Genomic DNA, 461,373 nt, shown 5'->3' on the forward strand with positions numbered 1-461,373 from the left:
AGGTCGTGATGCTCTCGGTCTACGACGACGAGCAGTACCTGTTCGAGGCACTGCGGGTGGGTGCCAGCGGCTACCTGCTCAAGAGCATCAGCAGCGACGACCTGGTGCATCAGATCGAGTTGGCACACCGCGGCGAGACGGTGATCGACCCCGGCCTGGCGGCGCGGGCCGCCGGTACCGCCGCGCGGCTGCAACGCGATGAGTTCTGGCCCGGCGCACGACAGGGGCTGACCCAGCGCGAAAGTGAGATCCTGGCCTACATGGTCAGCGGGCTGTCCAACCGCGGGATCGCCACCAAGCTGGTGATCGGCGATGAGACCGTCAAGAGCCACCTCCGCTCGATCTACCGCAAGCTCGGGGTGTCCGACCGCACCGGCGCGGTCGCCACCGCATTACGCGAAGGCATCTACCGGTGAGTTCCACCGGCCCGAACCGGCCACGCACCCGCAAACCCAACGCGGTGCGGGACTTCGTCGATGCCAACCATGAACTGGCCCTGCTGCGAGAACTCATCCAGGCCGCCTCCAGCGGCCCGGGAGTCGAACCGCTGGCCGCCGCCGCGACCCGGATGATCACCGCGGCCACCGGCACCGACGTCTGCTTCGTGCACGTCCTCGACGACACCGAGCGCTCGCTGACCCTGACCGGGGCGACCCCACCCTTCGACACCGAGGTGGGCAAGATCCGGCTGCCGCTGGGTTCGGGGGTGTCGGGCTGGGTGGCCCGTCACCGCGAGCCGGTGGTGATCAGCCATGACAAAGAGGCCGATCCGCGGTACCTGCCGATCGAATCGCTGCGCGGACGTGACTTCACGTCGATGGTGTCGGTGCCCATGGAGACCGATCCGGGCGGGCTAGTGGGTGTGCTCAACGTGCACACCGTGGCGCGGCGCGACTTCACTCCGGGCGACGTCGAGCTGCTGCGGGTCATCGGTCGATTGATCGCCGGGGCCATGCACCAGGCCCGCCTGCACCGGCAGCTGGTCGCGAGGGAGCGTGCCCACGAGCTGTTCGTCGAGCAGGTGATCGAGGCCCAGGAGATCGAGCGCCGCCGGCTGGCCGGTGATATCCACGACGGCATCTCGCAGCGCCTGGTGACGTTGTCCTACCGGCTCGACGCCGCGGCCCGCGCGGTCGGCAACGACCCCGACGAGGCGTCGACGCAACTCGAAGCCGCCCGGGAGCTCGCCGGGCTGACCCTGCAGGAGACCCGCGTAGCGATCAGCGGGCTGCGGCCACCGGTACTCGACGACCTGGGCCTGTCCGGTGGGCTGGCCAGCCTTGCCCGGTCGATCCCCCAACTGACCATCGAGCTGGATCTGGCCGAGACCCGGCTGCCCGAGCACATCGAGCTGGCGCTGTACCGGATAGCGCAGGAGGGCCTGCAGAACGTGGTCAAACACGCGGCCGCTACGACGGTGCGGCTGGGCTACGCGGTGATCGCCTCTCCCGACACCGCTCGGCTGGAGATCGTCGACGACGGCGTGGGATTCGACACCTTCGAGCACCCGGTGGGCGGCGATGAGATGGGTGGTTATGGCGTGCTGTCGATGGCCGAACGCGCCGAGCTGGTCGGTGGCCGGCTCAACATCCGGTCGCGCCCGGGGGCAGGCACCACCGTCACCGCCACCATCCCGATACCGTCGCCCGCTCCGCGCGACTCCGACGGCTAAGGCGCCCGGGAACTAGAAATCCCCGGCGTTGCGTCGCAACGTCTCAATCGCCGAAGACAGCGCCCGGGATTCCTGTTCCGACATACCGACATCGGCGAACACCTCGCGATTGAGGCTGTCCGTCGCGGCAGACACCGTCGAGCGGCCCAGCTCGGTGATGGACACCAAGGTGGTTCGGCCGTCAGTGGGATGCGGCAGCCGCTCAACCAGGCCGGCGGCCTCCAGCCGACGGATCGCATGCGTGACGCTGGTGACGTGGACCTGCAGCCGGTCGGACGCCTTGGTGATCGGCAGCGCTCCGGAGCGACTGAACGCCAGCAGCCTCAGCAGCTCGAACCGGGAGAAGCTCAGGTCGTAGGCCCGCAGTGTCGCCTCCACCCGGGCCAGCAGGATCTGATGGGCGCGCATCACCGACGTCACCGCCACCATGCCGTCGGCCACGTCACTCCAACCAGCCCGCTCCCAGTTGGCGCGGGCCAGCGCGATCGGGTCGGAGTCGCCGGAGGGACGAGAAACTGCCACGCTCCTTTTCTTACCGCACCGGAGGCCGTGGACCGCTCAGCAGTGCGTGAACGGCCGCATTTTCACGACATCACGGCATAGAGTGCAATTGAACCCTTGAGCATTCGGAAACGTGACCCCGACATGACCCTCAGAACACCGTCACTCGCCGCGGTAGCCATTGAATTCCCGGCTCACCGCTACAGCCAGGCGGAATCGGCCGAGGCGCTGGGCGATTTCGCCGGCCCGGAATTTCGGCGGTTCTTCGACGCCAGCGGCGTAGCTTCCCGCCATCTGGCATTGCCGCTGTCACGGTATGCCGAACTGACCGGTTTCAGCGAGGCCAACGACATCTTCATCGATGTCGCACTCGACCTCGCCGAGCAGGCGCTGCTGCGGTCTTTGGACGCCGCGAAACTCAAGCCTGCCGATGTCGACGTCGTGTTCTCGACGACGGTGACTGGTCTGGCCGTGCCCACACTGGATGCCCGACTGGCGGCCAGAGTCGGGTTGCGGCCCGACGTCAAGCGGGTGCCGCTCTTCGGGTTGGGCTGCGTCGCCGGCGCTGCCGGGGTGGCGCGGATGTATGACTACCTGCGTGCCTACCCCGACCAGGTGGCGGCACTGGTCGCGGTGGAACTGTGCTCGCTGACCATCCAGCGCGACGACCGCTCGATGGCAAATTTCGTGGCAGCCAGCCTCTTCGGCGACGGCGCCGGTGCCGTGATCGCGACCGGGGCGAACCGCCATCCGGCCGGTCCCAGGGTTCTGGCGACCCGCAGCCGGCTCTACCCCGACACCCAGGACGTGATGGGCTGGGACATCGGTACCAACGGCTTCCGGATCAAGCTGTCTGTCGAAGTCGCCACCGTCGTCGAGAAATACCTGGCCGAAGATGTGCGCAACTTTCTGGCCGACTGCGGGCTGTCCCCCGATGATGTGACCACCTACGTCAGCCATCCCGGCGGACCGAAGGTCATCGAGGCGGTCCAGAACGTGCTTGATCTGCCCGCGAATGCGCTGGACCGAACCCGGAAATCGCTGCGCGAGAACGGAAATCTCTCCTCGGTCTCGGTACTCGACGTACTGCGGGCCACCATGGCCGAGCCACCGCCCCCCGGCTCACTCGGCCTGATGGTCGCTATGGGTCCGGGATTCTGCTGCGAACTCGTGCTGCTGAGCTGGTAGCTGCATGTACTACCTGTTGATTCTGGCCGTCGGACTTGAACGCCTGGTGGAGTTGGTCGTGTCCAACTCCAACGCCAAATGGGCCTTTGCGCGCGGCGGCAAGGAGTTCGGCCGCGGGCACTATCCCGTCATGGTCATCCTGCACAGCGGATTTCTGATCGCCTGCGCGGCCGAGGTATGGCTGTTACACCGCCCATTCCTGGGCTGGCTGGGGTGGCCGATGTTGGCCCTGACAGTGTTGAGTCAGGTGTTGCGCTGGTGGTGTGTGCGGACTTTGGGGCGGCGCTGGAACACTCGGGTGATCGTGCTGCGCGACACCCCCTTGGTGGTGCGGGGCCCCTATCGCTGGCTGCGGCATCCCAACTACGTGGCGGTGGTGATCGAGGGCGTGGCACTGCCGCTGGTGCACACCGCATGGCTCACCGCTGCGGTGTTCACGCTGGCCAACGCCGCACTGCTGCGGGTTCGGATCCGGCTGGAGAACTCAGCTCTGGGCTACACGTGAGCGGAGCACGCCCGCGGGAGCTGACCATCGAACTGCGCGACGTCGTGCGCGAGTATCACATCGGTGGCCAACGCGTGCGTGCTCTCGATCGAATCAACCTGCAGCTCAACGGCGGACGGTTCGTATCTGTCGTCGGGCCGTCCGGAGCGGGCAAGAGCACACTGCTGCACCTGCTGGGCGCACTGGACTCCCCCGACAGCGGTTCGGTGATCTTCGACGGCACCGAGATCGGACGTCTCTCAGACGAGCAGGCGTCGGCGTTTCGCCGTCACCGGGTGGGGTTCGTCTTTCAGTTCTTCAACCTGCTTCCGACACTGTCGGCGTGGGAGAACGTGGCGGTCCCCAAACTCCTCGACGGCAGCCGGCTGGACCGGGTCAGAGATGACGCGATAAATCTGTTGGGGCGGGTCGGTCTCGGCAACCGGATCGAGCATCGACCCGCAGAACTCTCGGGTGGGCAATTGCAACGCGTCGCGATAGCACGCGCGCTGATGATGGATCCGTCGTTGATCCTCGCCGATGAACCCACCGGCAACCTGGATTCGGCAACGGGCGCTTCGATATTGCGGCTACTGGCCGAGGTGGCGCACGAAGGCGGCCGATCCCGGTTGGTGGTGATGGTGACTCACGATCGCGATGCCGCGCAGGCTACCGACCGGGTGATCAGCTTGCAGGACGGCCGAGTCGGTTCTGACCACGGCGATCGACTGCGCAACGATGAACGGGCTGCGGTCCGGCGATGACGGGGGCGTTAGCCGCCACCGCGAGCCGCCTGCGGCTATTAAGTCTGCGCGAACTTCTAGTCCACCGGCGGCGCACTCTCGCCGCGATCACCGTCATGGCGGTGTCCTCGATGTACCTCGTTGCGGTGTTGGGCATCTTCGGGTCGATCACCGGATCGGTGACCCGGCTCTCCGATGGAATAGCCGGGATCGCCAGTCTCGAGGTGTCCGGCGTCACCGACGCCGGATTCCCGGCCTCGGTGGCAGTCGACGTGGTGGCCGTCCCCGGCGTCGCGACCGCCGCACCGCTGATTCGGACCGCGATGTCCACGCCTACCGGAACCATGCTGTTGTTCGGCGCAGATGCGAGCAGCGTCGAGCTGGCCGGGGCCTTGGCAGACGCCCTCGCCCATCCTCCGGGCGGATCGGCAAAGACACCGGGCGGCGTGCAGGTCGGGCCGAGTGTCGGTCATGCCAGGGGCGACGGGTTCCGGCTGGGCACGACCTGGGTCACGGTGTCGCAGGTACTCACCGGAAAGCATCTGGCGGACCTCAACGGCGGCAACTACATCCTGGCGCCACTTGCCTTGGCGCAGAACATCACCGGGCGGACAGGTCAGCTCGATTCGATCCTGATCACCACCAAGCCGGGGACAGACCTCGCCGCGGTGCGTACCGCGGTGGCCGCGGCGGTCGACGGGCGCGCGGTTGTCGCCGAGCCACGGATGCGCGCGACTCGGGCCGGCGACGGCGTCCGCCTGATGAACTACATGGCATTGATGGGCGCCGCAGTTGCCTTGGTGGTCGGGGCATTCCTGGTCTACACCACGATGACCATGGCGATCACCCAACGCCGCCCGGTCATCTCGACACTGCGCGCTATCGGCGGCCGCAGGGCCACCATAGTCGCTGACCTGATCGGTGAGGCCGCGGTCCTCGGTGTGCTCGGTGGCGCGCTCGGAGCGGCCTTGGGAATATTTCTGGGCCACCTGGCAATTCGCCGACTGCCGCCGGCCATCACCCAAGGGCTCGAAGCGCGGGTCGAATACTGGCTGCCCGGCTACGCCCTGCCTGTCGCGGTCGCCGCCACGGTGCTGGCCAGCGTCACCGCGGCGGCCATGGCGGCGCGGCAGGTTTACAAGGTGTCGCCGATCGAGGCATTGGCTCCGGTCGGCGCCTCTGCGGCCGACGCCGTACCGCGCCGACTGCGGATAGTCAGTGGGATCGCTGCGGTGGTAGTGATCGCGGTGTCGCTGGCGATCGTCGTCGCCCATCGCGGCACCACGTCACTGGCGGCGATGATGGCGGTGTTCTGCGCCGAGATCACGCTCGGATTCGCGCTCACCGCTGCTCTGGTAACCGCCGCGGCCGCAGCTGCCCGGGTTTTCGGCACAGCCGGCGCGGTCGGGGCGGCCACCATCGAACGCGCGCCGCGGCGGGTCTGGGCGACCCTGATGACCGTGCTGATCGCCGTGGTCACCACGGTGGTGATCACCGGGACCAACAACGACATGATCGCCTCGGCGCGCACCATCTTCGCCCCCGTCGCCGAGGTAGACATCTGGGTCAGCGCGAATGCCCCCGACAGCTTTGCCACCGACGCGTTGCCACAGGGCCTGCAGGAGCAGGTCGCCGGGGTGCCTGGCGTGGCGCAGGTCAGCCCGGGCGCCCACGGTTTCGCGGTGATCGGCGGCACTCGGGTGATGCTCGACGGGTTCTCCCCCGGATCGGCCGACCCGCTGTTCCGGGCACTCGACGACCCAACACGCCGCGACGTGCTCGCCGGGCGGGGCGTGGTGCTGTCGCAGAACCTGGGTGCGACGCTGGACGTGCGGGTCGGCGACAAACTGCACCTCCAGACGCCACGCGGCCCACGCCAGGCTGAGGTGCTCGCATTGGTGCCCTACTTCTCCACGGTCATCGGGACAGTCGGGATCGGGCTGGACCAACTCCGTTCCTGGTTTGATCGCCCGGCCGTGACGACGCTGCAGGTGAGCGCCGCAGACGGGGTCGATCACACGCGGCTGATGGCCGACATTCGCCACGTGGTCCCCGAACCGAACTACGTCTACGACGGTCGTGCCGCACTGGCCGGTCTCGAAGCTCCGCTGCGTCAGAGCATGGTGATCGCCAACGCGGTGTTGCTCATCGTGGTGTTCGTGGCCGCGGTGGCGTTGTTCACCACGCTGACGCTGTCGGTGCTTGAGCGGCGCCGCGAGATCGGAGTGCTGCGGGCGATCGGCGCGAACCGCCGCTTCACCATGCAGATGGTGCTGGCCGAAGCAGCGGGCATCGGCGTGGTCGGCGGCCTATTGGGGCTGGTGATCGGACTCACCGATCAGTGGCTCTACAGCCTGGTCAGTGCCGAGATCATGAATTTCACCGTCACGTTCCATCCGACCCCGGTGGCTCCGGCCTATGCCCTCGGCGCGGTGGCGATCAGCCTGCTCGGTTCGGTGCCGCCCGCGCGGCGAGCGGCCCGCCTGAACATCATCGACGCGGTCGCCTCGGAATAGCTTGGTTCCGCAGGCGTCCGAACGTCGGATGCCTCAGACGAGTCCAAGCTGGATCAGGTCGGTGAACAGCTCGGCGAACGGGTCGGTGAACGGCAGCGCGAACGTACTGTCCAGGTCCGGGCAACCCGGGACGATGAAGGTGTTGACCGTCTCCCCGGCGACCCCGATACTGGCGGCCCCGAATCCAAGGTTGTCCTCCGGGTCGGTTCCCGACGTCAGGATGTCGGTGAACCACGCAGTTTGCAGAACCACTGCGACGTAGTTGTCGTCGTCGGGGTCGGCCGCCGACGTCAGGGTGAACAGACCGAAATCGGTGGTGCGACTGATGAAATCCGGATCATCGACCGAACCGAACAGCGCAGCTCCGAGATCACCGGCGTCGCTGACGAACCAGGAGTCGGGGCCGGCGGTGCGACCACCACCCTCGGCGTGGACCGGCGCGCCGAGCGCCGTGGAGGCCAGCCCGAGGGTGACCGCCAGGCCGACCAGGCCGACTCGACGTTGTGTAGCAACAGTTTTACTCATGATGGGAACTCCGATCTCTCGCCGTTACCTGATTCACTTCCACCCCCGAGCGGCGGCTGCGGCAGCACGGTGGCGAACCCCTGAAGTTGTGGCGTACACGGCGGCGGCACCGGGCTGCGCCGGATGCTGGACAGGCCAGCGGTGTCGAATCCCGCTGCGGCGATGGCATCCAGCGTGCGACGGTTGGGCCGGCAGCCCGACGACAGCCACGCCCACGGTTGCGCGATCAGGTCCTGAAAACGGCCCATTGCGCCCTCGCCGCGGACGTGCTCGAGCACCACCAGCCGGCCGCCGGGGGCCAGCACCCGGCGGATCTCACCCAGGGTGGCAGCGACATCATCGACCGAACACAGCACGAGGCCCACATGCACTGAGTCGAAGCTGTTGTCCGGAAAAGGAATCGACTCACCGACCGCGTCGACGATGTCCACCGCGATACCGCGGCGGCGCGCCAGGGCCGTCGCCATCCGGCGCATCGCCGGCTCCGGCTCGACGGCGGCGACCGTCGTCACCGCAGCGGGAAGAAACATCAGGTCGGCGCCGGGCCCCAATCCGATCATCAACAGCCGGCCGGTGGCTGCGCTCATCGCAGTTCGGCGGTAGCGGCGATAGAACAATCGATCGAAGAACGGCATTCCGAACCGATACACATACGGGAACAACGGGTTACGCCGCGCCATCGGTCGCCCACCGCTCGCCTTGATCCAACCGGAACGGCGGGTACTCGTCACGCATCAACGAGACGTAGACCGCCACCCGATAGCGCCAGCGAACGATCCCCAGCAACAGATCGGACATGCCGGCGGGGATGGTTCCGGTGATCAACAACGTCAACGCCGTGATGACGCACAACAACTGCAGCACCGGCTCCAAGGCCCAGCACATCAGGACCTGCGGCAAACCCAACAACCACGACTTGACCAACACCGTCCGATTGTCCAGCCGGTCGGGATAGTCGACCTGCAGATCGGCCGGATAGTCGGGCCGCGAAGCCAGGGTGAACGGCGGGTACCGGTCGGTGCTGTTCATCGGAAACCGGTAGTTCATGACGCGCCAGGACCAGCGCAGCACGCCCACATTGAAGTCGAATAGCGGGCGCGGATAGCGCCCGGAGATAAGTATCGCGACGCCGGCGATCACAGTAAGCGGCAGATAGACCAGATACAGGACCAACAGGATCGGATAGTGCGGCGTGGCCAGCACACACCATTTGATCAGCCACAGCCAGCGCGATGGACTGTCGAACGCGCCGCGTACCCGCACCGGATCGGCCGGCGGCCGCTCGCCGGGGCCGGGGGCCGGATCGTCAGGTGCGGGAAGCGACATCGTCGACCCTCCTCAGTGGCGGCGGTCGGTTGTCCGGCCGGCGGGTTGGCCCGCGCCGGCCAGTCCGAGGCTACGGTTGATCTCGCTCGCCATCCGGCGATGACTGACCGAGCGCAGAAACAGGGTCAGCCCCCAGGTGTGCAGTCGGTCCGGGATCCAGGCCGCGGGCCGCAGCACCATCTCACTGTGGGACAACTGCAGCGCGGTCATCCGCGACACCGCTGCCACCTTGCGGCGACGGGCCTGCTCGTAGCGGCGCAGCGCGCGCGACAGCTCCACTCCCGACGTTGTGCGCAGCCTCGCCAGTGTCCTGCACAGCACCATGGTGTCCAGCAGCGCCTGGTTGGTGCCCTGCGCCATCGTGGGCGGCATCGTGTGTGCGGCGTCGCCGACCAGAGTGAGTGCACCACGGCCCGCTCCGGGTATCGGGTGACGAAAGTGCGGGTAGGGCGAACCAGCGAGGTCGGCATCGGTCAAAACGGCCAGCATCTGGTCGACGGGATCGGACCAGCCCTCAAACCGTGCCCGGATCAGGTCGATCGGGCATGGCGGCCGGACGAAATCCGGCGACCAGGGCAGGTCGAACCACCACTGCAACTCGGATCCGCCCGCCGGCCAGAGTCCGAGGTTGCCCTGCCGGCCCACGATCATCAGCGCCGCCCGCGGGTCCTCGACCGGGCGCGGCAGGCTGACCAATCCCTGCCAGCTGCACCAGCCCGTGGACTCGGCCGGTGGAGCGCCCACGTGCTCTCGCACCATGGAGTGCAGACCGTCCGCGCCGATCAGCAGGTCGCCGTCGATGCAACTGCCGTCGGCGAAGTCGATCCGGGCCGCGCTGTCGGTACCGCTGACGCCCACCACCTGCGCGTCGTACCTGATGCGCTCGGCCGGGAGATCCTCCACCAGGCGTTGCAGCAGGACCCGGCGCGGCACCATCCGGACGGGCGCGCCCAGCCCCTGCGCCATTGCGGCCACGTCGAGCGTGGCGAGCCGGCGACCGGTGGACGTCATGACCCGCACCGCCGACAATTCCTGTCCGGCTCCGGCCATGTCCACGCCCAGTTGGTCCAGCACCGTCGCACCGTTGGGCCAGATGGTCACGGCGCCGCCGCCGGACTGCAGGTGGGGCCGTTGTTCAAAGACTGTGACGTCGTGGCCGTCGCGCAGCATGCCGCGGGCAAGGGCGAGCCCGGCCACGCCCGCGCCGACCACCAGGACACGCAAAACTGGTGGCGGGGTCTCGGCTCGCACCCTCACCGTGGTGACACGGTTGAACCGGAGGAATGGTTCACCGCGCCGCGAAATCAGCTCGCGGCGGGCACCTCGGGGGAGATCGTCAGTATTCGAGGACCGTCCTCGGTCACCGCAACGCTGTGCTCCCAGTGCGCGGCGCGTGAGCCGTCGGCGGTCACGACCGTCCACTCATCCTCCAGGATGACGGTCTGGTCGGTTCCCAGGGTCAGCATCGGCTCGATAGCCAGCACCGAGCCGGCCACCAGCAGCGGTCCGCGGCCCGGCGATCCCTCGTTGGGCAGGAAGGGGTCCATGTGCATCTGCCGGCCGATGCCGTGTCCGCCGTAACCGGCGACGATGCCGAAGGAGCGCTTGAACTGAGCCGACGCGGCCCGGGCGCCCATCTCGATGGCGTGCGAGACGTCGCTGAGTCGGTTGCCCACCACCATCGCCGCGATTCCGGCCTCCATCGCCTGCCGGGTGGCCGCGGACAGGTTTTCGTCGGCGGCACTGAGCGTCTCGATCCCGAAGGTGACCGCGGCGTCGCCGTGCCAGCCGTCCAGGATCGCGCCGCAGTCAATCGACACCAGATCGCCCGCCACCAGAACGTCGGTCGCCGTCGGGATTCCGTGCACCACCCGGTCGTTGACCGAGCTGCAGATCGACGCCGGGAATCCGTGGTAGCCCAGAAATGACGGCGTCGCGCCGGCGTCCCGGATCACCGCTTCGGCGATCTCGTCCAGTTGCAGGGTCGAGACGCCCACGGCCGCCGCTTCGCGCACTGCGGCGAGGGCGGCGGCGACGACGGCGCCGGCCGCGGCCATCGCGTCGAGCTCACCGGGGCTGCGATGCGGCACCGCTTTGCGCCGCTTCGCCCACCCGACCACCTATTGCCCCAGTGCGCTGAGTGCGCGGGCGAACACCTCGTCAAGCGTGCCGAGTGCATCCACCACGTGCAGGTCGTGTTCGTCCTGGTAGTAGTCCAGCAGTGGCGTGGTCTCTTCGCGGTAGATCATCATGCGGTTGTGGATGACGTCGGCGGTGTCGTCGGCGCGACCACGTTCCTTGAGTCGCTTGAGCAGTTCGCTCTCGGTGACCCGGAACTCCAGCACCGCATCCAGCTGGGTCTGACGGCGCTCCAGCATGGCGTGCAGCGCCTCGGCCTGCTCCACCGAGCGGGGGTAGCCGTCCAGGATGAATCCTTCTGCGGCATCGGGCTGGTCGAGCCGGTCTTCGACGAGTGCATTGGTCAGCTCGGGCGGCACCAAGTCGCCGGCGTCGAGGTACTGCTTGGCCTGCTTGCCCAGTTCGGTGCCCTCGGCGATGTTGTGGCGGAACAGGTCACCGGTGGAGATCTGTGGGACGCCCAGCTTCTCCGAGAGCTTCACCGCCTGGGTGCCCTTGCCTGCCCCCGGCGGTCCCAGAAGTACGACTCTCACTTGAGGAACCCTTCGTAGTTGCGCTGCATGAGCTGGCTCTCGATCTGCTTCACCGTGTCCAGGCCGACGCCGATCATGATCAGTACCGCGGTGCCGCCGAACGGCAGGTTCTGAACGGTGCCCGAGCTTCCCATGTGCAGGAACAGGTTGGGCAGCACCGAGATGACGCCGAGGTAGATCGAGCCCGGCAGGGTGATCCGGCTGAGCACGTAGCGCAGGTAGTCCGCGGTCGGGCGGCCCGGCCGGATGCCGGGAATGAAGCCACCGAACTTCTTCATCTCGTCGGCACGCTCGTCGGGGTTGAACGTGATCGACACGTAGAAGTACGTGAAGAAGATGATCAGACCGAAGTACAGGGCGATATAGACGAAGTTCGACGGATCGGACAGGTAGGTGCTGACGAACTTGTCCCACCAGCTGTTACCGGGGTTGGCGCTGCCGCTGTGAACCAATTGGGTGATCAGCTGCGGAATGTAGATCAGCGACGAGGCGAAGATGACCGGGATAACGCCGGCCTGGTTGACCTTCAGCGGCAGGTAGGTCGAGGTACCGCCGTACATCCGCCGGCCCACCATGCGCTTGGCGTATTGCACGGGGATACGACGCTGGCCCTGCTCCACGAAGACCACGCCGACCACGATGGCCAGGGCTGCCAGCAGGACCATCGTGAACACCACGGCGCCGCGGGCGTCGAGGATGGTCTTGCCCTCGATCGGGATGCGGGCGGCGATGCCGACGAAGATCAGCAGCGACATACCGTTGCCGATGCCGCGCTCGGTGATGAGCTCACCGAGCCACATCACCAGCACCGCGCCGGAGGTCATCACCAGCACGATGACCATCAGGGTGAAGATGCTGTGGTCGGCGATGATGTCGTGGCGCAGGCTGCAGGTCTGCAGCAGGCCGCCGTTGGCGGCCAGCGCCACGATGCTGGTGGCCTGCAGAACGGCCAGCGCAACGGTCAGGTACCGGGTGTACTGCGTCATCTTGTTCTGGCCGGACTGGCCTTCTTTACGCAGCTCTTCGAAACGCGGGATCACCACGGTGAGCAGCTGCACGATGATGCTGGCGGTGATGTAGGGCATCACGCCGATCGCGAACACTGTCAACTGAAGCAGCGCGCCGCCGGAGAACAGGTTGATCAGCGAGTACACCTGCGCGGCGTCGCCACCGCTGACTTCCTTGATGCACTGCTGCACGTTCTGGTAGTCGACCCCGGGCGACGGGATGGCCGCACCCAGCCGGTAGATCACGATGATGCCCAGCGCAAAAAGGATCTTGCGCCTCAGGTCAACCGTCCGCAGCGCTGAGATGAAAGCCGAGAACACTCTTCTCCTCCTGCGCAGCCGAGGTCCGGTCGCGGCGTTCCAATGGGCTGTTGGTGTCCCAGCCCCGGTTAGTCCTGGGTTAGTCCTGCGTTGTCGCGTCCACGTGCCAGCCGATGACGACGAGGCCACGCGTGTCTTGAGGCGCGTCAGCAGTCTACGAGAGTAACAGCTACGCACCGCGGGCCGGGCCGCCGTCGGTGGCACTCCCAGCCCGCGATCAGCCTGGCGGCGTACAGTCGCCGACAGCTCGTTAAATGCACTAACTAACTGCTCGGGCGTTTGTTTGCCCGGACGACATGAGACAGCGAAGCGACAGAGAGAATGGAGTACGCAGCATGGCACGTACTGACAACGACAGCTGGGACCTGGCCTCTAGCGTGGGCATCACTGCCACCGGCGTCGCCGTGGGCCGTGCGATCGCCAGCCGGGCCGAGCGCCCCCTGATCAACGACCCGTTCGCCGAGCCGTTGGTGCGCGCGGTCGGCCTGGACCTGTTCAGCAGGTTGGCCAGCGGCGAACTCGCGCCCGAAGACCTCGGCGACGAGGGACCGATGAACATGGCCCGGATGGCCGACAACATGGCGGTGCGCACCCGGTTCTTCGACGATTTCTTCACCGAATCCACCGCCGCCGGGATTCACCAGGTGGTCATCCTGGCCTCGGGACTGGACTCGCGGGCCTACCGGCTCAACTGGCCGGCCGGCACCGTCGTCTATGAGGTGGACCAGCCCGAGGTGATCGCATTCAAGACGAGAGTGCTGGCGCAGCAGGGGGCGGAGCCGACCGCAGACCGGCGAACCGTGGCTGTCGACCTGCGTCAGGATTGGCCGGCAGCGCTGCGGGCAGCGGGCTTCCACGCGGCACAGCCGACCGCCTGGAGCGCCGAGGGACTGCTCGCCTACCTGCCCCCGGATGCGCAGGACCGCCTCCTGGACACCGTCACCGCATTGAGCGCACCAGGTAGCCGTATGGCCACCGAGAGCACCCCTGGCCTGGACACCGACAGCCAAGCGCAGGCGCGCCTGCGCATGCAGGAGTCCGCCGAGCGGATGCGACGGCACGGGGTCGACATCGACATGGCCGAACTGCTCTATTTCGGGGATCGCAATGAAGCCGGCAGGTATCTGGCCGGACACAACTGGCGGGTGGACAGCCACGACGTCGTCGAACTTTTCGCCGAGTACGGCGTGCCGCCACTTGCGGACGACGCCGACTCCGTGTTCGGCAGACTGGCCTACATCAGCGCGGTCCGGGGGTGACGGAGATGGAGAACACCGGCACACGATTCTCCGGCGACACCTGGGACCTGGCCTCCAGTGTGGGCACCACCGCCACCATGGTGGCCGCGGCGCGCGCGATGGCCACCGACGAAGCCCAGCCGATCATCTCCGATCCCTTCGCGGCACCGCTGGTACGGGCGGTCGGCATCGACTTCTTCACCAAGCTGATCGACGGCACGCTGGAGCCGGCGGTGGCCGCCGAGGCCGAGACCGCCGCCGGGCCGATGACCGCGGTCATGGCGGTCCGCACCCGGTTCTTCGACGACTTCTTCCTGCAGGCAGCGGCGGCGGGCATCCGGCAGGCCGTCATCCTGGCCGCCGGCCTGGACTCGCGGGCCTACCGGCTGGGCTGGGCCCAGGGCAGCACGGTTTACGAGATCGACCAGCCGGAGGTGATCGAGTTCAAGACTCGAACGCTGGCCGATCTGGGGGCCCAGCCGACCGCTCGTCGCCGCACCGTGGCCGTCGATCTCCGCGATGACTGGCCGGCGGCCCTGCGCGACAGCGGTTTTGACCAGACACAGCCCACCGCATGGAGCGCGGAAGGCCTCCTCATCTATCTTCCGCCGGAGGCGCAGGACCGACTGTTCGACAACATCACCGCACTGAGTGCCCCAGGCAGCCGGCTGGCTACCGAATACCACCCCGACGGTGCCGCCGCTCTCGGCGACGCAAACCAGTCGTTGGGTCAGCGTTTCGCCTCCCAGGGCCTTGATCTCGACATCGCCAACCTGGTGTACGCCGGCGAACGCCACCCCGTCGGGGCGTACCTGAATGAGCGGGGCTGGCAGGTCGGCGAACGCACCCGGGAAGCGGTCTTCGCCGGCTACGGCCGCAGCTTCCCCGACGGCGACATCGTGGCACGCATGCGCAATTCGGTGGCGATCGAGGCGGTTCGCACCTAGCGAGCGCTCAACCCCGAGAAACCGCTGATGGCCGCCGGTCCCGAGGGACCGGCGGCCATCGTCGTCGCGCGGCAGCCCTGGCTATCAGCCGGGAGGAATGACCCCGCCGCCCTTGCCGCCCTCGCCCGGCTGTCCGGGCGGGCCGGCCTGCCCCTCGGGGCTGCCCGCCGCGCCACCGGCGCCCGCACCGCCACCAGGCCCCGCCTTTCCGGGGTCACCCGGCCGGCCGTTGGCACCGTTGGCGCCGTCGCTGCCGGTTTGGCCGTTGGGGTTGTTGGCCGCACCGCCCTTGCCGCCGTAGTTGCCGCCGGCCGCGTTGCCACCGTCGCCGCCGTCGCCACCCTTGCCACCGTTGCCGCCGGCGCCGCCGTTGGGGTTGGTCACACTGCCGGCGCCGCCGCTGGCGCCGTTACCGCCGGCGCCGCCGTCGCCGCCATTGCTGCCGTTCCCGCCGTCACCGCCCTTCCCGCCGCTACCACCGTTACCGGAGTTGCTGCCACCGAGGCCGCCGTCGCCACCCCTACCGCCATAGCCACCATCGGCACCGCTGGAGCCGTTGCCGCCGGTGCCGCCGGTGCCGCCGGTGCCCGCCGCCTGGCCGGGCACGTCGCCCGCGTTCGCGCCGGTGCCGCCGTTGCCGCCGGTGCCGCCCTTACCGGCGATCCCGGTGCCGGAGCCGCCGGTACCACCGTTGCCGCCATTGGGGTTGCCGCCCTGCGTGCCGCCTTCACCGGCTGATCCCGCGCCTCCGGCCTTGCCGGAGTTCGTGGGGGCATTGGCACCCTTGCCGGCGTCTCCGCCGTTGCCACCGTTGCCGTCGGCGCCGGCGTTGCCGCCCTTGCCGCCGTTTCCGCCCCACTGGCCGGTGCTGGTCGCATTGGCACCGTTACCGCCGTTGCCGCCATCGCCGCCAGTGCCGGTCGATCCGGCAGTGCCGTTCGCGGCTTGAGTTCCGCTACCACCGATGCCGCCAGTCCCGACAGTTCCCGCGGTGCCGCGGTCGCCACCGTTGCCACCGTTGCCGCCGTGGCCGCCGTGTGCACCGGATCCGGTGGTGTTCGTCTGGATCCCGTTGCCGCCGTTGCCGCCGTTGCCGGCATTGCCGGCGTTGCCGGCATTGCCGCCCTTACCACCGGCTCCCGCGGTGCCGCTGCCGCTGGCACCGGTGCCGGCTACGCCGCCGTTACCGCCGGTGGCGCCGTTGCCGCCGTCACCACCGCTGCTGGCGTTGCCGCCGGCGGAACCATCCGGGTTCCCGGCGGTACCGTTGCCACCGATGGTGCCGTTGCTGCCGTGGCCGCCGTTACCGCCGTTGCCGCCCGCACCGCCGGCGCCGCCGTTGCCGCCGACACCGGTGTTGGTGCCGCCGAGGCCGCCTGCACCACCGTTGCCGCCCGCGGTGCCGTTGCCTCCATCGGTGCCGTCAACCGCAGGGTTGGTGGAGTTGGTGCCGTTGGCGCCGTTGAATCCGTTGCCACCCGCACCGCCGTTGCCGCCGCGGCCGTCGGGGCCGGCGTTGCCGCCCACACCACCGTTGCCGCCGGTCTGGCTGGAGCTGGTCGCCGCGCCGCCCTTGCCGCCGGCGCCACCATCACCGCCGGTCGCGTTGGCACCCGCGGAGCCGCTGGCCGCCTGAGTGGTTCCATCACCGCTGGTGCCACCCTGCCCACCGGCTCCGGCCGTGCCGCGCACGCCGCCGTCGCCACCGTCGCCGCCGTTTCCGGCTGCCGCACCAGCACCGCCGCCCAAACCGGCACCACCGACGCCGCCGTTGCCCGCGTTGCCGGCGTTGCCGCCCGCGCCACCGATACCGCCGTCGCCGGCCTGTCCGGCGTTGCCGTTGGTGGCAGTGCCGCCGACACCGCCATTACCGCCACCGCCGCCGGTGCCGCCGACGCCGCCGTTACCGGCATCGCCACCGGCCGTGCCGCTACCGCCTGCAACCGTCGCGTCGACTCCGGCGGTGCCGTTGGCACCGCTTCCGCCGACACCACCGACACCACCGGCCCCGCCGACACCACCGTTGCCGGCGTCGCCGGAGGTAGTGCCGCCGGCACCACCGGCGCCACCGCTGCCGCCTTGGCCGCCGTCACCGCCGAGGGTGCCGTTGCCGTTGCCGTCGGTCACGCCCGCGAGGCCGTTGGCGCCCTTACCTCCGGCGCCACCGTCACCACCGATTCCGATGGCTCCGGCGTTGCCGCCGGCACCACCATTGCCACCGTCGGTTCCTGGATCGGTGGCGTCAAAGCCTCGACCGCCATTACCGCCGTTGCCACCCGCGGTGGCCTCGGCACCGGCTGCGCCGTCGCTTCCGGACGCACCGCCACTGCCACCGGTTCCAGCCCCGGCACCGGTGCCGCCCAGGCCGACCTCGCCACGATTACCGCCGTCACCACCCTTACCGCCGTCGGGGTTGAGGGCGTCACCCGCGGCGCCGGTTCCACCGTTGCCGGCATTGCCGGCGTTGCCGCCGTCACCGGCGTTGCCGCCGTCACCGTTGGTGCCGCCGTTGCCGTTGGCCGCGGTACCGGCATTTCCGCCCACGCCACCGTTGCCGCCCGCGCCGCCGCTACCGCCGTCGCCGGCGTTGCCGCCCGCGCCGTCGTCCACGCCGGCCACCCCGGTGGCACCGTCTTGGCCCGTACCGCCGATTCCACCTGTCGCGCCGTTGCCGCCGTTGCCACCGTTGCCGGCGTCACCGGCCTGCGCGCCACCGTTGCCGCCGGCGCCGCCGGCGCCGCCGGCGCCGCCCGCACCACCTGTTCCCCCGGATGCACCGGGCACGTCGCCGTCGGCGCCCACCAGACCCAGCGCGCCACTGCCGCCGGCCGCGCCGTCGCCGCCGTTGCCGATCAAGCCACCATTGCCACCGGCACCACCGGCACCGCCGTCGGCGCCCGGCACTGCGTCCGGGTCACTCGACGCGTCGTACCCTGCGCCGCCGTTGCCGCCATTGCCGTGGATGCCCGAGACACCCGTGCCGGCGACGCCATCAAGACCATTCACACCGCTGGCCGGGTTGCCCCCGGTGCCATGCACGCCGGCGACACCGGCATTGCCCGCCGTGCCGGGGTTGCCGCCGTCGCCACCGCGGCCACCGTCGGGGTTCTCCGCGTCTCCGGCAGCACCGTTGCCGCCGTTGCCCGGCGTGTTGGCGTTTCCGCCGTTGCCGGCGTCGCCGCCGTTGCCATTGAGCCCGACCACCCCGTTGTAGACCACGCCCGCATTGCCGCCGTTACCACCGGCGCCACCGTCACCGCCGCTGCCGCCGTGGCCGCCGTCCTGGCCGTCCTGGCCGGCGAAGACGGCGTCGGCACCGTGGGCCCCGGCGCCACCGTCACCGCCGTCGGCTCCGTTGCCGCCATTGCCGCCGTTGCCGGAGTTGCCGGCGTCGCGTCCGCCGTCACCACCGTTGCCACCCTGGCCGCCGTAGCCGCCGACCTTGCCGTCCACACCGGCATCGCCCGGGTTGCCCCCGTCTGCACCGGCGGCGCTGTCGCCGCCGTTGCCGCCATTACCGCCGTTGCCGCCATCACCGATCCGGCCCCCGGCACCGCCGTCTCCGGCAGCGCCACCGTTCTGGCCCTGGCCATCGGCGAGGAGGCCACCGTTACCACCGTTACCGCCGTGACCACCGTTGCCACCGCTGATCGCCACCGCGCCGTCCGCGCCGGTGGCGGCGCGGCTGCCGTCACTGTTCAAGCCGCCCAGTCCCGCGACGCCGACGAGGCCGCGGTCGCCGCCGGCTCCGCCGTTGCCGCCGTCACCGGCCGACAGACCCGTCCCGTTGTTGCCACCATTGCCGCCATTGCCGCCGTTACCGGCGTTGCCCGCGTCTCCAGCACTGCCGCCCGCCCCGGCGGCGCCGGAAGCACCCGCCGGGTGGACGCCGAGGAATCCGCCTGCGCCGCCCTTGCCGGCGTTACCGCCGGTGCCGCCGTTGCCGCCATTGCCGCCATTGCCGGCGTCCATGCCGTCCTGACCGGCCAGGCCGCTGCTGGCACCCGCGCCGCCGGCGTTGGTGCCGTGCAGGCCGTTCTGCCCGTCGCCGCCGGCACCACCGTTGCCTCCGATACCGCCGTCGCCACCATTGCCCGCGGCGCCGAACAGCAGGCCCGCCCGGCCGCCGACACCACCGTTGCCGCCAAAACCGCCAAAGCCGCCGTTCTCACCGCTGGCCCCGAAGGTGGCGCCGTCGGCACCGTCGCCGCCGAAGCCACCCGCACCACCGGCACCACCGGCCGCGCCATTGCCGATGAAGATCGCCGCGCCGCCGGCGCCACCGAAACCACCGGCACCACCGCCGATTCCACCGATGCCACCTGCACCACCCAGGCCGCCGTTGCCCAGCAGCCAGCCGCCGACACCGCCGTCGCCACCGTTGCCGCCATCGCCACCGGCGAGGCCGTCGAACCCGGCGCCGCCGGCGCCACCATTGCCGATCAGGCCGGCCGCACCGCCGAACCCACCGTCGATGTTGAGGTCGCTACCGGCGAGACCGGCGCCCCCATCACCGAACAGGAACCCACCGTCGCCGAGGTTGCCGAACAGGCCCGAGCTACCCAGCAGTGAGTCGTTGACACCGTCGAAGCCGTCGATGCCGTTTCCGATCAACACGCGGCCGAACAGGTCGACGAACGGCTGATTGACCACGTTGAGCAATGGCTCTGCGTAGCCCATCAGGTCCTGACTGATGGCGTACAACGGCAGGTAGACGTAATTCTGGAAGCCGGAATAGAGCAGCTGGTCCAGCTCAGCGACCCACGGGCCCAGCGGTTGGGTGGGGTCGAAGGCGAAGACGCTGGAGTCAAACGCGGCGCCGGCGAACAGGTCGTCGGTGGATCCGGTGAACCACGTGGACGTGTCGACCGACCACGAGTCGAACATCTCGAGGATCGGCTCCATGATCAGGTCGTCGAAGTCGGCGTTGGCGGACGGGGCGCCCGCGACCGGGCCCACGCCGAACGCCAGAAATGCGCCGACCGCGCTGCCTGCCCCGGCCACCCGGCGGCCGAAGCCACGCGAACGACCACCCAGACGACTCTCACGACTCTGTTCCATGCCGAATGCCTCAATTTCCGAATTCACGCCCAATTAACCGTCCACTCAGCTGATTTGGAGGACGCGTTATAAGTTGGCTCACCCGCGCTGCAAGCTAGCCGACATTGGCAACACCCACGAATTGAAATTTCGGTTCACATATCGCCTCGTGGGGCGATAAACCATGCTTTACCTGGGAAGTCGCTGAAATTGAGAGATGGACCATATGGGATACATCATGCTTTACCGGCACATGTGACCGTTGCCACAAATAGGTAATCTTGCGTACATACCAACCCCACTATTTGCCAATACGAGGCCCCCAGAGATAATCTGCGCGCGCCCTCTTGCGGGATCCCGCAGCGGTGCCGCCCCGGTCCGGGCGACGCCGCCGGGCCGGCTTTCGTCATTCGCCGATGGCAGGTCGGCGGTACCGGTATAACCACACCAATGGTGCTCAGGGTCAAGGTTCCGCAGGACCTGATCGGCGGCGACGTCGATGAGGGATATGGCAGGGTCGCCGACGCGTTTCGCGCGAACTTCACGGCGGGGCGTGAGGTCGGCGCTGCGGTCGCGGTGTACCGCGACGGTGTCAAAGTCGTCGACCTGTGGGGCGGCTACCGTGACGGGCTGGCACGCACCCCATGGGAGCAGGGCACCATGGTCAACGTCTTCTCCAGCACCAAGGGCGTGGCAGCGCTGGCCGTAGCGCTGGCGGTGTCCCGCGGACTCTTCGGCTATGACGACACGGTCGCCACCCACTGGCCGGAATTCGCGCAGGCCGGCAAGGGCGACGTGACGATCCGCCAACTGCTGGGCCACCAGGCCGGCCTCAGCGCACTGAAGCCCGCGCCCACCCTGGCCGACGTCGCGGACCCGGACCGACTTGCACCCATGCTCGCCGCTCAGAAGCCACTCTGGGCGCCGGGCACCCGGCACGGCTATCACGCGGTCACGTTGGGCTGGTACGAATCCGAACTCATCCGGCGCACCGACCCGGCAGGCCGCACGTTGGGCCGCTTCTTCGCCCAAGAGATCGCCGCTCCGCTGGGCCTGGATCTGCATATCGGACTGCCGAAGTCGGTATCGCGCGACCAGGTGGCGCTGCTGCACCAGTGGAAGCGCGCCGAAGCGCTGCTGCACCTCACCGTGATGCCGCCGGCGCTGGTGGCAGCTTCCTTCAATCCGTTTGGCCTGCTGGGGCGGGCGAGCTCGCTGCCCAGCGATATCAGTCCCTGGGACGGCGACTACAACCGCGACGATGTGCGTGCAGTCGAGATTCCGTCGGCCAACGGAATCGGTTCCGCCTCGGCGATCGCACGCCTCTACGGGGCCGCGGCTACCGCGGATCCGGTGTTGCCGCTGAGTCCAGACGTGCACCGTGAACTCGCGGCAACCCCGGCGGCACCTTCCTGCGGCGAACGCGACAAGGTCCTGGGCGTCGAGCTGGTCTTCTCGCTGGGGCTGTCCAAACCGGCCTTCACCGCCGGCTTCGGCTCGTCGGATAAGGCATACGGCACGCCGGGCTTCGGCGGCTCGTTCGGGTTCGCCGATCCTGACACCGGCGTCGGCTATTCCTATGTGATGAACCGCTTGGGCTTTCATCTCCACAGCGATCCGCGCGAACTCGCGCTACGCCAGGCGTTGTTCCGCGACGTGCTGGCTGCCCGGCCGCAGGCTTAACACGCCGCTATCGCCGCGACGGGCCCTACATGTACTGGGGGCAGTAGTGCGCTGTCGAGATCGCCGCGAACTGCGCGGCCGTGTGAATGGTGAAGCCGGGATTGGTGGTCTGAACCGCCACGACCGTGTCCATGGGCGACAGGCCCGCGTCCATCAGCTGACACACCGCGTGGCCCGCGGACACGGTGGCCTGATCACTGCCGCTGTGACTCAATCCGGCACCGGTCAGGGTGGTCAGGAACTGCCCATCGACACCCGCGGGCGCGGCCTGGGCGGGCGCGGCCAGGCCGACCATGGCGCACAGACCAGCCAGCAGCAGTAACCGTTTCATGCCACCCAGCATGGGCTCCGCCCGTTAAAGACGTGTTACCAAACGCTTTCAGCCGCAAAGAGAATTGTTGACTCGGCGTAACGCGCTCTACCAGCGCGACGCCCCCATCCACAACACCTGCGCACCGTTGACCGAACGCTCGACCTGCTCGACGAGCCCGACCACAGACCGGATCACCAGGTTTCCGACCGCGTCGGACAGCGCCGCCGCCGGCTGTGACGACGCGCGCGGACGAACGAAGTCCCACATCGACGAACCGGGGTAGGACACGATCCGCGCCCGGGCGTCGGAGTCGAGCCCGGCCAACTCCTTGGCACGCCGCACCGCAGTGCGCAGCCCGCCCAACTCGTCGACCAACCCGCGTTCGGCCGCGTCCGCGCCGGTCCAGACCCGCCCTCGAGCCACCGCGTCCACCGCCTCGACCGACAGCTTGCGGCCCTGCGCCACCCGCGCCACAAAGTCGTCATAGAAGAGGTCGGCCTCGGTCTCGACCTGCCCCTGCTGTTCAGGGGTGAACGGTGCGTCGGAGGACCAGGCGTCGGCATTGGCACCGGTCCGTACCGAATCGGAGCCCACGCCGAGGCGTTCTTTGAGCCGGCGTGCGACCAACTTGCCGGTCACCACACCGATAGAGCCGGTGATGGTCCCGGGGTTGGCCACGATCGTGTCGGCGCCCGCCGAGATGTAGTACCCACCGGAGGCGGCGACCGCGCCCATCGAGGCCACCACCGGCTTACCGGCGGCGCGGGCCTGCTCGACGGCTCGCCAGATAGTTTCCGAACCGGTGACCGAGCCGCCCGGACTGTCCACCCGCAACACGATCGCGGCGACGTCGTCATCCGCCGCCGCTTCACGCAGCGCCGCGGCAATCGTGTCCCCACCGACGCTGCGGTTACCCAGTGGCGAGAGCTGTGGCCCACCCGAGCCGCTGACGATCGCACCGGCCACCGTCACCACCGCGATCGCCGGCTTCGGCTTACGTCCGGGCAGCCCCTGACGCGCTCCCTCGGCGGTGGCATGGGCATAACGGGACAGATACAGGCGCGGCGGTGCGTCTTCGCCGTCAGCCCCGGCCCGCAGGTCAGCCCCGGCCAACTCGGCGATTCGGTTGTAGGCCTCGTCACGGAATCCGATGCGATCGATCAGGCCGGACTGCACGGCGTCGTCGCGCAACAGCGGCGCCCGGTCGGCCACAGCGTCGACGACGTCGGCCTCGAGGTGTCGCGATTCGGCGACGGCCGCGCGCACCTGAGCATGCAGGCTCTCCACCAGCGCGGTGTCGGCCTCGCGGTGCGCCTCGGTGTAGGAGTCCTGGGTGAACATATTGGCCGCCGACTTGTACTCGCCGCGAGCGACGAACTGCGCCTCAATGCCGGCCTTGTCCAGGGCATTGCGCAGGAAGGTCGCATTAGTGGCGAAGCCGATCAGCCCGACGGTGCCCGACGGCTGCATCCACACCTCACCGAACGCCGACGCCAGGTAGTAGGACAGCGTGCCAGGGTAAGTCTCGGCCCACGCCAGCGACGGCTTGGCGGCGGCGAACTCGGCGACCGCGGCCCGCAACTCCTGCACCGGCCCGGCGGCCGCCGCGGAGAGCTGCACCCGGGCGATCAAGCCCGCTACTCGGGGATCATGCGTCGCGCGGTGAAGGGCGGCCACCACGTCGCGCAGCATCGCCGGCCGGCCACCGGAGCGGATCAGCGCCAGCGGGTCAAATGATCCCGTCTCGTGCGGAAGCTCCTGCAGGTCGAGTTCCAGGATGACGCCCTGGGGCACGCCATGGTGCCGGGCTGTATCGATGCGACGGACCACGCCGCGCAAGTCGTCCATCCCGGGAACGCCGGGCAACAGAGAGAACATGTGGCGAGCCTACCGGCGCCACGGGAGATGCCCACCAGACGCAGAATCGCACCCCACCAGGCGGTGGAGTGCGATTCTGTGGCGTCGCGCGGGGTCGGACCCTACAGCTCGGTGGCGGAGCCTCCGGCTGCGGTGATCTTGTCCTTGGCGCTACCGCTGAACTTGTGGGCCGTGACGTCCACCTTGACAGCAAGCTTGCCGTCGCCGAGCACCTTGACCAGCGTGTTCTTCCGGACGGCACCCTTGGCGACCAGCTCGTCGAGACCGACGGTGCCCCCCTCGGGGAACAGCCGGCCCAAGTCGCCGACGTTCACGACGTCGTACTCGGTGCGGAACCGGTTGCGGAAGCCCTTGAGCTTGGGCAGCCGCATGTGGATCGGCATCTGCCCACCCTCGAACCGGACCGGCACGTTCTTGCGGGCCTTGGTGCCCTTGGTGCCACGTCCCGCGGTCTTACCCTTGGAACCCTCACCACGCCCGACGCGGGTCTTCTTAGTGTTCGACCCGGGCGCTGGGCGCAGGTCGTGCAGCTTGATCGTCATTCTGCTTCCTCCACTACCACGAGGTGGTGAACAACCCGGATCAGCCCACGGGTCTGCGGGTTGTCCTCACGCACCACCGACTGGCGGATCTTGCGCAGGCCCAGGGTGCGCAGGCTCTCGCGCTGCTTCCAACGGGCACCGATGGTGCCGCGGACCTGGGTGATCTTCAGGTTTGCCATGGTTATGCAGAACCTTCCCGCTCGGCACGTGCAGCGCTGAGCGCGAGTGCCTCGCTCTCCCGGCGCGCCTTGAGCATCGCGGCCGGAGCCACATCTTCGATGGGCAGGCCACGACGGGCCGCCACCTCTTCGGGACGCTGGATCATCTTCAGCGCGGCCACGGTGGCGTGCACCACGTTGATCGCGTTGTCGCTGCCCAGCGACTTGGACAGGATGTCGTGAACCCCGGCGCATTCCAGCACGGCGCGCACGGCGCCACCGGCGATCACACCGGTACCCGGGCTGGCCGGGCGCAGGAACACCACACCGGCGGCGGCTTCGCCCTGCACCGGGTGGACGATGGTGCCACCGATCAGCGGAACCCGGAAGAAGCCCTTGCGGGCCTCCTCGACACCCTTGGCGATCGCGGCGGGGACTTCCTTGGCCTTGCCGTAACCGACACCCACCAATCCGTTGCCGTCGCCGACGATCACCAGTGCGGTGAAGCTGAACCGGCGACCACCCTTGACCACCTTGGACACCCGGTTGATCGCGACCACGCGCTCCAGGTAGTTGCTCTTGTCGCCGTCGCGGTTGTCGCGGCCACCACGGCCACCGTCGCGGCCGCCACGGCCACCCCGGTTGTCACGGTTGTCGCGCCCGTCATTGCGGTGGGCACTGCCCGTGTCGGGACCTGCCGAGGAGGCCCCTGTCGGCTGCTCCGCCATCATGCGGTCCTTCCAGTCATCTTCACGTCAGTCATCAGAAGTTCAATCCGCCCTCGCGCGCCGCGTCGGCCAGCGCCGCGATACGGCCGCCGTAGGTGTAGCCACCGCGGTCGAACACGACGTCCTGCACGCCGGCTGCCTTGGCACGCTCGGCGATCAGCTGTCCGACCCGCACGCTGTGGGCCTTCTTGTCGCCGTCCACTGCCCGCACGTCGGCCTCGATCGACGATGCGGCCGCCACGGTGTGGCCGGCGAGGTCGTCCACCAGCTGCACGTGGATGTGCCGCGAGGAGCGGTGCACGACCAAGCGAGGACGCTCGGCGGTGCCGGCGACCTTCTTGCGCAACCGGGCGTGCCGGCGGATGCGGTGAGTGCGCCGAACCTCGGAGATGTTCTGCCCGACGGGCTTGCGGACCGTGGGGGTCGCCTGTGATTGCGCCATGACTACTTACCTGTCTTTCCGACCTTGCGGCGTACCTGCTCACCCTCATAGCGCACGCCCTTGCCCTTGTAGGGGTCGGGGCGGCGCAGGCGGCGGATGTTCGCCGAGATCTGGCCGACCTTCTGCTTGTCGATGCCCGAGACCGAGAACTTGGTGGGCGTCTCCACCGCGAAGGTGATGCCTTCCGGAGCCTTGATCAGGACCGGGTGGCTGTAGCCCAGCGCGAACTCCAGGTCGCTGCCCTTGAGCGCGACGCGGTAGCCGACGCCGAAGATCTCCATCTTGCGGACGTAGCCCTCCGACACACCGGTGACCAGGTTGGCCAGCAGGGTGCGGCTCAGGCCGTGCAATGACCGGTTGTGCCGGTCGTCGTCGGGCCGTGTCACCACGAGGGCGCCGTCATCGTTGCGGGCAACGTTGATCGGCTCCGCCACGGAGAGCTCCAAGGTGCCCTTGGGTCCCTTGACCGATACGTTCTGACCATCAATGGTCACGTCGACCCCGGTGGGAACCGGGACCGGCTGCTTACCAATACGCGACATGTCTGCTACTCCCTCACCACACGTACGCGAGGACTTCGCCGCCCACGCCCTGCCTGGCCGCCTGACGGTCGGTGAGCAGACCCGAGGACGTGGAGATGATCGCCACGCCCAGGCCGCCGAGCACCCGTGGCAGGTTGGTCGACTTTGCGTAGACCCGCAGGCCTGGCTTGGACACCCGGCGCAGACCGGCGAGACTGCGCTCCCGGTTCGGGCCGTACTTGAGGTTGACCACCAGCGCCTTGCCCACCCGGGCGTCTTCGACGTGGTAGTCGGTGATGTAACCCTCGCGCTTGAGGATCTCGGCGATGTTCGCCTTGATCTTCGAGTGCGGCAGGGTCACCTCGTCGTGGAACGCCGAGTTGGCGTTACGCAGACGGGTCAGGAAGTCCGCGATGGGATCCGTCATAGTCATTTAGGCTGCTCCTCCACCCTCACCAGCTGCTTTTCTGCACACCGGGCAGCTCGCCGGCGTGCGCCATTTCGCGCAGGCAAATTCGGCACAGGCCGAATTTGCGAAGCACCGCGCGCGGGCGGCCGCACTTGTTGCAGCGGGTGTAGGCGCGCACCGCGAACTTGGGCTTGCGGGCCGCCTTGATAACCAAAGCCTTCTTAGCCATGTGGTCAGTTCTCCTTGAACGGAAAGCCGAGAGCCCGCAGTAGCGCTCGACCTTCGTCGTCGTTGGTCGCCGAGGTGACGACGGTGATGTTCATCCCCCGCGGGCGGTCGATGGAGTCCACGTCGATCTCGTGGAACATCGACTGCTCGGCCAGCCCGAAGGTGTAGTTGCCGGAACCGTCGAACTGCTTGGGCGACAATCCACGGAAGTCGCGGATACGCGGCAGTGCGATCGAGGTGAGCCGGTCGAGGAACTCCCACATCCGGTCACCGCGCAGGGTGACCCGGGCGCCGATCGGCATCCCTTCGCGGAGCTTGAACTGCGCGATGGACAGGCGGGCCTTGCGGATCTCCGGCTTCTGGCCGGTGATCGCGGCCAGGTCGGTGACCGCGTTGTTGATCAGCTTGGCGTCCCGGGCGGCTTCACCGACGCCCATGTTCACCACGACCTTCACCACGCCCGGGATCTGCATCACGTTGGCGTAGTTGAACTCTTTGTTCAGCGCGTCCCGGATCTCTTCGCGGTAGCGCAGCTTCAGCCGGGGCTGGATTTTCTCTGCAGTCGTCATCTCTAGATGTCCTTGCCGTTGCGCTTGGAGACGCGAACCTTCTTGCCGGACTCGGCGTCCACCCGGTAGCCGATCCGGGTGGCCTGTCCGTCGGAGTCGACGACCATCACGTTGGAGACGTGGATCGGGGCCTCTTGCGTGACGATGCCACCCGAGGACGCGCCGGCCTGGTTGGCCGAGTTCGCCACGTGCTTCTTGATCCGGTTGACACCCTGGACCAGCACCCGGTTGCGGGTGGGGAATGCCTGCAGGACCTTGCCCTTGGCGCCCTTGTCCTTACCGGCGATGATCAGGACGGTGTCGCCCTTGTGAACCTTCATCTACAACACCTCCGGTGCCAGCGAGACGATCTTCATGAACTTCTTCTCGCGCAGCTCGCGACCAACCGGCCCGAAGATGCGGGTACCGCGCGGGTCGTTGTCGGCCTTGATGATCACGGCCGCGTTCTCGTCGAACTTGATGTAGCTGCCGTCCGCGCGTCGACGCTCCTTGACGGTGCGCACCACGACGGCCTTGACGACGTCGCCCCGCTTGACGTTGCCGCCGGGGATGGCGTCTTTGACGGTTGCGACGATGACATCACCGATGCCGGCGTATCGCCGCGACGAGCCACCGAGCACCCGGATGCACAAGATCTCCTTGGCGCCGGTGTTGTCGGCGACCTTCAACCGCGATTCCTGCTGAATCACCAGATCTCCTCAATAATCGGGACATTGCCCGGCACGCCAAGTGGCATGCGGGATTATCCCCGGTCGTGCTTGGTCTTCTTTATTGCCTAAGTGCACTCAGGGCCAACTTGCGCTGGCCGAGGTCTGCTGACGGCAACCCCTAGAGCTTAGGCGACGGATCCCTCAACGCCAAATTGCAGGCCAAGGCGTGCGGAGACGGGCCGCCGAAGCGGTCGGCCGGTCCGCGTTTCGTGACCTCAGTCGTCGCCTTGCCGCACCCAGGCGTAGATGAACAACCCCATCGCCGCCGCGAGCGCGATCAGCACCCACTGGACGATTGCCTGGTCAATCCAGGATCCCGGTGGCGGGGCACCCGGAAGGATGTTGCGCAGCGGAATGATGGCGAACAGGTTTGCGGCATACCAAGTGGCGAATGGCGGCAGAAACTTGCGCCTGCCCATAGCCATCGGGACCGCCACCACCAGCGCCAGGGTCGGCAGGCTGATCAGCACCAGACAGATCCCAAGATCGAAGATCAGGGGCCCCCTGGCGCGCTGGATCTTCACCATCACCGCGGCATCGGCGTCGCCTCGCTGGTTTCGGGTTCTGCTGGCGTCATGGACGCGTGCGACGCTGGCATCCCACCCGTCCAGCGCTCCGGTGACCTCCACTCGCGCCGGGATTCGTTTGCGGGTCTCCCCCGTGCCGACAAACACGTCGGCCGACAGCTCCTCGGTGGTGTAGGAGTCGAACGGCCAGTTCCCGGGCGCGCCGTACGCCTCGATTGTCGTGCTGACCCGCGCCGGCGCATCCCCGGCAGGGAAGTGAAAATCGCCTAGGTCATTCGGGGGGTACAGCCGGACCGCGAGCTCGGTGTTGAGCACATCGAACCGCTTGTCGTACAACGACTCTCCGGGATGGACGAGGATGTCTACCGCGAGCCGATTCGCGACCGGGTTCAGCTCGTGCAGGCGCACCTGCACGATGGTGTCCTCCGGGTTCACCGCGCTCAGGTCGAGCGGCGGCAGCGGACTGTCCGATCTCTGCAGCGTGTGGACGCCGAACAGCGATGACGCGTAGGCAGCCACGATCGCGGCCAGGATGAGCGCGCTCGTCAGATAACGCGGCCGCCGGCGGCGCTTCGCGGCCGCGCCAGCGGTGTCCGATCGAGTCTCTGTGATCATCGGCAGTCAGAGTAGCGAACACCGGCGCCGGCCGCGGCGTGCCTGAGATTCCGCGAAACTCGCTGGCCGGCAAGCGCATCGGAATCCGAGCTTTCTTGCCCAGACGTCATTCTCCGACCACGCGCCGTTCACCTTGTGTTCGACCAGGTGCGAGTTTGGGTTGTTATACACACGGCCATGAATCGTTTTCGGGCTGCGAGGCCGGTTGTGGCTGCCGGAATCCTGCTGACCGCGGGCGCGCCGGCCCTATCGGCGTGCACCGTCCCCCATATGACGCTGGCCTACGCCAGTGAGCTCGTGACCTGCGGCGGCAAGACAGAACTGAAGGCCAGTGGTTCGACCGCGCAGGCGCACGCGATGGTGGAGTTCGCCGACGTCTACCGCAGCGCCTGCGTCGATCGCACAGTCGACTACTCGGCCAACGGTTCCGGCGCCGGTATCGCCGACTTCCTCGCCGGGGAAACCGATTTCGCCGCCTCCGACTCGCCCCTGAACGCCGAGCAACGGGCACGGGCCAAACAACGGTGCGGGGGTTCCGACGCCTGGCATCTGCCCATAGTGTTCGGGCCGATGGCCATCACCTACAACTTGCCCGACGTCGACTCGTTGGTTCTCGACGCCCCCACTATTGCCAAGATCTTCAGCGGCAACATCAGTCGCTGGGACGACCCGGACCTGGTCGCATTGAACGGACCCCTGCCTGACCAGGAGATCCGCGTCGTCTATCGCAGCGATCTATCCGGCAGCACCGAGAACTTCCAGGCCTACCTGCACGCCGCATCCGGCGGCGTCTGGGACAAAGAAGCGGACAAGACGTTCAACGGTGGCGTCGGCGTGGGCGCCAAGGGCAACGAGGGCACCGCGGCACTGGTGCGCACCACCGAGGGTGCGATCAGCTACAACGAGTTGGCCTTTGCCATGGACCAGGGACTTTTCGCCGCGGAGATAAAAACCCCGGCCAGCCGCAAATCCAAACGTCCGGTGCGTATCGGCACCGATTCGGTCGGCAAGACCATCGCCGGCGCGAAGATCACCGGAACCGGAAACGATCTGGTGGTCGATATCTCGTCGTTCTACAACCCGACGGAGGGCGACGTGTATCCGATCGTCTTGGCCGGCTATGAGATCGTCTGCTCGAAGTATCCCGACCCTGTCGTGGGCCAGGCGGTCAAGGGCTTTCTGCAGGCGGCGGCCGGTCTGGGCCAGGCCAGCCTCAACAAGCAGGGCTATATCCCGCTGCCACCCGACTTTCAATCGCGCGTCTGGACTGCGATCGAGGCCATCGCCTAGGGCGTTCCTTCACCCGCGCGCTACGCGGGTTCACCCAGATCGCTCGCGCAACGAAATCCGATATGGCTGGTGGCCGTGTCCTGGGACTGCGGAGAGCGGGCCGCCGGCCGATAGCGGTGGCAGTACTGCGGTGCACACAGGTGCGAGCCGCCTTTGAGGGTTTGACTGACATCCGGGTCGGCGGGGCCGGCCGGCGCGCAGCAGGCCTTCGGCGCCTCGTTGAGCCGGTGGTGGGCCGCGAATTCGGTGCCGGTCCATTCCCAGACGTTGCCGATCATGTCGACCAACCCCCAGCCGTTCGGCGGGAACACCCCCACCGGAGACGTCCCGGCCCAGCCCAGCGCGCCGAGGTTGCGGTAAGGAAAGTCGCCCTGCCAGGTGTTGGCCATCAGAGTGTTGCCGGGACGCTCCTCCTCACCCCAGGCATAGGTGCTCGTGCCCGCGGCTCGGGCGGCGTACTCCCACTCGGCTTCGGTGGGTAGCCGTCGGCCCGCCCACCGGGCATAGGCGGTCGCGTCGGGGTAGGCCACCTGGACCACCGGATGATCCGGCTTGTCCGCAACGGTGCTGTCCGGTCCGAAAGGCCGTCGCCAGCTGGCACCGGGGACCCATCGCCACCACTGCCGCCAGTCGCGCAGATCGACCGGACCCTGGGTCGGGGTGAAGACCAACGCCCCAGGTTCAGCGTCGCCGTAGCGCGCCGCGTCGAGCTCTTGTTCAGCGAGTGTCACATAGCCTGTGGCGGCGACGAACTCGGCGAACTGCACATTGGTTACCGGATGTCGTTCCAGCGCGAACGGCGCGACCGCCACGCTGTGAATGGGCGCCTCTTCGGGATAGAAACTCGTCGAGCCCATCCGGAACACCCCGGCGGGGATGTCGACGAGTTCCGTCAGCACGGCATCAGTCCCGTGAAAATGCCGCCGCAAGAGACATTTTGACATCCAGATACGGCTCGCCGCTGATATCGACGGAAACGTCCGCGATGGTCCCTCCGGTGAAGGTGAAGGGTGCACGGTAGGCCGACGAGACCGCCTGCCCGGTGTTGCGCCCCACGCTGACCCCGCCGCCGGCCAACGCGAAGGCCCCAGGCTGGGCCACCATATCCGGCAGGGTCGCCACCACGGCGTCGTCGATGTACAACGATGCTTTGCCCAGCGGCGTGTGACTACCCTCGACGGTCCCGGTGCGGTCGAATCGAACACCAAAGATGTGGTCCCCCACGGGTATGGGATCCGGCGAAGACAGCCACTGCTCTCGCTCGCCCAGGAAGTTGTAGACGTAGTGCAGCCTGCCGCCCTGCACGAACAGCGCGTGACCGCCATGCCGGGCACCCTGCTTGAACAGCACGCCCTCGGCATCAGCGGCGTCCACCGTGACGCGGGCCAACACCGAGAATGACCGGCCGCGAAGGTCCACGCATGCACCCAAAGGCACCTCCGCGGTGTGCGGATAGTAGGTGTAATTGGTGCGGTCGCCGGCAAGGTAAGGCCGTTCGCGGGTCGTCATCTCCAAGATGTTGAGGTCGGCCAGCGGCAGACCCGCGTACTTGTCGGCCTCGGCGAACCACATCGCCTTGAGCTCTTCGAGTTTGTCGGGATACTCAGCTGCCAGATCGTGGCATTGACTGCGGTCCTCGGCCAGGTTGTAAAGCTCCCAGCGGTCCTCATCGAAGTGACTCCAGCCCGAGGGCGTAGCCGCGTGCACGGTATTGGCGAACCAGCCCCGATGCCAGATCCCACGGGTGCCCAGCATGGTGTAGAACTGGGTGCCCTTTCCGGTCTCTGCGGCTGGATCTGTCAGAGCTGCTTTGAAACTCACGCCTTCCAGCGGTCGTTGGGCGACGCCGCGCACGGTGGCTGGGGGTTCGATGCCGATCAGGTCGTAGACCGTGGGCGTCACGTCGCACACATTCACATAGGTGTCGCGCACCTCGCCGCGGGCGGGGATTCCCTTGGGCCAGCTGACGATCGCCGGATCCGCGATGCCACCCTCGTGCGAGGCATAGCGCTTGTAGAGCTTGTAGGGGGTGTTGAACGCCATCGCCCACCCGACCGGGTAGTGGTTGTAGGTCTCCGGGCTGCCCAGCTCGTCGAAGAGCTTCATCGCCTCTTCGACCGAGTCGATGTAGCCGTTGAAGAACTTGTTCTCGTTGGGCGATCCGTTCGGACCGCCCTCACCGCTGGCTCCGTTGTCCGAGATCACCACGACGATGGTGTTGTCGAGTTGCCCGGACTCCTCCAGGTAGTCCAGGATCCGGCCGATCTGTGCGTCGGTGTAGCTCTGGAATCCGGCGAACACTTCGGCCATCCGCGCGAACAGTCGCTTCTCGGAGTCGTCCAGGCTGTCCCAGGGACGAACCATGTCCAAGAACGGCCACGGTTGACCGTCGGCGCTGGTGACACCCGCGTAGGGGTTGACCTCGGAGAGATCGGTGTCGGGTGGCACCAGGCCCAGCTTCTTCTGGTTCTCCAGCACGACCTCGCGGTACAGCTCATAGCCCATGTCGAAGCGGCCCGCGTAGCGGTCGGCCCACTCGGTGAAAACATGGTGCGGTGCGTGCCCAGCACCCGGGCAGACGTAGCCGAACCAGGGCTTGCCGGGCGCTATCGTCTGCGCATCCCGGATGAACTCAATGGTCTTGTCGGCGATGTCCTTAGACAGGTGGTAGCCGTCCTCGGGAGTGGCAGGCGGGGCCACCGGGTGGTTGTCATAAACCAGGTCGGGGTACCACTGGTTGGTCTCGCCGCCCATGAAGCCATAGAACCGGTCGAAGCCCCGCTGAGTGGGCCAGTGCCGCCGGGTGGCGGCCAGGTTGGACTCCTCCAACGGGGTCAGGTGCCACTTGCCGACGCAGAAGGTGCTCCAGCCCTGCTCGGCCAGGACCTCGCTGAGCATGGCGGTTTCGAACGGAATCCGGCCGCTGCAGTTCGGGAAGCCGTCGGTGAACTCTTCGATAGTGGCCATGCCCACGCTGGTGGCGTTGCGGCCGGTCAGCAGCGATGCCCGGGTCGGGGAGCACAGTGCGGTGGTGTGGAACTGGGACAATCGGACGCCACGCTCGGCGATCCTGCTCATCGTGGGCATGTCCACCAGGCCGCCGAAGCAGTCCCAGGTGGCGATGCCGGTGTCATCCCACACCACGTACAGCACATTGGGCGCCCCTTCGGGGGCGGTAGGCGCGGCGAACGGGCCCCAATCCGGTTCGGAATCCCGGATGTCGAGACTGATCTTGCCCGTGAAATCCACCATCACCACTCCGTCGTCGGCCCCCAGAACGGATGAGACACTACCGGTCCGGTGACCAACTGGCAGCGTTTGGAGGTCACGACACAGCGAAGGCGGCCACGGCCAAGCGCACAAAGCACAAGGACCCGGTACGCAGCGCCGTGTGGCGCGCGTCCGGGTCCCGGTGCAACTGCTGTTACTTGGCCTTTTCCAGGATCTCGACCAGGCGCCAGCGCTTGGACGCCGACAGCGGGCGGGTCTCCATCAACGACACACGGTCGCCGATGCCGGCCGTGTTGTTCTCGTCGTGTGCCTTGACCTTCTTGGTGGTCCGGATGATCTTGCCGTACAGCGGGTGCCGCACACGGTCCTCGAGTTCGACGACGATGGTCTTCTCCATCTTGTCGCTGACCACGTAGCCGATCTGGGTCTTGCGGCGGCCACGCACCGTCTCCGTGCGCGGGGTGTGCTTGGCACCCTTCTCCGCGGCGTTAGCCTTTGCAACCTGTGCCATTACGATGCCTCGCCTTCAGAACCAGCGGGACCGGACGCCAGGCCCAGTTCCCGTTCGCGCAACACGGTGTAGATGCGCGCGATCTGGTGGCGCACCGTGCGGAGCCGACGGTTGTTGGTGAGCTGCCCGGTCGCCATCTGGAAACGCAGGTTGAACAGCTCTTCTTTGGACTCGCGCAACTGCTCGACGAGCTCGTCAGCGTTAAGCTCGCGCAGTTCGCCAGCGGTAACTCCCACTGCCATCAGAACTGCTCCTCTCGGGTCACGATGCGCGCCTTGATCGGCAGCTTGTGGATCGCCCGGGTCAGTGCGGCACGGGCAATGGCCTCATTCGGGTAGCTGAGCTCGAACAGCACACGGCCAGGCTTGACGTTGGCAACCCACCACTCCGGCGAACCCTTACCGGAACCCATGCGGGTTTCAGCAGGCTTCTTGGTCAGCGGACGGTCCGGGAAGATGTTGATCCACACCTTGCCGCCACGCTTGATGTGCCGGTTGATGGCGATACGAGCGGACTCGATCTGCCGGTTGGTGACGTAGGCGTGCTCCAGTGCCTGGATGCCGTACTCACCGAACGTCACCGCGGTGCCGCCGCTGGCGATACCGCGCTGCTTGGGGTGGTGCTGCTTGCGGTGCTTGACCTTACGGGGAATCAACATGATTAGCTCTCCGTGCTCTGCGTTGCCTGCGGCTCCGCGGTCACTGCGCTTTCCTGGACCGTTTCTGCAGCAGCGGTGTTCTCGGTACTCTCAGCGGCCCGACCTGCGTCGGTGCTGGTCGCGGTGGTACCCGAGGCGCCACTGCGGCGCGGGCGGGTGCCGGTCGGCCGCTCCCGGCGGGGACGGTCGGCCGACGGTGCGGCAGCGGACAGCTCGCGCTTGCCACCGACGATGTCGCCCTTGTAGATCCAGACCTTCACACCGATCCGGCCGAAGGTGGTCTTCGCCTCGTACAGCCCGTAGTCGATGTCGGCGCGCAGCGTGTGCAGCGGCACCCGACCCTCACGGTAGAACTCCGAGCGGCTCATCTCGGCGCCGCCCAGGCGGCCCGAGCACTGCACCCGGATGCCCTTGACATTGGGCTGACGCATCGCCGACTGGATCGCCTTGCGCATCGCGCGGCGGAACGCCACACGGTTGCTCAACTGCTCGGCCACGCCCTGGGCCACCAACTGTGCGGTGGACTCGGGGTTCTTGACCTCGAGGATGTTCAGCTGGACCTGCTTACCGGTCAGCTTCTCCAGGTCGGAACGGATCCGGTCGGCCTCGGTGCCGCGGCGGCCGATGACGATGCCCGGCCGGGCGGTGTGGATGTCCACGCGGACCCGGTCCCGGGTGCGCTCGATCTCGACGTCGGCGATGCCGGCGCGCTCAAGACCGCTCGACAGCAGCCGGCGGATCGCCACGTCTTCCTTGACGTAGTCCGCGTACTGCTTGTCTGCATACCACCGCGACTTCCAGTCGGTGGTGATCCCGAGCCGGAAGCCGTGCGGGTTGATCTTCTGGCCCATTACTCCGAGCCCTCCTTCGCGTCGGACGTCTCAGGCGCCTTCTTGGTTGCCGCCTTCTTGGCGGGCGCCTTCTTAGCCGCCGCTTTCTCAGTCGTCTTCTCAGCAGCCTTGGCTGCGGAAGCCTTCTTGGCCGGCGCCGTCTTGGCCGGGGTCTTCGCCCCCGCCTCAGTGGCGGCCTTGCTGGCCTGCGCACGACGCGCCCGGGCGGCACCGGCAGACTGCGCCGAACCGCCACCGGAGGACGGCCGACTCTCCACCACCACAGTGATGTGGCTGGTGCGCCGACGGATCCGGTACGCACGCCCCTGGGCGCGCGGCTTGATCCGCTTGGCGGTCGGGCCCTCGTCGGCGTAGACGGTCGCCACCACCAGGGTGGACGGGTCCAGGCCCTCGTTGTTCTCGGCGTTGGCCGCCGCACTGGCGATGACCTTGGCCAACGGCAGGCTGGCCTGCTGCGGCGCCCAGCGCAGGATGTCCAACGCTTCGGCCACGGACTTGCCGCGCACCAGGTTGATCACGCGGCGCGCCTTGCTGGCCGAGATACCCAGGTGGCGGGCCTTGGCAACAGCGGACGGAAATTCAGTAGTAACGCTCACCGGCGCTTAGCCTTCCGGTCGTCTTTGATGTGTCCCTTGAAGGTGCGCGTCGGAGCAAATTCGCCGAGCTTGTGCCCGACCATCGACTCGGTGACGAATACCGGAACATGCTTGCGGCCGTCGTGTACGGCGAACGTGTGCCCGATGAAATCCGGGATGATCGTCGACCGACGTGACCAGGTCTTGATGACCTGCTTGGTGCCCTTCTCGTTCTGAACGTCGACCTTCTTGAGCACATGGTCGTCGACGAACGGACCCTTTTTGAGGCTGCGTGGCATCGTTTTCCCTCCGCTTCCTAGCGCTTGTTCTTGCCGGTGCGCCGGCGTCGGACGATGAGCTTGTCGCTGGGCTTGTTCGGCCGGCGGGTACGACCCTCCGGCTTACCCCACGGGCTGACCGGGTGGCGGCCGCCGGAGGTCTTGCCCTCACCACCACCGTGCGGGTGGTCCACCGGGTTCATGACCACACCACGGACGGTCGGGCGCTTGCCCTTCCACCGCATACGGCCGGCTTTACCCCAGTTGATGTTGGCCTGCTCGGCATTACCCACCTCGCCAACAGTGGCGCGGCAGCGCACGTCAACGCGGCGGATCTCGCCGGAAGGCATACGCAGCGAGGCGTAGGCGCCTTCCTTGCCCAGCAACTGGATGCTGGAACCGGCCGAACGGGCCAACTTGGCGCCACCACCGGGCCGCAGCTCCACGGCGTGCACCAGGGTGCCGGCCGGGATGTTGCGCAGTGGCAGGTTGTTGCCGGGCTTGATGTCGGCATTCGCACCCGACTCGACCACATGGCCCTGCGCCAGACCCTGCGGCGCGATGATGTAGCGCTTCTCGCCGTCCAGGTAGTGCAGCAGCGCGATGCGCGCCGTGCGGTTCGGGTCGTACTCGATGTGTGCGACCTTGGCGTTGACGCCGTCCTTGTCGTGACGACGGAAGTCGATCACGCGGTAGGCACGCTTGTGGCCGCCACCCTTGTGCCGGGTGGTGATCCGGCCGTGGGCGTTGCGCCCGCCGTGGCCGTGCAGCGGCCGAACCAGCGACTTCTCCGGGTGGGAGCGGGTGAGCTCAGCGAAATCGGAGACGCTGGCACCGCGACGACCGGGGGTCGTCGGCTTGTACTTGCGGATTCCCATGTCAGTTAGATCTCTCTCTCACGCCGGTCAGGCCGGTGCGGCGAACAGGTCGATCGGCTTGCTGCCGGGCGCCAGGGTCACAATGGCGCGCTTGGTGTCCTTGCGCTTGCCGTAGCCGGTCTTGGACCGCTTGCGCTTGCCCGGCCGGTTCGCAGTGTTCACCGACGCGACCTTGACCGCGAAGATCTTCTCGATCGCGATCTTGATCTGCGTCTTGTTCGTGTCGGGGCGCACCACGAACGTGTACACGTTGTTCTCGATCAGCCCGTAGGACTTCTCGGAGATGACCGGCGCGAGGATGATGTCGCGGGGATCGGTGATGGTCGCCATCAGGCCGAAACCTCCTCGGTTTTGGCGCTGTGAGCCTCAATGTAGGAGTTCAGAGCCTCGACGCTGAACACCACATCGTCGGCACGCAGCACGTCGTGGGCGTTGAGCTGGTCCGGGGACAGGATGTGCACACCCGGCAGGTTGCGCACGCTCTTGGCGCCCGTCTCGTCGGCACGACCGATGACCACCAGCACCTGCTTGCGGTCAGTGATCGAGCCCAGGAACGTCTTGGCGTCCTTGGTCGAGGGGGTCTGCCCAGTCACCAGCTCGGTGATCGCGTGGATCCGGCCGTTGCGGGCCCGGTCCGACAACGCTCCGCGCAGGGCGGCGGCGATCATCTTCTTCGGGGTGCGCTGGCTGTAGTCACGCGGCTTCGGGCCGTGCACCACGCCACCACCGGTGAACTGCGGCGCCCGGGTAGAGCCCTGACGGGCCCGGCCGGTTCCCTTCTGCCGGTAAGGCTTACGGCCACCGCCGCTGACCTCACCGCGGGTCTTGGTGGAGTGCGTACCCTGACGGGCCGCAGCCAACTGAGCGATCACCACCTGGTGCATGAGCGCGATGTTGGCGGGAGCGTCGAACAGCTCGGCGGGCAGCTCAACCGAGCCGCTGGACTTGCCGTCCGGAGTCTTGACGTCAATCTTGATGCCGGCCATTACTTCTCACCCTTTTTGATCGCGCTGCGGACCAGAACAAGCCCACCGTTGCGGCCCGGAATGGCGCCCTTGATCAACAGCACACCGTTCTCGGCGTCAACCTTGTGCACCACCAGGTTCTGCGTGGTGACGCGGTCGCTGCCCATCCGGCCCGACATGCGGGTGCCCTTGAACACCCGGCCGGGGGTCGAGCAGCCACCGATGGAACCCGGCCGGCGGTGCACGGCCTGGGCGCCGTGACCGGCGCCCTGACCGCGGAAGCCGTGCCGCTTCATGGTGCCGGCGAAACCCTTGCCCTTGGAGGTGCCGGTGACGTCGACGTAGCTGCCGTCTTGGAAGATCTCGGCGGTCAGCTCTTGGCCGACCTCGTAGCCGGCGGCCGCTGTCTCGTCGTCGAGCCGCAGCTCAGCCAGGTGCCGGCGCGGGTTGACTCCCGCGGCCGCGTACTGACCGCTCAGCGGCTTGTTGACCTTGCGGGGGCTGATCTCGCCGTACGCGAGCTGCACGGCGCTGTAGCCGTCGCGCTCGGTGGTGCGGATGCGGGTGACCACATTGGGCCCGGCCTTGACGACCGTGACCGGCACGACCTTGTTGTTCTCGTCGAACACCTGCGTCATGCCCAGTTTGGTACCCAAAATACCTTTGCGTGCCATGGTTTTCGGTGCTCCTACTGGATGTTGACGTCGACGCTGGCCGGCAGATCGATGCGCATCAGAGCGTCAACGGTCTTCGGCGTGGGATCGAGGATGTCGATCAGCCGCTTGTGGGTGCGCATCTCGAAGTGCTCCCGCGAGTCCTTGTACTTGTGCGGGGACCGGATGACGCAATACACGTTCTTCTCGGTCGGCAGCGGCACCGGGCCGACTACGGACGCACCGGTACGGGTGACCGTCTCAACGATCTTGCGCGCCGAGGCGTCAATCGCCTCGTGGTCGTAGGCCTTGAGCCTGATGCGGATCTTTTGTCCCGCCACGCTTCTGCTACCTCACTCCTGCAAAGGGGGCCCGTCTTTCGAACCCTTTGTGCCCCAGCTTGCCGGCACCTTGACGGACCCGTGGGTCCGGTGTCGACACTGCGCTGGGCGCTGCCGCCGCTGTTTACCTGTCTTGGTCCACCGGCCCCCGCGGTCGGGCGTGTCGCCCGCACACGGCCTCGTGCACGGCGAAAATGCTCCGTGCGGCGAGAATGGGACCGGATGCGCCCGGGTGGGCGCTGGTCGTATGCCCGGCCAGGGACAACCCCGGCGCAGGCGAACCTGAATAGTATGCCCCAGATCGGTGCAGCCGCCAAATCCCCAGCGATAGCGCTCTCGGGGCTTCGGATCGGCAGCTGTGGAGCGGCCCGAACGTTGAACTTACTAGCGGGTAAGGTAGCTCGGTGTGACCCGACCTACCAGTACTTATCAATCGTGGCGGCGACTGGCGGGCATCCCCGGCGGCACCCGGCTGTTCTCGGCCGCGGCGATGGCCCGGGTGCCGTACTTCGCCTCAGTTCTGCCCCATGTGGTCCGGATGGAGCCGGGACTGGCCGAGGTGCTGGTACCCAAGTGGCCGTTCGTCTACAACCACCTGCACACCGTGCATGCGATCGCCTCCTGCAATGCGGCCGAAGTCGCGATGGGCATGCTCATGGAGGCCACCGTCCCGCGCAGCCACCGCTGGATCCCCAAGGCCATGAACGTGGCCTATCTGGCCAAGGCGACGACGTCGTTGCGGGCGACCGCCCGGCTGGACCCGCCGGACTTCGTGTCCATCACCGAAGGGACCGAGGTGGTGGTTCCGGTCAGCATCACCGATAAGGCCGGTATCGAGGTAGTGCACGCCGATATCACCACCTGGGTGACGCCGGCTTGAGCGAACTTCGGCCCCGCGCCCCTCGCCCCCTCGCCCCCCGCCGAGCGTGAAGTTGGCTTCACGCTCGGCGGTCGACTGTGAAGCCAACTTCACGCTCGGCGGAGATTGGGCGGCTGCGCGGGTCAGCCGCGCACGGTCGCCCAGAAGTCGCACTGGTGCTCGGTGGTGAAATCGCCGATCATCCGGCTGCCGTCGGTCCGCAGCGACATCCACCGGCGGTCACGGCCAGTACCGAGCGCGGGCCAGTCCGGCTGCCCGACGCCGATAGGCGCACCGGTCACCACGAAGCCGGTCCAGTACTCGACCATCTGATCGGACAGTCGCCGCTGGGCGGCGTCCAGTGGCGGCGCCCCACCGATGTCGAACAGGTAGCGCATCTCCAGCGAATGGGTGGCGCCGATCGGGAAAGGCACCTGCGCATAGAGGTCAGGGGCCGGCGCATGCGGGTCGTCGAACTCATAGCCGAACACCGGCGCGCCGCCGGCCAGGCCCCGGGCCATCCGGTCTGCCAAGCAGGCAAATATGTCGTCGGTCGCCGCGGCCGCATACGCCAGTGAGACGCTGCCGTCGAAGCGAGACGGCGGATAGTGGTCGGCCACCGCGGCGGCGTAGCTGCGGCCGAACGTGTCTGCCAGCTCGTCCGGATACTCCGCGGCAGTGATCTCATCGCCGACGCGCAGGTACCGCAGCGCCACGAACATGGTGAACTCGTCGCGGTTGACCCCCAACAGGATCGGCTTGCCGGCCGGGCCACCGTCGCCCGGCTGCTCCCGGAACACTCGCACCGGATCCCTGGGCAGCAAAGCGGTTCCGATCACCGGTCCGCTGAGACGATCCGTGCCGAACCGCGAGTACCACAGTGGCGCGGCGAATCGCTCGGGCGGCAGGGCGCGCAGGCAGGAGGCGATCTGTTCGTCGGGGTCCTGCTGGGCCGTACCCCGGTCGCCGCACCCCAACGATTCGGTGTAGTCGCGGCTCACCCGCTGCGCCTCGGGGACTTCGACCTGAGCCTGACACGGCCCACTCTGAATGATCGCGGCCCGAAACAGCCCAGCCGAATCCGGCGCAGCCAGGTGGTCGCAGACCGACATTCCTCCGGCGGACTCACCGGCGACGGTCACCTTGTCCGGATCGCCGCCGAACTCGTCGATGTTGTCGCGAACCCAACGCAGCGCGGCCTGCTGGTCGGCCAACCCGTAGTTGCCGGGGTCGCCCAGCGCGGGGTCGGCCAGGAAGCCCAGAGCACCCAATCGATAGTTGATGGTGACGACGATGATGCGACCGCGGACGGCAAGCCGCTGCGCGTGGTAGATGTCGCCGGCACCGCGCATGAAACTGCCGCCGTGAATCCACACCATGACCGGCAACGGCTCGGCGGACGAGCCGGTGGGCGTCCACACATTGAGTGTCAGGCAGTCCTCGCTGATCGGGTCCACGTCGGCGACATCAGGCTGGACACACCACGGTCCATGGCTGACGGCTTCCCGCACGCCCGGCCACGCCGGCATCGGCGCGGGAGGCTGCCACCGCAGTGGCCCGACCGGCGGCGCCGCGTAAGGGATCCCCTGGAACAGCCGGTGATCCGGACCAACAGTTCCCCGCAGCAGGCCCGAACCTGTTCGCACCACGTCGGAATTGAGCGCCACCGCCCGAGGGCTCACGCCCGAGCGCGACAGCGCACCGTCTGAGGACGCACAGCCGGCAGCCAGCACAATGACCAGCGCCAGCATCACGGCGCCGACGCTGCGACCCCGGCGGACCGATCCGATCGACATGACCGAAGAGCCTAATTCGGGGAGTTTCACAGCAAAGCGCCGCCACGTCGGACCGCTATCGCCGAGACTGGGGCGCACCTGACAGATGTCAAGACTGTTGCCGAGGAGCCGGGCGTGAGCACACCGACTATCGACCAGGCGGCCCGAGTGTTCGTCGATCCCCGCGCCTACGCCGACGAACCCCGGCTGCACGCCGCCCTAACGCAGCTGCGGGCACATCGACCGGTGTCGCGGGTCGACCAACGCCCGTATCGGCCGTTCTGGGCGATCACCCGGCACGCCGACATCACGGCGATCGAACGTGACAACAGGCTGTGGATCAATGCACCTCGTCCGCTGCTCGCGCCCGCCTATGCCGACGATATGCAACGCTCGCTGGTGGATTCCGGCATGGGGCTGCGGACGCTGATCCACATGGATGATCCGCAACACCAGAAGATGCGCGCGGTCATCTCAGAGTGGTTCCGGCCCAAGGCGATGCGGAGTCTCCAGGAGCGCATCGACGAGTTGGCGCAGCGCTACGTCGAGAAGATGGCGCAGCGCGGGCCGGAGTGCGACTTCGTCCAGGAGATCGCCGTCAATTACCCGCTGTACGTGATCATGTCGCTACTGGGTCTGCCGGAGTCGGACTTTCCGCGCATGCTGCGCCTGACTCAGGAGCTGTTCGGCGGCGACGACGAGGAATACCGGCGCGGCCTGACCGCCGAAGAGCAGCTGCCGGTGTTGCTCGACTTCTTCGGCTACTTCGGCGCACTGACCGCCGCCCGCCGCGCACAGCCCACCCACGACTTGGCCTCCACGATCGCCAACGCGACCATCGACGGCGCACCGTTGTCCGACGTCGACACCGCCTCCTATTACGTCATCATCGCCACCGCCGGCCACGACACCACCAGCGCGGCGATCAGCGGGGGGATGCGGGCCCTGATCGAGCACCCCGATCAGCGTGGGCGGTTGCGCGCCGAACCGACGCTGATGCCGAGCGCGGTGGAAGAGATCATCCGCTGGGTCACTCCGGTCAAGGAGTTCATGCGCACCGCCACCGCCGACACGCAGGTGCACGGGGTACCGATCGCCGCCGGCGAATCGGTCTACCTGTCCTATGTCTCGGCCAACCGCGACGAATCCGTGTTCGCGGAGCCCTTCGTCTTCGACGTGGGACGCGACCCGAACAGGCACTTGGCGTTCGGCCACGGCGTGCACTTCTGTGTGGGGGCGGCATTGGCGCGCATGGAGATCAGCAGCTTCTTCCATGCCCTGTTGCCGCGCTTGGAGGCGATCGAACTGGCCGGCGAACCACAGCTGGCATCGACGACCTTTGTGGGCGGTCTCAAGCACCTGCCGATCCGCTACCGGCTGAGGCCCTGACCACACATCAGTGTCGCGGCCCGGTGCGCCAGCATCGCGATCGTCGCGTGGGGGCCGCGGCTGGTGATGCGGGGCAGCGCCGAACCGTCGATCACCCACAGCCCTTCGACGCCACGAACGCGACAGTGCGCATCGAGCACCGCGCGCTCGTCATCGTCGGAACCTATCGGGGCACTTCCGCACAGGTGCTGCGAGGTCGACCAGCGAGGGGGGCCGACATCGCCCGTTACACCCATGAGCTGCTGCACCAGGTCCACTCCCCCACTCAGCTCCGCAAGATCCTCCGGCTCGGAGTCGTAGCGGTACTCGATACGCGGGGCCACCTGCGGATCCGCCGAAACGAGGCCTATCCGCCCTCGGGCGCGCGGCGTCATCAGCGCTACCCCCACCTGCGGCGGATCGGGAAACGCAGCATCCCCAATCATCGAAGCGAAACCGGCTGTGTAGGGACGGATTTCCAGGTTCCCGACGTGCAGCACCGACTCGAGCACCGGGCGTCCAGGCGTGCCCGGCCATGGCGCGGGCACCAACCACTCTGGATGGTCTGCGCAGCCGGCGCCGACCGCGAGTGCCGCACGCAGCGGGATTCCGGCTGCGCGCAGCATGCCCTCCTGGCCCACACCGGACAGCATCAACAGGTGCGCTGAACCGATTGCTCCGGCGCACAATACGATTCGGTCTGCGGAAAGCCTGACCACTCCCTCCTCGCCGACCGCTTCCACCGCCACGGCGCGCCCGCCGCGGATGTCGATACGTAGCACTCGGGTCCGAGTCAGCACGTGTAGATTCGCCCGGAACAGGGCCGGCTCCAGATAGGCGGCGCCCGGTCCGGTACGGACGCCGTCCGCGGTGACGTTGAGCGGCACCGCTCCCGCGCCGGCGACGACGGTCTCGGTCGCGTCGTTGAGATCGGGAATCCAGCCGAAGCCGGCTCGCGCCGCGTATTCGTTGAACTGCATTGTACCTGAGCACATCTCGCGACTACGACGTACAGGAATAGGGCCGGAGTCTCCGTGCTGGGGGCCGCCGAAGTCAAAGTCGGTCTCGATCGCGCGGAACGACTCCAGCACTTCTGGCCACGACCACCCGAGCGGGAAACCGGCAAAATCACCGGGCAGGCCCCGACAGAAGTACCCACCGTTCACCGCACCGGAGCCTCCGATGGTCGCGCCCCGCACGATCGTCAGGGCATGACTGTCCCCGCCGGTAAGCTCACCAAGATATCGTCGCACCAAACTGCTGGCAGCACCGATCGGCAACTGTGTTACGTCGGCGGCCTGTGCGGCTAGGGCCGGGTCGCTCAGGCCGACTCCCGCCTCAAGCACTGTGACGCTGCAGGATGGATCCGATGAGAGCAGCTCTGCCACAATTGATCCCGAGCTGCCAGCACCCACTATCAGAGCATCGCTATGCACCACTGACGCCGACAAGGTGCCCTAGCTGCGGATCTGCGGCTTGAGTGCGGACAGGTTGCGCTCGCGCACCACACCACACCACAGGCCGGTACCGTAGGCCAGATCATCGAGCCGCTTGAGCAGCAGATATGCCGGCAGCCCCAGCGGCCGGGAGTCATCTTCCGAACGCGCATGCCGCAACCAGTCCACAACCCCTTCCGCGACCGCGGCCACCACCAGCGCTCTTCGGCATCGTTGCGAGACCAGTGCGGCGAGCAGCGCGACGGGCCAGTAGTGCCGGCACAGGGCCGACGCGATCTGGAGGCCGGCATTGGCAAGGCCACGTAACGTCACCATCACCACATCTGCCGGCGCCGTGTCAGGGCCCTGCATCGACTTGGCCACCCGGTGACCGGTCAGCCCTGCGATCGCCAAGGAGACCAGATAACCCACGGCCGATCCGAGCGCCATCAGCGCCCAGCCCGCCAGCGCCCACCCGGAGATCACCATGGGTGCGGCCTTGTCCGGGTGGCGGGCCGACAACGGCGCGGCCGAACCGCCATAAAACGCTTTGCGCGCCAACCAATCTCGCAGATCGACTCGATGCTCGTGCGCGACCAGTGCGATCGGCTCGTAGCGCAGCCTGCTACCCGCATCCACCAACCGCCAGCACAGGTCGACATCCTCGCCGGAATGCAGCGCCTCGTCGAAGCCGCCCAAGTCGCGCAACGTCGAGGCACGGCAGATGATCGCCGCGCTGGGGACGTAGGCAACCTTGCCGTACGGGACCACAGGCGCCTCACAGCCTCCCAGGTCCAGCGACGAGCGAATGGCCTCGTAGCGGGCCACCAGGTGACTGCTGTCAGCCATGCCGACGATGCGCGGAGCCACCAAGGCCACGGCCGGGTCGCAGAAGTGGCCCAGCAGCGCCTCCAGCCAGCCCCGGCGCGGCACCACATCAGAGTCCAGGAATGCCACGAAATCCGTCGTAGCGGCCCGCAGCCCGGTGTTGCGTGCAGCCGCCGGCCCCCGGCTCTCCGGATGGCGTAACACTTCTACGTCGAGGCAGTGCGCGGCGGACAGATCCTCCGGGCGGATCGGGACCCGCGAGCCGTCATCGACCACCACGACACGCAGACCACGCAGGGCGGCGATCAATCGCTGAAGTCCAACAATGTTGTCGCGCACCGGTATAACAACGGTCACATCTCGATAGGACGGCCCGCCAGCGGGGCGCGGGTGAGCCACAGTGGCGTCGAGCAGAGTCCGTGCCAGCTGTGCGCTGACCGCGTCGCGGACCTCCAGACGGCCGTCGGACAACAGTCCCTGGGCGGCCGGTGCCAGCCGAAGCAGCCGGGTAGGCGAGCCGCCCAACAGGGTGGAACCGCGGCCCAGAACCCGAACCTTCCGGTCGACCTGAACGGCGAAGCCGTCCGGCAGCCGCGCCGCCGTCACCGAAGCATTCCGTCCGGCCCGGGCGCCCAGCCGCCAATGGTTGCCAGACCGGTGTCGACCATCTCGGTGAAGAGTCGTCGACCTTCGGCGGCGGTCGCGGTGGTCGGGTCTCCCAGCACGCCCACGGGGCTCACTGCCGCCACTCCCCCGGCGCGCATCGCGGGAAGCAACTGCGCCAAGGGAGCATCATTTCCCGGCTGGGCCTGATCGAACCGCACACTATCGGGTGAAAGATGCAGCAGCAGTGACGTTTCGACGTGTCCGGCATGGGCATCAGCACCCGCCACGGCACAGGGCAGCCAGGCCACGTCGCGGCCTTCGAAGCGCAGCCGCGGCACCGCGTCGGCTAAAGCCGCCACATTGCCGCCATGGCCGTTGACGAAGAGCACCCGTGGCGCCCAGCAACACGCGGAGCGGCCATACTCCAGCAACAGTTCGGTCAGCGCAGGGGTGCCGATCGAGATGGTTCCGGCAAAGCTCTGATGCTCTCCGCTGGCCCCGTAGGCGATGGCCGGCGCCACCGCTCCTCCGCCGGCTCCGGCCAAGGCCTGGGCGACCGCCTGCGCAATCCGGGTATCGGTGTCCAGCGGCAGGTGCGGGCCGTGCTGTTCAGTCGAGCCCACCGGGACCAGCAGCGTCAGCCGCTGCGGCAGCTGAAGCTGGGTCTGCAGCTCGCTCCAGGTCGAGCCACCCAGCCCGCCGCCAAACGCCATCGGAAGATGGTAAGCGAATTCACCTGTCGTACACCAGTTGTTGACGACTACGAGCAGCGAAATTTTTTCGCTACGGGACCCCACATCTATCTCGCGGAATCACGTCCGTCTCGCCAGCCACGGGCGTATCAGGAGTGGCACCCGATTGCGCAGGTCGGCGCTCGAGAGAGCCTAGCCGGCCTCGGCTGCGGGTACCCCGAGCGCCCGGCTGAAACCGGCCGGAATCAGGATGTCCGCCGGGGACAGATCATGCACCGATGCCCGCCCGAGGCCCATGAGGGCCGAGTCGATACCGCCCCGCAGGATGTCCAAGACGTTCTCGACCCCGGGCTGTCCGGCCGCGGCGAGGCCCCACAGGTAAGCGCGGCCGATCATCACCGCACGCGCTCCCAGGGCGACCGCTTTGACGACATCACTTCCTCGCCGGATACCGCCGTCCAGCAACACCTCGATCTGGTCACCCACCGCCTCGGCGACGGCCGGCAGCGCACGGATCGCCGCGGGCGTGCCATCCAGGTTGTTCCCGCCGTGATTGGAGACCGAGATGGCCGAAACACCGCAATCCACAGCGCGTTTAGCGTCATCAACCCGCATCACGCCCTTGAGCATGAAAGGCCCACCCCATAGTTCACGCAACCAGGCGATGTCCTCCCAAGTAGGCGGCGGGGTGCCCATCCATTCGCCGTAGGCCTGGAAGAACGGCGGACCCGGTTCGCCGCGGCCGGCCTGATTGGGCACCCGCAGGGTCGGCGGTCGCAGGGTCTTGGCCCAGCGCAGGAACCATCCAGGCCTGGTGAGAGCCTCCGGCATCATCTTGACCATGGTCTTCAGGTCCATCTTCTCCGGGATGGTGGGACTGCCCCAGTCCCGCCCGTGCGAGAAGCTCCAATCGGTGGTGGCGATCATGCCCACCGCCCCGGCAGCACGGGCTCGCTCCACTCGCTCGGCAATGGCGTCGCGACCCCCCAGCCAGTAGATCTGGAAGAAGGTCTTAGGGTTCGCCGCGATGACTTCTTCCATCGGCTTGCTCGCGAAAGACGAAAGTCCCATCGCGGTACCCCGCGCCGCCGCCGCCCTGGCGACTGCCACCTCGCCGTCCGGATCGACCGCCTGAACTCCGGTCGGCGAGATCATCACCGGCATCGAGATCTCTTGCCCCATAACCGTAGTCGACATTTCCCGGTTGGCTGGGGCGCCCACCACATGCGGCGCGAAGCCGAGCTCGCTGAACGCGGCAACGTTGTCACTGACCGTCAGCCCTTTCTCGCTGGCGGAGATCAGCGAGGAGTAAGCAGACTTCGGGAGCCGCTTCTTGGCCCGTTCTTGGGCAATAGCAACAGTTTCGAACCAGACATCACGAGCCATGATCAGATTGGACTTTCATTGCAGAGGCGGGCCGGCGGACGCATGGACAGCGTCAAGGGCACCACCGTGGTGATCGGCTTGCCGCGCGAATGGTCAGCGGCCGGACGAGGTTTGGTGCGATCGACGGCAAGCGCGGGAGCGCCATAGCCCTGCACGCATTCTGGATCCGGCCCGTCCAGGGGCAGGCCGGTGAAGAACTTCGCGGCCATACAACCGCCCCGGCAGCTGTCGTAGTGGTCGCAGCTGCCGCACGCCCCCGCGGACTGCGGCTCCCGCAGCTCTCGGAACAGCGGGGCATGCTTCCACACGTTGTCAAAACCGCCGTCGGACAGCACGTTTCCAGCGAGGAATCGGTCATGGATGGCGAACGGGCAGGCGTAGACATCGCCTACGGGATCGATGAGGCACACCACCCGCCCGGCGCCGCACATGTTCAGCCCGGCCAGCGCTCCGGGGGCGCCCAGCCCGGACAGGTGGAAGAATGAGTCACCGGTGAGCACCCGTTCCCCATTGGCGACCAGCCAATCGTAGAGTTGAACCTGCTGGTCAGCGGTCGGATGCAAGTCGTCCCATACGTCGGCGCCTCGCCCCGACGGGCGCAGCCGGGTGATGCGCAGCGTGGCTCCGTAGCGGCTGGCCAGCGTAGCGAAGTCGTCGAGCTGGTCAATGTTGTGACGGGTTGCGACGACCGAGATCTTGGCGTCGGAGAATCCGGCCGCGGCCAGGTTCTCCAGCGCCCGGATCGCCATGTCGAACGAGCCAGGCCCGCGGATCGGGTCGTTGACCTCTGCGGTGGCACCATCCAGCGAGATCTGGACGTCGACGTAGTCACTGGCCGCCAGTTTGGCCGCCACCTCGGGAGTGATCCGCAGACCGTTGGTGGAGAACTTGACGCCGACGTGATGCTCGGTGGCGTAATCCACCAGCTCCCAGAAGTCAGCGCGCACAGTGGGTTCCCCGCCGCCGATATTGACGTAGAACACCTGCATGCGTTCCAGCTCGTCGATGATGTCCTTGCACGCCTGCGTGGACAGCTCGCGGGGATCACGTTTGCCCGACGACGACAGGCAGTGCACACACGCCAGGTTGCACGCGTAGGTCAGTTCCCACGTCAGGCAGATCGGAGCGTCAAGCCCGTGCTCGAATTGTTCGATCAGCCGGGGCACCGGTGCTATCGCTGTCATTGGCCCTCCCTAGGCATCAGCATCTTCGAATCCGCCAGCACGCCCAGCGCATGCAGGTAAGGACCCTGATCGGCGTCGTCCACGCCGGCCGCACGGCACGCGGATCGCACATCGCTGTGCTCGGCCAAGGACCGCACCACCTCGACGATGGTGCGGTTCTTCAGGAACGACAATTTTCGGGTACCGAAGTGGTACAGCAGCGCACCAAACGGCTCGGGACGAAGCGCCACCTGCGGGTGAAGCTCCCAGCCGCGGTCGGGGTCGAACGCGTGCACCTCCGACGCCACGGCGACCTCCGGCACGGTCAGTAGACGCCGCACATGCCGTCGATGGACACCTCTTCGACCAGGGTCTCGGTGACGATCTCGGCGGTGTCGTTCTGCTGGTTCTGGTCCATGACGCAGGCCTCTCTCACAGTGGGGTTCGACAACCGACTGTCGTGTCGGTCACAATCTCGGAACAGAATATGGCATCGGGTGCCGTAAAGAAAGTGGGGTTCACCGATGGGCGGTTCGGCAGACCCACAGTCCCGTGTCGGGCGACGCCGCTCCACCACGCCCGCGCACATCACCGAGGTGGCGATCGACCTTTTCGCAACCCGTGGATTCGGAGACGTCAGCGTGGACGACGTGGCCCACGCCGCCGGCATCGGCCGTCGCACGGTGTTTCGGTACTACGCGTCCAAGAACGCGATCCCCTGGGGAGATTTCGACGCTCACCTGAACCAGCTGCGCGCCCTGCTCGAGGGGGTTGAACCTGCGGCGCCACTGGCAGAGGCGCTACGCAGCGCACTTTTGGCGTTCAACACCTTCAACGAAGGCGAGACCGCGCGGCACCGCCGGCGAATGCGGGTGATCCTGCAGACCGATGAGCTGCAGGCGTACTCGATGACGATGTACGCAGGCTGGCGCAACGTCATTGCCGAGTTCGTGGCACACCGAGAGGGTGCGGAACCCGACGACCTTCGTCCGCGGACGGTCGCATGGATGATGCTGGGGGTGGCTCTGAGCGCCTACGAGCGCTGGCTGGGCGACGAGTCACTGGCGCTGCCGCGCGTCCTGGGCGAGGCATTTGACGCCATTCGCGGCGGTCTGGACTGACACCGCACGCACCACCACGCAGGGCCCTGCCATCATCAAGGCAACAGCGACGTTCACCCACGACACAGGAGTTGATGCGCACGTGGCTCCCCTGACCCAGTTCACCGTGCCCGAAGTCACCGACGCGGTAGCCGCAGAGATCCCCGAACGCGACATGATCGTCCAGGGAGATCGGCGCTACACCTATGCCGAGATCGTCGAACGTTCCAACCGGCTGGCTTCCTACCTGCATTCGCGCGGCCTGGGCTGTCACACTCTGCGGTCGGAGCTTGAGCCGCATCAGAGCGGCCAAGACCTGCTCGGCATCTACGCCTACAACGGCCACGAGTTCGTCGAGACTCTGCTGGGCAGCTTCCGGGCACGAGTGGCCCCGTTCAACGTCAACTACCGCTACGTCCGCAACGAATTGGCTTACCTGCTGGCTGATTCCGGCGCGACCGCGCTGGTGTATCACGCCGCGTTCGCCCCCACGCTGGCTGAGGTGCTCCCCGACCTTCCCGCGTTGAAAGTGCTGATTCAGATCGCCGACGACTCCGGCAACGCCCTGCTGGAGGGCGCGGTCGACTACGAGACGGCGCTCGCGGACAGCTCTCCGCAGCCCCCGCCGGTACAGCCCTGCGCCGACGACCTCTACGTGCTCTACACCGGGGGCACCACCGGCATGCCCAAGGGAGTGCTGTGGCGTCAGCACGACATCTTCATGGGATCGTTCGGCGGCCGCAACCTCATCACGGCCGAAGAGGTCAGCTCCCTCGATGACATCGTGGGTCCGGTCAGGCAGAACCCGGGCGTCAAGCTCATGATCCTGCCTCCACTGATCCACGGCGCCGCGCAGTGGGCGGTGATGACCGCGATCAACACCGGCCAGACCTTGGTCTTCCCTTCAGTTGTCGATCATTTCGACGCCGACGACGTCGTACGGACCATCGAACGCGAGAAGGTGCTCTCGGTCACCGTGGTAGGCGATGCGATGGCCCGCCCGCTGCTCGACGCCATCCGCAAAGGCAACGCAGATGTGTCGTCGCTGATGGTGGTCGCCAACGGTGGGGCCCTGCTGACGCCCTATGTGAAACAGCAGATCGTCGAGACGCTGCCCGGTGCCATGGTGATCGACGGGGTCGGGTCGTCGGAGACCGGCGCACAGATGCGTCACATGTCGACTTCGGGTGCGGTGTCGACGGGAACCTTCGCCGGCGGACCGGACACCTGCGTGGTGGCCGAAGATCTCGGCGCCGTACTCGAGCCCGGCCACGAGGGACTGGGTTGGCTCGGCCAGCGCGGCTATGTCCCGTTGGGCTACAAGGGCGATGCCGTCAAGACCGCCGCCACGTTCCCGGTGATCGCCGGGGTGCGCTACGCCGTTCCGGGCGACCGGGCCCGGCACCTGGACAGCGGGTCCATCGAGCTGCTCGGCCGGGATTCGGTGACGATCAACTCGGGCGGGGAGAAGATCTTCGCCGAGGAGGTGGAGACGGCGATCGCCTCACATCCGGCCGTCGTCGATGTGGTGGTCGCGGGCCGGGCCAGTGACCGTTGGGGGCAGGAGGTCGTGGCGGTTGTCGCATTGGCCGAGGGCGCATCTGCCACCGACGCCGAACTGATCGCCCACGCCGGCGGATCACTGGCCAGATACAAGTTGCCCAAGGCGATCGTGTTCCGATCGACGATCGTGCGAAGCCCAGCAGGCAAGGCCGACTACCGCTGGGCACGCGAACAGGCCGAACAGGGATAAGTCCCGCCCCGGCTTATTTGCGTGGTAGGCCGAGAATCATCTGCGCGATAATGTTCAGCTGAATCTCTTTGGTACCGCCGCCAATCAGCTCAGCCGGCGAAAGCAGGTAGGGCTCGACTACGGCCGGTTCCGAGTTGGCGACCATGGCCAGCCGACCAACTGTGGCCAACGTCGCCTGGAACGTGCGCCGCAGCAGGACGTTCATCGCCACCTTGGCGATGCTCGACGACGCGCCGAACCCCTGGCCGTCCAGCAGTCGGATGGTCTCTCGCACCCCGAGAGCCCTGATCGCGTTGGCATAGGCATCCAGCTCACCCAGCGCGCGCATCGCGTCCCCGCGCCCGGAGCCCGGCGCCGCAGCCAGGGCGCGCAGCGCCACCGCCCTGTCGTTCTCGACGTATGCGCTGATAGCAGTACGTTCTTGCGCCATCGTTGCGATCGCCAGCTGCCACCCCTCGGTGGGCTCGCCCAGCAGCATCTCATCGGGGACAAAGACATTGGTGAGAAACACTTCGTTGAATTCGGCGGACCCGGTGGCCTGAACGATCGGCTGAACTTCGATCCCGTCAGAACGCATGTCCACGATGAAGTAGCCGATGCCACGGTGCTTGGCCGCAGTGGGATCGGTACGGGCAAGCAAGGCACCGTAATCCGCGCGTTGGGCGCACGAGGTCCAGATCTTGTGGCCGTTGATGCGCCACCCGCCGTCGACCTTGACCGCCCGGGTGGTCAACGAGGCCAGATCCGACCCGGCACCGGGCTCGGAGAACAGCTGACACCAGGCCAGTTCGCCGCGCTGCGTCGGGGGAATCAGCCGCTGCTGCAGCGCATCCGGAGCAGCCTGCACCAGTGACGGCAGGATCCACTCGGCGATGCCCAACGAGGGCCGGACCAGGTCCGGCCGGTTCGCAAACTCCTCGATGATGATCAACTGTTGCAGCGGCGAGGCATTGAGCCCCCACGGCACCGGCCACTGCGGCGCGATCAACCCGGCTTCGGCGATCAGCGTCCGTTGAGGACCCGTCTGGAAGTGCGCGTCATCACCTTGTCGCCCCGGGCCGTCGTTCGACAGTGCTGCGGCGGCGTCGAGGGTGGCCACAACGTCCGCCCGGAACTCGGCTTCGGCGCCGCCGAGATCAACGGTGAAGTCCCGTTGCCCGGCGGCCGCCAGCTCGCCCAGTCGACGAGCCCAGTCGGTGGCGGGTCCGATAGATGCGGCAATGCTGGTGGCGCGGCGCCAGTACAGATGCAGATCGTGCTCCCAGGTGAACCCAATGGCACCGAACATCGTCAGGGTGTCGAAAACAGTGTCCGGGCAGGGTGTTATCGCCACCAAAGCCGCTGTGGCGGCGGCCATCCGATGCTGTTCCACGGTGTCGGTGACGGCGCGAAGCGCGTCCCAGGCCGCCGCGCAGGCCAATTCTGCGTTGACCAACAACATGGCCGCCTGATGCTGCAGCGCCTGGAAGGTGCCGATCGGCACGCCAAACTGTTCCCGGGTGCGCAGATGCGCGGTGGCGGCCTCGACGCACCAGGTGGCGATCCCTGCGCACACCGCCGCGGCGAGACCCACGGCGAGGTAGTCCGCGCGTTCGATGTCGATCCCGGCCAGGACAGCACCAGAACCGGCCGGGTAGTCGTCCAATGTGAGGGTGGCCAAGTCGGTGAGTAGGTCGGTACCGGCCACCGGCTGGATCGTCACCCGGGAGGTGTCAACCACTGCCCAGAGTTCGGTGCCGTCATCACAACCGGCACAGATCAGCGCAAGAGTTGCCGAACGGGCGCCCGAGATCACCTCGGAGACACCACTTATCGACCAATGATCATCGACCCGCCGCGCGGTGAAACTCGACTGGCCGGCGAGCACGACAGCCGCGGGCGCACCGGCGGCGAGGGCGCCTAGATACCCCGCCCGAGCGGGCGAGGCGTCTGCCAGGAGCCCGACCGCGCCCGCGGTCACCGTCGACAGCAGCGGCCCCGGCAGAGATACCGTGCCAGCGGCCTCCAAAATGGCAGCCACATCGAGCAGGCCACCGCCGTGCCCACCATCGGATTCAGGAAGGTGTACGGCATGAAAGCCGTTAGCCACCAGTTCTGCCCACCAGGCCGGTAGGTGCCCTTCCGCGAGCGCGTCGAAGGCGTTACGGGTGTCGGCCATCGGCGCATGCCGGGCAGCGAACTGTCGCAGCGATTCGCCGAGTTGTCGTTGTTCAGCGCTGAGCGTCACGCTCACGAGCTCTCCTTGGGTTCGCTGGTGGCGATCGGCCGGTGGGGTCGCCTAGCCGCCGACATCAGCCCCGTAGCCCAGAGTGCTCTTGATCTCCAGGTATTCGTGGAATCCCGCGTCGCTCCACTCCCGGCCATTGCCGCTGCGCTTGTAGCCGCCAAACGGTGCGTTGATGTCGAAGGCGTGGTTGATCGCCACCCAGCCGGCCCGGATCCGGCGGGCCACCGCACGAGCGGCAGTGACGTCGGAACCCGAGACGTAACCGGCCAGACCGTATTCGGTGTCATTGGCGATCTCAACAGCCTGGTCAAGGTCGTCATAGCCCAGGATGCACAACACCGGGCCGAAGATCTCCTCGCGCGCGATGGTCATCTCGTTGGTTACGCGCGCGAAGACCGTCGGACGCACGAAATAGCCGGTGTCCAGCCCGGCCGGCCGGCCGGGGCCTCCGGCGGCGACGGTCGCACCCTCGGCGATGCCGGCATCGATCAGCGCCTGGACCTTGGTGAATTGCGCCTTGGAGGCGACCGGACCGATCGCCGTCGCCTCGGCGGGATCGCCGACATGCACCTGTTCAGCGGCCGCTCGCGCAATCACGATGGCTTCGTCCATCCGCGAGTTGGGCACCAGCATCCGTGACGGCGCATTGCAGCTCTGCCCGGAGTTGAGCATCATCGACCGCACCCCGGCGGTGACGCTGTCGACGAATGTCTCATCGTCGAGCACGACGTTGGGGCTCTTGCCGCCCAGCTCCTGGGTGACGCGCTTCACCGTCGGAGCGGCGTTCTCGGCTACCGCGATTCCGGCCCGCGTGGAGCCGGTGAACGACACCATGTCGACATCCGGGTGCCGCGACAGCGCCTCCCCCACCCCCGGACCGTCGCCGTTGATCATGTTGTAGACGCCGGCCGGAACCCCAGCGGCAGCCATGATCTCGGTGAAGACATACGCCGAGAACGGCGCGATCTCAGAGGGTTTGAGCACCATGGTGCAGCCCGTCGCCAAGGCCGGATAGACCTTGACCGCAATCTGGTTCAGCGGCCAATTCCACGGGGTGATCAGACCGCAGACCCCGATGGGTTCACGCTCCACCATGGTTTCGCCACGCCGCTCGGTGAATGCGAAGTTCTTCAGCGCCTCGATCGCCGTGGCGAGGTGACCGGCACCGAGGTCGACCTGCAGTCCGGCGGCCAGGGCCGGCGGCGCACCCATCTCCTCGTTCACCGCATCGGCCAGGTCGCTCCTGCGACGCTGATACTCGGCCTGGATCGCCCGCAGCAGATCCAGGCGTTCGCCGCGGCCACTCTGCGACCATCCGGCGAACGCCCGCTGGGCGGCGGCAACCGCTTGATCGACGTCGGCGGCCGACCCCAGTGCGATCTGCCCGCAGACCTCTTCGGTGGCGGGATTCTCTACGTCGAGAGTCTTCAACTCGACCGGTTCCACCCATCTGCCGTCGATATAGAACTGGGTGTACTGGCGCATCACAACACTCCTTCGACCGGGAAAGCCACCTCGGAGGTCCCGGAGGGTCCGCCTATCAACGAGGTCAGCACGTTTTTGACCGTAGCGTGCGTCACACAGAGCCCACGAAGCCGCCCACGCCATAACGCCCCGCGGCCTGGGACCGAGCCAGCCCCGGCACGCGCGACCCACCGCCCCTTGATTCAAGGGGTGTCCGCAGGCCGGAGACCCGCTGCGTCATGATGGAGATTCACTTCGCGTTGGGAAGCCGACTATATGCGTCGTCAGAATTGCGTCCGAGGAGAACATGACGTGCCGCACCCTCAACGCCCGTCTCGCTGGTCGGGGGTCCCGCTCGCAGAACGTCAGGCTCTGCGCCGGGAGGAGTTCCTCACCGTCGGCGTGCAGCTCCTCGGCGACAAACGCGGACCCACGCTGACCGTCCGGTCGGTGTGCGGCGCGGCCGGGCTGACCGAACGCTACTTCTACGAGAGCTTCGCCGACCGGGACGAATTCGTGCGCGCGGTATACGACGATGTGTGCACGCGGGCGTTGACGACTCTGTTGTCGGCCAGTGGGCCCCGAGAAGCCGTCGAGCGGTTCGTGTCCATGATGGTCGACGATCCAGCGCGCGGCCGGGTGTTGCTGCTCGCCCCCGAGAGTGAGCCGATCCTGTATCGCGCGGGCGCCAGATGGATCCCCGACTTCATCGTGATGTTGCAGCGCACCCTGACCCGGATAGGCGATCCGGCGGTCCAGCAGATGGTGGCTACCGGACTGATCGGCGCCCTGACCGCCCTGTTCACCGCCCACCTGAACGGCCAGCTCCAGGCCAGCCGCGAGACGTTCATCGACTTCTGCGTCGACATGCTGCTCAGTGCACGAGCCGGACCATAGCGCCAGGGACACCCAAGCACCGCCCAAACACGCACGCCGAAAACTTGATGCTACCGACAGACACAGATATATTGCCTGCAACTAGTCGACACAGATACCTGGGGAGCTGGCATGGCACGGGAATGGACTGATCTGGAGTTGCTGCACGAACTCCAGCCCGTCGTGGAGAAACTCATCGATCGACACTTCTCCATGGCCAAGGACTGGAATCCGCACGACTACATCCCCTGGTCAGAAGGCAAGAACTACTACGCGCTGGGCGGCCAGGACTGGCACCCCGAGCAGTCCAAGCTGTCCGAGGTCGCCAGGACGGCCATGGTGCAGAACCTGCTGACCGAGGACAACCTGCCTTCCTACCACCGCGAGATCGCGATGAATTTCACGATGGACGCGCCCTGGGGCACCTGGGTCAACCGCTGGACGGCCGAGGAGAACCGTCACGGTATCGCGCTGCGCGACTACCTGGTGGTCACGCGCAACTGCGACCCCATCGAGCTGGAGACGTTGCGGATGGAGACCGTCAACCGCGGCTTCAGCCCGGGCCAGAACCAACAGGTCCAAGACGACCTGTTCGCCAAGAGCCTGTTCGACTCGGTCATCTATGTCAGCTTCCAGGAGCTGGCAACGCGGATCTCACACCGCAACACCGGCCAGGCCTGCAACGACCCCATCGCCGACCAGCTGCTGGCGCGGATCTCGCACGACGAGAACCTGCACATGATCTTCTACCGCGATGTCAGCGCCGTCGGTTTCGACATCGCGCCGGAACAGGCGATGCGCTCGCTGCACACGGTGCTGGCCAACTTCCAGATGCCCGGCTTCGTCGTGCCGGAGTTTCGCCGCAAGGCCGTGATCATCGCGGTCGGCGGGGTCTACGACCCGATGATCCACCGCGACGACGTGGTGATGCCGGTGCTGAAGAAGTGGGGCATCCTCGAGCGGAGTTTCAGCGGCGAAGCGGCCCGCTACCAGGAGGGTATCGCCAAGATCGTCGCCGAGCTGGACGAGACGTGCGAGAAGTTCGAGCTGGCCAAGCAACGCCGGCTCGAGCGAGAGGCCAAGATGGCCGAGAAGCGCGCCGCCAAGAAGGTGTTGGAGCCATCAGCGTCGTAACTGACGAGCAGCCGACGCTGGGTGGTGACGGCGACCTGCCGCGCCCGGCTTCGCCGAGCTCGCAGTCGCCGCTGGGTGGTGACGGCGACCTGCCGCGCCCGGCTTCGCCGAGCTCGCAGTCGCCGTTGAAGATCGGGTCGATCGAACTTGCCAGCCCCGTGGTGCTGGCCCCGATGGCCGGCGTTACCAACGTCGCGTTCCGCACGCTCTGCCGCGAACTTGAACAATCCCGGGCCGGAACGGTCAGCGGGCTCTATGTCTGCGAGATGGTGACGGCACGCGCACTCGTCGAACGGCACCCCGCCACCCTGCACATGACGACGTTCGCGCCGCAGGAGTCACCGCGTTCGCTACAGCTGTATACGGTCGATCCCGACACCACCTACGCTGCGGCGAAGATGATCGCCGACGAGGGCCTCGCTGACCACATCGACATGAATTTCGGCTGCCCGGTGCCCAAGGTGACCCGTCTCGGCGGCGGGTCGGCACTGCCCTACAAGCGCCGGCTCTTCGGCAACATCGTCGCCGCAGCGGTGCGCGGCACGGCCGGCACCGACATTCCCGTGACCGTGAAATTCCGGATCGGCATCGACGACGCCACCCACACCCATCTGGACGCCGGGCGCATCGCCGAGGCCGAAGGGGCGGCGGCGGTGGCGCTGCACGCGCGGACCGCGGCTCAGCGCTACTCCGGCACCGCCGACTGGGAGCAGATCGCGGCGCTCAAAGCGCACGTCCGCTCGATTCCGGTTCTCGGCAACGGAGACATCTTCGAGGCCGGCGATGCCCTGGCGATGATGGCAGCCACCGGTTGCGACGGCGTGGTGATCGGCCGCGGCTGTCTGGGGCGCCCGTGGCTGTTCGGTGAGCTCTCGGCGGCTTTCGCGGGCCGGCCCTCCCCCACCCCACCCAGCCTGGGTGAGGTCGCCGACGTCATCCGCCGCCATGGTGAACTGCTCGCCCAACACTTCGGCGAGGACAAGGGTATGCGCGAGATTCGCAAACATGTCGCCTGGTACCTGCACGGATTCCCCGCCGGCGCCGATCTGCGCCGCACATTGGCCATGGTCACCACGCTGGCCGAACTCGACGAACTACTCAAGCAGCTGGACGGATCGATTCCCTTCCCCGCCGCCGCCACCGGTCCGCGCGGACGCCAGGGATCGCCGGCCAAGGTCACCTTGCCCGAGGGCTGGTTGGCGGACCCCGATGACTGCGCGGTACCTACCGGGGCAGACATTATGCACTCGGGTGGCTGAAATGAGACTTTGTCGACATCGCGTGTCTGGAGACTTCTCAGTAGAATAAGTATCTTGTTGCCCCGGGCAGGGAGTGTCTCTGCGGGGGATAGACGCAGGTGCGGAGACCAATGCCGATCATCCGTACCTTGCCGGCGTGCGATCGGCGCGCGTCGGTACCGAAGACTCGGAGGCCCCTGAGGACATGAGTGACGGCGAAAACGCCACTCCTGGCCGCTGGGCGCCGGAGGGCCACGACGACGCTGACGATCATCAGCTTATGACGATGTCACCGCCCGGATCCGCGCCGTGGGAGCGCTGGCAGGACTCCTCGCCGGACTCCTCCACGCCACACCGACGCAACGCGTCGCGGCGCCGCAACGGCTCGGTGAGCGTCGCCGAACTGATCGCCCGCGTCAACGCCGACGCTCCGCCGTCAGGCGGACGCAGTCAACGGCGAGCCGGCCCGCGGCACTCCGAAACTCCCGAGGCAATCGAGCCCGCCCCCGCACTGAAACCCGCCGCGCACGACGTCCCGGCACTCGACTTTGCCGAACCGCCGGCGCCGGACTTCGATATCGCCGAGGTGGCTTACCCGTCTGAGGTGCCCGACCTCGACCGGATTCACGGCACATCGCTGATCCCCGCCACGTCACCGGGCACGAACTGGGCGCCGCCCGCCACTGAACCGTCGGGTCCGTTCGCCGGCCCCAGCTACGGCTCCCCTCCGTCGAACCTCACTGAACCGTCGGGTCCGTTCGCCGGCCCCAGCTACGGCTTTCCTCCGTCGAACCTCACTGAACCGCCGGGCCCCTTCGCCGGCCCCAGCTACGGCTCCCCTCCGTCGAACCTCACTGAACCGCCCGGTGTCTCGCCGGAGATACCGCCGGTTCGGATCGACCCGCGCCGGAAGGCCGGCCCGGGTGCCCCGCACCCGCACCCGCACCACCGGGCGAAAATCGCGGGCCGGGCGGCCGCGGCCATGCTGGCGATCCTTGCCCTGGTGTTGACCGGCTCGGCCTGGCAGTGGAGCACCTCGAAGAACCGCAGCCTCAACCACGTCAGTGCATTGGATCCCAACTCGCACGACATCCTCGACGCGGCCGGCCAGTACGGTGACGAAAACTTCCTCATCGTGGGCGCGGACACGCGCGTCGGCGCCAACAGTGACATCGGGGCGGGCACCACCGACGACGCCGAGGGCGCCCGCTCCGACACCATCATGCTGGTCAACATCCCCGCGAACCGTAAGCGCGTGGTGGTGGTGTCCTTCCCGCGCGACCTGGCGATCACCCCCATCCAGTGCGACGTCTGGAACTCCTCGACCGGCGTCTACGGCCCGATCTACGACGAGGAAACCGGCACCTACAGCGATGAGGTCGTCTACACCGAGACGAAGCTCAACTCCACATATGCCTTCGGCGGACCGAAATGCCTGGTCAAGGAGATTCAGAAGCTGTCCGGGCTGGCGATCAACCGGTTCATGGCGGTCGATTTCGTCGGATTCGGCAAGATGGTCGACGCGCTGGGCGGCGTGGAAGTGTGCACGCCCAGCCCGCTCTACGACTTGGTGCTGGGCAGCGTCCTGGAGAACTCCGGGCGCCAGCGGGTCAACGGCGGAACCGCCCTGAACTACGTACGTGCACGGCACGTCACCACCGAGGACAACGGCGACTACGGACGGATTAAGCGCCAGCAGCTGTTCCTGTCGTCGCTGCTGCGCTCGCTGATCTCCACCAACACCTTCTTCTCGCCGACGAAACTCAACAACGTGGTCAACATGTTCATCGGCGACAGTTCGGTCGACAACGTCACGACCAAGGACCTGGTGAATCTGGGCCAGTCGCTGCAAAAGGTCGCCGCCGGCCACATCACCTTCGTCACGGTGCCCACCAGCGAAACCGACGAGAACGGCGATGAAGTCCCCCGGATGGACGACGTGCGCGCCCTCTTCGACGCGATCATCAACGACGACCCACTACCCGGCGAAAACGACCACAACGCCACCTCGGTTCCGACCACCGAGGCGGCTGAATTGCCCCCCCAGTCCACCGCCCTGCCGGCCGCTCCCGCCAAGCCGCCCAGCGAGCAAGTGCACGCCGTCACGACCTCGCCCGCCGACGTCACCGTCCGGGTCTCCAATGCCACCGAGCAGACCGGCCTGGCCGGCGCCACCTCCGAAAGCCTGCAGCAGTGGGGATTCAACGTCGACAACGCCGACGACTACCCCGGCATCGTCAAGTCCACCAAGGTGTTGTTCTCCCCCGGCAACGAGCAAGCCGCCGCCACCGTGTCCTCGGCGCTCTCAGGTGCGCCGATCGAACGCGTCAGCGGGCTGGGCAACATCGTCCGGGTGGTCCTGGGCTCGGACTTCCGCACCGTGACCAAGCCAGCGGCCAGCGGCTCGCAGGTGAGCGTGCAGCTCAACCGCGGCGTCAGCGCCGAGCCCACCGCACTGCCCGACGACCTGACCGTCACCAACGCCGCCGACATCACCTGCGAGTAGCGCACGGTTGCGCCCACCCTACGCGGATCACCATGCACGGCTAGTCTTGAAGGCATGCGAACCGCGTACCACGAGCAACTCTCGGATCTTGCCGAACAGCTCGGCACGATGTGTGGCCTGGCCGGGGCAGCCATGGAACGCGCCACTCAGGCCCTGCTTCAGGCCGACCTGATGCTGGCCGAGCAGGTGATCACTGATCACGAGAAGATCGCCGCGATGAGTACTCGCGCCGAGGAGAGCGCGTTTGTGCTGTTGGCGTTGCAGGCCCCGGTGGCCGGGGACCTACGCGCCATCGTCAGCTCCATTCAGATGGTCGCCGACATCGACCGTATGGGTGCACTGGCGCTGCACGTCGCCAAGATCACCCGCCGACGCCATCCGCAGCACGCGCTGCCCGAGGAGGTCAACGGGTACTTCGCCGAAATGGGCAGGCTGGCAGTCGAGTTGGGCAACAGTGCACAAGAGGTGCTGTTGTCACGCGACCCGGAGAAGGCCGCCCGGATCCGCGAAGAAGACGACGCGATGGACGACCTGCACCGTCACCTGTTCTCGGTGCTGATGGACAAGGAGTGGCAGCACGGGGTTGCCGCTGCCGTGGACGTCACCTTGCTGGGCAGGTTCTATGAGCGCTTCGCCGACCACGCAGTCGAAGTCGCCCGACGGGTGATCTTCCAGGCCACCGGCAAGTTCCCCGACGAGCACACCCTGCCCTCAAGCGAGTAGCGCGTCTATGGCCCGGTAGATCCGCTGTTCGCTGACCGGACGCGGCGTGCCGAGCTGCTGGGCCCATAGGCTCACCCGCAACTCTTGGATCTGACGGGCGATGTCGCGCACTGCCTCGTCGCTGTGGCGCGCCGACGGCAGTGCCGCCAGAAGGTCCCGGTAGGCGTCTTGGACCGCCCGCACCCGGCCCATCCGTTCCCGGTCGGCCTGCGGCGCCCTGGGTAACTGCTCCAACCGGCGTTGGACGGCGACGAGGTAGCGGGTCAGGTCGACCAAGTGGGCACGTCCGGTGGCGGCGACGAATCCGGGTGCCAGTAGGCCGTCGAGCTGGTCGGTGATATCGGCGATCGCCTCAGCCTGGGCGGGCGTCGACTGCGTCGGCAAGGCCACCTGAGTGTCGCGGGCTGCCGCCAGCACCCGGGCGACCCGGGCCACCACATCGGCCGTTGTGGGGACCAGGGTGGCGGCCACCCGGGTCCGGAGCGCGACGTAGTCGGCGCGGCTCCACACCGGCGCCGGGGTCAGCGCGTCGATCGCGGCGTCGGCGCAGTCGTCGATCAACGCCGTCAGCGAACCGTCCGGGTTCGCCTTGAGCATGAGTCGAGTCTTCGAATCAAGCTGACGTTCAACCGCTTTGACGGGCGAAGCAATATCGCACCGCAACAGACGGCGGATACCGCGCCCCAGCGCGGATCGCTGCTGAGCCTCCGTAGCGAACACCCGCAACTGCGCGGTGGCGCCGGCATCGTCGAATGCGGGGAAGCCACGAACGGTGCGCCCGGCCACCATCCGTTGCACAACGGCCGGCAAAGAGTCGAGGTCATCTGGCCAGCTGCGCAGTCCGGTGCGTTCCAGCTCTGTACCGACCGCATCGGCGACCGCAGCGCGCGCCGACCCTGCCAGTCGATCCTGCAAAGCGGCGAGATCCTTGCCACGGGCCACCTCGCTGCCGTCGGCGGCCTCCACCGCGAAGGTGACCCGCAGGTGCGCCGGCAGCTTGGTCAGATCAAAGGCCTCTACCGGCACCAGCACCCCGGTGCGCCGCCGCAGTTCATGCACCAGCACCTCCAGCAGCGGTTCCTCCGATGGGCCGATGGCGGAGAGCACCGCGCGGGCGGTGTCGGGCGCGGGCACGAAATTGCGCCGCAGCTCTTTGGGCAGTGACCTGATCAGCGCCGTGATCAGTTCCTCGCGCAGGGCCGGCACCTGCCAGGCGAATTCGTCGCCCCCGAGGCGCGCCAGCACGTCGATCGGCACGTGGACGGTGACCCCGTCGTCGGCAGCACCCGGCTCGAAACGGTAGGTCAGTGGCAACGCGAGGTCGGCGGTGGCCCAATTGTCCGGGCGGTCGGCGCCGGGCGTCTCCTCGGTCCGCAACAGCTCGTCGCGGGTGAAGGTCAGCAGCGCGGGCGTGACCTGCCGCTGTTTCTTCCACCAGCCGTCGAAGTGACGTGCCGAGACCACCTCGGCGGGAATGCGAGCGTCATAGAGGTCGTGGACGGTGTCGTCGTCCACGATCAGATCGCGGCGCCGGACCCGGTCCTCGAGCTCCTGAAGTTGGCTGCGCAACGCCGCATTGTCGGCCAGGAATCGGTGCCCCGATCCCCAGTCGTTCTCCACGAGGGCGTGCCGGATGAACAGCTCACGGGCCACCGCCGGTTCTACCCGGGCGTAGCCGACCCGTCGGCGCGCCACCAGCGGCAGCCCGTAGAGCGTCACCTTTTCGAAGGCCATCACCTCGCCACGCTTGGCGTCCCAGTGCGGTTCGCTGTAGGTGCGTTGCACCAAGTCGACGGCGACCCGCTCGATGACCTCCGGTTCGATACGCGCGGCGGTACGCCCGAACAACCGGCTCGTCTCTACCAATTCGGCCACCATCGTCCAGCGCGGTGGCCGTCTGGCCAGCACAGAGCCAGGGGCCAGGACGAACTTCGAGTTGCGGGCACCGGCGAATTCGCGGCCGTCGTCGCGCCGCATCCCCACATGCGACAACAGCCCGGCCAGCAACGCGGCATGGATCGACGACGGGTCAGCCCGCTGTTCGTCCGGCCCCCTCGAATCACGGATGCCGATATCACCGGCGATGCTGCGCAGCTGCCCCGCCAAGTCCTGCCATTCCCTGATACGCAGGTAGTGCAGAAAATCCTCCCGACACATCCGCCGGAATGCGCTGCCGGTCAAAGCCTTACGTTGATCGGATAAGTACGTCCAAAGATTGAGGTAACCGATGAAGTCCGACGCCTCGTCGGCGAACCGGGCATGCTTGGCCCGCGCCGCTTCTTCCCTCTCAGCCGGCCGCTCCCTGGGGTCGGGGATGGTTAGGGCGGCCGCGAGCACCAGCACCTCACGCACACAGCCTTCCGCCTCGGCGGCCAGGATCATCCGGCCCACGCGCGGATCCACCGGCAACCGGGCCAGCCGGCGCCCCACATCGGTGATCACCCCCTGTGGGGTGAACGCACCGAGTTCGACCAGCAACTGCACTCCGTCGCGAATGCTGCGTGAATCCGGCGGGTCCAGGAAACCGAAATCCTCCACCGCACCCAGCCGCAGCGAGGCCATCCGCAGCAGCACTGCAGCCAGGTTGGTGCGCAACACCTCCGGGTCGGTGTAGCGCGGGCGGGCACCGAAGTCGGCCTCGCTGTAGAGCCGGATACAGATCCCTGGCGCGGTGCGGCCGCAACGGCCGCTGCGCTGGGCTGCGGAGGCCTGCGAAATCGGTTCGATCGGCAGCCGTTGCACCTTCAGCCGGCGACTGTAGCGCGAGATGCGGGCATTGCCCGGGTCGATGACATAGCGAATGCCCGGAACCGTCAGCGACGTCTCGGCGACGTTGGTGGCCAGCACAACGCGCCGTCCCGCGCGCGCTGGGCTGAAGACCTTCTGCTGCTCGGCGGTCGACAGCCGGGCGTACAGCGGAAGAATCTCGGTATTGGTCAGCCCGCCCAAAGCCTCTGCGGTGTCGCGGATCTCACGCTCACCAGACAGGAACACCAGGATGTCGCCGGGCGGCTCGGAAGCCAGCTCCTGGACCGCGTCAACGATCGCTTCGATCTCGTCGCGCGTCTCAGTGCGGATGATTTCGTGATCAGGGTCATCGGGGTCATCACCGGCGTCGGAGTTGGCCGGCAGCTCCAGTGGGCGATAACGGATCTCGACTGGGTAGCTGCGACCGGACACCTCAACGATCGGCGCGCCGCCGTGACTCCCGTTTTCGGTGCGACTACCGAAGTGCGCTGCGAATCGCTGAGGTTCGATGGTGGCCGAGGTGATGATCACCTTCAGATCCGGTCGGCGCGGCAACAGCTCACGCAGGTAACCCAGCAGGAAGTCGATGTTGAGACTGCGCTCATGCGCCTCGTCGATGATCAGGGTGTCATAGCGCAGCAGCCGGCGATCTCGTTCCAACTCGGCGAGCAGGATGCCGTCGGTCATCAGTTTGACCAGGGTGCGGTCGGACACCCGGTCGGTGAATCTGACCGCGTAGCCGACGACATCGCCGAGCGGGCTGGCCAGTTCATCGGCGATACGTGCCGCAACCGTGCGGGCGGCTAGTCGCCGCGGCTGGGTATGACCGATGGTGCCGCGGATTCCGCGGCCGAGTTCCAAGCAGATCTTGGGCAACTGGGTGGTCTTGCCGGAGCCGGTCTCGCCGGCGACCACCACAACCTGGTGGTCCCTGATTGCCGCAGCGATCTCGTCGCGGCGCGCACTGACCGGCAGGTCGGGATAGCTGATGGTCGGTACCGCTGCGCGCCGGGCTGCCACCAGCGCCTGCGCCTGGGCCATCCGCTCGGCCAACTTACGTACTTGTTCCGGCTTTCCGCCGCGCAGATCCTTGAGCAGCCGTCCGAAGTAGGCCGCATCGCGGGCGGTCAGCTCGTCGAGGAGCGTACGCAACTGCGCGACGGACGGTTCGACCACTTCGCAAAGCATACGGGCCAGGCCGGCCTACCCATCATCGGCGTTAAGCCAGTCCACATCTTGGTCATCAGAATTCCACCAGAATTCCACCGTTAGATCACGGCCGTTCACCGTACCGTAACCTTCGTTCGTCGCATTAAATATCAATGACCCGGATCGCTGCCATTGTTCCAAAGTTTATCGGCCGGGTTGGTCCGGCGATGTCTACGAGCGGTCGTCACCGGTGATGAGTCTTGGAAAGGACAATGTGAAACTGAACGGCTTTGGGACAATGCTGAGCATTATGGCGACCGGCGCTCTGGCCTTATCAGGGTGCGGCAGCGACAAAAACACGGACACTGCCGAGAAGGCAACCGCGGGCTCCACGACCGCCAGCGGGAATTGCGGGGGCGCCGACACACTGAAGGCCAGCGGATCGACCGCCCAGCAGAATGCAATGGCCCGCTTCGTCAAAGTGTTCATCGATGAGTGTTCGGACCAGAACGTCAACTACACGGCCAACGGATCGGGCGCCGGTGTCCGCGAGTTCGTGGGTGGCCAGACCGACTTCGCCGGCTCTGACGTCCCGCTCGACTCCGACGACTACGCCGCGGCGCAGCAGCGCTGCGCGTCCCCGGCATTGAACCTGCCAGTGGTGTTCGGACCCATCGCAATCACTTACAACCTCCCCGGCGTCGAGACGCTGAACCTGGACGGCCCGACCACCGCGAAGATCTTCAACGGAACCATCACCAGCTGGGATGACGCGGCCATCAAAACGCTCAACCCAGAGGTCACACTGCCCGCCCAGGAAATTCACGTCGTGTTCCGCAGTGACGAGTCCGGGACCACCGACAACTTCCAGAAATACCTGGACGCCGCCTCCGGTGGGGCCTGGGGCAAGGGCGCCGGCAAGACGTTCAACGGCGGTGTCGGCGAAGGCGCCAAGGGCAACGACGGCACGGCCGGAGCCATCGCGGCAACCGAGGGTGCCATCACCTACAACGAATGGTCCTTTGCCCAGGCCAAGAAACTGGCCACCGCTCGGGTCATCACCTCCGCCAGTCCCGAACCGGTCGCGATCAGTACCGAGTCGGTCGGCAAGACCATCGCCGGGGCCACCATCAAGGGACAGGGCAATGACCTGGTCCTCGACACTGCGTCGTTCTACCAGCCGACGCAGTCGGGTTCCTATCCGATCGTGCTCGCCACCTACGAAGTGGTGTGCTCCAAGTACCCCGACACCGAGGTCGGCACCGCGGTGCGGTTGTTCCTGAAGTCCACCATCGGCGCCGGCCAAAGTGGTCTGGCCGACAACGGTTATGTGCCGATCCCCGCAGCGTTCAAGGCACGCCTGGCGTCTGCGGTCGACTCCATCTCGTGACCCCTGGGGATCCACCGACGCCTCTGGTCAACACCCGCTCGCCTCGCGGCGAGCGGGTGTTCCGGGCCGCCGCGGTCTCGGCCGGCTCGACAGTGGTGGTGGCGATAGCGCTGATAGCGATCTTCCTGCTGGTGCGCGCTGTCCCGTCGCTGCTGGCCAACAACGCCAACTTCTTCACCAGCCCGCAGTTCCGCACCAGCGATCCAGACGACCTGGCCTTCGGGATCCGGGACCTGCTGATGGTCACGTTGTTGAGCTCGGTGTTCGCACTGTCCCTGGCGGTGCCGATCTCGGTCGGCATCGCTGTCTTTCTCACCCAGTACGCGCCCCGACGACTGACCCGGCCGTTTGCGGTGGTGATCGACCTGCTGGCGGCCGTGCCGTCCATCATCTTCGGGCTGTGGGGGATCTTCGTGCTGGCGCCGTTGCTGGTGCCGACGATGCGATTCCTCAACGACCACCTGGGCTGGCTGTTCCTGTTCCGCGAGGGCAACGTGTCGCTGGCCGGCGGCGGGACGATCTTCACCGCGGGAATCGTCCTGGCAGTGATGATCCTGCCGATCATCACCTCGGTCTCCCGGGAGGTGTTCCGCCAGACCCCGTTCGCCCACATCGAGGCCGCTCAGGCCCTCGGAGCCACCCGGTGGGAGGTGGTGCGAATCGCCGTGCTGCCCTACGGCCGCAGCGGTGTGATCGCCGCCGCAATGCTGGGCCTCGGGCGGGCGCTGGGCGAAACCGTCGCAATGCTGATCATCCTGCGGGCCGCTGCACAACCTGGGCATTGGTCGCTGTTCGACGGCGGATACACGTTCGCATCCAAAATCGCCTCGGCCGCCGCGGAGTTCAGCGCCCCGTTGCCGACGGGGGCCTATATCGCTGCGGGGTTCGCGTTGTTCACACTCACGTTCGTCGTCAATGCCGCCGCACGCGCGGTGGCCGGGGGCAAGGTCAACGGATGACGGCCACCCTGCTCACCAACCCAGTCAAGCAATCGTCAGCACATCACCTCAGCGTGCGGCGCAGGCTGACCGACAAGATCGCCACGGCGGCGTTCTATTCCTCGTTCGCCCTGGCCGCAGTTCCACTGCTCTGGCTGCTGTGGGTTGTGATCGCCCGCGGCTGGCGCGCGATCGCCAATCTCAGCTGGTGGACGCACTCGCTGCGCGGGGTGTTGCCCGAAGAGTTCGCCGGCGGCGTCTATCACGCGCTCTACGGCACCCTGGTGCAAGCCGGGATGGCCGCCATACTGGCGGTTCCTCTGGGTCTGATGACGGCGATCTACCTGATCGAGTACGGCGGCGGCCGGTGGGCGCGATTGACCACCTTCATGGTCGACGTGCTTGCCGGTGTGCCCTCGATCGTGGCATCGCTGTTCGTCTTCAGCCTGTGGATCGTCACCCTGCGATTCGAGCAGAGCGCGTTCGCGGTATCGCTGGCGCTGGCCCTGCTGATGCTGCCGATCGTTGTGCGGTCCACCGAGGAGATGCTCCGCCTGGTCCCCGACGAGCTGCGGGAGGCCAGTTACGCACTGGGGGTGCCGCGGTGGAAGACGATCCTGCGCATCGTCGTTCCCACCGCGCTCTCGGGCATTCTGTCGGGGATCTTCCTGTCCATCGCCCGGATCGTCGGCGAGACCGCGCCCGTACTGGTGTTGGTCGGCTACAGCCGGTCGATCAATTACGACGTCCTGCACGAGAACATGGCCTCGCTACCACTGCTGATCTATTCCGAGTTGGGGAACCCGCAGGCAGCCGGGGCCGCCCGAGTATGGGGTGCGGCGCTGACGTTGATCATCCTGGTCGCGCTCAGCGCGATCGTGGCTGCCGTGGCAACTCGGCTCACCTCAGTGCAGTCTCGCTGACCGGCGGTTCAGCGAGGTTCGACGCAGGAGAACCGAAGCTGGAACCGCCGCATCAACACCGGCGGTTCAGCGAGGCTCGACGCAGGAGAACCGAAGCTGGAACCGCCGCATCAGCACCGGCGGTTCAGCGAGGCTCGACGCAGGAGAACCGAAGCTGGAACCGCCGCATCAGCACCGGCGGTCACGCGTCGGCATTCAGTTTCACCACTCGGTTGTTGCCCCGGTCGGCGACATAGAGGGCGCCGTCTGAGCTGACTGCGAGCTGCAGCGGGGTGTTCAGGCCGGTGAACGGCACCATGGTCTGGGTATTGGCCCCCGCGGCCAGCTTCACCACGGTGTGATTGCCATGGTTGGAAACGTAGACGGCGCCGCCGGAGTCGACGGCGACTCCCCACGGGGCATCCAGGCCGGTGAACGGAAGCACGCTCTGGGTGTTGGATCCGGCCGCGAGCCGCACCACCCGATCGTTGTCCGTGTCGGTGACGTAGACGTTGCCGGCAGAGTCGACTGCCACATCATCGGGATTGTGCAGCCCGGCGAATGGGAGGACCACCTGGGCGTCGGTGCCGGCCGGCAGCTTGACGACCCGGTTGTTGCCGCGGTCTGCGACATAGACGCTGCCCGCGTTGTCCACCACCAAGCCTTCCGGATAGTTCAGGCCGGTGAACGGCAGCTCGGTCTGGGCCTGAGAGTCCGGCGCCAGCTTGACCACCCGATTGTTGAAGTCGGTGACATAGACCGCGCCGGCCCGATCGACCGCGACACCTTGCGGTTCGTAGAGCCCGGTGAACGGCAGCATCACCGGGGTGCTGGATCCCGGCTCAAGCTTCACCACCCGCCCGTACATGCTCTGGTTGGTGACGTACACGCTGCCGCTGCCGTCCAGGGCCAACCCCCCGGGTGAGAGCCGAAAACCGAGCCCGTCCAACGGGAGCACAGTCTGCCCGGCCGCCGAGGCCGACGCCGTGGCACCCCGCGAGGTCTCCGAGCGGTGCGTGACCGCGTAACCGCCCACACCTACGACAATCAGCAGCGCCGCAGCCGCCGCGGCCGGCACCAGCCACCGACGCTCACCTCGGCTTGGGGACTGGGCGGCAAACGCGGGCGCAGCGGCTTGCGGCGCCTGGACTTTTTGGTCTCGCCAACCGGTGACGGCGGGCCGCATCTGCGTCTGCTCGTGCTGGTCGGAGCTCGGCTGTTGGTAGCCACCGGAATGCTCGCGGTGCCTGGTGACGGGATAGCCTCCGCCCCCGGCCGTTGCGGCACTGACCGCGCTGGCCATTCGGGTGGCCGCATCGCCCTGGTGCACAATCATCGCGGCCTGATGCTGATCTGAAGTGTTCAGCGCGTCGTGTGCTGCGCGTGCCAGGTCTCCGGCACTGTCGTAGCGATCCCGCGGATTCTTCGCCATCCCCCTAGCGATCACCTGGTCCAATCCGGCCGGCACCAGCCCCGGCCGCAACTGGCTAGGCCGCGGGGCCGGCTCCATCAGGTGGGATGCGATCAGCCTCTCGACGGTCTCAGTACGGTACGGCCGCTGCCCACTCAAGCATTCGCTCAGCACGCAGGCCAGCGAATAGATGTCGGCACGGTGGTCGACGTCGCCCCCGCTGAACCGCTCGGGCGCCATGTAGTTGTAGGTGCCCAGGGCCATCCCGGTCTGAGTCAGGCTGGGATCTGCCGCGGCGCGGGCGATCCCGAAATCGACCAAGTAGGCGAAGTCGCCTCGGGTGAGCAGGATGTTCTCCGGCTTGATGTCGCGATGGGTGATTCCGCCGATGTGCGCGGCGTCCAACGCGGCGGCAACCTGTTCGATCACGGCCACCGCTCGCGCCGGGGCCAGCGGTCCGGAGCGTTTCAGCTCCATGCCGAGGTCGTTGCCCTCGATGAGACGCATCTCGACGAACATCTGTCCGTCGATCTCCCCGTAGTCGTGGATCGGCACCACGTGCGGGTCCGTGAGCCTGCCAGCCGCGTCGGCCTCGCGCTGCATCCGGGTCCGAAATGCCGGGTTGCCCGACAGCACAGGAGTGATCAGCTTGAGTGCTACCGATCGGTGTTTGCGGGTGTCTTCGGCTTCGTAGACCTCACCCATCCCGCCTCGCCCCAGCAGCCGAAGCAATCGGTAAGGACCGAATTGGGACCCCACCTGTGAAGCCGGACCACTACTGTTCACGGCACTCCGTTCACCCAGTGACGATTGGCATCATGCAATCAACTGTTGCATGAACAGAAGATTAACCAAAGGTTACCAGTCAAATTGGAATGCCGCAGGTCGTGAGCGATCAGGTAATGGCGTCGACCGCGGTTTTCAATTTCGAAGTGAATTCAGGCGGCAGCGGAATATAGCCGTACTGGTCCAGATCTTGCTGTCCGTCGCCGATCGCGGCCTGCATAAAGGCTTTGACCGCCTGCGCCGTGGCCGGGTCGGGGTACTGCGAGCAGACGATTTCGTACGTCACGAGCACGATCGGGTAGGCCCCGGCCACGGTCGGCTTGTAAAACGACGAAGTGTCGACAACCAGATCGTTCCCTTCGCCGCTGAACTTGGCTCCGGCGATTGTCTTGTCTACCGAGTCGACGGAGATCGTGACCGGTTGTGGACCCGCCGACGTGACGATCTGGGCCATGTTGAGCTCACGCCCCACGGCAAACGACCACTCGTTGTACGTGATCGACCCCTCGGTGGTGCGCAACAGCGCCGAAGTGCCGTCGTTGCCCGTCGCGCCGATGCCGGTACCGCCGTTGAAGGTCTTGCCCACGCCGCGGCCCCAGGAACCGCCGGAAGCGACGTCGAGGTACTTCTGGAAATTGTCCGTGGTCCCGGAGCCATCGCTGCGGAACACCACGTGAATCGGTTCGGCAGGCAGGGCGGTGTTCGGGTTGAGAGCCTTCAGCGCGGGATCATCCCAGCTGGTGATGGTGCCATTGAAAATCTTCGCCAACGCGGGGCCGTCGAGGTCGAGCTCGTTCACCCCGTTGATGTTGTAGGTCACGGCGATGGGACCGAACACCGTCGGAAGGTGCCAGGGCGTCGAGCCGCACCGCGCCGCCACCCGCTGAGGCTCACCGTTGGACGCGTCCAGAGGCGAGTCGGATCCGGCCAAATCCGTTTGTCCACTGGCAAATTCGGCGATGCCATTGCCGGACCCATTGGCTCGATAGTTCAGGGTGTACTCGGGGCAGGCGCGGATATAGGCGTAGACGAACTGCTCGATCGCGTGCGCCTGAGCGGTCGAGCCGCCTGCAGTCAGTCGCTGCTTCCCGCCGCATTGCACGGCCGCCGAGCCGGAGCCCGATGCCGTGGACGACTGGCCGCCGCCGCAGGCCACGACCATGGTCAGGATTGCCCCCAGCAGAATCGAGGCGATACCGAATCGGTTGATCCTCAACGACGCTCCTTCGGCGGTCAGCGGAGATCCAACACGGTAGCCGAATCCGGTAATAGGTCAGCCAAAACGACCCGAGATGTAGTCCTCAGTTTCCTTAAGTCCTGGATTAGAGAAGATCTTCTCGGTGCCGTCGATCTCGACCAGGCGACCGGGCTTGCCGACGGCCTCGAGGTTGAAGAAGGCGGTCTGGTCACTGACCCGTGCCGCCTGCTGCATGTTGTGAGTGACGATCACGATCGTGTAATCCTGCTTGAGCTGAGCGATCAACTCTTCGATGGCCATCGTCGAGATGGGGTCAAGCGCCGAACAGGGTTCGTCCATCAACAGCACGTCGGGCTGCACCGCAATGGCCCGGGCGATACACAGCCGCTGCTGCTGACCACCCGACAAGCCGCCACCGGGCTTGTCCAACCGGTCCTTGACCTCGTTCCACAAGTTCGCCCCACGCAGCGAGAACTCGACCGTCTCATCAAGCAATTTGCGGTTGCGCACCCCTTGCAGGGTCAGCCCGGCGACCACGTTGTCGCGGATGGACATGGTGGGAAAAGGGTTGGGACGCTGGAACACCATCCCGATCGCCTTACGCACCCCGACTGGGTCAATGGCGGGCTGGTAGATGTCTTCGCCGTCCAACAGCACCGACCCTTCAACCCGCGCACCCGGGATGACCTCGTGCATCCGGTTGAGCGTGCGCAGCACTGTCGACTTCCCACAGCCCGACGGCCCAATGAACGCCGTGACGCTGCGCGGTGGAACCGACAACGTCACCTCGGCAACCGCGTGAAACGCTCCGTAGTAGATGTTGACGTTGCTCAGGTCCAACCTTTTGGCCACTGGCAGCCTTTCTTCACTCGACATCACCTGCCGCCGCCTGAAACTTCGACGGCGCAGACCTTCGTGGAGCAACGATCAGAGCGCCCAGCCTAGCCACGATCTTGTGCAGCGCAATTTGAATGATCACGGACCATGTCGGCGACGCTGGCCGCCAAGCGCCGCGGCGCACACCGACGGCAGGCAAGGAACGGCCCGGAGTCCAGGCACTGGGATACCGGGCACCTCACCCGCGTAGGCGCGCCTGCTATATCTCGAAATGTGCTGCTTCCCAGCCAGACTCAGGCGAATCGGCTAACCGAAGCGGCCGGAGATGTAATCCTCGGTTTCCTTGTAACTCGGGTTGGAGAAGATCTTCTCGGTACCGTCGATCTCGATCAATCGACCGGGCTTGCCGGCCTCCACCAGGTTGAAGAAAGCGGTCTGGTCACTGACCCGCGCCGCCTGCTGCATGTTGTGAGTGACGATCACGATCGTGTAATCCTGTTTGAGCTGAGCGATCAACTCTTCGATGGCCATCGTCGAGATGGGGTCAAGCGCCGAACAGGGTTCGTCCATCAACAGCACGTCGGGCTGCACCGCAATGGCCCGGGCGATACACAGCCGCTGCTGCTGACCACCCGACAAGCCGCCACCGGGCTTGTCCAACCGGTCCTTGACCTCGTTCCACAAGTTCGCCCCACGCAGCGAGAACTCCGCGGTTTCATCGAGTGCGCGGCGGTTGCGGATCCCCTGCAGCTTGAGCCCCGCCACCACATTGTCACGAATCGACATGGTGGGGAACGGATTCGGACGCTGGAATACCATGCCGACTGCTTGGCGCACCCCTACCGGATCGATGCCGGGCCGGTAAATGTTCTCACCGTCGAGCAGCACCGACCCTTCGATTCGGGCCCCGGGGGTGGTCTCGTGCATCCGGTTGAGCGTGCGCAATACGGTCGACTTGCCGCATCCGGACGGCCCGATGAACGCGGTGACGCTGCGCGGCGGGACCGACAGCGTCACGTCGGCCACGGCATGAAACGACCCGTAGTAGATGTTGAGGTCGGCGAGATCCAACCTTTTAGCCACCGTGCAGCTCTCCTTGTTCGCCCACCGCTACGCGCTGGTTATCGAGAAAGATCTAGAACTTCTTGGGCGCGAAGATGCGCGCCCCGAACCGGGCCGCGACATTGAGTAGTGCGATCAACAGGATAAGCGTCAGGGCAGCACCCCAGAGGCGATCCGTGGGGACCGTGGCCGCACCCGCTCCCGCGGACGTCTGGTCATACATCATCCCGGGCAGTGAGCCCATGAAACCGTGGAACATATCGAAATTCATCGCCTGCGAATAGCCGACGAGGATGAGCAGCGGCGCGGTCTCCCCCATCACCCGGGCCAGCGCCAGCAGAACTCCGGTGACGATGCCCGACAAGGCGGTGGGAATCACGATGCTGGTGATGGTCTTCCACTTCGGGGCCCCCAACGCGTAGCTGGCTTCGCGCAGGTCCATCGGAATGATCCGGAGCATCTCTTCGGTCGCCCGCACGATCACCGGCACCATCAGCAGCACCAGGGACAGTGATACCGCGAAACCCGAGCGGTGAAATCCCAAGGTCGCCACCCACAATGCGTAGACGAACAGCGCTGCGACGATGGAAGGCACGCCGGTCAGGATGTCCACGGCGAAGGTGGCAAGCTTGCCCAGCCGGGTGCCGGTTCCGTATTCGACCAGATAGACCGCGACGAAGATTCCGATCGGAATCGAGATGGCGGCGCACAACAATCCCTGCAACAGCGTTCCGACTATGGCGTGGTACGCCCCGCCCCCGGCCGCAAAAGCCGTCATCCCAGCCTGCGAGTGGGTCCACCAGGAACTGGAACTGACGGTGCCGAAACCGAACTTGAACACCGAGTACATCACCCACACCAGCGGCACCAGAGCCAACGCCATCGCGCAGGTGACCAGGATCGTCGCAAGTGAATTGGCCATCCTGCGGCGCACACCCACGCCGGCGAAGGTGCGCAGCTTGACGGGTCGCTCCAACAGCGCGGTCATGGCTGCACCTTCTGGGTGATCGCGGCACGCGCCAGCGCGTTGACGATCAGCGTCAGTACGAACAGCACCAATCCCGCGGCGATGTATGCGCCCGCCTTGTACTGGTCGTTGAACTCCGATGCGGTGGCGGCGATCTTGGTGGCGAAGGTGGACCCGCCGTCGAACAGCGACCAGTTGAACGCCTTCTGGGTGGACCTCAGGATGATCAGCAAGGCGACCGTCTCACCGAGCGCGCGGCCAAGGCCCAGCATCGCGGCGCTGATGTACCCGGAGCGACCGAATGGCAATACCACCATCTTGATCACCTCCCAGCGGGTCGCGCCCAGCGCCAGTGCGGCCTCAACCTGGCCTCGTGGGGTCTGGGCCAGCACCTCGCGGGTGACGGCGGTGATGATCGGCAGGATCATCACCCCCAGCACGATTCCGCCGGTGAAAATGGTGCCGCCACCGGCCACCGAGGCATTGCCGTCGGCGAACAGGAAGATTCCGCCGAGATGCTCATTGAGCCACAGCGCGCTGCTGCGCAACTGCGGGGCCAGCACGTACAGGCCCCAGGCCCCGTAGATGATCGACGGCACGGCGGCCAATAGTTCGACCATGTAGCCCAGGGGTCCCACCAGCCGCCGGGGTGCGTACTCGGCGAGGTACACCGCGACCCCCAGCGCAACCGGCATGGCCAGCAGCAGCGCGAAGAGCGAGACGAACACCGTCACCTGCAACATCTCTGCGATGCCGAAGTGCATGGCGGAGGTGTTGGTGGTGATCCAGCTGCCGCCGTAGGTGAAGAAGTTCTCCCGGTTGCGCTGCAGCGCCGGTATCGCCCGTAACAGCAGGAAGCCGCCGACGGCGCAGATCAAGATGATGATCAACACGCCGGAGCTCTCCGCCACCAGGCGGAACATCCGGTCTTGGAAGCGACTTCCGGTGGACCGCACCGCCGTCGGGTTCACCGACGGCGCGGACACCGGCGCAGACAAGTCGGCGATGCTGGACACCCCCTCATCGCGTGCGGCACGGTGGTTACTGGATCGCGTCGATGGCGGCACTCAAGCGCCGTTTCAGCTGGTCCGGCAACCGAACGTATCCGGCGCTGGACAATTCGTCCTGACCACTGGTCGAGGCCGTCCTCAGGAAGGACTTCACGGCCGCCGAAGTGTCGGGGTCATAGCCCTTCGAGCAGACGATCTCATAGGTCACCAAGACTAGCGGGTAGGCCGCGGGCTCCTGGGTGCCGTAAAGCGACCTCAGGTCGAGAACCATGTCGTTGCTGTCGCCGGGGAGGAACCCGGCCGACTGGATCGCTACGCCGGCCGCTTCGTCGGTGGCGGCCACTACTCCCGCTCCCGAGTCGATCATCGCCGATGGAAGATGGGCCTGGTCGGCGAAGCCCTTCTCGACGTAGCCGATAGCACCGGGGGTGCTCTGCACTGCTTGCACGACGCCGGCCGACTTCTGCGCGCCTTCGCCCACCCCGCCCTGGAATTCGCTGCCTTCGCCCTTGGTCCAGGCATGCGGCGCTGCAGCACTCAGGTACTTCTGGAAGTTGTCGGTGGTGCCCGACGAGTCCGATCGATAGATCGGGGTGACGGGGATCGCGGGCAAGTCCACCCCCGGGTTGAGGGCTGCGATCGCGGGGTCGTCCCAGCTGGTGATGGCGCCGCTGAAGATTCTGGCCAGTACGTCGCCGTTGAGCACCAGACCGTCCACCCCTTCGAGGTGGTAGGCGATGCCGACCGGCCCGAACACCAGCGGCAGATGCCACGCCGGGTTCTGGCCACACCGGTCGGCCGCCTCGGCGACCTGCGCTTCGCTCAGCGGCGAGTCCGATCCGGCGAAGTCGACGTGGCCGGCGATGAACTGTTCGCGGCCCGCCCCCGACCCGGTCGGGTTGTACGACAGATTCTTGCCCGGGCACTGCTTGCCCCATACCTGGTTGAACACCGCGATCGCGTTCTGCTGAGCGGTCGAGCCCTCGGCGGTCAGCGTGTTCTTCCCGGCGCATCCCGCGGAGTCCGCTGAGGCGGCGGTGCTGCCGCTCCCCGACGGAGTCGTGTTGTTGTCATCGCTGCCGCAGCCGCTGAGCGCAAGACCGGTCACCGCGGCCGCCACCAGCGCAAGGCCCGCCGTCGTGCGTTTCATCAGTTCTCGCTTTCTCGCTCGCGGATCAAATCCCTCCGGGAACGTATGCGGCACTCATGGATGGCAGCCACATGGCAGATGAACTCGCGGTGAATTGATTGGCGAGGCGTCTCAGAGCTGATCTGCCGCGGCGTACGCGGTGTCAACACTGTGCACGGCGAAACCCAACCCCTCGTAGGTGCGCAACGCAGCGGTGTTGTCGGCTTCCACGTAGAGCAGCACGATCGGCGATTCGACGCCCGCCAGCCTGTCCGCCAGATAGCTCAGGCCGATCTCGGTGAGCACTCGCCCCAGGCCGCGGCCCTGCGCGGCCGGATCGACGCCCACAACGTAGACCTCCCCGGCCTGCTCAGCTCCCGGCTTGTCGCGGTGGATCTTGGTCCAGTGAAACCCCACCAGGGTGGGTCCGTCGAACGCCAGGAACAGGCCGGCCGGATCGAACCACGGCTCTGCTCGGCGCTGCGCCAGATCCCGCTCCGTCCAGCCGCCCTGCTCCGGGTGCCAGGAGAACGCGGCATTGTTGACCCGCAGCAACTCGGCGTCATCCTCTGGCCCGGCGTAGGTACGGATCGACACCCCCGCCGGGATCGTCGCGTTCATGCGGTCTGGCAACGCGCGCAGCGACCGGCGCATCTGCAGGAGTTCCCGCACGGGGACCAGGCCCAGCGCCGCTGCCAAGGACCGGGCCGCGGGCTGCGTGCCGTGCGCCCAGAACCGGACGGCACCATCGGTTCGGGCCAGTGCGGCATGGACCAGCGCCGTCGCGATCCCGCGTCGCCGGGCCGCTGGCGCGACCACCAGCTCCGCCATCGGCGCGGCGTCGTCGGTGCCTGCAGTCAGGTTCAGATAACCCAGTACGGCCGCTCCATCGTCGGCGACCAGATGTTCGGTGCCCGACGTTGCGAGCTCCCGCAGCACCTGCTCCCCCACCGGCGCCACACCGTCGTGGTCGCCGGCGACGGTGATCAGCTCACGAATCTGCCGCTGCTGGTCAGTACTGAGTGCGGCACGCCATTGCGGTGCGGTCACTGAGTGTTCAGTTGCTCGGACGCCCCACCGTCGGCGCCTTCGAAGTCCTCGACCACACCATCGTCCCCGTCGTCATCCGACGCATCCGGGACATGGCCCCGCACCGGCCGGACCGCCTTGTAGCCGACGTTGCGGACCGTGCCGATCAACGACTCGTATTCCGGGCCGAGCTTGGCACGCAACCGCCGGACGTGCACGTCGACCGTGCGTGTACCGCCGAAGAAGTCGTAGCCCCAAACCTCTTGCAACAACTGCGCGCGGGTGAAGACCCGGCCGACATGTTGGGTGAGGTACTTCAGCAGCTCGAATTCCTTGTAGGTCAGGTCCAACGGCCGGCCCCGTAGTCGAGCTGTGTACGTGCCCTCGTCGATCACCAGCTCGCCCAGCTTGGTCTGCCCCGAAGCCTGCTCGGCTGCCGGTGCGCTGCGCCGCCCGGTCAACAGCCGCAACCGCGCGTCTGTCTCGGCCGGTCCCGTGCCAGGAAGCAGGATCTCGTCGATACCCCACTCGGCATTGACCGCGACCAGTCCACCCTCGGTCACGACCGCGACCACCGGCACCGACCCCGCGGTAGCGCTCAGCAACCGGCACAGACCGCGGGCCGCAGCCAGGTCGGTACGAGCGTCCACCAACACCACCTCAGCCGAACCGGCCTCAAGCAGCGCTGAGACTTCCGGTGGCGCTGTCCGCACAGTGTGTGCCAGCAGCGACAGCGACGGCAGCACTCCATCCGGGTGCAAGTCAGCGGTCAACAGCAATAGCTCCAACGAGGCCTCCAGCGTCCCAGGTGCTCTAACGATAGCGTGCGACCTGCCAGAATGATCCAGTGCGCAGGGTGCTTATCGGTATGTCGGCCGCGATGGCGGCCCTGATCGTGATGACCGTCGGGATTGACTTCGGGGCCAGCGTCTACGCGGAGTACCAATTGTCGCGCGCGGTACGCCGCGCCGCGGACCTGCGCGCGGACCCATTTGTGGCGATCCTGGGCTTCCCGTTCCTGCCCCAGGCTCGCCGCGATCACTACGACGAGGTAGAGATCAAAGCCCCCGCCGTAGACCAGCCGATGATCGGCAAAGCCATGTTGGAAGCCACCCTGCACTCGGTCGACCTGACCGAGGCCACCTGGCGATTTCAGGCCGGCGCACCGATCCCGGTGGCCACGCTGGAGAGTCGGATCATCATCGGGTCAGTGCACTTGGGCCGGTACCTGGGCATCCGCGATCTGATGGTGGAAGCGCCGCCGTCGGAGACCAACGACAACACCGGCGGCACGACGGAGTCAGGAATATCGAGCAGCCAAGGGCTGGTGCTGACCGGAACACCCGAAGGGTTCGGCAAGCGGGTCAGTGTCTCGGTGGACCTGTCGATCAGCGGGCCCGACCACAGCACCTTGGTGATCACCCCCACCGGAATCCTCACCGGCCCCGACACCGCTGATCAGGACGTACCCGACGCACAGCGCGCCGCGGTGCTCACCGCGTTTCGCGGCAGCCTGCCGCAGCAGCGCCTGCCGTTCGGGTTGACGCCCACCAGCCAGGGCGCCCGCGGCTCCGACGTGATCATCGAGGGCATCGCCGAGGGAATGATCGTGACCCTGCCGGAGTTTCGCCAGAGATGAGCATCGTCGCGATCGTTGCCGCTCTGATTGTTGCCGGTGGGATCGGAGCGTGGCTCAACCGGCGAGCCGGAGTGCTTCGGGAACTCCCCAGCCCCGCTATCAGCGACGAGTCCCCCACCGAGGCCGACGCCGCCGCTGCGGCCTTCCTCGGACTGGAGCCCGGCCGCCCCGCCGTGGTGCACTTCTCGGCGCCGTGGTGTGGCCCCTGCGCCGGGGTCCGTCGGGTGGTCGAGAAGGTCTGCGACGAGCTGGGCGGCGTCGCGCATCACGAGATCGACATCGACGCCAATCCCGAAGCCGCCCGGACGTTCGCAGTGTTGTCCCTGCCGACCACAGTGATCTTCGACACCGCTGCGCGGCAGCGCTACCGAGTCTCCGGTGTCCCGACGCACGCCGACCTGCGTTCTGCACTCGAACCTCTATTGGCCTGACCACCCCGGTATTGGGTAGGCTTTACTCCGTGTTCGCCCGCCTTGAGCTTGTGCTCACCAAGCGCCGCACAGTTGACCTGTGCCGCACCGCGGGCTGCTGTTGTTGTCGTTGTCGCTGAGTCGCGTTTTCGCGACGCGCTAGGAGCCGCCCGGAAAGCCGTGGCATGCCTCCCCCAGCCATTCGCCACGACAACCAGGAGCATCCATGCCCAACACCGACACCACCGGAGTAGACGTCCGCGGACCTCGTTTCGCCGCCTGGATCACCACCGCCGTACTGGTGGCCGTCCTGCTCATCGCTGAATTCAGCCCGCTCGGCGCGGCCGCCCTGCTGGCCGCGCAGGCCGTCGTATTCGCGCTCGGCGCGGGGCTGGGCCCCCGCCGACACCCGTACGGGTTGCTGTTCGCGCGCCTCGTGGCGCCGCGGCTGGGCCCGGTCACCGAGCGGGAGCCGGTGCCGCCGCTGCGCTTCGCACAGCTGGTCGGGCTGGTGTTCGCCGTGATCGGCGTCGCCGGGTTCGCGGTGGCACCCGTCGTCGGCCTGATTGCGACCGCGTTCGCGCTGGCCGCCGCTTTCCTCAACGCTGCCTTCGGAATCTGTCTGGGCTGCCAGCTCTACCCGCTCGTCGTTCGCCTGCGGCCGACCACGGCATAGCCCACAGCCTTTTCCCCGAAGCAACTGGAAGGATCCACACCATGGCACGCTCGGACGTCCTGGTCTCCACCGACTGGGCCCAGAGCAATCTTGAGGCGCCCAACACCGTTTTCGTCGAAGTGGACGAAGACACCAGCGTCTATGACATCAACCACATCCCGGGCGCGGTCCGGCTGGACTGGCGCAAAGATCTCCAAGACCCGGTGCGGCGCGACGTCATCGACGCCGCCGCGTTTTCCAAACTGCTCTCCGAACGCGGCATCGCCAATGACGACACCGTGATCCTCTATGGCGGCAACAACAATTGGTTCGCCGCCTTCGCCTACTGGTACTTCAAGCTCTACGGTCACGACTCCGTGAAACTGCTCGACGGTGGCCGCAAGAAGTGGGAGCTCGACGGGCGTCCGCTGTCGAACGAACGAGTCAGTCGGCCTGCCACGTCCTACACCGCCAAGCCGCTGGACGAGTCCCTGCGAGCTCGCCGCGACGAGGTGGTCGCGGCGATCAACGTCAAGAACCTCGTCGACGTGCGCTCGCCCGAGGAGTTCTCCGGCAAGATCCTGGCACCGGCACACCTGCCCCAGGAGCAGAGCCAGCAGCGCGGCCACGTACCGAGCGCGATCAACGTCCCGTGGAGTCGTGCTGCCAACGAAGACGGCACTTTCAAGTCCGACGAGGAACTGGCCAGGCTGTACGCCGACGCCGGTCTGGATGGCCAGCAGGAGACCATCGCCTACTGCCGGATCGGTGAGCGTTCCTCGCACACCTGGTTCGTGCTGCGTGAGCTGCTCGGGCATCGCAATGTGAAGAACTACGACGGTAGTTGGATGGAATATGGCTCCCTGGTGGGTGCCCCGATCGAGTTGGGAAGCTGATATGTGCTCTGGACCCAAACAAGGACTGGCCCTGCCGGCCAACGTCGACCTGGAGAAAGAGACTGTGATCACCGGCCGCGTGGTGGACAGCTCGGGTGCGTCCGTCGGGGGCGCCTTCGTCCGTCTACTGGACTCCTCGGATGAGTTCACCGCCGAGGTGGTCGCCTCGGCCACCGGCGACTTCCGCTTCTTCGCTGCTCCAGGCTCATGGCGGGTACGAGCCCTGTCCGCGGCCGGCAACGGCGACGCCGTGGTGTCACCCTCCGGGGCGGGCCTCCACGAGGTCGACATCAAAGTCGCCTGACGACTCGCGCTGCCCGATGACGGCGTCCCGCTGCACCCGGCTCCGCCGGCCTTGCGAACGCCGCTAGAATTCCCCCCGTGGTGTTGTTCTTTGAGTTGATGCTGGTGGCGGCTACGGGCCTGATCACCTGGTTCGCCCTGTACACGCTGTATCGGCTGATCACCGACGAGATGTGAGTGTCTCCGACGGCGGCCCGCAGGCGGGCGATGAGCGCCCGGTAGACCGGGGTTCCGGTGACCGCGCGGTAGCTGCGGCCGCTGAGCGTGCCAAGCAGACCGCGGCCCGCAACATTCCGGCCTTTGACGACCTGCCGTTCACCGATACCGCCAACCTGCGCGAGGGCGCCAATCTGCATGACGCGCTGCTGGCCCTGCTGCCGTTGGTCGGGGTGTGGCGCGGCGAGGGTGTTGGCCACGGTGCGCACGGCGACTACCGGTTCGGTCAGCAGATCGTGGTGTCCCACGATGGCGGCGACTACCTGAACTGGGAAGCACGCTCGTGGCAGCTGTCCGACGACGACCAGTCCAGCGAGCCCGCACTGCGTGAGACCGGCTTTTGGCGGTTCGTCAACGATCCGGACGATCCCGAAGAATCACAGGCCATCGAACTGCTGCTGGCGCACTCGACGGGCTACGTGGAGTTGTTCTATGGGCGCCCGCACGGCCCGGCGGCCTGGGAACTGGTCACCGATGCGCTGGCCCGCAGCAAGTCGGGGGCGCTGATCGGTGGGGCCAAGCGGCTTTACGGGATCGTCGAGGACGGCGACCTGGCCTACGTCGAGGAGCGGGTGAACGCCGACGGCGAGCTGGTACCGCACCTGTCGGCGCGGCTGGCACGCTTCATCGGCTGATCTTTCTGCGTTGACTCTGCGCTGAGGGCGGGGGTTACTCGCACTTTCGCGCCCCAGCCGCAGAATCAATTCCCGAGGGTGACGAGGGCGATCAGTGACCGATCGCAGCCTCGACCAGTCCGGCGAATTCCTGCTCCGGCAGCCGCGGGGTCAATGCGCGTCCGTCCAGGGTGTGTACCCGCGCCGACAGGGTGATGCTGGATACCAGCCACAGATCGTGCGCCGCGCCCAGATCCGCTGACCGAAGCGGTGCGTAGTCGCATTCGTAGCCCGCGGCGCGGGCCACCTCGAACAGTGCCTCCTGAGTGGTGCCGCGCAGGATCGGGTGCGACAGCGGAGGGGTGATGAGCCGACCGGGCTCCACCAGTACCACCGTGGAACGCGGCCCTTCCAAGACGTAGCCGTCGGAGCTGACGAAGATCACGTCGTCGGCACCTTGTTTGGCCGCATACCGCAGCGCCGCCATGTTCACCGCATACGACAGCGTCTTGGCGCCCGCAAGCAGCCACGGCATCTCCAGCCCCTGCGTGGACAGGCCGCGGTCCAGGGTCACCACCGCCACGCCGTCCCGGCGAGCCGCCGCGATGCGGTCCGGCAGCGGGGTCAGCATCACATACGCGGTAGGCGCCGAACCGCTCTCTCGGCCCCTGCTGTAGATCATCCGCAGCGCACCCTCGCCCTCCCCGGCCCACTGCTGCACCGCGTCGTCCACGGCCCGGCGCCACTGCTCCAGATCCGGGGCCGGCAGGTCCATCAACTCCGCGGAGCGCGCCAGCCGCCGTAGGTGGGCATCGAGCAGACACGGGGCGCCGTCACGCACCAGCAGCGTCTCGAAGATCCCGTCGCCGCGCAGCGCCGCCAAGTCATCGGCGTGCAACAGCGGCGCGCCGGCGGCGGCCGGGCCGCCGCCCACCGTGATGATCGTCACGACGGTGTCGTCCGCATCGACGTCGGCTGCCATGGACCGTGAGCGTAGCGGCTCCGTAGAGTTGACACGTGCCCGCCGTCCCCGCACCCGATTCCGGCCCCGACGCGGGCGCGATCTGGCACTACGGCGACCCGTTCGGCGAGCAGCGCAGCGCCGAATCAGCGGTCGTGGTGGTAGATCGGTCGCACCGGCCCGTGCTGACGCTCACGGGTTCGGACCGCAAAACCTGGCTGCACAGTCTGTGCACCCAGCACGTCGCCGAGCTGCCCGACGGCGCCAGCACCGAGAACTTGACCCTGGACGCCAAGGGCCACATTCAGAACCACTGGATCCAAACCGAGCTGAACGAACACACCTACCTCGACACCGAGCCGTGGCGGGGTACGCCGCTGGCCGAGCATCTACGCAAGATGGTGTTCTGGGCCGACGTGGCCATCGAGCCGGCCGGCCTCGCGGTGCTGTCACTGCTGGGTCCCGAGCGCGGCGCCCCAGCGGTTCTGGACACGCTGGGGCTGTCCGCGGCGCCGGGACTCACCGCCGAGCCGCTGCCCGGTTCGCTGGGCTTCGCGCGCCAGGTTCCGGGCCGTGACGTACTGGAGTTGGTGGTGCCCTGCGCCGCCAAGGACGAGGTGCAGCGCCGCCTGATCCAGGCCGGGGTCCGGCCTGCCGGAGTGTGGGCCTACGAGGCCGAACGGGTGACCGCGGGGCGGCCGCGGTTGGGCGTGGACACCGACGAGCGCAGCATTCCGCACGAGTTGAACTGGATCGGTGGACCCGGCGTCGGCGCAGTGCACCTGGACAAGGGGTGCTACAGCGGGCAAGAGACGGTGTCGCGAGTGCACAACCTGGGCAAGCCGCCACGGATGCTGGTGTTGCTGCACCTGGACGGATCGGTGGACCGACCCTCGACCGGAGACCCGGTCACCTCAGGTGGGCGGCCGGTGGGCCGACTGGGGACCGTGGTGGACCACTACGAGTTCGGTCCGATCGCGCTGGCGCTGCTCAAGCGTGGGCTCCCCGCCGATACTGCGCTGCTGACCGGAGCCGGCTCGGAGGTCAGCGCGGTGATCGATCCGGAATCGATGCCGCCGCCGGATGCACCGGGTGCCGGCCGGCTGGCCGTCGACCGACTGCGCGGTCGGGTTTGACGGTGATCACACCGACATAGGGCATGTCGGCAACTGGTCCAGCGGCACGGTAAGCTGTCGGCAGGACAATAAACACATTCAGATCGGAGCCGCCTGTTCATTGGGCCGCTCCGTTATTGCGCGAGGGGGTCCCCCCATGGGCCGCGGCCGGGCTAAGGCGAAGCAGACCAAGGTTGCTCGAGAGCTGAAGTACAGCTCGCCAACAACCGATTTCACCCAGCTCCAACGTGAGCTGGCAGGGTCTGAGGTCAACGACTCCGACGGTGACGACTCCTGGAACGGCGACGACGACTGGCGCCGCTGAGCGCGCAGTCGTCTCGCCGAATCTGATGGGCCCCACGGGGCCGTAGCGACCACGCCCCCGCAGGGGCCGTAGGGACCCGAACTAGACCCGATTGGGCCTAGAACCTCGGGTGCTCCCCAACGAGCGTGGCCCCGTCTCCCGGTTCGGCGTTCTTCCCCGGTTTGGCCACGGTGCCCAACGGCCAGCAGTCAACGTGTCGGGCGGTCAGAATCGCCAGCGCGCGGTCGGTGTCCTCCGGCGCGACGACGGCAACCATGCCGACACCCAGGTTGAAGGTCTTCTCCATCTCGGCGCGGCTCACCCGTCCGCGCTGGGCGATCATGGCGAACACCGGTGCCGGCGTCCAGGTGCCACGGTCTACCTCGGCGACCAGCCCATCGGGAATGACGCGGGCCAGGTTGCCGGCGAGGCCGCCGCCCGTCACATGGCAGAAGGTCCGCACCTGAGTCTCGGCAGCCAGCGCCAGGCAGTCCTTGGCGTAGATGCGGGTGGGTTCCAGAAGTTCCTCACCCAGGGTGCGGCCGAATTCCTCGACATGTCCCGCCAGGTTCATATGGTCGATGTCCAGCAAGACGGCGCGGGCCAGTGAGTAGCCGTTGGAATGCAGGCCTGAGGAGCCCATCGCGATCAAGACGTCACCAGGACGGACCCGGTCCGGTCCCAGCACGTCGTCGGCCTCCACGACGCCTACACCGGTCGCGGAGATGTCGTAGTGATCGGGAGCCATCAGCCCGGGATGTTCAGCAGTCTCCCCGCCCAGTAGCGCGCAACCGGCCTGCACACACCCCTCGGCGATCCCCGAGACGATAGCGGCGACCCGCTCCGGCACGGTGCGTCCCACGGCGATGTAGTCCTGCAGGAACAGCGGCTCGGCACCACACACCACCAGATCGTCGACGACCATGGCCACCAGATCGATGCCGACGGTGTCGTGCTTGTCCAGCGCCTGGGCGATCGCCAGCTTGGTTCCCACACCGTCGGTGGAGGACGCCAACAGCGGCTCGCGGTAGTCGTTGCGCAGGGCGAACAGGCCGGCGAAACCGCCGAGTCCACCCCGCACCTCCGGCCTAGTGGCCTTGGCTGCCAATGGTTTGAACAACTCGACGGCCCTGTCACCGGCGTCGATGTCTACTCCTGCCGATGCGTACGTAACGCCCTGGGAGCTTGATTCTGCTGAGGTCATCGCGCTAAAGGCTACCGGTCGCCGACTGCGGACGGTATTGCGCTCGGCGTTGCGGGCTCAGAGCCGCCCGGGCGGTGCCGGGTCGAGCACCCTTAGGCAGGCCAGGAACGGATTGGGTGACGTCGGCAAAGGCCCTCATCTGGGCCCACAAGGTCACGGCTGCGGCCGGCCGTTGTGATGGTCCACGAAGCGTGTCAACAGCCCACGGAGGGCCTCCTGCTCGTCCGACGACAGGACGCCGAACACCTCGTCGTGGGCGTCGAGCGCGTCGGTCACCACGACCGCGGTGACCGCGCGCCCCTCCTCGGTCAGATAGGCCCGCAGGATTCGGCCGTGGCGGGGATCCCTCGTGCGCTCCACCAACCCGCGACGCTCCAACGCACTCACCGCCAGTTGTGCGCCCTGCGGGGTGATGAGCAGGCGACGGGCGAGTTGAGCACCGGACAGACCGGGTTCATCGGCGAGCTGGCGCAGCAGGGCGATCTGGGCGCTGCTCACACCATGGTGGCCGATCGCCTCGTTCACCGTGGTCAGCGAGTAGTAAAACGCCTGTTTGAGCAGCCACAGAAGATTGCGGCTCAGATCCGCTTCCGGCGTATTTGTCATGTCAGATCACCAGCCCCGGACGACAGGCGACCGAAAGGCATGGGTATCAGCGTCGCCTAGGGCTGACTCATCGCAGCGTCGTTGTCGCTTTCGGCTTTGCGGGCGGTGTTGCTCAGCATCTGCTCGATGACGTTCTTGCCCAGGGCACTGTCGTCGGGCAGCTCGATCGGATAGCGGCCGTCGAAGCAGGCACAGCACAGCCGCGAGGCGGGCTGCTCAGTAGCCGCGATCATGTCGTCCTGCCCGACGTAGCCCAGGCTGTCAGCGCCGATGGTGCGCCGCACCGCCTCGACCATCTCGGTCTCGTCCTCGACGGCGTTGGCGATCAGTTCGGCCGGCGAGGCGAAGTCGATGCCGTAGAAGCACGGCCACTTGACCGGTGGGGAGGCAATCCGCACGTGCACCTCGACGGCGCCGGCCTCACGCAGCATCCGCACCAGGGCACGCTGGGTGTTACCCCGCACGATCGAGTCGTCGACGACGATCAGCCGCTTGCCGCGGATGATCTCCCGCAACGGATTGAGCTTGAGCCGGATACCGAGCTGGCGGATGGTCTGCGACGGCTGGATGAAGGTGCGACCGACATAGGCGTTCTTGGTCAGGCCCTGGCCGTAGTCGATGCCGGACTCCTGGGCGTAGCCCACCGCCGCGGGGATGCCGGATTCCGGCACACCGATGACCAGATCCGCCTCCACCGCATGCTCGCGGGCCAATCGGCGGCCGATCTCCACCCGAGTGGCGTGCACCGACCGGCCTCCGATGGTGCTGTCGGGCCGGGCCAGATACACGTATTCGAAGACGCACCCCTTCGGGGTGGGGTTGGCGAACCGGGAGGAGCGCACACCGTCGGCGTCGATCGCCAGCAGTTCACCGGGCTCGATGTCGCGGACGAAGGAGGCGCCGACGATGTCGAGCGCGGCGGTCTCGGAGGCCACCACCCAGCCGCGATCCAGCCGGCCCAGCGACAGCGGCCGCACACCCCACGGGTCGCGGGCCGCGTACAGGGTGTTCTCGTCCATGAATGTCAGGCAGAAGGCGCCACGCGCGGTGGGCAGCAGCTCCAGCGCCGCCTGCTCCAGTGAGGTGTCGGCGGCGCCGTGCGCCAGCAGCGCACCCAGGATGTCGGAGTCGGTGGTGGCCACGCCGGGCCTGCGGGTGTCGATCAGGCCCAGTTCGCGGGCGCGGCCGGCCAGCTCGGCGGTGTTGACCAGGTTGCCGTTGTGGCCCAGCGCCACCCCGGTGCCGGCCGCGGTATTGCGAAACACCGGCTGGGCGTTCTCCCAGGTGGTGTCGCCGGTGGTGGAGTATCGGCAGTGCCCGACCGCCACGTGGCCGGGCATGGCCGCCAGCGTCTGCTCCTCGAACACCTGGCTGACCAAACCCAGGTCTTTGAAGACCAGGACCTGCGAACCGTCGCCGACTGCGATCCCGGCGGCCTCCTGGCCGCGGTGTTGCAGCGCATAGAGGCCGTAATAGGTGAGCTTGGCTACATCTTCGCCGGGGGCCCAAACTCCGAAGACACCGCATTCTTCACGGGGGGAGTTCTCAAGGTCTACTACCTGCTGGTCTGGCACGTTTCAGCTGCTCCAGGGGGGACGGGCCTCAAGTGACGTGTTCAGTCTACGGTCAACATCCGTCAAGTTTGACCAATGGCAGCCAATCGGCGATCTCGGCGGCTCGCGAACCGGACAGTCGCAGCGCGCCGGAAGCAGTCGCCTGCCCCATCTCCAACAGCCCGGTGGCCAGCAGCAGCCAGCTGCGCGGATCGGTCTCGACGACGTTGGGCGGGGTGCCGCGCGTGTGCCGCGGCCCGGCGATGCACTGCACCGCGACGAACGGCGGGACGCGCACCTCAACGCTGGCGCCCGGGGCCAGCCCGGCCAAGGTGCGCGCGGTCAGCCGAACCGCTTCGGCCAGCGCGGCCCGGTCGGGAGCGAGCTGGTCCTCGTCGTGCAGCCACGCCACGAGCGCCAGCACTGCCGCGCGGGTCTGCGCCGGGTCCGGCTTGGAACCTGATCGGGCGGCCGCCATCGGTCAGTCGGTGGGGTGCGCGGCGAACCAGTCCAGCAGCAGGTCGGCCAGCCGGTCGGGCTCGGTGTCGGGGATCCAGTGCGAGACGCCGGGCAGGACCTCGAATCGGTAGGGGCCGTCGACGTAGCGTGCCGTGTTGCGCGCCGCCGTGGGTCTCAGCGCCACGTCGGCGTCACTCCACACATACATCGTCGGTACCGAGATCTGCTGGTTGCTGTCGCGCAGATTCGACAACGGCAGGCCCCGGTACCAGTTGAGCCCGCCGGTCAGCGCACCCGGTTCGGTCATGGCCGCCGCGTCCCGCTGGGCCGCGGCCTCGGCCTGCCCGCTGCGCCGCAGAGCTTGGGCCGCCACGGCGCCCTTCCGGCGAGTGAGCAGCCATTCCGGGAGCCGCGGCAACTGGAAGAAAACCATGTACCACGACGCCAGGCCCTGACGGCTGGTGAGCATCGACTTCAGGAAGGCGGCCGGGTGCGGCACCGACACCGGCGACACGGTGGCGAGCCGCTCGGGCATCTCGGCTGCCACACCCCAGGCGACCGCGGCACCCCAGTCGTGTCCGACCAGGTGCACGCGCTGCGCACCGCTGGCGTCGATCAGTGCGCCCACGTCGGCGACGAGTTCGGCCATGCGGTAGTCGCGCCGCCGGGACGGCCTGGCTCCCGGCGAATAGCCCCGCTGGTTAGGGGCCAGACAGCGGTAGCCCGCGGCGGTGAGCCTGTCGATGACGGTATTCCAGCTGTCGTTGCGCTGCGGAAACCCATGCAACAAGACCACAACGGTCCCGTCGGGCGGCCCGGAGTCGCGAACATCGAAGGTCAGGCCGGCACGGGTATAGCGCTGCATGGGTGAAGCATTGCGCATGGTGGCGTGCTGAGCACCCTCGGCCCGCAGGCGCTCACCGGCGATGCAGGGCCGTGCGGATGCGCTCGGTGTCAGCCGAAGTCCAGCCCGGGGGCGGCAGTACCGCCACCCAGCCGTCCAAGATGGTGTCCGCATAGTTGTGTCCATGCCCGGCGGGCATCTGCTCGCCGTGGAACAGGTCGGCGCTGACCTGCCAGAACGTCACCACCGGGTACCACCGCATGGACGTGGTGCGATCCGGTCCGGGCGGTTCGGTCAGCCAGTCGGGCCGCGCGAACAGCAGGTCCGGCGACCACCAGATCACCGGGTCGGAGGCGTGCTGCAGGAACAGCACCCGGGTGCCGTTCCAGGGCGGCACGGAGATCCGGCCGATCTCAGCGGGCAGCGTGCCCTGGGCGAACCGCACCGTGCGACCGTTGTCGTAGCGCGGCAGTACGGCGGTGCTGCCGGGATCGCGGCGCACCAGCAGCGCATGCCAGAGCGGACTGGCCTGCGGCGGCCCCACCCACAGCACGGCCTCGTAGCCCATCTCGGCGACGTCGGGCAGCCAGTCGAATGCGGCCTGCCCGGCCATCGATCCCAGGCTTTCGCCGTAAAGCACCAGGGTGGGCCGGTGCGCTTCGGGCAGGCTCCGCCAGCGCTCGGCGATGGTACGGACCAGCAACCGGCCGGAGTCCATGGACTTGCGTTGATCGGCCAGGAACGAGATCCAGCTGGGCAGGTAGGAGTACTGCACGGCGACGATAGCGGTGTCGCCGTTGTAGATCATCTCCAGTGCGTCGGCCGCGGCAGGGTCGACCCAACCGGTGCCGGTGGTGGGCACCACGACCAGCACCTGCCGGTCAAAGGCATGAGTACGTTCCAGTTCATCGAGCACAAGTTGCATGCGGGCCTGATCGTCACCGGCACTGTGCAGGCCGGCATACACCCGGATGGGCTCGCGGGCGGGCCGACCGTTGACCTGGGTCAGCTCGGCCGCGTGTGCTCCCCCGGCTACGAAGCTGCGACCCTGACTTCCCAGGGTGGCCCAGGGCGCCAAAGACTCCGGGCTGCCGGATCGCTGCGGTTGCTCCGGCTGGGCCGTCCCGGGCGCGATGGCGCTGTCCTCGGGCTGGAACACCGCACTGGCACCGGCGAAGAAGCCGCGGATCAGCACGCCGTTGATCAACATGGTCAGCATCACGACAACGATCGCGCTGCCGATGAACGTGGCGACTTCACTGTGCAGGTGCCAACGCCGCACCAAGGCCCGCGCCAGTAGCCGACTCGCGTCGATCAGCACCCGCACAGTCGAGATCAGCGCCGCCGCTACCCCGATCGCGACACCCAGGGTGCGCAGGTAACCCAGGGTCTGCGGGCCTTCGATGCCCAGCAGCTCGGACACCTGCCGCTGCCAGCCGGCGGCGGGAATCAGCATCAGGACGCACGCCGCCGGGGACGCCACCACCACAGCCGCCTTCAACGCGATCAAGACCCGGCGCGGCGGCGGCCACCAGTGCGCGCCGCGCAGCAGGAACCGGTCCACCGTCGCACCGATCAGCACCCCCAGCCCGTAGCCGAAAGCCGCGTTGATGCCGCCGATCAGACCTTGGAACAGCCAGTCACGAGGAAGCAGTGACGGAGTCAAGGACAGGCAGAAGAACAGCGCCCCGAACGCCACTCCGACGAACTTGAGCCGCAGCAGGCCCCACGCCCACACCAGCAGCGGGTGTCGGGCTGGTGCCTGCATGGCGGTCTATCCGAAAATCCCCGGCAGCACAGCCTCTGAGGTGCTGCGCAGTTCCGCCAGCGAGACGCTGAACTGGCCCTGAACCTCCACCTCTTGGGAGGCCTGGTCCACCACACCGACACGGGTGGCCGGCAAGCCACGCGCCTCGCACATGGAACGGAATCGACTCTCCTCGGTGCGCGGCACCGCGACCAGCGCCCTGCCCGCCGACTCGGAGAACAGGAACACGAACGGGTCGGCATCTTCGGGAAGCAGGATGCGGCAACCGGTTTCACCGGCGATCGACGACTCGACCACGGCCTGGATCAACCCGCCCTCACTCAGGTCGTGCGCGGCCGACACCAGACCGTCGCGCGACGCCGCACTCACCACCTCGGCGAGCAACTGCTCACGGGCCAGGTCGACCTTCGGCGGCAGTCCGCCCAGGTGATCGCCGGTCACCTGCGCCCAGATCGAACCGTCGAACTCATCGCGGGTGTCACCGAGCAGGATCAGCGTCTCGCCCGGCTCGACCCCGAGAGCGGTGGGAATTCGTCGACCCACATCGTCGATGACACCAAGCACTCCCACTACCGGCGTCGGGTGGATGGGGGTGGCGCCCGTCTGGTTATAGAAGCTGACGTTGCCTCCGGTGACCGGAATCCCCAGTGCCGCACAGCCGTCGGCCAGGCCGCGCACGGCCTCGGCGAACTGCCACATCACCCCGGGGTCCTCCGGGGAACCGAAGTTCAGGCAGTTGGTGACGGCGATCGGGGTAGCACCGGTGACCGCCACGTTGCGGTAGGCCTCGGCCAGCGCCAGCTGCGCCCCGGCATAGGGGTCGAGCTTGGTGTAGCGGCCCGATGCGTCGGTGGAGATCGTGATTCCGCGCCCGGATTCCTCGTCGATGCGCAGCATTCCGCCGTCGGCGTTCTCGGCCAGCACGGTGTTGCCGCGCACGTAGCGGTCGTACTGCTCGGTGATGAACGCGCGACTGCACAAGTGCGGGCTACCCAGCAGCGCAAGCAGAGTCGCGCGCAGCTCCTCGCCGGAGACCGGCCGCGGCAGCTTGTCCGAGCGGTCGGCGTTGAGCGCATCCTGGGTGTCGGGGCGCGCGACCGGACGCTCATACACCGGGCCTTCGTGGGCCACGGTGCGGGGCGGCACGTCGACGACGGTCTGACCGTGCCAGGTGATCTGCAGACGGTCACCGTCGGTGACCTCACCGATCACGGTGGCCAGCACGTCCCACTTGGCGCAGACCGCCATGAAGGCGTCCACGTTCTCCGGGGTGACCACGGCACACATGCGTTCCTGCGACTCGCTGGAGAGCACCTCCGCAGGAGTCATGTTTGCCGCACGAAGCGGCACCTTCTCCAGCTCGATAGCCATTCCGCCGTCGCCGGCGGATGCCAACTCGGAAGTCGCGCAAGATAATCCGGCCCCGCCAAGGTCCTGAATGCCGACCACCAACTTGGCGGCATAGAGCTCCAGGCAGCACTCGATGAGCACCTTCTCGGTGAACGGATCGCCGACCTGAACCGACGGAAGCTTCTTGCGGCCGGCACCGCTCTCGTCACCGCCGAAGGTGTCCGAGGCCAACACGGACACCCCGCCGATGCCGTCGAGGCCGGTACGGGCGCCGAACAGAATGATCTTGTTACCGGCACCGGAGGCGAATGCCAGGTGCAGGTCTTCCTTCTTGAGCACGCCGACACACAGGGCGTTGACCAAGGGGTTGCCCGCGTAGCAGGGATCGAAGATGGTTTCACCGCCGATGTTGGGCAGTCCCAACGAGTTGCCGTAGCCGCCGATGCCGCGCACCACCCCGTCGAGCACCCGGCGGGTGTCGGGGGCGTCGGCGGCGCCGAAACGCAGCTGATCCATCACCGCAACCGGGCGGGCACCCATCGCCATGATGTCGCGCACGATGCCGCCCACTCCGGTGGCCGCACCCTGATACGGCTCGATGTAGGACGGGTGGTTGTGCGACTCCACCTTGAAGGTGACAGCCCATCCGTCACCGATGTCGACCACACCGGCGTTCTCGCCGATACCGGCCAGCATCGCCTTGCGCATCTCGTCGGTGGTGGTCTCGCCGAAGTAGCGCAGGTGCACCTTGGAGGACTTGTAAGAGCAGTGTTCGCTCCACATCACCGAGTACATCGCCAGCTCGGCGTCGGTGGGCCGGCGGCCCAGGATGTCTCGGATGCGCTGATACTCGTCGTCCTTGAGACCCAACTCGGCGAACGGTTGCGGGTGCTCGGGCGTTGCAGCGGCGTGTTCGACGGTGTCCAGCGCGATCGGGGGCGTCACGGGCACAGTCTATGGCACCGTTTTCGGCTCAGTCCGGCGCCAGGAATGCCGTCAGGGCCGCCGCGTAGGAGGCCACGTCGCGCGCACCCATCAGTTCCCTGGCGGAATGCATGGCCAGCTGCGGAGCGCCCACGTCAACGGTGGGAATACCGGTGCTCGCGGCGCTCATCGGGCCGATGGTCGATCCGCACGGCAGGTCTGCCCGATGTTCGTAGCGCTGCAGTGCCACCCCCGCCGTTTCGCAGGCCAGCGCGAAGGTGGCGGCGGTGCGACCGTCGGTGGCGTAGCGCAGGTTGGGCTGCACCTTGAGCACCGGGCCGCCGTTGACCGCGATCTGGTGTCCCGGTTCGTGCCGATCCGGGTAGTTCGGGTGGGTGGCGTGCGCCATGTCCGCCGAGGCCAGCGTGGAGGAGGTCAGCCGCCGCAGGAAGTCCTCCCGATCGCCACCGGCGGCCAAGGTGATCCGCTCCAGGACACCTCGCAACAGATCCGACTGGGCACCATGATCCGAGGTCGACCCGACCTCTTCGTGGTCGAACAACACCAGCACCGGCAGGTGAGGACTGGGGTTGGCGGCGAGCAGAGCCTCCAGCCCGGCATAGCAGCTGGCCTGATTGTCCAACCGCGGCGCGCTGAGGAACTGCTGACCCACACCGGTCACCGTCGACGGCACCAGGTCGTGAGTCATCAGGTCGAAGCCCAGCACGTCACGGGGTGCCACGCCGGCGCGTTCCGCGACGTAGCCCAGGAAATCCGGGGACCGCCCATCGCCCCAGACCGCGTTGACGTGGCGCTGCGGATCCAGTTTGACAGCGGCGCGGTCGTCGGCCAGATGGATCGCCAGCTGCGGCACCCGCAGCATCGGCTCGTCGATACGGACCAAGTGGTGGCTGATTCCCGCGCCTTGAGAAGGGTCGAGCACCGACAGTCGGCCGCTGATGCCCAGGTCGCGGTCCAGCCAGGAGTTAAGCCAGGCACCGCCGTAGGGCGCCAAGGCCACCATCTGCCAGCCGGCGACCTCGCGGGCGGGGTGTTGCTTGACCCGCAGGTTCGGGCTGTCGGTATGCGCGCCGATGATCCGGAAGGGGGTGGCCGGGTTCGCCCCGCCACCATCCCAGGCAATCACCGAACCGGCCCGGACGGTGAAGTACCTACCGGGCGTCGCCGGCCAGCGATCGGTCTCGGTCACCTCGGTGTAGCCCGCGGCTCGCAGCCGGTCGGCCACGGTCGCGCAGACATGGAACGGCGACGGTGAGGCATCGATGAACTCGCACAATCCGGTTGCGGTGGCGGCCATGGGCTCAAGTCTTTCGCATCGGGACACCGATCGGGGCGTTAGGGTCGATACTGTGCCGTCCGTTCAGCCAGTGACCGCTCCCCTGACTTGTGCGGCCATCTTTCTGGTGGCCACCATCGACGAAGGTGGCGAGTCGACCGTGCATGACGCCCTGCCCGACCTGGCAGGTTTCGCTCGCGCTATCGGCTTCCGCGATCCGACCAAGCGGCTGTCCTTGGTGACCTCGATCGGGTCCGACGCCTGGGCTCGACTGTTCTCCGGGGCCCGGCCGGCACTCCTGCATCCGTTCGTCGCGCTCACCGGTCCGCGCCACACCGCCCCGTCCACACCGGGGGATCTGCTGTTTCACATCAAAGGCGAAACCATGGACGTCTGCTTCGAGCTGGCGGGACGGATCGTCAAGGCGATGGCGGGCGCGATCACCGTGGTCGACGAGGTGCACGGTTTTCGGTTCTTCGACAATCGCGACCTGCTCGGCTTCGTCGACGGCACCGAGAACCCGGTCGACGACGAAGCCGTAGCGGCTACCGCGATCGGTGACGAGGACCCGGACTTCGCCGGCGGCTCCTACGTGCACATTCAGAAGTACGTGCACGACATGGCCGCCTGGGAGGCCCTGCCGGTCACCGAGCAGGAACGGGTGATCGGGCGCACCAAGGCCGACGACATCGAGTTCGACGACGCGGTCAAGCCCGCCAACTCACACATCGCCCTAAACGTGATCACCGATGCCGACGGCAACGAGTTGGACATCGTGCGGCACAACATGCCTTTCGGGACAGTGGGTTCCGGCGAGTCAGGGACCTACTACATCGCCTACTCGCGGGACCCGGCGATCACCGAGCAGATGCTGCGCAACATGTTCCTAGGCGATCCACCGGGCAACACCGATCGCATCCTGGACTTCTCCACCGCACTCACCGGCGGGCTGTTCTTCACCCCCACCGCCGCCTTCCTCGACGATCCGCCGCCGCCTGCGGGCGCATCGGTTCCGACCCCCGCTGAGCCCGTGAAGTCCGCCGCCGTTCAAGGCTCACTGCACATCGGCAGCCTGAAAGGAAACTCGCAATGAACAACCTGTATCGCGATCTGGCCCCGGTCACCGAAGCCGCCTGGGCCGACATCGAACAGGAGGCGACCCGAACCTTCAAGCGGCACATTGCCGGACGTCGTGTGGTCGATGTGAGCGAACCGGCCGGGCCGACTGCCGCCGCGGTGGGCACCGGACGGCTGACCGGCATCGGCGCCCCGGGCGACGGCGTCGAGGCGCATCTGCGCGACAGCAAACCGCTTGTGCGCCTGCGGGTTCCGTTCACCTTGTCCCGCGCCGAGATCGACGATGTCGAGCGGGGCTCACAAGATCCCGACTGGGACCCGGTAAAGGCCGCGGCCAAGAAGCTGGCGTTCGCCGAAGACCGGATCATCTTCGGCGGGTACCCGGCCGCCTCGGTTGAGGGCATCCGCAGCGCCAGCTCGAACGCGGCACTGCCGTTGCCGGAAGACCCGCGCGGCATCCCGGACGTGATCAGTCAGGCCCTGTCGGCGTTACGCCTGGCCGGCGTGGACGGGCCGTACTCGGTGTTGCTCTCGGCCGACGCCTACACCAAGGTCGCCGAGACCTCCGATCACGGCTATCCGATCCTGGAGCACCTGAACCGTCTGGTCGACGGGGACATCATCTGGGCCCCGGCGATCGACGGCGCGTTTGTGCTGACCACCCGAGGCGGCGACTTCGACCTGCGGCTGGGCACCGACGTGGCGATCGGCTATCTGTCCCACGATGCCGAGAACGTGCAGCTCTACCTACAGGAGACGCTGACCTTCCTGTGCTACACCGCCGAGGCAGCGGTGGCCCTGAACCCCTAGGCAGGGTCCTGTTCGTGCTCGGCGAAACCACTGCAGCGCTGCGCAATGCGGGCATAGCATGGGCCGATGAGCGACTCGGTCACGCCCGACCAAGCGATGCAGGTAATCCGGGCTGCGGGCGGCGCGCAGCCCGGCTGCCGCGCACTGCACGCTAAGGGGACGTTGTACCGAGGCACGTTCCAGGCGACGCCCGATGCGCGCACGCTGTCTCGCGCACCGCATCTCGACGGGTCTTCGGTCCCCACCCTGATCCGATTCTCGAATGGCTCGGGCAACCCGGCGCAACGAGACGGGGCGCCGGGGGTGCGCGGGATGGCGGTGAAGTTCACGCTGCCCGACGGATCGACCACCGATGTGTCCACCCAGACTGCGCGGTTGTTCGTCTCCAGTACCCCGGACGGTTTCATCGATCTGTTGCGGGCCACCCGGCCCGGTCTGACCGCCCCGCTTCGGTTGGCCGGGCATCTCCTCACCCACCCCCGTCTGCTCGGGGCCTTGCCGGTGCTGCGCGCCGCTAACCGGATCCCGGCAAGCTACGCCACGGTGGAGTATCACGGTTTGCACGCGTTTCGCTGGGTGGCGGCCGACGGCAGCGCCCGCTACGTGCGTTATCACCTGACCCCGGCCGCCGGAGAGCAGTTTCTGTCCACGTCGGCCGGGGCAGCCCGTGGCGCTGACTTTCTCACCGCGGAGCTGAACGATCGGCTGGCGAACGGGCCGGTGCGATTCGATTTCCGGGTGCAGATCGCCGGGCCGAGCGACTCGACGGTAGATCCGTCGATGCCTTGGGCGAGCAGCGACTACGCCACGGTGGGCACCATAGCCGTCACCGGACTCGACACCGAACGTGAGCGCGGCGACGACATCGTGGTGTTCGACCCGATGCGGGTCACCGAGGGCATCGAGCCTTCCGCCGATCCGGTGCTCAAGTTTCGAAGCCAAGCCTATTCAGCGTCGGTCAAGCTGCGCACCGGTGTGGATCGCGGCGCTGCGGCACCACCGGCCTGATCCCGCGGTAAAACTCTGGCGATCTCCGACCACCTGCGCGTACTTTCAGACGATGCCAATCAATCGACGCAAGGTCTTGGGCGGAGCAAGCCTGGCCGGCGCCGCAGCCATGACCGGCGCCGGTGTCGACCGCGTTATCGCCACCGGAACTCCGAGTTTCCGCACAGGTAAGGAAGAGTCCATGACCGATGATGCGGCCCGCTTTGGCAATCCCCGCATTCCGTCGGAGACCATCACGACTCAGTCGCACCTGTTTCGACTGGGCGAGCAAGCCAGCAACAACTATGACGGCGGCTCATTCAAGCAGGCCAGCGAGGACAACTTCCCGATCCTCAAGGGCCAAGAGGCCAGCATCGTGCTGCTGACGCTGGAGCCCGGAGGGATTCGCGAGCCGCACTGGCATCCCAGCGCGTGGGAGCTCAACATCGTCATCAAGGGCACCGCGGCCTGGCTCGTCATCGACGGAAACGGCAATGACGAGAGCTTTGATCAGCACGTCAACGACGTGGTGTTTGCACCCCAGGGATCGTTTCACTACTTCGAGAACCGGGGCACCGAAGACTTGACGATCCTGATCATTCAGAACACCAGTGCGCCGGAATCCAAGGACAACATCGGTATCGGCGAGTCCCTGAGCAAGCTGCCGCCGCGGGTGTTGTCGGCGGTGTTCGGCGTTCCCGCCGAGACATTCAAGTCCTTCAAGAAGATCGACAACACGATCACCATCCTGCGCGCGCCGTAGGCCTGCGCGGCCGGCGGATGTCAGGCCGTCAGCACCGCGTCCAGCGCGGAGTAGAACAGCCCCAAACCGTCGTCGCTGGGACCGGTCAACGCCTCGATGGCATGCTCGGGATGCGGCATGAGCCCGACCACCCGGCCGTTGGCCGAACTCACCCCGGCGATGTCGCGCTGCGAGCCGTTGATGTTGTCGAGGTAGCGGAACACCACCCGGCCCTCGCCCTCAAGCTCGTCGAGCACGGCTTCGGAGGCCACGTAGCGACCCTCACCAGACTTCAGCGGCACCAGCAGGTCCGCGTTGTCCTCGAACCGCGAGGTCCACGCCGTGGAGGTGGACGCCACCCGCAGCCACACGTCGCGGCACACGAAGTGCAGGCCGATGTTGCGGGTCAGCGCACCCGGGAGCAGTCCGGCTTCACACAGCACCTGGAAGCCGTTGCAGATACCCAACACCGGCATGCCTTGTCCGGCCGCCTTGACGACCTCGCCCATGACGGGGGCGAAGCGGGCGATGGCGCCGGCACGCAGGTAGTCACCGTAGGAGAACCCGCCGGGCACCACCACGGCGTCGACGCCTTTCAGGTCGGCGTCGGCGTGCCAGAGGCTGACCGGCTCGGCGCCGACCAGCCGGACCGCGCGGGCCGCATCGACGTCGTCCAGAGTGCCGGGAAAGGTGATGACGCCGACGCGGGCGCTCACGTGGTCTCCCGGGTGACGGTGAAGTCCTCGATCACGGTGTTGGCCAGCAGCGATTCGGCGATCTCGGCGAGTGCGGCGTCGTCGACAGAGTCGTCGACCTCGAGTTCGAAACGCTTGCCCTGCCGCACGTCCGACACTCCGGCGTGTCCGAGCCGGGAAAGCGCACCGACGATCGCCTGCCCCTGCGGGTCGAGGATCTCGGCTTTAGGCATCACGTGCACAACCACCCGGGCCACGGGTGCTCCCTACTGTCGACGGGGAATCGGTCGGGTCAACAATACCGATGCTCGTCGGCGGCGCCGGAGCGCACAATCTTTAGCTATGCAACTGACCCATTTCGGCCATTCCTGCCTGCTCGCCGATTTCGGCGGGACCACGGTGCTGTTCGACCCCGGCAACTTCTCCCACGGTTTCGAAGGCATCACCGGGCTGGCGGCCATTCTGGTCACCCATCAGCACCCCGACCACGCCGACACCGCGAGGCTTCCGGCCCTGATCGACGCCAATCCCGGTGCTGCGCTCTACGCCGACCCGCAGACCGCTGCGCAGCTCGGACCACCCTGGCGGGCGGTGCAGGTCGGTGATGCCTTTGACGTCGGTCCGTTGCGGGTGCGCGGGGTAGGCGGGCAGCACGCGGTGATCCATCCGGAGCTGCCGATGATCGACAACATCTCCTACCTGGTGGGCGACGCCGGGCACCCGGCCCGGCTGATGCATCCCGGTGACGCGCTGTACGTGCCCGGCGAACCGGTGGACGTGCTTGCCACCCCCGCGGCGGCGCCGTGGATGAAGATCTCCGAGGCAGTCGACTACCTGCGGGCGGTGGCGCCGCGCGCCGCGGTGCCGATCCATCAGGGCATCATCGCCAGCGAAGCCCGCGGGATCTATCACGGCCGGCTGGCCGAGATGGGGCACGCCGACTTTCAGGTGCTGCCCCAGGAGAGCGCCGTCTCGATGTGAGAGCTTCCCCTGACGCCCAACGTGAAGCTGGGTTCACGGTCGATGCCCCACCGTGAAGCCAACTTCACGCTCGGCCGAGGGGCGCGCGGCGTCAGGCGATGTCAGCGGCGGCGCCACGGCCGGCTGCACGACCGGAGAAGATGCAGCCACCCAGGAACGTGCCCTCCAGCGCCCGATAGCCGTGCACCCCGCCACCGCCGAATCCGGCCACCTCCCCGGCCGCATACAACCCGTCGATCGGCTTGCCGTCTGCCCCCAGCACACGGGCGTCCAGATCGGTCTCCAAGCCACCCAACGTCTTGCGGGTCAGAATGTGCAGCTTGACCGCGATCAGCGGACCCGCGGCGGGATCGGTGAGCCGGTGCGGGGCCACCACCCTGCCAATCCGGTCGCCCAGGTAGGCGCGGGCACCGTGGATCGCGGTGATCTGGCCGTCCTTGCTGAATCGATTGGCCACCTCGCGGTCGCGTGCGGTGACTTCGGCCTCGACGGCGGCGTAGTCCAACGGGAGCACGTCGGGCAGGGCGTTCATCGCGGCGACCAGCTCGCGCAGCGACTCCGCGTGTACGAAATCCACGCCGCGGTCGATGAATGCCTGCACCGGCGGGGGCGGCCCCGACCGGGCCCGTGACGCGGCCAGCTGCCGCAGGCTGCGGCTGGTCAGGTCGGGATTCTGTTCCTGGCCCGACAGCGCGAATTCCTTCTCGATGATCCGCCGGTTCAGCACAAACCACGTGTAGTCCTGACCGGAGCCGGCGATGTGCTCGAGAGTTCCCAGGGTGTCGAACCCGGGATAGAGCGGCCCGGGCAGCCGCGCGCCGGCGGCGTCGAGCCACAGTGCTGACGGACCGGGAATGATCCGGATGCCGTGATCCGCCCAGATCGGGTCGTGGTTGGTGATGCCTTCGGTGTAGTGCCACATCCGGTCCCGATTGATCACCCGGCCGCCGGCCGCTTCAGTAATGCCGATCATCCGGCCATCGACGTGCGCCGGCACCCCGGCCAGCAGCTGCTCAGGCACCCGGCCCATTCTCGCCGGCCAGTTCTGCCGAACCAGGTCGAGGTTGCCGCCTATCCCGCCGCTGGTGACCAGTACCGCAGATGCACGGAACTCGAACTGCCCCACAGTGTTGCGAGACGACGCCACCCCGCGTTGCGCGGCGCTGGGTTCCAGCACGCTCCCCCGCACTCCGGTGACCGCGCCGTCTTCGACGATCAGCTCGTCGACGCGGTGCCGGTGCGCGAACCGGACCCGGGAGCGGTCACGCAGCCGGGCCGCGAAGATCTCGACCAGGGCTGGACCGGTACCCCAGGTGATGTGGAACCGGGGCACCGAATTTCCGTGGCCGATCGCGCCGTAGCCCCCACGCTCGGCCCAACCCACCAGCGGAAAAAGTTTCAAACCGCGGGCCCGCAGCCAGCTGCGCTTCTCGCCCGAGGCGAAATCCACATAAGCGTGTGCCCATTGCCGCGGCCAGTAGTCCTCGGGCCGGTCGAAGCCCGCAGTGCCCAGCCAGTCCTGCAGCGCCAGTTCGTGACTGTCGCGAACCCCGAGGCGGCGCTGTTCGGGACTGTCGACCAGGAAGAGTCCACCGAACGACCAGAACGCCTGGCCGCCGAGGTTGGCACTGTTCTCCTGGTCGACGATGAGCACTCGCAGGCCGCGCTCCGCAAGTTCGCAGGCCGCCACCAGACCTGCCAGACCTGCCCCGACGACGATGGCATCGGCGTCCGCCTTAGCGTTCATGGCGTCCCAGGGTAACGACTCAGGCGCTGAGCTCCGCGCCCACATCGACCACCGGCAGCGGCCAGCGGTAGCGCTCCGGTCGGCAACCGTGCCCCAGCGCGGTGTCCACTGCCTCCAACATCGCCTCGGCAACACCCGGTTTGCTCAACTGGCGGGCACCGACCGACAGACGCACTACACCGTCGCGACGCGCGATGCGATCGGTGGTCGCCACCACCATGCGGCACCACCACGGCGTGGTGAGAAAACCAGCACCGACACCGATCACCCGGGCCCGCTCGGTGTGGCCCACGACCAGGTCGGTGACGCCGTGCAGACCGGCCAGAAGCCTGAAGCCGTTGCGCGGCAAGGCTCTCACCGTCCCCTCCGACACGGTCCACCCGGGCGCGGCGAACAGGCGGGTACGCAACCCCAGATGCTCCAGCACGCGATCGGCGCCCAGCAGTCGCAGATTGGCCTCATGGGCGGGCAGCGTGGCGAATTCGCCGCGGCGCCGCTTGGTGGCGGCCTCATCGAAGCCGTGCAACACGATGGCGGCGCCGCCGGCGCGCCGCTGTGTCAGCCAGTCGACCGTGCCGGGGTCGCGGTCGAGGCGGTAGTCGGCGCCCAGCCGCGGCGCCACCAGCAGCGACACGCCCACTCCCCGGCTGTCCAGCTGCGCGCAGAACGCCGCAGCTTCGTCACGGGTGTGCGCGCCGATCCCGGAGACGGAGACGATCAGTTGTCCGGTCACCCCATCAGTGTGACCACCGCAGGTGTCCGGCCGGTGACGTCGAGGAAGACGTCAGCTGGCGCTACGGAGTGGGCTTTCGGCGACTGTGGTCGGCCGGATCGGTGGTATCGGCGGCGATCGCCTTGAGCCGGGCCAGATCACGCGGGTGCAGATCCGGCGCACGCTCTAACGACTCCACCAGCAGATCGGTCTGCTCACGCAGCGCCGGCAGATGCTCAGGCCGACCGTACTCCTTGACGTGCGCGACCAACATCCGCAGCACCCGCAGGATCGCCGCCGCGACCATGGGCTGACTAGGCGCCGCCTGGCGAAGTTGATCGAAACCGTGTCCGATGTACTCCTTGGGATCTAGATCCCAGGGCCGCAACAGTATTCGTCCATCCATCCCAGCGACGGCCGGCAGTCGCGGTGGCGCCGTCAAGACCCGGCGTAACAGACTGCCCACCCGCAGCGTCGCCTCCACCGCGGTAGTCGGGTCGTTGATCGCCGAGCTCAGCGCCCGCAGGCCGATGTCGACCAACTGGCGGAAAGCGAAGTCGACGTCTTCCTGCATGGTGCGACTGTCACTGACGACCACGGCCCGGGCCAGCTTGTTCCGCACCCGATCCGGGTGCGCGGGCACCGGCCAGATGGTGACCAGGGGTTGACCCAGGTGGATGTAGGCGCCGACACGAGTGTCCAGCCGGATGGTGGTGCCGGCTGGGATGGCGGCCAACAGCCGTTCGGCGTGGACCTGACTGACCCAGCCGTTGCCGGGCGACGTCAGCCGCAAAGCGTTCGGCGGAACGTCCATATCGGCGTCGTGGGCCGGTCGCTCGTGCGCGGCGGCGGCCGCGACGGCATCGATCACCATCGCGCCCTCTGCGGCGATCTCGCGCACCACCTGTCCCACCTCTAACCGGTGGGCCAGGTGGTCAACGTGGGCGATGATCGTGATCACCGTGCCGATGGTCAACACGATCGCGACGGTGACGGTCAGCGGCGGCGCCGGCACCGGCGACGAACCGTCGAGATCGGGCAGGCTCAGCACGCAGTACACGAACGTCGCGACCAGCAGGCCGATGACGACCTGACTGAGCCGGTCCCGAATGAACCACCGCATCACCCGTGGCGACAGCTGCGAGCTCGCCAGCTGCAAGCTCACGATGGTCAGCGAGAAGATGACCCCGGCGGTGGTGATGGTCGCGCCGGCGATGGTGGACAGCAGCGTGGTGGCCACGCCGCTGTCCATCGTGAGCAGATAGCGCGACGAGGGACCGATGTTGCTGTCCGCCACCCGGGTGATGACCGCCAGCGCCATCCCGCCGACCACAATCAGCAGCGGTAGGGCGAAGAGGCTTTCCCGGAATCGGTAGGCCAGCGCCGCCGCCCGCACGCTGGGGAAGCGTTCCGACCGGGTATGCATCACCCAGGCAGGACGGCTTCGATGGCTGCGATGACCTCGGGCGCGTCGGGCACGGTGGTGGGCCGGAATCGGTTGACCACAGTGGCGCCGGGGGCAAGGAGAAACTTCTCGAAATTCCACTGCACGTCACCGGCGGCACCCTCGGCGTCGGCGGCCTTGGTCAGTTCCGCATATAACGGGTGCCGCTGCGCACCGTTGACATCGGCCTTGGCCAACAACGGAAACGTCACTCCGTAGGTGGTGGAGCAGAAGGTCTGAATCTCCTCGGCTGTGCCGGGTTCTTGGCCCATGAACTGGTTACAGGGCACGCCCAACACGGTCAGCCCGCGGTCACCGTAGTCCTGTGCGAGTTTCTCCAGCGCCCCGTATTGCGGAGTCAGTCCACATTTGGATGCGACGTTGACGACCAGGATCGCGCGGTCGGCGTAGTCGGCCAGCGAAGTGGACTGGCCGTCAAGGGTGGTCAGCGGAATATCGGCGAGGCTCATGGCCGCGACGTTACCCGCAGCCGACCACCGACAGCAGCCAGGCGTAGGAGAACGCGATCTCCTTCCAGCGTTCATAGCGCCCGGAGATGCCGCCGTGGCCGGCATTCATCTCGGTCTTCAACAACACTGGATTCTCGTCGGTCTTGGTGTGCCGCAGCGCCGCGACCCACTTCGCCGGTTCCACGTAGTACACCCGAGTGTCGTGCAGCGAGGTCATCGCCAGAATGGGCGGATAGTCGCGGTGGGCGACGTTCTCGTATGGCGAATAGGACTTCATGTAGAAGTAAACGTCCTTGTCGTCCAACGGGTTTCCCCATTCGTCCCATTCGGTGACCGTCAGCGGCAGGGATGGGTCCAAGATGGTGGTCAGCGGGTCGACGAACGGGACCTGGGCCACGACACCGGCAAACAGGTCGGGCGCCAAGTTGGTCACGGCGCCCATCAGCAGGCCACCGGCACTGCCGCCCATCGCGGCCAGGCTTCCGGCCCGGCAGATTCCGGCATCGATCAGGTGGCGGCCCACCGCGACGAAGTCGCTGAAGCTGTTCTTCTTCTCGAGCAGTTTGCCGCCGTCGTACCACAGCCGGCCGAGTTCACCCCCGCCGCGGACGTGCGCGACGGCGAACACCATGCCCCGATCCAGCAGCGACAATCGCGAGATCGAGAACTGCGGATCTTCGCACATCTCATAGGCGCCGTAGCCGTACAACAGTGTGGGAGCGGGCAGTTCGAGTCCAGCTCGGTGCACCACCGAAACCGGGACCCGGGTGCCGTCCTGCGCGTAGGCCCAGTCGCGATATTCGACGTAGTCGGCGCTGCGGTACTCGCCCAGCACCGGTTGTTCCCGCAGCAGGGTTCGTTCGCCTGTCGCGGTCTCGATGTCGTAGATGCGCACCGGGGTGATGAACGACGTCGCCCCCACCCGCAGTTTCGGGGCGTCCCAGTTCGGATTGGACCCCAGGCCCGCAGAGGTCAGTTCGGTGTCGAAGGTGATCTGCTGTGGCGGCTGGAAGGCCCCGTCGGCGCCGATCGGCCACAACTCGATGCGGGGCAGTCCGTCGGCGCGGTACCCGACCACCAGATGCCGAGCGAAGGCATCCACCGAGTCCAACCGCACGTCGTCGCGCCCGGCGATCAGGGTCTGCTGCGCGGCGGGATCGCCGGCTTGGTCCACCGGCACCTGCACCAAGGTGAAGTTGATCGCACCGTCGTTGTGCAGCATCAGGAATTGATCCTGGCCGCCGATGATCGCGTGCTCCACCGAGTACTCGATGCCGTCGCGGCGCGGTAGCACCACGCTGAACTCGGCGTGCGGGTCGGCGGCGTCGGCGTAGCGCACCTCGGAGGTGATCGACGACCCGGCCGCGATCAACACGTAGGCGTCGCTGCGGGTCCGTCCCACGGACAGCCAGAATCGCTCATCGGCCTCGTGGTAGACCTGTTCAGCGGGCTGGCCAGATGCGCCGATCCGGTAACGCCACACGGTATCCGGACGCCAGGCCTCGTCAACGGTCACGTAGTACACGGTCCGGTTGTCAGTCGCCCAGGTCACCCCGGCGCCGATCCCGGCGATCTCGTCGGCAAGCAGTTCGCCGGTACGCAGGTCCTTGAAACGCAGGGTGTACCGCTCGTCACCAACGACGTCTACGGAGTAGGCCAGGAGGTTTCCGTCCGGGCTGACACCGGCGGCGCCCAGGGCGAAGAAGTCGTGCCCTTCGGCTTCCACATTCTGGTCGAGCAGCACCTGCTCGCCAGGGATCTCGGTGACTTCGTCGAGCTGCGGAGGATTCCAGTCCTCAGGGTCAGTGACCGGGCAGCGGCATTGGACGCCGTACTGCTTGCCTTCGAAGGTGCGCCCGTAGTACCACCAGCCACCCCGACGGGCGGGAACCGACAGATCGGTTTCCTTGGTTCGCGCCTTGATCTCATCGAAAATGTTCTGCCGCAGGGGCTCCAGATGCGCAGTGGCGGCCTCGGTGTAGGCGTTCTCGGCGTCTAGGTGGGCGATGACGGCGGGATCAGCCTTGTCGCGCAACCATTCGTAGTGGTCGACGAACTCGTCGCCGTGATGCCGGCGGGTGCTGTCCACCCGCTTGGCCGAGGGCGGACCAGGCAGAGGCGCAGATGCGTCGATCATGCGCCGGGGCCGACCCAGTCATCGAAGGACAGGCCCGAAATCCGTTCGTAAGCCTCGATGTAGCGCGCACGAGTGGCGGCGACAACGTTCTCGGGCAGCGGCGGAGGCGGCTGGTCTCCGGAGCGGTCCCACCCGGATTCCGGACCGGTCAGCCAGTTGCGGACGAACTGCTTGTCGAAACTGTCCTGAACGACCCCGGCCCGGTAGTGGTCGGCGGGCCAGTACCGCGACGAGTCGGGGGTGAACACCTCGTCGGCGAGCACCAGGTTGTCGTGTTCGTCGATGCCGAACTCGAATTTGGTGTCGGCGATGATGATTCCCTTGGTCAGGGCGTGGTCTGCGGCCTGCACATAGGTGGCCAGGGTGCGGTCGCGCAGTTGTCCGGCGCGTACCGGACCGACCAGATCGATCACCTGCGCGAACGAGATGTTCTCGTCATGCGCACCGATCTCCGCCTTGGTCGCCGGCGTGAACAGGGGATTGAGGAACTTGCTGGCTTCGACCAATCCCGGCGGCAAGGGGATGCCGCACACGGCGCCGCTGCGCTGGTAGTCCAGCAGACCCGAGCCGGTGAGGTAGCCGCGCGCCACGCATTCGACGGGCATCATCTGCAGCTGACGCACCACCAGCGCTCGACCGAGCACCTCATCGGGGATCCTCGGGTCATCGGGCGGTCCCGCCAGGTGGTTGGGGGCCTCGACGAGATCGAAGAAAAAGACACTCATCGCCGTGAGGATGCGGCCCTTGTCCGGGATCTCGCTGTCGAGGATGTAGTCGAACGCCGAAATGCGATCGGTCGCGACGAAGAGCAGGTGCTGATCGTCGATCCGATAGAGTTCGCGGACTTTGCCGCTGGCCAGGTGCTGGTAATCAGAGAGCGCGGGACGCGGCATTGCGCCAGCCTAGTGGGCAGGGTGCGCCCGCCCCCAACTCAGCACGGGGAACCACACATCTCGTCCAGATAATTGTTAGTGTCCTCATACCCGTTGCAAAGGTTTCCTCGTACCCAAGGCAGGTCCGCTGATGGTTCCCGCACGCAGTTCCGACTCCCCTCGTCGGCCGCACCGGCAGAAGCGCCGCGCCGGCCTGGCCGTCGCCGCCGCGGCGGCGGGGGTCTCATTCGGAATCGGCCTGCCCGCGCTGAGCGCGCCCGTAGCGCACGCCGATATCGAGGACGCCTTCGATCAGCTGATGACCGGCATCTCTGTCGACACGTTGGGCGACTGGCCTGGACTCGCTAGCGGCACCACCTTCGACCTCACCGACTGGTTCCAGCAGGCGATCTATCTGCCCCTGTACAACGGACTGGACCAGTGGCTGGACACCCAGGCCGGCCAGCAGGTCGCCGGTTTCCTCAACGGGTTAGGCAGTTTTGTCATCGGTGACGGCACTGCGGGCACCGAGACGGACCCCGACGGCGGCGCCGCGGGCTGGCTGTTCGGCACCGGCGGCGCCGGGTGGGACAGCGATCAGATCGGAGTCGCCGGCGGGGCCGGTGGTGCGGCGGGGCTGATCGGCAACGGCGGAGCGGGCGGTGACGGTGGCGCCGAAGCCGCCGGCGGCGCCGGCGGCAGTGGCGGCTGGTTGCTGGGCAATGGTGGTGCGGGCGGTGACGGCGGATACGGCGCCCACGGTGGTGACGGTGGCAGCGGTATCGGCCTGTTCGCCGCCGGCGGCCACGGCGGTGACGCCGGTAACGGCGACAGCATCTTCTCCACCCCTGGCTGGGCGCGACCGGCGCTGGGCGGGGCCGGCGGCAACCCCGGGCTGTTCGGTACGCACGGCTCCGTCGGCGCGTTCGGCATCTTGGACAGCGGGCCGCCGATCGGCAGCGGCGCCTTCAGCACCGCCGGCACCTGGCTCACCGATGCCGACGGCCGGGTGGTGATCCTGCACGGGGTCAACGAGGTCAACAAGTACGCCCCCTTCACCCCGGAGGCCGACCACTTCGACGCCCAGGATGCGGCGTACCTGGCCGCCAATGGCATCAACTCGGTGCGCGTCGGCGTGATCTGGTCCGGGGTCGAACCCAGCCCAGGCCAGATCGACTACGGCTACCTGGCATCGATCAAGGCCACCGTCGACCTGCTCGGTTCGTACGGCATCGTCAGCGTCATCGACATGCACCAGGACCTGTACAGCGACACCATCACCGGCATCGGTGACGGGGCACCGGCCTGGGCGGTACAGATCGGGGACGCGCTCAATATCAATTTCGGCTGGCCGTGGAACTACCCGCTCAACGCCGCCGTCAACCACGCCTGGGATGCGTTCTGGACCAACTCCCCCGGCCCCGACGGGGTAGGCCTGCAAAACCACTACGCCGGAATGTTCCAGGCCGTGGCGGGTATGCTCAACGGCAATCCCCATGTCGCCGGCTACGAGCTGATGAATGAGCCCTGGCCGGGTTCGGGCTATCTGTCGACCGCTTTCGGCAACCCGTTCTTCGACACCCAACAGTTGTCGCCGTTCTATGACCAGGTGACCGCCGCGATCCGCTCGGTCGACCCGAGCACGCCGGTCATCTTCGGGTCCAACACCTTGTTCGGCAACCTGCCGGTTCCCACCCATGTGACCCCACCGGATGACCCGAACGCGATCTTCGCCTTCCACAGCTACTGCCCGTGGTACGAGATCTTGGGCAGCGACTTCGGCTGCGGGCTGTTCGACAGCTTCATCATGGACCACGCCAACGCCTACTCGCAGGCAAACAATGTTCCGGCCCTGCTCACCGAGTTCGGCAACACCACCAATCCCAGCGTGATCACCGGCGCCGCCGGGTCCGCCAACCAGTACGGCTTCGGTTGGCTCTTCTGGGATTACAACAACGTCCTGGTCCGCGACATGGATCAGCCGCCGGTCGGCGACAACGTTGCCACCGACGCGGTGAACGCGCTGGCCGCGCCCTATCCGCAGGCGGTAGCCGGCATTCCGGGCAACTGGTCGTTCAACGACGGGACTTTCGCGTTCAACTACTCCACCGAGATGGCCAACGGCTCGGGACAGTTCGCCGCGGGAGCGCACACCAACATCTCGGTACCACCCAGCCTCTACCCGGACGGCTACCAGGTGACGGTGACCGGAGGGCAGGTCGTCTCGGCCGCCGACGCCCCGGTGCTGGTGATCGCCTCCAACGCCGGTGCAGCCACCGTCACGGTGACCGTCACACCCAACAGCTGAGGCCCATCGCCTGCCGGACGGGCGCCGGGTGTGTTGGGATCGAAGGCATGACGTCCCGGTTGCTGCCCTATGCCACCTCCCCCGGCCGCTTGCTGGTCCAACTGCTCAGCGACCTCGTCGTCGCGGCATGGACCTTCCTATGGGTGATGATCGCGCTGGCGGTGCACGGCGCGGTGACCACCATCGCCGGAGTCGGTCAACAGTTCGAGCGCGGGGCCAACGGCGTAGCCGACAGCTTGGCGTCGGCGGGCAAGAGCGCAGACCGCATCCCGCTGGTGGGCGACGCGGTGAGTAAACCCCTCACCGCAGCGGGCCATGCGGCAATCGACATCGCCGGAGCCGGCCACAACTTGAACTCCACCGCCGGTTGGCTGGCCTACGTGCTCGCATTCGCCGTCGCGGCGCCGCCGATTCTGGCGGTGGCGATGCCCTGGCTGGCATTGCGATTGCGGTTCTTCCTGCGCAAACGGGCTGTGCTTGGCCTCTACTCCAGCCCCGCCGGAAAGCAGCTTCTGGCGCTGCGTGCGCTGACCAATCGCCCGCTGGGCAAGCTGACCGCGATCAGTCCCGATCCCGCCGGGGCCTGGCGGCACGCCGACCCCGTCGTGATCGGGGGCCTCGCCGCCCTGGAACTGCACGCCGCGGGCCTGGCCCGGCGGTCCCCCGCCGCGAACAGCTAGGAGCTCAGCTCCACCATCATGTGCCGCATCCCGGTATGCCGATTGCTGCGCGTCCATTCCACCGGCGCCACCACCGCCACGTCACCGAACCGTCCGAGTAACTCCTCGTAGAGCACCCGAAGCTCGAGTCGCGCCAGATGGGCGCCCAGGCAGAAGTGCGCGCCGTGGCCGAATCCGATGTGCGGATTGGGTTTACGGCTGATGTCGAATTGGTCGGCCCGGTCGAAGACCGCCGGATCGCGGTTCGCCGACCCCTCCCACACCAGAACCTTCTGTCCGGCCTCGATGGTCTGCCCGCCCAGCACCGCACGCGCGGTAGCAGTACGCCGCTTCGACGGAGCCGGCGAGGTCCAGCGCAAGATCTCCTCGATGGCGGTGGGCAGCAGGCCGAGGTCGCCGCGCAGCAGGCGGTACTGATCGGGATGCTGGGCCAACGCCAGGAGCCCGCCGGCGATGGCGTTGCGGGTGGTCTCGGCGCCGGCACTGAACAACAATTGGAAGAACAGGTAGACCTCGAGGTCGCTGAGCTCGGGGTCGGTGGAATTGGCCACCACCGAGAGCATGTCGTCGGCGGGCTCAGCACGCTTGGCCGCGATCAGCTCCCTCCCGAAGGTGTAGACACGGTTGCCGGCGTCCTCGATAGACAGCCGCGACACCACGGCCTTACGCGATCCGCGGAAGTCGAAGCTGGGCTCGATCGCCTCGAAAAGCCAGTGCCGGTCGGCTTCGGGCACCCCCAACAGGATGCAGATCATCTGCATCGGCACCTCGGCGGCGATGTCGACCAGGAAGTCAAAGGGAACGCCGCGCTCGACGGCGTCGAGCAGCGCCCGGGCCCGGTGGCGGAGGTCGGTCTCGACGCGGCGGATCATCCGCGGAGTCAGCCCGGAACTGACCAGCCTCCGAACCTGGGCGTGCCGCGGGTCGTCCATCATGTTCAGCAACTGGCCCGCGATAGGTAGGTCTTGCAGCACGGTGCCACCGAACGGGCGCTCCCCGCCGGTGACCGACGAATAGGTCTGCGCATCGCGCAGCACTTCGAGGGTTTCGGGGTGGGTGGCCACCGACCAGAAGCCCTCGCCGTCGGGGGTGTGCACCGTGGGCTCATGCCAAAACACCGGGGCAACCCGGCGGTGCAGAGCGAACAACTCGTGCGGGAAGCCGTCGGCGAAGTTGTCCAGGTCGGTGAAGTCGATACCCGCGAGCTGCTGGGCCTCCATGACGGCTAGAGGATCGCGCCCGGAGCGTAGGCGGCGGCGACCGGATTCCGCTCGATGAGTTCGGCCACCTGAGCCGCAATCCGGTCGACCTGATCGGCCGCCGCTCCCGTGAACGCCTGCCGGTCGGCGACCGCCGCCTCCAGCGCGGCGCGGTCCAGCGGCAGTCGTTCGTCGGCGGCCAGCCGGTCCAGCAGGTCGGGTTCGGCGCCGCGTTCGCGCATGCCCAGCGCGACAGCCACCGCGTGCTCCTTGATGACCTCGTGGGCGACCTCGCGGCCCACCCCGGCACGCACCGCCGCGATCAGGACCTTGGTGGTGGCCAGGAACGGCAGGTAGCGGTCCAGCTCGCGGGTGATCACCGCCGGGTAGGCACCGAATTCGTCGAGCACGGTCAAGAAGGTCTCGGTCTGTCCGTCGACGGCGAAGAAGGCGTCGGGCAACGCCACGCGACGCACCACGGAACAGAAGACGTCGCCCTCGTTCCACTGCGCACCGGCCAGTTCAGCGGCCATCGACGCGTAACCCCGCAGCACCACCTGAAGGCCGTTGACCCGCTCGCAACTGCGCGTGTTCATCTTGTGTGGCATTGCCGACGAGCCCACCTGGCCGGGTGCGAACCCTTCGGTGACCAGTTCGTGGCCGGCCATCAGGCGGATGGTCTGCGCCAGCGAGGAGGGGCCGGCACCCAGCTGCACCAGCGCCGAGACCACGTCGTGGTCCAGCGAGCGCGGATAGACCTGGCCGACGCTGGTGAGCACCGCCGAGAACCCCAAGAATGCGGCGACCCGGCGTTCCAGCTCACTGAGTTTGGCGGTGTCACCGTCGAACAGATCGAGCATGTCCTGCGCGGTGCCCATCGGCCCCTTGATGCCGCGCAGCGGGTAGCGGTCGATCAGCTCACGCACCCGCTGCAGCGCGAGCAGGGTTTCCTCGGCGGCCGAGGCGAACCGCTTACCCAGCGTGGTGGCCTGCGCGGCGACGTTGTGGCTGCGCCCGGCCATCACCAGGTCCCGATAGGCCACCGCGTGGTTGACCAGGCGCGCAGCCACCGCGACCCCGTGGTCGTGGACGAGTTGCAGGGATTGGCGGATCTGCAGCTGCTCAACGTTTTCGGTCAGGTCCCGGCTGGTCATGCCCTTGTGGATGTGCTCGTGGCCGGCCAGCGCATTGAACTCCTCGATGCGGGCCTTCACGTCATGGCGGGTCACCCGCTCGCGGTCCGCGATGGAGGCCAGGTCGACCTGGTCGAGGACGGCCTCGTAGTCGGCGATTGCCTGCGCGGGAACCGGCACGCCGAGCTCGGACTGGGCGCGCAGCACCGCCAGCCACAGTCGCCGTTCGGCGACGATCTTGGCCTGCGGCGACCAGATGTCTGTCATCGCGGTGCTGGCGTAGCGGTTGGCCAGCACATTGGGAATGCTCACGAGCAGCTAGCTTACGGTCGCCGGACGCACCGCTTCGTCAGCGGGGAATGCGCGAGGATTCCGGCGCGTCCGCAATGATGGGCCCGCGTCCTTCAGTCAGCGATATCGCAGCCTCGATGAGGAAATCCGCGAGCGTCTGGATCGCCTGCCCCGGCGGCAGCGGTTCACAGATGAAGACAGGATTGGCTCGGGTGGCGCGCCGCATCATGTGATGGCATCCCGGCGCGAACTGCACCCGCTGCACCGTCATATCGTCGGCCCGGTTGGTGAGCGGGTGGGGATTCTGGATGTAGTGGATGCAGGTTCCCGTGCGGTCGATCCCGTAGCCGCTGAGCGCCGCGGCGCCGGGGTCAACGGTGAGCGGCCAGAACGGCGGCGCGAGGTCGAAGAAGCGCACGATCTCCCGCCGAGGACCGACCGGCACATGCCGGGTGAGCGATCGCGTCCTACACCGGGTGGCGATGTCGTAGGGACGCACCCGGGAGCCGTGCATGGCATCCAAGAACACCTCGGCCGCGATCCGGGCCGCAGGCGGCCACTTTTGCTGCGCTAATGCGCCATAACTGTCGTTGACGCATCCAACGGTCAACATGGAGACTCCGAATGTCGAGAAAAATGGACCGGATCGTAGTCTGACACAGACTGCTAGTCGGTGACTAGGCTTTGGTCGATGGGTAATGGGAAGCCAACCCGGCGGGACATGCATGCTGAGCTCACACGGTCCGCTGTGCTCGACGCCGCCCGTACCTTGTTCGTCTCCCAGGGATTCGACGCAACCTCGGTCGACGAGGTCGCGCAGTTGTCGCAGTCCAGCAAGGGTGCGGTGTACCACCACTTTCGCGATAAGCAGGCAATTTTCGCCGAGGTATTCCGGGCCAGCCAGGCCGACCTCATGCAGGCCGTGCTGCCCGGCGCTCTGGAGGCGATGCCCGACGGAGCCAGCCCCTGGGAGCAGGCGCTGCTGGCGATCAGTGCGGTGCTGCGCTGCTACGTCGACAATCACGACGCGCGGGTGTTGCTGCGCGAATCGGCCAGCGCCCTGGGCTGGGACCGCAAACAGGCGGTCGACGAGGAACTGGCGCTGCCCCTGCTGCGCGGCGTGCTCAGCGAGCTGATCGAGGCCGGTGAGGTCCTAGCGCTACCGGTCGGGGTCACCGCCGAACTGCTCTACGCCCTGCTCAGCAAGACCGGTCCGATGATCGCCGCGGCCGCGGATCCCGCGCAGGCGGTCAGCGAGATCGAACCGGTCTTGTTCGCGTTGCTGAACGGTCTGCGCGGCGAACCGACACCGACGGCGGGCCGACCACAGCGGTTGGGCTTCGCCCGACCGCACAACGCACCGTAAAGGCTGCCGCCTACAGCGCGTGCAGGATGTCTTCGACCCGGTCCTTGGCGTCGCCGAACAACATGGCGGAGTTCTGCCGGAAGAACAGCGGGTTCTGCACACCCGCGTAGCCCGAAGCCATCGAGCGCTTGAACACGATCACGTTGTCGGCGTCCCACACGGTCAGCACCGGCATTCCCGCGATCGGGCTCGACGGGTCTTCGGCGGCGGCCGGGTTGACGGTGTCGTTGGCGCCGATCACCAGGACGACCGAGGTGTCACCGAAGTCGTCGTTGATCTCGTCCATCTCCAGCACGATGTCGTAGGGCACCTTGGCCTCGGCCAACAGCACATTCATGTGCCCGGGAAGGCGACCGGCGACCGGGTGAATACCGAAACGCACCTTGACGCCACGGTCGCGCAGCTTGCGGGTGAGTTCGGCGACCCCGTACTGGGCCTGCGCGACAGCCATGCCGTATCCCGGGGTGATGATCACCGAGTCCGCGCCGGACAGCAGTTCGGCCACGCCTTCGGCGGTGATCTCGCGGTGCTCGCCGTAGTCCTTGTCCTCCGACGGACCGGCCTCGATCCCGAAGCCACCGGCGATCACCGAGATGAAGGAGCGGTTCATCGCCTTGCACATGATGTAGGACAGGTAGGCACCCGAGGAACCGACCAACGCGCCGGTGATGATCAGCAGGTCGTTGGAGAGCAGGAAGCCCGAGGCCGCCGCCGCCCAGCCCGAGTAGCTGTTGAGCATGGAAACGACCACCGGCATGTCGCCGCCGCCGATAGAGGCCACCAAGTGCCACCCCAGCGCCAACGCCAGCACGGTGACCGCGATCAGCAACCACAGCTGCGGCTCGTAGACGAACCACACCGTGCAGGCCACGAACGCGACTAGGGCACCGATGTTCAGGAAGTTCTTGCCGGGCAGCATCAGCGGGTTGGACTTCATCCGCGCCGAGAGCTTGAGGTTGGCCACGATCGACCCGGTGAAGGTCACCGCACCGATGAACACCCCGATGAACACCTCGGCGGAGTGAATTCCCAGCAGACCCGAGGCCGCCAGCTCCTGCGCGTCGGGCCCGTTCCTGGCTGCCTCGACATGCAGGTAGCCGTTCCAGCCGACCAGGACGGCAGCCAACCCGACAAACGAGTGCAGCAGCGCGATCAGCTCGGGCATGCCGGTCATCTCGACGACTTTGGCGCGCCACAAACCGATCGCCGCACCCACCACGGTCGCGCCGATCAACAGCGCCAGACCAGCAGGCTGGATGCAGTGGTTGACGGCCAAGGCGATGGTCGCCACCAACGCCACTGCCATCCCCAGAATGCCGAAGCTATTGCCGGCCTTGGACGTCTCGTGCTTGCTCAGTCCAGCCAGCGCCAGGATGAACAGCAACGCCGCGACGATGTATGCCGCCGAGGCGGCGGTCTCAACAGAAAACATAAGCGGGGTCTACTCCAAGTCGGGGTGCGCAGCGCTTAGCTGCGGGAGAACATGGCGAGCATGCGGCGGGTCACCGCAAAACCACCGAAGATGTTGATGCTGGCCAGCAGGATCGCCGCAGCGGCCAAACTCGTGATAATCGCGTCACCGTGGCCGATCTGCAGCAGCGCGCCGACCACGATGATTCCCGAGATCGCATTGGTCACCGACATGAGCGGCGTGTGCAGCGCGTGGTGCACATGGCCGATCACGTAGTAACCGATCACGATCGCCAGCGCAAAGACGATGAGGTGCACCTGCAGCGCTGCCGGAGCCATCGCGACCAGCGCGAACAGCACCGCAGCGGCCGCGACCACCACACCCAGTCGGCGCCCGGCCGACATCGGCTCCTTCTTCGCCTGCGCGACCACCGGGGCTTCGGCGACCTTGGCCGGAGCGGCCGAGACCTGCACCGGCGGCGGCGGCCACGTCGACTCGCCGTCGCGAACCACGGTCATCGACCGCTGCACCACGTCGTCGAAGTCCAGCACCAGCTGGCCGTCTTTGCCCGGGGTCATCAGCTTCATCAGGTTGACCAGGTTGGTGCCGTAGAGCTGCGACGCCTGGGCGGGCAACCGGCCGGCCAGGTCGGTGTATCCGATGATCGTCACCCCGTTGTCGGTGACGACGGCCTGATCCTTGACAGTGCCCTCGACGTTGCCGCCGTTGGCCGCGGCCATGTCGACGATCACGCTGCCCGGCTTCATCGACGCCACCATGTCCGCGGTGATGATCCGCGGTGCGGGCCGACCCGGGATGAGCGCGGTGGTGACGATGATGTCGACATCGGCGCACTGGTCGGCGTAGAGCTGAGCCTCGCGCACCTTGTAGTCGTCGCTCATCTCCTTGGCGTAGCCGGTGGCAGACACCTCGGTCTCGGTCGACTCGATCGACAGGTACTCGCCACCGAGCGACCGCACCTGATCAGCCACTTCCGGCCGCGGGTCAGTAGCCCGCACGATCGCCCCGAGGCTGCCGGCGGCACCGATGGCGGCCAGACCTGCCACCCCGGCACCCACCACCAATACCTTGGCCGGCGGGACCTTGCCCGCCGCGGTCACCTGGCCGGTGAAAAACCGGCCGAAGACATGGGCAGCCTCGATCACGGCGCGGTAGCCGGCGATGTTGGCCATCGAGCTCAGGACGTCCAGCGACTGCGCGCGGGAGATCCGCGGGACCGCGTCCATGGACAGCGCTGTGATCGGCCGACGCGCCAGATCCTCAACCCGATCAGGGTTCAATGCCGGCGCCAGCAGGCTCACCAATGTCGCCCCCGGCTTCATCCCGTCCAGCTGCTCGGCCGACGGGGCGTTGACACCGAAGACGATGTCCGCGCTGCGTGCGTCGCCGATAGTGGCCCCAGCCTCGGTGTACGCCTCGTCAGCGAACGATGACGCCGTTCCGGCACCGGAATCCACGACGACGTCGTAGCCGAGTTTGGTCAGTGCAGCGACCGTCGTCGGCGTCGCCGACACACGCGTCTCACCAGGCTGCGCCTCGGATAGGACACCGATATTCATGACGTAGCTCTCCACATTCGCATCTCTTCGCCATCTTCGGGCGGCCGACTCCCCTTGTTAACTGCAAGTTACAAAAATCCGACAAGAGGATCGCCGCAGCATACCGCGCGGCCGAATCAGGCCGACACCGCGCGCTGATCAAGTGGAGCGAGCATATCGATGACATCGACGACCGCGGCTCGTGCTGCTACCCGCGGCCGTTGGAGGTCATCGACCAGCGCCGCCATCACCGCTCCATCGACCATACAAACCAGCGCATATGCCATCTCGACCCGCGCGATCCGACCGGAACGTTCGACGGCTTCGGTGACGGCTTCCGACCGTTGATGCAGGATCCGGCGCTGGATGTCGCGCAGCGCCGGCTGACGGGAGCAGACAATGTAGCGCTCGTAGCGCGACACCAGCTGCTCGGCGACCCGCTCGCCGCTGTCTACCCCGACCAGTAGCTCGACCAGAATGTCCGCGGTGGTCTCGGCGCTACGCCGGCGCCGAGACAAGTCGGTGACGCGGGCGCGCAACTGCGCGACCTCCAGCATCTCGATGTGTTCCACCGCATGGGCGATGAGGTCGTCGAGGGACGAGAAGTAGTAGGTCGTCGATGCCAACGGCAGACCGGCCCGACGCGCGACGGCACGATGTCCTACCGCGTCGAATCCACCCTCGCGCAGCAGCTCAGCGGCAGCGCCGATCAGCGCATACCGTCGCCGTTCGCCCTTAGGCGTCACTGCTGTCATCACGCGTAGATGCTGCCAGCCCGAGTATCACCGCATCATGCGTTTCCGCCTTTTTCCGACAAACGGCGACCCGCTGGCATGATGGCCGACATGCCGGAACTGAGCCGACGCGCGGTCCTGCGCCTGGGTGCCGCCGCGAGTGCCCTGGGCGTTGTGGGGGCGAGCTCTTTAGGTGGTGCCCGACGAGCACAGGCCGCCCCCTCGCAGGGCGCGCCGACGATGGTCACCGGGGCCTTCACCTCCGCCGCGCGCGGCGGCGCCACCACCAACTGGGCGATCGCCAGGCCGCCGGGTCAGGCCGGCTCGCTGCGTCCACTGATCGCGCTGCATGGCAAAGGCAGCGATGCCGCCACGGTGATGGCCGGGGGCGTGGAGCAGGGCCTGGCAGAAGCCGTCGACGCCGGGCTGCCGCCCTTCGCGGTGGTCGCCGTCGATGGTGGCGGGAGCTACTGGCACCGACGGGCCTCCGGGGAGGATTCGGGCGCCATGGTGACCGACGAGTTGTTGCCGTTGCTGGCCGATCAGGGCTTGGACACCTCGCGGGTGGCATTCATCGGCTGGTCAATGGGCGGTTACGGCGCGCTGCTGCTGGGCGGCAGACTCGGCCCGCGCAGGACAGCGGCCATCTGCGCCGTCAGCCCCGCCCTGTGGATGACGGCCGGCGCGACGGCACCGGGCGCCTTTGACGGCCCTACGGACTACGCCGCGAACTCGGTGTTCGGGATGCCTGCTTTGGCGTCGATCCCGATCCGGGTGGACTGCGGAGATGCCGACCCGTTCGCCGCCGCGACCCAGGCCTTTATCGCCCAGCTGCCCAGCCCGCCGGCGGGTGGGTTCTCCCCCGGCGGGCATGACGGGTCGTACTGGAGTTCTCAGCTGCCCGCGGAGTTGACCTGGATCGCCCCGCTGCTGACGGCCTAGACCCGGCCGCTCCGCGGCGCCTCAGAGCGACTACTGGCAGAGCTTGCCCAACGTGGTGATGTGGTTGTCGAGGTCATGCCCCAACTGCTCGCGCTCCGAGTTCGGTTGCCCGACAAGGTAGCTGAGGTTCAGACGCTCCAGCGCGCCCGCCATCTTCTCGGTGGATTCCACAACGTCTTCGGGCGTCGCGGGCTCAGCGTCCAACCGGCCGCGCAGGTATGCCGCGCCCGCGGTCAGCGACAACCGGGCGTTGGCGGCCACCGCGAGTTGGGCGATGGGGTTTTCCGGGTCCGGGTTCTTCATGTGCATGTTGTTGGCCACCGCTTGACGCGCCATCACGACGGCGTCGCAGACATTTTTCTTGGCGTCGTCGGCCTGCTGGGCACTGAACTTGCCGCCCGATGAGGAGCCCGATGACGGATGCCAGAAAGCTGCCACCGCCGCACCGCCGAGCAGCCCTGCGACCAGGGCGACCGCCGCCGCAATCAGCAGGGGAACGATGGTCGAGGGAGCCGCGGCCGGCGCCGGAGCCGGAATCGACCGCCGCCTCTCCGGGGTCACACTTTTTGCCGGGGGATCCTGCTTTTCGGATTCAGTGGACTCCGGTTCGGTTTCGTCAGCCATGTCACACAGGATAGCGGTACACGCGTCGGGTCAGACCTGGATCTTCCCCTCGGCCGCAGCCGCTCCAATGTCGGTCCGGAAGTGACTGCCGGGCAGCCGAATCGAATCGAGGATCCGATATGCGTCGGCTCGGGCCGCAGTCAGGTCGCCTCCAACGCCGACCACCGACAGCACCCGCCCTCCGGAGGAGACGACGGCCCCGTCGTGACGCACCGAGGTTCCGGCGTGCAACACCCCGTCAGCCTCAGCTCCGGAGATCACATCGCCGACTCGCGGCCGACCCGGATAGTTCTCCGCGGCCAGGACCACCGTCACCGCAGCCGCATCTCGCCAGCGCAGCACCCCGAATTCGCCGAGCCCCCCGGTGGCCGCGGCATGCAGCAACTGCCCCAGCGGGGACTCCAGCAGTGCCAGCACCGCCTGGGTCTCGGGGTCGCCGAAGCGGCAGTTGAACTCCACAACTGCCGGCCCGGTCGACGTCATCGCCAGACCCGCGTACAACAACCCGGTGAAGCGGCTACCCCGCCGGAGAAGTTCCGCTGCGACGGGTTCCACGACGTCGGAAACGATGCCCGCCAGGGCCTCCCTCGACAACCACGGCAACGGGGCGTACGCGCCCATACCACCGGTGTTGGGTCCGCTGTCACCGTCACCGACCCGCTTGAAATCCTGCGCCGGCAGCAGCGGCACGACGGTGGCACCGTCGACGACGCAGAACAAGGAGAGTTCCGGGCCGTCCAGGAACGACTCCAGCAGCACTGGGTGACCGCTGTCGAGCAGTCCGGCGGCATGGGCCCGGGCTGCTGCCCGATCCGCAGTCACCACGACGCCCTTGCCGGCGGCCAGCCCGTCATCCTTGACCACCCAGGCAGCGTCGCCGGCGTCCGGACCGAACCGGTTCAGTGCAGCATCCAAATCAGCCGGGTTGTCGATGATCTCCGAGCGGGCCGTGCGCACCCCGGCGGTAGCCATCACGTCTTTGGCGAACGCCTTGGAGCCCTCGATGCGCGCGGCATCCTGCGACGGCCCGAAGCAGGCGATGCCAGCAGCACGCACCGCATCTGCCACGCCCAGAACCAGCGGCACCTCCGGCCCGATCACCACCAGATCGGCTTCGACTTCGCGAGCCAAAGCGGTGACCGCCGAACCCGAGGTGATGTCGATGTCACGCTGCTCGGCCACCGCAGCAGTGCCGGCGTTGCCGGGGGCGATCACCAGGTGATCAACCTTGGGGTCTTTGCGTAGAGCTAGGAGCAACGCATGTTCCCGGGCGCCGGAACCGATCACCAGGACGCGCATGGGCGCCACTCCTCTCTGAGTTTCGCCCCGCTAGGCCGTCGGCGAGACTCGCGACACAGGATATATAGCGTCGGTTACTACGGATGGCGCTGCATGCCTCCAGGCGTGCAGGCCCGGCAAACGGGTCAGGCCGGGGCGCCCGGCGTGCCGGCCTGGCCGCCCGAACCTGCCTGTCCGCCCGACCCACCCGTGCCCGCGGCTCCGGCGGTGCCGCCCGCGCCGCCCTGCCCGGGGCTGCCGCCGTTGTATCCGGCGATTCCGTTGGCGCCGTTACCGCCGACGCCGCCGTTGCCACCGTCACCGTTCTCGCTGCCCTCCGTAGTCCCACCACGGCTAGCCGAGACGCCCGGGCTGCTGGCACCGGCATTGCCACCGGAGCCGCCGGTGCCGCCGATGCCACCGGAGCCGTTATTGCGATAGATCTCGCCGTTCGCGCCGGCCCCACCGTCGCCGCCGTAGGCACCGCTGCCGCCGATCCCATCCGTGCCAATGCTTCCAGCGTTCCCGCCGTCACCACCGCGCCCGCCGTTACCGCCGTAGCCGTTGTTCGCGTCGATCCGGCCGGTCCTGCCATTTCCACCGATACCGCCGTTACCGCCGTTACCGGCCTGGCCCGAGGCAGCGCCGGCATTGCCACCATGACCGCCACTGCCGCCGTTGCCGCCGTAGCTGTTGTTGGCGGTCGAAGTGCTGTCGGCACCGTTGCCGCCGTCGCCGGCATCGCCGCCACGACTCACGGTCGGTCCGGCGGTGCCGACCGATCCACTCTGCCCGCCGTTGCCGCCGCTACCACCGTTGCCGCCGTAGCCATTGTTGTAGCCCAGCTGGCCGTCGTCGCCGTGACCACCGTTACCGCCGTCCCCGCCGGCTCCGGCCTGCCCAGTGCTGTTGGCTGCGCTTCCGCCAGTCCCACCTTGCCCGCCGTTGCCGCCGTAGCCGTTGTTGTAGCCGACGCGTCCATCAGCACCGTCACCGCCGGCGCCTCCGGTACCACCGTTGCCCACCTGGCCGGTGCTTCCCACCGTGCCGGCCAGCCCACCGGTCCCGCCGCTGCCGCCGCTGCCGCCGTAGCCGTTGTTGTATCCGACTTGTCCGTGAGCACCCGCGCCGCCATCGCCGCCGACACCACCGCCACCGGCCGTACCGGTCCCATTGCCGGCATTGCCGCCCAGGCCACCGATTCCACCGGTGCCGCCTTGACCGTTGTTGTGCGTCACGTCGCCGGCCACACCCGTGCCGCCGGCACCGCCGTCGCCACCGTTACCGGCAGCACCGCCGAGGCCAACAGTCCCAGCCAGTCCACCGGTACCGCCATTGCCGCCGTGAGCTCCGGTGCCACTGTTGTAGCCACGCACGCCGTCGGCACCGGCACCTCCGATACCACCGGTACCGCCATTACCGACCTGACCGGCGGCCCCTCCGGCGTTGCCGCCATTGCCACCCGTGCCACCGGTGCCGCCGTAGCCGTTGTTGACCCCGAAATCGCCGGTGGCACCCGCGCCGCCCTTACCGCCTTCGCCACCGTCACCGACCGCGCCGTCCGAGCCCATCACAGATCCACCGAGGCCACCCTTGCCGCCGGTGCCTCCATTACCGCCATTGCCGCCGCGGCCGGCGCCGGACTGCATGCTGGTGGCGTCCGCACCGTTGGCTCCGTTGCCTCCCGTACCGCCGCTACCGCCGTTACCGTGGTCGCCGCCGTTGCCACCGTTGCCGCCGGCACCACCGTTGGCAGCGGTCTGGCCGGTGCCGACAGGCGGGGCCGGGGTGTAGCCGGCGCCGCCGTCTCCACCGTTTCCGACGATGCTGCCGGCAGGAGTGCTGCCGGAGGTGCCGGCGAGGCCAGCACCGTTCGAACCGACTCCCGCCGTCCCGGCGGCGCCTCCGTGCCCGACGTTGCCGCCGTTACCGCCGTTACCGCCGGTGGTGTGAGTGGCGATCCCGGAGGCACCGTTACCGCCGTCACCGGGGTCAGCGCCGTTACCGCCGCTTCCGGCATTGCCGCCGGCACCTTGCGTTCCGGCGGTGCCGGTGCCGTTGTTGAGGGTGCCCGCAGCGCCGCCGTCGCCACCGTTTCCGCCCTGCCCGCCGGCTCCGCCGTTGCCGCCGTTGCCGCCGTTGCCGGTCCCGCCGTTTGCGAAGCTGCCGGTAGACCCGTCATTGCCGATGCCACCGTTGCCACCATTGGCTCCGTGGCCGCCGTTTCCTCCGGATCCGGCATTGCCGGCTTGGGTTCCGCTGGCTCCGCCTGCGCCACCCTGACCGCCCGATCCGCCGATGCCGCCGGTGTTTCCTGATGCACCCGGGTTCTGCCCGTCGGTACCTTGCGCGCCGGTTGCGCCATCACCACCGTGTCCGCCGCTGCCGCCATTGCCGCGGTCGCCGCCATTGCCGCCTGCTCCGCCGTTCCCACCATTGAGGCTCGCTGGGGCGCGGTCGTCGCTGCCGGCGTCGTAGCCGTTACCGCCGTTGCCGCCGTTGCCGACGACACCGGTCACGCCGTTGCCGGCAGTTCCGTCTTGGCCCGCGGTACCGGTGCCGGCACCACCGCCTGTGCCAGCCGCGCCACTTGCGCCGCCTGCTCCGGCAGCACCGGCGTTGCCACCATCGCCGCCGTTGCCGCCGGCGAGGTGGGTTGAGTTGCCGTCCTTGCCGTCGCCGCCATCGCCCGGGGTGCCGGCGTCGCCACCGTTGCCGCCATTGCCGCCGCTGCCGTTGGCGCCTGCCGCGCCGCCAGCCGAGGAGGCTCCACCGTTGCCGCCCTGACCGCCGCTACCACCAGCGCCACCGTTGCCGCCGTCGCCGGCGGTGCCGCCGTGGGTTCCCGCCGCGGCGGCGCCGTCGCCGGCTGCGTCATAACCGTCGCGGCCTTGGCCACCGTTGCCGCCCTGACCACCGTTGCCGCCGCTACCGCCAGCGCCACCGATAGCCCCAGTACCACCGTGGCCACCGGAGCCGGCCGCGCCGCCTCTACCGCCTTCTTGACCGTTGTCGCCGGAGTTGACTCCGCTCAGGCCGTGATAGCCCGCGCCGCCATCCCCACCGTTGCCACCGTCGCCGCCATTGCCCTGAGTGCCGTCGAACCCGCTGGCACTGCCATCGGAGTTCCGGCCGCCGGTACCGGCCTCGCCGCCGTTACCGCCGTTACCGCCGTTGGTCCCAGCGCCGCCGTTTCCACTCGGGACGGTGGCCTGGCCGCCATCAACACCGTCGGCACCCCGACCACCGGCACCACCATTGCCACCAACACCCGCGACGCCATCAACACCCGAAGCAGCCTGGCCCCCACGACCCGAACCACCCACACCACCAACACCGGCATTACCACCGTTGCCACCAGCCTGACCGGCCTCACCATCAATCGAGGTGTTGCCGTCACTGAGACCATCACGACCCGCAGCCCCATCAGTGCCATCAGCACCATCACCGGCGCTACCACCCACACCACCTAGACCCTGCAGACCATCCGTGCCCGCCGCACCATCAGCAGCCCGCGTGCCATCACCGGAGACACCACCAACACCGGCAGTGCCCGCCGCACCACCGGCACCGCCATCGCCACCAACACCACCAGCGCCACCACTGCCGCCAGCAAGACCCGCACCGGACTGCCCGACACCACTGCCACCGGCACCACCGGCACCACCATCGCCGCCAGCACCACCATTGCCGGCATTACCACCCACGCCACCAACACCGGCAACACCACTGTTGGCACCAGTACCGGCAACACCACCAGCGCCGCCAGCACCACCATTGCCACCACGCGTGCCCGCACCGCCGTCCCCACCACGCTCACCAGCACCACCATCAACCGAACCCGCAGACCCGTCACCACCGGCAGCACCAGCACCACCCTGGGAACCAGCCCCACCCTGGGCACCGTGACCGCCGGCACCACCGACACCACCATTGCCGCCATCACCATCGGCAACCCGCGTCAGCCCATCAGCACTCAGACCACCCTGACCACCACTGCCACCAGCACCACCATTGCCACCAGCCGTGCCATCAACAGCACCCACGACGCCATCAACACCGTCAGCACCCCGACCACCGGCACCACCATTGCCACCAACACCCGCGACGCCATCAACACCCGAAGCAGCCTGGCCCCCACGACCCGAACCACCCACACCACCAACACCGGCATTACCACCGTTGCCACCAGCCTGACCGGCCTCACCATCAATCGAGGTGTTGCCGTCACTGAGACCATCACGACCCTCAGCCCCATCAGTGCCATCAGCACCATCACCGGCGCTACCACCCACACCACCTAGACCCTGCAGACCATCCGTGCCCGCCGCACCATCAGCAGCCCGCGTGCCATCACCGGAGACACCACCAACACCGGCAGTGCCCGCCGCACCACCGGCACCGCCATCGCCACCAACACCACCAGCGCCACCACTGCCGCCAGCAAGACCCGCACCGGACTGCCCGACACCACTGCCACCGGCACCACCGGCACCACCATCGCCGCCAGCACCACCATTGCCGGCATTACCACCCACGCCACCAACACCGGCAACACCACTGTTGGCACCAGTACCGGCAACACCACCAGCGCCGCCAGCACCACCATTGCCACCACGCGTGCCCGCACCGCCGTCCCCACCACGCTCACCAGCACCACCATCAACCGAACCCGCAGACCCGTCACCACCGGCAGCACCAGCACCACCCTGGGAACCAGCCCCACCCTGGGCACCGTGACCGCCGGCACCACCGACACCACCATTGCCGCCATCACCATCGGCAACCCGCGTCAGCCCATCAGCACTCAGACCACCCTGACCACCACTGCCACCAGCACCACCATTGCCACCAGCCGTGCCATCAACAGCACCCACGACGCCATCAACACCGTCAGCACCCCGACCACCGGCACCACCATTGCCACCAACACCCGCGACGCCATCAACACCCGAAGCAGCCGCACCGGCCCCTGTTCCGGCCACACCACCAACACCGGCATTACCACCGTTGCCACCAGCCTGACCGGCGCCACCAGCACCGTTGTTCACACCCGCGACACCGGCACTACCGGCAGCACCCGCAGCACCAGCACCACCACTGCCGGCATTGCCACCAGCACCGGCAGCACCCACAACACCCGCGGTCGAACCACTGCCACCGACACCACCATTACCGCCGGCACCACCATTACCGCCGCCGCCGCCGTTGCCGTCACCGGTCACAAACGATCCAGCCGCACCATCAACGCCGTGACCACCCACGCCGCCAGCACCACCATCGCCACCAGCACCCGAGACAGCCCGAGTCACCCCATCCGCAGCCAAACCACCCAGGCCACCACTGCCACCAGCACCACCATTGCCACCAGCCGTGCCACTGTCGCCAGCATTGCTTCCGTTGACACCGCCCGCACCCTGACCGCCCTGGCCACCAGCACCACCAACACCCGCAGAACCGCTGGCACCATCAGCAGCCGCACCGGCCCCTGTTCCGGCCACACCACCAACACCGGCATTACCACCGTTGCCACCAGCCTGACCGGCGCCACCAGCACCGTTGTTCACACCCGCGACACCGGCACTACCGGCAGCACCCGCAGCACCAGCACCACCACTGCCGGCATTGCCACCAGCACCGGCAGCACCCACAACACCCGCGGTCGAACCACTGCCACCGACACCACCATTACCGCCGGCACCACCATTACCACCGCCGCCGCCGTTGCCGTCACCGGTCACAAACGACCCAGCCGCACCATCAACGCCGTGACCACCCACGCCGCCAGCACCACCATCGCCACCAGCACCCGAGACAGCCCGAGTCACCCCATCCGCAGCCAAACCACCCAGGCCACCACTGCCACCAGCACCACCATTGCCACCAGCCGTGCCACTGTCGCCAGCATTGCTTCCGTTGACACCGCCCGCACCCTGACCGCCCTGGCCACCAGCACCACCAACACCCGCAGAACCGCTGGCACCATCAGCAGCCGCACCGGCCCCTGTTCCGGCCACACCACCAACACCGGCATTACCACCGTTGCCACCAGCCTGACCGGCGCCACCAGCACCGTTGTTCACACCCGCGACACCGGCACTACCGGCAGCACCCGCAGCACCAGCACCACCACTGCCGGCATTGCCACCAGCACCGGCAGCACCCACAACACCCGCGGTCGAACCACTGCCACCGACACCACCATTACCGCCGGCACCACCATTACCACCGCCGCCGCCGTTGCCGTCACCGGTCACAAACGATCCAGCCGCACCATCAACGCCGTGACCACCCACGCCGCCAGCACCACCATCGCCACCAGCACCCGAGACAGCCCGAGTCACCCCATCCGCAGCCAAACCACCCAGGCCACCACTGCCACCAGCACCACCATTGCCACCAGCGGTGCCATCAACAGCACCCACGACGCCATCAACACCGTCAGCACCCCGACCACCGGCACCACCATTGCCACCAACACCCGCGACGCCATCAACACCCGAAGCAGCCTGGCCCTCACGACCAGAACCACCCACACCACCAACACCGGCATTACCCCCAGCGCCACCAGCCTGACCGGCCTCACCGTTGGGATTGTCGATGTCGCCGTTGGTGCCCCGAGCGCCATCAGCGCCCCGGCCACCGTTACCGGCGTTACCGCCCACGCCACCGGCACCGTCAGTGCCGACGGTGGAGCCGCCGCCTCCGGCCCCACCATTGCCACCGACTCCGCCGTTGCCCCCGCGAGTGCCATCCGCACCAGGCTGCTCGCCGTCGACCCCGTTGATGCCATCGCCGCCCCGACCGCCGGCGCCGCCCGCACCACCGTTGCCTTCAGCGGCCCGCGTGAGACCGTCAGCCTCAACGCCGCCCGCGCCACCGTTGCCCCCAGCGCCACCGTTGCCGCCGGCGATCCCATCGGGGTCCTGCGCGGTGCCGTTGCTCCCAGCAAAACCGTTACCGCCGGCGCCACCATTGCCACCGAGACCAGCCAGGCCGCCATTGCCCGAAGCAGCGTGCCCGCTGTTGCCGCTGGCGCCACCCGCCCCACCCAGGCCGGCGTTGCCTCCAGCGCCACCATCTTGGCCGGCAGCCCCCTCAGGATTGTCGGCATCGCCATCAGCTCCGTCGGCACCGTCCGCCCCGGCACCGCCGTTACCGCCGTTGCCGCCTAGGCCGCCTTGGCCATCAACGCCGACGGTGGCGCCGTTGCCGCCGAGTCCGCCGTTACCGCCAGCACCACCGTTGCCACCAGCTTCACCCGCGGCGCCAGGGTCCACGCCGCTTGCCCCAGTGAGGCCCGCGCCGCCAGCGCCACCGTCGCCGCCGGCACCACCATCACCTCGGGTGGCGTACGAGCCATCAGCAAGCAGGCCGCCGACGCCGCCGTCGCCGCCGGCACCGCCGTGGCCGCCCGCGGTGCCGTTAACGGATCCGTCGACTCCATCGCTGCCCTGGAAGCCGGTGCCGCCGGCACCGCCCTGACCACCTGCACTGCCGGTGCCGTGGAGGCCGGTCGCAGCGGTGCCGTCGCCCGCAACACCACCGGCGCCGAAGGCGCCCCCGTTGCCGCCGGCACCGCCATAGCCGGCATCGAGATGGTCTGCCGTACCCGCAGCACCCTGACCACCGGCGCCGGCCTGCCCGGCATTGCCGCCATCGCCGGCGGCACCACCGACGCCAGCAGTGCCCGCGGCACCATTGGTCGCGGTTCCCGCCGCGCCCGCGGCACCACCGTTGCCTCCGGCGCCGCCGTTACCGGCGTTGCCGCCGACGCCCCCAATGCCGTTCTCGCCGTTGTCGAAGGTGCCTTCCGCGCCCGCGGCGCCACTGCCCCCGCTACCGCCGGCCGCGCCCTTACCTCCGATGCCACCATTGCCGGCGTTACCCGACACCGAGCCGCCCGCGCCACCGGCACCGCCGGTACCGCCGTGGCCGCCGGCTCCGCCGTTGACGCCGGACGCACCCGCAGTGAGCGCGTCGGCACCCGCTGCGCCAGCACTACCAGCTCCACCGGCACCACCGGTGCCGCCGTTGCCGTGTGCACCACCAGCACCGCCGATGCCACCAGCGCCGCCAGATGCGCCCGCGCCGTCGGTCAGGTTCGCCGTACCGTTACCCCCGGCACCGCCGGTCCCACCGTTGCCGCTGGCACCACTGGGAACCTGGCCGTCGACGCCCGGTCGTCCTGCGTTGCCCCACATCCAGGCCATGAACTTCTCGCCCGCGGCCCCACCTGCTCCGACAACCGTCCCGATCTGACCGCCAGCACCGCCAGCGCCACCATCACCGCCACCGAGGGCGCCATCGCCACCGAGTCCACCGGCGCCACCATCACCGGCAGCTCCCGCATTTCCGCCGGCCCCGCCATCACCGGCAGCACCGAAGTGCCCACCAACGCCGCCCACACCGCCACGGCCACCGCCGCCGCCATCGCCACCGCTACCGCCGGCGCCACCGCTACCGCCCAGGTCATCCAGGCTGATGCCGCCGGCGCCACCCTCGCCACCCGCACCACCCGCACCGCCCACCCCACCGGCGCCACCGACACCGCCGAGGCCCAGCACGAATCCGGCAGCACCGCCGGCACCGCCGTTGCCACCTAGACCACCGACCAGCCCGTCGCCACCGATGGTGCCGTCCAGTCCCAAGATGCCCTCGATGCCGGCCATGCCGGCCAGACCCGTAGCACCGGCACCCCCAGCGCCGCCCGCGCCACCGAAGCCGATCAGACTGGCCGCGTCGCCGCCGGCACCGCCATTGCCGCCGGCCAGCAGCGCATCCAGCGAAGCGCCACCGGCGCCACCGGCGCCGCCATCGCCGAACAGCCAGCCGCCCAGTCCGCCGGTGCCACCGTCGGCGCCGGCAAAACCGTCACCGCCCACGCCACCGTTGCCGAACATGCCGGCATTGCCGCCCATCCCACCGACACCGCCAGCGATTTCGGCTACGCCGGCCGTACCCGCGCCACCAGAACCGAGCAGGAACCCGCCATCGCCTTGGTCCCCAAACCAGCCCCAGCCACCCAGCAGTGAGTCGTTGGCCCCATCAAAGCCATCGATTCCATTACCGATCAGCGCCCGGCCGAACAGATCCAGGAATGGCTGATTGAGCAGGTCGAGAAGCTGCTGATTGTCTGCGATGAAGTCCTGCGTCAAGTCATAGAGCGGCAGGTACAGCTGCTCGTGATAGAAACCCGCCACCGCCAGGTCGAACTGCTCAAATGCGTCGTAGAGAAAGAAGTTGCTGCCGGCGGCCGAGCCAGGCTCCACCCAGCCGGTCCAGTCCCCCCACAGCGCCGGGTCGAACAGGTCCTCCATGTCCGCACCGGCCGTCGGGGCAGACGCCAAGGGCGTCACCCCAAACGCCAGGAACGCCGCCACCGAACTCACCGCACCGCCGACGCGCCGCACGGCTTCGCCTCGACCCTGCGGTCGAACTTTGCCGTTTTCATTGCGCTGACGAGCCACGTCCTGCTCCCGATTCGGTAGGTCCTCAAGGGGGAGGACGCGGATAACTTCCGCAAAGCCGGAAGTTACCGCCGAGTAAGAGACTCCTCAACTCAGATTTGGAGAGAAGTTTTCGTATGTGGACAGATCGCGTTAAAAGCTGCTAAATATTGCCTGGTCGCGTTTACTTTGGTCGTGATGTCCGCCACAGAAGACTGGCGGAGTGATTTTTCCCATTGCTTCCCTAAGGGGAACCTGGATTTCGGGTATGCAATGGGCAGGTGTCCAGCGAATCCGCTGAGGCCCGACGACCCGCTCCGCGGCGTCAACCGCACCGAGTTTGACCCGCATATGACCGCGGAGTTTCGGAGTCCGCACTGCATTCGGGCTCGCCCTGACGGAGGGCCGCTATCGAAAGCCCAGGAAGCGAGCCGAAGCAGCCGACCGGAGATCAGCCGCTAGCACAGCGCGCAGCCCGCACACTCAGCTCTCAGATGGGTGGCGCGGGTCGGCCAAGACCGATCAGCTGTACAGCCCCACCGGGGGGGGAGCCGCCTGCGCGCGGTGGTCATCCAGACGGCAACCGGTTCAGTCGCGAGCCACCAGGGCATGCAGTTCCGGGATGGACCACGGCTGGCACGCGTGATGATCGCGGTAGCCCAGTACCGAAGGAACGGGTCGCTCAAAGCGACCGACGAACCCACCCGATGCCAGAAATACCGAGCCGGTCACTCCTTCGGCCATATCGCTGGCCAAGTAGGCGTAGAGCGGCGCGACATAGCTGGCCGGAGCCGGATCCAACGACGCCCGCATGCTCAACTCATCGAGCAGGCCACGCGCGTGCAGTTCACGGATCTGCTGCTCATAGTCGTCGCCGGTGGAAAGCCTCGTTTTCGCGCCCGGGCACACGACGTTGGCCCGCACACCATAGGCCGCGAGCTCCGCGGAGACCGCCACGGTCAATCCATTGATCGCGCCTTTGCCCGCGGGGTAGCCAGTGCCGCCGTAGTTGCCGAGGAAGGCCACCGAGCCACTGTTGATGATCGAGCCTCGCCGTTGCTCGACCATGATCGGTGCAGCAGCTCGACAGGTGTAAAAAACCGTACCGAGATGCGCATCGAGCAGGTCGTTGAATTGTGCGCTGGACACGGAAAGGATCGAGGAGCCGGCCGGCTCGGCGATGCCGGCGCAGTTGATCAGCACGTCGACGCTGCCGTATTCCTCCCGGCAGGCTTGAACCAGTGCCACGGCCGTGGCCTCGACGTGGGCTGCACCGGCCAGGCCGATCGCTCGCCCACCTGATGCGACGAGCGCTTCGGTGGTGTCTGCCACCGCCTCGGGGTCACGGCCGTTGACGACCACTCCGGCCCCGCACGCCGCCAGCAGTTGCGCCACTGCTCGCCCGATGCCACGACTGCCCCCGACCACGACGGCTGCCCGGCCGGCGAGCAGGGTGTCGGTCACTGGCCCTTCTGCTGATCCAGTACGGCCGCCACGTTGGCCGCCTTGTCTTCAGCTTTGCCCGCAGCAGCGGCCTTGCTCCGCTTGGCGATCACCTTCTCCACCACAGAGTTCAGCCCCGACCCCCGCGGGAAGCCCACGTAGTGCGTGATGAAGAGGGCCATCTCGCGCAGCTCGTTCTCGGTCATCTCCCCGTTGTGCAGGGCGGCGTTGACCTGAATCTCCGCCAGATCCTTCTCGCCCAGCGCAGTCACCACGGACAACGTCATCAGCCGCTTGTCACGCATGGAAAGACCGGGACGCGACCAGATCCGGCCAAAAAGGTGGTCGGCAGTGAGGGCGAAGAACTCACCCGGCATGTCGGGCATGTCCCAGGCGTAGACCTCGTTCATCTTGGCCAGTCCGGTACGGCGCAGTTCGTCCATCAGAGCTCTCCTAGTCGGCAGTGGAATGGGGCACGCCCAGGGCTGCGCCGAGGCGGTCCAGGGCTATCTGCGCCAGCGGCAGGTCGACCCCCGTTGCCTCCCCCAGCCCCAGCGCAAGTCGAAGGTCTTTCTCACCGAGTCCGCGGGTGTGGGTGAAGGCGTCGCGCAGAAAGTGGTCGGATCCCAGCGGGGCGGTCGACTCAAGCAGCATGATCACCCCGGGTCCACCGGTGAGGGCATCGGTGTGACGTACCACCCGGCCCAGCGCCTGCAGGTCAAGTCCAGCCGCCTCGGCCAGTTTCATGGCTTCGCCGGCCGCAGCGTAGCCGGTGAAGGTCAACATGTTGCGCGCCAGCTTCATTCGGGTTCCAGCTCCGGGCTCACCGGCGTGAATCACCAACGATGCCCATTGCTTGAATGCCGGCTTGATCTGTTCGTAGACCGCGCGATCGGCACCGACCATGGTTGCCAGTTGGCCCTTCTCGGCCGCACCGGCACCGCCGCTGACCGGCGCGTCGACGACGTGAATGCCATGGCGCTTGAGCTCCTCAGCCAGCTCAGCGGCCGTGGTGTCGGCGATCGTCGAGTGAATCGCGATGACAGTACCCGGCTTGGCCGTGGGCAACAGTTCGGCGATCACCTGGCGGACCTGCGCATCATCGAGCACGGTGATGCTGATGATGTCGGCGTTCGCACCGACCTCGGCAACGCTGCCGGCGACATTGGCCCCGGCTTCAGCCAGGGGCGTCATTGCCTCTGTCCGCAAGTCGAAAATAGTTAGCCCACCGGGCCATTCGACCAAACGCTTGGCCATCGGCGCACCCATATTGCCGAGGCCGATGTACCCCAGACGGGGCTGTTCTTCAGCACTGCTCATGAGCGGATGATCTGTCCGCCGTCGACGTTGAAGATCTGTCCGGTGATCCACGACGCCTGATCCGACAGCAGGAACAGGCACATCGGGACGAGATCCTCCGGCGTGCCCATGCGGGCCAACGGAAGCTGCTGCACCATCTGCTTGACGATGGCCTGCGGGGTGGTGACGCGGTTGGCCTCGGTGTCGATCGGACCGGGGGCGATGGCGTTGATTCGGATGTTTCGCCAGCCCAGTTCGCGGGAGAGCTGCTGGGTCAGGCCGTTGATGCCGACCTTGGCGAGTCCGTAGAAGTTGGAGTAAACCCATGCCGCAGTTGATGATTGGTTGACGATAGCGCCGCCACCACGCTTGGCCATGTGCTCGTAGACCGCACGGGTGCAGATCAGCGCACCGTCAAGATTGACCCGCATGAACTTCTCGTAGTAGTCCCATGGCACCGTGAGCAGGCCGTCGAGCTTCATGCCGCCGAAGATCGCGGCATTGTTGACCAGGTAGTCGATCCCGCCGAATTCGGCAACGGCTGCGTCGGCCATGGCCTGTGCAGACTCCATATCCGAGACGTCGACCCGCACCGCGACCGCCTTGCCGCCGTCGGCGACGATCTGGTCAGCCACCGCCTTCGCGCCGTCGACGTTGATGTCGGCGACCACGACCGCGGCACCGTCGGCGGCCAGGGCCTGGGCGTAGGCCTGCCCGATCCCGCCACCGGAGCCGGTAACGATCGCCACCTTGTTATCGAATTGACCCATGTACTTCTCCCTCGTTCAGGCGTGCTTAGTTCGCTGCTGTGGCAATGGCTTTGATTTCCAGGTACTCCTCGAACCCGGCGGTGCCCATCTCCCGGCCGATCCCGGACTGCTTGTACCCGCCGAACGGCACATCTGCGGAGTACCAGACCCCGCCGTTGACGTTGACGGTGCCGGCCCGCAGGCGAGCCGCCACTCCCGCCGCCCGCTGGGGGTCGGCGCCGTAGACGGTGGCTGACAAGCCGTAGGGCGAGTCGTTGGCGATGCGCACCGCGTCGTCATCGCCGTCGTGGGCGATCACGGTCAGCACCGGGCCGAAGATCTCCTCGCGGGCCACCCGGGCGTCATTGGTCAGGCCGGCGATCACGGTGGGTTCGATGAAGAATCCGGCCGGTTGGTCGGCGGGGCGACCGCCGCCGCAGGCGAATCTGCCGCCTTCGGTGATCGCCAGATCCAGGTAGCCCTGGACTCGGTCACGTTGGCGCGCCGAGATCAACGGGCCGCAGACGGTGCCGGGCTTGGACGGATCACCGGGCTTGATCGAGCCCATGGTGCCGGCCGCGATCGCGACCGCCTCGTCGTAGCGCGCCCGCGGCACCACCAGCCGGGTGGTGATCGCGCAACCCTGCCCGGCGTGCACGCAGGCCGAGAACCCCGCGACCGAGCAGGCGGCGGCCAGGTCGGCATCGTCGAGCACCACGAAGGCGGACTTTCCGCCCAGCTCCAGGAACACCTTCTTGATGGTGGCGGCCGCATCGGCCATCACGCTGCGACCGGTGGCGGTCGACCCGGTGAACGAGACCATGTCCACCCGAGGGTCCGTTGCCAGCATGGCGCCCAGCGCGTGGTCGGTGGAGGTGACGATGTTGACCACGCCCGCCGGGATATCGGTGTGCTCGGCGATCAGCTCTCCGAGCACCGCCGCGACCCAGGGGGTATCGGGGGCGGGCTTGAGCACGACGGTGTTGCCGGCAGCCAACGCCGGGCCCAGCTTGGCCAGGTTGATCTGGTGCGGGAAGTTCCACGGGGTGATGGCTCCGACGACACCGACGGCTTCCCGCACCACAGACCGCCGCGTGGGGATGCCGAGCGGGCTGGCCTGACCGAGGTCCTGGGTCCACTCGTAGTTTTCGGCGGTGTCGGCGGCGAAACCGAGGTCGGCGATGGGCCCTTCCAGATGGGCGCCGGCGGTCAGCATCCGGGGTGCGCCCACGTCGGCGATCGTCAAGTCGCGTAGCTCTTCGACATGTTCGCCCATCGCGTCACGCAGCTGCCGCACGCAGCGCACCCGGAGTTCGGTGTTGGTCGACCAGTCCGTCTCGTCGAAGGCTCGCCGCGCCGCGCCGATCGCACGATCCATGTCGGCGGCATCGGCGTCGGCCGCCTCACCGAGAACCTCTTCGGTGGCCGGGTTGACGGTGGCGAAAACACCGGCCGCTCCCGAAGTCAGCTTGCCGTCGATGAGCAGCCGGCTCACTCCATCAGCCAGTAACGCCATCAATCACTCCCACAGCTTGGTCGCAGCTCTCCGGGGGAAGAACACTGCGAAAATGGACACATGTCCGTTATTACCCCGTCGAACCCTAGCCTCAGAGCCGACAGGCCCGCAACCCTCTTGCCCTTAAACCGTTGTTTCCCAGTGGACTTGCCTAATAAATCCCCCTTCCGCTACGTTGGACACGTGTCCAGCGAATCGGTGGCGACAGTCACATCGACGAGTACCAATTCGGCTGGTCCCGCCGTTCCCGCCGACGCCCCTGCGGCACGGAACCGGCGCCAGGAAGAGACCTTCCGCAAGGTGTTGCGCGCCGGCGTGGAGATGCTTCGGGAGAAGTCCTACGCCGACCTGACCGTCCGAGCGGTCGCCGCCCGCGCCAAAGTCGCCCCGGCGACCGCCTACACCTATTTCTCCTCCAAGAACCACCTGATCGCCGAGGTGTACCTGGATCTGGTTCGCCAGGTCCCGTACTTCACCGATGTCAACGAGCCGATGCCGAGCCGCGTCAACCAGGCGCTGCGGCACCTGGCACTGGTCGTCGCCGACGAGCCCGAAGTCGCAGCGGCTTGCACGGCAGCTCTGCTCAGCGGCAACAGCGACCCTGCAGTCCGCACCGTGCGGGATCGGATCGGCGCAGAGATTCATCGGCGTATCACCTCGGCCTTCGGCCCGGACGCCGACGCCCACAAGGTCGCCGCGCTGGAAATGACCTTCTTCGGCGCCCTGGTCAACGCGGGCAGCGGCGCCTTCACCTACCACCAGATCACCGATCGGCTGGCCTACGTGGTCAGCCTGATCCTCGAATCAGGAGCAGCACGATGAGCCCGCAGACCGTCAACGCCGACCCGCCGGTCCTCAACCCCTATGACTACGACTTCCACGAGGACCCGTTCCCGTACTACCGCCGCCTGCGCGATGAGGCCCCGGTGTACCGCAACGAGGAACTGAACTTCTGGGCGATCTCGCGCCATCAGGATGTGCTGCACGGGTTCCGCAACAGCGAGGCACTGTCCAACCGCGACGGGGTTTCCCTGGACCCGGTCTCCCGCGGCCCGCACGCCCAGCTGGTGATGTCCTTTCTGGCCATGGACGATCCGCAACATCTGCGGCTTCGCACACTGGTGTCCAAGGGTTTCACCCCGCGCCGGATCCGCGAGCTCGAACCTCAGGTGGTTCGGCTGGCACGCCAACATCTGGATGCCGCGATCCAGCCGGGATCGGATGGCACCTGCTCGTTCGACTTCATCAATGATTTCGCGGGCAAGCTGCCGATGGACGTCATCTCCGAGCTGATGGGCGTACCGGAATCCGACCGGGCACGCATTCGGGAACTTGCCGACGGGGTGCTGCATCGCGAGGACGGCGTGACCGACGTCCCGCAGTCGGCCATCCAGGCCTCCATGGACCTGATGACCTACTACAACGAAATGATCGCCGACTTCAAGAAGAATCCGGCCGACAACCTGACCTCGGCACTGCTCGAAACCGAAGTCGACGGAGACCGACTCGGCGATCAGGAGATCCTGGCCTTCTTGTTCCTGATGGTGATCGCCGGCAACGAGACCACCACCAAATTGCTGGGCAGTTCCATCTTCTGGGGGCACCGCAATCGCGACCAGCTTGCACCGCTGTATGCCGACCACTCCCGGATTCCGTTATGGGTCGAGGAGACGCTGCGCTATGACACGCCCAGCCAGATCCTGGCACGCACCGTCGCCCAGGACTACACGCTGCACGACACCACTATTCCCGCAGGTGCGGTGATGCTGTTGATTCCCGGTTCCGGTAACCGCGATGAGCGCGTCTTCGACGACCCCGACAGCTTCCGGATCGGCCGCGACATCGGCTCCAAGCTGCTGAGTTTCGGCAGTGGCGCGCATTTCTGCCTGGGTGCGCACCTGGCCCGCATGGAGGCGCGTGTCGCGCTCGAAGAACTGTTCGCCCGGATCAGCGACTTCCAGGTCGACGAAGCCAAAGCCGTACGGGTGCATTCATCCAACGTGCGCGGCTTCGCCGATCTCCCGATCACCGTCAAGGAGGCATAGATGCCGCGTTTCGACCCATCCCCCGCTCGCCGTCCCGCGATAGTCACGGGCGCGTCTTCGGGAATCGGGGCCGCCACCGCCGAAGAGTTGGCGAGCCGTGGCTTTCCGGTGGCCCTGGGCGCCAGGCGCACCGACAAGCTCTCCGATCTGGTGGACAAGATCCGCAGTAACGGCGGCGAAGCCGTCGCATTCAGCTTGGACGTCACCGACGCCGACTCGGTGAAGTCCTTTGTGGCACAGAGCATTGACGCACTCGGCGAGATCGAGCTCTTGGTGTCCGGAGCCGGCGACATGAACCCCGGCCGAATCCACGAGATCAGTTCCGAGACGTTCAACGATCAGATTCAGGTCCACCTGATCGGCGCGAACCGGCTGGCCACCGCGGTGCTGCCGGACATGGTCGCGCGCCGGCGCGGCGACGTGATCTTCGTAGGGTCTGACGTGGCGCTTCAGCAGCGTCCCCATATGGGCGCCTACGGCGCAGCCAAGGCGGCGCTGGTTGCGATGGTGCACAACCTGCGCATGGAGTTGGAGGGCACCGGGGTACGCGCCTCGATCGTGCATCCAGGTCCCACGATGACCGAGATGGGCTGGAATCTGACCGCCGAGCAGGTGGGACCGATGCTCGAGGACTGGGCGAAGTGGGGCCAGGCCCGGCACAGCTACTTCCTGCGCCCCCAAGACCTGGCTCGCGCCATTGCGTTCGTTGCGGAGACCCCGCGCGGAGCCCACATCGTCGACCTGGAGGTGCAGCCCGAAGCTCCGCTGCGCGACACCGCCTCCGACCGCCAGAACCTGCAGCTCGGCGAGGAAGGAATGCCGTCATGACCGTCAGTACAGAGATTCCCCGGGTCTCCGGGGGCGAGGCCGAGCACGGCCACCTGGAAGAGTTCCGTACCGACCCGATCGCCTTAATGCAGCGGCTGCGCGAGGAGTGCGGCGATGTCGGCTGGTTCGATTTGGCCGGGCGCAAGGTGGTGCTGTTGACCGGCCCCGAGGCCAACGAGTTCTTCTTCCGGTCGACCGACGACGATCTCGACCAAGCCGCTGCCTACCCGTTCATGACGCCCATCTTCGGTAACGGCGTGGTGTTCGACGCTCCGCCGGAGCGCCGCGCGGAGATGCTGCACAACACCGCGCTTCGCGGCGAGCACATGAAACGACACGCCAGCACCATTGAGCATGAAGTGCGCCAAATGATCGCCGGTTGGGGCGATGGGGGCGAGATCGACCTCCTGGAGTTCTTCGCCGAGCTGACCATATACACCTCGACGGCCTGCCTGATCGGGCGCAAGTTCCGCGAGGAGCTCGACAACCGGTTCGCCCAGCTGTATTACGAGCTGGAGAACGGCACCGACCCGCTGTGCTACGTCGACCCCTACCTGCCGATCGAGAGCTTCCGTCGCCGCGACGAGGCCCGCGTCAAGTTGGTCGAACTGGTGCAGGGAATTATGAACGGCCGGCTCGCCAACCCCGAGACCGACAAGAAGCGGCGGGACATGATCGACGTGATGGTGTCGATCCCCGACGAGAACGGCAATCCGCGGTTCAGTGCCGACGAGATCACCGGGATCATCATCTCGATGATGTTCGCCGGGCATCACACCAGCTCCGGAACCTCGGCGTGGACGCTGATCGAGTTGCTGCGCCACCCCGAGGCACATGCCGCGGTCATCAACGAGCTCGACGAGCTCTACGCCGACGGCGAAGAGGTCAGCTTCCATGCCCTGCGCCAGATTCCGAATCTGGAGAACGTGCTCAAGGAGACCCTGCGTCTGCACCCGCCGCTGATCGTGTTGATGCGGGTGGCCAAGGGCGAGTTCGAGGTCTGCGGGTACCCGATTCACGAGGGTGACATGGTGGCGGCGTCACCGGCGGTCTCCAACCGGATTCCCGAGAACTTCCCCGAACCCAACGACTTCGTCCCCGAGCGCTACAACGAGCCCCGCGAGGAGGATGTCATCCACCGCTGGACCTGGATCCCGTTCGGGGCCGGCCGGCACCGTTGCGTAGGGGCGGCGTTCGCCACGATGCAGATCAAGGCGATCTTCTCGGTGCTGTTGCGCGAGTACGAGTTCGAGATGTCGCAACCGCCGGAGTCCTACCGCAACGACCACTCCAAGATGGTGGTGCAGTTGGCCCGTCCAGCCAAGGTCCGCTACCGCCGGCGCGCTGCCAAGTAGTGGCGAAGGAGCACAGAAATGGGTAGCTACACAGTCAAAGTGGACCTTGACCTGTGCCAGGGGCACGCCATGTGCGAACTGGAGGCACCCGACTATTTCCAGGTGCCCAAGCACGGGAAGGTCGAGATACTCGACCCCGAACCTCCTGAATCCGACCGTCGCCAGATCCAGGCTGCGGTGCGTTCCTGCCCTACCCGAGCGTTGTCCATTGAAGAGAAACAGGATTGAACTATGTCGTCATTTCCCCGCGAACAACTCGAAGACTGGGTCGAGCGTTGGCTGCAGGTCAATCGCGACGCCGAAGCGGCTGGCGACTGGCGACCCCTGGCCGACTTCTACGCCGATGACGCCACCTACGGCTGGAACATCGGCCCCAAGGAAGACGTGATGTGCGTCGGGATCGACGAGATCCGCGACATCGCCTTGGGTCTGGAGATGGAGGGGCTGGACAACTGGCAGTACCCCTACCAAAAGGTGCTCATCGACGACAAGCAGGGCGAGATCGTCGGGTTCTGGAAGCAGGTCGCGACCGACGCCGACGGCACCGAGTCGGAGATCTACGGGATCGGCGGCAGCTGGTTTCGGCTCAACGCCGACGCGAAGATCGAGTGGCAGCGTGACTTCTTCGACTTCGGTCACGTCCAAAAGCTGTACCTGGATCTGATGACTGCCGGCAAACTTTCGGCCGGAATGCAAAAGCGCATCGAGCGCAGCCTGGCCGGCGAGAAGCTGCCCGGCTACTTCCCGCTGGGCACGTCGCCCGTTCCGCTCTGGTAGAAGACAACTCACGCCCAGGAGAACTCGTGGCAATACGCGTCGCACTGATCGGCACAGGCAACGCCGGGCGGATCGCCCTGCGCGCCCTGATCACCAATCCCGCCTACGAGCTCACCGGCGTGTGGGTTTCGACGGTGGCCAAGGTGGGCCGAGATGCCGGCGAGCTGGCCGGCCTCGACGTCCGCACCGGAATCACCGCGACCGACGACGTTGCGGCGATCATCGCCGCCAAGCCCGAGGCCGCGGTGTATTGCGCGATGGGCGACACCCGACTGCCCGACGCACTCAAGGATGTCTGCCGACTGTTGGCCGCCGGAATCAATGTCATCGGGACGGCCCCGGGGGTACTGCAGTACCCCTGGGGTGTCATTCCAGACAAGTTCATCGAGCCGATCGAAGACGCTGCCAGGCAGGGCAATTCGAGCGTCTACGTCAACGGCGTCGACCCCGGTTTCATCACCGATCTGGTGCCGCTGGCGTTCGCCAGCACGTGTCAGCACATTGAGCAGATCCGCTGCCTGGAGATCGCCGACTACGCGACCTACGACGGCGCCGAGGTCATGTTCGACGTGATGGGTTTCGGCAATTCACTCGACAACGTACCGATGCTGTTGCAGCCCGGCATCCTGAGCATTGCGTGGGGTGCGACCATCCGGGAGTTGGCCGCCGGCCTGGGCGTGACCCTGGATGCCATCACCGACTCATCAGAGCGTGAACCCGCCCCGGAGGCCTTCGACATCGCCGCCGGACACATCCCTGCAGGCGGTGTCGCCGCGCTCAAGTTCGAGATCAGCGGCATCGTCGACGGCCGTCCCCTGATCGTCGTCGAGCACGTCACGCGGCTGCGTAGCGATCTGCGGCCGGACTGGGCACAACCGGCGCAGCCCGGAGGCTCCTACCGGGTGGAGATCACCGGCGAGCCGTCCTACGCCGTCGACATCTGCCCGACCAGCCGCCTCGGCGATCACAACTACGCCGCGATCGCCGTCGGCGTCGGCCGCGTCGTGAACGCGATTCCGGCCGTCGTCGCGGCACCGGCTGGAATTGTCACCACGCTGGACCTGCCGTTGGTCGGCGCACCCGCCGTCATCGCGGGTGCCACCGACTGAGTCACCGAAGACCACCCACCATCACTGGACGGAAAGGCGCAAACCCATGGGACGTGTAGACGACAAGGTAGCTCTGATCAGCGGGGGTGCGCGCGGTATGGGCGCGGCCGACGCCCGGATGCTGGTCGGCGAGGGCGCCAAGGTGGTCATCGGCGACGTGCTGGACACCGAAGGCGCGGCACTGGCCGCAGAACTGGGCGACTCCGCGCGCTACGTGCACCTCGACGTCCGGGACCCGGAGCAATGGGCTGCCGCGGTGGCCGTCGCTGTCGAGACGTTCGGAAAGCTGAACGTCTTGGTCAACAACGCCGGGACAGTCGCCCTGGGACAGCTGCGCAAGTTCGATCTGGACGAATGGCATCGGGTCATCGACGTGAACCTCAACGGCACGTTCTTGGGCATGCGTGCGTCCATCGATTCGATGATCGCCGCCGGCGGAGGCTCGATTATCAACGTGTCGTCGATCGAGGGCCTGCGCGGTGCGCCCATGGTGCACCCCTACGTGGCCTCGAAGTGGGCCGTGCGCGGGTTGACGAAATCCGCGGCTCTGGAACTGGCACGCCACAACATTCGGGTCAATTCTCTGCACCCCGGTTTCATCCGCACCCCGATGACCGAACACCTGCCCGAGGACATGGTGACGATCCCGCTGGGCCGGCCTGGCACATCCGATGAAGTTGCCACCTTCGTGTTGTTCTTGGCCAGCGACGAATCCTCCTACGCCACCGGCTCGGAGTTCGTCATGGACGGCGGTCTGGTGGCCGACGTTCCGCACAAGAACGGTTGACACCCGGTCATACACCTAGCCATCATGTGTATGCCCGAGCGCGGCTCATGCTCCAGTGACAACCAAAGGTGTTCGTCATGACATCAACGCAATCAGCTTGTCCGTTCGGTTCGGGATTCGACTTCACCGATCCGGATGTGCTGCTCCATGGAATGCCGATCACCGAGTTCGCCGAACTGCGCAAGACGGCACCGGTCTGGTGGAACGAGCAGCCCTCGCACAGCAACATCTTCGATGACGGCGGCTACTGGGTCATCAGCAAACATCAGCACATCAAAGAGATCTCCCGCGACAACGACGTGTGGTCGACCAATGCCAAGGGCGCTGTGATGCGGCTGCCCGACAGCATCACCGCCGACCAGTTGGACCTGACCAAGGCGTTGCTGATCAACCACGATCCGCCCGAGCACACCCGACTGCGCAAGCTGGTGTCGCGATTGTTCACCCCCCGGTCCGTCAGTGCGCTGGAGGAGAAGCTGGCCCATTCGGCCCGTGACATCGTCGCTGCCGCCGCCGAGAAGGACAACGGCAACGTCGTCGACGACATCGCGATGCGGCTGCCGCTGCTGGCGATCGCCGATCTGCTCGGGGTACCCGAGGACGACCGGGAAAAGCTATTCCACTGGACCAACTCGATCATGAACACCGACGATCCAGACTTCGACTCGGATCCGGCCATGGCCAACGCCGAACTGATGGGTTACGCCTACACAATGGCCGAGGAGCGGCGGCGCTGCCCGGCCGACGACATCGTCACGCGCTTGGTCCAGGCCGACATCGACGGCGAATCGCTCGGCGAGACCGAGTTCGCGTTCTTCGTGATCCTGCTGGCCGTGGCGGGCAACGAGACCACCCGCAACGCCATCACGCACGGCATCAACGCGTTTGCCGAGCACCCCGACCAGTGGGAGCTCTACAAGCGGCAGCGACCCCAGACCGCCGTCGACGAGATCGTGCGCTGGGCCACCCCGGTGCACTGCTTCCAGCGCACCGCCAAGGTCGACACCGAGATCGGCGGGGTGGCCATCGCCCAAGGCCAGCGGGTCGGCCTGTTCTACAGTTCGGCCAACTACGACGAGGACGTCTTCGACCGGCCTTTCAACTTCGACATTCTGCGCGATCCCAACCCGCACCTGGCCTTCGGCGGCCAGGGCACCCATTACTGCATCGGCGCCAACCTGGCCCGCATGGAGATCCGGCTGATCTTCGACGAAATCGCCAATCAGTTGCCGGATATCGCCAAGCTTGCCGAGCCGCAGCGACTGCGTTCCGGCTGGATCAACGGGGTCAAGGATCTGCAGGTCGCCTACCACCGTTAGCCCGACCGAAGCGCGCGCCGCGGGCGCGGGCGCAGGGGTTCGGAGGAACCTCCCCGCGGTCGGTAAGTCGGTTATAGGCTCCGATCAGTGGTCTGCCGGACATCCCGGAAATTCAACACGAAAGCAGGTTTGCGGTGAAGACAAAGGGTGCGTTGCTCTGGGAGTTCAACAAGCCGTGGTCGGTCGAGGAGATCGAGATCGGTGAGCCCCGGAAAGACGAGGTCAAGATCCAGATGGAGGCGGCTGGCATGTGCCACTCCGACCACCATCTGATGACCGGCAGCATCCCCATGGCCGGCTTCCCGGTCCTCGGCGGACACGAGGGCGCCGGCATCGTCACCGAGGTTGGGCCGGGTGTCGAAGACATCGCCCCCGGTGACCACGTGGTGCTGTCCTTCATTCCGTCGTGTGGCACCTGTCCGACCTGTCAGTCGGGCCTGCGCAACCTGTGCGACCTGGGCGCGGGGCTGCTCAACGGCGTCGCCGTCACCGACGGCACCTTCCGGGTCACCGCGCGCGGCGAGGGCGTCTACCCGATGACGCTGCTCGGCACCTTCTCGCCGTGGATGGTGGTGCACAAGTCCTCGGTGGTGAAGATCGACCCGTCGATTCCGTTCGAGGTGGCATGCCTGGTCGGCTGCGGCGTCACCACCGGTTACGGCTCGGCCGTCCGCAGCGCCGACATCCGCCCGGGCGAGGACGTAGCGATCGTCGGTGTCGGCGGAGTCGGCATGTCAGCCCTGCAGGGCGCGGTCAACGCCGGTGCCCGCAACATCTTCGTCATCGACCCGGTGGACTGGAAGCGCGACCAGGCGCTGAAGTTCGGCGCCACACATGTCTACCCGGACATCTTCGCCGCGATGGGCGGCATGATGGAGGTCACCCACGGCCTGATGGCCCGCAAGGTGATCGTCACCGTCGGCGAGGTGCACGGCGCCGACGTCGACAACTACATGATCCTGACCGCCAAGGGCGGCACCTGCGTGCTCACCGCGATGGGTTCCATGCTGGACAACCAGGTGACACTCAACCTGGCGATGCTCACCCTGCTGCAGAAGAACCTGCAGGGCACCATCTTCGGCGGGGGCAACCCGCAGTACGACATCCCCCAGCTGCTGTCGATGTACAAGGTCGGCAAGCTCAACCTCGACGACATGGTGACCCGCCAGTACCAGCTGGAGCAGATCAACGAGGGCTACCAGGACATGCTGGAGGGCAAGAACATTCGCGGCATCATCCGCTACACCGACGCGGATCGGTAGCGCGGCGCCAGCCGCATCCCGTTGACTCTGCGCCCACCAGGCAATCTACTCGTACTTTTGTCTGGTACGCGCAGAGTCAACCAGGGGCACTAGTCCTTCCGGAACACCAGGCTTGCCGTGAGCTTCGTCTTATTGCCGACCATGCCCAAGAAGTTGCCTTCCACAGCGAACTGCTTGCGGGTTACCGTGGCCTCGGTGGTCAGCCGTACCCCACCGTCAGCGTGCGGAGACACCTCGACCTTTAGCGGTAACGGTCCGGTGATGCCCTTGACGGTCAGCTCGCCGTCTAGCCTGGCGACGTCGCCACCGACCGGTTCGCCGCCGGTCACCACCACGCTGATGTCGGGATAGCGGTCGGTGTTGAAGAAGTTCGACCGGCGCAGGTCGTGGTCGCGAGTGCCCAGCCCCGTGTTGATCGAGGCGGCTTTGATGTCGACCCTTCCGGACACAGTCTTATCGTCCGTGATCTCTCCGCTGCCGCTGAATTCGGTGAACGCGCCCCGCACCTTCAGCGCGCCCCACATGGTTCCGTTCTCGAATCGGATACTCGACTGCTCGGGATCCAGAGTCCAGGAACCAACCGCCTTCGAGCTGCTGAGAAATGCTGCGACAGATGACATCTCGTCTCCCCTGTCTCCGGTAATTCACGTCCGTCTTGTGGGTCTCGGCTCAATCTCGATAATACGCAGCGACGCCCGTTTCATCTGGCAGTCGGCGCATATGCTGAACCCATGACCACCGTGTTCACCAAGATCATCAACCGGGAGCTGCCGGGCCGATTCGTCTACGAAGATGACGACGTCGTCGCCTTCTTGACCATCGAGCCGATGACACAGGGCCACACCCTGGTGGTACCCCGCGCCGAGATCGATCAGTGGCAGGACATCGACGGCGCCGCCTTCGCCCGGGTTATGGCGGTGGCACAGCAGATCGGCAAAGCGGTGTGCCGGGCGTTCGACACCGAGCGCGCCGGCATGATCATCGCCGGCCTCGAGGTACCCCACCTGCACGTCCATGTCTTTCCGACCTGCAGCCTGGCCGACTTCGGCTTTGCCGGCGTGGACCGCAGTCCCTCTGCGGAATCACTGGACGAAGCCCAGGCCAAGATCAAGGCCGCCCTGGCCGAACTCCGCTGAGCTTCAGAGAATCTCAGCGGGCAACTCGGTGGATCGCGCCGAGGCGTCGGCCAGGCGCGGTAGCGAGACACGAAACGTGCAACCCTGCCCCGGCGGCGAACTGACAGTCACCGAACCGTGGTGCGCCCGGGTCAGCGAGTCGACGATCGAGAGCCCCAGACCGGTGCCGCCGCTGGCTCGAGCACGTGATGAATCAGTTCGGAAAAACCTCTCAAAGGCCCGCTCCACATCCTGCTCACTCATGCCAGGCCCCTGGTCGACGACCTCGAGGATGGCATTGTCGCCCTCGGTGCCCACCCGCACGGTGATCGCGGCCCCGTCTGGCGTGTGTTGCAGCGCGTTGGACACCAGATTGCTCAGCACCTGTCGCAGTCGGGCGTCGTCGCCGAGGACCTCCGGTGTTCCCGGGCCGTCGAAGACTTCGAGCTCTATGGTGCGGTTCGGCGCGATCGCCCGGGCGTCGTGGACGGCGTCTGAGGCCAGCACCAACAGGTCTACCCAATGCCGCTCCAACGGCCGCTGGGCATCGGTCCTGGCCAGCAACAGCAGGTCCTCGACAAGCAGGCCCATCCGACGCGCCTCGCTTTCGATGCGCGACATCAACAGCTCCACATCGCGAGCCGCGCCCTGCCGGTAGAGCTCGGCGAAGCCGCGGATCGTGGTCAGTGGGGTGCGCAGTTCGTGACTGGCATCGGTGATGAAACGGCGCATCCGTTCCTCGGAGATGCGGGCGCTCTCCGCCGAGGCCACCGAGGAGGCGACCGCCTCCTGGATCTGTGCCAGCATGCCGTTGAGCGCGAGCGTGAGCTGTCCGACTTCGGTACGTGGATCTCGCTCGGGCACGCGACTGTCCAGCCGGCCGGCGGCGATCGCCGCGGCGGTGCGTTCGACTTCGGCCAGCGGCCGCAGGCTGCGGTTGACCACCACATAGCCGGCTGCGCCCAGTATCAACAGCACTCCGACGCCGATCGCCATCCGCCACCAGGCGAGATAGCGCAGGGTGGCCCGGGGGTCAGACAGGTCCCGGGCCACGGTGATCAGCCGACCGTTCTCGCCGTGCACCGACAGCGCCCGCCACTGGACCCCCGACCCGTCGACGGAGCCGATCGTGACCGGCACCGAACCCACGTCGTTGTCCGGCGGCAGCAACGGTTCGGCGTTGTGGTCGTTGACGACGGTCCAGACGCTGCCGTCGGGGTCGACGTCGCGAACGTAGAAACTCGTCGGCGGCCGCCCGGCATGGGGGTCGTCGTCCTCCCTCGACGGGTGCAGGCCGCGCTGCTCCAGCGCCCACCCGTTGGCGGCGTCGATGAGAGTCGCGTCGATCCTGCCGATCAGACGGTGCCGCAGGATCGTGGTGACGGCGTAGCCCTGTGCCAGCAGACCGATGGCCACCATAGCCAAGGTGGCAGCGACCAAGCTGACTTTCAGCGGCAGAATGTCCCGAAGGGGTTTGACCGTCCCCATGTGTTTCGACCTATAACCCGTTTCCGGCCCTCACCGGCCGTCGTGCGTCACGGCCGGCTGTCATCGCGGCTCGCGCAGTACATATCCGACACCGCGCAGGGTGTGCAACAGACGCTTATCTCCGGTGTCGATCTTGCGCCGCAGATAGGAGACATAGGACTCCACCACGTTGACGTCGCCACCGAAGTCATAGCGCCAGACGTGGTCCAGGATCTTCGGCTTGCTCAGCACCGTGCCGGCATTGATCACAAAGTACCGCAACAGCGTGAACTCGGTGGGCGACAAGGAGACCGGCTGGCCGGCCTTCCACACCTCGTGGGTGTCCTCGTCGAGTTCGATGTCGGCGAACGACAGCCGGGAGTTGCGCGGCTCCTGGACGCCCTTGCCTGCCCGGCGCAGGATGACCCGCAGCCGGGCCACCACCTCCTCCAGGCTGAAGGGCTTGGTCACGTAGTCGTCACCGCCGAGGGTCAGGCCGGTGATCTTGTCCTGCAACGAATCGCGCGCAGTCAGAAACAGTGCCGGAGCGTCGATGCCGTCGGCGCGTAGTCGACGTAGCACGCCGAACCCGTCCATGCCCGGCATCATCACATCGAGAATCACCGCATCGGGCCGAATCTCTCGCGCGCGGTCCAGCGCCGCAGGCCCGCTGGAGGCGGTATAGACCTCGAATCCTTGGAACTTGAGGCTGACCGACAGCAGTTCGACGATGTTGGTTTCGTCATCGACGACGAGAACTCTGGCCTCCGGTGCGGCCTCTTGCGCAGCTGTTGCTCCCATACCGACAATTCCCTCGCGGCTCGTTGAAAACCAGCTGGATATCCGCTGTATGTTTGCTGTTAATCAAACTAGCTGATAACTGCTCACAGTGCGCCCTAGACTGGCCAAGTGAGCTTGGCCAAGCAGCTGATCGCGCTGTCTACCGCCCCGGCACGGCTAGGTCTGTCGATTGCGGACGCCGGGCTCGGGGTGGCCACCGCGGCACTGGGCCTGGCCCGCCAGTCGCTCGGCGAGACCAGTGACCGTGGAACGGCCAACTCGATGGCACACATGCTAGGCCTGGACGACACCATCGCGCGCGCCAATCGGCTGGCCAAATTGATGGACGACGATGCCCCGCTGGGACGTGCGTTAGCCCCGGGCGGCCCGGCCGACCGATTGCTGGCCCCGGGAGGCCTGATCGACCAGCTGACCGGACCCGGTGGAGTGATCGACCGGCTCACCGCCGAGGGCGGCGGGCTGCAACGGGCACTGCAGCCCGGCGGACTCGTGGATCAACTGACCGATGAAGACGGACTCATCGAACGCCTGCTGGCCGAAGACGGCCTAGCCGACCGGTTGCTGTCCGAAGGGGGGCTGATCGACAAGCTCACCGCCCGCAACGGCCCGCTGGAGCAGCTCGCTGGTGTCGCCGACACCCTGAGCCGGCTGGCCCCCGGCATGGAGGCACTGGAGCCCGCCATCGAGACGCTGCAGGAGGCGGTCATCGCGCTGACGCTGGTGGTCAATCCGCTGAGCAACATCGCCGAGCGCATTCCACTGCTGCCACGCCGCTCCAACCGACGCAGCTCACCCCGAACGGTCCGCTCTCAACGGGTGATCGACCAGGACCCGACCGATCCGCAGAGTTGATCACGCTGACCGCTGACGGCGGGTGTCAATACGACCGGCCATCGGCGTACGCTGTCGCCGGTAGTAGCGTCCCCTGCCGCGATTCCGCGCCTTGAACGTCGGTAACTGGCTGTCACAGTTGGGGCAGACGAGCCGCAGATTCCGACGACGATTGTTGTCTGCGTCGCCGTCGATGTGGTCGACGATCAACGTCAAGGCCACGCCATTCCACCTGCCGTCGATGCCGCAGATCGCGCAGCAACCGCCCTGTTGCTCATGTAGGTAGTCCCGGACATAGTTGCCGACGTGCGACGTGCGGCCACAGGCTCCGGTCTCAAGCCAGGCCTGCACCAGTACGCGTCGGCGGTGTGACTGTTGGCATGCATTGCTGCAGAACACCCTTAGCCGCCGGCCTTCAAAAGCGACGCCACACCCAAGACAGGTCACCGACACAAGACGACGCTAGCCCCGGGGGCCGACACGAACTGAGCCGCCGAATGGGGCCGCGTGAGAGACTCGAACTCTCGACATCCGCTTTACAAGAGCGACGCTCTACCAACTGAGCTAACGCGGCAAGCCTGGCTCGATGACGAGCCATGGCGATTGTACGACGGGCGATGGCGTCTGAGTTTCCCGCTCCCAACCACTCGCGCCGGAACCGACTCCAGCCGGTGCTGTCGGTACGCCAAATCCCCACTGAACTAGTCGCGCGTCAGGTACTCCAGCACCACGCGGGTGAAGGCGTCCTTGGCCTCGATCATGGTCCAGTGCCCGCAGTTGGGGAACACGTGCACCTCGGCATCGGGGATGGTCCGCATCGGGATCAGCGCCATGTCCAGCGGGCTGACCCGGTCGTCGCGTCCCCAGGTCACCAGGGTGGGGGTCTTGAGCCGGTGCATCATCGCCCACGGCAGCGGCCCCTTGGACGCCTGCATCATCTTCACCATGTTGGTGAAGGCTTCCTTGCCGTACATGCGCCGTGCGCTGGCCAGGGTGTCGGGGTCGGTGGCCAGGGCCCACCGCTCCTCGATGAGCTCGTCAGTGATCACCGCCGGGTCGTAGACCATCGAGTGCAGCCACCGCACCAGGGCGTCGCGGCTGGGGTTGTCGACGAAGTCCTGCAGCAGCCGGATGCCCTCGGCGGGTCCCGGGCTGAGCAGGTTGGTACCGATGCCTCCGATGGTCACCAGCTTGCTCACCTTGTCGGGGTTGCCGATCGCATAGCCGATCCCGACGCCGCCACCCATCGAGTTGCCGACGATGCTGAACCGATCCAGCCCCAGCGCTTCGGTGAACGCAGGCACCGCGCCGAACGCCGTCACCATCGGGTGCCCGCCGAAGTCATCGCTGACCCCGAATCCGGGAAACTCCAGCACCAAGCAGCGGAAGTGCTCGGCGAAGGCCGACAGCACGCCGCGGTAGTTGCGCCAGCCGGTCACACCGGGCCCAGAGCCGTGCAGCATCAACAGCGTCGGCCCATCACCGGCTTCGTGGTAGCGCAGCACTCCCTGCTCGGTGGTGACCTCGCGCAGGGTCTCGTCGTGGCTCAGCTGTGTCGTCATGTGTCCCACGCTAACGTCGATATCGGCGGGAAAACCGTCGGGGTCGACATCCGCCGATCTGCCGACCCTGGGCCTTAGGCCGTCACTTTCGCCGTCGGGTGATCATCCGCTGTTGCGCAGTGCGCTGGCCAGCCCGTTCATCGTCAGCAGGATGCCGCGCCGCACCAGTTCGTCGTCATCGCCGGCGCGGTAGCGCCGCAACAACTCCACCTGAAGGTGGTTCAGCGGCTCCAGATAGGGAAAGCGGTTGAACACCGACCGCGCCAGCGCCGGATTGTCGGCCAGCAGGTCGTCGTAGCCGGTGATCCGCAGGTACATGGTGATTGCCCGCTGGTGTTCCGCGACGATCTTGTCGAATATGTTGCGCCGCAAAGATTCATCGGGAACCAGCTCCGCGTAACGGGCCGCCAGGCCCAAGTCCGACTTCGCCAGGACCTGAGCCATGTTTGACAGCACGGTGCTAAAGAACGGCCAACGCCGATACAGGTCGTGCAGCACCGCCAGGCGGTCGGTTTCGCTTTCCGGGCCCGCTGTTATCCACTGTGCAAGCGCCGACCCGGTCCCGTACCAACCGGGCAGCATCACCCGCGACTGGCTCCAGGCCAGTACCCAGGGGATGGCACGCAGGTCGGCGATCGACGAGGTGGGTTTGCGCGACGTGGGCCGGCTACCGATGTTCATCGCGCCGATTTCGCCCACCGGCGTGGACGCCAGGAAATAATCGACGAACCCTGGTGTCTCGTGGACCAATTCGCTGTAGGCACGCTGGGCCCGGACGGCCAGGTCATCGAGCACCGCATACGCCGGGGCGGCGGCATCACCAAGGCCCTCCACATCGAGGAGCGTCGCCTCCAGGGTTGCGGCCACCAGGCTCTCCAGGTTGCGGCGCGCCATCTGAGGTTCGGCGTACTTGGCGGCGATCACCTCGCCCTGCTCGGTGAGACGCAGCGACCCGTTCACCGCGCCCGGCGGCTGAGCCAATATCGCCTCATAGCTGGGACCACCGCCCCGACCGACCGTGCCGCCCCGACCGTGGAAGAACCGCAACCGGATCCCCGCGCTGCGGGACGCCTCGACGAGTTCGAGCTCGGCGCGGTACAACGCCCAGTTGGCCGCCAGATAGCCTCCGTCCTTGTTGGAGTCGGAGTAGCCCAGCATCACCTCCTGGTTGTCGCCGCGGGCGGCCACGATCGCCCGATACACCGGGATTTCCAGCGCGGCCCGCAGGATCGACGCGCCGCGGCGCAGATCGTCGATCGTCTCGAACAGCGGCACGATGCCCACCGGGCAGTACGGCGTCGATTCGGAGGCGTCCAGCAAGCCGGTCTCCTTGAGCAGGATCGCCACCTCCAAGAAGTCCGACACCGACCGGCACATCGAGATCACGTAGTTGGGCACCGCTGCCGGGCCGTAGCGAGCTACCGCGTGAGCGGCGGCTTCGATGACGGCCAACTCGCCATGCGCAAGCTCCGACAGCACGGCGCGCTCCCCCAGCAACGGCCGACGGGTGCCGAGTTCGCCGACGAGCAGTGCGACCCGCTCGTCTTCTTCCAGCGAGGCATAGTCGGGATGCACCCCTGCCCACGCCAGCAGCTCACCGACCACCTGCTCGTGCACGTCGGAGTTCTGTCGCATATCCAGGCCGCTGAGATGGAAGCCGAACACCTGCACGGCCTCGCGCAGCTGCGCCAACCGGTCATCGGCCAACAGCGCTCCGCCGTGGCCCCGCAGCGACGCATCGACGGTGTCCAAGTCGGCCGACAGCTCAATCGGTGTCGCATACCGCGGCAATCCCAGGTCCAGTCCATGCGGAGGCAGCTGGTCCAGGATCTCGGCCCCGGTCGCGGTGAGGCGGGCCCGGATCACCCGCAGCGCCCGCCGGTAGGGCTCGTCGGCGCGAGCCGGCTCCTGTTCGGCATCGGCCAGGGCGGCCAACCCGGTGCTGACGCTGACCAGCCGCGCCGACATCGCCAGCTCCTGTTCCAGCGCGGTCAATTCGGTCAGGTAGTGCGCCACCGCGGCATACGCGGCGCTGCCGGTGGCCAGTCGAACCACGTCGCCGGTCACGTTGGGGTTTCCGTCGCGGTCCCCTCCTATCCAGGAGCCGGGCCGAAGAATGGGCTCATCCAACAGGTCGGCACCGGGCCAGCGGGCACGTAGCGCCGCCCGGACTTCGGCATTGATCTTCGGGATCACCTCGAAGAACGCCGCCGGGTAGTACCGAAGCCCAACCTCGATCTCGTCGGAGATCTGCAACCGCTCCACCCGCACCAACGCGGTCTGCCACAGCATCAGCACCTGGCGTCGCAGCTCGATTTCGAGGTCGCGCCCATCGTCGGTCCTCGTTCGCCCCTCCGAGCGCAACCGCATCAGTTCACCGATTCGGTGTTGGCTGGCGAACACCGTGCGCCGGCGGGTCTCGGTGGGATGGGCGGTGATCACCGGAGCGACCAGGGCATTCTCCAGCGCTTCCGCCACGGCCGCCGAATCCAGTTCTGCGGCATCCAACTTCAGGTACGTCGCGGCCAGACTGCTGTCCTGCGGCGGCTCCTCGGCGGCCACGTGGATGGCGCGGCGCCGCTCCCGGTGGATGTCTTCGGCGAGATTGGCCAGCAGCGCGAAGTGGCTGAACGCTCGAATGACCGGAATCGCCTCGTGGATGTCGATGCCGGAGAACATGCGCGCGATGTCGGCGCGGTCGACATCCGAGTGCCGCACCCCGAACGACGCCACCCGAGCCCGTTCGACCAAACCGAAGACCCGATCACCGTTCTGCTCGCGGACCGTGTCGCCGAGAATCGAACCGAGCAGCCGAATGTCTTCACGCATCGGCTCCGTGGCTTCCCGGCCGATGCGCGTGCGGTGAACAGCGCCGATCGGTTCCAGTTCTGCATCCGTGGCGTCTGCCATAGGTGCCAGTATCGCCAGCTTTGGCGTCCGCGACTAGTGTTGGCCCACTCACAGTAAGACTTCGTCGCTCCGATCAGCCGTCGTGCGAGGCACCCCGAAACGACCTCAACCGCATCAGATAACGCGGCACGCCCGACACCCCCAGGCTGCGTGGCCAGTCATCGGATCGAAAGTATGCGTCGGTACCACCGTCTACGAAGATCACACTGCCGCAGAGGAATTCGGCAGCTTCGGAAAGCATGAACAGCATCCAGTCGGCCAACATCGCGGGATCCCCGAAACCACCGACCGGCACGGGGAACGCCTGAACGGCCTTGGCCTGTGCAGGGATCGCCAACAGCTCATCAAGCAGGGGCGTCTGGATCGCGCCGGGAGCCAATACGTTGAGCCGGATTCCCGCGCCGGCCCACTCCGGCGTGACGGCCTGCCGGCGCGCCCAGCGAGTCACCGCAATCTTGGAGGCGCCATAGGCCATCGACGGCGCGGCGGGGCCCAGTAGTTTTACCGTGCGCACGGCGCGCACTGTCTTACCGGCGAGCAGGGCACTTACCGTGCGACGGGGTACGGCGGGGATGGTGGTCGAGGAATTGCTGCCGATCACCACCACCTTGGCTCGCTCAGCGGCGGCCAGCGCCGGCCGCCACGCGTCGAGCAGATCCACCACGCCGCGGAAGTTCACCTCGAAGATGGTCCGGGCCATGTCCGGACCCGGCTTGGGGCCCAGCCCAGCCGCCAGGATCGCGCCGTCGAGTCGGCCCCCGCACCGGGCCAGCGCCTGACTGGCCGCCGCAGCTCGGCCGTCCGGGTTGGATAAGTCCGCAACGACTTCGGCGTCATGCAGGTCCACCCCGATGACCGTGTGGCCCGCTGCGCGTAGCTTGTCGCTGGCCTGCCGGCCCATACCGGATGCTGCCCCGGTCACCGCATAAACACCCAAGGGATGCCCTCCTCCAACCATTGCACTGCGTCATACACACATACAGGGCAAGCTGCACACCATGCACGTCGGATTCATCGGTCTAGGGAATATGGGCCACGGCATGGCCGTCAATCTGCTCAGGGCGGGACACGCTGTCAGCGCCTACAACCGATCGCCAGCCAAAGTCGACGCCCTGGTTCAGCAAGGCGCCACGAGGGCAATCACAATTGCCGAGGCCTGTCGTGGCGGTGTGGTGCAGACGATGCTGGCCGATGACGACGCCGTCGAGCACGTCACGTTCGGCCCGGACGGCATCGTGGCGTCGTTGCCGCCCGGCGGCACGCACGTCTCGTCGAGCACCATCAGCGTGGCATTGTCCCGGCGGCTCTGCGCCGTGCACGCCGACGCAGGGCAGTCGTTTGTCGCCGCACCCGTATTCGGCCGGCCTGATGCCGCAGCGGCGGCAAAGCTCTTTGTGATCGCCGCCGGCGCGCCGGCGGTGCTGGACGTGATGGCACCGCTTTTCGACGCGATCGGTCAGCGCACTTTTGTGGTGTCGGAGCAGCCACACACCGCCAATCTGGTGAAACTGTCCGGCAATTTTCTGCTCGCCACTGTCCTCGAATCACTCGGTGAGGCCATCGCGCTGGTGGGCAAGGCCGGGGTGGACCCGGCGGCCTACGTCGACATCCTCACCTCGACACTGTTCAACGCTCCGGCGTATCGGACCTACGGCGACCTGATCGCCCGCAAGAGCTTCGAACCCGCCGGTTTCGCCGCCACCCTCGGGCTCAAGGACGTCCGGTTGGCACTGCAGGCGGCCGAGGAGCTGACCGTGCCACTGCCACTGGGCAGTCTGCTGCGCGACCGCTTCCTGACCCTGCTCGCCAACGGCGGCGGGCAGTTGGACTGGTCGGCGATTGCCACCGTGGCGCAGCACGACGCGGGTCTCGGCGGTTAGCGAGGCTCGACGCAGGAGAGCCGAAGCTGAACCGCCGAAACAAACCCCAGCGGTTAGCGAGGCTCGACGCAGGAGAGCCGAAGCTGAACCGCCGAACAAACCCCAGCGGTTAGCGAGGCTCGACGCCAAGCGGTTAGCCGGTCAGCCCTGAACCACGCCCCGGAGCCCGTCGGCACCGAACGCCGGCTCCAGCATTGACGAGAAGTCCGGGCCGCGACGCAGCATCTGACCTCCGTCGACGTTGATCACCTGGCCGGTGATGTAGCCGGCCGCGTCGCTGAGCAGGAACAGCGCCAGATTGGCGACGTCTTCCACCTCGCCGGGCCGGGGAAGCGGCGTCGACACGCGGTAGTCCTCGCTCAGCTCGGGCGAGTCCAGAATCGGGGCAACCAGCTCAGTGCGAGTCAGGCCTGGCCGAATGCTGTTGACCCGAACCCAGGAGGCACCCAGCTCGTCGGCGGCCAACTGCATCATGTGGTCCAGGGCCGACTTGGTGGGCCCGTAGGCCCCGAACCAGCGATGAGTATTGCTGGCCGCAATCGAGGAGATCCCCACGAACGATCCCCCACCGCCGCGCACCAGCGCCCGACCCGCGTGCTTGAGCACATACATGGTGCCGTTGACATTGAGGTCGACGGTGCGCCGCCACAGCTCCGAGTCGATCTGGGTGATCGGCCCGATGGTCTGCGAACCCCCGGCGCAGTGCACCACGCCGTGCAGGCGGCCGCGCCCGGCCACCGCGGCATCGACGGCGGCGATCACGCTGTCCTCGTCGGTGACGTCGGTCGGCACGTGACGGACCGTGGCCCCGAGCTCGGCGGCCACCGCAGCCAAGCGATCGGCGTCTCGCCCGACGATCACCACATCGGCTCCGGCGGCGGCCAGGCCCGCTGCCACGGCCTTGCCGATGCCGCTACCGCCCCCGGTGACCAGGTAACTGCGGTCTTCAAACGAGAGCTGCACACCGACCCCTCACGTCAAAACTGAAACAGGTTCTACCTATGGAACCATGCCACCGGCCCCCGCCCCCGCCGAACGTGAAGTTGGCGTCACGCTCACACGTCGGGCGTGACGCCAACTTCACGCTCGGCGAGAGGAACGAACGACGGGTGACTGCCCGATCAGGGCTGGTCGCGGCGGGCCACGGCGGTGGGCCTGGCGGTGCGCCAGTCTTCGACGTCCGGCGGCAGGCCCAGTGGAGCTCGGTTCTCGTTGTGGGCCGCCCAATGCGCATGGCCGAGCTGGTGGATGTGGAAGCCGTGCCGCAACGCCTCGGTGAAGCCCATCGCGTCGGCAGCACCGTTCACCGAGTCCTTGATCAGCAGTGAGGCCATCGTGGGCAGCTTCGCGATGCGCCGGGCGAACTCCAGAGTCTTGTCGGCCAGCTCGTCGGCCGGAAACACCTTGGAGACCATCCCCAGCCGGTAAGCCTCGTCGGCGTCCAGCGAATCCCCGGTCAGCAGCAGCTCCTTGGCCTTGCGCGGCCCGAACTCCCACGGGTGGGCGTAGTACTCCACGCCGGGCATACCCAACCGCACCCCGACCACGTCGGAGAACCGGGCGTTGTCCGCAGCGACGATCAAGTCACATGCCCAGATCAGCATCAGACCGGCGGAGATGGCGTTGCCTTGCACCTGCGCGATAGTGATCTTGCGCAGGTCGCGCCACCGACAGGTGTTCTGGAAGAAGAAGTGCCATTCCTGCAGGTAGGTCTTCTCGACGGGCGCTTCCCGGGTGGCACCGTGGGACTGGAACGTCGGATGCTGCGCCGGACCGGGACGCCGCTCGAGCAGCGTGGCCTCTGAGCCCAGATCGTGGCCGGCAGAGAAGTTCTTGCCCCGTGCAGCCAGAATCACCACCCGGACGGTGTCGTCGGCCTCGGCGCGGCCGAATGCCTCGTCGAGCTGCACCAGCAGGGTGCGATTCTGTGCATTGTGCACGTCAGGGCGGTTCAGCCAGATCCTGGCGATGCGCCCGTCATCGAGCGTTTCGTAGTCGACCAAGGGGGCCGAAGAATCGCCGACCTGCTCCGAATCGGTGTCCGATGTGCCCATATCTCCCGCGGCCTCCGTGCTCGTCGTCATCGCATCACAGGCTACGACCGACCGCCCAGCCTGGCCGAGCCAGGTGTGACACAGCGCGCACTTCGCTAGAGTCGAGTCATGCCTGCTAAATCCGAACCCGCCGACATCGAGGACGTGGAACCGCTGGCCGACAGCACCGCGCGTCAGGCCCGGCGAGTTGTAGCTGCTTACGCCGAGGACGCCGATGAGTGCCGGGTGTTCCTGTCCATGCTGGGAATCGGGCCTGCGACACCCGAGAAGGCCTAAATGCCGGAGGCGGTGCCACCCGGCGGTTCAGCGAGGCTCGACGAAGGAGAGCCGAAGCTGGGACCGCCGCATGAGCCCGGAGAGTCCGATTTCGTCGTCGTAGCCAACCGGCTGCCGATCGACATCGAGGTGCTGCCCGACGGCACCACGACCTGGAAACGCAGCCCCGGCGGCTTAGTCACAGCACTGGAGCCGCTGCTGCGTAAACGCCGCGGCGCCTGGGTGGGCTGGCCCGGCAGCCTGGATGCCCCCGAGGACCCGATCGACGTCGAAGACCTCCGGCTGCACCCCGTCCCGCTGAGCACCACCGACATCGCCGAATACTACGAAGGCTTCTCCAACGCCACCTTGTGGCCGCTGTATCACGACGTGATCGTCAAGCCGATCTATCACCGGCAGTGGTGGGACCGCTACGTCGACGTCAACCGCCGCTTCGCTGAAGCCGCGTCGCGGGCCGCCGCCCCCGGCGCCACGGTCTGGGTTCAGGACTACCAGTTGCAGCTGGTTCCCAAGATGCTTCGGGATCTGCGACCCGATGTCACCATCGGCTTCTTCCTGCACATCCCGTTTCCACCGGTGGAGCTGTTCATGCAGCTGCCCTGGCGCGCCGAGATCGTCGACGGCCTGCTCGGCGCCGACCTGGTCGGCTTCCATTTGGCGGGCGGCGCCCAGAACTTCCTCTATCTGGCCCGCAATCTCGCCGGGGCGGTCACCTCGCGCGGCTCGGTCGGAGTGCGCAGCAAGTTCGGCGAGGTACGGCTGGCCGATCGCACCGTGCGGGTCGGTGCATTCCCCATCTCCATTGATTCCGGCGAACTCGACCGCAAGGCCCGCGAACGCGGCATCCGGCGTCGCGCCAAGGAGATTCGGGCCGAGCTCGGCCATCCCCGCAAGATCCTGCTCGGCGTCGACCGCCTGGACTACACCAAGGGCATCGACGTCCGGCTCAAGGCTTTCAATGAACTGCTGGCCGAGGGCCGCGCCAAGCGCGACGACACCGTGTTGATCCAGCTGGCAACACCTAGCCGGGAGCGGGTGGAGAGCTATCAGATCCTGCGCGACGACATCGAGCGTCAAGTCGGCCACATCAACGGCGAGTACAGCGAAGTGGGCCACCCGGTGGTGCACTACCTGCACCGCCCGGTCCCGCGCGACGAACTGATCGCCTTCTTTGTCGCCAGCGACGTCATGCTGGTCACCCCGCTGCGGGACGGCATGAACCTGGTCGCCAAGGAATACGTCGCCTGCCGCAGCGACCTCGGCGGCGCCCTGGTCTTGAGCGAATTCACCGGCGCCGCAGCCGAATTACGTCAGGCTTACCTGGTCAACCCGCACGACCCCGAGTGCGTCAAGGACGTCATCGAGGCGGCGATCAATCAGGCCCCCGAAGAGGGCCGCCGACGGATGCGGGCCATGCGCCGCCAGGTGCTGGCCCATGACGTCGACCGCTGGGCCCGCTCCTTCCTGGGTGCGCTCGCCAACTCCGCGGAGTAGCTCAGCTGCCCGCGCCTGGTCGACGCTAGCTACACAGGTGGATCGGGTTGTCCTGGCAGTTCAACGGGTAGTGGATGACCGGAACCGGCAGCGGGGAGATGAAAGTCAGCGTGAACGGGCGCTTCTCCAACCCGGGCTGCAGTCCGCACACCGCATTGTGCGACTGGGTGTAGGTCCCGTTGAGGGACGTGTCGAACTGGTACATCTCCTCGCTGGCGGCAGTACTGCCGTTCGAGCACCTGGTGCCCGCGAGCAGCGGGGTCTTGTAGGTCCACCGACCATTGGCCAAGCGATAGGCCCCGGCTTGTCCCGGCGGTCCGTTACTTTCGACCTGCAGTTTGCATCCCAGCGCCGTGTGTAGTGGAACCCGGCCGTCACCAACGGTCGGCACGCACAGCGGGTAGATCTTCCAGGTCGCGGACTTGACACCGTCGTTGTAGGTGTAGACGCCCTCGATCGTCCCTTCCGGGATCGCGTCGTCGTCGGCCCCGGCCTGGACCGCCAGCCCGGTGGCCGCCGTCAGCGCCGCAGCCAAGATGCCCAGCCCACGAACGAGTTTTCCCATGGCGCTCATCCTTTCAGCTAGATCGGCGCGATATTGCTGATCAGCCACTTGCGGTCGATCTTGCGGAAGTCCACCCGGAGGCGACTGCCCTCGTAGTACTTCTCCTTGGACTTGCCCGTCACGGTGCGGTTGACGAACACCAGCACTGAACCCGAGGTCCGGTGCGAAGCCATGGCACCCACGCCGACGACGTCGACTTGGTTCACCAACTGCTTCTCGCGGGCCTGCGGAATGATCTCGTTCATGGCGCGAGCCTCGAACTCACGGCGATAGTCGCCGGTGAACAGTGGGTAGGTCTCGGTCAGGCTGCGCTCCACCGTCTTGTACTCATAACCCAGCACCTTGGGGATCTCATCGGCAGTGAGCCTGACCAACTCCGCGCGCGTCGTCTGCTCACCGCGCGCCTCAACCCGGCTCCAGTACAGCGATGCGGCCGCGGCCCCCAGGCCCACGAACCCCACGAGCACTCCTACGAGGACGGCGAGTCCGATCCACCGCCGTGTCATCCGCTGCCCCCCGGCCACTTGAGGTCGTATGCGGTCATGTTGCCCGCGTTGTCTTCATGCACGATCACCCGCAACGCGTAGGGCTGCGAGGGCCTGTTGATGCCGTCGGCGTCGGTGGCGGTGGCGCGCATCGCCACCAGCACCGAGGCGTTGCCGGCGACGTTGTCGATGCCCTCAAGCGCCTTGGCGTTGATGACGGCCTCGGAGCTGTGCTTGGTCTCTCGCAGCAGAGCCTTGAGGTTCTCCGAGTTGGCCGCCATGGTGTCTCGTAGTGGGCCGCTGGTGCCGGCCACGAAGCGATCCACCTGCTCGTTGATGGTGTCGGGCGTATAGGTGTACATGTTCAGCACGGTCTGCACCGCGGTGTCGACGAATCGCTGATCACGCTGGTGCGCCGCGTCGGCATGCCGGTGCTGCACGCCGAGTATGGCGACCAGCCCGCCCAGCAGTACCGATGCCACCAGGACTCCGATGCCCGCGGTTTTCGCGGTCTGTCGAGCATTGGGCAGCCGCCGCGGCGGTGGTCCGGCCGGCCGGACCGCCCGCACCGCGGAGGGACTGGGGGCAGGAATGGTTACCGCAGTGGCCGTCTCGGCGGCATCGCCGGCGGGTCCAGCAGCCCGCGAGGCCCGGCGTCGGATCTTTGCGTCGTCTGGTCCGCTCACGTCTGCCTCGGCGCGAGCATCAGATCGGCCCAGTTCTCTGCCGGCAGCCATTTGTCGGACCCGGAGACGAAGACCCCACTGTTGCCGGCCGGATCCACGAACTTTCCGCTCCGGTCATAGCTGCTGTAGGCCACGCCATTGGCCTCGGCGGGCAACGGTCCGGGCGCGGGCGCGGGGACCGGTCCCGGCGCGGGGTCACGACCGTAGGCGGGCAGACCACCGTTGCCGCCCGGACTGGTCGGCATGTTCTGGTCCGGCGGCGCGTAGTACGGCCACGGCGCCGGCGGGTTGGACCCGAGCTCATTAGGCGGGTACGGCAGCGGGAACGGCGGGTTGGGTGCCGGTCCCGGCCCCGCGGGGACTCCCGGCGGCAGCGCCACGACGGGTGGTCCCGGGTCGTAGTCCGTCGACGGCGGGATGTAGGGGAACTTGTTCATCGGCCGCTGCATCCGCGGGTCGGTGATCGGGGTGTCATACGGGACTGGCGGGCCACGCCAGGTGTTGCTGCCGATCGGGACAAAGCCCTGCGGGTCGCGGCAGAGCTGGATGGTGGGCGCCCGCTTGCCCGGATATTCCATGCACGGGTAGTTGCGCGCGCCGCGGACCGCGGTCGGATCGTTCTGCGCCGCCTTGCAGTACAGCCCCTTGGGCAGATCACGGACCGTCTCGTCGGCCGGCGAGCGCATCTCGGTGAACGGCAGGAAGCCGACCGTGCATGGGGGCGGGTCGTGCATGTCGATCTTGAAGTCCAGCTTTGCGCCCTCGTCCATCGGCACGCCACCGGCGACGGTGATCAGCGCGGCCATCAGCGCGGGAAACACCACCAGCGCCTGCTCGATGGAGTTGCGGTAGATGACCCCGACCCGGCCAAAGTTGGCGATGCTGGCCGCCAGGGTCGGAAACGATGCCCGGATCCCGTCGAAGGTGGTGTTGACCTCGTCGGCGACGCTGGGCAGGGTCTGCAGTACTTCACGCAGCTGCGGGTCGGCATTGCGCACCTCGGTGGTGACCGTCGCAAGCGACCGGGACAGCTTCTTGATGTCGTCGCCGCTGCGGATCTGGGCATCCAAGAAGGGCTCAACCTGGTCGATCAGCGTCGACGTTGCGTCGAAGTTGGCATTGGCCTCGTCGATCAGCTGCCGCGACGACGAGATCATCCGGGCCAATTCCTGGCCGGAACCGTTGAATCCCTCGAAGGCGCTGCGCAGCAGATCACGCAGGCGACTGTTGCCGATGCTGTTGACCAGCGACTGGGCCTGGTCGAGCATTCCGGCGATGTCTTGGCCGATCGCGGTGCGGTCCTGACCGATGCGGGCGCCGTTGCGCAACACGCCCGCAGCCGGGTCTCCCGACGGGGGCACCAGGTCGATGAACTGTTCACCGATCGCCGACATGCTCTTGACGGTTGCTGTCACATTGTTGGGGATCTTGGTGGCGCTGTTGAGTCGCATGGCGGCGTCGACGCCGTTGTCGCTGAGTTGGACCGACTCGACCCGGCCCACGGTCACGCCGCGGTAGGTGACATTGGCGCTCTTATAGATGCCGCCGCCACCGATGAAGTCGGCCGTCACCGTGTAGGTGCCGATACCCAACCGGCTCGGCGCATGCAGGTAGAGGATCGAGATCGCACCGACGGCCAGCACTGTGACCACGGCGAAGATCCCGAGTTGGATTCGAACGAGGCGGGTCAGCATCGCGGGTCATTCCTCATAGTGGGCGGCCGTGCCGGGCGGGATCTTGAACGGGTCGGCGGCCTGACCGGACAGGTTTGCCATCTCGCCGATCAAGAAGTCGGGTGGGTTGAGGATGTCGTGCATGTGCGGCATGTTCGGGTCGAAACCGCCAGTGGTGAACACCGTTTCGCCGAATCGCCGCAGTGTCATGTCGAAGATGACATAGACGTTGAGGAAGTCGCCGCGCACAGCGTTGCGCAGATACATTGACGGGAACGGGAACGTGGGAATGAACGGGAACGCCGTCACCAATTCGTTGGCGTTGTCGGCGAACGCCTTGACGATCGGGTACAGGTCCTTGACGTCGGCCGCGAAGTCTTCCTTGGCCTCGCTCATGATGCGCGACCCGACCACGGCCAGCCGCTGCAGCGCGCCGAAGGCATCGACGATGTTGCTGCGGTTGTCGTTGAGCACCTGCAACGCCGCGGGCATGGTGTCCAGCGCCCGCGCCAGGCTGGGAGCGCTGCGAGCCAGCGTCGCACCCACCCGATTGAGGCCCTCGGCGGCCGCGATGATGTCGCGGGCCTGGTGGTCCAGCGACGCCGTGAGTTCGGCCAGTCGCGGCACCAGCTCGGCGAACGTACCGGCACGGCCGGCCACCGCGGCGTAGGCCTCTTCGGTGATGTCCTGCACCGCACCGAGATTGCCCTGGTTGACCACCACACCCAACGAAGACAGCACTTCTTCGGTGCTGGGGTAGCGCCCGGTCCGGCTCAGGGGTATCTCGTCCCCGGGTGCGAGATGGCCCGCCGGCGGCTGATCTGTGGGCTCGGCCAGTTCGATGTGCTGGGAACCCAACAGTGACGTCTGCGCGACCTTGGCGATGGCGTTGGACGGCAGATGAACATCGCCATCCAAGGACAGCTTGACCGCGGCATAGAAACTGCCGTCAGGCTGCTGCACCGCCCGGATACCCGAGACGCTTCCGACCGTGACGTCATCGACCATGACCGGCGAGTTCTGCGGCAGGGTGGTCACGTCCGGCAGTTGCACCGTAACGGTGTAAGAGCCTTTACCGTGGCCCGCGGTGCCCGGCATGTTCAGTGAGTTCAGCCCGCCGAACTGGCAACCCGACAGCACCAACATCCCAGCGCCGAGCACGGCGCTTCGCCGCCCGCCACGCCGCAGCGCAGCGGCAAGAGACTTCACGCTCATCCGCCCTCCCGTGGTGCACCGGCACCGGGCTGGGCCGGCCCGGTCGGGCCGGGCGGCTTGCCCAGCTGCCCCGGCAACGGCGGCGGCAGGAACAACGCCGCGACGTCTTCAGTGCTGGGTGGAGTGACACCCGGTGCAGGCAGCCATTTCAGGTACGGCAGCGGCGTCTGGGACTTGGCCTCGGTAGCCGGAGTGTCGTAGATGATCTGGCCCTTGTAGGCGGTGATCGAGTTGACCGGATGGAACAGCAACGGGACGAAGTTCATCGCCCAGCGCCGCATGACCGGTCCCATCCGCTCCTTGCAGATCTCGGCCCGCTTGAAGTTGTCTGGAACCGAACCGACATCGAAGACGCCGCCGCAGATGAACTGCACCGGGTTGGCGAAGTCCGGCAGCGACAGCAGGCCGGCCAGCGAACCCTGGGCGGGGTTGTAGATGTTGTAGAAGTTGACCAGGCCGTGCGGCGTGATGTGCAGTACCTGCTCGAAGTTGTCACTCTGATCCGAGAGTGTTTTGGTGAACTCCGCCAGCTTGTCGACCTGCGCGATCAATGCGTCGTTGTTGTTGTGCAGGAATCCACGGACGTCGCGCAACGCCTGACTGAGGGTGCCCAGCGTGACGTCCAGGTCGGCCGAGCTCTCGGCCAATACTCCCGACACCGCAGCGACGTGGTCGGTGAACTGGACGATCTGCTCGTTACTGCCCGAGAGCGCCTCCACCAGGACCTGCAGGTTCTTGACGGTGCCGAAGAGGTCGGTGCGTGAGTCACCGAGCCGTCCGGTGGTGGTCGACAGTTCCCGCAGGGCGTTGCGGAACGAGTCGCCGTTGCCGTCGAAGGTGTCGGCGGCCTGGTTGACGAACGCGCTCAGCGCGCCGTTGAGCTTGCCCTGCTCCGGGCCCAACTGGGCGCTGAGCTGAGTCAGCTCCTGCTTGACCTCGTCCCACTCGACCGGGACGGCGGTGCGATCTTCACCCAGGACGGCCCCATCGGCGAGCTTCTCTCCCTCGGTGTAGGCCGGGGCCAGCTGAACGACTCGCGCCGAGACGATATTGGGCGCCATCAGCAACGCGTGAACGTCGGCCGGCAACGGCACGCCCTTGTTCACCGACATGGTGATCTTGACGTTCTCGGCGCGCGGCTCGATGGACTCGATACGGCCGACCGGGACCCCGACCACCCGGACGTCGTCACCCGGGTAGAGGCCCACCGCGGAGGCGAAATAGCCGGTGATGCGGTAGCTGCGCTGGGCGGGCAGCACCACATAGGCCGCGACGGCCAGCAGTACGGCGAGCACACCGGCGAGGACGATGCGTGAGGTTCGGCGCGTCATGGCGACTTCGGCCTGATGACGGTGCGGTCGGAGATCATCCCGCGCAGGTAGTCGGCCAGGCTGTCGGGGAGCTTGCCGGGCTGGAAGAACATGTCGACCATCACCTCGGCCATCGTCGGCGGCGGCAGACCGTACAGGTTGATCTGGAAGCCCGGTCCCGAGGCCACCACCTCTCCGAGCGTGGTGGCGTATCCGGGCAACCGGTCCAGCGCTCCGACGATCCGATCCTCGCGCTCGATCAGATTGTCCAGTACCAGGTTGAGCTTATTCAGGGTCGGACCGATCTCCCTTTCGTTATCGGTCACGAAACCGGAAAGCTGTTGCGACACATCGCCAATTCCACCGATCAGGGCGCCGAGGGCCTGTCGGCGCTCATCCAGCGCCGCGAACAGCTGGTTACCGTCGAGGACCAGCTGGTTGACCTGGCCGGCACGCTGATTGAGCACGCCGGTGACCACCTTGGCGTGCGTCAGCAACTGCCCCAGGGCCTCGTCACGGCGGTTGATGCTGCGCGACAGCGCGGCCACCCCGTCGAGTGCTCCGCGCAGCTGCGGCGTTGCCTCGCGCATCGAGTCGGTGAGCACCTGGAGCGCCTCTTCGAAGCGCGGCTTGTCCAGGTCGCGGACATTTCCGCCGAGGTCCTGCAGGGCGTTGTTGAGCGTGTAGGGAGCGCGGGTGCGCTCGAGCGGAATCTCGGTGACTGAGCCGGCACCGGCGGGGGTGACCGACAGCGCCTTCTCACCCAGCACGGTGTCGGTGCGGATGGCGGCCAACGACTGGTCCCCCACCCGGACCTGGCGGTCCACGGTGAAGTCCACCTTGGCGCTGGCCCCGGCCAACGACACCGACTTGACCTTGCCCACCCGAATGCCGGACACCGTCACGTCGTTGCCGGCGATGATGCCGCCGGCATCGGCGAAGTAGGCGTGATAGTTCTTGCCCTGCGGCCAGAACGGCAGGCTGGTGTAACCGAATGACACCACCATCAGGAACGTCACCAGTGCGATGCCCAAAAGACCCGTGCGAACCGGGTTTACGCCGTCACTCTTTGACAGGAGAGCACCTCCCCTTGCTGGTGTCATTCTGGCCACCCATGGGCAGGATGATGTCACTGCCGGCGGGGCCGTTGAACTTCAGCGCGACCGTGCAGTAGTTGATGTTGAAGAACGAGCCGTAGGCGCCCAATGCGTTCAAGCGCAGGTAGTTCTCCTCCAACGGATCGATGACGTCGTTGAGCTCCTGCTTGCGCTTGTCCAGCACCGTAGCCAACGGCCGCGCGTTTTCGAGCACGCCCTGCAGCGGCCGCCGAGTGCGGCGCAGCGTGTCGGTCAGATCGTTCTCGACCGAGGCCAGCGGTCCGATGGCGCCCGCGATCGCGTCCTTACCTTGGGCCAGCCCGGTGATCAGCTGCTGGAGGCGATCGACGGTGGCGTCGAACTGTTCGCTCTTCTCGTCGACGGTGCCCAGCACGGTGTTCAAGTTGTTGATCACGTCGCCGATCAGCTGGTCACGAGAAGCCAGCGTGGTGGTGAACGAGCTGGTGCTCGCCAGCATCTGAGTCAGGGCGCCGCCCTGACCCTGCAGCAGCTCGATGAGCGCATTGCTGATCTCGTTGATCTTCCCGCCGTCCAGACCCTTGAGCAGCGGGCGCATACCGCCGAGCAATGCATCCAGGTCCAGGGCCGGCTGAGTGTGGTCTCGGGCGATGGTGCCGCCCGGCGGCAGCTTGCCCATGTCGCCTGCGCCCGAGGCGATCTCGAGATACCGGTCGCCGACCAGGTTTTCATAGCGGATCAGGGCACGGGTCGAATCGTAGAGCTGGTAGCGCTTGTCCAGATCGAAGGTGACCCGGACGTGGTTGTCCGGGGTCAGCTCGACCCGCTTGACCGTGCCCACCGGGATGCCGGCGATCCGCACATCCTGGCCGCCCTTGAGCCGGGACGCCGTGACGAAATCGGCGTGGTAGGTGTTGTTCGAGGTGAATCGGAACTCGCCGAACACCACCACCAGGCCGGCGGAGACCAGCAGCATGGCCAGGGAGAAGATCGCAACCTTGATCAGGGTGCCGCGCGACGACATCAGTATTCATCCCGTTCCGCGAATGCCCCGTTGAAGAGGAATTGCGCTGTGGAGGGGGCGTCGAACTGGACCTCGGTGTTGGGCTGGAACGGGATGTAGGCGCTGTCGGTCACCAGGAACGGCGACCGGAACCACGACCCGCCGTATTGCTTGCTCGGCAGATCGGGCAACCCACGGCAGTTCGGCCCGCCGGTCGCGTTGGCCACCGGCAGGCTCTCCGGGTAGGTGTAGGCCGGTGCGCCCGGGATGAAGCTGGACTGCACATACAGGGCGGGCTTGGTACCACCCAGCGACGGACCGAAGCGTTCCAGGGCCTTTTCGATTCCCTTGAGGAGGCAACCGAACTCCGGTGAGTACTCGGCCAGCAGGCTGCTCATGGCGCGGAACCGCTGGACCCCGGCGATGAAGTCGTCGGCGGCCGGGGCAAGGGTGTCGTAGCCGTTGTTGGCCAGACCCGTCGTTGCCAGCAGCGCCTTGTTCAAGTTCTCCCGCTGATCCACCAAGGTCTTGCTGATCGCCGGGATGTTGTCGAAGGTGGTAGCCAGGTCCGGGGCGGCATCACCATAGATATTGCCGACGACGGCGGTCTTGGCGAAGCCCGACTGCAGTTGCGGCAGCTTCGGATTGAGCTTCCCGAGGTAGCTGTTCAGCCCGGACAGCAGCTCGCCCAGGTTCTGTCCATTGCCGCGCAGCCCCTCGGCCAGTGCGCTGACGGAGCCGTTGAGTTGCACCGGGTCGATCTTGTCCAGCACATCGGTCAGCTTCTGGAACAGGGTGTTGACTTCGAGCTGCACGTGAGACGCCGGAACGTTCGCACCGTTGCGCAGCGCGGCGCCGGACGGCACCGGCGGCGGAATGAACTCCACCGACTTGGCCCCGAAGATGGTGTTGCCGGCAATGTGCACCGCGGCGTTCGACGGAATCTGATGCATGGCAGCACTGTCGATCGCCAGCGACAGCTTGGCCTGATCACCCTGATAGGCGATCGATTTGACCTTGCCGACCTGAATACCGCGGTACTTGACCTTGGCGTCTTGTTCCATCACCAGGCCGGCCCGCGGCGAGGTGACGGTGACCTTGTCGGTGGAGCTGAAGACCGACACGTAGGACATATAGGTGAAGACGGTGGCGGCAAGCAGGATCGCACCGAGGATTGCCGCAGCAAGCCTCACCTGGGTACGAGTCGATCCCGTTTGCACGTGTAATTCCCCTGCTAGCCCGAAAGATTGAAGTTACCGGACCCGCCGTATACGGCGAGCGAAACGAACAACGTAATGACGACCACAACCACCAGCGAGGTGCGCACGGCCTGACCGACGGCGATGCCCACCCCGACGGGGCCGCCGGCTGCGTTGTAGCCGTAATTGGTGTGCACCAGCATCACCGCGACCGACATGATGATCGCCTGCAGGAAGGACCACAGCAGATCCGTGGGGATCAGGAACGTATCGAAGTAGTGGTCGTAGAGGCCCGGCGACTGCGCGTTGATGAACACCGTGGTGGACCGTGCAGCGAAGAATGCGGCCAGCACCGACAGTGAATACAGCGGGATGATCGCGATCAGGCCGGCCACCAGCCGGGTCGAGACCAGGTAGGAAATGGCATGCACCGCCATCGCTTCGACGGCGTCGATCTCCTCGGCCACCCGCATGGCGCCCAGCTGGGCTGTGGTGCCGGCCCCAATGGTGGCGGCCAGTGCGATACCGGCCACCACTGGGGCGACGATCCGGACATTGAGGAATGCCGACAGGAATCCGGTCAGCGCCTCGATGCCGATGTTGCCCAGCGACGAGAAGCCCTGGACCGCGATCACTCCACCGGAGGCCAGGGTGAGGAAAGTGGCCACCCCGACCGTTCCGCCGATGATGGCCAGCGCGCCGGTGCCCATGGTGATCTCGGCGATCAGCCGGATGGTCTCCTTGCGGTACTTCGTCAGCGCGTTGGGGACGTAGCGGATCGATTCGGCGTAGAACAGTGCCTGCTCACCGAAGTTGTCGACGGCTTTGGGCACCCCACGAAACAGCCGCCGGAACCGCAACGTGGCGTCGTAGCTCATTTGACCAGCACCCGGACGCTGATCGCGGTCATGACCACGTTGATGACGAACAGACAAATAAAGGCGTAGACCACGGTCTCGTTGACCGCGTTGCCCACGCCCTGGGGTCCGCCCTTGGCGGTCAGTCCGCGATAACAGCCGATCAGGCCGGCCGCGGTGCCGAACAGCAGCGCCTTGATCTCGGCCATCACCAACTCACCGAGGCCGGTGAGCACGGTGAGCCCGTTGATGAAGGCGCCGGGGTTGACGCCCTGCAGAAAGACGGAGAACACGTAGCCGCCGACCAGGCCGATCGCACACACCAGGCCGTTGAGCATCAGCGCCACGAAGGTCGACGCCAGGGCTCGGGGCACCACCAGCCGGTGGATCGGGTCGATGCCGAGCACGCGCATCGCGTCGATCTCTTCGCGAATGGTTCGCGCGCCCAGATCCGCACAGATGGCGGTCGCGCCCGCGCCGGCCACCACGAGCACGGTGACCACCGGCCCCAGCTGGGTGATGGTGCCGAAGGCGGTTCCGGCGCCGGACAGGTCGGCCGCGCCGATCTCGCGCAACAGGATGTTGAGAGTGAACGCCACCAGCACGGTGAACGGGATGGCCACCAGCACCGTCGGCAGCAGCGACACCCGAGCGATCATCCAGGTCTGGTCGAGGAACTCGCGGTACTGGAACGGCCGACGGAACATGGCCCGAAACGTCTCCAGCGACATCTCGACGAAACCGCCCACGGCCCGAGCCGGAACCGTGAGCTGTTCGATCAAGAGACGTCCTTCCCTCAGGTCGGGCTTCCGGGGCATCGGTGGTCGCAAAACTGTATCCGGCAACCTGCTGCAACCGGCGTCAATTCGTGCAATTCAGACCCCGCCCCACGTGAGCCAGATCATATTAACTAGAACACGTTCTCAGTGTCAAAGGACGTGTTTTGGCCAGACTGCTGCGATATCTGGCCTGGTCAACGCACATTGTGACCTAGGCCTCGCTGTAACGCGTTCTAATTCTGTCCTAATCGCTGGACATGAGTTCGGAGGCCGAGAAAGTGCGGCCGGGGTCCCGGCCCGCGAAGTAATTCGCCAGCGTGGCCGACAGGCCGTCGGCGTCCCAGGCCTGGCCGTCGGCGCTGAACTTGCGCTCCACGGTCGGCGCGGCCATCAGGGTCACCTCAGGTCCGTAGACGACGAACACCTGACCGCTCACCGCCGCTGAAGCCGGTGAGGCCAGGAACCGGACCAAGGTGACGACATGCTCGGGCGACAGCGGGTCGATCTCCCCCTCGCCCACCTTGGCCTCGCCGAACACCTCGGCCGTCATCGCGGTGCGGGCACGCGGGCAGATCGCGTTGGCGGTTACGCCGTAGCGACTCAGCGCCCGGCTCGCCGAGAGCGTGAGCGCGGTGATGCCGGCCTTGGCCGCGCCGTAGTTGGCCTGTCCGACCGGGCCCATCAGACCGGCTTCCGAGGAGGTGTTGACGATGCGGCCATAGATGCCGGCGTCGGACTCCTTGGACTTCTGCCGCCAGTAGGCCGCCGCGTTGCGGGTCAGCAGGAAGTGCCCCCGCAGATGTACGGCGATCACCGCGTCGAAGTCGTCGTCGGACATGTTGAACAACATCCGGTCGCGGGTGATCCCGGCGTTGTTGACCACGATGTTCAGCCCGCCCAAGCCATCGGCGGTGCTGATGAGCTCGTCGGCGGTGGACCGCTGACTGATGTCGCCGGCCACCGGCACGCCCTTGCCGCCTGCCGTCGCGATCTCGTCGATGACATCGGAGGACTCCAACGCCGCAGCGATGTCGTTGACGACCACCGTGGCACCGGAGCGGGCCAGCCCGATCGCCTCGGCACGTCCCAGGCCGGCGGCCGCGCCGGTCACCACTGCGACCTTGCCGGTCAGATCGATCGCGTTGTCAGTCATCTACGCCGCTCCTTATATGTCGCCGGCGCACCTCGTGGTCGTCGGCGGTTATGAATACCTCTAGTAGTCGCCCGTGGCGGGCTTAGTCCTCGACGCGACGCAACGCGGCCCGCGGGCACTCAGCGATGGCCTGCTCGGCGTGGGCTTCCCGGTCAGCCGGGACCGGGGCGAGTTTGACCTCTGCCTGCTCGTCATCGTTCAGATCAAACAGGTCGGGGTCGATTCCGACGCAAATCGCGTTGCCCTCGCAGCGATCCAGATCTACCTCAACTCGCATGACATTCTCCTGTAAAAGCCCTGCGCCGACCGAGCTTTTCCGGCCGTCGTCGTCCACTAGTGTCACCATACGATCCGACAGCTTGCCCGCACGACCCACTAGGGCCGTTGGACCCCGGGACTAGAACGTGTTACAACGGGCTGTCGAACCGAATCTTATCGTGACACCGATCACCCGCGAAGGACTCCCCCGATGCAGATCAGCTATACGCCGGCCCAAGAAGAGCTGCGCAGCGAACTGAGGTCCTACTTCACCACGCTGATGACGCCGGAGCGCCGCGAGGCCCTGAGCTCGACGCAGGGCGAGTACGGCACCGGCAACGTCTACCGCGAGACCGTGGCCCAGATGGGTCAAGACGGCTGGCTGACGCTGAGCTGGCCCAAGGAGTACGGCGGCCAGGCGCGTTCCCCGATGGAACAGTTGATCTTCACCGACGAGGCCGCCATCGCCGGCGCCCCGGTGCCGTTCCTGACGATCAACAGCGTCGCCCCGACCATCATGGCGTTCGGCACCGAAGAGCAGAAGAAGTTCTTCCTGCCCAAGATCGCCGCCGGCGAGTTGCACTTCGCGATCGGCTATTCCGAGCCGGGCGCCGGCACCGACCTGGCGTCACTGCGCACCACCGCGGTGCGTGACGGTGACGAGTACGTGATCAACGGCCAGAAGATGTGGACGTCGCTGATCGCCTACGCCGACTATGTGTGGCTGGCCGCCCGGACCAACCCGGAGGCCAAGAAGCATCGCGGCATCTCGATGCTGATCGTGCCCACCACGGCCGAGGGTTTCTCCTGGACCCCGGTGCACACCATGGCCGGCCCGGACACCAGCGCCACCTACTACCAGGACGTGCGAGTCCCGGTCACCAGCCTGGTCGGCGAAGAGCACGCCGGCTGGAAGCTGGTGACCAACCAGCTCAACCACGAGCGCGTTGCCCTGGTCTCGGCGCAGCCCATCCTGCTGGCTCTCGAAGAGGTCCGCGAGTGGGCACAGAACACCAAAGACGCCCACGGCAACCGGATCATCGATTCGCAGTGGGTGCAGCTCAACCTGGCCCGGGTATTGGCCAAGGCCGAGGTCCTCAAGCTGATCAACTGGGAGCTGGCCTCGACCGACAAAGCTGCCCCGTCCCCGGCGGACGCCTCGGCGGCAAAGGTTTTCGGCACCGAACTGGCGACCGAGGCCTACCGACTGTTGATGGAGGTACTCGGTACCGCCGCCACCGTGCGTCAGGACTCCCCCGGTGCGCTGCTGCGCGGGCGGGTGGAGCGGATGCACCGGGCGTGCTTGATCCTGACCTTCGGCGGCGGCACCAACGAGGTGCAGCGCGACATCATCGGCATGGTTGCGCTGGGCCTGCCCCGCAACCGCTGACCTGACGACCCCACAGACTTTGGAGGCTAGTACTCATGGACTTCACCACTACCGAAGCATCTGACGACCTTTCGGGCCTGGTCGGCACCATCGTGGACGCCGTGTGCACACCCGAGCGCCAGCGTGAGCTGGACGGGCTGGATGAGCGCTTCGACACCGAGCTGTGGCGCAAGCTCATCGACGCCGACGTGGTGTCCAGCGCGGCGAGCGAGTCGCTGGGCGGCGGAGGGTTCGGCGTTCTGGAGCAGACCGCGATCCTGACCGCGCTGGGCCGCCAACTGGCAGCGGTGCCTTACCTGGAGTCGGTAGTGCTCGCCGCCGAGACGCTGGCCAAGTTCGGCTCGGCCGATCTGCAGCAGACCTGGGGCGCCCCCGCCGTAGCCGGCCAGAAGATCCTCACCGTGGCCCTCGACGGCGACATGGGTGAAGGTCCGGTTCGGGCCGCTACGGCCGAAGGCGGCTACCGCCTCACCGGCACCCGCACCCAGGTCGGATTCGCCTCCGTCGCCGACGCATTCCTGGTGGCAGCCGAAACCGATTCCGGCGCAGCGGTCTTCCTGGTCTCCGCGTCCGATCCTGGAGTGACGGTGACCTCGCTTGCCACCACCGGCCGGGGCAGCGTGGGCCACCTGGAGCTATCGGGCACCGAGCTGGCGGCCGACCGCCTCGTCGGCGGCGCCGAGGTGCTCGACCATCTTCTCAGCGTGGCGGCACTCGGCCACAGCGCCTACCAGCTGGGCGTGCTGGAGCGTGGCCTGGCCCTGACCGCCCACTACGCCCGTGAGCGCGAACAGTTCGACAAGCCGATCGGCAGCTTCCAAGCCGTGTCGCAGCGGCTCGCCGACGGCTACATCGACGTCAAGGGCCTGCGGCTCACGCTCACCCAGGCGGCGTGGCGGGTCAGCGAAGGTCTGCCCGCCACCACCCAGGTGGCCACCGCCGCGTTCTGGGCGGCCGAGGCCGGCCACCGGGTGGCCCACAGCATCGTCCACATTCACGGCGGGGTCGGTATCGACATCGACCACCCGATCCACCGCTACTTCCTGGCCGCCAAGCAAACCGAGTTCGCGCTTGGCGGCGCCACCGGAGCACTGCTGGCGATCGGCCGCGAACTGGCCGACACGCCCGCATAGTGGGTTGAGCCGGAAAGTTCTAGCGGTTCAGGGCATCCCCGAACGTCACCTTGAACCCTGGCAGATCCGTCAGGGCCACGGTGGCGTCGTAGGTCCGGTCGTAGCCGGTGTGGCTGAACTTCCAGCCGTCGGCGGTGCGGCAGTAGGTGTCGTGGTAGAAACCTGCCCCGATCAGCATGAGATTGACGTCGGGAACGATCACCCGGTCCTGCAGGTACCAGATTCCGGTTGCGGTGTCCGGGCCGGTGAGGGTGATCTCGGGATGATTCACCCGGTGCTCGGTGATGACGTTGCCGGGCAGGGAGTTCCGCATGAACTCCACCAGCTCCGCACGGCCGGTGAATGTGTGCTTGCTGCCCATCGACTGGCCGTAGGCGGCGGTGACGTCGTCGGCCAGGGTGGCCTCGAAGTCGTCCCAGTGCTTGGTGTCCAGGGCCCGCATATAGCGGTATTTGACGTCCTTGATGGCATCGACATCGGCGATGTGTTTCAGGGCTGCTATGGCGTCGAACGCCTGCGAATCAGTCACCGCTCTATTCCAACACTAATCTGATCACCATGTCATCACCCGCCGAAATCGCCGAACCTTCCACCGTCACAGCACTGCTGAGTCGCCTGGCCGAGGTCGACGACCGCGGTGTCTTCTACGAGGACACTTTTGTCAGCTGGCGGGATCACCTCGCCGCGGGCGCTCGGCTCGGCGCCGCACTGCGGGCTCGGATCGACCCGGCGAGGCCGCCGCATGTCGGTGTGCTGCTGGGTAATACACCGTTCTTCTCGACCGTGTTGGTTGCGGCGGCACTGACCGGCATCGTGCCGGTGGGCTTGAATCCCACCCGCCGGGGCGCGGCCCTGGAGCGCGATGCGGCCCACGCCGACTGCCAGCTGGTGCTGGCCGACGCCACCACCGGCGTCACGATCGACGGCATGATCGATGTCGAATCATCCTCGTGGAATTCGGAATTGGCCGGCTATGACGGCACACCGGTGACGTTCCGGGACGCCGACCCCGACGAGCTGTTCATGCTCATTTTCACCTCGGGCACCAGTGGCGACCCGAAAGCCGTTCGTTGCACACAGTGGAAGGCTGCGTTTCCGGGGGTGATGCTCTCGGGGCGGTTCGGCCTGGGCCCCTCGGACGTCTGCTACCTGTCGATGCCGCTGTTCCACTCCAATGCGGTGATGGCCGGCTGGTCGGTGGCAGTGGCCGCCGGGGCATCGATCGCGTTGCGCCGCAAATTCTCCGCCTCTGGTTTCATACCGGATGTGCGCCGCTTCGGGGCGACCTACGCCAACTACGTGGGCAAACCGCTGTCCTACGTGCTGGCCACGCCGGCGCGGGACGACGATGCCGACAACCCGCTACGGCTGCTGTATGGCAACGAGGGCGCGCCGCGGGACCTGGAGCGGTTCGCGACCCGGTTCGGGTGCACCGTGATCGACGCGTTCGGTTCCACCGAGGGTGGAGTGGCGATCGGGCGTACCCCTGATACCCCGCCCGCAGCACTGGGACCGCTGATCGACGGCAACACCATCATCGATGTGGAGACCGGCGAGGAGTGCCCGCCCGGTGTGGTCGGAGAGCTGGTGAACGCCAGCGGCCGCGGCCAATTCCGCGGCTACTATCGCGATCCCGAGGCCGAGGCACAACGGATGGCCGGCGGGATCTATCACTCCGGCGACCTGGCCTACCGCGACGAAGCCGGCTTCGCCTACTTCGCGGGCCGGCTCGGCGACTGGATGCGCGTGGACGGGGAGAACCTCGGCACCGCGCCGATCGAGCGGATCCTGCTGCGCCACAACTCGGTCGCCCATGTGGCGGTGTACCCCATCCCAGACCCCGCCGTAGGCGATCAGGTGATGGCTGCGCTCGTGTTGGCTCGGGGAACGTCATTCGACCCCGACGAGTTTCAGGCGTTCCTGGCGGAGCAACCCGACTTGAGCCCCAAACAGTGGCCGTCCTATGTTCGGGTGTCCGAGGAGCTGCCGCGCACCGAGACGTTCAAGGTGCTCAAGCGGGTGTTGTCCGCCGAGGGCACGCAGTGCGCCGATCCGGTGTATCGGATCTCCCGGTAGCGGCACTCGCGCCAGCCGGGTCAGGCGGTGACGTCCCAGCCTTGGCTCGGATCGCCGTTGCAGTAGCGGGCGGAGACCCACGTCCCCGGTCCCGGTGGGCCCAGGACAGTGAGGCAGTACCAGCCCGTGTCATTTTTGACCTGGCCATTGGGGTCGATATTCCAATTCTGGGGCCACATTCCGACACACGGGCCGAGGTGCGCGAACATGGCACCGTCGGTCGAAACCACCGCCGGATTGATCAGGCATCCCCCGGGGAAGGCCACATTCTGCAGCTGCTTGCCGTTGAGGTACCAGCGCTGGGAGTCAGTGTCCGCGCACGGGTTGATCACCACCGCGGCAAAATAGTCCCCGCTTGGGGCGTCGAGGCAGAAGTCGCCCAGCCGACTGGTCAACTGGACCGGTTCGTCAGCGGCAGCCACACCGGCGATACCCACCGCGACACACAGCAGCGTGGCGGCCACGACACCTGCTCGGCCGAGCCTGCCCATCAACGGCAACCGACGCATTGTTCTCTCCCTCTGTCTGGCACCGTCCACCGTGTGCCTCCACCACCTGCGATCAGAACAGTTCGTAGGATTCCCGACTGATCACGAATCCGTGGTCGTCTCGGTTCTCGCAGCGGATGCCGGACTTCTCGCTGACGCAGGTATAGCCGGTCGTCGCTTCACGATCGCCGTAGTGCAGTACTCGCGCATCACCACCGAAGGTGGTGTCGCCGGCGCAGACGAACGCGGGCTTGCAGTGGACCTCGAGCACGATGCCCTGCCCATATCCGGTCTGACTCGCACAGTCCGGCGGGCGCGGGAAGGTCTCATGTCGCGACCCTAGTCGCGCTGGGAAAAAAGGTGCGCGATTTCGTCCGACTGTCCACCTCAGCGGCGACCCGCCGCGCCACCCCCGGTCCGGGCAATCGGCGCGCAATACTGAATCAATGTCTGCAGTCCGCCGCGCGCTCGTCGCAGTCCTGGCCGCCGTATTGACCCTGGCGTCCCCGTTTTTGCCGGCCTCGCCCGCCACTGCGGAGCCGTTACAGGTCAGCTTCACGCAGCTGGCCAACACCATCCCCGGCAACGTCGGTATCGCCTACGCCCCGGTCGGCCAGAATCAGGTGGGCACGCTCGGATCCCTGCAGAACGGCGTCGCCTGGTCGACCATCAAGGTCCCGCTGGCCATCGCGGCCTTGCACGCCAACCGCCCCAATGCCCAAGAACTGGCCGCCCGGGCCGTCACGGCATCAGACAACGATGCCGCCGAGCAGCTGTGGTCCTCGCTGGGGCCGGCACCCCAGGCCGCTCAGCAGGTGCAGGCCGTCCTTCGGGCCGGGGGCGACACCGGCACCGCAGTCGAGTCCCGGCGGCTGCGGCCCGAGTTCAGCGCCTTCGGCCAGACCCAGTGGCCGCTGGCCCGCCAGGCCGTGTTCGCCGCACACCTGCCCTGTATGCCCGCGGCTACCCCAGTCGTCAGCCTGATGCGCAACACCGTTCCCGACCAACGCTGGGGACTGGCCAGCATCGGTGCACCGACCAAGGGCGGCTGGGGTCCAGGCCAGGGCGGCGGCTATCTGGTGCGTCAGTTCGGCATCGTCGGCACCCCGTCCGGTTCGCTCGCCGTGGCGCTGGCCGCCGAGCCCAAGGATGGCAGCCTCAACTCCGGGATCGCGGCGCTCAACCAGCTGACCCAGTGGCTCAGCGCGCACGCCGCCGAGCTACCGGGTGGTCGCTGCGCCGGGTAGGTTGGCCGTTAACGCTGTATTACCCGCGAGTAGGAGATACCCATGCCCGCCCCATCCGCCGCCGACTTCGATCGCCTTCGTCAGCTGTCCGCCATCGACGACGCTGGCGCTCGGCAGTCGAAGACCATCGACGAAGTCTTCACCGGTAAGCCCCTGACCACGATCCCGGTGGGCACCGCCGAGGACGTGACGGCGGCGTTCGCCAAGGCCCGCGCGGCCCAGCGCACCTGGGCGGCGCGCAGCGTCAAGGAGCGCAGCGCGATCATCGAGCGCTACCGCGACCTGGTGATCGCCCACCGGGACTTTCTGATGGATGTCTGCCAGGCCGAGACCGGCAAGGCGCGTTCAGCCGCCCAGGAAGAGATCCTCGACATCATGCTCAACGCGCGCTACTACGCGCGCCACGCCACCAAACTGCTGGCCTCCAAGCGAGTGCCCGGTCTGCTGCCCGGCATCGTCAAGACGGTGATCAATCACCACCCCAAGGGCGTCGTGGGGGTGATCGCACCATGGAACTACCCGATGACGCTGTCGATCTCCGACGCCATCCCCGCGCTGCTGGCCGGCAACGCGGTGGTGGTCAAGCCGGACAGTCAAACCCCCTATTGCACACTGGCCAACGCCGAGCTGCTGTATCAGGCGGGCCTGCCCCGCGAATTGTTCGCCGTGGTTCCGGGGCCGGGCTCGGTGGTGGGCACCGCGATCGTCCAGCAGTGCGACTACCTGATGTTCACCGGTTCCAGCGCCACCGGCCGCACCCTGGCCGAGCAGTGCGGTTCCCGTCTGATCGGCTTCTCCGCGGAGTTGGGCGGCAAGAACCCGATGATCGTCACCAAGGGCGCCAACCTGGCCGAGGTCGCCAAGGCCGCCACCCGTGCCTGCTTCTCCAACGCCGGGCAGCTGTGCATCTCGATCGAGCGCATCTACGTCGAGCGTGACATCGCTGAGGAGTTCGCCGCGAAGTTCGCCGAGCAGGTACGCGAGATGAAGCTCTCGGCCGCCTACGACTTCACCGCTGACATGGGCAGCTTGATCTCCGAAGACCAGGTCAAGACCATCTCGAACCATGTCGACGATGCGAAGGCCAAGGGCGCCAAGGTGATTGCCGGTGGCAATGCCCGCCCCGACATCGGGCCGCTGTTCTACGAGCCGACGGTGCTGGCCGACGTCACCGACGAGATGGAGTGCGCACGCAACGAGACGTTCGGACCGGTGGTCTCCATCTATCCCGTCGACAATGTCGAGGAGGCGATCGCCAAAGCCAACGACACCGAATACGGACTCAACGCCAGTGTCTGGGCCGCCACCAAATCACAGGGTGAGGCGATCGCGGCGCGCATCAAGTCCGGCACGGTCAACGTGGACGAGGGCTACGCATTGGCGTTCGGCAGCGTCGCCGCCCCGATGGGCGGCATGAAGGCTTCCGGGGTGGGCCGCCGCCACGGCGCCGACGGGATTCTCAAGTACACCGAGTCGCAGACCGTCTCCACTGCCCGGGTCCTGAATCTCGATCCACCGCCTGGCATCTCCGGCCCGGTGTGGCAGAAGATGCTGACCCCGATGATCCGGGTGATACAGGCGCTACCGGGTCGGTAGCGCTCAGCGCCGACCGGTCCGGTTCTTCCCCCGGTCGATGTCGCGCTCCAACTCCGCCAGCGCCGGTTCGATCGCGTCGGCCATCTTGTGGATGTCCTCGGCGATCTCCGGCGTCGTCACGAACCCGAAGTCGAGATGGTCGCGGTAGGAGAAGCAGGTGATGTTCAGCGCCACATCCATCACCGGCGGGCCGAGCGGCACCAACGATTCCAGTTCCGCGCCGGCCATATAGATCGGAACCGGCGGCCCCGGAACGTTGGAGACGACGAGGTTGATCGGCGCCAGACGGTGCGAAAGCCCGGTCGCGGTGTAGGCGCGGGCGGCCAGTTGTACCAACCCGGGCGGGGTGGTGTCGGTCAGCCCCATGATCTGGTGCGCCGAGAGCGCCTTGGCCATCTGCTTAGCACTCTGGGTACTGGCATGAATCGTCTTGAGCCGCTGCGCCGCTCCCTCGATGTCGGTCGCCATCGACACGGTCATCGAGCTGACCTGGTTGCCCACTTCACCCTGGCTCTCCTCGGTGCGGGTCGACACCGGGATCTGGGCCACCAGAGGCTTGTCCGGCAGCTCGCCGCGCTCCCTGAGATAGTCCCGGACGGCACCGGCGACCATGGCCAGCACGACGTCGTTGAGCTTGACCCCGTAGGCGTCCTTGACGGCCTTGATCCGGGCCAGCTCGACGCGCGCGGCACTGATCCGCCGATGTGGCGAAACGCTGTCGTTGAACCGGGTCACCGGGGCATCGAAGTAGCGCGGCGGCTTGCGAGGCAGCCCCAGTCCCACCGTGGCGATCTGCTGGCGCACGGTCTGCTCCAGCAGGCGCCCTATCCGGTAGGGCGTCTTGACCGCGACATTGACCAGCTCTTCGAGGACGCGGCGCTCGTAGCTGGGCATGATGGCCCCGTTCGACGACCCGATCGGGGTCGGCTCCGGCGGGCGCGGCTCCGGCGTGACGTCCAGCATGATCTCGAACAACCCCGCGCCAGAAACCCCGTCGACGATCGCGTGATGCATCTTGGTCAGGGTGGCGACCCGCCCGCCACTGACGCCTTCGATCACCCACATCTCCCACAGCGGGCGCGAGCGATCCAGCTTGTACGACATCAGCCGGCCCACGAGTTCTTCCACCTCGCGCCGCCCGCCCGGGGCGGGAACGCCGATGCGTCGCAGGTGGAAGTCGATGTCGAGGTGCTCGTCCTCGACGAACCACGGGCGGTCCAAGCCCAACGGGGAAGGGCTGACCCGCCAGCGCAGCTGCGGCAGTTGCGGTAGCCGCTCGATCAGGAGCTGACGAACTCGCTCGAAGCTGTAGTTCGGCGCGTTGGTGGTGTCGCAGATCGCCAGCCCACCGATGTGCATGTGCCAGCCCGCCGTTTCGCCGGACCAGAACGCGGCGTCGACGCCCGAAAGTCGCTGCATCGAAAGAGACTAGCCCGGACACCGGTTCGCTGGGAGCGGCTCACCGGCAAAAGATCCGGCGAATCTAGCTCTCCGCCGCCACATGCTTGGCGTGCACCTCATCTGCGGGGCGGGCCTCGGTCTGTTCCTTGGCCCAGCGGTAGTCGGGTTTGCCGGCCGGGGACCGTTTCACCTCGTCGACGAACCAGAGACTTCGGGGCACCTTGTAGCCGGCGATCTCGGTACGCGCGCAGGCGTTGATCTCGTCCAGCGTGGGCCGGGCATCGCCGCGCGCCTGCACCACCGCGGCAACGTGCTGGCCGTACCGGGCGTCGGGCACCCCGACCACCAGCGCGTCGAAGACGTCGGGGTGGGTCTTGAGGGCGGCCTCGACTTCCTCGGGGTAGATCTTCTCGCCTCCGGAGTTGATCGACACCGACCCGCGGCCCAGCATGGTCACCGACCCGTCGGCCTCGACCTGTGCGAAGTCGCCCGGGATGGCGTACCGCACACCGTTGATGGTGCGGAACGTCTCGGCGGTCTTCTTCTCGTCCTTGTAGTAGCCGACCGGGATGTGGCCGCGCTTGGCGATGATGCCTCGCACACCTGAACCGGGCTCGACCGCGTTGCCGTCCTCGTCGAGCACCACGGTGTTCTTGTCGATAGTGACCCGCGGCCCGCCGGTGTGCGCCTCACCCTTGGCCACCACACTGGTGCCGCCGAAGCCGGTCTCCGACGAACCGATGGAGTCGGTGATGATCCGGTTGGGCAGCAGTTCCAGCAGCCGTTCCTTGATGCTCGGGCTGAACAGGGCCGCGGTGGACGCCAGCAGGAACAGCGACGCCAAGTCGTACTCGTTACCGGCGTCCTGATGTGCCAGCAGCGCGTCCAACAGCGGGCGCGCCATCGCGTCACCGGTGAAGAACAGCAGATTGACCTTGTGGTCGTGGATGGTGCGCCACACCGCGTCGGCGTCGAATTCCGGTGCCAGCACCACGGTTTGGCCACTGAACAGCGACATCCAGGTCGCCGACTGGGTGGCGCCGTGGATCATCGGCGGAATCGGGTGGCGGACCATCGGCGGGTTGGCCACGGCCTGCTTGGCCAAGCCGTACTCGTCGGCGATCGGCTCGCCGGTGGCGAAGTCGGTGCCGCCGAAGAGCACCCGGTAGATGTCCTCGTGGCGCCACATCACGCCCTTGGGGAAACCCGTGGTCCCGCCGGTGTAGAGCAGGTAGATGTCGTCTTCGCTGCGCGGCCCGAAGTCACGTTCCGGCGAGCTCTGTTCCAGCGCGGCCTCGAATTCCACGCCACCGTAGCGCTGGTAGTCCAAGTCGCTGCCGTCCTCGACCACCAGGATGGTCTTGACGTTCGGCGTGTCCGGCAGCACGTTGGCAACCCGGTCGGAGTACTGGCGCTCATGCACCAACGCGACCATGTCGGAGTTGTCGAACAGATAACGCAGTTCGCCCTCGACGTAGCGGAAGTTGACGTTGACCAGGATGGCGCCGGCCTTGATGATGCCGAGCATCGCAACGACGATCTCGTTGCGGTTGCGGCAGTACAGACCGACCTTGTCGTCTTTCTTGACGCCCTGGTCGATGAGGTAGTGAGCCAGCCGATTGGCCTTCTCCTCCAGCTGCCCGTAGGTCAGCTGCTCAGTTCCACAGATCAGGGCAACCCGATCCGGCACGGCGTCGATTGCGTGTTCAGCTAGGTCAGCAATGTTGAGGGCCACAACACACAAACTAGAACGTGTTACATTTCGATTTCAAGTCGAGGTTCCAACCCGGAAAGGCGGACGCCGGTGAGCGAGTCGTCAGATCAGCCCCACGCCCTCGTTGAACAGCGGGGACACACCCTGATCGTGACCCTGAACCGGCCGGAGGCGCGCAACGCCCTGTCCGGCGAAATGTTGGCCATCATGGTCGAGGCCTGGGACCGCGTCGACAACGACGAAGAGATCCGCTCGTGCATTCTGACCGGCGCCGGAGGTTATTTCTGCGCGGGCATGGACCTCAAAGCGGCCAACAAGAAGGCGCCGGGCGACTCGTTCAAAGACGGCAGCTACGACCCGTCGCGCATCGACGGCCTGCTCAAGGGCCGACGCCTTACCAAGCCGTTGATCGCCGCGGTCGAGGGTCCGGCTATTGCCGGCGGGACCGAAATTCTGCAGGGCACCGACATCCGCATCGCCGGACGCAGCGCCAAGTTCGGCATCTCCGAGGCCAAGTGGAGCCTGTACCCGATGGGCGGCTCCGCGGTGCGCCTGGTGCGTCAGATTCCCTACACCATGGCCTGTGACCTGCTCTTCACCGGCCGCCACATCACCGCTGCCGAGGCGCTGGAGATGGGCTTGATCGGCCACCTGGTCGAGGACGGCCAGGCGCTGACCAAAGCGCTGGAGATCGCCGAGCAGATCAACAACAACGGGCCCCTGGCGGTGCAGGCCATGCTGCGCACCATCCACGAGACCGAGGGCCTGCACGAGAACGACGCCTTCAAGATCGACACCAAGATCGGCATCAAGGTGTTCCTGAGCGAGGACGCCAAGGAAGGCCCCCGGGCGTTCGCCGAGAAGCGCAAGCCGGAGTTCAAGAACCGCTGATGCGGGTCGCAGTCACCGGCGGCACCGGCTACCTCGGCGCCCACACGGTCAAGGCTTTGCTGGACGCCGGCCACTCGGTACGGCTGCTGGTGGCCCCGGGCTGCGGCGATGAGCCCGTCATTCCCCGACTGCGCGAGCTGGGGGCACTCGAGGTGCTCGACGGCGACATCCGCGACACCGGGGTGGTGGCGGCGCTGCTGGACGGCTGCGACTCGGTGCTGCATGCGGCCGGGGTGGTCGGCACCAACGACCGCATGGAAAAGCTGATGTGGGACATCAACGCCCATGCGACCGAAGCCATCTTGACGCGTGCCGCGGCCGCCGGTCTGGATCCGGTGGTGTCGGTCAGCTCCTACAGCGCGCTGTTCCCCCCGCCGAACGGGATCATCGGCCCCGACTCGCCGACCGTGCCAGGGCGCAGCGCGTATGCCCGCACCAAGGCCTACGGCGAGCGGGTGGCCCGGCGGTTGCAGGACGAGGGCGCCCCGGTCGTGGTCACCTATCCTTCGAGCGTCGTCGGCCCGGCGTTTCACACCGCTCCGGGCGTCACCGAGCGGGGCTGGGCACCGATCGTGAAATATCGGGTGGCGCCGGTGGTGCGCGGCGGCATGGCGATGGTCGATGTCCGTGACATCGGCCGGGTGCACGCGGCGCTGATGCGGCCCGGCCGCGGCCCACACCGCTACCTGTGCGGCGGGATCATGGTGAGCTTCGCCGAGATGATCGCCGCGGTGGAGCAGGGCCTGGGCAAGCCGGTGCGGCGAATCCCCATTGCGCCCAGCATTTTCAAGGGCATCGGCCGAGTCAGCGACCTGGCCAGCAAGCTGTTACCGCTGCCCGAATCCCTGAGCTACGAGGCTGCGTGGCTGTTGACCTCGGCCACCCCGACCGACGACTCGGCCACCTTGGCGGATTTGGGCCTGGAGTGGAGTTCACCGACGGCGGCCATCATCGAGTCACTGCGGGCGCACTGACGCCGCCGAGCGTGTAATCAGCCCGACTTTTCGGGGGATTTTTCGGTCTCAGTACACGTTCGGAGTAGCTGTGCGACGGTGTCGGAGCCCACGGGCAGACTCCCGGCATGCCAGAGCTCTTTATCGGCAGTGAGGCCGTCGCGGGAAATCGGGTATCGAAGTACGCGCTGAGCAGCCGGTTCGTTGCCGTGCACCCCAACGTCTACGCGCCGCGAGACGCCCAGCTCACCGCCGTGCTGCGGGCCGAAGCCGCCTGGCTGTGGTCACGACGCCGCGGGGTCATCGCCGGACAGTCCGCCGCCGCCCTGCACGGTGCGAAGTGGGTCGAGGACCGCGCACCGGCCGAGTTGCTCTATGACTGCCGCCGACCGCCCCGCGGCGTGAAGACGTGGTCCGATCGGAAATCCGACGACGAGGTTCAGTTGCTCGAAGGCATGCGGGTCACCACCCCCGAACGCACCGCCTTAGACCTGGCCTGCCGCTATCCCAGCGCCAGGGCCATCGCAGCCATCGACGCCCTGGCTCGCGCGACTCGTCTCGAGCTGGAAGACGTCGAGGCGCTGGCCGCACGCTATCCAGGTCGTCGTGGCATCCAGCGCGCTCGAAAGACACTGAAACTCGTCGACGCCGGCGCCGAGTCACCCCGCGAGACGTGGTTGCGACTCTTGCTCCTCCGAGCGGGTTTTCCGCCCCCGCAGACCCAGCTCCCGGTATTCGACACCTGGCGACAACTGGTTGCCGTACTGGACATGGGCTGGGAGGACATCAAACTCGGCCTCGACTACGAGGGCGACCATCACCGCACGAGCCGATCGCAGTTCACCAGGGACATCCGCCGGCACGAAACCGTGACCGGCCTCGGCTGGATCGACCTGCGGATCACCCGCGAAGACACCGAAGCCGGGATCATCGGACGAGTCAGAGATGCCTGGCAGCGCCGAACGTGCACTGAGACGGAGAACCCGGCGGGTTTGTCGGTCTGATTACACGCTCGGCGAAGACGGCTCAGTTCAGGACCGGTGCGCTGGGAGTGAACACCACCGGCATCGACTCCAGCCCGCTGACGAAGTTCGCCGGTCGCAGCGGCAACGCGTCACCGGACGCCAATCGCAGGTCGGGAAGCCGCTGCAAGATCCGCTGTGCCATAAGCCGCAACTCCAGCCGGGCCAGCTGGTTGCCGAGGCAGAAATGCGTACCGAACCCGAATGCCAAGTGACTGTTGGGGTCTCGGGTGATGTCGAATCGTTCCGGCTCGTCGAAAACCGATTCGTCGAAGTTGGCCGACTCGAACAGCAACAGCATCTTCTCGCCTTCGCGCAGCGCCGTCCCATAGAACTCGGTGTCGCGGGTCAGGGTGCGGCACATGTTCTTCACCGGCGAGGTCCACCGCAGCATCTCCTCGATCGCCACCGGCAGCCGGTCGGGTTCGCGTTGCAGCAAGTCCCACTGCTCACGGTGGCGCAGCAGTTGCGCGGTGCCGCCGGACAGCGTGTGGCGGGTGGTCTCGTCTCCGCCGATCAGGATCAGCAGCGTCTCGAAAACGATCTCGTCGTCACTCATCCGCTGCCCGTCCACCTCGGCGTTGACCAAGATGGAGAACAGGTCGTCGGCGGGCTCGGCGCGGCGCCTGCCGATCAGGTCCATGGTGAAGGCGGTGTAGGCGCTGAACGCCTCCATCACGGCCTGGAACGTGGCCGATGCCGGGTCCAGATGCGAGCTCAGCCCGCACACCAGATCATCGGACCATTTCAACAGCATGCCGCGCTGCTCGGGCAGCACACCGAGCATGTCGCCGATCACCGCCATCGGCAGCGGTGCGGCGATGTCGCGGACGAAATCGCATTCGCCTCGCTCACACACCGCATCGATCAACGTGTCGCACAATGTCTCGATGGACGGCAGCTGGGCGTGCACCCGTTTGCGGGTGAACCCGGAGTTGACCAGTTTGCGCCGCAACAAGTGCGAGGGATCGTCCATGTCGATCATGTACGGGAAGCCCGGTTGGTCGGGGCGAATGCCACCGGCGTTGGAGAACACCTCCGGGGTACGTTCGGCGTCGATCACCGCCTGGTAGGTCGACGCGGCAGCCAGCCCGTTGCGATCCCGGAACACCGGCTCGTGCGCCCTCATCCACGAGTAGGCGCCGCGAGCGCCCCCGTCGGCGTAAAAAGTGCCGTCGGTCAGGTCAACATCCGGCTTGGTCGCGGGTATCGCATCGGCCATTACCTCGGTCATGGGCGTCCTCCGGATTACAGTGGGAGTCATGGCTCTTTCACAGCACACCATCGCTGGCACTGTGCTTACCATGCCCGTCCGGATCCGTCACGCGGATGTGCATTCCGCGATGTTCTCGGTCCCCGCCGACGCCGCACAGGAGATGATCGACTACAGCGGTCTGCAGGTTTTCCAGCAGCAGCCGGGACGTGCCGTGGTCAATCTGATGCTGGCCCGCTACATCGATGGCGATCTCGGCCGGTATCTGGAATTCGGCACGGCGGTGATGGTCAACCCGCCGGGCACCGAGGCAAGCGGCTGGCGGGCACTGGGCTCCGCCGGCGCCTTCATCCACCACCTGCCCGTCGACCAGGAGTTCACGCTCGAAGCCGGGCGCACCATCTGGGGATTCCCGAAGATCATGGCGGACTTCACTGTTCGTGACGATCGGCAGCTGGGTTTCGATGTCGCCGCCGACGGCCAGCACATCGCCACCATGGAGTTCAGTCGTGGTCTGCCGGTTCCCAGTCTGTTCACGTCCAGGCCGCGGGTCCTCCAGGCGTTCAGCCACCTCGACGGGGTCACCCGCCAAGTGCCTTGGGAGATGCGAATTTCGAAGGTCAGCGGGGCGCTGGGTGGCACCACGCTGCACCTGGGAACTCACCCGTACGCGCGTGAGCTGGCCGCACTGGGCCTGCCCAAGCGGCCGATGATGTCATCGACCGTGGGCCGCGTCGAAATGACCTTCGGTGACGCCGACGTGGTGGGTCGCTAGCCGGCTCCCGGCGGACCTAAACCAGCGAGGCCAGCTGTTGGACCTGCTCGGTGCTGCGGCCGGTGACCACCATCATGGTGACGCCCGCGGCTTCCCAGACCTTGATCTGCTTACGGACGTAGTCGATGTCGCCGACGATCGCGGCGTCGTCCACCAACTCGTCGGGGATGATCTCGCCGGCCTTGTCCTTTTGTCCGCTGCGGAACAGCTTGGTCACGTCGTCGACGACCTCGGCGTAACCCATCCGGCGGTAGACCTCGGCATGGAAGTTCGTCTCTTCCGAGCCCATGCCGCCCATGTAGAGCGCCAGGTAGGGCTTCATGGCCGCGAAGGCCGCGGCGCGGTCCTCGGTGATGACGATGTTGGCCGTCGCGCAGATCTCGAAGGTCTCCCGAGTACGGCGCGCACCCGGGCGGGCGAAGCCCTCATCGAGCCATTCGTTGTACATGCCGGCCAGCCGCGGGGAGTAGAAGATCGGTAGCCAGCCGTCGGCGATCTCGGCGGCCAGCGCGATGTTCTTCGGGCCTTCGGCGCCGAGCATCACGGGGATGTCGGCGCGACGCGGGTGGGTGATCGGCTTAAGGGCCTTGCCCAGCCCGGTCGTGCCCTCGCCGCTGATCGGAAGCGGGTAGTGCGGGCCGGCGCTGGTCACCGGGGCCTCGCGGGCCCACACCTGGCGCAGGATGTCGATGTACTCCCGGGTGCGGGCCAGCGGCTTGCCGAAACGCTGGCCGTACCAGCCCTCCACCACCTGCGGTCCGGAGACGCCCAGGCCCAGGATGTGGCGGCCGCCGGAGAGATGGTCCAGCGTCAGTGCGGCCATGGCGCAGGCGGTCGGGGTCCGCGCCGAGAGCTGCACCACCGAGGTGCCCAGCCGAACTCGCGACGTCGACGAACCCCACCAGGCCAGTGGCGTGTAGGCGTCGGAGCCCCATGCCTCGGCGGTGAAGACGGCGTCGAATCCCGCATCCTCAGCCGCGGACACCAGTTCGGCGTGGTTGGTAGGCGGCTGCGCGCCCCAATATCCGAGTTGCAGTCCCAGCTTCATCCTTGGCTCCTCGCTCGCCTGCTTGCCACCATTGTTAGAACCTGTTCTACTCGATGCCGTGACTGCCAGCCAAAGCACCCGCGCGCAGATCGATGAGCATGAACCGCCCCTCTCTGCGCCGCTGAAGTTGTCCTTCGACTACACACGTTCAGTCGGCCCAGTTCTGGGAGCGTTCTTCACCGCTCTGCGCGAGCGCCGCATTGTCGGCGTCCGGGGATCCGACGGTCGGGTGTACGTACCGCCGGCCGAGTACGACCCGGTCAGCTACGAACAGCTCACGGAGATCGTACCGGTGGCGAGTGTGGGCACCGTGGTCTCGTGGTCGTGGCAGCCGGAGCCCTTGGAGGGCCAGCCGCTGGACACCCCGTTCGCCTGGGCGTTGATCAAGCTCGATGGCGCCGATGTGCCGCTGCTGCACGCCGTGGCGGCCGAGAGCTCCAAGGCCATCAGCGCAGGCACCCGGGTGCACGCACACTGGGCCGAGGAGACCGTCGGCGCGATCACCGACATCGCCTACTTCGCGATCGGCGAGGAGGCAGAACCGGTAGCCGACACCCCCGATGAGCGCGACCCGGTGACCATGGTGGTCATCCCGTCGAGCCTGGAGATCCAGCACACCGCATCGCTTCCCGAGAGCGCGTATCTGCGCGCCCTGCAGGAGGGCAAGCTGCTGGGTGCCCGCACCGGCACCGAGGGCAAGCTGTACTTCCCGCCCAAGGAAGCCGACCCGGCCACCGGTCTGCCGCTGGACAACTTCGTCGAGTTGCCGGACACGGGCACGGTGACGACGTTCGCCATCATCAACATCCCGTTCGCCGGGCAGCGCATCAAGCCGCCGTACGTGGCCGCCTATGTGCTGCTCGACGGTGCCGATATCCCGTTCCTGCACTTGGTGTCCGACATCGACGCACACGAGGTGCGCATGGGTATGCGCGTCGCTGCGGTGTGGAAGCCCCGCGAGGAGTGGGGCCTGGGCATCGACAACATCGAATACTTCCGGCCGACCGGCGAACCGGACGCCGACTACGACACCTACAAGCATCACCTGTGAGGGGCAGCATGACGCAACGCGATGTCGCGGTGGTGGGTTTCGCCCACGCCCCGCACGTTCGCCGCACCGACGGCACCACCAACGGCGTCGAGATGTTGATGCCGTGTTTCGCTCAGTTGTACTCCGACCTGGGGATCGCCCAGACCGACATCGGTTTCTGGTGCTCGGGTTCGTCGGATTACCTTGCCGGACGCGCATTTTCCTTCATCTCAGCGATCGACTCGATCGGCGCGGTCCCGCCCATCAACGAGTCACACGTGGAGATGGACGGCGCATGGGCGCTGTATGAGGCCTACATCAAAGTGCTGACCGGCGAGGTCGACACGGCCTTGGCCTACGGCTTCGGCAAATCCTCGGCCGGCCAGCTGCGCCGGATCCTGGCGCTGCAGACCGACCCCTACACCGTCGCTCCGTTGTGGCCGGATGCGGTCTCGATCGCAGCATTGCAGGCCCGGCTCGGACTGGACGGCGGTCAGTGGACCCGCGAGCAGATGGCCAGGGTGGCAATGGATTCGTTTGCCGCGTCCGACCGGGTGGACTCGGTGGAGTCGTCGACCGACCTCGACGAGCTGCTGGCGCGCCCGTTCTTCGCCGACCCGCTGCGCCGGCACGACATCGCACCCATCACCGACGGCGCCGCCGCGATCGTTCTGGCCGCGGGCGACAAGGCTCGCGAACTGTGCGAAAACCCCGCCTGGATCACTGGATTCGAGCACCGCATCGAGTCTCCGGTGCTGGGCAGCCGGGACCTGACCCGCTCCCCGTCGACCACCGCCTCGACTCGAGCGGCGACCGGCGACGACATGCCCGCGGTGGACGTCGCTGAGATCCACGCGCCGTTCACCCATCAACACCTGATTCTGACCGAAGCCATGCAGCTGCCGTCGAAGACGAAGGTGAACCCCTCGGGCGGCGCCCTGGCGGCCAACCCGATGTTCGTCGCGGGTCTGGAGCGCATCGGCTTCGCCGCGCGACACATCTTCAATGGTTCGGCGGGCCGGGTGCTGGCCCACGCCACCAGCGGACCTGCCCTGCAGCAGAACCTGGTCGCAGTCATGGAAGGACGCAACTGATGGGCGAACTCGCTGCGGTGTTGGGCACCGGGCAGACGAAGTACGTCGCCAAGCGCCAGGACGTGTCGATGAACGGCCTGGTGCGCGAGGCCATCGATCGTGCGCTGGCCGATTCGGGCTCGACGTTCGACGACATCGATGCGGTGGTAGTCGGTAAGGCTCCGGACTTCTTCGAGGGCGTGATGATGCCCGAGTTGTTCATGGCCGACGCCGTAGGCGCCACCGGCAAGCCGCTGATCCGGGTGCACACCGCCGGATCGGTGGGTGGCTCGACCGCAGTTGTGGCGGCCAGCCTGGTCAAGTCGGGCAAGTACCGGCGGGTGCTGGCGATGGCCTGGGAGAAGCAGTCGGAGTCCAACGCCATGTGGGCGCTGAGCATCCCCGTACCGTTCACCAAGCCGGTCGGCGCCGGCGCTGGCGGCTACTTCGCGCCGCACGTGCGGGCCTACATCCGCCGGTCCGGTGCGCCGAGCGACATCGGTGCGATCGTCGCGGTCAAGGACCGGCTCAACGGCGCCCGCAACCCGTTGGCACACCTGCACCAGCCCGACATCACTGTCGAGAAGGTCATGGCATCCCAGATGCTGTGGGATCCGATCCGCTTCGACGAGACCTGCCCGTCTTCGGACGGTGCCTGTGCGCTCGTGATCGGCGACGAGACCGCAGCACAGGCCAGGATCGACGCCGGCGAGCCGGTGGCCTGGATTCACGCAACCTCGCTGCGCACCGAACCGTTGGCCTATTCCGGGCGCGACCAGGTCAATCCGCAAGCAGGCCGTGACGCAGCTGCTGCGCTGTGGAAGCAGGCCGGGATCACCAGCCCGATCGACGAGATCGACGCCGCAGAGATCTATGTTCCGTTCTCCTGGTTCGAGCCGATGTGGCTGGAGAACCTGGGCTTTGCGGCGCCTGGCGAGGGATGGAAGCTGACCCAGGCGGGCGAGACCGCGATCGGCGGGAAGCTGCCGGTGAATGCCTCCGGCGGCGTGCTGTCGTCCAACCCGATCGGCGCCTCGGGCATGATCCGCTTCGCCGAGTCGGCGATCCAGGTGATGGGCAAGGCCGGTGACCACCAGGTCCCGAATGCCCGCAAGGCGCTGGGTCACGCCTATGGCGGCGGCTCGCAGTACTACTCGATGTGGGTTGTCGGTGCCGACAAGCCCGGCGGTTAGCGAGGGTCGACGAAGGAGAGCCGAAGCTGGACCGACGCATCAAGCCCGCCAACTGAGGAGGACACCCGCATGAACGCAGATCACCCCGCCCACGTCGCAGGCAAGCGCTCCCGTGACGCCGTAGCTGCCCGCGACAAGGAAGCCTGGTTGGCCAACTTCGCCGACGACGCGATCGTGCAGGACCCGATCGGGCCGTCGCATTTCGACCCCGAGGGCAAGGGCCACCGCGGCCGCGACGAGATCTCGGCCTTCTGGGACAAGGCGATCGCGGGCACCGACAAGATCGAGTTCAACTTCTCCGACACCTTCCAGTGCGGCGATGAGGAAGCCAATACCGGCAACATCACGATCACCCTGGGCGGACACCAGATCGTCACCGAAGGCGTGTTCACCTACCGGGCCAACGACAAGGGCGAACTGGTCGCCCTGCGCGCCTACTGGGAACTGGATCGCGCGGCCAAGACCGCCAAGCCCGTTTAAACAGGCCAGTTCGGACCGGCGCCGAAAACCCGCGCCGAACGTGTCATCAGACCGATTTTCCGGCGAGTTTCTCGGTCTGAGTACACGCTCGGCGACAACTGCATCACCCGCCTAGTTCAACCGGCTTCATTCCTTCGCGGTAGCGCTGCGCGAGATTGCGGTAGTACGGCGGGTTGGCGTTGATCCATACCTCAGCACCGGTCCCGGCGATCGGCCCCTTGACCACGGCGGGGGCGCCGGTCACCAGCACCCCGTCCGGGATCTTCGTCCCGGCGAGCACCGTCGAACCGGCCGCGATCAGGCTGCGCGCGCCGATCACCGCGCCGTCGAGCACGGTGGAGTGGTTGCCGATCAGTGCCTCGGCGCCGATGTTGGCCCCGTGAATCAGGCACATGTGGGCGATGGTCGCGCCCGGGCCGACGTCCACCGGTACGCCCGGCGGTACGTGCAGCACCGAGCCGTCCTGGACATTGGCCCCCTCACGCACCACGATCGGCGCGTCGTCGGCGCGCAGGATCGCGCCGAACCACACTGAGGCTCCCGCTTCAATGGTGACGTCACCGATCAGCGTGGCGGTGGGAGCGACGAACGCGGTGGGGTCGACCTTGGGCGAACGACCGTTGAAGGAGAACAGCTGCATCGATCACATATACCAGGGACCAAAGACCCCGAACCAGCAGGGTTTATTGCGCAAACACGTGTCAAAACTGTAACGTGTTCTAGTTAGAAGCAGAGGGTTGGAGGCAACAGGTGAGCACTGACAACGCCGAGGTCGGCGTCCGCCACATCGATACCGGAACACTGCCGGACCGCTACGCGCGCGGCTGGCACTGCCTGGGCCCGGTGAAGGACTTCCAGGACGGCAAGCCGCACTCCATCCATGCCTTCGGCGCCAAGCTGGTGGTTTTCGCCGACTCCCAGGGCGAACTGCACGTGCTCGACGCCTACTGCCGCCACATGGGCGGCGACCTGAGCCGCGGTGAGATCAAGGGCGACGCGGTGGCCTGCCCATTCCACGACTGGCGTTGGGGCGGCGACGGACGCTGCAAGCTGGTGCCCTACTCCAAGCGGACCCCGCGGGTGGCGCGCACCCAGTCCTTCCCGACCGACGTGCGCGGCGGCCTGCTGTTCATGTACAACGACCCCGAGGGCAACCCGCCGCCGGACGAGGTGCGGATCCCTGAGATCGCCGAGTGGTCCAGTGGCGAATGGACCGACTGGCGCTGGAACTCCATGGTGATCGACTCCAACTGCCGCGACATCATCGACAACGTCACCGATTTCGCGCACTTCTTCTACATCCACTACGGTCTGCCCACCTCGTTCAAGAACGTCTTCGAGGGCCACATCGCCTCGCAGTACCTGCACAACGTCGGCCGTTCCGACGTCCCCGGCCTGGGCACCAGCTACGGCGGTTCCGAATTGGACTCCGAGGCGTCCTATTTCGGGCCGTCGTTCATGATCAACTGGCTGCACAACACCTACGGCGGGTTCAAGGCCGAGTCCATCCTGATCAACTGCCACTACCCGATCAGTCAGGATCAGTTCCGGTTGATGTGGGGCGTCATCGTGCAGAAGCCCAAGGGCCTGGACGACGCGACGACCGAGAAGATCGCCGACGCCATGACCGACGGTGTCAGCAAGGGCTTCCTGCAGGACGTCGAGATCTGGACGCACAAGAGCCGGATCGAGAACCCGTTGCTGGTCGAAGAAGACGGCGCCGTCTACCAACTGCGCCGCTGGTATTCCCAGTTCTACGTCGACGCTGCCGATGTCACTGCGGAGATGACCGACCGCTACGAGATCGAGATCGACGCCACGGTGGCCAACGAGAAGTGGAACGCCGAGGTCGCCGAGAACCTGCGGGTCCAGGAAGAGGAAAAGCAGGCAGCGGAGGCCGCAAAGGCTTCAGAAACCGTCAACGCAGAGTAGGTCGTCACCATGGCCCGCGAGGTCCCCGACGCCGGCGATCTGGCCCGGTCCATGCTGATGTTCTCGGGCGCCCACGAGGACCACGAGGACCACACACACCGGTCCGACGACGACGAGACGGGTCCCGACACCCGCTACTCGCGGCATCCGCTGTTCCCGGCCGTTCCAGAGCGGTTTGAGGCGATTCGCGCTGCGACCGAACGGGATACCGACCGGTACCTGCATTCGGGCCTGATGCCGGTGGAATGCCGACACTGCACCGCGACCGTCGAGGTGAAGAAGCTCGGCCCGGGATACACCTCGGTGCAGTGGAATTCGGGTGCGGTGAAGCAATGTGCTCACTTCACCGCCGAACGAGAATCCGGCAACGCCAGCGGCCGCAGCCGGGGCTGCCCCCGACTGGCGAAGAGCATTCTGCATGCCGTCGCCGAGGGGCATCTGGAGGCGATCTCCAGTGCGCCGCCGCCCGGCGACGGCATCGACTAGTCCACTAGAAACTCCGCCGAGTGTGCGGTTTGGTTGGCAGATCGCGTCTTTGGCCGACCAAACCACACACTCGAAGGGCGTTCCCGGGTCACATTCACGGGCTCACAGGCCCGCGAAGCGCTCCCGAACCTGTTCGGCGGTCAGTCCATAGTCGGCCAGCGAGTACTCGTGCTTGGGAGCCCGCGGACCGGTCTTGCTCGCGGCATAGTCATCGGCCATGGCCTGGCGAGCTTCGTCGGACAGTGCCAGGCCGAACCGGTCGTAGATGCCCGCAGCGGTGGCCAGCGGATCGGCGACGAAATCCTTGTAGTCGATGTCGCAGAACTGCGCCTGATCGTATTTGGCGCGTTGGCTGTTGAACAGTTCCAGGCCCCGAGCCCAGGTTTCCATCTCGTCGGCACCGATTCGCGCGCCCACAAAGGTGTTGGATTGCCCCTCGGTGGTGTGCCGCGCCAGGGAGCACATCGACGCCATGATGGTCTCGGCCGGGCGGTGGCACTGCACGATGAGCGCATCGGGATAGACCGCCATGATCGCATCCAGCGCGAACAGGTGGCTCGGGTTCTTGAGCACCCACCGCTTATCCGGGTCGTTGAGACCGATCAGCTGCAGATTGCGACGATGACGCTGATAGACCGGAGTCCAGTCCTGCTCGGAAAGCCAGCGAGAGTAGGTCGGCAGGTGCGCCAGCGTCTCGTAGGACACCGAGTGTAGGGACTGCCGCAGCAACTGCCAGCACTCCTCCAAGCCGTCGGCGGTCATGAAGTGCAGCCCGGTGTAGTCCGGGTTCTCGTCGTGATGCCGGGCGAACTGGGCCGCCATCTCCCGATACACCGGGTTGGTGTCCCAGGTGTCGCGCGGCGGCCGCGGTTGCGGGAAGTCCGCCAGCCACATCTCCAGGCCCTGATGACCCGGATCGGCGCCCAATAAGCGGTGTAGCGCAGTGGTTCCGGTACGCGGCAACCCGGTGACGAAGATCGGCCGCTCGATAGCGACATCGACGTACTGCGGGTTGGCATTCCAGCCGGCCTGAGACAGCAACCGGGCAACGAGGGCAGCGCGCAAGAAGAAACGATTCATCTTGCTGCCGAGTTCGGTCAGGTCGGCCTCGGTGCGGTAGGAGTCCAGCAGGATCCCCAGCGCTTCGCGGTAGTTGTCGTCGTCAGGGCCGAAGTCGTCCAGGCCCACCATCTTGGTGGCTGAGGCGTGCAGATCGTCGACGGTGCCGACATTGGTACGAGTGGTCATCAGTTGTGGTACTCCCCGCAGTTGACGTCGAGGACCTGTCCGCTGATCCCACTGGCCAGATCACTGGCCAGGAACAGCACCGCGGAGGCCACCTCGTCCTCGGTGGGCAGGCGCTTCAGGTCTGAGCTCGCCGCGGTGGCGGCGTAGATCTGGTCGACGGTGGTGCCGTATTTGCCGGCCTGATGATTGAAGTAGCTCTGCAGGGTGTCACCCCAGATATACCCTGGCGCTACCGAGTTGACCCGGATTCCCTGCTCGCCCAGCTCAGATGCCAAAGACTGCGACATGGCCAGTAGCGCGGCCTTGGCCATCTTGTAGGCACCGTATTTGGGCTGCGAGTGCCGAATCACCATCGAATTCAGGTTGACGATCGCGCCGTGGGCGGCGGCCAGCGCCGGGGTGAAGCCCTGCGTCAGGCGCAGCGCACCGAGGCCGCTGAGCTCGATGGCATCGCGGATGTGCTGAAACGATGTCTGCGCAAGCGGTTTCATCGAAGGCACCCGGAATGCGTTGTTGATCAGCACGTCGATGTGATCGAACTCGGCCGTGGCCGCCTCTACCAGGTGCGCGACCTGCTCGTCGTCGGTGATGTCGGCAGGTACCACCAGTGCGCGCCTACCGGCGGCCCTGACCTGCTTCGCCACTTCCTCAAGGCGATCCGCACTACGCGCCGCCAGCACCAGATCGGCGCCTTCGGCCGCGAACCGGTGCGCCAGCGTGCTGCCAAGCCCAGGCCCGACCCCGCTGATCACCGCGACTTTGCCCGTCAGCAATCCAGTCATCTTTACCCCAGCATCCTGTTTGCGATTTGCTCCTGCCGCAACGCGATACGCGCTCGCCAGTCTTCTTGTGAAATCTTGTTGTGCTCGTAGAACGGCAGGGCAGAAGCGACATCCTCGACGTTGACCAGCTCAACGGTCGGACCATCGCCCTCGGTCAGCGGCCGCGACACCCGTTGCCAGCGGAACTGCAGGAATCCGCGTCGGTGACCCAGCGTCTCTACCCAGTTGGTGACGCCGGGGTTGGTGTCCGACACCACGATCCGGATCTTGCCGTCTGGATCAGCTTGGGCCTGAGTGCCGTTCAGCGACGTCTGGTGGTTGATGTAGTCCAGCGAGATGTACCAGAGACTGCCCAGCTGGAATCCCAGGTAGGGCGCATCGGACACGGGCAGGGTGACCACCAGGGCCTGACCGGGTTCAAGCTCGTAATGCCCGGCCGAGGAGTATTGAGTGGCCAAGCCACCAGGGGTGAGCCGCGGCGCCACCATGGTGTTGACCGGGAGGTTGAGGTAGAACCACTGCGGGAACGCCAGCCAAGTCTTGATTCGGTTGATCAGCTGCTTACCCGCTGCCGCATAACGCTTTTCGATCAGCTGCTTTGTCAGCGCCGGCGGCGCGGTGCCCACGGTGTCAACCCTGGAGATCGAGAGCGTGCCCCGGCGGGCGGCCCAGTCGTTGTAGACCTCGCGGATCACCAGCTGCGCCGGCTTCGTCGGCTGGAACCGCCAGGTGAAGGTGCCGTCATCGGCGACATCGAGTTCGCGGTCGTCGAACGCCGCATCACTGACCGGGACATTGTCGTCGGTGTACTCGCCGCCGCCGAGCAGCTGGAAGCTCAGGTCGGTGGTGGTACCCCGGGTGCCGCGCACGACATAGTCATTGCCGGGTCGCACCACGGTCCCGAAGTACAACGTGTCGGGGTTGTCCAGTCCCATCTTGGTGAACGGCCCGGTGCCCGACATCAGGAACGGGTGGTCGCGCTCACCGTTGAAGGCAGCGTGCACACAGGCCTCGACGCCGCCAGCCAGGTATTGCAGGCCCTCGAGCAGGTCGGCCTCGGTCTCGATGTGCGGAGCCGCGGCGACCAGCTTCTCCGCCTCGGCGATCGCGGCCGACAGGGGTTCGGAGTACATGGTGCAACACCTCTCAGATCGTCTGATGGTCCAATATTGGACCGACGCGGTAGATATCTCGAACCGACTGTAGACGTCGCGGTAGCATGCTGCAATGGCTGCGCCAGGACCCGAGGTCTCCCGACAGGCCGTGCGGTCCTCTCCCCCGACCGAACGGGTGGTGACAGTTCTGGACTTCCTCGCCCGTCACCCCGACCAGTGCTTCGGCCTCTCCGAGCTCGCCCGCCGCACCGGCCTGGCCAAGCCCACCTGCCTGGGTATCGCCACCGCACTGGCCGACGCGGGCTATCTGACCCGCGACGACCCGGACAAGACCTACCGGCTGGGGCCGGCGCTGATCTCGCTCGGCCGCGCCGCCCAGCAGGCGCTTCGGGTCGGTCCTGAGGCCCGTGAGCTGCTGCGGCGACTCTCCGCGGACTTCGCCACCTCCGCTGCGCTGAGCGCGGTCGTTGACGATCGCATCACCGTGCTGGAGCTCGTCGCAGCGCCGAACGCACATCTGGGCGTTCAGGCCGGCCAGAGTTATCCGTTCGCGCCTCCGGTCGGGCTGATGTTCGTGTTGTGGGATGACAGCGCTCTGCGGGACTGGCTCGCCCGGGCACCCACCATCCCGCTCCGGTCGGAGAGTGAGCGCCTGCAAAGCGTCGTCGCCGAATGCCGCGCCGACGGCTATCTGGTCGAGCGGCTGACACCAGGAGGCCAGCGCCTCTACGCATTGATGGCAGGCCTGTCCAGTGACCTGCCCGACGAGCTGCGAGCGCTGCTCGGCGAACTGGTGTCCGATATCGGTGAGCGCGTCTATCTGCGCAGTGAGGCCGGGGGCCGGGGGCGCCACGACATCAGCGTGATCTCGGCACCGGTCTATGACCACCATCAGCGCCAGGCGATGGTGGTCTCCCTCCATGCCCAGCGCGCGCTGACCGACACCGAGATCACCAAGTGGGCACGCGGGGTCCTGCGGACCGCCGATGCGCTCACCGCACAACTCGGCGGGATCAAACCCGCACCGCTGTTAGGTTCGGCCCCATGACGTTGTCGGTGGCCGATCAACTGGAGTTGTCCGGGCTCGTGCACCGCTATGCCGCGCACGTCGACGCCCAGCGGTTCGATGAGGTGGCCCAACTCTTCACCGTCGATGCCGAACTGGTCCTGCCCGAACCGCCGGATCAGCTGGAGCCCAGCGTGTACCACCGCGGACACGATGGGGTGCGAGCCGCGATGTCCGGACTGGCCACGGTGACCCGCACCCACCACGGCATCCTGGGCGAGGTCTACGCCGCCTCCTCGGCCGCCGCGGTGGCGACCGGGGAGATCACCGGAGTGGCTCATCACTGGATCGAGCAGCGCGGCACGCTCACCGACTATGTCTGGTATCTGCGCTACCGCGACATCTACCACCGCGTCGAGCAGGACTGGCGGATTGCTCAGCGCAGCTTGACCATCGACGCGATCGAGTCACTTCCGGCCGGCCGGGTGCGCTCATGACATCGCCGTCCAAACCCCAGATCTCGTTTCAGCTCAAGACTTTCACCGACGACCCCGACCACGACTGGGGCGCCACGCTGGCACTGGGCCGTGCCATGGACGCCGCAGGCGTGGATCGGGTGGTGGTCTCCGACCACGTGGTGTTCGGCGAGAACCCGGACGCCTACGCCGACCCCCGGCTCGGCGGGATCGCCGGCGGGCGCCAACCCACCGGACCCGACGGCCAATGGCTCGACCCACTGATCGTGCTGACCGCACTTGCCGCCACCACCACCCGAATCCGGCTGGGCACCGCAGTGCTGCTGGCGGCCCTTCGCAGGCCGGCAGTACTGGCCAAAGAGCTGGCCACCCTGGACGTGCTGTCCGGCGGCCGGCTGGATCTCGGCGTGGGCGTCGGCTGGCAGCGCGAGGAGTACGAAGCGGCTGGCCTGTCGTTCGAACGTCGCGGCCGACTCCTGGACCACACCCTCGAGGTGTGTCAAGCCCTGTGGACTCAACAGCGCACCACATACGCGTCCCCGGAACTGTCCTTCAACAACATTCACCAGATGCCCAAACCCCTTGCCCCCGGCGGTGTCCCGATCTGGGTCAGCGGAACCGTCAACGACGCGGTGGCGCGCCGACTTGCCCGGTTCGGGTCCGGCTGGATCCCCTGGGGGCCGGCGATGCGTGACCCGGCCGGCGCCATCGCGGCCATGCGAGACCGCATCGCAGCGCTGGGCGGCGATCCGGGCGGCCTACAGGTATTGGGCCACGCAACCGCCGTCAAGAGGGCCGACGGCTCGCTCGACGCCGTGGCCACCGCGGACTCGGCTCCGGCTCTGGTGGCCGCCGGAGTCACCGATGTGCGCGTCACCTGCTCGTTGCCCAAGGACCTGGGCCGCACCACTGATCTGCTGCGCGAACTCGTCGGGGCGTTCCGCGCCGCAACCGGTTAAGGAGAGACATCGATGGAAAAGGTCATGATCGTGGCGCGAAGCGCCGACTTCGGCGAACCGTGGTGCCAGCGGATGCGCGGTCCGATCGCGAACCAGCTGCTGGACTTGGGCCTGCCGGGGGTCGTGGTCAACGTCCGCGACCAGCCGGTGCGCGACTCGATGATGACTCTGACGACGCTGAATCCGCCGGCCGCGGCGATCATCAGCCTGTGGACTCAGCAGTACTACAGCGAAGCGACCCAGGCCGCGATCGCGCTGATCGCATCCGAATCCGAGATGGCGGCAGCGTATCTGGTGACCGAGTCCATGCCGATGCCGCCGCCGGATCCCGGCGAGGGCCGCCGCACCCGGGGATTGGCCAACGTGGCATTGCTGCGCCGGCCCGCTGATCTGGATCAGGCGACGTGGCTGCACCGCTGGCACATCGACCACACCCAGGTGGCAATCGATACCCAGGCGACGTTCGGTTACACCCAGAACGTCGTGATCCGCGCCCTTACCGAGGATGCGCCTGCCATCGACGCGATCGTCGAAGAGAACTTCCCCGACGAGGCGGTGTCAGACCCGTATGCGTTCTACGGTGCGGCCGACCAGGCCGACCTCACCGATCGGGTGGGCCGGATGGTCGCCAGTGTCAGCGCGTTCGGCGCCCACCTGAATATCGACACGGTGCCCACCAGTCGCTACGTGTTCCGTACCCCGTTCGTCACACACACTTTTGAGACAACGTGATCAACGCCTGGCGCACGTCGGGGTGTCGCTGCAGATAGGACAGCACCGGGTCCGGCGCGCCCGGGTCTTCCTGCTGCCCCCGATGCGCCAGGGTGCTCTTGACGTCGGGATGCCGCTTCAGATACGCGTCGACGGAGTTCCCCACGGTCTGGTCGCATTGCTGCGGCGCTGCGTTGGCCACCGGCGCCAGTACCCCCGCGACGCTCAGCAAGCCGATCGCAACTGCTCGAGTAATACCGCTCATGACTCGACGGTACGCGCGTTCTAGGACACGCTGGCCAGAGCGAACGGCAGCACCTGTGGTGCACCGGCGGCGCGGACCACCCGAGCAGCCATCGTCAGAGTCCAACCCGAGTCCGTCACATCGTCGACCAGCAGCACCGGTCCGACGCCCGCCGGAAGATCCGGCGGCAACCAACATCCCTGCAGGGCGGCGACGCGGTAAGCGGAGTTCGCCGCCGCCGTGGTGCGACGATTCGGCGCATAGCGCAAGGTGCCCACACGGGTGAGACGGCCGAGTTCGGCCAGCCTGTCGGTCAAGGAGCCGATCAGCAGCGGGTGTGTGGCCGAATCCATCCCCATTACCGCGGTCGGCCTGATCTTCCAGTCCCAACCGGCCAGCACGCTCACGGCCGCGCGCACCACGTCCTCGGGCACTTCGCGGTCCGGCTCGTCGAGCAGCCGGCGTAGGCGTGCGCCCCAGCCCAGATCGGTGAGCCGGCCGATGACCCGGCCAGGCTCCGGACCGTCGGAGATCCGTCCGGCCACATCGACGCCGAGCTGCGCCAGACCCGACGGCCACTGCCGCCGCGGCGTGATCTCCACGCCGGGGCGCATCAACCGTTCACGGGTGGCGGCGGTGGCGGTGGCATCCACTTCGCCGTCAAACCGCGGCCCGGCGCAGTTGTCGCAGCGCCCGCAACGCTCCCCCTCCCGCAGCTGCGGGTCGTTCAGCTGGGCACGCAGGAAACTCATGCGGCAGTCGTCAGTGGCCTGGTAGTCCAGCATCGCCTGCTGCTCGGCCCGGCGCAGTTCGTCGAGCTTGCGGTAGCGCGCCTCGTCGTAGGTCCACTGCACGCCGGTGCCCAGCCAGCCGCCCTTGACCCGGCGCACCGCGCCGTCGACATCGAGGACCTTGAGCACCATCTCCAACCGCGACCGGTTCAGGTCGACCCGCGCTTCCAGCGCCGGGGTCGAGAGCGGCTGATCGGGTGACAGTTCACCGATCACCTTGCGCACCAAGGACTCCGCGGGGAAGGCCAGCGACGCGAAATAGTGCCAGATGTCTTGGTCCTCGGTGCCGGGCAACAGGATCACCTCGGCGCTGGCGGTGGCGCGCCCGGCACGACCGACCTGCTGGTAGTAGGCGATCGGCGAGGACGGTGCCCCCAGGTGGACGACGAAACCCAGGTCGGGCTTGTCGAATCCCATGCCCAGCGCCGACGTGGCGATCAGCGCCTTGACCCGGTTAGCCAGCAGATCGGCCTCGAGTTGCTCCCGATCGGCCGAGTCGGTCGAGCCGGTGTAGGCGGCCACCGCGAACCCCTGCGCCCGCAGGTCGGCGGCCACATCGTGGGCCTGAGCCACGGTGAGCGTGTAGACGATCCCGGATCCGGGCAGCTTCGCCAGATGAGCGCCGATCCAGGCGGCGCGCTGCGCCGGTCCACCGGCGCTCACCACCGACATCCGTAGTGACTCGCGGTCCAGGCCGCCACGCAGCACCAGCGTGTCGCCGCCGCCGACCCCGAGCTGGCCCGCGACATCGGCGACCACCCGGTCGTTGGCGGTCGCCGTGGTCGCCAGCACCGGGATGTCGGCGCCGAGCTCGGCGATCAGGGTGCGGATCCGGCGGTAGTCCGGCCGGAAGTCATGGCCCCAATCCGACACACAATGCGCCTCGTCGACCACGACCAGCCCTGCCTTAGCGGCCAGCGCCGGCAACACCTCATCGCGGAAGTCCGGATTGTTGAGCCGCTCCGGGCTGACCAGCAGCACGTCGAGATCACCGGCGGCCACCCGGCGTTGCACGTCGGCCCATTCGGTGACGTTCGACGAGTTGATGGTGGCCGCATGCACACCGGCTCGTTCCGCGGCGGCGACTTGGTTGCGCATCAGCGCCAGCAGCGGCGACACGATCACCGTCGGACCGTGGCCGTCGGCCCGCAACAGCTTCGCGGCGATGAAATACACCGCCGACTTGCCCCAGCCGGTTCGCTGCACCACCAGCGCGCGGCGGCGAGCCACCACCAGCGCCTCAATCGCGGTCCACTGGTCGTCGCGCAGCCGCGCCTGCGGTCCGGCCAGCTGTTCCAGGATCGCCTGGGCCTGCGGCCGTGTCGTCATGCCGCGATTATTTCGCGGCCCGCTCCCGCTGAATCTCCAGCGCGATGTCGATCAGCTGGTCCTCCTGGCCACCGATCAGCTTGCGCTGGCCCACCCGCAGCAGCAGCTCATGCGCCGGCACGCCGTAACGCTCGCCCTGGCGCACCGCGTGCTTGAGGAAGCTGGAGTACACCCCGGAGTAACCCATGATGAGCGCGTTGCGGTCCAGCACGCACTCGGCCGGCATGGCCGGACGCACCACTTCCTCGGCGGCATCAGCGATGTCGAAGAAGTCGATGCCGGTCTTGATCCCGACCTTGTCGAAAACCCCGATCAGTGCCTCGACCGGAGCATTGCCCGCGCCCGCACCGAACCGGCGCACCGAACCGTCGATCTGCTTGGCCCCGGCGCGTGCGGCCTCCAACGAGTTGGCGACCCCGAGTCCGAGGTTCTCGTGGCCATGAAAACCAACTTGAGCAGCCGATCCTAATTCGGCGACCAGCGCCTGGACCCGGTCGCGAACTCCTTCGAGCACCAAGGCACCAGCGGAGTCGACCACATAGACGCACTGGCATCCGGCATCAGCCATGATGCGGGCCTGAGCCGCCAGCTTCTCCGGGGTGACGGTGTGGGCCATCATCAAGAAGCCGACGGTTTCCAGGCCCAACTCGCGCGCCAGGCCGAAGTGCTGGATGGAGACGTCAGCCTCGGTGCAGTGGGTGGCGATACGGCAGATGGAGCCACCGTTGTCCTGCGCCTCTTTGATGTCCTCCTTGGTGCCCACTCCGGGCAGCATCAAGAAGGCGATCTTGGCGTCCTTGGCGGTCTGCGCCGCGAGCTTGATCAGTTCCTGCTCCGGGGTCTTGGAGAACCCGTAGTTGAAGCTGGACCCGCCCAGGCCGTCGCCGTGGGTCACCTCGATCACCGGCACGCCGGCAGCATCCAGGGCGGCGACGATCGCGGTGACCTCGTCGGCGGTGAACTGGTGGCGCTTGTGGTGCGAACCATCCCGCAGCGAGGTGTCGGTGATCCGCACATCGAAGATGTGGTCGCTCATTTCGCTCCTCCAGCCTTTGCCGCCGCCATCTCGCGGGCAATCTCCTCGCCGACCTTGGTAGCGGCGGCGGTCATGATGTCCAGGTTGCCCGCATAGGGGGGCAGATAATCGCCGGCGCCCTCGACCTCGACGAACGTGGTCACCACCGCACGCCCGCCGGAGTTCAGCGACGGCTCGTCGAACTGCGGCTCGTTGAGCAGCCGGTAGCCCGGCACATAGGTCTGCACCTGGGCGACGACATCCTTGATCGACGCGGTGATCGCGTCGCGGTCGGCGTCCTCGGGGATCTGGCAGAAGATGGTGTCGCGCATGATCATCGGCGGGTCGGCCGGGTTCAAGATGATGATCGCCTTGCCGCGCTGCGCTCCACCGATGGTCTGCACGCCGGCCGAAGTGGTCTTGGTGAACTCGTCGATGTTGGCCCGGGTTCCCGGGCCGGCCGACACGCTGGCGACGCTGGCCACGATCTCGGCATAGGGCACGGTGCCGCCTTGGGCTGTGACCGCGCGGGTGACGGCATACACGATCGGAATGGTGGCCTGGCCACCGCAGGTGATCATGTTGACGTTCGGCGCGTCGACATGTTCGTGCAGGTTCGCCGGCGGAATCACCGCCGGGCCCACCGCAGCCGGGGTCAAGTCGATGGCCCGGATACCGGCGGCCTCGTACTTGGGCGCGTACGCCTTGTGCACATAGGCGCTGGTGGCCTCGAACACGAAGTCCGGCTTCTCATCCAGAGCCAGCAGCCAGTCCGCCCCTTCGGCCGAGGTCTCCAGGCCGAGCTTGCGCGCCCGCGCCAGCCCCTCAGACTCGGGGTCGATGCCGATCATCCAACGCGGCTCTAGCCACTCCGAACGCAGCAACTTGTACAACAGGTCGGTACTGATATTGCCCGACCCGACAATCGCAACTGAGGCCTTAGCAGCCATGAAAGCTCCTCTATTCGAATCTATTCGAAAACCAGCCGGACTGAACCCAGCCCGGAGAAATCGGCGACGCAGTCGCTGCCGGCATGGACATCGATGGCCCGGGTAGCGGTGCCGGGCAACACGATGTCGCCAGCCTTCAACCGCACCCCGAAACTCTCCACCTTGCGAGCCAGCCAGGCCACCGCGGTGACCGGGTTGCCCAGCACCGCGTCGCTACGGCCTTCGGCGACCACCTCGCCGTTCTTGGTCAGGGAAGCGTCGATGCTCTTGATGTCGATATCGCCCGGTTTGACCCGCTGCTTGCCCAGGACGAAGCCCGCCGATGAGGCGTTGTCGGCGATGGTGTCGCACAGCTTGATCTTCCAGTCGCTGATCCGGCTGTCGATCAGCTCGATCGCCGGGGCGAAGGCCTCGGTGGCCGCCAGCACATCCTCTTCGGTGCAGTCCGCGCCAGGCAGATCCTTGGCCAGGATGAACGCGACCTCCACCTCGACCCGGGGATAGAGATAGTTCGACGCCTTGACCGGCTTGTCCTCGAACACCTGCATCTCGTTGAGCAGGTGTCCGTAGTCCGGTTCGTCGACGCCCATCATCTGCTGCATCGCTTCGCTGGAGAGGCCGACCTTGTGTCCCACGACGCGCGCTCCCTCGGCGATCCGCTGGCGAATGTTGATCAGCTGAATCTCGTAGGCGTCGACGACGTCGATCTCGGGCTGGGCCGCAGTCAACGGCGAGATCGGAACCCGACTGCGCTCCGCCTGCGCCAACTCGGCAGCGAGCTCCGCACGGATCTGGGCGCTGAGCATCTTCGATGGTCCCCTCGGGTGGTGGTGAGCCGGTGAAAACGTGCCGTTCAGCGGTAATTCTATAACGTGTTCTAAAAGCGCCGACACTTGAGACGAGGCCGTTGCTCCACAGCGATACCGATGTGACCTGCAGCCGCCAGGATCTGCCGAGGAAACAACTGTCAGGACAACTGTCCACTTTGTGAAACCCGTGGAGGCGCGATGCGGTTGATGGCCGTCGTGACCAGTATCGGCCTAGCCGCTGCAGCAATCGCAGTTATCCCACCCAGCACAGCACTCCCGGACCCCGGCGAGCTGAGCTTTGCCGGTCCCGGATTCACCGTGCGCGTCAATCAGGTGCCGTTCGCGATGCAGGTGCTCAACACCGCTGGGCAACCGGTGTTGACGCAGGTGCCCAGTAACGGTGGGCCGCGGCTCGTCAAAAACGAAGCCCAGAAGCCGCTGGGCGTGACCCCGTCCGAGTGGCTGTTTCCCACCCGGTACACACCGTTCACCTTCACCGTGGGTACGTCCTCGACGACCCCGTTTCTCATCAGCCCGTTGTGGGTGGGCGACCTATGGGAGGCCTCCAGCTGCGGGATGCAGTACGCGGCCACCGGAGTGCTATCCACGCGCCCCTTGCCACAGGGCCTGGAGCTGACGCTGAGTACCGACGACCCGTCGGGTCGCACCCTGGGGGTGACTCTCAGCGAGGACTCCGGCCGGCTGCGGGTGTCGGTCGTCCCCAGCAGCACCCAGGGCATCGTCTCGATGGGAGACAGCTTCGCGTCGCCGACCGGCGAGCGGTTCGCCGGTTTCGGCGGCCTGCACAACGGACTGGATCAGCATGGGGCCGCTTCACCAACTGGGTGCAGGAGGCCAACGTCGGCGCCGGGCCGTTGGCACCGGTGTTCAATGTCCTGATGGCCAGCTCCGGCGGCCCGCACTATCTGTTCCCCGGCGGTCCGCGGGCCGCCTACTACGTGCAACCACAGTTCACCTCGACCGCAGGCTACGGCTTCCTGCTGGCCCAGACCGAGTTGGCCGATTGGCATTTGGACTCCGATCGACCCGATGCCTGGCACGTCAACGTGGCCGCCGCGCACCTGGACTACGAGGTCGCCGTCGGCGACCCGGGACAGGTGATCAGTGCACTCAGCGCCGCCAACGGCCGCCACCGTGTCCCGCCGGCATGGGCGCTGGGCACGCAGTTGGACCGCCGCATCGTGACCGGGCAGACCGGGGCCGACTACGCGGAAGTGGTCCGCAGCGACCTGGCCAACATCGTCGCCTACAACCTGCCGGTCACCGCCTACCGCCCCGAGGCCTGGCTCACCCTGGACCCGGCGGTCCTACGACAACTGATCAGCGAATTCGGTTCGCACGGCATTCACGTCCTGCTCTACACCCGCAGCTTCGTCAGCATGGATCCGCTGCGCAACACCTCTCCGGCGGACTACCGGTACGCGGTGGCCAACAACTACGTGGCGACCCACGCCAACGGCAAGCCCTACATCGTCGGCTCCCCCAACCAGGCGCTCGGCGGGCAGGCCGCTGTCATCGACTTCACCAACCCCGCTGCCAAAGCATGGTTTCAGCACACGGTGACCGAGCAGCTCGAAATCGGCGCAGACGGGTTCATGAGCGACTTCGGCGAACAGACCCTGCCCGACATGTATTTCGCCAACGGCCAGACCGGGGCCACCATGCACAACGCCTACCCGGCGCTGTACCAGCAGGCCGTACGTGAAGCGGTGGATTCCTTCGAGCAATCACATCCGGGCCGCCACATCTGGTTCTACAACCGCGCGGGCTATACCGGGTCGACCGGCTACGAAGGTGGCAACTTCCCGGGCGACGAGAGCACCGACTTCTCGGTGGCCTCTGGCCTGGCCGCACTCATCCCGGACATGCTGAACCGGGGCCTGGCCGGCGCCTATGGCTATGGCACCGACATCGGCGGTTATCAGGACCTGCTGGCCGGCCCCACCCCCAAGGAGCTGTTCGTGCGGTGGTCGGAGATGGCTGCGCTGTCACCGATCATGCGGGTACACGGGGCGCACTCCGGCACCCACATGCCGTGGGACTACGACCAGGAGACCTTGGACACCTTCCGACAGCTCGCTGAGCTGCGCCAGCGGGCCATCCCGATGATCTCCGCCACCTGGGCCACCGCGACCAGCTCCGGCGTGCCGCTGTCGCGGCCGGTGTGGCTGGCCGCGCCCAACGATCCGCAGGCGTGGGCAGCCGACCAGGAATGGATGATCGGATCCGATGTCCTGGTTGCTCCCGTCGTCACCCAGGGCGCCACCTCGCGGAAGGTCTATTTCCCACCCGGTTGCTGGAAGCGGCAAGGCAGCGAAGGAAGCTACAGCGGGCCGTCCGAGGCGACCGTGGCGGCGCCGTTGGCGGACCTGCCCTACTTCAGCCGCTGCGGTACCGCGGGATTCTGATCACCGAGTGCACAAGCACGTATTCGTAACTACAACACGTTCTACCCATTCGGGGGGCCATCGCGCCCAAGCCGGAATGACCCGGTTACTCGCAGGGTGGCGAAGCGCTGTGCCCACGCCGGCCAGGAAATTCGTCCGGCCAACTGGCGTCTAGGCCGGGCAATTCTATAACGTGTTCTACATGGCCCAACAGGAGTACGACGTCGTCGTGGTCGGAAGCGGCGGCGCCGGGATGGTCGCCGCCCTCACCGCCGCCCACCAGGGACTGTCCACCATTGTCATCGAGAAGGCCGCGCATTTCGGCGGCTCGACCGCGCGCTCTGGTGGCGGCGTCTGGATCCCCAACAACGAGGTGCTGCAGCGTGCCGGTGTCAAAGATGACATCCAAGCCGCACGCACCTATCTGCACACCATCGTCGGCGATGTGGTTCCGGCCGAGAAGATCGACACCTACCTGCAGCGCGGGCCGGAGATGTTGTCGTTCGTGCTGAAGCACTCGCCGCTGAAGATGTGCTGGGTTCCCGGTTACGCCGACTATTACCCCGAGCAGCCCGGCGGAAAGCCCACCGGCCGGTCCATCGAGCCGAAGCCGTTCAACGCCAAGAAGCTCGGCGCCGACATGGACCGCCTGGAGCCGGCCTACGGCAAAGTGCCGCTGAACGTGGTGGTGATGCAGCAGGACTACGTCCGGCTCAACCAGCTCAAGCGCCACCCGCGCGGCGTGCTGCGCAGCCTGAAGGTCGGCGCTCGCACCATGTGGGCGCAGGCCACCGGCAAGAACCTGGTCGGCATGGGGCGCGCCCTGATCGCACCGCTGCGCATCGGCCTGCGCGACGCCGGGGTTCCGGTTGAGCTCAACACCGCTCTGACCGATCTCTACGTCGAGGACGGCGTGGTCCGTGGCGTCTACGTTCGTGGCACCGGAGACTCCGAGTCGAGCGAGCCGCGGCTGATCCGGGCACGGCGCGGGGTCATCCTGGGCAGTGGCGGATTCGAGCACAACGAACAGATGCGCGTGAAGTACCAGCGGGCCCCGATCACCACCGAGTGGACGGTCGGCGCGAAGGCCAACACCGGTGAGGGCATCCTGGCCGGCGAGAAGCTGGGCGCCGCCTTGGACATCATGGAGGACTCCTGGTGGGGGCCCACGGTGCCGCTGCCCGGAGCACCGTGGTTCGCACTGTCGGAGCGCAACTCCCCCGGATCGATCATCGTGAACATGGCCGGCAAGCGGTTCATGAACGAGTCGATGCCCTACGTCGAGGCCTGCCACCACATGTATGGCGGCGAATTCGGTCAGGGCCCCGGTCCCGGCGAGAACATCCCGGCCTGGCTCATCTTCGACCAGCGTTACCGCAACAACTACATCTTCGCCGGTCTGCAACCGGGACAACGGATCCCGAAGAAGTGGCTGGAGTCCGGTGTGATCGTGTCCGCGGACACCTTGGAAGAGCTGGCCACCAAGACCGGCGTGCCGGCGGCCGCGCTGGCCGCGACTGTCGAGCGGTTCAACGAGTTCGCCCGCGCCGGCGTGGACGAGGACTTCCACCGCGGCGAGAGCGCCTATGACCGCTACTACGGCGACCCGACCAACAAGCCGAACCCGAATCTGGGCCAGATTGCGCAGGGGCCGTTCTACGCGGCCAAGATGGTTCCGGGCGACCTGGGCACCAAGGGCGGGATCCGCACCGACGTGAACGGCCGGGCACTGCGCGATGACGGCAGCGTGATCGCCGGACTGTATGCGGCCGGAAACGTCAGCGCTCCGGTGATGGGCCACACCTATCCGGGCCCGGGCGGCACCATTGGACCGGCCATGACCTTCGGCTACCTGGCCGCACTCGACATTGCCGGGAAGGCCTGACATGCCGATCGACCTGAAGGCAGCCCTGGGCGCGGAGTTCGGCGCGACCGAATTCTCCTGGACGTCGACGAATGTTCAGCTCTACAACCTGGCGCTGGGCGCCGGTTCGGATCCGATGGACCCGCGCGAACTGAGCTACGTCGTCGACGGCAACCCGCAGGTGCTGCCCACCTTCGGCTGCGTTGCGGCTTCGTTCAATGAGGTCAACCCGCCCAAGGTCAGCTGGCCAGGAATCGAGATCGACCTGGCCAAGATCCTGCACGCCTCGGAGAAGGTGACCGTGCCCGCACCGCTGCCGCCGTCGGGCAGCGCCCGCGCCGTCAGCCGGATCGTCGAGGTCTGGGACAAGGGCAAGGCCGCCGTCGTGGTCTTGGAGACCTCGGTGACCAGTACCGACGGCACGCCGCTGTGGACGCAGCATCGGTCCATCTTCGCCCGTGGCGAAGGCGGCTTCGGCGGTGAACGGGGGCCGTCGACCAGCAGCGAACTGCCCGACCGGGCAGCCGACTTCGAGGTCGACATCCCGGTGACGCCGCAGCAGGCACTGCTGTACCGGCTCTGTGGCGACCGTAATCCCCTGCATTCAGACCCGGCGTTTGCCGCGGCGGCCGGGTTCGACAGGCCGATCCTGCACGGGCTGTGCACCTACGGCATGACCGGCAAGGCGGCGGTGGACATCGCGTTGGACGGCGACGCCGGCGCAGTGCGCTCCTTCGGCGCCCGGTTCGCCGGCGTGGTCTTCCCGGGCGAGACCCTGCGGGCACGACTGTGGAAGGACGGCGGCAAGCTCGTGGGCAACGTGGTGGCACCGTCGCGTGACGACGCCGCCATTCTCAACGATGTGGAGCTCGTCTCGGCATAGTTCGCCCCCGGAAGCACCGTCGCGCGCCCTGCGTCGACACCTAATTGAAAATGACTTTCATCTTCGATATGGTGTGCGCTATGACCGCGCCGGTGTGGATGGCCTCGCCCCCCGAGGTGCATTCCGCGGCACTCAGCAGCGGGCCCGGAGCTGGACCGCTGCTGTCGGCCGCCGAAGCATGGTCGTTACTCAGCCTGGAATACACCGCGATCGCCGAGTCCTTGCGGGAATTGCTGGCCACTACCGAGGCCACAGCGTGGCAAGGGCCCAGCGCCGACAGCTACCTGGTTGCACACCTGCCCTACCTGGCGTGGCTGGCGAAGGCCAGCGCGGACTCCGCAGCCCATGCCGCCCAGCATGAGGTGGCCGCGACGGCCTACATCAGTGCGTTGGCGGCGATGCCGACGCTTCCCGAGCTGGCCGCCAACCACGCCATCCACGGCGTGTTGGTAGCGACAAACTTCTTCGGCATCAACACCATTCCCATCGCCCTCAACGAAGCCGACTACCTGCGGATGTGGGTCCAGGCCGCTACGACGATGACGACGTACGAAGCGGTGGCGTCCGCGGCGCTCGCATCGGCTCCGCAGGGCACCATGGCGCCAGCCATCGTGACGCACGACGAGCATGACCATGCTCACGACGACGACGAGCACGACCATGATCACGACCACGACCACGGCGGTGACGACCACGATCACGAGCACCCCAGCGACGGGTTGGACCCCACCGACCCGGCGTGGTGGCGGGCGGTGCTGGGCGAGTTGGGCTACTACGCCGAAGTGCTCCTGAACGACCTTCTGACCAATCCGGGTGCGTTCATGAGCGATCTCTCGTGGATCGTCGCCGATCTGACCTTCCACGCCGCGCAGATCGCCGCAACACTGAACCAGTTCGCACCTGCGCTGATCCAACCGGCTCTGTTCGTGGCTATCGGCAATCTGGGCTGGGCCGCTGGCCTGGCCGGCCTGGCGGGTATTTCGCCGGCACCGGCCCCGGCCCTCGCCGCGGATCCGGTCACCCTCGCGTTGCCCACAGCTGGAACGTCGTCGGCGACCCCGCCGGCGCCCAGCCCGGCCGCACCCGCAACCCCGTCGTCTGCGTCCGTGCCGACCACCAGCCCGGCGCAGGCTGCCGCGCCGCCCGCTGCTCCACCGGCACCCAGCAGCCCGGCGTTCTTCCCGCCCTACGTGATCGGGCCGCCTGGTGCCACGGGTCAGATTGCCGCCGTCACACGACGGCACGCTGCCAACAAGGCGTCGACTCCGCAAGCGGCTGCCGAGGCTGCCGCGGCGGCCCAGACCGCCCGGGATCGGTCCCGGGCCCGGCGACGCCGAGCTGCTCGCGGGCACGCGGACGAATTCATCTATGTGTTTGCCGACGGCACACCCGAAGTGCCCTCTGCCCAGGCATCGCATCGCAATGCCGGGCCCCTCGGCCTCGCCGCGGCACACGCCAAAGCCGGCGTACCCGCGACAGGATTGACCACTCTGGCCGGTAGCAGTCTGCGTGACAGTCCTACCCTTCCGCTGCTGCCCGAGAGCTGGGGCGAACCCACCAACGATTGAGCGGCGCGGCCTCCCCTCCCGCCGAGCGTGAAGCCACCTTCACACCCGTGCGTCCAGCGTGAAGCCACCTTCACGCTCGGCGGGCAAGGGCGGAACGCACGCGGCGGATCACGTCGCCCTCCCGGTCGCCGGCCAACACCCGGACGACGATCCAGCCGCAGCGCTGCAGTCGCTCATGACGCTTCGCGTCCCTGCGCCAGCGGATGTGGTCCGTCCGATGCGTGTCACCGTCGTACTCAGCAGCGACCTTCGCCTCCAGCCACCCCATGTCCAGCACTGCGAACGGCTGCCAATAGCCGTCATAGACCGGGATCTGGGTTACCGGCGGAGGCAATCCGGCGCGGATCAGGATGACCCGCAGCCAGCTCTCTTTCGGCGACTCCGCACCGGCGTCGACCAGGCCCAGCGACTCCCGCGCGCGCACGATGCCGCGTCGTCCCCCACAACGATCCACAATCCGTTGGACGTCAACGTCTTTGAAGTCGGCGGCGCGAGCCAGCGCATCCAGGCCCGCAACCGCCTCGACTGTCCGATACCAGCAGGCCAGGTCCACGGCGGTGCGCGCCGGCGTAGTGACTGGCACCCCGTCGATCACCTGGATCTCATCGCAGCGCAAGGTGTCGCCACGAATGAGCAGACCGGGCAAGCGATGCCGATTCCCGTGGATGAGTTCGACGGGCCTGTCGGCGCCTACCCATTGGCCGCCGTGCAGGGCCGACGCCGAGAAACCTGCGACCACACCTTGTCGCTTTGACCAGAGCCACCCCGCTCTGGCCCGGTCGACCGCGGTGACCTCGATATCCCTGTGCAGGTACACATCACGAAACACCCTGACGTGACCCGTGATCAATTGCCCCGGCGTCACCAGTCCAGCGTCAAGCGCCTCGCTGCCGATGAACGGGTCTGCCACGACGGCAGCGTCTCACCCGGCTTCGCGAGCCGTCACTTCACTCCGCTGGGCTATCCACACCCCGCCGCATTCACACCCCTGCCCAGCGTGAAGCTGGCTTCACGCTCGACCGTCCAACGTCAAGCCAACTTCACGTTCGGCGGGCTAGCGCAAGAAAGCGAGGGCGCTCAGCCCAGAATCAGCCCCGACGTAGGCACGCCAGTGCCCGCGGTGACCAGCACGTGCTCGACCCCGTCGACCTGGTTGACCGACGTACCACGCAACTGGCGCACACCCTCGGCGATGCCGTTCATGCCATGCACGTAGGCCTCGCCGAGCTGCCCGCCGTGGGTGTTGATGGGCAACCGGCCACCGAGCTCGATGGCCCCGCCGGCGATGAAGTCCTTGGCCTCGCCCTTACCGCAGAATCCCAGCTCCTCCAGCTGGATCAGCGTGTAGGGGGTGAAGTGGTCGTAGAGCACCGCGGTTTGGATGTCGGCGGGCGTGAGTCCTGACTGCGACCACAGCTGCTTGCCCACCAGCCCCATCTCGGGCAGCCCGAGCTCCTCGCGGTAGTAGGAGTACATGGTGAATTGGTCGGCCCCGGCGCCCTGGGCTGCCGCCTCGATGATCGCCGGGCGATGCTTGAGGTCGCGGGCCCGCTCCGGAGTGGTCACGACGATCGCCACCCCGCCGTCAGTCTCCTGGCAGCAGTCGAGCAGGCGCAGCGGCTCGGCGATCCACCGCGAATTCTGGTGATCCTCAATGGTGATCGGCTTGCCGTAGAAGTGGGCTTTGGGGTTGGTCGCCGCGTGCTTGCGGTCGGCTACCGACACCACCCCGAAATCCGCACTGGTGGCGCCGTATTCGTGCATGTAACGCTGTGCGATCATCGCCACCGAGGCCGCCGGGGTGCTCAGGCCGTGCGGGTAGGACCAGCTGTACTCCACGCCGCGGGAGTCGGCGTTGACGGTCAAGCCCGTCATCACCTGGCCGAACCGGAACTCAGAGCGCTCATTGAAAGCGCGGTACGCGACCACCACTTCAGCGACCCCGGTCGCCACCGCCAAAGCGGCCTGCTGCACGGTCGCCGCGGCGGCACCGCCGCCGTAGCCGATCTGGGAGAAGAACTTCAGCTCACCGATCCCGGTGGCCCGGGCGACGGCGGTCTCCAGGTTGGAGTCCATGGTGAATGTGACCAGGCCGTCGACGTCCGTAGGCTTCAGGCCCGCATCGTCGAGCGCGTCCAGTACGGCCTCTGCAGCCAGCCGCAGCTCACTGCGCCCGGATTGCTTGGAGAAGTCGGTCGCGCCGATTCCGGCGATAGCCGCCTTACCGGACAACATCAGGCCTCCCCGAGGGTGAGTGTGGCGGTGGCAATCACGTGATCGCCAAGACTGTTGTTGCCGACGACTTTCACGGTGACCAAGCCCTCCTCCACCGCGGTCACTTCACCGGAGAAGGTGACGGTGTCATAGGCGTACCACGGCACACCCAAACGCAGCCCGATCGAACGAACCACCGCGTCGGAGCCGGCCCAGTCGGTGATGTAGCGCTGCACCAGACCGGTGTCGGTGAGGATGTTGACGAAGATGTCCTTGGACCCCTTGGCCTGCGCCTTGTCCCGGTCGTGGTGCACGTCCTGGTAGTCGCGAGTGGCGATAGCCGTGGAGACGATGAATGTCGGGTCACCGTAGATCTTGAGCTCGGGCAGCTTGGTGCCCACTTCGACAGTCGGAGCGCTCATGCCCCGTCTCCTTCCACCGGCTCCCAGGCGTACAGCGTCCACGCCGGACCGGCGTCGCTGGCCGGAAAATCGAGATACGTAGCGCGAACCGGCATTCCGATCTTCACCGCAGACGCGTCGACGCCGCGCAGCTCACCGAGCATCCGGACGCCTTCCTCGAGTTCGACCAGCGCGATCACGAACGGACACGCGCGGCCGGGAACCTTGGGCGCGTGATGCACCACGTAGCTGAACACCGTTCCCCTGCCACTGGCAACGAGGTAGTCGGTGGTCTCGGTCTTGTCCTTCCATACCGCAGGCACCGGTGGGTGCTGCAGGCTGCCGTCCGGACGAAGCTGAAGTCGCAGTTCGTGCGCGGCAACGCCATCCCAGAAATACTGCGAGTCTCGCGACCAGGAGGGCCGCATCATCTTGTCGGGGTCGAGATCTTCGGGCGCTGCTGCCGGCACGGAACCTGCGCCGGCCTTGTCAGCGGGCAAGAACTTGAGGATGCGCCAGATCATGTCGGCGACATTCTCTTCGCCGACCCACCAACGGATCTTCTGGGTGATGAAGTACCCCTCACCCAGGCCGGTCTTCTTGGGCCCCACGATGTCGGTCACCTCGGCGGTGACACTGACTTCTTCGCCGGGCCGCAGGTACCGGTGGTAGGTCTGCTCACAGTTGGTGGCGACCACTCCGACGTAGCCGGCGCCGTCGAACAGTTCCATGACCTTGCCGAGCGGGTCGTCGGCGGGACGCTGTCCGCCCAGGCCCATCATCGTCCAGACCTGGATCATCGCCGGCGGCGCCACAATGCCCGGGTGCCCGGCCGCGCGCGCGGCCGCCTCGTCGATGTAAATCGGGTTGTCGTCGCCGATGGCGTCCACCCAATGACGAATCATCGGTTGGTTCACCGGATCCCGCCCAGTCCGCGGCTCGCTGCGGCCAGAGGCCAGGATCTGGTCGATCCCAGCGGAGAGGTCGGTCATTTGTCTCCTCGACTCATCGTGACACCCTCGGCACCTTCAACCCAGAAGCGGCGATCATCTCGCGCATGACCTCGTTGACGCCGCCGCCGAAGGTGATCACCAGGTTGCGCTTGGCCATCTTGTCCAGCCAGACGAGGACCTCGGCGGTCTCGGGGTCTGCCGGGTTGCCGAAGCGGCCGACGATCTCCTCAGCCAGCCGATTGACTTCCTGGATCCGCTCGGTGGAGAACACCTTGGTGGCTGCTGCGTCGGCGACGGCGATGTTCTCACCGGAGGCCGCCACCTGCCAGTTCAGCAGCTCGTTGATACGCCAGATCGACTTGATCTGCGCCAGAAGATGTTTGACGTCGTCGTGGTCGATCGGCGTGACCCCGTCGGAACCCGGCTTGGACGCCCAGGTGTGCACGTGATCGTAGATGCCGGCAATGCGACCAGCCGGGCCCAAGCCGACGCGCTCGTGGTTGAGCTGGGTGGTGATGAGCTTCCAGCCACCGTTCTCCTCACCCACCAGCATGTCGGCGGGGACGTGAACGTCGTTGTAGTACGTCGCGTTGGTGTGATGGGCCCCATCGGACAGAATGATCGGGGTCCAGGAATACCCCGGGTCCTTGGTATCGACGATCAGAATCGAGATGCCCTTGTGCTTGGCGGCCGTGGGGTCGGTTCTGCAGGCCAGCCAGATGTAGTCCGCATCGTGGGCCCCGGTGGTCCACATCTTCTGTCCGTTGACGATGTATTCATCGCCATGCTTGACCGCCGTGGTGCGCAGCGAGGCCAGGTCGGTGCCGGCATCGGGCTCGGAGTAACCGATGGCGAAATGCACGTCGCCGGAGAGGATTCCGGGCAGAAACTTCTTCTTCTGCTCTTCGGTGCCGAGCGCCTGCAACGTGGGGCCGACGGTCTGCAAGGTGACCATCGGCAACGGGATATCGGCCCGGTTGGCCTCATTGATGAAGATCTGCTGCTCGACCGGACCGAATCCCAGGCCGCCGTATTCCTTGGGCCAGCCGACGCCCAGTTTGCCGTCACTGCCCATCCGCTTGATGACAGCGCGGTAAGCCTCGTTGTGACGGTCGGACTCCATCGCCTCCGACTCTTCGGGGGTGATCAGAGTCGAGAAGTATTCCCGCAGTTCGGCTTGCAGGGCCCGCTGCTCGGGCGTCAGGTCGATGAACATTTACGCTCCCACAAGATCGAGGCGGTGTGTCGGACCACCCAACAGCCGGGTCAAGTCTTTGATCGAGGAGTAGTAGCGGTCCATCGGGTAAGTGATGTCCATACCCATGCCGCCGTGCAGGTGATGGCAGAGCCGCATGGCCGGTGCGGCCTGCGAAGTCAGCCAATAGCCCAAGATATCCAGGTCTTCAACTGCATCAAGCCCCTCGGACAATCGCCAAATGGTCGATGTGGAAAGCAGATCGACGGTTCGCGAGGCGATGTAGACCTCGGACAGCTGCGCGGCCACGGTCTGAAAGGTCGACAGCGGGCGGCCGAACTGTTCGCGGGTCGCCACATAGTCGGCCGTGAGCCGCAACGCTCCAGCGACCAGCCCGGACGCAAACGCCCCGGTGGCTGCCAGTGCCAGCTGGTTGACCCGCTGCGCGGTGGCACCGTCGAGCACGTCGGCCAGCTCGACCGCGACATCGGTGAACGTCACCACGTACTCGTCGGATCCGTTGGACGTCGGTGTCGCGGTGACGCTGACACCATCGGCAGTCGGCGAGACGACCAGCACCGCTTTATCCGTGGTGACGATCAGCCATTTCGCCGTCTCGGCGTACGCAACACCGGTCTTGGTGCCGTTGAGCTTGCCGTCGCCGTAGCTGGTCCGGGGATGTGCCGGCAGCTGCTGCCCGGGCTCGTTCAGGGCCGCCGAGAGAACGGCGCCGGTAGGCACCTCTGCCAGGTACCGGTCCTGTTGGGCCTCCGACGCCAGCTCCAGCAGCGGGACCAGGCCCAGGCCCAGCGTCGCGAGTGCCGGGCCAACGGTGCCGTGGCGGCCGATCTCAGTCAGCGCGGTGGCCAGCTCCGAGAGGCTCTGACCGTCGCCACCGAGCCGCTCCGGCACGCCCAGCGCCGCGACACCGCCGGCAACGAGTGCCTCCCAGGTGTTGTCGCGGTCCAGAACGGAGGTCACCACATCGGCGACAGCCTGCTGCTCCGGGTTCGGTGTGAAATCCACCCGAATCCTCCTTGATTCGTTAGACCGTCCGTCAGCTCAGTGCGCGACCGGGCAGCTACCCGAGTAGTCCACCGGCCAGTGCTTGATGCCGTTGAGCCAGCCGGACTTCAGCCGCTCCGGGTCGCCCATCGCCTTGAGGTCGGGCATGTGGTCGGCGACCGCGTTGAAGATCAGGTTGATCGTCAGGCGGGCCAGGTTGGCGCCGATGCAGTAGTGCGCGCCGGTACCGCCGAAGCCGACGTGCGGGTTCGGGTCACGCAGGATGTTGAAGGTGAACGGGTCGTCGAACACCTCCTCGTCGAAGTTCGCCGAGCGGTAGGACATCACGACTCGGTCGCCGGCCTTGATCTTGACGCCGGAGATCTCGGTGTCTTGGCTTGCGGTCCGCTGGAACGCCGAAACCGGAGTGGCCCAACGGATGATTTCGTCCACTGCGGTGTCGGGACGTTCCTTCTTGAACAGCTCCCACTGATCCGGGTTCTGGGAGAACGCCACCATGCCATGGGTGATCGAGTTACGGCTGGTCTCATTCCCGGCGACCGCCAGCATGATGACGAAGAAGCCGAACTCATCGTCGCTGAGCTTCTCACCGTCAACGTCGGCCTGGATCAGCTTGGTCACGATGTCGTCGGTCGGGTTCACCCCGCGTTCTTCGGCCATCTTCATGGCGTAGGTGATGACCTCGAACGACGACATCGCCGGGTCGACGTCGGCGTACTCGGGGTCTTCACCGGCGGTCATTTCGTTGGACCAGCGGAACAACTTGTCCCGATCGTCCTGGGGGACGCCGAGCAGTTCGGCGATGGCCTGCAGGGGCAGCTCGCACGACACCTGCTCGACGAAGTCGCCGGTGTTGGACGCGGCGGCGTTCTTGGCGATGTTCTGCGCCCGCGCCTTGAGCTCGTCCTCGAGCCGCGAGAGGGCACGGGGGGTGAAGCCGCGCGAAATGATCTTGCGCAGCCGGGTGTGGTGCGGCGCGTCCATGTTCAGCAAGACGGCCCGCTGCAGGTCGACGGCCTCGCGGGTCATCTCCTGCGGCCACACCGGGATGGCGCCGTTCATCGCGCTGGAGAAGACGTCGCTGCGCAGTGAGACGTCCTTGACGTCTTTGTGCTTGGTCACCAACCAGTAGCCCTTGTCGCCGAAGCCGCCGGTACCACCGGGGACGTCGACCCAGCGCACCGGCTCAGACTTGCGCAACTCAGCGAGTTCATTGATCGGGAGGCCCTTGAGGCTCATCTCCGAGTCGAGGAAGTCGAAGTCGTTGGGGATGGCGGGACAGCCCATGTTCTTACTCCTAGGGTCATCAGTTAGTACTGCGCGGTTCTGACAGCGCTCGAACAACGCCGTCTAGTGCCTGATTGCGACCATTGAAACACGGCCCGACCGCAGATCAAAGGCAGTCTCTCATCGTCGCTTGTCAGACTAATGAAACGTGTTCTAGCCTGGCCGCATGGGTAACCCTGTGATCGTCGAAGCCACCCGCAGTCCCATCGGCAAACGTAACGGCTGGTTGTCCGGTCTGCATGCCACTGAGCTGCTGGGCGCGGTGCAGAAGGCACTGATCACCAAGGCCGGAATCGACGCCGGTGCCGTTGAGCAGGTCATCGGCGGCTGTGTGACGCAGTTCGGCGAGCAGGGCAACAACGTCACCCGGCAGTCCTGGCTGGTTGCCGGACTGCCCGAGCACGTCGGCGCCACCAGCATCGACTGTCAGTGCGGCAGTGCACAGCAGGCCAACCACCTGATCGCTGGCCTGATCGCGACCGGTGCCATCGACATCGGTATCGCCTGCGGTATCGAGGCCATGAGCCGGGTTCCGCTGGGGGCCAACGGTGGCGGCGCCCGCGCGGCGTCCTGGGACATCGACCTGCCCAATCAGTTCGAGGCTGCCGAGCGGATCGCCAAGCGTCGCGGAATCACCCGTGCCGACGTCGACGCCCTGGGCCTGCGCTCTCAGCTGCTGGCCAAGCAGGCCTGGGCCGAAGGTCGCTTCGACCGGGAGATCTCCCCGATCGAGGCCCCGGTGATCGACGAGAACAAGCAACCCACCGCCGAGCTGAACACCGTCAGCCGCGACCAGGGCCTGCGCGACACCACCATTGAGGGCCTGTCGTCGTTGAACCCGGTGATCGAGGGCGGCATTCACACCGCCGGTACCTCCTCGCAGATCTCCGACGGCGCCGCCGCAGTGCTGTGGATGGACGAGGACAAGGCCAGGGCGCTGGGCTTGAAGCCTCGGGCTCGCATCATCAGCCAGGCCAATGTCGGTTCCGAGACCTACTACCACCTGGACGGGCCGGTGCAGTCCACGGCGCGGGTGCTGGAGAAGGCCGGGATGAAGATCGGTGACATCGACCTGGTCGAGATCAACGAGGCGTTCGCCTCGGTGGTGCTGTCCTGGGCGGCGGTGCACAAGCCCGACATGGACCGCGTCAACGTCAACGGTGGGGCGATCGCGCTCGGTCACCCGGTGGGCTCCACCGGGGCCAGGTTGATCACCACGGCGCTGCACGAGCTCGAGCGCACTGACAAGTCGACCGCACTGATCACGATGTGTGCCGGCGGCGCGCTATCCACCGGCACCATCATCGAGCGCATCTAGTGGCTTCGGTTGCCGAGACCGCCCGGATCGCGGCGGCGCAGGCCTACATCGACGCGCTCGTCAGTCACGATGCCTCGGCAGTCCCCTTCAGCGCGGACTGCGTCCGGATCGAAGTCGGCCTCAAGACCGGGTTCTCGGGAAATCATCTGCGCCGCAGCCTCAACCGCGGTCCCCAGTTCCGGTTGATCTCGGCTGCCACGCTGCCCGAATACAGCATCGACGGCGATGACGTGCGGGCGGTCTACGACATCATCACCAAGCCGTCACTGTTCGGGGTGCGAGTCTGCTCGCACGTGGACGAGGTCTTCCGCATCCCGGCCGAGACCCCGGATGGTGCTGCCGTCATCCGCCACATCCGCGCGGGAATACGGCCTTTCATCCACCGTTAGAGTGAGCGCGTGAGCAACCCAGACACACCAGAGAAGCCGAAGTCGCTGGATTCCCCGACCACCGGCACGGTGATCAAGTGGATGTCGCGCGCCAACACCTGGGCCTACAAGGCGACCGGTGGCCGGATCGGCGGTAAATGGCGATTGGGCAGCAAGCGCTTCGGTGACGTTCCCGAAGTCGGCATCCTCACCACCACGGGACGTAAGACGGGTGAGCCGCGGGAGTCCCCGCTGTTGTTCCTGCGCGAAGGCGACCGGGTGATCCTGGTGGCGTCCCAGGGCGGGCGCGCCAACAATCCGATGTGGTACCACAATCTGAAGGCCAACCCGCAGGTGTCGTTCCGGATCCGCAGCGAAGTGTTGGCGTTGCGCGCCCGCGAAGCCGGCGAAGCCGAGAGGGCCGCCTACTGGCCCAAGCTGGATGCGATGTACCCCGACTTCGCCAACTACCGCGCCTGGACCGATCGGGAGATCCCGATCATCATCTGCGAACCGTAGAGCCGGGGACGTCATCGCTGCCGAGCGAGTGACGCAGCCGGGTTAGCCCGCAACGACAGAGCCCCGCACACACCAGGCGGTTTCTAGGGGTCGTCGCAACACTGCTGGTTAGTTGGCCAGTAGTAGATCACGCAAGCGCTCGGCTGGGGTGTCCCAGCCGAGCGTTTTGCGTGGGCGGCCGTTGAGTTCTTGGGCGACGTGTTCGAGGTCTTCGGGTCCGTAGATGCTCAGGTCGGTTCCTTTGGGGAAGTACTGCCGCAGCAGTCCGTTGGTGTTCTCGTTGCTGCCACGCTGCCAGGGGCTGGCCGGATCGCAGAAATAGACGGCCATGTCGGTGGCCATGCTGAACTGCTTGTGTCCGGCCATCTCGGCGCCTTGGTCCCAGGTCAGTGACCCCCGCAGATGCGCCGGCAGGGTGCTCATAGTCGCAATCAGTGCATCGCGCACGGTCTGGGCGTCATGCTCGTGGGGTAGGTGCAGCAGCATCGTGTAACGAGTCGTTCGCTCCACGAGGGTGCCGATCGCGGTTTGGTTCTTCTCCCCGGTGATCAGATCGCCTTCCCAATGCCCGGGGATCGCACGGTCTTCGACTTCGGCGGGGCGGTCGCTGATCATCACCATCGGGTCGGTGAACCGCTGATAGCGTTCGCCCTCTTTGCGGTGCGGTTTACGTCTCGTTCGTCCGGTCCGAAGTGCTTGCTGCACTTCTCGTTTCAAGCTACCTCGGGCCTGGAAGTAGAGGGCCTGGTAGATCGTTTCGTGGCTCACCCACATGCTCTCGTCGTCGGGATGATCCCGGCGCAGGCGGCGCGAGATCTGCTCCGGTGAGAGCTTGCGCGATAAGCCTTCCTCGACCGCCTCCCGCAGGACCGTGTTCACCACCAGTTTGGACTGCTTGGGCCGCGCCCGGGCCGCCACTGCCACACGATCGGCCTGATACGGCAGATATCGGCCATCAATGCTGTGTCTGCGGACCTCCCGCGAGACGGTGGAGACGTTCTTGCCGATCCGGTCGGCGATCGCCCGCAGCGAATCCCTCCCGAGCAGGCCATCGGCGATCGCTACCCGATCCTCGATCGACAGATACCGGCCGTCAATCGCCGGCGGCCCGGCGTCATCGCAGGTCACACTGGTCACAGGCTGTTTGTAGACGGTGCCGTGGTTGTAGTCCACGACCCGGCCATCGGGATAGATCCGCGTGTTGTTGACGTGGCGAATCCCCTGGCGCCAGTCCCGCGCGGTCCGTACGTTCACACCGACCTCACGAGCTGCCTGCGCGGTTGACCAGCCGGCCGCGAGCAGCTCCATGCAACGACGTTTGGCCTCGTCCTTGCCCTTCGGCGGGATCTTCTCGGTGGTGACCAAACCCTCGACGACCAATATTCGACGCGCCACCGAATGCGATACCCGACAGGCTTTTGCCGCCTGATTGATCGAGCCCGTCTTGTCGAATACGGCCACGATGACGTCCCGATCGGCAACCCCACGCTGATCACCACGCTTGCCAGGACCCCGGGCCTGCCCGGCGGGCCGGCCGATAGCCCGCAGAATCGCATAGCACCGATCACCGGACAGGCCGACCGCGACCGCAGCCTCCTTAACCGGAACCCCAGCATCGACCAACTTCGCTAGCTGGTCACCGAACCGCGCACAGTCCTCCAAAAACGACATGGTCGCCGCAACCTCTCAATCGAGAGTGTTGCGACGACCATGTGAACCCGCCTGGTGTGTGCGGGGCTCTGTCGTCGAGACCGGCGGGGTACTTACGGCGTCTTGCCGTTGTTACCGCTGCCACCGGCCGTGCCACCCTTGCCGCCCGTGGCGCCGGCACCGCCGTTGATCTGACCGGCGTTGGTGCCGATGGATCCCGGGCCGGTCGGCAGGTTCGGGGTGTTGACAGCGCCACCGGACCCACCGGTGCCGCCGGCACCGCTGGTGGTGCCGGTTCCGCCGTTACCTCCGTTACCACCCTTTCCGCCCGACACGTTGTTGACCGGACCGGAGGCGCTGGTGGTTCCGTTGCTGATCGACGCGGGCGGCGTGCCCTTGCCGGTCCAGCCCCAGCGGATGTTGCTGCCGTCACCGCCCTTGCCGCCAGCGCCGCCGTCGCCACCGGTGCTACCGGTACCGACGCCGTTGCCTCCGGCACCACCGGTGCCACCTGCACCACCGTTGGAGCCAGCCGCGTAGAGGTCGCTGCCACCGTTACCGCCGGCGCCGCCGTCGCCACCGTTGAATCCGGTGCCACCGGCACCACCGGCGCCACCGGCACCGGTGACGGTGACCGGAGTCCCCGCCGAGGAGTTTCCGGCGGTGTCGAAGTAGGCCACCGACTTGAAGTTCCCGCTGCTGCCACCGTTACCGCCGGCACCGCCGTCGCCACCGTCTCCGGCGCGGCCGGCCGCACCCAGGGAGGTACCGGCACCGGCTGTACCGCCGTTGCCGCCGGCGCCACCCGCGCCACCGATTGCGCCGTTGCCGATGTTGTGGCCCTGCAGCGGATAACCGTCGTCACCGTGGGTGGTGTAGCCACCGTCGCCACCGTCGGCGCCGGCGCCACCCTTACCGCCCGTGCCACCGTTGGAGCCCGCACCGGTGGTCCCGCCACCGGCACCGCCGGCACCGCCGGTCGCGCCGGTACCGCCGGCGCCACCCGCAGTCCCGTTACTGGCGGTCGCGTCGTACTCCGTCGTCGCCGCCCCGTTGGTGCCCCGGGCGCCGTTGCCGCCGTTGCCGCCGTTGCCGGCCACCCCGCCGTTACTGTCGCTGCCCGCCTTTCCGTTGGCTGCGCTGCCACCGGCCGCGCCGTTGCCGGCGTTGCCGCCGACAGCACCGTTGCCGCCCTTGCCGCCCGCGGTGGTGGCGTTGGCGCCACTGCCGCCGTTACCGCCGTTACCGGCGGTTCCGGCGTTGCCGCCGACGTCGCTGGCACCCGCACCCGCCTTGCCGCCGTCGCCGGCGTTGCCGCCGTTGCCGCCGGCCAGGCCGTTGGAGCCACCCGTGGTGCCGTTGTTGCCGGTCCCACCGTTGCCGCCGCTACCGCCCGCGCCACCGTTACCGAGCGCTCCGGCGGCACCGCCCTTACCACCGGCGCCACCGTTCTGGCCGACGCCGCTGGCCAAGGTGGTGCCGTTGCCGCCGCTGCCGCCCGCGCCGCCGTTACCACCAGAGGTTCCGGCCGCACCGGCTGCACCGTTGGCGGCCGTCTTCCCGCCGCCGCTGTCGCCACCGGCACCAGCGGTACCCGCAGCGCCGCGGGTAGCACCGGCACCACCGGCGCCACCGACGCCCGCGGTCGCTCCGCTGCCGCCACCGAGGCCCTTACCGCCGGCACCACCGTTACCGGCGTTGCCGCCGCTGCCGGCGTTACCACCGACGCCACCGACCCCGTGCTGGTTGGCGGTGCCGTTGGTGGCGGTACCGCTCGCGCCACCGGCGCCACCGGCGCCACCGTTGCCGCCCTTGCCACCACTGGTGGCGTCGCCACCGGTACCGCCCGCGCCACCGGCCACGGTGGCATCTGCACCGGCCTTACCGTCCGCGCCGCTGCCACCGTTGCCGGCGTTGCCACCCTGGCCACCGGCACCACCGCTGGCCGCGACCGCGCCCCGGTTTCCACCGGCACCACCGATACCGCCCTGACCACCGTTGCCGCCTGTGGAGCCGCTGCCCGCAGCCTGGGTGAAGCCGTTGCCACCCCGGCCGCCGGTACCACCGTCGGCACCCTGGCCGTCAGCGGCACGTGTCGAGCCGTCGGCCTGCAGGCCGCCCTGGCCGCCACTGCCGCCCTTGCCACCGTTACCACCGGCGCCACCGTTGGGACTTCCCGACGTCGTGGCGTCGGTGCCCGCAGCGCCGGTACCGCCCTTGCCGCCGGCGCCACCGACACCAGCCACACCGTTGGTGCCACTGGTGGCCGCCCCGGTACCGGTACCGGCCTTACCGCCGATTCCGGCGTTACCACCGGTGCCGCCGTCCTGGCCCGCACCACCGGCACCGCTGTTCACCCCGGCCACACCGGCCGAACCCGCAGCACCCGCCGCACCGACACCACCGTTACCGGCGTTGCCACCCGAGCCCGCAGCACCCACGTTGCCCGCCGAAGAGCCGGTACCGGCTGCGCCACCGTTACCGCCGACACCACCGTTGCCACCGGCGCCACCATTGCCGTCACCGGTCACAAACGACCCGGCCGCACCGTCAATGCCATTGCCGCCCCCACCACCGGCACCACCATCAGCGCCGGCACCCGTGGTCGCACGGGTCACACCATCTGCGTTCAGGCCGCCCAGGCCACCGTTGCCGCCCTTGCCGCCGTTACCACCGGACGTACCACTGTCACCAGCGTTGACGCCATTGACTCCGGCAGCACCGGTACCGCCCGCCGGCGCCCACACCACCATTGGTGCCACTGGTGGCCGTTACCACCGGTACCGCCGTCCGGCGTTACCACCGGTCCCCCCGGGCCCACCACCGCACACCGTTACCGGCGTTGCCACCCGAGCCCGCAGCACCCACGTTGCCCGCCGAAGAGCCGGTACCGGCTGCGCCACCGTTACCGCCGACACCACCGTTGCCACCGGCGCCACCATTGCCGTCACCGGTCACAAACGACCCGGCCGCACCGTCAATGCCATTGCCGCCCCCACCACCGGCACCACCGTTGCCACCGGTTCCGGTGGTCGCCCGGTCAACACCGTCGGCCTCCAGGCCACCCAGGCCGCCGTTGCCGCCCTTGCCACCGTTACCACCGGCCACGCCATTGACGTTGCCGACCGTGCCATCGGCGCCGTTGGCGCCCCGGGCTCCGTCACCGCCGTTGCCGCCGACACCGGCTGCCCCGTCGGTGCCGTCAGCGGCGTGGTTGCCGCCACCGCTGTCGCCGCCGGCGCCACTGACACCGGCGTTGCCGCCAGCGCCACCGTTCTGGCCATCGCCGCCGTTCCCGGATCCGTTGGCGCCGTCGGCACCGTTACCGCCGTTGCCGCCATTACCGCCGAGGCCGCCGACGCCGTGGTCGCCAGAGTTGGTGCCAGTACCGCCGACACCGCCGGCGCCGCCGGTGCCACCGTTTCCACCGTTGCCGCCGTCAGCACCCGGAGTCTTGCCGTTGAGGCCGTTGAACCCGTTGCCACCGGCACCGCCATCGCCACCGTCGCCGCCGTCGCCCTGCGCAGCCTGAGAGCCGTTGGAGTTGAGGCCGCCGGCGCCGCCGTTACCACCGGCACCACCAGCGCCACCGCCAGTGCCGTTGATGCTGCCCGACGTGCCATTGCTACCGATGTAGCCACGGCCACCGTCGCCACCGTCTCCACCGATGCCGCCGTCACCGTCGGCGCCGTTGGCACCGGTCGTCGATCCGGTACCGCCCGTGCCGCCGGCGCCGAAGTCGCCACCGACGCCGCCGACGCCACCCGCACCACCGTCGGGGTTCTCCGCAGTGCCAGTGGCACCCGTACCGCCGTTACCGGCCTTGCCGGAGTCTGCGCCGTTGCCCGCGTTGCCGCCGGCGCCTTCGGTGCCGGCCTTACCGTGTGCCGAGCTGCCCGCGGCACCGCCCGCACCACCGTCGCCACCGGCACCACCGGCACCGGCGCTACCGCCCGCGCCGCCGTTGCCGTCACCACCGTTGTCGAAAGTCCCGTTGGCTCCGTTGGCGCCATTGCCGCCGACACCACCGGCGGCGCCGGCACCACCGGCACCACCGTTGCCGCCGTCACCGGCGATCGATCCGCCGGCACCGCCGGCACCGCCGGTACCGCCCTTGCCGCCCGATCCGCCGCTCTGACCGGCTTCACCCGCGTCTTCGCCGTTGCCACCGGCACCACCGGCCGCGGCGCTGCCGGCGTTACCGCCGTTACCGCCGTTGCCGTGGTCGCCACCGGCTCCACCGGCACCACCATTGCCGCCGGAAGTGCCCGGGGCGGCGGTGGGGTCGGAGGCGGCGTCGTAGCCGGCGCCGCCGTTACCGCCGTTACCGCCGATTCCGGGGGTGTTGCCCGCCGATCCGTTGGTTCCTGAGGTCGCGCCGGTGCCACCGGTGCCTCCGGCACCACCGACGCCGACGTTGCCGCCGTGTCCGCCCGCGCCGCCGTCGGGGTTGGCTGCGGTGCCGTTGATGCCGTCGCCGCCGTCGCCGGGAGCGCCGCCGGTGCCACCGTTACCCGCGTTACCACCGGCACCGGTGGTGCCACCGCCGGTACCACCGTTGCCGCCGGTACCACCGCCGCCACCGTTACCGCCGGCGAAGCCGTCCGCGTGCTCGGCGTCGCCGTTGTTGCCGTCAAAACCGGCGCCGCCCTTGCCACCGTTACCGCCGAGGCCGCCGGTGCCGTCGGTTGCGTGGCCGCCACCGACTTCCAGTCCGCCGGCGCCGCCCGCTCCACCGGTACCGCCGTTGCCGCCGGTGGTGCCGTCGACGTTGTCCCGGTCGCCATTGGCGCCGTCCATGCCGGCACCGCCGATACCGCCATTGCCGCCGGTGCCCGCGGCACCATTGCCACCACTGACGCCTTGCTGGCCGCCGCCCGAGTCGCCGCCCTTGCCGCCGGCACCGGCGTTGCCGCCGTTACCACCGGCGCCACCGTCGTAACCATTGATGTTCTCGGCGTCGCCGTTGGCCCCGTTGGATCCATCGGCGCCGTTGCCACCGTTACCGCCGTTGCCGCCTGCGCCACCCACGCCGTGGCCACCGGCGGCAGCACCCGCGCCGCCGACGCCGCCCGCGCCACCGTCGCCACCGGTACCACCGGCCGAGCCGCTGCCGCCGGGGTTGGTGCCATTGGCGCCGTTGAAGCCACTGCCTCCACGGCCACCGACACCACCCGCGCCGCCGTTGCCGTCGGTCGCCTGAGTGGTGCCGTCGGCCTGCAGGCCGCCCTGGCCGCCGTTGCCGCCGGCGCCGCCGGCCGCGCCCGCGGTGCCGTTGATGTTGTCTGCAGTGCCGTTGACGCCGTCCAGGCCGGCACCGCCGACACCACCGTTGCCGCCCTGGCCGGCAATGCCGTTGCTTCCGCCTGCGGCGTGGTTTCCACCGCCGCTGTCACCACCGACGCCGCCCTTACCGGCGTTGCCGCCGGCGCCGCCGTCCTGGCCGGCGTAGCCGGCTTGATGCGTGGAGTCGCCGTTGGCGCCGTTGGCACCGTCAGCACCGGCACCACCATTGCCGGCGTTACCACCCACGCCACCAGCACCGTGCGCACCGGTTTGGGCACCGGTACCGCCGACACCACCGGCGCCGCCCGCGCCACCGTTGCCGCCACGAGTGCCATCGGCACCGGGCTCGTCCCCGTTAGTGCCGTTGATGCCGCTACCACCACGGCCACCTTGGCCACCGGCACCACCATTGCCGGTGGTGGCGTAGGAGCCATTGGTGTTCTGCCCGCCGACACCACCATTGCCGCCGGCTCCACCGACGCCACCTGCGGTGCCATCGGGGTTGAGCGCGGTGCCGTTGACACCGTCGAGGCCGATGCCACCGGCACCACCATTGCCGCCCTTGCCGGCCGTGCCGTCACTGCCGTTGGCAGCCGTCTGACCACTACCGCTGTCGCCGCCGGCACCGCCCTTACCGGCGTTACCGCCAGCGCCGCCGTCTTGACCGGCGTACCCACCGGTGTGCTGGGCATCCCCGTTGGCGCCAACAGCGCCATCAGCACCCGCACCACCATTACCGGCGTTGCCACCCACACCACCGGTGCCGTGCGCGCCGGCCTGAGTACCGGTACCACCGACACCACCAGCACCACCGGCACCACCATTGCCGCCGCTGGTGCCCGCAGCACCCGGAGTGGTTCCGTTGGCTCCGTTGAAACCACTACCGCCGCGGCCACCAGCACCACCGGCACCACCATTGCCGTCGGCAGCCTGGGTGGCGCCGTCGGCCTCGACGCCACCGGCGCCACCGTTGCCGCCGGCACCACCTGCACCACCCGCAGTGCCATTGGGGTTCTCCGCGGTGCCGTTGACGCCATCAAGGCCGGTGCCACCGAGACCACCGGCTCCACCCTTGCCGGCAGCGCCGTCGCTGCCGTTGGCAGCGGTGGTGCCGTTGCCGCTGTCGCCACCTGCACCACCCACACCGGCGTTACCGCCAGCGCCACCATCCTGGCCGGCGAACCCTGCGGTGTGCTGGGCATTGCCGTTGGCACCGTTGGCGCCCAAAGCACCGTTACCGCCGTTACCGGCGTTTCCTCCGACACCGCCAGCTCCGTGCGCACCCTCAACGGTGCCGGTGCCACCGACACCGCCGGCACCGCCCGCACCGCCGTTGCCACCACGAGTGCCATCGGCACCGGGCTCATCACCGTTGGAACCGTTGAAACCGTTACCGCCACGACCACCCAGACCGCCCGCGCCACCGTTGCCGTTGGTCGCCTGCGTGGTGCCGTCGGCTTCTAGGCCGCCCTGGCCGCCATTGCCGCCCGCACCACCGGCGGAGCCAGCCGTGCCATCGGGGTTTTCCGCGGTGCCGTTGACTCCGTCGAGACCGGTACCACCGGCACCACCGTTGCCGCCGATACCCGCGACGCCGTCAGCACCGCTGGCCGAGAAGGTGCCGCCACCGCTGGCACCACCGGCGCCGCCCTTACCGGCGCTACCACCGTTGCCGCCGTCCTGGCCCGCATAGCCACCCGTGTGCTCGCTGTCCCCGCCAGATCCGTCACCACCGTCGGCACCATTACCGCCGTTGCCGCCGTTACCGCCAAGCCCACCGATGCCGTGGGCACCGACAGTGGAGCCCTGGCCACCCTGGCCGCCGTTGCCACCTGCGCCGCCGTTGCCGGCGTTGGTGCCATCCGCGCCCGGCTCATCGCCGTTGAAGCCGTTGAAGCCGTTGCCGCCGGCTCCGCCATCGCCACCAGCACCACCGACGCCCTGAGCCGCGTTGGAACCGTCAGCAGCCAAACCGCCGGCACCGCCGTCGCCACCGTTGCCGCCCTGACCACCACCGGTGCCGTCAACGCTGCCCAGGACACCATTGGTGCCCAAGAAGCCGTCACCGCCGAGACCACCGTTGCCACCGATCGAGGCCGCCCCATCCAGCCCCGCGGCGCCCTGGCCGTTGCCATCGCCGTCGGTGCCACCGGTTCCGCCGGCCCCGAAGTCACCACCGGCGCCACCGGCGCCACCATTGCCGGCATCGGGGTGCTCCGCGGTGCCGGCAGCGCCCGCACCGCCCGCACCCGCGGCCCCGGCACTGCCGCCGTCAGCGGCGGCACCACCGGCACCGGTGATTCCGGCGGCACCGTTGGTGGCACTGCCGGCCACACCCCCGGCACCACCATTGCCACCCGCGCCACCAGAGCCGGCGTTACCGCCGGCCCCGCCATTGCCGTCGCCATCGTCATCGAACGTCCCCGCGGCACCATCGGCACCGCTGCCGCCGGCACCACCGGCAGCGCCCTTGCCGCCGCCGCCACCACTGCCGGCGTTGCCGACCACCGAACCGCCTGAGCCACCGGCACCACCGGCACCACCATTGCCGCCCGCGCCACCTGTGACCCCAGAGCCACCGGCGAGGGTGGCATCCGCGCCGATCGCACCGGCGATGCCGTTTCCACCGATACCACCGGACGCGCCGTTACCGTGCGCGCCACCATCGCCGCCGACACCACCATTGCCACCGGACGCACCGTCACCATTGGCCAAGAGGCCGGTGCCGTTGCCGCCGGCACCGCCGACACCGCCGTTACCACTGATGCCGACCGGCAGCTGACCGTCGGCGCCGGGGCGCCCTGCGTTGCCCCACATCCAGGACATGAACTTCTCACCTGCGGCACCACCGAGACCGACAACGGTGCCGATCTGCCCGCCGGCGCCACCATCGCCACCGTTGCCGCCACCGAGCTCGCCATCACCACCGAGGCCACCGGCGCCACCATCGCCGGCCAGACCTGCATTACCGCCGACGCCGCCGTCACCAGCAGCACCGAAGTGTCCACCCACACCACCAACGCCACCACGGCCGCCGCCGCCGCCGTCGCCGCCGAGACCACCGGCACCGCCGTTGCCGCCCAGGTCGTCCAAGCTCACGCCGCCGGCGCCGCCTTCGCCGCCGACACCACCGGTGCCGCCGACACCACCGGCGCCGCCCAGACCGCCGATACCGAGCACGAATCCGGCGGCACCACCAGCACCGCCGTTGCCGCCCAGACCACCGATGAGTCCGTCACCTCCGGCGGTGCCGTTCAGTGCGCCCAGCACGCCCTCAAGACCCGCCTCGCCCGCCGCGCCAACCGCGCCGGCACCGCCAGCACCACCGGCGCCGCCAAAACCGAGGAGGCTCATCACGTCGCCGCCGGCACCGCCGTTGCCCCCGGCCACGAGCGCATCGATAGACGCGCCACCCGTGCCGCCGGCACCGCCATCACCGAACAACCAGCCGCCGACACCGCCGGCGCCGCCATCGCCACCCTCGACGCCGATACCGCCGACACCACCATTGCCGAACATGCCCGCGGCGCCACCAACACCACCGGCACCATCAGCGATGCCGGCCACACCCTCGGCGCCGGCGCCGCCGTCGCCGAACAGGAACCCACCATCACCGAGGTTTCCGAACCACCCCAGCGAGCCAAACAGCGTCTCGTTGGTCCCGGTGAAACCATCAACACCGTTGCCGATCAGTTCCCGACCGAACAGATCCACCCACGGCTGGTTGATCAGGTCCAGGAACTGCTGGTTGTCGTCGATGAAGTCCTGCGTCACGTTGTACAGCGGCAAGTACAGCTGCTCGTGGTAGAAGGTCGCCACGGCCAGGTCGAACTGCTCGAACAGGTCGTAGATGAACCCGGCATCCGCGGCGCCGGGGTCGGCGAACCATCCCGACCACACGTCGGCAGCGGACTCCGCATCGGACAGTCCCGACCAGAAGACCGGGTCGAATAGATCCTCGATGTCCGCAGATGCCGTGGGTACCGGTCCGGCCCCGAATGCCAAGAACGCCGCCACAGCACTCGACGCGCCCACCACACGCCGCCGCGCCAGGCGCCCATCAGCCGAACCAAAAAGTTTGCTAGACATCCGCCGGCTCATGGAGCACACCTCTCACATTTTCCACTAAGTATTAACGCAGGTTCGAATTATGGTCGTCTGTTCACTTATCGCCAACTCGGCCCGCGGATGTGTGGTTGAAACCACACGAATAGGGCGAATGTGACGTCCCACTACCTATCAGATGCCCAGGTCAGCGCCATTTTGAGATCTTGCCCACAGCGGTTGTGACGTTAGTCACATGATGAAAAGGTCAACTGTTTTGTCAAAATTGTGGTTAACATCAGAAATATGCACAGCAAAATACACGCTTCACACGGAGCCCTCAGAATGAACATCAAGACGCCGCAAATGAAACATGCAATTTCTTTAATTACAGTTTGCTGGCACGGCAAATTCAGCAGATATGGAATGCCGCTTACGGGCGATGACTCACCGAGTCGTCGCGGCCGTGACCGCTGGGGACCAGAACCTGGTCGTCCGTGCTGGCGTTGCCCTGAATCAGGAGATCGCGATCAGATGGAAATCGGCGATACAAGTCCGCTGCTGGGCGGCGGACCGGGCAAGCGCAGCTCTGCCACATTCACTGTGCGTCAGCGCACGGCCCCCCAGCATCGGCAAAATTGCCGAAATAGCGCTGGTATCGTGTCGCCGAGATGGCGGTAAAAGTGCGTAGATGTGGAAACAAAGCTACGACGGCGAGGTTGCGGGGGCGGTCCATCCGGGGGAATGGACGCCTGCCCGCCTGGATGGGCAGCCTTGCCGCTGAGAGACGGTAGATGATGTCGAACGCGAACTCGGCGGTTTCGCCGCCTTCCCCCGCGCGGACGGTCCTCGTGGTCAGTCCGGGAGATGCCCGACCGCAGTGGCAGCCTCCCACTGAGTCGTTGACCACCGGCCTCTCCTGGCTGAAGAGCACGCTCGACGGCATCGTTGCCGCCCACCGCGGGGAACGCCTGGTGGAAGAGGACCACGGGGATAAGTTCGCCGCCGGGTTCGCCGACGCCGGAGACGCAGCATCCTGCGCCATAGCCCTGCAGCGTGCGACGACAGCGCCGATCCGCCCGCGGATCGCCCTGCACGCCGACGAGGCGCCGCTGGCCGAACCCAGCGCCCATCCCCGTTCGTTGGTGAACCGCGCGGCGCGGCTGTGCGATCTTGCCCATGGTGGCCAGACCGTGCTGTCGGAGACGGCCCAACCGCTGATGGCCGAACAGCTCCCGCCCGAGACGTGGCTGATCGATCTCGGTGTTTTCCGGCTTCGTGGAATCCCGTACCCAGAGCGACTGTCACAGCTGTGCCACCGCGACCTGGCCACGGACTTTCCCCCCTTGCGAACCGGAAAGGCGACGCACGAGCCGCACTTTCCGACGCCGCTGACGAGTTTCGTCGGGCGCGATGCCGAACTTGCCGAATTGCGGCGGTTGGTCGACAGCAACCGTCTGGTGACCCTGACCGGCTCTGGCGGTATCGGCAAGACAAGGCTGGCGCTACAACTGGCCGAAGAGTTCGTCGATCGATTCCGCGACGGGGCGTGGTGCGTAGATCTGACCCCCATCAGCGATCCGGAGCTGCTGTCCGAGCGGGTGGCTCACACGCTGGGCCTGCCCGACCGGCCAGACCACTCGCCGATCGACACCCTGGTTCGCTTCGTCGTTGACCGCCAATTGATGCTGGTGCTGGACAACTGTGAGCACCTGTTGGACGCGTGTGCGCACATGACCGCCACACTGTTGGCCGCCGGCTCAGAGCTGACCATCGTGGCAACGAGTCGCGAGCCCATCGGGGTGGCCGGCGAGGTGACCTGGAAGACCCCCTCGCTGTCCCTTGCCGACGAAGCCGTCGAGCTGTTCCGGCAGCGTGCTCAACTGGTCCGGCCGGGCTTCAGCTCCAGTGACGACGAGACGTTGGTCGCCGAGATCTGCCGGCGCCTGGACGGGGTGCCGCTGGCGATCGAGCTTGCCGCAACCCGGGTTCGGGCGTTGTCGCTCAACGAGATCGCCGAAGGTTTGAGCGAGCGACTGCAACTGTTGACCGGCGGTGCGCGCACCGTGGTGCCGCGCCACCAGACACTGCGCGCATCGGAAGACTGGTCTCATGACTTGTTGAGCGAATCCGAACGCGTGGTCTTTCGCCGACTGGCGAAGTTTCGGGGCGGATTCGACCTCGACGCCGCTGTCGCCGTCGCCGGAGATGACGACCTCTCGCGCGCCCGCGTGATCGACATACTCACCCAACTTGTCGACAAGTCACTGGTGGTCGCCGACAGTACCGGAGACTCGACCCGCTTCCGGTTGCTGCAGACCGTCCAGCAGTACGCCATGGAGAAGCTCAGGGAGTCCGGGGAGCGCGACACGATCCGGGCGCGCCATCGTGATCACTACGCAGCCCTCTTCGACGCGGAGGTGACCCCCGGATACGAGTGGGGCATCGAACAGGCCGAACTCGAGATCGACAACCTGCGAGCCGCTTTCACATGGAGCCGCGACCGAGGCGACGTCGATCACGCCGCGGGTCTCGCCTCGTCGTTGCTCCCGCTGTGGATCCACAGCCGGACTCTGGAGGGGCTGGCATGGTTCAACTCCGTGCTCGCCGACGCCGACGCCATGACACCGGCAAAACGAGCCCTCGCGCTCGCGGACAAGGCGATCTTCGACGCCTTGACCGGGAACTATGGGCAGGTCGATCACGCCGAGCAGGCAGTCGCGATCGCTCGCAGCCTCGATGACCCGGCCCTGCTCGCCTGGGCGCTCGCCGCCTGCGGCTTCACCTGCAGCTACAGCCCCGAGCTGGCACTGACTTACTTCGAGCAGGCCATCGCGCTGTCCCCTGCCATGGACGACGACTGGCGGTTGAGCCAGCTGTACGGCGTGCAGGCATACTCGGCGTTCGTGGCCGGCGACCTTGCCACGCTGCACCTGGCCGCAGCGCGGGGCGCCGCGCTCGGCGATGCGGTCGGCGACTGGTCGGTGGCCCGACTCTCCCGGCTCTGCCTGGGCCTGGCACATCTGCATCGCGCGGAGCTCACGATGGCCGTCGAGTTGGCCCGACAGGTGGCCATGGAAGCTGAGGCGGCCCACGATCCCCTGTTCAGTGCCCAGAGTCTGACGGTCCTGACCGAAGCTCTTTCCTGCCAGGGTGATATCCGCGGGGCGCACGCCGCGGCGCACGAATGCGTCGCCGCCGCCGCTGAACTCATCGACTTCCACCGCGCCTTCAGCTTCGGCGCGATGGCCGACGCTTTTCTGGCCGCCGGAGACACGTTGGGGGCCCTCGGTGCCGCTGATGCGGCGCGCGAAGCGTGCGCGCTACCTCAGCTGCTGGCCATCAACGGCAATCCCCTCGCCCGCGTTGCGCTGGACTCCGGCGATCTGGCGGCCGCGCGTCGTTGGGTGGACGAGGCCATGCCGGTGGGATCGGGCTTTCACCGTGTACTACTGCTGGAAGTTCGTGGCCGTATCGCGATGGCCGAAGGCGAGCTGGCCCAGGCCGAACAAGATGCGAACGATGCCCTGGCGATCGCCGCCGAGACGGAGTCCTACCTGGCCGTCCCGGATCTGCTCGAGCTGTCGGCCGCACTACACACCGGCGCGGGGCGGCACCACGACGCCGCTCTGTTGTGCGGCGCGGCCGCGGGCGCCCGTCAACGTACCGGCGCGGCTCGCGCCAAGGTGTACGACGCCGCCTACGACGCCGCCATCGGCAACCTTCGCGCGGCGATGTCCCCGAGTGATTTCGATCGACGCTGGGCGCAGGGCCATGCACTATCGACAGATGAGGCAATCGCGTACGCATGCCGCATCGACGCGAGGGGCCGACGCCCGTCCAACGGCTGGGCGTCGCTGACCCCGGCCGAACTCAATGTGGCCCGGCTGATCAGTTCGGGCCTGCGTGACAAAGACATCGCCGCGCAGCTGAGCGTCTCGCCCCGGACAGTGCATTCACACCTGAACCGGATCTACACCAAGCTCGACATCTCGTCTCGCCTGCAATTGGCGCAGGAGGCCGCGCGTCACACCTGATCCGGTGGGCCGCCCAGGCACCGATCAGGCGATCCGGGCCTCGGATTCGGCCGGCGCCCACTGCTTCCAGTTTCGATACTCTTCGGCGGTCAGGTCCCGCCCGAGCAGTGTGGTGACGGCGGCGTCGTGCTCAAGATAGAGCTCTTCGTTACGCCGCCACGCCGGCAGGTAGCGGTAGAAAGGCAGCCACGGGTGCAGGTGGTGTATCAGGTGGTAGTTCTGCGACAGCATCAACGGGGCCATCAACCACTCCATGCCGACCCGAAGCCGGCTGGCACGATATCGGTCCTCGCGCTGCGTCACCGTGATGCCGTGATGCGGGAGCCAGTCAAAAGCAAACCCGATGACGAACAGACCCAGGCGCTGCGGGATCAACACGAGCTCCGCGAGCAGCCAGAAGTGGTCGGTGAGGATGGCACCCACGGTCATGGCGACCGTCAGCGAGAGCAGCACCGACGTTTCGGCGAGCTCGGCAACCGGGCGCCGCCACGAATGGCGGATGCGCGGCCAGAGCTTGCGCACGTACCAGGTCGCGTTGAAGACGTCCATCAACGCCCAGCGGAAGGGTAGCTGCCATGTCGGCGCGTGGGTGGCGAACATATCCGGATCGCGCTCGGGGTCATTGGTGTGGCGGTGATGCTCGCCGTGGACATAACCGAACGCCGGCAAGGAAAACGGCAGCACCACCAACAGCCAGGCAACCCGCCCCACCACCGCGTTGACCCAGCGCACCGAGCAGAACGAGCGGTGCAGTGCTTCATGCGCCACCGAGAACAACACATAGGTGACTACGCTGCTCAGCGCGATCACGATCCATGCCGGAAGTGATTCACGGATGGCTCCGATGGCCACCAGAACGAACACCGTGATTCCGCCCGCGGCCAACCCGAAGGTGGGCCAGGAGAACGACGGCACTCCCTCGCCGGGGTGCGGGTGCCGTGGACGCCGGGCCGCTGCTGGCGGGTCCGCCATCTCAAGCACCGACACGAAACCTCCAACAGCAGGGCAATGAGCACCAACGTCACCTAAGAGCAGGTGCAAGATTACGTTGCTCTCCGGTGAGGGCCGGCCCGCAACGCTGCGGTGTCAGGCTAAGTAAGTATCACAATATTGACGCCAGCGTATAACGTCGCTGGTCCTCAGTACGAGAATTTAGTTCACGAAGGCTCAACTTCGCACCACCAGCAGAGCCAACGTCCTCAGCTCGCGGGGGAGGGCCGCAACTGCCGATATTCGTCGACGGTCAGTTCCCGGCCGTACAGGGTCGACAACGCCGGGTCGCAGGCCAAGTAGCCGGCCTCATTGCGACGCCAGACGCGCGGCAACACGTGGATCGGCAGCCCGGGGTGCAGATGGTGCATCAGATGGTAGTTCTGTGCCATCCACAACGGGGTCACCAACCGCTCCAGGCCGATCCGGGTCCGAGACGCGCGGTAAGGATTTTCGCGGTGGGTCACGTTCAGCCCATAGTGCGGCAACCAGTCGAAGAACAAGATGATGAAGAACAGACCGATGCGCTGTGGGATCAGGATGACCACCGCAAGGGTCCAGATGTGCCCGGTGATGACGGCCAGGACAATGCCCGTGACGGTCAAGGCGACCAGTACCGCCGACTCGGCGAACTCGATGAACGGCTTACGCCAGGAGTTCCGGAGGCGCTCGGGGAGCCTCGCCAGGTACCAGCGAGCGTAGTAGAAATCGCCCAGGGGTCCCCGGAACAGCAGCTGCCAGAACGGTTTACTGGTGGCGAAGTAGTCGGGATCATTCTCATGGTCGTTGGCGTTCCGGTGATGTTCCATGTGGGCGTAACGCAAGCACGGCCAGGCGAAATGAGGCCCGATGAAGGCCCAGGCGAATCGCCCCACCAGCGCATTCAGCAAGCTCGACCTACCCAGCGTGTGGTGCGTCGCCTCGTGTACCGGCAGGAACATCAGATACACGACGGTGGAATTGATCGCGATCGCGGCCCATGCCGGCAGCCACCCACCGATCACACCGAGGGTCGCGACCACGAAGGCGATGAACGCGCCGAGCGTGACACTGAGCGCAGGCCAGGCCACCTTGGGAGCCTTCTCGCCGGGCGGTGGGTGCCGCCTTGAAGGCGACTTGGGCACAACAGATCCCAACGTAGTGGAGTCGGACACGCAAAACCCTCCCGGGCTGTAGTTTGTTCGGCCCCCGCCAGTTAGGAGACCCTATAGCACCCGGTCGATCCGTGCACTGTGGGCGTACCGCCCCACGGTGTGACAAAGACGACTTAGGGATCGCGCCTGCACCATCCTAAACTATCGGGCTGAGAATCTAGGCTCCGTAAACCGGTACCGGCGGCCGCGACTGGGAGAGCAGGTCGGTGACAACCGGCCCCAGCTCGACCGGCTCCCAACGTGCCCCCTTGTCGACCTGCGGTCCGTGAGCCCACCCTTCGGCGACCCGAATCTTGCCGCCTTCGACTTCGAAGACCTTGCCCGTCACGTCCTTCGACTCCACACTGCCCAGCCAGACCACCAGCGGGCTGACGTTCTCCGGGGCCATCGCGTCGAAGTCCTGGTCCTGCGTGCTCATCATGTCGGCGAACACGGTCTCGGTCATCCGGGTCCGTGCCGACGGGGCGATCGCGTTGGCGGTGACGCCGTAGCGGCCCATCTCAGCGGCGGCGACCAAGGTCAGCGCGGCAATGCCTGCCTTAGAGGCGCTGTAGGTGGCCTGCCCGACACTGCCCTGCAAGCCGGCGCCCGAGCTGGTGTTGATGATGCGGGCGTCCACCGTTTCGCCGGCCTTGGCCTTGGCCCGCCAGTACGCGGCAGCGTGCTTCATGGTGGCGAAGTGGCCCTTGAGGTGCACCGCAGTGACGGCGTCGAATTCTTCTTCGGTGGCGTTGGCGAACATGCGGTCGCGGACGATTCCGGCGTTGTTCACCAGCACGTCGAGCGTGCCGTAGGTGTCGACAGCCTGCTTGATCAGAGCCTCGGCCTGGCCCCAGTCCGCGACGTTCGAGCCGTTGGCGACGGCTTCACCACCGGCTGCGACGATCTCGTCGACCACGTTCTGGGCAGCACTGCCCCCACCGGCCGGTGAGCCGTCCAGGCCCACACCGATGTCGTTGACCACGACCCGGGCACCCTCGGCGGCAAAGGCCAGCGCGTGCGCCCGCCCGATTCCGCCGCCCGCTCCGGTGACGATGACCACGCGGCCGTCAAGAAGTCCCATCAGTACTTTCTCCTTATTTGTTAGCGCTAGATGCGTCGAGGTAGGCGGGGTTCTCGCCACCGCCGTGCACGGTCAGGCTGGCGCCGGTGACATAGGACGCCAGTTCAGAACTCAAAAACGCTGCCGTCCAACCAATTTCGGATGGTTTGGCCAGCCGTCCCAGCGGCACGGTCGCGCCGACAGCGGCCACCGATTCGGCGTCGCCGTAGAACAATTCGGACTGCTCGGTCTCGACCATGCCGACCACGATCGAGTTGATCCGCACCTTCGGTGCCCATTCCACGGCCAACGACGTCGTCAGGCTGTCCACCCCTGCCTTGGCCGCACCGTAGGCGGCGGTACCCGGCGACGCACGGTGGCCGCTCACGCTGGTGATGTTGACGATCGCACCGCCGGCGGCCTGGTTCTGCATGACCGCATTCGCATGGGTGGACACCAGCAGCGAACTGAGCAGGTTCAGCTCGATGATCTTGCGGCTGAAGTTGGCCGATGCGTCAGCGGCCAGTGCGAACGGGGAGCCGCCGGCATTGTTGATCACAATGTCGATCCGGCCGTGGGTGGCAACGATCGCCTCGATCAGGCTCTTGACCGCGCCGTCGTCGCGGACATCGCAGGAATGAAACTCATACGGCAGGCCCTCTACCGGTCGTCGTGCGCAGGTCACGACCGTTGCGCCCTGGTCGGCGAATACCGCGCTGATGCCCGCGCCAACACCGCGCACTCCGCCGGTGACCAGTACCACCTTGCCGGTCAATCCGAGGTTGATGGCGGCAGCTGCAGAGTCAGACACTGTGCTAGCGTACCAAGCAAGTGCTTGCTTAGGTATCCAGGACCCCAATACGACAGGGAAAGGCGCCCATGCCGATCACATCCACAACCGTCGAACCGGGGATCGTCGCGGTCACCGTCGACTACCCGCCGGTCAATGCCCTGCCCTCACGGGCCTGGTTCGAGCTGGGCGAGGTCATCACCGCCGTCGGCAACGACATGTCCACCCACGCGGTGATCTTGCGGGCCGAGGGCCGCGGGTTCAACGCAGGCGTCGACATCAAGGAAATGCAGAACACCGAAGGCTTCACCGCCCTGATCGACGCCAACCGCGGTTGCTTCGCCGCATTCAAGGCCGTCTACGAATGCGCGGTGCCGGTGATCGTCGCGGTCAACGGCTTCTGCGTCGGCGGCGGCATCGGCCTGGTCGGCAACGCCGACGTGATCGTGGCCTCCGACGACGCCAAATTCGGTCTGCCGGAAGTGGAGCGTGGCGCGCTGGGCGCGGCCACTCACCTGTCGCGACTGGTGCCGCAGCACATGATGCGCCGGCTGTTCTACACCGCGGCCACCGTGGATGCCGCCACCCTGCACCGGTACGGCTCGGTGCACGAGGTGGTGCCGCGCGCCGAGCTCGACGAGGCCGCACTGCGGGTGGCCCGCGACATCGCGTCGAAGGACACCCGGGTGATCCGGGCCGCGAAAGAAGCCCTGAACTTGATTGACGTACAGAAGGTCAACTCCAGCTACCGGATGGAGCAGGGCTTCACCTTCGAGCTCAACCTCTCCGGTGTCGCCGACGAGCACCGCGACGAGTTCGCCGGGACCGAGAAGGGCGCCAAGAAATGAGCAAGCTGACCACCCTCGACGCGGCCGTCGCCGAGCTGCGCGACGGCATGACCATCGGCATCGGCGGCTGGGGCTCGCGCCGCAAGCCGATGGCATTCGTCCGCGCCATCCTGCGCACCGACGTGAAAGACCTGACCGTGGTGACCTACGGCGGCCCGGACCTGGGCCTGCTGTGCTCAGCGGGCAAGGTGCGCCGGGCCTACTACGGCTTCGTCTCCCTGGACTCTCCCCCGTTCTACGACCCGTGGTTCTCGAAGGCCCGCACCACCGGTGCGATCGAAGCCCGTGAGATGGACGAGGGCATGCTGCGCTGCGGGTTGCAGGCCGCCGCCCAGCGACTGCCGTTCCTGCCGATCCGCGCCGGCCTGGGCAGCTCGGTGATCGACTTCTGGGAAGGTGAGCTCAAGACGGTCACCTCCCCGTACCCCGTCTCGGCTGCAGAAGGGGGTGGACACGAGACGCTGGTCGCGATGCCGGCCCTGAACCTCGACGCGGCCTTCGTGCACATGAACATCGGCGATCAGCGCGGCAACGCCGCCTACACCGGGATCGACCCGTACTTCGACGACCTGTTCTTGATGTCGGCACAGCGCCGGTTCCTGTCGGTGGAGAAGATCGTGCCCACCGAAGAGCTCATCGCCACCACGTCGCCGCAGACCCAGGTGATCAACCGGATGATGGTGGATCACGTGGTGGAAGCCCCCGGTGGCGCCCACTTCACCATCGGTGCAGCCGACTACGGCCGCGACGAGAAGTTCCAGCGGCACTACGCCGAAGCCGCCAAGTCCGAGGAGACCTGGGCGGAGTTCAAGGCCACCTACCTGTCCGGCAGCGAAGACGACTACCAAGCTGCGGTCAAGGCATTCGGAGCGGAGGCATAAGCATGACCGACTCACCCACTCGCGCCGAGATCTGCGCCGTCGCCTGCGCTGAGCTGTTCCGCGACGCCGGCGAAATCATGGCCTCCCCGATGGCCACGGTGCCCTCGGTCGGCGCCCGGCTGGCCCGCCTCACCTTCTCCCCCGACCTGGTGCTCACCGACGGGGAGGCCCGCATCCTGGCCGACACCCCGGCGATCGGCAAGGTCGGGCCGCTGGAAGGCTGGATGCCGTTCAACCGAGTCTTCGAGACCCTGTCGTGGGGCCGGCGCCATGTGATCATGGGCGCCAACCAGATCGACCGCTACGGCAACCAGAACCTGTCGGCGTTCGGTTCGCTTCAGCAGCCCACCCGGCAGATGTTCGGCGTGCGTGGAGCGCCGGGCAACACCATCAACCACACCACCAGCTACTGGGTGGGCGCGCACTCGTCGCGGGTGTTCTGCGAGTCCGTGGACATCGTCTCGGGCATCGGCTACGACAAGGTCGACCCGGCCAACCCGGCGTTCCGGTTCTTCAACCTCGGCGGCGTGGTGAGCAACCTCGGGGTGTTCGACTTCAGCGGTCCGGACCACCAGATGCGTGCGGTCTCACTGCACCCCGGCGTCACCGCCGATGAGGTCACCGAGAACACCTCGTTCGAGGTGCACGGCCTGGCCGACGCTGCGACGACCCGGTTGCCCGAGGTCGAGGAGCTGCGGCTGATCCGCGAGGTCATCGACCCGAAGTCGCTGCGGGACAAAGAAGTCAAAGCATGAGTCGCCTGAAGACCCCGCTGACCGAACTGGTCGGTATCGAACACCCGGTGGTGCAGACCGGCATGGGCTGGGTGGCCGGCGCCCGACTGGTATCGGCCACCGCCAACGCGGGCGGCTTGGGCATCCTGGCCTCGGCGACCATGACCATCGATGAGCTGGCCACCGCAATAGCCAAGGTGAAGTCGGCGACCGACAAGCCCTTCGGCGTCAACATCCGCGCGGATGGCGCCGACGCCGGCGACCGGGTGGACCTGATGATCCGCGAGGGCGTCAAGGTGGCGTCGTTCGCACTGGCACCCAAGGCCGAACTGATCGCCAAGCTCAAAGAGGCCGGCTCCGTGGTGATCCCGTCAGTGGGCGCGGCCAAGCACGCCAAGAAGGTGGCGTCCTGGGGCGCCGACGCGGTGATCGTGCAGGGCGGCGAAGGCGGCGGGCACACCGGCCCGGTCGCCACCACGCTGCTGCTGCCGTCGGTGCTCGACGCGGTCGCCGGCACCGGCGTGCAGGTGATCGCCGCCGGCGGCTTCTTCGACGGGCGCGGCCTGGCAGCCGCGCTGTCCTACGGTGCCACGGGTGTGGCGATGGGAACCCGATTCCTGTTGACCAGCGACTCCACCGTTCCGGACTCGGTCAAGCAGCGCTACCTGGCCGCCGACCTGAGCGGCACCGTGGTATCCACCCGGGTAGACGGCATGCCACACCGGGTGCTGCGCACTGAACTGGTTGAGAAACTCGAAAGCGGCTCGCGGGCACGCGGTTTCAGCGCCGCTATCCGCAACGCGGCGAAGTTCAAGAAGATGTCGCAGATGAGCTGGCCGACCATGGTCAAAGATGGACTGGCCATGCGGCACGGCAAAGAACTGACCTGGTCGCAGGTGCTCATGGCCGCGAACACTCCGATGCTGCTCAAAGCCGGACTGGTGGAAGGCAACACCGAAGCAGGCGTACTGGCATCGGGGCAGGTCGCCGGCATCCTCGACAGCCTGCCGTCGTGCGCGGAGCTGATCACCTCGATTGTCGACGAAGCGGCCGAGCACCTGCAGTCGGCCAACCAGTTCATCCAGTCCTGAGGCCGAGCCGGAATCTCACGACGCGACACACCGTCTCGGCGTCGTGAGATTCCGGCTCGCGGTCCACCCAGCGGCACGCATGGCGTCAAGTACCCGGCCGATCATCGTCGCCTCCCGGTAGCGCAGCATCTCTGCGCTGACCCGAACGATCAGCCACCCGTGCTCGGCCAGCGCAGCTTGGCGGTCAATATCACCCTGCCGCTGGACCGGGTCGGTCCAGTGTTGCGCGCCGTCGTACTCGATACCGACGTTAAATTCCCGATATCCCATGTCGATCCGGCCCACGAACCCGCCGTAACCGTCGAGAACCACGATCTGGGTCTCCGGACACGGCAACCCCGCGTCGATCAGCGCCAACCGGGTGCGGGTCTCTTGGGGCGATTCCGCACCGGGATCCACCAGCGGCAAGAACTGCCGCAGCCGGTTGAGCCCACGCGCGCCCCGGCGAGCAGCGATGACAGCTTCGACTTCGTCAACGGAAACGCCGGTCGCGTTGGACAGCGCGTCAAGGCGCTGAACCGCCAATAGCCTCGACCGAGTCCGCCGGCCGATATCGAAGGCAGTTCGGGCAGGGGTCGTGACCCGCATCCCGTCCGACATCGTCAGCTCCTGTGACTTCAGAATGTCCTCGTGCACAATGAGCTTTGGCGGCGACTTGTGATTGCCGTACACCAGCTCAGCGTCGAGCTCGGGGCTCACCCACTTCGCGCCCAGCAGCGCCGCGGCGGAGTTACCCGCCACCACCGCCCGCCGCCGCGACCACAGCCACGCGGCGATCGCTCGCTGTCGCGCGGTTGGCACCATCCCCCACGGCACATAGACACCTGGATAGACCGGCTCATAGAGGGTGCGCATCAAACGCTCGGGAATCGCCTTGGCGGCCAAAGCCTCCACACCGAGAAACGGCCAGTCCAGTTCGTCCACTCGCCTAGCGTGGTACCGGGCGCCGCTTCGCGCCCACGCACATCCACAGCGCTCGAGCCGGAATCTCACGACGCGACACGCCGTCGCGGCGTCGTGAGATTCCGGCTCGCGGAATGGTCGGACCTTAGGCCTCCGCCACCATCAGGGTGTGACCAGTGGGGTCGCGGAACCACAGCAACGGAGGAACCGGATCTCCCATCCGGGCAACCTGGTCGTCCACGTCGACACCGAGCTCTTTCAGAGCGGCATGCGTGGCGTCGATGTCGTCGGTGGTCAGCGTGATACCGGTGACGGTAGGTTCGACCGACCCACTCTCCGGCGGTGCCAGCGCGATGCCGGTGGTGCCGTTCGGCGGATAGACCTCGATCCACCGGTAGCCGTCGCCCATATCGATGTCGGTGCGCTTCTCGAAGCCCAGCGACTCATAGAAAGCCACCGCCTTCGCCTGCTCGAGGGTGGGAACGCACACGAGGTTGATGTCCTTGAGACCGGTCTTGACGGTGCCCATCATGCTCCTTCTGAGTTAGGGAAAGGGTTGGCGAAATCAGGAATTGCCGGAATACAGCCGGGCGATCTCCGGCGAGCTGGCCCAGCGACCATAGGTGGGACCTTGGGGCCATCCGTCAGGTGAGTCCTGCCACTGTTCCTGCCGGCCATAAGGCAACACGTCGATCAACGGGAACGTGTGACTGAGCTGCTCGACTCCTCGGTGTTGGGTATACCAGGTTCGGTAGACGTCATGGCCCTGGCGCAGAAAGACATTCACCGCGAAGGGTCCGCCCGGCGGCACGCCGACGTCGGCGCCGAACGGGCTGTTGGCGGTGCTGTACCAGTCCATCTGATTGCCCACTCGCTCCTTGTATGCGAGCGCCTCATCGATGGGCCCCTGCGTGACGATGACGAACCGTGCGTCGTATGCGGACAGGAATTCGAGCCGGGTGAACTGTGCGGTGAAGCCCGTGCACCCCGGGCACTGCCATTCCTGACCCGGTGACCACATGTGGTGGTAGACGATCAGTTGACTCTTTCCGTCGAACACCTCCGCGAGGCAGACGGGTCCGCGCTCGCCTTCGAGCACATAGCGATCCATGGCGACCATCGGCAGCCGCCGACGCTGCGCCGCGATCGCGTCGAGTTCGCGGGTAGCCGCCTTCTCCCTGTCGCGTAGGGCGTCGATCTCCCGCTGCCAGGTTTGGTGATCCACCACCTCCGGCGCCTTGAAGCCCGTCATCACGAAACCCCCATTGTTATGTGCACGGCGTCCACATTGGCTATGTTCACACCGTACACTTGGAACCGAGGGGACTGTCAAGAGGTGACGACAAAGACCGGGTATCACCACGGCGACCTGTGCGCGGCGCTGATCGACGCCGGCCTGCAGTTGACCCGGATCGGCGGACCGGAAGCCCTGACTGTCCGAGAGGCGACTCGGCGCGTCGGGGTCTCCCCCAATGCGGCATACCGTCACTTCGCCGACCGTGAAGCGCTGTTGAGAGCGGTCGCGATCGCGATCGGCGACCGCATGGCCGCACGCATGGTGACGCCGTTGGCCCGACGCGGCTCAGCGCAGACGCGCGCTCGCAACCAGTTGCGCGCGGTAGGCCTCGGCTATATCGGGTTCGCGCTGGACGAGCCCGGGTGGTTCACCGTGGCCTTCTTTGGAGCCGGGGTCGTCGCGGTCGACGGCGGTGTCCCCCCACCGTTTCAAGCGCTGGTGGACGCGCTCGACGCGATGACGGATGCCGGTGTGCTGCAGCCCAGCCGGCGAGCCGGCGCAGAGTGGCCCTGCTGGTCGGCAGTGCACGGCTTCGCCGAGCTGGCGTTGCGCGGGCCGCTGCACGGCGCCCCACGCTCCGATCTTGATGCACTGGCACAACGAACGGTTGATGACATCATCGCCGGGCTGCTGCGCTGAGCTCGCTACCGGCGTGCTCAGGCACTGCGCGCGGGACGCTGAATACCCCGGCCGACCGTGAGCACGAAGGAGCTGAGGTCGTGGGCGAGATCGTCCACCGAACACGGCGGGTCGACCACGTCCAGAAAGTCGGCGATGATCTCGAAAAGTCCCCCGACGGTGGCAATGGTCACCGCGCGGTAGTCGATGTTCTCGCCCGGTTGAGCCCGACGACTCCAGAACGCCTCCAACGTGGCTGCCGCCCAGCGCCGGTCCGCCCGGCGCCGGGCCTCCACCCGCGGAGAGATCCCCGTGCATTCCCGGAACGTCACAACCACCAGCCGGGGATCGACAACCAGCTCGTGGGCGAGCACAGCGAGAACGCGGCGCACCGTGGCCTCGTCACCCTCCCCGGCAACGACGTACTGCAACTCCTCCATGACCCTCGTCGCTATACGTGCACCGAGTTCTTTCATCAACGCGAGGTAGCAGTCCTCTTTGCTGTCGAAGACCTCGTAGAAGGCCTTGTTGCCCACGTATGCGGTCTGGCAGATCTGCTCGATCGAGGTGTTGACGTAGCCGTCGCGGGCAAACAATTCGAATGCGGCGGTGAGGAGTTGCTCACGACGTTGGGCTCGTCGCTGTTCAGCGTCGAGCCCACGAATCCGGCGTCCCCCCGGTGCCGTCGGAATCGGTCTTTCCATAAAGCCCGATTTTAGCCCTCGAGGCGCTCGATGATCGTGACGTTAGCCGTGCCGCCGCCCTCGCACATGGTCTGCAAACCGTAGCGACCACCGGTGCGCTCCAACTCATTGAGCATGGTGGTGAACAGTTTCGCCCCAGTCGCCCCCAGCGGGTGCCCCAGCGCGATCGCTCCACCGTTGGGGTTGACCTTCGCCGGGTCGATCGGGAATTCCTTCATCCAGGCCTGTACCACCGAAGCAAACGCCTCGTTGATCTCCACGACGTCGATGTCGTCGATGCTTAAACCGGTCTTCTCCAACGCGTAGCGGGTGGCCGGAATCGGACCGGTCAGCATGATCACCGGGTCATCACCGCGGGCGCTGATGTGGTGGATGCGGGCGCGGGGCTTGAGCCCGTGCGCCTGCACTGCGCTTTCGGAGGCCAGCAGCACCGCCGCCGACCCGTCACAGATCTGGCTGGAGACCGCGGCGGTGAGGCGGCCGCCCTCGACCAGCGTCTTGAGGCCGGCCATCTTCTCCAGGGTGGACTCACGCGGGCACTCGTCGACCCGGAATCCGTCAACGTCGATGATCTCGTTGTCGAAGCGTCCTTCGGCGATCGCGGCGAACGCCCGCTCGTGGCTCTGCAGAGCGAAACGCTCCATGTCCTCACGAGTGATGTCCCAACGCTCCGCGATCATCTCAGCGCCGCGGAACTGGGAGACCTCTTCGTTGCCGTAACGCTCCACCCACTTCTTCGACTCGTTGGTGGGCGAAGTGAACCCGAACTGCTGGCCGACGACCATCGCCGACGAGATCGGGATCCAGCTCATGTTCTGCACGCCGCCGGCCACGATCAGGTCCGCAGTACGCGACATGATCGCCTGCGCGCCGAATGAGATCGCCTGCTGAGACGAACCGCACTGCCGGTCGACGGTGACCCCGGGCACCCCTTCGGGGTAGCCGGCCGCCAGCCACGCCAGCCGGCCGATGTTTCCGGCCTGGCCACCCACGGCGTCAACGCAGCCGGTGATCACGTCATCGACGGCAGCAGGGTCGACACCGACGCGGTCCAGAAGTCCACGAAAAGCCAACGCACCCAAGTCGATCGGGTGATAGGCGGCCAGCGAACCGTTGCGCTTGCCGACAGCGGTGCGAACGGCATCGATGACATACGCCTCAGATACTTGAGCGGCCATTTCAGACTCCTTCTTTGGTAATTCCACCCAGCACGATGGCCAGGTACTGCCTGCCGACTTCTTCGGCCGTCAAGGGGCCACCTGGCTGGTACCAACGCACCGATACCCAGGTGGTGTCGCGGATAAAGCGGTACACCAGGTCAACGTCGAGGTCGGGCTGGAAACATCCCGCCTCGATGCCCTGCTGCAGTACATCGAGCCACATCTTGCGTTGCTGCCGGTTGCGTTCGTCCAGGTAGGAGAACCGCTCGAGAGACGACAGCCGCTTGGCTTCGTCCTGGTAGATCACCACTTGGGCGTGCCGATGCTCGATCGCGTCGAACGAGGCCAGGAATAGTCCCTTAAGACGCGCCAGCGGATCGGTTTCATGATCGATGATCTGCTGGTAGCGGGTGAACAGCCAGTCCAGGAAGTCGCGCAGGACTTCGTCGACCATCTCCTCCTTGGAGGAGAAGTGGTGATACAGACTGCCGGACAGGATCCCGGCGGCGTCGGCGATGTCACGCACGGTCGTGGCCCGCAGGCCACGCTCGGCGATCATCGCCGCAGCCAGGCTCAGGAGTTCGTCACGGCGCGTCATGGCATCAGGCCCGCTGGCTGGAAACCGAGATGATCTCGCCGGTCAGGTAACTGGAGTAGTCGCTGGCCAGGAACGCGATGGTGGTGGCGATCTCCCACGGCTCGGCGGCCCTGCCGAATGCTTCGCCGTCGGCGAGGCGATCCAGCAGCTCGGCCGAGCTGGTCTTCTCCAGGAACTTGTGCCGGGCAATGGAGGGTGAGACGGCGTTGATCCGCACCCCATACTCCACCGCCTCGATTGCGCTGCAGCGGGTGAGGGCCATCACGCCGGCCTTGGCCGCTGCGTAGTGCGACTGGGAATGCTGTGCACGCCAACCCAACACGCTGGCATTGTTGACGATCACCCCGCCGTGCGGGGCTTCCCGGAAGTAGCGCAGCGCCGCCCGCGTCGCGCGCATCACCGAGGTGAGCGTCACGTTCAGCACGCGGTCCCATTCGTCGTCCGTCATGTCGATGACCGGAGTCTGCCCGCCGAGTCCGGCGTTGTTGACCAGCACGTCGAGCCGGCCCATCTTCGCCACGGCCTCGTCGAACAGCGCGTCGACCGCGGCGGTGGAGGTGACGTCGCAGACCACGGCCTCGACGCGGCCCAGCCCGAGGCCGGCCAGTTCGTCGCGGGTCTCGCCGAGCCGGCGTTCGTGGAAGTCGGAGACCACCACGTCGGCGCCTTCGAGCAGCGCACGCCGCGCGGTGGTGGAGCCGATCCCGGTGCCGGCGGCGGCGGTCACCAGGACCGTCTTGCCTTTCAGCAGGCCGTGCCCGGCGACCTCGTCCGGCGCCTTGGACAGATCCTTGGACGTCGAGCTCATCCCTTTGCCTCCCGGGGTAGGCCGAGAACCCGCTCGGCAATGATGTTGCGCTGAATCTCGTTCGACCCGCCGTAGATGGTGTCGCTGCGGGAGAACAGGTAGAGCCGCTGCCATTCGTCGAACTCGCCGTCGCGCAGCACCATCGAGTCGCGGCCGATCACGTCCATGGCCAGCTCACCGAGATCACGGTGCCAGTTGGCCCACAACAACTTCGACACGTTGTCCTGGCCCGGCTGCTCGACGTCCATGGTGGCCATGGCGTAAGACCGCATCGACCGCAGGCCCACCCAGGACCGGGTCAGCCGCTCGCGAATCAGCGGATCTTCGGCGGCCCCGTTGCGATGTGCGAGTTCGGCGAGCGCGGACAGTTCACGGGCGTAACGGATCTGCTGCCCCAGGGTGGACACGCCACGCTCGAAGGTGAGCGTGCCCATCGCGACCTTCCAGCCGTCACCCGGTTCACCGACCACCAGGTCGGCGTCGGTGCGGGCATCGTCGAAGAACACCTCGTTGAACTCCGACGTGCCGGTGAGCTGCACGATCGGCCGGATCTCGACGCCGGGCTGGTCCAGCGGCACCAACAGGTAAGACAGTCCGTTGTGCCGCTTGGAGCCCTTCTCGGTGCGGGCCACCACGAAGCACCACTGCGACAGGTGCGCCAGCGAGGTCCAGACCTTCTGGCCGTTAATCACCCACGCATCGCCGTCGAGTACCGCGGTGGTGGCCACATTGGCCAGGTCGCTTCCGGCGCCCGGCTCCGAGTAGCCCTGGCACCACAGCTCGGTCACATTGCGGATGCCCGGCAGGAAGCGCTGTTGCTGCTCGGGCGTGCCGAACGCAATCAGCGTCGGTCCCAGCAGCTCTTCGCCCAAGTGGTTGACCTTGTCGGGAGCGTCGGCGCGGGCGTATTCCTCGTAGAACGCCACCCGGTGCGCCACCGACAGGCCACGGCCGCCGTGTTCCACCGGCCAGCCCAGGCAGGTCAGTCCGGCGTCGGCAAGATGGCGGTTCCACGCCATCCGCTCCTCGAACGCCTCATGCTCGCGCCCTGGGCCGCCGAGGCCCTTGAGCTCGGCGAACTCCCCGACCAGGTTGTCGGCCAGCCATGCACGGACCTCGGCCCGGAACTCCTCGACTGCTTGCACCCCTGTAGGCTAACCTACCAAGCACTTGCTCGGCTACGAGCCGTCGAGCCCAGGGAAGCCCGCGCTGGCGGCCACGCCGAGTTCAGCGACGGGGAGGAGCAGCGCCTATGAGTTGCGCCGGCGACGATGCAGAGCGGAGCGATGAGGAGGAGTGGCGCCCATGAGCACAGAACCGCAGACCACACCTGCGGCCCTGGACCACATCGCGAGCACCCTCCCCGACCACGACGCCCTGGTCACCGAGGACCGACGCTTCACCTACGCAGAGCTGCGTGACGAGGTCCGGCGGGCCGCCGCCGCCTTGATCGCCCTCGGCGTGGCGCCCGGCGACCGTGTCGCCCTGTGGTCGCCCAACACCTGGCACTGGGTCATCACGTGCTTGGGGACGCACTACGCCGGCGGCGTGCTGGTGCCGCTGAACACCCGCTACACGGCGGCCGAGGCCACCGACATCATGGCCCGCAGCAATGCCAAGGTCCTGGTCGGCATGGGCCGATTCCTCAAGGCCGACAGGCTCACCGAGCTCGACCGCGGCCAACTCCCCGACCTGCAGCACGTCGTCCGGGTGCCCGTCCAAGACGACGACGCGGGTGCGGCGGCATCGTGGGACGAGTTCATAGCCGCAGGGGCGTCCGTGCCCGACACCGATGTCGACGCCCGCGCCACCGCGGTAAGCCCAGACGATCTGTCGGACATCCTGTTCACCTCCGGCACCACCGGGCGCAGCAAGGGCGTGCTCTGCGCCCATCGGCAGTCGCTGGCCGGCCCGGCGGCCTGGGCGGCATGCGGTGAGATGACCGCGCAGGACCGCTACCTGTGCATCAATCCGTTTTTCCACAACTTCGGCTACAAGGCCGGCATCTTGGCCTGTCTGCAGACCGGGGCCACCTTGATCCCCCAGGTGACCTTCGACGCGGCCGCCGCGCTGCGCGCCATCGAATCCCACCGGATCACCGTGTTGCCTGGCCCGCCGACCATTTATCAGACCTTGCTGGATCACCCCGACCGCGACCGATACGACCTGAGTTCGCTGCGCTTCGCAGTGACCGGAGCGGCCACCGTGCCGGTAGTGCTCATCGAGCGGATGCAGACCGAACTGGACATCGATATCGTCCTCACCGCCTACGGCCTGACCGAGTCCGGTGGGTTCGGCACCATGTGCCGCGCCGATGACGACGCCGTGACCGTCGCCACCACCTGCGGTCGCCCCATCGGCGACTTTGAGCTGCGATTGGAAAGCACCGGCGGCGAAACGGATTCCGGCGAAGTTCTGCTACGCAGCGCCAACATCATGCTCGGATATCTCGACGACCCCGAGGCCACCGCCGCGGCCGTCGACGCAGACGGCTGGCTGCATACCGGCGACATCGGGACAGTGGACGCGGCCGGAAACCTGCGCATCACCGACCGGCTCAAAGACATGTATATCTGCGGCGGCTTCAACGTCTATCCCGCCGAGATCGAACAGGCCCTGGCCCGCCTCGACGGAGTGGCCGACGTGGCGGTGATCGGTGTGCCCGACGAACGGCTGGGCGAAGTGGGCCGGGCGTTCGTCGTGCGACGGGCCGGCGCGGAGGCGCTCGATGAGCAGACGGTGATCGCTTACGCCCGTGAACATCTCGCGAACTTCAAGGCACCGCGCTCGGTGACCTTCACAGACTCCCTACCGCGCAATCCCGGCGGCAAGGTGGTCAAGCATGAATTGAGAGAGTGGGCCTAGATGGACCTGAATATTGACGCAGAGGTCGACGAGTTCCGGATGGAGGTCCGCGACTTCCTGGCCGCGAACTCCGACAAGTTCCCTCTCTTGTCCTACGACACCGCCGCAGGTTTCGAACAGCACCGCCAGTGGGACAAGGTGCTTTTCGACGCCGGCCTGTCGGTGATCGCCTGGCCGAAGAAGTACGGCGGGCGCGACGCCAGCATGCTGCAGTGGGTGGTGTACGAGGAGGAGTACTTCCGCTCCGGTGCACCCGGGCGCGCCAGCGCCAACGGCACCTCGATGCTGGCGCCGACACTCTTCGCGCACGGCACGCAGGAGCAGCTGGACCGCATCCTGCCGAAAATGGCCTCCGGCGAGGAGATCTGGGCGCAGGCATGGTCGGAGCCGGAGTCCGGCAGTGACCTGGCGTCGCTGCGCTCGACCGCGACCAAGGTCGAGGGCGGTTGGAAACTCAACGGGCAGAAGATCTGGAGTTCGCGCGCCCCATTCGGCGAGCGGGGCTTCGGACTGTTCCGCTCCGACCCACAGGCGCAGCGCCACAACGGCCTGACCTACTTCATGTTCGACCTGAAGGCCGACGGAATCACCGTGCGCGCCATCGAGCAGCTCGGCGGCGAGACGGGCTTCGGCGAGATCTTCCTCGACGACGTCTTCGTGCCGGACAACGACGTGATCGGCGTGCCGAACGAGGGCTGGCGCGCCGCGATGAGCACGTCGAGCAACGAGCGTGGCATGAGCCTTCGCAGCCCTGCCCGATTCCTGGTGGGCGCGGAGAAGCTGGCCGCCATGTGGAAGGAACGCGGCAGCGATCCGGTATACACCGACCGGGTGGCCGACGCCTGGATCAAGGCTCAGGCCTACCGGTTACAGACGTTCGGAACGGTGACCCGGCTGGCGGCCGGGGGTGAGCTGGGCGCGGAATCCTCGGTGACCAAGGTGTTCTGGTCCGAGCTCGACGTCGCCCTGCACCAGACCGGCTTGGACCTCCGCGGCGCCGACGGCGAGCTCGCCGACGCCTGGTCTCACGGCTACCTGTTCTCTCTCGGCGGGCCGATCTACGCCGGCACCAACGAGATTCAGCGCAATATCATCGCCGAGCGGCTGCTGGGCCTGCCCCGGGAGAAGAAATGAGATTCGATCTAGACCAAGATCAGCGCGACTTCGCGGCCAGCATCGACGCCGCGCTGGGCGCCGCCGACGTGCCTGGCGCGGTGCGGGCCTGGTCCCAGGGTGACGCAGAGCCGGGCCGTCGGGTGTGGAACCAACTGACCGAGCTCGGTGTGACCGCGCTGGCGGTGCCCGAAGAGTTCGACGGTATCGGCGCCGACCCCGTCGACGTAGTGCTGGCCATCGAAGCACTGGGTCGCTGGTGTGTCCCGGGGCCGGTAGTGGAATCCATTGCGGTGGCGCCGATCCTGCTGGCCGGGTCACCCGATGGCGGCTCTCAGCTGGCCGGACTGGCCGCCGGCGAGCTGATCGCCACCGTGGCACTTCCGCCGCACACCCCACGCGCGGTCGACGCTGACCACGCCGACCTGGTCCTGCTCGCCGAGAACGGGACAGCGTCGATCGCACAGGCCGGCACCCGTCACGCCTCAGTGGACCCCAGCCGCGGAATCTTCGATGTCGCCGCAACCGGGGCAAGCTGGGACTCCGAGACCGGCCGCGCCTATGAGATGGGCGCCCTGTCCACCGCCGCACAGCTGGTCGGGGCTGGTCAGGCGATGTTGAACATCGCCGTGGACTACGCCAAGCAGCGCACCCAGTTCGGTCGGGTGATCGGCGGCTACCAGGCCATCAAGCACAAGCTGGCCGACGTGCACATCGCGCTTGAGCTGGCCCGCCCGTTGGTGTACGGGGCGGCGATCTCAGTATCACAGGACAGCCCCGAGGCCTCCCGCGACGTCAGCGCCGCCAAGGTGGCCGCATCCGACGCCGCTCTGCTGGCCGCGCATTCGGCACTGCAGACCCACGGCGCCATCGGCTTCACCAGCGAATGCGACCTGTCGCTGTGGCTGCTACGCGTGCAGGCCCTGCGACCCGCGTGGGGCGACCCGACCGCACACCGGCGGCGAGTGTTGGAGGCGATCTGAAATGGCGGCCCGTAACGACGAACGCGACCTGCTGCGCCAGACCGTGGCGGCGCTGGTCGACAAACATGCCACGCCCGAAGCGGTTCGTTCGGCCATGGAATCCGACCTCGGCTACGACCCGGCGCTGTGGCAACTGCTGTGCGAGCAGGTGGGCGCCGCTGCCCTGGTAGTCCCTGAGGAGCTCGGCGGCGCCGGCGGCGAACTGGGCGATGCCGCAGTGGTTCTCGAGGAGCTGGGGAAGGCATTGGTGCCCACACCGCTGCTGGGCACCATCCTGGCCGAGTTGGCGCTGCTGGCCGTCCCCGAACCCGACGCCGAGGCGCTGGAGCAGCTCGCCGAGGGTGGCGCCATCGGCGCGGTCGTCTTCGACGACGGCTACGCGGTCAACGGCGACATCGCCGACATCGCCGTGGCCGCCCAGGACGGTCAGCTGCATCGTTGGACTGAATTCAGCACCGAGCCGGTGACCACCATGGACCCCACCCGCCGTCTGGGCCGGATCAGTGCCACAGCGACCGCACCCCTCGGGGATGACCCGGGCATCGCGGACTACGCGGCGATCCTGCTGGCCGCCGAACAGATCGGTGCGGCCGCCCGCTGCCTGGATCTGACCGTCGAGTACACCAAGAGCCGGGTTCAGTTCGGCCGGCCGATCGGCAGCTTCCAAGCGCTCAAGCACCGGATGGCCGACTTGTACGTGGCGGTGTCGGCAGCTCGTGCCGTGGTCGATGACGCGATCGCCGAGCCGTCGGCGACGTCGGCGGCACTGGCACGCGTGGTCGCCAGCGAGGCGTTCACCAAGGTGGCCGGCGAAGCGGTCCAGCTGCACGGCGGCATCGCGATCACCTGGGAAAGCGACATCCAGCTGTACTTCAAACGCGCGCACGGAAGTTCGCAGCTCTTCGGCCAGCCGGCACACCATCTTCGCCGGTTGCAGGCCGAGGTGATCTGAAGGCCCGTACGGTAGCGGCATGTGTACTCGCCTGGTTTACCTCGGACCCAACGGCAACATCGTCACCGGTCGATCGATGGACTGGAAGCTGGATTTGGCGACCGACCTGTGGTCGATGCCGCGCGGCGTGAAACGCGACGGCCGGGCCGGCGCCAACTCGATCGAATGGACTGCGAAATACGGCAGTGTGGTGGCCACCGGCTACAACATCTGCACCACCGACGGACTGAATGAAGCCGGATTGTCGGCAAACCTGCTCTGGCTGGCCGAATCGGTGTACCCGCCCTACGACGGCAGCCGCCCCGGACTGTGCATCTCCATCTGGGCCCAGTATGTCCTGGATAACTTCGCCACCGTGGCCGAAGCCGTCGAGGCCTTAAGTGCCGAGCCATTCGAGGTGGTCACCGACGGCGTGCCCGGTGAAGACCGCCTGGCCACGCTGCATCTGTCACTGTCGGATGCGACAGGCGACAGCGCCATCGTGGAATACGTTGACGGCAAACAGGTCATCCACCACGGCCGCGAGTACCAGGTGATGACGAACTCGCCGATATTCGAACAACAGCTTGCGGTGAACTCCTACTGGGAGCAGCTGGGCGGCACTGTCATGTTGCCGGGAACCAACCGGGCCGCGGATCGCTTCGCGCGGGCCTCGTTCTACGTCAATGCGATACCGAAGTCCGAGGACCTCAAGATCGCACTCGCGTCGGTGCTCAGTGTCGTACGCAACGTCTCGGTACCGTTCGGCATCTCCACGCCGAACGAGCCCAACATCTCCTCCACCCGGTGGCGTACCGTCGCGCACCACACCCGCAAGCTCTACTGCTTCGAGTCGGCCCTGACGCCCAATGTGTTCTGGGTGGACCTGAACAAGCTCGACTTCAGCGACGGCGCCCCGGTGCGCAAGCTGGACCTTGGCTCCGACGACAGCAATGTCTATGCCGGCGAGACGTCGTCGAGTTTCGAAGTGGCCGAAGCATTCACGTTCCTCGGATTGAACAGGTGACGTCACCTCGCCGCACCGCGTTGCTGTCGGTGGCGCTGGCCGCCCTGGTGTTTGCCGCGCCCGCTGCGGCGGAACCGGCACCGCAGTGGTCGGGACTGGACGCACGCAACTACGCCGGCCCCATTCCCGCCGAAGGGAGTCTGATCACTGCGGTCCCGCTGGACCCGGCCCTGTCGGTGACCGGCGCCGCCACGGCCTTCCGGATCCTGTACGCCACCCAGGACCAACATGACCGACCTGCGGTGAGCACGGCAGCGGTCTTCGTACCGCACGGTGCACCCCCGGCCGGAGGATGGCCGGTGATTGCGTGGGCGCACGGCACCGTCGGCCTGGGCGACGACTGCACCCCGTCAGCCCGACCACGCAGCCCCCGCGACAACGAGTACCTGTCACATTGGCTGGATCAGGGCTACGTGGTGGTCGGTACCGATTACGCCGGTCTGGGCACTCCGGGATTGATGAGCTATCTCAACAGCGTCACCGAGGCACACGCGGTGATCGACTCCGTACGGGCCGTCCACCAGATGGACCTGCCGCTGTCGCCCAAGTGGGCGATCGTCGGCCAATCCCAGGGCGGCGGAGCGGCGATCAACAGCGCCTGGTGGGCCACCCGGCTCGGCGCCGGCGCCGGCCTGGACTACCGGGGCGTGGTGGCCACCGGAACACCGGCCAACATGGAGCGAGTCGTCATGGAAGCCGGCCCCGATCTACCTCCGCGACCGGTTCCTGCCGCCGCGATCAGCTACACGGCCTACATCGTCGCGGCGTTGCGCGAAGGGCTGCCCGCCATTCCCGTCGACACGGTGCTGACGCCGCGCGGCCGTGAACTGGCCGACCGGGCCGAGACCGTCTGCAAGCCCGAATTGGACCGGCAGGTGGCGGGAACCAGGATCGACGAGCTCTTCAGCGCTCCGGTCGCGTCGCTGGAGGGCGTCGGCCCGGCGCTCGATGCCTTCATGGGCACCCCGACGGACGGATATGACCGGCCGATCTTTCTGGGGCACGGCCTGCTCGATACCGACGTCCCGCCACAATCCACGCAGACGCTGTATCAGCAGCTCGTCGATCATCACCAGGATGTCGAGTTGCACATCTACCCCGACCAGGACCATTCCGGCACCGTGCTCGCCTCAATGCCCGACTCCACCCGCTTCATGCATCGCATCATGACGGAGGACGGCTCGTGACCGATCGCGTGTCTCTGCGCGCAGGCATCCCGCCCTTCCACGTCATGGACGTCTGGCTGGCCGCGGCCGAACGCCAACGCACCCATGGCGATCTGGTGAACCTGTCGGCCGGCCAGCCCAGCGTCGGCGCCCCCGAACCGGTGCGCGCCGCTGCCGCGAGGGCTCTGCAAGCCAACCAGTTGGGCTATACCGTCGCGCTGGGCACCCCGGAACTGCGCTCAGCCATCGCCGCCTCGTATGCCGATCGCTATGGGCTGTCTGTCGAGCCCGACGATGTGGTCGTCACCACGGGTTCGTCGGGGGGTTTCCTGCTGGCGTTCCTGGCGTGTTTCGACGCCGGCGACCGGGTCGCAATCGCCAGCCCGGGTTATCCCTGCTATCGCAACATCCTGACCGCTCTGGGCTGCGAAGTCGTCGAGATCGCGTGCGGGCCCGAAACCCGTTTCCAGCCCACCGCAGCGATGTTGGCCGAGATCGAAGGCCCCTTGGCCGGGGTGATCGTCGCCAGCCCGGCCAACCCGACCGGCACCGTGCTCGAACCAGCTGAGCTGGCCGCCATCGCCGCCTGGTGCGATGACGCTGGGGTACGGCTGATCAGCGATGAGGTGTACCACGGCCTGGTCTATGACGGCGCGCCAGAGACCAGCTGCGCCTGGGAGACATCGCGCAACGCAGTCGTGGCCAACAGCTTTTCGAAGTACTTCGCCATGACCGGGTGGCGGCTGGGTTGGCTGCTGGTACCGCCTGCGCTACGCCGCGCCGTCGACTGCCTGACCGGCAACTTCACCATCTGCCCTCCGGTGCTGGCCCAGCACGCCGCGGTCGCGGCCTTCACCCCTGCGGCCATCGCCGAAGCGCAAGGCCACCTGCGGCACTACGCCGCCAACCGGGCCCTGCTGCTGGACGGGCTGCGAGCCATGGGCATCGACCGGCTCGCCCCCACCGACGGCGCGTTCTATGTCTACGCCGACGTGGCAGCACACACCGACGACTCCCTGACGTTCTGGGCCCGCCTGCTGGACGACACCGGTCTGGCGCTGGCCCCGGGCGTCGACTTCGACACCGAACGCGGCAACACCTGCGTGCGTCTGTCGTTCGCCGGGCCGACCGCCGACATCGAGGAGGCACTGCGCCGGCTCCGCGGCTGGCTGCAACTCGGGTAGGTTTAGCCGCAAGCAGGAAATACCTGATCGAAGGGACCATTGCTATGCGCACGACCACCACTTCTCGGCTGGCGCTTGGCGCGGCGACCGTAGGCATCCTGGGTGCCGTCGCCGCTGCCGCGACCGCCGGACTCACCTCGCCGGCCGACGCTGCGCCCGACTCCTGCACGGCCGCGGGGCTGGCCAGCACGGCCAGCGGTGTGCTGAGCCAGGCCGGCGGCTTCCTGCACGACCACCCGGAGACCGACAGCGTGCTGACCTCCGCGGCCAGCATGCCCCCGGACCAGGCCAAGTCCACGGTGCAGGGTTACTTCATCGGCCACCTGGACCAGCTGTCGACCCTGCAGGGCATCGCTCAGCCGTTGACCGACTTGAAGAGCCAGTGCGGGCTCGCGGTGTCGCCCACCCAGCTGGCCACCCTGCTGGAGACCGTCAGCAAGTAGGCCCGGGCAATGGCCCTGGTCATCACCGAGCACGAGCGGGCCGCGCTGGCACAGGCGGCCCGCTTCGGGCTGTTCGCGGCCATCACCGGACGCCGATCGCGACGGTTTCCGGTGGGCGGCGCCATTCCGGCCGGCGCGCTGGCCTACCGCAGCCGTCGTCCGGTGCAGCCGTTGTCGGAGGTGGAGCGGGCCCTGCTGCTGTCGCTGATGTCCGGCGTCACCGGCTGGCACGACGGGATCGCACACCACCCCGGGTACGCTCCGGCGCTGCCGAACTATCCCGGCAGCGCCACCGGGCGGGCCATGCCTTCGGCCGCGGGCTTTCACACCAGCCAGTTGTTCTTCACCGACGACACCGGCTGCTACCTGCTGCCCAATCGCGACACCGAAGCGCGGGCCTTCGACACCATCGAGGAATGGATCGGCCAAACCGCCGACTCCTATGTGCAGATTTCGGATTCCCGGCTGGAACTGCCCCGGGAAGAGCCCTACATGGAGGGCCACAACACCTGGATCGTCAATCACCCGGGCAGTCTGCTGGCGTTCAATGTGGCGGACCTGGCCGAACACCTGCTGGAGAATCTGTGGTTCTTCGCGGCCAACGGATATCCGATCCGCGACGACATCCACGGTCGCGAAATACCAGTCGTACAAGCGTTTTCCGGTCTGGCCCACGCTGACGACCCGATACCCCTGTCGTTCGTCGAGCAGTACACCCTGACCGAGGCCAGCGCCGAGCTGTCCATCGCGGCGCACAACGGGGCGCTCGGCCTGCAGGCAATGGGCTTGGGCGGCTGGATCTTCGACGGCCTGGACCGGCTGTCCGTACTGGGCGGATCAGGTGACCCGCGCGCGCCCGGACTGGGTTTTGTCGCCGATACCGACCCGCGGTGGCCGTTTCCGAATGTCACCGGATTGCCCGGCTATTTCGAGACGCTGAGCCCGCCGCATGTCACTTCGGTCGCCGAGGCGGTCGGAAAGCTGGTGGCCCGCAAGTTCGGTCCGGGCGGGCCGTCGCACCCCGACACAGCGGGCCCGTGGACCGACAATGCGACGGTGCGCGGTTCGGCATTGCCGCCCGACGGCATCGCCGACCTGGTCACCTGCGAGGCGTCCTACATCTACGACACCTTCGGCAAGTTGCCGGGCACCGTCCCGACCGTGCACGTACTGATGTACCTGCAGGCCCAGCATCTGGACACCGAGTTCTACGACGCGTTCTACGGTCCTGGCGCGTACCTGCGCACCCATGCCGAGCATCAGCGATGCTGGCACACCCCGAGTGGGAATCTCACGACGTGACACGCCACAAGCCGACCCCGGCCTGGCAGCAGGTGTGCGCCATGCAGAAGCGATGGCCTCCAGCGGCATCAGCAAAAACTCGCAATATCCCCTGGTAGCGTCGGACAGGATCGGTGGAAGTTCGTAACGACTGCGTCGTGGTTTCCCGCTCTGTCGACGAGTGGCCATGGCCTCTGAGGGGCGGATAGGTCGTGCTGGACCCAAGCGAATTCGACGCGCCCCCGGTGTCACCGGCGGCCGTGCAGGGCCAGAGCAACCCTGTCAACGCCCTTCCCCCGCCGCGGAGCCGATCCACGGCAGGCGGTGGTCGGCTTCCGGCGCAGCTGACCAGTTTCGTGGGACGCCAGACCGAACTGACAGAGCTGCGGCGACTCGTCTGTGATCATCGGCTCGTGACGTTGGTCGGCCCCGGCGGGGTCGGCAAAACTCGGCTGGCCCAGCAGCTGGCCGACGAGTCGGTGGGCGGGTTCGCCGACGATACGTGGTGGGTGGATCTGGCGCCGATCACCGATCCAGACCTGGTGGCCGATCGAGTGGCACACACGTTGGGCCTGCCCGATCAGCCCGGCTATTCCGCAGCCGCAACACTGATTCGTTTCATCGCCGACCGACAGCTGCTGTTGGTGTTGGACAACTGTGAGCATCTGCTGGACGGTTGCGCGGCGCTGATCACCACACTGCTAGAGACCGGTTCCCGGTTGACAATTGTCACCACCAGTCGAGAACCGATTGGGGTGGCCGGCGAGGTGACCTGGGCGACGCCGTCGCTGTCACTGGCTGACGAGGCAGTCGACTTGTTCATCCAGCGGGCCCGGCTGGTCCGGCCCGATTTCGTCGGCACCGGCGCCGCCGCCGTCCCCGTGGCAGAGATCTGCCGCCATCTCGACGGGCTGCCGCTGGCAATCGAGCTGGCCGCCACCCGGGTGCGGGCATGGTCCCTGCCCGAGATCGTCGCCGGCCTGCGTGAACGGCTTGATCTGTTGGCCGGGGGTGCGCGCACGGCGGTGGCCCGCCACCAGACCCTGCGCGCCTCAGTGGATTGGTCGCACGACTTGCTCAGCGAACCTGAACAGGTTGTATTTCGCCGGCTGGCAGTGTTTCTGGGCGGATTCGACCTCGATGCCGCCCACGCGGTCTCCGGCGACGCTGACCTGCCACGCCACCAGATCATCAACAACCTCATCGGGCTGGTGGACAAATCGCTTGTGGTGGCCGACAACACCGAGCAGACCACGCGCTACCGGATGCTGGAAACGGTCCGCCACTACGCGCTGGAGAAACTGGATGCGGCCGGCGAAACCGCCACGGTGCGCACCCGCCATCGCGAGCACTACACCGCCCGGTTCGAAAACCGGGTGGCCACCGGTCATCGGTGGAGCATCCAGCACGCCGAGATCGAGATCGGCAATCTTCGGTCCGCGTTCACCTGGAGCCGCACACACGGCGGCGTCGAGTTCGCCGCCCGCTTGGCGTCGTCGCTACTGCCGCTGTGGATTCACAGCCGGACCCAGGAGGGGCTGGCCTGGCTTGACGCCATCCTCACCGACAGCATCGCGGCGACACCTGCGATCCGGGCGCGCGCACTCGCCGACAAGACGATCATCGCGACCTGGAACGGGGACTATGCCGGCATCGACCAGGCCGAGCAAGCCGTTGCGATCGCGCGCGAACTCGGCGACCCGGCATTGCTCGCCTGGGCGCTGACCGCCTGCGGTGCCATCTACTGTTTCTGCCCCGAGATCGCACTGCCGCACTTCGCCGAAGCAATCGAACTGGCCCCGAACCTGGACGACGACTCTCGGTTAAGCCGGATATATGCGTTACAGGCCTACGCTGCCTTCGTCGCCGGCGATGCGGCCATGGTGTACCGGGCCGCCGAACAAGGACAAGACCTTGCCGATGCGCTCGGCGACTGGGCCGTTCGGCGGCTATGCCTTATCTGCATCGGGTACGCACACATGCTCAGCGGGGATCTGGCGAATGCTGTTGCACATGCGCGGGAATCGGGTACCGAACCCGAGGCGGATCACGACCCGTGGTTCAGCTCAAAGAGGCTACTGATCCTGGCCGAAGCCCTTGCGCGCCAGGGCGATATCACGGGCGCGCACGCTGCGGCGGAGGGCAGCCTCGCGGCCGCTTCCGGTCTTGTCGCTTACAACCAGAGCATTAGCCTCGGGGCGTTAGCGGAAACATTACTGGCCGCCGGAGACGTACCGGCGGCCCTGGCCGCCAGCGAAGCGGCACGCGCGGCGGACGCACTGCCCGAGACCATGGCAATAATCGGCAATCCCATCGCCAGAACTGCATTGGCGGCCGGCGATGTTACCGCGGCACGCCGCTGGGCCGACGAAGCCCTCGCGGTGGCGTCCGGCGCACACCGAACAATGCTGCTGGAGATACGCACCCGGGTGGCGATCGCCGAAGGCAAGGTGCAGCAGGCCGAACGAGATGCGCATGATGCACTGGCTACCGCCGCGAGAGCCGGAGCCTACCTAGGGGTTCCTGAGGTGATCGAGTGCCTGGCAACGCTGGCCATTGATTCTGGTGATCACCGCGAAGCGGCCCTGCTGTTCGGCTCAGCGGAGGCAATCCGGGAGCACACCGGTACGGTCCGCTACAGGATCTACGACGCCGACTACCGCACCGCGCTCGACACGCTGCGGGAAGTTATGCCGGAGAAGGACTTCCAGAAATCCTGGGCCGCAGGTGCGGCATTGTCGACTGCTGGCGCGATCGCCCATACACAGCAGTGCTCAAACCAAACCCGTGCCGGACACAATCGGCCGTCAATCGGTTGGGCCGCACTAACCCCGGCCGAGATCAACGTCGTCGGGCTCGTCTGCGAAGGGCTGCGCAGCAAGGAGATCGCCGCGAAACTGTCCGTCTCGAGCCGAACGGTGGACGCCCACCTCGGCCACATCTACACCAAGCTCGGCCTATCATCACGCGTCCAACTCGCCCGGGAAGCAGCGCTTCACGCCCAGAACGGCAATCCGCCCGGCACCCGACGACGTCGCCGACTGGTCAACCGCGAGACGCCTTAAATCGACGACACGTCTCGGACTACCGCGCAGCACCAACACTGCTGGTACGGTTCACGATCGCGGGCGCACGCCGCCGACTACGGTATAGACCAGCCCGACGGCCAGCAAGACGAACTTCGCCAGCGCCGCGGCCCGGGCGTGCCGGGCATTTCTGTCCAGGTTCACCCCGTCGAGCACCTTGAGCAGTGCCACGCCTTCGACCGCGTCACCGGCCACGGCACAGATCGGTACCAGCCGCAACGCGATCGGATCGCCACGTCGGCTACGGACACGCTCGATGAGCAACAGCGCCAGGGTCCCGTAGGTCAGCATGTAGCCGAAGTCGAGCCACAGCGACCAACGTGCCCAGTGTCGGCCCTGCTCGCCCCACGCGGTCAGGATCTCCTGTGCCCGTTCGGCGTTGCCGGCCAGTTCAAACGGGATGATGCCAGGTCCACCTGTCTTGCGCATCCCGCGCTCCAGCACCAGCATCACTGCGGCGTAGCCCAGAGTCGCCGCCGCCGACCAACCAAGTCGCCTCACCCGCAGCATGATAGTCGAGCATCTGGGGTGAATCGCAGACTCGGCTCGGGGATCGGCCGGGCGACGATTTACAGCCAGGTGTCGTCGGTGGTGGCGGTGAGAAAGGCCTCCAGGTCGTCACGCCAGTGCGCCGGAGTGGTCTTGTCCGGCTCGATACCGGTGTAGTCGCCGCGGTAGAACAGCAGCGGCCGCGGCTTGACCTCGGGGACATCCGAAAGCGACTGCACCGCACCGAACACCACGAAGTGGTCGCCCCCGTCGTGCACCGAGGCCACCGTGCAGTCGATGTGGGCCAGGGACCCGCCCAGGATCGGCGAGCCCAACGGGGACGGATTCCAGTCCACGCCGGCGAACTTGTCCGGCTCGCGGGAACCGAAGCGCGCGCAGACGTCTTTCTGTTCCTCAGCGAGGATGTTGACGCAGAACTTCCCGCTGGACTCGATGGCCTGCCAGGACCGCGACTGCTTGGTCGGGCAAAACAGCACCAGCGGCGGGTCCAGCGACAGCGCGGCGAACGATTGACAGGCAAAGCCCACCGGCGCACCGTCGTCCACGGTGGTGATGATCGTGATGCCTGTGCAGAACTGGCCCAACACATTTCGGAATGCTCGGGGGTCGATCTGCGGTGCGGTCATGTCGCGCAGCCTACTTGAAGCCGACGCTGAAGTCGTGGCCCCACAGGCTGATCCCGACGCTCTCGCGGGCGATCCAGCTGTCGTCCTCGACTTCCAGTCCTTCACAACCGAATTCCATGTCGAAGCCACCTGGCGTCTTCATGTAGAAGGACAGCATCTTGTCGTTGATGTGGCGGCCCAGAGTGGCCGACATCTTCACATTCCTACGGTTGGCACGGTCCAGGCACAGCCCGACGTCGTCGGAGTTCTCCACCTCGACCATCAGGTGCACGATTCCGGTGGGGTTGGGCATGGGCATGAACGCCAGCGCGTGGTGACGCGGGTTGCAGCCGTAGAAACGCAGCCATACCGGGTCGCCGTCGGCCGGGCGGCCCGCGATCTGCGGGGGCAGCCGCATCGAGTCGCGCAACCGGAAGCCCAGCACATCCTGGTAGAACGCCTGCGCCGCGGCATCGTCGTCGCAGGTGAGGACCACGTGCCCCAGCCCCTGTTCCGCCGTGACGAAGGTGTGGCCGTACGGGCTGACGAACCGACGGCCCAGATACTGGATTCCATAGAACGCCTCAAGCGTGTTGCCCGCAGGATCCTGGAAGCGGATCAGGCCCTCGACCTTGCGGTCAAGGAGCTCGTCCTTGGTGCCCTCCTCGAACTCGACACCGGCGGCCACCAACGTCTGCCGCAGCTGCTCCAGCGCCGGAGCGTCCGCCACCTCCCAGCCGGAGACCAAGAGCCGGTCACTCTCGCCGGGAACAATCACCAAGCGGGCTGCGACGTCATCCATCCGCAGATAGAGCGCGCCCGGGACTGTGCCCTGACCCTCAACCATGCCGAGCACCTTGAGCCCGAACTCACGCCATGCGGCGACGTCGGTGGACTCAATGCGCATGTAACCCAGCGCCTTGATCATCGTCATGCCTGGATACCTCAGACCATGGTGTCGCCGGGCGGCAACCCGAACTCGTGGTTGCCGAAGATCATGTAGGCCCGTTCCGGATCGTTGGCCGCGTGCACCCGACCGGCGTGGGCGTCACGCCAGAACCGCTGTACCGGAGCGTCGTTCGACAGCGCGGTGGCACCGGCGGCTTCGAAGAGCCGGTCGATGGAGGCGATGGCCCGGCCGGTGGCACGCACCTGGTCGCGCCGGGCCCGGGCCCGCAGCTCGAACGGGATCTCCTTGCCGGCGGCCAACAGTGCGTACTCGTCGCCGACGTTGCCGATCAGCTGACGCCAGCCGGCGTCGATGTCGCTGGCGGCCTCGGCGATCCGAACCTTGGCGAATGGGTCGTCCTTGGCCTTCTCCCCGGCGAACGCCGCACGCACCCGCTTGCCCTGGTGCTCGACGTGCGCCTCGTAGGCGCCATAGGCCATCCCCATGATCGGCGTCGAGATGGTGGTGGGATGGACAGTGCCCCACGGCATCTTGTAGACCGGAGCGGTGTTGGTCTGGTAACCGCCGGCGGTGCCGTCATTCATCGCCCGGTAGGACAAGAAGCGGTGCCTCGGCACGAAGGCGTCCTTGACCACGACGGTGTTGCTGCCGGTACCGCGCAGGCCCACCACGTGCCAGACGTCGTCGATGCGGTAGTCGGAGATCGGGATCAGGAAGCTGCCGAAGTCCACCGGCTTGCCGTCCTTGATCACCGGGCCACCCAGGAACGCCCACGTGGCGTGGTCGCAGCCCGACGACCAGTTCCACGAACCGTTGACGATGTAGCCGTCGGCGGTCTCGGTGACGACACCGGCGCCCATCGGCGCGTAGGACGAGGAGATCCGGACGTTCGTGTCCTCACCCCAGACGTCTTCCTGGGCCTGCTGGTCGAACAGCGCCAGGTGCCAGTTGTGCACGCCGATGATTCCGGCGACCCAGCCGGTGGAACCGCAGGCGCTGGCCAGCCGTCGCACCGCCTCGTAGAAGACGGTCGGGTCGCACTGCAGGCCGCCCCACTGTTCGGGCTGCAGCAGCCGGAAGAAGCCGGCCTCCTCGAGCGCCGCGACGTTGGCGTCGGGCAGCTTGCGCAGGTCTTCGGTCTCCTGGGCGCGCTCACGCAGTTGCGGAAGAAGGTCGTCGATGGCGGCCAACACCGACTGCGCGTCACGCTGTTGAATGGACGTCACTAGATTGCCTCCCAGGATTGAACAGGTTCTTCGGGCCCGTTTTCCAACCAGCCTAGTGTGAGATTAGAACACGTTCCGATTTGTGTCGAGCGGGGTGTTCCTGCAGCTGGTAGCGATACCGGACCTCTTTTCTGTAACCTGTTCTAGTTATGACCGAAGATGAAGGGCGGCCCGTGACGGAGACCATTCCGGACGAACCACTCGGTGCTCACGTGCTGGAACTGCAGATCGCGGAAGTCGTCGTGGAGACCGACGACGCACGCTCGCTGGTCTTCAGCGTGCCGGACGGGCCGAACGATCCAGCGATCCCCGCGCAGCGACTGAAGTACTCGCCCGGCCAGTTCCTGACGCTGCGCATTCCCAGCGATCAGACCGGCTCGGTGGCCCGCTGCTACTCGCTGTGCAGTTCGCCCTTCACTGACGACGCGCTGGCGGTCACCGTTAAGCGGACCGCCGACGGCTACGCATCGAACTGGCTGTGTGACAACGCCCACGCGGGTATGCGCATCCATGTCCTGGCACCCTCGGGCACCTTCGTGCCCAAGTCGCTGGATACCGACTTTCTGCTGCTGGCCGCCGGGAGCGGGATCACCCCGATGATGGCGATCTGCAAGTCGGCGCTGTCGCAGGGCAGCGGCAAGGTGGTCTTGTTCTACGCCAACCGTGATGAGCGGTCGGTGATCTTCGGCGCCGCGCTGCGTGAGCTGGTCGACACCTACCCCGACCGGCTGACGGTCGTGCACTGGCTGGAGTCGGTGCAGGGCCTACCGAGCCGCGCCGCGTTGGCCGAGCTGGCCGCCCCGTTCACCGACCGGCAGGTCTTCATCTGCGGCCCGGGCCCGTTCATGCAGGCCGCCCGCGAAGCCCTGGATGCGTGCAAAGTGCCGGCCGAGCAGGTCCACCTCGAGGTGTTCAAGTCGCTGGACAGCGACCCGTTCGCCGCGGTCACGATCGAAGACGCACCGGAAGGGGAGGCGGCGCAGGCGCCCGCCACCGTTGTCGTTGAGCTGGACGGCCAGAAGCACGAGCTGGCGTGGCCTCGGCACGTCAAGCTGCTCGACCTGCTGCTCGACAAGGGCCTTGATGCCCCGTTCTCCTGCCGGGAGGGCCACTGCGGCGCCTGCGCCTGCGAGATCAAGAAGGGCAAGGTCAGCATGGAGATCAACGACGTGCTCGAACCTCAGGACCTCGCCGAGGGGCTGATCCTGGCCTGCCAGGCCCATCCCGAGACCGATTCGGTGGAAGTGACCTACGACGAGTGATGTCCGGTCTAGGTTGGTGCGACATGAAGCGGTTGCTGATGGTCCCGGCCGCCCTGACGCTGTTGGCGGCGCTGATCCCGTCCGCGACAGCCTCGGCGGCCAGTGACACCAAGACCTCGTTGTTCCCGGTGAACGAATTCGATCAGCTGCAGACCCACAGCTTCGTCGACTGCAGCGCTCCGCCACTGTGCCGGTTCACCGTCGGGGTGCAACTGCAGACTCCAAACGGCATGGCCGGGTTCCCGCCGGACCTGTGGGCCCGCCAAAGCACCGAGATCCGCTCGTCGAAGCGCACCGCCTATCTGGATGTGCACACCGACGGCGGTGAGGGCTGGTTCAAGGACCGCGGCGGCCCCGGCACCAAGGTTTTCAAGGACGGCACCGGCGCGGTGATCCAGTCGATGTACTACGGCGAGGGCCCGCCGGAGAAATACCAGACCAACGGCAGCATCGACGTTCTGGAATACACCACCGGCCGCCCCAAGACCGACGCCAACGTGATCGTCTGCACGCACATCCAGGTGGTCTACAGCGGGGTCAACCTGACCACACCGTCCACGTGTGCGCAGACAGTGTTCTCCTAGCCGACCCCTGAGTCAGTAAACGTCGCGCTGGTAGCGTCCCGCCGCTGCGAGCGCCCGGACGTGAGCCTTTGCGGCGTCGAGATCGAGGCCGCCGTGCTGTTGGGCAATCGCGACGACGGTGGCGTCGACCTCCTTGGCCATGTGGTGCGCGTCGCCGCAGACGTAGAGGTGTGCGCCCTCCTGAAGCCACCGCCACAGCTGCGCGCCGCGCCGCCGCATCAGATGCTGCACGTAGATCTTCTCCGGCTGGTCACGCGAGAACGCCAAGTCGAGTTCGGTCAGAAATCCGTCGGCGTGCATCCCGATGATCTCGTCGCGGTAGTAGAAGTCGGTGGCGGCGTGCTGTTCTCCGAAGAACAGCCAGTTTGCGCCCCGGTGGCCCAGGACTCGCCGCTCCTGCAGGAAGCCCCGAAATGGGGCGATCCCCGTGCCGGGACCCACCATGATCATCGGTGCATCCGGCTCGCACGGTGGCCGAAAGTGGTTGGCCTTCTGGACGAAGATCCCCACCGCATCCGCAGCGTCGGCGAGGTACGTCGAGCAGACACCGCGCCGTGGGCGTCCTCGGAAGTCATAGCGGACGGTGGACACGGTCAGCTGCACTTCGTGCGGGTCATGGGTGGGGCTCGACGAGATCGAGTACAGCCGCGGCTGAAGGGGTTTGAGGACGGCGAGCCACTCGTCAGCGGTCACCCGTACCGGGAATTCGGTCAGGAGGTCGATCTGGTGGCGCCCCCAGGCCCAATCGGCGAACTGCGCCCGGTTCTGTCCGCTGGCCAGTTCGGCCAACTCGGCACTGCCGCTGTGTTCTGCGACGAATCGCACCAGGTCCGGGTTGAGCCGGGCGATCGCGAACCTCTCCCTTAGGGCGTCGCGCAGCGCCATCAACTGTCCTTCAACGACTTCCACGCCTTCGTCGCCGTCCAAACCGGTGACGGCCAACCACTCGTCGACCAGATCGCGATGGTGGCGCGGCCACACCCCCAGTGCGTCGCCGGCCTCATACTGCAGGGTGTTCTCGGCCAGCGCGAACGTGAACTGCCGCACGTCTTTCGCCGATCCCGGCCCGCTGAGCCTGGCGTTGCCGACAAGGTCCGCGATCAGCGGGTTCTTCTTGCCGTAGGGCTGCGGTTCGGGGGTGAGTGGGGCTGCCGGCGGCGCCGGTGCCGAGGCGGCATCACCGGCAGTCACCGGCGCACGGACCAGGACTGCGCTGACCGCCTCGATCCACCCGGCCGCCGCCGCGCCGTAGTCGGGCTCGCAGTCGACGCGCTCGACGAGGCGACGGGCACCGAGTTCGGCCAGGCGTAGGTCGAGCTTTCGCCCATGCCCGCAGAAGTCGTCGTAGTTGGAGTCACCCAAGGCCAGCACGGCGTAGCCGGTGTCGGGCAGTTGCGGCGCCGCTGGCCCATTCAGAAACTCCCACAGGGCGCTCCCGTTGTCCGGCGGATCCCCGTCGCCGGTGGTGCTGGTGATCAGCAGCACCACCGGTGTTCCGGCCAGATCGGCCAGATCGAAATCGTCCATGCCGCGCACCGTGACCGGCACGCCCGTCTCGCCGAGTCGCGCGGCGCACATCTGAGCGGCTTCCTCGGCGGTACCGGTCTGTGAAGCCCACAGCACGACGACAGTGGTGGGCCGCCCCCCACCGTCGGGCGCCGGTGGGACCGGTACCGCGGCGAGGTCGAGTTGGTCGGTGCGCGAGAAGAGGCCGGCAAGTACACCGTTGACCCACATCCGGGCATCCACATCCAACGGAGCACTCGCCGGCAGGGTCGGCACACCGGCGATTCCTCGTGCGGCCTCGCTGCGCAACGCCGTCACCAGTCCACTCAGATAGCGCCGCTGCACGGAATCAAAGCGCGGTACCTCCAAATCCGCTGCCAATCCGAATAGGTCGGCGAGAGCGTCAACCTTCGACAAGTGGGCCTCCTCCCCCTCGGGTGCCGATACGGGCTCTCCGGAGGCCTGCGCCACGACTTTGGCAAGGGTGACCGCGCACGCCTTGTACTCGGGCTGTTGCGAAATCGGGTCGACGGCGTCATTGGTGACGGCGTTGATCGACAGATACTCGCCGAACGCGTCGTTCCAATGGAACGGCGCGAAGCAGTCTCCCGGCCGGACTCGGTCGGTGACCACCGCCGGCAGCACGGCTCGGCCGCGCCGCGAAGCGATCTCCACCTGGTCGTCGTCGCCGATGCCCAACCGGGCGGCATCGTCGGGGTGGATCTCGACGAACGGGCCCGGGTTGAGCCTGTTGAGCTTGGCCACCTTTCCGGTCTTGGTCATGGTGTGCCAGTGATGCGGAAGCCGACCGGTGTTGAGCAGAAACGGATAGCCGTCGTCGGGCATCTCGTCGGGCAGCAGGTGTGGGCGTGCGAAGAAGACCGCCCGGCCGGTCTCGGTAGCGAACGCCAACCGCGGCACGGTCCCGTCCTCACGAACCAGGAGGCGCTGGCTCACCCCGTCGTTGAGATAGCGGATCGGGTGCCGGTCACCGTCACCCTCGGGCGGGCAGGGCCACTGGATCGGGGCTTGGCGCAGGCGCTCGTAGCTGATGCCGCGCAAGTCGTAGCCGGTCTTGGGATTGGCGAACTGCTTGATCTCTTCGAAAACATCCCCGGCGCCGGCATAGTCGAACGCCTCTGCATAGCCCATCTCCGCGGCAACCCGGGCGATGATCTGCCAATCCGGCAACGCCTGACCAGGCGCTTCGGTCGCGGCGGAGAACAGGGTGAGGGTCCGCTCGGAATTGACCATCACGCCGTCACACTCGGTCCACAACGCCGCGGGCAGCAGGATGTCGGCGTAGGCCCCGGTCTCGGTCTCGGCGAACGCATCCTGGGCGATCACCAGTTCCGCCCGTTCCAGCCCCGCCAGCACGGTCTTGCGATTTGCCACGGTGGCAACGGGATTGGTGCAGATGATCCAGCACGCCTTGATCTGCCCGTCGGCCATTTTGGCAAACATGTCGATGGTGCCGCCGCCCACCTCGGTACGCAGCGAGCCGCGGCCGATACCCCAGATGTCCTCGACGAATGCCCGGTCGTCGGCGGAGACCACGCTGCGCTGCCCGGGCAAGCCCGGCCCCATGTAACCCATCTCCCGACCGCCCATCGCGTTGGGTTGTCCGGTCAGGGAGAACGGACCGCTGCCGATCTTGCAGATCGCCCCGGTGGCCAGGTGCAGATTGCAGAGTGCGTTGGTGTTCCAGGTTCCGTGCGTGCTCTGGTTGAGCCCCATCGTCCAGCAGCTCATCCAGTTTGCCGCCGTACCGATCCAGCCGGCAGCGGTACGGATGTCGGCCTCGGGGATGCCGGTCGCCGAGGCCACCGTCTCCGGCGTGAACTGTTCGAGGAAACTGGGCATCACCTCCCAGCCCTGGGTGAACTCGGCGATGAACTCGTCGTCGGTGTGGCCGTTCGCGACGATCAGGTGCAACAGCCCGTTGAGCAGCGCCAGGTCGGTACCCGGAGCGATCTGGAGGAAAAGATCGGCCTTGTCGGCGGTGGCCGTACGACGCGGGTCGACGACGATCAGTTTGGCGCCGGCCTTGACCCGGTCCATCATGCGCAGGAACAGAATCGGGTGGCAGTCAGCCATATTGGCGCCGATCACCAAGAACACGTCGGCGTGATCGAAGTCCTGGTAGGAACCGGGCGGCCCGTCAGAACCGAGTGACTGCTTATAGCCGCTGCCCGCACTGGCCATGCACAGTCGCGAGTTGGACTCGATCTGGTTGGTGCCGATGAAGCCCTTGGCCAGCTTGTTCGCCAGATACTGCGCCTCGATGGACATCTGGCCGGAGACGTAGAGCGCGACCGCGTCAGGTCCGTGTTCGTCGATGATCGCCCGCAGCCCCGTGGCGCAGGCCGTGATAGCGGCATCGAGCCCGGTCGGCTCGATCGGCTCCTCGCGGCCGGGACGCAGGAATGCCGATTCCATTCGGCCGGGCGCCGCCAGCAGGTCAGCGGTGGTGGCGCCCTTGGTGCACAGCCGACCGTGGTTACTCGGGTGAGTCTGGTCGCCGGCGACTTTGGCCACCCTGCGGCGCCCGGCGGCCGCATCGGTTTCGATCTGCAGCACCATGCCGCATCCGACTCCGCAGTAGGCGCACAGGGTGGAGACGGTCTCTGCACGCTGGGAGTCGTCTTGCGCAGACACGGCAGGTCACCTCCTGTGATTGGGAGCCTTTCTGCCACCCTGCCGCGCACAGGTTTCAAGATCATTGCGGGACCATTGCCACGTGTTGCGATATTCCTGCCGGAATGCTGACAGCGCGGCGGATCGGCCACATTCGCGCCCGCCGGTGACGATCGCCACACCCGGAACAGCGGCGAAGGTGGTGATCCGGCCCACCGCCAGGTAATCGCGGCGCGAATGGGGTACTTGTCGAAGTATGGGTTCCGCCGCCGGCGACACGTTTGGTCAGCAGCTGCCCGACCCCGCAGCGGGCAGCCACGTCGAGGACGGCCGAGTCGAGCACCCAACCGCCGACGACTTCGGCGAAGCTACGGCCCTGCCAGCGGATCCGGCCTGGTTCAAGCGGGCGGTGTTCTACGAGGTGTTGGTACGCGCCTTCTGCGATTCCAACGGCGACGGCATCGGCGACCTGCGTGGCCTGACCGACCAGCTGGATTACCTGCAGTGGCTCGGCGTCGACTGCCTGTGGCTGCCGCCGTTCTACGACTCACCGCTGCGTGATGGCGGCTACGACATCCGAGACTTCTATAAGGTTCTGCCCGAGTTCGGCACCGTCGACGACTTCGTCGCGCTGCTCGACGCCGCACATCGACGCGGTATCCGGATCATCACCGATCTGGTGATGAACCACACCTCCGACACTCACGCGTGGTTTCAGCAGTCCCGCCATGAACCGGACGGTCCCTACGGCGACTACTACGTGTGGAGTGACACCAGCGAGCGCTACGCCGATGCCCGGATCATCTTCGTTGACACCGAAGAGTCGAACTGGACGTTTGATCCTGTTCGGCGCCAGTTCTATTGGCACCGATTCTTTGCGCATCAACCCGATCTGAACTACGACAATCCCGCGGTCGCCGATGCGATGATCGACGTATTGCGATTCTGGCTGGATCTCGGGATCGACGGCTTTCGCCTGGATGCGGTGCCCTACCTCTTTGAGCGCGAGGGAACCAACTGCGAGAACCTGCCTGAGACCCACGAGTTCCTCAAGCGCTGCCGCAAGGTGGTCGACGATGAGTTTCCGGGCAGAGTACTGCTCGCCGAGGCCAACCAATGGCCGACCGACGTGGTCGAATACTTCGGCGACCCGCGCGCCGGCGGCGACGAATGCCATATGGCTTTCCATTTCCCTTTGATGCCACGCATTTTCATGGCGGTCCGCCGAGAATCCCGCTTTCCGATTTCGGAGATACTGGCACAGACACCGGCCATCCCCGACACGGCACAATGGGGAATATTTCTGCGCAACCACGACGAGCTGACGTTGGAGATGGTCACCGCCGACGAGCGCGACTACATGTACGCCGAATATGCCAAAGATCCACGGATGAAGGCGAACGTGGGAATCCGGCGTCGGCTGGCACCGCTGTTGGACAACGACCGCAACCAGATCCAGTTGTTCACGGCACTGCTGCTGTCGCTTCCGGGCTCACCGATCCTGTACTACGGCGACGAGATCGGCATGGGCGACATCATCTGGCTCGGAGACCGTGACGCGGTACGCACACCGATGCAGTGGACACCGGACCGCAATGCCGGCTTCTCCACGGCGAACCCCGGACGTCTGTACCTGCCGCCCATTCAAGACGCCATCTACGGCCACCAGGCTGTCAACGTCGAGGCGCAACGCGATACGTCGGCTTCCCTGCTCAATTGGACCCGCACCATGCTCGCGATTCGACGGCGCTATGACGCGTTCGCGCTCGGCGGATTTCGAGAATTGGGCGGGTCCAACCCCTCCGTGCTGGCCTACGTTCGAGAGGCCTGCGGCGACCGCGCCGACACGGTCCTCTGCGTCAACAACCTGTCACGGTTTCCCCAACCGATCGAACTGAATCTGCAGCACTGGGATGGACACACGCCCACCGAACTGACCGGTTCGGTGGAATTTCCGCGGATCGGGAAACTGCCTTACCTGCTCACCCTGCCCGGACATGGCTTCTACTGGTTTCAGCTGTGTGAGACGAAGGAGGAGATGCCATGACCGGCGGCGGCGAACCGGCGGGGCTGCCGTGGGCGCAATGGCTGCCGACCCGACGCTGGTATGCGGGGCGCAATCGGGCATTGGCCCGCGTCCAGCCCGCCCTGGTGGTGGAGTTGCGCGCCGGAATGGATCTGGTGCTGCTCGACGTCGGCTACGCCGACGGTGCTGCGGAGCGCTATCAGGTGGTGGTGAGCTGGGATGTCGAGCTGGCACCGGAATATGCCCAGATCGCGATGATCGGCGCTACGGACGGCCATATCGGCTACGACGCGCTGTATGACCCCGCAGCGGCACGATTCTTGTTGGCACTCATCGATTCCTCGGCCACCCGTGGTCCGCTCACCTTCACGCCGGAGCCCGATGTGTCGCTGCCGGTGCGCGCCGACTCGCGTGTCTCGGAAGCCGAACAGAGCAACACCAGCGTCATAGCCGAGGAAGAGGTGGTCCTCAAGGTGTTTCGGCGGCTGACCGCCGGTATCAGTCCCGACATCGAATTGAACGCGGTACTGGGGCGTGCCGGCAACCCGCATGTTCCGCGACTGCTGGGTTCCTACCAGGCCGAGCTGCCCGGGGACGCCGGCACGGTCCCCTATTCGCTGGGCATGGTCAGCGAGTACGTGGTGAACTCGGCCGAGGGGTGGGCGATGGCCACCGCCAGCGTGCGTGACCTGTTCGCCGAAGCCGACCTCTACGCCTACGAAGTGGGCGGCGACTTCGCCGGTGAGTCCTACCGGCTCGGCGAGGCGGTCGCGTCGGTCCACCAGACACTGGCCGTCGCCTACGGGACCGCGCAAGCAGACTTCCCGGTTCAGACGCTGTCGCGCAGGTTGGCGGCGACAGCGGCGATGGTGCCCGAAGTCCGCCCGCATATTCCGGCCATCGAACGGCGTTTTGCGGCGTTGGCCGGGCAGCCGGTCATGATGCAGCGCATCCACGGCGATCTTCATCTGGGTCAGGTGTTGCGTACGCCCAACGGTTGGTTGCTGATCGATTTCGAAGGTGAGCCGGGCACGCCCTTGCCGTTGCGAAGCCGTCCCGACTCACCACTGCGCGACGTCGCCGGTGTGCTGCGGTCCTACGAGTACGCCGCGTACGGGAAGCTCGCCGATGTGGCACGGGAGGGGCGCGACCGGCAATTGGCCACCCGGGCCCGCGAGTGGTTGGACCGCTGCCGCAACTCGTTCTGCGACGGGTATGCCGCGGTGTCAGGAGCCGACCCGCGCGACAGTGCGGCCCTACTCGCCGCCTATGAAGTCGACAAAGCCGTCTATGAGGCCGGCTACGAGGCCCGTCACCGGCCGGCCTGGCTACCGATTCCGTTGCGGGCGCTGGCCCGGCTCACCGCCGCATGACTCGGCGCTCCGGCTGTGGCGCCGAAGCGAGCCGAAGCTATCCCCGGGGCAGGCCCAGGAGCCGCTCGGCAGCCAGCGTGAGCAGGATCTGTTCGGTGCCGCCGGCGATCGACAGGCAGCGGGTGTTGAGGAAGTCGTGCACCTCACGCCCCGCCACGATGCCGCCGCCGTCGGCCACATCCATCCGGAACTCCGCGAGTTCCTGGCGGTAACGCACCCCGATCAGCTTGCGCACCGAGGACTCCGAGCCAGGGTCCTGGCCGCCGACGGCGAGCTGGGCGATGCGCTGATCCAGGAGTGAGCCCGCCTGCGCGGCGATGATCAGCCGGGCCAGGCGCTCAGCGGTGGCGGTGTCGGGTTCACGGCCGTCCAGGGCCCGCAGGAGCTCTTCCATCGGGTTGCCCAGCGCGGTACCACCGGCGATCGCCACACGCTCGTTGGCCAGGGTGGTGCGGGCAAGCCGCCAGCCGTCGTTGACGCCACCGACCACCTGCTCATCCGGGACGAATACATCATCGAGGAAGACCTCGTTGAACAATGCCTCGCCGGTGATCTCCCGCAGCGGCCGGATGTCGATACCCTCGGCCGCCATGTCGACCAGGAAGTAAGTGATGCCCTTGTGTTTCGGAGCGTCCGGGTCCGTTCGGGCCAGGCACACACCCCACTGCGAGTCATGCGCCCGCGACGTCCAGACCTTCTGGCCAGTCAGGCGCCAGCCACCATCGACCTTGACCGCCTTGGTGCGCAGCGCCGCCAGGTCAGAGCCGGCACCGGGCTCGGAGAACAGCTGGCACCAGAACACCTCGCCGGACAGGGTGGCCGGGATGAACCGCTCGATCTGTTCGGGCGTGCCGTGTTCGAGAATGGTCGGTGCGGCCCACCACCCGACCACCAGGTCAGGACGCCCGATTCCGGCCGCGGCGAGTTCCTGGTCGATCACCAGCTGCTCGGCCGGTCCAGCACCGCGGCCGTAGGGAGCCGGCCAGTGCGGCGCCAGCAGGCCCGATTCGGCCAGCGCCCGCTGCTGCTCGTCAGCGGGCAGTGCCGCGATGCGGGCCGCCTCCTCGGCAATCTCGGGGCGCACGTCAGTGGCCGCGCCATCCGCGCCCAGATCGACCTCGAGCCGCCGACGCACTCCGTCGCGGGTCAGCGCGGCGGTGCGGCGCAGCCAACGCTCGGGCCCGCCGAGCGCCTGCCCGATGCCGTAGGCCCGGCGCAAATAGAGGTGCGCGTCGTGCTCCCAGGTGATGCCGATGCCGCCGAGCACCTGAATGCAGTCCTTGGCGTTGGCCTTGGCCGCGTCGATGCAGATGGCAGCCGCCACCGCGGCCGCGATCGCGAACTGCTGGCCATCGGGGTCCGATGCGGCGCGGGCCGCGTCGGCGGCCGCCACCGCGGCCTGGTCTGCCCGGCACAGCATTTCGGCGCAGATGTGCTTGACGGCCTGGAAGCTGCCGATCGGTTTGCCGAACTGCTCCCGCACCTTGGCGTAGTCGACAGCGGTCTGCAGCGCCCAGCGGGCGACCCCGGTCGCCTCGGCGGCCAGCACCGTGACCACGAGATTCTCCACCCGCTGACCGGCGTCCACCCGTACCGCGGGAGCCGCCGACAGCGTCACCTTGGCCAGTGGCCGGGAGAAGTCCGTCGCCGCCAACGGCTCGACATCGACACCGTCGGCGCCGGCGTCCACCAGCACCCAGTCGTCACCGGCAGGAAGGAGCAGCAGCCCGTCGGCGGTGGCGCCGAGGACTCGCTCGGCGGTGCCGGAGGCCTGGCCGGACGCGGAGTCGAAGCTCACCGCGACTGCGGAGGTGTCGGTGGCGACACCGGCGATGCGCTCACCGGCCGCCAGAGCCTCGGCCAGCTGCGGATCGGTGACCACCAGGGTGGCCAGCGCGGTGGTCGCCACCGGTCCGGGGACCAGGGCTTTGGCGGCCTCATCGACCATCGCGCAGAGGTCTTCGAGTCGCCCGCCGGCCCCACCGAACTCCTCGGGTACTGCGACGCCAAACAGCCCCAAGTCGGCCAGACGCGTGAAAACGGTTCGCCAGGAGTCGGTTTCGCCCAGTTCGACGGCCCGAATCGCTTCGGTGGTGCCCGCCGCGGCGGCCCAGTCGCGGACCAGCTCGCGGGCAGCGAGCTGTTCGTCGTTGATGGTCACGGACACGCTGGTCTCCTCCGGGTCGAGACGGCTTGAGATGAGGCGGGTCACGAACGTCCCCACCAACCACTAGAACGTGTTCTAATAGTGCCAGCGTCAGGGCGTCAAGTCGAACCGTTATGGCTGGACACGTTGGGTCTGGGCGATATCGGAAGTACGAGATTCAGATCGACGGAGGGAGCCGCGCAGCACATGTCGTCATCAGCTGAGGGCACCGCGGGCCGCGGATCGTCGCACTCTCCGCGCGAGATCGTCAACGTCGCTGTGCTGACCGAATCCGACCTCGGCTCCGAAGCGCAGCGCGAACGGCGCAAGCGCATCCTGGATGCCACCCTGGCGATCGCCTCCAAGGGAGGGTATGACGCGGTGCAGATGCGCGCGGTCGCCGACCGCGCGGACGTGGCCGTGGGGACCCTGTACCGCTACTTCCCGTCTAAGGTCCACCTGTTGGTGTCGGCGATGGGTCGGGAGATCGCGCGGGTAGACACCAAGACCGACCCGGTGACCTATGCATCAACCTCCCGCCACCAGCGCCTGAACCTGGTGGTCAACAAGCTCAATCGCGCCATGCAGCGCAACCCACTGCTCACCGAGGCCATGACTCGGGCCTACGTCTTCGCCGACGCCTCGGCAGCCGGTGAGGTCGATCATGTCCAGAAGCTCATCGACTCGATGTTCGCCGGGGCGATGAGCGATGGCGAACCGACCGAGGAGCAGTACCACATCTCGCGGGTGATCTCGGATGTGTGGCTGTCCAACCTGCTGGCCTGGCTGACTCGGCGGGCGTCGGCGAGCGACTTCAGTACGCGGCTGGATCTGGCTGTCCGCCTGCTGATCGGCGACGACGACAGCCCCAAGGTCTAGACCCAGGTCTTTAGCTCGATGCGCACGGGTGCCGGAGGTGCAGAACCGGTGACCGGCGTCGCGGCCGAGCCGATTCCGCGCCGTTTGGCGCATGCCCTGGACCTGCTGAATTTCACCCTGGCCGACGTTCGAGACGGGCTGGGCCCGTACCTGTCGGTGTACCTCCTGGTGACCCACCATTGGGACCAGGGGTCGATCGGTCTGGTGATGGCGATCGGCGGCATCGCCGCGGTCGTGGCACAGACCCCGGTGGGCGCGCTGGTCGACCGGACCACCGCCAAACGAGCATTGCTGGTCGTCGGTGCGCTGGCGGTCACGGCGGCGGCTTTGGCGATGCCCCTGTTCCCCGGTTTCTACAGCGTCGCGGCCCTGCAGTTGCTGACCGGCATCGCAGGCTCGGTGTTCGCACCGGCGCTGGCCGCGATCACCCTCGGCGTGGTGGGTCCGCGGATGTTCGCGCGGCGGCTCGGCCGCAATGAATCCTTCAATCACGCCGGCAATGCCGTGACGGCGGCCGCTACCGGTGCCCTGGCCTACTTCTACGGACCGATCGTGGTGTTCTGGATGTTGGCCGCCATGGCAGCGCTGAGCGTGGTGGCCACCCTGCGGGTCCCCGAATCGGCGATCGACCACGACGTGGCCCGCGGCATGGACCACTTGGCCGGCGAAGCCCATCCGCAGCCGTCGGGATTCGCCGTGTTGCTGCGCAACCGGCACTTGCTGGTGTTCGGCGCGACGGTGATGATGTTCCATTTCGCGAATGCGGCCATGCTGCCGTTGGTCGGCCAGGAACTGGCTCTGGTCAACACCGAGGTGGGCACCGCATTGATGGCGGCGTGCATCGTGGCAGCGCAGCTGGTGATGGTTCCGGTGGCCTATCTGACGGGCTCCAAAGCCGATGTCTGGGGCCGCAAGCCGATCTTTCTGGTGGGATTCGCGGTCCTGACGATGCGCGGCCTGCTCTACCCGGTCTGGGACAACTCCTACTGGCTGGTCGGGGTGCAGTTGCTCGACGGGGTGGGCGCCGGGATCTTTGGTGCACTGTTCCCGCTGGTGGTGCAGGACGTCACGCATGGGACCGGCCGATTCAACGTGAGCCTGGGCGCGATCACCGCGGCCTGCGGTGTCGGTGCCGCATTGTCGAACTTCATCGCCGGGCATATCGTGCTGGCCGCGGGCTACAACGTGGCGTTCCTGGCGCTGGCCGGGGTCGCCGCGGCAGGCTTCGTGCTCTACCTGACCGCGATGCCGGAGACGGCCGGAACCAGCGGCCGCACCGTGCCCCCGCTAGCCTGAGCGAATGCGCCTCAAGCTCGGCCGCCCCGACATCGGCCGGTACGCCGACCGCTTCGACGTCGCACCCGCGCAACAAGACGCGCCGTTGTCGGTGACATGGCTGGGCGTGACCACCTTGCTGGTCGACGACGGGTCCTCGGCGCTGATGACCGACGGCTACTTCTCTCGCCCCAGCCTCGCGCGGGTGGCCTTGCGCAAGGTAGCACCGTCGGCCGCCCGTATCGATGGCTGCCTGGCTCGGGCCGGAGCTCGGCGGTTGGCCGCGGTGATACCCCTGCACTCCCACATCGATCACGCACTGGACTCCGCGGTGGTCGCCGAGCGCACCGGGGCGGTGCTGGTGGGCGGTGAGTCGACCGCCAATGTGGGCCGGGGCCAAGGACTCCCGGAGGACCGCTTGATCGTGGCCATCCCCGGTGCACCAATCACATTGGGCGCATACGAGGTGACCCTGATCGAGTCGCGGCACTGCCCACCGGACCGATTCCCCGGTGCCATCACCAACGCGGTGGTTCCGCCGGTCAAGGCCTCTGCCTACAAATGCGGCGAGGCGTGGTCGGCGCTGGTGTCGCATCAGAGCTCAGGACGCAACCTGCTGATCATGGGCAGTGCCGGATTCGTCCCGGGGGCGCTGGCCGGCCGCAGCGCCGACGTGGTCTATCTGGGCATCGGCCAGCTCGGCATTCAGCCACGGCAGTATCTGATCGACTACTGGGATGAGACGGTACGCGCCGTCGGCGCTTCCACCGTCGTGCTGACCCACTGGGACGACTTCTTTTCACCCTTGTCGAAACCGTTGCGCGCCTTGCCCTATGCCGGCGACGACCTCCACGCCACCATGCGGGTGCTCACCGAACTGGCCGAGACCGACGGCGTGGGACTGCACCTGCCCACCGTGTGGCGCCGTGAGGATCCGTGGGCCTGAACCTGACTCTCGCCCTGGTACTGCTTGCCGTGGTGCTGGGCTTCGCGGTGGCCCGCCCCCGTGGCTGGCCGGAGATGTTCGCAGCGGTGCCGGCAGCCGCGATCCTTGTTGCCACCGGGTCGATCTCGATGCATGACGCATTCGCCGAAGCCGCCAACCTGATGCACGTCGTAGTGTTCCTGGGCGCGGTGCTGGTGCTGGCGCAGCTCTGCGACGACGAGGGGCTGTTCGAGGCGGCCGGCGCAGCGATGGCCCGCGCCGACGTCGGCCCACCGCACCATCTGCTGCGCCGCGTCTTCGTGATCGCCGCCGGCCTGACCGCGGTGTTGAGCCTGGACGCCACCGTGGTGCTGCTGACACCGGTAGTGCTGATGATGGCCCGCCGCCGTCACGCGCCGATACGCCCGCACGCGTACGCGACCGCTCATCTGGCGAACACCGCGTCACTGCTGTTGCCGGTGTCCAACCTGACCAACCTGCTGGCTTTCCAACAGGCCGGCCTGTCCTTCGTGAAGTTCACCGCGTTGATGGCAGCGCCTTGGGTGGCCACCACGGCGGTGGTGTACCTGATATTCCGAGTGTTTTTCCGGGCCGATCTTCGGGCCACTCCAGTGCATCAGCATGCCGGGCCACCACCGCCGGTCCCGGTGTTCGTGCTGGTGGTGCTTGGACTGACATTGGCGGGCTTCGTGGTCGCCGAGACAGTGCACATACCGGCGGCGTGGGCGGCTGTCGCCGGGTCCGCCGTGCTGGGTATCCGGGGTCTGGTGCAACGACGCAGCACCGCGGCAGGGATTGTGCGGGCCGCCAACCCGGGCTTCCTGGTGTTCGTGCTGGCACTCGGCGTGGTGGTGCGTGCCGTCGTCGACAACGGGCTGGGAGATCGGATGGCGATGCTGCTGCCCCAAGGTTCCGGCCTGCTGGCGCTGCTGGGAATCGCGTCGGTGGCCGCGGTACTGGCCAACGTCGTCAACAATCTTCCCGCGACCCTGGTGCTGGTCCCGCTGGTGGCATCGAGCGGACCGCTCGCGGTACTGGCCGTACTGATCGGGGTCAACATCGGCCCAAACCTGAGCTACACCGGTTCGCTGTCAAATCTGTTGTGGCGCCGAGTGCTACGTCGCTACCACGTTCCGGCCGGAGTAGGCGAATACACCCGGTTGGGACTGTGCACCGTCCCAGCCACCGTGCTGGTCGCGGTACTGGCGCTGTGGGCCGGGGCGCAACTGATGGGGATCTAGCTGACCTTGTAAGCCCGCGGCAGCGGCATACCCAGCTCGGCCAGCACTGCCCGCAACCGGCTCGGATAGTCGGTGATCAGGCCGTCGACCCCGGCGGCGATCTGCTGCCGCATCGCGTCGGCCTCGTTGACCGTCCACGGGATGACTCGGAGCCCAGCCGCGTGCGCTCGTCTCACGAAGGCTTCGTCCACCACCGCATAGTCCGGAGACACCACATCGGCGCCGACGGAAGCCGCCCCGAAGATCGGGTCGGGTCCCTCCTCCCACAGGGCGACCAGAGGAATAGCAGGTTCGGCGGTGCGCACCATCGACAGGGTGCGCCAGTCGAAGCTCTGGATCTCGACTGCGTCCAGCTTGCCGGCGGCGCGCACCTCCGCCAGGATCACGTCGACGAGCTGCTGCTGGTTGTCGGCATCGACCTTGGTCTCGATGTTATAGCGGACGCCGGTATGGCCGGCCAACGCGAAAACCTCAGGAAGAGTTGCGAACACATTGCCGGACACCACTTCGGCGTCGGGAAATTCCGCAAGCAGGTGTCCACAGTCCAGCGTGCGGATCTGAGCCAGGGTGAGTTCGGCGACCCGCCTTCCCACGTAGGGGAAGGCGGGGTCGCCGGCGAACGCCGGCCCCGTGTCTGTGCACTTACGCGGCTCGATCACCGGGTCGTGCCAGACCACTGGCTGGTGGTCACGCGTGAGCACGATATCCAATTCCAGGGTGCTGACCCCGAGCTCGATCGCCTTGGCGAAGGCGCGCAGCGATTCTTCGGTGGTCTCGCCCCGTCCACCGCGGTGGGCCTGCAGATCAAAGTCTGCAGGCAACGCATTCACCGACGACAAAGGTCCCCCTATCGCCATCGTCAACGCCGTCACCGCGACGGCGATGCCGCGAATCACCGCCGTTGACGGGCAATCTCGGCCAACACCACCCCGGCAGCCACTGAGGCGTTGAGCGACTCGGTAGGCCCGGACATCGGGATCGACACGATACCGTCGCAGTTCTGCCGAACGAGGCGCGACAATCCCTTGCCCTCGGAGCCGACCACCAGCACCATCGGGCCCGACCCGTCCAGGTCGTCGACCATGGTGTCGCCGCCGGCGTCCAGGCCGACGATCTGCAGACCACGGTCGGCCCACGCTTTAAGCGTTTGGTTCAGATTGGGCGCCCGCGCGATCGGAACACGGGCTGCCGCACCGGCACTGGTGCGCCAGGCCACCGCTGTCACCGACGCCGAGCGGCGTTGCGGGATCACAACACCGTGTCCGCCGAACGCCGCCACCGATCGCACGATGGCGCCGAGATTGCGCGGATCGGAGATATTGTCCAAGGCGACCAGCAGCGCCGGCGCGGCGTCCTGACGTGCGGCGGCCAGCAGATCGTCGGGATGGGCGTAGTTGTAGGGCGGGACTTGAAGTGCGATGCCCTGATGCAGACCGTTGGTGGTCATCTTGTCCAAATCGGACCGCGGGACTTCCAGGATCGGCAGCCCGGAATCAGCCGCTCGGGTTACCGATTCGGTCAGCCGCTCGTCAGCCTCAGCACCCAGCGCCACATACAGCGCCGTGGCCGGGATGCCGGCGCGCAGGCACTCCAGTACCGGGTTGCGGCCCAGTACGGTTTCGCTCTCGTCGGCCCGCTTGGTCGTCCGGTAGGCGCGCTGTTTCGCCGCGCGCTTGGCCGCCTTGGCTGCCGGGTGATACTCCCGCTGGTGCGCCGGCGGAGTCGCGCCACGGCCTTCAAGTCCACGGCGGCGCTGACCGCCGGAGCCGACCGTCGGCCCCTTCTTGGTGCCGGGCTTGCGCACCGCACCTTTGCGTTTGGAATTTCCTGCCATCTATTCCGCCCCCTCGACCAGTAGCGACCACTGCGGGCCGTCCCCAGTGTCGGTGACGTCGATGCCGGCATCTTTGAGCCTGCAGCGAATCTCGTCCGCCAATTGCCAATCCCGTTCCGCACGAGCCGTTGCCCGGCGTTCCAATTCAGCGCGCACCAGAACGTCGACCGCGGCCAGTGCCGCCGAGGTCTCGTCGCGCGATTCCCAGCGCTCATTGAGCGGGTCACAGCCCAGCACATCCATCATGGCGCGGATCGCGCCGGCAGCGGCCAGCGCGCCCTCGTGGTCGCCCGAGTCCAGCGCGCGATTGCCCTCGGCTCGCGTGCGGTGCACCTCGGCCAGTGCGATCGGAACCGCCAGATCGTCATCGAGCGCGGCGGCGAACCGCGGCGTCCAGGTGGTGGGATGCACCGCACCCACCCGGCTGCGCACCCGATGCAGGAACTCCTCGATGCCGACGTAGGCGTTGACAGCGTCGCGCAGCGCGTTCTCGGAGAACTCGAGCATCGACCGGTAGTGCGCACTGCCCAGGTAATAGCGCAGCTCGGCGGGCCGGACCCGCTGGAGCACCGCCGACATCGACAACACATTGCCCAGCGACTTGCTCATCTTCTCGCCGCCCAGGGTGACCCAGCCGTTGTGCAGCCAATAGTTCGCGAAGCCGTCCCCGGCCGCACGGCTCTGCGCGATCTCGTTCTCGTGGTGCGGGAAGACCAGGTCCATGCCGCCGCAGTGAATGTCGAACTCGGTACCCAGGTACGTGCGGGCCATCGCCGAGCACTCCAGATGCCAGCCCGGACGGCCCGGCCCCCAGGGGGTGGGCCAACTGGGCTCCCCGGGCTTGGCGCCCTTCCAGAGCGTGAAGTCGCGCGGATCGCGCTTTCCGGTGGCGACCCCTTCGCCCTGGTGGACATCGTCGATCCGGTGCCCGGAGAGCTGGCCGTAGTCGGGGTAGCTGAGCACGTCGAAGTACACGTCGCCACCGCCGGTGTAGGCATGCCCCGTCTCGATCAGGCGCTCAATCAGCTCGACCATCTGGGTGATGTGGCCGGTGGCGCGCGGCTCCACCGACGGCGGCAGCACTCCCAGGGCGTCGTACGCGGCGGTGAATTCGCGTTCGTGGGTGGCTGCCCACTCCCACCAGGGCCGGCCCGCTGCAGCGGCCTTGGTGAGGATCTTGTCGTCGATATCGGTCACGTTGCGCACAAAGGCCACGTCGAAGCCGCGTGCGGCCAGCCACCGGCGCAGAACGTCGAATGCGACGCCGCTGCGGACGTGCCCGATATGGGGCGCGGCCTGCACGGTGGCACCACAGAGATAGATAGACACCTGGCCGGGCCGCAGCGGGACGAAGTCACGCACGGCGCCGGTTGCCGTGTCGTGTAGCCGCAGGCTGGGGCGATCGGTCACGACGGGCCAGCTTACCGGGCGGCGAGGACGTGACCGCCACACCCGCCACCGCCGGGTGGTCGCCGGGGCTCCTGCCGACCGCCGTATCGGTGGACAGGGGGTGTGACGTGGCATATATTGCGGCAGTGAGTAAACGTCTGGTGGCAGCCTCAGGAGCGTTCTTGGCTGCGGTCGCATTTGTGGGTAGCGCGACCGCCTACGCCGAGGAGCCGAACAACAACCAGAACCAGGCGCAGCCGCAGCCGGCCGAGGTTATGGCGGCAACCACATACAACGAGCCGACTGCCAACCCGAACCACCTGGACACCGAGGCCGCCGCGCTGCCCGCCGAGCACACCCAGGCGATGCAGGACGCCCAGCAGGACGCGCAGTCCGAGCAGCAGCGCCAGCAGGCCGAGGCGCAGGCCGAGGCAGTTGCCGGCGGCGCTGCTGGCGGGATGGGCGCCAGTCAGGCCAGCGCGATGGGTAGCCAGATCGCCATGTCGCTGGCGATGATGTCGCCGATGGTCGTAATGATGGCTCCGTCGCTGATCATGCCGTTGTTGAGCATGTTCTCGACCTCGGCCCCGAAGGCCGTGCCCACGGACGTCGAAGCTTTGGGCGCCGCCGCCACCGACCCCTTCAACACCAACGCGTTGCCCGGCTCGGCCGCGGCCACCGACTTCTTCAACAGCGCGGACACCGGTTCAGCTGGCGACAGCCTGTTGAGCAACTCGGCCGCTGAACTGTTCAGCACGAGCTCCGCAACCGACCTGTTCGGCAGCAGCTCGGACGCCGACCTGCTCAGCAGTGCGACTATCACCGACCTGCTCAGCAGCTCGGCTGCCACCACGGAAGCCCTCGCGTTGCCCGAACTTCCGGTGGAGGCGCTCCCCGCGCCTGACCTTACGGACGCCTTCGCGACACCCGCCCTCCCGCTGGAGGCCCTCCCCACGCCTGACCTTACGGACGCCCTCGCGACGCCCGCCTTCCCCGTGGACCTCACTCCCTCCATGGATCTGCCTTTCAGCCTCGCCGACATCGACTTCTCATCGAGCGTGGACCCGGGCATTCTGGACCCGACCCTGCTGACCGACCCCGGCTTAGAGCTCCTCGGCAGTGTTGGTTCCGGCACCGCTGATTTGGCCGCCGGCACCGCTGATTTGGCCGCCGGCAGCGCTGGTTTGGCCGCCGATGCGGCCGCTGCCGCTGCTGCTGCGGCCGCCGATGTCGCCGCCGATGCGGCAGCCCAGACCGCCGGAGACACCGCAGTCTTGGTTGCCGACGCCATCCCGGAACTCGCGGGCAGCGCTGTCGAGACCGGAGTGAAGCTCGGCACGGACCTCGGACTGTGCCTGGCCCTGCTCATCTTCGGTGGCTGCAACTAAGCAGGCACGACAAGAGCGGTAGCCACCGCGGCAAGGCCTTCACCCCGACCGGTGAGCCCCAGTCCGTCGGTGGTGGTTGCCGATACCGAGACCGGTGCGCCCAGCAGTTCCGACAAGAGCTGCTGGGCTTCGGCACGTCTGGGGCCCACTTTCGGCCGGTTGCCAATCACCTGCACCGCGGCGTTCCCGACAATAAATCCGCTCGCGCCGATCAAGTCGCGCACGTGGGCCAGCATCACAGCACCGGTTACTCGTGCCCAGCGGGGCTCGTCGACGCCGAAAACCGCTCCGAGGTCCCCCAGGCCCGCCGCGGAGAGCAGCGCGTCACACAGAGCGTGTACGGCCACGTCTCCGTCGGAGTGCCCGGAGCAGCCGTCGGCGTCGGGGAACAACAGTCCCAGTAGCCAGCAGGGCCGGCCTGCCTCGATCGGGTGTACATCGGTGCCCAGCCCCACTCGCGGCAGTGCTGTCACTGACCCACCACAGCCTTGGCCAGCACCGCATCCAACGGGGTGGTGATCTTGAAGGCCAGCGGATCGCCTTCGACGACGTGCACCTGCGCCCCGATGTGCTCGACCAATGACGAGTCATCGGTGAACTGAACGCCTTCAGGAGCCTGCTGGTAGGCACGCAACAACAGATCTGCGGCGAAGCCCTGCGGCGTCTGCACCGCTCGCAATCCGGCGCGCTCCGGCGTGCCCAGTACCGTGCCGTTGGCGTCGACGGCCTTGATGGTGTCGGTCACCGCAACTGCCGGAACCACAGCGCGATGCCCAGCACGCAAGGCCTCGACTACGCGGACCACTAGGCCCGGTGGCGTCAATGCGCGTGCGGCGTCATGGACTAGCACGAAGTCCGGTTCACCAGCGCTTGCCAGGGCAAGCCGGACGGATTCGGCACGGTCAGCACCGCCGGCTACGACGGTCGCGGACTGGCCGAGAATCAGCGTGGCCTCGTCGGTGAATCCCGGCGGCACTGCCACCACCACCTGATCGACGACGCCAGAACTTCGGAGCGTGGCTACGGCACGCTCGACCAGCGTCTGAGCACCGAGAAGAAAGAATGCCTTAGGCCGGCCGGCGCCTAGGCGCAGACCGGCGCCCGCAGCCGGAACGACGGCTACTGTGCTTGGCACTGAAGCTCCCGCGACTTGGCAATGCCAGCGTCAGGATGCCGCGGCCAGCACCTCGTCGAGAATGATCTCGGCCTTGGCGTCATCGGTGTTCTCGGCCAGGGCCAGCTCGCCGACCAGGATCTGCCGCGCCTTGGCCAGCATCCGCTTCTCACCTGCGGAGAGACCGCGCTCCTGGTCGCGACGCCACAGGTCGCGAACGACCTCGGCTACCTTGTGCACGTCTCCGGAGGCCAGCTTCTCCAGGTTGGCTTTGTACCGACGCGACCAGTTGGTCGGTTCCTCGGTGTGCGGGGCCCGCAACACCTGGAAGACCTTGTCCAGGCCCTCTTGGCCGACAACGTCACGCACACCGACATACTCGGCATTGTCAGCGGGAACTCGGACGGTGAGATCGCCCTGCGCCACCTTGAGGACCAGATATTCCTTCTGCTCGCCTTTGATGGTCCGGGTTTCAATCGCCTCGATCAACGCTGCACCGTGGTGTGGATATACGACGGTGTCTCCGACCTTGAAGATCATCTGATTTGAGCCCCTTTCGCTACCCCATGCTAACACGGCGTCACAACACTCGACCAACAACGGTGCAGGTCAGGGGCACTGCAGCCACAGAAGGGGGGTTGACAGCACCTCGGAAGCGTGCTGGGTAAACGCCAACGAGAGCCTGATCAGGGCTGGTCGGCGGGGGTCCTGACGGACCCGTGGCCCTGAGCTACCGCGCCGGAATGGTTGCTACTACAGTGCATAGTCAAAAGCCGCGACAGCCGAGCAGGAGACCATACGTGAACTCGTTCAGCAGGGCCGTCAACAGGGCTGCGATCGCACTGGTCGCTGCGGCGACACTCGCCGGTTGCGGTACCGGCCAGATCTCCCAGACCGCTGACCAGGCCTCGGCGGTCAATGGCGCTTCGGCCACCGTCGGCGACCTGGCGCTGCGCGACGTGCGCATCCAGGCGACCCAGACCGGTGATGCACTCGAGCCCGGCCAGACCGTCGACCTGGTATTCGTGGTCAGTAACCAGTCGCCGGACACCGACGACGAGCTGACCGAGATCAAGACGTCCGTCGGCAAGGTGTCACCACTGACCGGCGGCAAGACCGTGCCCGTAGGCGGTGTCCTCGTGGTCAGCGCCCCGGCCGGCCCCGACCTGCCGACGGCACCCGCCGCCAAGGCACTGCCCGAGGTGGCCAACGCCAACACTGCTACGGCCACGGTGACGCTGGACAAGCCGATCCGCAACGGGCTGACCTATGACTTCACCTTCGACTTCAAGAAGGCCGGCTCGGTCACCCTGGACGTGCCGATTTCGGCCGGCCCGCTCTCCCACCACTGACGCCCAACGTCGCGCTGTCCCTGTCGGACCCACCCGATACGGTCTGCGAGTGGCCAAGGCACGTTCACTCTTTCGCTGTTCGGAATGCGGCAATACCTGCGCGAAGTGGCTGGGCCGCTGCCCGGAGTGCGGTAGTTGGGGCGGCATCGATCCGGTAGGTGAAGCAGCCCTTCCCGCCGGCGGCTTACGGCCTGCGGCGCCGGCGAGGCCTGCGGTTCCGCTCACTTCGATCGAGGCCGGCCGAGCACGCCCGGCCTCGACCGGCGTCACCGAACTCGACCGCGTGCTGGGCGGTGGGCTGGTCCCCGGCTCAGTCACGCTGTTGGCTGGTGATCCCGGGGTCGGCAAATCCACTCTGTTGCTCGATGTCGCCCACCGCTGGGCCTTGGCGGGACGGCGGGCACTGTATGTGTCCGGGGAGGAGTCCGCAGGCCAAATCAGGCTGCGCGCCGAGCGCACCGGATGCAGCCATGACGAGATCTATCTGGCCTCCGAATCCGACCTGCAGACCGTGCTGGGCCACATCGAGGCGGTGCGGCCCACCTTGCTGGTGGTGGATTCGGTGCAGACCGTCGCCGCCGCCGACACCGACGGCGTTGCCGGCGGCGTCACTCAGGTGCGGGCGGTCACGGCCGCACTGACGGCGGCCGCCAAGAGTGCCGACGTGGCGCTGATCCTGGTCGGACACGTCACCAAAGACGGCGCGATCGCCGGCCCCCGTTCACTGGAGCATCTGGTGGACGTGGTGTTGCACTTCGAGGGCGACCGTAACTCGGTGCTGCGGATGGTGCGCGCGGTCAAGAACCGCTTCGGCGCCACCGACGAGGTGGGCTGCTTCCTGCTTCGCGACAGCGGCATCGAGGGGATCGCCGACCCGTCCGGTCTGTTCCTGGAGCAGCGCAGCACACCGGTGCCCGGCACCGCGATCACCGTCGCGCTCGACGGAAAACGTCCGCTGATCGGCGAAGTGCAGGCGCTGCTGGCCAAGCCTGCGGGCGGTTCCCCGCGCCGCGCCGTCAGCGGTATCGACCACGCCCGGGCTGCCATGATCACCGCGGTGCTCGACAAGCATGCCGAACTCCCGATCGCGGCCGGCGACATCTACCTGTCCACAGTGGGAGGAATGCGCCTGACCGATCCGTCCACAGACCTAGCCGTCGCAATCGCGCTGGCATCGGCCTATGCGGATCTCCCCCTGCCGGCGACCACCGTAGTGGTGGGAGAAGTAGGCCTGGCCGGTGACCTGCGCCCGATCAGTGGCATGGATCGGCGCCTCGCCGAGGCCGCCCGGTTGGGATTCACCACGGCTTTGACTCCACCGGGCGTCCCGGAAACCGTCGGGGGTCTTCGTACGGTTCCAGCCGCCAACATCGTTGCGGCGCTGCACCATCTGGTGGAGATCGCTGATCGGCGCGGCGGTCCTGTGGCTCCGCCGCAGTTACTGGATCGAAGCTAAAGCAACCCGGCGGCTAGCGAGGCTCGACGCAGGAGAGAAGAAGCTGGGCCGTCGAATCAACCCGGCGATCAGTTGCCCGGCAGCGGCGCATCCGGCAGGGGCATGTCCTGCGGCGGCGGTGGTGCGTCCGGCGAAGGCTCGATCAGCATGAACGGAACCGTCGCAGACCGTAGATTGCCGAGTTGAACCACGAGATTGTAGGTACCGGGACCTATCGGCTGCCGCGGCAACGGGCACTGCGGGGCCGAACCCATTCCGGTCCACGTCACCGTCGTGGTCACCTGCTCGCCGGGGTCAAAAGTCTTCACCAGGGTCTCGTTAGACGGCGCGCAGTCCAAGTTCGACCACAACCGCTGGTTGTCCAGCGAGTAGACGTAGGCGGCCAGCACCGCAGCGCCCACATCGCGCTTGCAGGCCACCAACCCGATGTTGGTGACGACCATGGTGAACTGCGGTTGTTCGCCCACCGTGTACTGCGGACCCGTCAGACCCTTGACGGCCAGCGTCGAGTCCGGGCAGTCATCGCCCTCTTTGAGCACAGGCGGCGGGATCACCGCAGCGGTCGGGGTCGGCGACGGGGGTGGCGCCTGCTCTGCAGGCGCCACCACGGGCGTCTTGACCTCTTCCGGGGAGGAGTTCTGTGGCTTGGAGTGCTGCGCGGCGGCCTTTTTACCGTCGGCATTGTCGGCACCGGCGCCGCTGTGCATGACGCCGAAGATGATGGCCGACACCACGGCAATCACGATGAGCGCAATGCCCAGCGCGAGACCACGTCGTCGCCAATAGATCTGCGAAGGCAGCGGACCCTGCGGTTCCAAATCGAGCACGTTCTCACGGTAGGACGACCTCACCGTGAGTTGTTCGACCCTCCGCGGCGTGTCGTAGCCGCGTTGTGACCTTCGGCGACTAATCGGTGCCGTAGTCGCCGATGTCGCCCAGGTGATTACGCGCCGAAACACGTCCATCGGCCAAGTGATAGGTGGCGCCGACAATCGCCAGCGAACCCGACTTGATCCGCTCAGCGATGGCCGTGGACCGGCCGGCCAGCTGCGCCACCGTCTCGGTGACGTGCCGGGCCTCGAACTCGTCGACGGCGGTCAGGCCATCACGACGGCCCAACAGGATCGACGGCGTGACCCGCTCGACGATGTCGCGCAGGTAGCCCCCGGGCACCGCCCCGCCGTCCAATGCGGCCAGCGTCGCCTTAACCGCACCGCAGCTGTCGTGGCCCAGCACCACGATCAGCGGAACGTTGAGCACCTCCACCGCGAACTCGATCGAACCCAACACCGCCGCATCGACCACGTGGCCGGCGGTACGGACCACGAACATGTCGCCTAGGCCCTGGTCGAAGATCAGCTCGGCAGCAACCCGGCTGTCGCCACAGCCGAACACCACCGCGGTGGGTTTCTGGCCGGCGGCCAGTGCGGCTCGACGTGCGACATCCTGGCTGGGGTGGCTGGGCTGGCCTGCGACGAAGCGCTCGTTACCCTCTTTAAGTGCTTTCCATGCTGAAATCGGGTTTGAGTTAGGCATGGGGGATATTCTGCCTGTGAATCGAACGCCGTGCTCGGGCAGGATCGAAGTTCACGATCTGTTCAACTGGTTCACGTCTGCCGAGCGCGACCTTCCCTGGCGGGCGGGTGACGTCACCCCGTGGCAGATCGTGGTCAGTGAGTTCATGTTGCAGCAGACGCCGGTTGCCCGGGTCCTGCCGGTCTGGCCGGACTGGATCGCACGGTGGCCGACACCCTCGGCGACTGCGGCAGCCAGTCAGGCCGATGTGCTGCGGGCGTGGGGCAAGCTCGGCTACCCCCGCCGCGCCAAACGGCTCCACGAGTGCGCCGCGGTGATCGCGCGAGATTTCGCCGACACGGTCCCCGACGATGTCGACACCCTCGAGCAGTTGCCCGGGATCGGCAGCTACACCGCGCGGGCGGTGGCCTGCTTTGCCTACCGCAAACCGGTACCGGTAGTCGACACCAATGTGCGGCGGGTGGTGGCTCGTGCGGTGCATGGGCATGCTGACGCCGGAGCTCCGTCGGCCAAGCGTGATCATGCCGACGTCGCCGCTCTGCTCCCCGGGCCAGAGCAGGCCGCCCGATTCTCCGCGGCCCTGATGGAGTTGGGCGCCATCGTGTGCACCGCACGTGCGCCACACTGCGATCAGTGCCCGCTGCGACACAGCTGTCGCTGGCGACTGGACGGTTCGCCGGCGTCCACCGCACCCAAGCGCCCAACGCAGCGTTATGCCGGTACCGACCGGCAGGTACGTGGTCGACTGCTGGATGTGTTGCGCGACAACCCCGTTGCGGTCACGCGGGCCGACCTAGACGTGGCTTGGACGGTGGATGTGGTCCAACGCGAACGCGCGTTGACCTCCCTGCTGCAGGACGGGCTGGTGGAAGAGCTCGCCGATGGCCGGTACGCGCTGCCCGGTCAGGACAGGAACGATTCGACAGCCTCGCGGTAGAGCTGTGGCGCGTCGTCATGCACCAGATGCCCGGCCTCGGGTACGTGCAGATAGGTGCTGTCCTGCGCGATGCGGTGCATTTCGCGCATCTGGCCCGGTGGGGTCACCGAGTTGCCTGCCTCGATGAGGAGCGTCGGGGCACGCACGGCGCGCCACTGGTCCCAGTAGTCGCGGGTGCCCCACTCGGCAGCGATCTGCAACCACCACTCAGGTCGACCGTGCAACCGCCATCCGGTCTCCGTGCGATCGAAGGCTTCCAGGAAGTAGCGCCCGGCGATGTCGCCGAACTCGGCAATCACCTGTTCAGCGCTGCCGAACTCGACCGGAAGGGCATGCACCCAGGGCTCCCACGGACCGGTGGTGCGGCCCTGGAAATCCGGCGCCATATCCTCGACCACCAGCGCCGAGACCAGTTCGGGATGACGGGCAGCCAGACACCACGAGTGCAGCCCGCCCATCGAGTGACCGATCAGGCCCACCGGGCCCGTCAGCTGCTCCACCGCGGTGGCCAGGTCGGTGACGAAGCGTTCGGTGGAGATCGGCTGGAAGTCGGGGGCATCGCGGCCGCGATGCCAGGGTGCGTCGTAGGTGTAGACAGCCCCCAGCCGGGAAAGCCATGGCAGCTGCCGCGGCCAGGTGGTGCCGCGGCCCATCAGCCCGTGGACCAGCACCAGCGGCGCGCCATGCCCGCCGCGGTAAGTCAGCAGCTCGGTCGACGCGGTCTCCACTCGGGGCACGGTAGCCTAGGCCTCATGTCAGTGGTGAAGATCAATGCAATCGAGGTGCCTGCCGACGCCGGTCCCGAACTGGAGAAGCGGTTTGCCAACCGCGCGCACGCGGTGGAGAACCAACCGGGCTTTCTTGGCTTCCAGCTGCTGCGCCCGATCAAGGGTGATGACCGCTACTTCGTCGTGACCCATTGGGAGTCCGACGAGGCGTTCCAGGCCTGGGCACAGGGCCCCGCCGTTGAAGCCCACGCCGGCCAGCGGGCCAAGCCGGTGGCAACCGGGGCATCGTTGCTGGAGTTCGAGGTAGTGCTTGACGTTGCCGGAACCGCCGCACAGGGCTAGCCGATGAGGCGACCGCTGGCCGCCTGGGTGGTGACGGCGACGTTGGCCGCCGCGACTTCTGGCTGCGCCCCTTCTCCGGCAGCACCTGCCGACGGCACTGACGGCGGCGTGACCATTTCGACCACGACCCCGCCCGGCCTGCGGGCCAAGCAGACCATGGACATGCTGAACTCCGATTGGCCGATCGGGCCGATCGGAGTTGCGACCCTGGCCACACCGGACAAGGTCGAACAAGTCGTCACGACCATGGAATCGCTGTGGTGGGACCGCCCTTTCCACCTCGACAGCGTCGACATTCGGGCCGCCGAGGCCACCCTGCACCTGACGACGTCCTACGGCGCCCGTCAGGACATTCGGATCCGCACCGACGACAACGGCCTGGTCAACCTCTTCAAGCCGTCTACCGAGGCCCCTGAGATCCATTCCTGGCATGACGTCGACGCGGTGCTGAGCCGAACCGGTGCCCGCTACTCCTACCAAGCCTCCCGCGTAGACGGTGGCGTCTGCACACCGGTCGCCGGCACGAACACCGCCCAATCCCTGCCGTTGGCATCGATTTTCAAGTTGTACGTGCTGCTGGCTGTGTCCAACGAGGTGAAGGCGGGGCGGGTCTCATGGGACGACCCGCTGACCATCACCGGCCGTGCCAAGGCAGTAGGTTCATCGGGTCTGGAAGAGCTGCCCGACGGCGCCCACGTCTCAGTGCGTAGGGCCGCCGAGAAGATGATCGCCACCAGCGACAACATGGCAACTGATCTGTTGATAGGGCGGGTGGGCACGCGGGCGGTCGAGGAGGCGTTGGCCGCGGCCGGCCACCATGACCCAGCGAGCATGACGCCGTTTCCCACCATGTACGAATTGTTCTCCGTGGGCTGGGGCAAGCCGGACCTGCGGGAGCAGTGGCAGCAAGGCTCGGCGCAGGAGCGGGCAAAGCTGCTCAAGCTAGCCGATTCCCGACCCTATGAGCCGGATCCGATCCGCGCGCACGTGCCGGCGTCGGCCTACGGCGCCGAGTGGTACGGCAGCGCCGAGGACATCTGCCGAGTGCACGTGGCGCTGCAGGCGGGCGCCGTGGGTAGGGCCGCACCGGTGCGAGAGATCCTGTCCGCGGTTCGCGGCATCGACCTGCCCCGCGCCGAGTGGCCCTATATCGGCGCCAAGGCCGGCGGTCTGCCCGGCGACCTGACGTTCAGCTGGTACGCCGTCGACCAGGGTGGCCAGCCATGGGTGGTCAGCTTCCAGTTGAACTGGCCACGCGACCATGGCAAGAGTGTGGGCAGCTGGATGCTGCAGGTGGCCAAGCAGGCATTCGGCCTGCTGCCAACGCCGCACTAGCGGCGAGCAGTCACGAAAGCCCCCAATTCCTTACGGAAAAGGGGGCTTTCGCGACTGCTCGGCAACTACTCCCCGGTGGGGGCACCCGCCTTGGCCAGGTCGGAGGCCTCCGGCGCCGGCTTCGGGCCACCGGCGAAGGTGAAGACCGCGTTCTCGTGCGGGCCCTCTCCGTCCCAGTTCTCGACGTCGACGGTGACCAGCTGGCCGGGGACGAGTTCTTCGAACAGGATCTTCTCCGAGAGCTGGTCCTCGATCTCGCGCTGGATGGTGCGCCGCAGCGGACGCGCACCCAGCACCGGGTCGAAGCCGCGCTTGGCCAACAAGGACTTGGCGTTGTCGGTCAGCGCGATATCCATGTCCTTGGCCTTGAGCTGCTTGGCCACCCGGCCGATCATCAGATCGACCATCTCGATGATCTCTTCCCTGGTGAGCTGGTGGAAGACGATGATGTCATCGATACGGTTGAGGAACTCCGGGCGGAAGTGCTTCTTGAGCTCATCGTTGACCTTGAGCTTCATCCGCTCGTAGTTGTTCTCGCCGCCGCCCTGGGTGAACCCGAGTCCGACAGCCTTGGAGATGTCGGATGTGCCCAGGTTGGACGTGAAGATCAGCACGCAGTTCTTGAAGTCGACCGTGCGGCCCTGACCGTCGGTGAGACGACCGTCCTCGAGAACCTGCAACAGGCTGTTGTAGATCTCGGCGTGGGCCTTCTCGATCTCATCGAACAACACCACCGAGAACGGCTTGCGCCGCACCTTCTCGGTGAGCTGACCACCCTCTTCGTAGCCGACGTAGCCCGGAGGGGCACCGAACAGCCGCGACGCGGTGAAGCGGTCGTGGAACTCGCCCATGTCGATCTGGATGAGCGCGTCGTCATCGCCGAACAGGAACTCCGCCAGCGCCTTGGACAGCTCGGTCTTACCGACACCGGACGGGCCGGCGAAGATGAACGAGCCCGAGGGCCTCTTGGGGTCCTTCAACCCGGCACGAGTACGACGGATCGCCCTGGAGACGGCCTTGACGGCGTCCTCCTGGCCGATGATCCGCTTGTGCAGCTCGTCTTCCATGCGCAGCAGGCGGGTGGTCTCGGCCTCGGTAAGCTTGAACACCGGAATGCCGGTCCAGTTGCCCAGCACCTCGGCGATCTGCTCATCATCGACCTCGGCAACGACGTCCAAATCACCCGAACGCCATTGCTTCTCGCGCTCCGCGCGCTGAGCGACGAGCTGCTTCTCCCGATCCCGCAGGCTGGCCGCCTTCTCGAAGTCCTGCGCATCGATCGCCGACTCCTTCTCGCGACGGGCGTCGGCGATCTTCTCGTCGAACTCGCGCAGGTCCGGCGGTGCGGTCATCCGGCGGATCCGCATCCGCGCACCCGCCTCGTCGATCAGGTCGATCGCCTTGTCCGGCAGGAAGCGGTCGTTGATGTAGCGGTCGGCCAGGGTGGCCGCGGCCACGATCGCCGAGTCACTGATCGAGACCCGGTGGTGAGCCTCGTAACGGTCCCGCAGGCCCTTGAGGATCTCGATGGTGTGCTCCACGGTGGGCTCACCGACCTGCACCGGCTGGAAACGGCGCTCCAGAGCGGCGTCCTTCTCGATGTACTTGCGGTACTCATCGAGGGTCGTGGCGCCGATGGTCTGCAGCTCACCGCGAGCCAGCTTGGGTTTGAGGATCGAGGCCGCGTCGATAGCGCCCTCGGCCGCGCCCGCACCCACCAGAGTGTGCAGCTCGTCGATGAACAAGATGATGTCGCCGCGGGTGTTGATCTCTTTGAGAACCTTCTTCAGTCGCTCCTCGAAGTCACCGCGGTAACGGCTTCCGGCCACCAGCGAACCCAAGTCCAGGGTGTAGAGCTGCTTGTCCTTCAGCGTCTCGGGCACCTCACCGGCCACGATGGCCTGCGCCAGGCCCTCCACCACGGCGGTCTTGCCGACACCAGGCTCACCGATCAGCACCGGGTTGTTCTTGGTGCGACGGGACAAGACCTGCATGACCCGCTCGATTTCCTTCTCGCGGCCGATCACCGGGTCGAGCTTGCCCTCCATGGCAGCGGCAGTCAGGTTGCGGCCGAACTGGTCGAGCACCAACGAGGTGGACGGTGAGCCGGCCTCGCCGCCCCGTCCCCCGGTGCCGGCTTCGGCGGTCTCCTTGCCCTGGTAGCCGCTCAGCAGCTGGATCACCTGCTGACGCACCCGGGTCAGGTCAGCGCCGAGCTTGACCAGAACCTGCGCGGCGACGCCCTCACCCTCACGGATCAGGCCGAGCAGAATGTGCTCGGTGCCGATGTAGTTGTGGCCGAGCTGCAGCGCCTCACGCAGGCTGAGCTCAAGCACCTTCTTGGCGCGCGGAGTGAACGGGATGTGCCCGGACGGCGCCTGTTGGCCCTGCCCGATGATCTCTTCAACCTGGCTGCGCACGCCCTCCAGAGAGATACCCAGGGACTCCAGCGACTTGGCGGCCACGCCTTCGCCCTCGTGGATCAGGCCAAGCAGGATGTGCTCGGTCCCGATGTAGTTGTGGTTGAGCATCCGGGCCTCTTCCTGGGCCAGGACGACAACCCTGCGGGCACGGTCGGTAAATCTTTCGAACATCGGCGGCTACCTGCTCTCCCTCGCGATCGGCACTAGATCGGCCTCGGCTCGGCCGGCGTACCTGCCGTCCACTCTAGTGGGCGGCGTAGCGCGCTGTGACCTGCCTTGCAGTGCGTACTGAATCAACCACCCGGCGGATCGGCCCCGAAGAACCTGGCACCGGATACAAGGGAGCAACGTCGCATCCCCTCGAATACGTTTCCGAAAGGGGATCAGGTTCGCCAGCAGCGAAAATTAGTTGGTCCATACGGCGCCCCCAGCGTCGGCTCTCCTTCGTCGAGCCTCGCTGAACCGCCGGTCAGGTAGCGGCGTGAAACGCGTCGATGATGTCGGCCGGGATGCGACCGCGAGTCGAGACGTTGTGGCCGTTGCGACGCGCCCATTCGCGGATCGCGGCGCTCTGCTCACGGTCGATAGTTCCACGGCGTCCGCCGCCCCCGGAACGGCCACGACGACGTCCCCCGACCCGCCGGCCCGCGTCGGCCCACTTCTTCAGTTCGGCGCGCAGTTTCGCAGCATTCTTACCCGAAAGGTCGATCTCGTAGGTCACCCCGTCCAGGCCGAATTCGACCGTTTCGTCGGCGGCACCCTCACCATCGAAATCATCGATCAAGGTGACGGTCACTTTTTTCGCCATTGGTACCCCTTGGTTAGCTTTCCTGCGCGCAATCGGTGCGCAAAGCCGTAATCGACCTTGCCGCTCAATCTGCCATAAAAATGCGCCTGCTTCAACACACCAGGACTTGGCGCAGTTCAGTTGCCGTGACGACGAACAATCGGAAACAAAACGGTGTCCCTAATTGATAGACCCGTCAACACCATCAACAGGCGATCGATACCCATTCCGGTTCCCGTGCAGGGCGGCATAGCATGTTCCATTGCGACAAGGAAGTCCTCGTCGAGGGCCATGGCCTCGTCATCTCCGGCAGCCGCCGCACGAGCCTGCGCGGCGAATCGATCACGCTGCACAACCGGGTCGATGAGCTCGGAATAACCGGTAGCCAGTTCGACCCCGCGCATATACAGATCCCACTTCTCGGTGACACCGGCGATACTGCGGTGCTGACGAGTCAGAGGCGTGGTCTCCACGGGGAAATCGCGGACGAAAGTCGGTGCGCTCAGGGCATGCCCGACCGCATGCTCCCACAGTTCCTCGACAAGTTTCCCATGCCCGTAGCCTCGGTCTTTGGGAATCTCGACGCCCAGACGATCCGCGATCGCCCACAGGTCGGCGACCGTGGTTTCGGGGGTGATCTCCTGGCCGAGCGCAGCGGACAACGATGGATACATTTCCACCGTCGTCCATTCTCCGTCAATGTCGTAGATGCTGCCGTCGGGCAGCGGAAGTTGACGGGTTCCGATCACCTCATCGGCGACCTCTTGAATAATCTCCCGGGTAGCCACCGCCGAGTCGTCATACGTGCCGTAGGCCTGGTAGGTCTCTAGCATCGAAAACTCGGGCGAATGAGTGGAATCAGCGCCTTCATTGCGGAACACCCGATTGAGCTCGAAGACCCTGTCGAACCCGCCGACAACACACCGTTTCAGAAACAATTCTGGTGCAATTCTCAGGAAAAGGTCAGCGTCGAGAGCGTTCGAATGGGTGACGAAAGGCCGGGCCGCCGCACCACCGGCCAATGTCTGCAGCATCGGTGTTTCCACCTCAAGGAATCCGCGGCGCTCGAGCGCGTTGCGCACCGCACGAATGACGGCGATACGCTGGCGCGCCACGGTACGCGCCTCCGGCCGGACAATCAGGTCCACGTAACGCTGCCTGACCCGCGATTCCTCGCTCATCTCCTTGTGCGCGACCGGCAGCGGCCGCAAGGACTTCGACGCCATCTGCCAGGAGTCGGCCAGCACGGACAATTCGCCGCGGCGGGAGCTGATCACCTCGCCGCGGACAAAGACGATGTCACCGAGGTCGACATCGGCCTTCCACGCCTCGAGTTCCTGCTCCCCGACACTGGCCAGGCTGATCATCACCTGGAGCTGGGTGCCGTCACCCTCCTGCAATGTCGCGAAACACAGTTTCCCCGAATTACGGGCGAAGACCACGCGGCCCGCGACGCCGACGATGTCGCCGGTGGCGGTGTCGGCGACCAGGTCGGGATAATCGGCCCTCACCTGGGCAAGGGTGTGGGTACGGGCTACCCCCACGGGATAGGGATCACGGCCTTCGGCCAGCAATCGAGTCCGCTTGTCGCGGCGAATCCGGAACTGCTCGGGAAGGTCGGATTCGTCCTGCGTCTCAGGGGATATATCGGCGGAGCTCACGACCCGCCAGCTTAGAGGAACACCGTCGACAGAACGAAAAGCCGGTGGCGCTCAGCGCGCCGGACGCAGCTTGCCCCGTTGACCGTCCCGATTGCGTTCGAACACCAGCCGCAGGCCATCCAGGGTGAGGTTGGCGTCATGGTGGTCGACGGTCTCCAAATCGGCCAGCAGCAGCGGTGCAGCGTGTCCGGTGGCCACCACGGTGACCTCGCCCCCAGCTCCCCCGACCTCGTCGCGCACGCGTCGCACCAATCCGTCGACCAGACCGGCGAAACCATAGATCGATCCGGCCTGCATGCATTCGACGGTGTTCTTGCCGATCACTGAACGCGGCCGGGTGAGTTCGACCCGGCGCAGGCCGGCAGAGCGGGCCGCAGCCGCATCAGAGGAGATCTGCAGCCCGGGCGCGATCGCTCCGCCCAGGAATTCTCCTTTGGCCGAAACCACGTCCACGCAGATCGAGGAACCGAAGTCGACGACTATCGCCGCCGTCTTGAACTTGTGAAAGGCTGCCAACCCGTTGACGATTCGGTCGGCACCGACTTCCTTGGGGTTGTCTACCAGCAGCGGGATCCCGGTACGAACACCCGGTTCGATCAGCACGGCGGGAATCGACGGCCAGTATTGGTCGAGCATCAGCCGCACCTCGTGCAGCACCGAGGGCACCGTGGACAGCGCCGCGGCCCCGGTGAGCTGTTCGCCGTCATCGCCGATCAACCCGTCCAGCGTCAGCGCCAGCTCGTCGGCAGTGATCTCCGCCTCGGTACGAATACGCCATTGCTGCACGACATTGCCGTTGTCACCGGAACCGGCGACCAGGCCGATGACCGTGTGGGTGTTGCGGACGTCGATCGCCAGCAGCACGGCTAACGCACGCTCCTGGGCGACAGCAGATCCGAGACGTCATCGGGCACGAAGGCCGGGTCGTGACCGAGGTCCACCTGCTTGTTCGCGGCGTCGACGAACACGATCCGCGGGCGGTACTCGCGGGCCTCGGCGTCTTCCATGGTGCCGTAGGCGATCAGGATCACCAGGTCACCGGGATGTACCAGATGTGCCGCCGCACCGTTGATCCCGATCACCCCGCTGCCACGTTCGCCGGTGATGGCATAGGTCACCAGGCGGGCGCCGTTGTCGATGTCGACGATCGTCACCTGCTCGCCTTCGAGGAGGTCGGCGGCGTCCATCAGGTCGGCATCGATGGTCACCGAGCCGACATAGTGCAGGTCCGCGTGGGTAACCGTGGCACGGTGAATCTTCGACTTGAGCATCGTCCGAAACATCAATTCCTCCGGTTTGATCCGTGATATCCGTCTGATCCGGCCTCCGAGCCGGCTAAAGCCACCTCAGCGTCGAGGGGAAGTCCGATTGTGACCGCCGCATTGTCGAGCAGTCGGGTGCTGCCAACGCGCGCGGCGACCAGCAACCGCGCGGGCCCATCGGCGGGCTCCGGGCCGAGGTCAACGCCGCGCACCTGCACGTAGTCGACATCGACGGCGGGCACCGCGGACAGCACCGCTACCGCCGCCTCCAGAGCCGCTTGGGCGCCGGCCGCGGCCGCACGTTCACCGGCGGCCAACGCCGCAGACAGCGCAGTCGCGGCTTCGCGCTGGGCGGGGTCGAGGTAGCGGTTGCGTGACGACAACGCCAGACCGTCGGATTCGCGCACGGTAGGCACCCCCACCACGGTCACATCGAGATTGAGGTCGGCGACCATCTGCCGCACCAGCACCAGCTGCTGATAGTCCTTCTCGCCGAAGAACACTCGGTCGGGATTCACGATCGACAGCAGTTTGCAGACCACAGTGAGCATCCCGGCGAAGTGCGTCGGGCGAGCAGCGCCTTCGAGTTCGGCACCCAGCGGACCGGCATGCACTGCGGTACGGGGACCATCCGGATACATCGCCGCAGCGGTCGGGGTGAAGACCAGGTCCACCCCCGCGGAACGCAGCGCAGCCAGGTCCTCGTCCAGGGTGCGCGGGTAGGCATCGAGGTCCTCGCCGGCGCCGAACTGCAGTGGGTTGACGAAGATCGACACCGCGACCACCGAACCGGGTACTCGCTGCGCCGCTCGAACCAGCGCGAGGTGGCCCTCGTGCAGGGCGCCCATGGTCGGCACCAGCATCACCCGGCGTCCGGTCGAACGCAGTGCGCGACTGACGCGGGCGACGTCGGCCGGCCGGTCATAGACGTGGAACCCGCCGGCGGTGAAGGTGGGCTGCGGACCCCGGAACGTGTTCGAACTCATCGCGCCAAGACCTCCAGCACGTCGTCGTCGGCACCGGCGCTGTGTGCGGTGCGCAGCGCGTTGGTGCGGTAGGCCTCGGCCAGACCGGGATCCACCTGAGCCAGCGCGGCCAGGTGCCGGGCCAGGGTGGCCGAGTCCCCGCGGGCCACCGGCCCGGTCAGTGCCGCCCGGCCGTCGCGCAGGGTGTTGGCGATCGCGGCGCGCACCAACGGTCCGAGCACCCGCTCGGCGATGCCGTCGGGGTCCTCGGCCACCGCCGAGCCCAGCCGGCCGGGCAACGCCGCCCGCAAGGCCGCCAGCGCGTCGTCGATCACCGTGACCACGTGATTTCCGCCGTGGCAGAGCGCGGCGTGGTAGAGGGTGCGGGCGGTCTCGTCGACCCGGAACGGCTCGGCACCGATTTCGAGCGTCAGCGCCTCAGCGATGGCGAAGCCGATCTCGTCTGCCGCGGTGATGCCGAAGCAGCTCTCCGACAGCCGGTCGATGTCCTCATCCGAGCCGGTGAACGTCATCGCGGGATGGATGGCCAGCGGAAGGCAGCCCTGCTCGGTCAGTGGGGCAAGCACACTGATGCCGATGGCCCCGGAGGTGTGCACGACGATCGTCCCGGCGCGGACCGCGCCCGTGGCGGCCAAGCCGGAAACGATGCCGGCCAGTTCGGTGTCGGGGACCGCCAACAACAGCAGTTCCGCGTCGGCGGCGACATCGGGGGCCGGCAGCACCAGGCTGTCAGGCAATCGGCGCGCGGCGCGCTGCCGCGACTCCTCCGAGATGGCACTGCACGCCACCACCACGTGCTCGGCCCGCTCCAGCGCGACACCGAACGCGGTGCCGACACGGCCGGCCGAAATGACGCCGACCTTGAGCCGGGCGGGCCGGAGTCCGTCGAACTGCACCATGCAGACGACCTCACAGGTTCTCTTGGTGTTCGTTCCAGTCCCGCGCTGCGGGTACCGGACGGTCGCCGGTGAGTCTATCCCGATCAGCCCGGCCCTGCGAGTGACGTTGGTCGCAGTTCTGCGGGTCAGTCTTCGCGGCGGCGACGTCGGCCGCCTGCGCCACTGCTGGGTTGCAGCCGGGCCAGGAGGTCGGCCACCGACTGGCCGCCCGTACCGGGCGAATCGGCGCTTCCCTCGCTGGTAGCGGAGTGTCGGGAAGCCGGCGCGGCGGCGTGTGCCGGAACCACCGGCTCGGCCACCTGTGGCTCGGCCGCTGCCGGGGAGACGGCGGGGGCCGGCTCCACGGAGTGCCGGGAGCGCGCCCGCCGCCCGCCCCCGTCGTGACGTGTCGACTCGGCGCCGTCCAGCGCAGCGGCGACAGGTTCGGTGGCGCCGGAGTGGCGACCGTGCCGACTCGGCGGCTCCACACTTTGCTCAGGGGCACCATGGCGGCCGGTTTCCACAGCGGCATCTGCCGACCAGTTGCTGCCCGGTGCGCCCGGCGGCAGCCACTCCCCTTCAGCACCGACCGGCGTCCACGGCGTGCCCGGCATCGCGGTCCGCGGTGGCTGAGGATGCTCTGGAGGTGGCGGCGGCTCCGGCTCGCGGCGGGCTTCGGGACGCGGTTCGGGGGCGATGAACGGCTGTGGCGGCTGTGCCCAACGGCCCGCGGACGCCGGTGGCGAAGCAGGCTCGTCGGCGACCCGGCTGGGCGGCTCTTCGGCTCGGCGCCGATGCGAACCGCGGCGGCCCTCGGGGAACGGCGGCTGCGCAGGCGGCGCGGGCGCGACGTTCCCGACTGCCGGAATCCGCACCTCGGGCACATCGATGATCGGGTTCTCAGCGGTCTGAGTGACCGAGTCCGGGGGGAAGTTCGGGGGGGCCACCGAAGCGACCCGGGCTGCGCCACTGGCGGTTTCGCCACCAGAACGCGCCCAGTCGCTGTAGGCACGCACCGTGGTGCGCTCGGTCTCCAGTGCCGGCCGGTGGCTCAGGTCGGCGTCGAAGAGGATCTCCAAGTTCGTGCGCAGCGCGGCCAACTCGGTTCGCAACGCCGCTACCTCGTCGGCGGCCTGCGCCCGCAGTTCTGAGGCCAATTCGCGGCGAAGCTGGGACTCCACCGTCAGCTCGTACTCCCGCCGCGCGGAAATCTCCCGATCCAACTGCAGGTCGTAGACGAGCTTCAGGTCCCGGGCCCGGGCCTGGTCAACATCGCTTTGTCGCCGGTAGATCACCGAGACGAACGCGGCCGCGACCGCGGCCCACAACGCGATGATGACCGCCAGCTTGAGCAGCTCCACCCGACTGGTGAACACCAATGCCGAACTCGCGGCAATCGCAAGGATCAGCAACGTTGTCATCAACGTCCAGCCCGGCCTGCGAACTCCACGCCGACCCGGGGCGCGGGACAGGACCGAATTCATCTGCGCCGCTCCACCTCGGCGCTCTGTCCCGGACGGTTGCTGGCGAGCATTGCCCGACTGTACCTGTACGAGGTCAATCCGCGTGTCGCCCCGCTCCGGCGATTCTTACCCGGGTTGATTTCCGGTCAGGTCGGGAGCCGGGCCGGGATCGTGCGGCGACTTGCAGCGGTGCTGTAGCCACAAAGCTGCGATGAGCAGAGCCAGCGCGCTTGCGGCCGCTACGACAGCGCCGCCGGTGTCCTGCACCGCGACCTGCAGCGTGGCTCGGCGCGGCAACAGAAAGCCCAGCACGCCCAACCAGAAGCCCAACACCAGCGCGCCCATCCACGCCGACGCCTTGGCCACCACCACGGTGTGCGCCACCGCGAGCGGATGCAGCCGACCGGCGCCGGCACCGATCTGGCCGTCGTCGATCTTTGCCCCGACGTACCGGCCCCAGGCCGCCTCGACGAACGCGACTGCCAGCAGTGATATCCCCGTCCAGAGGGTGATCGGCGGGAACCATCGATACAGCAGGGGCATCGCCAGGTAGGTGAGGATCGCAACGACAGCAGCACACATGGTCACGTCGCGTTTGCGCGTCGGGCCCATCAGAGCTGCAGCACCAGGTCGGTCAACACGACTCCGGAACGCTCTTGCGGTTCCAGCTCGTCGAGCAGATCTGTCACCGCTCGCGATCGCTGACCCACCGTCAGCAGTGCCCGCGGCTGGATGGACAGCCAGGGCACCAGAACGAATCCGCGCAGATGTGCCCGGGGATGCGGCAAGGTCAGGTCGGGATCTTCAGAACGCAACTCCGTCCCGCCGGGTTGGTGACAGCTGATCACGTCGACATCGAGGGTCCGCGGCCCCCACCGTTGAGCGCGCACCCGCTCGGCTGCCCGCTCTAACTCGTGTGCTCGACGCAGCCAGCCGTGCCCGTCGGTGGCAGCGTCGTCGACGATCAGCACCGCGTTGAGAAATGGCCCCTGTTCGACTCCACCCCACGCCTCGGTCTCGTAGACGCCCGAAACCGCAGTCACCACTGAACCCAGGCCGTCGACCGCCGACTGCAACAGCGCCAACCGGTCTCCCAGGTTGGAGCCGATCGACAGCACCGCGGTAGTCATCGGCGCCTCATGCCGGGATCACCCTGCCGCGCCGGTCGCTGCGCGAGCGCCGAGCCACCACTGCGACGTCGGCGAAGGTCAGCGGGATCGGGGCATGCGGCTTATGCAGCGTCACCTCGACGGCCTGCACCCGCGCATCGCCCATCACCTCTTCGGCGATCTCGGCGGCCACCGTTTCGATGAGGTCGCGGGCCGGGCCGGCGACGATGTTCGCCGCGCGCTGCGCGAGCAGTCCGTAGTCGTAGGTGTCGGCCAGGTCGTCGCTGGCCGCTGCCGCGGTGAGATCCATCCAGACCGTGATGTCGACGACGAAATCCTGGCCGTCGGCACGCTCGTAGGCGAACACGCCGTGGTTGCCGCGCACGCTCAAGCCCCGCAGCTCGATTCGATCAGTCACCGCTCGCGCCTCCCTGACTCCAGGCTTCTAAGACCCGCAACGCATCGACCGAGGCTCGCACATCGTGCACTCGCACGCCCCACGCTCCGTGCAGAGCAGACAGCGCCGAGATGACCGCGGTGGCCGTCTCGCGCTCCGCCGGGGGCCGCGGCGCGCCGTCCGCGCTGGACAGCAGCGTACCGAGAAAACGCTTGCGTGACGCTCCGACCAGCACCGGGATGCCGCTGTCGACCATGCGCGGCAGAGCCCGCAGCAGCGTCCAATTGTGTTGTGCCGTTTTGGCGAAGCCCAGACCGGGGTCGATGATCAGACGCGCCTGGTCGACACCGCCGTCCACCGCGGCACCGACCGCGGCCAAGAGATCTTCGCGAACTTCGGCGACGACGTCACGGTAGGACGGCACCCGATGCGGGTTGGCGGGATCGATCGGGCGCCAGTGCATCAGCACCCACCGCGCGTCCGATGAGGCCACCAGCGGAGCCATGGCGGGGTCCGCGCCGCCGGAGACGTCGTTGACGATCGTGGCGCCGGCACTGAGCGCGGCTTCGGCGACGGCCGCGTTCATGGTGTCAATACTGACGGTAATGCCCTGAGCAGCAAGTTCTTTGACGACGGGGGTGACTCGCTGCGCCTCCGCGCGGGGATCGACCCGCGCCGCACCCGGGCGGGTGGACTCACCTCCGACATCGATGATCGCCGCGCCTTGGCCCACCATTTCCAGGCCATGTGCGACGGCGCGATCGACGTTGAGGTAACGCCCGCCGTCGGAGAACGAATCGGCGGTGACGTTGAGCACCCCAACGACTTGCACGCGTGTCGGGCTCACCTGCGCCGAATGAGTTCCAGGGCCTCAGCGCGCAGCGTGCTGTCGGATTTGAACTGACCGCGTACCGCCGATGTGGTGGTGACCGCACCGGGCTTGCGCACTCCCCGCATCGCCATGCAGAGGTGCTCCGCCTCGACCACCACGATGACGCCGCGAGGATTGAGCTTGCGCATCAGGGCGTCCGCAACCTGTGCCGTCAGCCGCTCCTGGACCTGCGGCCGTTTCGCGTAGAGATCGACCACTCGGGCGAGTTTGGACAGACCGGTGATCCGGCCGTCGTAGCCCGGGATATAGCCGACGTGGGCGACGCCGTGGAACGACACCAGATGGTGCTCACAGGTCGAGTACATCGGGATCTCCCTGACGATCACCAACTCTTCGTGCTGCTCGTCGAAGGTGGTCTCCAGCACCGTGTCCGGATCGGTATAGAGGCCGGCGAAAATCTCCTTATATGCCCGAGCGACCCGCCCCGGAGTGTCGACCAGACCCGGCCTATCGGGGTCTTCGCCCACCGCGAGCAGCAACTCACGGACGGCGGCTTCAGCCCGCGCCTGATCGAAGATCGCCGACGTCAACGTCGACCCCGCTTTCTCAGTCACCGGACGGTTGCTCAGACCGGTTGTTCTCCGCGCTGCGACTGCCACCGGCTTCACCGGGAGCCGCCGACGGCGGAGGCTGACCCGCACCGGGATACGGCTGGGCCTGATATGGCGGGTAGTGCTGGGCAGGAGGGTAGCCCTGCTGCGGCCACTGCTGGGGCGGATACCAGTAGCCGGACTGTTGCGACGGGTGCGGCGGCTGCTGCTGCGCGGGCGGCCAGCCCGGCGCATGCCAGCCCGCTGGGGCGCCGTAGTCGGGCTGGGTGCCCGGCGCGGCGCCTTCGCCTCCGGCGGGAGTGCCGTTGGGGCCGGCTTCGGCGGCCCTGGCCGCCGCCTCCCGCGAAGCCTCGGCGATGGCGGCCTTGAACGCCGGTTCAGGTTTGGGCTGCGGCCACGGCTCGCCGCGCTCGATGGCCAGCTCACCCGGGGTCTTGATCGGCGGCTTGTCGGAGGGCACGCGGCCACCGAAGTCGTCGAACGCGGTCAGCCGGGGACGTTTGACGACGTCGCCGAAGATCTTCTCCAGGTCGGCGCGGTGCAGCGTCTCCTTCTCCAACAACTCACCGGCCAGCACGTCGAGGACATCGCGATACTCGGTGAGAATCTCCCAGGCCTCGGTGTGGGCTGCCTCGATGAGCTTGCGGACCTCGTCGTCGATGCCGCGGGCAACCTCATGGGAGTAGTCGGGCTGAGTGCCCATCGCCCGGCCCACGAACGGGTCGCCGTGGTTGCTGCCGTAGCGCACTGCGCCGAGTTTGGCGCTCATGCCGTACTCGGTCACCATGGCGCGCGCGACCGCAGTGGCTTTCTCGATGTCGGAGACCGCTCCGGTGGTCGGCTCGCGGAAAACCAGCTCCTCCGCGGCGCGCCCACCCATGGCGAAGACCAGCTGGGCGATCATCTCGGAACGGGTGCGCAGGCCCTTGTCTTCCTCGGGTACCGCCACCGCGTGCCCGCCGGTACGGCCGCGGGCCAAGATGGTGACCTTGTAGACGGGGTCGATGTCAGGCATCGCCCAGGCCGCCAGGGTGTGGCCGCCCTCGTGGTAGGCGGTGATCTTCTTCTCGTGCTCGCTGATGATCCGGCTCTTGCGCCGGGGGCCACCGATCACGCGGTCGACAGCTTCTTCCAGCGCCGCACTGGTGATCACGGTGCCGTTCTCGCGCGCGGTCAGCAGCGCCGCCTCATTGATCACGTTGGCCAGGTCGGCACCGGACATCCCTACCGTGCGCTTGGCCAGGCCGTCCAGGTCGGCGTCGGGCCCGATCGGCTTGCCCTTGGCGTGCACGCGCAGCACGGCACGCCGTCCCGCGATGTCGGGGTTGGTCACCGGGATCTGGCGGTCGAAGCGGCCGGGCCGCAGCAGCGCCGGGTCGAGGATGTCGGGCCGGTTAGTAGCCGCGATCAGGATCACGCCGCCTCGATCGCCGAAGCCGTCCATCTCGACCAGCAACTGGTTGAGGGTCTGTTCCCGCTCGTCGTGGCCACCGCCCATGCCGGCACCACGCTGGCGGCCCACCGCGTCGATCTCGTCGACGAAGACGATGCACGGGCTGTTCTGTTTGGCCTGCTCGAACAGGTCCCGCACCCGGGAGGCGCCGACACCGACGAACATCTCCACGAAATCTGAACCGGAGATGGTGAAGAAGGGCACGCCCGCCTCACCGGCGACCGCGCGGGCCAGCAGGGTCTTGCCGGTGCCCGGCGGGCCGTAGAGCAGCACGCCCTTGGGGATCTTGGCGCCCAGGGCCTGGTAGCGCGCCGGATTCTGCAGGAAGTCTTTGATCTCGTAGAGCTCCTCGACCGCCTCGTCGGCGCCGGCGACATCGGCGAACGTGGTCTTGGGCATGTCCTTGCCCAGCTGCTTGGCACGGGATTTGCCCATTCCGAAGCCCATTCGGGCGCCACCCTGCATGCGCGAGAACATCAAGAACAGGCCGATCAGCAGCAGCATCGGCAACATGTAGATCAGCAGTGATCCGAGCAGGCTGCCCTGGTTCACCGTGGTGTTGATCTCGGCTTTCTTCGCGGTCAACGCAGTGAAGAGCGGAACCGCGTAGCCGGTCGGATACTTGGTGATCAGCTTGTCGACCTGTTCGGCCCGGCCGGACTTGTCAGCCTTGCCCTTGCCTGCCTTGTCGACGACCTCGACGCTGGTGAGCGGGGTCTTGAGGACCAGGCGAAGCTGTTGCTCGCGGTCATCGAGTTGGGCGCTCTTGACGTTGCCGCTATGGATCTGGGCCACCGCGACCGAGGTGTCGACCGGCTTGTACCCGCGGGTGTCGTCACTGAAATAGAAGAACGACCAACCGAGCAGCAACACCACTGCGATCGCGATGACAGTGCGGATCACGTTTTTGCGATTCATCAGACATCGGCCGAATTGGCCAAATCCTTCCAATACATGCAGCTGGGCAAGTTCAGGCTACCGTCCCCTGCGCCGAAGGAGCCCAGCATGGGCCCAGCCGGACCCGGCGAACCCCTCTCGACCTCAGCCAGGTTGTGCTTTGGTGTGACGGTGGCCCCCCGAATCCGATGCGCTACCCACCGATTTGTCGACACCAACGGAGTGACCCTGCGGGTCACCGAGGCGGGCGAGCGTGGCGCCCCGGTGGTGTTGCTGGCGCACGGGTTCCCGGAATTGGCGTACTCGTGGCGACATCAGATCCCGGCACTGGCCGACGCCGGATTTCACGTGCTGGCAGCTGACCAGCGCGGCTATGGTGGCTCGTCACGCCCGGAGGAGATCTCTGCGTATGACATCGCGGCGCTGACCGGAGATCTGGTCGGCCTGTTGGACGACGTCGGCGCGCAGCGGGCCACCTGGATCGGCCACGACTGGGGCGGGCCGGTGGTGTGGAGCGCCGCGCAGTTGCACCCCGACCGGGTGGCCGGCGTGGTGGGACTCAGCGTCCCCCCGGTGCCGCGGCCACAGTCCCCGCCGACCGAGGCGTTCCGCAAGATCTTCGGCGAGAACTTCTTCTACATGCTCTATTTCCAGGAACCCGGCGTCGCCGACGCGGAGTTGGACGCCGACCCGGCGCGCACCCTGGCCCGGATGATGGGCAGCCTCAGCCCAGGTGACCGCGAAGCGGCATTGCTGATGACGGCGCCGGGCCCCATGGGATTCATCGATCGGCTCGCCGAGCCGGCGGGGCTACCGGACTGGATCAGCGCCGACGAACTGGACCACTACATAACCGAGTTCACCCGCACCGGATTCACCGGCGGCCTGAACTGGTACCGCAACCTCGACCGCAATTGGGAGATCATGGCCAATCCACCCGCTGCCACCATCGACGTTCCCACGCTGTTCATGGGCGGCTCTGCCGATCCGGTGTTGGCCTTCACCCGCCGGGACCGAGCGACCGAACTGGTGACCGGGCCCTATCGCGAGGTCATTCTGGAGGGCGCCGGCCACTGGCTGCAGCAGGAACGACCCGAGGAGGTCAACTCAGTGCTGCTGGAGTTCCTGGCGGGCCTGCCGACCGGAGCGACAGCGTGAGCGCCCGGCCCTTACGGTTCGGCGTCTTCATCACGCCGTTCCATGCGTTAGGCCAATCCCCCACCGTCGCACTGGAATATGACCTGGAGCGTGTCGTCGCACTGGACCGGCTGGGCTTCGACGAAGCCTGGTTTGGCGAACACCATTCGGGCGGTTACGAGCTGATCGCGTGCCCCGAGGTGTTCATCGCGGCGGCCGCGGAACGTACCAAGCACATCCGGCTGGGCACCGGCGTGGTGTCGTTGCCCTATCACCACCCGCTGATGGTGGCCGACCGCTGGGTGATGTTGGACCACCTGACGCGCGGCCGGGTGATGTTCGGCGCGGGCCCGGGAGCGTTGCCCACTGACGCCTACATGATGGGCATCGATCCCGTCGAACAGCGCCGAATGATGCAGGAGTCCCTGGAGGCCATCCTCGCGTTGTTCCGCGCCGAACCCGGCGAACTGGTGACCCGGCAATCGGACTGGTTCACCCTGCGTGATGCCGCACTGCATATTCGGCCCTACACCTGGCCATACCCGGAGGTTTCCGCGGCGGCCATGGTTTCGCCCTCCGGTCCGCGATTGGCCGGCGCACTGGGCACGTCGCTGCTGTCGTTGTCGATGTCGGTGCCCGGCGGGTTTGCGGCTCTGGAGAACACCTGGGGTGTGGTGTGCGATCAGGCCGCCAAGGCCGGCCGCGCCGAGCCGGATCGCAACGACTGGCGGGTGCTGAGCATCATGCACATCGCCGATACCCGTGAGCAGGCTGTGGCCGACTGCACTTACGGCCTGCAGGACTTCGCGAACTACTTCGGTGCGGCGGGCTTTGTCCCACTGGCCAGTGAAGTTGAGGGCTCACCCCAGACTCCGACCGAGTTCGTGGAGGCCTACGCCGCGGCCGGCAGCAGTTGCATCGGCACCCCCGATGACGCGATCGAACACATCACCGGCCTGCTGGAGACCTCCGGCGGCTTCGGCACCCTACTTTTCCTGGGACATGACTGGGCTTCGCCCGAGGCCACCTATCACAGCTACGAACTGTTGGCACGCAAGGTTATTCCGCACTTCAAGGGCCAACTCGCCGCGCCCCGGGCGTCGCACGAATGGGCCCGAGGGATGCGCGACACACTGTTCGGCCGGGCAGGCGAGGCAATCAAGAACGCCGTCGTGGAGCACGTCACCGAATCGGCGCCCCCCAAAACGGATAGTTCACGCTGATGCGCGCAGCGGTGCTGCGTGACGGAGGAATGGTCTACCGCGACGACGTGCCCGAGCCGACACCGGGACCGGGCCAGGTGCTCGTCGAGGTGACGGCATGTGGCATCTGCGGTTCCGACCTGCATTTCGCCTCACACGGGGAGCAGGTACTGGCCGCGACGCAGGCCATGTCCGGCAGCCCCTCGTCACGGGCGTCGGTCGACCTGGGCGCCGACATCTTCATGGGCCACGAGTTCAGCGCCACGGTGCTCGAGGCCGGCCCTGGCACCGACACCTTCGCACCCGGCACACCGGTCACCTCTATACCGATTCTGTTGGCCACCAAGGGCATCGAACCGATCGTCTATTCCAACACCACACTCGGTGGTTACGCCGAGAAGATGTTGTTGTCGGCGCCGCTTCTGCTGGCGATTCCCAATGGGCTGGATCCGCGCCACGCCGCGCTGACCGAACCGATGGCGGTGGGACTGCACGCGGTCAACAAGTCCGGAGCCACACCGGGCGAGACAGCACTGGTGCTGGGCTGCGGGCCGATCGGCATGGCGATTATCGCCGCGTTGCGGTTGGCAGGAGTGGAAGACATTGTGGCTGCGGACTATTCACAGACGCGGCGGGATCTTGCGGCAACGATGGGTGCGCATCGCACCCTCGATCCAGCCCAGGGCTCGCCCTTCGACACCATCGCCCCGAAAGTGATCTTCGAAGCGGTGGGAATACCGGGCATCATCGACGACGTGCTGCGGCGAGCACCGGTGGGCAGCCGGCTGGTGGTGGCAGGCGTGTGCATGGAAGCCGACACCGTGCACCCGTTCTACGGGATCGCCAAGGAGATCAGTGTGCAGTTCGTGTTGGCCTACCAACCGGCGGAGTTCGCCGCATCGTTGCAGGCCATCGCCGAGGGCCGGGTGGACGTGGCGCCGCTGATCACCGGCGAAGTCGGACTTGAGGGCGTGCCCGGCGCATTCGCCGAGCTGGCCGATCCCGACCGGCACTGCAAGATCCTGGTTACGCCCTAGGGAATGCACCGGCCTCGAGCAACTGCTCGGACCAGCCACCGACCAGCTCGACCAGCTCACCGAGGTCGTCGCCGAGGCCCGTGACGATCGGAGCACATGCCGCGTCGGTGGCCGCCTCTACCGCGTCACGAGCGGCACGGCCGGCGTCGGTCAGCGCGCCATCAACGGCCAGGCCCCGCTCGGCCAGGCGCTCCTCACCGGCGGTCAACTGATCGTCACTCCACGCCCTGCTCCGGACGTAGGTACGCGGCGGGTAGCCGCGGTAGAGCTCGGCGATCAGCCCGATCTCAACGGCATCGAATCCCGCTGCGACCCAGGCATTCACGTGCGCATCCCCACGGAACTCACGAAGCTGGTCAGCCAACAACCAGGCATCGGTCAGAGGCTCGCCGGCGAGCCCATCGGCCACCAACCCAGCGAACAGCGGCTTGCCGGCCGCCGAAAGGCCTTCGACGGCGCGGCGCAGCAGGTCGACCGCACGACCGAGACCGGCGGGAGCCGCACCCAGGACCCTGCGCAGCTGGCCCACCGCACCCTCGGTGCGCGCGGCGCGCAGCGTCGACGCGTCGCTCAGCGTCCAGCCGTAGCGGACGGCAGGCACCACTACTGCCGGGTTGAACACGGCGAACGTCGCGGCGATCACCTCGCCAGGGGCCTGTCCCAGCGCAGAACCGCGGCTGCAGAAATAGGCCGGACCGTCCGGCATCTCCACTCCCCCGGACGTTGCGGGGCTCGCACCGAAGCCGAGTGCCGCGTAGCCGCGGTGACACTCCGGAGAGAAGTACACCTGACCTGCGAAGGGCTCGATGGCGCTGGACAGTGCTCGCGACGGCGCGGAGGTCATCGCATCAGTGTGCCGCACGGACCTTTTCCACCAGGCTCGGCGCTTGCTCCGCTAGGGTGCCAATCATGCCGACACACCGCGCCCGGACGGTTCTCCGCCAGTCGATGACGCTGGCGCTGGCCGGCATGAGCGCTCTGGCATTGGCCGGCTGCGACTCCGCGCCGCACGTACCGGATCTCCCACGTCAGGTGACGGTGGTGGGCACCGGCGAGGTCCAGGGTGTCCCGGACACGTTGACCACCGAGGCAGGCATTGAATTTCTCGCCGGAGACGTCACCAGCGCGATGAATCAGACCAGCGAACGCCAGCAGGCAGTGATCGACGCGCTGGTGGACGCCGGGGTGGACCGCAAAGACATCAGTACCACCCAGGTCAGCCTGCAGCCGCAGTACGGCAATCCCGACAACAGCGGGTCGTCGACCATCACCGGCTACCGCGCGGGTAACACCATTCGAGTGAAGGTCGAGCGCGACTCCGCCTCCCAGGTGCTGGCCGTGATTGTCCGGGCCGGCGGGGACGCCACCCGGATCAACGGCGTGAGCTACTCCATCGAGGACGATTCGGCGCTGGTGCGCGGCGCCCGGGAACGGGCCTTCAACGACGCCAAGGACCGCGCCGAGCAGTATGCGCAGCTGTCCGGTTTGCACCTGGGCCAGGTGATCTCGATCTCGGAGGTGGCCGGTGAGACACCGCCGATGCCGGTCGGGATGCCGATGCGGGCGATGGCCGCCGCACCGCCGGTGGAACCCGGCCAGCAGACCGTGAGCTTCACCGTGACCGCGGTGTGGGAGTTGAGTTAACTCCGCCGCCGCAATCCCGGGGCCATCCATCCAGGTAGCATCCAGCGAATGCACAGGCTGGTGTTGCGATGAAGAATCCCGTACCCCTCGCGATCATCGGACTCGGGTGTTTCGCCATGTTGGCCGCGGCTTTCTTGCCGTATGTCGAGCCGGGCCGACTCGATACCGTCGAAGGCAACACGGTGATCCAGTCCGCCGATGGCTGGCGTCTGATCGTCTCCGCCGCCGCCATCTTTGTCTGCGCCTACCGTGCCGACAGCGGCGGCAAGCGCGACCGGGTCATTGCGCTTTTCATGCCGTGGCTGGGTATCACTCACATACTGCAGCTGTGGCTCAACAAAGACGCGCGGACCGTCTATCCGACCGGGATCCACGGAATGGACGCACCCGGCACGGTGGCGAGCTTAGGAATCGGCTTCTACCTCGCCGCGGTCGGCGTCACCGTGGCGGTGGCGGGAACGACTCTCTTGTGGGAGGCGACCAAGCCACAGGCCACCAACGTCATTGACGATGAACTGTGGGATGACGACGACGAGCCCTCCCCGCAACCCACGTACTGAACCCAAGGTTCGACGATCCGATTCCGCGCCCCACGTGTCGTAGGGTCATCCCCCAAGACATCACACCGGCGTGTCAGTGGGCCCCGCTAAACTCGAACGCATGTTCGATAGAACGTCGCGGGTTCCGTCTCCGGAGTCGATCGCGCGGCTCAGTGAGCGGTTTGAGCGGCGTTATCCGGCGTCGACGCCGGAGTCGGTGGCGTTGGTGGAGCGGATCTGTGGAGCGACGCGGTCAGAGAATCGGGCCGCGGCAGCGCAGCTGGCGGCGATCGGGGAGTTGTTTGCGCTGCGGTTGAGGCGGTGTGGTGAGACCGCGCAGTGGGCGGTAGACACCGAGGCCGCGGTGGCTGCGGAGGTGGCTGCGGCGCTGCGGATCAGTCAAGGGCTCGCGGGTAGTCGGCTCCGCTACGCCCGGGCGATGCGTGAGCAGTTGCCGCAGGTGGCGGAGGTGTTCCTTGCGGGTGACATCGACATTCGACTGTTCCAGACCATGGTCTATCGCACCGGTCTGATCGTCGACCGTGAGGTGTTGGCAGCGGTGGATCGCCGATTGGCGACGGAGGTGGTGCGTTGGCCGTCGCTGACCATGGCCCGGCTGGCGGGGCGGATCGACAGGATTGTGGCGAAGGCTGACGCGGATGCCGTACGGCGGCGTAAGGAACGTCAAGCCGAACGCGAGATCCTGATCCAGGACTTTGTGGAGGGTGGTGTTTCGGAGATCCGCGGCAGCGTGTTCGCCACGGATGCTCGCGCGGTGGACAAGGCGCTGGATGCATTGGCGGCCACGGTCTGTGAGCACGACCCACGCACTCGTGATCAGCGGCGGGCCGACGCGTTGGGAGCGTTGGCGGCGCGGGCGGATCGGCTGGGTTGCTGCTGCGGTCGGCCCGATTGTGTGGCGGGTGGGCGCCCGGCTGCGTCGCCGGTGGTGATCCATGTGATCGCTGAGCAGGCCACCGTTGACGGGACTGGGGATGTGCCGGGTTCGTTGGTCGAGGCGGATGGATTGATCCCGCCGGAGTTGATCGCCGAGTTGGCCACGTCGGCCCGGTTGGTGGCGCTGGCCCATCCCGCCGATGCCCCACCGGAGCCCGGCTATGTGCCGTCGAAGGCATTGGCCGACTTTGTGCGGTGCCGGGATCTGACGTGCCGCTGGCCGGGGTGTGACCGCCCGGCGCTCGACTGCGACATCGACCATACGATTCCCTACGGCGATGGGGGCCAAACCCACGGGTTGAACCTCAAATGTTATTGCCGCACACATCATTTGGTGAAGACGTTTTGGGGCTGGCGCGATCAGCAGCTACCAGACGGCACCCTGATCCTGACCTCTCCCTCGGGGCAGACCTACGTCACCACCCCCGGCAGTGCTCTGTTGTTTCCCCGCCTGTGCATGCCCACGGGGGACCTGCCCGCACCCCAGCGAGGCGCCGATGACCGCTGTGGTGACCGCACCGCCATGATGCCCCGCCGCCGACGCACCCGGGCTCAGCACCGCGCAGCTCGCACCGCCACCGAACGCAACCAAAACCGCAAGGCCCGCGAAGCACGACGCGCCGGCCGCCAAGCGACCTGGTTCCCAAGCCCAACCCCCGTCGCCGCGGACGAGGAACCGCCGCCCTTCTAACGTCATCGGCCCAACAGGGTCCGCAATCTGTCCAAGCGAGGGAACTTTCCCTACACCTCATCCGACTCACTAGGCAATGATTTGCGCCGACCCCCGGGCTGACGAACCACGTCACCGATCAGTGATGCCCACGTGAAGCAAGTACAACGCTCCGGCGTCGCCTCCTGGATTCGGCGCCTTGCCGTCCCGATCATTCTCGGATGGATCGCCGTCGTCGTCGTGCTGAGCACCGCGGTGCCACCGCTCGAAGTCGTCGGCCAGATGCGCTCGGTGCCGATGAGTCCCGACTTCGCACCCTCGGTCAGCGCGATGAAACGGGTCGGTCACGTCTTCGGCGAATACACCTCAGACAGCTCGGCGATGATCCTCCTTGAAAGCCGGCAGCCACTCGGCGATGACGCACACCGCTACTACGACACCCTGGTCAGCAGGCTCAACGCCGATACCACCCACGTCGAGCACGTCCAGGATTTCTGGGGTGATCCGCTGACCGCCGCCGGCGCGCAGAGCAATGACGGCCACGCCGCCTATGTGCAGGTCTACCTCGCTGGAAATCAAGGCGAGACCCTGGCGAACGAGTCGCTCGAAGCGGTCCGCGAACTCGTCGCCGCAGTCGACCCCCCGCCAGGGGTGACCACCCATGTGACCGGCCCGGCGGCGCTGGCCGCCGACGAGCAGGTGGCCGGCGACCACAGCGCGCAAGTCATCGTCGGCCTGACCTTTCTGGTCATCACCGCCATGATCCTGTTGGTGTACCGGTCAATCAGCACCGGGCTGATTGTGCTGGCGTTGGTGTTTCTCGCCCTCGCCGCGGCACGCGGCGTGGTGGCCTGGCTCGCGTACTTCCACCTCATCGGGCTGACCACCTTCGCGACCAACCTGCTGGTCACCTTGGCCATAGCGGCCGCAACCGACTACGCGATCGTCCTGGTAGGCCGCTACCAAGAGGCCCGCACTGCCGGCGAAGACCGCGAATCGGCCTACCACACGATGTTCGACGGGACGGCGCACGTGATCCTGGCCTCAGGGTCGACGATCGCCGGCGCCACGTTCTGTCTGCACTTCACCCAGCTCCCCTACTTTCAGACCCTCGGCATTCCCTTGGCCGCCGGAATGGTGGTCGCCATGCTGGTGGCTTTGACGCTCGGTCCAGCGATCATCACCGTGGCCAGCCGCAGGGGTCTGCTGGAACCCAAGCGCGCCATGCGAATCCGCGGATGGCGCAAACTCGGCGCGGTCATCGCGCGCTGGCCGGCTCCGGTGTTGGTGGCCAGCACCGCTCTGACCCTGGTCGGCCTGCTGACACTGCCCGGCTATCGCACCAACTACAACGAACGCCGCTACCTTCCTCCGGATCTACCCTCCACCGCCGGCTACGCCGCAGCCGAGCAGCATTTCTCCACGGCGCGGATGAATCCAGAAGTCTTGTTGGTGGAGACCGATCGAGACCTGCGCAATCCCGCCGACTTCCTGGTGATCGACAAGATCACCAGGCGGGTCGTGCGGCAACCGGGGATCAGCCGGGTCCAGACGATCACCCGCCCGGATGGCACACCACTGACGTTCAGCTCGCTGCCGGCTCAGCTCAGCCTGCAGGGTACCGTGCAGGTGCTCAATCAGGGTTACCTGCAAGACCGCATGAAGGAGTTCCGCACCAGCGCCGAGGATCTGCAGCGCGGCATCGACGCCATGGAACAGATGCAGCTGTTGATGACCGAGATGTCCGCCACCACCCACAGCATGGTCGGCAAGACACATCAACTGGCTTCTGACACTGCGGAATTGCGGAATCATCTGGCCGACTTCGACGATTTCCTGCGCCCGCTGCGCAGCTACCTGTACTGGGATCCGCACTGTTTCGACATCCCGACCTGCTGGGCATTGCGATCGGTCTTCGACACCCTCGACGGCACCGACGTACTCAGCGGCGATATCGACCAAGTCCTGCCTGAGCTTGATCGACTCGACGCTCTGATATCGCAACTACTCCAGCAACTGCCCGCACAGATCCGGACATTGACGTCGACGCAATCCACGATGCTCACCATGTACTCCGCCCAGAACGGCCTGCTGGATCAGACCGCGGCGATGGTGGACAACCAGTCCGCCATGGGCGCAGCGTTCAACGACTCGAAGAACGACGACACGTTCTATCTGCCACCGGAGGTGTTCGACAATCCAGACTTCCAGCGCGGCTTGAAGGTGTTTGTGTCACCGGATGGACATGCCGTTCGCTTCATCGTCACCCACGACGGTGATCCCCTGACCCCCGAAGGGATCACCCACGTCGACGGCATCAAGCACGCAGCCAAGGAGGCCATGAAAGGCACTCCCCTGGAAGGTTCCAGGATCTACGTCGGCGGTACGGCGTCGGTGTTCAAGGACATGCAGGAGGGCAACAACTACGACCTGCTGGCAGTCGGCATAGCCGCACTGTGCCTCATCTTCATCATCATGCTGATCATCACCCGCAGCGTGATAGCCGCCGCGGTGATCGTCGGCACCGTGCTGATATCACTGGGGGCGTCCTTTGGCTTGTCGATCCTGTTGTGGCAGCACGTCATCGGTTTGGAACTGCACTTCATGGTGATGGCGATGTCACTGATCATCCTGCTGGCCGTCGGCTCGGACTACAACCTGCTGCTGGTCGCGCGGTTCAAAGAGGAGATTCACGCGGGGCTGAACACCGGCATCATCCGGGCGATGGGCGGCACGGGTTCGGTGGTCACCTCGGCTGGGGTGGTGTTCGCCTTGACGATGCTGTCGATGGCGGTCAGTGACCTAACGGTGGTGGCGCAGATCGGAACGACGATCGCGATCGGCCTGCTCTTCGACACGTTGGTCATCCGATCTTTCGTGATGCCGTCTGTTGCCGCACTGCTGGGCAGATGGTTCTGGTGGCCGCAGCGGGTTCGTCCGCGGCCTGTTCCGGCCCCTTGGCCGAATCCGAATCCTGCTGAGAGCGAAAGCCATTCACTTCCTGCAACATAACCGGGCGTCAACCGGTCGACCGGGTCGGCAGGCACGGTCGCAACAAGCGATGCCCTGACTTGCCATTTCAGTGCACCACAAAACCCTACGAAAAAGCGGGCGCCCTGACCGGGCGCCCGCTTTCCCCTATTGCCGTAGCGAAACTGTTCCGCGTCAGCCCATTCCGGCAGAGAACATCTCCGCCAGGTTCACCAGCGACGCGATCAGTCCAACTCCTTCGCCAGGAGCGTTGTAGGGCATTCCCATGCCCTCCATCTCCAACAGGAGCCCCAACGAGTTGTACAGCGAACCGCCTACGTTGCCGGCATCCGTCTCGCCGGGCGTGAAAAGGCCACCGAATTCGAAGCTCGCACCCAGGATCGCATTGCCTTCCGGAACCTGCAGAGCCTCATTCAAGAACTGAGCCAACGCATCGAGATTCAAGCTGGCACCGTTGAATACGGCGCCGATGACGTTGGCCGGGGCGGCCAGCACGTCCTGCAGTGCAGCCTCGAAGTCGCCGCCGAAGACGTTGTCGACGATCGATCCGACGCTGTTGAACAGCTCCACCCCGGGGCTGATCAGAGGGCCGACCAGCCCCATCATGAGACCAGTCAAGGGCGACGACATCAGGGTAAGCAGCGTGGCCGCCGGCTCAACGGGCTCGATGGGCGGTACGCCCATGCCGAAGTCCATGCCCGCGAGGTACTGCAGACCCCACAAGTGATTCCAGTCAAGAGTCTGAGCGGCCAGGTCCGTCCCCTCGGGTGTTGCAACATCCACACCGATGAACGTCGCGGCAGCGAACTGGCCTTCTACCATGTCAAAGAATCCCGACACCGCTCCCTTGACGGCGTCGAACACCTCCGAACCGTTCGCCACCGTAGTCTCGAACATCTCGACCCATGGAGCAAAGGGGTCGATCGAAGCGGCGAGCTGCACCGACGGTGCCGCGGCGGCATGGGAGAACGTCGGCACCGCCGGGCCAGACGCGACCAGACCGGAAACGACAACGGCGGCTCCGGCGGCCACGAAGGCCTGGCGGCCGAACTGAACTGCATGGGTCTTAGAAGGGTGTAACTGTGTCATGACCAATAAGTCGGCCCATGATGAGAAAAGTTCCCAAGTTCGGCAAGAAAATCTGAAGTTGTGCTATCCGCGCCGTTCGGGCGGCCCGGAGGCCCTGCGCCCCGATCAGCCGAACTCGACGAGGTTGGTCGGGGCGCGGAAACGCCGCAGCGACTTGAGCCGGTAGACCGCCGACGCCACTCTGCCGAGTACCTTGCCGCGTCCGGCCGGCATCCCGAGCTCGCGGACGGCACGGACCCCAGGCACTGCGAGCAGGTCGTCATAGTCTTTCGCAGTGAACCAAAAGGGCATCGGCGGTGCGGTGTAGTTCTTGCTGAGCTTGATCCCCCTGCGGCGCGAGTAGGCGCTCAAGAACCGCGGGACGCTGTCGAAGATCATCTGACCACCGGGGAACCGTGCGGCGCAGGCGGCGAACAGCCCGAAGACCGATTCGTGGTCCAGATACTGCAACAAGCCTTCAGCAGTGATCAGCACCCCCGCGCTGGCATCAACCTGATCCATCCAACTGAAATCGAGCGCCGATTGGGCACAACACCGCAGGCGTTCTGACGACGGCAACAGTTGCTGGCGCAACCGGATGATCGGATCCAAGTCCACCGAAAGCCAAGTCAGCGATCCGTTGTCAACCCGCCAGAAGCTTGTCTGCAGTCCCTCTGCCAGGGCGACCACCGTCGCGCGGGGATGCACCGCTAAGTAGTCGCGTGCGGCAAGGTCGAACACCAGCGCCCTCATTGCGGTGGCCTGGTGGGTCTTGCCAAAGTCGGCGTAGTCGTAGTCCAGACTGTTGCGCAGCTGGATGGCCATGGGATCGTAGATCAGTCCGTCCGGCCGCTCCGCCTCCGCCGCGCGTTGGTAGAGCGTGAGCAGGGCGGTTTCGGAGATCCCGTCAAGATGGCGGGCATCAATCGCTGGCACGCCTCAAGACCGTACCCGCCCGGAACCAAAGAGTCTCTGCGAGCAACGCAACACGTAGCAAGGCCTTCTGTGTGGAACTTTTGAACCGTCTTGTCCGACCATCTTCGTGACGGGCGACGGCCCGCTCTCCCCATGCCCATAGAAGCTCGCGACCTTTCGAGGAGGTGCCACCGTGACCGCTCCGATCTGGATGGCGCTACCTCCAGAGACGCACTCGGCGACGTTGACTGCCGGTCCCGGCCCAGGTCCGTTGCTTGCGAGCGCAGAGGAATGGCAACGGCTCAGTCTTGCCTACAGCGATACCGCCGCCGAGCTGACCCAACTACTCGCCGAGGTGCAAACCAGCCAGTGGCAGGGCACCGGCGCTGAGGCGTACATGGCGGCACACTTGCCTTACCTCGCGTGGCTAAACCGGGCTTCCGCCGACAGTGCGATCAACGCAGCGCAACATCAGAACGTCGCCGCGGCCTACAGCGGTGCGCTGGCGACGATGCCGACCCTCGAAGAGCTGGCGGCCAATCATGCCATCCACGCCGTCTTAGTCGCGACAAACTTCTTTGGCGTCAACACGGTTCCGATAGCGCTCAACGAAGCCGACTACTTCCGCATGTGGGTGCAGGCAGCAGAGACCATGACGTTGTATGAGGCCGTCTCCGCCGCGGCGGTCGCGACAGCCCCGCAAGTCCCCCCCGCTCCGGCCATCGTCTCAAACCCGGCGGAAGCCGGCCCAGCAGAGGACGGTGGCGCCGGAAACTGGCTGCAGGAGCTGGTCCGGCTGATCACGGAACTCCTGGAGAACGCCGGCAATGTCGAAGAGCTACTTCGCATTTTCGAAGAGTTCTTCAAGAGCCTTGGGTTCAACCCGGTCATCGCGGGGTTCCTAGCCGGAGTGGCATTGGTCCTCTACGACATGCTGTGGTACCCGTACTACGCATCGTATGCGCTGTTGCTGCTGCCGTTCTTCGCTCCGATGCTCAGTGCCCTGAGCGCCTTGAAGTTGCTTCCAATGTTGCTTGCCTATCTGTTTCCTCCACTGTCTGCGCCCAACATCGGCACAGGATCGCCGACCCATCCGAACACCGACATCCCGAGCGCGGTGGTTGTGGCGCCACCTGCGGCAGCGGGGTCCTCCGCGGGCGCGGGCGTCACCGCGAGCCCACCTGGTGCAACCTCACCCGTCGTCACCCCCACCGTCGACGGCGTAGCCGCGCTCATTCCCTACCTCGTCTCCGGCTGGGCGCCTCCCGGCGTCGAAGCCGGCCCCCGTAGCGATATGGCGGCCAGCAGCAGTGCTGCAGCGCCGCGCCGGGCAACCTCTCAACGGCCGGTTTCCGCCGATGCCCGCAGCCAACGCGGACGCCGACGTCGCGGACGAATTCGCATGCACGGCGACCGATATGAGTATCTCCGGGCCACCGACGACGCTGGGATCGGAGCGGCCTCCGATACCGGGAACGCCAGCCCCACCAACACCACCTCCGAGCCGCGCACGTCTGCCATAGCGGCGGGGCTGTCGCGCTCATCACCCCTGGGCAGGGCGAGCATGGCGCCTCTCCTGCCAGCCACCTGGAGCACCGCTGACCAGGGTGAGCGGATGACTCTGTCGAACGACGACCAAGACCACAAATGAACAAGGAGGCAAACCCCAGATGTCGCTAACCGTCACCGGACATGGGCTCGGTGCCCACGTAACAGGGATCAACCCCAAGGATCTGAGCAGCATCGACCGAGACGAGCTACGTGACATCGTCTACCGGAACAAACTCGTCATCCTCAAAGGGGTTCACCCCTCTCCGGCGGAGTACCTGCAACTGGGACGGATCGTCGGCGAGGTCGTGCCCTACTACGAGCCGATGTATCACCACCCTGAGTTCCCCGACATCTTCGTTTCCTCCACCGAGGAGAACCAAGGAGTCCCCCGGACCGGCGCCTTCTGGCACATCGACTACATGTTCATGCCGGAGCCGTTCGCGTTCTCGATGGTGCTGCCGCTTACCGTGCCCGGACCCGATCGGGGCACCTACTTCATCGACCTGCACAAAGCATGGGCGTCTGTTCCCGAGGACAAGAAGGCCTCTGCGCGAGGAACATTGAGCACCCACGACCCACGGCGACACATCAAGATCCGGCCCGATGACGTCTATCGGCCCATCGGCGAGGTGTGGGACGAAATCACCCAGACCACGCCCCCCATCAAATGGCCGACCATCATTCGTCACCCCAAGACGGGCGAAGAGATTCTCTACATCTGCGCCTCGGGTACGACGAAGATCGAGGATCAGGATGGTCAGGTTCTCGATCCGACTGTGCTACAGGAACTTATGGCGGCCACCGGGCAGGATGATCCGGATTTCACGCACCCTTTGATCCATACACAACACTACGAAGTGGGAGATATCATCTTGTGGGACAACCGAGTTCTGATGCATCGCGCTAAGCACGGTACCTCTAGCGGAAATCTGACGACATATCGCCTGACCATGCTCGACGGGCTCACGACGCCGGGATACGCGGTATGAGCGCCGGCGGACCAACTCTGGCGGCCCTGAGCAACCCGGCACCGATCCCGGAGAACATCCTGGAACAGGTACTTGAGCCCTACTCGTACAAGGGCTGTCGGTATCTGCGTGACGCCACCGTAGAGGTCGCGAACGGGAACGTTCTCGCCGAGGGCAGTTTCTCGATCGGCGAGTCGGCATACATCCGGAGCACCGGCCACTTCAACGCGGTTGAACTGGTGCTCGCGTTCAATCAGCTCGCCTACAGCGCTTTCGGGCCGGTGATCGGCGACGGCATGCTCCCCTTCTTCGACGGCTGGACGTTCGAGGACTACCTCAAGCACCAGCTGGCGAGCATGTTCATCAGGACCTCTTCCTCGCGGTTCAGACGGCCGATTGACGCCACCAACTTCTTCGGTCGGCTGCATTGCACCAACTTGGAGGTCGTGGAGCGTTCGGTGCGCTATCTGCGCGTGCCGTGTGCCATCGAGTTCTGGGACGAGCACGGCGGTTCGGCGTCCGGAGAATTCGAACTCGCCGCACTGAACATTCCCGGCTGAGATCAGGAATAGGCTCGTAGCCATGATCAGTCAGGCACCCACGTCCGTACTGGAACGCATTCTCGAACACGTGCGCCAGCGCCCCGATGCAATCGCGTTGCGTCGTTGCGACGGGAGCAGTCCGCTTCGCTATAGCGAGCTGGCTGCTCAGTGGGAGCGCCTAGCCGGAGCACTTCAGGAGCGAGGGGTATCGCGGGGATCGCGTGTTCTTATCGTCTCCGACAGCGGACCGCAGACCTACCTGGCGGTGCTTGCCTGCGCCCGACTGGGCGCCATCGCGGTTCTGGCAGAGGGCAATCTGCCGATTGCGACCGTCGAGAGATTCGCCCATCTCACCGAACCCGCCGCGGTTCTTCGCACCGAAGGTGCGCGCCTGTCGATCGCCGATCCACCAGAGACCCTCGCCGCAATACCGCTATTGACGCTTACCGAAGACGGCCCTCCACCAGCGGCCGCCGGCCTGCTCCCGACTCCGAACATCGGAGCCGATGACCCACTGGCGATGATCTTCACCAGCGGCACCACCGGCGAACCGAAAGCCGTCTTGCTGGCCAATCGAACCTTCTACGCCGTCGCGGACATACTGCGAGACACTGGGTTGACGTGGATCGATTGGGTGGTAGGCGAAGTCGCCTACTCACCCTTGCCCGCGACACACATCGGCGGCCTGTGGTGGATTCTGAACTGTCTGATGCAGGGCGGCACATGCGTCACCGGGGGCGACAGCGGAGGATCGCTGCTCGAGCTGATCACAGCCAACGAAGTCGCTACGATCTGCTTTGTTCCGACGCTTCTTTCACGTCTCGTGGCCGAGCTGAGGGCAAGCGGCGCACCGGCACCGCCTTCGCTGCGTTTCCTGGGCTACGGCGGGTCACGCGCTATCGCGTCCGACGTAAAGTTCATCGAAGACCTGGGAATTCGCACCGCGCAGGTCTATGGGCTGAGCGAGACAGGCTGCACAGCAATGTGCCTTCCCACCGCGCCAGGATCGATCACTGCCATCGAGTCCGGAGCGGTCGGCCGACCCTATCCAGGGGTTCAGACTCATCTCGACGGTGACGGAAGCGGGCCTACGGGTACCCCAGCCGCGTCAGGCACCTTGTGGATCAAATCTCCGGCAAACATGCTGGGGTATTGGAACAACCCGGATCGTACCGAGGAGACGCTGCGGGACGGGTGGGTGAACACCGGGGATCTGCTCGACGAAGGCAGTGACGGTCTCTTCTACATTCGGGGGCGAGCCTCGGAGATGATCATCTGCGGTGGAGTGAATGTCGCCCCCGAAGAGGTCGACCGTGTCGCGGAATCGGTGTCCGGCGTGCGTGAGGCAGCGTGCTACGAGATCCCCGACCCAGAATTCGGAGCACTTGTCGGCCTCGCGGTGGTCGCTTCGGACGATCTCGACGAAGCAGACGCACGCAGCCTCAAGCAGGCGATCGCAGCCAGGTATCGGAGTGAAGTGGAGTCGGCCGCTCGGCCGTCGACGATCGTGTTGGTAGCAGGAATTCCGCGCACCCAGTCTGGCAAGGTCATGCGGACCTCGCTGGCCGCGGCAGTCGGCGCTCACTCACATGAGTAGTCCTGATCGGCAACAGATCCTCGATGCGATCTGTGACGTCTTGTATATCGACGAGGACGATCTGTTCGCGGGCGACGACACCGACCTTCGCGACCTCGGGCTGGACTCGGTCCGATTCGTCTTGCTGATGAAGCGCCTGGGCGTAGATCGCGAATCTGAGCTGCCGGCGCGCCTTGCGGGCAACCTGTCGATCGCTGGCTGGGTGGCGGAATTGCGGAGCCCCGATTCGGATGCCTGATCCCCATCCGGGGATCCGCATTCCCCTCACTGTCTCCCAGCAGAACATCTATCGCGGCATACTCCAGGACGCCGACCCCACGCTGTATTTGATCGGACGCCGATATCGCTTCTCTCCGATCCCGCTGCCCCAGTTCCTGGTCGCACTAGAGGCCGCGATCAACGGCAACCCGGTGCAACTGTGCGTTCTTGAGCAGTCGGACACGTCCTATCCTCACCTCGTACCGCGACTCCAGCCCGACGACCTGGTACGACTGACAGGACAAGATACCGAAACCTTGGCCGGAGAGTGGGATTCGGGAATATTGTCCCGCCCCTTGGTGCGTTACGCCGTCCATGTGGACTCCAGCGGCGACGTCGTGGGCCTGGACATGCACGCGCACCATCTCGTGCTCGACGGCGGTGGCACCGGCCTCATCGAGGCAAGCCTCGGCAATAACCTGTCTGTCGAGAGCGTGCCAGCTCCCGATGTTGCCGCGGGACTGAACCTTCTGGCTGAGGCTCAGCGCCGGGAGACTGAACTTGTTGCTGTGGCACACGACCGGTTGACCAGCTCGGTACAGCGGGAGCTGACCGCTGAGGTCAGCCCCGGCGGCCTACCACCGTCGTCCGTGGCGTCGGCCAGTGCACGTCGGGGAGTTCTGCGCGAGTCGCTCCAGATCACGGGTGATGACTACGTAGCCATCACCGATTTGGCTGCGAAGAAACAAGTCCCCTTGCAGGTATTGGTCACGGCGGCTGCCGTAGCTGTAGATGCGGCTCGCAGGCAGAGCACCGATGCCCTCGTGGTTCACGCAGTAGACAATCGCTTTGGCGAGCCCGCTCTCAACGTCGCTACCTGCGTGGTCAATTCGATTGCTCAATTGGTGAAGTTCTCGGCCTTCACCTCAGTGCACGAACTCGTCGCGGCGGTCGACCGTGGCTACGTGAAAGCCCTGCGGCGCCGCTGGTTTCGCGAGGAGCTGTATCGCAGGATCTACTTGACGGTAAACAGAACTCCGCAGACCGACGTGCTAACGCTGAACTTTCTGGCAGAGCCCTGCGCACCTGAACTCCGGCCGTTTCTCAGCGATACTCCGACAACGACCGATATCGGCCCGATTGAAGGCCTGACCGTTGCGGCAATTCAGGATGATCCGCATCAGATCCTGACTTTGGCGATCTGGGTCGGCGAGCAGCACCAGAGCGAGTCCAACGGCCCTGGTGTCGCAGAGCTGGTCGCCAAGACGCTGCAATCCATGCCCGCACTCTGGGATCAGCCCGTAGCCATGAGTGTGGGCGAATGGCTGGAGGTACAGAAGGACGGCAGCTGCCATGCTGTCCGTAGCGCGCCATGTTCAGTCAAGCCGAGCGCGGCGGCATGGTTTCTCCACCCGGGCGTCGACCTCGACGGATGGCGACGGGGCCGCCGATACGTCGACGCCTGGATCGACTGGCTGGTGTCCTCGGGAGTCAGCCCCGGTGAATTAGTGGTATTCACCGACGATCACACCGACAAGACCATTGACCTCATTGTGGCGTGCCACGTGGCTGGCTGCGGCTACAGCATCTGCGACACAGTTACCGAGCTCAGCGATCGCGTGGCGGCGATCGCCTCAGCTGGACTCTCAGCACAGTCCGTGGACGTTGGTGGAGTCGACCTGTCGCCACATCCGGCTGACCATCGGGAACGCTTACGCCGGGTCCGCGACGATGCCGGACTGGCGGACCGAATTGCCTACGTCATGCCGACTTCGGGTTCCACCGGCAACCCCAAACTGGTGCCGATCTCACACGGCGCGCTGGCGCTCTTCTGCCAGGGCCAGCGCAGCGGCTACGGGTGGACGCACGCCGACACCGTCTTGCAGTGCGCGCCGCTGACCTCAGATATCAGCGTTGAAGAGATCTTCGGCGCCGCGCAATGCGGAGCGCATCTGATCCGATCGACGGCGACCCGAACCGGAGATCTTGCGCAGCTCGCCGACGACGTTGCGCGCCAACGGATCACCGTCCTGGACTTGCCCACCGCCCTGTGGCATCTGTGCTGCGACGACAGCGAAGTGCTGGCCGCACTGTCCGCTTCGCAGTTACGCCAGATCGTGATCGGGGGGGAAGCAGTCCGCCCCCGCGCGGCCGGGAAATGGCTTGCATTCGAAGCTGCATCCCATATTTCACTGGTCTCCAGCTACGGCCCCACGGAGGCGACCGTCGTGGTGACCTACCTGCCGCTGAACCACGAGAACGGGGTCGCCCAACCTGTGGGTCAGCGCCGCCTGGGACACGCGTTGGCTGCGCAGACCGTGTTCATCGCGTTCGGTGAGATCGTGTTGCTCGGGGACGTGGTGTCAACCGGCTACCTGGGCATCTCCAGTCCAAGCTTCGGCACTGTGCTCGGCGCGGACGGCTCACAGCTGCGCGCGTTTGCCACTGCCGATCGGGTGGTCTACGACGCTCAAAGCCTCCCCATCTTCGCGGGCCGCAAAGACGCTGTGGTCAAGGTCTCTGGCAAACGCATTGACACCGCTGAAATTGCCCGGCTGATCGCCGAGGACCCCGCAGTCTCCGATGTCGCCGTCGAACCCGACAACACGCGGCTCGGTATCTGGTTTCAGTCCCGACGGACCCGCGAGGGCTCCACCGATGACGCAGCGGAGGCGCGCATCCGGGAGATCCTGCTTACCGCAAGAGTTCCCGGTTTCGTGATCTCGGGTGTTGCGGAGATCCCCCGCAAGCCGGGCGGCAAAGTCGATATCCACCGGCTCCCCAAGGTTGAACACACGCGGCTTGGCGAGGCGGAGGGCCAAGCCGGCGGACTGGCCGAGCTGTGGAGCCAATGCTTAGGCCGCGACCTGGGCCCGGGTTCGTCGCTGCTGGCCGAGGGCATCGGCTCACTGGATCTGATCCGCATCCTGCCCGCCACCCGACGCTACCTTCGCCGTCATCTGTCGCTGCTGGACGTGATCAGCGCCGACAGCGCATCTCGTCTCGTTGAGGACGCCGACGGGATCGGGGTAGGGCTGGGACTGGACGAGACCAGCGCCGCCGAGATCGATGCCGACGTCTCTTCCCTCGCTGCGCCGCTGCCGATCCCCTCGCTGGTTGCGACGCCGCGCGCCACCGGTACCGTTCTGGTGCTCGGATCCTCCGGAATCCTGGGGACCGGATTCGCTCAGGCGGCCGTCACACTGCACGCCAGCGGGTCCGCGGCCGAGCTGGTCTTTGCAACCACTTCCCCCCTGCCCGGCACTGACCCATGGAGCGCACTGTCCGAAATCGACGGTGTCAGGATCGAGCAGGTCACCCGGAACGGCATTTCCGAACTCATCCACGCAACGGATGCCCGGGTCGTGATCAACGCGATCGGCAACACGAACGTCGTAGTGCCTTACCGTGACTTGCGCCCGGCCAACGTCGAAGCGGTATCCAGCATCGTCACGGCGTGCGCCCTACGACGGGCAGCGCTGATCCACCTGTCCACGTCCGTAGTCAATGCAGACGCCGCGGCACCGCAGGTGGTTGATCCGCGCACGGCTCCCTACCCGTACGCCGCGTCGAAGGCCTTGGCCGAATTGATCGTCGCACGCCGAGCGCCAAACCTGGATTTCACCCTGGTGAGGCTGCCTCGGGTGTTGGGGACGCCAGGGCAACTGCAGGGTTCTGCCGACATTCTGATGGCACTGGCAGCGGCGTGCCGAGCGTTGAACGCGCATCCCGCCGTGTCGTTGACCGAGGAAGTCACCACCGGGTGGTCAGCAGCATCCAGCATCTTCGGTCTGTTGTCTGCGCCGCTGAACCGCAGCATCACCCTTCTCCGGGGCACCCCCGTCGAATACTCGGAGTTTCTCGCGCGCTTCGGCAGTGCGGAGCTCTCCGCGCCCGAGTGGAAGCAACGTTTGGATGACAGTCCCTGGGCGCGACACAACCCGCGTCGATGGGCAGTGATCGACGCGTGGCTCACCCTCGGTTCGCGGCTCGACGGGCGGACATACGCGCAGTACCTGGCCGACTACCCGACCCTTGAGGTGCAGGCAGACCACATCACCGAGTTGACCGCCGAGCCCGCTCCGCTACCCGAGTTGGTGGCGCACGGCTGCCTACTGGAACCAGGAGGCTCTGCCGTACGACTACTTACACAGGAAGCTATGGAGGAGAGACCTTGAGCGACACTCGACGGATCCAACTCGACGTGACCGGCATGACGTGCGGAATGTGCTCGGCACATATCGAACGGAAGCTGAACAAGATCGCGGGGGTGCGGGCGTCGGCAGATTTCCCGACCGCAACCGCCACCATCGATGCCGACTCGACCGTGAGCGTCGCGGAACTGTGCGACATCATCGACGAAGCCGGATACCACGCCGAGCTGCGGTCGGAGCGACCTCGCAGCCCCGAGGACCCCGAGATACCCGGCGGAACCGTGCACCGGATCACCAGTCTGGCTCGCCTCCTGCGTTGGGGCAGGTCCTCGCAGGGCTCGACCGTCGGACAGGGCTCGCCCGCGCAGTGAACTGCGAGGTCGCTCGCGAGGCGCTCTCGGCCCGCACAGACGGTGAACGTGAGCCCGTACCGGCTGCACGGGTCAACGAGCACCTGTTCAGCTGTGCGAACTGTCAGGTCTGGTATGAGCGAGCGACCCTACAAGCCCGGCAACTGCGGCCGAAAACGCCGCGGCTGGCGGCCGTCGCCTATTCCCTGCCTGCCGGGCTTTCACCCGCGCTCACCCGGCAGAGCCGACTCTGGCCGCGCGTAGCTCTGGCCGCGATGGGCGTTATCGAACTGGTGCTGGCCGCGGCACGGGGCAACACCGGCCGCATGGCGGAACCTGCGTTTCACGAGGGGCCGGTCAGTGCTGGGTTCCCGCTCACCGAGGTTGTCGCCTGGTCGAGCGCGGCCGGCCTGGCGATGCTGATCACCGCGATACGGCCTAGCCTTGGTACGGGCCTGGCCACGCTACTGGCGGCGTGCACCTCAGTGCTTGCCGTCCTTCTCGTCATCGGCGGTACTACGGGTGCTGCGACGTTCACCCTCCTCATCAGCTACCTGCCGATCGTCGCTGGCGCGGTTCTGGCAACCCAGGTGAGCCATCGCCCCCAGACCGCCTTAAGCAGGGTTGCTACCGCTCCGTCGCTGGCCGATATCCTGTTGCCAGACAAAGCCCGGCGTGGACGCAGGCGTGGGCATCTACACTCCGCTGACAACCCCGCCGCCTAAGCCTCCGGGTTCACATTCACCGGCGCATGTCCGGGACGAGAGGCGATAATGCGGACGGTATCGGGCACGGCAGCCACTTTTCGCGGCATCCACGTGTTGATCATCGGATACGTCACGGCGCTAGCAGGTTTGGTCGGCTACGCGCTCATCACACGTGATCGCCACTTCGCCGCCGCCGGAAACTCCTTTCCCGGCAATGCGACCAGTATCGCCGCCCTAACGGGCTATTTCACGGCAACCCTGTCCGGGATGGTCGTGCTCGGCTTACTCATCTACATCGTGGTGACCGCCCGCCCAGACAGTCGCGGGTTGATCGACGTGGACACATTTCGCGTACACGTCATCACCGAGCGCGTCGCGGCGCTGTGGGCGCTCACCGCTGTGGCGATGATCCCCTTGCAGGCGGCAAACACCAATGGGATCCCTGTATTGCGGCTGCTCGATTCGGGGGCGTTCTTCGACGCCCTCGGTGCCACCGAGACCGCGCGCGGTTGGGTAATCGTCGCCGCGTTCGCCGGCTTGATCGCACTGGCACTGCGCAGGACGGTCCGTTGGCTGGGCCACACCATGGTGCTGATCCCCGCACTGATCGCAGTCGTTGCCCTACCCGTGACCGGCAACGCCGGTCAGGGACCTAACCACGACTACTCGACCAGCGCCATGATCGTCTTCGTACCGGCCGTGGCGGTCGTCATTGGGATGAAGATGGGCGCGGCCCTGACGCCCCTCGCCCCTCTGGCCCGTCGGCGCGCCCTGCTGATCAGCTGGATTACCGGCGGGATCGCTATCCTTTACGGACTGGTGCTGCTGGCATTCCTGTTGGGTCCGACCACGCCGACTCAATCGGACTTCGGGATGCTGGCACTGCTTGCCGCCGGAGCCCTGGCCACTGTGTGGGTCGGAGACGTCATCGCCCTCCGCACGCGCAAAACTCCGACGGACCGCGCCGCAGTCATCGGTGCGCTGATCATGCTCGTTGTCGTCGCGGCCATATCGGCCATGGAGATCCAGGTGGCGCCGGCTCTGCTGGCCCGTCGCCTCAGCGCATGGGACGTTTTCTTGGGCTACGAACTGCCCGGATCGCCAACCGTGTTGCGCCTGTTGGCCTTCTGGCGCTTCGATCTGTTCATCGGCGCTGGGGCTATCGTGCTCGCCGGCCTGTACATCGCTGGTGCCACGCATCTGCGACGCAGAGGTGACGCATGGCCAATGGGACGGACCACGGCGTGGCTGCTGGGCTGCATGATCCTGGTATTCGTCACCAGCTCCGGGGTCGGCGCCTACGGCGCGGCGATGTTCAGCGTCCACATGAGCCAGCACATGGTTCTCAACATGCTCGTACCAGTGCTCCTGGTTCTCGGGGCACCGGCCACGCTCATGCTGCGAACGCTGCCGAAGGCGGAACCCGGCCAACTGCCACGCCCCCGGGACTGGCTATTGCTTCTGCTGCATTCCTGGCCGACACGGTGGCTCTCACACCCGGCAATAGCGTTCACTCTGTTCGTGGGTTCGCTCTACGTGGTCTACTTCACGCCGCTGCTCGACACCCTCCTTCGGTACCACTGGGGCCACCAGTTCATGGCTGTGCATTTCATCCTCACCGGCTACCTGTTCTTCTGGGGCATTATCGGTACTGATCCCGGACCACGACGCCTTCCGTTTCTCGGCCGACTCGGCTTGCTCTTCGCTGTCATGCCGTTCCACGCGTTCTTCGGTATCGCTCTCATGACCTCCGCGATCGCACTGGGCGCACGGTTCTACTCCAAGCTTCAGATTCCATGGCTGCCCGACTTGATCGCCGATCAACATCTGGGGGGCGCTATCGCTTGGGGCTCAAGCGAGTTGCCGGTGATCATCGTCATTGTCGCTCTGATCACCCTTTGGGCAAGACAAGACCGCCGCGACGCCGCGCGCAGTGACCGGCACGCCGGCGCGGACTACGCCACCGATGAACTCGACGCCTATAACGCCATGCTGCGAGAGCTCGCCCGAACGCGCCGCTAGATCAAAAGTGCCTCGAACCGCACAGGCGGGCCCGCGCATCCTGCGGTCAGTCGCGAACCGAAACCCAATCAGTCCCTGCCGACATTGCGCAGCCGGAGACTGTTGGAAACGACGAAAAACGATGAGAACGCCATCGCGGCACTGGCCACAAGTGGATTGAGCAAGCCTGCAGCGGCAATGGGGATGGCGGCGACGTTGTAGCCAAACGCCCAGAGCATGTTGATCCGGATGGTCCGCAACGTCGCCAGAGAGAGATCGAGCGCCTGAGGAACGGAGTCCAGATTCTCCCGTACCAAGATGATGTCCGCAGCGCCCAGGGCCACGTCGGTGCCACGTCCGATTGCCAAGCCCAAGTCCGCCGATACCAGGGCCGGACCATCATTGATGCCGTCGCCGACCATCGCCACGACCCGGCCCCGCTCCCGCAGCTGCTCGATGATGTCGACCTTGCCTTCGGGTAGAACCTCGGCGACGACTTCATCGATCCCGACCTGGGCCGCGACGGTGCCTGCGGCCGTGGAGTTATCACCGGTGAGCAGTATCGTGCGCAGCCCGCGTCGGTGCAGCCCTGCGATGGCGTTCGCCGCCGATTCCTTGACCGCGTCGGCCACCGCAACCGCTCCGGCGACTACGCCATCGAGGGCCACGAACACGACTGTGTCGCCGTCACTCTCGTGGTCACGCCGAAAGTACGACAAGTCTTTCGGAACATCGCCGCTGGGGGACACCCATGAGGGGCGACCCACCTGGACACATTGGCCGTCGACGATCCCGGTCACCCCCCTACCGGCGAAGGAGACGAAATCATCGACCTGCCGGCGCTCCGCGGTGGCCGAAAGTATGGCGGTACCCACCGCGTGCTCAGACGCTGCCTCCACGGCAGCCGCCAGCGCAACCACCTCGTCCCGGGTTCTACCCTGGGCCACCCAGACAGCGGTAACCGCCAGTTTGCCGGTCGTCAGTGTCCCGGTCTTGTCGAAGATGACGGTGTCCACCGCGCGAATGGTCTCTAGCGCCCGATGCCCCTTGAGGAAGATGCCAAGCTGTGCACCGCGCCCGGAGGCCACCATCATCGCGGTCGGAGTTGCGAGCCCCAAGGCACAGGGGCAGGCGATCACCAGCACGGCCAGAGCGGCAGAGAATGCATGGTCCATTCCGGCTCCGGCCAACCACCAACTGACGGCAGTCGCCGCGGCGATCGCGAACACGACGGGGACGAAGACCGAGGCGATTCGGTCTGCCAATCGCTGCGCGTTGGCCTTCTGAGCTTGGGCGGCCTCCACCAAGCGGACCATCCCAGCAAAGTGGGTGTCGGCTCCCACCGCCGCGGCTTCGACGATCAGACGGCCGTCCAACACCACCGTGCCACCGATGACGCTGTCGCCGGGCTGCACACGTGTCGGCTTGGATTCGCCGGTCATGGCGCTCATGTCCACTGCCGCTGCGCCCTCTGCCACCAAACCGTCGGCGGCAATGGTCTCTCCCGGCCGCACCACAAAACGCTGCTGCTCCTTGAGCTGGATCGCTGGAATGGAGATCTCGGTTGCGTCCTCGAGAAGCACCGAAACACTCTTCGCACTCAGAGCTGCCAAGGCACGCAGTGCATCACCGGCCTGAGATTTCGCTCGGGCCTCAAAATATCTGCCCGCCAACACAAAGACTGTTACACCGGCAGCGACTTCCAGGTAGATGGGGTCGCTGGCCATCAATGCTTGCCAAATTCCGCTGGTCTGGCGAGGTGGACCTTTAACGGCGAAGATCGTGATGAGAGACCACACAGTGGCTGCACTGATGCCCACCGAAATCAGAGATTCCATCGACGCGGCGCCGTGTCGCGCATTGCGCAGCGCGACGACGTGGAAAGGCCAGGCGGCCCAGGTAACGATCGGGGCTGCCAGGGCAGTCAGCAGCCACGCCCACCCCGTAAACCGGGTGTCCGGTACCACTGCGAACATCACCGACAGGTCAGCAAGCGGAACGAACAGAACCGCCGCGACCAGTAGCCGCATCAGCAGGCTCTTGGCCCGCGCCGCATCCGGATCGTCTTCACCGAAGTCGGGGCCCGATCTCGGCTCCGCCGCATAGCCGGCGCTGCGCACCACCTCACACAGAGTTTCCGCGCTGACGGTCGCGGGCGCATCGACGGTCGCGACTCGGGTCGCGAAATTCACTGACGCCGCAACCCCGTCGAGTCTGTTGAGCTTGTTCTGCACACGTGCGGCACACGCACCACAAGACATGCCTGACACATCGAGCTCGACGCGGTGCTGTTTGGCGACATTGACGTCGCCGGCCTCTTGTAACGTCATTTCGTTCCTTGCTTGCCGTACTCGCAGGTGCGAGCCCGCCAGACCGGTCCGGTCAGCCCGATCAACGCTACTCCCGCAGCAATCGCGATTGCCGACGGTGTCAGGCCAGCCGGGTGATCTCCACGATCACGTCCAAGTCCGCTGCCTCACCGCCGATGTAGGTGCCTTTCAACGGGGTCACATCCGAATAATCCCGACCCAGCCCTACAGAAACATGCCGTTCGGTGATCGGGACGTCGTTGGTCGGGTCATACCCCGACCACGCCCCGGTCCACGCTTCGATCCACGCGTGGCTCTCCCCCTCGACCGTCTCCCCGATCGCGCCGTCGGCCTTGGGGTGCAGGTATCCCGAGACGTAACGCGAGGGGATCCCCACGCTGCGCAACAACACCAAAGTGAGGTGTGCGTAGTCCTGGCAGACGCCCTTCTTCTCCGTCCAGGCATCGATCGCCGAGCTGTGCACCCCGGTGGTACCGGGCACGTAGTCCATTTCCGAATAGACCCACGAGCACACCGCCTGTACCGCCTCGCGAGGCTGCAGCCCCTTGACCAGCCTTCGGGCGGTGGCGGCCAATGTGCGGTTGCGGGGAACGTACGCGGTGTAGGTGAGAAATTCGTAGAATCTGTCGATCACGTACTCGCCGGCCAGGTCGTTCCAGTCCACCGGCTCGACATCGTCGGGATAGACGTCGGGCTCGGTCTCCACCACCGACGTGCCGGACACCTCGAGTTCCTCGTGTGGAGCGTGCAGATCGAACGCCGTCACGGCGGTTCCCCAGTAGTCGACGTACCGGTAGGACCGCGTCGCAGGGACGGTCTCCACCCGACTGGAGATCACGTTCTGCCGGCTTCCGCTGCGCGGAGTGATGCGCGCCTCGTTGTACGACGAGGTGACCGGCGCGTTGTAGGCGAACCCGGTCGAGTGCACCACCCTCATTCGCCAGCTCACCGGTCTCCCTCCGCAATCAACTGGCCGTCGTAATCGCGGCCTCCGCTCGCCCCGGCGCCCGCCCAGGACAGGTACGGGGTCACATGGAAGTACTGTTGCGTCACCGCCTCGGTGACGTCCTTGCAGGTCTCCTGCAGCCCGGTCAGGCGATCATGCAGGTCTTCCAACAGCAGTCCCGGCGGCATGAACTCCAGGGCGCTGCGCGCCCGGCCGATCAGGCGCTGAGCTTCGGCCCGGGCCCCCACCCGGCTGTCGTTACGACTGTCGAGCGCCATCAGGCACTGTTCGGCAAGCGTGATCGCATGGAATACCGAACGGGGAAAAAGCCTGTCCAGCAGCATGAATTCCACCACCCTGTTCGCGTCGAGTGCGCCGCGATAGGTGCGCAGATAGGTGTCATGAGCGCCCGCCGATCGCAACACCGTGACCCAGGCCGGCGACCCGGATCGATCGCCGGCACGCGAGAGCAGCATTCGGACGGTCATGTCGACTCGCTCGACGGACCGTCCCAGCAGCAGGAAGCGGTATCCGTCGTCGCGGCTCATGGTGGCGTCGGCCAGTCCGGCGAACATCGCCGACCGATTCTTCACGTACGACAGGTACTCATAGGGTCCCAGCCGACGGGCAGCCCGTTCGGCTTCACTCAGGCCATTGAAGGTGGTGTTCAGGCACTCCCACATCTCACTGGATGTGACTTCCCTTGCACCACGGGCATTTTCACGCGCGCGGGCAATACTGTCGGCAATCGATCCCGAGCCGGCACCGGCGTACGCGACACGCTCCGTCAACGTCCATACGTTCTGGGCCTGCCCGATTTCGGGTGGTTCGAGTCCCAACACCTGCATCACCAGACGGCAGGTGCGGTCGGGATCCACCGTGGCGTCTTCGAGCAGCTGGTGCACCGCCACATCAAGGATGCGGGCGGTGTCGTCGGCCCGCTCGACGTAGCGGCCGATCCAGAACAACGATTCGGCATTGCGGGCCAGCATCATCGGCAATCACCACCGTCAGCTTGCTGTTGCTGTTGCTGTTGCTGTTGCAGCAGGTCGGTTCCGGGCAGCCCCGGGCCCTGATCGGCGGCGTTGTCGGTCGGCAGGTCTTGGTGGCGCACCAGCTGATCACCGGACAACTCGTGCTCCTTGTCCGCCCTGCGTGGCGCCAGCACCCAGGTGTCCTTGGAGCCACCGCCCTGGCTCGAGTTGACCACCATGGAACCCTCCGTCAGCGCCACCCGAGTCAGGCCGCCGGGCAGTACCCAGACGTCCTCACCGTCGTTGACCGCGAACGGCCGCAGGTCGACATGCCTGGGGGCCAGGCGATCTCCCACCTTGGTGGGGACGGTGGACAGCTGCACCACCGGCTGCGCGATCCAGTCCCGCGGACTTGCCTTGATCTTCTTGGCCAGCGCGTTGAGTTCCTTTCGGGTCGCCTGCGGACCGAACACGATTCCATACCCGCCCGATCCCTCGACGGGCTTGACCACCAATTCCTCAATACGGTCCAGGACTTCATCGCATTCTTCGTCCAGCCAGCAGCGCAGCGTATCGACGTTGGACAGAATCGGTTTTTCGCCCAGGTAGTACCTGATGATCTGAGGAACGTAGGTGTAGATGAGCTTGTCGTCACCCACCCCATTGCCCACCGCACTACTGATCACCACATTGCCCGCGCGGGCCGCGTTGACCAGTCCGGGCACACCGAGCACCGAATCGGACCGGAATTGCAGCGGGTCCAGATACTCGTCGTCGATACGGCGGTAGATGACGTCGACGCGCTGCTCACCCTCAGTGGTGCTCATGTACACGATGTTGTCCCGGCAGAACAGGTCTCGTCCCTCGACCAACTCCACGCCCATCTGACGGGCCAGCAGTGAATGCTCGAAATAGGCCGAGTTGGACGCACCCGGAGTCATCACCGCCACCGTCGGGTCGGCCTCGTTGGACGCCGCAGCCGCCCGCAAAGCCCGCAACAGATGGCTGGCGTAGTCGCCGACCTGTCGCACCCGGTGCGAGGCGAACAGGTCTGGAAAGACCCGCGCCATGGTGCGACGGTTCTCCATCACATAGGACACACCAGACGGAGAGCGCAGATTGTCCTCGAGCACGCGGAACTCGCCCTGGTCGTCACGCACCAGATCGATTCCGGCGACATGGATGCGAACCCCGTTGGGCGGCTTGATGCCGGCAGCCTGACGGTGGAAATGGGCGCACGAGGTGACCAGCCGCTTAGGCACCACGCCATCGCGCAGGATCTCCTGGTCGTCATAGATGTCGGCCAGAAAGCGCTCCAGGGCTCGCACCCGCTGCGCGATACCGCGCTCCAGCTTGGCCCACTCGCTGGCCGAAATCACCCGTGGCACAAGGTCAAGCGGAAAGGGTCGCTCCTGGCCCGACAGTGAGAAGGTGACACCCTGCTCGATGAATGCCCGCCCCAGTGCATCAACTCGGGCCTGCAGTTCCTCGTTGTCGGCGGGCGCCAGCGCTTTATGGATGCCCCGATAGGCGACCCGGGCGTTGCCGTTGTTGTCGAACATCTCGTCGAAGCTGTCGCCATAGCTGCCGCCGGCCCGCTGATAGTCCGAGAAGATCGATTTACCCACACGGGCCCGTCCACTTCGCGTTGATGCTGGCACAGCCTTCACACCTACCGATCCTGCTACAGATCCGCTACCGGGGCAGCCCGGAGCTCTGACCGCGGCATCGTTGGCGTGTCGCACGATCCTATCGGCACGCTGTCGATCAGCTCAGTCAGGGTTTGCCCGGCGACAGCAAACGCGTCGACGAATCGGTTGCGCCGAGGCGAAAATCGGCGCTCAGCCCTGATAAACGCGCGGGTCCAAAGTGCCGATGTAGGGCAGGTCGCGGTAGCGCTCGGCGTAGTCCAGGCCGTAGCCGACCACGAAGTCGTTCGGGATGTCGAAGCCCACGTAGGCGATGTCGACGTCGGCGCCCAGCGCGTCGGGTTTGCGCAGCAGGGTGCACACGCGCAGTGACCGGGGCCGTCGGGTCGCCAGGTTGCGCAGCAGCCACGACAGGGTCAGCCCGGAGTCGACGACATCCTCAACGATCAACACGTCGCGGTCGCTGATGTCGCGGTCGAGGTCTTTGAGGATGCGGACCACCCCCGACGACGACGTCGACGAACCGTAAGAACTGACCGCCATGAACTCGAACTGCGTTGGCAACGGGATGGCCCGGGCAAGGTCGGTCACAAACAGCACCGCGCCCTTGAGCACGGTGATCAGCACCAGGTCGCCACACTCGGCGCTGCTGTCGGCGTACTCGGCGGCGATCTGCGCAGCGAGTTCGGCCGTGCGGGTCTGGATCTGCTCCTCGGTCAGCAAGACCGATTTGATGTCACCCGCATACAACTCGGGTTTTTCCCCCGGCAAGATCGCAGCCACCAGCACAGCGTGCCATGCCCGCCACGCGACAACCAACTGCAGCCGGCAATTGCCGCCCGACGCTCAGACCGGCTCGGCACGCAACTGCAACAGCCCCTCGCCGCGGACCACGAACAGCCGGTGTCCGGCCAGGTCAGAGGCGACCGCCACCCCGCCCTGCCCACGCCATGCGGTGACCAGCCGGTCCACCGCGCGAATCTGCAGGTCGCTCAGATCACGCCCGCCGCCGGTGAGTAGCCAACTCCGGATCACGGCACGGCGCACCGGTCCCGGCAACACCACCAGGGCGCCAACCTCCAACGGCGCGTCCCCGGCCGGTCCCGGCAGCGCCTGCTCGGCGAGTACATCGATCAGTTCGGTGTTTTCGCGCAGGGAGGTCGCGGTGCGGGCCAGGGCTTCGGCCACCCCGCCGCCCAATACGTCTTCGAGCAACGGCAGCACCTCGGTGCGAAGGCGCACCCGAGTGAATCTGCGGTCGTTGTTGTGCGGGTCGAGCCACGCCGTCAACCCGAGCTCGACGCAGGCCTGCCCGGTACGGGCACGTCGCACCCCCAGCAGCGGCCGGCACCACGGCGGGTCGTAGGGCCGCATACCGGCCATTGAGCGGGCCCCGGAACCCCGGCCGAGTCCCAGCAGCACCGTCTCGGCTTGGTCGTCGAGCGTATGGCCCAGTAGCACCGGCTGCCCGTCGCGGGCATCGGTCAACGCGGCGTAGCGGGCGGCGCGGGCCGCCGCCTCCGGACCGCCCGCAGCGCCGACGGTCACCGGAATAACCCGCGCATCAACGCATCCCAGTTCCACTGCCTGACGACGTGCAGCGTCGGCCACCTGGGCCGAACCGGCCTGTAGGCCGTGATCGACGATCAGTGCCGTCGTCGGCCGCAAGCGGGCAGCGACGGCGGTCAGCGCCAGCGAGTCCGGCCCACCGGACAGCGCGACCGCCCAGGTTCCCTCCGACGCCAGGTACTGCCCGGCGAACGCTCCCAGCGCGGTCCGCAGCTGGGCTACAGCACCCGGTCGATCCACTTTTGCGGCTCTTCGATCTCGGCGGGCAGCGGCAGGGTCTGCGGGCCCGACCACACCGCGTTGAACCGGTCCATTCCGACGCGCTCGACAACGGCGTCGACGAAGGCCTTGCCTCGGGTGTATTGGCTCAGCTTGGCATCGAGACCCAGTAAGGCCCGCACCAGGCGCTGCAGGGGCGGTTGGCTGCGCTGGCGACGTTCCTCAAACCGACTCCGAATGGTCTCCACCGAGGGCACCGCCAGTGGCCCGACCGCGTCCATCACGTGATCGGCGTGGCCTTCCAGCAGGGTGCCCAGCATCAGCAGCTGGTCCAGCGCGGTGCGCTGCTCCTCGGACTGCACCGCCCGCACCAGCCCCAGGATCCCCGACGGACCCGGCGCCTCGCTGTCGTCACCGCGGCCCCGCAGATGGTCGGCCAGCCGTCCCACCACCTGGTTGAGATCCGGGCCGCTGGAGCTGGTCAGGACCGCCAGCGCCTCCGCCATATAGCCCGTCAGCCACCGATTGACAGTGAACTGCACACGATGCGTCACCTCATGCAGGCATACCCAGAGCCGGAAGTCCGCCGGGGTCACCTGCAGCTGTCGCTCGACGGCAACCACATTGGGGTAGACCAACAGCAGCTGGCCTGCGCCGGTGGTGCTGTCGACGCAGAACGGGTCGTATTGGCCGAGGATCGCCGAGGAGACGAACGCCAAGACGGCACCGGTCTGCGCCCCGGTCAGACGGCTGCTGAGGAACCCCGCGGGCTGCTCAGAGCCGCCCATCATCACCCGCATCGATTCGGCAGCGGCAGCGATCCACTGGCGGCGGTCGATGACTCGGGCGTCGGGGACCGGGCCGTCGTCGCCGAGGCCGGTGACCTCGCGCACCAGGGGTTCGGCCGCGCGGGCACTGGTGTGCAGTTCCTCGACGACCTGGCGGCGGGTGTAGTCGGTCATCGCCGGCGCGGGGCGCGCCAGCCAGCCACCGACTGTCGCGGCGAACCCGAAGTCCACCCCGCTCCCGACGTCGGATTCGCTCATCGGCACCCGCAGGTTCGCAGCACAGCGGCCAACGCATCGATGGCGGTGCGACCGGTGGGACCGGCGTCGTTGGAGATGAACGCAAACGTCAGCACCCGCTGGTCGCGGTCGGTGACGATGCCGGCCAATGCGTTGGTGCGGGTCAGCGAGCCGGTCTTGGCCCGTAGCCAGCCCGCGGCACCACGCCCGGTCTTGGGGTTGAGGAATCGCTCGGAGAGCGTGCCACTGCCGCCGGCAACCGGCAGCATGTCCAGCAGCGGACGCAGCTCGGGCAAGTCCGGCCCGGCGGCCGCCTGCACCACCGACTCGAGCGTCCGCGCCGACAAACGGTCGTCGACCGACAAGCCGCTGGCGTCCTGCAGGGCGGCCCCGCTGACCGCGATGTGCGCGGTGGCCAGGCGGTTGGTCACCGCATCGACGGCACCGGCGAACGACCGTGGCCGGCCCATGGCCGCGGCGACCTCGCGGGCGATGGACTCGGCCATGACGTTGTCGGAGGCATTCATCATCTCGCCGAGGCGGACCACCAGCGGTGCCGAGCGGACCGCACCAAGCTCACGGCCGGTGACTGACGACGACACGATGCTCACCTGGTCGGGATCGACTCCCAGCTCCGCAGCCAGGGCCTTACCGGCGTCCAACGCCGGTGTCGTCGACCGCCGAGATTCGACGGTGGTCGGCTGCACACGGCCACCGTCGACCATCACCGCCTCGATCGGGGCGATGTCGCCGCCTTCGATGTCGGCGGCGTCCCAGCCCTGGGCCATCGTCGGGCCGGTGAACGCCGACACGTCGACCTGGACCTCAGAGACCTCCACCCCACTGCGCCGAACCTGGTCGGCGAGGTCGCCGATGCGTGCAGCCTCGCGGTACCAGGTGTCCTGACCGACCTCAGCCGTGGACAGGGTCGGATCGCCGTCGCCCACCAGCACCACCACCCCGGGCTGATCACTCGCCGTCACCCGCGTGGTAACCCGGGTACTGGGGTCCAGCGCCAGCAGGGCGGCGGCGGCGGTGAGCACCTTGTTGGTCGAGGCCGGCTGCATCGGCAGGTCTTCCTGCTGTGTCCACAGGACCTTGCCGGTCAACGCGTCGGTGATCCGGCCGGCGAGACGGCCCAGGTTCGGGTCGGCCAACGCCGGGGCGAGGGCCGCGGCCAGTGCGCTGCCCACCGGAACGGAGGCATCATCGGAGACCGGCACCACACCGGGCTTGACGGTCGCAACCGGGGCCGGCGACACGACGCGCGCCCCAGCGCCGGATTCGTCGGGGAGGACAACCACCGCCACGACCACCACCGCGGCGGCCAACGCCAGTACCGCACCAGCGATGCCCAGATGGGCGCCGCTGTGTCGCCACCGAGTGGGTTGCATGTCCTGTCCTCCCCTGTCAGCCGCAATTGTGCCGGACGGGCGCATTCCGGGCGTCAATCCGGGCCGCTCTAGACTGTCCCCGTGCAATTCGACGTGACCATCGAAATCCCCAAGGGCCAGCGCAACAAGTACGAGGTCGACCACGCCACCGGGCGGGTCAAGCTCGACCGCTACCTCTACACACCGATGGGCTACCCCACGGACTACGGCTTCATCGAGGACACCCTTGGCGAGGACGGCGACCCGCTGGACGCCATGGTGCTGCTGCCACAGTCGGTGTTCCCGGGTGTCTTGGTCGAGGCGCGTCCGGTCGGGATGTTCCAGATGACCGACGAGGCCGGCGGCGACGCCAAGGTGCTGTGTGTGCCGGCCGGCGACCACCGGTGGGATCACATCCAGGACATCAGCGACGTCCCCGCCTATGAGCTGGACGCGATCAAGCACTTCTTCGTGCACTACAAGGACCTGGAGCCGGGCAAGTTCGTCAAGGCCGCCGACTGGGTGGACCGTGCCGAAGCCGAAGCCGAGATTGCCCGGTCGATCGACCGGTTCAAGGCCACCGGTCACTGAGTTAATCGTGCGGCTGCCGGTCTTCGCGCTGGGCTGAGGCGGACCCCCGAGTCCGGTACAGGCTGGCCGCAGTGGTCAGTGCCAACACGCCGGCCACCACTCCTAGGCTGATCGGGGTGGGTATTTCCGGGACATCGAGCGGGCGCCCGGAGTTGATGAACCCTAGGTCGTTGGTGTGCAGCGCGTGCAGCACCATTCGTACTCCGATGAATCCCAGGATGACCGCGAGTCCCTGGGACAGGTAGACGAATCGGCCCAGCAGCTTGCCCAGGATGAAGTACAGCTGGCGCAGTCCCATCAGCGCGAACACGTTGGCGGTGAACACCAGGTAGGGCTGACGGGTCAGTCCGTAGATGGCCGGAATCGAGTCCATCGCGAACACCACGTCGGTGGTGCCCAGCGCCAGACCCACCAGGAACATCGGGGTGATAGCCCAGGAACCGCTGCCGTCCCGGACGAAGAACCGCACGCCTGACCAGCGGTCGGTGGCGTTGAAGTGGGTGCGGGCAAACCGCACCAGGAAGTTGTTGCCGCCCTCCCCCTCGCCCTCTCCGGTGGGGTCTTCGTGGCGCAGCAGTTTGATCGCGGTGTAGGCCATGAACGCACCGAACACGTAAAACGTCCACGACAAGCGCTGGACCGCGACTCCACCCAGGGCGATGAACACCGCGCGGAATGACAGCGCCATGACGATCCCGACGAACAGCGCCTCCTGCCGGTATTTCTTGGGCACGTTGAAGCTGTTCATGATGATCACGAACACGAACAGGTTGTCGACCGACAGGCTGTATTCGGTCAACCACCCCGCGAAGAACTGCATGCCGTATTTGGGGCCGTGATAGGACCAGACCCAGATGCCGAACGCCACCGCCAGGCTGAGATAGAACGTCAGCCATCCGGCGATCTCGCGGAAGGAGGGCTCGCGGACCCGGCGGCCGATGATGAGCAGGTCGAATCCGAGTACCGCAGCCAGCCCGGCGAAGGTCAGCAGCCATTCCAACAGCGACGGGTCCAACGATGGGCCTCCGGTCGTCGAGTCAGTTCAGCGGGCTGCCCGACGGTACCCCGTCGCCCGCTTAGTATTTTCGCCGTGGTGACCGATGTGGGTGGTACCGGATCCCCCGGGTTTCCCCGCGGGCTGGCCAGTGGCCCGGTTGCCCGGGCCAGCATGGCCCGGGTGGGCACTGCGACCCTGCTCAGCGCGCTCTGTGGCTACGCGGTGCTCTACCTGGCCGCCCGTGACCTGGATCCGGCCGGTTTCTCGGTGTTCGGCGTGTTCTGGGGCGCGTTCGGATTGGTCAACGGTGCCGCCAACGGCCTGCTGCAGGAGACCACCCGCGAAGTCCGCTTCGCCCAGGATGCCGGGTCAGACCCCGCATCCACCCCGCATACCCGCCCCCTGCGGGTGGCCGGTCTGACCGGGCTGGCGGCGGCCGGGGTGCTCGCCGCCAGTTCCCCCCTGTGGAGCGGCCACGTGTTCGTTGAGGCGCGCTGGCTGTCGGTGGTGTTGCTCTGCTTCGGGCTGGCCAATTTCGCGGTACACGCCGCGCTGCTGGGCATGCTGGCCGGGGCCAACCGGTGGACGCAGTACGGCGCGCTGATGGTGACCGATGCGAGCATGCGGGTGGCCGTGGCCACCGCGACCTTCGTGATCGGCTGGGGCCTGGTCGGGTTCTTGTGGGCAACCGTGGCCGGCGCATTGGCCTGGCTGTTGCTGCTGGCTGCCTCCCCGGCGGCCCGCTCGACCGCCCGACTGCTCACCCCGGTGCGGACAGTCCAGTTCCTCCGTGGCGCGGCGCATTCGATCACCGCCGCCGGGGCCAGCGCGATACTGGTGATGGGTTTTCCGGTGCTGCTGCAGGCCACCTACGGCGAGCTGGGCGCCGCGGGCGGTGTGGTGATCCTGGCGGTGACGGTGACCCGGGCACCGCTACTGGTGCCACTGACCGCCATGCAGGGCAATCTGATCGCGCACTTCGTCGACCAGCGCGGTCGCCGGCTGCGGGCGCTGGGCACCCCGGCGGCCGCCGTCGCCGCGCTGGGGACGGTGGGCGCCGTGGCGGCGGGCCTGCTGGGCCCGTGGCTGCTGCGCACGGTGTTCGGCCCGGACTACCGAGCCGAGGGTCTGCTGTTGGCCGGACTGACCACGGCGGCCACCGCGATCGCCTTGCTGACGCTGACCGGCGCCGCGACGGTCGCCGCCGCGCTGCATCGTGCCTACGCGCTGGGCTGGGTGGGCGCCACGGTGGTCTCCACCCTGCTCCTGCTGCTCCCGTTGGAACTGCCGACCAGAACCGTGGTGGCCCTGATGTGTGGCCCGCTCGTGGGTATCGCGGTGCATCTGACAGCGTTGCGCACCGATTCGTAGTCGCATCGAGCGTGTACTTTCTAGAACATCGACACCCGCTACCCCGATGTCTGGATCATCGTTCCGGCGTTCAACGAGGCGACCGTCATCGGTGACGTGATCGCCGGGATCCGTTCGGTATTCGACTCGGTGGTCTGCGTGGACGACGGCAGCTCTGATGACACCGCTGCCCTGGCCCGAGCGGCGGGGGCCTACGTGGTGCGTCATCCGGTCAATCTCGGTCAAGGCGCGGCGATCCAGACCGGGGTCGAGTTCGCCCGCCATCGGCCCGCTGCGCGCCTGTTCGCCACCTTCGACGCTGACGGCCAGCACCGGGTTGCCGACCTGGTGCGCATGATCGATCGTCTTGACACCGACGACCTCGACATCGTCATCGGCACTCGATTCGGCACCCCCGCGGCCACCGCGTCGGTACCGGTGCTCAAACGCCTGGTGCTGCGGGCCGCGGTGGGTCTGAACCCACGGATTCGCCGCCTCGGACTCTCGGACGCCCACAACGGCCTGCGGGTGTTCAACCACCGGGTAGCCGACCGTCTCGACCTCACCATGAACGGGATGAGCCATGCCGGGGAGTTCATCGCCCTGATCGCCGAAAACCGCTGGCGGGTGGGAGAAGAGCCAGTCGAAGTGCTCTACACCGAGTACTCCAAGGCCAAGGGGCAGCCGCTGCTCAACGGGGTCAACATCTTGTTCGACGGGTTGCTGCGCAAGCGGATGTCCCGATGAGCGACGGTGCCGGAATGAAGAGGGGCCTTCGTTGAACTGGATCAAAGTCCTCCTGATCGCGGCGGTTTTAGCGCTGCTGATCTACCTGCTGTTGTCCCGGGGCTCGGCCCAGTCGAGGGCCTGGGTGAAGGTCGGCTACCTGGTGTTCGTGGTGGCCGGTATCTATGCGGTGCTGCGCCCCGACGACACCACCGTCGTGGCCAACTGGCTCGGGGTGCGTCGCGGCACCGATCTGATGCTGTACGTGCTGGTCATGGTGTTCGCATTCACCACGCTGAGCACCTATATGCGATTCCGCGACCTGGAACTGCGCTATGCCCGGCTGGCGAGGGTGATCGCACTGGCGCACGCCCAACCCCCTGAAACCGGCGGTTCAGCGAGGCTCGACGCAGGAGAGCCGAAGCTGGAACCGCCGCATGAACCGGGCGGTTCAGCGAGGCTCGACGCAGGAGAGCCGAAGCTGGAACCGCCGCATGAACCGGGCGGTTCAGCGAGGCTCGACGCAGGAGAGCCGAAGCTGGAACCGCCGCATGAACCGGGCGGTTCAGCGACGCTGGAACCACAGTAATTCGGCAACAGTTGTCCCAGCGGTAACAGCGGGTTTGCCGCTCGGCCCCTTCGAACCTGCACCGTGTTAGTTATGAGGGCCACCGAAGTCCTGGCAGAACCCCTGGCCGACGTGACAGGGGCACTGCTGACAGTTCCGATGATTGAGTTGTATGCGCTGGCCTGGCGTGCCGGCCTGCTTGAGGCTCGACTTCCCGCATCCAAGCGGACCCTCGCGCCGGTGCCGGTGCGTCAGCCGGCGTAACGAGTCGACCTCAGCGCACCAGCTCCAGTTTCGCCGAAGACTTCTTCGCGGCGGCCTTCTTGACCGGGGCCTTCTTGACCGGGGCCTTCTCGGCCGGCGTGGCCTTCTTCGCAGCGGGAGTCTTCTTCGCCGCCGTCGCCTTCTTGACCGTCGCCTTCTTGACCGGGGCCTTCTTGACCGGGGCCGCCTTCTTCGCAGCCGGAGCCCTCTTCGCCGGCGCGGACTTCTCTGCGGCCGGGGTCTTCGTCGGGGGGACCGTGGCGATCTCCACGACGGGGGCCGTGGTCTGCGCACTGGGTGCCGCGAGCTCCTTGGTCGGGGCCGAGAACCGACTCGCCACGGCGACTGCGGCGGTGGCCGCCGCGGCCGTGCCGAGGCCCTGTGCCCAGCCGATCGGGCCGACCGGTGTGCACCCCAACAGTTGACTGACCCCGGGCGTGGAGACGATGCCCGCGAACAGTGCAAACGATCCGGCCGCGGTGGCCAACACCATCGGCGCCCGCGAATCGACCACGGTCTGACCGAGTTCGGTGGTCACCAGGGAGATCAGCGCCACCGTGGCAGCCCGCTGCGGCAGACCCGTTACCGAGGCCATCGCCCAGGCCGCCGTGCCCGCTGCAGCAGTCACACCGCCGCGGAACGCCACCGCGCGCCACAGTTTGCGCTCATCGAGGCCGGGCACCGCGTCACCGATCGGCCCGGCCGGTGTGCTCACCGCCACGGCGGTGGCGGGCAGCGCGTCGGTCAGGGTGTTCATCAACAGCAGCTGCCGGGTGTTCAGCGGAGAGTTTCCGGTGATGGCCGTGCCGATGACGGAGAACATCACCTCGCCGGCATTGCCACCCAGCAGCCCGGAGATCGCCAATTGCACGCCGCGCCACAGTCGCCGGCCCTCGTCGATCGCGTCGACCAGCGCACCGATCCGACCGTCGGTCAGCACTACGTCAGCGGTGGCATGGGCTGAGTCGCTGCCGTGTGCGACGACGCCCAGTCCGACCGTGGCAGCCCGGATCGCGGCGGCATCGTTGGCGCCGTCGCCCACCATCGCCGACACCCGGCCGGCGCGCTCGAGCGTCTGGACGATCTGCACCTTGTTCTCCGGCGACATCCGAGCGAAGATCACCCGATCACAGACCACGCGCTCTTGTTCCTTGCGGTTCAAGGCATTCCATTCCGAGCCGGTGATGACCTGCTCCGGGGCGACGGTCACACCCATCTCGGCGGCGATCGCGGTGGCGGTGATCGGGTGGTCACCGGTGATCATCCGGATGTCGACGCCGCGGGCGGCCAGATCGGCCAGCAGTTGCGGAGCGTCGGCCCGGGGGGTGTCGGCCAAGCCGAGGAACCCGATCAGCGTGAGTCCGGCCGCGCTCACCTCGGTGATCCGGTCGGAATCGTCGCACACCTGGCGCACCTGAGCGGCGGTCAGCGCGCCGTGCGCGACCGCGATCACCCGCAGCCCCTGGGCTGCCATCTCGGCCACCTGCTGCTCGACCTCGGCGCCGGCGTTCTTGCAGGCCCCCAGCACCACTTCCGGTGCGCCCTTGACCAGCAGCTCCGATCCCAGCACCGAGGCCGAGAAGGCGCGGCCGGAACGGAACGGCAGGTGCGCGTCGGGTTCGATCCACGCCCGGGCACCGGCTGCGGCCGCCGCTCCCTCGACGATGGCCTGGTCGGTGGCGTGCGCGTGCGCCGCACCATCGGGGGCCGGCGCCGCCTGCGCTGCGGTACCGAGCACGTCGTCGTCGGAATAGCCCGCCAGCGGGCGCACCGTGGCGACCCGTAGCCGGTTCTCGCTGAGCGTCCCGGTCTTGTCGAAGCAGACCACGTCGACCCGTCCGAGAGCCTCCACCGACCGCGGAATCCGCACCAGCGCACCGGTTTTGCTCAACCGCTGCGACGATGCGTGCTGGGCCAGGGTGGCCATCAGCGGCATGCCCTCCGGAACCGCGGCGATCGCGACGGCGATCGCGTTGCCGAGTGCCACCCGCAGCCCGCCCTGGCGGAGCAGACCGAGCGCACCGACCGCCACGCCGCCGGCGGCGCTGTAGGGGAAGGTCCGGTACATCAGCTGGGACAGGTGGTGCTGCAGGCCGACCTCGGGCAGGTCCCCCGAGGCCAGTTCGGAGGCCCGGCGGGCCTGGGTGTCGGCGCCCACCGCAGTCACCATCGCCAGCGCCTTGCCGGCGATCACCGTGGTTCCCGCGTAAAGCATGGAGCTGCGCTCCGCCAATTCGGCGCCGGGAGTCGGGTCCAGCTGCTTGCCGACCGACAGCGATTCGCCGGTCAGTGAGGACTCGTCGACCTCGACGTCGGCCACCTCGATGACGCGGGCATCCGCGGGCACCACCTCGTTGCTGCGAACCTCGATCAGGTCGCCGGGCAGCAGCTGTTCAGCGGCGATCTCGTGGTAGCTCGGGGCACCGTCGGCACCTATCGACACGACCCGAGCCGGTGGGGCCTGCTGAGCCAGCAATGTGTTCAGCCGGCTCTCGGCCCGCAGCCGCTGATAAGCGGCCAGCATGGCGTTGCCGGTGAGCACCGTACCCACCATCACCGCGTCGATCGGCGAGCCCAGCATGGCCGTCGCCGCCGAGCACAACGCCAGAATCGGCGTCATCGGGTCGGACAACTCCTCACGCACAGCGTGGAAGTACGGCCAGAACATGCCCTGGTCTTGGGCGTCTAGAGGAGCGCGTTGGGCAAGCGGCAGCACCGCGTCGGGCATCAAGAGCTCCCGCGCCTGCTCCACCGTCATGGCGTGCCACTCGTAGGCCGGGGCCGGCTTGGGCGCGTGCGCCCGCAGCACGCGGCGCGCGAGCAGGTAGCCCGACAGCATTCCGGCGCCGGCACCGACGGTCACCGGGCCGGGACCGCGGCTTGGGGCCGGCCCGACGCCGGGGATGGTCGCCCGTACCCCGCGGACCAGCAGCAGTCCGGCGATCGACGAGGCCCCAATCGAGATCGCGACCCCACGCTCGGCGGCCGTCCGGGCGGCCGGCAGCGCGCGCAGCAGCTGCCACGCACCGGCCAGGTCGGCCAACAGCAGGTCGGCATAAAAAGGCGGCGCGGTGTCGGCATGCTCGCTTGTGGGCATGACACCCAACGCCAGATCCGCTGCGGCCAGGGCCCGCGCTGCCACGGTGGACAGCACCGCAACGGTGCGTCCTGCCTGCTGCAGATCGGTCACGGCGGCGGCCAGGGCGCCGTCGATGTCGTCACCGGAGAACGAGCGGACTTCGTCGAATCCGGGCCGCAGTTCGCCGAGGATCTCGATGTCCACGGTGACCAATTCCGCGCCGGAGGAACGACCTTCGAGCACCACCGCGGAGGCCAGCGCATGGTGGGCGGGCAGGATCAGCGCATCCACCGGCTCCTTGCGGGTCGACCCACGCACCGCCATCCCGGGAACCCGATGCCAGCCCGGGCGCAGTCCGGTCTTGTCGAGCAGACCCTGTGCGTTGTTCCATGCCTTCGGCAGCTCGTGCTCGCTCGCACCGCGGATCTGCACGACTCGGCGTTGTTCGCCGGTCAGCACCCGCGGGTCGATGACCACGGCGTCGATCTTGTTGAGACGGCGCAGGCTGTCCGGCCGCAGTGGCAGCACCCCGTGCGCGTCCGCCAAACCGTGCCCCAGCGTCGCAGCAAACGATTCGCAACTGGTGCGCACCGCTTTGGGCGACGTGGCCAGGATCGCACTCGAGGTCATGTCCAGGTTGCGGGTCAGGGCGCCCACCACCCCGGCACTGACCACCTGCGCTACCGCGGTGCCCTTCAGATAACGCTCGGCGACACCCTCGGGCCGCGGAACAGGCCGCTCGGTGGTGTGCACGTCCGGGTGTTCTGCGTATCGAGCCAGCTGCGGCTCGTAGCGATTCCACGCCAGCGCACCAGCGCGGGTCTCGGAGGCCTTGAGGCCCTCCACCATCATGTCCACCGCCAGGATCGCCGGGGACATGGTGATCACGTGCGACCCGAGTGAGACCAGCGAGAGCACCCTGTCGGTCTTTGCCGGGCCGATCTGGCTTGCCAGCGCGTTGCGGACCAGCGGCTGATAGCGGGCCACCGATGCCGCCGCGTCGAAGATCTTGGGTGCGGCCGGCCACCGCAGCAGGCTGCCTGCAGTGGCGATAGCCAGGCCCACCGCGTTGGCGCCCACCATCGCGCCTTTGGTGGCCAGCAGCAGCCCGTCGCCCGGCAGCGCCGCGGCCTCGGCGGCAGTCAGTTCGACGCCCTTTTCGACGGCTTCCACCGTGGCGCATAGGTCGGCCAGCGAAACATCGTCGCCGATCTCCACGATCACTCGGGACAGCGGCCGGTTCAGCCGCACCGAGGTGACACCGGGCTTGGCTTGCAGGGCGTCCAGAATCTCGGCTCCGATATCGGGACCGTCGGGGTCGTCGAGGCCACGCACGTCGATCCAGGCCCGCCCGGCACCGCGCCAGCTACGCCGACTGGTCAGATCGGAGCTCTGACCAGCCAGAATCTTGGCGCCTTCGCGCAACGGGATGGCAGCGAGATCGAGGCTCGCCGATGCGACGGCGCCGACGGTGTCCAGGCCAAAACGACCGATTGCGAAAACATCCATGGATTGCCTCCAGCGTCTTTGGTGCGCTGGAGGTCTCTTCCGCCGGTCGCCCGGCCCACAGCCCCGGTCACCCGATGACGGGCGACGTGATGACGACACTGCGAATTGGGGAATACTCCCCTCCGACCGGCCAGTATGCCACAGAAATTCAGATGGACTTCATCTGCCGGAAGTACTCCACGGTGCGTGTCACACCATCTGCCAAGGCCACCTGTGGGCTCCATCCCAGCACTCGCCGAGCACGTTCGATGTCCAGGCAGGAGCGCAACAGGTCACCGAGGCGCGGCGGGTGGAACTCCGGGTCGTCCGGTCCGCCGACGGCGGCGGCCACCGCCGAGTGCAGCTGCCGGTCGGAGGTTTCGACCCCCGTCCCGATGTTGAACCGTTGCCCGTCACCGGCCTCGCCCGAGGCCCGGACGAAGGCGTCCACCACGTCCTCGACAAAGACGTAGTCGCGGGTGTTGGATCCGTCCCCGAAGACCTTGGTGGGCCTGCCTTCCAGCAGTGCCTGGGCGAAGATCGCCACCACCCCGGCTTCGCCATGCGGGTCCTGACGCGGGCCGTAGACGTTGGCCGGCGCGATGTGCGAACACTGCAGCCCGTAGAGGTGTCCGAAGGTGTTGAGGTAGATCTCACCGGCGACCTTGCCGGCGGCATAGGGCGAAGCGGGGTCGGTCGGGACGTCTTCACCGGTCGGATAGCGCGGCGGGGTGCCGTAGATCGAGCCGCCCGAGGAGGTGTGCACGATCTTGCGCACCCCCGCCGCCCGGGCGGCTTCGGCGAGCCGGATTGTGCCCACGACGTTGACCGAGGCGTCGAAGACCGGGTCGGCCACCGAGTGGCGGACGTCGATCTGGGCGGCCAGGTGAAAGACCACCTCGGGCTGGTGCTGGGCCAGAATCGCACCCAGGTCCGCGGAGACGATGTCAGCTTCGACGAAGCTGAACCCGGCGTCGTCGGCCAGGTGCTCGATGTTGAGGGCGCGGCCGGTGGCGAAATTGTCCAGGCCGACTACCTGGTGGCCGTCCGCCCGCAGGCGGTCGACCAACGTAGATCCGATGAACCCGGCTGCCCCGGTGACCAGTGCTCGCACCGGCCCACCATACCGACAGGTAAGAAAGACGGATGCGCACGCGTTTGGCTGCCCTGCCCTGGGTCTGTTGGGTGGCGGTGGGATTGATCGCCGCCCAGCTGCTGGTCCGGGCGGTGGTGGCGTTCGGGGGCTACTTCTACTGGGACGACCTGATCCTCATCGGCCGGGCCGGCACCCACCCGCTGTTGTCGCCGTCATACCTGTTCGACGATCACGACGGTCATGTGATGCCCGGCGCCTACCTGGTGGCCGGCGCCCTCACCAAGCTGTGGCCACTGCAATGGGCCGCGCCGGCGGCCAGCCTGGTGGTACTTCAGGCGTTGTCGTCGTGCGCCTTGCTGCGAGTCCTGTGGGTGGTGCTGGGCTGGCGGCCGGTGCTGCTGGTCCCGCTGACCTTCGCGCTGTGGTCCCCGCTGGGTCTACCGGCCTTCGCATGGTGGGCGGCTGCGCTGAACTCGCTGCCTCTGTGCGCGGCGCTGTCCTGGGTGTGCGCCGACGCGATCCTGTTGGTGCGCACGGGGAATCGGCGCTACGCATACACCGCAACCGCGGCCTGTCTGGGCGCACTGCTGTTCTTCGAGAAGGCGGCGGTGATCCCGTTTGTCGCGTTCGCGGTGACCGCACTGTTGAGCTATGTCCGCGGGGCGACGCTGACCGCGGCCGCCAGCGGTGTGTGGCGGGCCGGTTCGCGGATGTGGACCGCCTTGTTGGCCGTGACCGTGGCGTGGATCGGGGTCTACCTGGCGGTGGTCAATCAGAAGCGGTGGAGCTTCGACCTTGAGATGACCGGCGACCTGCTGCTGCGCTCGATCACCCACGGCATCGTCCCCAGCCTGGCCGGCGGCCCGTGGAGCTGGGCACGGTGGGCCCCCGCGTCGCCGTGGGCACTGCCGGGACCGCTGGTGATGGCGCTTGGCTGGCTGGTGCTGGCCGGACTGCTGGCGCTGTCCCTGGCACGCAAGGATCGCCTGGCGCCGGTGTGGCTGGCCGCGGCAGGTTATGCGCTGGCCTGCCAGGTCCCGATCTACCTGATGCGGTCCTCGGCGTTCACCGCCTTAGAGCTGGCCCAGACCCTGCGTTACCTGGCCGACCTCGTGGTGGTGCTGGCCATTCTGGGTGCCGTCGGCTTGTCCGCCCCCAACCGGGAGTCCTCGCGGTGGCTGAATGCCTCGCCCCGGCGCGGGGCAGCGGTGGCGCTGCTGGCCACGGCGTTCACCGCCAGCAGCCTGTACTCGACAGGGACGTTCCTGTCGTGCTGGCGAGACGATCCGGCCCGCGGCTACCTGCAGAATGCGCTGCGCGACCTGGCCAGAGCCCACGGCGACTCCGACGCACCGCTGCTCGACCAAGAGGTGGATCCACTGGTGCTGCAGCGGGTCGTCTACCCCGAGAACCTGGCCAGCCACCTGTTCGCCCTGGTTCACGACCGCCCCGAATTCGCTTCGACGACAACCGAGTTGCGAATGCTGACCAACACGGGGACGGTGGTCGACGCACAGGTCACCTGGGTGCGTTCCCTGGTGGCCGGTCCGGTGCCGCGATGCGGATATCTGGTACAGCAGGACCGTCCGGCGACACTGACACTGGACGGCCCACTGCTGCCCGCGGACTGGACTGCTGAGATCAACTACCTGGCCAACGTCGACGGCGCGATGACGTTGTCGCTGACCGACGGGCCCGACGTCCGGGTCCGGGTCCGCCCTGGCCTCAACCGTGCCTTCGTACGGCTCCCCGGCGCCGGACATAACGTGAGCGCACGCGCCGACACCGCCGCACTGTCGGTGTGTATCGCGGTGGGGCCGGTCGGGTACCTGGCTCCGCGCTAGGTCACGCTCATCTCGTGACAGTTTCCCCTGGTCTCGACCGCGGGAGACGGCTACGGTGACGCGCATGCCGACACGCCTTGCCCACACCGCCGAGCCGCACGGGGGCTCGTTGACGGCAAAGCTCAACTGGCTGCGCGCCGGGGTGCTGGGCGCCAACGACGGCATCGTGTCGGTGGCCGGCATCGTGGTCGGCGTCGCCGCGGCGACCGTGCAGCGCGGTCCGATCTTCACCGCCGGCATCGCGGGCGTGGCCGCCGGCGCGGTATCGATGGCGTTGGGCGAATACGTCTCGGTGAGTACTCAGCGTGACACCGAGCGGGCCGTGCTTCACGAAGAACGCCGTGAACTGCAACAAGATCCCGCCGCCGAGCTCGAAGAACTTGCGGGTCTCTACCAGGAGAAAGGGCTATCGGCGGCGACCGCCCGGCTGGTGGCCCAGGAGCTGACCCAACACGATGCATTCGCCGCACACGCCGAGGTGGAACTGGGCATCGACCCCGACGATCTGACCAACCCGTGGCAGGCCGCCGCGGCCTCGGCCCTGGCGTTCACCCTCGGGGCACTGCTTCCCATGGTGGCGATCCTGGCACCGCCGACCGCGTGGCGGGTCCCGGTCACGGTCGTGGTGGTACTGCTGGCCCTGATGCTCACCGGCGTGGTCTCGGCCCGCCTTGGCGGGGCAGAAGTACGAAAGGCGTTGCTCCGCAACACTACCGGCGGTGCGCTTGCGCTGGCGACCACGTACCTGATCGGCCACCTGGTCGGTCAGACAATCAGCTAGGGCGGGTCCGCAGCGATGACGGAGCCTGACGGAGGGAGGCCGCCGCTGCGCCGACAGCTGGGCATGTTCGACGCAGTGACGATCGGGCTTGCCGCGATGATCGGCGCCGGCATTTTCGTGGCGCTGGGGCCGGCCGCACGAGCCGCAGGCCGCGCGATGCTGATCAGTCTGGCGGTGGCCGCCGTCATCGCTTACTGCAATGCGACGTCCTCGGCGCGGCTGGCCGCCCGATATCCGACCTCCGGCGGCACCTACGTCTACGGCCGCGAACGCCTGGGCCCGTTCTTCGGCTACCTGGCGGGGTGGGGATTCATCGTCGGCAAAACAGCGTCGTGCGCGGCGATGGCGCTGACGGTCGGGCTCTACGCCTGGCCCGCGCACGGGCACACGATCGCCGTGGCCGCGGTGCTGGGACTCACCACGGTCAACGTGATGGGCGTCCAGAAGTCAGCGTGGCTCACCCGGGCCATCGTGGCTGCGGTACTGGCGGTACTGGCAGCGGTGGTGTGCAGTGCGCTGGGCGCCAAAGGAGTTGCACCTCTGGAATCCTCCGACTCGCCTGCGTCGGTGCCGGGGGCGCTCCAGGCTGCGGGCCTGCTGTTCTTTGCGTTCGCCGGCTACGCCCGCATCGCCACTTTGGGTGAGGAGGTTCGGGACCCGGCGCGCACCATCCCGCGCGCCATCCCGATCGCGCTGGGGATCACGCTGGCGGTCTACGCACTGGTGGCGTCCGCGGCCCTGAAGGTCCTCGGCCCGCAAGGCCTCGCCGACGCACCCGCACCTCTGGTGCAGGTCGTCACCGTCGCCGGGGCCGGCAGGCTGGCCGTAGCGGTGCAGATCGGGGCGATTTTGGCGGCCGGCGGATCGCTACTGGCCCTGATTCTCGGGGTGTCACGCACCACTCTGGCGATGGCCCGGGACGGGTATCTGCCCACGTACCTGACCGCGGTACATCCCCGGTTCGGCGTACCGCATCGCGCCGAGATCACCGTAGGCCTGGTGGTCGCAATCCTGGCCGCCACCGCCGATATCCGCGGCGCCATAGGTTTTTCCTCGTTCGCGGTCCTGGTCTACTACGCCGTGGCCAACGCCGCGGCCTGGACCCTGACGCCCGCCGAGGGCCGACCGCCGCGCCTGATCCCGCTTGTCGGCCTGCTCGGCTGCACCGTTGTGGCGTTCGCCTTGCCGTTGGCCTCGGTCCTGGCCGGGCTCGTGGTCTTCGCTCTCGGCGTCGTCGCCTACGGCGCCCACGGGCGGATCGCGCGGCTGCGCGCAACCCCGTAGACCCAGCACCTGAACGGTGGAGCGGACCTCCAACGCGCCGAGGTGCCGACGGCGCGCTGCGCACCCGGACCCTGCTCGGTACGTTCTACAGTCGTGCCCTCACCGCATGTCCCCGCGCAGTATCTGCGCGCCTCCTCGGCGGCGCAGGCCCGCACCCTGATCGACATTCTGCAAGAGACCGCGGCCCGCTTCCCCGACGCTCCGGCGATCGACGACGGCAACGTGGTGCTGACCTACGCGGAGCTGATCGAGGACATCGCCGACAGCGTCGCGTGGCTGGCCGCACGAGGTCTGGGCCGCGGCGACCGTATCGGTATCCGGTTGCCGTCGGGGAACTACGCGCTCTACGTCGCGATCCTGTCCACCTTGGCCACCGGCGCGGCGTATGTACCGGTGGACGCCGACGATCCCCCCGAGCGCGCCGAGCTGGTGTTCAACGAGGCCCAAGTGGCGGCGGTGATCACCGATCAGGGCTTGATCCGCGGACCCGGGACGTCGCGCGGCTGGCAGGCAGGCGCGCCCCAGACCGATGACGATGCCTGGATCATCTTCACCTCGGGATCCACCGGCACCCCAAAAGGCGTCGCGATCACCCACCGCAACGCGGCCGCGTTCGTCGACGCCGAAGCGCAACTGTTTTTGCAGGACAACCCGATCGGTCCGGGTGACCGGGTGCTGGCCGGGCTGTCGGTGGCATTCGATGCGTCCTGCGAGGAGATGTGGCTGGCATGGCGCTACGGTGCGTGCCTGGTACCCGCACCCCGGTCGCTAGTGCGCAGCGGTATGGATCTGGGGCCATGGCTGGTGGCGCGCGACGTGACGGTGGTGTCCACCGTGCCCACCCTGGCGGCCCTGTGGCCGGCCGAGGCCCTAGAGGCGGTGCGACTGCTGATCTTCGGCGGCGAGGCCTGCCCGCCCGAGTTGGTGGCCCGGCTGGCCGTCGACGGCCGCGAGGTGTGGAACACCTACGGCCCCACGGAGACCACCGTCGTGGCCTGCGCGGCACAGCTCGACGGCACCGGCCCGATTCAGATCGGGTTGCCGTTGGCGGGCTGGGACCTGGCAGTGCTCGGCTCCAACGGGGAACCCGTGGCCGCCGGCGAGGTCGGGGAACTCGTCATAGGTGGTGTCGGGCTAGGCCGCTACCTGGACCCCGACCGGGACGCCGAGAAGTACGCGCCGCTGCCCACGCTGGATTGGCCGCGGGCCTACCGCAGCGGCGACCTGGTACGTCTGGACGCAGACGGGCTGATCTTCTGCGGCCGCGCCGATGACCAGGTCAAGGTGGGCGGCCGGCGCATCGAACTGGGCGAGGTGGACAGTGCTCTGGTGACACTGCCCGGAGTCAGCGGAGCAGCGGCGGCGGTGCGCACCAGCGCCGCCGGCACCGCGCTGCTGGTCGGATACCTGGTCAGCGCCGACCCGGATTTCGACCTCGTTGCCGCGCGCGCCGAGCTGAGCCGGCGGCTGCCCGCCGCACTGGTGCCCCGGCTGGTGCTGGTCGATGAGCTGCCCACCCGCACCTCGGGCAAGGTGGACCGCGATGCGTTGCCATGGCCGGTGGGGCCTGAGTCCGGGGACGCAAACCTGGTCGGCGCCGACGATCCCGACAGCACCCTGGGCTGGCTGGCCGGCCTGTGGCGTGACGTGCTGGGCGCCCCGATCCACGACGAGCAGGCCGACTTCTTCGCCCTGGGCGGTGGATCGCTGCAAGCCGCGCAGCTGGTGGCCGCGGTGCGCCGGCGGTACCCGCAGACCACCGTCGCGCAGCTCTACGACCGGCCCCGGCTGGGTTCCCTGGCCAGTTTCCTCGACGACCTGGACCGCAGCGAGCCCGACAGTACGGCGGCCCGCTCGGTGGCGCCCACCCCTTGGGTGGCCCAGGCCGCGCAGGTGCTGCTGTCGGTGCCGCTGGCCACGCTGACCGGATTGCAGTGGGTGAGTTGGCTGGCACTTATCAACAACACGGTGTCGGCTATCCACCCGCTGCCCTGGCTGGTGCGTGTGGACTGGTGGTGGGTGATCGCCGCCTTCGTGCTGTTCGTCACGCCGCTGGGGCGGATGGGGATCGCCACCCTGGGCGCCCGCGCCCTCCTGGCCAATCTGGCCCCGGGAACCTATCGACGCGGCGGTCCCGAGCACCTGCGGGTCTGGATCGCCGAACGACTTGCAAGCGCCAGTGGCGCCGAGAATCTTTCAGGCGCCCCGTGGTTGGTGTATTACGCACGCGCGCTGGGTAACAAGATCGGCGAGGGCGTGGACCTGCATTCCGCCCCGCCGGTGACCGGAATGTTGACCCTGGGCCATCGCTGCTCCATCGAACCGGAGGTGGACCTGACCGGGCATTGGATCGACGGCGACGAGTTCCACGTCGGCCCGATCACGGTCGGCAACGATGCCACGATCGGTGCCCGCACCACCCTGGCGCCCGGGGCTTCAGTCGGCAAGGACGCCGACGTCGCTCCCGGTTCCGGGGTCATCGGCGAGGTCAAGAAAGGCCAGTACTGGACCGGTTCACCTGCGGTGAAATCCGGTAAGGCGCACCACCCCTGGCCGGATCACCGGCCGCCGGCGCGACCGGCGTGGGCCGCGGTCTACGGGTTGACGTCCCTGTTTCTCGGTGGCCTGCCACTGCTGGCGCTGGGCGCTGGCCTGGCGGTGCTGGGCTGGGCGGTTCGGGACTGCCAGACCCTGGCCGATGCCCTCCGGCCCGCCGCGCTGGCGACCCCGCCCGCCGCCTTGGTGGCGATGTTCAGCTACGCCGCCGTGACCGCGATCGCCGTCCGAGTGTTGTCGATCGGGCTACGCGACGGCTACCACCCGGTGCGGAGCCGGGTGGGCTGGCAGTTATGGGCAACCGAACGGCTGATGGACGCTGCGCGCGACTACCTGTTCCCGCTCTACGCCGGGCTGATCACCCCGTGGTGGCTGCGGCTGTTGGGCGCGAAAGTCGGTAAAGGCGCCGAGATCTCCACCGCGCTGATGATCCCGAAGTACACCGTGATCGCTGACGGCGCGTTCCTGGCCGACGACACCATGGTCGCCTCCTACGAGCTCGGCGGCGGCTGGATTCACGTCGCGCCGGCCACCATCGGCAAACGCGCGTTCCTGGGCAATTCCGGGATCACCCAGCCGGGCCGGCGAGTGCCCGACAATTCCCTGGTGGCGGTGCTGTCCACCGCACCGCACAAAGCCAAGACAGGTTCGTCGTGGCTGGGCAGCCCGCCGGTCAGGTTGCGCCGCAAGGCCGCCGACCTCGATGCCGAGCGTACGTTCCACCCGCCGCGAAGGCTGTGGGTGATGCGCGCTGTGGTGGAGACCTTCCGGCTGGTTCCCGTCATGGTGACCTTCGCGATCGGTGTCGGGGTGCTCGGCGCCCTGCAATGGGTAGCGCTGCGATTCGGCTACGGCTGGGCTGCTCTGGTCAGCGGTGTGACATTACTGGCCGCGGGCGCGGTGGCCGGGGGCAGCGCAGTGGTGGCGAAGTGGTTGATCGTCGGCCGGATCCGGGCGACCCAGCGCCCGCTGTGGTCGTCGTTCGTGTGGCGCAACGAAGTCGCCGATGCCTTTGTCGAGACGGTTGCCGCGCCGTGGTTCGCCCGCGCCGCGACCGGCACCCCGGTGATGAACCTATGGCTGCGTGCGCTGGGCGCCACGATCGGCCGCGGGGTGTGGTGCGAGACGTACTGGCTGCCCGAGGCCGACCTGGTGACACTGGAGAACGGCTCTACCGTGAATCGCGGGTGCGTGGTGCAGACGCACCTGTTCCATGACCGGATCATGCAGATGGACACCGTCACGCTGGAGGCGGGAGCCACCCTGGGCCCCAACTGCGTGGCGTTGCCCGCCGCCCGGCTGGGCACCGGCGCGACCGTCGGGCCGGCCTCCCTGGTGATGCGCGGCGACGAGGTGCCGCCGGCGACCCGCTGGCAGGGCAACCCGATCGCACCGTGGTTGGAGTCGGGCAAGAAGCGCGGATCATCGGGTTCCACCAGGCAGGAGCCCGCGGCATGAGCAAGCCCACGAAGGCGTCCGCCAAGTCGGCCAAGGCTCCGGCTCCAGTCCTCGACCCCTACCTGCCCGACAGTGGCAACACCGGTTATCGGGTCTCGCGCTACGAGCTCGATCTGGAGTACAAGGTCAGCAGCAACCGGTTGTCGGGCACCGCAACCATCACCGCGGTGGCGCTCTACCCGCTGCGCGAAGTCACCCTCGACCTTGCCGGCACGTTGTCGGTGGCCAAGGTGTGGGTCAACGGTCGGCCCCCGGCCCGATTCGCCACGTCGTCGGCGAAGCTGCGGATCTCCCTGGCCACCACCGTGCCGACCGGTGCCGCCCTGGTGATCGCAGTCCGTTACTCGGGATCACCACGCCCCAGCGAAACACTTTGGGGTGAAGTCGGTTTCGAGGAATTATCGGACGGCGCCCTAGTCTCCGGACAGCCGAACGGCGCGCCGTCGTGGTTCCCTTGTGACGATCATCCCTACGCCAAGGCCAGCTACCGGATCCAGATCAGCACCGACAGTCCCTATTACACGGTCGCCAACGGCGAGCTGATGTCGCGGAGGGTCCGGGCAACCCGGACCACCTGGACTTATGAGCTGCCCGAGCCGACACCGACCTACCTGGTGACCCTCCAGATCGGGCGGTATGTGACGCGCCGCGTGCCGGGGTCGGCAGTGGCGATCAGGGCGGTGCTGCCCGAGCGCCTGCAGTCCGAGTTCGAACGGGATTTCGCACACCAGTCGCAGATGATGGAGCTGTTTGTGCGACTGTTCGGCCCCTACCCGCTGTCATCCGGCTACACCGTGCTGGTCACCGATGACAACCTGGAAATTCCCCTTGAAGCACAGGGGATCTCGATCTTCGGAGCCAACCATTGCGACGGGACCGGAAGATCTGAGCGATTGATCGCTCACGAGCTGGCCCACCAGTGGTTCGGAAACAGTGTCACGGTGCGGCGCTGGAGCGACATCTGGCTGCATGAGGGGTTCGCCTGCTATGCCGAATGGCTGTGGTCGGAGCACTCCGGTGGGCCCACTGCCGACCAGCTGGCGCGGCGCTACCATCGGCAACTGGCCGGTCTGCCACAAGATCTGCTGTTGGCCGATCCTGGACCGGCCGACATGTTCGACGACCGGGTCTACAAGCGCGGTGCTATCACCCTGCATCTGCTGCGCGACATCCTCGGCGACGACGCCTTCTTCGCCCTGTTACGGGATTGGACGTCGCGCCACCGCCACGGCAACGCCGGCACCGAAGACTTCACCGCGCTGGCTGCCGGCTACGCCACAGGACCGCTGCAGCCGCTGTGGCAGGCCTGGTTGTATTCCACGGCTGTTCCCCCACTGTCGGCGCCGGGCTGACCGGTCTCGCACCGCACTAGGCGGATCGGGCTGCCGACCTCGTCCGCCGCGACCGGTGCGGCAAGGCCCGCGGTGTCGACCAGCGCAGGTGAAAGTCGACGACCAGGGCGGCCGGAACCGCCAGTGCCACCGGGGTGAACATCGGTGACTGGCCATCACCAGCAATGCCGGTGAGAACCCGGCCGCCGTAGCCGTCCTCGGTACCGGGCACCGTGACGCGCACCCGCGCCGACCCCGCGCCAGGCTGCGGCCGGAGGTAGAAGACACCGCCCGGCTCTACCGGGCCGGTCAGCTTGTTGCCCTCGGCGTCCAAGAGCTCGGCGCCCTCGGCGCTCAATGCGGCGGAGTCGGCAACCGAAAGCTGCAGCGGTCCCACCACTCCGTCGGCCAGGACCGCCGTCGCGACGTTGAGGCCCGGGGCGGTGGTACGCGCCCGTGCGGCACCGTCGAGCAGGTATCGGTAGAGCATCACGATGCGATCGGCATTGCGATAGGTGCTGGTGCCGTTGAGCCAGAAGTCGACATCGCCGATAGTCGCAGGCTTACCGGGCCCGGCCACCGACAGACGGTAGAAGCGGTGGCCCCCGACCGTGGCCCCCACTCCGAGCGCCTTACGCTGCGTGCCGGAGGCACCGGCAAACAGCAGCGAGGACGGAACTTCTCGCCAGGTCCGGCCGTCATCGGATTTGTGCAGGGTCACCGTGACCGACTCCGAGGCGACCAGTTCCAGGGTGTATCCGCCCAACTCCAGAGCCTCGTCGAACTCCACGGTCACACCGTCTCCGTCGCGGCGCACCCGGACCGGCTCCGTGCGGGCACGGGTGTCCAGTTCCAAGCCGTTGGTCAGCCGCCAGATCGCGGCCTGAGTGGCGGCAATCGCCTCGTGCTCGGAGATGTTGCCCCGGCCCGACAGGTGTCCGGCCTCCCGCAGCCGACGGCTCAGCTCGACGGTGCTCAATCGCGGTACGGAGTTGCGCAGGATCCAGTCGACCTGCACCTCGCGGGGGTCACGGGAACGCAGGTGAGGCACCGCCGACCAGGTGTCGATCCGATACGACGACGGGCGAGTGGGAGCGATGCCGTGGAAATCCAGCGAATACGCCGCGATCCCTGGGTTGAGCCGGATCAGATCGGTGCGCGCGCTCGTCCCGTCGGTGAACACGATGCGGTCGACGGTGTGCGAGTACGTGCCACCGTGGTACCGCGTCATCCGGTCGATGTCGACGGCCGGGCGGGGTTGCACTCTGCGGCGGACGACCACTGCGGGAGCGGTGTGGCGAAGAGGAAGAACGGAGGTGGAATCGGTCATGCCGAGTCGACTTTCTGGTCTGAAGCGCGCACGGCAGCACCTCGCCGAGATAGGGGCGGGCTGCGACGCTAAGGAATCAGGGCGTCAGAGAATCAACAACAACAACACGCGGCGCGGCGGCACAAAGCGTGCGGCTGTGGCAGCGTGATGTTCGACATAGACATACCCTACGACATGTACCGCAGCCGCGCGACTTGCGAGGTATTCAATTCGCCATGAGCGCAACTGGTGGGCAAACCGGGACGATGGTCCATGATTGGCGCCGTCACTCATCAGGAGGAAAGCAATGACGTCCGCTCAGAACGAATCTCAGGCGCTCGGGGACCTGGCTGCACGGCAACTCGCCAATGCGACCAAGACTGTCCCGCAGCTGGCCACCATCACGCCGCGCTGGCTGTTGCACCTGCTGAACTGGGTCCCGGTGGAGGCCGGTATTTACCGGGTCAACCGGGTGGTCAACCCCGGCCAGGTCGCCATTGCCGCTGAGCAGGGCGCCGGTTCGACCGAACCGCTGCCGCAGACGTTTGTGGACTACGAGACCAGCCCGCGGGAGTACACCCTGCGTTCGATCTCCACGATTCTCGACGTGCACACCCGGGTCTCCGACCTGTACTCCAGCCCGCACGACCAAGTGGCTCAGCAGCTGCGCCTGACAATCGAGACCATCAAGGAGCGCCAGGAGTTCGAGCTGGTGAACAACCCGGAGTACGGCCTGTTGGCGCAGGCCACGCCCGAGCAGACCATCTCCACCCTGACCGGCCCGCCCACTCCCGACGACCTGGATTCGCTGATCACCAAGGTGTGGAAGACGCCCGGCTTCTTCCTGACCCACCCGCTGGGTGTGGCCGCCTTCGGCCGCGAAGCCACTCGCCGCGGCGTGCCGCCGGTGGTGGTGAACCTGTTCGGCGCCCAGTTCATCACCTGGCGCGGCATCCCGATCATCCCCAGCGACAAGGTGCCGGTGGAGGACTCCAAGACCAAGTTCCTGCTGGTGCGCACCGGCGAGGAGCGTCAGGGCGTCGTCGGACTGTTCCAGCCGGGCCTGGTCGGCGAGCAGGCGCCGGGCCTATCGGTGCGGTTCACGGGCATCAACCGGTCGGCGATCGCGTCCTACCTGGTCACGCTGTACAACTCACTGGCCGTGCTCACCGATGATGCGCTCGCTGTGCTCGACGACGTCTCGGTGGACCGTTTCCATGAGTACAAGTGATCCCAGGCCGGTAGACCCGCCGGTCAGCGTCGCTGAGCTGGAGGCGCTGGCCAACCAGCTGTATGCCGCCCGGCCCGGTCCCGACTCTCCGCCGCAGACCACGGCGGTGGCACCCCGAGGCGGCGTCCCGACCCCGTCCGGACTGCTGCCGCCGGGGTTGGCAGACCTCTCCGCGTTCGCGGTGCCCAGCGGGATCGTGCCGACCGCGCCCGGGGTGCTGGCCGGTTCCCCAGCCGGGACTGTTCCGGTTGCACCGCGCGGATCGGCCCCCAGCTGGCCCGGCGGGGTGCCGACGGTTCCACACCTGGGTTGGCATGACGCCCCCGCGCCGGCCACGGGCGGCGACGAGGCGAACTACGCCTTCTTGTCCCGCTCCGTCCCGGCCGCCGAACCGGCTCCCACGGTGCCCGACTCGCATGAGGTGTTCGACGTCAACGCGGTGCGCGCTGACTTTCCGATCCTGCGCGAGACCGTCAACGGCAAGCCGTTGATCTGGTTCGACAACGCCGCCACCACGCAGAAGCCGCAAGCCGTGATCGACCGGCTGTCGTACTTCTACGCCCACGAGAACTCCAATATCCACCGGGCCGCACACGAACTCGCAGCGCGGGCCACCGACGCCTACGAGGACGCTCGCGACACCGTGCGGCGATTCCTGGGGGCACCGCGTAGCGAGGACATCGTCTTTGTGCGCGGTACCACCGAGGCGATCAACCTGGTGGCCTACGCGTGGGGCGGCAAGCACCTGGGCCCCGGCGATGAGATCGTCATCACACACCTAGAGCACCACGCGAATATCGTTCCTTGGCAATTGATCTCGAAGAAAACCGGGGCGATCCTGAAGGTTGCCCCGGTAGATGACGCGGGCAACCTGCTGCTGGGTGAGTTCGAAGACCTGTTGGGTCCCCGCACCAAACTGGTCGCCGCAACCCACGTCTCCAATGCACTCGGCACCGTCACCCCGGTGCATAAGATCGTCGAACTCGGGCACCGCTACGGCGCCCGAGTGCTCATCGATGGGGCGCAGTCCATCCCCCATATCCCGATCGATGTGCAATCACTGGGCGCGGACTTCTTCGTGTTCTCCGGGCACAAGATCTTCGGCCCCACCGGGATCGGAGCGCTCTACGGCACCGCCGAAGCGCTGGCCGAGACGCCGCCGTGGCAGGGTGGAGGCAACATGATCGCCGACGTCACCCTGGAACGCTCACTGTTTCAAGAACCGCCCAACAAGTTCGAGGCGGGTACCGGAAACATCGCCGACGCGGTCGGCCTGGGCGAAGCCCTGCGCTACGTGGAGCGGGTGGGTGTCGAACGCATCGCCGCCTACGAGCACGCCCTGCTGGAGTACGCCACGCCACGCCTGGCCGAGATCCCGGGAGTGCGAATCATCGGCACAGCCGACGAAAAGGCCAGCGTGTTGTCCTTCGTGCTGGCCGGCCACGATCCGGTCGAGGTCGGCAAAGCGCTCAACTCCGAGGGCATCGCGGTGCGCGCCGGGCATCACTGCGCGCAGCCGATCCTGCGCCGCTATGGCCTGGAGGCCACCGTGCGACCGTCGTTCGCGTTCTACAACACTTTCGAAGAGATCGACGTCTTCATCAAGGCCGTGCGGCGCATCGCCGAAGGGAGCGCCTAGCACCTATGGCGGCCTTGGTAGGAAAGGGCATTTGATGGGCAGGATCTACGACAACGTCACCGAGCTGATCGGCCATACCCCGCTGGTGCGGCTCAACCGTCTGACCAAGGGTCTGGGTGCCCAAGTGGTGGCCAAACTCGAGTTCTACAACCCCGCCAACAGCGTCAAGGACCGTATCGGCGTCGCGATCATCGATGCCGCCGAGAACTCCGGCCAGCTGCGCCCGGGCGGAACCATTGTCGAAGCCACCAGCGGGAACACCGGTATCGCCCTGGCGATGGTCGGCGCCGCCCGCGGCTACAAGGTGATCCTGACCATGCCGGACACCATGTCCACCGAGCGGCGGGTCATGCTGCGCGCCTACGGCGCGGAGATCGTGCTGACCCCCGGCTCTGAGGGCATGGCCGGTGCGGTGGCCAAGGCCAAGCAGATCGTCGCCGACACCCACAACGCCCTGTCTGCCAACCAATTCGCCAATCCGGCCAACCCGGCCATTCACGAGCGGACCACCGGCGAGGAGGTGTGGAAGGACACCGGCGGCGCGGTCGACATCTTCGTCGCCGGCATCGGTACCGGCGGCACGCTGACCGGTGTGTCACACACCCTCAAAGCTCACAAGCCTGAGGTTCAGATCGTCGGTGTGGAGCCCAAGGACTCCGCGATCCTGCATGGCGCCGACCCCGGACCGCACAAGATCCAGGGCCTTGGGGCCAACTTCGTACCCGAGGTGCTCGACCGCGACTGCTATGACGAGATCATCGACGCCCAGTTCGACGACGCGATCCGCGTGGCGCGGGCGCTGGGCACCGAGGAAGGGATCCTCGGCGGAATCTCGGCCGGCGCCAATGTCTGGGCCGCCCTGGAACTGGCAAAACGACCCGAAAATGCCGGGAAGCTGATCGTGGTGGTGGTCCCGGACTTCGGCGAGCGCTACATCTCCACGGCGCTGTTCGAGCACATTCGGGAATGATCACGCCGATGTGGGGTGTGTGGGCGACAGTGCGCGAGGACCTGCGCAACGCGCGCAACCATGATCCCGCCGCGCGTGGGGACTTCGAGAACGCCTTGGTCTACTCGGGCCTGCATGCGATCTGGTCGTATCGGGTGGCGCACCGCCTGTGGGCCAAGCCCGCCCTGCGTGGGGTTGCTCGTGTGTTGGCCCAGGCCACCCGATTCGCTACCGGTATCGAGATTCACCCGGGCGCAAGCATCGGCCGGAGGTTTTTCATCGACCACGGCCTGGGTGTGGTGATCGGTGAGACCACCGAGATCGGCGATGACGTCATGGTCTACCACGGCGTCACGCTCGGCGGTCGCTCACTGAGTCACGGCAAGCGCCACCCGACCATCGGCAACGGTGTCACGGTGGGCGCCGGCGCCAAGGTTCTCGGTCCCATAACTATCGGCGATGGCAGCGCTATCGGCGCCAATGCCGTTGTTACTCAAAATGTTCCGGCAGACTGCATCGCCACCGGAATCCCGGCCGCGGTGCGCCATCGCACCGAGAAGCAGCGGGAACCGCTGGTGGATCCGACCACCTACATCGACCCGGCTATGTATATCTGAGGGGTCAAGACGCGGGTTCCACGGCGACCACATAGTCGTGGCCGTGCCGCAGACCGCCGTCGCGCGCAAGGACGAGCAGTGCTCGCAGCCGCAGTTCTTCGACATAGTGCAGCATCGAGTTGCCGAGCGGGACGGAGCCGAAACGCTCTAAGCGCCTGCGGCACATATCAAGCTGGCCGTTGACGTGGCGGGCACCGTAGCGGATCGGAAATCGCCGACTTTCCAGAATCCGGAACCCAGCCCGCTCCAGGTGCCGCAACACCCAGTCCAGGGGAAATTCCCGATAGGTGCGCTCACCGGCCAACAGCAGGCATGCATCGCGCACCCTGCCGATCTCCCAGATGATGCGGCCGCTGTCGGTGGTGGGCTCGTACTGAACGTAGGGCTCCAGCCCGGTGACATAGAGACGGCCGCCGTCGGCGACCAGGGGGCGCAGCCTTTCGAATACCTGGCCTTGCCAGTACGGGGCAAAGCCCTCGATCGCGCCGACAAGGTAGTCCACCAGGACGGTGTCGAATGTCTCTCCGGCGAGCAGACTTTCATCGATCCAGTTGCCCACCACCAACCGGTCTTGCGGCCGGATCCCGTCGCCCAGTGCCGCGCGCGTCGCCTCGGCCATGCTGGGCGCGGCGGTGACGGCCGTCCAACTGTCGGTCGACAGAGCCTGAATCCACTGCAGCGATTTCACCCCCGCGCCGGCATCCAACACGGCACCCCAGGGCCGGTCGCCGTGCACGGCCTCGACGTGCCGAAAGAGCGCCGAGACGGCGGGTTTGGGATCGGCGTACAAGAATCACTCACTTCGGCCAGGGACATGCGCGAAGTCAGGGTAACCCGATCCCCCACTTATTGACAATCGTTTCCAATAAGGCGGGCGGTTAGCCGATGTGAGTTCGGATGCCGGCCAGCAGCAGGTCGAGGGCGCCGGCGAATTCTTCGGTCGCGCTCGAGCGCTGGCTGACCCTGCTCAGGGCCGCGATGTGCCGATGCTCGTCGCCGGCCAATTCGCTGATCCGTCCGGCGATCTCACGCTGCGATTGGTCACGATCACCACCGGATGCCGGCCCGGCCAACTCCACTTGCGCACTGCCCATCACCAGACTCAGCACGGCCCGGAACGCAACCAGCAGCCTGCCCTCAGACAGTCCGCCACGACTCAGTGCATCGATCAGGTACTCGGCCGTCGGGTAACTCGAAGGCGAGATCGTCCGGCGGGTCAGGACCAGCGGAATCGCGTTGGGGTGGCTGCGGACTGCCTGCCACATCGCCGTCGCGATCGACCGCACGTCATCTGCCCACCCGGCACTCGCCGGCGGAATCTCGACCCCGGCGATCACCGCCTCGGCAACCAGATCCTCCAGCCCCTCGCGGTTGGGCACGTAGTTATAGAGCGTCATCGGGCCGGTGCCCAACGCCGCGGCCAGCGACCGCATGCTCAGGCCGGATAAGCCCTCGCCATCAACAATGCGCAGCGCCGCCGCCTGAACTTCGGCCAGCGTGAATCGGGGCCGCATCGCCACCTTCCTCTTGACACGTACGTTGTACGTAATATACAACACGTACATCGTACGTATGAAAGGAATTCGCATGGTTCCGCACACCATCAACACGGAGTTCAGCTCGCAGGGCACGCGGTGCGCCGCGTGGCTCACCCTTCCGCCGCGACCGGGGCCGCATCCGGTGGTCGTTCTGGCCCACGGATTCGGGGCAAACCACACCATGTCGCTCGCCCAGTACGAGCACCACTTCGCCGGGTCCGGTATCGCGACGCTGGCGTTCGACTACCGCCACACCGGCGACTCCTGCGGGCTTCCCCGGCAGCGCCTGAGCCTGCGCAGTCACCGTCGGGACATCCGCGCAGCGATCGACTTCGCCCGTCGCCGGCCCGAATTGGACTCCACCCGGATCGCATTGTGGGGCACCAGCCTGGGCGCGATGCACGCGCTCAAGGTCGCCGCCGGGCGGCACGACCTGGCCGCTGTCGTGGTGCAGTGCCCCATCGTCGACGGACCGGCGACGCTGCGCCAACTCGGGACAGGCGCAGCTCTGCGGCTCGGTCCGGCGATACTCGCCGATACGGCCCGGCGCCTGGTCGGCGCCACCCCGCACTACGTTCCCATCGTGGGCCCACCAGGTAGCACGGCCGCGGTCACGGCCGCCGGCGCCCTGCAGGGGTGGAACGGCGTGGTCTCGCCCGGCGGATCATTCGACAACAGGGTGGGCGCCTCGGATGTACTCGGTATCGCGTTCACCAGCGCCCTGCGGTCGGCCCGCGAGATCGCCGCACCGTTGCTGGTGTGCGTGTCTCAGCGCGACAACCTGATGGACCCACGGCACGCCCTCACCGTGGCACAGCGCGCCCCTCGCGGACAGGCCCGCCACTACGACAGTGATCACTTCGAGGTCTACCACCCGCCGCTGCTGGACAGGCTTCTGATTGATCAGACCGATTTCCTGCAGGGATGCTTCAATGCAATCGCATAAGTTGCTGTACGACAACGACATCCGGTTTCTCGCAGCAGCCGGGGAATGGACACCGGCACAGTGGGCGCAGCCGAGTCTGTGTACGCATTGGACCAACCACGATGTGTTGGCGCATCTGGCACTGGGCTATCGCGCCTCAGGCACACAGATGGGGTTGGAGACGCTGCGTCGTGGCTGGTCGTTCGACCGGGCCAATGCCGTTCTTGCGCAACGACTTGCCCAACGTCGATCACCGGCGGAGCTGCTCGAGGACTTTGCCGCCGGGATGTCGGCACCGCGCGGCTTGGGCAGAATCTTCCCACGGCGGCTACTCCTGGGCGATCACGTGATCCACGAGTTGGACATCCGCTTTGCCTCAGGCCTGGACTCTACCGCCGGGCCGGCACAGCTGATCGCCGTACTGGCCGCCCAGGTGCATCTGCCGAACCCGTTCATCCCGTCTAGGGCATGGGCTCGCGGTCTGTCGTTGCGCGCCGACGACGTCGGGTGGACGCACGGATCCGGCCCCTGCGTCCGCGGAGCCGCGGCACACCTGGCCTCGGTTTTAGCGGGCCGCCCGTGGGCGCTGCGGCATCTCGATGGAGACGGCGTGGACGTGCTGCGAGAACGGTTGGCCCGAGCTCACACGGCCTGAACTGCAAAAACACCGGAGCCACCTAGGAGAAACGCGACCAGGCGTTTCTCAGAACTCAGGGATTTCAGGTTGGCGCAGTTCAGGGGATCGATTACATGTTCGAATATGTCTCTGCGTGCAGGCACGCGCAGGGTTTCCGTGCCCTATCCGCGCCCCAACGACGTGTTTTCGCGCCTCGAAAGCACACGCTGCGCAGCCACACAGAAGCGGCCGAATCCATGCCCGAGCAGGAGCCGGTGCCGGTGTGCGATCAGAAGTCGTACGCGGGCTCAGGGTCGAGGATCTTCGTGAACATCGCGACCAGGCCCACGAGATCGGACTCGGCACGTGCCGAGTGACAAGCGCCGTACAACTCGTCCCGGTCCGCCTTCTCCCAGTCGAGCCCAGAGCCTCGCTCCGACAACAGGAGATCGAAGAATTCACGCGTTGAGCGACCGTTGCCCTCGCGGAACGGGTGGGCATAGTTAACGTAGTCGTATAGGTATGCGACCTTGCCAGCGAGATCGCCGTCATCGACTGCCCTGAGCCGGTCGAGTCGGTAAGTCTCTGCGGCGACATGCTCCATGGGCCAGCTAATACTGTCCGGCGGGCAGAAAGACTCGCCCTTCTTCTCAATGCCGACCGTCCGCAGGTCGCCCGCCCAGACATAAACATCCTGGAATAACTGGCGGTGAATCGCCCGCAGATATGCGAGATCGTAAGTGCGGTCGCCTAGCAGATCAGGGTCTTCGCGGAGTTCGATCACCCGGGCCTCAACAAGATCGTTCTCGGCATCAGCCAGTTCGGCACGCGTTCGCGCGCCGACCCGATTCCTCAAGACGGAGGTACCTGGGATGAAGTAGCCCTGCCAGTTCCGTTGGTGATCGCCGGTGTCCCAGGGATGCGGCACTCGAGGCCCGATTACTGGATGCTGTACCGGCGACGGACGCGCTCCCCCAACTCAGCTGCGGTGATCTTCCCGCTGGCGTAGTCGTCCTGATCGGCACGGGTGGCCGCGGTGCTGCGGGCGCCCTCCAACTCGGTGTTGCGGCGGGTTGCCCTGACAGTCCTGATGCGCCGCTTCGCCGCCTTCTGCAACTCGGTCACCTGGACAAACACCTCATCTCATCTCATTTGGCGGGTCCGACCAGGATAGTCGACAAAGGTGACATTGTAGGGAGGCTTGACCGTCAAGCAACAGGCCAGGCACAGCAGCAGCGAGATCACCCGGCGGCACCACGTCGAGCGGTCTGTGACGGTGCCCGACTACACCGCCGCACTGGACGAGGATTCGCGCCCTATCCGCGCCCTACAGGCCGTCAAAGAGGAACAGGCGGGTAGTTACCCCGCCTGAACTGCACGTTTGGAGCCACCTAGGAGAATCGAACTCCTGACCTATTCATTACGAGTGAATTGCTCTACCGACTGAGCTAAGGTGGCGCGCCCGCCGTAAACCGGGCCGGATCAGTCTACAGGCCGTCGCGCAGGGCTTGTCCGACGGTGGCCACCATGGCGCCGACAGCGAATCGGGGCTTGACGTTGGCAGCCAGCGCGTCGCGGCATTCGAGCACCGCTTCGATGCAGCGCAGCAGCCGGTCCGGCGACGCGTGGGAGGCCATCGCCGCCACCGCATCGGTCATGTCCGGGTGATTGGGGCGGGCGACACCGGCGGGCGCGGCAGCGGCCAACAGGGCATCGCGAAAATAGGTGGCCAGATCAATCAGGGCCCGGTCCAGGGCATCACGTGAGGCCCGGGTCTGGCGCGACTTCTGCCGGCGCTCCAGGTCCTTGATCACCCCGGCAGTGCCCCTCAGGGTCCCGGCGGTGCCCTTTCCGGTTCCGCCGGCACCCAGTGCGGTGCGCAGTTCCTCGGTCTCGATCTCCGCGCGCTCGGAGGTCAGGTCCCGGGCTTCGGATTCCGCTGCGGCCACCAATTCGTCGACCGCGGTGAACGCCCGCGACGGGGTGGCCGCCTCACGCGCCAGCGACAGCGCCCGCTGGCGGCGCTGGCGGGCCTCCGGGTCGGTGGCCAACCTGCGGGCTCTACCCACGTGGCCACCGCTCACCGCTGCCGCCCAGTCCGCCGTCTCGCGATCGAGCCCGTCGGCCTCGATCAGCACCTGGGCGATTGCTTCAGGAGGCGGTGTCACCAGGGCCACATGGCGGCACCTCGACCGCAGCGTGATCGCGATGTCTTCGGGGTCGACCGACGGGGCACACAACAAGAACACCGTCGACGGCGGCGGTTCCTCGACGACCTTCAACAGCGCATTGGCCGCGCCTTCGGTAAGCCTGTCGGCATCCTCGACCACCACAATCTGCCAGCGGCCGGTGCCGGGGCGCCGCGACGCGGTCTGCACGATGGCCCGCATCTCGTCGACCCCGATGGACAGCCCCTCCGGTACCACCCGCCGCACATCCGCGTGGGTACCGGCCATCGTGGTGGTGCATGCCCGGCAATGACCGCAGCCGGGTCCGCCGTCGGAATCGTCGGCGCTGCACTGCAACGCCGCGGCGAAACACACCGCCGCGATCGACCGACCCGATCCGGGCGGTCCGGTGATCAGCCAGGCATGTGACATACCGCCCGCCGTCATGCCGCTGTGAGCCGAATCATGTCTGGCGGCCCGTGCTGCGGCCAGCAGCTCGGCTTCCACCGTCTGCTGACCCACCAAGCGCGCGAAAACCCCGGACATCATCGGCCACAGTAGTGGCTTGACCGGACAATTGGACTCGGGCTTTGTCGTCTCGCCCGATACGGTGTGCTGGTGAGCACCACGACCCTGGTCGGGCGGATCAACCGATTCGTCCGCTGGGTCGTGCGCACACCCTGGCCAGTCTTCACGCTGAGCATGCTGCAGGCCGACATCATCGGCTCGCTGTTCGTGTTCGGTTTCCTGCGGTTCGGCCTGCCCGACGAGGACCGCATCAACCTGCAGGACCTGCCTCGCCTGAACCTGGCGCTCTTCGGCGTGGTGCTGTTTTTCCTGTTCGCCTTCGGCTTTTCCATCAGCACCGCACTCCTGATGCCGGTGTTCCGGTGGCAACGCCGTGAGGCGCTGCTCACCGACTTGGAGACCAACGGCGACTCCGACCCCGCAGATACCGAACTGGCGCGATCACGGGCGCTGCGAATGCCGTTCTACCGCTCGCTGATCAGCATCTGCTACTGGGCCGTGGGCGGGGTGGTGTTCGTCGCGATCAGCTGGCAAGTGGTCCACGACGTGGTACCGGTTGTGGTGACCGCGACCGCCCTGGGCGCGGCCGCCACCGCGATCATCGGCTACCTGCAGTCCGAGCGGGTGCTGCGGCCGGTGGCCGTCGCCGCGCTGCGCGACGGCACCCCGGAAAACCTGCGAGCCCCCGGAGTCATCCTGCGCCAGCTGTTGACCTGGCTGCTGTCGACCGGGGTGCCGGTGCTGGCGATCGTGCTGTCGGTACTGGCCGGCAAGGCATCGTTGCTCAACGCCTCACCGGACAAGCTGTTCACCCCGATCCTGCTGATGGCATTGGCCGCACTGGTCATCGGTCTGGCCGGCACAGTGCTGGTCTCCATGTCGATCGCCGACCCGCTGCGCCAGTTGCGCTGGGCACTGGGCGAGGTGCAACGCGGCAATTACAACGCCCACATGCAGATCTACGACGCCAGCGAACTGGGCCTGCTGCAGGCCGGGTTCAACGACATGGTGCGCGACCTGGCCGAGCGGCAGCGGCTACGCGACCTGTTCGGCCGCTACGTCGGCGAAGACGTGGCCCGGCGGGCACTGGAGCGCGGCACCGAGCTGGGCGGCCAGGAACGCGACGTAGCGGTGCTCTTCATCGACCTGGTGGGCTCAACCCAGCTGGCCGCCACGCGCCCGCCCAGCGAGGTCGTCAACGTGCTTAACGAGTTCTTCCGGGTGGTGGTCGAGGCCGTCGGGCGGCATGGCGGTTTCGTCAACAAATTCCAGGGTGACGCGGCGCTGGCCATCTTCGGGGCACCCATCGAGCACCCGGACGCTTCCAGCGCGGCCTTGGCGGCCGCCCGCGAACTGCATGACGGTCTGCTTCCGGTGCTCGGTTCCGAGGAGTTCGGCATCGGGGTGTCGGCCGGCCGCGCCATCGCCGGCCACATCGGCGCCCGGGCCCGCTTCGAGTACACCGTGATCGGTGACCCGGTCAACGAGGCCGCCCGGCTCACCGAGCTGGCCAAGCTGGAGGCAGGCCACGTGCTGGCCTCGGCCGTCGCGGTCAGCGGTGCGGTGGACGCCGAAGCGCTGTGCTGGGAGGTCGGCGAGATCGTCGAACTGCGTGGGCGCACTGCATTCACTCAGCTCGCGCGGCCGTTGCACCTCGCCTCGCTCGAAGAGGCGATCTCCCCCGAGAGCACCGAGGCCGCCGAGGAGACCCCGTCCGCTGCGACCTCAGCCGCAACGGACTGACTCAGCGCTTCGCAGCTTTTTTGGCGGGCGCCTTTTTCGCCGGGGCCTTGCGGACCGTCTTCTTGGCAGCCTTCTTGACCGGTCCGCGAGCTCGCCGGTCGGCCAGCAGTTCCGCGGCACGCTCGTCGGTGATCGAGGCCACCTCGTCGCCCTTGCGCAAGCTGGCATTGGTCTCGCCGTCGGTGACGTACGGACCGAACCGGCCATCTTTGATCACCATCGGCTTGCCGCTCGCCGGATCGGCGCCCAGTTCACGCAGGGGCGGAGCCGCAGCCGACTGCCGGCCACGACGCTTGGGCTCGGCGTAGATCTTCAGCGCGTCCTCAAGAGAGATCTCGAAGATCTGCTCCTCAGTGGCCAGCGACCGAGAGTCAGTGCCGCGCTTCAGATACGGCCCGTAGCGACCGTTCTGTGCGGTGATCTCCTCGCCCGATTCCGGGTCGGCACCCACCACCCGTGGCAATGACAGCAGCTTCAGTGCGTCGTCGAGAGTGACGGTTTCCAGGCTCATGCTCCGCAGCAACGAGCCGGTGCGGGGCTTAGGGTCGACCGGCTTCTTGCCCTTCTTGGCCGTCGCTCCGGACTCGTCGTCCGGCGGCGGCGGCAGGACTTCGGTGACGTACGGGCCGTAGCGGCCGTCCTTGGCGACGATCTCGTGGCCGGTAGCCGGGTCAACCCCGAGCGACCTGCCCTCCTGCGGGGTGGCGAAGCGTTCCTCGGCCAGCGCCAGGGTCAACTCGTCCGGCGGGAGTGAGTCATCCAGGTTGGCCCGCTGCGGAGTCGGCTCGCCGTCGTCACCGGTGACCATCCGTTCCAGGTAGGGCCCGTTCTTGCCCACCCGAACATAGACGGGCCTGCCTTCGGCGTCGTCGAAGAGCTTGATCGAGTTGATCTCGCGGGCGTCGATGCCCTCCAGGTTGACCCCGACCAGCTTCTTCAGGCCGCCGGCCCGGGAAATCGAGCCTTCCACCCCGTAGTCGCCGCCGAAGTAGAAGTTGTGCAGCCAGTCGGTGCGGCGCTGACGCCCGGCGGCGATCCCGTCGAGCTCGTCCTCCATGGCCGCGGTGAAGTCGTAGTCGACCAGCCGGCCGAAGTGCCGCTCAAGTAGGCCGATCACAGCGAACGCCACCCACGTCGGGACCAGTGCGCTGCCCTTTTTGTAGACGTAGCCGCGGTCCTGGATGGTCTTGATGATCGAGGAGTACGTCGACGGCCGTCCGATGCCCAACTCTTCGAGCGACTTCACCAGCGACGCTTCGGTATACCGCGCTGGCGGGTTGGTGGCGTGACCGTCCGGGTTCGCCTCGGCGGCATCCACCCGCTGGCCCTGGGTCAGCTGCGGCAACCGCCGCTCGGCGTCGTCGGCTTCACCGCCGGCCAACTCGTCGACGGTCTCCACATAGGCCTTGAGGAAGCCCGCGAAGGTGATGGTGCGACCGCTGGCGGCAAACGTCACCTGCTGAGCCCCGGAGTTCCCGCCGATTCGCAGGCTCAACGTGGTGCCGCGGGCGTCGGCCATCTGCGAGGCGACGGTGCGCTGCCAGATCAGCTCGTAGAGCCGGAACTCGTCGCTGCCCAGCTCGTTGCGGACCGCGTCGGGGGTGGCGAAGGTCTCGCCGGCCGGCCGGATGGCCTCGTGAGCTTCCTGGGCGTTCTTGACCTTGCGGGTGTACTGGCGTGGCGACGGCGACACGTACTCCTCGCCATAGAGCTGGCGAGCCTGGGTGCGGGCTGCATCGATGGCCGACTGCGACAGCGTCGTGGAGTCGGTACGCATGTAAGTGATGTAGCCGTTTTCGTAGAGCCGCTGGGCGATGCTCATCGTCCGCTCGGCGGAGTACCGCAGCTTGCGGCCCGCCTCCTGCTGCAACGTCGAGGTCATGAACGGCGCGTAGGGCCGCCGAGTGTAGGGCTTCTCCTCCACCGACGTCACGGCCAGCGACGCGCCCTGCAGCCCGGCCGCCAGCGAGGTGGCCGCGGCCTCGTCGAGCACCCGCACCTCATCCGGCTTCTTCAAAGCCCCCAGCGAGTCGAAGTCGCGGCCGCTGGCCACACGTAGTTCGTCGACCGCGACCAATCGGGCGGTGAAGGTGGCAGGAGAGGCGGTCGGATCGGAGACACTGGCGTCCAGTTGGGCGACCACGTCCCAGTAGGCCGCGCTGCGAAACGCCATCCGCTCGCGTTCGCGCTGCACAATGATGCGCGTGGCCACCGATTGGACCCGACCGGCCGACAGCTTCGGCGCGACCTTCTTCCACAGCACCGGGCTGACTTCGTAGCCGTACAGCCGGTCCAGCACACGCCGGGTCTCCTGCGCGTCCACCAGATCGATGTCCAGGTCACGGGGGTTTTCGGCGGCGTTGCGGATGGCCGGCTCGGTGATCTCGTGGAACACCATCCGTTTGACCGGTATACGCGGCTTCAGGGTCTCCAGCAGGTGCCAGGCGATCGCCTCGCCCTCGCGGTCACCATCGGTAGCCAGATAGAGCTCGTCGACGTCTTTGAGCAGGCCTTTGAGCTCGGTGACCGTGCTCTTCTTGTCGGGGCTGACGATGTAAAGCGGTTCGAAGTCGGCGTCGACGTTGACGCCGAGGCGTGCCCACGCTTCCGTCTTGTACTTGGCCGGGACATCGGCAGCGTTGCGCGGCAGGTCGCGGATATGCCCTCGGGAGGACTCGACGACGTAGTTGCTGCCCAGGTAGCCCGCAATTTTCCGTGCCTTGGTAGGCGACTCGACTATGACGAGCCGCCGCACGGGTGTCTTATCGCCATTGCGGGCGCTCACCGTCTTAGAGTCAGCCACCTTGCGTTTACCACTCCACTTCTTGTCTGCACCGCCAGGTCATGCTGGCGGTGGACAACTGACAATCTCGCACTCACGACCGCGCCGACGCAAACCGGCGTTCAGCAGTGCATTCTGTCAAAGCCCATCCCCATGACCCGGGATCGAGGCTCCGACACGCGGCCATTGCCTCAACGCTTCGGGGTCAGCAGGTGATTCCCCGACGTTTTCCACCAGCCGCGACAGCCTGCGCCGGCCGGTGATCCGCAGCGCCGGGTGGCTCCCCCGGGTACCGATCAGGGTAGGCGCGATGCCTGCCCGCATCATGGCCGAGGCCAGCGGCTCGAACGTGTCCGGTGCATGGGGGTCGAGCCCGAGCAGATACCGGTCGTCCTCGGCCGTCCCGGCCGCAAGCGTCCAGGCGCGCAGCTCGCGTGGGCCGGGCAGCCATTGCGGCGGCACCGTCTTGACCGCGCCGCGCGTCCACGCCTGAGCCAGGGGACGCAGCCGTGCGTCGACGGCCGTCCGCACCAGCGGGGTGTCCTCCTCGGTGCGGGTCACTTCGGGCACCAGGCCGGCCTCTTCGATCAGCTCAGCGAGCGCCACGGCGCGCCACTGGGCATCGACAACGACCGACAGTCGCGCTGCGTCACCCACCACAACTGCCTGGCCCGGGCCGGCCAGCACCCCGGCGAGGTCGGCAACGCTGGGCGGCACCGACTCGGCCGAAAAGAAGGAAAGCTGGCTCACGTCACCGACAGTAAGCCGGTGCACCATCCGGCGGCGCCCGGGGCGGCCTTACCCGCCCGAAACGAAACCCCCCGGATGAGCTCCATTGGCGGGAGCTGCCCGGGGGGTGACGTCAAATTCCGTGGCTCAGACGGCGCGGACGCCCGTGGCCTGGGGGCCCTTGGGGCTCTGCCCAACCTCGAACTCCACCCGCTGGTTCTCCTCAAGGGTGCGAAAGCCGCTTCCCTGGATCTCCGTGTAGTGGACAAACACGTCAGCCGAGCCGTCCTCTGGTGCGATGAAGCCGAAGCCCTTTTCCGCGTTGAACCACTTCACAGTTCCCTGTGGCATTTGTCGATCTTTCCTTACTCTTCTTGCTCGGTGCGGGGCACCGTTGTTCGGGGCACCGCATTTCGCTGCCCCGGGCCTGTTCCGACCGCCGTACCCTTGCGGTCGGCCGGTGTTGCCACCCAACCAATCCCCCGCGGGCACTGCGGCCGCAACCACAGATCCTGCGAAGGCTTAACACGAACACAGAAGCTACGACCGCCATCAGTCAACCATGTTCATGGCGCTGAGGACAGACTGCGGTGTCGAAATCTCGGCCGAGGGGTGAACAATACGGCGGCGGGCTTTCAAGGCCGGCGGTTCAGCGAGACTCGACGTAGGAGAGGCGAAGCTGGGACCGCCGCATAAACCAGGCAATTGAGGACGGATGAATGACGGCGAATTTCGGTGGCGAATTGCTGGCCGCCGCGCTCGCCGGGGTAGACACCGGTGAAGATCCCCTGCGTCATGTCGCCGACCTGCCGGCCTCTGCAGGCCGCGTGGGCGCCTGGCCCGCCTGGGCCGATCACGACGTGATCAGTGCCTTCACCGGGCGCGGAATCCAGGCCCCGTGGTCGCATCAGCTGGCCGCCGCCGAACTGGCGTACGCCGGTCGTCACGTGGTGATCAGCACCGGCACGGCGTCCGGAAAATCGCTGGCCTACCAGCTTCCGGTGCTGCAGGCCCTGGCGGCTGATCCCCGGGCCCGAGCGCTCTACCTGTCACCGACCAAGGCATTGGGACACGACCAGCTGCGCGCGGCGCACAGCCTGAGTGCCGCGGTTCCGCGCCTGGCCGGAGCGGCCGGCGCGGCGGCACCCACCGCCTACGACGGCGATACTGCCGCTGAGATCCGCAGGTTCGCCCGGGAGCGATCACGCTGGGTTTTCTCCAATCCCGACATGATCCACCTTTCACTGCTGCGCAATCACGCCCGGTGGGCGGTCTTTTTGCGCGGGCTGCGTTTTGTGGTCGTCGACGAATGCCACTACTACCGGGGGATCTTCGGTTCGCACGTGGCAATGGTGCTGCGACGGCTGCTGCGACTCTGTGAGCGTTATGCGGGACCTGAATCACCCGGACCGACGGTGATCTTCGCCAGTGCCACCACCGCGTCGCCGGGCGCCAGCGCGTCGGCGCTGATCGGACAGCCCGTCACGGAAGTCACCGAGGACGGATCGCCGCATGGCGCGCGGACGGTGGCCTTGTGGGAGCCCGCCCTGCGCACCGACGTGACCGGCGAGCACGGCGCGCCTGTTCGACGCGCCGCCGGCACCGAAGCGGCCCGGGTAATGGCAGACCTGATCGCCGAGGGGGCGCGCACCCTGACCTTCGTGCGGTCACGGCGCGGCGCGGAGCTCACCGCACTGGCCGCTCGAACCCGGTTGGAATCAGTCGCGCCGACCCTGGTGGACAAGGTCGCCTCCTACCGGGCTGGATATCTGGCCGAGGACCGTCGCGCCCTGGAGCGTGCGCTCGCCGACGGCCAGCTCTACGGGCTGGCCACCACCAACGCGCTGGAACTCGGCGTGGACATCGCCGGCTTGGATGCCGTCGTGATCGCCGGGTTTCCCGGCACCGTGACCTCGTTCTGGCAGCAGGCCGGCCGGTCGGGCCGGCGCGGGCAGACCGCGCTGATCGTGCTGGTTGCTCGCGACGACCCGCTGGACACCTATTTGGTTCATCACCCCGAGGCACTGCTGGACAAGCCGATCGAGCAGGTGGTGATCGACCCGGTCAACCCCTACGTGTTAGGGCCGCAGCTGCTGTGCGCGGCAGCCGAACTGCCGCTGACCACCGCCGAGGTGACGCAGCTGGGCGCAGAGCAGGTAGCCGCAGACCTGGTCGGCGATGGATTGCTACGGCGGCGCGCCGAGAGATACTTCCCGGCGCCGGGACTCGATCCGCACGCCACGGTGGACATCCGCGGATCGGCCGGCGGGCAGGTGGTGATCGTCGAAGCCGACACCGGGCGACTGCTGGGCAGCGTCGACGCCGGCCGCGCGGCGGCCACGGTACACACCGGCGCGGTGTATTTGCATCAGGGTGAGAGTTACCTGGTCGATTCACTGGACCCTGAACGCCAGATCGCCTTCGTCCACGCCGAGGATCCCGGGTACGCCACGTTCGCGCGTGAGATCACCGCCATCGAGGTGACCGGCGAGGGTGAACGCGCCTGGTTCGGCCCGGTCTGTCTTGGCCTGGTACCGGTGACAGTGACCCACCAGATCGTCGGTTACCTGCGGCGGCTGCCGACCGGTGAAGTCCTGGACTTCGTCGATTTGGAGGTGCCTCCAGCGACGCTGCCCACCATGGCGGTGGTCTACACCGTGACCGCTGAGGCACTGGCTGAGTGCGGGGTCGACGAGCCCGCCATCCCCGGCGCCTTGCATGCCGCCGAGCATGCGGCGATCGGCCTGCTGCCGCTGGTAGCCAGCTGCGATCGGGGCGACATCGGCGGCCTGTCCACCGCGGTGGGCCCCGACGAGCTGGGCGGTATGCCCAGTGTCTTTGTCTATGACGGCCACCCTGGCGGCGCAGGTTTCGCAGAGCGCGGCTTCCGGGCCGCGACCACCTGGCTGACCGCGACGGCGGAGACGATCGAATCCTGCGAATGCCCACAGGGCTGTCCCTCATGTGTGCAGTCACCCAAATGTGGCAACGGCAATGAACCGCTGCACAAGGACGGTGCGGTGCGGGTGCTGCGACTGGTACTCGGCAGGCTCGACGGCTCGCACGAAGCGGCCCCACGGAGCTGAGATAACTGCGGGAGTCGGCCGACCCCCCGAACGGCCGACTCCCCCGAGCCCTTACCCCGCCAGCTGTATCGCAGCGACGGGCGTCTGCGCGCAGAGAACACGCGGGACAGTAAGACGAACGGTCGAGAGATGCGATCCGTTCCCAATCCGATACAGGACCGGATGCGGCCGTAAGTTACCGGCTAGACCGGATCCTTCGCAACTCGGCGGATCGTCCGCCTGTGCGCAATCCGCCCTGATTCCGGCAAATTATTCACTGTTAATGCTGGTAGACGGCCACTAGCCGTAATATCGACGAATTATGACGCACGACTGGTTGCTGGTGGAGACACTCGGTGGTGAATCAGCAGTCGTCGCGCAAGGCCGTCAGCTGAAGAATCTGGTGCCGCTTGCGCAGTTTCTGCGACGCAGCCCACACCTAGCGGCGATCCAGACGGCGGTCGCGGAGTCGGTGCGCTCCGGGCAGGCCCTGGCCAGCATCACAACGCGCCGTGATCGCGTGATCCGCACCGAACCGGTGGTGATGTCCGACGGTCGGGTGCACGGCGTGCACGTCTGGACCGGCCCGGCCGATATGGAGCCGCCCGAGCGGCCCATCCCGGGCCCGTTGAAGTGGGACCTGACCCTGGGGGTGGCCACCGACACCCGAGAGTCGCTGGCCAACAGCGGTAAAGACCCGGAAGTGGAGGCCACCCACGGCCGGGCGTTCGTCGAGGAATTGCCGGCCCGCGAGTTCACCCCCAACGAGAACAAGGTCCTGGCCCTGGCGATCCGGCCCGAACCTGGCCAGACCATTTGCAGTAGCTGGGACGTCACCGATTTTCACGGCGAGGTGATCCGGGTGGGTTTCGTGGTGCGCACAGCGCGTGAGCCCGTTGCCGGTGGGCGGGAACATCTGGTGTCGCGCGGCATGAACTGGCGCGGCCAGTTCGAGGGCGCGGCTGCTCGGCCCGATTTCCTGGCGCAGCAGATCCTGCACGCGCTGGCTCAGCCGGGCGTGTACCGGGCCATGGGCGACCTGGCCAATCGGCGACTGCTGAAGTGGCTGGATGGGCCGTGCCCGCTCTACGACTGGCGCAGCCCGGCGGCATCGCGAGTTCACCCGGACGACCAGGCGCAGGCCGCCCGGATGGAGACCGACATGGCTCGCTCGCGGGCGCCGGTCAGCGGCGTGCTGCGGCTGCGCCAGAAGGACGGCGGCTGGGCGCCGGTCCACGTAACCGTCACCCAGGTGGAACTCGACGAGGGGACCATGGCCGGGCTGGTGGCGCTCCGCATGCCCACCGAGGCCGAGGTCACCGGGGCGGGCTGGGCCGTCGGCGAAGCGCCTTAGCCAACAGGGCCGGCTCGCGCCGCCGCCCGAGCGGGGCCGAGCCGCCAGCCGGGCACGGGCATCGCCACGGTGACCACCACATCGAGCCCATCGACCGTGCAGTTGAATTCGCTCCCGTGCATCCGCGAGCTCAGCACTGAGGCTTGCGCGCACGCGCTCGCGGGTCCAGCGGGGACCCTGCCGGCGCCGGCCAGTGCCGCCAGGTCGGCGACGGCCTGTGCACGGTGCCGTGCGATCACCGCGGTGCCGAGCAGGAATCCGCCGCCGGTCAGGCTCAGCAATGCGGCGATCATTGCCGCGGCGGCCACCGTGGCTCCGCCCTCCTCATCCCTGCGGCTCGGCCGCCGAGACGGCCTCGGCTGCGATAGCCAAGCCGGGCAACAGAATAGGTCGAGCGGTGACCCGAGCCACCACCATGGCGCCTTCGGAATGCAGACGCACCGTCGCGCCGGCCGGCGCGATCTGCCGCACCACGACTGTGACCGCCGAGACATCTCCGCGCGCTGCCAGCCGAGCCGCTTCCCGCGCTGCGTCGATACAGCGGATTTGGGCAGAGACTGCGCTGATGCCGGCCAGACAGAGCACGAGCACCGAGACCAGCGCCGCCAAAGCGAACGCCGCCTCGACGGTGCTGGCGCCGGCGTCGTCGGCGTAGTTCTCACGGCCGGACATCGCCTGTCAGACTTTGGTACTCAGCGCGCGGCCGATTACCCGATTCAACGCTGCCACGATCGAATCCCCGGTGACTACCGTGTACAAGATCGCACCGAACGCCGCTGCAGCGATGGTGCCGATCGCGTATTCAACCGTGGACATCCCGGATTCGTCGGAAGCGAATAGCACCAGCTTCAGACCGATTCCTCGAAACAGGTTGCGCACCTGTGGAATAACACTTTTCATAGCGACTCCTTGATCAACACCCATTGGGTTCTCGCGGCCGGTCCGCGAAGCATCGGCGCGATCACAGCAGACCCGACCGCAGGACATCGCCGGCCAGTCCGGCCACCACCGGGACGATGCCCAGGCACACGAAGGCAGGCAGGAAGCACAACCCCAGCGGCCCGGCGATCAGAACCCCGGCCCGCTCCGCGGCAGCCGTGGCCCTGTCCGCAGCCTCGGATCGGTATTGAACGGCGAGTTCGCCGAGGCCCGCAGCCAACGCCACGCCGGAGGACCCCGATCTCCGGGCCAAGCGCAGCACCGCGCTGGTCATTGGGTCGGCGGCGCCGCCGGCGCGCACGTGAGGCTCCGACCACGCGATTCCCGGTTCGGCACCGAGCGCCAACAGATCCGAGCCGCGGCGCAGGGCACCCGCCAGCTGCGGCGGCGCATGCCGGGCGGTGGCCGCGGCCGCGCCCGACACCGACATTCCCGCATTCAGACACAGCGCGAAGACCTCCAGGTCCGCGGCCAGCGTCAGTGCGTCGGCCCCCGGATCGGCCCGACGCGGCGACGGGGGCTGCGCCCGAGGTGATCCAGCCCGTGACCGGACCGTCGACGGTCCTGCAGCGGCGAGCACCGCGACCGCCAGCAACAGCGCAGCGCCACTCACGCGGCACCGCCCAACCGGGTGGTGATCCGGTCGGACCACAACAGGCCCGAGCAGACCAGGCTCATCCCGATCAGCGCCAACACCCCACCCGATTCGCTGAGCAGGAAGAGGACCGGGCGCGCGCCGATCAATTGGCCCAGCAGTACACCGAGCACCGGCAACCCGGCCAACAGTGCCGCTGACGCACGAGCACCGGCCATCCCGGCCGCGGTGCGCTCCGAGAATCTGCGCCGGGCAGCGATGTCGTTGTGCGCGGCCTGCATCAGGCTGGCGATCGCCAAGCCGTGCCGTCCCCCGAGCTCCCAGTAGGCCGCGAGCCGCTCCCACTGTGCGGGCATCGCCGAGTAGTGCGCCGCGTCACGCAGACCGTGTGCGACGTCGGCGCCCAGGCGGGCACGAGCGGCAACGCCGCCCAGTCCTGCCGCGATCCCGGGGTGGGTGGATTCGGCGGCCGCGATGGTGAAGGCCCGCAACGGGTGTGCCCCGACACGCAGCTCACTGACGAGGACCTCCAGTGCGGCTTCCCAGGCGCGTGACTCCGCGTCCGCCCGTCTACGCCGAAGGCCGCGCCGCCGCCGTACCGCAGCCGTGGCCGCCACCACCAGCCCGGACAGCCAGGCGCCGAGCGGTAGAGCCAGCCCAGCCAGCGCAACCCCGCCGATCGCCACGACGAGCAGACTCCATCGACCGGCCCGTCGGTCACCCCTTCCGGCGCGCGGGCGGCTGTCAGACACGAGTCGCCCACGCGGTGAAGCTCCCAGCAGCAGCGCCGCGGCCAACGCCAGCGCGGCGACCGCCGAGCCAATCATGCGGGCAGCCGATCGCGCAGCAGGTCGCGCAGTTCGCCGATATGGCCAGCCGGACCGCGTCCGGCCTGCCACACCGGTGCCGCCTCAACCTGCCAGGAATCGGTACGGCGAAGCAGTGAGATGTCGGTGAGTCGGCGCCTGCCGTCTCGCCCCCGCGCGACGTGCACCAGAACTTGGACCGCCGCAGCCAGTTGACTGTGCAGTCCGGCACGGTCCAGACCACCCAGTGCGGCAAGCGCTTCGAGCCGGGCAGGTACTTCGGCGGGGTTGTTGGCGTGCACTGTTCCGGCACCACCGTCATGGCCGGTGTTCAAGGCGGCGAGCAGGTCGACCACTTCGGCGCCTCGGACCTCACCGACCACCAGCCGATCCGGTCGCATCCGCAGGGCCTGCCGGACCAGGTCCCGCAATCCCACTGCGCCGGCGCCTTCGACGTTGGCCCCGCGCGCCACCAGTCGGACCAGGTGCGGGTGGCTGGGTTGCAGTTCTGCGGCATCCTCGACGCAAACCAGCCGCTCCTGCTTGTCGACCGCACCGAGCAGTGCGGACAGCAGCGTCGTCTTGCCGGCCCCGGTCCCACCGGAGACCAGAAACGCCAGTCGCGCGGCGATGACGTCGGACAGCAACTCCGCGGCCACGGGCGCGATCGCGCCCGTGGCGATCAGCGCGGCAAGATCCTGGGTGGCCGGCCTCAACACCCGCAACGACAGACAGGTCCCGTCGGCGGCGATGGGCGGCAGGATCGCATGCAGGCGCACGGTGAATTCGCCGGTGCCGATGCCGCGCAGCTGTCCGTCCACCCAGGGTTGAGCATCGTCGAGCCGGCGCCCCGCGGCTACCGCCAGCCGCTGGGCCAGCCGCCGCACCGCGGCCTCATCGGAGAAGCGGATCTCGGTACGCCGCAGCCCGCCGCCGTCGTCGACCCACACCGCATCCGGCGCGGTGACCAGCACGTCGGTGGTGCCTGCCGCACACAACAGGGGCTCCAACACTCCGGCGCCGGTCAGCTCGGTCTGCAGCACCCGAAGATTGGACAGCATCTCGGTATCGCCCAGGACACCGCCGGATTCGGCGCGGATAGCGGCGGCCACCGTCTGCGGGCCCAGCTCCGACGGCTGCCCCGACTGCGCCGCGAGGCGCTCCCGGACCCGGTCGATCAGCGAATCCCTCATGACACCAGGGCTTTCCGCTCAGGCAGTACAGCAAGGACCCGACCGGCCGCCAACGCCAGCGGGGCACGCCGGTGCAACCTCAGACCTGCGTATTCCAGTCGCTGAGCCAGCCGCGGGTCGGCCCGAAGCGAGGACAGCAGGGGAAGCCCGACGATCTCGGCCACTTCCGCAGCACGCAGTCCGCCCGGGGCCGGTCCACGCGCCACGAGGCCGACATTGGGGTTCAGCGCCCGAAGTCGTGGCGCAATCGTGGCGCCCGCCGCACACGAACGCACGTCGCAGGGACTGACGAGCACCGCTAAGTCGGCGGTGCCCAACGCTGCCTCGACCGGATCGATCCACGCTCGCGGTAAGTCGCAGATCACCGTGATCCCGCCGCGACGGGCCGCATCTACGACCGCTTCGACAGTGCCGCTGTCGATGTCGGGAACCTCAGCCTCTGGGGGGCCGCTCGACGCGCCCGACAGGACACTCACTCCGCGCTGGCGGGGCAGGGCGTCGCGCAACGCCGGCCAGGTCAGTCGCCCGCTGCGCTGCGTCAGGTCACTCCAACGCAGGCCGGTGGCACGTTCGGTTCCGACCAGTAGATCGATGCCACCGCCCCAGGCATCCAGGTCCACCAGTAGTGCGTCTCCAGCGCTCTGCGCCAGCGCTGCGGCCAGCAGCGAGGCCCCCGCTCCTCCGCGGGCGCCGATCACCGCGATGACATCACCCCGGCGGCCGCCATCCCGCACCGACTCGCAGGCCTCGGCCAGCTCAGCCACCAGCTCGTTGGCATCGGCGGGCAGCGCCAGCACGCGTTGCGCGCCCACCGCTACCCCGGCTTGCCAGGCGACCGCAGTGGGCGAAACGCTGGTGAGCACCACGACATGGGAGCGGCGCGGCAGCCGGTCCGGACCGCAGCGAGTGGCGGCTTCCTGGTCAAGCACCACGGCCGAAGCCGCCGACCAGGCCCTGCGGCTGGGCATGGCGGCACCGAGGTGGACCACGCGCACACCGACCGCGGCAGCCACCCGGTCCACTTCGTCACGCAGTACCGCTTGGGTGACGAGGGACAACAGGCCGGCGGCTGCGTTCACCGTCTCACCGTGACCCGGCGCCGCCCATCACGCTATCCGATATGGCCAACTGTGGATGAAATTCGCGTTTGTGGATAACTCAAAGTCGGTTACTGCCAGAAAAACCAGACTTTTAGTATGTAAAGCCGGATCTGTAACACGTTTCAGTCGACGTGGAGACGTTCCGGCGAACTTTTTACCGGTTAAAAAAGACGACCCCCGCCAGGGGGGGAGGAGGCGGAGGTCGTCGCGTATCAACCCCGGGGGGTCGGGCCGATACACCCTCGGCATAAGCCGAGTGATGCCACTATACACATGACTGGGCGGTCGGGCGCAAGTGTTACGTCAAATGCACGCCGGCCGTTCCCCACTGTGCGTGAGGTGCTCTTTCGGGCGTAGCACCCGCTTGGTTGAGACCCCCGACCTATGCTGAACCGGTGACCGCCTCCACACCGCAGCCGCAGTCACCACCCACGCCATCAGCGGCCCCCACCGACCCTTCCGGGTCGCCCAGAACCCGTACCGCAGCCTTTCTGGACCTCGACCAGACGGTGATTGCGAAGTCCAGCGCGCTGGCCTTCAGCAAACCCTTTATGGACCAGGGACTGATCAATCGCCGCACGGTGCTCAAGTCGAGCTACGCGCAATTTCTCATGCTGCTGTCCGGCGCCGACCATGACCAGATGGAGCGGATGCGGGCCCACCTGACCAACATGTGCACCGGCTGGAATGTGGAACAGGTCAAGGCCATCGTCAACGAGACGATTCACGACGTCGTCACGCCCCTGATCTTCGCCGAGGCCGCCGAACTGATCGCCGACCACAAACTCTGCGGCCGCGACGTCGTGGTGGTGTCGGCCTCCGGCGAGGAGATCGTGGCGCCCATCGCCCGCGCGCTGGGGGCGACGCACGCCATGGCGACCAGGATGGTTGTCGCCGACGGCAAGTACACCGGCGAGATCGCGTTCTACTGCTACGGCGAAGGCAAGGTGCAGGCCATCCGCGAGCTGGCCGCTCGCGAGGGGTACCCGCTGGAGCACTGCTATGCCTACTCGGACTCCATCACCGACCTGCCCATGCTGCAGGTGGTCGGACACCCGTCGGCGGTCAACCCCGATCGCGCGCTGCGCAAGGAAGCGATCGCCCACGGTTGGCCGATACTGACCTTCTCGCGTCCGGTGTCGCTGCGCGACCGGATCCCGGCCCCGTCTGGCGCCGCGCTGGCGACCACCGCAGCCGTCGGAATCAGCGCACTGGCCGCCGGGGCCCTCACCTACTCCGTGCTGCGCCGATTAGCACCCTGAATTGCGTTCCAGCAAACATCACTGATCACAATCCGATGACACGGCACGCGCCGTGCGCGATTGACCCTTGCTGTGGCGTGCATCACGTAGTACAAAGGAAGCACGGAAGCCGGCAAGGCCAGGGTCGACCCGGAAGAGAAGGATCGATCTCCCGAGCCGCACTTCCCAGTACGGAGAGCGGTACCCACGCGGAGCCACAGCCGCGAAGATGGCAGAAGTGTTGCGGGCCTGCGTAATTGCGGAACGTGATCGGTGTCAGCAGACCCTTGGGTGGGAATGCAGCCGAAGAACACCGCAGGAGCGCCGAGGCCACCCACGCAGCCCACGTTGGACGCTTGGTAACCGTGTACCGTACTAGCGGGCGGCGAGCCGAATCCCTTCGGATCGCCGCCCGCTTCGTACGTTCTGCAGCGTCGCCGCAGGCGCTTAGCGACCCGCCTCAGCAATCCCCAGAGCATCAAGGGCACCAGTGCGCATGGCGCCGCAACACAACAGCAGCCACGCCGTGACGCCTTGCGCCGAACCGCTCGCGAACTCCTTCGCAGCCCGCCGGTAGTCCCGCACCTGGCGCATCCAGGTCACCTCGGGCACGCCCAGCCCGTGACGGTCCAATCCGCTGGCGATCGTGACGAGCCGGGCCGCGGCTCGGGCCACCACGCCGTCGGCACTGCCGAACGGCGCCAGCGTCAGCAGTTCGCCGTGTACCACCGCGGCGAATACCGGCGCAGCCACCGAGGTGCCCCCGGTGGCAAGGTCGGCCAGCATCTCCAGCCTTCGGCCTACGGCCGCGCCGCCCTCGGGCCGACCAAGGCGTTCCTCCTCGACGAGGTCCGCGGCGGCCAACACGTGCAGCCGAGCCAAGGCCTGCAACGGCGCCCGCCGCCAGACCTCGACCAACGTGGTCTCTCCGCCCTCCAACGCCTGGGCCACCCGCAGGGCACCGGCGAACACCGGATCAGACGTCGCCGCGGCATCCACCGCCGCGGGCCCACCGTCGAGCACCGATGACGCCCGCGCCGCCCGCAGGGAAGCCTCCGCTGCGCTGACCGGCCAGCCCCGCATGTTGGTCTTATGCCGGTGCACCCGCGCCAACTCGTCGCGGACCTGCTCACTGGCCTCGGCGACACCGGGCAACGCCAATAACGGGGCGAGTGGATCCCGGGCAGTGGTCACGGGCTATAGACACTACCGTCGCGGTGATTAGGCTCCTGACGGTGAGCAGCAACTCAGACACCTCCCCCGCCCCTGCAACGCCGACGTACCCGCCGTCGGCAGAGTTCGCCGCGCAGGCCAACGCAGGTCCCGAGTTGTACCGTGCAGCCGAGTCCGATCGCCTCGGATTCTGGGCCGAGCAGGCCAACCGGCTGAGCTGGGCAACACCGTTCACCGAGGTACTCGATTACGCAGACGCCCCCTTCGCGCGTTGGTTCGCCGACGGCAGGCTCAACGTCGCCTACAACTGCGTGGATCGCCACGTGGAACAAGGCCACGGTGACCGGGTGGCGATCCACTGGGAGGGTGAGCCCCAAGGCGACACCCGCACCATCACCTACGCCGATCTGCTGGCCGAGGTCTCCCGCGCCGCCAATGCGCTGGCCGGGCTCGGCCTGGTCGCCGGTGACCGGGTGGCGATCTACCTGCCGATGATCCCCGAAGCCGTCATCGCGATGCTCGCGTGCGCGCGGCTGGGCGTCTTGCACACCGTGGTGTTCGCCGGGTTCTCCGCGCACGCGCTGCGCTCCCGGATCGACGACGCCCAGGCGAAGGTGGTCATCACTTCCGACGGGCAGTTCCGTCGCGGCCAGCCGGCACCGCTGAAGCCCGCGGTCGACGAGGCTTTGGGCGCGGCCGCCCAAGACAGCAGTGTCGAGCACGTGCTCGTGGTGCGCCGCACCGGCGGCGACGTTTCGTGGAACCCCGATCGCGACCTGTGGTGGCACGACGTGGTGGAGCCCGCCGAATCTCAGCACACCCCCGAAGCGTTCGAATCCGAGCAGCCGCTGTTCCTGCTCTACACCTCGGGAACCACCGGCAAGCCGAAGGGGATCGTGCACACCAGCGGCGGTTACCTGACCCAGGCCGCGTACACCCACCACTACGTCTTCGATCTCAAGGCCGACTCCGACGTCTTCTGGTGCACTGCCGACGTCGGATGGGTCACCGGCCACACCTACGCGGTGTACGGGCCGCTGGCCAATGGCGCCACCGAGGTGATCTACGAGGGAACTCCCGATTTCCCGGACCACCACCGGCATTTCCAGATCATCGAAAAGTACGGTGTGACAATCTATTACACCGCACCTACGCTGATCCGCACGTTTATGAAGTGGGGCCGCGAGGTGCCCGATGCCCACGACCTGTCCAGCCTGCGCCTGCTGGGTTCCGTCGGCGAACCGATCAACCCCGAAGCCTGGCGCTGGTACCGACGGGTGATCGGCGCCGATGCGGTGCCGGTGGTCGACACCTGGTGGCAGACCGAGACCGGTGCGGCGATGATCACCCCGCTGCCGGGGGTGGCCGCGGCCAAGCCGGGTGCCGCGATGACCCCGCTGCCCGGGATCTCCGCCCGCATCGTCGACGATCACGGTGACCTGCTGGCTCCCGATCAATCGGCCGGGGAACCGGTCTCGGGATACCTCGTGATCGACCAGCCGTGGCCGTCGATGACCCGCGGTATCTGGGGTGACCGGCAACGCTTCATCGACACCTACTGGTCGCGATTCGCCGAGCAGGGTTGGTATTTCGCCGGTGACGGCGCCCGCTACGACGCGGACGGCGACATCTGGGTGCTGGGCCGCATCGACGACGTCATGAACGTGTCGGGACACCGCATCTCCACCGCCGAGGTGGAGTCCGCCTTGGTCAGCCATGAGGCGGTGGCCGAGGCCGCCGTGGTGGGCGCCATCGACGAGCAGACCGGCCAACGGATCTGCGCGTTCGTGGTGCTCGCCGCGTCCCACAGCAGGCTGGGCAATTCGATCGTCGACGAACTGCGCGAGCGCGTCGCGATAGAGATCTCGCCGATCGCCAAGCCCCGCAACGTCCACGTGGTGCCGGAGCTGCCCAAGACCCGCAGCGGCAAGATCATGCGTCGACTGCTGCGCGACGTGGCCGATGGACGTGACCTCGGGGATACCTCAACCCTCGTGGACCCCAGCGTGTTCGACGCGATTCGGGCAGCCGACTAGCCCCGTAGGGCAACCGGCATTCGGTCAACCGATCGGGACGAAACCCGCGCCCGGCCGGTCGTTGGCGTTGATGTCGCCCAGGACGGCGTTGATCGAGACCACGACCGCAGGCGTGTGCAACGGGATGTACTTGATCACGCAGGTCGGCAGGGCGTCACTGAACGCCCCGTGGATCATGCCCACCAGCATGTTGTTCACCACCACGGGCCCGCCGGAGTCGCCGGGCCGTCCGCAGACCTGCATCACGATGGTGCCCGGGTCTTGGCCCGGTCCCCAGGTCATCCCGCAGGAGTTGCCGGTGGTGCGGCCCTGTTTGCAGGCGATCTGGCCGACCGAGGGGTCCGGCCCGATGCCGCCGATCACGAACCCGCCGAAGTTGGGTACCGGCGTCACCTTGTTCGGGTCGAACTCGATCACCGCGTAGTCCAGGCCGTCATTGCCGGCCACCATGTGACCGATGGTGCCGGCGCCTTCTGAACCCTCGGCTGCCACCTGGGCGCCCGGGCCACCGCAGTGCGCTGAGGTGAAACCGATCAGGGCACCGGTCTTGTCATGTCCGATCGCGGTCAGCGTGCACAGCGTGTCCTCGTCGACGACGATGCCGGCGCCCCCGCCCATCACAACCTTGTCATCGGCGGCCACCTGGGCCGCCGGTGCTGCAACCGTGGTCACGGCGGCACACGCCGCCCAGACCACTAGTGCCGCTGCGGCACGCAGCATCCAGCGGTGCGCGATCTGCACAGCGGTTCTCCCGTCGATCAACCCCACCCCCGGTGGTAAACACCAGCCTAGCGGCGGCGGGCGACGCGGCGGGGCTGGGCACGCCGCAGCCCGCAGCCATCAGGGGGCTTTACCGGGGCCGCTCGTCGGGTCGGCCACCGCATGGCAACATTAAGCCGCGACGACGGCGAACGGAGGACAGCCAGTGAGCAAGGCCGATCGCAGGAACGCATCCCGCGCCTCGAACAGCTCGGCCAAGGCGGACCGCAACGGCGTGCCGAACACCGTGGCGACCATCCCGCTGGCAGACCCACACGCACTGCCTGCCGACCCATCCCTGGGTGACCTGGTCAAGGACGCCACGGCGCAGATATCGACGCTGGTACGCGCCGAGGTCGAGCTGGCCCGCTCCGAGATCACCCGGGACGTCAAAAGGGGCCTGACCGGCAGCGTGTTCTTCATCGCGGCCCTGGTCGTGTTGTTCTACAGCACCTTCTTTTTCTTCTTCTTCGTCGCCGAACTACTGAACATGTGGCTGCAGGACTGGGCGGCCTACCTGATCGTGTTCGGGATCATGCTGGTGGTGACGGTGGCCTTGGCAGTGGTCGGCTTCCTGCGGGTCCGGCGCATCCGCGGTCCCCGCCAGACCATCGAGTCGGTTCGCGAGACCCGCGACGCATTGCGCCCCGACCCGTCCCGCCTGCACGGCAAGTCGCCTGCAGCGGCGGGATCGCACGAGGGCAAGCCGACCACCGACCCGTCAGGCTGGTAGTGCCGCCACCGGATCCGTCGAGCACTCGCATCGACGGCCCGTGGCGCCACTGGGACATCCACGCCAACGGCATTCGCTTCCATGTCGTCGAGGCGGTGCCGGTCGGCGGCACCGGCACCGACGTCTCACCCACCGCACTGCCGCTGGTGATGCTGCTGCACGGGTTCGGTTCGTTCTGGTGGACGTGGCGTCATCAGCTGCGCGGACTGAGCGGTGTGCGCGTCGTCGCGGTCGACCTGCGTGGCTACGGAGGCAGCGACAAACCTCCCCGCGGCTATGACGGCTGGACGCTGGCCGGCGACACCGCCGGCTTGATCCGGGCCCTGGGGCACTCGTCGGCGACCCTGGTAGGCCATGCCGACGGCGGCCTGGTGTGTTGGGCCACCGCGCTGCTGCACCCCCGCCTGGTGCGCGACATCGCCGTGATCAGCTCACCGCATCCGGCGGCGCTGCGGCGTTCGGCGCTGACCCACACCGACCAGGGCCGCGCCCTGTTGCCGTGGCTGCTGCGCTATCAGGTGCCGTTCTGGCCGGAGCGCAACCTGACCCGCCATGGCGGCGCCGAACTCGAACGCCTGGTGCGCAGCAGAGCGGGGGCCAACTGGCAGGCCAGCGACGATTTCGCCGAGACCATCGGGCACCTGCGCACCGCGGTGCGGATTCCGTCTGCGGCGCACTGCGCGCTGGAGTACCAGCGCTGGGCAGTGCGCAGTCAGCTGCGCGCCGAGGGCCGCCGGTTCATGAAGGCACTGGACCTGCGTACGGTCACCACTCCGCTGCTGCATCTGCGGGGGGACGACGATCCCTATGTGCTGGCGGACCCGGTCGAGAAGACCCGTCGGTATGCGCCGCACGGCCAGTACGTGTCAGTGCCCGGGGCGGGACATTTCGCCCACGAAGAGGCGCCCGCGGTGGTCAACGATCACCTGATGCGGTTTTTGCAGCGGGACTAGCCGGCGGATTACTCCGAGCCCACGCAGGTCTGGGTCGGCACCGGCTGTGTGTCGCCGACGCGGGCAAGCTGTCCGGTCACCTCGTCGGCCGTCATGACGAACCCGGTGTCGGCGTCGTCGACCGCAGCGCCGAACACCACGCCGAGCACTCGGCCGTTCATGTCGATCATCGGACCGCCGGAGTTGCCTTGCTGGACAGTGCCCCTGATCGTGTACACCTGGCGGGTGACCGTCGCGTTGCGGTAGATGTCCGGGCCCTCGAGGTTGATGACGTCACGAATTCGGGCCGGCGTGGCCTCGAAGACACCGCCACCGGGGTAGCCCAGCACCAGCGCGTCGGTGTCAGCCTCAGCCAGAGCGGAGGCAAACACCAATGGGGGCAGGGGCAGATCGGGTACGGCCAGGATCGCGATGTCTTCCTTGGGGTCGAAGGAGATCACCGCGGCCTCGAAGGACTTGGCGCCGCTCTCCACCGTCACACTGTCTGCGCCGGCGACCACGTGCGCATTCGTCATCACCCGAGTAGGTGCGATCACGAATCCGGTGCCCTCCAGCACTTTCTGGCAGTTGGGTGCCACTCCCCGGATCCGCAGCACACTGGGTGCAGTGGCCTCCACCACGGGGTTGGCGGCCAACTCCGGGTCCGGAGCATCCACGGCGGCGATCGGGGCGCGGTTGAAGGGTTCGAGCACGGAGGGAAGGCCGGAATCGTCGAGCACCGCCGACAACCGCCGCGGCACGTTCTTGAGCCAACGCGGCGCGACATCGTCAACCTGGCGCAGCACACGCGAATCGTTGACGGCGGCGGCCAGGCTCGGTTGGTCGGAGGCGGTCAGCGGGGTGGCCAGCAGCCAGGCCGCGATCAGCACCACCACCAGCTGCAGCGCCACTCCGATGACGGAGTCCACGCCACGGACGCCCGGGTTGCGGATCGCTCCGCGCACCGCCCGGCCCAGCACCACTCCGGCGACCTCACCGATGACGACCATGGCCAGGATCAGAAAGAGTGCGGCGAACAGCTTCAGCCGGGCACCAGAGACACTCTCGATCAGGTGCGGGGCCAACAACACTCCGGCCATTGCGCCCAGAGCAACACCGACGAAGGACAGTAGGGAACCCAGCGCGCCGGAGCGCCAGCCGGAAACCGCGGCAACGAAGGCGATCGCGAGCACGGCGATGTCCAGCCACTGTGACGACGTCATATTTCGCCTTCTCCTCCAACCTGCGCCATGGCCTCGTCCAGCCCGAGCACCTCGGTGGTGTCCCAGGGCTGAGCCCAGCCGGCCACATCCAACATCGCCGAGATCACCTGGGCGGTGAATCCCCAGACCAGCATCTGGTTGAGCCGGAACGCCGGCATGGCCCAACGCCGACTGCGCGCATCACGGTAAACCATCAACCGGTTCTCGGGGTTGATGAATGCCCGGACTGGAACGCGCGCGACGATCGCGGTCTCTCCTGGATCCACCGCGGTCACCGGCCCGGGGTCCTCGGAGTAGGCCAGCACCGGCACCACCTGGAACCCCGAGGGCGCAATGAAGATCTTCTCCAACGCGACCAGCGGGTGAACGCGGACCGGATCGATGCCCGTCTCCTCGTTGGCCTCCCGCAGCGCAGTGGAGACCGGACCGGCGTCACCAGGATCGACCGCCCCACCCGGGAAGGCTGCCTGCCCGGCGTGATGACGCAGCGTGGAGGCCCGCACCGTGACCAGCAGGTCAGCCGATTCGGGGATGGCAGCCGTGGGGCCGGCCGGCGGTCCGGAGAACAGCACCAGGACCGCCGCATCGCGCCGGTTCCCGGTGATGCTGGCTTTGGCGTTGGCCGCTGTGATCATCGCGCGGACGTCGGCGGGCAAGCGCTGCACATAGGCCGAAGGCACCTTCTCGACGTTGTCGATCAGGGGGCGCAGCCAGGACGGTGCACGGGACGGGACCCAGGGCTGGGACTCGCCAGCGCTCACCGCGTCTCCCTCTTCGCCGGATCCTGATCGCCCCACATCAGCGACCGCTGTTCTCGACGGCGGCGGCGATCTCCTCGGCATTGGCGAAGGGCTGCGGCAGGATGCGGGCAACGCTACCGTCCGCGGCCAGGACCACCGTCGCGGGCATCACGTTGGGCACCCGCAATGCGGCAGCAATCTGACGTCTGCCGTCTTGCACGGTGGGCAGGTGCACGCCCAGCTCCGCCAGCAGCGCCAGCCCCGCTGCTTGGTTGTCGTCTTGATGCACCGTCACCACAGTCACGCCCGCCCCGGCCCGACGTTGGTATTCCGCGAAGACGCGCAGCTCGTCGCGGCAGGGCCCGCACCAGTACGCCCAAAGATTCAGCACCACCGTGCGGTCGGCGACCATGGCAGCCACATCAACCGGGGCGCCGTCGGCTGCGCACTCGACCGTGACGCCGCGTAGTGCGCTGGGGCCGGCGCCGGGCGACCCCACCGGGCAGGGCGACAGGGCGGCGCGCGCCCGCAGCATGGACAGGTCCTGCTCGGCGCCGGGCGCGACGGTGCCGCGGCCGTGCTGTACCGGCGCCGGTTCACGGCGCAGCTCGGCGACCAATCCGGTGAGCAGGGCGGCCACCACGGCCAATACTGCGAGGGTCCATCGGGTCGACGTGCTCATCGGCGCGGCAACCGCTACAGCCCGGCCAGGGCCAGCAGGTGTTCGGTCTCGGGACCCTTGACCAGCGCGGCGGCCTCCGCCGGGTTGGTGGGGCCGAGCCCGAATGAGGGGCAGTCCTTGGCCAGCAGGCACACCCCGCAGGCCGGCTTTCGGGCGTGGCATACCCGCCGGCCGTGGAAGATCACCCGGTGGCTCAGCAGGGTCCAGTCCTTGCGTTCGATCAGCTCACCGACCGCATGCTCGACCTTGACCGGGTCCTCCTCAGAGGTCCAGGCCCAGCGCCGCACCAGCCGGCCGAAGTGGGTGTCGACGGTGATCCCCGGGACGTCGAACGCGTTGCCCAGAATCACGTTGGCGGTCTTGCGTCCCACTCCGGGCAGGCTGACCAGTTCTTCCATGGTGCGGGGCAGCTCCCCGTCGAATCGCTCGACCAGCGTCTGGCCCAGTTTGGTCAGGGCCGCCGCCTTGTTGCGGTAGAAGCCGGTGGGCCGAATGAGCTCCTCCAGCTCGGTGCGGTCGGCTTGGGCGTAATCCAGTGCTGTGGGGTAGCGGGCGAACAACGCCGGTGTCGTCAGGTTCACGCGCACGTCGGTGCACTGGGCCGAGAGCACCGTCGCCACCGCGAGCTCCAGCGGCGTAGTGAAGTCCAACTCGCAATGGGCGTCGGGAAAGGCCTGCGCCAGAGTCCGATTCATCCGACGGGCGCGCCGCACCAGTCCGGTCCGGGTTTCCGTCCGCGCGGCGCGGGAGGCTTTGTCCACTGTCACCTCCGACAGGGTACTAATTTGTGACCCCAACGAGACCTTGCCCATGTTTACTGACGACTTGTGTCCTGGTTGTTGATCACCGCTATCCCGACGCTGCTGATGCTCTCAGCGGTCGGGCTGGAACGCATCGAAACCGGGTTGAGTCGGGTAGAGCAGGCGAATCCGCAGTTTCCCCCGAATCGCCATGCCAATCGTGTGTAGCGTTGTAACGTCGCTTGACGCCTGGCTCTAGACTCAGGTGGCTGGCCGGGATTCGGCTGGTGCTTACGATTACAAAAACCTTCATCAAAAACATTTAAGGGGCATCGTGGACGAGATCCTGGCGAGGGCCGGAATCTTCCAGGGAGTTGAGCCCAGCGCCGTGGCGGCGCTGACCAAGCAGCTTCAGCCCGTGGACTTTCCGCGCGGACACACCGTGTTCGCCGAAGGAGAGCCCGGCGACCGGTTGTACATCATCGTCTCCGGGAAAGTGAAGATCGGCCGGCGGTCTCCCGACGGCCGGGAGAACCTCCTGACCATCATGGGTCCCTCGGACATGTTCGGCGAACTCTCGATCTTCGACCCCGGCCCCCGGACCTCCGGCGCGACCACCATCACCGAGGTGCGCGCCGTCTCGATGGACCGTGACGCGCTCCGGTCGTGGATCTCCGACCGGCCCGAGATCGCCGAGCAGTTGCTGCGCGTGCTGGCCCGCCGGCTGCGGCGTACCAACAACAACCTGGCCGACCTGATCTTCACCGACGTGCCCGGCCGTGTCGCCAAGCAGCTGCTGCAGCTGGCGCAGCGGTTCGGCACTCAGGAAGGCGGGGCCCTGCGGGTCACCCACGACCTGACTCAGGAAGAGATCGCCCAGCTGGTCGGTGCGTCGCGGGAGACGGTGAACAAGGCGCTGGCCGACTTCGCCCACCGCGGATGGATCCGCCTTGAGGGCAAGAGCGTATTGATCTCCGACTCCGAGCGACTGGCTCGCCGAGCGAGGTAAGCAGTCTCGCCGAACCCGACGTTTTGCAGATGTCTACTCGTACTTTCTCTGCAGAACGTCGGTTTCGAGCCGCCGGTCAGCCCCTCAGATAGTTCAACTGGGCCTGAACCGAGTGTTCGGCCGCACCCCACAGCTCCTCGGCAACGTCGGTGTAGACGTGTTCCACGACCTGACGAGCGGTGGCGTCGTCGCCTAACGCGGCAAGCGCGGAGCGCACCTGGTCGAGCCGTTGTTCGCGGTGAGCCAGATACCCGTCGGCCACTGCTTCGATATTCGGCAGTTCTGGGCCGTGCCCGGGCAGCACGGTGCGTCCGCCCAACCCGCGCAGTCGCCGTAGCGAGTCCATATAGCGCGTCAGGTCGCCGTCTTCGGAGTCGATGACGGTGGTGCCACGGCCCAGCACGGTGTCGGCGGTCAGGACAGCGTCGTCCAGCACGAACGAGAGCGAGTCAGCGGTGTGCCCCGGGGTGGCGAACACCGTGATGCGTAAACCGGCGGCATCGATCACCTGACCGTCAGTCAGGCCGCCGCCGAGCCGGCGCTGAAATCCGCTGCCCGCCGAATACACCGGCACCCCGACCGCGTCCACCAGCTTGTCGATGCCCTCGGTGTGGTCGAAGTGCCGATGGCTGATGAGCACCAAGGCGATCTTGCCGATCTCGGCGAGCCGACCGATGTGCTCATCGTCTTCGGGCCCCGGGTCGACGATCACCACCTCGTCACTGCCGGGCCCGCGCAGCACCCAGGTGTTAGTGCCCTCCAGGGTCATCAGCCCAGGGTTGTCGGCCAACAACACCGACGCGGTCTCGGTGACCGGCCGCAGCCGACCGTAGGCGGGATGACTGGCCGACACCGCGGTCTACTCCGCCGCTGCCTTCAGCTCGACGATCAGCTCGACTTCGACCGGTGCATCCAGCGGCAGTTCGGAAACCCCCACCGCCGAGCGGGCGTGCTTGCCGGCATCCCCGAACACCTCGCCCAACAGCTCGGAGGCGCCGTTGACCACGGCGGGTTGGCCATTGAAGTTCGGCGCCGACGCGACAAACCCGACCACCTTGACCACCCGGGCCACGGCGTCGAGCCCGACCAGGGCATCGACTGCTGCTAGCGCATTGAGAGCGCAGGTGCGGGCAAGCGCGTGGCCCTCCTCCGGACTGACCTGCGCACCTACCTTGCCGGTCTGCGGCAAGGCGCCGGCCTGCATAGGCAGCTGGCCGGAGGTGTACACCAGGTTGCCGGTGCGCACCGCGGGAACGTAGGCCGCCAGCGGCGCCACTACCGCGGGCAGTTCGATCCCGAGCTCGCCCAGCCGGGCTCGCCAGCTCATTGCGGGCGCTTCAGGAAGGCGATGAGCTGCTCACCCGACGGCCCCGGGACCACTGAAACAAGCTCCCAGCCGTCCTCTCCCCATTGGTCGAGGATCTGCTTGGTGGCGTGCGTGAGCAAGGGGACGGTGGCGTACTCCCAGGCCGTGCGTTGACTCATGACAGCGAGCTTATCGCTAGCGCGCCCCGGCCCTTGGTTAGCATGCAGTGGTGACAGCCACATCCAGCAGCGCGCCTGCACTCGGCTGGCCTTCTCGATTGACGAAGGCCCGGCTGCATTTCGTGACCGGCAAGGGCGGTACCGGCAAAACTACGGTTGCGGCCGCGCTGGCATTGTCGCTGGCCGCCGGCGGGCGCCGGGTATTGCTGGTGGAAGTCGAAGAGCGCCAAGGCATTGCGCAACTCTTCGACGTTCCGCCACTACCCATCGAGCCGCTCAAGGTCGCCACCGCCGAGGACGGCGGGCAGGTCGATGCGCTGGCGATGGACATCGAGGCCGCGTTCCTGGAGTACCTCGACCTGTTCTACAACTTGGGGATCGCCGGACGCGCTATGCGGCGGGTCGGCGCAGTCGAGTTCGCGACCACCATCGCGCCCGGTCTGCGCGACGTGATCCTCACGGGCAAGATCAAGTACCACGTGGTCCAGGTCGACAAGAACAACAAACCGGTCTACGACGCCATCGTGGTCGACGCACCGCCGACGGGCCGGATCTCCCGGTTCCTCGACGTCACCAAGGCGGTGTCGCAGTTGGCCAAGGGCGGGCCGGTGCATTCGCAGGCCGACGGGGTGGTGAAGCTACTGCACTCCGATCAGACGGCGATCCACCTGGTGACGCTGCTGGAAGCTCTGCCAATGCAGGAAACCCTCGAGGCCATCGAGGAACTGCGCGAGCTCGACCTGCCGATCGGCAGCGTGATCGTCAACCGCGACATACCTGCGCACCTGGAACCCGCCGACCTGGCCAAGGCAGCCGAGGGCGTCGTCGATGCCGACGCGCTACGGGCCGGCCTGGCCGCCGCGGGAATCACGCTGGCCGACGAGGACTTCGCCGGGTTGCTGACCGAGACCATCCAGCACGCGACCCGCATCAGCGCTCGGACGGAGACGGCCGAGCAACTAGAGGATCTGGACGTGCCACGTTTGCAACTGCCCACGATCACCGATGGGATCGACCTGGGCAGCCTCTATGAACTTTCCGAGATTCTGGGCCAACAGGGGGTTCGATGACACCCGATACGACCGGCAAACCGCTGGCACTGGATTTGGCGGCGATCCTGGCCGACACCACCAATCGCGTCGTGGTGTGTTGCGGCGCCGGCGGCGTCGGAAAGACCACCACCGCGGCGTCGATGGCCCTGCGGGCCGCCGAGTACGGTCGCAACGTGGTGGTGTTGACCATCGACCCGGCGCGCCGGCTGGCGCAGGCCCTGGGCATCGAGGACCTGGGCAACCACCCGCAGCGCGTGCCGCTGCCTGCCGAGGTCCCGGGTCAGCTGCACGCGATGATGCTCGACATGCGCCGCACCTTCGATGAGATGGTGGCGCAGTATTCCGGGCCGGAGCGGGCCGAGGCGATCCTGAACAACCAGTTCTACCAAACGGTGGCCACCTCGCTCTCCGGCACGCAGGAGTACATGGCGATGGAGAAGCTCGGCCAGCTGCTCGGCGAGGACCGCTGGGACCTGGTGGTCGTCGACACCCCGCCGTCGCGCAACGCGCTGGACTTCCTGGATGCGCCCAAGCGCTTGGGCAGTTTCATGGACAGCCGGCTGTGGAAGTTGCTCCTGGGCCCCGGTCGAGGACTCGGCAAGCTGGTCGCCGGCGCGCTCGGCCTTGCGATGAAAGCCTTGTCGACCGTCCTCGGTTCCCAGATGCTCTCCGACGCAGCGAATTTCGTGCAGTCTCTCGATGCCACTTTCGGCGGCTTCCGGGAGAAAGCGGACCGCACCTATGAGCTGCTCAAACGGCGGGGCACCCAGTTCGTGGTGGTGTCGGCGGCCGAACCCGACGCACTGCGGGAGGCGGCGTTCTTCGTCGATCGGCTCGCAGGCGAGCGCATGCCCCTGGCCGGGCTGATCCTCAACCGCACCCACCCGATGCTGTGCGACCTGCCTATCGAGCGCGCCATCGACGCCATCGAGACACTGCATGAGCCGGCCGGAGAATCATTGCCCGAGGGCGCGAAAGCGCTCACCACGGCGGCGCTGCAGATTCACGCCGAGCGCGGTGCCACCGCTAAGCGTGAGATTCGGCTGCTCTCGCGATTCACCCGGGCCAACCCGCGGGTTCCTATCGTGGGAGTGCCGTCGCTGCCGTTCGATGTCTCCGACCTGGAGGCACTGGGAGCGATCGCCGATCAGCTCACGGCGAAGAAAGAGAAGTAGAACCGGAGAGAGACTCAGCCGGTGTTCAGCCGACGTCGCGCTGCTTGCGCTGGGCGGCGAAGTACTCGCGCCAAGACGTGACCTCGGGGTGCTGCTTGAGCAGCGCCCGGCGTTGCCGCTCGGTCATGCCGCCCCACACACCGAACTCGACGCGGTTGTCGAGAGCGTCAGCCAGACACTGCAGCACGACCGGACAGTGCCTACAGATGACCGCGGCTTTGCGTTGTGCAGCACCGCGAACGAAGAGCTCATCGGGGTCCGCGGCCCGGCAGACGGCCTGGGAGACCCAGGCGATTCGACCTTCGTCCTGCACACCACGCAGGCCCGTTCGGGGAGTTTGGGAATCCGACGCCGTTGCCATACTGGTGTGAACCGCTGTCGCTGCAACAGACACTGACGATCCTCCGTCCCGGCCGCCCCGGCAGCCACCTATTCAACATCGACACCGATCCGATACTGCGATCTGCGCCACATCGCCTCATCAGTGTTACCTGAATCGCACTTGATGTCCAAGTTAGGTGGTCAGGTGGCGTCTGCGCAACAGGTTGATCGGCACTTTTTTGGGACAACCGTGCAATCCGATCATGATCTGCACGGTTGAGGCCGGGGCCGGATGGACGGAAACGGGCCTTTATTGACGTATATGTCAATTTTCACGGCGGGGACCCTCACCCGCGTCAGGGGTCTTCGGCGAGCACCCCGGCCGGCCGGGGCTGAGCCGCCGGCGGCCGCCCCGCTTCGCCCGGCTCCACCGCGCTTGCGACCACCGCTAGTGTGTTAGCCATGTCGGAGCGCCCCCCGACCGGCCCAACTGTGCTCAAACTGGCCGGGTGTTGTCTGCTCGCCGCCGTGCTACTCGCGGCGCTGCTGTTTCCCGTCGCCGGCGGCGTCGGCCTGATGTCCAACCGTGCCTCGGACGTGGTGGCCAACGGGTCGGCCCAGTTGGTCAGCGGAGACGTGCCTGCGGTGTCGACGATGGTCGATGCCAAGGGCAACACCATCGCCTGGCTGTACTCGCAGCGCCGCTTCGAGGTGCCCAGCGACAAGATCGCCGACACCATGAAGCTGGCGATCGTGTCAATCGAGGACAAGCGCTTCGCCGAGCACAGCGGAGTGGACTGGAAGGGCACTCTGACCGGGTTGGCCGGCTACGCCTCCGGGGACATCGACACCCGCGGCGGGTCCACGCTGGAGCAGCAGTACATCAAGAATTACCAGCTGCTGGTGCTGGCCCAGACCGACGCCGAGAAGCGTGCCGCGATCGAGACCACCCCCGCGCGCAAGCTCCGAGAGATCCGGATGGCGCTCACGCTGGACCGGACCTTCACCAAGCCGCAGATCCTGACCCGCTACCTGAACCTGGTGTCGTTCGGAAACAACTCGTTCGGGATCCAGGACGCCGCCCAGACCTATTTCGGTGTCGACGCCGCCGACCTGAACTGGCAGCAGGCGGCCCTGCTGGCCGGGATGGTGCAGTCGACCAGCACGCTGAACCCCTACACCAACCCCGAAGGCGCACTGGCCCGCCGGAATCTGGTGCTGGACACCATGATCGAAAACCTCCCCGGCGAGGCCGACGCGCTGCGGGCAGCCAAGGCGGAGCCGCTGGGCATCCTGCCGCAGCCGAATGAGCTGCCGCGCGGCTGCATCGCGGCCGGCGACCGGGCGTTCTTCTGCGACTACGTGCAGGAATATCTGACGCGGGCCGGCATCAGCAAGGAGCAGGTGGCGCGTGGTGGCTACGTCATCCACACCACGCTTGACCCCGACGTCCAGGCCCCGATCAAAGAGGCGATCGACAGTTTCGCCAACCCCAACGTGCAGGGCATCGCCAGCGTGATGAGTGTGATCAAGCCCGGCAACGACGCACACCCGGTGCTGGCAATGGCCAGCAATCGCACCTACGGACTCAACGCCGACCTTGGCGAGACCATGCGCCCGCAGCCGTTCTCGCTGGTCGGCGATGGCGCAGGGTCGATCTTCAAGACATTCACGGTGGCCGCGGCGCTGGAGATGGGCATGGGGATCAGCGCCGACCTGGAGGTGCCGGGCCGATTCCAGACCAAGGGCATGGGCAGTGGCGGGGCAAAGGGCTGCCCCAAGGAGACCTGGTGCGTGGTCAACGTCGCCCCCTACCGGTCCCCGATGAACGTCTCCACCGCACTGGCCACCTCACCCAACACCGCGTTCGCGAAGCTGATCTCCCAGGTCGGAGTGGAACGCACCGTGGACATGGCGATCAAGCTCGGCCTGCGCTCCTACGCCGATCCCGGCACCGCCCGCGACTACGACCCGGACAGCAACGAAAGCCTGGCCGACTTCGTCAAACGGCAGAACCTGGGTTCGTTCACCCTGGGCCCGATCGAGGTCAACGCGCTGGAGTTGTCCAACGTCGCCGCCACCCTGGCCTCCGGTGGGGTCTGGTGCCCGCCGAACCCGATCGACAAGGTCTTCGACCGCAACGGCAATGAGGTGGCCGTCGCCACCGAGGCCTGCGAGCGAGTGGTTCCCGAAGGACTCGCGAACACCTTGGCCAACGCCTTGAGCAAGGACATCCAAGGCGGCGGAACCGCAGCGCCGGCCGCCGGCTCGGTGGGCTGGGATCTGCCGATGGCGGGCAAGACCGGTACCACCGAGGCGCATCGCTCGTCGGGCTTCCTGGGGTTCACCAACCGCTATGCCGCGGCCAACTACATCTTCGACGACTCCCTCTCGCCGGGAGATCTGTGCTCGTTCCCGCTGCGGCACTGTGGGGACGGCGACCTCTACGGCGGAAACGAGCCGGCCCGCACCTGGTTCGCGGCGATGAAGCCTATTGCCACCGACTTCGGTGATGTCGTCATGCCGCCGACGGACCCGCGCTACGTCGACGGCGGCCCCAATTCCCGCGTCCCCAGCGTCACGGGCCTGGAAGTCGACGCCGCGCGCCAAAGGCTCAAAGAAGTCGGGTTCCAGGTCGCCGAACAGCCGAGCTGGGTCAACAGCAGCGCCCGCTCCGGTGCGGTCGTCGGCACGTCGCCGAGTGGTCAGACCATCCCCGGTTCGATCATCACCATCGAAGTCAGCAACGGCATCCCGCCGCCACCGCCACCTCCGCCGGAAGGCTTCCCTCCGTTCGGGCCGGTGGGTTCGACGGTGGTCGAGATTCCGGGGCTGCCGCCGATCACCATTCCGCTGCTGCCCCCACCTGCACCACCGCCGTAACGGCAGGAGCGCGTTGGAGGCGCAGTATTCTGAACGCCATGGCTCCTTCACCTGCCCTGACCCGATCCCTCGTCGCCGCCTCGGCAACGCTGGGACCGGCGGCGCTCGCTATCGGCTACGGCGCGATCATCGAGCGCAACGCGTTCGTGGTGCGCGAGGCGACCGTGCCGGTGCTGGCTCCCGGTTCGTCACCGCTGCGGGTGTTGCACATCAGTGACATCCACATGCGCCCCGGCCAGCGCCGCAAGCAGGCCTGGCTGCGGGAGCTGGTGGGACTCAAGCCAGACCTGGTGGTCAACACCGGAGACAACCTCGCCCATCCCAAGGCGGTGCCGGCGGTGGTTCAGGCCCTGGGAGATCTGCTGTCGGTGCCGGGCGTGTTCGTGTTCGGCAGCAACGACTACTTCGGCCCACGCTTGAAGAACCCGGCCAAATACCTGACCAAGCCGACGCATCGCATCCACGGCGTACCGCTGCCGTGGCAGGACCTGCGCGCGGCGTTCACCGAACGGGGCTGGTTGGACCTGACGCACAACCGTCGCGAGTTCGACGTGGCCGGCCACCGGATCGCCGCAGCCGGTGTCGACGACCCGCACATCGATCGAGACCGCTACGACACCATCGCCGGTCCAGCCGAGATGGCCGCCGACCTGCGTCTGGGACTGACGCATTCGCCGGAACCGCGTGTACTGGACCGCTTCGCCGGCGACGGCTACCAGCTGGTGATGGCCGGCCACACTCATGGCGGCCAGCTGTGCGTGCCGTTCTACGGCGCCCTGGTGACCAACTGCGGGCTGGACCGCTCGCGGGTCAAGGGTCCCTCGCAATGGGGTGCCAACATGCGTCTGCACGTGTCCGCGGGAATCGGCACCTCGCCGTTTGCGCCGGTGCGCTTCGCCTGCCGTCCCGAGGCCAGCCTGCTGACGTTGGTGGCGGCCCCGACCGGCGGTGACGATTCGCAGCTCAACCGGGGCTCGACCCAGCCCTCCGTGTCGGCCCGTTGACCGTACGGATTGCCGATCACGGGCATCCACGGCGCTGGGCCGACAACGCGATCCGCCTGATCGAGGCGGACGCACGGCGCAGTGCCGACACCCACCTGCTGCGATACCCGCTGCCCGCGGCGTGGGCCGCCGAAGCGGGCGTGGCGCTGTATCTCAAGGACGAGACCACTCACCTCACCGGAAGCCTCAAGCACCGGTTGGCCCGCTCGCTGTTCCTCTATGGGCTGTGCAACGGTTGGATCGCCGAGGGCACCACGGTGGTGGAAGCGTCCTCAGGGTCCACCGCGGTGTCCGAGGCCTATTTCGCCGCACTGTTGGGCCTGCCGTTCGTCGCGGTGATGCCGGCCTCGACCAGTGCGTCGAAGGTGGCGCTGATCGAGGCGCAGGGCGGGCGCTGTCACTTCGTGGCGCATTCGGCCGATGTCTACGCCGAAGCGGAGCGGATCGCCGCCGACACCGGCGGGCACTACCTCGATCAGTTCACGAATGCCGAGCGCGCCACCGATTGGCGTGGGAACAACAACATCGCCGAGTCGATATTCGAGCAGATGCGCGACGAGACCCATCCGGTCCCGGATTGGATCGTGGTCGGGGCGGGCACCGGCGGCACCAGTGCGACGATCGGCCGCTACATCCGGTATCGCCGGCACGCGACCCGGTTGTGCGTGGTCGACCCGGAGAATTCCGCCTTCTACCCGGCCTACGAGCAGTGCCGCTACGACATGGCGATCGACGGCTCCTCGCGCATCGAGGGAATCGGCCGCCCGCGAGTGGAGCCATCTTTTCTGCCCGACGTGGTGGACCGGATGATGTCGGTGCCCGACGCCGCGTCAGTGGCCGCCGCGCGCCACGTCAGCGCCGTGTTGGGCCGCCGGGTGGGGGCATCGACCGGTACCAATGTCTGGGGCGCGTTCGCGCTCTTGGCCGAGATGGTGTCCGACGGACGCAGCGGCTCGGTGGTCACCGTGCTCGCCGACAGCGGCGACCGCTACGCCGACACGTACTACAACGACGATTGGCTGGCGCAGCACGGACTGGACCCGACGGGCCCCGCGGCGGCATTGGTGGAGTTTGAGAGGTCCTGCCGGTTCGACTGCGCCTGAACCCGCTCATCGGTTGCGTCGGGGTTGGTGGCGACGAGCCACAGCGCAGCCAGCGCGAAGAAACCGGCGTACACCGCTCCGCCTAACAGCGTCATGATGCGACTCCCTCTGGACTAAACCTTATTAGTCAGTCTGCCTAATTCGGACCGGATTTTCACCTCCGCACGCCGGAATGTGGGGCGTTTCATGCTCCCGAAGACCCGTGAGCTGTGCCTCGAGAGCGGCTGGCAATCCCTGGCATGCCGCCCCCGTCAGCGCCGTCACCAGCCGTTTGGGTGACCGGCGGGCCAGTGCGATACGCTGTCGTGGCTTCACACGGGGTGTGGCGCAGCTTGGTAGCGTGCTTCGTTCGGGACGAAGAGGTCGTGGGTTCGAATCCCGCCACCCCGACAGTGTGATGTCGCACGACATCGGAATAGCTCTGAACCTGCATTAGGTTCGGGGCTTTTTCCGTTTTGGTCCGGGTGGGATTCCGCGGGGTTGGTAGTCCCTGGTGGGGTCGAGGGTGAGTTGGCGGATGAGTTCGCCGGTGGCGGCGTTGATGACTCTGATGTCGAGGTCCTGGATGAGCATGAGGATTCGGGTGCCGGCGTGGGTTCGGCCGACGCCGATGTGGTGTAGCCGGCCGTTGAGGCGTAGGGACAGGGCGCCGGTGGTGTCGACGCGGTCGTGTCGGACGCGGTTGTGGGTGTCGGTGCGGTTTGCCGGGTCGGCTTTGGGGCGGGCGGTGTAGGCGGTTGTTGGGGTGGCGTGGTGGGCCAGGCTGCGGTGTGGGCGGCGGTGGTTGTATTCCTCGACGAAGGCGTCGAGTTGGGCTTGCAGTTCGGTGAGGGTGGTGGCCCGCGGTTGGGCTTTGAGCCATTTCTTCAGGGTTTGGTGGAATCGTTCGATTTTTCCGCAGGTGGTGGGGTGGTTGGGGGTGGAGTTGATCTGTTGGACGCCCAGGCGGTGTAGTTCGGTTTCGAACGCGTTGCGGCCGCCTTTGCCGCCGGCCAGGCGGGTGGTGAAGACCATGCCGTTGTCGGTCAGTGTTGAGTAGGGGATTCCATGGTGTTCAACGGTTTTGCGGAATTGGGTGAGGACGATGGAGCCGGTGACGCGGTGGTGGGCGGTGACCGAGAGGGCGTAGCGGGCGTGGTCGTCGATGAAGTCGAGGATTTCGACGTGGGTTCCATCAGCGAGCCACCAGTGGGTGAAGTCGGCCTGCCAGCGTTCATTGGGCTGTTCGGCCGCGAAGCGGATGTAGGAGGATTTGGGCCGTTTGTGGGGTTGGGGATCGATGAGGCCGGCGGCGTGTAGGTGACGGTGCACGGTGCTTAGGGCCACGGTGATGCCGTGGTGGTGGGCTAGGTGCCAGGCGATGGTCGCCGGTCCGTGGTCGAGGCCTTTGCCGGCTAGCTCCGCTCGCAGGGTGCAGATCAGTTCGATGGTGTTCTCGGGTAGCCGTGCTGGGCTGGTGTGTGGTCGGCGTGAGCGGGGTTCGAACGCGGACTCGCCTTCGAGGGTGTAGCGGCGCACGAGCCGGGAGATCCAGCTCTGGGATACCCCGTACGCGAGGGCGACCTCGGATTGGCTGCGTCCCTCGGTGACGACAGCGGTGATGACCAGACGGGCTTTCGACACCGCTCGACGGTGTGCCCGGCACCTATTCCGATGTCTTGAGACACGCTATTCCGATGTCCTGGAATCACACACCGCCACCCCGACAGGTTTTGCAAACAAGAAGGCCCTGACTGTTTCAGTCAGGGCCTTCTTGTTTGCCGGCGCGCCATCAGAACCTGCCTGGCGCGGAACCGCCGTCATCCCTCAATCCGGTCCAGATAGTTTCGGCGTTTGCCTTCGTCGAAGTGACCCGGGGGCTCGTTGCGCGTAGCGAGGCGCTTCATCCGTTGCATGAGCGGTTCGGGTGTGATGTCTTCGATGAGCCCGAATGGCGATAGCCACCGGGGCACCGTCACCTCACGTCCGGGCCGGCGGGCGCTGGCCGCGATTGCCGCCGCGATCTGCTCAGGTTGCCGCGTGGGCAACAAGGACAGGTTCACTCCCGCAGTCAGCTCCGTGTGGACCGCAGTCGGCATGATCGTGGTGATCGTCACTCGGGTGTCCGCGATCTCGGCTCGGACGGCCCGCGACAGCGCTGCCACCGCGTACTTTGTCGCGCAGTAGACCGACATGCCGGGGGTCGTCACCTTGGCCGCCATCGACGCCACGTTGACGATATGGCCGTGATTGCGGGCGATCATCTCGGGCAGAAACTCGTGCATCCCATTGATGACGCCACCCAGATTCACCGCCATCTCGCGGTGATAAGCCGAGAGTTTCTGGTCGACAAAAGGGCCCATGTATTGGATTCCCGCATTGTTGACCAGCATGGCCACCGGACCGTCCCCAGCGGCGGAGCGGTGAAACGCGGCGACGCTGTCTTCATCGGTCACGTCCAGATGAGTCGACTTGGCACCGAGCTCGTGAGCGGTACGCGCGGCTTCCTCGGCATCAAGGTCGCCGATCCACACCTTGGCCCCCCGCCGCTTCAGAGCAGCTGCGGTGGCTCGACCGATGCCGCGTGCACCGCCGGTTACACAGACGACGGCACCGTCGAGATCGATCATCGGGTCGGCCTTTCTTCGGTGAAGTCCCTCAATCCGAAGTACGCGATAAGACGAATCTCACCGCTGTGCATGGTCAGCAGCGCGCGTCCGAGATACAGACCTGGGACGAGCTCGACCACTTCGTCACGAGTCCGTTTGATGGGGAATGTCCGCACGCTGGGATTGCGATATTCGGCGGGGCCGTAGTCCAACGCGCGAACCTTGACGAAAGGCGCGATCGCGGCGGTGTCGATCCGATGATTGAATCCGAAGCCCACCATCTCGGATCCCACTCGACGAAGACCGCCATAGAGCGGTGCGATGACGCGCATCGCATACCTGGCCAGCGGCGCGAGCCGGTTGAATCCGGTCTCGGCGTCAAAGGTCTTGCCGCGCCATGTCGGGTTGATCTTCAACAAGGGGTTGGCCAAGTACGCCTCCGGTATGCCGAACAGGTTCCCGACGATCAGGCCTTCCAGCGCACCGTGAATCTCCTCGGGAGCGTGTCCGCGCTCAAACAGGGCGGCAAGTTGGTCACGCCGCCCGGCTTTCCCGAGTTCTTGCAGGTAGCTCCAGCCTTGTTGGCGCGCCAGGACCGGCGAGCTGAGCGACAAAGCCCGAAGATCGTCCAGCACAGATGCGCTGGACGGCTCCTGGGACTGGCTATCGGCGCGAGCACTAGGGGTCGAAGTTGTCATGAGTCCTCCCGATCGGTTCATCTGGTACGAAATCGTGCCTATTATCTGGTACGGAACCGTGCCAGACTCTTCAAGTGGTGTCAACGGGCAATCGAGTGGGTTCGTTCGACGAGTGCGACGATCTAGCGGTGCCCGACACACCACAGCGCGCCTACGGAGGGCAGTCAGCTGAGACGCGTCGACAACTTCGGCGAACGCGGCTCCTGGAAGCCGCGATGGACGTCATGGCGCGCAATGAATGGCGCGGAGCAACAGTCGACAAGGTCTGTGCCGCAGCCAATCTGAACAAGCGATATTTCTACGAGAGCTTCCGGGACCTGGACGGCCTCTCGGCGGCGGTGGTGGACGATGTCGCCGAAGACGTTCGTGCCGCGACTGTCGCCGCTGCGCAAGCCACCGGATCGGAGTCCCTGGAAGCCCAAGCGCTGGCGGGTGTCGCCGCTGCGGTGCGCTCCCTTGTCGACGATCCTCGTCGCGCACGTGTCCTCCTAGGCGGGGTCGCAGCCTCGCCGGAATTGGACGCTCACCGCACGATGGTGATGCACCGCCTCACCGACGTGCTGATCGACCACGGACGCACGGTGCACGGCGTCGAACTGGAAGTCGACCCGCTGGCCAAGGTCGCACCGGCATTCATCGTCGGTGGCACCGCAGACGCGATCTTGGACTTCGTCAATGGGGAAGTCGACTTAGAGCTGGACGATTTCATCGCCCAGCTCGCCACCCTCTGGCTCATCACCGGCAGCGGCGCAGCACAGGTCGCTCGTGCACGAATGCCCTAGCAATCGACGTCCGTCGTCAGCAAGATTGTCGTCAGCCCGTCGTTTCCTCAATCAGGTCCACCAGCCGTTTCGGCCGTACACAATGGCTCCCGTGGACTTCCCCATGCGTTATGACCGGTGGTACCGCCCGCTGGCGACCGTGTTGGGGCTGGGGCCAGCCCGCGCGCGTATTGAGGTATCCGACGGACTTCTGCAGGTTCGCAGTGGGTGGGCGTTCGCGATGGACATCGCGCTGAACAACATCGAATCTGCGCGGCCCGCTCCGGAGCGGATGTGGGGCTGGGGAGTTCATCAGGCGTGTAATGGCTGGCTGGTCAACGGATCCCGGCATGGTGTGGTCGAGATCGGTCTGGCCCACCCCGTCAAGCCGACAAAGGCCCCGACCGCCGGCCTGTTCAACAGGCCGGTCCGGCGCCTCTACGTCAGTGTGGCCGATCCGGACGCTCTGATCACCGCGTTGACCAGCCGGCAGTTGCCGGCAACCGGCACCTAGAGCCGTTCGCGGACGGCGGCCGACAGCCGCGCGCCGTCGGCCTTGCCCGCAGCGATCGCGGTGGCCGCCTTCATCACCTGGCCAAGGTGCTTGGTGTGCGGCCGCTCCCCGATCTCTTCGGCCACCTGAGCCAGCGCAGTGTCGACGACGTCGGCCAGTTCTGCCTCGGTGAGCGGCGTGGGAAGGTACTCGTCGATGATCCGGGCCTCGGCGTGTTCTTCGGCGGCGAGGTCACCCCGGCCATTCTGGGTGTAGATCGTCGCGGACTCCGCACGCTTGCGGGCCTCGCGCGCCAGCACCTTGAGCACGTCCTCATCGGTCAGTTCCCGGGCCTGTTTACCCGAGACCTCTTCGGCCTGGATCGCGGCCAACAACATTCGTAAGGTCGCCGTGCGCAGCTTGTCCTGCGCCTTCATCGCGGCCGTCAGATCTGTACGCAGCTGGGATTTGAGTTCCGCCATGCCTCATCACGCTACGCTCAGGCCCATGGTGAATCCGCCTCCGCAGGGATTTGGCCCCCGCCGAATTATCCGCCGCCGGAAATGAAACCCGGGATCATTCCGCTGCGTCCACTGAGCCTGACCGACATCTACAGCGGTGCCATCGGCTACATCCGGACCAATCCCAAGACCGTCTTCGTACTGAGCCTCATCGTCGTAGTGGCCACTCAGATCATCAGCTGGATCGTCGAGTTCGGCCTGGCGGCGGGCGGGCTACTGGATCCAAGCAAGGATTTCTCGGATCAGTCCGGAGGCGAGGCGGCAGCGTCTCTGATCAGCGAGTTCATCCCCTCCATCGTGCACGTACTGGGCAGCCCCATGCTGACCGGCCTGCTCACCGCCGTGGTCGGGCGCGCGGTATTCGGCTCACCGACAAGCATCGAGGAGGCGTGGGCCCTCGTCCGGGACCGCTTTGCGTCACTGCTCGGCCTGGTTGCATTGATGTCTCTGGCCGTATTGATCGGCTCGGCCGCGATGGCGCTGGGGCCGCTACTGATGGTGGCGTACATCTACGGCTACATGATGCTGGTCTTCGCTCCGACGGTGATCGTGCTGGAACGCCAACCGGTGGTCGAGGCGTTGCGCCGTTCGTTCCGCTTGGTGCGCCACAGCTTCTGGCGGGTGCTGGGCATCCTGGCGCTGGCCGAGCTGATTGCCGCGCTGATCAGTTTCGCCGTGATGGCTCCGTTCACCCTCATGACGCTGGCCACCCAAGGCACGGACGCCCTGTTCAACAGCACCGGGTTCAGCCCGTTGGCCGAAATCGGCTCGGCCATCGGTCAGCTCATCCTGCTGCCCTTCATCGCCGGCGTGTCAGTACTGCTGTATACCGACCGCCGCATCCGCAGCGAGGACTTCGATCTGGTGCTGCGAACTGGCGTCACCGGCGGGTCGTACGTTGGCGAGTCGACCGACACTCTGTGGCTGACACCGCCGCCAGGGTATTGACCCGCGCAGTAACCAGGACTGAAGTGCCGACGCGCCGCGTAACGCTACGCTCAGGCCCATGGTGAATCCGCCTCCGCCCGGCTACCCCGGACCTGGTTTTCCGCCTCCGGGCTATGGCCCTGCGCCTGGTTTTCCGCCTCCGGGCTATGGCCCTCCACCGGGGTACGGTCCCCCACCGCCGCCGGCATATGGCCAACCCCCTCTGGGCTACGGTCCCCCACCCGCATACGGTCCCCCACCGCCCGGCTACGGGCCCCCACCCGGATACGGCCCACCACCACCGGGTTACGGGCCTCCACCCGGATACGGCCCACCACCGGGCTACCCACAACCTGAGCTGAAACCCGGAATCATTCCGCTGCGCCCACTGAGCCTGACCGACATCTACAACGGTGCCGTCGGCTACGTCCGGGCCAATCCCAAGACAGTGCTCGGGCTCACCGCCGTCGTCGTGGTGATCAGCCAGATCATCAGCAGTATCGCGCTGTTCGGGCTGTTGTCGGCCGTGGGCCCCACAGGTCCGGGCAAGTCAGCCACCGAGCCCTCCGGCGGAGACATGGCGGCATGGCTGATCGGCTTCTCCGGCGCGGCAATAGTGACCGCCGTCGGCACCATCGTGTTGACCGGCCTATTGACCGTCGTCGTCGGGCGCGCGGTGTTCGGATCGCCGATCAGCCTCGGTGAAGCTTGGGCGATCGTCCGGGACCGCTTTGGTTCGCTGATCGGCTTGGCGGCCCTGATGGGCCTGGCCGCAGTGGTGCTGTGTGGATTCGCGGTGACGGTCATCGCGTTCGCCGCCGGAGCCGGCGGTACCGGCGCCGCGGTGTTGATCGGTACGGCGGTGGTGCCGGGCCTGATCGCGGCGCTCGCTTACGGCTACACGGTGCTGGCTTTCGCGCCGACCATCATCGTGCTGGAACGGCAACCCGTTTTCGAGGCGATCCGGCGGTCGTTTTACTTGGTGCGCAACAGTTTCTGGCGGGTGCTGGGAATCCTGGCGTTGACCGCCTTGATCGTTTCCCTGATCAGCAGCGCTGTGGCGTTCCCGTTCAACATCCTTGCCATGGTGAGTGCCCACGATGCGGGCGCCCTGTCCGGCGGCGTGGAGTTGAGCCTGCTCTCCCGGATAGGCACGACGATCGGTGAGATCATCGTGCTGCCGTTCACCGCCGGAGTGTCGGTTCTGCTCTACACCGACCGCCGCATCCGCGGCGAGGCGTTCGACCTGGTGCTGCGATCCGGGGCGGTCGGTGGCCCCTACGTCGGAGGCTGGACCGACCATCTGTGGCTGACCCGGCCGCCGGGGTAAAGGACCGCGGGTGTGACCATCGTCGACATCGACAGCGACGCCGCCCGCGAGGCGGCAGAACGTGAGCTGTCCAAACCGATGTACCCGCGTCCATCACCCAAGCAACAGTTCTTCGACTTCGTTGAGACACTGATACGTCGGCTCGTCCTCAAGGGGGCGGAACTGCCAGGCGGATGGTTCACCATCACCGTGCTACTGATCCTCCTCGCAGCAGGCATCGTGGCCGCGGTGCACGTGGGGCGGCGGACGCTGAGTGACCGCCACCGCAGCGAGACCCTTTACGGCCCAACCCAACTCAGTGCCGCGCAGCATCGCTCCGCCGCGCAACACCATGCCGCCTCCAACGATTGGGGCCCGGCCATTCGGCACCGCCTGCGTGCGGTGGCTCGCGGACTTGAAGAGGCCGGGCTCGTGCAGCCCGCTTCGGGCCGTACCGCCACCGAACTGGCCCGCATTGCCGGCGCGGCACTGCCCTATCTGGCTGGTGAACTGATGCGGGGCGCTGAGACGTTCAACGACATCAGCTACGGAGAAGTGCCTGCCACCGCAGACGGCTATCGGATCGTCACGGATCTGGACGAGCGGGTGGCGGCCACGACCGAGACTCGGCTAGTGCGGTGACGGCCACCCGGCGGACGTGGGCCTGGGTCGCGGCGGCCTTGGCGGTGATTGTGGCGATCTCCGCGGCGGGGGCCTACCTCACCACGCCACGGCCAGGTGGCCGGATGGATCCCGATGCCACCGGCCCGGAGGGCGCGCACGCGCTGGTGACGTTGCTACAACACCGTGGTGTGCAGGTGGATGCCGCCGCCACCGTCGACGACGTTGTCCGTCAAGCACGTCCGGACACTGTGGTGTTGGTGGCGCAGACCCCGCGTATCGCCGGCGACGAGTTGCTGAACCGCCTCGCCAACCTGCCCGGCGACCTACTCCTGGTGGCGCCGGACGCCGCGGCCCGTAGGGCATTGGCGCCCGGAATCCGGTCCGGGCCCGCACGAGCGTTCACCCACCAGCCCGACTGTGATCTGCGGGAGGCTCAACGGGCCGGGCCGGTCGACTTGCGCACCACGCAGACCTACCTTGCGGCCGGGCGCCAGTCGATCGACAGCTGTTACGACGGAGCGTTGGTGCGCTACCGCGACGGCCAGCGGACTATCACGGTGGTCGGCAGCGACTCGTTCATGACCAACGCGGACCTGGCCCGAGAGGGAAACGCGGCGCTGGCGATGAATCTGGCCGGCACATCTGGCCGTTTGATCTGGTATGCGCCCCAGCATATTCAGGGCGCACAGTCCGGCAGGTCAACCCTTGCCGGTCTGGTTCCCGCAAATGTGCGGTGGCTGGCCTGGCAGCTGTGCTTGGCACTGGCCTTGGCCGCTGCCTGGAAGGCCCGCCGGTTGGGCTCACTGATCGCCGAGCCCATGCCCGTAGTCGTCCGCGCATCCGAGACCGTCGAGGGTCTGGGCCGGCTCTACCGCTCCCACCGTGCCCGGGATCGGGCCGCCGGAGCCCTGCGCACCGCAACGCTGCGGCGACTGGCTCCGCGCCTGGGCCTGGGGCCGGCACCCGAACCACCCGCAGTGGTCGCCGCGGTCGGCCAGCGGTTAGTGGCACACCCGGACTGGTTGTGGCACTTGCTGTTCGGACCGCCGCCGGAATCCGATGATGCCCTGATCGCCCTGGCCCACGCACTCGACGACATCGAAAGGCAGGTCACCCACTCGTGACACATCCATCCGCAGAGAATCCGGCGGCGACCGCAGCCCGCGAGGCACTGCTGGCGCTGCGCAGTGAAGTAGCCAAGGTGGTGGTCGGCCAGGACCCGGTGGTCAGCGGCCTGGTGATCGCGTTGTTGTGCCGCGGCCACGTGCTGCTCGAAGGCGTTCCCGGCGTGGCGAAAACCCTGCTGGTCCGCACGCTGAGCGCCGCACTGCGATTGGACTTCAAGCGAGTCCAGTTCACCCCGGACCTGATGCCTGGCGATATCACCGGCTCACTGGTCTACGACACCCACACCGCGGAGTTCGTGTTCCGCCCGGGCCCGGTCTTCACCAATCTGCTGCTGGCCGATGAGATCAACCGCACGCCACCCAAGACCCAGGCAGCGCTGCTGGAGGCGATGGAGGAGGGACAGGTCAGCGTTGACGGCACCGCCAAGCCGCTGCCGGACCCATTCGTGGTGGCCGCCACCGCAAATCCCATCGAGTACGAGGGCACCTACCGGCTTCCTGAGGCTCAGCTCGACCGGTTCCTGCTCAAGCTGACGGTGCCGCTGCCGCCGCGCGAGGCCGAAATCGACATCTTGTCCAGGCATGCAAACGGTTTCGACCCGCACGACCTTTCCGCGGTGGAGCAAGTGGCCGGTGCGCAGGATCTGGCGGCTGGTCGAGCGGCGGTCCGCGAGGTGCTGGTGGCCGACCAGGTACTGGGCTACATCGTCGACGTGGTCGCGGCAACCCGGCGCTCCCCCGCCCTGCAGCTGGGCGTCTCACCGCGCGGCGCGACCGCCCTGCTGGCCACGTCCCGCTCTTGGGCGTGGCTGTCGGGACGCAACTACGTGACTCCCGACGACGTCAAAGCGATGGCTCGCTCCACGCTGCGACACCGGGTGATGTTGCGTCCGGAGGCCGAACTCGAAGGCGCTACCGCCGACGGGGTTCTGGACAGCATTTTGGCCTCGGTTCCGGTGCCGCGCTGGTGATTCTGACCGGTCGCACCGCCTTGATCGCACTGCTGTGTGCCGTGCCGATCACGGTGGCCCCCTGGCCGGCGGTGGCGTTCGTGGTGTTGCTGACCGGCCTCGCCCTGGCGGTGGCGCTTGACGTCGCCTTGACCACGGATCCCGCGACGTTGCGGTTGGAGCGTTCGATGGACAGCGCTGCTCGGCTCGGCCAGAGCACCCCGACTACCTTGTGGATCGGCAATGGCGGCCGCCGATTCCGCGGCCAGATCCGTGACGCCTGGCCACCGAGCGCCTGTGCCACACCGCGTTCCCATCGGCTGGAGCTGGCGGCCGATCAGCAGACACGGGTGTCCACCCAACTGTGTCCGGCCCGCCGCGGTGATCAGCATGCCGCCGGGGTCACCGTGCGTTCGATCGGCCCGTTGGGCCTGGCGGGGCGTCAGAGATCCCGTCAGGTGCCCGGCCAGGTGCGGGTGCTCCCGCCGTTCTTGTCGCGCCGACACCTGCCGGCACGACTGGCCCGCCTGCGGGAGGTCGACGGGAACCTGCCGGCGCTGGTGCGTGGGCAGGGCAGCGAGTTCGACTCACTGCGCGAATACGTCGCCGGCGACGACGTTCGCTCGATCGACTGGCGGGCAACCGCGCGACGATCCGAGGTGGTGGTGCGGACCTGGCGGCCGGAGCGCGATCGGCGGGTCATCCTCGTGCTCGACACCGGCCGTACCGCTGCCGGCCGGATCGGGGTCGACCCGACCGCTTTGGACCCCGCGGGCTGGCCCCGGCTGGATTGGTCGATGGACGCCGCACTATTACTGGCGGCGTTGGCATTACGCGCCGGTGACAACGTCGATCTCCTGGCTCACGATCAGGTGACCCGGGCCGGTGTTTTCGGGGCGTCGCGGACCCGCCTGTTCCCCCAGCTCGTCGATGCGATGGCACCGCTGCAGCCCGCGCTGGTCGAGTCCGACTTCGCCGCGATGCTGGTCACCTTGTCCCGTCGGGCACGCCGCGGCAACCTGGTGGTGTTGTTGACCGACCTCAATGCGTCCGCCTTGGACGAGGGCCTGCTGCCGGTGTTGCCGAAACTGACTTCCGAGCACCAGATGATCGTGGCCGCGGTCGCCGATCCGCGGGTGCAACGGCTGGCCCAGGGCCGCGCCGACGCTGCCGCGGTCTATGACGCCGGCGCCGCCGAGCGTTCCCGCAACGACCGCCGCGCGATGGCGGCCCGGCTGCGTCGCAGCGGCGTGCAGGTCATCGATGCCCCGCCCGAGGACCTGGCGCCCGCGTTGGCCGATGCCTATCTGGCCATGAAGGCCGCCGGGCAGCTCTGATCCTGGGCCGCTGGGTCAGCGGGTCGGGACGACGTCGGGCGCATCGGCGATGTCGCCGGTTTCGCCGAGGGACACCGCTTTGCGCCCGAAGTGCATCACATACGCCAGAAAAGCAGCCTCGACAAGGATTCCGACGCCGATCCGCAACCAGGTCGGCCACGATGACGGCGTCACCACCGCCTCGATCAGCCCGGCCACGGCAAGCACCCCCACCAGGCCCACGGCGACCGCGACGACGGCACGGCCCTGCTCGGCGAGCACCTGTCCGCGGGGTCGATCACCGGGCGCGATCACCGCCCAGCCCAGCCGCATCCCGACGGCTCCGGCCAGGAACACCGCCGTCAACTCCAGCAATCCGTGCGGGGCGAGCAGGCCCAGCATGAATGCGCCCCGCCCGGCATGGAACATCAACCCCAGCCCCACACCGAGGTTGGCGGCATTGGCAAGCAGCATCACTGGGATCGGCAGACCCAGCAGGACCGCGAACGCGATCGCGCGGGCTGCCACCCAGGCGTTGTTGACCCAGACCTGTAGCGCGAACGATCCGGCCGGGTGATCGCTGTAGTAGGCGGCGAAATCATGGTCGACCAGCCGGTCGATCTCCGCGGGGGTGCCGATCGCCGCCTGCACGTCGGGATTGCCGGCCACCCAGCACGCGATGACCACCGAGGCCGCCAGGAACACCAAGGCGGTGCCCAGCCACCACCGCCAAGCCCGGTAGGCGACCACCGGAAACGAGACCGTCACGAAACGGATCAGCTCGGATCGGAGCGGGGCGTGCGCCCCGGTGACGGCCGCGCGTGAGCGCGCCACCAAGCTGGAGAGCCGTCCGATGAGTGCGGCATCCGAGGACGACGAGCGCACCACCGACAGGTGCGTGGACACCCGCTGATACAGGTCAACGAGTTCGTCGATCTCGGCACCGGTGAGCCGTCGCCGGCGCCTGACCAGCGACTCCAGCCGATCCCAAGTCGGTCGATGAGTCAGCACGAAGGCGTGCACATCCACGTCGACGAGCCTAGCGAGCACCGCGATACCGCCGACACGGCGAGTAGCGTTTGAGCTATGTCGTACCGCGGCCCTGAGCTGGTGACCGGTGACGCCGTCGTCCTCGACATCGCTGTCGCGCAACTGCCCGTGCGCGCAGTCAGTGCGCTGATCGATATCACCGTGGTGCTGGTGGGTTACCTGTGCGCGATCGTGTTGTGGGCCACCACACTCGGCCGGTTCGACGACGCGTTGACCACCGCGATCATGATCATCTTCGCCGTGCTGCTGCTGGTCGGCTACCCGGTCATCATGGAGACCGTCACCCGTGGCCGTTCGTTGGGCAAGATGGCCATGGGCCTGCGGGTGGTGTCCGACGACGGCGGCCCCGAGCGCTTCCGGCAGGCACTGTTTCGAGCCCTGGCTTCGGTCATCGAGATCTGGGGCCTGTCGGGCAGCCCCGCAGTGATCTGCAGCCTGCTGTCACCGCAGGGCAAACGCCTGGGCGACATCTTCGCCGGCACCGTGGTGATCAGCGAACGCGCTCCTCGATCGGCTCCGCCGCCTCTCATGCCGCCCGGGCTCGCCTGGTGGGCCTCGACGTTGCAGTTGGCGGGGCTGCGTGCCGAATCCGCAGAACTGGCGCGGCAATTCCTTGGTCGGGCTGCGCAGCTCGACCCGCATACCCGCCAGATGATGGCCTACCGGATCTCCGGCGATGTGCTCGCGCACATCTCTCCCCCGCCGCCGCCCGACGCCCCACCGGAGCTGGTGCTGGCCGCGGTGCTGGCTGAACGGCATCAACGGGAGCTGGCGCGGTTACACGCCGTGCCGGCGGGGCCGTACTATCCGCCGCCGGCGCCGTGGCCGCCACCGAGTCCGGGCGGCTTCGCCCCGCCGAGCTGACACATCCTCGTTGCATAACGATAGTTCCCGATATATCGTTAGCGTATCGGGAGCGAGGGTCGCTCCCCTTGTGACCCATCGAGGTGACGTATGAATACCCCCTTCGGTCCGCCCGGCGGACCCTTCACAGACGACGCCGTACACGGTTTCGGATTCGGCCCCGCGACGCCGCAGCAACGCCGCGCCGCGCACATCGCGCGCCGTCAGGCTCGACGCGAGTTTCGCCGGCAATTACGCGATCACGCCTCGGAGAATTGCGCACCGTTGGGCTTCGGCACCGGCCACCAAGGCACCGCACCGGGATGCGGCCCGGAATTCCGGCACGGGTTCGGGCCGGGCTTCGGGCCTGGGTTCGGGCCCGGGGGGCCGGGATTCGGCTTCGGGTTCGGACCCGGCGGACACCGGGGCCACCGACGCGGCAATCGGGGCCGGCGCGGCGACGTGCGGCTGGCGATCCTGGCCTTGCTGGCCGAGGGCCCGATGCACGGCTACGAGATCATCCAGCAGATCGCCGAGCGCAGCCAGGGATTGTGGCGGCCCAGCCCCGGATCGGTCTACCCGACTTTGCAGATGCTGGTCGATGAAGGCCTGATCGCCGGTAGCGAAACCGACGGCAAGAAACGCCTTTTCGAGCTGACCGAGGATGGTCGTGGCGTAGCCGAGACGGTCGAGACACCGCCTTGGGAGCAGATCACCGACGGCGCCGATCCGGGACAGATCAATCTGCGCACCGCGACCGGCCAGTTGTTCGGCGCGGCCGCACAGGCGGGGCAGGCGGCCACGCCCGAACAGCAACAGCGCATCGTCGACATCATCAACAACGCGCGCAAGGAGATCTATGGAATCCTCGGCGAGACCGACTGAACCCGGCTGTCAACAACGCCGAAGCACGCGTTGCATCGCGGTCTTCTCGTTCGCTGAAACCCACAGTCCGTAAACGGTTTTGACCGAGATCTGACGGGCGACGAACTCGCATTCGAACGCGACGTTCGCCGGCAGCCAGCCGGCGGCGTCGCGGAATGCCTTGTCGAAGTTCGCCTGTCCGCCGACCGCAAGCAGATTGCGCGGATCGTTGGCGAAGTCGCGGCGGCGCCTGTCGTCCCAGGATCGTGCGCCTTTGTACCAGGCGTCGGCCAGCGACACCAGGTGATCCACCTGCACCGCCTCGGATGTCTCCGGGCCGCGAACGAACGCAATGGTCTGCCCGGAGTACGGGTCGCGCAGGACGCCACGCTGCACCAGGCAGGTTCCGCGCCGCAACTGAACTTGTGTCAGATCTCTACGCAGGATGTCGTCGCGGGTGTTGCACCCGTTGTGGCCGAACTCGACGTCAACATCATCGCTCCACCGCTCTCCAAAGCGGTAGCGCTTGAAGTCCTGTACGCGATCCCAGCCCTTGACGGGCAGCACTTCGAGCATCCGGCGGGCCTCGTCATAGCCGGGGTTGAGTGGCAGCGCGCTCGGCGACGACGGAATCGATGTCGGCGAGGGTCCCGACGGCTCCGCATCCCCGGCCTGCCCGCGGTGTTGCCACCACGCCCAGCCGACCACACCCACTACGAGCAGCGCTACCAGCGCACCGGGCACCACCCGCCTGCCTGCGGCCATCGCTTAGGGCAACTCAACCCAGTCCAACGTGCGCTGCACAGCTTTTCGCCACCCGGCGTAGCCTTCGGCACGCTGATCGTCCGACCAGTTCGGGGTCCAGCGTTTGTGCTCGCGCCAGTTGGCGCGCAGATCGTCAGGTCCCTTCCAGAACCCGACGCCCAATCCGGCCGCGTAAGCCGCGCCCAGTGCGGTGGTTTCAGGCACCACCGGCTTGACCACGTCGACCCCGAGCACATCGGCCTGGATCTGCATACACAGATCGTTGGCGGTGATACCTCCATCGACCTTAAGCACACCCAGGTGCACCCCGGAGTCGGCTTCCATCGCCTCGGCCACGTCGCGGCTTTGGTAGCAGATCGCCTCCAGCGTGGCCCGGGCCAGGTGCGCATTGGTGTTGAAGCGCGACAACCCCACGATCGCGCCGCGCGCGTCCGATCGCCAGTACGGCGCGAACAGGCCGGAGAACGCGGGTACGAAATACATCCCGCCGTTATCGGAGACCTGGCGGGCCAGAGTCTCGACCTGGGTGGCGCCGCTGATGATGCCCAGCTGGTCGCGCAACCACTGCACGGCCGATCCGGTGACCGCGATCGAGCCCTCCAGTGCATAAACGGGTTTGGCGTCCCCGAACTGGTAGCAGACCGTGGTCAGCAATCCGTTGTCGGAGCGCACGATCTGCTCGCCGGTATTGAGCAGCAGAAAGTTCCCGGTGCCGTAGGTGTTTTTGGCCTCGCCTGCCGACAGGCACACCTGGCCGACCATCGCGCTCTGCTGGTCCCCCAGGACGCCGGCGATCGGTACTTCACCCCTGACCGGCCCGGTGCTGGCGGTGACCGCATGCCGCCGCCGTGTCGACGACGCCGTGATCCGCGGCAACATCGCCCGCGGGATCGAGAACAGCGCCAGCAGTTCGTCGTCCCAGTCCAAGGTCTCCAGGTTCATCAGCATGGTGCGACTGGCGTTGGTGACGTCGGTGAGGTGCACGCCGCCGCGCGGACCGCCCGTCAGGTTCCACAGCACCCAGCTGTCACACGTGCCGAACAGCGCTTCGCCTCGCTCGGCGTCCGCGCGCACGCCCTCGACGTTGTCTAGGATCCACTGCAGCTTGCCGCCGGAGAAGTAGGTGGCCGGCGGCAGCCCCGCCTTACGCCGAATCACCTCGCCATGGCCTTCGCGCTCCAGCGCCGCCGCGATGGCGTCGGTTCGGGTGTCCTGCCAGACGATCGCATTGTGGTAGGGCTGGCCGGTCCGGCGATTCCACACCACCGTGGTCTCGCGCTGATTGGCGATGCCCAGCGCCGCCAGGTCGGACGCGTGCAGCTTGGTGGTGTTCAGCGCCGAGACCAGCACCGCCGCGGTGTGATTCCACAGTTCGAAGGGGTCGTGTTCCACCCAACCCGCCCGCGGCAGAATCTGCTCATGCTCGAGCTGATGACGGCCGACTTCGGCACCGTCATGGTCGAAAATGATGCATCGGGTACTGGTGGTGCCCTGGTCGATCGATGCGACGAAATCGGCCAAGTCTGACTCCTGTCCATACCGGTGCCGGTCGGTGCCGGGTCCATCATGGACTACCGGACCCGGATCGCGGGCCGCTACGCGGCAGGATCGCCGCCCGCTCCACGGACGTCAGCGCACACTTTCAGCCTTTCTTCACCAACCCATCAGACGCTATTCATTCACTCAAGCGCATATTTCCATGTATCGCGAGTAGATCTCGTAATGGTGAACAAACGGTGTCGGAACGCCGCCGATGTCTGCGCCCCCTCACCGCCACGACCGACCGTGTGCGGGTCAGAACTGAATCGGAGGAGCAATGGACGTCGTTCTCGGTGTGGCACTCGCGTCGAGTGCGCCCGCCACCATCCACACCGTGCTGGTCTGCGGTGAAAACGGTGACGGCGTCACGCTGGAGGAGCGCAGCTACGACGTGCCGACCGAGGACACAGAGTTCGCCGCAGTCGACGCGCTGATCGCCGCCATCCTGCGGGCGCGCGACGCCGCCGACACGGCCGGGCATCACCTCACGGCGACCGGGGTGACGGTGACGGACCCACTGGATGCGGCCGCATTGAATTCCCGGCTTTCCACCGGTGCACTGGCGAGCCTGGAGAACCTGGCACTGATCTCGCCGGTACTCGCGGCGGCAAGCCTGGCCCACAACCTGGGCCAGACGGTCGGCTGCGACCAGATGGGCCTGCTGTCCGTCGAGACGGCAACGGCAACCCTTGCCGTGGTCGACTGCACCGACGGCACCGTCACTCAGATCTTCCGCGCGCCCCTGGCCGACGGCGATGCCACCGCCGCGATCGACACCGTCGCCGATCAGCTGAATGCGGCCCAGACACACCCGGGCGGCCTTTTTCTGATCTGTTCCGACGGAGACTCGACAGCACTGCGGCCGCGGCTGGAAGAGACCATCGCTCCCGAGGTGTGCGAGCCGGCCGAGCCGCGATCGGCGCTGGCCCGCGGTGCAGCGCTGGCATCGGCGCGCCTGGTAGCGGCCAGTGTGTCCTCGGGCGAACTGGCCTATACCCAAGAACCGGCCTCGGGGGCGTTGCACCCGTCCTACTACGACATTCCCGGTTCCGAGGTCGACGAGCTGGCCTACAGCCTGGTGCCTGACGAAGAAGCGGAGGCGGCTACCGAATTCTTCGCGCCCGTCGGCCAGCCGGCCCGACGCCCGCTGCTGGTAGTGGGGGCGGCATTGGCATCGGCGGCGTTCGCCGCGGCGTCGGCGCTGATGGTGGCCATGACCCTGGAGATCAGCCCGAATCTGGTCGCGTTGCGGCCCGATCTGGGGCGTGCCCTAGCGTTGCCCCACCGGGCTCCGAACCTGCAGGTTCCCGCCGTGGAACCGTTTGGCGGGCCACCTCCGGTGATGGGGCAGGCACCGGCGGACTCGGTTCCACTGCCGCCGTTGAGCCTCCCACCGATGCCCGAGATTGGCGGACCGGCACCGCTCGACAGCCCAGACCCGGGACTGCCCGCCCCGATGCCCGTGGGCTCTGTTACCCCGCCGCTGTTTGTTCCCGCCCCGGTGTTCGGCCCGCCGCTACCCGGCCTGCAGCCTCCGGCCGTGCACACGCCCTCCCCGTTCATCGTGGGACCGATCCTGGCGGCCGCGCCCCGGCGCCCCGTCGTCACCGGATTGCCGGACCTGTCGTTCCTGTGGGGCGTACCGATGAAGAAACCGCCCGCCCCGCCGGTGGTCAAGCCCACTCCACCAGACGTCAAGCCCGACCCGCCGGTGGTCACTCCGAAGCCGCCGATCGAGCTGCCCGATCCCCCCGTGGTCAAACCCCAGCCGCCGGTGATCAAGCCTGAACCTCCGATCGTCAAGCCCACTCCCCCGGTGATAAAGCCCAATCCCCCTGTGGTCAAGCCGATTCCGCCGGTAATCAAACCCAATCCCCCAGTCCAACTGCCCGACCCGCCGGTCAGCGTGCCGGATGTGCCGATCAAGCTCCCCGACCCGCCGGCCACCGTGCCCGACGTCGCGATCAAGCTCCCCGAGGCGCCCGTCCAGCTGCCCACCCCGCCTGTGGCCAACCCCAATCCGTCGCTTCAGCTGCCCGGGCTGCCCTTGCAGCCACCGATCTCGGCACCGCCGGTCGGCCTTCCGGCGATCCCCGCACCCAGCGCGCCGACCTTCCCGGGCCTGCCGGCGATTCCAGCACCCAGTGCGCCGGTGATCCCTGCGGCACCGAGCGTGCCTGCGTTCACCCCACCGGCCTTGCCCAGCCTGCCGGCGCCCCAGGCGCCGTCCTTCCCGTCACTGCCGGCTCCCCAGGCCCCATCACTGCCGTCGTTCCCGTCACTTCCGGCTCCCCAGGCACCGGCGCTGCCGTCGATTCCCGCACCGAGTGCGCCCTCCATGCCCAAATTGGGCGGAGGCCTGTTCGGTGGGGGCGGCAAGCCAGGAGGCATCTTCGGTGGGGGCGGAAATCCCGGCGGTGGCCTCTTCGGCGGAGGGGGTCGCGGTGGCGGTGGCCTCTTCGGTGGAGGCGGAGGCGGGGGCCTGTTCGGTGGAGGCGGAGGCGGCGGTCTCTTCGGTGGAGGCGGCCGGGGCGGCGGACTTTTCGGCCACTGACAGCCCGCAATCAGGGATTTCGTCAGGAATGCGGGGCGGCGGCCAACGCCGCGCGGAACGCCTCCAGATCCGCCTCGGTGGTGTCCAGATGCGGGGAGATCCGCAGCACGGGCGCGGTCAATTCCTCTGGCGCACGTTCCACACCCGCCGCGGTGGTGACGATCGCGTGCTCGGCGATCAGCCATGCACGCAGTGCCGCCGGGTCGGCGTCGCCGAGCGGAGCCAAGGTGGTGATGGCACTGGGTTCGTCGGCCGGTTCCACCACCCGCCAACCGGGCAGGTCCGCCAGCACCCGTCGGCTCAGCTCCCCGACCTCCGCCAATGCCGCGCGGACGGCCGCCGGTCCGAGCGCGAGGTGTTCGCCCACGGCGACGCAGAACCCGACCTGCGCAGCGACATTCACATCGCCGGCCTCCGGACCCGACTCGGCCAGTGCGGCCAGCTCCGGCCGAACGGCCAGCGCCCCGACCCCGCGCGGTCCAGCCAGCCACTTTCGCGATGAGGAATAGACCGCATCGGCCCCGACGGCGCAATCGATCTGACCCAATGCCTGCGCCGCGTCGACCACCAGGGGAATACCGAGTTCGCGGCAGATGTCCACCATGCCCGCCAAGGGTTGAACCAACCCGCGATGACTGCCGACCGGGGTCAGGTGAACCAGGTCTGGCGGGCCGGCACCGAGCATGACCGCCGCCTCGTCGAGCAGCAGCCGGCCGGTGTGGTCCACCGGCAGTGTCAGCCGGCGCAACCCGTGGGCCGCCATCACTGCCAGATTGGGTCCGTACTCGCCAGGCAGGCATGCCACGGTTCGACGTTGGCCGGGCCACCGGGACAGCAACAGTGCCAGTGCATTTCGCGACCCGGTGGTGAAGACCACCTCGGCGGCCGCCATGGCCGTCAACGCCGCGAACGCCGCCCGGCCGGCCTCGAGAACCGGCGTGGCGGCTTCGGCGGCGATGTAGCCGCCGACCTCGGCCTCATGGCGGGCGTGGCGGGCGGCGGCCGCCAAAGCTGCGTAGCTCTGCCGCGAGCACGCGGCGCTGTCCAGGTGCAGTCCGGCGCCCGGCGGGCGCGCGGCTCGCCAGCAGTCGGCAAAGCTCACCTGAGCGCCAGCGAGAGTCCGAAATCGCCTGCTGCGTCAGTCCACCAGCGCTGCCGCCGCAGTCCCGCAGTGGCCAGCTCATCGGCCACCTGCTCCGGCCGGAACTTGCAAGACACCTCGGTCAGCATCTCTTCGCCATCGGTGAATTCGACGGTCAGGCCGAGCGCCCGGACCGTGACGCGCTGGGCCCGACGGGACCGCAACCACATCTCGATGCGTTGCTCTGCGGCATTCCACCGCGCCACATGAGCAAAGGCGTCCAGGTCGAAGTCGGCATCGAGTTCCCGGTTCACCACTGCAAGCACGTTGCGGTTGAACGCCGCGGTAACGCCGGCTGCATCGTCGTAGGCACGCACCAGCCTCCCGGTGTCCTTGACCAGATCGGTGCCCAACAGCAGGCCGTCGCCGGCGTGCATGACGGCGGCTAGGTGTGCCAGGAAGTCGGCGCGCGGGCCCGGAGTCAGATTTCCGATGGTCGAGCCCAAGAACACGAACAGCCTTCTGCCACCGTCGGGAATGTGCGTCAGATGGTGCTCGAAGTCGCCGCAGACACCTTGTACCCGCACACCGGGATAGTCACGAGCGATCGCCTCCCCGGCCGTCTCCAGCACGCCGGCGTCCACGTCGAACGGGATGAACCGGCGCAGCGCTCCTGCGTCGCGCAATGCGTCCAACAGCATCCGGGTCTTCTCCGAGGTGCCGCTGCCGAGTTCCACCAGGGTGTCGGCCCCTGACAGCGTCGCCACCTCGGCGGAGTGCGTTCGCAGGATCTCCGCCTCGGCGCGGGTCGGGTAGTACTCGGGCAACCGGGTGATCCGGTCGAACAGATCACTACCAGCATCATCGTAGAACCATTTGGGCGGCAACGATTTCGGCTGCTGCATTAGTCCGTGCCGGACGTCATCACGCAGTGCGATACGCGCCGCGTCGGCAGCCAGGAAATTGGTGATCGAGACCGCGGCCGCCTCGGAACCCGTCATCGTGTCGCACCCAACGCCGTGACCCGCACCTCGCCGTCGCGCACCTCGACCAGGTGCCGGTCGGGGATGTCGACCCAGCGTGGGTCCTCGTCGTAGGGTTCACTGGCCAGCACCACGCCGTCTGATCCGTGCAACATCGACAAGGTATCCCCCCAGGTGGTCGCCACCATCTGTGCACCGTTGGCCGCCAGGATGTTCAGCCGGGCTTTCGGGTCAGCGGCGCCGATCTCGACGATGACCTCCGCCAACGACTCCACTCCGCGAGCGAAGATCGCTGCTGCCAGGATCGCGCTGTCGCAGACGGATTCGGCCGCCGCGGTAGTGGGCAACACCGCACGGTTCACCACGCCATTGTGCGACAGCAGCCAGTCGCCGTCGGTGAAGGGCGCCGTGGCGCTGGCCTCGATGGGCATCCCGACGGTGGCCGAGCGCACCGCGGCCACCACACAGTGGCTGGCGAGCACCGGGGCGATCGAGGCGAACGAGGCATCCCCCCACAACGGTGCCGCACTGCGCCACCGTCGCGGCAGCGCGCCGTCGAAAAAGCCTGCGCCCCAACCGTCGGCGTTGAGCAGACCATGCTGCTGTCGGCGCGGCGCATAGGACTGCACCAGCAGGGAATGCGACGGATCGAGCATCAACTCCGCCACTGATCGCGGTCTGCCCAACCAGCCCAGGTGCCGACACATCAGACGTCCCAGGCCAGCCGCACACCGGCAAAGATCTGCCGCCGGTAAGGATGGTCCCAATTGCGAAAACTCGGACGCAAGATCTCGCGCGCGACCGCCCATGATCCGCCGCGCAGCACCCGGTAGTCGCCGTCGAAGAACGGCTCTGAATAGCGTTGGTAGATCATCGGGTGAAATCCCGGCCACGGCCGAAGCGGTGAACTGGTCCACTCCCACACGTCGCCGAGCAGCTGTTGGGCCCCATAGGCCGACGCCCCGCCCGGGTAGGCGCCGATAGGAGCCGGGCGCAGGGCGGCACCGTCGAGATTGGCCAGCTGGGGCGACACCTGCGCGCTGCCCCAGGGATAGCGGCGGCGCGCCCCGAGAGCTGGGTCCCAGGCGCAGGCCTTCTCCCATTCGATCTCGGTAGGTAGGCGGGCCCCGGCCCAGGCGGCGTACGCCTGGGCCTCGAAATAACTGACGTGCTGCACCGGTTCATCGTCGGGAAGCTCCTCGACGCAACCGAACCGCACCCGGGACCGGTGGTCGGGGCCCCAGAATTCCGGCGCGCTCAGGCCGGCCTGCAGGCAGTGGCGCCAACCGCGTTCGCTCCACCACCGAGGTTGCCGGTAGCCACCGTCATCGATGAATGCCCGCCATTCACGGTTGGTCACCGGTACCCGGCCGATCCGGAAAGTCGCCACGTCGACGCAGTGCGCCGGGCGTTCGTTGTCCAGCGCGAAGGGCTCATCGGCGGCGTTGACGCCCAGCACGAACTCACCTCCCGGCACCAGGACCGAGGTTCCCGCCAGATCGGACCGGCCGGCGGGCAGTGGGGAACCCGTGCCGAGCAGGGGCGGGCCGGCTCGCAGATTCAACGCCTGCAGCATGGTCTCGTCGTGCTGATGTTCGTGACTGAGCACCAGGCCGAACACGAACCCTTCCGCCGACCCGTCGGCATCACCGGGCAGGTTCTCCAATTGGTCGTAAACCCTGGAACGCACGGTCGCGCAGTATTTTCTGGCCTGCTCGGGCGTCAGCAGGGGCAGGTCGACGCGGCTGGCCCGGGGGTGTGTGAAGGCGTCGTAGAGGCCTTCGACGTCGGCGGGCAGCATGCCGGGCCGGTCCGGGTCGCCCCCGCGTAACAGCCATAGCTCCTCCTGCTGACCGATATGGGCGAGATCCCACACCAGTGGGCTCATCAGGGGGTCGTACTGGCGGTGCAACTCGACGTCATCGAAATTCACGAGCGCCAACGTGCGGTCGCGCGCCCGGGTGAGGTCACGGGCCAGAATTGCGGCGGTGGTCATGACAGTCTGCGCGCCAATCGCGTCACCATCGCCGCGGCACCGGTCCGGGTCGCCTCGTCGGCGACATCGTCGGCTGGGCAGCGGCCCCGTTCGACCATGCCCACCAACCTGTCCATCCCGTCACGCAGGGATGCCGGCGCCCGCTCGGCGACCAGCCGCACGCAGCGCCTGGCCGCGGTATGCAATCGCGGCTCGGCCAGGCCGACACGGGCCGCCACATCCCAGGCCGTCGCGACGGGTTCGACAGCCTCGGCGGCTCCGCCGGCGGCGACCGGATCGTCGAGCAGGGTCGTGAGCATGAACACCAGTGCCGGCCACAGTGTGTCGTCGACGCTGTCGAGGTAGCGGATCTCCAGCCAGCCGCGCGGGCGCACCGGCGGAAACAAGGTGGTGAGGTGGTAGTCGAGGTCCGCGATACCGGCACGGCGGCCGCCAAGGCACACCCGCCCGTCGGCCCAGTCGGCGAACGGCACATAGCGGCTGACCGGAATGGCTTCCGGCGTGTGCACCAACATGACCGGCGCCTTGAGTGCATAGCGCGCCCAGTCGGTGGCGGGGTCGGTGCCGTCCAGACCGAGGACGGGACCGCAGCGCGCCGAGTCCAATCGGCTCCATACCCGTTGCCGGGTCGAGCGCCATCCGGAGAACTCCCCAGACAGCAGTGGGGAATTCGCGGCGATCGCCACCATCGTCGGGCCCAAAGCGTGCGCCAGCCGGACCCGGTCCGCCCAGCCCGGCCGGGCACCGGCGTCCAGGTTCAGCTGAACCGACGCGGTGGCGGTCATCATGGCCGCGCCCGCCGAACCGGTGTGGCTGGCGGCGAAGAACTGTTCCATTGCGGCATAGCGTTCGCCGGGATTGATCCGCTGCGTTGGCCGCAATGGGTCGGCGCCCAGCTGCACCAGCCCCAGTCCGGCTTCGGCGAATGTCGCCCGCAACACCGCCTGATCGGCGGCCATCGCCTCGATGGCGGTAAGGGCACCCGTCAGCGGCGGTCCGGAGAGCTCCACAGCGCCACCGGGTTCGACGGTGACGACGCTGCGGCCTGGCAACGCAGGCAGCGCCCGCAGCACGTCACCGATCTCCGCCCACCCGGGGCGGCGGTGTGGGTCGGCCGGGTCGAAACAGTGCGCTTCGATTTCCAGGCCGACACGGCCGTGCGGCGCATCGGTGAGACAGCGTTCGGCGATGTAGTCGGCGGCTTGGGCGGCACCGGACAGTTCGGGGCCACCAAGACAGGACTCATCTCCGCGGGACAGTTGCGCCGCCGCGGCGAACCCCATATCAACCCCTCCGCCCGTCGATCTTCCCGACGCTACCCGAGAGGTAGGACAAGAAGTCCGAAGTTCACTGTCCCAGGGAGTTCTGCATCGCCCCTGCCAGAACGTTCACCGCCGGTCCGGCGTTACCGGACTGACAGACCTTGGCCTGCAACACCACGTTGGCCCGCAGTCGGGTCTGGTTGAAACAGCGCCGGTCGGTGCCGGCTTCCTGCTTGGTCCAGGCCGCGTCGTGCGCCGCGGCCGGCCCGCCGCTGAACTCCCAGACCTGGGTGACTCCGTTGTCCAGATGCATCGCGGTGGTCCGTCCCGAACAGGCGACCGTCCGGTCGACGACGCGACGGAAGGCCGCGGTGGCGGCCTCTGGCGTGGCAAACACCCCCACCGCCTGCTTGACGAAATGGCCCTGGTCATTGGCCGCGGTCTGGGTGACGGCGCTGTTGAACGACGCCAGATCAGCGTCATTGAAGACCTCGGGAAGGCCGATGTCGGCCCAGTTGTTGCATGCCGGGTCGTCGACCCAGAACGCCTGGAACGGTTCGCCCGAAACGGCCTCGAAACCCATCGGGGCACCGACGATGTTGCCCACTGAACCCTTGGGCAACACCGCGTAGGACACCACGCCCGGTTCCGACGGTCCCGCTGCAGCGATCGGGACTGCCGCCGCGCCGGCAGCGCCCATGCCCAGCAACAGAATTGCGGCGGCTCGCCGGCCTTCAGGCAAGGTTAGCTCGCACCCCGGCCTCCACCGCGCTGCCCAGATCGGGGTCGATGTTGCGCCAGTATTCGAACACCCGCGAGAGCACCGGTTCGGTCACGCCTGCGGACACATGCCCGATGATGTTGGAGGCCAGCCGTTTCCGCGCATCGTCATCGAGAACGTCCCGGACCAGGGTTCGGGCCTGACTGAAGTCGTCGTCGTCTTCGCGCAGGGTGTAGGCGGCGCGCACCATGTCACCGTCGGCATGCCAGCGCACCTCGGCAGCACGGGCGGGGTCAGCCTTGGGCCCACCCATCGAGTTCGGCGCGTACACCGGGTCCGTCGCGTTGACGAACCGCATGGCACCGTCCTTGGAATAGCTGTGCACCTCGGACTTCGGTGCATTGACCGGCAATTGGCTGTAATTGGTGCCGATCCGGGCCCGGTGCGCGTCGGCGTAGGAGAACCCCCGGGCCAGCAACATCTTGTCCGGGCTCAGACCGGTTCCGGGCACCATATTGTTGGGCTGGAACGCCGCCTGCTCGATCTCGCTGTGATAGTCGCTGACATTGCGATCCAAGGTCAGCTTGCCGACGTCGATCAGCGGGTAGTCGCCATGCGGCCACACCTTGGTGAGGTCAAAGGGGTTGTAACGGTATGTCTTTGCCTCATCGAACGGCATGATCTGCATCTTGAGCGTCCAACTCGGGAACTCACCGCGTTCGATCGACTGGTAGAGATCGCGCTGGTGATAGTCGGCATCCGCCCCGGCCAACCGGTCAGCTTCGTCCTGAGTGAGGAAATCGACGCCCTGGTCGCTGATGAAGTGGTACTTCACCCAGAAGATCTCACCGGCCGCATTGATCCAGCTATAGGTATGGCTGGAATAGCCGTTCATCTGGCGCCACGATTTCGGAATGCCCCGATCCCCCATCAGCCAGGTCACCTGGTGGGCCGACTCCGGCGTGAGACTCCAGAAATCCCACTGCATGTTGTGGTCACGCAGGTTGCTCGCCGCGCGGCGCTTCTGGGAGCGGATGAAGTGCTGGAACTTCAGCGGGTCACGCATGAAGAAGACCGGGGTGTTGTTGCCCACCAGGTCGAAGTTGCCCTCGGAGGTGTAGAACTTCGTCGCGAAGCCGCGGGGGTCCCGCCAGGTGTCGGGGCTACCCCGCTCGCCGGCGACGGTGGAGAATCTCGTCAGGGTCTCGGTCTTGGCGCCGGGGGCAAAGACTGCGGCTCTGGTGTATCTGGTGACGTCTGCGGTGACTTCGAAGTGGCCGAATGCCCCGCCACCTTTGGCGTGCGGCTGACGTTCGGGGGTTCGCTCCCGGTTGAACATCGCCATCTGCTCGATCAGGTAGTGATCCTGCAGCAGAAGTGGGCCATCGGGTCCGACTGTCAGCGACTCGCCGTCGCTGGGTGCGGGGATCCCGGCATCGGTAGTGGTGTAGCGCTCGGTCATCTCACTGTCTCCTCTTGCGGTCAAGAGCTCGTGTCTTCGCAGCGCTGGCTCGTGCGGAATCAGCGTCGCGGCGGAGGTGGCGCGGGTGTTCCGGCGGGACCGCCGGGACCACCAGGAGCATTACCCGGACCGGCCGGCCTGAAACCCGGCCATTCCGGTTCCTCACCGGGGCCGAAGCCGGGCCCGGCAGGACCGAAGCCGGGACCCATCATGGGACCGTGGTGCATCATGCACGGACCGCGATGGTGCCCGTACCAACCGCCACCGCTGAGGTAGGCACCGGTGCCGAAGATGACGGCAGCGACGAAGACGGTTCCGGCGACGATCACCACCCACGCCGCGGCCTGGTAGAGCCGGTTGGGCGGTGGCGGCGATGAAAGAGAAGGCAGAGACGGAGGGGGATTGATTGGCGGCTCGCTCATACCGATCCATCATGCCGCAGAACGTCGCCGGCCGTCGCCCCTTCTCTCCAGGGCGACGGCCGGTGTTCGTGAGCTGCCAGGCTACCGGCCCGGTGTGGGCGGCGGGGCCTGAGTCGTGACCGAGGGGGGTAGGTCCTCGGGTCCCGACCGGTCTGGTCCCGGCCACATGGGCCCGGGTCCGCGGTGGTGGGCTTTGTGGAACATCGCGTGCTGGCCGTGGTGTCCGTGGTGTCCAAGGCAGTGCTGCCCTCGGAAGCCGCCGTGACTGGCCCAGACGCCGGCGAAGAAGATCGACGACACGATGAAGACGATCCCGGCGACGATGACGACCCAGGCGGCGAACCGGTAGAGCCAGTAGGGCTTGGGCTCTCCCGGCGGTGCGGGCGGGGTGGTGGTGATGTCAGGTGTTTCGGTCATGCAGCGATCCTGCCTGGGTAAACACCAGGCACCGCTAGGCCTTGGCTATGGGTCAGCTATGAGCCTGCGCCGCAGGGACCCGCCGACGCGCCCCTGGGCAAACCCCTGCACCTAGAAATAGTTTCAGAAAGTCCAGGGGAAACCCTGTATCGCCGCAACGGTGTGCGGCCCTACTCTCAGGCCTACCACCAGCCGCTAGGGGCGGTGACCAGCAGGGGAGGTCGAGCAATGGGGAACAGCAAACGTGTGAGCAGCCTGGGAGTGTTGGCTGTGGGGTTGGGCATCGGAGCCGCTATGGCGGCTTCGGAAGTGGCGTCCGCCGGCACGAACTCCGCTGACGGCGGCGCCGGAGCGCTAGGCGTCTTTGGGGCGCTGGCGGCAGCCGACTTCAGTGACGCCGCCAACGCGGTGGGTACGGCTGCGGCGACCTTGCCGACGCTGCCGACGGACTTCGGCAACTTCGCCGTCTCGATCAGCGGGATCGACCTGCTGAGCCTGGGCACCGCATCAGCGGACTCGAGTTTCGGCAACATCGCCATCGCTTACGGCGACTACGCGAACGCCAACGCGATGAGCGGGTTCTTCAACTACGCCTCGGCCCAGGGCTCACACAGCATCGCCGTGGTCGGGGACACCGGTTCCTTCAACTACGCCACCGCGCTCGGCGACCACGCCAGCGCCACCGCGGCCTGGGGCAACGGCAACGTGGCCACCGCCACCGGCGACTACGCCGTGGCCACCGCGGGCGCCTCCGTGGTCTGAGGCGTCTACGACAGCCACTACAACACCGCAACCGCCGAGGGCCTGCACGCCCTCGCCTACGCGGGCTGGGACGGAAGCAGCAACAGCGAGGCCAGCGCCATCGGCGACTACGTCCAGGACTACGCCCCGGAAGGTAATCCGTACAACCCTGCCGACGCGGGCGCCAACCTCCTCGATGGCGGCGGCGCCGATTTCTGGTCCGGGCTGTGGAACCTGTTCTAGAGTCCGAGTTCTAGCCACCCGCACATTCCAGGAAAGGCACGAACATAGGAAATCTGCGCTATGTCGGCAGCCTCGGAATGCTGGCACTGGGATTGGGAGTCGGAGCCGCGTTGGGCACGGGGGTCGCCCACGCCGGCACGCCCTCCGCTGATGGCGGGGCCGGCGCGCTGGGAGTCGCCGCAGCTTTTGCGGCAGCGGACTTCAGCGACGCCGCCGTGGTGGGTTCGGCGGCCGCGACGCTGCCGACCCTGCCCGCCGACTTCTCCAACATCGCGATCTCCATCAGCGGGTTGGACGTGTTGACTTTGGGCACCGCGACGGCGGAGTCGAGCTTCGGCAACATCGCCATCTCCTACGGCGACGGCGCCGACGCCTACGCCACCAACGGCTTCTTCAACTTCGCCGCCGCCCAAGGGTCGGACAGCTTCGCCGAGGCCGGGGACAACGGATCGTTCAACTACGCCTGGGCGGTGGGCGACCACGCCAGCGCCTCGGCGGTCTACGGCGATGGAAACGCGGCGAGTGCCGTCGGCGACTACGCCGTCGCCAGCGCGGGTGCCTCTGCCGAGCTCGGCGTGTACGACAGCAACTTCAACACCGCCACGGCCGAAGGCGCGCACTCCGTTGCCTATGCCGGTTGGGACGGCAGTAGCAACAATGTCGCGAGCGCCGTCGGCGACTATGCACTGGACTTCGCACCCCAGGGCCAGGCCTGGTCCGGTGCCGCCGGAGCCGACCTGTTGGGCGACTTCTGGTCCGGCCTGTGGAGCCTGTTCAGCTGACCGACCAGGGCTTGAACGGGTTGACCGCGAACTGTTTCCTGCGCGTTTAGCAACGTTGACTGTCATTGATAGTTCGGATTAGCACAGGTCAGCGAGGTTTGTTGAGTTGGCGGCAAACGGGGTGCGCTGGAGCTGCTGCGGACGCACTGCGGACGCAGGGGGTCGTCTGGTCCCTTGTCGGTGCCGATCGGTATGGTGATGGCCATGTCCACCCAGCACTCGGAGTTGTTGACCGCGCGATTGTCGCGGTAACTCGTGCTTGGGTACGCCAACTGGCAGAGCGACCGGCCTTAAAAGCCGGCGGTTGCGGGTTCGAATCCCACCCCAAGCACACGCTGGGGTAGGCAAATAGGCAAAGCCGCCGCACTCAAAATGCGGTGCATGTGGGTTCGAGTCCCACCCTCAGCACAAGCCGATGCCAGCGCGTATACGCTCCCGGACGGCCGTGACCACATGACGGGCGATCGGGCCATCGACATGATCGAAGTGCTCCGCCAGGACCTCCAACGTGTCCAGCTCCGCGGCCGTCACCGGCGCCATCTCCACAGCTGTGACGGCGGCGATCTCCAGCTCCCCAGCGGCAAGTGCGTCGCACGCCGCCCAGTACGCGTCGTCCTCCATGACCGGCTGGTAGCGGTCGAGGATGCACCGCGTGAAGTGCTCCAGGCCGTCGTAGGTCGTCATGGTCACCGACGGTAGTGCCTGCCACCGACGGGCGTCCCGGTCCAATGAAGTGCGGGACGCCGCACCCCGTGAAACGGGGGGACGTCCCGCATGATCCAGTCTAACGACGAGAAAGCGGGCCGCAATGCCGCTGTGAAACAGAGGGGCGCACCCGCAACAACAAGTCTACCGAAGGGCGGGGAGGCAGCCCGCCCCGTTGCAGGACCGCCCCTTCGCCACAGTGCCCGCGATTCGCGCCCGGCCCGCCCACTGCCAGGTGCTCACAGCCCAGCAGAATCCACCACCATGGATGAACACCCGGAATGCCCTACTCCTGAAAGCGGAGCCGCTGCCCCGTTCAAGACCTACAGTCTGGCTGAAGTTGCTGCGTTGGTCCTTCCGGAGATGGCTAGCGGTGAACGTTGGCTCGCCGAGCGCCTAAGGAGCGGCAAGGTCCGCGGCTACAAGATCGGCCGAGCTTGGCGGATGACCCACGAAGACATCGAAGATTTGATTACCCGCCACAGAAACTCACCACAGCCAGCGGAGCCCGAACGCTACCCAGGCGGCTTGACGCGTCGCGGGTGGCTGTATCGCCAGAGGTACGGCGCCGCTGGCAACCCCAACATCCAAGGCCCCCGTCGCGCCGCGCCGGCTGCTCCGCCGCCGAAGGTTGAACCACTACCGAGTTTGTACACGCCGATGTGCGCCGAGCCAAAGGAGATTGTCGAGACGATGCCCCCGTTGACAGAGACCCAGCAGCAACTGCTGCAGCGCGTAGAACGAGAGGGAACGGTGGTGCTGAATGGCCGTTTCCGCAAGTCCGTTGAGGCTCTAGTTAGGCGCGGGCTCGTCGGGCATGAAGCCGCCTACGTGCTTAGCGACAGCGAGAAGTCACCGGCATATATCTACCGCTTTACTGTCCACCGCAATGAGACGGATTGATAGGGGGAGGAGCAGACTCCGCAGTGCAGAAACTGCGGGCGGGCGGGGTTCGACCGCTAGACGCATGACGGCGCTTTGGCCTGGGGATTTGTGATCGCCGGTATGAGCGATCAGGCCATGCCAGCAGATTTGCCGCGCTGGTTGTCGCCGATGGATGCTAAAAACTTATGCGCACGTAACATCTCGCCTGGGGCGATGGCATCAGAGCGGATGTCGGTAGCCTGGTCTAGCAGGAACGTCCTGCGCAGTTACGGCGTTTATCAGATAATTGGCGCAATACTACTTGTGACAGGGAGGATGACCATGGCGACTTCGCTTGACGTTGCGGCGTACATCCTCCGTGTCATGGCAGATGGCGGGGAAGACGCCCCGATCACTCGCACCGTGCAGAAGCTCGTCTACTACACCCAGGCGTGGAGCCTCGCGTGGGACGGGCGGCCAGCCTTCTATGAGCCGATCGAGGCATGGAAAGACGGCCCGGTAGTCCGCCGCCTGTACTCCGCACACCACAGGCAGTGGCGCGTATCCGAGATACCTGCCGGCGACCCCGACGCCCTGACTGACGAGGAAAAATCGATCGTTGATGCTGTCATGGCCTTCTACGGTCACATGAGCTTCGATCAACTCGTCGATCAGACGCACAAGGAACTGCCTTGGCAACGTGCGCGTGGTGACAAGCCGCCCGGTGCGCATAGCTGGGCTGAGATCACTCAAGGCTCGATGCGGTCTTTCTACACCGTGCAGAGCCTGAACGGACTGCCGACACCGGAGCGGCCGCAGTCCCGATCCAAGTACGTTGATGCGAATGAAGTGCGGGACGAGACCGCCACACAGACCAAAGTCTGGCGCGAGACGTTGGACTGGTTGGCTACCCGGTGACCAGACGCCTCGACTGCGAGGCCATCATCCACATCAATGAGAGCGTGACTGGTTTCGGTCACGCTCTCATTGACCGACCGGCTCTTGAATCAGCTGTGGAGCAACCGTTCGCGACCTGGGATGGGAAAGACCTCCATCCAACCTTGGTTGAGAAAGCCGCGATCCTGTTGCGCGGCATCGCGTTCAATCACCCCTTCCAGGACGGCAACAAGCGGACGGGATGGATGGCGTGCGTCGAGCTGCTGAGCCTCAACGGTGCGCCCCTGGATCACACTCGCATTCATCCCGTTCAGGCTGGCGAGATGGTGCTCAGCCTTGTGAAACATCAGATCGATGTGTTCCGACTCGCTGTCTGGCTGGCCGAGCACCTCGACTGAACTCTTCAGAGTGAAGTCTGGCTCCTCGCCAGGCGTTCATGGCTTGTCGGTGTGTGGGTCTACGTTTCCCGTAATGCCGGGGAACCCCCCTGGCCCCGGAGGAAGGGCGGCGAAGGTGGAGTTCAAGATCAATGAGGCTGGTATGCGGCAGCTTCAACGTGACTTGGAGAAGCGCGTGGCATCGGGAGTAGAGATCCCTAGTGGCGGATCTGAGGCTGACGCCATTCGTAGCGTGAAGGATCAGCTGAAGAAGATGGGCCTGACGCCTGACGATCAGGGAGTTCGGCAGATGGTCCGGGCTGCGCGCAAAGGAACCTAGATCAACCGGGCGCCGCGGTTGGGACCGACCACACCTTGAAGACCTACAGTCTGGCCGATATAGCGACCGGCGCCACTGAAGCCCACCTACAGCAAGACCAGGTGTCCAGCGGCCCTACACTCATCCCCGCAGACCTCGCCCAACTGGGCCGCCTCATACTCATGCGCAGCCGACTCATCGAAACCGATCAGATTGCCCCGGGCATCGTTGACAGCGATCGCATCCGGAACCTGCGAACACACGGCCACGAAATCCGGCTCCCAATCAGCCGTACGCCGCCGCCTCACGGATTCCCCACCGCATAAATCCCACGCATCCCACGACGCTGCGGCCGACCAGACCGGCGCACCGGCTCATCATCGTCCTCGTCGGACTCCTCGCCCGAAGGCACACGCAACGCCACCAACAACCGCGCCAAAGCAAGCCGCTGCTGCCGAACCTCCCCCAAGCACGGATGCGCACGGCCCCCATACGCCTCAGTCATCACCCCATCGCGGTCGATACGCTCCTGCAACTGCGCGATCAAGTCCGCCGTCCGAGCAGCATCCTCCAACAACGCCAACTCATGCTCATCCAGCTCAAAATCCGCAGTCACCGACGACCACAAGCGCTTACCCCGCGCCCGCAAACCAGCCGGCGCACGATGAACCTCAGCCACAGCTACCTCCTACAGCAAACTTTCCAGCCATTCCAGCAAACATTTTTGCCTCAACATCGGCATACGTTCAGATCGCGGGGGGAGTTAATGCCTATACCGCGAGCGGCGTCGTGGGAGGTCGGAGGGGTAGTCCCCCAGGGTATACGCAGGTCAGAGCCTTGCGGTCTGCATCGTCGCAGGTCAGGGTGACGCCAGCCCTCGCCCGGCCAGTTAACTGTCGTGGCCCTTTCAGCAAACTCATTAGCTGCACTTGTCATTATCGTTGGTACCAGCGTTCTGCCGCGGTGATGGCGTGGTTGGGCCGGTTGGTCTCTCGGCAGCGGTCCATGACCACGGTCTTGCCGGGGTCGAGGGTGAGGAGCGTGGCACCGATCTCTTCGTACTGGGCCACGGCTGTGGGTGAGAGGTAGCTGTCGATGATGAAGACGTTGATCGGCAGCATTGTGGCGAGCTTGAGGGCGCCTTGGATGGCTGTGCGTCTGACGGTCAGCGTGAGTTCGTGGGTGTGCTGACCGTGGGAGTGGTTGTCGGCGGGTTGTGCGGTGAGGGCGTTGGCGAGGGTGTCGTAGTCGATGGTGATGTCTCGTCCGGGTTGGGCGTGTTCTCGGACCCAGGCGCTTTTGCCGGCTGCCGGTGGCCCGGTGATGACGTAGACGGTCATTAGTGGATGGCCTTCCCCGCTGTGGGTTGTGGGGTGCGTGGCCGGTGCCTGGCTTCCGAGGTTCGGGCACCGGCCACGCCTTTCCGCCCCCCGCCGCCCCGTGTGTCGGGCGGCTGGTGGTGGTCTAGATGTAGGCGCGGGTCGGGCCGCTGCTGGGCTTGGTGGGTGCTTCGGGCGGCGTGGCAGCGAGCTTCTCCAGCTGTCGGGTGTCGCCCATCCCGGAGGGGTAAATCTCCTGTGCGACGTCGGGCGGAAGGCTGAGGCTTCCGACACTGAATACGACCGCGGTGGCAGTGTTGATGTTGCGGCCGGTGGGTATGGCCTGCAGCTCGTTGTAGGTGTCGGTTTGGCCGGTGCTGGTGGCATAGGTAGCGACGATGTCGTTGGCGCCGAGGGTCTGGGCGCGAGCGGCAATGGCGCTGGCCATGCTGGTGTCACCCATGTCGATGGCGCGGGTGAGCGCCGAGGCCAGTTGGCCGGGATCTGTGATTTGGGTGGCGCGGTCGGTTGCGTCGCGGTAGGCGATGACGGTGGAGGGGTTGGCGGCGGGGCCGATGCCGAAGAGTTTGCGGCTGAGTTGACGTTGGGCGGTGTCGTTGCCGGCGATGAATACGTCGCGTAGTTCGACGGCTTCCTGGTTGGCGGCGGCGATGGCTTTGGCTACCTCGTGGACTTGGCCGGCGGTGGAGTACCTGGTGTTCTCGCAGATGGTGTTGATGTCGTTCTGAAGGGCTTTGCGTAGTTCTGCCATTTGGGTTATGGCTTCGTTGAGTTGCATGTGCAGTCTCCGTTCAGGCGGTCAGTTTGTGGCTGTTGAGTTGTGCTGTTTGGATGAGCCAGCGGTTTCCGTGGCGGGTGGCTTGGAGTTGTCCGGCGGTGCATCGTTTACGGATGGCGCGGGTGGTGATGCCGAGCTGGGCCGCGGCTTGTTGAGTTGTGATCCACTGGGTTAAGTCTGCCGATTCGTCTTGTGCCTCTGCCGGTTTGGTTCCGGAAGCGGAACCGTGGCTGAGGGCGACGATATGGAGCGCCGCCAATGCTTCGTAGGCTTCGGGGTCGGTCATGCGTAGCCCGATGCGGCGGTCGGCTGTGAGTCCGGCTTGGGATTCCAGCCAGTACGCGATGCGCGGCGGCACGGAGACTGTGCCGTCGGGGTTGATGTGGCGGGCGATGCGCTCAGCCCAGTTGTCGGCGGGATTCATCAGCCCAGCTCCTGATAGATGTGAAGACCTGCGGGGGTGGTCTGTTAGGTGGTACTTGTTGTGAGTGGCAAGGATTGGTGTGTTGAAGCGCGTTACGTGGGCAGCGGGTCTCGGCGTGGCGTCGATGGGGTTGTTGCTGGGACCGTCTGGGGTGGCTCAGGCGGATGACCAGGCTTTTTTGGACCAAATTCCGCCGCGCAACTACATCTCCATGTACACGACCGATGCGGGTCGGCTGGCGAACGGCTACCAGATCTGCACGATGATCAAGACTGGTACGCCAACGCATGTGGTCGCCGAGTCTTACATGAAACTCGGTGATGGCTGGGCGTGGGTGAATGCTGCGCAACGTGAACTGTGCCCCGACACCCTTGTCCATTCCGGCTAAAACAAGTCGTTGGAGCCGAACAGTGTGCCGATTGCGGACCACATAGTTTGTAGTGTGCGGACTGCTTGGCCCATGGGGTTTTCCTGCTCCGACCCGGTACCGATCGTCACCTCGAAAGTCTTCGGGGTTGATTCGTCGTAATGCATTCTTATGGCAGTGAATTGGTCGGTGTAGAGCAGGCCGTCGATCTCGAACAGTGCCCGCGTCCCAAGATCAAAGTCGTAGTAGACCTGGTAGAGGCGGCGGTTCCAGATCGAGACTTTGAATGACTGGTAGGGGCGGGTTTTCCAATGCCCCTGCCGCAGTGTGAGTGCGGAGCTGATGGTGTAGGCGGTACCGCCACCCTCCTGAGTGAAATATTCCAAATAGCCCATGTCCCCGGCTGCGATCTCCCGCATCGGGTCCGTGTTCCGCATGAACGCCAACAGCATGTTGTCGAACTGCCCCTGGTAGGACTCTTCGATGCCGGACCCGATCGGGGCTGGGCCGGTTGCTCCGCCCGTACCAAACGCGTAGACGCCTGCTTGCGTTACCTGAATGAAGCTGAGTCCGTATTTGATTCCGAATGTTTGGAGCTGGTTTACCCAACCAGGACTCTTGCCGCCAGCCAGGATCGACTTCGCCTTGCTCTTGAAGATCGCCCGCTCGGACGACTTGATCGGCGACTGATCCAACGAGTCTCGGAACACGATCGACGGTTTGATCGGAGCGATACCAAGGAAATCCCGGACATACGGGGGGACGTTCTTCCCGGTGCGGGGGTCGATGGCGTCGGCGTCACGGAACTCGTACAGAATCTCCGAGATCAGATCGTCTGCTGTCGCCGCAACCAGGTTCACGGCCCCGTCGATCGCGGTGCCCGTCAACCCCACAACCCCAGACTGGTCCTCGACGGCGAGGACGATGCAGTTCCGGGATGGCCGCGCTGCCTCTTGGCCGATCAGGGCAGCGAGTTCGGGGTGTGGTGAGTCTTCGTCTTCGGTGAGCCAGGTGTAGGCGCGGACGTTGCAGCCCGCGTCCTTGAGCATGCCTTCGGTGGTGTCGTGGGCTGAGGACCAGCGTGACGCCAACACCGAGAATCGGCTGATGTCGGTGAGTGGATTCACGAATTGCATTTGGATTGGCCACCCCAACGGGGACCAAAGTCGGCCATCAGTCAGTGGTTTCAGCCATGCACCGGGGTTGACGAAATTGTCGATTACACCCAAGGGTGGGTAGAAGATCCGGGCGAGGTTGACGAACCCGGTCACCGCCACAATCGTGCGCGTGTTCCCCGGTAGCACCCATGCCTTCAGTGGCTGAAATTCCGGTGCACACCACGGCGTCGCCGCGAAATACAGGTGCTTCCAGTGCTCCCGGTTCTCCGCCACATCGAAATGCAGCTCATGCAACCCTTTTTCAGTCCGAACGTTACGAACCGCGGTGACTTTGCCGCCCCACCGCCACCGCCAGTTCCGATTGTTCGGATACGGATCAACCGTGATGTTCAGGTCATCGTTCGACCGAACATCAGTGCGCAGGAACTTGTTGATCCAATCCGAACCCCGCAACACAATCGACCCGGTACCCGTGTCATGCAACCTGGTCTCAATGTCGACCGATTTTTCACCGCCGATGCGGCCGATGAACTTCATGTCCTTGTCCCACAGCCGGATCAAAGGACGAGCACGCGACTCCGCATCCTTCGCATTACGTTTCGCGTCCGCCCACATATAGGCCGAGATCGGATTCTGGACAGGATCAGGTACCCCACCTTCGCTGATTTTGGGGAAGGTAATGGTGCTCATCGGTGGCCTCCCTGCATTGCGGGCTCGGGTGGCCGGACGCGGGCGATCAGTGCCATCCACTCGTCGTCGGGAAGGTCAGCGAGAAGCTGCTCAACCTCCGGCGTGAGAATGCCGTTGTAGTCGCTCACGGGCATACTCCTGAACCGTGTTCCGATCGAACAACCAGCGACCACCGATGCACTGCCCGTCGAGATCCGCGGCGAGGCGCCGCACATGCCTGTTCGACAGACCTAGCAGTGCGCCGGCTTGGGCAGCTGTTATCCATGACTCTGATTGTTCTGCGCCACTGCTATTTTCATGTCTCGACTCGGACAAAGCTGCAGTCTGCAGGTTGCGGTCGTGGGCACGGATGGCGATGTCAAGGCGCCGATACAAGGCCGTCACAGCGGGAGGGCACCCACGGCCAGCAATGGCGCGTTGCCGCACGAACTGGGCCAGACAGTAATAGCCCGCCTGTACCTCATTGGCGTCCAGCTCCATCCGCGTCGCCTCGGCCTTACCCGCCGAGCGCACTTTCCGCGTCCGCAGTTGCACGCCGAAGCGTTTCGACAACCTGGGACGGTTGGTTGCCGGTCAAGGAGGCGACATTGCGGCACAGGTTCGTCGTGATCGCGAGCAGTTGTCCCAGGAGGACTTCGCCGCGGTCGGTCCATTGCCGCATCAGAAGCTGTCCGGCTGCCGGGTCGCTGCGCAGGGACGCGTCGAGTAGGGCGATCGCGTCGCGGGCGGCGTCGAACTGCTCGGCGACCTCAGGATTCGTTGCCATTTTTGTTCCCTTCGTTGTTGTTTTACTTGCGATTTCGGGTGATCACTCGAATACCTGGCCAGCGATCACGCCGCGGGGCCTTCGGGTAGGCGGGTGGGCTTCGACCCACGCGGCGCAACTGGCTAAGGCTGGACAGGTACGACAGAGCGACAAGGCGACCGTGTGCCGGTACGCGACCTCCTCGTGCGGCTCGCCCTTGTCGGCGGGATCGAACGCGGCGAACAGTGTCCGGCATTTGGCGCCGGGCAGGCGTGGGGTGCCGGCCAACGCAGCGGTGAGGAGTTGCAGGGTGCCATCGGCGTCAAGGGTGCGATTCGGAATCCGATCCTCTGAGGCCGCGGCAGTCACGAGGCCTCCCGTGGGGTGTGTCGGGGTTCGCTGAAGTCGACCGTTGTGGGCGCTAGGTCCGCAGTGGCGAGCCTGCCGACGCAGGGCACTCGGGAGACCCGCCCATCGGCCTTGGTGCACGGTGCGCCGGGGTCTGCTTCGCAGTGAGGGCAGGGGACGTCCCACGCTCCCGTGTCCCGATAGGCGGCTAGGACGACATGGCCGGCGCTCACGCCACTGCCCCGCTCTGGTGGTGGTCGAGGATTCTGGTGACGGTGGAATATCCGACGCCGAGACGGCGGGCGATCATGCTGGGTGCCGCGCCGGCCGAGTGTTCAGCGAGCACCTGCGCGACTCGTTCGGGGGAGATCCGCACGACGCCTCGGTCCACGATGCGATGTGCGACGGCCAGGTGCGCATCAGCGCACGCCGGAGGCTCAGCAGAGTGCACGGCGGCGTGCGTGGCGTTGTGCACCTGCTGTGCGGGGCGGCTGGCGGTGAGGGCAAAGAGCGCGAGGGTGCTGACGCTCATGCCCAAGTCGACGACAGCGGGCGCGATCCACGCCAAGCTTGGCGCGATACCGGCCCACGTCATCACGAGGTCGCGAAGCGCTGCGAAGTTGAGTACGAATGCGCCGGTGGCGAGCAGTGCCGCGGCGGCCAGTGCGCAACGATGTGCAGCGCCGCCGATTCGGGCTTCAACGAGGAGGTGCACGCCGTGGATGGCGCACAACTGGACCAGGACTATGACCGTGGCGACGGCTGAGGCGAGGACGGGTACGCGTGCGTCGCCGAGCAGTGCGTGCACGATGACCCCGCTGATCGACACCGCCGCCGAGGCCAAGAGCCAGCTCCAAAAGAACCGCTTCCCATTCCGGGTGGCGTTCATGAAGTGGCCTCTGCGGGAGCGATGGCATAGACGGTGGACTGGCCGATGCGGCGCACGAAGCTCAGTTCGGGGCTGCGCTGGATGTAGGTGGATACGTTCGGTGCCCCGTAGCCGTTGGCACGTCCGGCAGCGTGCACAGCAAACGATGTGACCTCGGTTTCGCCGGCGGCGCGGAGGTCGTCGATGTACTGGGCGAGCCAGTCCGGGCAGGAAAGCTTAGGGCGGTCGGAATCTGGCGACCTGCGGGAATCCAAGTCAGTGACAGTTGCGGTTCGGTTGGCATCCCTCGCGCGGGGGGAATCTGCCAACCTGCCATCCTTGCCATCCAGACCCGGGATGGCATCAGAAACACCCTGATCAGAGGCTGGATGGCAGGATGGCAAGCCTCTCATTGTCTGGGCGCCTTCCTGGTGGCCATCCTGTTCGACGAACGGAAGCAACTGCCAGTAGTACGGGCCGCCGTTTTCCTTGCGGAACGGCTTGCCGATGCGGCATCGCTTGGCCAGTTCCTCGCGGGCTCGACGGGTCTGATCGGCGCTGTATCCGGCTTCGGCCATCTGAGCTACCGCGGCGTCCTTGGTGACTTCCAGCAGTGCGCCGTTGGGTCCGGTCAGGATCTGCACCAGCATGGCGGCCTTGTCGGTGACCGGCTTGTCCGTGGGGCTCGCCGCTGGCCCGCCGGCCGCTGCGTCGCGGAGGGCGTCGGAGACGGTGCGGTCGGTTTCCTCACCGAGGACGAAGCGGCTGACGGCCGCAGTCTTTCCGCTATCGGTGGTTACCTCCACCGGTTCCAACGTGTAGGTGTACGACAGTCCCTCGGGGCCAATGCTGCTCTTGGCGTGAGTCATCAGCCGAGTTCCGTCTTCGGCGTTGTCGTCCTTGGCGAATCCGAAAATCGAACGGGCCACTTCACCGAAAGCACTGGACCCATTGAGGGCGGCCACCACGTCTCCGGTGAAGGACTTCTTCAGGTGCGCGATACCGATCACTACACCGTCGATGGCTTCAGCCAGCTTGACCCACGGCTCCAAGCGAGCACGTACCTCATTGGAGCGGTTCACGTCGGTGGCCGATCCCACGACGGACATCAGCGGGTCGAGAACCACCACCTTGATGCCGTGCGCCTTGAACTCGTCGGCCAGCGCCTGCATGTTCAGGTGGCGCAGGATCGACACGGTATCGGTGCCGTCCTCGGATTCGAATTGGACTTCTGGAATGACCACCTTGTCCATATCGGCGCCTGCGGCCCGTAGTCCGGGCTTCATCATGTACACCTCGGACTCTTCGGTGCCGATCCATGCGACGCTGACCGGGGTGCCGTACCACGCTCCGGGAAGGGTTCCGTTCGTAGCTTCCGCGCCGAACCATCTGGCTGTCGTGGACTTTCCAGCGGCGGGACGGCCGCCGAAGATCACCAGGGTTCCGACCGCGATTCCTGGGTATCCCGGTTTCGGTTCCCACGCCAATGTCGGTACGTCGTCGATGACGGTGGACATAGGGCGCAGGTTGATTCGGATTCGGTGGTTGTTGTTCTGATCCGGCACTCGGTCGGTCAAGCTGTCCTCCTGGGTATGCATGCGCCGCCGCGGCCGCGCCGGATGCAGCGGGCAACGGCGGGCCAGTCCTCGATTCGGGCAATGGCTTTCGAGGCGTCGGCAGCGGCCTCTTGACGGGTGTCCTGCTCGAGCGCCCACCAGACGGCCGCCCACAGCAAGGCACTCCATTTGGCGGGGTTGGCGTCGTCGAGGTGCATCCATGCGGGGGTTCCGGGCACAAGGCCCGGTTCCCCCAGCAGCGGCGCCACCAGGTCGTAGACGGTCAGGTACGTGACCTGGCGACTGCCGGTCATCCGGCTTCCCGGGCCGCACAGGTCTTTCCGATGCCGTCGCGGACGCTGGCAGGGTCGGTCAGCCAACGGCCGCACCCGCGGCAGCGCATCGCCAACCGCCATTCCGGAAGCTGGTCGGGGATACCGGCCCGCAGTGGGCCGGCTCCCTTCGCCGTGTCGGCCTTGGCAACGTGGCTGGTCAATGCGACCACCCGCCCTTAGGCCGGGCGATTACCCGCCCGTACTGATCGTTGGCGTAGTCCAGCGTGGCCTCATTGATCAGGGCCTCTGCGTTCTCCCCGGCGGTCTGGCAGCCGGGACAAATCAGGCCTAGGATGACGCCGCGCTCGGCGCGCACGTTCCAACCGTCACCGGCGCCGAGGTTCCGCAGCCGTCTCCCGCACCGTTCGCAGCGAGCCACCTTGGCGGCCATCACGCACCGCCCTGGATCTCGGCGACCACCGTCAACAGGTTCTTGGCCATGGCGACGGCTTCGGCCGGCGTCAGCTTGAACTCCGTGTCGACGCTCCAGAACTGCCTGCTGCTCTCCCGGTATACGTACAGCGCCACGTATGGCAGCCGGTAGTAGCGACCGCAGGCGTAGGCACTGATATGCGGATCGACGTCGATGTCGAGTTCCTTGTGGGATGCCGGTGCAGCCTCTTCAAGACTGCACCCGACCGAGTAGAGCCGCCCCTGGCACCGCTGATCTACGCGGTGAGACTCCCTCGGGTGGCCGTCGCCTTCAAGACACCATGGGGCGCAGGGCCAACCGTTGGCGAGAGTCACCTCTGCCGTAGCCGAAGCCCTGGCAAGGGTTGCTGCCGCGTCCCGCATCGTTGTCGACAGAGAGTCGGCGGTCATCGCTGGCCTGCCCACAGGTCTGCGAGGTCCGCGACCTCGATCAGGGCCGCCGCCACCTTGCGCGCGTCATCGGCGGACATGCTGGTGTCGGCGAAGTAGACCTCCGGCGGATCGTTCTCGACTGTCACTCGTCCGTCGCCGAGCTGCGCACAGACCGCACGGGGAGCCAGGTCCTCAGATAGACCATTCGGCTTCTCCGACCAGACCATCCGAATCGGGCAGCCATCCACGATCTCCCAGTCATCGACGTGGCCGGGATCGGCACCGGGCGGCAGGGGGATGGCGTAGGCGCTCACAGTGCCACCGCCTCGGCGGTGATCCGCTGGGCGACCCGATCGATCAGGCGCTGCGCGGCACGGAGGTGCGCCTTGGCGGTCACGATGTCGATTGCCGCGGGCAGAGGCGTGTCGTCAGGCAACTCAGTGAGGGCGTCCGCCAATTCCTTGGCGGCCTGGTTAGCGTGGCAGAACGCGGCGGCCAGCCGCCCGTCGATCTGCGGGGCCAGCCGGGTTATGGGTACAGTCATGGTTGAACCTCGTTTCTGCTGGTGATGTAGCGATGGGTGTTCCGGCCCTCGGCGGTGTTGGCGCACCGACCGGGGGCATTTCTTGTGGCGGACACCAGATCCTCTGTCTGGTCCCCCTCGGGCCACAGGCCCAAGTCCTCGTGCTCGGGGTAGACGCGCATCTCTAGGCCGCATCCCCGCCGCCGCGTTTGGTGACTTGCTCCTGCTCGGCGATCCAGTTCTCAAGCTCGGATCGCCGGTAGACGACCTTTCTTCCCAGGGAGAACGACGGCGGACCCTGGTTTGTGCTGCGCCAGTACCGCAGTGTGTTCACGTTGATGCCAGTCGCCTCGGCGACCGCAGCGGTGCTCATGTATTCGGCCATACCAACCTCTCTTAGTCGCATTAGGCGTCCACCATGGCCAATAATTGGTCGCCAATCACGACCATAATGGACATGGGCAGCCAACGCAACCACCATGTGGAAAACTGGTCGCCATGGACGACCATGCGACGTGGAGCCTCTGGACGGGTGCGGGGATGCAGAAGGCGCGCGAGGCTTCCGGCTTGAGCCTGCACAAGCTGGCTGCCCGATGCGCGGAACTTGAGGTGCCGATCCACCGGGTTGCGCTGAGCAAGATCGAGGCCGGGGAGCGGACGCCAACTATCGACGAGATAACTGTGATCGCGGTCGCACTCAAAACATCGCCAGCCATGCTGATTTTCGGAGCCGACCTGATAGACGGACCTGTCGAACTACTACCCTCGCTCCGAACTGCGGCAGACCATGCCCTGCAATGGTTTTCGGGAGAATCACCGCTGACTCCCGACGTGCACAGCGAATATCGACAGGCCAACTACCCGATCTACCTGGCGCAGCGGTTGGAGGACGTGAAAGAGTCGCTCAGGTACTCCATTCGGAGCATGAAGGACGAACTGGGCCGCAATGATCAACACGCGCAGACATTCCGTCGCATGATGATCGAATGTCAGGAGTCGCTCTCGATGCTCCAATCCGACGCCCGAGATAGCGGCCTGATTCTGAACGACATTGACGACGGAAACGGCTCAAAACGGCGATTTGCCCATCGTGACGACCCAAATGATGACCCAGACGCGTAACCGCCGTTCTGGTGTCGAGGACCGCTGGCACCGCGCCGGCGACGGTGAGCCATGCGCGGAGAAGTCTCACGGCAAGCTCGGAACGTTGGTTCAGAGCAAGACTCATGGTGTCGGGAAACGTTGGCGGGCGCGGTATGTCGACGACAACAGCAAGGAACACGCGAAGAGCTTCACCCGTAAGACGGACGCGCAGGCGTGGCTTGATGAGATCACTGCGGCGTTCGCCACCGGGTCCTACATCGACCCGCAGCGCGGCAAGATCACCTTCGCCTCGTTCTACAAGGCGTGGTCAGCGCGCCAGGTCTGGGTGTCCGGGACGCAGCACGCGATGGATCTCGCCGCCAACAGCGTGACCTTCAGCAACGTCGCCTTCAACGATCTGCGGATGTCGCACGTCGAGGAGTGGGTGAAGCGGATGCAGGACCGCGGCCTGGAGGCAACGACGATCCGCACCCGGTTCGCCAACGTGCGCAGTGTCATTCGTGCCGCAGTTCAGGACAAAGCAGCGCCCCGCGACGTGACCGTGACGGTGAAGCTGCCGAGAGTCCGCAAGAGTGAGTCGGCGATGAGCATCCCGACCGCCCAGGAGGTTGGGGCGGCCATCCGGGCGACAGCCGATATCGAGCCTGAGTATGGGGCGTTCATCGCCGTGTGTGGGTTCGCTGGCCTGCGGCGCGGTGAAGCGTCAGCCCTGAAGGTCTCCGACGTCGATTTCATCCGCAAGGAGATCCATGTGCGCCGGCAGGTGCAGTGGACCGACGACGGTCGAATGGAGGTCCGCGGGCCGAAGTACGGATCTGAGCGCACCATCTTCGCGCCGGAGGGACTGGTGAAGATCCTCGCCGAGCATGTCCGCCTCTACCGGGGTGGCGATGATCCAGACCGCTGGTTGTTTCCCAGTTCGCGCGACAAGACGCACCCGGCGCATGCTGCCACGGTTGGCCGTTGGTGGCGGATCGTTCGCCAGAAGGTCGGCATCGAGTACCGGTTGCATGATCTGCGGCACTTCTACGCGTCCGGGTTGATCGCTGCTGGTTGCGATGTGGTGACCGTGCAGCGGGCGCTCGGACATAGCTTGGCGTCGGTCACCTTGGACACCTACGGGCACTTGTGGCCGAACGCTAACGACCGGACCAGGAAGGCCGCAGCGGGCCTTGTTGAGCAGGCGCTGGGAGCTACTGCGGACGCTCTGCGGACGGATGCTTGAAATTAGCCTGTTGACCAGGGCTTGAACGGGTTGACCGCGAACTGGATCACCCGATAGGGCGCGCGGTCCCGTAGCTGGGTGTTCCATTGACTGACGAACACCCGCAGCTCGTCGAGGGTTGATCCCGGCGAGATGTAGCCGCCGTAGGGCTGGGCCAGCCGGTTGTCGAAGGGCGGCGGCAGGGTCTCGACGGGCATGGGCGGATCCGGCCACTCGGCGTGCTGCACCACCGTGGTCACTGGCGCGGTCCCCAGCCCGGTCGGTTCATAGGCCACCCGGACCTCCATGTTGCCGGTGGTGCCGTTGAAGTACGACAGCACCGGCTTGCCGTCGATCTGGCGCAGGCTGAGCTCACCGATCTGGTCGTTCCACAACGGCGTCGGCTTGTGCCCCCAGCCATCGTCGGCCGACCAGCCCTGCCAGGCCGATCGGTCGGTGAACGCATCCGGGGTGACCCGATAAAGCGTCACCGCGGAACTGCGATTGAAGTTGTTGGCGACGATGTATACCCAGCCGGCGTCGGAGTCCGGTGCCGGAATCGGGTCGTAGTAGCCGCTGATCTGGGACTGACCGTGATCCTGATAGGAGGCCGGCCGCGCCGATCCCGGCACCGTCTGCCAACCCGGTTGCGCCGGGTCGGCTTTCACCAACCGTGAGCTCTGGGGCACCAGCATCTTGGCGGTGGTCACCATCAGATAGTTGGTCCGGTTGATCGAGACGATGCCGGCCGGCAATTGGGTGGCACCCACCGGGGCCGGGTCGGCCAGCAGCGGCTTGTCCACACCGAGCACCCCGGTGTAGCGCACCCCGGCGGCGTCGTCGACAGAGTCGGGATTCAGGCGCAGCGCAATCGGGGAATACCAACCGCCGTAGCCCACGCCTTGACCGGCGAAGCTGTCACCGCAGATCTGCAGGATCGCGCTGGGAAACTCCATGAACTCGCACAGATCGGTGGCGCCGATACCGTAATCGCCGGTGGGTGTTCCGGTTCCGGCACTGGGCCCGATCCGCACCACCTGACCCTCGGCCAGCGGCCACAGCAGTGGACGCGGGATGGGCGCGGGCGGCTCGGCATGCGCGGCAGCCGGCAGCACCAACAGCAGTGCCGCCAACGCGGCTCCCGCCGAGCGTGCAATCAGACCGAGAAATCGTGGGAGATTTCGCGCTGAGTGCACGTTCGGCGCCCGGAGCAGTCGGGAGTCTAGGCCCCGGCCAGCAGCTCGGCGATCTGAATCGTGTTGAGCGCCGCGCCTTTACGCAGGTTGTCTCCGGAGACGAACAGCGCCAGACCTCGCCCGTCGGGAGCGCCCGGATCAACCCGGATCCGGCCCACCAGCGAGTCGTCGGCACCGGCCGCGGCCAACGGGGTCGGCACGTCGGTCACCGTCACACCCGGGGCATCGGCCAGCAGCTCGGCAGCCCGCTGCGGAGACAGCGGCCGGGCGAACTCGGCGTTGATCGACAGTGAGTGCCCGGTGAACACCGGAACGCGAACACAGGTGCCGCTCACCAAAAGCTCTGGGATACCCAGGATCTTGCGGCTCTCATAACGCAGCTTCTGGTCTTCGTCGGTCTCACCTGAGCCGTCGTCGACCAGCGAACCCGCCAGGGCGATCACGTTGAACGCGATCGGTGCGACGTACTTGTCCGGTGCCGGGAAATCCACCGCGCCACCGTCGTGCACCAGTTGCTCGGCACCGTCGACGACGGCCCGGACCTGGGTGGCCAGCTCCTGCACGCCGGCCAGCCCGCTGCCCGAGACCGCCTGGTAGGTCGAGACGATCAGCCGAGTCAGGCCGGCTTCGTCGTGCAGCGGCTTGAGCACCGGCATGGCCGCCATCGTGGTGCAGTTCGGGTTGGCGATGATCCCCTTGGCGAGCTTCTTACCGCGCACATCGCGGTCGAAGTTCACCTCCGACACCACCAGCGGCACTTGCGCGTCCTTGCGCCATGCCGACGAGTTGTCGATCACCGTGACCCCGGCTGCGGCGAACCGCGGCGCCTGCACCCGCGACATCGTGGCACCCGCGGAGAACAGCGCGATGTCCAATCCCGACGGATCGGCGGTCTCGGAGTCCTCGACCTCGATCTCGGCGCCACGGAACGGCAGTTTGCGGCCGGCCGAGCGCGCCGAGGCGAAGAACCGCACTTCGTCGGCCGGGAAGTTGCGCTCCTCGAGCAGGGCGCGCATCACCTGGCCGACCTGGCCGGTGGCACCGACTATCCCGATTGATAACCCCTGGGCAGCCATTTTAGCGCCCCGTCCCGCCGTAGACGGTGGCCGCCTCGTTACTGCCCAGGCCGAACGCCTCGTGCAGCGACACGACAGCCTTGTCCAGATCATCCTCGGCGCACAGCACCGAGATCCGGATCTCCGAGGTGGAGATCAGGTCGATGTTGACCCCGTTGTCGGCCAGCGTCTCGCAGAAGGTGGCCGTAACACCCGGGTGGCTGCGCATCCCGGCGCCGATCAGCGACACCTTGCCGACCTTGGCGTCGTAGAGCACCTCGGTGAAACCGATCTCGCTCTTGAGCGACTCCAACTTGGCCACCGCGGCCGGACCGTTGTCACGCGGGCAGGTGAAGGTGATGTCGGTCTTACCGTCTTCGATCTTGGAGACGTTCTGCAGCACCATGTCGATGTTGATGTCAGCGTCGGCGACCGCGCGGAAGATCTTGGCCGCGTAACCGGGCAGGTCGGGGATACCGACCACGGTCACCTTGGCCTCACTGCGGTCGTGTGCGACTCCGGTCAGGATGGCGTCTTCCATGGGGATGTCCTCGATCGATCCGGAAACAATGGTGCCCGGCTTGTCCGAGTAGGACGACCGAACGTGGATGGGCAGGTGGTAGCGACGGGCGTACTCCACGCAGCGCAACATGAGCACCTTGGCTCCGCACGCGGCGAGTTCGAGCATCTCCTCGAAGGTCACGGTGTCCAGGCGCTTGGCGTTGGGCACGATGCGCGGGTCGGCACTGAAGATGCCGTCGACGTCGGTGTAGATCTCGCAGACATCGGCTTTGAGCGCCGCGGCCAGCGCCACCGCGGTGGTGTCCGAGCCGCCACGCCCCAGCGTGGTGACGTCCTTGGTGTCCTGGCTGACGCCCTGGAAACCGGCAACCAGCACCACCTGGTCTTCGCCGAGAGCGGCCTGCAGCCGACCCGGGGTGACGTCGATGATCTTC

At 67.0% G+C, this 461,373-nt stretch carries 426 protein-coding genes, 5 tRNA genes and 4 pseudogenes (2 of these 435 cut by a window edge); 182 read left to right on the forward strand and 253 right to left on the reverse strand.

What is annotated here, in order from left to right:
* On the forward strand, positions 1 to 416 hold the 3' portion of the coding sequence (locus G6N09_RS04945; protein WP_083026759.1) for a response regulator. The gene continues 235 nt to the left of window position 1, outside the view; only the last 416 of its 651 coding nucleotides appear in the window; its start codon lies off the left edge, out of view; it ends in the stop codon at positions 414 to 416.
* Entirely contained in the window at positions 413 to 1,672 is a 1,260-nt protein-coding gene (locus G6N09_RS04950; RefSeq protein WP_083026760.1) for a GAF domain-containing sensor histidine kinase, read from the forward strand. The genes G6N09_RS04945 and G6N09_RS04950 overlap by 4 nt, the downstream gene beginning before the upstream one ends.
* A 12-nt stretch (positions 1,673 to 1,684) precedes the next feature.
* On the opposite strand, the gene G6N09_RS04955 is transcribed toward G6N09_RS04950, so the two are convergent.
* Positions 1,685 to 2,194, reverse strand: a complete 510-nt coding sequence (locus G6N09_RS04955) for a MarR family winged helix-turn-helix transcriptional regulator (RefSeq protein WP_083026761.1) — start codon at positions 2,192 to 2,194, stop codon at positions 1,685 to 1,687.
* 123 nt (positions 2,195 to 2,317) lie between these two features.
* Between G6N09_RS04955 and G6N09_RS04960 the strand changes: the two genes are divergently transcribed.
* The 4 genes from G6N09_RS04960 to G6N09_RS04975 are packed head-to-tail and all read left to right on the forward strand — an operon-like array spanning position 2,318 to position 7,104.
* Complete coding sequence (locus G6N09_RS04960) at positions 2,318 to 3,361, forward strand: type III polyketide synthase (RefSeq protein WP_083026762.1); 1,044 nt, start codon at positions 2,318 to 2,320, stop codon at positions 3,359 to 3,361.
* 4 nt (positions 3,362 to 3,365) lie between these two features.
* Positions 3,366 to 3,866 (forward strand): isoprenylcysteine carboxyl methyltransferase family protein, encoded by a 501-nt coding sequence (locus tag G6N09_RS04965; RefSeq protein ID WP_083026763.1) that lies wholly within the window; start codon positions 3,366 to 3,368, stop codon positions 3,864 to 3,866.
* Positions 3,867 to 3,886: 20 nt separating this feature from the next.
* A complete protein-coding gene (locus G6N09_RS04970; protein ID WP_083026803.1) occupies positions 3,887 to 4,609 on the forward strand; it encodes an ABC transporter ATP-binding protein in 723 nt (240 codons plus the stop codon).
* Positions 4,606 to 7,104 (forward strand): ABC transporter permease, encoded by a 2,499-nt coding sequence (locus G6N09_RS04975; protein WP_083026764.1) that lies wholly within the window; start codon positions 4,606 to 4,608, stop codon positions 7,102 to 7,104. Before G6N09_RS04970 ends, G6N09_RS04975 begins: the two co-directional genes overlap by 4 nt.
* 33 nt (positions 7,105 to 7,137) lie before the next feature.
* Here the strand turns inward: G6N09_RS04975 and G6N09_RS04980 are convergent, their stop codons facing one another.
* From G6N09_RS04980 to secY, 7 genes are all read right to left on the reverse strand, one after another.
* Positions 7,138 to 7,629, reverse strand: coding sequence for a hypothetical protein (locus tag G6N09_RS04980; protein WP_083026765.1), 492 nt, complete (start codon positions 7,627 to 7,629; stop codon positions 7,138 to 7,140).
* Positions 7,626 to 8,309, reverse strand: coding sequence for a class I SAM-dependent methyltransferase (locus G6N09_RS04985; RefSeq protein WP_083026766.1), 684 nt, complete (start codon positions 8,307 to 8,309; stop codon positions 7,626 to 7,628). Before G6N09_RS04985 ends, G6N09_RS04980 begins: the two co-directional genes overlap by 4 nt.
* Complete coding sequence (locus G6N09_RS04990; RefSeq protein ID WP_083026767.1) at positions 8,296 to 8,955, reverse strand: DUF4389 domain-containing protein; 660 nt, start codon at positions 8,953 to 8,955, stop codon at positions 8,296 to 8,298. Before G6N09_RS04990 ends, G6N09_RS04985 begins: the two co-directional genes overlap by 14 nt.
* A 12-nt stretch (positions 8,956 to 8,967) precedes the next feature.
* On the reverse strand, positions 8,968 to 10,125 hold the full coding sequence (locus G6N09_RS04995) for an FAD-dependent oxidoreductase (RefSeq protein WP_234807055.1): 1,158 nt from the start codon (positions 10,123 to 10,125) through the stop codon (positions 8,968 to 8,970).
* A 134-nt stretch (positions 10,126 to 10,259) separates the two neighbouring features.
* Positions 10,260 to 11,075, reverse strand: coding sequence for a type I methionyl aminopeptidase (map, locus tag G6N09_RS05000; RefSeq protein WP_083026768.1), 816 nt, complete (start codon positions 11,073 to 11,075; stop codon positions 10,260 to 10,262).
* Positions 11,076 to 11,627 carry an adenylate kinase gene (locus G6N09_RS05005; RefSeq protein WP_083026769.1) on the reverse strand — a complete coding sequence of 184 codons (552 nt, stop codon included), beginning with the start codon at positions 11,625 to 11,627 and terminating at the stop codon, positions 11,076 to 11,078.
* Positions 11,624 to 12,955, reverse strand: coding sequence for a preprotein translocase subunit SecY (gene secY, locus G6N09_RS05010; RefSeq protein ID WP_083026770.1), 1,332 nt, complete (start codon positions 12,953 to 12,955; stop codon positions 11,624 to 11,626). Before secY ends, G6N09_RS05005 begins: the two co-directional genes overlap by 4 nt.
* A gap of 335 nt (positions 12,956 to 13,290) precedes the next feature.
* Here secY and G6N09_RS05015 point away from each other — a divergent pair, with 335 nt between their 5' ends.
* On the forward strand, positions 13,291 to 14,214 hold the full coding sequence (locus G6N09_RS05015) for a class I SAM-dependent methyltransferase (RefSeq protein WP_083026771.1): 924 nt from the start codon (positions 13,291 to 13,293) through the stop codon (positions 14,212 to 14,214).
* Between the two features lie 5 nt (positions 14,215 to 14,219).
* On the forward strand, positions 14,220 to 15,140 hold the full coding sequence (locus tag G6N09_RS05020) for a class I SAM-dependent methyltransferase (RefSeq protein ID WP_083026805.1): 921 nt from the start codon (positions 14,220 to 14,222) through the stop codon (positions 15,138 to 15,140).
* Between the two features lie 84 nt (positions 15,141 to 15,224).
* Here the strand turns inward: G6N09_RS05020 and G6N09_RS20230 are convergent, their stop codons facing one another.
* Positions 15,225 to 20,228: a PE family protein gene (locus G6N09_RS20230; RefSeq protein WP_163752666.1), complete on the reverse strand. Its 5,004-nt coding sequence runs from the start codon at positions 20,226 to 20,228 to the stop codon at positions 15,225 to 15,227.
* A 402-nt stretch (positions 20,229 to 20,630) separates the two neighbouring features.
* Between G6N09_RS20230 and G6N09_RS05030 the strand changes: the two genes are divergently transcribed.
* Positions 20,631 to 21,863 carry a serine hydrolase domain-containing protein gene (locus G6N09_RS05030; RefSeq protein WP_083026772.1) on the forward strand — a complete coding sequence of 411 codons (1,233 nt, stop codon included), beginning with the start codon at positions 20,631 to 20,633 and terminating at the stop codon, positions 21,861 to 21,863.
* 25 nt (positions 21,864 to 21,888) lie between these two features.
* On the opposite strand, the gene G6N09_RS05035 is transcribed toward G6N09_RS05030, so the two are convergent.
* The 13 genes from G6N09_RS05035 to G6N09_RS05095 all read right to left on the reverse strand — a co-directional run bounded on the left by G6N09_RS05035 (position 21,889) and on the right by G6N09_RS05095 (position 29,503).
* Positions 21,889 to 22,194: a DUF732 domain-containing protein gene (locus G6N09_RS05035; protein WP_165756597.1), complete on the reverse strand. Its 306-nt coding sequence runs from the start codon at positions 22,192 to 22,194 to the stop codon at positions 21,889 to 21,891.
* An 87-nt stretch (positions 22,195 to 22,281) separates the two neighbouring features.
* Positions 22,282 to 24,054 (reverse strand): signal peptide peptidase SppA, encoded by a 1,773-nt coding sequence (gene sppA, locus G6N09_RS05040; protein WP_083026774.1) that lies wholly within the window; start codon positions 24,052 to 24,054, stop codon positions 22,282 to 22,284.
* Between the two features lie 101 nt (positions 24,055 to 24,155).
* Positions 24,156 to 24,596, reverse strand: coding sequence for a 50S ribosomal protein L15 (gene rplO / locus G6N09_RS05045; RefSeq protein WP_083026775.1), 441 nt, complete (start codon positions 24,594 to 24,596; stop codon positions 24,156 to 24,158).
* Positions 24,593 to 24,775: a 50S ribosomal protein L30 gene (gene rpmD, locus G6N09_RS05050; RefSeq protein WP_046188197.1), complete on the reverse strand. Its 183-nt coding sequence runs from the start codon at positions 24,773 to 24,775 to the stop codon at positions 24,593 to 24,595. The genes rplO and rpmD overlap by 4 nt, the downstream gene beginning before the upstream one ends.
* A gap of 2 nt (positions 24,776 to 24,777) precedes the next feature.
* Positions 24,778 to 25,482 carry a 30S ribosomal protein S5 gene (gene rpsE, locus G6N09_RS05055; RefSeq protein WP_407662684.1) on the reverse strand — a complete coding sequence of 235 codons (705 nt, stop codon included), beginning with the start codon at positions 25,480 to 25,482 and terminating at the stop codon, positions 24,778 to 24,780.
* A gap of 34 nt (positions 25,483 to 25,516) precedes the next feature.
* Complete coding sequence (rplR, locus tag G6N09_RS05060; protein ID WP_083026777.1) at positions 25,517 to 25,924, reverse strand: 50S ribosomal protein L18; 408 nt, start codon at positions 25,922 to 25,924, stop codon at positions 25,517 to 25,519.
* 2 nt (positions 25,925 to 25,926) lie between these two features.
* A complete protein-coding gene (rplF, locus tag G6N09_RS05065; RefSeq protein ID WP_083026778.1) occupies positions 25,927 to 26,466 on the reverse strand; it encodes a 50S ribosomal protein L6 in 540 nt (179 codons plus the stop codon).
* 13 nt (positions 26,467 to 26,479) lie between these two features.
* On the reverse strand, positions 26,480 to 26,878 hold the full coding sequence (gene rpsH / locus G6N09_RS05070) for a 30S ribosomal protein S8 (RefSeq protein WP_083026779.1): 399 nt from the start codon (positions 26,876 to 26,878) through the stop codon (positions 26,480 to 26,482).
* A 19-nt stretch (positions 26,879 to 26,897) separates the two neighbouring features.
* Positions 26,898 to 27,083 carry a type Z 30S ribosomal protein S14 gene (locus G6N09_RS05075; protein ID WP_024440399.1) on the reverse strand — a complete coding sequence of 62 codons (186 nt, stop codon included), beginning with the start codon at positions 27,081 to 27,083 and terminating at the stop codon, positions 26,898 to 26,900.
* Between the two features lie 4 nt (positions 27,084 to 27,087).
* Positions 27,088 to 27,651, reverse strand: coding sequence for a 50S ribosomal protein L5 (gene rplE / locus G6N09_RS05080; protein ID WP_083026780.1), 564 nt, complete (start codon positions 27,649 to 27,651; stop codon positions 27,088 to 27,090).
* Between the two features lie 2 nt (positions 27,652 to 27,653).
* On the reverse strand, positions 27,654 to 27,971 hold the full coding sequence (rplX, locus tag G6N09_RS05085; protein WP_083026781.1) for a 50S ribosomal protein L24: 318 nt from the start codon (positions 27,969 to 27,971) through the stop codon (positions 27,654 to 27,656).
* A complete protein-coding gene (gene rplN / locus G6N09_RS05090) occupies positions 27,972 to 28,340 on the reverse strand; it encodes a 50S ribosomal protein L14 (RefSeq protein WP_024440402.1) in 369 nt (122 codons plus the stop codon).
* A gap of 236 nt (positions 28,341 to 28,576) precedes the next feature.
* Positions 28,577 to 29,503, reverse strand: a complete 927-nt coding sequence (locus G6N09_RS05095; RefSeq protein ID WP_083026782.1) for a DUF4436 domain-containing protein — start codon at positions 29,501 to 29,503, stop codon at positions 28,577 to 28,579.
* Positions 29,504 to 29,680: 177 nt separating this feature from the next.
* On the opposite strand from G6N09_RS05095, the gene pstS (G6N09_RS05100) reads away from it, so the two are divergent.
* Entirely contained in the window at positions 29,681 to 30,793 is a 1,113-nt protein-coding gene (gene pstS, locus G6N09_RS05100) for a phosphate ABC transporter substrate-binding protein PstS (RefSeq protein WP_083026783.1), read from the forward strand.
* A gap of 20 nt (positions 30,794 to 30,813) precedes the next feature.
* On the opposite strand, the gene G6N09_RS05105 is transcribed toward pstS (G6N09_RS05100), so the two are convergent.
* The 13 genes from G6N09_RS05105 to rpsJ all read right to left on the reverse strand — a co-directional run bounded on the left by G6N09_RS05105 (position 30,814) and on the right by rpsJ (position 39,734).
* Positions 30,814 to 31,692 carry a formylglycine-generating enzyme family protein gene (locus G6N09_RS05105; protein ID WP_083026784.1) on the reverse strand — a complete coding sequence of 293 codons (879 nt, stop codon included), beginning with the start codon at positions 31,690 to 31,692 and terminating at the stop codon, positions 30,814 to 30,816.
* A 4-nt stretch (positions 31,693 to 31,696) separates the two neighbouring features.
* A complete protein-coding gene (locus tag G6N09_RS05110) occupies positions 31,697 to 34,045 on the reverse strand; it encodes an arylsulfatase (RefSeq protein WP_083026806.1) in 2,349 nt (782 codons plus the stop codon).
* 172 nt (positions 34,046 to 34,217) lie between these two features.
* Entirely contained in the window at positions 34,218 to 34,535 is a 318-nt protein-coding gene (rpsQ, locus tag G6N09_RS05115) for a 30S ribosomal protein S17 (protein ID WP_083026785.1), read from the reverse strand.
* Positions 34,535 to 34,777, reverse strand: coding sequence for a 50S ribosomal protein L29 (gene rpmC / locus G6N09_RS05120; RefSeq protein ID WP_047318355.1), 243 nt, complete (start codon positions 34,775 to 34,777; stop codon positions 34,535 to 34,537). Before rpmC ends, rpsQ begins: the two co-directional genes overlap by 1 nt.
* Entirely contained in the window at positions 34,777 to 35,193 is a 417-nt protein-coding gene (rplP, locus tag G6N09_RS05125) for a 50S ribosomal protein L16 (protein ID WP_024440409.1), read from the reverse strand. Before rplP ends, rpmC begins: the two co-directional genes overlap by 1 nt.
* Positions 35,194 to 35,195: 2 nt before the next feature.
* Positions 35,196 to 36,044, reverse strand: a complete 849-nt coding sequence (gene rpsC, locus G6N09_RS05130; protein WP_083026786.1) for a 30S ribosomal protein S3 — start codon at positions 36,042 to 36,044, stop codon at positions 35,196 to 35,198.
* Positions 36,044 to 36,640, reverse strand: a complete 597-nt coding sequence (gene rplV, locus G6N09_RS05135; RefSeq protein ID WP_083026787.1) for a 50S ribosomal protein L22 — start codon at positions 36,638 to 36,640, stop codon at positions 36,044 to 36,046. Before rplV ends, rpsC begins: the two co-directional genes overlap by 1 nt.
* Positions 36,637 to 36,918, reverse strand: a complete 282-nt coding sequence (gene rpsS / locus G6N09_RS05140) for a 30S ribosomal protein S19 (protein WP_083026788.1) — start codon at positions 36,916 to 36,918, stop codon at positions 36,637 to 36,639. The genes rplV and rpsS overlap by 4 nt, the downstream gene beginning before the upstream one ends.
* Before the next feature lie 17 nt (positions 36,919 to 36,935).
* Positions 36,936 to 37,775 (reverse strand): 50S ribosomal protein L2, encoded by an 840-nt coding sequence (gene rplB, locus G6N09_RS05145; protein ID WP_083026789.1) that lies wholly within the window; start codon positions 37,773 to 37,775, stop codon positions 36,936 to 36,938.
* Positions 37,776 to 37,802: 27 nt separating this feature from the next.
* Complete coding sequence (gene rplW, locus G6N09_RS05150; RefSeq protein WP_046188185.1) at positions 37,803 to 38,105, reverse strand: 50S ribosomal protein L23; 303 nt, start codon at positions 38,103 to 38,105, stop codon at positions 37,803 to 37,805.
* Positions 38,105 to 38,761: a 50S ribosomal protein L4 gene (gene rplD, locus G6N09_RS05155; RefSeq protein WP_083026790.1), complete on the reverse strand. Its 657-nt coding sequence runs from the start codon at positions 38,759 to 38,761 to the stop codon at positions 38,105 to 38,107. Before rplD ends, rplW begins: the two co-directional genes overlap by 1 nt.
* Positions 38,761 to 39,414, reverse strand: coding sequence for a 50S ribosomal protein L3 (gene rplC, locus G6N09_RS05160; RefSeq protein ID WP_083026791.1), 654 nt, complete (start codon positions 39,412 to 39,414; stop codon positions 38,761 to 38,763). The genes rplD and rplC overlap by 1 nt, the downstream gene beginning before the upstream one ends.
* A gap of 14 nt (positions 39,415 to 39,428) precedes the next feature.
* Positions 39,429 to 39,734, reverse strand: coding sequence for a 30S ribosomal protein S10 (rpsJ, locus tag G6N09_RS05165; protein WP_003883485.1), 306 nt, complete (start codon positions 39,732 to 39,734; stop codon positions 39,429 to 39,431).
* A 406-nt stretch (positions 39,735 to 40,140) separates the two neighbouring features.
* Here rpsJ and G6N09_RS05170 point away from each other — a divergent pair, with 406 nt between their 5' ends.
* On the forward strand, positions 40,141 to 40,614 hold the full coding sequence (locus G6N09_RS05170; protein ID WP_083026792.1) for a hotdog fold domain-containing protein: 474 nt from the start codon (positions 40,141 to 40,143) through the stop codon (positions 40,612 to 40,614).
* A 122-nt stretch (positions 40,615 to 40,736) separates the two neighbouring features.
* Here G6N09_RS05170 and G6N09_RS05175 read toward each other — a convergent pair whose 3' ends face one another.
* Entirely contained in the window at positions 40,737 to 42,389 is a 1,653-nt protein-coding gene (locus G6N09_RS05175) for a carboxylesterase/lipase family protein (protein ID WP_083026973.1), read from the reverse strand.
* A gap of 114 nt (positions 42,390 to 42,503) precedes the next feature.
* Between G6N09_RS05175 and G6N09_RS05180 the strand changes: the two genes are divergently transcribed.
* A complete protein-coding gene (locus tag G6N09_RS05180; RefSeq protein WP_083026972.1) occupies positions 42,504 to 43,757 on the forward strand; it encodes a cytochrome P450 in 1,254 nt (417 codons plus the stop codon).
* On the opposite strand, the gene mftG is transcribed toward G6N09_RS05180, so the two are convergent.
* The 7 genes from mftG to mftA form a co-directional block, all read right to left on the reverse strand.
* A complete protein-coding gene (gene mftG / locus G6N09_RS05185) occupies positions 43,739 to 45,187 on the reverse strand; it encodes a mycofactocin dehydrogenase MftG (protein WP_083026971.1) in 1,449 nt (482 codons plus the stop codon). The two genes, G6N09_RS05180 and mftG, sit on opposite strands and share 19 nt — an antisense overlap.
* A 6-nt stretch (positions 45,188 to 45,193) precedes the next feature.
* On the reverse strand, positions 45,194 to 46,606 hold the full coding sequence (gene mftF / locus G6N09_RS05190) for a mycofactocin biosynthesis glycosyltransferase MftF (RefSeq protein WP_083026970.1): 1,413 nt from the start codon (positions 46,604 to 46,606) through the stop codon (positions 45,194 to 45,196).
* The gene (gene mftE, locus G6N09_RS05195) at positions 46,603 to 47,319 is read right to left on the reverse strand and encodes a mycofactocin biosynthesis peptidyl-dipeptidase MftE (protein ID WP_083026969.1); all 717 of its coding nucleotides are present in this window, start codon (positions 47,317 to 47,319) and stop codon (positions 46,603 to 46,605) included. Before mftE ends, mftF begins: the two co-directional genes overlap by 4 nt.
* Positions 47,320 to 47,490: 171 nt before the next feature.
* On the reverse strand, positions 47,491 to 48,684 hold the full coding sequence (gene mftD / locus G6N09_RS05200; protein ID WP_083026968.1) for a pre-mycofactocin synthase MftD: 1,194 nt from the start codon (positions 48,682 to 48,684) through the stop codon (positions 47,491 to 47,493).
* Positions 48,685 to 48,686: 2 nt separating this feature from the next.
* Complete coding sequence (mftC, locus tag G6N09_RS05205; protein WP_083026967.1) at positions 48,687 to 49,868, reverse strand: mycofactocin radical SAM maturase; 1,182 nt, start codon at positions 49,866 to 49,868, stop codon at positions 48,687 to 48,689.
* Positions 49,865 to 50,188, reverse strand: coding sequence for a mycofactocin biosynthesis chaperone MftB (mftB, locus tag G6N09_RS05210; protein ID WP_197745900.1), 324 nt, complete (start codon positions 50,186 to 50,188; stop codon positions 49,865 to 49,867). Before mftB ends, mftC begins: the two co-directional genes overlap by 4 nt.
* Complete coding sequence (mftA, locus tag G6N09_RS05215; RefSeq protein ID WP_082104109.1) at positions 50,173 to 50,265, reverse strand: mycofactocin precursor MftA; 93 nt, start codon at positions 50,263 to 50,265, stop codon at positions 50,173 to 50,175. Before mftA ends, mftB begins: the two co-directional genes overlap by 16 nt.
* 106 nt (positions 50,266 to 50,371) lie before the next feature.
* On the opposite strand from mftA, the gene mftR reads away from it, so the two are divergent.
* Positions 50,372 to 50,968 (forward strand): mycofactocin system transcriptional regulator MftR, encoded by a 597-nt coding sequence (gene mftR / locus G6N09_RS05220; RefSeq protein ID WP_083026965.1) that lies wholly within the window; start codon positions 50,372 to 50,374, stop codon positions 50,966 to 50,968.
* A 154-nt stretch (positions 50,969 to 51,122) separates the two neighbouring features.
* Positions 51,123 to 52,700, forward strand: a complete 1,578-nt coding sequence (locus G6N09_RS05225; RefSeq protein WP_234807068.1) for a medium-chain acyl-CoA ligase Mig — start codon at positions 51,123 to 51,125, stop codon at positions 52,698 to 52,700.
* Between the two features lie 13 nt (positions 52,701 to 52,713).
* Here the strand turns inward: G6N09_RS05225 and G6N09_RS05230 are convergent, their stop codons facing one another.
* Positions 52,714 to 54,933 carry an acyl-CoA dehydrogenase family protein gene (locus tag G6N09_RS05230; protein WP_083026964.1) on the reverse strand — a complete coding sequence of 740 codons (2,220 nt, stop codon included), beginning with the start codon at positions 54,931 to 54,933 and terminating at the stop codon, positions 52,714 to 52,716.
* Positions 54,934 to 54,978: 45 nt separating this feature from the next.
* Complete coding sequence (locus tag G6N09_RS05235; protein WP_083026963.1) at positions 54,979 to 56,412, reverse strand: aldehyde dehydrogenase family protein; 1,434 nt, start codon at positions 56,410 to 56,412, stop codon at positions 54,979 to 54,981.
* Between the two features lie 291 nt (positions 56,413 to 56,703).
* Between G6N09_RS05235 and G6N09_RS05240 the strand changes: the two genes are divergently transcribed.
* The 5 genes from G6N09_RS05240 to phoU all read left to right on the forward strand — a co-directional run bounded on the left by G6N09_RS05240 (position 56,704) and on the right by phoU (position 62,868).
* A complete protein-coding gene (locus G6N09_RS05240; protein ID WP_083026962.1) occupies positions 56,704 to 57,288 on the forward strand; it encodes a TetR/AcrR family transcriptional regulator in 585 nt (194 codons plus the stop codon).
* Positions 57,289 to 57,399: 111 nt separating this feature from the next.
* Positions 57,400 to 58,401: an acyl-ACP desaturase gene (locus G6N09_RS05245; RefSeq protein WP_083026961.1), complete on the forward strand. Its 1,002-nt coding sequence runs from the start codon at positions 57,400 to 57,402 to the stop codon at positions 58,399 to 58,401.
* Positions 58,402 to 58,574: 173 nt separating this feature from the next.
* Positions 58,575 to 59,660 carry a tRNA dihydrouridine synthase DusB gene (gene dusB, locus G6N09_RS05250; protein WP_234807067.1) on the forward strand — a complete coding sequence of 362 codons (1,086 nt, stop codon included), beginning with the start codon at positions 58,575 to 58,577 and terminating at the stop codon, positions 59,658 to 59,660.
* Between the two features lie 184 nt (positions 59,661 to 59,844).
* A complete protein-coding gene (locus G6N09_RS05255) occupies positions 59,845 to 62,145 on the forward strand; it encodes an LCP family glycopolymer transferase (protein WP_165756603.1) in 2,301 nt (766 codons plus the stop codon).
* Positions 62,146 to 62,199: 54 nt separating this feature from the next.
* Positions 62,200 to 62,868: a phosphate signaling complex protein PhoU gene (phoU, locus tag G6N09_RS05260; protein ID WP_083026959.1), complete on the forward strand. Its 669-nt coding sequence runs from the start codon at positions 62,200 to 62,202 to the stop codon at positions 62,866 to 62,868.
* Here the strand turns inward: phoU and hrpA are convergent.
* Positions 62,857 to 66,804 carry an ATP-dependent RNA helicase HrpA gene (gene hrpA, locus G6N09_RS05265; protein ID WP_179959875.1) on the reverse strand — a complete coding sequence of 1,316 codons (3,948 nt, stop codon included), beginning with the start codon at positions 66,802 to 66,804 and terminating at the stop codon, positions 62,857 to 62,859. The two genes, phoU and hrpA, sit on opposite strands and share 12 nt — an antisense overlap.
* Before the next feature lie 235 nt (positions 66,805 to 67,039).
* On the opposite strand from hrpA, the gene pstS (G6N09_RS05270) reads away from it, so the two are divergent.
* From pstS (G6N09_RS05270) to pstA (G6N09_RS05280), 3 genes are read left to right on the forward strand one after another with little or no spacing between them, the layout of a single operon-like run.
* Positions 67,040 to 68,155: a phosphate ABC transporter substrate-binding protein PstS gene (pstS, locus tag G6N09_RS05270; protein WP_083026958.1), complete on the forward strand. Its 1,116-nt coding sequence runs from the start codon at positions 67,040 to 67,042 to the stop codon at positions 68,153 to 68,155.
* Positions 68,152 to 69,114 carry a phosphate ABC transporter permease subunit PstC gene (gene pstC, locus G6N09_RS05275; RefSeq protein ID WP_083026957.1) on the forward strand — a complete coding sequence of 321 codons (963 nt, stop codon included), beginning with the start codon at positions 68,152 to 68,154 and terminating at the stop codon, positions 69,112 to 69,114. Before pstS (G6N09_RS05270) ends, pstC (G6N09_RS05275) begins: the two co-directional genes overlap by 4 nt.
* Positions 69,111 to 70,016, forward strand: a complete 906-nt coding sequence (pstA, locus tag G6N09_RS05280; RefSeq protein ID WP_083026956.1) for a phosphate ABC transporter permease PstA — start codon at positions 69,111 to 69,113, stop codon at positions 70,014 to 70,016. Before pstC (G6N09_RS05275) ends, pstA (G6N09_RS05280) begins: the two co-directional genes overlap by 4 nt.
* A 181-nt stretch (positions 70,017 to 70,197) precedes the next feature.
* Here the strand turns inward: pstA (G6N09_RS05280) and G6N09_RS05285 are convergent, their stop codons facing one another.
* From G6N09_RS05285 to G6N09_RS05325, 9 genes are all read right to left on the reverse strand, one after another.
* Positions 70,198 to 72,192, reverse strand: a complete 1,995-nt coding sequence (locus tag G6N09_RS05285) for a serine/threonine-protein kinase PknD (protein ID WP_083026955.1) — start codon at positions 72,190 to 72,192, stop codon at positions 70,198 to 70,200.
* A 109-nt stretch (positions 72,193 to 72,301) separates the two neighbouring features.
* Positions 72,302 to 73,408: a phosphate ABC transporter substrate-binding protein PstS gene (pstS, locus tag G6N09_RS05290; RefSeq protein WP_083026954.1), complete on the reverse strand. Its 1,107-nt coding sequence runs from the start codon at positions 73,406 to 73,408 to the stop codon at positions 72,302 to 72,304.
* A 57-nt stretch (positions 73,409 to 73,465) separates the two neighbouring features.
* On the reverse strand, positions 73,466 to 74,242 hold the full coding sequence (gene pstB / locus G6N09_RS05295) for a phosphate ABC transporter ATP-binding protein PstB (protein ID WP_083026953.1): 777 nt from the start codon (positions 74,240 to 74,242) through the stop codon (positions 73,466 to 73,468).
* Between the two features lie 291 nt (positions 74,243 to 74,533).
* A complete protein-coding gene (gene pstB / locus G6N09_RS05300; RefSeq protein ID WP_083026952.1) occupies positions 74,534 to 75,310 on the reverse strand; it encodes a phosphate ABC transporter ATP-binding protein PstB in 777 nt (258 codons plus the stop codon).
* A 52-nt stretch (positions 75,311 to 75,362) separates the two neighbouring features.
* On the reverse strand, positions 75,363 to 76,277 hold the full coding sequence (gene pstA, locus G6N09_RS05305) for a phosphate ABC transporter permease PstA (RefSeq protein WP_083026951.1): 915 nt from the start codon (positions 76,275 to 76,277) through the stop codon (positions 75,363 to 75,365).
* A complete protein-coding gene (gene pstC / locus G6N09_RS05310; protein WP_109558978.1) occupies positions 76,274 to 77,179 on the reverse strand; it encodes a phosphate ABC transporter permease subunit PstC in 906 nt (301 codons plus the stop codon). The genes pstA (G6N09_RS05305) and pstC (G6N09_RS05310) overlap by 4 nt, the downstream gene beginning before the upstream one ends.
* 118 nt (positions 77,180 to 77,297) lie before the next feature.
* The gene (gene pstS / locus G6N09_RS05315) at positions 77,298 to 78,416 is read right to left on the reverse strand and encodes a phosphate ABC transporter substrate-binding protein PstS (RefSeq protein WP_083026949.1); all 1,119 of its coding nucleotides are present in this window, start codon (positions 78,414 to 78,416) and stop codon (positions 77,298 to 77,300) included.
* A 111-nt stretch (positions 78,417 to 78,527) separates the two neighbouring features.
* Entirely contained in the window at positions 78,528 to 79,445 is a 918-nt protein-coding gene (mshD, locus tag G6N09_RS05320) for a mycothiol synthase (protein ID WP_083026948.1), read from the reverse strand.
* Complete coding sequence (locus tag G6N09_RS05325) at positions 79,442 to 80,212, reverse strand: winged helix-turn-helix transcriptional regulator (protein ID WP_083026947.1); 771 nt, start codon at positions 80,210 to 80,212, stop codon at positions 79,442 to 79,444. Before G6N09_RS05325 ends, mshD begins: the two co-directional genes overlap by 4 nt.
* Positions 80,213 to 80,292: 80 nt before the next feature.
* Here G6N09_RS05325 and lmeA point away from each other — a divergent pair, with 80 nt between their 5' ends.
* The 7 genes from lmeA to G6N09_RS05355 all read left to right on the forward strand — a co-directional run bounded on the left by lmeA (position 80,293) and on the right by G6N09_RS05355 (position 84,178).
* Positions 80,293 to 81,063, forward strand: coding sequence for a mannan chain length control protein LmeA (lmeA, locus tag G6N09_RS05330; protein WP_083026946.1), 771 nt, complete (start codon positions 80,293 to 80,295; stop codon positions 81,061 to 81,063).
* On the forward strand, positions 81,060 to 81,494 hold the full coding sequence (locus G6N09_RS05335) for a thioredoxin family protein (RefSeq protein ID WP_083026945.1): 435 nt from the start codon (positions 81,060 to 81,062) through the stop codon (positions 81,492 to 81,494). The genes lmeA and G6N09_RS05335 overlap by 4 nt, the downstream gene beginning before the upstream one ends.
* Before the next feature lie 50 nt (positions 81,495 to 81,544).
* Positions 81,545 to 81,613, forward strand: coding sequence for a putative leader peptide (locus tag G6N09_RS20425; protein ID WP_350355359.1), 69 nt, complete (start codon positions 81,545 to 81,547; stop codon positions 81,611 to 81,613).
* An 86-nt stretch (positions 81,614 to 81,699) separates the two neighbouring features.
* Entirely contained in the window at positions 81,700 to 82,149 is a 450-nt protein-coding gene (locus G6N09_RS05340) for a DUF4395 domain-containing protein (RefSeq protein ID WP_083026943.1), read from the forward strand.
* 41 nt (positions 82,150 to 82,190) lie between these two features.
* Positions 82,191 to 83,024: a sulfurtransferase gene (locus G6N09_RS05345; RefSeq protein WP_083026942.1), complete on the forward strand. Its 834-nt coding sequence runs from the start codon at positions 82,191 to 82,193 to the stop codon at positions 83,022 to 83,024.
* Position 83,025: 1 nt separating this feature from the next.
* Positions 83,026 to 83,328: a DUF1416 domain-containing protein gene (locus tag G6N09_RS05350; protein WP_083026941.1), complete on the forward strand. Its 303-nt coding sequence runs from the start codon at positions 83,026 to 83,028 to the stop codon at positions 83,326 to 83,328.
* A 172-nt stretch (positions 83,329 to 83,500) separates the two neighbouring features.
* A complete protein-coding gene (locus G6N09_RS05355) occupies positions 83,501 to 84,178 on the forward strand; it encodes a heme-binding beta-barrel domain-containing protein (protein ID WP_083026940.1) in 678 nt (225 codons plus the stop codon).
* 91 nt (positions 84,179 to 84,269) lie between these two features.
* Here G6N09_RS05355 and G6N09_RS05360 read toward each other — a convergent pair whose 3' ends face one another.
* A complete protein-coding gene (locus G6N09_RS05360) occupies positions 84,270 to 85,139 on the reverse strand; it encodes an aminodeoxychorismate lyase (protein WP_083026939.1) in 870 nt (289 codons plus the stop codon).
* A 35-nt stretch (positions 85,140 to 85,174) separates the two neighbouring features.
* Between G6N09_RS05360 and ygfZ the strand changes: the two genes are divergently transcribed.
* Both ygfZ and G6N09_RS05370 read left to right on the forward strand, forming a co-directional pair.
* Positions 85,175 to 86,254, forward strand: a complete 1,080-nt coding sequence (ygfZ, locus tag G6N09_RS05365; protein WP_083026938.1) for a CAF17-like 4Fe-4S cluster assembly/insertion protein YgfZ — start codon at positions 85,175 to 85,177, stop codon at positions 86,252 to 86,254.
* Positions 86,255 to 86,390: 136 nt separating this feature from the next.
* Complete coding sequence (locus G6N09_RS05370) at positions 86,391 to 86,558, forward strand: DUF3073 domain-containing protein (RefSeq protein WP_082104164.1); 168 nt, start codon at positions 86,391 to 86,393, stop codon at positions 86,556 to 86,558.
* Between the two features lie 97 nt (positions 86,559 to 86,655).
* On the opposite strand, the gene purM is transcribed toward G6N09_RS05370, so the two are convergent.
* From purM to G6N09_RS05410, 8 genes are all read right to left on the reverse strand, one after another.
* A complete protein-coding gene (gene purM / locus G6N09_RS05375) occupies positions 86,656 to 87,741 on the reverse strand; it encodes a phosphoribosylformylglycinamidine cyclo-ligase (RefSeq protein WP_083026937.1) in 1,086 nt (361 codons plus the stop codon).
* Positions 87,742 to 87,894: 153 nt separating this feature from the next.
* Positions 87,895 to 88,347, reverse strand: a complete 453-nt coding sequence (locus G6N09_RS05380; protein WP_083026936.1) for a MarR family winged helix-turn-helix transcriptional regulator — start codon at positions 88,345 to 88,347, stop codon at positions 87,895 to 87,897.
* Positions 88,348 to 88,403: 56 nt separating this feature from the next.
* The gene (purF, locus tag G6N09_RS05385; RefSeq protein WP_083026935.1) at positions 88,404 to 89,921 is read right to left on the reverse strand and encodes an amidophosphoribosyltransferase; all 1,518 of its coding nucleotides are present in this window, start codon (positions 89,919 to 89,921) and stop codon (positions 88,404 to 88,406) included.
* A 52-nt stretch (positions 89,922 to 89,973) separates the two neighbouring features.
* Entirely contained in the window at positions 89,974 to 90,378 is a 405-nt protein-coding gene (locus G6N09_RS05390; protein ID WP_083026934.1) for a sterol carrier family protein, read from the reverse strand.
* A gap of 3 nt (positions 90,379 to 90,381) precedes the next feature.
* The gene (locus G6N09_RS05395) at positions 90,382 to 91,224 is read right to left on the reverse strand and encodes an alpha/beta fold hydrolase (RefSeq protein ID WP_083026933.1); all 843 of its coding nucleotides are present in this window, start codon (positions 91,222 to 91,224) and stop codon (positions 90,382 to 90,384) included.
* A gap of 52 nt (positions 91,225 to 91,276) precedes the next feature.
* Entirely contained in the window at positions 91,277 to 92,971 is a 1,695-nt protein-coding gene (locus G6N09_RS05400) for an alpha/beta hydrolase (RefSeq protein WP_083026932.1), read from the reverse strand.
* Between the two features lie 6 nt (positions 92,972 to 92,977).
* Positions 92,978 to 95,272, reverse strand: coding sequence for a phosphoribosylformylglycinamidine synthase subunit PurL (purL, locus tag G6N09_RS05405; protein WP_109558976.1), 2,295 nt, complete (start codon positions 95,270 to 95,272; stop codon positions 92,978 to 92,980).
* 22 nt (positions 95,273 to 95,294) lie between these two features.
* Entirely contained in the window at positions 95,295 to 96,563 is a 1,269-nt protein-coding gene (locus G6N09_RS05410) for a M18 family aminopeptidase (protein WP_083026930.1), read from the reverse strand.
* 52 nt (positions 96,564 to 96,615) lie between these two features.
* Between G6N09_RS05410 and G6N09_RS05415 the strand changes: the two genes are divergently transcribed.
* From G6N09_RS05415 to G6N09_RS05430, 4 genes are all read left to right on the forward strand, one after another.
* Positions 96,616 to 97,635: a Dyp-type peroxidase gene (locus tag G6N09_RS05415; protein WP_083026929.1), complete on the forward strand. Its 1,020-nt coding sequence runs from the start codon at positions 96,616 to 96,618 to the stop codon at positions 97,633 to 97,635.
* Entirely contained in the window at positions 97,632 to 98,429 is a 798-nt protein-coding gene (locus G6N09_RS05420) for a family 1 encapsulin nanocompartment shell protein (RefSeq protein ID WP_083026928.1), read from the forward strand. Before G6N09_RS05415 ends, G6N09_RS05420 begins: the two co-directional genes overlap by 4 nt.
* A 66-nt stretch (positions 98,430 to 98,495) precedes the next feature.
* Complete coding sequence (locus G6N09_RS05425) at positions 98,496 to 99,437, forward strand: catalase family peroxidase (RefSeq protein ID WP_083026927.1); 942 nt, start codon at positions 98,496 to 98,498, stop codon at positions 99,435 to 99,437.
* Between the two features lie 52 nt (positions 99,438 to 99,489).
* Positions 99,490 to 100,179: a cupin domain-containing protein gene (locus G6N09_RS05430; protein ID WP_083026976.1), complete on the forward strand. Its 690-nt coding sequence runs from the start codon at positions 99,490 to 99,492 to the stop codon at positions 100,177 to 100,179.
* 20 nt (positions 100,180 to 100,199) lie between these two features.
* Here G6N09_RS05430 and purQ read toward each other — a convergent pair whose 3' ends face one another.
* Positions 100,200 to 100,874: a phosphoribosylformylglycinamidine synthase subunit PurQ gene (purQ, locus tag G6N09_RS05435; protein WP_083026926.1), complete on the reverse strand. Its 675-nt coding sequence runs from the start codon at positions 100,872 to 100,874 to the stop codon at positions 100,200 to 100,202.
* Positions 100,871 to 101,110, reverse strand: a complete 240-nt coding sequence (gene purS / locus G6N09_RS05440; protein WP_083026925.1) for a phosphoribosylformylglycinamidine synthase subunit PurS — start codon at positions 101,108 to 101,110, stop codon at positions 100,871 to 100,873. Before purS ends, purQ begins: the two co-directional genes overlap by 4 nt.
* Positions 101,111 to 101,195: 85 nt before the next feature.
* On the opposite strand from purS, the gene G6N09_RS05445 reads away from it, so the two are divergent.
* Positions 101,196 to 101,834, forward strand: coding sequence for an MBL fold metallo-hydrolase (locus tag G6N09_RS05445; RefSeq protein ID WP_083026924.1), 639 nt, complete (start codon positions 101,196 to 101,198; stop codon positions 101,832 to 101,834).
* Between the two features lie 91 nt (positions 101,835 to 101,925).
* Here the strand turns inward: G6N09_RS05445 and G6N09_RS05450 are convergent, their stop codons facing one another.
* The 6 genes from G6N09_RS05450 to G6N09_RS05475 all read right to left on the reverse strand — a co-directional run bounded on the left by G6N09_RS05450 (position 101,926) and on the right by G6N09_RS05475 (position 109,237).
* Entirely contained in the window at positions 101,926 to 103,581 is a 1,656-nt protein-coding gene (locus G6N09_RS05450) for an FAD-binding dehydrogenase (RefSeq protein ID WP_083026923.1), read from the reverse strand.
* Between the two features lie 19 nt (positions 103,582 to 103,600).
* A complete protein-coding gene (locus G6N09_RS05455) occupies positions 103,601 to 104,314 on the reverse strand; it encodes a DUF2334 domain-containing protein (protein ID WP_083026922.1) in 714 nt (237 codons plus the stop codon).
* A 61-nt stretch (positions 104,315 to 104,375) separates the two neighbouring features.
* A complete protein-coding gene (locus G6N09_RS05460; RefSeq protein ID WP_083026921.1) occupies positions 104,376 to 105,719 on the reverse strand; it encodes a DUF2254 domain-containing protein in 1,344 nt (447 codons plus the stop codon).
* A complete protein-coding gene (locus G6N09_RS05465) occupies positions 105,719 to 106,207 on the reverse strand; it encodes a glutathione peroxidase (protein WP_083026920.1) in 489 nt (162 codons plus the stop codon). Before G6N09_RS05465 ends, G6N09_RS05460 begins: the two co-directional genes overlap by 1 nt.
* Before the next feature lie 10 nt (positions 106,208 to 106,217).
* Entirely contained in the window at positions 106,218 to 108,344 is a 2,127-nt protein-coding gene (locus tag G6N09_RS05470; RefSeq protein ID WP_083026919.1) for a S9 family peptidase, read from the reverse strand.
* A complete protein-coding gene (locus G6N09_RS05475) occupies positions 108,341 to 109,237 on the reverse strand; it encodes a phosphoribosylaminoimidazolesuccinocarboxamide synthase (protein WP_083026918.1) in 897 nt (298 codons plus the stop codon). The genes G6N09_RS05470 and G6N09_RS05475 overlap by 4 nt, the downstream gene beginning before the upstream one ends.
* 130 nt (positions 109,238 to 109,367) lie before the next feature.
* Here G6N09_RS05475 and G6N09_RS20235 point away from each other — a divergent pair, with 130 nt between their 5' ends.
* Both G6N09_RS20235 and G6N09_RS05485 read left to right on the forward strand, forming a co-directional pair.
* Complete coding sequence (locus tag G6N09_RS20235; RefSeq protein ID WP_083026917.1) at positions 109,368 to 111,524, forward strand: cellulase family glycosylhydrolase; 2,157 nt, start codon at positions 109,368 to 109,370, stop codon at positions 111,522 to 111,524.
* A gap of 47 nt (positions 111,525 to 111,571) precedes the next feature.
* The gene (locus tag G6N09_RS05485; protein ID WP_083026916.1) at positions 111,572 to 112,204 is read left to right on the forward strand and encodes a hypothetical protein; all 633 of its coding nucleotides are present in this window, start codon (positions 111,572 to 111,574) and stop codon (positions 112,202 to 112,204) included.
* Here the strand turns inward: G6N09_RS05485 and G6N09_RS05490 are convergent.
* Genes G6N09_RS05490 through G6N09_RS05500 form a run of 3 tightly spaced genes read right to left on the reverse strand, consistent with a single transcriptional unit; the run spans position 112,201 to position 115,440 of the window.
* A complete protein-coding gene (locus G6N09_RS05490; RefSeq protein ID WP_083026915.1) occupies positions 112,201 to 113,424 on the reverse strand; it encodes a cytochrome P450 in 1,224 nt (407 codons plus the stop codon). The two genes, G6N09_RS05485 and G6N09_RS05490, sit on opposite strands and share 4 nt — an antisense overlap.
* A gap of 5 nt (positions 113,425 to 113,429) precedes the next feature.
* On the reverse strand, positions 113,430 to 114,848 hold the full coding sequence (purB, locus tag G6N09_RS05495) for an adenylosuccinate lyase (RefSeq protein ID WP_083026914.1): 1,419 nt from the start codon (positions 114,846 to 114,848) through the stop codon (positions 113,430 to 113,432).
* 37 nt (positions 114,849 to 114,885) lie between these two features.
* The gene (locus G6N09_RS05500) at positions 114,886 to 115,440 is read right to left on the reverse strand and encodes a hypothetical protein (RefSeq protein ID WP_083026913.1); all 555 of its coding nucleotides are present in this window, start codon (positions 115,438 to 115,440) and stop codon (positions 114,886 to 114,888) included.
* Positions 115,441 to 115,518: 78 nt separating this feature from the next.
* Between G6N09_RS05500 and G6N09_RS05505 the strand changes: the two genes are divergently transcribed.
* Positions 115,519 to 116,193: a TetR/AcrR family transcriptional regulator gene (locus tag G6N09_RS05505; RefSeq protein WP_083026912.1), complete on the forward strand. Its 675-nt coding sequence runs from the start codon at positions 115,519 to 115,521 to the stop codon at positions 116,191 to 116,193.
* A 10-nt stretch (positions 116,194 to 116,203) separates the two neighbouring features.
* Here G6N09_RS05505 and pntB read toward each other — a convergent pair whose 3' ends face one another.
* The 3 genes from pntB to G6N09_RS05520 all read right to left on the reverse strand — a co-directional run bounded on the left by pntB (position 116,204) and on the right by G6N09_RS05520 (position 119,918).
* The gene (gene pntB / locus G6N09_RS05510) at positions 116,204 to 117,625 is read right to left on the reverse strand and encodes a Re/Si-specific NAD(P)(+) transhydrogenase subunit beta (protein WP_083026911.1); all 1,422 of its coding nucleotides are present in this window, start codon (positions 117,623 to 117,625) and stop codon (positions 116,204 to 116,206) included.
* Positions 117,626 to 117,660: 35 nt separating this feature from the next.
* On the reverse strand, positions 117,661 to 119,184 hold the full coding sequence (locus tag G6N09_RS05515; RefSeq protein WP_083026975.1) for a Re/Si-specific NAD(P)(+) transhydrogenase subunit alpha: 1,524 nt from the start codon (positions 119,182 to 119,184) through the stop codon (positions 117,661 to 117,663).
* A 116-nt stretch (positions 119,185 to 119,300) separates the two neighbouring features.
* The gene (locus G6N09_RS05520) at positions 119,301 to 119,918 is read right to left on the reverse strand and encodes a TetR/AcrR family transcriptional regulator (RefSeq protein WP_083026910.1); all 618 of its coding nucleotides are present in this window, start codon (positions 119,916 to 119,918) and stop codon (positions 119,301 to 119,303) included.
* A 78-nt stretch (positions 119,919 to 119,996) separates the two neighbouring features.
* Between G6N09_RS05520 and G6N09_RS05525 the strand changes: the two genes are divergently transcribed.
* Positions 119,997 to 120,839, forward strand: a complete 843-nt coding sequence (locus G6N09_RS05525; protein WP_083026909.1) for an alpha/beta hydrolase-fold protein — start codon at positions 119,997 to 119,999, stop codon at positions 120,837 to 120,839.
* Positions 120,840 to 120,869: 30 nt separating this feature from the next.
* Here the strand turns inward: G6N09_RS05525 and G6N09_RS05530 are convergent, their stop codons facing one another.
* The 8 genes from G6N09_RS05530 to G6N09_RS05565 all read right to left on the reverse strand — a co-directional run bounded on the left by G6N09_RS05530 (position 120,870) and on the right by G6N09_RS05565 (position 137,197).
* Positions 120,870 to 121,463 carry a hypothetical protein gene (locus G6N09_RS05530; RefSeq protein ID WP_083026908.1) on the reverse strand — a complete coding sequence of 198 codons (594 nt, stop codon included), beginning with the start codon at positions 121,461 to 121,463 and terminating at the stop codon, positions 120,870 to 120,872.
* Between the two features lie 30 nt (positions 121,464 to 121,493).
* Complete coding sequence (purD, locus tag G6N09_RS05535) at positions 121,494 to 122,762, reverse strand: phosphoribosylamine--glycine ligase (RefSeq protein ID WP_083026974.1); 1,269 nt, start codon at positions 122,760 to 122,762, stop codon at positions 121,494 to 121,496.
* A 125-nt stretch (positions 122,763 to 122,887) separates the two neighbouring features.
* Positions 122,888 to 132,154, reverse strand: a complete 9,267-nt coding sequence (locus tag G6N09_RS20240; RefSeq protein ID WP_163752670.1) for a hypothetical protein — start codon at positions 132,152 to 132,154, stop codon at positions 122,888 to 122,890.
* A 624-nt stretch (positions 132,155 to 132,778) separates the two neighbouring features.
* Entirely contained in the window at positions 132,779 to 133,654 is an 876-nt protein-coding gene (locus G6N09_RS05545) for an SDR family NAD(P)-dependent oxidoreductase (protein WP_083027196.1), read from the reverse strand.
* On the reverse strand, positions 133,651 to 134,076 hold the full coding sequence (locus tag G6N09_RS05550; RefSeq protein ID WP_083027197.1) for a carboxymuconolactone decarboxylase family protein: 426 nt from the start codon (positions 134,074 to 134,076) through the stop codon (positions 133,651 to 133,653). The genes G6N09_RS05545 and G6N09_RS05550 overlap by 4 nt, the downstream gene beginning before the upstream one ends.
* 10 nt (positions 134,077 to 134,086) lie before the next feature.
* Entirely contained in the window at positions 134,087 to 134,953 is an 867-nt protein-coding gene (locus tag G6N09_RS05555) for an NAD(P)-dependent oxidoreductase (protein WP_083027198.1), read from the reverse strand.
* Positions 134,950 to 135,702 (reverse strand): SDR family oxidoreductase, encoded by a 753-nt coding sequence (locus G6N09_RS05560; protein ID WP_083027199.1) that lies wholly within the window; start codon positions 135,700 to 135,702, stop codon positions 134,950 to 134,952. Before G6N09_RS05560 ends, G6N09_RS05555 begins: the two co-directional genes overlap by 4 nt.
* A gap of 25 nt (positions 135,703 to 135,727) precedes the next feature.
* Positions 135,728 to 137,197, reverse strand: coding sequence for an aldehyde dehydrogenase (locus G6N09_RS05565; protein ID WP_083027200.1), 1,470 nt, complete (start codon positions 137,195 to 137,197; stop codon positions 135,728 to 135,730).
* A gap of 183 nt (positions 137,198 to 137,380) precedes the next feature.
* Here G6N09_RS05565 and G6N09_RS05570 point away from each other — a divergent pair, with 183 nt between their 5' ends.
* The 10 genes from G6N09_RS05570 (at position 137,381) to G6N09_RS05615 (ending at position 146,679) form a co-directional block, all read left to right on the forward strand.
* On the forward strand, positions 137,381 to 138,019 hold the full coding sequence (locus tag G6N09_RS05570) for a TetR family transcriptional regulator (protein WP_083027202.1): 639 nt from the start codon (positions 137,381 to 137,383) through the stop codon (positions 138,017 to 138,019).
* Positions 138,016 to 139,242 (forward strand): cytochrome P450, encoded by a 1,227-nt coding sequence (locus G6N09_RS05575; protein ID WP_083027204.1) that lies wholly within the window; start codon positions 138,016 to 138,018, stop codon positions 139,240 to 139,242. Before G6N09_RS05570 ends, G6N09_RS05575 begins: the two co-directional genes overlap by 4 nt.
* Positions 139,243 to 140,070 carry an SDR family oxidoreductase gene (locus tag G6N09_RS05580; protein ID WP_083027206.1) on the forward strand — a complete coding sequence of 276 codons (828 nt, stop codon included), beginning with the start codon at positions 139,243 to 139,245 and terminating at the stop codon, positions 140,068 to 140,070. It abuts the gene before it with no gap.
* Complete coding sequence (locus tag G6N09_RS05585; protein ID WP_083027207.1) at positions 140,067 to 141,425, forward strand: lanosterol 14-alpha demethylase; 1,359 nt, start codon at positions 140,067 to 140,069, stop codon at positions 141,423 to 141,425. The genes G6N09_RS05580 and G6N09_RS05585 overlap by 4 nt, the downstream gene beginning before the upstream one ends.
* An 18-nt stretch (positions 141,426 to 141,443) precedes the next feature.
* Complete coding sequence (locus G6N09_RS05590; RefSeq protein ID WP_083027209.1) at positions 141,444 to 141,653, forward strand: ferredoxin Fdx; 210 nt, start codon at positions 141,444 to 141,446, stop codon at positions 141,651 to 141,653.
* Positions 141,654 to 141,656: 3 nt separating this feature from the next.
* Positions 141,657 to 142,202, forward strand: coding sequence for a nuclear transport factor 2-like protein (locus G6N09_RS05595; protein ID WP_083027210.1), 546 nt, complete (start codon positions 141,657 to 141,659; stop codon positions 142,200 to 142,202).
* A gap of 26 nt (positions 142,203 to 142,228) precedes the next feature.
* Positions 142,229 to 143,311 carry an NAD(P)H-dependent amine dehydrogenase family protein gene (locus G6N09_RS05600; protein ID WP_083027212.1) on the forward strand — a complete coding sequence of 361 codons (1,083 nt, stop codon included), beginning with the start codon at positions 142,229 to 142,231 and terminating at the stop codon, positions 143,309 to 143,311.
* Positions 143,312 to 143,357: 46 nt separating this feature from the next.
* Complete coding sequence (locus tag G6N09_RS05605; protein ID WP_083027214.1) at positions 143,358 to 144,098, forward strand: glucose 1-dehydrogenase; 741 nt, start codon at positions 143,358 to 143,360, stop codon at positions 144,096 to 144,098.
* A gap of 77 nt (positions 144,099 to 144,175) precedes the next feature.
* Positions 144,176 to 145,417 (forward strand): cytochrome P450, encoded by a 1,242-nt coding sequence (locus G6N09_RS05610; RefSeq protein WP_083027216.1) that lies wholly within the window; start codon positions 144,176 to 144,178, stop codon positions 145,415 to 145,417.
* Positions 145,418 to 145,551: 134 nt separating this feature from the next.
* Entirely contained in the window at positions 145,552 to 146,679 is a 1,128-nt protein-coding gene (locus tag G6N09_RS05615) for an NDMA-dependent alcohol dehydrogenase (protein ID WP_083027218.1), read from the forward strand.
* Positions 146,680 to 146,768: 89 nt separating this feature from the next.
* Here the strand turns inward: G6N09_RS05615 and G6N09_RS05620 are convergent, their stop codons facing one another.
* Positions 146,769 to 147,299 (reverse strand): YceI family protein, encoded by a 531-nt coding sequence (locus G6N09_RS05620; protein WP_083027219.1) that lies wholly within the window; start codon positions 147,297 to 147,299, stop codon positions 146,769 to 146,771.
* A 111-nt stretch (positions 147,300 to 147,410) separates the two neighbouring features.
* Here G6N09_RS05620 and G6N09_RS05625 point away from each other — a divergent pair, with 111 nt between their 5' ends.
* Positions 147,411 to 147,815, forward strand: a complete 405-nt coding sequence (locus G6N09_RS05625; protein ID WP_083027221.1) for an HIT family protein — start codon at positions 147,411 to 147,413, stop codon at positions 147,813 to 147,815.
* A 3-nt stretch (positions 147,816 to 147,818) separates the two neighbouring features.
* Here G6N09_RS05625 and G6N09_RS05630 read toward each other — a convergent pair whose 3' ends face one another.
* Both G6N09_RS05630 and G6N09_RS05635 read right to left on the reverse strand, forming a co-directional pair.
* On the reverse strand, positions 147,819 to 149,282 hold the full coding sequence (locus G6N09_RS05630; RefSeq protein WP_083027223.1) for a sensor histidine kinase: 1,464 nt from the start codon (positions 149,280 to 149,282) through the stop codon (positions 147,819 to 147,821).
* A 60-nt stretch (positions 149,283 to 149,342) separates the two neighbouring features.
* Positions 149,343 to 150,062 (reverse strand): response regulator transcription factor, encoded by a 720-nt coding sequence (locus G6N09_RS05635; RefSeq protein ID WP_083027225.1) that lies wholly within the window; start codon positions 150,060 to 150,062, stop codon positions 149,343 to 149,345.
* A 108-nt stretch (positions 150,063 to 150,170) separates the two neighbouring features.
* On the opposite strand from G6N09_RS05635, the gene G6N09_RS05640 reads away from it, so the two are divergent.
* Positions 150,171 to 150,914, forward strand: a complete 744-nt coding sequence (locus G6N09_RS05640; protein WP_083027227.1) for an MlaD family protein — start codon at positions 150,171 to 150,173, stop codon at positions 150,912 to 150,914.
* A gap of 25 nt (positions 150,915 to 150,939) precedes the next feature.
* Here the strand turns inward: G6N09_RS05640 and G6N09_RS05645 are convergent.
* The 5 genes and pseudogenes from G6N09_RS05645 to G6N09_RS05665 all read right to left on the reverse strand — a co-directional run bounded on the left by G6N09_RS05645 (position 150,940) and on the right by G6N09_RS05665 (position 156,302).
* Positions 150,940 to 151,346: pseudogene (locus tag G6N09_RS05645) on the reverse strand (HNH endonuclease signature motif containing protein).
* 45 nt (positions 151,347 to 151,391) lie between these two features.
* Positions 151,392 to 151,467: transfer RNA gene (locus G6N09_RS05650), tRNA-Thr, on the reverse strand.
* Between the two features lie 127 nt (positions 151,468 to 151,594).
* Positions 151,595 to 152,455 (reverse strand): alpha/beta fold hydrolase, encoded by an 861-nt coding sequence (locus G6N09_RS05655; protein WP_083027230.1) that lies wholly within the window; start codon positions 152,453 to 152,455, stop codon positions 151,595 to 151,597.
* 102 nt (positions 152,456 to 152,557) lie between these two features.
* Positions 152,558 to 155,365, reverse strand: coding sequence for a phosphoenolpyruvate carboxylase (gene ppc / locus G6N09_RS05660; protein ID WP_083027232.1), 2,808 nt, complete (start codon positions 155,363 to 155,365; stop codon positions 152,558 to 152,560).
* A gap of 73 nt (positions 155,366 to 155,438) precedes the next feature.
* Complete coding sequence (locus G6N09_RS05665; protein ID WP_083027235.1) at positions 155,439 to 156,302, reverse strand: SDR family oxidoreductase; 864 nt, start codon at positions 156,300 to 156,302, stop codon at positions 155,439 to 155,441.
* A 61-nt stretch (positions 156,303 to 156,363) separates the two neighbouring features.
* Between G6N09_RS05665 and G6N09_RS05670 the strand changes: the two genes are divergently transcribed.
* Positions 156,364 to 157,245, forward strand: coding sequence for an NAD(P)-dependent oxidoreductase (locus G6N09_RS05670; protein WP_083027236.1), 882 nt, complete (start codon positions 156,364 to 156,366; stop codon positions 157,243 to 157,245).
* Positions 157,246 to 157,386: 141 nt separating this feature from the next.
* Here G6N09_RS05670 and G6N09_RS05675 read toward each other — a convergent pair whose 3' ends face one another.
* Together G6N09_RS05675 and G6N09_RS05680 are read right to left on the reverse strand one after the other, a co-directional pair.
* Entirely contained in the window at positions 157,387 to 158,208 is an 822-nt protein-coding gene (locus tag G6N09_RS05675; protein WP_083027238.1) for an SDR family oxidoreductase, read from the reverse strand.
* Positions 158,209 to 158,366: 158 nt separating this feature from the next.
* Positions 158,367 to 159,329, reverse strand: coding sequence for an enoyl-CoA hydratase (locus G6N09_RS05680; RefSeq protein ID WP_083027240.1), 963 nt, complete (start codon positions 159,327 to 159,329; stop codon positions 158,367 to 158,369).
* A 78-nt stretch (positions 159,330 to 159,407) separates the two neighbouring features.
* On the opposite strand from G6N09_RS05680, the gene G6N09_RS19465 reads away from it, so the two are divergent.
* Both G6N09_RS19465 and G6N09_RS05685 read left to right on the forward strand, forming a co-directional pair.
* Positions 159,408 to 159,575, forward strand: coding sequence for a hypothetical protein (locus tag G6N09_RS19465; protein WP_165756610.1), 168 nt, complete (start codon positions 159,408 to 159,410; stop codon positions 159,573 to 159,575).
* A complete protein-coding gene (locus tag G6N09_RS05685) occupies positions 159,576 to 161,069 on the forward strand; it encodes an alpha,alpha-trehalose-phosphate synthase (UDP-forming) (RefSeq protein ID WP_234807086.1) in 1,494 nt (497 codons plus the stop codon).
* A 25-nt stretch (positions 161,070 to 161,094) separates the two neighbouring features.
* Here G6N09_RS05685 and G6N09_RS05690 read toward each other — a convergent pair whose 3' ends face one another.
* The 13 genes from G6N09_RS05690 to G6N09_RS05750 form a co-directional block, all read right to left on the reverse strand.
* Positions 161,095 to 161,634 (reverse strand): hypothetical protein, encoded by a 540-nt coding sequence (locus G6N09_RS05690; protein WP_133053100.1) that lies wholly within the window; start codon positions 161,632 to 161,634, stop codon positions 161,095 to 161,097.
* Between the two features lie 17 nt (positions 161,635 to 161,651).
* Positions 161,652 to 162,140 (reverse strand): mammalian cell entry protein, encoded by a 489-nt coding sequence (locus G6N09_RS05695; protein WP_083027322.1) that lies wholly within the window; start codon positions 162,138 to 162,140, stop codon positions 161,652 to 161,654.
* Positions 162,137 to 162,856 (reverse strand): Rv1363c family protein, encoded by a 720-nt coding sequence (locus tag G6N09_RS05700; protein ID WP_407662656.1) that lies wholly within the window; start codon positions 162,854 to 162,856, stop codon positions 162,137 to 162,139. Before G6N09_RS05700 ends, G6N09_RS05695 begins: the two co-directional genes overlap by 4 nt.
* Entirely contained in the window at positions 162,802 to 164,499 is a 1,698-nt protein-coding gene (locus G6N09_RS05705; RefSeq protein ID WP_083027246.1) for an MCE family protein, read from the reverse strand. The genes G6N09_RS05700 and G6N09_RS05705 overlap by 55 nt, the downstream gene beginning before the upstream one ends.
* A gap of 6 nt (positions 164,500 to 164,505) precedes the next feature.
* Positions 164,506 to 165,693, reverse strand: coding sequence for an MCE family protein (locus G6N09_RS05710; RefSeq protein ID WP_083027248.1), 1,188 nt, complete (start codon positions 165,691 to 165,693; stop codon positions 164,506 to 164,508).
* On the reverse strand, positions 165,690 to 167,024 hold the full coding sequence (locus G6N09_RS05715) for an MCE family protein (protein ID WP_083027250.1): 1,335 nt from the start codon (positions 167,022 to 167,024) through the stop codon (positions 165,690 to 165,692). The genes G6N09_RS05710 and G6N09_RS05715 overlap by 4 nt, the downstream gene beginning before the upstream one ends.
* Positions 167,021 to 168,106: an MCE family protein gene (locus tag G6N09_RS05720; protein ID WP_109558996.1), complete on the reverse strand. Its 1,086-nt coding sequence runs from the start codon at positions 168,104 to 168,106 to the stop codon at positions 167,021 to 167,023. Before G6N09_RS05720 ends, G6N09_RS05715 begins: the two co-directional genes overlap by 4 nt.
* The gene (locus G6N09_RS05725; RefSeq protein ID WP_083027252.1) at positions 168,066 to 169,103 is read right to left on the reverse strand and encodes a virulence factor Mce family protein; all 1,038 of its coding nucleotides are present in this window, start codon (positions 169,101 to 169,103) and stop codon (positions 168,066 to 168,068) included. Before G6N09_RS05725 ends, G6N09_RS05720 begins: the two co-directional genes overlap by 41 nt.
* Positions 169,103 to 170,275 (reverse strand): MCE family protein, encoded by a 1,173-nt coding sequence (locus tag G6N09_RS05730; protein ID WP_083027254.1) that lies wholly within the window; start codon positions 170,273 to 170,275, stop codon positions 169,103 to 169,105. The genes G6N09_RS05725 and G6N09_RS05730 overlap by 1 nt, the downstream gene beginning before the upstream one ends.
* A 41-nt stretch (positions 170,276 to 170,316) precedes the next feature.
* Positions 170,317 to 171,159, reverse strand: a complete 843-nt coding sequence (locus G6N09_RS05735) for an MlaE family ABC transporter permease (protein ID WP_083027256.1) — start codon at positions 171,157 to 171,159, stop codon at positions 170,317 to 170,319.
* A complete protein-coding gene (locus tag G6N09_RS05740) occupies positions 171,156 to 171,920 on the reverse strand; it encodes an MlaE family ABC transporter permease (protein WP_083027258.1) in 765 nt (254 codons plus the stop codon). Before G6N09_RS05740 ends, G6N09_RS05735 begins: the two co-directional genes overlap by 4 nt.
* 241 nt (positions 171,921 to 172,161) lie before the next feature.
* Positions 172,162 to 173,070 carry a 3-oxoacyl-ACP reductase gene (locus G6N09_RS05745; protein ID WP_083027260.1) on the reverse strand — a complete coding sequence of 303 codons (909 nt, stop codon included), beginning with the start codon at positions 173,068 to 173,070 and terminating at the stop codon, positions 172,162 to 172,164.
* An 82-nt stretch (positions 173,071 to 173,152) separates the two neighbouring features.
* A complete protein-coding gene (locus G6N09_RS05750) occupies positions 173,153 to 173,347 on the reverse strand; it encodes a ferredoxin (protein ID WP_046188397.1) in 195 nt (64 codons plus the stop codon).
* A gap of 192 nt (positions 173,348 to 173,539) precedes the next feature.
* Between G6N09_RS05750 and G6N09_RS05755 the strand changes: the two genes are divergently transcribed.
* Both G6N09_RS05755 and G6N09_RS05760 read left to right on the forward strand, forming a co-directional pair.
* Positions 173,540 to 174,718 (forward strand): acyl-CoA dehydrogenase family protein, encoded by a 1,179-nt coding sequence (locus G6N09_RS05755; protein WP_083027261.1) that lies wholly within the window; start codon positions 173,540 to 173,542, stop codon positions 174,716 to 174,718.
* A 35-nt stretch (positions 174,719 to 174,753) separates the two neighbouring features.
* Positions 174,754 to 175,851, forward strand: coding sequence for an acyl-CoA dehydrogenase family protein (locus G6N09_RS05760; RefSeq protein WP_083027263.1), 1,098 nt, complete (start codon positions 174,754 to 174,756; stop codon positions 175,849 to 175,851).
* Positions 175,852 to 175,870: 19 nt separating this feature from the next.
* Here the strand turns inward: G6N09_RS05760 and G6N09_RS05765 are convergent, their stop codons facing one another.
* Entirely contained in the window at positions 175,871 to 176,293 is a 423-nt protein-coding gene (locus G6N09_RS05765; protein WP_234807090.1) for a nuclear transport factor 2 family protein, read from the reverse strand.
* 116 nt (positions 176,294 to 176,409) lie between these two features.
* On the opposite strand from G6N09_RS05765, the gene fadD17 reads away from it, so the two are divergent.
* Positions 176,410 to 177,927 (forward strand): long-chain-fatty-acid--CoA ligase FadD17, encoded by a 1,518-nt coding sequence (fadD17, locus tag G6N09_RS05770; protein ID WP_083027265.1) that lies wholly within the window; start codon positions 176,410 to 176,412, stop codon positions 177,925 to 177,927.
* Positions 177,928 to 177,947: 20 nt separating this feature from the next.
* Here the strand turns inward: fadD17 and G6N09_RS05775 are convergent, their stop codons facing one another.
* Together G6N09_RS05775 and G6N09_RS05780 are read right to left on the reverse strand one after the other, a co-directional pair.
* A complete protein-coding gene (locus tag G6N09_RS05775) occupies positions 177,948 to 178,436 on the reverse strand; it encodes an Rv1419 family lectin (RefSeq protein WP_083027267.1) in 489 nt (162 codons plus the stop codon).
* Positions 178,437 to 178,488: 52 nt separating this feature from the next.
* Positions 178,489 to 178,686, reverse strand: coding sequence for a DUF6636 domain-containing protein (locus G6N09_RS05780; RefSeq protein ID WP_179959877.1), 198 nt, complete (start codon positions 178,684 to 178,686; stop codon positions 178,489 to 178,491).
* A gap of 175 nt (positions 178,687 to 178,861) precedes the next feature.
* Between G6N09_RS05780 and G6N09_RS05785 the strand changes: the two genes are divergently transcribed.
* Both G6N09_RS05785 and G6N09_RS05790 read left to right on the forward strand, forming a co-directional pair.
* Positions 178,862 to 179,662, forward strand: coding sequence for a serine hydrolase (locus tag G6N09_RS05785; protein ID WP_234807087.1), 801 nt, complete (start codon positions 178,862 to 178,864; stop codon positions 179,660 to 179,662).
* A 42-nt stretch (positions 179,663 to 179,704) separates the two neighbouring features.
* Positions 179,705 to 181,258, forward strand: a complete 1,554-nt coding sequence (locus G6N09_RS05790) for a succinic semialdehyde dehydrogenase (protein ID WP_083027269.1) — start codon at positions 179,705 to 179,707, stop codon at positions 181,256 to 181,258.
* Positions 181,259 to 181,261: 3 nt separating this feature from the next.
* On the opposite strand, the gene G6N09_RS05795 is transcribed toward G6N09_RS05790, so the two are convergent.
* Positions 181,262 to 182,677, reverse strand: coding sequence for a WS/DGAT/MGAT family O-acyltransferase (locus G6N09_RS05795; RefSeq protein ID WP_083027272.1), 1,416 nt, complete (start codon positions 182,675 to 182,677; stop codon positions 181,262 to 181,264).
* Positions 182,678 to 182,741: 64 nt separating this feature from the next.
* Complete coding sequence (locus G6N09_RS05800; protein WP_083027274.1) at positions 182,742 to 184,394, reverse strand: medium/long-chain-fatty-acid--CoA/3-oxocholest-4-en-26-oate--CoA ligase; 1,653 nt, start codon at positions 184,392 to 184,394, stop codon at positions 182,742 to 182,744.
* Between the two features lie 69 nt (positions 184,395 to 184,463).
* Between G6N09_RS05800 and G6N09_RS05805 the strand changes: the two genes are divergently transcribed.
* From G6N09_RS05805 to G6N09_RS05815, 3 genes are all read left to right on the forward strand, one after another.
* Positions 184,464 to 185,264, forward strand: a complete 801-nt coding sequence (locus G6N09_RS05805) for a crotonase/enoyl-CoA hydratase family protein (RefSeq protein ID WP_083027276.1) — start codon at positions 184,464 to 184,466, stop codon at positions 185,262 to 185,264.
* A complete protein-coding gene (locus G6N09_RS05810; RefSeq protein ID WP_083027278.1) occupies positions 185,264 to 186,238 on the forward strand; it encodes an NAD-dependent epimerase/dehydratase family protein in 975 nt (324 codons plus the stop codon). The genes G6N09_RS05805 and G6N09_RS05810 overlap by 1 nt, the downstream gene beginning before the upstream one ends.
* Positions 186,239 to 186,345: 107 nt before the next feature.
* Entirely contained in the window at positions 186,346 to 187,221 is an 876-nt protein-coding gene (locus G6N09_RS05815) for a type IV toxin-antitoxin system AbiEi family antitoxin (protein WP_083027280.1), read from the forward strand.
* A 22-nt stretch (positions 187,222 to 187,243) separates the two neighbouring features.
* On the opposite strand, the gene G6N09_RS05820 is transcribed toward G6N09_RS05815, so the two are convergent.
* Positions 187,244 to 188,473 (reverse strand): cytochrome P450, encoded by a 1,230-nt coding sequence (locus tag G6N09_RS05820; RefSeq protein ID WP_109558997.1) that lies wholly within the window; start codon positions 188,471 to 188,473, stop codon positions 187,244 to 187,246.
* 28 nt (positions 188,474 to 188,501) lie between these two features.
* Here G6N09_RS05820 and G6N09_RS05825 point away from each other — a divergent pair, with 28 nt between their 5' ends.
* Entirely contained in the window at positions 188,502 to 189,227 is a 726-nt protein-coding gene (locus tag G6N09_RS05825; RefSeq protein WP_083027330.1) for an acetoacetate decarboxylase family protein, read from the forward strand.
* A 16-nt stretch (positions 189,228 to 189,243) separates the two neighbouring features.
* Here G6N09_RS05825 and G6N09_RS05830 read toward each other — a convergent pair whose 3' ends face one another.
* Positions 189,244 to 190,275 (reverse strand): LLM class F420-dependent oxidoreductase, encoded by a 1,032-nt coding sequence (locus tag G6N09_RS05830; RefSeq protein ID WP_083027283.1) that lies wholly within the window; start codon positions 190,273 to 190,275, stop codon positions 189,244 to 189,246.
* A 58-nt stretch (positions 190,276 to 190,333) separates the two neighbouring features.
* Here G6N09_RS05830 and G6N09_RS05835 point away from each other — a divergent pair, with 58 nt between their 5' ends.
* The 4 genes from G6N09_RS05835 to G6N09_RS05850 all read left to right on the forward strand — a co-directional run bounded on the left by G6N09_RS05835 (position 190,334) and on the right by G6N09_RS05850 (position 194,051).
* The gene (locus G6N09_RS05835) at positions 190,334 to 191,326 is read left to right on the forward strand and encodes a Zn-ribbon domain-containing OB-fold protein (protein WP_083027285.1); all 993 of its coding nucleotides are present in this window, start codon (positions 190,334 to 190,336) and stop codon (positions 191,324 to 191,326) included.
* An 8-nt stretch (positions 191,327 to 191,334) separates the two neighbouring features.
* Positions 191,335 to 192,399, forward strand: coding sequence for a thiolase family protein (locus G6N09_RS05840; RefSeq protein ID WP_083027287.1), 1,065 nt, complete (start codon positions 191,335 to 191,337; stop codon positions 192,397 to 192,399).
* Positions 192,399 to 193,571, forward strand: coding sequence for a thiolase family protein (locus G6N09_RS05845; protein WP_083027290.1), 1,173 nt, complete (start codon positions 192,399 to 192,401; stop codon positions 193,569 to 193,571). Before G6N09_RS05840 ends, G6N09_RS05845 begins: the two co-directional genes overlap by 1 nt.
* A 69-nt stretch (positions 193,572 to 193,640) precedes the next feature.
* Entirely contained in the window at positions 193,641 to 194,051 is a 411-nt protein-coding gene (locus G6N09_RS05850) for a nuclear transport factor 2 family protein (RefSeq protein WP_083027293.1), read from the forward strand.
* 103 nt (positions 194,052 to 194,154) lie between these two features.
* On the opposite strand, the gene G6N09_RS05855 is transcribed toward G6N09_RS05850, so the two are convergent.
* Positions 194,155 to 194,691, reverse strand: a complete 537-nt coding sequence (locus G6N09_RS05855) for a gamma carbonic anhydrase family protein (RefSeq protein ID WP_083027296.1) — start codon at positions 194,689 to 194,691, stop codon at positions 194,155 to 194,157.
* Positions 194,692 to 194,801: 110 nt separating this feature from the next.
* Here G6N09_RS05855 and G6N09_RS05860 point away from each other — a divergent pair, with 110 nt between their 5' ends.
* Positions 194,802 to 195,983 (forward strand): 3-ketosteroid-9-alpha-monooxygenase, oxygenase component, encoded by a 1,182-nt coding sequence (locus G6N09_RS05860; protein ID WP_083027298.1) that lies wholly within the window; start codon positions 194,802 to 194,804, stop codon positions 195,981 to 195,983.
* Between the two features lie 9 nt (positions 195,984 to 195,992).
* Positions 195,993 to 196,469: a hypothetical protein gene (locus G6N09_RS05865; protein WP_083027299.1), complete on the forward strand. Its 477-nt coding sequence runs from the start codon at positions 195,993 to 195,995 to the stop codon at positions 196,467 to 196,469.
* Positions 196,470 to 196,571: 102 nt separating this feature from the next.
* On the opposite strand, the gene G6N09_RS05870 is transcribed toward G6N09_RS05865, so the two are convergent.
* The 3 genes from G6N09_RS05870 to G6N09_RS05880 are packed head-to-tail and all read right to left on the reverse strand — an operon-like array spanning position 196,572 to position 199,632.
* Positions 196,572 to 197,717, reverse strand: a complete 1,146-nt coding sequence (locus G6N09_RS05870; protein ID WP_083027302.1) for a sulfotransferase family protein — start codon at positions 197,715 to 197,717, stop codon at positions 196,572 to 196,574.
* Positions 197,717 to 198,499: an SDR family oxidoreductase gene (locus G6N09_RS05875; RefSeq protein WP_083027304.1), complete on the reverse strand. Its 783-nt coding sequence runs from the start codon at positions 198,497 to 198,499 to the stop codon at positions 197,717 to 197,719. Before G6N09_RS05875 ends, G6N09_RS05870 begins: the two co-directional genes overlap by 1 nt.
* Positions 198,500 to 198,501: 2 nt before the next feature.
* Positions 198,502 to 199,632 carry a hypothetical protein gene (locus G6N09_RS05880; RefSeq protein WP_083027306.1) on the reverse strand — a complete coding sequence of 377 codons (1,131 nt, stop codon included), beginning with the start codon at positions 199,630 to 199,632 and terminating at the stop codon, positions 198,502 to 198,504.
* A gap of 94 nt (positions 199,633 to 199,726) precedes the next feature.
* Between G6N09_RS05880 and G6N09_RS05885 the strand changes: the two genes are divergently transcribed.
* From G6N09_RS05885 to G6N09_RS05900, 4 genes are read left to right on the forward strand one after another with little or no spacing between them, the layout of a single operon-like run.
* Positions 199,727 to 200,662, forward strand: coding sequence for an IclR family transcriptional regulator (locus G6N09_RS05885; protein ID WP_083027308.1), 936 nt, complete (start codon positions 199,727 to 199,729; stop codon positions 200,660 to 200,662).
* On the forward strand, positions 200,659 to 201,117 hold the full coding sequence (locus G6N09_RS05890; protein WP_083027311.1) for a nuclear transport factor 2 family protein: 459 nt from the start codon (positions 200,659 to 200,661) through the stop codon (positions 201,115 to 201,117). Before G6N09_RS05885 ends, G6N09_RS05890 begins: the two co-directional genes overlap by 4 nt.
* Complete coding sequence (locus tag G6N09_RS05895) at positions 201,114 to 202,055, forward strand: TIGR03619 family F420-dependent LLM class oxidoreductase (RefSeq protein WP_083027313.1); 942 nt, start codon at positions 201,114 to 201,116, stop codon at positions 202,053 to 202,055. Before G6N09_RS05890 ends, G6N09_RS05895 begins: the two co-directional genes overlap by 4 nt.
* 12 nt (positions 202,056 to 202,067) lie before the next feature.
* The gene (locus G6N09_RS05900; RefSeq protein WP_083027315.1) at positions 202,068 to 202,787 is read left to right on the forward strand and encodes an EthD domain-containing protein; all 720 of its coding nucleotides are present in this window, start codon (positions 202,068 to 202,070) and stop codon (positions 202,785 to 202,787) included.
* Here the strand turns inward: G6N09_RS05900 and G6N09_RS05905 are convergent.
* The 5 genes from G6N09_RS05905 to G6N09_RS05925 are packed head-to-tail and all read right to left on the reverse strand — an operon-like array spanning position 202,762 to position 207,901.
* Positions 202,762 to 203,031 carry a heme-binding protein gene (locus tag G6N09_RS05905; protein ID WP_083027317.1) on the reverse strand — a complete coding sequence of 90 codons (270 nt, stop codon included), beginning with the start codon at positions 203,029 to 203,031 and terminating at the stop codon, positions 202,762 to 202,764. The genes G6N09_RS05900 and G6N09_RS05905 overlap by 26 nt on opposite strands.
* A gap of 20 nt (positions 203,032 to 203,051) precedes the next feature.
* The gene (locus G6N09_RS05910; protein WP_083027319.1) at positions 203,052 to 205,130 is read right to left on the reverse strand and encodes a RecQ family ATP-dependent DNA helicase; all 2,079 of its coding nucleotides are present in this window, start codon (positions 205,128 to 205,130) and stop codon (positions 203,052 to 203,054) included.
* A 7-nt stretch (positions 205,131 to 205,137) separates the two neighbouring features.
* Positions 205,138 to 206,166 (reverse strand): 4-hydroxy-2-oxovalerate aldolase, encoded by a 1,029-nt coding sequence (gene dmpG, locus G6N09_RS05915; protein WP_163752672.1) that lies wholly within the window; start codon positions 206,164 to 206,166, stop codon positions 205,138 to 205,140.
* Positions 206,163 to 207,095, reverse strand: a complete 933-nt coding sequence (locus G6N09_RS05920) for an acetaldehyde dehydrogenase (acetylating) (RefSeq protein WP_163752644.1) — start codon at positions 207,093 to 207,095, stop codon at positions 206,163 to 206,165. Before G6N09_RS05920 ends, dmpG begins: the two co-directional genes overlap by 4 nt.
* A gap of 20 nt (positions 207,096 to 207,115) precedes the next feature.
* On the reverse strand, positions 207,116 to 207,901 hold the full coding sequence (locus G6N09_RS05925) for a 2-keto-4-pentenoate hydratase (RefSeq protein WP_083027960.1): 786 nt from the start codon (positions 207,899 to 207,901) through the stop codon (positions 207,116 to 207,118).
* A 201-nt stretch (positions 207,902 to 208,102) separates the two neighbouring features.
* Here G6N09_RS05925 and G6N09_RS05930 point away from each other — a divergent pair, with 201 nt between their 5' ends.
* The 5 genes from G6N09_RS05930 (at position 208,103) to G6N09_RS20245 (ending at position 214,627) form a co-directional block, all read left to right on the forward strand.
* A complete protein-coding gene (locus G6N09_RS05930) occupies positions 208,103 to 208,804 on the forward strand; it encodes a hypothetical protein (protein WP_163752674.1) in 702 nt (233 codons plus the stop codon).
* Positions 208,804 to 210,333, forward strand: coding sequence for a TIM-barrel domain-containing protein (locus tag G6N09_RS05935; protein WP_163752676.1), 1,530 nt, complete (start codon positions 208,804 to 208,806; stop codon positions 210,331 to 210,333). Before G6N09_RS05930 ends, G6N09_RS05935 begins: the two co-directional genes overlap by 1 nt.
* 172 nt (positions 210,334 to 210,505) lie before the next feature.
* Positions 210,506 to 212,197: a 3-oxosteroid 1-dehydrogenase gene (gene kstD / locus G6N09_RS05940; RefSeq protein ID WP_179959878.1), complete on the forward strand. Its 1,692-nt coding sequence runs from the start codon at positions 210,506 to 210,508 to the stop codon at positions 212,195 to 212,197.
* 1 nt (position 212,198) lies between these two features.
* On the forward strand, positions 212,199 to 213,059 hold the full coding sequence (locus G6N09_RS05945) for an enoyl-CoA hydratase ChsH3 (protein ID WP_083027963.1): 861 nt from the start codon (positions 212,199 to 212,201) through the stop codon (positions 213,057 to 213,059).
* 80 nt (positions 213,060 to 213,139) lie between these two features.
* Entirely contained in the window at positions 213,140 to 214,627 is a 1,488-nt protein-coding gene (locus G6N09_RS20245) for a PPE family protein (RefSeq protein ID WP_083027975.1), read from the forward strand.
* Between the two features lie 70 nt (positions 214,628 to 214,697).
* Here the strand turns inward: G6N09_RS20245 and G6N09_RS05955 are convergent, their stop codons facing one another.
* The 7 genes from G6N09_RS05955 to G6N09_RS05985 all read right to left on the reverse strand — a co-directional run bounded on the left by G6N09_RS05955 (position 214,698) and on the right by G6N09_RS05985 (position 221,703).
* Positions 214,698 to 215,537: a type IV toxin-antitoxin system AbiEi family antitoxin gene (locus G6N09_RS05955; RefSeq protein WP_083027964.1), complete on the reverse strand. Its 840-nt coding sequence runs from the start codon at positions 215,535 to 215,537 to the stop codon at positions 214,698 to 214,700.
* 167 nt (positions 215,538 to 215,704) lie between these two features.
* Complete coding sequence (locus tag G6N09_RS05960) at positions 215,705 to 216,862, reverse strand: 17-hydroxy-3-oxo-4-pregnene-20-carboxyl-CoA lyase (RefSeq protein ID WP_083027965.1); 1,158 nt, start codon at positions 216,860 to 216,862, stop codon at positions 215,705 to 215,707.
* Positions 216,862 to 217,263 carry a MaoC family dehydratase gene (locus G6N09_RS05965; RefSeq protein WP_083027966.1) on the reverse strand — a complete coding sequence of 134 codons (402 nt, stop codon included), beginning with the start codon at positions 217,261 to 217,263 and terminating at the stop codon, positions 216,862 to 216,864. The genes G6N09_RS05960 and G6N09_RS05965 overlap by 1 nt, the downstream gene beginning before the upstream one ends.
* Positions 217,260 to 218,234 (reverse strand): bifunctional MaoC family dehydratase N-terminal/OB-fold nucleic acid binding domain-containing protein, encoded by a 975-nt coding sequence (locus G6N09_RS05970; protein WP_083027967.1) that lies wholly within the window; start codon positions 218,232 to 218,234, stop codon positions 217,260 to 217,262. The genes G6N09_RS05965 and G6N09_RS05970 overlap by 4 nt, the downstream gene beginning before the upstream one ends.
* Before the next feature lie 13 nt (positions 218,235 to 218,247).
* Positions 218,248 to 219,411 (reverse strand): acyl-CoA dehydrogenase FadE29, encoded by a 1,164-nt coding sequence (gene fadE29, locus G6N09_RS05975; protein WP_083027968.1) that lies wholly within the window; start codon positions 219,409 to 219,411, stop codon positions 218,248 to 218,250.
* Positions 219,412 to 220,416, reverse strand: a complete 1,005-nt coding sequence (locus tag G6N09_RS05980; protein ID WP_083027969.1) for an acyl-CoA dehydrogenase family protein — start codon at positions 220,414 to 220,416, stop codon at positions 219,412 to 219,414.
* Positions 220,417 to 220,452: 36 nt separating this feature from the next.
* Positions 220,453 to 221,703, reverse strand: coding sequence for a cytochrome P450 (locus G6N09_RS05985; RefSeq protein WP_083027970.1), 1,251 nt, complete (start codon positions 221,701 to 221,703; stop codon positions 220,453 to 220,455).
* Between the two features lie 166 nt (positions 221,704 to 221,869).
* On the opposite strand from G6N09_RS05985, the gene G6N09_RS05990 reads away from it, so the two are divergent.
* Genes G6N09_RS05990 through G6N09_RS06000 form a run of 3 tightly spaced genes read left to right on the forward strand, consistent with a single transcriptional unit; the run spans position 221,870 to position 223,908 of the window.
* Positions 221,870 to 223,021 (forward strand): steroid 3-ketoacyl-CoA thiolase, encoded by a 1,152-nt coding sequence (locus G6N09_RS05990; protein WP_083027971.1) that lies wholly within the window; start codon positions 221,870 to 221,872, stop codon positions 223,019 to 223,021.
* Positions 223,021 to 223,410, forward strand: a complete 390-nt coding sequence (locus G6N09_RS05995) for a DUF8021 domain-containing protein (RefSeq protein WP_083027972.1) — start codon at positions 223,021 to 223,023, stop codon at positions 223,408 to 223,410. Before G6N09_RS05990 ends, G6N09_RS05995 begins: the two co-directional genes overlap by 1 nt.
* A gap of 9 nt (positions 223,411 to 223,419) precedes the next feature.
* Positions 223,420 to 223,908: a nitroreductase family deazaflavin-dependent oxidoreductase gene (locus tag G6N09_RS06000; RefSeq protein WP_083027973.1), complete on the forward strand. Its 489-nt coding sequence runs from the start codon at positions 223,420 to 223,422 to the stop codon at positions 223,906 to 223,908.
* 108 nt (positions 223,909 to 224,016) lie between these two features.
* On the opposite strand, the gene G6N09_RS06005 is transcribed toward G6N09_RS06000, so the two are convergent.
* From G6N09_RS06005 to G6N09_RS19590, 3 genes are all read right to left on the reverse strand, one after another.
* Positions 224,017 to 225,216: an IS30 family transposase gene (locus tag G6N09_RS06005; RefSeq protein WP_165756617.1), complete on the reverse strand. Its 1,200-nt coding sequence runs from the start codon at positions 225,214 to 225,216 to the stop codon at positions 224,017 to 224,019.
* 455 nt (positions 225,217 to 225,671) lie between these two features.
* Complete coding sequence (locus tag G6N09_RS20250) at positions 225,672 to 228,320, reverse strand: hypothetical protein (protein WP_163752678.1); 2,649 nt, start codon at positions 228,318 to 228,320, stop codon at positions 225,672 to 225,674.
* 34 nt (positions 228,321 to 228,354) lie between these two features.
* On the reverse strand, positions 228,355 to 234,933 hold the full coding sequence (locus G6N09_RS19590) for a PE family protein (RefSeq protein WP_163752680.1): 6,579 nt from the start codon (positions 234,931 to 234,933) through the stop codon (positions 228,355 to 228,357).
* Between the two features lie 857 nt (positions 234,934 to 235,790).
* On the opposite strand from G6N09_RS19590, the gene G6N09_RS06020 reads away from it, so the two are divergent.
* Positions 235,791 to 238,925: a helix-turn-helix transcriptional regulator gene (locus G6N09_RS06020; protein ID WP_163752682.1), complete on the forward strand. Its 3,135-nt coding sequence runs from the start codon at positions 235,791 to 235,793 to the stop codon at positions 238,923 to 238,925.
* 24 nt (positions 238,926 to 238,949) lie between these two features.
* Here the strand turns inward: G6N09_RS06020 and G6N09_RS06025 are convergent, their stop codons facing one another.
* The 4 genes from G6N09_RS06025 to G6N09_RS06040 all read right to left on the reverse strand — a co-directional run bounded on the left by G6N09_RS06025 (position 238,950) and on the right by G6N09_RS06040 (position 242,922).
* Positions 238,950 to 239,897 (reverse strand): fatty acid desaturase, encoded by a 948-nt coding sequence (locus tag G6N09_RS06025; protein ID WP_163752684.1) that lies wholly within the window; start codon positions 239,895 to 239,897, stop codon positions 238,950 to 238,952.
* Positions 239,898 to 240,124: 227 nt separating this feature from the next.
* The gene (locus tag G6N09_RS06030) at positions 240,125 to 241,069 is read right to left on the reverse strand and encodes a fatty acid desaturase (protein WP_083027482.1); all 945 of its coding nucleotides are present in this window, start codon (positions 241,067 to 241,069) and stop codon (positions 240,125 to 240,127) included.
* Between the two features lie 157 nt (positions 241,070 to 241,226).
* Positions 241,227 to 242,132, reverse strand: coding sequence for an SDR family oxidoreductase (locus tag G6N09_RS06035; RefSeq protein ID WP_083027483.1), 906 nt, complete (start codon positions 242,130 to 242,132; stop codon positions 241,227 to 241,229).
* 13 nt (positions 242,133 to 242,145) lie between these two features.
* Positions 242,146 to 242,922, reverse strand: a complete 777-nt coding sequence (locus tag G6N09_RS06040; protein ID WP_083027484.1) for an SDR family oxidoreductase — start codon at positions 242,920 to 242,922, stop codon at positions 242,146 to 242,148.
* A gap of 68 nt (positions 242,923 to 242,990) precedes the next feature.
* On the opposite strand from G6N09_RS06040, the gene echA20 reads away from it, so the two are divergent.
* Genes echA20 through ipdC form a run of 4 tightly spaced genes read left to right on the forward strand, consistent with a single transcriptional unit; the run spans position 242,991 to position 246,455 of the window.
* Entirely contained in the window at positions 242,991 to 243,749 is a 759-nt protein-coding gene (echA20, locus tag G6N09_RS06045; protein ID WP_083027485.1) for a (7aS)-7a-methyl-1,5-dioxo-2,3,5,6,7,7a-hexahydro-1H-indene-carboxyl-CoA hydrolase, read from the forward strand.
* The gene (ipdA, locus tag G6N09_RS06050; RefSeq protein ID WP_083027486.1) at positions 243,746 to 244,630 is read left to right on the forward strand and encodes a cholesterol ring-cleaving hydrolase subunit IpdA; all 885 of its coding nucleotides are present in this window, start codon (positions 243,746 to 243,748) and stop codon (positions 244,628 to 244,630) included. Before echA20 ends, ipdA begins: the two co-directional genes overlap by 4 nt.
* 2 nt (positions 244,631 to 244,632) lie before the next feature.
* The gene (ipdB, locus tag G6N09_RS06055) at positions 244,633 to 245,385 is read left to right on the forward strand and encodes a cholesterol ring-cleaving hydrolase subunit IpdB (protein ID WP_083027487.1); all 753 of its coding nucleotides are present in this window, start codon (positions 244,633 to 244,635) and stop codon (positions 245,383 to 245,385) included.
* Positions 245,382 to 246,455, forward strand: coding sequence for a (3aS,4S,5R,7aS)-5-hydroxy-7a-methyl-1-oxo-octahydro-1H-indene-4-carboxyl-CoA dehydrogenase (gene ipdC / locus G6N09_RS06060; RefSeq protein ID WP_083027488.1), 1,074 nt, complete (start codon positions 245,382 to 245,384; stop codon positions 246,453 to 246,455). The genes ipdB and ipdC overlap by 4 nt, the downstream gene beginning before the upstream one ends.
* 15 nt (positions 246,456 to 246,470) lie before the next feature.
* Here the strand turns inward: ipdC and G6N09_RS06065 are convergent, their stop codons facing one another.
* The 3 genes from G6N09_RS06065 to G6N09_RS06075 form a co-directional block, all read right to left on the reverse strand.
* Complete coding sequence (locus G6N09_RS06065; protein WP_083027489.1) at positions 246,471 to 247,379, reverse strand: type IV toxin-antitoxin system AbiEi family antitoxin; 909 nt, start codon at positions 247,377 to 247,379, stop codon at positions 246,471 to 246,473.
* Between the two features lie 124 nt (positions 247,380 to 247,503).
* On the reverse strand, positions 247,504 to 247,890 hold the full coding sequence (locus G6N09_RS06070) for a VOC family protein (RefSeq protein WP_234807096.1): 387 nt from the start codon (positions 247,888 to 247,890) through the stop codon (positions 247,504 to 247,506).
* Between the two features lie 33 nt (positions 247,891 to 247,923).
* On the reverse strand, positions 247,924 to 248,610 hold the full coding sequence (locus tag G6N09_RS06075; protein ID WP_083027490.1) for a DUF899 domain-containing protein: 687 nt from the start codon (positions 248,608 to 248,610) through the stop codon (positions 247,924 to 247,926).
* Positions 248,611 to 248,694: 84 nt separating this feature from the next.
* On the opposite strand from G6N09_RS06075, the gene G6N09_RS06080 reads away from it, so the two are divergent.
* Complete coding sequence (locus G6N09_RS06080) at positions 248,695 to 249,294, forward strand: TetR/AcrR family transcriptional regulator (RefSeq protein ID WP_234807097.1); 600 nt, start codon at positions 248,695 to 248,697, stop codon at positions 249,292 to 249,294.
* A gap of 17 nt (positions 249,295 to 249,311) precedes the next feature.
* Here G6N09_RS06080 and G6N09_RS06085 read toward each other — a convergent pair whose 3' ends face one another.
* The 5 genes from G6N09_RS06085 to ipdE1 are packed head-to-tail and all read right to left on the reverse strand — an operon-like array spanning position 249,312 to position 253,688.
* Positions 249,312 to 249,977, reverse strand: coding sequence for a TetR/AcrR family transcriptional regulator (locus tag G6N09_RS06085; protein ID WP_083027492.1), 666 nt, complete (start codon positions 249,975 to 249,977; stop codon positions 249,312 to 249,314).
* Between the two features lie 11 nt (positions 249,978 to 249,988).
* Positions 249,989 to 251,155, reverse strand: coding sequence for a steroid 3-ketoacyl-CoA thiolase FadA6 (gene fadA6 / locus G6N09_RS06090; protein ID WP_083027493.1), 1,167 nt, complete (start codon positions 251,153 to 251,155; stop codon positions 249,989 to 249,991).
* Between the two features lies 1 nt (position 251,156).
* Positions 251,157 to 251,735, reverse strand: coding sequence for a TetR family transcriptional regulator KstR2 (gene kstR2, locus G6N09_RS06095; RefSeq protein WP_083027494.1), 579 nt, complete (start codon positions 251,733 to 251,735; stop codon positions 251,157 to 251,159).
* Between the two features lie 4 nt (positions 251,736 to 251,739).
* Complete coding sequence (ipdF, locus tag G6N09_RS06100) at positions 251,740 to 252,543, reverse strand: (5R,7aS)-5-hydroxy-7a-methyl-1-oxo-2,3,5,6,7,7a-hexahydro-1H-indene-carboxyl-CoA reductase (protein WP_083027495.1); 804 nt, start codon at positions 252,541 to 252,543, stop codon at positions 251,740 to 251,742.
* A complete protein-coding gene (ipdE1, locus tag G6N09_RS06105) occupies positions 252,540 to 253,688 on the reverse strand; it encodes an acyl-CoA dehydrogenase IpdE1 (RefSeq protein ID WP_083027496.1) in 1,149 nt (382 codons plus the stop codon). The genes ipdF and ipdE1 overlap by 4 nt, the downstream gene beginning before the upstream one ends.
* 160 nt (positions 253,689 to 253,848) lie before the next feature.
* On the opposite strand from ipdE1, the gene fadD3 reads away from it, so the two are divergent.
* From fadD3 to G6N09_RS06155, 10 genes are all read left to right on the forward strand, one after another.
* Positions 253,849 to 255,408: a 3-((3aS,4S,7aS)-7a-methyl-1,5-dioxo-octahydro-1H-inden-4-yl)propanoate--CoA ligase FadD3 gene (fadD3, locus tag G6N09_RS06110; RefSeq protein ID WP_083027497.1), complete on the forward strand. Its 1,560-nt coding sequence runs from the start codon at positions 253,849 to 253,851 to the stop codon at positions 255,406 to 255,408.
* The gene (locus G6N09_RS06115; protein ID WP_083027498.1) at positions 255,409 to 256,542 is read left to right on the forward strand and encodes an acyl-CoA dehydrogenase family protein; all 1,134 of its coding nucleotides are present in this window, start codon (positions 255,409 to 255,411) and stop codon (positions 256,540 to 256,542) included.
* Positions 256,539 to 257,504: an acyl-CoA dehydrogenase family protein gene (locus tag G6N09_RS06120; protein ID WP_083027499.1), complete on the forward strand. Its 966-nt coding sequence runs from the start codon at positions 256,539 to 256,541 to the stop codon at positions 257,502 to 257,504. The genes G6N09_RS06115 and G6N09_RS06120 overlap by 4 nt, the downstream gene beginning before the upstream one ends.
* Before the next feature lies 1 nt (position 257,505).
* Positions 257,506 to 258,456, forward strand: a complete 951-nt coding sequence (gene ipdE2 / locus G6N09_RS06125; protein WP_083027500.1) for an acyl-CoA dehydrogenase IpdE2 — start codon at positions 257,506 to 257,508, stop codon at positions 258,454 to 258,456.
* A 19-nt stretch (positions 258,457 to 258,475) separates the two neighbouring features.
* Positions 258,476 to 259,462: a bile salt hydrolase gene (locus tag G6N09_RS06130; RefSeq protein WP_083027501.1), complete on the forward strand. Its 987-nt coding sequence runs from the start codon at positions 258,476 to 258,478 to the stop codon at positions 259,460 to 259,462.
* Positions 259,459 to 260,649: an alpha/beta hydrolase family protein gene (locus G6N09_RS06135; protein ID WP_083027502.1), complete on the forward strand. Its 1,191-nt coding sequence runs from the start codon at positions 259,459 to 259,461 to the stop codon at positions 260,647 to 260,649. Before G6N09_RS06130 ends, G6N09_RS06135 begins: the two co-directional genes overlap by 4 nt.
* Positions 260,646 to 261,812 carry a pyridoxal phosphate-dependent aminotransferase gene (locus G6N09_RS06140; protein ID WP_083027503.1) on the forward strand — a complete coding sequence of 389 codons (1,167 nt, stop codon included), beginning with the start codon at positions 260,646 to 260,648 and terminating at the stop codon, positions 261,810 to 261,812. The genes G6N09_RS06135 and G6N09_RS06140 overlap by 4 nt, the downstream gene beginning before the upstream one ends.
* Positions 261,813 to 261,856: 44 nt before the next feature.
* On the forward strand, positions 261,857 to 262,255 hold the full coding sequence (locus tag G6N09_RS06145; protein WP_083027504.1) for a heme-binding protein: 399 nt from the start codon (positions 261,857 to 261,859) through the stop codon (positions 262,253 to 262,255).
* A 9-nt stretch (positions 262,256 to 262,264) separates the two neighbouring features.
* Entirely contained in the window at positions 262,265 to 263,557 is a 1,293-nt protein-coding gene (locus tag G6N09_RS06150; protein WP_083027505.1) for a hypothetical protein, read from the forward strand.
* 392 nt (positions 263,558 to 263,949) lie between these two features.
* Entirely contained in the window at positions 263,950 to 266,601 is a 2,652-nt protein-coding gene (locus G6N09_RS06155; RefSeq protein WP_163752686.1) for a helix-turn-helix transcriptional regulator, read from the forward strand.
* A 51-nt stretch (positions 266,602 to 266,652) separates the two neighbouring features.
* On the opposite strand, the gene G6N09_RS06160 is transcribed toward G6N09_RS06155, so the two are convergent.
* From G6N09_RS06160 to hsaA, 4 genes are all read right to left on the reverse strand, one after another.
* Entirely contained in the window at positions 266,653 to 267,123 is a 471-nt protein-coding gene (locus G6N09_RS06160) for a hypothetical protein (protein WP_133053102.1), read from the reverse strand.
* 68 nt (positions 267,124 to 267,191) lie between these two features.
* The gene (hsaB, locus tag G6N09_RS06165) at positions 267,192 to 267,758 is read right to left on the reverse strand and encodes a 3-hydroxy-9,10-secoandrosta-1,3,5(10)-triene-9,17-dione monooxygenase reductase subunit (RefSeq protein ID WP_083027508.1); all 567 of its coding nucleotides are present in this window, start codon (positions 267,756 to 267,758) and stop codon (positions 267,192 to 267,194) included.
* Between the two features lie 10 nt (positions 267,759 to 267,768).
* The gene (gene hsaC / locus G6N09_RS06170) at positions 267,769 to 268,671 is read right to left on the reverse strand and encodes an iron-dependent extradiol dioxygenase HsaC (RefSeq protein WP_083027509.1); all 903 of its coding nucleotides are present in this window, start codon (positions 268,669 to 268,671) and stop codon (positions 267,769 to 267,771) included.
* 11 nt (positions 268,672 to 268,682) lie between these two features.
* The gene (hsaA, locus tag G6N09_RS06175) at positions 268,683 to 269,873 is read right to left on the reverse strand and encodes a 3-hydroxy-9,10-secoandrosta-1,3,5(10)-triene-9,17-dione monooxygenase oxygenase subunit (protein WP_083027510.1); all 1,191 of its coding nucleotides are present in this window, start codon (positions 269,871 to 269,873) and stop codon (positions 268,683 to 268,685) included.
* A 173-nt stretch (positions 269,874 to 270,046) separates the two neighbouring features.
* Between hsaA and G6N09_RS06180 the strand changes: the two genes are divergently transcribed.
* On the forward strand, positions 270,047 to 271,135 hold the full coding sequence (locus tag G6N09_RS06180; protein ID WP_109559004.1) for a ferredoxin--NADP reductase: 1,089 nt from the start codon (positions 270,047 to 270,049) through the stop codon (positions 271,133 to 271,135).
* 23 nt (positions 271,136 to 271,158) lie between these two features.
* Positions 271,159 to 271,719: a hypothetical protein gene (locus tag G6N09_RS06185; protein WP_083027512.1), complete on the forward strand. Its 561-nt coding sequence runs from the start codon at positions 271,159 to 271,161 to the stop codon at positions 271,717 to 271,719.
* Positions 271,720 to 271,731: 12 nt separating this feature from the next.
* Here G6N09_RS06185 and G6N09_RS06190 read toward each other — a convergent pair whose 3' ends face one another.
* Positions 271,732 to 275,808 carry a bifunctional nitrate reductase/sulfite reductase flavoprotein subunit alpha gene (locus G6N09_RS06190; RefSeq protein ID WP_083027513.1) on the reverse strand — a complete coding sequence of 1,359 codons (4,077 nt, stop codon included), beginning with the start codon at positions 275,806 to 275,808 and terminating at the stop codon, positions 271,732 to 271,734.
* 310 nt (positions 275,809 to 276,118) lie between these two features.
* On the opposite strand from G6N09_RS06190, the gene treS reads away from it, so the two are divergent.
* Complete coding sequence (treS, locus tag G6N09_RS06195) at positions 276,119 to 277,909, forward strand: maltose alpha-D-glucosyltransferase (protein WP_083027514.1); 1,791 nt, start codon at positions 276,119 to 276,121, stop codon at positions 277,907 to 277,909.
* Positions 277,906 to 279,261 (forward strand): maltokinase N-terminal cap-like domain-containing protein, encoded by a 1,356-nt coding sequence (locus G6N09_RS06200; RefSeq protein ID WP_083027515.1) that lies wholly within the window; start codon positions 277,906 to 277,908, stop codon positions 279,259 to 279,261. The genes treS and G6N09_RS06200 overlap by 4 nt, the downstream gene beginning before the upstream one ends.
* A 37-nt stretch (positions 279,262 to 279,298) precedes the next feature.
* On the opposite strand, the gene G6N09_RS06205 is transcribed toward G6N09_RS06200, so the two are convergent.
* Positions 279,299 to 281,428, reverse strand: coding sequence for an acyl-CoA dehydrogenase family protein (locus G6N09_RS06205; protein WP_083027528.1), 2,130 nt, complete (start codon positions 281,426 to 281,428; stop codon positions 279,299 to 279,301).
* A 186-nt stretch (positions 281,429 to 281,614) separates the two neighbouring features.
* Between G6N09_RS06205 and kstR the strand changes: the two genes are divergently transcribed.
* From kstR to G6N09_RS06225, 4 genes are read left to right on the forward strand one after another with little or no spacing between them, the layout of a single operon-like run.
* On the forward strand, positions 281,615 to 282,286 hold the full coding sequence (kstR, locus tag G6N09_RS06210) for a cholesterol catabolism transcriptional regulator KstR (RefSeq protein WP_083027516.1): 672 nt from the start codon (positions 281,615 to 281,617) through the stop codon (positions 282,284 to 282,286).
* Between the two features lie 48 nt (positions 282,287 to 282,334).
* Positions 282,335 to 283,582 carry an MFS transporter gene (locus G6N09_RS06215; RefSeq protein ID WP_234807098.1) on the forward strand — a complete coding sequence of 416 codons (1,248 nt, stop codon included), beginning with the start codon at positions 282,335 to 282,337 and terminating at the stop codon, positions 283,580 to 283,582.
* A gap of 4 nt (positions 283,583 to 283,586) precedes the next feature.
* Positions 283,587 to 284,507, forward strand: a complete 921-nt coding sequence (locus G6N09_RS06220) for an MBL fold metallo-hydrolase (protein ID WP_083027518.1) — start codon at positions 283,587 to 283,589, stop codon at positions 284,505 to 284,507.
* Positions 284,504 to 285,748, forward strand: coding sequence for an SLC13 family permease (locus tag G6N09_RS06225; RefSeq protein ID WP_083027529.1), 1,245 nt, complete (start codon positions 284,504 to 284,506; stop codon positions 285,746 to 285,748). The genes G6N09_RS06220 and G6N09_RS06225 overlap by 4 nt, the downstream gene beginning before the upstream one ends.
* Here the strand turns inward: G6N09_RS06225 and G6N09_RS06230 are convergent.
* The 3 genes from G6N09_RS06230 to cysS are packed head-to-tail and all read right to left on the reverse strand — an operon-like array spanning position 285,745 to position 288,992.
* On the reverse strand, positions 285,745 to 286,605 hold the full coding sequence (locus G6N09_RS06230) for a glycerophosphodiester phosphodiesterase family protein (RefSeq protein WP_083027530.1): 861 nt from the start codon (positions 286,603 to 286,605) through the stop codon (positions 285,745 to 285,747). The two genes, G6N09_RS06225 and G6N09_RS06230, sit on opposite strands and share 4 nt — an antisense overlap.
* Positions 286,606 to 286,640: 35 nt before the next feature.
* Positions 286,641 to 287,582, reverse strand: a complete 942-nt coding sequence (gene rlmB, locus G6N09_RS06235; RefSeq protein WP_083027519.1) for a 23S rRNA (guanosine(2251)-2'-O)-methyltransferase RlmB — start codon at positions 287,580 to 287,582, stop codon at positions 286,641 to 286,643.
* The gene (cysS, locus tag G6N09_RS06240; protein ID WP_083027520.1) at positions 287,583 to 288,992 is read right to left on the reverse strand and encodes a cysteine--tRNA ligase; all 1,410 of its coding nucleotides are present in this window, start codon (positions 288,990 to 288,992) and stop codon (positions 287,583 to 287,585) included.
* Between the two features lie 125 nt (positions 288,993 to 289,117).
* Between cysS and G6N09_RS06245 the strand changes: the two genes are divergently transcribed.
* A complete protein-coding gene (locus G6N09_RS06245; RefSeq protein ID WP_083027521.1) occupies positions 289,118 to 290,359 on the forward strand; it encodes a hypothetical protein in 1,242 nt (413 codons plus the stop codon).
* Here G6N09_RS06245 and ispF read toward each other — a convergent pair.
* The 3 genes from ispF to carD are packed head-to-tail and all read right to left on the reverse strand — an operon-like array spanning position 290,356 to position 292,013.
* Positions 290,356 to 290,832, reverse strand: a complete 477-nt coding sequence (gene ispF / locus G6N09_RS06250) for a 2-C-methyl-D-erythritol 2,4-cyclodiphosphate synthase (RefSeq protein WP_083027522.1) — start codon at positions 290,830 to 290,832, stop codon at positions 290,356 to 290,358. The genes G6N09_RS06245 and ispF overlap by 4 nt on opposite strands.
* On the reverse strand, positions 290,829 to 291,494 hold the full coding sequence (ispD, locus tag G6N09_RS06255; RefSeq protein ID WP_083027523.1) for a 2-C-methyl-D-erythritol 4-phosphate cytidylyltransferase: 666 nt from the start codon (positions 291,492 to 291,494) through the stop codon (positions 290,829 to 290,831). Before ispD ends, ispF begins: the two co-directional genes overlap by 4 nt.
* 30 nt (positions 291,495 to 291,524) lie before the next feature.
* Positions 291,525 to 292,013 (reverse strand): RNA polymerase-binding transcription factor CarD, encoded by a 489-nt coding sequence (gene carD, locus G6N09_RS06260; protein WP_083027524.1) that lies wholly within the window; start codon positions 292,011 to 292,013, stop codon positions 291,525 to 291,527.
* Positions 292,014 to 292,273: 260 nt separating this feature from the next.
* On the opposite strand from carD, the gene G6N09_RS06265 reads away from it, so the two are divergent.
* Positions 292,274 to 292,825 carry a copper chaperone PCu(A)C domain-containing protein gene (locus tag G6N09_RS06265; protein ID WP_179959879.1) on the forward strand — a complete coding sequence of 184 codons (552 nt, stop codon included), beginning with the start codon at positions 292,274 to 292,276 and terminating at the stop codon, positions 292,823 to 292,825.
* A 49-nt stretch (positions 292,826 to 292,874) separates the two neighbouring features.
* Positions 292,875 to 294,281 (forward strand): DNA repair protein RadA, encoded by a 1,407-nt coding sequence (gene radA / locus G6N09_RS06270; protein WP_083027525.1) that lies wholly within the window; start codon positions 292,875 to 292,877, stop codon positions 294,279 to 294,281.
* Between the two features lie 68 nt (positions 294,282 to 294,349).
* On the opposite strand, the gene G6N09_RS06275 is transcribed toward radA, so the two are convergent.
* Together G6N09_RS06275 and G6N09_RS06280 are read right to left on the reverse strand one after the other, a co-directional pair.
* The gene (locus tag G6N09_RS06275; RefSeq protein WP_163752689.1) at positions 294,350 to 295,108 is read right to left on the reverse strand and encodes a hypothetical protein; all 759 of its coding nucleotides are present in this window, start codon (positions 295,106 to 295,108) and stop codon (positions 294,350 to 294,352) included.
* A gap of 79 nt (positions 295,109 to 295,187) precedes the next feature.
* Positions 295,188 to 295,817, reverse strand: a complete 630-nt coding sequence (locus tag G6N09_RS06280; RefSeq protein WP_083025959.1) for a carbonic anhydrase — start codon at positions 295,815 to 295,817, stop codon at positions 295,188 to 295,190.
* Between G6N09_RS06280 and G6N09_RS06285 the strand changes: the two genes are divergently transcribed.
* Positions 295,816 to 296,754: an iron-sulfur binding domain-containing protein gene (locus G6N09_RS06285; RefSeq protein WP_083025961.1), complete on the forward strand. Its 939-nt coding sequence runs from the start codon at positions 295,816 to 295,818 to the stop codon at positions 296,752 to 296,754. The two genes, G6N09_RS06280 and G6N09_RS06285, sit on opposite strands and share 2 nt — an antisense overlap.
* Here the strand turns inward: G6N09_RS06285 and G6N09_RS06290 are convergent.
* Entirely contained in the window at positions 296,721 to 297,407 is a 687-nt protein-coding gene (locus G6N09_RS06290; RefSeq protein WP_234807023.1) for an alpha/beta fold hydrolase, read from the reverse strand. The genes G6N09_RS06285 and G6N09_RS06290 overlap by 34 nt on opposite strands.
* 99 nt (positions 297,408 to 297,506) lie before the next feature.
* Here G6N09_RS06290 and mhuD point away from each other — a divergent pair, with 99 nt between their 5' ends.
* Positions 297,507 to 297,824: a mycobilin-forming heme oxygenase MhuD gene (gene mhuD, locus G6N09_RS06295; RefSeq protein WP_109558920.1), complete on the forward strand. Its 318-nt coding sequence runs from the start codon at positions 297,507 to 297,509 to the stop codon at positions 297,822 to 297,824.
* A 3-nt stretch (positions 297,825 to 297,827) separates the two neighbouring features.
* Positions 297,828 to 299,159: a serine hydrolase gene (locus G6N09_RS06300; RefSeq protein ID WP_083025965.1), complete on the forward strand. Its 1,332-nt coding sequence runs from the start codon at positions 297,828 to 297,830 to the stop codon at positions 299,157 to 299,159.
* 65 nt (positions 299,160 to 299,224) lie between these two features.
* On the opposite strand, the gene clpC1 is transcribed toward G6N09_RS06300, so the two are convergent.
* The 14 genes from clpC1 to ftsH all read right to left on the reverse strand — a co-directional run bounded on the left by clpC1 (position 299,225) and on the right by ftsH (position 313,939).
* Complete coding sequence (gene clpC1 / locus G6N09_RS06305) at positions 299,225 to 301,753, reverse strand: ATP-dependent protease ATP-binding subunit ClpC (protein WP_083025967.1); 2,529 nt, start codon at positions 301,751 to 301,753, stop codon at positions 299,225 to 299,227.
* Positions 301,754 to 302,051: 298 nt separating this feature from the next.
* A complete protein-coding gene (gene lsr2 / locus G6N09_RS06310; protein WP_083025969.1) occupies positions 302,052 to 302,390 on the reverse strand; it encodes a histone-like nucleoid-structuring protein Lsr2 in 339 nt (112 codons plus the stop codon).
* A 116-nt stretch (positions 302,391 to 302,506) separates the two neighbouring features.
* Positions 302,507 to 304,030, reverse strand: a complete 1,524-nt coding sequence (gene lysS / locus G6N09_RS06315) for a lysine--tRNA ligase (RefSeq protein WP_179959880.1) — start codon at positions 304,028 to 304,030, stop codon at positions 302,507 to 302,509.
* A gap of 51 nt (positions 304,031 to 304,081) precedes the next feature.
* Positions 304,082 to 304,894, reverse strand: coding sequence for a type III pantothenate kinase (locus G6N09_RS06320; RefSeq protein ID WP_083025971.1), 813 nt, complete (start codon positions 304,892 to 304,894; stop codon positions 304,082 to 304,084).
* 2 nt (positions 304,895 to 304,896) lie between these two features.
* The gene (gene panD, locus G6N09_RS06325) at positions 304,897 to 305,313 is read right to left on the reverse strand and encodes an aspartate 1-decarboxylase (protein WP_083025973.1); all 417 of its coding nucleotides are present in this window, start codon (positions 305,311 to 305,313) and stop codon (positions 304,897 to 304,899) included.
* Positions 305,313 to 306,278: a pantoate--beta-alanine ligase gene (gene panC, locus G6N09_RS06330; protein ID WP_083025976.1), complete on the reverse strand. Its 966-nt coding sequence runs from the start codon at positions 306,276 to 306,278 to the stop codon at positions 305,313 to 305,315. The genes panD and panC overlap by 1 nt, the downstream gene beginning before the upstream one ends.
* Positions 306,275 to 307,177, reverse strand: coding sequence for a Rossmann-like and DUF2520 domain-containing protein (locus G6N09_RS06335; RefSeq protein ID WP_083025978.1), 903 nt, complete (start codon positions 307,175 to 307,177; stop codon positions 306,275 to 306,277). The genes panC and G6N09_RS06335 overlap by 4 nt, the downstream gene beginning before the upstream one ends.
* 125 nt (positions 307,178 to 307,302) lie before the next feature.
* Positions 307,303 to 308,640, reverse strand: coding sequence for a DUF6779 domain-containing protein (locus G6N09_RS06340; protein ID WP_083025980.1), 1,338 nt, complete (start codon positions 308,638 to 308,640; stop codon positions 307,303 to 307,305).
* 105 nt (positions 308,641 to 308,745) lie between these two features.
* Entirely contained in the window at positions 308,746 to 309,231 is a 486-nt protein-coding gene (locus G6N09_RS06345; RefSeq protein WP_083025982.1) for a DUF3180 domain-containing protein, read from the reverse strand.
* Positions 309,231 to 309,749 carry a 2-amino-4-hydroxy-6-hydroxymethyldihydropteridine diphosphokinase gene (gene folK, locus G6N09_RS06350; protein WP_083025984.1) on the reverse strand — a complete coding sequence of 173 codons (519 nt, stop codon included), beginning with the start codon at positions 309,747 to 309,749 and terminating at the stop codon, positions 309,231 to 309,233. The genes G6N09_RS06345 and folK overlap by 1 nt, the downstream gene beginning before the upstream one ends.
* Before the next feature lie 7 nt (positions 309,750 to 309,756).
* Entirely contained in the window at positions 309,757 to 310,146 is a 390-nt protein-coding gene (folB, locus tag G6N09_RS06355) for a dihydroneopterin aldolase (RefSeq protein WP_083025986.1), read from the reverse strand.
* A complete protein-coding gene (gene folP / locus G6N09_RS06360; protein ID WP_109558921.1) occupies positions 310,139 to 310,972 on the reverse strand; it encodes a dihydropteroate synthase in 834 nt (277 codons plus the stop codon). Before folP ends, folB begins: the two co-directional genes overlap by 8 nt.
* Entirely contained in the window at positions 310,969 to 311,571 is a 603-nt protein-coding gene (gene folE, locus G6N09_RS06365; RefSeq protein WP_083025990.1) for a GTP cyclohydrolase I FolE, read from the reverse strand. The genes folP and folE overlap by 4 nt, the downstream gene beginning before the upstream one ends.
* Entirely contained in the window at positions 311,564 to 313,939 is a 2,376-nt protein-coding gene (gene ftsH / locus G6N09_RS06370; protein ID WP_083025992.1) for an ATP-dependent zinc metalloprotease FtsH, read from the reverse strand. The genes folE and ftsH overlap by 8 nt, the downstream gene beginning before the upstream one ends.
* Before the next feature lie 87 nt (positions 313,940 to 314,026).
* On the opposite strand from ftsH, the gene G6N09_RS06375 reads away from it, so the two are divergent.
* From G6N09_RS06375 to G6N09_RS06385, 3 genes are read left to right on the forward strand one after another with little or no spacing between them, the layout of a single operon-like run.
* Positions 314,027 to 315,076 carry an alpha/beta fold hydrolase gene (locus tag G6N09_RS06375; protein WP_083026141.1) on the forward strand — a complete coding sequence of 350 codons (1,050 nt, stop codon included), beginning with the start codon at positions 314,027 to 314,029 and terminating at the stop codon, positions 315,074 to 315,076.
* Positions 315,073 to 316,278, forward strand: a complete 1,206-nt coding sequence (locus G6N09_RS06380) for an LLM class flavin-dependent oxidoreductase (protein ID WP_083025995.1) — start codon at positions 315,073 to 315,075, stop codon at positions 316,276 to 316,278. The genes G6N09_RS06375 and G6N09_RS06380 overlap by 4 nt, the downstream gene beginning before the upstream one ends.
* Positions 316,278 to 317,294: a zinc-binding dehydrogenase gene (locus tag G6N09_RS06385; protein WP_083025996.1), complete on the forward strand. Its 1,017-nt coding sequence runs from the start codon at positions 316,278 to 316,280 to the stop codon at positions 317,292 to 317,294. Before G6N09_RS06380 ends, G6N09_RS06385 begins: the two co-directional genes overlap by 1 nt.
* On the opposite strand, the gene G6N09_RS06390 is transcribed toward G6N09_RS06385, so the two are convergent.
* Positions 317,284 to 318,138: an SCO6745 family protein gene (locus tag G6N09_RS06390; protein WP_083025999.1), complete on the reverse strand. Its 855-nt coding sequence runs from the start codon at positions 318,136 to 318,138 to the stop codon at positions 317,284 to 317,286. The genes G6N09_RS06385 and G6N09_RS06390 overlap by 11 nt on opposite strands.
* A gap of 65 nt (positions 318,139 to 318,203) precedes the next feature.
* Here G6N09_RS06390 and G6N09_RS06395 point away from each other — a divergent pair, with 65 nt between their 5' ends.
* The 4 genes from G6N09_RS06395 to G6N09_RS06410 all read left to right on the forward strand — a co-directional run bounded on the left by G6N09_RS06395 (position 318,204) and on the right by G6N09_RS06410 (position 324,116).
* A complete protein-coding gene (locus G6N09_RS06395; protein ID WP_083026001.1) occupies positions 318,204 to 318,938 on the forward strand; it encodes an SIMPL domain-containing protein in 735 nt (244 codons plus the stop codon).
* Positions 318,939 to 319,006: 68 nt separating this feature from the next.
* Positions 319,007 to 319,498 carry a hypothetical protein gene (locus tag G6N09_RS06400; RefSeq protein ID WP_083026004.1) on the forward strand — a complete coding sequence of 164 codons (492 nt, stop codon included), beginning with the start codon at positions 319,007 to 319,009 and terminating at the stop codon, positions 319,496 to 319,498.
* Between the two features lie 100 nt (positions 319,499 to 319,598).
* Positions 319,599 to 321,125 (forward strand): HNH endonuclease signature motif containing protein, encoded by a 1,527-nt coding sequence (locus G6N09_RS06405; RefSeq protein WP_083026006.1) that lies wholly within the window; start codon positions 319,599 to 319,601, stop codon positions 321,123 to 321,125.
* Between the two features lie 132 nt (positions 321,126 to 321,257).
* Complete coding sequence (locus G6N09_RS06410; protein ID WP_234807013.1) at positions 321,258 to 324,116, forward strand: MMPL/RND family transporter; 2,859 nt, start codon at positions 321,258 to 321,260, stop codon at positions 324,114 to 324,116.
* 153 nt (positions 324,117 to 324,269) lie between these two features.
* Here the strand turns inward: G6N09_RS06410 and gjpA are convergent, their stop codons facing one another.
* Positions 324,270 to 325,184 carry an outer membrane porin GjpA gene (gjpA, locus tag G6N09_RS06415; RefSeq protein WP_133053092.1) on the reverse strand — a complete coding sequence of 305 codons (915 nt, stop codon included), beginning with the start codon at positions 325,182 to 325,184 and terminating at the stop codon, positions 324,270 to 324,272.
* Positions 325,185 to 325,289: 105 nt separating this feature from the next.
* Entirely contained in the window at positions 325,290 to 326,099 is an 810-nt protein-coding gene (locus tag G6N09_RS06420; protein ID WP_083026013.1) for a class I SAM-dependent methyltransferase, read from the reverse strand.
* A gap of 172 nt (positions 326,100 to 326,271) precedes the next feature.
* On the opposite strand from G6N09_RS06420, the gene G6N09_RS06425 reads away from it, so the two are divergent.
* The 10 genes and pseudogenes from G6N09_RS06425 to G6N09_RS06465 all read left to right on the forward strand — a co-directional run bounded on the left by G6N09_RS06425 (position 326,272) and on the right by G6N09_RS06465 (position 338,167).
* A complete protein-coding gene (locus G6N09_RS06425; protein WP_234807014.1) occupies positions 326,272 to 327,729 on the forward strand; it encodes a PPE family protein in 1,458 nt (485 codons plus the stop codon).
* 19 nt (positions 327,730 to 327,748) lie between these two features.
* Positions 327,749 to 328,618 (forward strand): (3R)-3-[(carboxymethyl)amino]fatty acid oxygenase/decarboxylase, encoded by an 870-nt coding sequence (gene scoE / locus G6N09_RS06430; protein WP_083026015.1) that lies wholly within the window; start codon positions 327,749 to 327,751, stop codon positions 328,616 to 328,618.
* On the forward strand, positions 328,615 to 329,157 hold the full coding sequence (locus G6N09_RS06435; protein WP_083026017.1) for an FcoT family thioesterase: 543 nt from the start codon (positions 328,615 to 328,617) through the stop codon (positions 329,155 to 329,157). The genes scoE and G6N09_RS06435 overlap by 4 nt, the downstream gene beginning before the upstream one ends.
* Positions 329,158 to 329,179: 22 nt before the next feature.
* Positions 329,180 to 330,736, forward strand: coding sequence for a fatty acid--CoA ligase FadD10 (fadD10, locus tag G6N09_RS06440; RefSeq protein WP_109558922.1), 1,557 nt, complete (start codon positions 329,180 to 329,182; stop codon positions 330,734 to 330,736).
* Positions 330,729 to 330,974: an acyl carrier protein MmaB gene (locus G6N09_RS06445; protein WP_083026020.1), complete on the forward strand. Its 246-nt coding sequence runs from the start codon at positions 330,729 to 330,731 to the stop codon at positions 330,972 to 330,974. Before fadD10 ends, G6N09_RS06445 begins: the two co-directional genes overlap by 8 nt.
* Positions 330,967 to 335,112 carry an AMP-binding protein gene (locus G6N09_RS06450; RefSeq protein ID WP_083026022.1) on the forward strand — a complete coding sequence of 1,382 codons (4,146 nt, stop codon included), beginning with the start codon at positions 330,967 to 330,969 and terminating at the stop codon, positions 335,110 to 335,112. Before G6N09_RS06445 ends, G6N09_RS06450 begins: the two co-directional genes overlap by 8 nt.
* The gene (locus G6N09_RS06455) at positions 335,109 to 335,459 is read left to right on the forward strand and encodes a heavy-metal-associated domain-containing protein (RefSeq protein WP_234807015.1); all 351 of its coding nucleotides are present in this window, start codon (positions 335,109 to 335,111) and stop codon (positions 335,457 to 335,459) included. Before G6N09_RS06450 ends, G6N09_RS06455 begins: the two co-directional genes overlap by 4 nt.
* A pseudogene (locus tag G6N09_RS20430) lies at positions 335,456 to 335,518 on the forward strand (zf-HC2 domain-containing protein); the annotation flags it as partial. The gene G6N09_RS06455 and the pseudogene G6N09_RS20430, both read left to right, overlap by 4 nt.
* A 195-nt stretch (positions 335,519 to 335,713) precedes the next feature.
* A complete protein-coding gene (locus G6N09_RS19885; RefSeq protein ID WP_234807016.1) occupies positions 335,714 to 336,163 on the forward strand; it encodes a hypothetical protein in 450 nt (149 codons plus the stop codon).
* 48 nt (positions 336,164 to 336,211) lie between these two features.
* Positions 336,212 to 338,167: a cytochrome c oxidase assembly protein gene (locus G6N09_RS06465; protein WP_083026026.1), complete on the forward strand. Its 1,956-nt coding sequence runs from the start codon at positions 336,212 to 336,214 to the stop codon at positions 338,165 to 338,167.
* A 68-nt stretch (positions 338,168 to 338,235) separates the two neighbouring features.
* On the opposite strand, the gene G6N09_RS06470 is transcribed toward G6N09_RS06465, so the two are convergent.
* The 8 genes from G6N09_RS06470 to dacB all read right to left on the reverse strand — a co-directional run bounded on the left by G6N09_RS06470 (position 338,236) and on the right by dacB (position 348,252).
* A complete protein-coding gene (locus G6N09_RS06470) occupies positions 338,236 to 340,476 on the reverse strand; it encodes a heavy metal translocating P-type ATPase (protein WP_083026028.1) in 2,241 nt (746 codons plus the stop codon).
* 100 nt (positions 340,477 to 340,576) lie between these two features.
* Positions 340,577 to 341,425, reverse strand: a complete 849-nt coding sequence (locus G6N09_RS06475; RefSeq protein WP_083026030.1) for a transglutaminase family protein — start codon at positions 341,423 to 341,425, stop codon at positions 340,577 to 340,579.
* Positions 341,422 to 342,414: an alpha-E domain-containing protein gene (locus tag G6N09_RS06480; protein ID WP_109558928.1), complete on the reverse strand. Its 993-nt coding sequence runs from the start codon at positions 342,412 to 342,414 to the stop codon at positions 341,422 to 341,424. Before G6N09_RS06480 ends, G6N09_RS06475 begins: the two co-directional genes overlap by 4 nt.
* Positions 342,414 to 343,958 (reverse strand): circularly permuted type 2 ATP-grasp protein, encoded by a 1,545-nt coding sequence (locus tag G6N09_RS06485; protein WP_083026149.1) that lies wholly within the window; start codon positions 343,956 to 343,958, stop codon positions 342,414 to 342,416. The genes G6N09_RS06480 and G6N09_RS06485 overlap by 1 nt, the downstream gene beginning before the upstream one ends.
* Positions 343,959 to 344,237: 279 nt before the next feature.
* On the reverse strand, positions 344,238 to 344,864 hold the full coding sequence (hpt, locus tag G6N09_RS06490) for a hypoxanthine phosphoribosyltransferase (protein ID WP_083026034.1): 627 nt from the start codon (positions 344,862 to 344,864) through the stop codon (positions 344,238 to 344,240).
* A 27-nt stretch (positions 344,865 to 344,891) separates the two neighbouring features.
* A complete protein-coding gene (gene tilS / locus G6N09_RS06495) occupies positions 344,892 to 345,854 on the reverse strand; it encodes a tRNA lysidine(34) synthetase TilS (protein ID WP_083026037.1) in 963 nt (320 codons plus the stop codon).
* Complete coding sequence (locus G6N09_RS06500) at positions 345,833 to 346,879, reverse strand: Rv3626c family coenzyme F420 biosynthesis-associated protein (protein WP_083026151.1); 1,047 nt, start codon at positions 346,877 to 346,879, stop codon at positions 345,833 to 345,835. The genes tilS and G6N09_RS06500 overlap by 22 nt, the downstream gene beginning before the upstream one ends.
* A complete protein-coding gene (gene dacB, locus G6N09_RS06505) occupies positions 346,876 to 348,252 on the reverse strand; it encodes a D-alanyl-D-alanine carboxypeptidase/D-alanyl-D-alanine endopeptidase (RefSeq protein ID WP_083026039.1) in 1,377 nt (458 codons plus the stop codon). The genes G6N09_RS06500 and dacB overlap by 4 nt, the downstream gene beginning before the upstream one ends.
* 81 nt (positions 348,253 to 348,333) lie before the next feature.
* Between dacB and G6N09_RS06510 the strand changes: the two genes are divergently transcribed.
* Complete coding sequence (locus G6N09_RS06510; RefSeq protein ID WP_083026041.1) at positions 348,334 to 348,822, forward strand: inorganic diphosphatase; 489 nt, start codon at positions 348,334 to 348,336, stop codon at positions 348,820 to 348,822.
* A gap of 1 nt (position 348,823) precedes the next feature.
* Here G6N09_RS06510 and G6N09_RS06515 read toward each other — a convergent pair whose 3' ends face one another.
* Positions 348,824 to 349,837 (reverse strand): TerC family protein, encoded by a 1,014-nt coding sequence (locus tag G6N09_RS06515; protein ID WP_083026043.1) that lies wholly within the window; start codon positions 349,835 to 349,837, stop codon positions 348,824 to 348,826.
* Between the two features lie 153 nt (positions 349,838 to 349,990).
* On the opposite strand from G6N09_RS06515, the gene G6N09_RS06520 reads away from it, so the two are divergent.
* The 4 genes and pseudogenes from G6N09_RS06520 (at position 349,991) to G6N09_RS19480 (ending at position 352,727) form a co-directional block, all read left to right on the forward strand.
* Positions 349,991 to 351,190, forward strand: a complete 1,200-nt coding sequence (locus tag G6N09_RS06520) for a polysaccharide biosynthesis protein (RefSeq protein WP_083026152.1) — start codon at positions 349,991 to 349,993, stop codon at positions 351,188 to 351,190.
* Between the two features lie 27 nt (positions 351,191 to 351,217).
* Positions 351,218 to 351,916 (forward strand): polyprenyl-phospho-N-acetylgalactosaminyl synthase PpgS, encoded by a 699-nt coding sequence (locus G6N09_RS06525; protein ID WP_083026045.1) that lies wholly within the window; start codon positions 351,218 to 351,220, stop codon positions 351,914 to 351,916.
* A 31-nt stretch (positions 351,917 to 351,947) separates the two neighbouring features.
* Positions 351,948 to 352,280 (forward strand): annotated as a pseudogene (locus G6N09_RS06530) (DUF2304 domain-containing protein); the annotation flags it as partial.
* Between the two features lie 276 nt (positions 352,281 to 352,556).
* Complete coding sequence (locus tag G6N09_RS19480) at positions 352,557 to 352,727, forward strand: Rv1535 domain-containing protein (RefSeq protein WP_165756586.1); 171 nt, start codon at positions 352,557 to 352,559, stop codon at positions 352,725 to 352,727.
* A 10-nt stretch (positions 352,728 to 352,737) separates the two neighbouring features.
* On the opposite strand, the gene G6N09_RS06535 is transcribed toward G6N09_RS19480, so the two are convergent.
* Together G6N09_RS06535 and G6N09_RS06540 are read right to left on the reverse strand one after the other, a co-directional pair.
* Positions 352,738 to 357,315, reverse strand: coding sequence for a cation-translocating P-type ATPase (locus tag G6N09_RS06535; protein ID WP_083026047.1), 4,578 nt, complete (start codon positions 357,313 to 357,315; stop codon positions 352,738 to 352,740).
* A 148-nt stretch (positions 357,316 to 357,463) separates the two neighbouring features.
* The gene (locus G6N09_RS06540) at positions 357,464 to 358,408 is read right to left on the reverse strand and encodes an NAD-dependent epimerase/dehydratase family protein (protein ID WP_083026049.1); all 945 of its coding nucleotides are present in this window, start codon (positions 358,406 to 358,408) and stop codon (positions 357,464 to 357,466) included.
* A gap of 32 nt (positions 358,409 to 358,440) precedes the next feature.
* On the opposite strand from G6N09_RS06540, the gene G6N09_RS06545 reads away from it, so the two are divergent.
* The 5 genes from G6N09_RS06545 (at position 358,441) to G6N09_RS06565 (ending at position 367,665) form a co-directional block, all read left to right on the forward strand.
* Positions 358,441 to 360,234, forward strand: a complete 1,794-nt coding sequence (locus G6N09_RS06545; RefSeq protein ID WP_083026051.1) for a hypothetical protein — start codon at positions 358,441 to 358,443, stop codon at positions 360,232 to 360,234.
* A 64-nt stretch (positions 360,235 to 360,298) separates the two neighbouring features.
* The gene (locus tag G6N09_RS06550) at positions 360,299 to 361,015 is read left to right on the forward strand and encodes a VIT1/CCC1 transporter family protein (RefSeq protein WP_083026053.1); all 717 of its coding nucleotides are present in this window, start codon (positions 360,299 to 360,301) and stop codon (positions 361,013 to 361,015) included.
* 15 nt (positions 361,016 to 361,030) lie between these two features.
* Entirely contained in the window at positions 361,031 to 362,299 is a 1,269-nt protein-coding gene (locus G6N09_RS06555) for an APC family permease (protein WP_083026055.1), read from the forward strand.
* A gap of 93 nt (positions 362,300 to 362,392) precedes the next feature.
* The gene (locus G6N09_RS06560) at positions 362,393 to 366,313 is read left to right on the forward strand and encodes a Pls/PosA family non-ribosomal peptide synthetase (protein WP_083026058.1); all 3,921 of its coding nucleotides are present in this window, start codon (positions 362,393 to 362,395) and stop codon (positions 366,311 to 366,313) included.
* Positions 366,310 to 367,665 (forward strand): M1 family metallopeptidase, encoded by a 1,356-nt coding sequence (locus tag G6N09_RS06565; RefSeq protein ID WP_083026060.1) that lies wholly within the window; start codon positions 366,310 to 366,312, stop codon positions 367,663 to 367,665. The genes G6N09_RS06560 and G6N09_RS06565 overlap by 4 nt, the downstream gene beginning before the upstream one ends.
* A gap of 16 nt (positions 367,666 to 367,681) precedes the next feature.
* Here G6N09_RS06565 and G6N09_RS06570 read toward each other — a convergent pair whose 3' ends face one another.
* A complete protein-coding gene (locus tag G6N09_RS06570; protein ID WP_083026062.1) occupies positions 367,682 to 368,974 on the reverse strand; it encodes a TQXA domain-containing protein in 1,293 nt (430 codons plus the stop codon).
* 286 nt (positions 368,975 to 369,260) lie between these two features.
* On the opposite strand from G6N09_RS06570, the gene G6N09_RS06575 reads away from it, so the two are divergent.
* The 4 genes from G6N09_RS06575 to epsC are packed head-to-tail and all read left to right on the forward strand — an operon-like array spanning position 369,261 to position 373,389.
* The gene (locus G6N09_RS06575) at positions 369,261 to 370,184 is read left to right on the forward strand and encodes a family 2A encapsulin nanocompartment shell protein (protein WP_083026064.1); all 924 of its coding nucleotides are present in this window, start codon (positions 369,261 to 369,263) and stop codon (positions 370,182 to 370,184) included.
* Positions 370,171 to 371,823 carry a family 2A encapsulin nanocompartment cargo protein cysteine desulfurase gene (locus G6N09_RS06580; protein WP_083026066.1) on the forward strand — a complete coding sequence of 551 codons (1,653 nt, stop codon included), beginning with the start codon at positions 370,171 to 370,173 and terminating at the stop codon, positions 371,821 to 371,823. The genes G6N09_RS06575 and G6N09_RS06580 overlap by 14 nt, the downstream gene beginning before the upstream one ends.
* A gap of 34 nt (positions 371,824 to 371,857) precedes the next feature.
* Complete coding sequence (gene cysK, locus G6N09_RS06585; RefSeq protein WP_083026067.1) at positions 371,858 to 372,793, forward strand: cysteine synthase A; 936 nt, start codon at positions 371,858 to 371,860, stop codon at positions 372,791 to 372,793.
* Positions 372,790 to 373,389: a serine O-acetyltransferase EpsC gene (gene epsC / locus G6N09_RS06590; RefSeq protein WP_234807017.1), complete on the forward strand. Its 600-nt coding sequence runs from the start codon at positions 372,790 to 372,792 to the stop codon at positions 373,387 to 373,389. The genes cysK and epsC overlap by 4 nt, the downstream gene beginning before the upstream one ends.
* Before the next feature lie 4 nt (positions 373,390 to 373,393).
* Here the strand turns inward: epsC and G6N09_RS06595 are convergent.
* Both G6N09_RS06595 and G6N09_RS06600 read right to left on the reverse strand, forming a co-directional pair.
* Positions 373,394 to 374,152: pseudogene (locus tag G6N09_RS06595) on the reverse strand (class I SAM-dependent methyltransferase); the annotation flags it as partial.
* A 115-nt stretch (positions 374,153 to 374,267) separates the two neighbouring features.
* A complete protein-coding gene (locus tag G6N09_RS06600) occupies positions 374,268 to 374,903 on the reverse strand; it encodes a TetR/AcrR family transcriptional regulator (RefSeq protein ID WP_083026156.1) in 636 nt (211 codons plus the stop codon).
* 73 nt (positions 374,904 to 374,976) lie between these two features.
* Here G6N09_RS06600 and G6N09_RS06605 point away from each other — a divergent pair, with 73 nt between their 5' ends.
* Positions 374,977 to 375,873, forward strand: coding sequence for an alpha/beta hydrolase (locus tag G6N09_RS06605; protein WP_083026069.1), 897 nt, complete (start codon positions 374,977 to 374,979; stop codon positions 375,871 to 375,873).
* The gene (locus tag G6N09_RS06610; RefSeq protein WP_083026071.1) at positions 375,860 to 376,507 is read left to right on the forward strand and encodes a maleylpyruvate isomerase family mycothiol-dependent enzyme; all 648 of its coding nucleotides are present in this window, start codon (positions 375,860 to 375,862) and stop codon (positions 376,505 to 376,507) included. Before G6N09_RS06605 ends, G6N09_RS06610 begins: the two co-directional genes overlap by 14 nt.
* Before the next feature lie 250 nt (positions 376,508 to 376,757).
* Here the strand turns inward: G6N09_RS06610 and G6N09_RS06615 are convergent, their stop codons facing one another.
* Positions 376,758 to 377,396, reverse strand: a complete 639-nt coding sequence (locus G6N09_RS06615) for a Fic/DOC family protein (protein ID WP_083026073.1) — start codon at positions 377,394 to 377,396, stop codon at positions 376,758 to 376,760.
* An 11-nt stretch (positions 377,397 to 377,407) separates the two neighbouring features.
* Positions 377,408 to 377,605, reverse strand: coding sequence for an antitoxin VbhA family protein (locus tag G6N09_RS06620; protein ID WP_109558923.1), 198 nt, complete (start codon positions 377,603 to 377,605; stop codon positions 377,408 to 377,410).
* Positions 377,606 to 377,669: 64 nt separating this feature from the next.
* Between G6N09_RS06620 and G6N09_RS19485 the strand changes: the two genes are divergently transcribed.
* The gene (locus tag G6N09_RS19485; protein ID WP_165756587.1) at positions 377,670 to 377,840 is read left to right on the forward strand and encodes a hypothetical protein; all 171 of its coding nucleotides are present in this window, start codon (positions 377,670 to 377,672) and stop codon (positions 377,838 to 377,840) included.
* 10 nt (positions 377,841 to 377,850) lie between these two features.
* On the opposite strand, the gene G6N09_RS06625 is transcribed toward G6N09_RS19485, so the two are convergent.
* Both G6N09_RS06625 and G6N09_RS06630 read right to left on the reverse strand, forming a co-directional pair.
* Positions 377,851 to 377,926 (reverse strand) — tRNA-Thr (locus G6N09_RS06625).
* A gap of 29 nt (positions 377,927 to 377,955) precedes the next feature.
* The gene (locus G6N09_RS06630) at positions 377,956 to 379,182 is read right to left on the reverse strand and encodes a DNA polymerase III subunit delta' (RefSeq protein WP_179959899.1); all 1,227 of its coding nucleotides are present in this window, start codon (positions 379,180 to 379,182) and stop codon (positions 377,956 to 377,958) included.
* A 30-nt stretch (positions 379,183 to 379,212) separates the two neighbouring features.
* Here G6N09_RS06630 and G6N09_RS06635 point away from each other — a divergent pair, with 30 nt between their 5' ends.
* The gene (locus G6N09_RS06635; protein WP_109558924.1) at positions 379,213 to 380,907 is read left to right on the forward strand and encodes an adenylate/guanylate cyclase domain-containing protein; all 1,695 of its coding nucleotides are present in this window, start codon (positions 379,213 to 379,215) and stop codon (positions 380,905 to 380,907) included.
* Between the two features lies 1 nt (position 380,908).
* On the opposite strand, the gene topA is transcribed toward G6N09_RS06635, so the two are convergent.
* The 3 genes from topA to G6N09_RS06650 form a co-directional block, all read right to left on the reverse strand.
* Positions 380,909 to 383,692: a type I DNA topoisomerase gene (gene topA / locus G6N09_RS06640; protein ID WP_234807018.1), complete on the reverse strand. Its 2,784-nt coding sequence runs from the start codon at positions 383,690 to 383,692 to the stop codon at positions 380,909 to 380,911.
* A 135-nt stretch (positions 383,693 to 383,827) separates the two neighbouring features.
* On the reverse strand, positions 383,828 to 384,439 hold the full coding sequence (locus G6N09_RS06645) for a hypothetical protein (protein ID WP_083026162.1): 612 nt from the start codon (positions 384,437 to 384,439) through the stop codon (positions 383,828 to 383,830).
* A 126-nt stretch (positions 384,440 to 384,565) separates the two neighbouring features.
* On the reverse strand, positions 384,566 to 384,769 hold the full coding sequence (locus tag G6N09_RS06650; protein ID WP_005138711.1) for a cold-shock protein: 204 nt from the start codon (positions 384,767 to 384,769) through the stop codon (positions 384,566 to 384,568).
* Positions 384,770 to 385,137: 368 nt separating this feature from the next.
* Here G6N09_RS06650 and G6N09_RS06655 point away from each other — a divergent pair, with 368 nt between their 5' ends.
* Positions 385,138 to 387,504 (forward strand): DNA 3'-5' helicase SftH, encoded by a 2,367-nt coding sequence (locus tag G6N09_RS06655; protein ID WP_083026080.1) that lies wholly within the window; start codon positions 385,138 to 385,140, stop codon positions 387,502 to 387,504.
* A 301-nt stretch (positions 387,505 to 387,805) separates the two neighbouring features.
* Positions 387,806 to 388,837, forward strand: a complete 1,032-nt coding sequence (locus G6N09_RS06660; RefSeq protein WP_083026082.1) for a PAS domain-containing protein — start codon at positions 387,806 to 387,808, stop codon at positions 388,835 to 388,837.
* Here the strand turns inward: G6N09_RS06660 and G6N09_RS19890 are convergent.
* The 7 genes from G6N09_RS19890 to ssd all read right to left on the reverse strand — a co-directional run bounded on the left by G6N09_RS19890 (position 388,834) and on the right by ssd (position 393,449).
* The gene (locus G6N09_RS19890) at positions 388,834 to 389,145 is read right to left on the reverse strand and encodes an Rv3654c family TadE-like protein (protein WP_234807019.1); all 312 of its coding nucleotides are present in this window, start codon (positions 389,143 to 389,145) and stop codon (positions 388,834 to 388,836) included. The two genes, G6N09_RS06660 and G6N09_RS19890, sit on opposite strands and share 4 nt — an antisense overlap.
* A gap of 16 nt (positions 389,146 to 389,161) precedes the next feature.
* Positions 389,162 to 389,509, reverse strand: a complete 348-nt coding sequence (locus G6N09_RS19895) for a TadE family type IV pilus minor pilin (RefSeq protein ID WP_083026086.1) — start codon at positions 389,507 to 389,509, stop codon at positions 389,162 to 389,164.
* Between the two features lie 6 nt (positions 389,510 to 389,515).
* Positions 389,516 to 389,737: a DUF4244 domain-containing protein gene (locus G6N09_RS06675; RefSeq protein ID WP_275985184.1), complete on the reverse strand. Its 222-nt coding sequence runs from the start codon at positions 389,735 to 389,737 to the stop codon at positions 389,516 to 389,518.
* A gap of 61 nt (positions 389,738 to 389,798) precedes the next feature.
* Positions 389,799 to 390,389, reverse strand: coding sequence for a type II secretion system F family protein (locus G6N09_RS06680; protein WP_179959882.1), 591 nt, complete (start codon positions 390,387 to 390,389; stop codon positions 389,799 to 389,801).
* Positions 390,386 to 391,198 (reverse strand): type II secretion system F family protein, encoded by an 813-nt coding sequence (locus G6N09_RS06685; RefSeq protein WP_083026090.1) that lies wholly within the window; start codon positions 391,196 to 391,198, stop codon positions 390,386 to 390,388. The genes G6N09_RS06680 and G6N09_RS06685 overlap by 4 nt, the downstream gene beginning before the upstream one ends.
* On the reverse strand, positions 391,195 to 392,370 hold the full coding sequence (locus G6N09_RS06690; RefSeq protein WP_083026092.1) for a TadA family conjugal transfer-associated ATPase: 1,176 nt from the start codon (positions 392,368 to 392,370) through the stop codon (positions 391,195 to 391,197). The genes G6N09_RS06685 and G6N09_RS06690 overlap by 4 nt, the downstream gene beginning before the upstream one ends.
* A complete protein-coding gene (gene ssd / locus G6N09_RS06695) occupies positions 392,367 to 393,449 on the reverse strand; it encodes a septum site-determining protein Ssd (protein WP_109558925.1) in 1,083 nt (360 codons plus the stop codon). Before ssd ends, G6N09_RS06690 begins: the two co-directional genes overlap by 4 nt.
* Positions 393,450 to 393,865: 416 nt before the next feature.
* Here ssd and G6N09_RS06700 point away from each other — a divergent pair, with 416 nt between their 5' ends.
* A complete protein-coding gene (locus G6N09_RS06700; protein ID WP_083026095.1) occupies positions 393,866 to 394,732 on the forward strand; it encodes an HAD-IB family hydrolase in 867 nt (288 codons plus the stop codon).
* A gap of 426 nt (positions 394,733 to 395,158) precedes the next feature.
* Here G6N09_RS06700 and G6N09_RS06705 read toward each other — a convergent pair whose 3' ends face one another.
* Positions 395,159 to 395,905: an oxidoreductase gene (locus G6N09_RS06705; protein ID WP_083026097.1), complete on the reverse strand. Its 747-nt coding sequence runs from the start codon at positions 395,903 to 395,905 to the stop codon at positions 395,159 to 395,161.
* 41 nt (positions 395,906 to 395,946) lie between these two features.
* On the opposite strand from G6N09_RS06705, the gene acs reads away from it, so the two are divergent.
* The gene (gene acs, locus G6N09_RS06710) at positions 395,947 to 397,920 is read left to right on the forward strand and encodes an acetate--CoA ligase (RefSeq protein ID WP_083026099.1); all 1,974 of its coding nucleotides are present in this window, start codon (positions 395,947 to 395,949) and stop codon (positions 397,918 to 397,920) included.
* A 24-nt stretch (positions 397,921 to 397,944) separates the two neighbouring features.
* On the opposite strand, the gene G6N09_RS06715 is transcribed toward acs, so the two are convergent.
* Positions 397,945 to 398,661, reverse strand: coding sequence for a S1 family peptidase (locus tag G6N09_RS06715; RefSeq protein ID WP_083026101.1), 717 nt, complete (start codon positions 398,659 to 398,661; stop codon positions 397,945 to 397,947).
* 184 nt (positions 398,662 to 398,845) lie between these two features.
* Here G6N09_RS06715 and G6N09_RS06720 point away from each other — a divergent pair, with 184 nt between their 5' ends.
* Positions 398,846 to 399,412: a phage holin family protein gene (locus G6N09_RS06720; RefSeq protein WP_083026103.1), complete on the forward strand. Its 567-nt coding sequence runs from the start codon at positions 398,846 to 398,848 to the stop codon at positions 399,410 to 399,412.
* On the forward strand, positions 399,412 to 400,365 hold the full coding sequence (locus G6N09_RS06725; RefSeq protein ID WP_083026105.1) for an alpha/beta fold hydrolase: 954 nt from the start codon (positions 399,412 to 399,414) through the stop codon (positions 400,363 to 400,365). The genes G6N09_RS06720 and G6N09_RS06725 overlap by 1 nt, the downstream gene beginning before the upstream one ends.
* An 8-nt stretch (positions 400,366 to 400,373) precedes the next feature.
* On the opposite strand, the gene marP is transcribed toward G6N09_RS06725, so the two are convergent.
* From marP to nth, 4 genes are read right to left on the reverse strand one after another with little or no spacing between them, the layout of a single operon-like run.
* Complete coding sequence (gene marP, locus G6N09_RS06730; protein WP_083026106.1) at positions 400,374 to 401,567, reverse strand: acid resistance serine protease MarP; 1,194 nt, start codon at positions 401,565 to 401,567, stop codon at positions 400,374 to 400,376.
* The gene (locus G6N09_RS06735) at positions 401,564 to 402,328 is read right to left on the reverse strand and encodes an NUDIX hydrolase (RefSeq protein WP_234807020.1); all 765 of its coding nucleotides are present in this window, start codon (positions 402,326 to 402,328) and stop codon (positions 401,564 to 401,566) included. Before G6N09_RS06735 ends, marP begins: the two co-directional genes overlap by 4 nt.
* 37 nt (positions 402,329 to 402,365) lie before the next feature.
* Entirely contained in the window at positions 402,366 to 402,989 is a 624-nt protein-coding gene (locus G6N09_RS06740) for a TlpA family protein disulfide reductase (RefSeq protein WP_083026108.1), read from the reverse strand.
* 14 nt (positions 402,990 to 403,003) lie between these two features.
* Entirely contained in the window at positions 403,004 to 403,750 is a 747-nt protein-coding gene (gene nth / locus G6N09_RS06745) for an endonuclease III (protein ID WP_083026168.1), read from the reverse strand.
* Positions 403,751 to 404,063: 313 nt separating this feature from the next.
* Here nth and crp point away from each other — a divergent pair, with 313 nt between their 5' ends.
* Positions 404,064 to 404,738 carry a cAMP-activated global transcriptional regulator CRP gene (gene crp / locus G6N09_RS06750; RefSeq protein ID WP_083026109.1) on the forward strand — a complete coding sequence of 225 codons (675 nt, stop codon included), beginning with the start codon at positions 404,064 to 404,066 and terminating at the stop codon, positions 404,736 to 404,738.
* A 76-nt stretch (positions 404,739 to 404,814) separates the two neighbouring features.
* Here the strand turns inward: crp and G6N09_RS06755 are convergent, their stop codons facing one another.
* From G6N09_RS06755 to G6N09_RS06765, 3 genes are read right to left on the reverse strand one after another with little or no spacing between them, the layout of a single operon-like run.
* The gene (locus tag G6N09_RS06755) at positions 404,815 to 405,591 is read right to left on the reverse strand and encodes an MBL fold metallo-hydrolase (protein WP_083026110.1); all 777 of its coding nucleotides are present in this window, start codon (positions 405,589 to 405,591) and stop codon (positions 404,815 to 404,817) included.
* Between the two features lie 6 nt (positions 405,592 to 405,597).
* Positions 405,598 to 406,065 carry a RidA family protein gene (locus G6N09_RS06760; RefSeq protein WP_083026112.1) on the reverse strand — a complete coding sequence of 156 codons (468 nt, stop codon included), beginning with the start codon at positions 406,063 to 406,065 and terminating at the stop codon, positions 405,598 to 405,600.
* Complete coding sequence (locus G6N09_RS06765) at positions 406,062 to 406,223, reverse strand: Sp36 family protein (protein ID WP_109558927.1); 162 nt, start codon at positions 406,221 to 406,223, stop codon at positions 406,062 to 406,064. The genes G6N09_RS06760 and G6N09_RS06765 overlap by 4 nt, the downstream gene beginning before the upstream one ends.
* Positions 406,224 to 406,270: 47 nt before the next feature.
* On the opposite strand from G6N09_RS06765, the gene G6N09_RS06770 reads away from it, so the two are divergent.
* Both G6N09_RS06770 and G6N09_RS06775 read left to right on the forward strand, forming a co-directional pair.
* The gene (locus G6N09_RS06770) at positions 406,271 to 407,293 is read left to right on the forward strand and encodes an ATPase BagA (RefSeq protein ID WP_083026115.1); all 1,023 of its coding nucleotides are present in this window, start codon (positions 406,271 to 406,273) and stop codon (positions 407,291 to 407,293) included.
* Positions 407,290 to 408,450: an ATPase BagB gene (locus G6N09_RS06775; RefSeq protein ID WP_083026117.1), complete on the forward strand. Its 1,161-nt coding sequence runs from the start codon at positions 407,290 to 407,292 to the stop codon at positions 408,448 to 408,450. Before G6N09_RS06770 ends, G6N09_RS06775 begins: the two co-directional genes overlap by 4 nt.
* A gap of 25 nt (positions 408,451 to 408,475) precedes the next feature.
* On the opposite strand, the gene G6N09_RS06780 is transcribed toward G6N09_RS06775, so the two are convergent.
* The gene (locus G6N09_RS06780) at positions 408,476 to 408,811 is read right to left on the reverse strand and encodes a WhiB family transcriptional regulator (RefSeq protein WP_083026119.1); all 336 of its coding nucleotides are present in this window, start codon (positions 408,809 to 408,811) and stop codon (positions 408,476 to 408,478) included.
* A 422-nt stretch (positions 408,812 to 409,233) separates the two neighbouring features.
* Between G6N09_RS06780 and ponA2 the strand changes: the two genes are divergently transcribed.
* The 4 genes from ponA2 (at position 409,234) to G6N09_RS06800 (ending at position 414,151) form a co-directional block, all read left to right on the forward strand.
* Positions 409,234 to 411,654 carry a transglycosylase/D,D-transpeptidase PonA2 gene (gene ponA2, locus G6N09_RS06785; RefSeq protein WP_083026121.1) on the forward strand — a complete coding sequence of 807 codons (2,421 nt, stop codon included), beginning with the start codon at positions 409,234 to 409,236 and terminating at the stop codon, positions 411,652 to 411,654.
* Positions 411,655 to 411,692: 38 nt separating this feature from the next.
* Positions 411,693 to 412,658 (forward strand): metallophosphoesterase, encoded by a 966-nt coding sequence (locus G6N09_RS06790; RefSeq protein ID WP_083026123.1) that lies wholly within the window; start codon positions 411,693 to 411,695, stop codon positions 412,656 to 412,658.
* On the forward strand, positions 412,655 to 413,761 hold the full coding sequence (cds1, locus tag G6N09_RS06795) for an L-cysteine desulfhydrase Cds1 (RefSeq protein ID WP_083026125.1): 1,107 nt from the start codon (positions 412,655 to 412,657) through the stop codon (positions 413,759 to 413,761). The genes G6N09_RS06790 and cds1 overlap by 4 nt, the downstream gene beginning before the upstream one ends.
* Before the next feature lie 316 nt (positions 413,762 to 414,077).
* Positions 414,078 to 414,151 (forward strand) — tRNA-Pro (locus G6N09_RS06800).
* Positions 414,152 to 414,193: 42 nt separating this feature from the next.
* On the opposite strand, the gene G6N09_RS06805 is transcribed toward G6N09_RS06800, so the two are convergent.
* The 3 genes from G6N09_RS06805 to G6N09_RS06815 all read right to left on the reverse strand — a co-directional run bounded on the left by G6N09_RS06805 (position 414,194) and on the right by G6N09_RS06815 (position 417,047).
* Positions 414,194 to 415,384 (reverse strand): IS481 family transposase, encoded by a 1,191-nt coding sequence (locus G6N09_RS06805; RefSeq protein WP_083026127.1) that lies wholly within the window; start codon positions 415,382 to 415,384, stop codon positions 414,194 to 414,196.
* A gap of 176 nt (positions 415,385 to 415,560) precedes the next feature.
* Complete coding sequence (locus G6N09_RS06810) at positions 415,561 to 416,370, reverse strand: SDR family oxidoreductase (protein ID WP_083026129.1); 810 nt, start codon at positions 416,368 to 416,370, stop codon at positions 415,561 to 415,563.
* Complete coding sequence (locus tag G6N09_RS06815; protein WP_083026131.1) at positions 416,367 to 417,047, reverse strand: hypothetical protein; 681 nt, start codon at positions 417,045 to 417,047, stop codon at positions 416,367 to 416,369. Before G6N09_RS06815 ends, G6N09_RS06810 begins: the two co-directional genes overlap by 4 nt.
* A 224-nt stretch (positions 417,048 to 417,271) precedes the next feature.
* Between G6N09_RS06815 and G6N09_RS06820 the strand changes: the two genes are divergently transcribed.
* Together G6N09_RS06820 and G6N09_RS06825 are read left to right on the forward strand one after the other, a co-directional pair.
* Complete coding sequence (locus tag G6N09_RS06820) at positions 417,272 to 417,829, forward strand: TetR/AcrR family transcriptional regulator (protein WP_234807021.1); 558 nt, start codon at positions 417,272 to 417,274, stop codon at positions 417,827 to 417,829.
* A gap of 91 nt (positions 417,830 to 417,920) precedes the next feature.
* Entirely contained in the window at positions 417,921 to 418,322 is a 402-nt protein-coding gene (locus G6N09_RS06825; protein WP_083026134.1) for a hypothetical protein, read from the forward strand.
* On the opposite strand, the gene G6N09_RS06830 is transcribed toward G6N09_RS06825, so the two are convergent.
* Positions 418,319 to 418,783 carry a GatB/YqeY domain-containing protein gene (locus G6N09_RS06830; RefSeq protein WP_083026136.1) on the reverse strand — a complete coding sequence of 155 codons (465 nt, stop codon included), beginning with the start codon at positions 418,781 to 418,783 and terminating at the stop codon, positions 418,319 to 418,321. The two genes, G6N09_RS06825 and G6N09_RS06830, sit on opposite strands and share 4 nt — an antisense overlap.
* 81 nt (positions 418,784 to 418,864) lie before the next feature.
* On the opposite strand from G6N09_RS06830, the gene G6N09_RS06835 reads away from it, so the two are divergent.
* The 6 genes from G6N09_RS06835 to G6N09_RS06860 are packed head-to-tail and all read left to right on the forward strand — an operon-like array spanning position 418,865 to position 425,096.
* Positions 418,865 to 419,770, forward strand: coding sequence for a DUF7847 domain-containing protein (locus G6N09_RS06835; protein WP_234807022.1), 906 nt, complete (start codon positions 418,865 to 418,867; stop codon positions 419,768 to 419,770).
* 58 nt (positions 419,771 to 419,828) lie between these two features.
* On the forward strand, positions 419,829 to 421,079 hold the full coding sequence (locus tag G6N09_RS06840) for a glycerophosphodiester phosphodiesterase family protein (protein ID WP_163752694.1): 1,251 nt from the start codon (positions 419,829 to 419,831) through the stop codon (positions 421,077 to 421,079).
* Positions 421,080 to 421,091: 12 nt separating this feature from the next.
* Positions 421,092 to 421,700, forward strand: coding sequence for a DUF4129 domain-containing protein (locus tag G6N09_RS06845; protein WP_109558910.1), 609 nt, complete (start codon positions 421,092 to 421,094; stop codon positions 421,698 to 421,700).
* Complete coding sequence (locus G6N09_RS06850) at positions 421,697 to 422,806, forward strand: DUF4350 domain-containing protein (RefSeq protein ID WP_083025562.1); 1,110 nt, start codon at positions 421,697 to 421,699, stop codon at positions 422,804 to 422,806. Before G6N09_RS06845 ends, G6N09_RS06850 begins: the two co-directional genes overlap by 4 nt.
* Positions 422,803 to 423,780, forward strand: a complete 978-nt coding sequence (locus tag G6N09_RS06855; protein ID WP_083025560.1) for an AAA family ATPase — start codon at positions 422,803 to 422,805, stop codon at positions 423,778 to 423,780. Before G6N09_RS06850 ends, G6N09_RS06855 begins: the two co-directional genes overlap by 4 nt.
* Positions 423,777 to 425,096 (forward strand): DUF58 domain-containing protein, encoded by a 1,320-nt coding sequence (locus G6N09_RS06860; protein WP_083025557.1) that lies wholly within the window; start codon positions 423,777 to 423,779, stop codon positions 425,094 to 425,096. Before G6N09_RS06855 ends, G6N09_RS06860 begins: the two co-directional genes overlap by 4 nt.
* A gap of 15 nt (positions 425,097 to 425,111) precedes the next feature.
* Here the strand turns inward: G6N09_RS06860 and G6N09_RS06865 are convergent, their stop codons facing one another.
* Entirely contained in the window at positions 425,112 to 426,104 is a 993-nt protein-coding gene (locus G6N09_RS06865; RefSeq protein ID WP_083025555.1) for a stage II sporulation protein M, read from the reverse strand.
* Between the two features lie 57 nt (positions 426,105 to 426,161).
* Between G6N09_RS06865 and G6N09_RS06870 the strand changes: the two genes are divergently transcribed.
* Both G6N09_RS06870 and G6N09_RS06875 read left to right on the forward strand, forming a co-directional pair.
* Positions 426,162 to 426,989, forward strand: coding sequence for an RDD family protein (locus G6N09_RS06870; protein ID WP_179959883.1), 828 nt, complete (start codon positions 426,162 to 426,164; stop codon positions 426,987 to 426,989).
* A gap of 90 nt (positions 426,990 to 427,079) precedes the next feature.
* Positions 427,080 to 427,853: a PadR family transcriptional regulator gene (locus G6N09_RS06875; RefSeq protein WP_083025553.1), complete on the forward strand. Its 774-nt coding sequence runs from the start codon at positions 427,080 to 427,082 to the stop codon at positions 427,851 to 427,853.
* A gap of 9 nt (positions 427,854 to 427,862) precedes the next feature.
* Here G6N09_RS06875 and G6N09_RS06880 read toward each other — a convergent pair whose 3' ends face one another.
* Positions 427,863 to 428,597 (reverse strand): HNH endonuclease family protein, encoded by a 735-nt coding sequence (locus G6N09_RS06880; RefSeq protein ID WP_083025550.1) that lies wholly within the window; start codon positions 428,595 to 428,597, stop codon positions 427,863 to 427,865.
* Between the two features lie 3 nt (positions 428,598 to 428,600).
* Positions 428,601 to 430,118 carry a glycerol kinase GlpK gene (gene glpK, locus G6N09_RS06885; protein ID WP_083025548.1) on the reverse strand — a complete coding sequence of 506 codons (1,518 nt, stop codon included), beginning with the start codon at positions 430,116 to 430,118 and terminating at the stop codon, positions 428,601 to 428,603.
* Between the two features lie 295 nt (positions 430,119 to 430,413).
* Between glpK and G6N09_RS06890 the strand changes: the two genes are divergently transcribed.
* Positions 430,414 to 432,690: a DUF7159 family protein gene (locus G6N09_RS06890; RefSeq protein WP_083025546.1), complete on the forward strand. Its 2,277-nt coding sequence runs from the start codon at positions 430,414 to 430,416 to the stop codon at positions 432,688 to 432,690.
* Positions 432,691 to 432,712: 22 nt separating this feature from the next.
* On the opposite strand, the gene egtE is transcribed toward G6N09_RS06890, so the two are convergent.
* From egtE to G6N09_RS06935, 9 genes are all read right to left on the reverse strand, one after another.
* Positions 432,713 to 433,792 carry an ergothioneine biosynthesis PLP-dependent enzyme EgtE gene (gene egtE, locus G6N09_RS06895; RefSeq protein WP_083025543.1) on the reverse strand — a complete coding sequence of 360 codons (1,080 nt, stop codon included), beginning with the start codon at positions 433,790 to 433,792 and terminating at the stop codon, positions 432,713 to 432,715.
* A complete protein-coding gene (gene egtD, locus G6N09_RS06900) occupies positions 433,789 to 434,772 on the reverse strand; it encodes an L-histidine N(alpha)-methyltransferase (RefSeq protein ID WP_083025541.1) in 984 nt (327 codons plus the stop codon). Before egtD ends, egtE begins: the two co-directional genes overlap by 4 nt.
* A complete protein-coding gene (egtC, locus tag G6N09_RS06905; protein ID WP_083025540.1) occupies positions 434,769 to 435,461 on the reverse strand; it encodes an ergothioneine biosynthesis protein EgtC in 693 nt (230 codons plus the stop codon). The genes egtD and egtC overlap by 4 nt, the downstream gene beginning before the upstream one ends.
* Positions 435,461 to 436,750, reverse strand: a complete 1,290-nt coding sequence (gene egtB / locus G6N09_RS06910) for an ergothioneine biosynthesis protein EgtB (protein ID WP_083025537.1) — start codon at positions 436,748 to 436,750, stop codon at positions 435,461 to 435,463. Before egtB ends, egtC begins: the two co-directional genes overlap by 1 nt.
* Positions 436,747 to 438,033, reverse strand: a complete 1,287-nt coding sequence (egtA, locus tag G6N09_RS06915) for an ergothioneine biosynthesis glutamate--cysteine ligase EgtA (RefSeq protein WP_083025535.1) — start codon at positions 438,031 to 438,033, stop codon at positions 436,747 to 436,749. Before egtA ends, egtB begins: the two co-directional genes overlap by 4 nt.
* A gap of 64 nt (positions 438,034 to 438,097) precedes the next feature.
* A complete protein-coding gene (locus tag G6N09_RS06920) occupies positions 438,098 to 438,712 on the reverse strand; it encodes a sensor domain-containing protein (RefSeq protein ID WP_083025532.1) in 615 nt (204 codons plus the stop codon).
* Between the two features lie 34 nt (positions 438,713 to 438,746).
* Positions 438,747 to 440,195: a catalase gene (locus G6N09_RS06925; RefSeq protein WP_083025530.1), complete on the reverse strand. Its 1,449-nt coding sequence runs from the start codon at positions 440,193 to 440,195 to the stop codon at positions 438,747 to 438,749.
* Between the two features lie 59 nt (positions 440,196 to 440,254).
* The gene (locus G6N09_RS06930) at positions 440,255 to 440,617 is read right to left on the reverse strand and encodes a hypothetical protein (protein WP_083025527.1); all 363 of its coding nucleotides are present in this window, start codon (positions 440,615 to 440,617) and stop codon (positions 440,255 to 440,257) included.
* Between the two features lie 81 nt (positions 440,618 to 440,698).
* Positions 440,699 to 441,034 (reverse strand): hypothetical protein, encoded by a 336-nt coding sequence (locus tag G6N09_RS06935; protein WP_083025525.1) that lies wholly within the window; start codon positions 441,032 to 441,034, stop codon positions 440,699 to 440,701.
* A gap of 246 nt (positions 441,035 to 441,280) precedes the next feature.
* Here G6N09_RS06935 and G6N09_RS06940 point away from each other — a divergent pair, with 246 nt between their 5' ends.
* From G6N09_RS06940 to G6N09_RS06955, 4 genes are all read left to right on the forward strand, one after another.
* Positions 441,281 to 441,796, forward strand: a complete 516-nt coding sequence (locus G6N09_RS06940) for a hypothetical protein (protein ID WP_163752696.1) — start codon at positions 441,281 to 441,283, stop codon at positions 441,794 to 441,796.
* A gap of 299 nt (positions 441,797 to 442,095) precedes the next feature.
* Complete coding sequence (locus G6N09_RS06945) at positions 442,096 to 442,800, forward strand: hypothetical protein (RefSeq protein WP_083025520.1); 705 nt, start codon at positions 442,096 to 442,098, stop codon at positions 442,798 to 442,800.
* Between the two features lie 257 nt (positions 442,801 to 443,057).
* Positions 443,058 to 443,131: transfer RNA gene (locus tag G6N09_RS06950), tRNA-Leu, on the forward strand.
* 3 nt (positions 443,132 to 443,134) lie between these two features.
* Positions 443,135 to 443,208, forward strand: a tRNA-Leu gene (locus G6N09_RS06955).
* Here the strand turns inward: G6N09_RS06955 and G6N09_RS06960 are convergent.
* Positions 443,203 to 443,484: a hypothetical protein gene (locus G6N09_RS06960; protein WP_133053088.1), complete on the reverse strand. Its 282-nt coding sequence runs from the start codon at positions 443,482 to 443,484 to the stop codon at positions 443,203 to 443,205. The two genes, G6N09_RS06955 and G6N09_RS06960, sit on opposite strands and share 6 nt — an antisense overlap.
* A 285-nt stretch (positions 443,485 to 443,769) precedes the next feature.
* On the opposite strand from G6N09_RS06960, the gene G6N09_RS06965 reads away from it, so the two are divergent.
* The 3 genes from G6N09_RS06965 to G6N09_RS06975 all read left to right on the forward strand — a co-directional run bounded on the left by G6N09_RS06965 (position 443,770) and on the right by G6N09_RS06975 (position 445,664).
* Positions 443,770 to 444,408 carry a helix-turn-helix domain-containing protein gene (locus G6N09_RS06965; RefSeq protein ID WP_133053087.1) on the forward strand — a complete coding sequence of 213 codons (639 nt, stop codon included), beginning with the start codon at positions 443,770 to 443,772 and terminating at the stop codon, positions 444,406 to 444,408.
* A gap of 303 nt (positions 444,409 to 444,711) precedes the next feature.
* Positions 444,712 to 445,287, forward strand: coding sequence for a Panacea domain-containing protein (locus G6N09_RS06970; RefSeq protein WP_163752698.1), 576 nt, complete (start codon positions 444,712 to 444,714; stop codon positions 445,285 to 445,287).
* Complete coding sequence (locus tag G6N09_RS06975; RefSeq protein ID WP_197745907.1) at positions 445,284 to 445,664, forward strand: type II toxin-antitoxin system death-on-curing family toxin; 381 nt, start codon at positions 445,284 to 445,286, stop codon at positions 445,662 to 445,664. The genes G6N09_RS06970 and G6N09_RS06975 overlap by 4 nt, the downstream gene beginning before the upstream one ends.
* A gap of 602 nt (positions 445,665 to 446,266) precedes the next feature.
* Here the strand turns inward: G6N09_RS06975 and G6N09_RS06980 are convergent.
* From G6N09_RS06980 to G6N09_RS06995, 4 genes are all read right to left on the reverse strand, one after another.
* Positions 446,267 to 446,641 carry a hypothetical protein gene (locus G6N09_RS06980; protein ID WP_083025506.1) on the reverse strand — a complete coding sequence of 125 codons (375 nt, stop codon included), beginning with the start codon at positions 446,639 to 446,641 and terminating at the stop codon, positions 446,267 to 446,269.
* 256 nt (positions 446,642 to 446,897) lie between these two features.
* A complete protein-coding gene (locus G6N09_RS06985; RefSeq protein ID WP_083025503.1) occupies positions 446,898 to 447,302 on the reverse strand; it encodes an AAA family ATPase in 405 nt (134 codons plus the stop codon).
* Positions 447,303 to 447,426: 124 nt separating this feature from the next.
* A complete protein-coding gene (locus G6N09_RS06990; protein WP_083025501.1) occupies positions 447,427 to 448,080 on the reverse strand; it encodes a hypothetical protein in 654 nt (217 codons plus the stop codon).
* 13 nt (positions 448,081 to 448,093) lie between these two features.
* Positions 448,094 to 448,504, reverse strand: coding sequence for a helix-turn-helix domain-containing protein (locus G6N09_RS06995; protein ID WP_083025499.1), 411 nt, complete (start codon positions 448,502 to 448,504; stop codon positions 448,094 to 448,096).
* 82 nt (positions 448,505 to 448,586) lie between these two features.
* On the opposite strand from G6N09_RS06995, the gene G6N09_RS07000 reads away from it, so the two are divergent.
* Complete coding sequence (locus tag G6N09_RS07000; RefSeq protein WP_133053086.1) at positions 448,587 to 448,892, forward strand: DUF732 domain-containing protein; 306 nt, start codon at positions 448,587 to 448,589, stop codon at positions 448,890 to 448,892.
* Here the strand turns inward: G6N09_RS07000 and G6N09_RS07005 are convergent.
* The 3 genes from G6N09_RS07005 to G6N09_RS07010 all read right to left on the reverse strand — a co-directional run bounded on the left by G6N09_RS07005 (position 448,889) and on the right by G6N09_RS07010 (position 451,445).
* Positions 448,889 to 450,679, reverse strand: a complete 1,791-nt coding sequence (locus G6N09_RS07005) for a Gp37-like protein (RefSeq protein ID WP_083025495.1) — start codon at positions 450,677 to 450,679, stop codon at positions 448,889 to 448,891. The genes G6N09_RS07000 and G6N09_RS07005 overlap by 4 nt on opposite strands.
* Positions 450,676 to 450,807: a hypothetical protein gene (locus G6N09_RS20255; protein ID WP_264073461.1), complete on the reverse strand. Its 132-nt coding sequence runs from the start codon at positions 450,805 to 450,807 to the stop codon at positions 450,676 to 450,678. Before G6N09_RS20255 ends, G6N09_RS07005 begins: the two co-directional genes overlap by 4 nt.
* 368 nt (positions 450,808 to 451,175) lie before the next feature.
* Positions 451,176 to 451,445 carry a hypothetical protein gene (locus G6N09_RS07010; protein WP_083025493.1) on the reverse strand — a complete coding sequence of 90 codons (270 nt, stop codon included), beginning with the start codon at positions 451,443 to 451,445 and terminating at the stop codon, positions 451,176 to 451,178.
* A 162-nt stretch (positions 451,446 to 451,607) separates the two neighbouring features.
* On the opposite strand from G6N09_RS07010, the gene G6N09_RS19720 reads away from it, so the two are divergent.
* Entirely contained in the window at positions 451,608 to 451,778 is a 171-nt protein-coding gene (locus G6N09_RS19720) for a hypothetical protein (RefSeq protein WP_220096728.1), read from the forward strand.
* A 223-nt stretch (positions 451,779 to 452,001) separates the two neighbouring features.
* Here G6N09_RS19720 and G6N09_RS07020 read toward each other — a convergent pair whose 3' ends face one another.
* The 9 genes from G6N09_RS07020 to G6N09_RS07060 form a co-directional block, all read right to left on the reverse strand.
* Complete coding sequence (locus G6N09_RS07020; RefSeq protein WP_083025490.1) at positions 452,002 to 452,661, reverse strand: helix-turn-helix domain-containing protein; 660 nt, start codon at positions 452,659 to 452,661, stop codon at positions 452,002 to 452,004.
* The gene (locus G6N09_RS07025) at positions 452,658 to 454,157 is read right to left on the reverse strand and encodes an AAA family ATPase (protein ID WP_083025613.1); all 1,500 of its coding nucleotides are present in this window, start codon (positions 454,155 to 454,157) and stop codon (positions 452,658 to 452,660) included. Before G6N09_RS07025 ends, G6N09_RS07020 begins: the two co-directional genes overlap by 4 nt.
* 56 nt (positions 454,158 to 454,213) lie before the next feature.
* Complete coding sequence (locus G6N09_RS07030) at positions 454,214 to 454,510, reverse strand: DUF2742 domain-containing protein (protein WP_083025488.1); 297 nt, start codon at positions 454,508 to 454,510, stop codon at positions 454,214 to 454,216.
* Positions 454,507 to 454,692 (reverse strand): DUF6011 domain-containing protein, encoded by a 186-nt coding sequence (locus G6N09_RS19900; RefSeq protein ID WP_133053085.1) that lies wholly within the window; start codon positions 454,690 to 454,692, stop codon positions 454,507 to 454,509. The genes G6N09_RS07030 and G6N09_RS19900 overlap by 4 nt, the downstream gene beginning before the upstream one ends.
* The gene (locus tag G6N09_RS07040) at positions 454,689 to 454,922 is read right to left on the reverse strand and encodes a hypothetical protein (protein WP_083025611.1); all 234 of its coding nucleotides are present in this window, start codon (positions 454,920 to 454,922) and stop codon (positions 454,689 to 454,691) included. The genes G6N09_RS19900 and G6N09_RS07040 overlap by 4 nt, the downstream gene beginning before the upstream one ends.
* A complete protein-coding gene (locus G6N09_RS07045) occupies positions 454,922 to 455,353 on the reverse strand; it encodes a hypothetical protein (protein WP_133053084.1) in 432 nt (143 codons plus the stop codon). Before G6N09_RS07045 ends, G6N09_RS07040 begins: the two co-directional genes overlap by 1 nt.
* A complete protein-coding gene (locus G6N09_RS07050) occupies positions 455,350 to 455,649 on the reverse strand; it encodes a hypothetical protein (RefSeq protein ID WP_083025483.1) in 300 nt (99 codons plus the stop codon). The genes G6N09_RS07045 and G6N09_RS07050 overlap by 4 nt, the downstream gene beginning before the upstream one ends.
* Positions 455,646 to 455,879: a hypothetical protein gene (locus G6N09_RS07055; protein ID WP_083025481.1), complete on the reverse strand. Its 234-nt coding sequence runs from the start codon at positions 455,877 to 455,879 to the stop codon at positions 455,646 to 455,648. Before G6N09_RS07055 ends, G6N09_RS07050 begins: the two co-directional genes overlap by 4 nt.
* A gap of 163 nt (positions 455,880 to 456,042) precedes the next feature.
* Positions 456,043 to 456,243 carry a helix-turn-helix transcriptional regulator gene (locus G6N09_RS07060; protein ID WP_083025479.1) on the reverse strand — a complete coding sequence of 67 codons (201 nt, stop codon included), beginning with the start codon at positions 456,241 to 456,243 and terminating at the stop codon, positions 456,043 to 456,045.
* Between the two features lie 113 nt (positions 456,244 to 456,356).
* On the opposite strand from G6N09_RS07060, the gene G6N09_RS07065 reads away from it, so the two are divergent.
* Positions 456,357 to 456,980, forward strand: coding sequence for a helix-turn-helix domain-containing protein (locus tag G6N09_RS07065; protein WP_083025478.1), 624 nt, complete (start codon positions 456,357 to 456,359; stop codon positions 456,978 to 456,980).
* A complete protein-coding gene (locus tag G6N09_RS07070) occupies positions 456,949 to 458,187 on the forward strand; it encodes a tyrosine-type recombinase/integrase (RefSeq protein WP_197745909.1) in 1,239 nt (412 codons plus the stop codon). The genes G6N09_RS07065 and G6N09_RS07070 overlap by 32 nt, the downstream gene beginning before the upstream one ends.
* 2 nt (positions 458,188 to 458,189) lie before the next feature.
* Here G6N09_RS07070 and G6N09_RS07075 read toward each other — a convergent pair whose 3' ends face one another.
* The 3 genes from G6N09_RS07075 to G6N09_RS07085 form a co-directional block, all read right to left on the reverse strand.
* Positions 458,190 to 459,299: a DUF4185 domain-containing protein gene (locus G6N09_RS07075; protein WP_083025474.1), complete on the reverse strand. Its 1,110-nt coding sequence runs from the start codon at positions 459,297 to 459,299 to the stop codon at positions 458,190 to 458,192.
* Positions 459,300 to 459,388: 89 nt separating this feature from the next.
* Positions 459,389 to 460,438, reverse strand: coding sequence for an aspartate-semialdehyde dehydrogenase (locus G6N09_RS07080; protein ID WP_083025471.1), 1,050 nt, complete (start codon positions 460,436 to 460,438; stop codon positions 459,389 to 459,391).
* Position 460,439: 1 nt separating this feature from the next.
* On the reverse strand, positions 460,440 to 461,373 hold the 3' portion of the coding sequence (locus tag G6N09_RS07085) for an aspartate kinase (RefSeq protein WP_083025468.1). 332 nt of this gene lie beyond the right edge of the window; the window shows 934 of its 1,266 coding nt (coding positions 333-1,266); its start codon lies beyond the right edge, outside the window; it ends in the stop codon at positions 460,440 to 460,442.

The organism is Mycolicibacter minnesotensis (assembly GCF_010731755.1).
GTDB lineage: Bacteria > Actinomycetota > Actinomycetes > Mycobacteriales > Mycobacteriaceae > Mycobacterium > Mycobacterium minnesotense.

Coding starts and splice junctions, on each gene's coding strand:
- G6N09_RS04960 (WP_083026762.1), top strand. CDS start 2,318: ATGACCCTCAGAACACCGTCACTCGCCGCGGTAGCCATTGAATTCCCG.
- G6N09_RS04965 (WP_083026763.1), top strand. CDS start 3,366: ATGTACTACCTGTTGATTCTGGCCGTCGGACTTGAACGCCTGGTGGAG.
- G6N09_RS04975 (WP_083026764.1), top strand. CDS start 4,606: ATGACGGGGGCGTTAGCCGCCACCGCGAGCCGCCTGCGGCTATTAAGT.
- G6N09_RS04980 (WP_083026765.1), bottom strand. CDS start 7,629: ATGAGTAAAACTGTTGCTACACAACGTCGAGTCGGCCTGGTCGGCCTG.
- G6N09_RS04985 (WP_083026766.1), bottom strand. CDS start 8,309: ATGGCGCGGCGTAACCCGTTGTTCCCGTATGTGTATCGGTTCGGAATG.
- G6N09_RS04990 (WP_083026767.1), bottom strand. CDS start 8,955: ATGTCGCTTCCCGCACCTGACGATCCGGCCCCCGGCCCCGGCGAGCGG.
- G6N09_RS04995 (WP_234807055.1), bottom strand. CDS start 10,125: ATGCTGCGCGACGGCCACGACGTCACAGTCTTTGAACAACGGCCCCAC.
- G6N09_RS05015 (WP_083026771.1), top strand. CDS start 13,291: ATGGCACGTACTGACAACGACAGCTGGGACCTGGCCTCTAGCGTGGGC.
- G6N09_RS05020 (WP_083026805.1), top strand. CDS start 14,220: ATGGAGAACACCGGCACACGATTCTCCGGCGACACCTGGGACCTGGCC.
- G6N09_RS05030 (WP_083026772.1), top strand. CDS start 20,631: ATGGTGCTCAGGGTCAAGGTTCCGCAGGACCTGATCGGCGGCGACGTC.
- G6N09_RS05035 (WP_165756597.1), bottom strand. CDS start 22,194: ATGAAACGGTTACTGCTGCTGGCTGGTCTGTGCGCCATGGTCGGCCTG.
- sppA (WP_083026774.1), bottom strand. CDS start 24,054: ATGTTCTCTCTGTTGCCCGGCGTTCCCGGGATGGACGACTTGCGCGGC.
- rplO (WP_083026775.1), bottom strand. CDS start 24,596: ATGACGATCAAGCTGCACGACCTGCGCCCAGCGCCCGGGTCGAACACT.
- rpmD (WP_046188197.1), bottom strand. CDS start 24,775: ATGGCAAACCTGAAGATCACCCAGGTCCGCGGCACCATCGGTGCCCGT.
- rpsE (WP_407662684.1), bottom strand. CDS start 25,482: ATGGCGGAGCAGCCGACAGGGGCCTCCTCGGCAGGTCCCGACACGGGC.
- rplR (WP_083026777.1), bottom strand. CDS start 25,924: ATGGCGCAATCACAGGCGACCCCCACGGTCCGCAAGCCCGTCGGGCAG.
- rplF (WP_083026778.1), bottom strand. CDS start 26,466: ATGTCGCGTATTGGTAAGCAGCCGGTCCCGGTTCCCACCGGGGTCGAC.
- rpsH (WP_083026779.1), bottom strand. CDS start 26,878: ATGACTATGACGGATCCCATCGCGGACTTCCTGACCCGTCTGCGTAAC.
- G6N09_RS05075 (WP_024440399.1), bottom strand. CDS start 27,083: ATGGCTAAGAAGGCTTTGGTTATCAAGGCGGCCCGCAAGCCCAAGTTC.
- rplE (WP_083026780.1), bottom strand. CDS start 27,651: ATGACGACTGCAGAGAAAATCCAGCCCCGGCTGAAGCTGCGCTACCGC.
- rplX (WP_083026781.1), bottom strand. CDS start 27,971: ATGAAGGTTCACAAGGGCGACACCGTCCTGATCATCGCCGGTAAGGAC.
- G6N09_RS05095 (WP_083026782.1), bottom strand. CDS start 29,503: ATGATCACAGAGACTCGATCGGACACCGCTGGCGCGGCCGCGAAGCGC.
- pstS (WP_083026783.1), top strand. CDS start 29,681: ATGAATCGTTTTCGGGCTGCGAGGCCGGTTGTGGCTGCCGGAATCCTG.
- G6N09_RS05110 (WP_083026806.1), bottom strand. CDS start 34,045: ATGGTGGATTTCACGGGCAAGATCAGTCTCGACATCCGGGATTCCGAA.
- rpsQ (WP_083026785.1), bottom strand. CDS start 34,535: ATGGCACAGGTTGCAAAGGCTAACGCCGCGGAGAAGGGTGCCAAGCAC.
- rpmC (WP_047318355.1), bottom strand. CDS start 34,777: ATGGCAGTGGGAGTTACCGCTGGCGAACTGCGCGAGCTTAACGCTGAC.
- rplP (WP_024440409.1), bottom strand. CDS start 35,193: ATGTTGATTCCCCGTAAGGTCAAGCACCGCAAGCAGCACCACCCCAAG.
- rpsC (WP_083026786.1), bottom strand. CDS start 36,044: ATGGGCCAGAAGATCAACCCGCACGGCTTCCGGCTCGGGATCACCACC.
- rpsS (WP_083026788.1), bottom strand. CDS start 36,918: ATGCCACGCAGCCTCAAAAAGGGTCCGTTCGTCGACGACCATGTGCTC.
- rplB (WP_083026789.1), bottom strand. CDS start 37,775: ATGGGAATCCGCAAGTACAAGCCGACGACCCCCGGTCGTCGCGGTGCC.
- rplW (WP_046188185.1), bottom strand. CDS start 38,105: ATGGCGACCATCACCGATCCCCGCGACATCATCCTCGCGCCGGTCATC.
- rplD (WP_083026790.1), bottom strand. CDS start 38,761: ATGGCCGGCATCAAGATTGACGTCAAGACTCCGGACGGCAAGTCCAGC.
- rplC (WP_083026791.1), bottom strand. CDS start 39,414: ATGGCACGCAAAGGTATTTTGGGTACCAAACTGGGCATGACGCAGGTG.
- G6N09_RS05175 (WP_083026973.1), bottom strand. CDS start 42,389: ATGTCGATCGGATCGGTCCGCCGGGGTCGCAGCGTCGGCGCCGTGATG.
- mftE (WP_083026969.1), bottom strand. CDS start 47,319: ATGGCGTTTGGCGGCGGGCTGGGTGGCTCGACCTGGAGCGAGCTGCAG.
- mftD (WP_083026968.1), bottom strand. CDS start 48,684: ATGGCTCGTGATGTCTGGTTCGAAACTGTTGCTATTGCCCAAGAACGG.
- mftC (WP_083026967.1), bottom strand. CDS start 49,868: ATGACAGCGATAGCACCGGTGCCCCGGCTGATCGAACAATTCGAGCAC.
- mftA (WP_082104109.1), bottom strand. CDS start 50,265: ATGGACCAGAACCAGCAGAACGACACCGCCGAGATCGTCACCGAGACC.
- mftR (WP_083026965.1), top strand. CDS start 50,372: ATGGGCGGTTCGGCAGACCCACAGTCCCGTGTCGGGCGACGCCGCTCC.
- G6N09_RS05225 (WP_234807068.1), top strand. CDS start 51,123: ATGATCGTCCAGGGAGATCGGCGCTACACCTATGCCGAGATCGTCGAA.
- G6N09_RS05235 (WP_083026963.1), bottom strand. CDS start 56,412: ATGCGCCAGTACACCCAGTTCTATATCGACGGCAGATGGGTGGAACCG.
- G6N09_RS05245 (WP_083026961.1), top strand. CDS start 57,400: ATGGCACGGGAATGGACTGATCTGGAGTTGCTGCACGAACTCCAGCCC.
- dusB (WP_234807067.1), top strand. CDS start 58,575: ATGGCCGGCGTTACCAACGTCGCGTTCCGCACGCTCTGCCGCGAACTT.
- G6N09_RS05255 (WP_165756603.1), top strand. CDS start 59,845: ATGAGTGACGGCGAAAACGCCACTCCTGGCCGCTGGGCGCCGGAGGGC.
- phoU (WP_083026959.1), top strand. CDS start 62,200: ATGCGAACCGCGTACCACGAGCAACTCTCGGATCTTGCCGAACAGCTC.
- hrpA (WP_179959875.1), bottom strand. CDS start 66,804: ATGCTTTGCGAAGTGGTCGAACCGTCCGTCGCGCAGTTGCGTACGCTC.
- pstA (WP_083026956.1), top strand. CDS start 69,111: ATGACGGCCACCCTGCTCACCAACCCAGTCAAGCAATCGTCAGCACAT.
- pstA (WP_083026951.1), bottom strand. CDS start 76,277: ATGACCGCGCTGTTGGAGCGACCCGTCAAGCTGCGCACCTTCGCCGGC.
- pstC (WP_109558978.1), bottom strand. CDS start 77,179: ATGTTCCGCCTGGTGGCGGAGAGCTCCGGCGTGTTGATCATCATCTTG.
- pstS (WP_083026949.1), bottom strand. CDS start 78,416: ATGAAACGCACGACGGCGGGCCTTGCGCTGGTGGCGGCCGCGGTGACC.
- lmeA (WP_083026946.1), top strand. CDS start 80,293: ATGTCGGCCGCGATGGCGGCCCTGATCGTGATGACCGTCGGGATTGAC.
- G6N09_RS05335 (WP_083026945.1), top strand. CDS start 81,060: ATGAGCATCGTCGCGATCGTTGCCGCTCTGATTGTTGCCGGTGGGATC.
- G6N09_RS05340 (WP_083026943.1), top strand. CDS start 81,700: ATGCCCAACACCGACACCACCGGAGTAGACGTCCGCGGACCTCGTTTC.
- G6N09_RS05345 (WP_083026942.1), top strand. CDS start 82,191: ATGGCACGCTCGGACGTCCTGGTCTCCACCGACTGGGCCCAGAGCAAT.
- G6N09_RS05350 (WP_083026941.1), top strand. CDS start 83,026: ATGTGCTCTGGACCCAAACAAGGACTGGCCCTGCCGGCCAACGTCGAC.
- G6N09_RS05360 (WP_083026939.1), bottom strand. CDS start 85,139: ATGGCAGCCGACGTCGATGCGGACGACACCGTCGTGACGATCATCACG.
- G6N09_RS05370 (WP_082104164.1), top strand. CDS start 86,391: ATGGGCCGCGGCCGGGCTAAGGCGAAGCAGACCAAGGTTGCTCGAGAG.
- purM (WP_083026937.1), bottom strand. CDS start 87,741: ATGACCTCAGCAGAATCAAGCTCCCAGGGCGTTACGTACGCATCGGCA.
- G6N09_RS05380 (WP_083026936.1), bottom strand. CDS start 88,347: ATGACAAATACGCCGGAAGCGGATCTGAGCCGCAATCTTCTGTGGCTG.
- G6N09_RS05390 (WP_083026934.1), bottom strand. CDS start 90,378: ATGGCGGCCGCCCGATCAGGTTCCAAGCCGGACCCGGCGCAGACCCGC.
- G6N09_RS05395 (WP_083026933.1), bottom strand. CDS start 91,224: ATGCAGCGCTATACCCGTGCCGGCCTGACCTTCGATGTTCGCGACTCC.
- G6N09_RS05400 (WP_083026932.1), bottom strand. CDS start 92,971: ATGCAGGCACCAGCCCGACACCCGCTGCTGGTGTGGGCGTGGGGCCTG.
- G6N09_RS05410 (WP_083026930.1), bottom strand. CDS start 96,563: ATGGCCGCCACCGCAACCGGATTGTGCGAGTTCATCGATGCCTCACCG.
- G6N09_RS05420 (WP_083026928.1), top strand. CDS start 97,632: ATGAACAACCTGTATCGCGATCTGGCCCCGGTCACCGAAGCCGCCTGG.
- G6N09_RS05425 (WP_083026927.1), top strand. CDS start 98,496: ATGAGCGACTCGGTCACGCCCGACCAAGCGATGCAGGTAATCCGGGCT.
- G6N09_RS05430 (WP_083026976.1), top strand. CDS start 99,490: ATGCCAATCAATCGACGCAAGGTCTTGGGCGGAGCAAGCCTGGCCGGC.
- G6N09_RS05445 (WP_083026924.1), top strand. CDS start 101,196: ATGCAACTGACCCATTTCGGCCATTCCTGCCTGCTCGCCGATTTCGGC.
- G6N09_RS05450 (WP_083026923.1), bottom strand. CDS start 103,581: ATGAACGCTAAGGCGGACGCCGATGCCATCGTCGTCGGGGCAGGTCTG.
- G6N09_RS05460 (WP_083026921.1), bottom strand. CDS start 105,719: ATGCATACCCGGTCGGAACGCTTCCCCAGCGTGCGGGCGGCGGCGCTG.
- G6N09_RS05465 (WP_083026920.1), bottom strand. CDS start 106,207: ATGAGCCTCGCCGATATTCCGCTGACCACCCTTGACGGCCAGTCCACT.
- G6N09_RS05470 (WP_083026919.1), bottom strand. CDS start 108,344: ATGATCGACGCATCTGCGCCTCTGCCTGGTCCGCCCTCGGCCAAGCGG.
- G6N09_RS05475 (WP_083026918.1), bottom strand. CDS start 109,237: ATGCCGCGTCCCGCGCTCTCTGATTACCAGCACCTGGCCAGCGGCAAA.
- G6N09_RS20235 (WP_083026917.1), top strand. CDS start 109,368: ATGGTTCCCGCACGCAGTTCCGACTCCCCTCGTCGGCCGCACCGGCAG.
- G6N09_RS05485 (WP_083026916.1), top strand. CDS start 111,572: ATGACGTCCCGGTTGCTGCCCTATGCCACCTCCCCCGGCCGCTTGCTG.
- G6N09_RS05490 (WP_083026915.1), bottom strand. CDS start 113,424: ATGGAGGCCCAGCAGCTCGCGGGTATCGACTTCACCGACCTGGACAAC.
- G6N09_RS05500 (WP_083026913.1), bottom strand. CDS start 115,440: ATGTTGACCGTTGGATGCGTCAACGACAGTTATGGCGCATTAGCGCAG.
- G6N09_RS05505 (WP_083026912.1), top strand. CDS start 115,519: ATGGGTAATGGGAAGCCAACCCGGCGGGACATGCATGCTGAGCTCACA.
- pntB (WP_083026911.1), bottom strand. CDS start 117,625: ATGTTTTCTGTTGAGACCGCCGCCTCGGCGGCATACATCGTCGCGGCG.
- G6N09_RS05515 (WP_083026975.1), bottom strand. CDS start 119,184: ATGAATATCGGTGTCCTATCCGAGGCGCAGCCTGGTGAGACGCGTGTG.
- G6N09_RS05520 (WP_083026910.1), bottom strand. CDS start 119,918: ATGACAGCAGTGACGCCTAAGGGCGAACGGCGACGGTATGCGCTGATC.
- G6N09_RS05525 (WP_083026909.1), top strand. CDS start 119,997: ATGATGGCCGACATGCCGGAACTGAGCCGACGCGCGGTCCTGCGCCTG.
- G6N09_RS05530 (WP_083026908.1), bottom strand. CDS start 121,463: ATGGCTGACGAAACCGAACCGGAGTCCACTGAATCCGAAAAGCAGGAT.
- purD (WP_083026974.1), bottom strand. CDS start 122,762: ATGCGCGTCCTGGTGATCGGTTCCGGCGCCCGGGAACATGCGTTGCTC.
- G6N09_RS05550 (WP_083027197.1), bottom strand. CDS start 134,076: ATGGACGAACTGCGCCGTACCGGACTGGCCAAGATGAACGAGGTCTAC.
- G6N09_RS05555 (WP_083027198.1), bottom strand. CDS start 134,953: ATGAGCAGTGCTGAAGAACAGCCCCGTCTGGGGTACATCGGCCTCGGC.
- G6N09_RS05560 (WP_083027199.1), bottom strand. CDS start 135,702: ATGGGTCAATTCGATAACAAGGTGGCGATCGTTACCGGCTCCGGTGGC.
- G6N09_RS05565 (WP_083027200.1), bottom strand. CDS start 137,197: ATGGCGTTACTGGCTGATGGAGTGAGCCGGCTGCTCATCGACGGCAAG.
- G6N09_RS05575 (WP_083027204.1), top strand. CDS start 138,016: ATGAGCCCGCAGACCGTCAACGCCGACCCGCCGGTCCTCAACCCCTAT.
- G6N09_RS05580 (WP_083027206.1), top strand. CDS start 139,243: ATGCCGCGTTTCGACCCATCCCCCGCTCGCCGTCCCGCGATAGTCACG.
- G6N09_RS05585 (WP_083027207.1), top strand. CDS start 140,067: ATGACCGTCAGTACAGAGATTCCCCGGGTCTCCGGGGGCGAGGCCGAG.
- G6N09_RS05590 (WP_083027209.1), top strand. CDS start 141,444: ATGGGTAGCTACACAGTCAAAGTGGACCTTGACCTGTGCCAGGGGCAC.
- G6N09_RS05595 (WP_083027210.1), top strand. CDS start 141,657: ATGTCGTCATTTCCCCGCGAACAACTCGAAGACTGGGTCGAGCGTTGG.
- G6N09_RS05605 (WP_083027214.1), top strand. CDS start 143,358: ATGGGACGTGTAGACGACAAGGTAGCTCTGATCAGCGGGGGTGCGCGC.
- G6N09_RS05610 (WP_083027216.1), top strand. CDS start 144,176: ATGACATCAACGCAATCAGCTTGTCCGTTCGGTTCGGGATTCGACTTC.
- G6N09_RS05620 (WP_083027219.1), bottom strand. CDS start 147,299: ATGTCATCTGTCGCAGCATTTCTCAGCAGCTCGAAGGCGGTTGGTTCC.
- G6N09_RS05625 (WP_083027221.1), top strand. CDS start 147,411: ATGACCACCGTGTTCACCAAGATCATCAACCGGGAGCTGCCGGGCCGA.
- G6N09_RS05630 (WP_083027223.1), bottom strand. CDS start 149,282: ATGGGGACGGTCAAACCCCTTCGGGACATTCTGCCGCTGAAAGTCAGC.
- G6N09_RS05635 (WP_083027225.1), bottom strand. CDS start 150,062: ATGGGAGCAACAGCTGCGCAAGAGGCCGCACCGGAGGCCAGAGTTCTC.
- G6N09_RS05655 (WP_083027230.1), bottom strand. CDS start 152,455: ATGACGACACAGCTGAGCCACGACGAGACCCTGCGCGAGGTCACCACC.
- ppc (WP_083027232.1), bottom strand. CDS start 155,365: ATGGCAGACGCCACGGATGCAGAACTGGAACCGATCGGCGCTGTTCAC.
- G6N09_RS05670 (WP_083027236.1), top strand. CDS start 156,364: ATGCACGTCGGATTCATCGGTCTAGGGAATATGGGCCACGGCATGGCC.
- G6N09_RS05680 (WP_083027240.1), bottom strand. CDS start 159,329: ATGACGACGAGCACGGAGGCCGCGGGAGATATGGGCACATCGGACACC.
- G6N09_RS19465 (WP_165756610.1), top strand. CDS start 159,408: ATGCCTGCTAAATCCGAACCCGCCGACATCGAGGACGTGGAACCGCTG.
- G6N09_RS05685 (WP_234807086.1), top strand. CDS start 159,576: ATGCCGGAGGCGGTGCCACCCGGCGGTTCAGCGAGGCTCGACGAAGGA.
- G6N09_RS05690 (WP_133053100.1), bottom strand. CDS start 161,634: ATGGGAAAACTCGTTCGTGGGCTGGGCATCTTGGCTGCGGCGCTGACG.
- G6N09_RS05695 (WP_083027322.1), bottom strand. CDS start 162,140: ATGACACGGCGGTGGATCGGACTCGCCGTCCTCGTAGGAGTGCTCGTG.
- G6N09_RS05700 (WP_407662656.1), bottom strand. CDS start 162,856: ATGGCTGCCGGCAGAGAACTGGGCCGATCTGATGCTCGCGCCGAGGCA.
- G6N09_RS05705 (WP_083027246.1), bottom strand. CDS start 164,499: ATGCTGACCCGCCTCGTTCGAATCCAACTCGGGATCTTCGCCGTGGTC.
- G6N09_RS05710 (WP_083027248.1), bottom strand. CDS start 165,693: ATGAGCGTGAAGTCTCTTGCCGCTGCGCTGCGGCGTGGCGGGCGGCGA.
- G6N09_RS05715 (WP_083027250.1), bottom strand. CDS start 167,024: ATGACGCGCCGAACCTCACGCATCGTCCTCGCCGGTGTGCTCGCCGTA.
- G6N09_RS05720 (WP_109558996.1), bottom strand. CDS start 168,106: ATGACACCAGCAAGGGGAGGTGCTCTCCTGTCAAAGAGTGACGGCGTA.
- G6N09_RS05725 (WP_083027252.1), bottom strand. CDS start 169,103: ATGTCGTCGCGCGGCACCCTGATCAAGGTTGCGATCTTCTCCCTGGCC.
- G6N09_RS05735 (WP_083027256.1), bottom strand. CDS start 171,159: ATGAGCTACGACGCCACGTTGCGGTTCCGGCGGCTGTTTCGTGGGGTG.
- G6N09_RS05745 (WP_083027260.1), bottom strand. CDS start 173,070: ATGACTGACAACGCGATCGATCTGACCGGCAAGGTCGCAGTGGTGACC.
- G6N09_RS05750 (WP_046188397.1), bottom strand. CDS start 173,347: ATGCGAGTTGAGGTAGATCTGGATCGCTGCGAGGGCAACGCGATTTGC.
- G6N09_RS05755 (WP_083027261.1), top strand. CDS start 173,540: ATGCAGATCAGCTATACGCCGGCCCAAGAAGAGCTGCGCAGCGAACTG.
- G6N09_RS05760 (WP_083027263.1), top strand. CDS start 174,754: ATGGACTTCACCACTACCGAAGCATCTGACGACCTTTCGGGCCTGGTC.
- G6N09_RS05765 (WP_234807090.1), bottom strand. CDS start 176,293: ATGCGGGCCCTGGACACCAAGCACTGGGACGACTTCGAGGCCACCCTG.
- fadD17 (WP_083027265.1), top strand. CDS start 176,410: ATGTCATCACCCGCCGAAATCGCCGAACCTTCCACCGTCACAGCACTG.
- G6N09_RS05775 (WP_083027267.1), bottom strand. CDS start 178,436: ATGCGTCGGTTGCCGTTGATGGGCAGGCTCGGCCGAGCAGGTGTCGTG.
- G6N09_RS05785 (WP_234807087.1), top strand. CDS start 178,862: ATGTCTGCAGTCCGCCGCGCGCTCGTCGCAGTCCTGGCCGCCGTATTG.
- G6N09_RS05790 (WP_083027269.1), top strand. CDS start 179,705: ATGCCCGCCCCATCCGCCGCCGACTTCGATCGCCTTCGTCAGCTGTCC.
- G6N09_RS05795 (WP_083027272.1), bottom strand. CDS start 182,677: ATGCAGCGACTTTCGGGCGTCGACGCCGCGTTCTGGTCCGGCGAAACG.
- G6N09_RS05810 (WP_083027278.1), top strand. CDS start 185,264: ATGCGGGTCGCAGTCACCGGCGGCACCGGCTACCTCGGCGCCCACACG.
- G6N09_RS05815 (WP_083027280.1), top strand. CDS start 186,346: ATGCCAGAGCTCTTTATCGGCAGTGAGGCCGTCGCGGGAAATCGGGTA.
- G6N09_RS05820 (WP_109558997.1), bottom strand. CDS start 188,473: ATGACCGAGGTAATGGCCGATGCGATACCCGCGACCAAGCCGGATGTT.
- G6N09_RS05825 (WP_083027330.1), top strand. CDS start 188,502: ATGGCTCTTTCACAGCACACCATCGCTGGCACTGTGCTTACCATGCCC.
- G6N09_RS05830 (WP_083027283.1), bottom strand. CDS start 190,275: ATGAAGCTGGGACTGCAACTCGGATATTGGGGCGCGCAGCCGCCTACC.
- G6N09_RS05840 (WP_083027287.1), top strand. CDS start 191,335: ATGACGCAACGCGATGTCGCGGTGGTGGGTTTCGCCCACGCCCCGCAC.
- G6N09_RS05845 (WP_083027290.1), top strand. CDS start 192,399: ATGGGCGAACTCGCTGCGGTGTTGGGCACCGGGCAGACGAAGTACGTC.
- G6N09_RS05850 (WP_083027293.1), top strand. CDS start 193,641: ATGAACGCAGATCACCCCGCCCACGTCGCAGGCAAGCGCTCCCGTGAC.
- G6N09_RS05855 (WP_083027296.1), bottom strand. CDS start 194,691: ATGCAGCTGTTCTCCTTCAACGGTCGTTCGCCCAAGGTCGACCCCACC.
- G6N09_RS05865 (WP_083027299.1), top strand. CDS start 195,993: ATGGCCCGCGAGGTCCCCGACGCCGGCGATCTGGCCCGGTCCATGCTG.
- G6N09_RS05870 (WP_083027302.1), bottom strand. CDS start 197,717: ATGACCACTCGTACCAATGTCGGCACCGTCGACGATCTGCACGCCTCA.
- G6N09_RS05875 (WP_083027304.1), bottom strand. CDS start 198,499: ATGACTGGATTGCTGACGGGCAAAGTCGCGGTGATCAGCGGGGTCGGG.
- G6N09_RS05880 (WP_083027306.1), bottom strand. CDS start 199,632: ATGTACTCCGAACCCCTGTCGGCCGCGATCGCCGAGGCGGAGAAGCTG.
- G6N09_RS05885 (WP_083027308.1), top strand. CDS start 199,727: ATGGCTGCGCCAGGACCCGAGGTCTCCCGACAGGCCGTGCGGTCCTCT.
- G6N09_RS05890 (WP_083027311.1), top strand. CDS start 200,659: ATGACGTTGTCGGTGGCCGATCAACTGGAGTTGTCCGGGCTCGTGCAC.
- G6N09_RS05895 (WP_083027313.1), top strand. CDS start 201,114: ATGACATCGCCGTCCAAACCCCAGATCTCGTTTCAGCTCAAGACTTTC.
- G6N09_RS05900 (WP_083027315.1), top strand. CDS start 202,068: ATGGAAAAGGTCATGATCGTGGCGCGAAGCGCCGACTTCGGCGAACCG.
- G6N09_RS05905 (WP_083027317.1), bottom strand. CDS start 203,031: ATGAGCGGTATTACTCGAGCAGTTGCGATCGGCTTGCTGAGCGTCGCG.
- G6N09_RS05910 (WP_083027319.1), bottom strand. CDS start 205,130: ATGACGACACGGCCGCAGGCCCAGGCGATCCTGGAACAGCTGGCCGGA.
- dmpG (WP_163752672.1), bottom strand. CDS start 206,166: ATGAGCGACCACATCTTCGATGTGCGGATCACCGACACCTCGCTGCGG.
- G6N09_RS05920 (WP_163752644.1), bottom strand. CDS start 207,095: ATGGCTGCTAAGGCCTCAGTTGCGATTGTCGGGTCGGGCAATATCAGT.
- G6N09_RS05925 (WP_083027960.1), bottom strand. CDS start 207,901: ATGCTCAGCGCCCAGATCCGTGCGGAGCTCGCTGCCGAGTTGGCGCAG.
- G6N09_RS05930 (WP_163752674.1), top strand. CDS start 208,103: ATGCGGTTGATGGCCGTCGTGACCAGTATCGGCCTAGCCGCTGCAGCA.
- G6N09_RS05935 (WP_163752676.1), top strand. CDS start 208,804: ATGGCCAGCTCCGGCGGCCCGCACTATCTGTTCCCCGGCGGTCCGCGG.
- G6N09_RS05945 (WP_083027963.1), top strand. CDS start 212,199: ATGCCGATCGACCTGAAGGCAGCCCTGGGCGCGGAGTTCGGCGCGACC.
- G6N09_RS20245 (WP_083027975.1), top strand. CDS start 213,140: ATGACCGCGCCGGTGTGGATGGCCTCGCCCCCCGAGGTGCATTCCGCG.
- G6N09_RS05960 (WP_083027965.1), bottom strand. CDS start 216,862: ATGTTGTCCGGTAAGGCGGCTATCGCCGGAATCGGCGCGACCGACTTC.
- G6N09_RS05965 (WP_083027966.1), bottom strand. CDS start 217,263: ATGAGCGCTCCGACTGTCGAAGTGGGCACCAAGCTGCCCGAGCTCAAG.
- G6N09_RS05970 (WP_083027967.1), bottom strand. CDS start 218,234: ATGACCGACCTCTCCGCTGGGATCGACCAGATCCTGGCCTCTGGCCGC.
- fadE29 (WP_083027968.1), bottom strand. CDS start 219,411: ATGTTCATCGACCTGACGCCCGAGCAGCGGGCCCTGCAAGCCGAACTG.
- G6N09_RS05985 (WP_083027970.1), bottom strand. CDS start 221,703: ATGGGCTGTCCCGCCATCCCCAACGACTTCGACTTCCTCGACTCGGAG.
- G6N09_RS05990 (WP_083027971.1), top strand. CDS start 221,870: ATGGGTAACCCTGTGATCGTCGAAGCCACCCGCAGTCCCATCGGCAAA.
- G6N09_RS06005 (WP_165756617.1), bottom strand. CDS start 225,216: ATGGAGCTGCTCGCGGCCGGCTGGTCAACCGCGCAGGCAGCTCGTGAG.
- G6N09_RS19590 (WP_163752680.1), bottom strand. CDS start 234,933: ATGTCTAGCAAACTTTTTGGTTCGGCTGATGGGCGCCTGGCGCGGCGG.
- G6N09_RS06025 (WP_163752684.1), bottom strand. CDS start 239,897: ATGGCGGACCCGCCAGCAGCGGCCCGGCGTCCACGGCACCCGCACCCC.
- G6N09_RS06035 (WP_083027483.1), bottom strand. CDS start 242,132: ATGGGACTTCTTGACGGCCGCGTGGTCATCGTCACCGGAGCGGGCGGC.
- echA20 (WP_083027485.1), top strand. CDS start 242,991: ATGCCGATCACATCCACAACCGTCGAACCGGGGATCGTCGCGGTCACC.
- ipdA (WP_083027486.1), top strand. CDS start 243,746: ATGAGCAAGCTGACCACCCTCGACGCGGCCGTCGCCGAGCTGCGCGAC.
- ipdB (WP_083027487.1), top strand. CDS start 244,633: ATGACCGACTCACCCACTCGCGCCGAGATCTGCGCCGTCGCCTGCGCT.
- ipdC (WP_083027488.1), top strand. CDS start 245,382: ATGAGTCGCCTGAAGACCCCGCTGACCGAACTGGTCGGTATCGAACAC.
- G6N09_RS06070 (WP_234807096.1), bottom strand. CDS start 247,890: ATGATGGGCACCGTCAAGACCGGTCTCAAGGACATCAACCTCGTGTGC.
- G6N09_RS06075 (WP_083027490.1), bottom strand. CDS start 248,610: ATGACGGGCTTCAAGGCGCCGGAGGTGGTGGATCACCAAACCTGGCAG.
- G6N09_RS06085 (WP_083027492.1), bottom strand. CDS start 249,977: ATGGAAAGACCGATTCCGACGGCACCGGGGGGACGCCGGATTCGTGGG.
- fadA6 (WP_083027493.1), bottom strand. CDS start 251,155: ATGGCCGCTCAAGTATCTGAGGCGTATGTCATCGATGCCGTTCGCACC.
- kstR2 (WP_083027494.1), bottom strand. CDS start 251,735: ATGACGCGCCGTGACGAACTCCTGAGCCTGGCTGCGGCGATGATCGCC.
- ipdF (WP_083027495.1), bottom strand. CDS start 252,543: ATGAGCTCGACGTCCAAGGATCTGTCCAAGGCGCCGGACGAGGTCGCC.
- fadD3 (WP_083027497.1), top strand. CDS start 253,849: ATGAGCACAGAACCGCAGACCACACCTGCGGCCCTGGACCACATCGCG.
- G6N09_RS06115 (WP_083027498.1), top strand. CDS start 255,409: ATGGACCTGAATATTGACGCAGAGGTCGACGAGTTCCGGATGGAGGTC.
- G6N09_RS06120 (WP_083027499.1), top strand. CDS start 256,539: ATGAGATTCGATCTAGACCAAGATCAGCGCGACTTCGCGGCCAGCATC.
- ipdE2 (WP_083027500.1), top strand. CDS start 257,506: ATGGCGGCCCGTAACGACGAACGCGACCTGCTGCGCCAGACCGTGGCG.
- G6N09_RS06130 (WP_083027501.1), top strand. CDS start 258,476: ATGTGTACTCGCCTGGTTTACCTCGGACCCAACGGCAACATCGTCACC.
- G6N09_RS06145 (WP_083027504.1), top strand. CDS start 261,857: ATGCGCACGACCACCACTTCTCGGCTGGCGCTTGGCGCGGCGACCGTA.
- G6N09_RS06150 (WP_083027505.1), top strand. CDS start 262,265: ATGGCCCTGGTCATCACCGAGCACGAGCGGGCCGCGCTGGCACAGGCG.
- hsaB (WP_083027508.1), bottom strand. CDS start 267,758: ATGACCGCACCGCAGATCGACCCCCGAGCATTCCGAAATGTGTTGGGC.
- hsaC (WP_083027509.1), bottom strand. CDS start 268,671: ATGACGATGATCAAGGCGCTGGGTTACATGCGCATTGAGTCCACCGAC.
- G6N09_RS06185 (WP_083027512.1), top strand. CDS start 271,159: ATGAAGCGGTTGCTGATGGTCCCGGCCGCCCTGACGCTGTTGGCGGCG.
- G6N09_RS06190 (WP_083027513.1), bottom strand. CDS start 275,808: ATGGTGCTGCAGATCGAAACCGATGCGGCCGCCGGGCGCCGCAGGGTG.
- treS (WP_083027514.1), top strand. CDS start 276,119: ATGGGTTCCGCCGCCGGCGACACGTTTGGTCAGCAGCTGCCCGACCCC.
- G6N09_RS06200 (WP_083027515.1), top strand. CDS start 277,906: ATGACCGGCGGCGGCGAACCGGCGGGGCTGCCGTGGGCGCAATGGCTG.
- kstR (WP_083027516.1), top strand. CDS start 281,615: ATGTCGTCATCAGCTGAGGGCACCGCGGGCCGCGGATCGTCGCACTCT.
- G6N09_RS06220 (WP_083027518.1), top strand. CDS start 283,587: ATGCGCCTCAAGCTCGGCCGCCCCGACATCGGCCGGTACGCCGACCGC.
- G6N09_RS06230 (WP_083027530.1), bottom strand. CDS start 286,605: ATGGCGATAGGGGGACCTTTGTCGTCGGTGAATGCGTTGCCTGCAGAC.
- rlmB (WP_083027519.1), bottom strand. CDS start 287,582: ATGGCAGGAAATTCCAAACGCAAAGGTGCGGTGCGCAAGCCCGGCACC.
- carD (WP_083027524.1), bottom strand. CDS start 292,013: ATGATCTTCAAGGTCGGAGACACCGTCGTATATCCACACCACGGTGCA.
- G6N09_RS06285 (WP_083025961.1), top strand. CDS start 295,816: ATGGGGGATATTCTGCCTGTGAATCGAACGCCGTGCTCGGGCAGGATC.
- G6N09_RS06280 (WP_083025959.1), bottom strand. CDS start 295,817: ATGCCTAACTCAAACCCGATTTCAGCATGGAAAGCACTTAAAGAGGGT.
- G6N09_RS06290 (WP_234807023.1), bottom strand. CDS start 297,407: ATGGGCCGCGGCACCACCTGGCCGCGGCAGCTGCCATGGCTTTCCCGG.
- mhuD (WP_109558920.1), top strand. CDS start 297,507: ATGTCAGTGGTGAAGATCAATGCAATCGAGGTGCCTGCCGACGCCGGT.
- G6N09_RS06300 (WP_083025965.1), top strand. CDS start 297,828: ATGAGGCGACCGCTGGCCGCCTGGGTGGTGACGGCGACGTTGGCCGCC.
- clpC1 (WP_083025967.1), bottom strand. CDS start 301,753: ATGTTCGAAAGATTTACCGACCGTGCCCGCAGGGTTGTCGTCCTGGCC.
- lsr2 (WP_083025969.1), bottom strand. CDS start 302,390: ATGGCGAAAAAAGTGACCGTCACCTTGATCGATGATTTCGATGGTGAG.
- panD (WP_083025973.1), bottom strand. CDS start 305,313: ATGTTTCGGACGATGCTCAAGTCGAAGATTCACCGTGCCACGGTTACC.
- panC (WP_083025976.1), bottom strand. CDS start 306,278: ATGAGTTCGAACACGTTCCGGGGTCCGCAGCCCACCTTCACCGCCGGC.
- G6N09_RS06335 (WP_083025978.1), bottom strand. CDS start 307,177: ATGGTGCAGTTCGACGGACTCCGGCCCGCCCGGCTCAAGGTCGGCGTC.
- G6N09_RS06340 (WP_083025980.1), bottom strand. CDS start 308,640: ATGAATTCGGTCCTGTCCCGCGCCCCGGGTCGGCGTGGAGTTCGCAGG.
- G6N09_RS06345 (WP_083025982.1), bottom strand. CDS start 309,231: ATGGGCCCGACGCGCAAACGCGACGTGACCATGTGTGCTGCTGTCGTT.
- folK (WP_083025984.1), bottom strand. CDS start 309,749: ATGACTACCGCGGTGCTGTCGATCGGCTCCAACCTGGGAGACCGGTTG.
- ftsH (WP_083025992.1), bottom strand. CDS start 313,939: ATGAATCGCAAAAACGTGATCCGCACTGTCATCGCGATCGCAGTGGTG.
- G6N09_RS06375 (WP_083026141.1), top strand. CDS start 314,027: ATGGGCCCAGCCGGACCCGGCGAACCCCTCTCGACCTCAGCCAGGTTG.
- G6N09_RS06385 (WP_083025996.1), top strand. CDS start 316,278: ATGCGCGCAGCGGTGCTGCGTGACGGAGGAATGGTCTACCGCGACGAC.
- G6N09_RS06390 (WP_083025999.1), bottom strand. CDS start 318,138: ATGACCTCCGCGCCGTCGCGAGCACTGTCCAGCGCCATCGAGCCCTTC.
- G6N09_RS06395 (WP_083026001.1), top strand. CDS start 318,204: ATGCCGACACACCGCGCCCGGACGGTTCTCCGCCAGTCGATGACGCTG.
- G6N09_RS06400 (WP_083026004.1), top strand. CDS start 319,007: ATGAAGAATCCCGTACCCCTCGCGATCATCGGACTCGGGTGTTTCGCC.
- G6N09_RS06405 (WP_083026006.1), top strand. CDS start 319,599: ATGTTCGATAGAACGTCGCGGGTTCCGTCTCCGGAGTCGATCGCGCGG.
- gjpA (WP_133053092.1), bottom strand. CDS start 325,184: ATGACACAGTTACACCCTTCTAAGACCCATGCAGTTCAGTTCGGCCGC.
- scoE (WP_083026015.1), top strand. CDS start 327,749: ATGTCGCTAACCGTCACCGGACATGGGCTCGGTGCCCACGTAACAGGG.
- G6N09_RS06435 (WP_083026017.1), top strand. CDS start 328,615: ATGAGCGCCGGCGGACCAACTCTGGCGGCCCTGAGCAACCCGGCACCG.
- fadD10 (WP_109558922.1), top strand. CDS start 329,180: ATGATCAGTCAGGCACCCACGTCCGTACTGGAACGCATTCTCGAACAC.
- G6N09_RS06445 (WP_083026020.1), top strand. CDS start 330,729: ATGAGTAGTCCTGATCGGCAACAGATCCTCGATGCGATCTGTGACGTC.
- G6N09_RS06450 (WP_083026022.1), top strand. CDS start 330,967: ATGCCTGATCCCCATCCGGGGATCCGCATTCCCCTCACTGTCTCCCAG.
- G6N09_RS19885 (WP_234807016.1), top strand. CDS start 335,714: ATGGGCGTTATCGAACTGGTGCTGGCCGCGGCACGGGGCAACACCGGC.
- G6N09_RS06465 (WP_083026026.1), top strand. CDS start 336,212: ATGCGGACGGTATCGGGCACGGCAGCCACTTTTCGCGGCATCCACGTG.
- G6N09_RS06470 (WP_083026028.1), bottom strand. CDS start 340,476: ATGACGTTACAAGAGGCCGGCGACGTCAATGTCGCCAAACAGCACCGC.
- G6N09_RS06480 (WP_109558928.1), bottom strand. CDS start 342,414: ATGCTGGCCCGCAATGCCGAATCGTTGTTCTGGATCGGCCGCTACGTC.
- G6N09_RS06485 (WP_083026149.1), bottom strand. CDS start 343,958: ATGTTCGACAACAACGGCAACGCCCGGGTCGCCTATCGGGGCATCCAT.
- G6N09_RS06500 (WP_083026151.1), bottom strand. CDS start 346,879: ATGAGCGAATCCGACGTCGGGAGCGGGGTGGACTTCGGGTTCGCCGCG.
- dacB (WP_083026039.1), bottom strand. CDS start 348,252: ATGCAACCCACTCGGTGGCGACACAGCGGCGCCCATCTGGGCATCGCT.
- G6N09_RS06520 (WP_083026152.1), top strand. CDS start 349,991: ATGGCCCGGGTGGGCACTGCGACCCTGCTCAGCGCGCTCTGTGGCTAC.
- G6N09_RS19480 (WP_165756586.1), top strand. CDS start 352,557: ATGAGGGCCACCGAAGTCCTGGCAGAACCCCTGGCCGACGTGACAGGG.
- G6N09_RS06535 (WP_083026047.1), bottom strand. CDS start 357,315: ATGGATGTTTTCGCAATCGGTCGTTTTGGCCTGGACACCGTCGGCGCC.
- G6N09_RS06545 (WP_083026051.1), top strand. CDS start 358,441: ATGCGCACGCGTTTGGCTGCCCTGCCCTGGGTCTGTTGGGTGGCGGTG.
- G6N09_RS06550 (WP_083026053.1), top strand. CDS start 360,299: ATGCCGACACGCCTTGCCCACACCGCCGAGCCGCACGGGGGCTCGTTG.
- G6N09_RS06555 (WP_083026055.1), top strand. CDS start 361,031: ATGACGGAGCCTGACGGAGGGAGGCCGCCGCTGCGCCGACAGCTGGGC.
- G6N09_RS06565 (WP_083026060.1), top strand. CDS start 366,310: ATGAGCAAGCCCACGAAGGCGTCCGCCAAGTCGGCCAAGGCTCCGGCT.
- G6N09_RS06570 (WP_083026062.1), bottom strand. CDS start 368,974: ATGACCGATTCCACCTCCGTTCTTCCTCTTCGCCACACCGCTCCCGCA.
- G6N09_RS06575 (WP_083026064.1), top strand. CDS start 369,261: ATGACGTCCGCTCAGAACGAATCTCAGGCGCTCGGGGACCTGGCTGCA.
- G6N09_RS06580 (WP_083026066.1), top strand. CDS start 370,171: ATGAGTACAAGTGATCCCAGGCCGGTAGACCCGCCGGTCAGCGTCGCT.
- cysK (WP_083026067.1), top strand. CDS start 371,858: ATGGGCAGGATCTACGACAACGTCACCGAGCTGATCGGCCATACCCCG.
- epsC (WP_234807017.1), top strand. CDS start 372,790: ATGATCACGCCGATGTGGGGTGTGTGGGCGACAGTGCGCGAGGACCTG.
- G6N09_RS06600 (WP_083026156.1), bottom strand. CDS start 374,903: ATGCGGCCCCGATTCACGCTGGCCGAAGTTCAGGCGGCGGCGCTGCGC.
- G6N09_RS06605 (WP_083026069.1), top strand. CDS start 374,977: ATGGTTCCGCACACCATCAACACGGAGTTCAGCTCGCAGGGCACGCGG.
- G6N09_RS06610 (WP_083026071.1), top strand. CDS start 375,860: ATGCAATCGCATAAGTTGCTGTACGACAACGACATCCGGTTTCTCGCA.
- G6N09_RS06630 (WP_179959899.1), bottom strand. CDS start 379,182: ATGTCCGGGGTTTTCGCGCGCTTGGTGGGTCAGCAGACGGTGGAAGCC.
- G6N09_RS06650 (WP_005138711.1), bottom strand. CDS start 384,769: ATGCCACAGGGAACTGTGAAGTGGTTCAACGCGGAAAAGGGCTTCGGC.
- G6N09_RS06655 (WP_083026080.1), top strand. CDS start 385,138: ATGACGGCGAATTTCGGTGGCGAATTGCTGGCCGCCGCGCTCGCCGGG.
- G6N09_RS06660 (WP_083026082.1), top strand. CDS start 387,806: ATGACGCACGACTGGTTGCTGGTGGAGACACTCGGTGGTGAATCAGCA.
- G6N09_RS19895 (WP_083026086.1), bottom strand. CDS start 389,509: ATGTCCGGCCGTGAGAACTACGCCGACGACGCCGGCGCCAGCACCGTC.
- G6N09_RS06675 (WP_275985184.1), bottom strand. CDS start 389,737: ATGAAAAGTGTTATTCCACAGGTGCGCAACCTGTTTCGAGGAATCGGT.
- G6N09_RS06685 (WP_083026090.1), bottom strand. CDS start 391,198: ATGATTGGCTCGGCGGTCGCCGCGCTGGCGTTGGCCGCGGCGCTGCTG.
- G6N09_RS06690 (WP_083026092.1), bottom strand. CDS start 392,370: ATGAGGGATTCGCTGATCGACCGGGTCCGGGAGCGCCTCGCGGCGCAG.
- marP (WP_083026106.1), bottom strand. CDS start 401,567: ATGACGTCGTCACAGTGGCTGGACATCGCCGTGCTCGCGATCGCCTTC.
- G6N09_RS06740 (WP_083026108.1), bottom strand. CDS start 402,989: ATGAGCACGTCGACCCGATGGACCCTCGCAGTATTGGCCGTGGTGGCC.
- G6N09_RS06760 (WP_083026112.1), bottom strand. CDS start 406,065: ATGAGCTGGCGAGCCCGGCTGGGCGAGCTCGGGATCGAACTGCCCGCG.
- G6N09_RS06765 (WP_109558927.1), bottom strand. CDS start 406,223: ATGAGTCAACGCACGGCCTGGGAGTACGCCACCGTCCCCTTGCTCACG.
- G6N09_RS06775 (WP_083026117.1), top strand. CDS start 407,290: ATGACACCCGATACGACCGGCAAACCGCTGGCACTGGATTTGGCGGCG.
- G6N09_RS06780 (WP_083026119.1), bottom strand. CDS start 408,811: ATGGCAACGGCGTCGGATTCCCAAACTCCCCGAACGGGCCTGCGTGGT.
- ponA2 (WP_083026121.1), top strand. CDS start 409,234: ATGTCGGAGCGCCCCCCGACCGGCCCAACTGTGCTCAAACTGGCCGGG.
- G6N09_RS06790 (WP_083026123.1), top strand. CDS start 411,693: ATGGCTCCTTCACCTGCCCTGACCCGATCCCTCGTCGCCGCCTCGGCA.
- G6N09_RS06810 (WP_083026129.1), bottom strand. CDS start 416,370: ATGATCGATCTCGACGGTGCCGTCGTCTGTGTAACCGGCGGTGCACGC.
- G6N09_RS06815 (WP_083026131.1), bottom strand. CDS start 417,047: ATGACAACTTCGACCCCTAGTGCTCGCGCCGATAGCCAGTCCCAGGAG.
- G6N09_RS06820 (WP_234807021.1), top strand. CDS start 417,272: ATGGCGCGCAATGAATGGCGCGGAGCAACAGTCGACAAGGTCTGTGCC.
- G6N09_RS06830 (WP_083026136.1), bottom strand. CDS start 418,783: ATGGCGGAACTCAAATCCCAGCTGCGTACAGATCTGACGGCCGCGATG.
- G6N09_RS06835 (WP_234807022.1), top strand. CDS start 418,865: ATGAAACCCGGGATCATTCCGCTGCGTCCACTGAGCCTGACCGACATC.
- G6N09_RS06840 (WP_163752694.1), top strand. CDS start 419,829: ATGGTGAATCCGCCTCCGCCCGGCTACCCCGGACCTGGTTTTCCGCCT.
- G6N09_RS06870 (WP_179959883.1), top strand. CDS start 426,162: ATGTCGTACCGCGGCCCTGAGCTGGTGACCGGTGACGCCGTCGTCCTC.
- G6N09_RS06875 (WP_083025553.1), top strand. CDS start 427,080: ATGAATACCCCCTTCGGTCCGCCCGGCGGACCCTTCACAGACGACGCC.
- G6N09_RS06880 (WP_083025550.1), bottom strand. CDS start 428,597: ATGGCCGCAGGCAGGCGGGTGGTGCCCGGTGCGCTGGTAGCGCTGCTC.
- G6N09_RS06890 (WP_083025546.1), top strand. CDS start 430,414: ATGGACGTCGTTCTCGGTGTGGCACTCGCGTCGAGTGCGCCCGCCACC.
- egtD (WP_083025541.1), bottom strand. CDS start 434,772: ATGACGGGTTCCGAGGCGGCCGCGGTCTCGATCACCAATTTCCTGGCT.
- egtC (WP_083025540.1), bottom strand. CDS start 435,461: ATGTGTCGGCACCTGGGCTGGTTGGGCAGACCGCGATCAGTGGCGGAG.
- egtB (WP_083025537.1), bottom strand. CDS start 436,750: ATGACCACCGCCGCAATTCTGGCCCGTGACCTCACCCGGGCGCGCGAC.
- egtA (WP_083025535.1), bottom strand. CDS start 438,033: ATGGGGTTCGCCGCGGCGGCGCAACTGTCCCGCGGAGATGAGTCCTGT.
- G6N09_RS06920 (WP_083025532.1), bottom strand. CDS start 438,712: ATGGGCGCTGCCGGCGCGGCGGCAGTCCCGATCGCTGCAGCGGGACCG.
- G6N09_RS06925 (WP_083025530.1), bottom strand. CDS start 440,195: ATGACCGAGCGCTACACCACTACCGATGCCGGGATCCCCGCACCCAGC.
- G6N09_RS06930 (WP_083025527.1), bottom strand. CDS start 440,617: ATGAGCGAGCCGCCAATCAATCCCCCTCCGTCTCTGCCTTCTCTTTCA.
- G6N09_RS06935 (WP_083025525.1), bottom strand. CDS start 441,034: ATGACCGAAACACCTGACATCACCACCACCCCGCCCGCACCGCCGGGA.
- G6N09_RS06945 (WP_083025520.1), top strand. CDS start 442,096: ATGCTGGCACTGGGATTGGGAGTCGGAGCCGCGTTGGGCACGGGGGTC.
- G6N09_RS06960 (WP_133053088.1), bottom strand. CDS start 443,484: ATGACGACCTACGACGGCCTGGAGCACTTCACGCGGTGCATCCTCGAC.
- G6N09_RS06965 (WP_133053087.1), top strand. CDS start 443,770: ATGGATGAACACCCGGAATGCCCTACTCCTGAAAGCGGAGCCGCTGCC.
- G6N09_RS06970 (WP_163752698.1), top strand. CDS start 444,712: ATGGCGACTTCGCTTGACGTTGCGGCGTACATCCTCCGTGTCATGGCA.
- G6N09_RS06985 (WP_083025503.1), bottom strand. CDS start 447,302: ATGACCGTCTACGTCATCACCGGGCCACCGGCAGCCGGCAAAAGCGCC.
- G6N09_RS06990 (WP_083025501.1), bottom strand. CDS start 448,080: ATGCAACTCAACGAAGCCATAACCCAAATGGCAGAACTACGCAAAGCC.
- G6N09_RS06995 (WP_083025499.1), bottom strand. CDS start 448,504: ATGAATCCCGCCGACAACTGGGCTGAGCGCATCGCCCGCCACATCAAC.
- G6N09_RS07005 (WP_083025495.1), bottom strand. CDS start 450,679: ATGAGCACCATTACCTTCCCCAAAATCAGCGAAGGTGGGGTACCTGAT.
- G6N09_RS07010 (WP_083025493.1), bottom strand. CDS start 451,445: ATGGCAACGAATCCTGAGGTCGCCGAGCAGTTCGACGCCGCCCGCGAC.
- G6N09_RS07020 (WP_083025490.1), bottom strand. CDS start 452,661: ATGAACGCCACCCGGAATGGGAAGCGGTTCTTTTGGAGCTGGCTCTTG.
- G6N09_RS07025 (WP_083025613.1), bottom strand. CDS start 454,157: ATGTCCACCGTCATCGACGACGTACCGACATTGGCGTGGGAACCGAAA.
- G6N09_RS07030 (WP_083025488.1), bottom strand. CDS start 454,510: ATGACCGGCAGTCGCCAGGTCACGTACCTGACCGTCTACGACCTGGTG.
- G6N09_RS07040 (WP_083025611.1), bottom strand. CDS start 454,922: ATGGCCGCCAAGGTGGCTCGCTGCGAACGGTGCGGGAGACGGCTGCGG.
- G6N09_RS07045 (WP_133053084.1), bottom strand. CDS start 455,353: ATGACCGCCGACTCTCTGTCGACAACGATGCGGGACGCGGCAGCAACC.
- G6N09_RS07055 (WP_083025481.1), bottom strand. CDS start 455,879: ATGACTGTACCCATAACCCGGCTGGCCCCGCAGATCGACGGGCGGCTG.
- G6N09_RS07060 (WP_083025479.1), bottom strand. CDS start 456,243: ATGGCCGAATACATGAGCACCGCTGCGGTCGCCGAGGCGACTGGCATC.
- G6N09_RS07065 (WP_083025478.1), top strand. CDS start 456,357: ATGGACGACCATGCGACGTGGAGCCTCTGGACGGGTGCGGGGATGCAG.
- G6N09_RS07080 (WP_083025471.1), bottom strand. CDS start 460,438: ATGGCTGCCCAGGGGTTATCAATCGGGATAGTCGGTGCCACCGGCCAG.